This window comes from Streptomyces sp. NPDC028305, assembly GCF_055569495.1.
Window position 1 is genome coordinate 342358 of the sequence record NZ_JBVHTN010000002.1, and the last position, 461373, is coordinate 803730.

Here is a 461373-nt window from a genome sequence, read left to right on the forward strand (position 1 = left end):
TCCGCCCGTCCACCGAGCGGGCCGCCGCGAAGGCGTTGTACAGGGTGCGCTCGATCAGATCGGCGTAGCGCCCCTCGCCGGTGGCCAGCAGCAGCCGCCGGCTCCACTGGATGCTCGCCGCGGACGCGCAGGTCTCGTTGTACGACAGGTCGGGCGGCAGCTCGTAGCGCTCGCCGAAGACCTCCCCGACCTGGCGTGAGCCGAGACCGCCGGTGAGCGACGTCCGGGTCGCCGCCATGTCCGCCCAGCGGGCGGCAGACGCCCGGAGCAGCTCGTCGTCGCCCGTCTCCATGGCCACGTCCACGGCCCCGGCCTCCAGATACAGCGCCCGGACGACATGCCCGGTCACCGCCGGTGCCACGCGGACCGGGAGGTGGTCGAGACGGTGCCGCGCCCCGTGCTTGTGGCGCCCCACCAGGCCGTGCCCGCGCCGCTCCACCAGCCGCGCCGCCAGGGTCAGACAGCGCTCCTCGGCGGTGGTCCGGAACAGCTCCACCAGCGCCGTCTCCACCTCCGGGTGGCCGTCCAGGCCGGGCCCGGGGCCGTCGAGGAACACTGCGCACAGATGGTCGGCGCAACGCCGCGCCACCGTGAGCAGCCGGGTCTCCCCGGTGGCGCGGTGAGCGGCCACGGCGGCCTGGAGGAGATGGCCGGCGCAGTACAGCTCGTGGCTGTCGACCAGCCGGCCGTAGCGGCCGCCCACCTCGGCCACCTGGTAGTACGAGTCGAGGTAGCCGTCGTCCCGCTGGGCCCGCTCCAGCAGCCCGGTGGTGCGGGAGAGAAACGCGGCCGACGAGTCCTCGGGGCCCGCCTGGAGCTCCCAGGCCGCCGTCTCCAGCATCTTGTGCACATCGGAGTCCGCGTACACGGGCCCGCGGTACGCGCCCTGCTCCTCGCCCGCGGCGATGCGCAGATTGGCCAGGGCGCCGGACTCCTCCAGCCAGTGCAGGGCCAGCGGCACGCTGGTGGCGCGGTTGACCCGCTGCCACAGCCGCCACAGGCCGTCCGTCACGCTAATCCGGCCACCGCGCGGCGGCCGGTGTGCCGTGCGCGCGCCGGGGGAGGGGAGTACGGGGCCGTCCACGGATGCCTCCTGGCGTGAGGGCTTGACGTGAGGGCTTGCCGGAAGGGTGCGGCGTGCGGGTGCGGAGCGCTACATGCGGGGCCGGGCGAGGAAGGCGATCATCTGGTCGCGGACCCGCAGGATGTGCGCCTCCAGCAGATCCCTGGCCCGCGTCCGGTCGCCGCTCTCCAGCGCGTCGACCACGGCACGGTGCTCCGCGACGGCCATGTCCAGGCGGGAGGCGGTGATCGGCGCCTCCATCCCGGCCCGAGTCACATGCAGGCTCAGGTGCAGATCGTCGTGCAGCTCCAGCAGCATGGGGAGGCTGCCAAGACGGACGAGCTCGCGGTGGAACCGGGCGTCGTTCTCCCGGAACTCCTGGTAGCGGCCCGGATCCTCCAGCGAAAGCCGGGCCAGTTCGGCCGCCTCGTCCACGAGCTCCCGCAGCCGGGCCGGGACCTGGCGGTCCGTGCGCTCGGCGAACAGCCGCAGGCTGTGCGACTCCAGCATCAGCCGCAGCTCGAAGAGTTCGTACAGGCTGGACAGGGACGGGATGGCCACGGTGAAGCCGACCGACGCGTCGTACGCCAGCAGGCCGCGCTCATAGAGCCGGCCGACCGCGCTGCGCACCGGGGTGCGGCTCATGCCGAGGCGGCGGGCGAACTCCCGCACCGGAACGGCCTGGCCGGGCGCGGGATTCTCCTTGGTCAGCCACTCCACGATCGCCGTGCGGGCCCGGGTCTCCAGGCTCTCGGCGGGTCCCGGCTCCGGAGCCGGTGACTCCGCCTCGCGGGCCGCCGCCGCTCGCGGTCGGATCATGCCGCCTCCCACTGTTGCCACGTCCGATCGATGTGCCGGCCCCATGGTATGCCGCTGGTAAACCGCGCGTCTGCGGTTCGGGAGGCAGCAAAGAAATACTTCTGCGCGGGGGTTGACGCTCCGAAGGGGTGGCCAACAGACTCATGGCATACCACCGACATGCCCCCCTGGGTCCATCCGTCCAGACAGCTGCCGCATGGGAAACACGGGAACATCGGCTCAGCCGTCCCCTTTCACGACGGCGCGAGGCGCGGTGGATCGGTCCGCACTGGAATGCCATCTGGACCATCTGGAGCGTGGACATGACTCCCGAACACACCCCCGGGGCCACCCGGCACCGCGCCGGCACACCGAATCGGCGTGCTGTGCTGCGTGCCGGCGCCGGAATGCTCGCGGTGGCCGGCCTGCCCGGTTGCGGATTCTTCGAGACGGACCCGGACAACGGCGAGTCCGAGGGGAAGAAGGGCAAGGAGGCGCCCTCGCTCAAGAAGCGGGTGGACGCCGGCGAACTGCCCCCGCTGGCCGAGCGCCTGCCCGACAAGCCCCGTGAGGTCACCCCGCTGGAGAAGGCCGGGGTCTACGGCGGCACCTGGCACTCGGTGATGCTCACCCAGGAGGACATGAACTGGCTGCGCTACAGCATGGGATACGAGCCGCTGGTGCGCTGGGCGCCCGAGTGGCGGGGAGTGGCCCGTACCGAGATCCTGCCCAACGTCTGTGAGAAGTACGAAGTCCACAGTGGCGGCAAGGAGTTCGTCTTCCATCTGCGCAAGGGCCTGAAGTGGTCCGACGGGAAGCCCGTCACCACCGATGACTTCGCGTTCGCCTTCGAGGACTTCAACGCCGACAACGACATGCACACCACGGGCGTCTATGAGCTGTGGCTGTCCAAGTCGGGACGGCCCGCCCGCTTCGAGAAGGTCGACGACCTCACCGTGCGCTATGTGTACGAGGAGCCCAAACCCGGCTTCCTGGAGGAGATCGCCGGCACCTCCGGTGTGACGATGCTGCTGCCCGCCCACTATCTGAAGAAGTTCCACGCGGGGCACAACGACGGCGCCCAGGCCCTGGCCAAGAAGGCGGGCCTGAATCGCTGGATCGACTACATGGTCATCCAGGCGGACCCCTGGGCCAACCCGGACCTGCCCTCCCTCAACCCGTGGGTGGCCAGGAACGCGGTCGGCAAGGGCAGCAGTGTGATCGCCGAGCGCAACCCCTACTACTGGCAGGTGGACCCGGACGGCAGCCAGCTGCCGTACCTCGACAAGGTCATCGTCGATGTGGTGCAGGACGTCGAGGTCGAGGTGTTGAAGGTGTCCAACGGCGACCTCGGCATGCAGCTCTACAACTTCGGCACGGTCCGCAACAAACCGGTGATCGCCCGCAACCGGGGCAAGGGCGGCTACGAGCTGATCGAGGTCGCCCCGGACCTGGTGAACACCATGATCATCGGCTTCAACCAGACCCACCCCGACAAGGCCAGGCGCGCGCTGTTCGCCACCAAGGACTTCCGGATCGGCCTGTCGTACGCGATCAACCGGCAGAAGATCATCGACACCTTCTACGGCGGCCAGGGCCGCCCCTGGCAGTGCGCGCCGCTTCCCGGCAGCGAACTCTTCGACGAGGAACTGGGCAGCCAGTACACCGAGTACGACATCGACAAAGCCAACGAGGCCCTGGACCGGGCCGGGCTGACCCGGCGCGGCGGCGACGGCATCAGACGCACCGCGGACGGCGCCCCCGTCGCGTTCAATGTGCTGGTCGTCTCCGATATGCCCGACCACGTGGACGCGCTCGAACTGATCCGCGCCGACTGGAAGAAGGTCGGCGTCGACGCCACTATCCAGCGGCTCGCGGAGACGCTGTACTGGGAGCGCGTCGAGGCCGGCGCGTCGGAGGCCGCCACCTGGGCCGGGGGCCCCTTCGACCTCCGCACCGGCCCGGGCGGAGACCACTACTACCTGCCCACCAACCCCCGTGGCTCCTCCCGCTACGGCGGCGCCTGGGCCAGGTGGTACACGCGCGACGGGAAGGACGGCGAAAGGCCGCCCGCCGAGATCGAAAAGCAGCTGGACCTCTTCGACCGGATGCGGTTCACCTTCGATTCCGATCGGGCGCTCGCCCTCGCCCGGCGGATCCTGGCCATCACCAAGGACCAGTTCTACTACCTCGGCATCTCCACCCCGCCCTCCGAGTACGGCATCGTGAAGAAGAACGTCCACAACGTCCCCAAGAAGTTCAGCGGGGCCGTGATGCACCAGGCGCCGGGGCCCAGCAACCCCTCGACGTACTTCATCTCGGGCAAGGCGTGACGGACCGCCGCCATGCTGTCCTTCCTCACCCGCCGACTGCTGCTGATGGCCCTGACCCTCTGGGCCGTCTCGCTCGCCTCGTTCTTCATCATCAGCCTGCCGCCCGGGGACTATGTCTCGACCCTCCAGGCCGAGGCGGAGAGCCGCGGCGAACTCATGAGCGACGCGGAACTGGTCGCGCTGCGCCAGCGGTACGGACTCGACCAGCCATTCCTGGCCCAGTACTGGAAGTGGATCTCGAACATCCTCTTCCATGGCGACTTCGGGCAGGCCTTCGCCTGGAACAGCCGCCCGGTCTCGGACCTGATCTGGGACCGGGTCGGCCTGTCCTTCTTCCTCTCCCTGTCCACCCTGCTGCTGGTGTGGGCGGTCGCCTTCCCGATCGGCATCTACTCCGCGGTGCGCCAGTACTCGGCGGGTGACTATCTCGCCACCTTCCTCGGCTTCATCGGGATGGCTGTCCCCGAGTTCCTGCTGGCGCTGGTCCTCATGTGGGTCGGGATGCGCTACTTCGGCCAGAGCCCCGGAGGGCTGTTCTCACCCGAGTACCAGGACGCGGCCTGGAACCTGGGCAAGCTGCTGGATCTGATGGGCCACCTGTGGCTGCCGATCCTCATCATCGGCATGTCCGGGACGGCCGGACTGATCCGCACCACCCGCGCCAATCTGCTGGACGAGCTCTACAAGCCGTATGTGGTGGCGGCCCGGGCCAAGGGCATGCCGGAGTGGAAACTCCTGCTCAAGTACCCGGTCCGGATGTCGCTCTCGCCGTTCTTCAGCACCGTCGGATGGCTGCTGCCCGGCCTGATCAGCGGCGAGACCATCATCTCCATCGTGATGAGCCTGCCCACCACCGGGCCGCTGCTGCTGAGCGGAGTGGAGAACCAGGACATGTACCTGGTCGGCAGCTTCGTGCTGATCCTCTCCACTCTCACCGTCGTCGGGACCCTGATCAGCGACCTCGTGCTCGCCTGGTGGGACCCCAGGATCCGGCACCGGTACGAGGGCGGGTGATCGCGGATGCCGATACGAGCCAAGCACGCCACACCGGGCGCCGGCGGCCGGGCTCCGGAACCCGGCCGCGCCTCCCCATGGCGCCTGGTGTGGCGGAAGTTCCGCCGGCACAAGCTGGCGGTGGCCGGGGCGGTCGTGGTGCTGTGCGCCTATCTCGTCGTCGCCTTCGCCGAATTCCTGGCCCCCGGATCCCCGAGCGCCGCCGACGAGCGGCACACCTACGCCCCGCCGCAGCTGGTCAAGGTGGACTTCAGCTGGGACGACGGCCTCCAGCTGTATGTCAACGGCTTCCGCACCGAGCGCGACCCGGAGACCTTCGAGCAGATCCACACCATCGACCGCGACAAGCGCATCCCACTGCGGCTCTTCGCCCGCGGAGACGACTACCGCCTGTGGGGGATCATCCCGTGGGACCGGCATCTCATCGGCCCCACGGACCCCGGCCAGAAGGTGTATCTCCTGGGCACCGACCGGGCCGGCCGCGATCTGCTCTCCCGTATCGTCCACGGCTCGCGGGTCTCACTGTCCATCGGCCTCATCGGCGTCGCCGTCAGCTTCCTGCTGGGACTCCTCTTCGGCGGGATCTCCGGCTACTTCGGGGGCGCGGCCGACACCGTCATCCAGCGCCTCATCGAATTCCTGATGGCCATCCCCACCCTGCCGCTGTGGCTCGCCCTCTCCGCCGCCGTACCCCCCGACTGGGGGCCGCTGATGCGGTACTTCGCGATCACCACCATCCTGTCGGTGATCGGCTGGACGGGACTTGCGCGGGTGGTGCGCGGCCGGTTCCTCTCGCTGCGCGAGGAAGACTTCGTGATCGCCGCCCGCCTGGACGGCTGCGGGCGCGGCCGCATCATCTTCCGCCACATGGTGCCGTCCATGTCCAGCCATGTCATCGCCTCGCTCACCATGGCCGTCCCGGCGATGATCCTCGGCGAGACCGCCATGAGTTTCCTCGGCCTCGGCCTCCAGTCCCCGGCCGTGAGCTGGGGCGTGCTGCTCCAGGAGGCCCAGAACATCCGCACGGTGGAGACCGCGCCATGGCTGCTGCTTCCGGGGGTGGCGGTCGTCATCACCGTCCTCGCCATGAACTTCGTCGGCGACGGGCTGCGGGACGCCGCCGACCCGTACAAGAGTTAGGAGCGCGCGTGGTGGCACCCGCCGAGACCATCCTCGAGATCAGGGACCTGCGCACCCACTTCGAGCTCGAGGACGGGGTGGTGCGTGCCGTCGACGGCGTGGACCTGGACATCCGGCGCGGCGAGGTGGTCGCGGTCGTCGGCGAGTCCGGCTGCGGCAAGAGCGTCATGGCCCGCTCCGCGCTGCGGCTGGTCGACCGGCCCGGCCGCATCGTCGGCGGTGAGGTCCGGGTCCGCACGGACACCGGGTGGGCCGATGTGCTGACCGCCGACGGCCGCACCGTGCGGTCCATCCGCGGCGCGCGCGTCGCCATGGTCTTCCAGGAGCCCATGACGTCCATGAGCCCGATGCACACCCTCGGCGACCAGATCGCCGAGGCCATCCTGCTGCACGAGCCGGTCACCAAGGCCGAGGCCCGCGCGCGCACCGTCGAACTCCTCGGCCGGGTCGGCATCCCCGCCCCCGAGCGGCGCGCCGGCGAATACCCCTTCCAGATGAGCGGCGGCATGCTCCAGCGCGCCATGATCGCGATGGCCCTCTCCTGCGGCCCCGAACTGCTCATCGCCGACGAACCGACCACCGCCCTCGATGTCACCACACAGGCCCAGATCCTGGATCTGCTGCGCTCCCTCCAGCGGGACACCGGCATGGCGCTCATGCTCATCACCCATGACCTCGGGGTCGCGGCGCAGCTCGCCGACCGCGTCGCCGTGATGTACCTGGGCGCGGTCGTGGAACACGGAGACCTCGCGGACGTGTTCCGCCGGCCCCGCCACCCGTACACCAAGGCCCTGCTGCGGTCCGTGCCCCGGCTCGGCGCCCGGCCCCGGGAACGCCTCCGGCCCGTACGCGGCATGGTGCCGCCCCCCTACCGGCGCCCGGACGGCTGCCCGTTCCACCCGCGCTGCGAGGAGTTCATGGCCGGGCGCTGCGATGTGACGGTGCCACCGCCGGTCACCGGCCCCGAGGCCGGGCGCGCCGTGAGGTGCCTGCTGTACGAGGAGACCCGCGCATGACCACACACCCGGGCCCCACCCTCCTGGGGGTCCACGGCCTGACCAAACACTTCCCCATCCGCCGCGGGCTGCTCGGCCGCACCGTCGGCCACGTACGCGCCGTCGACGGCGTCGACCTGCGGATACCGGCGGGCCGCACCGTCGCGCTGGTCGGGGAGTCCGGCTGCGGCAAGAGCACCCTGGGCCGCTGTCTGCTCAGGGTCCACGAGCCCACCTCCGGACAGATCCGCTACCACCCGCGTGACGGCGCCGGCCCCGTCGACCTGGCGGCCCTCGGCGAGCGGGCCCTCAAGCCGTACCGCAACGAGATCCGGCTCGTCTTCCAGGACCCGTACGCCTCGCTCAACCCCCGGATGACCCTGCTTCAGATCGTCGGCGAACCCCTCAGGGCCAACCTCGGCCTGCGGCCCGCCGAGATCGAGGAACGGGTCGCCGAACTGCTGCGCCGTGTCGGTCTGCCCCCCGAGTATCTGCGCCGCTACCCCAACGCCTTCAGCGGAGGCCAGCGGCAGCGCGTCGGCATCGCGCGGGCGCTGGCGCCCGGGCCCCGGCTGGTGGTCGCCGACGAGGCGGTGAGCGCGCTGGACGTGTCCGTGCGTGCGCAGATCCTCAACCTGCTCAAGGACCTCCAGGAGGAGTCCGACCTCACCTATCTCTTCATCTCGCACGACCTGGGCGTGGTGGAGTACATGGCCGACGAGGTGGCCGTGATGTACGTGGGCAAGGTGGTCGAGACCGGCGCCACCGACGACCTGTACGAGCGGCCCCTGCACCCCTACACCGAGGCGCTGCTCTCCGCCGTCCCCGACCCGGACCCCGGCGCGCGGCGCCGGGAGCGCATCGTGCTGCGCGGAGAGGTGGCCGACCCGTCGCGGGTGCCGCCCGGCTGCCCGTTCCACCCGCGCTGCCGCTACGCCCAGGACCGCTGCCGCACCGAGGTGCCCCCCCTGCGCCAGGGGGCGCCGGGCCGGGCGGTGGCCTGCCACTTCGCCACAGATCTTGACCTGAAAGGAGTGCACGGCACATGAGCGACCCGCGCTTCGACGGTGTCGTACGGCCCTCGGCACACGACGGGAGGGTGCGCGAGGCGCTGCTGCCCGTGTGCCACCCCGGCGACAGCCACGCCGCCAATCTCCTGGAGCTCGACGACGGCGACCTGCTGTGCACCTGGTTCAACGGCCCGCAGGAGGGCGACCGGGACACCAACGTCGTCCTGTCGCGGCTGCCCCGCGGAGCCGACCGCTGGACCACCCCGGCGCCGCTGTCCGCCGACCCCGGCCGCGCCGAGCAGAACCCGGTGCTCGCCCAGCGGCCCGACGGCACCGTCTGGCTGTTCCACCCGTCCAACGAACCCCATGACCAGACCACCGCCCGCCTGATCGCCCGCACCTCCGCCGACCGGGGCCGCACCTGGAGCCCGCCGCGCGTCCTGCTGGAGGGGCCCGGCGTCTTCGTCCGCAATCCGCCGCTGACCCTCGACGACGGCACCTGGCTGCTGCCCGCCTACCGGTGCCGGCGCTCGGGCGAGCACAGCACCGTGCTGCTCAGCGAGGACGGGGGCGGGAGCTGGCAGGAGCACGAACTGCCCGGAGCCGAACACCTGGTGCAGCTGACCGCCGTCCCGAGGGACGACGGGTCGCTGTTCGCGATGTTCCGCAGCCGCGCGGCGGACCGTATCCACGCCTCCGAGTCGACCGACGGCGGCCGCACCTGGGCGCCGCCGGCCAGGACCGCGCTGCCCAACAACAACTCCGCCGTCCAGCTCACCCGGCTGCGCGGCGGGGCCCTGGCGCTGGTCTACAACCACGCGAGCCTCGAGCGCGGGGAGTACCGCTGGGTGGGGGAGGGCGCCGGACGGCGGAAGAAGGCCCTGCGCACCCCGCTCACGCTCGCCCTGTCCGACGACGGCGGCCGCACCTGGCCCCACCGGCGCGACCTCCAGACCACCGACGAGGAGTACTGGGACAACGAGTACGGCTATTCCTACCCCAGCGTCGTCCAGACCCGGGACGGGCTGCTGCACATCGCCTACTCCTATCTGCGCAAGACCATCAAACACCTGACGGTGGCGGAGGACTGGGTTCGGGACGGCCGCCCGTGACGGCGCGGCGCGTCGAGCGCTGGGACGTGTACGAACTGCGGCTGACCGGGCCGTCGGCCGGAAACCCGTACCGGGATGTCGTGTTCGGCGCCGACTTCCGCCACCGCCACCGCGTGGTCCCCGTCGACGGCTTCTACGACGGCTGCCACGACGGCCGGGGCCTGTACCGGGTCCGCTTCATGCCCGACCGGCCCGGGCCGTGGACGTACACCACGCGCTCCGACGCCCCCGAACTCGACGGTCACGGCGGCGAGTTCACCTGTGTGGCGGCGGTCCCGGGCAACCACGGACCCGTCCGCGTCGCGGGCCCCCGCCGCTTCCGGTACGCCGACGGCACCCCGTACGAGCCCTTCGGCACCACCTGCTACCACTGGACCCACGACGAGAACGAGGAACTGGAGGAGCGGACCCTGCGCACCCTCGCCGCCTCGCCGTTCAACAAGGTCCGCATGTGCCTGCTGCCGACCCGGGCGATGAACCCGCCCCGCCTGCCCTTCCCCGGCCGCACCCCCGGCGCGCTGGACACGGCCCGCTTCGACCCCGCCTTCTTCGCCCACTTCGAGCGGCGCGTACGCGACCTGCGCGACCTGGGCATCGAGGCGGACATCATCCTCTTCCACCCCTACGACGAGGGCCACTGGGGCGTGGACAACATGACCCGCGAGGAGGACCTCTCCCTCGTCCGCCACACCCTCGCCCGCCTCGCCGCGTACCGCAACGTGTGGTGGTCCATCGCCAACGAGTACGACTTCAACACCGCCAAGACCGTCGAGGACTGGGACCACATCGGCCGGTTCGTGCAGCGCCACGACCCCTACCAGCACCCGCGGTCGATCCACAACGGCACCCGCATGTACGAGTACGAGCGGATCTACGACTTCACCAAGCCATGGACCACCCACCAGTCCATCCAGCACTGGGACGCCGCCCGCACACCGCGGTGGCTGGCCGCCTGCCCCAAGCCCGTGGTCCTCGACGAGATCGGCTACGAGGGGAAGCTCGGCCGCCGCTGGGGCAACCTCACCGGGCGGGCGCTGGTGCGCCAGTTCTGGCACGGCGTGAGCGCGGGCGGATACGTCGGCCACGGCGAGTGCTACCCCGAGCAGGACCCCGACCACGCGGCCTGGATCTCGCGCGGCGGCCGGCTGCACGGCGACAGCGCGCCCAGGATCGCCTTCCTGCGCCGGCTTCGGGAGGAAGGGCCCGAGGACACCTACGTCTACTTCGGCGACCGGCGCCACGCCCACCGCGACATCGACCTCCCCGACATCGGCGCGCCCTGGCGCCTCGACCTCATCGACACCTGGGACATGACCGTGACCCCGCTGCCCGGGGTCCACCGCGGACGGGCCCGCGTGCCGCTGGACCGCCGCCCCGACCTGGCACTGCGCCTGCGGAGGGCGACATGACCGCCGACCACGGCCCCGACCACGGTCCCGTTCGCGTCCAAGGCACGCGTTTCCGGCACGCGGACGGCACCCCCTTCCACCCCTGGACCACCGCCGTGCCCCAGGCCGACCCCGACACCCTCCGCGCCCTGGCGGCCTCCCCGTTCAACCGGGTCCGGCTCACCGCCTCGGCCGCCCTCTCCCTCGACCGGCTCGACCAGCAGATCGGTGCCCTGGGCGCCATCGGTGTGCAGGCCGAGGTGATGCTGCACGGCCGCGACATCCCGGAGACGGTGGAACGCCTCGCCCGCCACCCCCATGTGTGGTGGTGCGCCCCGGAGGACCCTGACGCCCAGACCGACGTCCAGGAGTGCGACCACGGCCACCACCCGCTCACCGTGCACGGCGGTGTCCACACGGACTTCGGCGCCCCCTGGCTCACCCACGCCTCCCTCCGCCACCAGCAGGTGCGGGCCGTCTCACGGCTCACCCGGGACCTGTGCAAGCCGGTGCTCGCCGACGACTGCGGAGCGGAGGGGGACGACCCGGACCCCGACGCCGCCCTGTCGGCCGAGGAGTTGGTGTTCCGCGTCTGGGAGGGGGTGTGCCGGGGCGGCTACGTCGCCCACGGCGAGGCCCACGGGCCACGCCCCTGGAGGGCCCACGGCGGACGGCTGCGCGGTTCGAGCGCGTCCCGCGTCGCCTTTCTGCGCTCGATCCTCGACGAGGCTCCGCCGGGCCTCGCGCACACCCCCGAGACCTACGACGCCTCGACCCTGGAGGCGCCGGGGGAGTACTGGCTCCAGTACCTCGGCCCGCACCGCTATCCGCGCCGCCCCTTCGAGCTGCCCGGCGGCCCCTGGCGGGTGGACGTCATCGACACCTGGAACATGACCGTGCGCACCCTCGACTCCACACCCACCGGGAGCTTCGAGGTGGAACTCCCGGCGGAACCGTACTTCGCGATACGGATCCGCCGGGCCTGACCGGCCGGTGTCACCAGTCCTTGCCGGACGCCGCCTGCGCCTTGATGTAGGCCGGGATGTCCTTGGCCTCGGTCACCTTCAGCGCGGAGCGCACCGCGAGGCCGTCCTTGAGCACATGCTGGCGGAACACCATGTACAGCGGGAGGTCCCAGTACTCGGTCTCCTCGTAGCCCGTGACGACGGCGTTGTCCCCCCAGAAGACGCCCGAGGTGTCCACCCCGGCCAGCCCCGGGATCGCCTCGCCGAACGCGGCCCGGGCGGCGTCGGACGTGAGCGCCGGCTTCATGCCGTTCCGGGCGAGCTCGGTCTGGGCCTCCTGCGACACCAGCCACTTCACGACCTCGAGGGCCTGCTTGCGCTTGCCCGCCTGGGGCGGCACGAACGCGGCGATGGTGTTCGGCTGGTACACCGACCGCGCGTCCCCGCCCAGCACGGGGAGGGAGGTGACACCGAGGTCGATGTTCTTCGCCAGCTCGCGCCACTCCTCGGCGTCGTCCTCGGGGAGGTAGAGCGGGCTCAGGGCGTAGGCGCTGAGCTTCCAGAGGCTGTCCACGGCCATGGCCACATGCCCGGTCAGCAGGAAGTCGTCGACGGTGGTGAAGATGTTGTGCGGCAGCAGCAGGAAGCGCTCCAGGTTGTCGCCGAGCCGGTTCCAGCCCGCCGAGGTGATGTTCACCCTGATGTCCTCGGGCGCCGGATTCTCGCTGCCGGTGGGCAGGAAGGGGTAGAGCCCGAGCTGGTTGAACTCCAGATACAGATCAGGATGCTGGAGATAGCCCTTGTACGCCACCAGGTCCTGCTCGAACGTCAGCTTCTTGGCGAGGCGGTACGCCTGGTCGTACGTCATGCCGTTCGCCGGGGCCCTGACCCCGCGCAGGTCGAAGATCTTCTTGTTGTGGAACAGGACGTACTCGTCGACGAACAGCGGCACGCCGTACACCCCGCCGTCCGAGCGGGACTTGACCAGCTCGACCGCCGCCGGGTTCAGCGAGCCGAGGTCGATGCCCTCGGACGTGAGGTCGTCGGTGAGGTCCCGGACCCAGCCCCTGGGCTCCAGGTCGCGGTCGATGCGTCTGCGCGGGTCCTCCAGGATGATGTCGGGCACCACGCCGGCCTTGTCCAGGTCTTCGTAGCGGATGGGAAAGTCCCAGGTGACCGCCTTGATCTTCAGACCGGGGAACGCGGCCCTGAGCTTGTCGCCGATGACCGCGTCGAAGAAGCCCGGGTTCTCGAAGGGCTTGTAGTTGGCCATGAAGACGAGCAGTTCGTCGTCGCACACGTCGAACGGCTTGTTGTAGCGGTTCGGGATCTGGACGCAGGCGGACGCGCCCGACGACGCGGAGCGGGCCGCGGGGCGCATCCGCGCCTGAGCCGACGTGGCCGCGGCGGTGCCGGTCAGGGCCGCGGTGCCGACCGCCGCTCCGGCCGCGACGAACTTTCTACGGCTGAGGCGCGACCGGGAGCCGCCCTCCTCGTCCCTGGGTTCCTGACGCATACTCACACTCCTCTTCGGATGCGGTACTCCACTGGTATGCCATCTGAATGCCATAATGGTCACGCCGGGCGTGGGCGGGGTCAACACCCGTGCGCGCAATGACAGTTGTCGGTGAGGGGGAGTCGCCGGTGTTCCGGATAGCGAGCGGTGACAACAGCCTGGAGGTCACCGTGGAGCGCGGCGAGGCACGGGTCGCCTTCCGGCACGGGGCGGCGGGCCGGGCCGAGCGGGACGGCGGAGACCTGTGCTTCGACGCCCCCCTGAGCCGCATGCTGGCCGTGTCCACCGGCCGCCCCTGGCGCATCGCCCTGCCCGGCGCTCGCGAGCCCGAGGTCCGCCGCACGCCGCAGGGGCTCGCGGTGCGCTGCGCGGTGGGCGGGCTCGCGGCCGAGGTCGCCTTCGCGTTCGTACGGGGGCTGCTGCGCCTGGACGTGACCTGGCGCAACACCGGCGAGCGCGGGTACGAGGACGTGGTGCTCGGCGTGGCGCTGCCGCTGCCGTGCCGAAAGGCCTCGGCCGTCACCCTGCCGCAGGTGCTCTACCGGGGCAACCCGTCGGCCGACCCGGACCGCACCGTGCCCCGGCTCGGCGTCGGCCCGCACCGCGCCCTGGTGGTCGAGGAACACCGGCTGCCCGTCCCGTGCGCGCACGCGGAGTGGCGCTCCCGCGGCCGCGTGCCCACCTGGTATGCCACCCTCTACGCGGCGGAGCCCGGCGAGGGCTCCCTCGGGGCGGTCCAGCGCGGACACGTCACGCTGCTCGCGATGAGCGGCGCGCTGATGTTCAACGGCGTGCCGGACACGGCCTACGTCCATAAGGGGAAGACCGCCCCCTACGACGGCGGCTACCTCGACCTTCCGCCGGGCGCGGTCCACCGCGCGCACTACGCCCTGGACTGGGGGGTCGCGGCCCACCCGGGCCACGGCTTCCGGCCCCTGGTGCACCAGGGGCTCGGACTGTACGCCCCCGAAGGCGCCCGCCCCCTCACCCTGGACCGGATCGTCCACTACAAGACGGCGGCCATGGACCGCCGCTGGCACGAGGCCGGAGGGGCCGCCGGATTCCTCAAGTTCACCGGACCCGGCCACACCCCCGGCTTCCTGTACGGCTGGACCGGCCAGAGCCTGAAACTCGCCTGGTGCGACGCCCGCGTCGGCCTGGAGCGCGACCAGCCCTGGCGCGTCGACCGCTGCCGCCGGGCCGTCGACTTCTACCTCGACGGCAGCGCCGCCGGAGCCCCACCGGGCCTGCGCATGAGCTTCTACTCCACCGAGGACCGCGCCTGGTCGGCCTTCGAGCGGGACGGCGAGACCTTCATCTCTTCCCGGGCATACGGCGACGCCCTGTGCGACCTCGCCGACGTCATCGAACTGCTGGGGGCCCACGGCCACGCCGTGCCACGGCGCTGGATCCGGGCGCTGGCCGAGGGCGCGGACACCGCGTGCGCCACCACCGCGAGCGCCACCGTGCCGCCGCTCGGCTGGCGGCTGGACGGCAGCCCGCTGCCCCAGGAGCCGGGGGCGGCCGGGCTGGCGTGCGTGCTGGCCCTGCTCAAGGCCCACCGGATCACGGGCGAGGCCCACATGCTGCGGCGCGGCGAACAGCTCGTCGCGCACTACCGCCACCGGCACGCCGACGACTGGGCCAAGCCCTTCGCCCGCGCCACCCTCGACGCCGTCTGCGAGGACAAGGAGGGCGGCATCGCGTACTTCCTGTGCGTGTACGAGCTGCTGCTGCTCGCCGGTGGCGAGCGCCGGCGCGCCTGGGCCGAGGAGGCCGCCGACTGGCTGCTCACCTGGGTCTATCAGTGGGACCCGCCGTTCGAATCCGGCTTCCGGACGGCCGGGTGGCCCGGGGTCAGCGTGCAGAACCACCACGTGGACGTGTTCTTCCCGGCGTACGAGCTCGCCAGGCTCGGCGAGCTGACCGGCCGCGAGATGTATCGCCGACTCGGTGAGCTGATCCTGTACGCCTTCGGACAGGGCATCTGCACGAAGGCGGGCGAGTGGGGCTTCGAAGGGCTCGGCGAGCAGGCCGAGGGGTTCTTCCCCACCAACTGGCAGGCGCGCGGCACCAGCAACACCTGGAACCCCTCCTGGGTGACCGCGCAGGTGCTGTCGCAGGCGCTGCGGATGCGCGCGGCGGGTCAGCCCAGCCCGTGGCGCGCCGGCTCCGGCCGGTGCACCCCCCGGGGCCGGTAGCCGAGCGCCCCGGCGACGCCGAGGTGGTCGGCGAGCAGCCAGGCGATGGCCAGCCACATCTCCGTCCCCTGAAGGCCGGGCACATGCGGCGCACGGCCGCCGGGCTCCAGCGCGAACGAGAACCCGGCGCCGTCCTGCCACCGCCCGAGCAGCCGATCCAACTGCCCGCGCGCCCAATCGCGGCCCTCGGCGATCCGGTGCCCGGTCTGCCGCGCGCACAGCCACAGCGGATGGATCACATCCAGCACGTCGCAGGCGTCGCCGCGGTCGGGACCGAAGAACGCGGGGTCCCGGCTGTGCGCGAGCACCGTGTCCACGGTCCGCTCCGGGTACGGCAAGCCCAGCCCGAACTGCGCGAACGTACCGCGGGTGACCCGGTAGAAGCCGTTGACCGGCTGCCGCCACCGGTCGGTCCCGCCCGGCGCGCCCCACAGCCCGTGTCCGGGGTCGGCGCGGGTGAGCAGCCAGCCGAACAGCGCCTCGGCCGCGGGAGCGCGCAGCTCGAAGCCGTCGAGGTCGCGCAGGATCGCGGTGCCGACCCCGTCCACCCAGTGGCCCGAGCGCCAGGCCTCGGTCCGCCACGGCAGCCCGTCCAGGTGGTCCACCAGCTCGGCGGGCGCGAGGTCCTGCACGACGCGCACGGGGTGGGCGAAGCCGGAGCCCAGCAGATCCAGCGCGTAGCCGACGGACAGGATGTGGTACATCGCCGTGTCGTCGGCCAGCGATGGCGGACCGGCGCCGTACTCCGGGACGAGGCCGGTGTCCGGGTCCTGAAGGGAGCGCAGCCGCTCGGCGAGTTCCGCGCCGTCCGACCCCGGTGGAGGAGCGCCCAGCAGCAGATCCGAGACCTCCACGGCGTCGCACACCGCACGCACCGTACGGGCCGCGCCCGGACGGTCGGTCCAGCCGTCGCCGTCCCGGCAGCGGGCGAGGACGTCCGGCGCCTGCTCGCGGGCGCGGTCGGCGAACCGCTCCAGCCGCACATCCAGGGCGCCCGGCGAACGCGGAACGGGGGCGGCCGGCGTGTCCCGCCGGTCGCGCAGCCGCCGCGCCGGGTTTCCCGCGGCGACCGACCAGGGCGGGAGGTCCTTGGTGACCACCGCGCCCGCCCCGATGACACAGTGATCGCCGATGGTGACCCCGTCGACGACCACCACATGCGAGCCGATCCACACATCGTCGCCGATCACGATCCCGGCCGAGGTGAGCGGCTGGCGGTGCACCGGACGGTCGGGCGCGAAGGAGTGGTTGAAGCCCAGCAGCGAGGTGTGCGCGCCCACCCGCACCCCGTCGCCGAGCCGCAGCCGGCCGCGCGCCGTCGAGAAGGGGTTGAGGGTGCAGTCGCGGCCCAGGGACACCTCGCCGGTGACCACCGCGTGCGCGCCGATGTACGAGCGCTCGCCCATCCGCAGCCGGTCGGTGAACACACCCGCCCACGGCGAGACGAAGACCCGTTCGGCGAGGTCGACCTCGCCGTCGCCCGAGGCCAGCCGCTCCGTCAGGCGCCGCTGGTGGTCCAGCTGCTCCGCGCGCTCCTCCTCGGTCGCCGCGCTCCAGAACTCCCAGGGACAGTAGTCGTACCGTCCTGGCTGTCCGGGTTCATTCCCGCGCACCGGTCACCCTCTCTCGCACCAAGCCGTCGACGTGTTCGATCCGGTCGGACTCCGCCAGCGAGCCGAAGTGGCAGTCTGACAGGTGCAGCCCGTCGATCGGCGCGTGGGCGTAGCCGCGCGCGAGCACGGCGCGCCGGGCGTGGTCCACCGTGACGTCCCGGATGCCGATGTCCCGCACCCTCGGCGGATACGACCCCGTGTCGCCCTCCCCGCGGTGGAAGTCACAGCTGAGGAACTCCTTGCGGAGATGGGTGACGGTGAGGTCGGCGAGCTGGATGTTCTCGGCGTAGCCGCCGCGTACGGAGTTGGTCTTGATGTAGAGCCCGAAGTAGAGCCCGGGGCCGCCGATGCGGCAGCGGCGTACGTACACATCGCGGATGCCGCCGGTCATGTCGCTGCCCAGGGTGATGGCGCCGTAGCGGTGCCGGAGCACACAGTCCTCGATCACGATGTTCTCGCTCGGCACGTTCACCCGCCGGCCGTCGGCCTCCCGCCCCGACTTGATCGCGATGCAGTCGTCGCCCGCGGCGATGTCGCAGCGGCGGATCACCACGTCCCGGCAGGACTCCGGGTCGATCCCGTCGTTGTTGGGGCCGGGGCTGTCGATCGTCACATCCCGGATGAGCACACCCGTGCACAGCACGGGATGGATCTCCCACATGGGGGAGCGCACGATCGTCACGCCTTCCACCAGTACCCCGTGGCAGCCCTGGAACTCCAGGAAGTTGGGCCGGAAGCGGCAGCCGTCCGCGTGGATCCGCCGCTCGACCGGGACGCCCGCCTCGGCCTGCCGCCACAGCCTGGGCCAGTCGTCCTCCTGCTGCCGGATCCCGGGCCGCCAGCCGAACTCCGCCTGCCCGGACCAGGGCCACCAGTGCTCGTCGTCGGCATGTCCGTCGAGCACGCCCCGGCCAGTGACCGCGATGTCGCGCTGCCCCCGGGCGTAGACGAAGGGCGAGTAGCCGTACATCTCCACGCCCTGGAAACGGGTGAGGACCGGCGGGAGGTAGGCGGCCGGGTCCCGGTCGAAGAGCAGCCGGGCGCCGTCCTCCAGATGCAGATCGACATGGCTGAGCAGATGGACGGGCCCGGTGGCGTACGTCCCGGAGGGCACCGTCACATGGCCGCCGCCCGCCGCGGCGCAGGCCGCGACGGCCCGGCGCAGCGCCGCCGTGCAGTCCGTGCGGCCGTCGCCGCGCGCGCCGAACGCGGTCACGGGGAACTCGTGGTCGGGGAAGCGTGGCCGGGCGACCCGGGCCACGATGGCGTCCGCCCGGCTCCAGTCACCCATCGGACGCGGCCTCCTGGCCGTCCACCACGACGCGGCGCAGCACCAGCCCCGTCACGTTCCGCACCTCGCCGGGGCCCGCCATCTCCGTGAACACGCAGTCGCTGAACAGGACGTCGCGGACGGGGTTCGCGTCGTTGCCGATCAGGTTCCAGGGCCTGCGGCCGGTCCGCGCGGTGAGCCGGTGCACGGCGATGTCCCGTACGTCCGGGTAGTAGTCACCGGTCTCGACGCGCTCGTAGTCGAGCGCGATCTCGATGACGGCGTCCCCGACCTGGCCGACCGTGATGTCGTGGCAGGTGATGTCGCGTACATAGCCGCCGCGTACCGGGTTGGACTTGATGCGGATCGCCCGGTCGAGCTGGGGGCTGTCCATGCGGCAGTCCCGGGCGAGGATGTCGCGGACACCGCCGGTCGTCTCGCTGCCGATGGTGACGCCCCCATGTCCGGCCCGCATCTCGCACCGCTCCACCAGGGCGTGCTCGCAGGGGACGTTCACGCGCCGCCCGTCCGCGTTCTTGCCGGCCTTGAACGCCACACAGTCGTCGCCGGTGTCGAACACGCAGTCCTGGATGAGGACATGGGCGCAGGACTCCGGGTTGCAGCCGTCGTTGTTGGGGCCGACGGGGCTGTCCACGGTCACACCGCGCACGGTGACATTGCGGCACAGCACCGGGTGGATGTTCCACATCGGCGAGTTCTTCACCGTGACGCCCTCGATCAGGACATCGCGGCAGTCGTAGAACTGGATGAGATTGGGCCGCAGATGGTATCCGGCGCCGAAGACCCGCTCCGCGACCGGCACCCCCGCCTCGGCCCACTCCAGCAGCTTCCTCTTGTCCACCCCCTCGGGGGAGGGTCCGCCGCCCGCGCCCTTCGTCCAGTTCCACCAGTGGTCGGCGTCGGCCTGCCCGTCGATGACGCCACGGCCGGTCACCGCGATCGTGCGGCAGCCGTGTGCGTACAGCGGCGGCGCGTAGTTGAGGCATTCGGTGCCCTCGTACCGGGTGTACACCACGGGGAGATAGGCGGCCGGGTCCTGGCTGAAGCGCAGGGTGGCGCCTTCTCGCAGATGCAGGTCGATGCGGTCGCGCAGCCGTATCGCGCCCGTGAGGTAGTCGCCGGGCGGTACGACCACATGGCCGCCGCCGGCCGCGGCGCAGTGCTCGATGGCGCGGCGGAACGCGGCCGTGCAGTCCGTCGAGCCGTCGCCGACGGCCCCGTGGTCGGTGACCAGCACCCGGCGGCGGGGGAACCGGGGGGTACGGACGCCGGAGAGGATACGGGCCGCCTGCCGGTCCGCGGCCGCGCGCGGATCCGCCGGGGCGGCCGGGACACCGGAGGCGGCGGCCCCGGCGTCCTCCCGGCCGGCGGCCTGTGCCGTACGCGCGGCCAGGGCGAGCGCGGCGGTGGAGCCCGCCGTCAGCAACAGGGCCCTGCGGCCCGGACCGTTCACCACGTCCACTCCTTTGCGGGGATGTGCAGGGTGTGTTCGCGCTCGGGGGCCTTCGGCGCCGGCCGCCGGGTGCCGTACATGGGCCGGCACCTGCCCTCCGGCTGGATGCCCACCACGTCGTCGCCGCGCCAGTGGGTGCGGTAGGTGCGCCCGGCCGCGGTCTCCTCGGTCGTCGACTCGGCGAGCGGGAAGGTCACGGTGATGCGCTCGCCCGCCCGGGGGCGGTCGAGGCTCAGAGACCCGTCGGGCGCCCACAGGCCCGGCTCCGGCCCGCGGGCGTGGGTGGCGGGCCCGGACGCGGGCCGCCGTGTGACGGCGAGCCGGGCGTAGCCGGCCCACTCCGGGACACGCAGGCGCAGTTCGCGGCAGTCGTGGTGGACGTTCAGGTCGATCCGGCCCTCGTGGGGCAGATGGCTGAGCACATCCACCAGGCGGCTGCCGCGGTTGAGCAGCAGATTGACGCGCACCAGGCGCTCGTCGCCCGTGACGGCGGTGCGCCAGCCGGTGAACAGGCCGCGCACCCCCGACCCCACACAGCACGCCTGGACATCGGCGGTGTGCCCCCGGCCGAGGACCGCGTCCGAGACATAGTCGTTGGGCGCGCCGTACCCGGCGAACGCGCCGCGGACCCGCTCGCCGACGCGGTGGCGGGTGAGCCAGCCGGGGATGTCGCGGGAGCGGTCGGGGGCCGAGCGCACCCAGTCGACGTCGGTGAGCTGCGAGGCGGTGAGGTGGTTGCGCAGAAAGCGCTCCACGACCGTCCAGTACCGGGTGTGCCCGGCCTGGGCGAGGGTGGTGCCGATGCCGATGAGGTCCACCAGGGAACACGTCTCGTGCTCGAAGCGCTGTCCGGCGAGGTCGCCGGGGGTCCACCCGTAGGCGGTGCACTGGGACAGCGCCCAGTCGAAGGACCGGCGGACGAACGCGGTCAGGGCGTGGTCTCCGGTGAACACCGCGTACTGGGCGATGCCGTCCAGGGTGCCCAGGCGCGTGTGGAAGTGTCCGCTGCGATACGCGAGCGCCGCGTTGAACGAGCCGTCGGGCAGGAAGACCCCGCTGTGCTCGGTGATCAGCCGGGTGAACCAGCCGCACAGCTCCAGTGCCTGCTCATTGCCCGTCGCCCGGTGCCAGACCAGCAGTGGCATGATCAGCCGCCCGCAGAAGGAGGCGGGGTCCGGGGCCAGACGCAGTTGGACGGCGTGGAGCGAGGGCCAGCCTTCCGGGGTGTACTCGGAGGCCGGGTAGTACCAGACGTCGCGCTCCTTGACGGCGATCTGGTGCAGCGCCGCGACCTGCCGGTCGGCGGCCCGCCGCACGGTCTCGTCGCCGCTGTCCCGGTACCAGCTGGTGAGCGCGAGCAGCGTGGCCCGCTGATCGATGAGGCTCGCGTGCGGCTCCCAGCGGCCGCGCGGGTGGCGGCGCCGGTACGTCAGCCCGTCCTCGGCGAGCAGGTCCAGCAGGGTGGCCCGGTAGCGGCTCTCCGTATCGGACCACCAGGACGCGCCGGTCATCCGGCGGGCCAGGACGCAGGCGTCGGTCAGCCGCCCGTGACTGGAGCCGTAGTCCCAGTCGCCGTGCAGCAGCACCGCGGGGTCGCCTCGCAGGTCGGCGCTGAAGAAGGGGATGCCGCCGAGATCGGGATCGGCCAGGTTGACCACGGCGTTCATGGAAAGCTCGGCGCGCTCTTCCAGAAGCAGGGTCGCTGGAATGCCAGTCATGTTCCGTCTCGCCGTCCTGAGGTCGGAGCGAACACGGGGGAGGGGGAACGACGGCAACGCTAGGCACGCGGCACAGGGCCGTCAAGGGTGCGGAATCCGCTGGAAGAGGCCAATATCCCGGCGTCGCCGCGCTGTTGACGCCCTCTGCGGATCCGCCTTACCGTCGATGCGAAAGCATGGTCCGAGGTGGCATACCAGCGCGGGGTTCGATGTCGATGACGGCGCTGCGGAGGACCGGAGCGATCGGCAGCAGGGAGTTCAGCGCCCCAGGCCCTCGGGAGCACGCATGCTCGCCTACCACGAAGACTTCTCGCCCGGCACCGGCCGCCGCGCCCCCCGGGCCCACTTCACCTCCGACGCCGCCCGGCTCAGCCTGAACGGCCGCTGGCTCCTGCGCATGTCGCCCACCGCGGACGCGGCGCCCCTGGACTTCCTCGGCCCCGAACCGGCCCCGGGCGACGACTGGTCACGGCTGCCCGTGCCCTCGCACTGGGTGCTGCACGGCCACGGCCTTCCCCGCTACACCAACACCGCCTACCCGTTTCCCATCGACCCGCCGCACGTGCCCGACGACAACCCGACCGGCGACCACCGGTACGTCTTCGAGCTGCCCGAGGGGTGGCGGACGCCCGGCAGTGTGCTGCGCTTCGACGGTGTCGACTCCTGCTTCCGCGTGTGGCTCAACGGCCGCGCCCTCGGCACCTCCAAGGGCAGCCGGCTGCCCGCCGAGTTCGACGCGGGGGAAGCGCTCCGGCCCGGCCGCAACGTGGTGGCCGTGCGCGTCCACCGCTGGTCCTCCGGCAGCTACCTGGAGGACCAGGACATGTGGTGGCTGCCCGGGATCTTCCGCGATGTGACCCTGCTGGAGCGGCCGGAGGGCGGCATCGACGACTTCTTCGTCCACGCCGACTACGACCACGAGACCGGGCGCGGCCTGCTGCGCGTCGACACCGAGGCCCCCGCGCTGCTCACCGTCCCCGAACTCGGCATCGCCGGACACCCGGCGGGGCTCCCGCTCACCGTGCCCGGCGCCGAGCCGTGGAGCGCCGAGACGCCCCGGCTGTACGAAGGGTGGCTCGCCACCGGCACCGAGCGCGTCCGGCTGCGCATCGGATTCCGTACGGTCGCCATCCGCGACGGACGCTTCACCGTCAACGGCGCGCCCGTGCTGCTGCGCGGCGTCAACCGCCACGAGCACGACCCCGACCACGGCCGCGCCCTGTCCCTCGCCACCATGCGCGAGGACCTGCTGCTGATGAAGCGGCACAACATCAACGCGGTGCGCACCGCGCACTACCCCCCGCACCCCGCCTTCCTCGACCTGTGCGACGAGCTCGGGCTGTGGGTCGTCGAGGAGTGCGACATCGAGACCCACGGCTTCATCTACGCCGACTGGCACGGCAACCCGGCCGACGACCCGCGCTGGCGGCCGATGCTGCTGGACCGCATGCGGCGCATGGTCGAGCGCGACAAGAACCACCCCAGCGTCGTCATCTGGTCGCTCGGCAACGAGAGCCACCACGGCCGCAACTTCGCCGCCCTCGCCGACTGGACCCGCGCCCGCGACCCCGCGCGCCCCCTCCACTACGAGCGCGACCGTACCTACCGCCACTCGGACTTCTACAGCCTCATGTACCCCCCGGTGGACGAGGTCGCCCGCATCGGACGCCACGAGGAGGAGCCGCCGCCCGAGACCGCCGCCGAGCCGGCCCTGGAACACCGCCGCCGCGCCCTGCCCTTCCTGCTGTGCGAGTACGCGCACGCCATGGGCAACGGCCCCGGCTCCCTCACCGCCTACCAGCGCGCACTGGAGGCGCATCCGCGCTGCGCGGGCGGCTTCGTATGGGAGTGGATCGACCACGGCCTGCGGCGCCGCACCGCCGACGGACGGACGTACTTCGCCTACGGCGGGGACTTCGGCGACACCCCGCACGGCGGCACCTTCTGCGTCGACGGCCTGGTCTTCCCCGACCGCACGCCCTCACCGGGGCTCCTCGCGTACAAGACGGCCATCGAACCCGTCGTGATCACGGCGGATCCCGGCGGCGGCCGGATCGCCGTCCGCAGCCGTTACGACCTGCGCGACACCTCGCATCTGCGGTTCATCTGGACCTTGGAGGACGAGGGGAGGGCCGTCGCGGGCGGCGAGCTCGACGTCCCCCCGCTGGGCGCCCGGCGGACCACCGGGATTCCGCTGCCGGAGCTGCCCGTGCCCGGGACACCGCGCGGCGAACTGTGGCTGACCGTACGGGCCGTGCTCGCGGCCGGCGAGCCCTGGGCACCGTCCGGACACGAAGTAGCCTGGACCCAGGCCCCGGTCCCGCACGCCACCACGCCTCGGGGACGTCCGGCGGATCGTGACGCCTGCGGCGGGCTCCCCTACCCGCCCCTTCCCGAAACCATGGGCTCCGCCCCTGGACCCCGGGGTCTGGGGCGGAGCCCCAGTTTGGGGAAGGGGCGGGTAGGGGAACAGACACCCCCCAGCCCGACCGGAGTCACCCTCGCGGAGCTCGGCCTCGACGTCGACCGGCGGACCGGAACGCTCCGAGCCATCGGCGGCGTCCGCCTGGACGGGCCGTGGCTGGACATCTGGCGCGCGCCCACCGACAACGACCGCGGGATGGGGGACAACTCCGTCCTGCGCGCCTGGCGGGCCGCCGGCCTCGACCGCCTGGTCGCGCGCACCGTACGCGTCGAGGAGCGCCCCGACCGGCTCCTGGTGGAGACCCGCGCCGCCCCGGCCGGCCTCCCGCACGCCCTGCGCGTCCGGTACGTCTGGACGGCGGATTGGCCGGCGGACGGGTCGGCGGACGGCCCCGGCCTGCGGCTCACCGTCCACCTGACCCCCGAAGGCCCCTGGGACGGGCTGACGCTGCCACGCCTCGGCGTGCGCCTCGCGCTGCCCGCCGGCCTCGACCGGGTTCGGTGGTACGGCAAGGGGCCCGGCGAGGCCTACCCGGACAGCGCGGACGCGGCGCGCGTCGGCCTGTTCACCGCCACGGTTTCCGAACTCCAGACCCCGTACGTCGTCCCCCAGGAGAACGGCCGCCGCGCCGCCGTCCGCTGGGCCGAGATCACCGATTCCGCGTCCGGCGCCGGACTGCGCGTCGAGGGCGCGGGGGACACGCCGCACTTCGGGCTCACGGTCCGTCCCTGGAGCACCGAGGCACTCGAAGCGGCCGACCACCCCACGGACCTCGCGCCGGACGGCCGTACGCACCTTCACCTCGACCACGCCCAGTACGGCCTGGGCAGCGCCTCCTGCGGACCCGGCCCCCTCCCGGAGCACCGGCTGCCCCCCGCGGAGTGCGCCTTCACCTTCGTGTTCCGAGCAGCACCCAGTGGAAGCGGAAAGGGAGACTCATGAGCGCCGGACCCATGAGCGACGGGCAAAACTACCGCCCCGACTGGGGGTCGCTGCGCGGCCACCGCGTCCCGGACTGGTTCCGGGACGCCAAGCTCGGCATCTGGTCGCACTGGGGCCCGCAGTCCGCCGCCCGCTCCGGCGACTGGTACGCCCGGCATCTGTACGGGCCGTACGACGGCACCGAGGAGTTCGAACGGGAACGGGCGGGCCGGCAGACCGCCGCGCACCGGAAGCGGTACGGGCACCCCTCCCGGTTCGGCCACAAGGACCTGTGCGGTCTGTGGCGCGCCGAGAAGTTCGACCCGGAAGCGCTGATGGACCGATTCCGGCGCACCGGCGCGCGCTACTTCGTCTCCATGGCGGCGCACTGCGACAACTTCGACCTGTGGGACTCCGCCCACCAGCCCTGGAACGCCGTCAACGTCGGGCCGCGCAGCGACATCGTGGCCCGCTGGGAAGCCGCGGCGCGCGGCGCCGGGCTCCGCTTCGGGGTCAGCATGCACGCCGGTTCCTGGACCTGGCGCTGGCTGGACGCCGCCTTCGCCGCGGACACCGAGGGGCCCGCGGCGGGCGTTCCGTACGACGGGCATCTCACCGCCGGGGACGGCCGGGGCCTGTGGTGGGAAGGGCTCGACCCGCGGGCCCTCTACGGCCGGCCGCGGCGCCCGGGCGAGCCGCCGGACCCGGAGTTCATCGACGACTTCTACGCCCGGCTGCGCGATGTCACCACCCGCCACCGGCCCGAACTGGTCTACCTGGACGACTCACGGCTGCCCTTCGACGACGGCAGCGTCTGCCCTGCCGCCCCGCCCAGCGGGCGTGGTCTGGAGTTCCTCGCCGACTACTACAACCGGGTGCCCGAGGGCGTGGTGAGCATCAAGACGGTGCCGGGACGCGACCGCGGGGCCGTGCTCCTGGACATCGAACGCCAGCAGCTGGGCGACACGGACCCCGAGCCCTGGCAGTACGACACCAGCATCGGCGACTGGTTCTACTGCGACGGCTATCGCTACAAGACGCCGGACGACATCGTCCATCTGCTCGTCGACACCGTCAGCAAGAACGGCTGCCTCCTGCTCAACGTGCCCCAGCTGCCCGACGGCACGCTGGACGACGCCACCGGGGCCGTCCTCGACTCCCTCGGCGGGTGGGTCGAACGCTGCGGCGAAGCCGTCTTCGGCACCCGCCCCTGGGCGCGGTACGGCGAGGGGCCGACCCGGGTTACCGGCGAGCGCGCGAGGGAGTCGGCCCTCGCCTACACCTCGCGCGACATCCGCTTCACCCGCGCCGGGGACGCGCTCTACGCCTTCCTGATGGCGTGGCCGGACGGCCACGACCGGACCGTGCGCATCCGCAGCCTGGGACGGGCCGCGGGGCTGCTGCACGCTCCGCCCCGGCGGGTCACCCTGCTCGGGGCGTCCGCGCCCGCGCGGTGGACGGTGCGCGCCGACGCCCTGGAGGTGACCCTCCCCGACCGGCCCCCGACGCCGTACGTCCAGGTCCTGCGGATCGACATCGGGGAGCCGGGCGCCGACGAGGCCGGCGCCGACGAGGCCGGCCGGACGGCGACATGACGCACCGTGTGCCCGGCGGGGAGGCGGCGGCCCTGCCCATCCGCGTACTCGGCCGCAGCGGCGTCCCCGTCACCGCGCTGTCCTTCGGGTCCGCGGCCATCGGCCACCTGTTCACCCCGGTCACCGACGAGCAGGCGTACGCCACCGTGGACGCCGCGTGGGATACGGGCATCCGCTACTTCGACACCGCGCCCCACTACGGCGCGGGTCTGGCCGAGCGCCGCCTGGGCCGCGCCCTGCGCACCCGCGCCCGCGACAGCTATGTGATCTCCACCAAGGCCGGCCGCCTCCTCGAACCCGCGGAGCCGGGGCGGGACGGCCGCCCCGGCCACCGCCGCGTCTGGGACTTCAGCGCGGCCGGTGTCCGCCGCTCGATCGAGGACAGCCTGGCGCGTCTCGGTCTCGACCGGGTCGACATCGTCTATCTCCACGACCCCGACGACCACGCCGAACAGGCCTTCGGCGAGGGCTATCCGGAGCTGGAGCGGCTGCGCGGGGAGGGCGTGGTCGGCGCGATCGGCGCGGGGATGAACCAGGCCGGGATGCTGACCCGTTTCGTCCGCGACACCGACGTCGACGCGGTGCTGTGCGCGGGCCGCTACACCCTCCTCGACCAGCGCGCCGCCCTCGCCCTGCTGCCGGCGGCACGGGAGCGCGGCACCTCCGTGGTCATCGGCGGGGTCTACAACTCCGGGGTGCTGGCCGATCCCCGCCCGGGGGCCACGTACGACTACGCGGCCGTGCCCCCGGACCTGCTGGACCGCGCCCGCCGCATGCGGGCGGTGGCCGAGCGGCACGGCGCCACGCTGCGCGCCGCGGCCCTGGCCTTCTCGGCGGCGCCGGAGCCGGTGGCGAGTGTGCTGGTCGGCGCGCGCTCGCCCGGTGAAGTCGCCGATGCTGCTGTGCAGTTCAGGGCTTCCGTGCCCGCCGACCTCTGGCGGGAGCTGCGCGCGGAGGGGCTGCTGCCCGAGGATGTGCCCACCCCTGGGCCTCGGGGGTCATGACGGGCGGGGCGCGCATGGCGTAAATTTAATGCAGTTGATTGACTTACGTGGTGCTGCTCGGTTGACTGACGCCATGTCCACCCCCCACGCGTCATCCGGCCCTGTCCCCATCGACCCCGAGGAGCTCGGCTTCGACCCCGACGAACTGCGAGCCCGCTACCGCGCCGAGCGCGAACGCCGGATCCGCCCCGACGGCAGCGCCCAGTACCAGCGCCCCACCGGCGAGTTCGGCCACTTCGACGAGGACCCCTACGCCGACCCCGGGCACACCCGGGAGCCCCTGCGCGACCGGGTCGAGGTGCTCATCGTCGGCGGCGGGTTCGGCGGTCTGCTCGCCGGGGCCCGGCTGCGGCAGCAGGGCGTGGACTCGATCCGGGTGATCGAGAAGGGCGCGGACTTCGGCGGCACCTGGTACTGGAACCGCTACCCCGGCATCCACTGCGACATCGAGTCGTATATCTACCTGCCGCTGCTCGAAGAGGTCGGCTACATCCCGGAGTGGAAGTACGCGCCGGGGGAGGAGATCCGGCAGCACGCGCGGGCGATCGCGCGCCGCTTCGACCTCTACGACGACGCCTGCTTCCAGACACAGGTGACCGAACTGCGGTGGGACGACTCCGCATGGGAGTGGGCCGTCACCACCGACCGCGGAGACCGTATGCGGGCGCGCCATGTGGTGGTCGCCGGCGGGACACTCAGCCAGGTCAAGCTGCCCGGCATCCCCGGTATCGAGACCTTCCGGGGGCACACGTTCCACACCAGCCGCTGGGACTACGCGTACACCGGAGGCGACGCGAACGGCGGCCTGGACGGGCTCGCGGACAAGCGCGTGGCGCTCATCGGCACCGGCGCGACCGCCATCCAGGTCGTGCCGCACCTCGCCGAACACGCACGGCAGCTGTATGTGTTCCAGCGCACGCCGTCCTCGGTCGACGTACGCGGCAACCGGCCCACCGACCCCGCGTGGGCCGATTCGCTCCAGCCCGGCTGGCAGCGGCGCCGCATGGAGAACTTCCTCAAGGTCGTCACGGGTGTCCGTGCCGACGAGGACCTGGTGAACGACGCCTGGACCAGCAGCGCGCGGCTCCAGGAGAAGATGATCCCGGTCAACAGCTATGCGCACATCCCGGCCGAAGAGCGCGAACGCGCCTACGAGATCGCCGACTTCCAGAAGATGAACGAGCTGCGCGCCCGGGTGGACACCGTCATCGAGGACCCGGCGACGGCGGAGACCCTCAAGCCCTGGTACCGCTACATGTGCAAGCGGCCCACGTTCAGCGACACCTACCTCCAGACGTTCAACCGGCCCAATGTCACCCTGGTCGACACCGCCGACACCCACGGCGTCCAGCGGATCACCGAGAACGCCGTCGTGGTCGGCGACACCGAGTACGAGGTGGACTGCGTCATCTTCGCGACCGGTTTCGAGGTGGGCGTCTCGGGCGTCATGTCCGGAAAGCTGCCCGTGTACGGCAGGGGAGGCGTCCCCCTGCTGGAGGCCTGGAAGGACGGCCCGAAGACCCTCCACGGCTTCTACAGCCACGGCTTCCCCAACTTCTACCAGCTCGGCCCGCTCCAGAACGCGAGTGCCGTCAACTACGTCCATATCCTCGACGAGCAGGCCGGCCATGTCGCCGAGATCATCTCGCAGGCGCGCAAGCGCCAGGCCCGGTACGTCGAGCCGAGCCCCGAGGCCCAGGACGCCTGGGTGGCCACGATCCGGGAGAAGGCGGCGGACCTGTACAAGTTCCACGCCGAGTGCACCCCCGGCTACTACAACAACGAGGGCACACCCCGGGCGCGGAGCCAGTCGTACGGCGACGGACCGGTCGCGTTCCACGAACTGCTCCGGCGCTGGCGCGCGGACGGCGGCGCGGACGGCGTCCTGGTGGTGTCCGAGTGAGCGCGACACCGATCCCCAGCCGCTTCGACGACACGGGCGGCCTCCGGACCAGCAGCGCCCGCTGGAAGGCCGAGCGGCTCAACCCGCCCAGCCGGCTGTGGGGTTCGAACGGCGTGGCGTTCGGCCCCGACGGGCGGCTGTACGTCGCCCAGTTCCTCGCCGGACAGATCAGCGCCGTCGACCCGGCCACCGGGGACATCGAGGTGGTCGTGCCGATCGACGGCCCGGTCCAGTCGCCGGACGACCTCGCGTTCGGCGCGGACGGCTCGATGTACATCACCGACCTGGTCCCCGGCCGGGTGTGGCGCCGCACCCCCGAGGGCGAGTACACCCTCGTGTCCGACGAGGTGACGAACCCCAACGGCATCACCTGCATCGGCGACCGGCTCTTCATCAACGAGATGAAACCCGACGGCCGCCTGATGGAACTGTTCCCGGACGGCGGCGACCCGGTGGTGCTCACGGCGGGACTGGCCCTCGGCAACGCGATGCAGCTCGGCCCCGACGGCCACCTGTACTACCCGCACATGATGAGCGACCAGGTCTGGCGGATCCCCCCGGACGGCGGGGTGCCCGAGCCGGTCGCCGAGGGCGTACACGAGCCGGTCGCGGTCCGCTTCGACCGAGGCGGTGTCCTCCACGTCCTGTCGCGGGGCGTGGAGGGCATCGTGACCCGCGTCGATCTGCACGGCACCGGCTCCCGCACGCTGGTCACCAGCGGTGTGGCGGGGCTGGACAACGCGGCGTTCGACACCGAGAACCGGATGTTCATCTCCAGCTACGCCAGCGGCGGCATCGCGGAGATGCACCCCGACGGGCGGATCCGGGAGGTCGTACCCCGCGGGCTCGACGGCCCCTATGGGGTGACGATCGACCTGGGCGGACGGGTCTACGCGGCCGACCACTACCGGCTGGCGGGCCCCGCGGCCACCCACGAGGGCGAGCCGAACTCCGGCCTGGACGGCGACGAGACGGGCGGCGTGACGACCCACGCCCTGATGCCCTTCGCCCACGGGATCACCGCCGACGGCGAGCTGCTGCACCTCACCTCGCAGTACGGAAACGTCCGGACCCACCACCCCGCGCGCGGCATCACCCGGGAGCGGGCGGCCGGCCTGGACCAGCCCCTGGGCATCGCGGTGAGCCCGGACGGCTCGCTCGTCGTCGCCGAGGCGGGCGCCGGCCGGATCGTGGCCATCGACGGCGACGACACCCTCACCGTGCTCGCCGAAGGGCTCGACCACCCCGTGGATGTGGCCTTCGACGCGGAGGGCCGCTGCTATGCGACCGACGACCGGCTCGGCGCGGTGCTCCGGATCGACGACGGGACACCGGTGACCGTCGCGGACGGGCTCGGGGCGCCGCAGGGGCTGGCGGTCCTGGGCGACGAACTCTTCACGGTGGAGACCGCGCACCGCAGACTCCGGGCGATCTCGCTCACCACGGGGGAGAGCCGGATCGACGCGGAGGAACTGCCGGTGGGCCCGCCCCCGGGCGTCGCTCCCCGCGCCGACCCCGCCCTGTTCGCGGGCGGCCTGCCCGGCTCCCCGCGCCGCTTCGCCGGCCTCGCCGCCGCCCCGGACGGTTCGCTCCTGCTCGCGGCCGACGGGGAGGGCACGGTGCTGCGGCTGACGCCGTCCCCGGCCGGCGCCTGATCCTCCGGTCGTTGACGGTGACGTCGGCGACCGGCAGGTCTCCCGCCCGGTGGTGACGGTCAGTCGCGCTCGCGGCGCCGGACGACATACGCGTACTGGTCGGGCCAGCTCGGCTCGGCGCCCAGTTCGAGGGCCGCGCGCTGCGGCCAGTACGGGTCGCGCAGCAGCTCACGGCCGAGAAACACGGCGTCGGCGCGGCCACCGGCGACGATCTCCTGCGCCTGCCGCGGCTCGGTGATCAGGCCGACGGCCGCGGTGGGGATGTCCGCGCCCGCGCGCGCCCGGGCGGCGAACGGCACCTGGTAGTCCGGGCCGGTGGGGATCTTCGCGTCGCGGACCATGCCGCCGGTGGACACGTCGAGCAGATCCACGCCGTGGGCCTGGAGCTCCTTGGCGAGGCGGACGGTGTCCTCGCCGGTCCAGCCCTCGCGGTCGTCCTCGGGGCTCTCGGTCAGCCAGTCGGTCGCGGAGGTGCGGAAGAAGACCGGCAGGTCGTCGGGCCACACCGCGCGTACGGCGTCGACGACCTCGAGGGCGAAGCGGATCCGGTTCTCGAAGCCGCCGCCGTAGGCATCGGTGCGGTGGTTGGCGGCGGGGGAGAGGAAGGAGTTGATCAGATAGCCGTGCGCGCCGTGCACCTCGGCGACCTGGAAGCCCGCGGCCAGCGCGCGCCGCGCCGAGTCCGCGAAGTCCCGTACCAGCCGACGGATCTCGTCGACCGTCAGCTCGTGGGGGACGGGCAGCCCGTCGTACGCGACCGGGCTGGGGGCCACGGCGCGGTAGCCGCCCGCGGACTCGGGCACATACCGGTCGGACAGCCAGGGCTTGTCGACGGACGCCTTGCGGCCGGCGTGCGCCAGCTGGATCGCCGGGACCGAGCCGTGCGCCTTGACGGCCTCGGTGATACGGGCGAACGCCTCCTGCTGGCGGTCGTTCCACAGGCCCAGGTCCCAGGGGCTGATCCGACCGTCGGGGCGGACCCCGGTGGCCTCGGCCATCACCAGACCCGCGCCGCCGGCGGCGCGGCTCGCCAGGTGGGTGAGGTGGAAGTCGGTCGGCGCGCCGGTCTCCGGCCCCTCGGGGGCGGCGGAGTACATGCACATCGGGGACATCCAGACGCGGTTGGGTATCTCGAGGGAGCGGAGCTTGAGGGGGGTGAACAGGGCACTCACGGGTGGTGTCGTCTTTCTGGTGATGGTCTGCTTGCTGCTGCGCGGTGCACGGGAAGCGGCTCAGGCCGCGAGCGCGGCGACCGCGTCGGCGACGGGCGTGTCGCCCGAGGTGAGCTCGACGATCGCGCGGTTCAGGGCGGGCTCGTGCAGCGCGGCGTCGATGAACGCGGCGACGTCGTCGCGGTGCACATCGCCGTACTCGACCGCCGGCCCGGCGGTGACGCGGCCGGTGCCAGGAGTGTCGAGGAGCGTGCCGGGGCGGACGATCAGCCAGTCAAGACCGGTACGGGTGAGATGGACGTCCGCGGTCTTCTTCACCTTGATGTAGTGCTCGAAGCCCTCCCCGGCGCCCCCGCCGCGCAGGGCGTCCGGGAACACCGACACCAGGACGAACCGGCGCACACGGGCCCGCTCGGCCGCCTCGGCGGCCTTCTCCAGGCCCTTGCCGTCGATCAGCGTGGTCTTGTCCGTACCGGTGCCGTGGGCGCCCGCCGAGAAGACCACCGCGTCATGCCCGGCGAGCTTGGCCGCCAGTGCCTCCACCGAGTCCTCGATCAGGTCCCCGGCCAGCGGAACGGCCCCCGTGGCGCGGACGGTGTCGGCCTGCGCCGGGCTGCGGTGCATGCCGGTCACCTCGTCACCGCGGGCGGTGAGCAGCTCCGCGAGCCGACGCCCGACGCCGCCTGCGGCGCCGATCTGGAACACCTTCATCAGTGATCGCCTCTCTTCTCAGCAGCAGGATCGCGCCGATCGCGCTGTGTCTGAATGTTGACATTAGTACAACATGGGCAATGTTAACATTGCGACATCGAGGAGGTTGGGGTCATGGACGAAACCGGCAAAGTTTCCCCGGCGCGGCGGCGAGGCCTGGCCGATGAGGTGGCGGACCGGATCCGGGAGGCCATCTTCAACGGGGGCTATGCCCCCGGCGCACAGCTGCGCGAGGTGGAGCTGTCGGGCGTGATGGACGTCAGTCGCGGCCCCGTACGCGAGGCGCTGCGGATCCTGGAGCGCGAGGGCCTGGTCCGGTGCGCCTGGCACCGCGGCACCGTGGTGACCACGCTGTCCGCCGAGGACGTCGCGGAGCTCGAGAGCCTGCGCGGCGCGCTGGAGCGGCTCGCCGTCGAGCGGATCACCGCCCATGCCTCGGAGGAGGACCTGGCGTCCCTGGAGAAGGTGGCCGGGCTGATGGAGCGGGCCCGGGACGAGCACGACATGGTCCGCCTCGACATCGGGTTCCACGACGCGGTCTTCGCCGCCGCCGGCCACCTGCGTCTCGCGGAGGCGTGGGAGGCCATTCGCTGCCAGGTGCACCTGTTCCTGCTGACCCGGATCGGCCGCTCCACCCAGGGCTATCTCGGCCGCGTCCCCCGGGAGCACCGCGAACTCGTCGCCGTCCTGCGCTCCCGTGACCTCCAGGCGGCGCTCGACCTGTTCGCGGCCCACCGCCGCGTCGCCGTCGACGTGGTCAGCGCGGAGCCCGCCCCGAGCTGACCCGCGTCGCACGGCGCGGTCCCTGAGGGATCGTGGATCACTTCCGGCCAGTCGCCGCGCGCGGCATTGACGCGATTCGACTCTGCGGCGACAGTGAACGACGCCGCTTCCGGGTAGCGAGCCTCCACCGGTGTCACGCGGTAATCGTGAGTGTGTGTCGGCAGAAGTACGCCCCAGTTTTGAAACGATTCATTAACGGAGGTTCGACCCGGAAGACCCAGCTCCGCCCGGCTCAGCCCTGCTCTGTGTCAAGCCCTCCTCACCCCGGAGACGCATGTGATCAGTAGAAGGAATCTCCTCGGCACCGCCACCGCGGCGGCCCCCGCCCTGGCGGGCCTGACCGCTCTCGCCGCAGCCGCGCCGGAAGCAGCGGCGGCCGAGGCGGCCGAGTCCGGCCACGGCGGACTCCGGGTCGAGAAGACCACGGTGGAGTACGCCGACCGCCCGCTCGGCCTGGACGCCGCACACCCGCGCCTCAGCTGGCAGCTCGGCTCGGACCGGCGGGACCAGGCGCAGAGCGCGTACCAGGTGCGGGTCGCGACCTCCCCGGGCCGGATCGGCGCCCCGGACGTCTGGGACAGCGGCAAGGTGAGCTCCCGCCAGTCCGTTCTGGTCCCGTACGACGGTCCCCAGCTGCGGCCCCGGACCCGCTACCACTGGGCCGTCCGGGTCTGGGACGGCCAGGGCCGGCCTTCGCCCTGGAGCGAGCTCACCTGGTGGGAGACGGGGCTGGGCACCGAGGACCAGGGGACGGCGAAGTGGATCGCCGCACCGGACACGGTGACCCGCGGCCCCGATCTGGCCAAGGCCGACTGGGTCTGGTACCCCGAGGGCGACCCGGCCTCCGGCGCGCCCGCCGGGACCCGGTATTTCCGGGGTGCCGTCACCGTGTCGGGCCCCGTGCGGCCGGCCCGTCTGGCGATGGTCGCCGACGACGGGTTCACCGCGTGGGTCAACGGCACCGAGATCGGGGGGCGCCCTCCCGTCCAGGAGAACTGGCGCCATCCGGTGGTCGTCGACATCACCGCCCTGCTCCACGACGGGGCCAACACCATCTCCGTCGCGGCGGTCAACGCCTCGCAGAGCCCCGCCGGACTGCTGGGCATCGTGGAGCTGACCGAAGCGGACGGCGTCCGCTCCCTCACCACCTCCGCCGACTGGAAGGCCACCGACGCCGAGCCGTCCGGTGACTGGCACACGCCCGGATACGACGACGGCGCCTGGCCCGCCGCCAAGGTGCTCGCCCCGTGGGGCGGCGGGCCGTGGGGCAGGGTGCGGGCGGCGCAGCGGCCCGCCCTGCTGCGCCGCGAATTCCGGCTCGCCGCCAAGCCCGTCGCGCGGGCGCGGCTGTACTCCACGGCACTCGGTCTGTACGAGGCCGAGGTCAACGGCGAGCGCGTCGGCAAGGACCGGCTCGCCCCCGGCTGGACCGACTACCGCAAGCGCGTGCAGTACCAGACGTACGACGTCACCGGTCTGCTGCGGCGCGGCGCCAACGCCATCGGCGTGATCCTCGCGTCCGGCTGGTACTCCGGCAACGTCGCCTGGTTCGGGCAGGAGCTGTACGGCGAGCGGCCCGCCCTGCGGGCGGAGCTGGAGGTCACCTACGCCGACGGCAGCACCGACCGCGTCATCACCGACGCGCGGTGGCGCGGCGCCACGGGCCCGATCCTGACGGCCGACCTGATGGCCGGCGAGCAGTACGACGCCCGGCTGGAAGCGGCCGGGTGGTCCTCGCCCGCGTTCGACGACGGCCTCTGGCACTCCGCCGACGTCGTGCCGGCCGACACCACGTCCGCCGTGTCCGTGGTGGCCCAGGCGGACGCCCCGATCCGGGTGGAGCGGGAGCTGGCCGCCGTCCGCGTCACCGAGCCGAAGCCGGGCGTGCACGTCTTCGACCTGGGCCAGAACATGGTCGGCTCGGTGCGGCTGCGGGTCCGCGGCGAGGCCGGGCGGACCGTACGGCTGCGCCACGCCGAGGTGCTTGACCAGGACGGCATGATCTACACCACCAATCTGCGCACCGCCCAGGCGACCGATTCATACACCCTGAAGGGCTCGGGCACGGAGACGTACGAGCCGCGCTTCACCTTCCACGGCTTCCGCTACGTCGAGGTCACCGGCTATCCCGGCAGCCCGGACGCGAGCGCGGTCACCGGGCGCGTCATGCACACCGCGGCCCCGTTCACCATGTCGTTCAAGACCGATGTGCCGATGCTCAACCAACTGCACCGCAACATCACCTGGGGCCAGCGGGGCAACTTCCTGTCCGTTCCCACCGACACCCCGGCCCGCGACGAACGGCTCGGGTGGACGGGGGACATCAACGTCTTCTCCGCCACCGCCGCCTACACCATGGAATCCGCCCGCTTCCTCGCCAAGTGGCTCCAGGATCTGCGCGACGGGCAGTCCGACGCCGGAGCGTTCCCCGATGTCGCGCCCCGTCTCGGCAACCTCGGCGAGGGAACGGCCGGCTGGGGCGACGCCGGGGTCACGGTGCCGTGGAACCTCTACCAGGCCTACGGGGACCGGCAGGTGCTGGCGGACAACTTCCCCGCGATGCGGGCCTGGATCGCGTATCTGGAGAAGCACAGCAGCGGCTTTCTGCGGCCCGCCGAAGGGTACGGCGACTGGCTCAACGTGGCCGACGAGACCCCCAAGGACGTCGTGGCCACCGCGTACTTCGCGCACAGCGCGCGGCTGGTCGCCGAGGCAGCCAGGGTGCTGGGCCACGACCCCGCGCCGTACGACGAGCTGGCCGCGAAGGTCCGCGACGCCTTCAACCGGGCCTATGTGTCCGCCGACGGCACCGTCAAGGGCGACACCCAGACCGCTTACGTCCTGGCGCTGTCCATGGACCTGCTGCCGGACAGCGCGCGAACCCGGGCCGCCGACCGGCTGGTCGAGCTGATCCGGAGCAAGGACGGACATCTGTCCACCGGCTTCCTCGGCACACCGCGCCTGCTGCCCACCCTCACCGCCGTCGGACGCACCGATGTGGCCTACCGACTGCTGGAACAGCGGACGTTCCCGTCCTGGGGGTACCAGATCGAGCGGGGCGCGACCACGATGTGGGAACGCTGGGACTCCATCAGGCCCGACGGGAGCTTCCAGGATCCCGGCATGAACTCGTTCAACCACTACGCCTACGGCTCCGTCGGCCAGTGGATGTACGAGAACATCACCGGCATCGGCATCGGCGACCCCGGCTTCCGGAGCATCGTCATCCGGCCCCGCCCCGGCGGCGATGTGCACGAGGCGAACGGGCGCTACGACTCCCTCTACGGGCCGATCACCACACGGTGGACGCGCAAGGACGACGGCGCGCTCACGCTGGACGTGTCGGTGCCGGTCAACACGACCGCCGAAGTGTGGCTGCCCGCCACCACCTCCCGCGCCGCGTCCGGGATCACCCACGACGGGGCGACTTTTCTGCGCCTCGACGGAGGCTGCGCCGTCTACGCCGTGGGCTCCGGCTCCTACCGCTTCACCGCCCCGTGAGCGGACCAGGTGAACCGGCGGCTGCGAAAACCTCAACAAGCGGCCACACTCACCTACGTCTTGTCGTATGTTTCACGGGTGAGCTCACGTGACCTGGAGCCTCGATCTCCGACCACACTGGTGGACAAGATAGACAGCGCGCTGGCAGTACTGATCATCATCGGTATTGCCTACGGGGCGTACTGGCTGGTTTCCAGCCTCGCCTCGTCTTACATAGGGTTCTTCACCTAAGGCGCGGTCCCGACTGCGCGAGGGCGTCCGCGCCCTCGCGCAGGTGAGCTGCACTGGTTTCCCTCCGCGAGGTAGTCTCATTCATTGACACCGCGTTTCACTCACGGAGGCTGTATGACCTCGCCCGCCACCACCCCCGCTGTTCTCGGGCCGGGTTCCGGCGCTCTGGATCGCGGTCTGGCCATACTCGATCACCTGGCCGTGGCCCGCACCTGCTCCACGCAGGATCTCGCCGCGGCGCTGGGGTTGAGCCGCAGCACCGCGTACCGGCTGGTCGACCGGCTGGTCGAGGGCGGTTGGCTGGCGGTGGAGCAGGGGAGCGGATTGCTGCGGCTCGGCCCGTCGGCCACGCGACTGGCCTCCGCGGCGGTGGGCTCGACGGATCTGACCGCCACGGCGATGCCGGTCATCTCCCGGCTGATGCGGGAAACCCGCGAGACGGCCAGCCTCGGCGTGCCGAACGGCGTGAACATGGTGTTCGTGCACCGCGAGCGCGGTCCGCGCCCGGTGGCGGTGACGAGCGAACTGGGCGCGGGGCGGCCGCTGCACTGCACATCGCTGGGGCGGGCCTATCTCGCGGCGCTGCCGCAGCAGGCGCTGGAGGAGAAGCTGGCGGAGCTGGTGGCGTCGAGCGATTCCCCGGTGGACGAAAACTCGGTCGGTGCCCTGCGGAAGGTCCTCCAGGAGACGCGGGAGCGCGGCTGGTCGGAGGACCGGCGCGAGTTCGACGAGTCCAGCTGCTGCTGCGGGGCCGCCGTCTACGACCACACCGGCATGCCGGTCGCGGCGATCAGCGTCGCCGGGGTGGCGGAGCGCATGGAGCGGATCCTGAGCGACGTCGGTCCGCTCGTGGCCGAGGCGGCCGCCGAGATCTCGGCGGGCCTCGGCCACGTACGGCGCTGAGCGCCGACCGCCTGCCGCTGCGGAGGGTCAGCGCGTTCGGACCAGGACGCTGTGCTCCTCCAGGCGGTGGGCGCGCACCCATTCCTCGTCGACGGTGACCCCGAGGCCGGGGCCGTCGGGGATGGCCACGGTGCCGTGCTCCGATATGAGCGGGGCGGCGAGGACGCCCTCCCGCAGGGGGTTCTCGCCCCGGTCGAACTCGAAGATCAGCGGCTCGCCGCCGGCCATGCCGAACGGCGCCCGGGGCACGGCGGACAGCAGTTGAAGCGTCGCGGCCTGGGCCACCCCGGTGCCCCAGCAGTGCGGGGACAGCCGCAGGTTGAAGGCCGCGGCGAGCTGGCGGATGGCCTGGGCTTCCGTGAAACCGCCGCATTTGGCCAGGTCGGGCTGGACGATGTCGAAGCGGCGCTCGGCGATGGGGTCCCGGAAGCCGTAGCGGGTGTAGAGGGCCTCGCCGCCGGAGAGCGGCAGGTGTACGTCGCGCAGTTCGCGCCAGCCGGCGCTGTCCTCGGGCGGCAGCGGCTCCTCCACCCAGTACGGGTCGAGGTCGCGCAGCCGGGCCAGGGAGCGGCGGACGGTCGCCACGGTGGAGTTGGCGTTGTAGTCGACGATCACCAGGCCGTCGTCGCCCATGGCCGCGCGGGCGGCGGCGGTGCGCTCCCGGTCCTCGGCCGGGGAGAGCCCGATCTTGATCTTGACGGCGGTGAACCCCTCCGCTGCGTGGGCGGCCATGGTGTCCCGGAATTCGCCGGGGTCGCGGGTGGCGGTGACATAGCCGGAGGAGGCGTACGCGTCGACCCGGTCGTGGAGCCGGCCGCCCAGGAGATGGCCCACCGGGATGCCGAACGCGCGGGCCTGCGCGTCCCACAGCGCGATGTCGATGCCGCTGGCGGCCGCGATGTGGGGGCCACCGGCGGTGAGGTGGTAGCCGAGGGAGACCCGGTCCAGGATGCGGTCCTCCCGGATGTCGGCGGGCTGCCCCAGCAACGCCTCGGCCTGCTCCGCGAGGAACGGGGCGATCAGCCGCGGCGGGCCGAAGGACTCCCCCCAACCGGCGACGCCGTCCGAGGTGGTGACCTTCACCAGGGTGGCGACGCGTACCGGCAGCCGGACCTTCGAGGCGCCGTAGCCGCCGTCCGGCAGGTGCGCCTCGAGCGGGAAGGTCTCGACTTCGGTGACGACGGTTCGTGTGCTCATGCCCGCCTTTCCAGGGTGGCGTCGTAGTCGTCGATGTTCCGCGGGGTCCATACCGGGCCGTTCTCGGTCTGCGGCGGACGGGCCTGCGCCGCCATGCCGCCGTCGACATTGAACACCTGCCCGGTGACCCACTGCGACAGGGGAGAGGCGAGATAGACCGCGCTGGTGGCGATGTCGTCGGGCGTGCCCTCGCGGTTCAGCGGGATCTGGGCGGCCCGGAACTGGCGGGCCCGCGGGTCGGGGTCGCTGGCGTCGACCTCAACGGAGCCGGGGCGCAGCGCGTTGACCCGGATGTTCCAGGGGGCGAGGTCGACGGCGACGGCCCGGGTGAAGGCGTCCACACCGCCCTTGACCGTGTCGTAGGGGATGTGGTTGCGGTGGGCGCGGGCGGCGGCGTGGGAGCTGATGTTCACCACGGTGCCGGGCCTTCCGGCGTCGGCGAGGGCGCGGGCCATGCGGTGGGTGGGGTGGAACAGCAGCCCCAGGTTGACCCGGTGGAACTCTTCCCACACCTCCCCGGTGAGCCGCAGGAAGGGGCCGAAGGCGCGCGCGTCCACGCGGGCGTAGGCGTTGTTGACGAGGGTGTCGACGAGGCCGAAGCGGCTCTCGGCGGCGGCGAACGCCTCCTCGGCGCCGGCTTCCGTGCACAGGTCGGTGATGACGGCGGCGGCGTCCCCTCCGGCCGCGCGGATGTGGTTCACCGTGGCGTCCGCCGCGTCGGCCGCGGTGTCCGCGACCACGACCCGCGCGCCCTCGGCGGCGAAGCGCAGGGCGATGCCCCGGCCGATGTTGCGGGCGCCTCCGGTGACCAGCGCCGTGCGCCCGCGCAGCAGTCCGTACCCGGGGGAGGGGCGCTCGGTGTGCTCGGCCTCGGGATCGAGGGGGTGGTTCATGTCGTGCTTCCGTTCTCGCTGTGAGCCCTCTTGTCCTGCTGCTTGCGGTCGTACCGCTCGCGCAGGTCCTCCTCGATCTCCTCCAGGGTGCGGCCCCGGGTCTCGTGCACGAAGAGCTTGCAGAAGACGAAGCCGAGGAGGTTGCCGCCGACGAAGAAGATCATGGTGTTGGTCAGTCCCCAGGCGTCTCGCATGACGGGGAAGCCGAAGGTGATGCCGAGGGTGGCCAGCCAGGTGACCATGCCGGCGACGCCCATCGCCGAGCCCCTGACCCGCAGCGGGAAGATCTCCCCGAGGACCACCCAGTTCACGGGCCCCCAGGTCAGGGAGTAGCTGACGAACATGATGCTCATCGCGGTGAGCATGGCGCCGGGGTTCATGGCGTCGCCGCGCGATGCCTCGTACGCCATCCAGCTCATGCTCACGGCCATGGCCGCGCTTCCGGCGAGGAACAGGAACCGGCGCCCGAGCCGGTCTATCAGCTGAAGGCCGACCATGACGGAGAGGACCTTCACGGTGCCCAGGATGATGGTGAAGTAGAGGGCGTTCTTGTGCGGCAGGCCGAGGCTCTCGAAGATCGTGGGGGCGTAGTAGGTGACGATGTTGAGCCCGGTGTACTGGGTCAGGATCGGAATGCCGATGCCGATCACCATCGCCGGCCGGATCCAGCCCGCGAGCAGCTCGCGGCGGTGCGGGGTGTGTGTGGTCAGCTCGCGGATGGCCGCGATGTCGCGGTCCGCCTCCTCGGGCGAGCGGGTTCCGGCGAGCAGCGTCCGGGCCTCCTGCTCCCGGCCGTGGAGGACCAGCCAGCGGGGACTCTCCGGCAGCAGCTTCAGGCCCGCGATCAGGACGACGGCCGGGGCGGCTCCCGTGGCCAGCATCGTCCGCCAGTCACCGCTGCCGGACAGGGCGAGGTTGGTGAGGTAGCCGAGCAGCAGCCCGGTCACGATCATCAGCTGGTTCAGCCCGGCGAGCCGGCCCCGGGTGCGGGCCGGGGCCATCTCCGACAGATAGACCGGCACCAGCGAGGAGGAGCCGCCCACCGCGAGCCCCAGGAAGATCCGGGCGGCGATGAGCCAGGCGTTGTTCTGAGCCACCGCGCAGGCGAAAGAACCGACGATATAGATCAGGCCGATCACGAAGATCACGGGTCGGCGGCCGAAGCGGTCGGCGAGCCGCCCGGAGACCAGGGCGCCGAGCACGGCGCCGCCCGCGATGCCGCCGACGATCAGCCCCGTGGTGACCGCGCTCGGGGGGAAGCCCGGCGTCTCCTGGATGTAGGTCAGGGCGCCCGCGATGACACCTGTCTCGTAGCCGAACAGGATGCCGCCGAGGGCGCCGAAGAAGTAGATCACCGCCGGGCGCGGCGATCGCGGGTGCGGAGTTCCCGCTTCCGTCATCGGTTGGTCCGCGGCTCTGGCAGCGGCGCTGACTGAGTTCGTCATGGTCGCCTCCTTGCGACGCCCACCCTATCGTCCCATTCAATGGGATTGAGCGTCATTCAGTGGGAAGTAGTGTGTTGAAGGTAGGGCAGGACGCCCCCGGCCGCAATGGCCAGTTCATGTCGTAGGGAGCTACTGATGTCACGGATTCGCATCGGCACCGGGCCGTTGACGGCCGAGATCGACGAGCAGGGCGCCGAGTTGTGCTCGCTGCGGTACCGCCCGGAGGGGCGGGGTGAGGGAACGGAACTGCTCTGGCAGGCGGAGCGGGCCTGGCCCTGGCACGCACCGCTGCTCTTTCCGGTCATCGGCCGGATGAACGGCGACCGGCTGCGGCACGACGGCACGCTCCACCCGATGCCCAAGCACGGCTTCGCCCGCGACCGGCGTTTCACGGTCGAGCGCCACGACGGCACCAGCGCGGTCCTCACCTTGAAGGACGACGCGGAATCCCGTCGGCTCTTCCCGTTCCCTTTTCGCCTCACCGTCGGCTACGCGGTCGAGGGCGGCCGACTTGACGTGTCGTACTCCGTGCACAACCCGGGACCGGGGACACTGTCGGCCTCGCTGGGCGTCCATCCGGGCTTCCGCTGGCCGCTGCCCGGCGCGGCCGGAAAGCGCGACCATGCGGTGGTCTTCGAGCGGCCCGAACCCGCGCCCGTACGACGGGTCGAGGACGTGCTGCTGCTCCCCGAGCGGCACCCCACGCCGGTGCACGGGCGGACACTCCGCCTGGACGAGGCCCTGTTCGCCGACGGCGCGCTGATCCTCGACGCGGTCGACAGCGCGTGGCTCACCTACGGCGCCCCGGGCTCGCCGACGGTGACCCTGAGCTGGCACGGATTCCGGCAGCTGACACTCTGGTCGCCGCCCGGGGCCGATCTGCTGTGCATCGAGCCGTGGTACGGCCTGCCCTCTCCGGCCGGACCCGACGGCGAGAACGCCGAGAACGCCGAGTACACAGCGAAGCCCGGCCAGTTCCACCTCTCCGCGGGCCGGTCCCGGAGGTTCGGCCTCGGCGTCGAGATCAGGACGGCACGATGAGCCGTCCGTCGACCCGCCGGGGAATCCCGGCGAAGCCGTCCCGCAACTCCTCGGGCAGCACCTCCCGCGGGGCGTTCTGCCAGGTGACAGGGCGCAGGAAGCGCCGTACCGCGTACGGACCCACCGAGGTGTGCAGGGTGTTCGTCGACGGCCAGGGGCCGCCGTGGTGCTGCGCCCAGGAGACCAGGACGCCGGTGGGGAAGCCGTTGTAGAGCAGACGGCCGGCCAGGGGGCGCAGCACGCCGGTGAGACGGAGCACGGTCTCGGTCTCATCGGCCTCGGCGTGAATGGTCCCCGTCAGCGACGCGGGCAGCGACCGCAGAACGCCCTCCGCGCGGCCGGGCGCGTAGCGGACCACGACGGCGGCCGGGCCGAAGCACTCTCCGAGGGGATCGTCCCCGAGCGCCTCGGAGTCGATCTCGAACAGCCGCGGGGTCACCGAGAACCCGGACCCGGACGGGACCCCGCCCTCGGCGGCCGCCGACCCGCCGGCACGGTGGCGCCATTCCTCCGTGCCGGCCTCGTACGCGGCGGCGATGCGGGAGTTGAGAAGAGTGGCGGCCGACGCCTGGTCGATGAGCCGGGCCGCCTCGGCGACCAGCGCGTTCCCTGCCTCCCCGGCCGGGACGAGGACCAGACCCGGCTTGGTGCACAGCTGCCCGGCCGAACCCGTCACCGAGGCGACGAGCCCCGCCGCGATCTCGGACGCCCGGGCCCGTGCCGCGCCTTCGGTGACGACCACCGGGTTCACACCGGCCAGCTCACCGTAGAACGGGATCGGATCCGGGCGCGCGCCCGCGATGTCGAGCAGAGCCCGGCCGCCCGCGAGGGAGCCCGTGAATCCCACGGCCCTGATGTCCGGGTGAGCGACCAGCGCGGTCGCCGCCTCCCGGCCGAACACCAGCCCCACCAGCCCGTCCGGACCGCCGGCCGCCGCGATGGCCGTGACCATCGTCTCGAACGCCAGCCGTGACAGGGCCGGGTGGGAGTCGTGGGCCTTGAGCACGACGGGACATCCGGCGGCCAGCGCCGACACCGTGTCCCCGCCCGGCACGGAGAACGCCAGGGGGAAGTTGCTCGCCCCGAACACCGCGACCGGCCCGAGCGGGACCAGCATGCGGCGCAGGTCGGGCCCGGCGCCCATCGGGGTCTCGCCCGCGTGGTCGATGGTGGCCTCAAGGAAGCCGCCGTCCTCGACCACCTCGGCGAACAGCCGGGCCTGGTGGACCGTGCGGGTCAGCTCGCCGGCCACCCGCGCCTCGGGCAGGGCGGTCTCCCGCATCGCGAGGGCGGTGATCTCCGGCCGCCGGGCCTCCAGCCCGTCGGCGACGGCCCGCAGGACCGCGGCCCGCAGCGGGCGGCCGCCGGCCTCGTACGGAATGAATGCGGCGACGGCGCGTTCGACGACGGCGTCGAGTTCCTTCGGGGTGGTCGCGGTCGCGACCTGGTCGACGGCGTGGCCGGTGCTCGGGTCGATGCTCTGAATGACGTTCACGGGGTGTCCCTGGGTGTCCCTGGCCGGTGCGGTGCGGTCAGTGTTCGGTGCCGGCGTATGCGGCGTCGGGATGGGGGCGCTCTACGGGCGGCGCCATGTGGTGGCCGCCCGCGGCGTAGTCGTAGCCCTCGAGCGTCACCTCGGATCGCCCGTCGGACGCCGAGGCGTAGAAGGCGCGGATCTCGGTGATCAAGCCCGTGTCGGGGTCGAAGCGGTACCACTCGTCACCCCGGAGGTAGCCGCCGGGCCTGGTCTTCCAGTGAGTCCACTCGATGACCGCCTGGAAGGTCTCGGGCTCGACGACCATGCGCTCGATGGACCAGGCGGAGCCGACGGTGAGGACGAGCCGCCGCCAGTTCTCGGCGATCGTCGTGTCACCGACCCACGGTCCCTCCAGCCCGGGCGGGAAGTAGTGGACCGCGTCGGGCGTGAACTGGGCGGCCATCTTGGCCACATCGGCCTCATTGCAGCCGTCGAAGTAGGTGCGGATCGTGGCCTCCATCCGGGCTCGGCGTGCGGCCGGGGGGAGATCGGCGAAGCGGCTCATGCGCGGGCCTCCTGGGTCCGGTGTTCCTGGCGGGTGGACTTCCAGACCTCGTATTCCTTCAGGGTCTCGGCGCTGGGCGGGTAGGTGCCCCACAGCGGCTGCCCGTCCCGCACGCGCTGCTGGAGCCACTCCTCCAGCCGCTCCTGCTCGACGGAGGGCCCGGCGATCTCCGCGGCGAGGGACCGCGGCACGACGATGACCCCGTCGCGGTCGCCCACGAGGATGTCTCCCGGGTAGACCGCGACATCCGCGCAGGCGATGGGCACATTGAGGTCGGCGACGTGGAACGCCGCCGGCCGGGTGGTGGCCGTGTTGGCACGCGCGTACGCCGGGAAGCCGAGTGCGGCGATCGCGGCGCCGTCCCGGAAGGCGCCGTCGGTGACGACGCCCGCGGCGCCGCGCTTCATGGCCCGGGTCACGAGCATGTCGCCGGCCGACGCGGCCGACGTGTCGTTCCGGCTGTCGACGACGAGCACCTGGCGCGGGCCGAGGCTCTCCACCGCCTCCCACTGAAGGACATTGCCGGTCCGGTAGGGGTCGCCCACCGGGTCGGTGTCCTCGCGGGACGGGATGAAGCGCATGGTGAACGCCTCGCCCACGAACCCGTCGAAACCGTCACCGACGGGCGAGAGACCGACGAGGAACGGCTGCCGTATCCCGCGCTTGTACAGCTGGGTCGCCAGGGTCGCGGTGCTCACCTGGCCGAGTTGCTCGAAGACGGCGCCGTCCAAGGGCGCCGATGCGTCTGAGGACACCTGATCGTCCTTTCTGACCGCCGACGCGGTCGCGACTGGTGCCCCGGACGCTAACACCGAACCGCCTCGGATTCCCAGTGGCAGAAACGCATTCTCAGTCAGTGGGAACTGCTCGTTGATCCTTGACGCCGCCCCGGGTCGACTCTACGGTGTGTCCCGCCGGTCGATACTCCATCCCATTCAATGGGACTTAATGCGAGGAGCCCGGCTGGTTCCTGTCAATGACGACGGAAGAGACGGCCGCACATGACATCCCTTCCCGGCAGCACCGAACTCTCCAGCGCCGTCGCCAAGATAATGCGCCGGGTCATTCCGCTGTTCGCCATCATGATGATGTGCAATCAGCTCAACCGCTCCAATATCGGCTACGCCGAAAGCCATCTCGAGGCCGATCTGGGAATAGGGGCAACCGCCTACGGGCTCGGTGCGGGACTCTTCTTCATCGCCTACTTCATCTTCGAGGTGCCGAGCAATCTGCTGATGAAGCGATTCGGCCCCAAGATATGGCTGTCCAGAATCTGTGTGAGCTGGGGCGTGGTCTCGGCGTGCATGCTCTTCGCCCAGGGACCCATCAGCTTCTACGTGCTGCGGTTCCTGCTCGGTATGGCCGAGGCCGGCTTCGTACCCGCCGTTCTGTACTACCTGGCGAAGTGGCTGCCCAACGCCTACCGGGGCAGGGCCAATGCGCGGTACGCCGTCGGCGCGCTCGTGGCGTTCTCCGTCTCCGGTCCTCTGTCGGGTCCGCTGCTGCGGATGGACGGCACCCTCGGACTCACGGGCTGGCAGTGGATGTTCCTGGTCGAGGGGGCCATGTCGGTCGCCATCGGCGTCTTCGCCTTCTTCCGTCTCGACTCCCGGGTCGAGGACGCGCGCTGGCTCACCGCCGATGAGAAGCGCGAGCTCACCGCCGCCATCGAGGCGGAGGAAGCGGAGTATGTGAACCGGCACGGCGGCGACAGCCGGACCCTCTGGTCCGTGGTGCGCGACCCGAAGATCCTGCTGTTCGTCTTCATCTACTTCTCGGTCCAGATGTCGATCTACGCCAACACCTTCTGGCTGCCCTCGATCGTCCGGAACATCGAGGGCACCAACGACTTCACCGTGGGCCTGCTCTCCTCCGTGCCGTGGCTCTTCGCCATCGTCGCCATGTTCCTGCTGGCCCGGATCGGCGACCGGACCGACCGGCGCAAGCCGCTGCTCATCGGAGCCCTCCTCGCCGCGGCCGCCGGTTCCTACCTCGCCGCCATCGCCTCCCCCTGGCTCGCCCTGGCGATGCTCACGGTCGCCGCCATGGGATTCAAGAGCATCAGCCCGATCTTCTGGCCCATCGTCCAGCGCACCGTCCACCCGATGGTGATCGGCGTCGCCATCGCCGTCATCAACTCGATCGCGAATCTCGGCGGATTCGTCGCGCCTTATGGATTCGGGATCGTCAAACAGCAGACGGGCAGCGCGCAATGGGGCCTTGTCGGTCTCGCCGTCTTCTCCCTCATCGCCGCGCTCGCCTCCTTGCTCATCCGTGAGAACGAGGACGGGAACTCCGGTCTCTCCCGGAAAGAGCACGCAGTTTCCGGCCGCCATCCGAAGAACTGATCCGGGAGGGTCCACCCATGCGCCTGAGCACCATCGTCCACGACGGCCGTCGAGCGCTCGCCGTCGCAGGGCCCGAGGACACCTGGCGCCTCGCCCCCGGCCACCTCCGACTGGAAGACGTCATCGCCGGTGCCCCCGTCCCGGCCGGAGGCGAATCGCTGACCGCCGACGAGGTCGCGCCCGTCCTGCCCCACCGGCCCGGCACGATCTTCGGCATCGGCCTCAACTACCTCGACACCATCGCCGAGATGGGATGGCCGCGCCCCGAGGCGCCGTATCTCTTCACCAAACTCTCCTCCAGCGCCATCGGCACCGGCGAGGCCATCGTCATCGACGCCGCGGTCACCCGGCGCGTCGACTGGGAGACCGAACTCGCGGTCGTCATCGGCGCCGAGGCCCGCGACATCCCCGAGGACAGTGCGCTCGACGTCGTGTTCGGCTACACCGTCGCCAACGACATATCGGCCCGTGACCTTCAGGCCGACGACGGCCAGTGGGTACGGGGCAAGGGGCTCGACACCTTCTGCCCGTTGGGCCCCGTCGTCGTCACGGCCGACGAGATCGAGGATCCGCAGCGGCTCGCGGTGCGGACATGGGTCAACGGAGAGCAGGTGCAGGACGGCACCACCGCCGACATGCTCTTCGGGGTCCGCCCGCTCATCGCCTACCTCAGCCGCTTCTTCACGCTACGGTCCGGCGATGTGATCCTCACCGGAACGCCCTCGGGGTGCGGTGACTTCATGGACCCGCCGCGCGCCCTGCGGCCCGGGGACACGGTGGTGTCGGAGGTGGAGGGCATCGGCCGCCTCGTCAACCCGGTGCGGGCGGCGGGGGAGTAGGGCGCCTCAAGGACCGTTCCACGGCCGATCCGGCGATCCGCCGATCCGTCCTCAGCCAGTCGCTCGCGTTTCGAGCATCACTCCGATCATCAATTCGGGCATCAAGGAGCACTCATGAGCATCGCCCCCAGCGAGTCGGTCGTTTTCAAGCCCTGGGCGTCCGTCCCGGGCGAGGCGACCAGCGACCGCATCGAGTCGGTCCGCCTCTCCCTCGTCCAACTGCCCCTGCACGCCCCGATCAGCGACGCCAAGGTACTGACCGGCCGCCAGAAGCCGCTCACCGAGATCGCCTTTCTCTTCGCCGAGGTCAGGACCGAGGGCGGCCATGAGGGCCTGGGCTTCAGCTACTCCAAGCGCGCCGGCGGACCCGCGATCTACGCCCACGCCAAGGAGATCGCCCCCGAGCTGATCGGCGAGGACCCGAGCGACACCGGCAGGCTGTGGTCCAAGCTGGTGTGGGCGGGCGCCTCCATGGGGCGCAGCGGCGTGGCCGTCCAGGGCATCGCGGCCCTCGACATCGCTCTGTGGGACCTCAAGGCGCGGAGGGCGGGCCTGCCGCTCGCCAAACTGCTGGGCGCGCACCGCGACGCGGTGGACGTCTACAACACGAGCGGCGGCTACCTGTCGATGCCGATCGAAGAGGTGCTGGAGAACATCGACCTGGCCCGGGCCCGTGGCGTCGGCGGTATCAAGCTCAAGGTCGGCTCGCCGGACCCGTCGGTGGACCTGCGGCGCGTCGAGGCGGTGCGTGAGCATCTCGGCGACGGCGTTCCGCTGATGGTCGACGCCAACCAGCAGTGGGACCGGATCACCGCGACCCGGGTCGGCCGGGTCCTGGAGAAGTTCGACCTCACATGGATCGAGGAGCCCCTCGACGCGTACGACGCCGAGGGGCACGCCGCCCTCGCGGCCACGCTCGACACCCCCATCGCCACCGGCGAGATGCTGACCAGCGTGGGCGAACACAGCGCGCTCATCGAGGCGGGATCGTCCGACTTCGTACAGCCGGACGCTCCCCGGGTGGGCGGCATCACCCCGTTCCTCCAGATCGCGGCGCTGGCCGACTACAAGGGCCGGGCCCTGGCCCCGCACTTCGTGATGGAGATCCACGTCCATCTGTCCGCGGCCTATCCGCGCACGGCGTGGGTGGAGCACTTCGAGTGGCTCGAGCCGATGTTCAACGAGCGCCTCGAACTGAAGGACGGCCGCATGGTCATCCCGAACCGCGGCGGACTCGGCCTCTCCCTCAGCGAGCAGGCCGCCGCGTGGACCACGGAGTCGGCGGTGTTCGGCAGCGGCGCCTGAGCCGGCCCGGGTCAGCGGTGGCCGGCCCGGGTCAGCGGTGTGCCAGCAGCCGCGATGCCGCCTCCCGCGCGAGGGCGGCGGCGCCTTGGTCGCCGACGCTGACCCGGACGCAGGCCGCTCCGTCGGCGAGCGTGAGCACGGTGGCCGCGACCTTCTCGGGGTCGGTCTCCTCCGCCGCCGTGGCGAGCTCTGCCAGGTAGCGGAGGATTTCGCGCTTGTGGTCGCGGATGGCGACGCGCACGGGGTGGTCGGGGTCCGGGTATTCGGCGGCGACGTTCACCAGGTCGCTGCCGCGGTAGGAGGGGTCGGCGAACTCCTGACCCAGCAGGTCGAAGATCGCGAGGAGCTGGTCCTCGGGGGTGCTCGCGGCGGCGGCGAGTGTGCGCAGACGCGCGCACCACTCGTCGTTGCGGCGGCGCAGAACGGCCGCGACGAGCTCGTCCTCGATGTCGCCGCGCGGCTGACGGACCCGGCGCTCGAGGCGGCCGTGCGGGAGGACGAGCGGCTCGCCGAGTACCTGGGCCTGCGCGGGGTGCCGCTGCTGGTCGTCGGCGGCCAGGCCATCACCGGAGCGGTGGAAACCGAGGCGCTCGTCGAGGTCCTGGAGCGCCACGCCAACCGGCCGCCCACCGGGGCCGGGTGCGAGGACGGGGTGTGCTCGCTGTGACCGCGGTGTCGGACGTCAGAACTGTGGGCGTCGTCGGCGGTTCGCTCGGCGGGCTGTTCCAGGCGGTCGCGCTCGCCGAACTCGGGCTGGACGTCACGGTCTGGGAGCGGTCCGCGGGCCGCCCCGACGACCGCGGCGCGGGGATCGTGCTACAGCCGAGCGTCACCTGGTTCCTCAGTGTGTTCTGCGGCGTCGACCCGGACCGGATCAGCGTCCCCGTCACACACCGGCAGTTCTTCGGCCGGGACGGGCGAAGCCATCACACGCTGACGCGGCAGCGGATGATCTCCTGGGGAGCGATCTACACCTCCCTGCGGGACCGCCTCGACAGCGAGCGGTACCACGACGGGCGGCGGGTGACGGCCCTCACGCCCCGGCCCGACGGCGTCGACGTCCACCTCGGTGAAGCCGTCCACCCCGTCGACCTCGCGATCATCGCCGATGGCTCCGCGTCCCGCCACCGCGGACTCGTCGCCCCCGACGGCGCTCCCCGCTACGCCGGATACGTCGCGTACCGCGGCGTGATCGACGAAGCCGAACTCCCCGAGGAGCTCAGCGAAGTCTTCCGTGACCGGTTCAGCTTCTACGACGGCGACCGCACCCAGTTTCCTGTGCTACTTCATCCCCGGCGACTTCGGCAGCACCACGCCGGGCAGCCTCCGGATGAACTGGGTGTGGTACGTACGCGCCGACGCGGCCGGCCTGGACCGCATCACCACCGTCCGGGACGGGACTGCCCACCGACTGTCCCTGCCCCCGGGGCTGATGGCCGCGCGGGTGAGCGGTGAGCTCCTGGACCGCGCCCGGACATCGCTGCCCGAGCCGTTGCGCCGGCTGGTGGAGCACACCCGCGAGCCGTTCGCGCAGGCGATTCTCGACGGGCACGCCTCCCGGATGCGCCGGGGCCGGACGCTGCTCACCGGGGACGCGGCGTTTGTGGTCCGGCCGCACACCGCGGCCAGCGCGGAGAAGGCGGCCGCCGACGCCATCGCCCTCTTCACCGCCCTCCATCAGGTCCCGTCGGTGGACGCAGCCCTCCAGGCGTGGGAGAAGGACCGGCTCGCCGAGGGCGCCGCCCTCTACGAGCATGGAGTCCGGCTCGGACAGCGGCTGGCGCTGGCCGGCCCCGAGGCGGATCCACCGCACCGGCCCGCGCCGGGCAACGCGGCACGGGGCGGATCGTAAGGAGCCGCCGGGCGTCAGACGCCGGGCCCGTACAGGCCGAACCGCAGGTCCGGGTCCCCCGGCGTCCAGGTGCCCTCGACCTGGGAGCGGTGTCCCATGCGCGCGACGCGGTCGATCAGTTGGTTGCCCAGCCGCAGCTGGGCGGGTTCCCAGTGCTTGAGAGCGGTGGGGATGTCGCCGTCGGACGCGCGCAGGTGCTCGTACAGCGTCCAGGCGTCGTCGGCGGCCTTGGCCGTGCCGGCGGCGGCGTGGGGGCGCGCGGCGAAGGCGGCGTCGCCGATGACCGCCACGCGCCCGTCGGCCATCGCCGGGATGCGCGTGTCGAACACCACCTGCATATAGGGCTGCCGGGTCCGGATGACCGCCTCGGCCGCCGCTGGGGCCAGCTGGGCGGCCGCCGCGGACCGCATCTCGTCGACGAAGCGCTGCTGCACCTGACCGGGGTGGACGGAGACCGGGCACTCGAAGCCGCGCAGGTCGGTGGTCAGTTCGTGGAGCCGCGGGCCGTCCGGGACATTGCGGTACCAGACGTAGTTGAGCAGGCGCCGCCCCTCCTCGATCTCCCCGTCCGGGCCGGGGATCGGGTAGAGGACGATATGCGTGCCCGGGGCCACGCTGTAGGTCAGCGCCTCGCCCAGCAGACGCCGGGTCTCCTCGCTCACCTCGCCCTCCGGGACGGTGCCGCGCCAGCCGACGTATCCGGAGTAGTGGCGTACGAGGTCGGGGAACAGCCGCCGGCGGGCGGTGGAGGTGATGCCGTCGGCGAAGACCACCAGGTCGGCGGTCTCGGTCCGGCCGGAGACGAACCGCAGCGTCACGCCGTCGGCGTCCTGGTCGAACCCCGCGCAGAACTCGCCGAGGTGGTAGTGGTCCGTGCCGAAGTCGTCGAGCAGGGCGCGGTAGATCGTCGACCAGGACGAATAGCGCCACTCGACCGCGTCGTCGTGCACCACCTCGTTGTCCCCGCCCAGGTGGCGCACAGCCCTCCGATGGAGCCGCCGACGACCGCGGCGCGCAGGCCCTGATAGGTGTCCACCGTGGATTCCTCTCGACCAGGGGGTGGTGGACGCCATCGTGGCCCCGCGCGCCCCCTGCATCGCATGTGCGACCCCCTAGCGATTCGTCGTTAACATGGGGGCGAGCACAGCATCTGGATCGCCATACGAGGGAACGCCATACGGGAGGCAACGATGGGCGCCGCGTCCTCCGCACCGCCGGACCTGCTGCGCTGGATGAGCGCCATCGACGAACTCGCCATCGCCGTCAACCAGCAGCGCGATCTGCCCGCCCTGCTCCAGCAGATCGCCCGAACGGCCTGCGACCTGCTCGGTTACGAGAGCGCGGCCGTGCTGCTGGTCGACGAGGACCGCGCGGTCCTGCGGATCGAGGGCTCCTGGGGGCTGAGCGAGAGCTACCTCCGGCTGGTGAACGAGGAGTCCCCGCTGCTGCTGGCGCCCGAGGGCACCTTCGCCGGCAGCCCGTCCCGGCGGGCCTACGTCGAATGCGCCCCGGTGATCGTCGAGGACATCTCCCGCGACCCCTCGTACGGGCCCTGGGCCAAGGCCGCCGAGGAACACGGGCACCACTCCATGGCATCGGTCCCGCTGCGCAACCAGGGCGAGACCGTGGGCACCATGAACGTCTACGGGAGCGACCCGCGCCGGCTGGGCCCGGGCGGTCTGGAGCTGCTCCAGGTCCTCGCCAGCCACGCCGGGATCGCCCTGGAGACCAGCGCGCACCTCGAGCGGGACCGGCGTCGCGTGCGGGAGCTGAGCTCCCTCAACGAGACGCTGCGCCACCACACGGAGCTGCTTCAGCAGCACGCCGCCATCCACGACCGGTTCATCGGCGTCGCACGGCGCGGCGGCGGCATCGCCGACATCGCCGCCGCCCTGGCCGAGACGGCGGACCGTGCCGTGGTCGTCCAGGACGTCTCCGGGCAGACCCTGGCCGGCGTGGCGCGCGCCGGGGTGTCCGTCCGGCCGCCGGACTGGTTGTCCTGGCAGCCGGACGCCGACGGTGGTGGTGGCGGCGGGGGCGGCGTGCGCTCGCTGCTCGACCTGGTCGCGCCCGCCTCCCCGGTGATGTCCTCCGAGGCGTTCCCCGGCCTGCTCGCGGGGCCGGTGCGGGTGGGCGAGGAGACGCTGGGCGTGCTGTGGCTGGCCGGGGACGCCGAGGACGACGACCTCCGGCTGCGCGCCATCGAGCAGGCCGCCGTCGTCCTCGGGCTGGAGCTGCTGCGCCGCCGCGCCGTCGTCGACGCGCAGTGGCAGCTGCGGGGCGACCTCGTCTCGGAGTTGGCGAGCGGGGCGCTCTCCGACCCGGAGGCGCTGATCGCGCGCGGCGACCGGCTCGGCAGCGACCTTCGGCTGCCACAGCGGGTCCTGGCCGTCCGGCACGAACAGGCCGGCGAGGCGGTCACCGCGCAACTGCTGCGCCTGGTCCAGTCGCTCGTGCTGTCCCGGCCGCGTCCCAAGCCCCTGCTGGCGCTGCGCGACGGCGTGATCGTGATCGTCGCGCCGGCGCCGGACCCGGCGGGGGCGGAGGAGCTGGCCCGGCACATCCGGACCGTCGCCGCCCAGGCCATGGAGGGAGGCGTGCGCGTCGCCGTCAGCGAGAGGTGCCCGGTGCCGGACCAGCTGTCCGGGGCCTTCCGCCAGGTCCTCGGCCTGCTCCGGCTCATCCCGTACGCCCCGGGCGAGGACGTCCTCACGGTGGCCTCGGCAGGCGTGATCGGCATGCTCCTCGCGGATGTCGACCCCCAGCGCATGGGCGTCCTCGCCGAACGCTGGATCGGCCCCCTGCGGACGTACGACCAGCGCCGCGGCACCGACCTCGTCACCACCCTGCGCACCTATCTCGACCACGACCTCAACACCAACGCCACCGCCGAGGCTCTCTTCATCCACCCCAACACCGTCGGCCTGCGCGTCAAACGCATCGAGAGCCTGCTCGGCGTCTCCCTCACCAGCGTCGGCGACCTGACCACGCTGCGCACGGCTCTCGCGATCGACGACATCACCCGCACGCCGTGACCTCGGGGCGGAATTAGCCGATCGCTTCGGCGTCCGCCGACCCGCGCCCTCGAACCGCGTTATATGCCTTTTTTGCCTGCAACAGTTGAATTCGCAGTACCCGTACGGGCCGTAACTATTTGGGGAGCGGGATTGACTTGTGACTTATGTCACACGCTACATCTCTCTATCCCTGTGAAATGATAACCGCGTGTTGGCCTGTGTCGGCAGGATGGCAAATCACTTCTTCAAGGTTTTGGTCAGCCGTAACCGGGGGAGACAGGATTCCGGCAATGGTTGTCATGGGTTCATACTTCTGCGTCGCTCCAGGGGTGGAAATCTGACTCTGCAGGATTTTCGAGCGCAATTTTCTCTTCGATGAGATCCAGTAATCACTTGATGCGCCCGTCGGGCCCTATGGGCGCGCCGGGCAGGCGATCGTATCCGCGATTCAATGAGGTCGGCAGCGGCTAGCCGGCATACGCCGGCGTTGAACCGGACCCCAGGGGGCACCTCCCGGCGTTAGCTGGGGGAGCCAGAATTTGCGGGAGAACTTTCACATTCCGTGGCTCTCACGGGATCGGCTCATGGGCGACGTCCGCCCTGCCTTCCGCATGTCTTCACCGAGGGTCCGACACCCCCTGCCCAGGATTCTGCTCGCTAAAGTTTTCCGTCCCTTCCGATCGGAGGGCTTTTCCCATGCCGGATCAACGTCATGTTTCGACGCTCCCGCAGCTGCTCGAGCGTGCGGCTTCCGAGACAACTCAAGGCATCACCTTCATCGGCGGTCCGTTCCTGTCCTACGCCGAGTTGCGCGACTGCGCCTGCCGGATCTCCGAGGGTTTGCGCGGCCAGGGCACCGCCCCGGGCGACCGAGTGCTGATAGCGGCCAACGATCCGGAGAGTTTCTTCCGCGCCTTCTGGGGGTGCCTGCTCACCGGTGCCGTGCCGTGCCCGATCGCACCGCCGGCCGACCCCTCCCGGTGGCGTGCGCAGCTGGAGCATCTGCGCACGCTCCTGGGCGACCCGCTGGTGGTGGTCTCCAAGGCGGCGCACGGGGACCTGCCCGATGTCGGGCTGCGGTCCGTGACGGTCGAGGAGCTCAGCCACGCCTCGGCCGAGCACGATCGGCTCCATACGCCCGCACCGGACGATCTCGCCCTGCTGATGCTCACCTCCGGGTCCACCGGAGCGAGCAAGGCGGTCCGGCTCACCCACGCCAACCTGCTGGCGGCTCAGGCCGGTAAGGCCGGCGCGCTGGACCTCGGCCCCGACGACACCTCGTTGAACTGGATCTCGGTCGACCACATCGCCGCGATCGAGGCACACCTGCTGCCGATGTTCAACGGCGCACGCCAGGTCATGACGACTCCCGCCACCGTGTTGGCGGACCCCGTGGAGTTCCTCCGGCTGGTCGCGGCCCATCGGGTGCGGGTGACGTTCACCCCCAACTTCCTCTTCGGGCAGCTCAACCAGGCGCTCGCTGGGCGTCCCCTCGCGCCCGAGGAGTTGGATCTGTCGCAGGTGCGGCACATCATCTCCGGCGGCGAGGCCACCGTGACCGCCACCGTGCGGGCATTCCTGCGCACGCTCGCCCGCTACGGGCTGCGCGAGGACGTGATCGTGCCCGCGTTCGGGATGACCGAGACCTGCGCGGGCAGCGTGTTCAACCGGGACTTCGCCGCCCTTGACCTGGACACCGAGTTCCCCCCGCTGGGCCGCCCGGTGCTGGGTCTGCGGATCCGTATCACCGGCGGCGACGGCACGGTGCTGGCCACCACCGACCGGCCCGGCACGGGGCCCGGCACGCCGGAGCCGGGCGAGGTGCAGCTGCGCGGCACCATGGTCTCCGACGGGTACTTCGGCAATGACCAGGCCACCGCGCAGGCGTTCACCCCCGACGGCTGGTTCTGCACCGGCGACCTGGGCCACCTCGACCCCGAGGGGCGGTTGATGCTGGTCGGCCGTACCAAGGACTCCATCATCGTCAGCGGCGTCAACTACTACAGCCACGACCTGGAAGCGGTCCTGGACGAGCTGGACGGGGTGAAGCGCGGGCAGGTCGCGGCCTTCCCGATCAGACCCGACGGGGCCGATTCCGAACAGCTCGCCGTCGCGTTCGTCCCGGCCGGCGATCCCGCCGACGAGACGGCCCTGTACCGGGCCATCGTGGCGATCCGCAGCTCCACGGTGCTGCACTGGGGGTTCCGCCCCCAGCTGATCCTCCCCGTCACCGAGGCCGAGATCCCCCGCGGCAACCTCGGCAAGGTCCAGCGGTCGCGGCTGCGCGCGGCCGTCGAGGAGGGGAGCCTGGACGAGGCGGCCCGCCGGGCGGACGAGGTGAGCACCCGGTTCCTCGGCGGCCATGTGGCGCCGGAGGGGGACGTCGAGACCGCGCTGGCCGGCGTCTACGCGCGCGTACTGAGCACCGAGACGGTGTCCGCGACCGCCAGCTTCTTCGATCTCGGCGGAACCTCGCTGGACGTGCTGCGGCTCAAGCTGGAGATTCAGACCGAGTTCGGCATCGACGATGTGCCGATGTCGACGGTCCTCCAGGCCCCCACCGTACGGGCACTGGCCGCCCGGCTGACCGCCGGGCAGGGCGCCGACGGAGACTCCGCCTACGATCCGCTGGTGCCGCTCCAGGTCACCGGGGACGGGACGCCGCTGTTCTGCGTCCATCCCGGCCTGGGGGAGGTGCTGGTGTTCGTCAACCTCGCCAAGTACTTCACCGGCGAGCGGCCGTTCTACGCGCTGCGGGCCCGAGGGTTCGGGCAGGGGGAGACCCACTTCGGGTCGTTCGCCGACATGGTCTCCACCTATGTGGAGGCGATCCGGCGGGCGCAGCCCAGCGGACCGTACGCCGTCGCGGGGTACTCCTACGGCGCGGCGGTGGCGTTCGAGATCGCCAAGCGGCTGGAGGCCGACGGCGACGAGGTCGACTTCGTGGGCGTCTTCAATCTGCCGCCGCGGATCTCCGGCCGCATGAACGAGATCACCTTCACCGACGGCGCGATCAACCTGGCCCTCTTCCTCGAGCTGATCAAACCCGCCGACATCGAGGAGCTGACCGCCACCCTCCGCCCGCTGCCCGAGGCCGACCAGCTGGCCCATCTGATCGATCACGCCCCGAAGCGGCGCCTCACCGAACTGGACCTCACACTCAAGCGGTTCGCCGACTGGGTTCAGCTGGCCCAGAGCATGGTGCACCTGGGGCGCGCCTACGAACCCTCGGCGACGGTCGGGCAGGTCAAGGTCTTCTACTGCACCCCGCTGCGCGGCACCAAACAGGAGTGGCTGGACAACCAACTGCGCGACTGGGACGAGTTCACCCGCCACCCCAACACCTATATCGAGGTCGACGGGGAGCACTACACCTTGATGAGCCCGCAGCACGTGCACACCTTCCAGGCGACCTTGCGGCAGGAACTGGCCCGGTCGCTCGGCTGAGGACGGGCCGGGGCAACCGCTGACACGAGCAGGAGCAGCCGATCATGCAGGGCAAGAAGATTCTCGTCACCGGCGGGACCGGGCAGGTCGCCAGGCCCGTCGCCGAATCGCTCGCCTCCGGCAACGAGGTGTGGTGCCTGGGCCGGTTCGGCGACCGGCAGGCGCGCAAGGCCCTCGAGGAGCTGGGCGCCCGCACCGTCACCTGGGACATGGCGACCGATGACCTGGAGGGCCTGCCACGCGACTTCACCCATGTGCTGCACTCGGCCGTGCACCGGGGCGACGGCAAGGACTTCGAGGAGACCGCGCGCATCAACGCCGTCGGCACGGCACGGTTGATGACACACTGCTCCGCGGCCGAGGCGTTCCTGTACGTCTCGTCCGGGGTGGTCTACAACCGGGCCGACCGGACCCATCGGTACCGGGAGAGCGATCCTCTGGGCGGGGCGGCACCGTGGCTGCCCACCTACCCCGTCGCCAAGATCACCGCCGAGGGGGTGGTGCGCGGCCTGGCCGAGGCACTCGCGCTGCCGACGGTGATCGCTCGCCTCAACATCGCCTACGGCCCGTACGGCCACGGTGGCGTGCCCATGATCTTGTTCCGGGAGATGCGCAAGGAGCAGCCGTGCGCGGTACCCCGCGACGGGCAGAACTACTGCAACCTGCTGCACACCGATGACGTCGTGCGCCAGGTGCCGCTGCTGTGGGACGCGGCCCAGGTGCCCGCGCGCGTCGTGAACTGGGGCGGTGACGAGGAGGTCGGCATCACTGACCTGCTGGAATACATGTCCGCGCTCACCGGAGTGCCGGTGCGACTGGACCGCGGCGACTACAGCCGGGAAACAGCGATCTTCGACCATGACCTCCGCCGCGGCCTGATCGGCGACTGCTCCGTCGGCTGGAAGACCGGAATCGCCCGCACCCTCGCCGACCTGTTCGAGGAATACCGCGACCGCATCGACACCTATGTCGAGGCGCACGGAGCCGAGATATCCAAGTGACACAGAGGAGTGGAGAACGAGCATGCGCAGGTCCGCAGATATCGACGCGCTCCAGCAGGTGCTGTGCGCCGCCCTCGGGTCCCGTGCGCCTGTGTGCTCCCTGGCCCGAATAGGCCGGGACGCCGGTGCGTTCGCCGCCCTGGACCCCGCGGTGCTCGAACGCCCCACCCTGGTCGGCGGGGGATCCCCGCACAACCCGACCAATCCGGCCCCCGCCGCGCACGCCGTCGATGAGCTGGTCGGCCGGGCGGAGGAGCTGGGCGTGGACCAGATCCTCGTGCCCGGCGTGCGCCGCAGCGACGACACCGGCGCGCTGCGGGCGGCGGGCTTCGCTCCCGTCGCCGCCGGGAGCGAGTGTGTCGTCCGGCTGACCGGGGAGGTGGACGACGTCCTGCGGGAGCGCGTCGGTGCCGAGCGACTCGGCGACCTGCGTCGCCACCACGAGGAGGCCGCCCATGAAGTCACCTGGGAGAGCATCCCGCTGAGCGAGCTCGACGGGAAGCCCTGGGCGCGGGACGCCTTCGTGGAGCTCCACCGGCGCCAGGCCGAGCGCGACGGAGGCCACGGCAATCTGTACAACGCCGACGCCCTCGACGCGCTGACACAGGGGGAGTTGGCGGAGCGCACCGAGATGTTCGTGCGCCGCGGGGGGAACACCGTCGTCCAGGCCGGGCTCATGACCACGTCCCACAACGGCAGGGGGATCTACTGCCTCACGCAGGCCATCGACCACGACGCCCCCGTCGTCCGGCCCGGCCTCTCCGACGCGTCCGTGTACCGGCTGTACCTCCATGCCCGGGACTCCGGCCTGGACTGGGTCCACCTCGGCCGGGGGGACGCCGACCGCATGCGGCGCCTCGGAGCCGACCTGTTCATCCCCCTCGACCACTGGCTGCGGGCCCCCGGCCTGGCGATCCCGGAGGAGGAAGGGGAGCAGGCACTGTCGGACTTCGCGGCGCCCCCCGTCACGACGGTGCCGGTCCCGGGCCCGGCCCGCTTCCGCCATGTGCCACGGTTCGACCAGATCGATCTGTCGAGCAATACCAACCCGTTCCTGGGCGCCGACGGCAGCTATCCCGAGCTCGACACGGCGGAGCTCGCCCGGACATATCTGTCCACCGTCGCGAAGCTGCCCGGCCATGACGGACTCGACGCGCTGAGCGCGGACCATCTGCTGTTCAGCAGCGGGGCGGTGGACGGCGTCCTGCTGCTCCTGTCCGCGCTGGCCTCGCCGGGCGAGGGCGTCTGCGTCACGCCTCCCACCTTTCCGCTCTACGACCACTTCGCACGCGTCCTGCGCCTGCCCGTCACCGAGGTGCCGCTGTGCGGGGAGGACCTGTCCCGGCTGGACACCGAGCGCATCCTGGCGGCCGATCCACGGGTGACCATCCTGTGCGATCCGAACAACCCCGCCGGGACCAGGCTCGATCCGGCGCAGATACACACCCTGCTGGCGCGCGGCCGGGGGCTGGTGGTGATCGACGAAGCCTATGTCGAGTTCAGCGAGAAGCCCTCCTACGCGGGGCTGGTCGCCCAGCACGAGAACCTCATCGTGCTCAGGACACTCTCCAAGGCGTGGGGGCTCGCCGGCGCCCGCTGCGGGATCGTCCTCGCCCAGCCCGGCATCGTCGAAGCGCTGCGGCGGGTGCAGGTGCCCTTCGGGTTCACCAACGCCTCGCAGCGCGCCGTACGGGACCGGCTGACCAACTCCCGGCCGGTGCTCGACAGTATTCGACGCATCCGAGCCGAGCGCGATCGCCTGGCCGAGGCACTGGCCGATCACCCCGCCGTGGACCGGGTGTTCCCCTCGGAGACCAACTTCCTGCTGGTCCGGTTCCACAAGTACGAGCGCGTCGTGGCCCAACTGGAGGCCGCGGGGATCCTCGTCGCCGCCATCGGGCGCGTCGTGCCCGATACCTGCCGCATCACCATCGGTGACCGGCGCGCCAACGACGCGCTGCTCGAAGCACTCTCCTCCGCCCTGTGACCCCAAGACCGAAAGGATGCGGTTCGTGGGTAATGGTCCTCTCCCCGATGTCCCCCTGGCCTCCACCGTCGTCGCCGAAGGATTCGCCCGCTGGAGTCCGGCGCTGAAGGCCGAGTTCGACAGCAACGCCCACCACGGCTGCGTCGGCCAGTCGCTGCTGAAGGAGACCGATGAGCTGCGCATCTGGGAGACCCGTCTGCACCCGGGAGAGCGGATTCCCGTCCATCGACATGTGCTGGCCTACCACTGGACAGCCCTCACCGACGGCCGGGCCCGCCAGCACAACAGCGACGGCAGCACGCGGGAGATCTCCTATGTCCGTGGACAGACCCGGTATTTCGACCTCGCGACGGGGCGGTACCACCTTCATGATCTGAAGAACATCGGCGATGACGTTCTGTCGTTCCTGACCATTGAGGCAAAGAGCGGGCCGAACGAGCCCCTCCGGCTCGGGTAGCGCCCCGGCGAGGGCCGGACGCCGGCCCGCAGGTCGAGCGTGACCTGCGGGCCGACGGCTCAGCTGCCCTTCTTGGTGACCACGAACCGGTCGATGACCAGATAGTCGATCTCGGTGGCGAGGAAGCACTCCAGCGCGTCCCGCGGTGAGCAGACGATGGGCTCACCGGCCACATTGAAGGAGGTGTTCAGGAGGCAGGGCACATCCGTCCGCGCCGTGAAGGCGCGCAACAGCTCCGCGAACGCGGGGTTCTGCCGCTCGTTCACCGTCTGGACGCGGGAGGTGCCGTCCACATGACACGCGCCGGGAATCCGCTCTTGGTACTCCTTCCGCACCGGGAAGACGAACGTCATATAGGGGGACGAGGTCTTCTTGCCCATCTCGAAGACGCGTGGCGCCTCGGACTCGAGGATGACCGGCGCGAAGGGGCGGAAGGGCTCCCGGTGTTTCACCCGGAGGTTGATGATGTCCTTGATATCGGGGAAGGCCGGATTGGCGAGGATGCTGCGGTTGCCCAGGGCACGCGGTCCGAACTCGGCGCGGCCCTGGAACCAGCCGACGACGTTTTTGCCGGCCAGCAGCTCCGCCGTTCTGCCGGCGACCGCGGCGGCGTCGGGCTCCTGCTGCCACTCGACACTGTCCGTGAACTCCGCCAGCGCGTCCAGGACCTGGCTCTCGTCGTACGAGGGCCCCAGGTACGGGGTGGTGACCGCGTCGGCGGGCCGGTTCCGCAGACCGGCGGCGTACACGGCCGCGCCGATGGCCACACCCGGGTCGCTGGCCCCGAAGCTGACCTCCATGCCGGTGAAGGGCGACCTCTCCAGCATCTTGGTGTTGGCCACGCAGTTGAGCGCCAGCCCGCCCTCGAAGAGCAGGGTGTCCAGGCTGGAGGCCGCGGTCAGCGAGCGCAGCTGATGAGCGGTGATGGCCTCGACCATGTGCTGCGCCAGTCCGGCGACCTTGACGCGGAAGTCGAACTGCTCGCGCTTCTCACTGTCGCCATCGAACAGGGTGTCGAACAGTGCGTAGTAGGCCCCGATGTCCCGGGGGATGGAGATGGTGTACGAGCCGTCCTCGTGCAGTCGCACCACGCGTTCGAGCAGGGGGTTGTGGCGCGGCGGCGGGCCGTACGCGGCCAGGCCCATCACCTTGTACTCGTCGTTGTTGGGAACGAACCCCAGATAGCGGGTGATCCTCCCGAAGGCCACACCCAGCGAGCTGGTCATGGGGACGGCGCTCTCGTCGAAGAGCCGGACCACGCCGTTCCGCAGTTCCCCCATAACGGAGGACAGGGTCTCCGCCCGGCCGTCGCTCACCAGGAAGGCCGCGTCGCCCCCGCCGGCCAGATAGGCGCCGCACATGAGATGCGCCAGATGATGGGGCACCAGGCTGAGCTTGTTGGGATCCAGTTCATAGCCGGTGCGCTGGACGAAGTCGTCGTACACCGCGTCGCGGCTGAGCATGCCGGTGTAGAGCTCGCCCGTGCTGCGCAGGGCGTCGAACTTGGCCGTGACCGGTATGTCGGAGTCGCATATCTGCGAAATCATCTCCTCAGCCACGGTCGGCGAAAAGCGCCAGGGGAAAGCGAAGACATCCACCTGGTCGAGTTCGACACCGGCGGAGCTCAGACACCATTCGATTGCCTTGGCCGGAAAGTCGGAGGTCTTCTTGACCCGGCTCAGCCGCTCCTCCTCGACCGCCGCGACCATCTCGCCGTCGATGACCAGAGCCGCTGCGGCGTCATGACCCACCAGGAGATTACGGCCGACGCCGGTCGCCCCGTAAAGACGCCCAAAAAGTTCCGCACCTCTGCTGAATCCGTTGTAACCGAGCACGATCACTGGTTCTCAGCCTCCCAAGCACGAAATAAGCAACATGGCGAGCCGGTCATTCGGCCCGCTGGCCGGGTCCGGCCTCGTTGAATCGCGCGATCTCCTCGATCGTCTGTCGAAGTTTCAGCTCATCCGGGTCGGACACGATCGCCTGCCCGACGCGGCCGTACGGCCCGACCGGCGCATCGGGGGATGAAGAGTAATGGAGCTCATCGAAACGGAAGTTGCGTTCGAAATCCTGTTGAGTCAGATTGCCGGCGGGCGCGGAACGCAGCAGGATGTATCCGTGAAAGCGCTCCGGTGTGCTGTTGTTCGCCAGCGCCTGAGACGCCCCTTCCCCGAGCGCGAGACTGATTTCGACGTCGAAGAGATCGACGCCGTACGTCAACTTGTTGACCTGAGGGGACAGCGCCCCCGGGAGACGGATGGCGCACTCGCCGAAAGTCAGCCCTGCTTCTTCCGTGAACGCTTCCAGATGGAATACGCAATCAGGTGCGTTCAGGCTTGTCAGTACGTGTCCGGCGAGCGTCTCCGCCTGATGGAAAAGTGTCGAATGTCGCCTTCTGTCCAGCGTGTACGCGGCCAGGATGTCGCCCCGTGCGGCGCTGAGCGGTGAGACGTGGTAGCTGCTCATGGACGACCATCGAAGATCGCCGTTCTCCCAGACGCCATCGATATAGACTTCCGGGGCGTCTACGAAGGACTCGGCGACGATCGCGACCTCCGACTGGCCCGGGAATGGCTCCAGGGCCTGCGAGTACTCTTCCGGGGAACGGACGATGCTCGTACGGAGGGCTCCGGCTCCCGTCGCCGGCTTGATGACGAAGGGATTCCCCAGATCGTCCGCGAGATCGGTGAACGACGTGTCCCGTGATGCATATCGGCAGCGCGCTCGCTTGATGTCGCGGGGCAGTGCGCTCTTCTGGAGGTTCTTGTCCCGGAAGTAGAGGACTCTCTTTGAGTCCGTGTTGCCGGGAAGGTTCAGCTGTTGCCGCAGATAGGCTGCCCCGAATACGCCCATCTCATGGACGCTGAGCACTCCGGCCACATCGTCGATGCGCGCGGACAGCACTGCTCGCAGTATTTCCTGGGCGTTCTCGATGTCGTCGACGCGTGTGAAGTCGCGGTCCTTCGGCGGGATCGCCGGTGGCTGTACGAGATAGTAGGGGTCCAGGCCGCGGTGGCGTATTGCCTGATCGAGATCTTCCCGGTATCCGATAACAATCATTGTCGGCATTCTTGCCTCCCCGAGGTGGCATCTTTTCACAGGGGAGCGGATTTGTGATCCATTGCCGATGGGCTGTGATGCAAGTCACAAGTTGATTCAAGTTGTGAGTTGAATAATGTGCAGGAATGGAATCGCTCACCCCATTCCTGCACAGGCGTCACCGCCCCGCCGACTTATCGCGCGGAGTCCGCGAGCAACTTCAGCGCGAGCTGCTGAAGTTGCGGGCCCGCCTTTTCCGGGCTGCCGGTGTCATAGGGCGGGGCGGGGTCGTACTCCACGGCGAGCTGCATGGTCTGCGCCGTCCCTACGGACCCGCCCGGCCTTTTCGGCCACCATGGTCACCGTCACCCCCGGTACCCGGCACAGCACCTCGTACGGGCCGACCGCGTCCAGCGCGGTGAACCCGTCGTACAGCAGCACCGCCACATTGCGGTCCACCTCTGCCATGCGTGACTCCCTGATTCGGGCAAGAGCCGGCGGGGTGCCGGCGAACCAGGTAGTCGCTCCGGGGCGCGGGTGAGTTCCGGCGGTCACGCGCCATCCCGTTTCCGGAAATCTTTCGGGCCCGGTGACCTCAAGATCACCATGGTGATCGAGATCTGTCGCTCGGTGTCGAGAAGCCACAGTTCAAAAGGTCGCCAGCGCAAGTGTGACGGGAAGTTCCTTCCGGAACTGTTCCGGAAGAGAGCGTTGACGCTGTGTCAGTCCCGCAGCATACTCCGCATCGATCGCCATCCGCGGCGGGCTCCGGCGGCGCTGCGAACAGGTGCACCTCCACCACGCCCGTCAAGGAGGAACAATGCTCGGAAGCGCGCGCAACCGCATACGGATCGGGCTCATCGCCGCGGCCACGGCCGCCATGGCGGCGCTCTCGGTGGGGCCGTCCCCGGCGGCCACGCCCGGGGAGGCACGCGGCGATGCGGCCTGGGCCAACTGCCCCAACGGCTACGTGGGTCTGACGTACGACGACGGACCGAACCCCTCATCGACGCAGGCGCTGCTCACCGCTCTGCGGGCCGGCGGGGCCAAGGCCACCTTCTTCATCTGGGGCCAGCACGCCGAACAGTACCCGGACCTGCTCAGGGCCGAGCAGGCGGCGGGCATGTGGATCGCCAACCACACCGCCACCCACGCCCACCTCACCCAGATCGGCGAACCGGCCGCGTACCACGAGATCGCCACCGCCCAGAGCACCATCCAGCGCATCACCGGACAGGCGCCCACTCTCTTCCGGCCGCCCTACGGGGAGACCAACGCGCAGGTCAAGTCGGACGCGGCCCGCCTCGGGCTGACCGAGGTCCTGTGGAACGTGGATTCCCAGGACTGGAACGGCGCGGGCACCCAGCAGATCGTCCAGGCCGCCGCCACCCTGCGGGCCGGCGGCATCATCCTCATGCACGACGGCGGTTACCAGAGCACCGTCGGCGCCGTGCCGCAGATCCTCAGCGGGCTCGCCGCACGGGGGCTGTGCCCCGGCCGGATCACCGCGGGGGCGGGCGGCACCGCGGTCGTCACCGCCCCCTGAGCCCGTCGGCTCACCGCGGCGGCCCGGCTCAGCGGAGGTGATCGGCCGTGGCCGCCGCGGCCAGGGCGAGCAGGGCCGCCGTGTCGTCCAGGGCGGCCGGGTCTTCGGAGAGCCTGCTGGTGGCGACCCGCACATGGGGCTCGGAGTAGGAGACACAGAAGCGGCTGCCAGGTGAGACGGTGACACCCCGGGCAGCCAGGGTGACCAGCGCGGAGGTCTCGTCGGCCACCGGCACCCAGAGCATGAGGCCGTCCCGGTTGAGGGTGGGCACGCCGAGCCCGGCGAGCCGTTCGGCGAGCGCGCCGCGGCGCAGCGCGTACCGCTCGGCGGCCTCCTGGACCCGGCGGGTGGTGGCCGCGTCGGTGAGCAGGTGGGCGAGCGCGTCCTGGAGGATGCGGCTGGTCCAGCCGGAGCCGAAGGTCCGCAGGACGCGGGCGCGTTCGATCAGTTCCCCCGGGCCGCCGACCACGCCCAGGCGCAGATCGGGCCCGTACGCCTTGGAGTACGAGCGGACCAGGGCGGTGCGCCGCGGGAGGTGCGTTCCGATGCTGGCGGCCGGGCGCGTGGCGAGCGGGCCGATGCCGTCGTCCTCGAGGACGGTGACGTTCGGGGCGTCCTCCAGCAGGGCGGCCAGGGCCGCGGCCCGTTCCTCGCTGAGCGTCCAGCCGCAGGGCGCCTGGGCCCGGGACTGATGCAGAAACAGGGCGGGCCGCTGGTCCAGGGCGCGGGCCAGCGCGTCGGGCCGCGGGCCGTCGGCGTCGCAGGCGACGGGCACGACCTGGGCGTCCAGGGCTTCGAGGATGTCCAGCAGGCGGGCCGCCGTCGGGTCCTCCACCATGACCCGGTCGCCGGGGACGATCAGCGCCTGGCACAGCAGCTGTACGCCTCCGTAGCCGCCGTCGATGGCCATCCACGCCTCGGGCGCGAACGGCCAGGTGTCGCGCACGGCGTCGAGGAGCCCGTCCGTGATGGCGGTGCGGGAGTAGTCGTTGAGCAGCGGGGTGCGCGCCCCGGCCAACAGGGCCTCGGCCGGCGGGGGCAACAGGGCGGGGTCCGGCGCCGCCACGGCGAGATCGAGGGTGAGATGGGCGCCGAAGTCGCCGACGCGTTCGTAGCGGACCGGATGCGGCACCGACGGGGGGCCACTGACCACGCTTCCGCGCCGGCCGAGGGTGGTGATCATCCGGTGCCGGCGCAGCACGGCCCAGGCCTCGGCCACGGTGCTGGGGCTGACGTTCAGCTCACCGGCCAGGGCCCGCACGGTGGGCAGCGCGCTTCTGGGGGCCAGCTCACCTGACCGGATCAGATCGGTCATGGCGGCCGCGATGCCGTGGGCGCTCGCGTCCTTGATGTGCCCCGCGAGTCTGCTGGTCGGCCATGCGCCGTCCGGTCCCCCGACCTTGCCGTCTCCGCTGCCCACCGGCTCATTCCCCCACATCCGCGCTCCATCGCCGCCTGTGCGCACTCAGGTTACGACATGGAAAAACTATGTTCAGTAACAAAGCAGATCTTGTTTGCCTTCTCTTCCGAACAATAGCCTTCCGGTCATCGCATGGATGAAAACAAGCCATGTGCGCCATGAACGAGCTTTGTGTGTCATGTACCAACCGCTAGGAGTGCGTGCTGTGTCTTCGCCCACGATCCGTCTGGGACTCCGCGACTGGGACCACCTGGTGCCGCTGATGTCCGGGCGGGTGCAGGTGCCGGGCTTCCAGGTCGAGATCGACGCCCGGGACGTCACTCCCGACGTGCTCGCCGAGCCCGGTCTCGACGGCGGGGAGACCTCCTTCAGCCGCTATGTACGGGCCCGCGCGGCGGGCGACGACCGGCTGGTCGGCCTGCCCGCGTTCGTGATGCGCGGCTTCCGCCACCGCTGCGTGCTGGTGCGCGCCGACAGCCCGCTGCGCTCGTTCGAGCAGCTCGCCGGCGCCCGGATCGGCCTCACCGGCTGGCCCGACTCCGGCAACACCTGGACCCGGGCGCTGATCCGGGCCGCGGGCGTGGATCTGTCCGGCATCCAGTGGCGGGTGGGGCCGCTGGCCGCCGGGGAGGTCGGCAAGGACCGGCTGGGGGACCGTCCGCTGCCGCGGCACGTCTCGGCCATGGCCGAGGGCGAGTCGCTGGTGGGGGAGCTGGCCGCGGGACGGCTGGACGCGGTCCTCACCCCGTTCATGCCGACCGAGTTCTTCACCCCGGACAGCCGCTTCCGGCATCTGCTCGACGACCACCCGGCCGCGGAGCGCGCCTACTGGGCGGCGACCGGATTCGTGCCCGGCATCCACCTGGTGACGCTGAAGAGGGAGGTCGTCGAGGCCCACCCGGAGCTGCCCGCCGCCCTTCTCGCGGGCCTCGAGGCGTCCAAGCGGCACTGGCTGGAGCGGCGGCGGCTGCTCGCCGACACCACGCCCTGGCTGCTGCACGCCCTCACCGAGTCGGCCGAGGTCTTCGGCGAGGACTGGATGCCGTACGGCACCGAGCCCAACGCCGCCATGACCCGGGCCTTCTGCGAGGAGCTGCACGCCCAGGGCATAGCGCCCGAGCCCATCGACCCCGCCGTCGTCTTCCCGCTCCCGTCGGCCGCCGTCGTCCCCGCCGCGTGACGCCGCCGTCCCCGTCGGACCTGCCCACTTCACCGATCGAGACATCTTGGAGCACCGCCCCATGCACATCGCCGTAGGACAGTTCGCCGCGAGCCCCGACTGGAAGGAGAACCTGGGCGCGTGCCTCGACCTCGCCGCCGAGGCGGACCGGGGCGGCGCGGACCTGCTCGTCCTCCCCGAGGGCGTCCTGGCCCGCTTCACCGAGGACCGCCACCGCATCCGCGAGGTGGCCCAGCCGCTGGACGGCCCGTTCGTCACCGAACTCGCCGCCGCCACCGCGCACAGCTCCACCACCGTCGTGGTGGGCATCCACGAGCCCTCCGACGACGGCCGGGTCTTCAACACCCTGGTGGTGCTCCGCGCGGGCGAGCTGATCGCCCGCTACCGCAAGATCCACCTCTATGACGCCTTCGGCGACCAGGAGTCCGCCAACGTCCGCCCCGCCGACGAACCCCCCGTCGTCGTCGAGGTGGCCGGCACCAAGGTGGGCCTGATGACCTGCTACGACGTCCGCTTCCCTGAGCTGGCCCGGCTGCTGACCGACGCGGGCGCCGAGGTGCTGGCGCTCCCGGCCGCCTGGGTGCGCGGCCCGGCCAAGGAACGCCACTGGGAGGTGATGATCGCCGCGCGGGCCCTGGAGAACACCTGCTGGGTCGCCGCCAGCGGCGAGTCCGGCCCCCGCAACATCGGCAACAGCCTGATCGTCGACCCGCTCGGCACCGTGCGCGCCCGGCTCGCCACCGGCCAGGGCCTGGCCTGGGCCGAGGCCGACCCGGGCGTCACCGCCGCCGCCCGCTCCACCCTGCCCGTCCTCGCCAACCGGCGGTTCGCCGTCGACCCGACCGTCCGTCCCCTCGGCACCCTTCCCCTCGGAGCCTGATATGTCCCCCAGACGACTCGCCCTCGCCGCCGCGGCTGCTCTGTCCTGTACCGCCCTGCTCGCCGCCTGCGGCTCCAACCCGCCCCAGGCCGACGGCGCCGTGAGCAAGAAGACGGCTGCCGCGGCGGGGTCCCAGCTCACCGAGGACAAGGAACTGCACGACCAGCTGCCGGAGAAGGCGCGCAAGTCCGGAAAGCTGGTGTCGGTCAACAACGGGTCCTTCCCGCCGTACGAGATCGCCGGCTCCGACGGCCACAGCCTCACCGGGGCGTCCGCGGACCTCTCGGCCGCGCTCGGCAAGGTCCTCGGCGTCACCATCGAGCATGTGACGGCGGACGGGCTGCCCAGCGAGCTGACCGGCATCAAGGCCGGCCGCTACGACTTCGCCATCGGCCCGATCGGCGACTTCAAGGAGCGGCAGGGCGCCAACGACTTCGTGGACTGGGTCCAGGAGTTCGTCGTCTTCGCCGTGCCCAAGGGCAACCCGAAGGGCATCACCTCCCTCGACACCGCCTGCGGCCGGAAGGTCGCGGTCATGGCCGGCGGCTCCGCCGAGGGCGTCATCAAGAAGCAGTCCGAGGCGTGCACCAAGAAGGGCAAGGCCGCCGTCCAGGTCCAGTCGTACAAGGACCAGCCGTCCTCCATCCTCGCCGTGAAGTCCGGCCGCGCCGACGCCTTCTTCTCCTCGCAGGCCCCGCTGACGTACTTCGTGCAGCAGTCCAAGGGAGAGCTGGAACTGGCGGGCACCGGGCAGTCCAACGGGTTCGACGACCTCTACCAGGGCGCCGTCGTCCCCAAGGACGGACCGCTGCGCGACGTCCTGCTCAAGGCCATCCAGAAGCTGATCGACAACGGCACCTACGACCAGGTCATGGCGAAGTGGGGGCTCAAGGACAACGAGCTGAAGAAGGCCGGCGTCAACCTCGCCAAGTCCTAGGCCCGGCTCCGGAAGACTCACGAAAGGAGGTGAGCCGCCATGGCCACCACACCCTCCCCGGAATCCCGGGACCACACCCCGGCGGATGTCGCCGTCAAGGAGCGGGCGATCCACCCGCACGCCCCCGACCAGCCCGTGGACGTGGCCGACGCCGTACCCGTACGGCATCCGCTCCGCTGGCTGTCCGTGGCGGTCCTGGCGGTCCTCGCCGCCCAGCTCGGGCACTTCCTGATCACCAACCCCAACTTCGAGTGGGGCACGGTCGGCGAGTACTTCGGCGCGCAGGTCTTCGGCCAGGGCATCGTCACCACCATCGAACTCACGGTGGTGGCCATGGCGATCGGCATCGTCGGCGGCGTCTTCGTCGCGGTGGGCCGCATGTCGGAGAACCGGGTGCTCAGCACGGTCTGCGGCGCCTACGTCTGGTTCTTCCGCGGCATCCCGGTCCTGGTGCAGCTGATCTTCTGGTACAACCTCTCCGCCCTGCTGCCCCGGATCTCCTTCGGCATCCCGTTCGGCCCCGAGTTCATCAGCACGGAGACCAACACCCTGATCAGCCCCTGGCTCGCGGCCATCCTCGGCCTCGGCCTCAACGAGGCGGCGTACATGGCCGAAATCGTGCGCGGCGGTCTGCTCGGCGTCGACCACGGCCAGACCGAGGCCGCCTCCGCGCTCGGCATGGGCCGGGCCCGCATCCTGCGCCGGATCGTGCTGCCGCAGGCGATGCGCTTCATCGTGCCGCCCACCGGCAGCCAGGTCATCAACATGCTCAAGGCGACCTCGCTGGTCAGCGTGATCGCCCTCGCCGATCTGCTCTACACCGCGCAGTCGATCTACAACCGCACCTTCGAGACGATCCCGCTGCTCATCGTGGCCTGCCTCTGGTACCTGGTCATGACGTCCGTGCTCTACGTCGGGCAGTCGTTCATCGAGCGCTACTACGCCCGCGGCAGCAGCCGCAACGCCCCGCAGAGCTTCTGGGACTTCGCGCTCTTCCGCCGCCGCATGGCACGGACGGCACAGACGGCCCCCGTAACGGAGACCTCCTCATGACGACGATGACGACCAAGGCGACGGACCCGGAGACCACCTGGCCGATGGTACGGGCGCACCAGGTGCACAAGCGGTTCGGACATGTGGAGGTGCTCAAGGGCATCGACCTGGAGGTCCACCCGGGCGAGGTCGTGGTGCTGCTCGGCCCGTCCGGTTCGGGCAAGTCGACCTTCCTGAGGTGCGTCAACAACCTGGAGCCGATCGACTCCGGCTCCGTCCACGTCGAGGGCGAGCTGATCGGGTTCCGCCGGGCCGGCTCCCGCGTCCACCATCTGCGGCCCCGCGAGGCGACCCGGCAGCGGCGTGACATCGGGATGGTGTTCCAGCACTTCAACCTCTTCCCGCACCAGACCGTCCTCGGCAATGTCATGGAGGCCCCGGTGGGTGTCCTGGGCATGCCCAAGGCCGAGGCGCGGGAGACGGCGCTGCGGCTGCTGACGCAGGTGGGGCTCGCCGAGAAGGCGGACGCCTACCCGCGCCAGCTGTCCGGCGGGCAGCAGCAGCGGGTGGCCATCGCCCGCGCCCTGGCCATGCGGCCGAAGCTGATGCTCTTCGACGAGCCGACCAGCGCCCTCGACCCGGAGCTGGTCGGCGAGGTCCTCGCCACCATGCGGGACCTGGCGCGCGGTGGCCTCACCATGCTGGTGGTCACCCACGAGATCGGCTTCGCCCGGGAGGTCGCCGACCGCGTGGTCTTCATGGACGGCGGCCGGATCGTCGAGAGCGGCAGCCCCGAGGAGGTCCTGGACAACCCGGCCAATCCGCGCACCCGGGCGTTCCTCAGCCGTTTCCTGTGAGCCGGACGGTACGTTGCCGCGGCCGCTCGCCAGGGTAAGTGACCTGGCAGCGGCCGGGCCCGGGCCGTGGTCGGCCGGGCCCCGGCGGCCGTCGGATACGGGGGAGAGCGCGGGGTGGACGACAAGCGGCACCACAACGACAGCGGGGACCGCGGGCCGGTGCTGCGCGCCTGGGCCGACATCGCCACCCGCCAGGCCAACGAGGTGCTGCGCCGGCCGGCGAACGACCCGGGGCGGACCGCCGCGCTGTGGCAGACCATGCAGCATCTCGCCGCCGTCGAAAAGCTGTTGCCCGCGGACGATCCGCTCCGGGACGGCGTCGTCCCTTCGCTCGGCATCCTGATGTGCGTCTGGCTCGACAGCGGCGGACCGGACCAACGGCACGACGCGGCCGGGCGCGCGCGGCAGTTCGCCCTGCACCACCTGCGCTGGGCCGACCGCACCAGGCCGCTCACCGACCCGCTCGCGGTGCACGCCCGCAGAGCGCTGCTCTGGCTGCTCGTCCCGGAACACTACGCGCGAGCCATGCGAGCCTTGCGTCAAGGCCCACGCCAGGAGCCGCCGCTTCGCGGCACGGGCCCGCAGCCGCTGACCGGATCCGTGCCGGACGACGTAGCGGAGGCCGCGGGGGTTGTCAGGCGCCTCGCCCAGGTCCCGGAAGATCCGCAGCTGCACCGACTGCTCGGGTTTGTCGTGTCGGAGATCAGGCTGACAATGTCCGCCCTCTCCGGCTCGCTCGAGGAGAACACGACGGAGCCGGCGGGCACGGACTCCCTCGGCGAAGACGCGTTGGCCGACGCCGTCCAGGGCGTACTCGCCTGGGCCTCCGAGGACCTCCCACGGTTCACGGGTCTCCTGGTGTGGCTGTGCCACGCGGTGTACGAGCTCAGGGTCTCCGCCGAGAAGGCCGATGAGGAAGTGGCGGCTCTGGGCCTGGACCAACCGGTCTTCGCACCGCTGAGCGAGCTGCTGATCGGGCTCAGGTCGGGAGAGGACGACCCCCAGGCGCTGGCCGAGGACACCCGCCGCTGCGCGGACGTCGCCCGGCGCGCCATGCGGGAGTTGCCGGCGGACGCCCCCGAACGGGGCCGCATGGCCAAGCTGCACGCCGCTCTGCTGGTCCAGGCCAACTTCCTGGTGCCCGGCACGATGGACTTCGACGAGGTGGATGAGGCCGTGTCGGAGCCCGACCCCGGGCTCGTCGGCCGTCTCGGTGGTTCGGGCCAGGTCACTTTGGAACAGTGGCTGACCAGTCTGATCGATGCGGTACGGGTGCAGCAGACCGGCGATCTTGCACACCTGGAGCGGGGTGCCGCGCGGCTCCGGGAGATGATCGACGGGCTGTCCCGGGAAGGCGAGAAGGCCACGTCCGCCCGGCAGGCCATGGCCAGCGCCCTGGCCGGGCGCCTCGATGCGGCGGCGACGCTCGGGGGCAGCTTCCAGGCCGCCGACGCCGCCTTGACGATGGCCAGGGATTTGCGCGCCGCCTACCGTAACGACGGCGGACCGCCCTCCACGAGCATGGTCAACGCGGTGATCTTCGCGTCCTACCAAGAGCTGGCCCTGGCCCGCCGCAGCGACGACCCCACCGTGCTGCCGCGCCTCATCGAGGAGCTGACCGACCTGTACGCCACCCTGCCGCCCGACCAGGAGAACCGCTTCGCCATCGCCGTCATCCTGGCCGATGCCCATCAGGAACAGTCCGCCCGCAACCCGAACCCGGTCGAACTCCGCGCCGCGGCCCGGTACCTCCGGGACGTGGCGGAGACCGACCAGCGGCAGATCGCCGCCTTGCTCGCACCGTACTTCCCGGCCGTACGGGCCTCGGCGATGATCCAACTGGTCATGATCGATCCCGGCCGGGGCGCCGCCGCCCAGGCCGTCGCGGAGGTCCATCGGATCCTCGAGGGACCGCAGCCCACCCCCCACCAGGAAGTCCGGCTGCGATCCCACCTCGGCCGGGCCCTGCTGCACACTGCCCGCCACCTCGATGACCCGGGCCTGCTCGACCAGTGCATCACCGAGCTGGCCCGGGTCCGCGAGCTGATGGCCCAAGGGCACGGCCTGCCGCACACCGCCGACGCGCTGGCCCAACTGTCCGAGGCCTACTGGCTGCGCCGCGACCGTCACGGTCCGACCGCGAACGACGACGTGAACGCCAGCCTGGCGACCCGAGGGGAGGCGCTGGCCAGGCTGGCCGCGGACGTCCTCCTCCAACTCGGCTCCGAACACGGCCTGGCCGTGGCCCGCACCGGGTCGGCGCAGGCACTGTGGCTGGCCTTCTGGAACACCGTATGCTTTCGCCCCGCCGATGCGGTGGACGCGCTGGAGATGGGCCGGGCCCTGGTGCTGCGCGCCGCCGCGGCGTCTCGCGGCATTCCCGAACTCCTCGAAGCCCGCGGCCACCCCGACCTGGCCCGCCAGTGGCGCGCCGAAGTCGCAGCGCACAAGCTCCCGCCCGGTACCGACGCCCCGCTCCTGGGCGGGCCCACGGAGCGGCAGATCCCCGGCACCCTGCGCCGCAGGGCACTTGACGCGCTGGGCGCGGGCAGCGACGCGGGCGTCCGGAGCCTGCTCGGCCCCCCGGACCTGGCAGGGCTGAAGGCCGGCCTCACCGCCGCCGGCACCGATGCGCTCGTCTATCTCATCCTCGGGCTCCACCCTGGCCAGCTCGGCTTCGCGCTGATCCTCCGCCCTGACGCCGGTGACGTGCCGCCCGCCGTCCTGAAGCTGCCGCTGCTGACCCCCGGCAGCCCGCCCCTGGAACGCTATCTCGATGCCACCGCCCAACGCTCCCGGGCCGCCGCCGACGCCACGGCCGACGCGAGCGGGCAGGCGGTGTCGGACCGGCATTGGCAAGCGGCGCTGCACGAGTTGTGCGACTGGGCCTGGCCCGCCGCGATGGGCCCCGTCCTGGCGGCCGTAGGGCCGCTCAGCCGGCCGCCGCGGATCGTGCTGGTGCCCTGCGGGGCGCTCGGCGCGGTCGCCTGGCACGCGGCCCGCACCCCGTACGGGCGCGACGGGCGCCGGTACCGGTACGCCTGCGAGGAAGCGGTGCTCAGCTACGCCCCCTCCGGTGCCGAGTTCCTGCGGGCCGCGGCCCGGGACCGGCTGCCCACCGACGCCGGGCAGGTCCTGGTCGCCGACCCCGAACTCTCCCTCCTGTGGGCCGGGATCGAGACCGAGGCGCTGCGCGCGGCCTGCTACCCGGACGGCCTTCGCTACGGCGAGTTCCCCACGCCCGGCGTCAGCGACGCGCCGGGCACCCCGGAGGACATCCTCGCCGTCCTGCCCGGCGGCGGGTCCCCGGCCGCCGTGCTGCACATCTCCTGCCATGCCCTGGTCGGACCGCATCCCACGCGCTCGGCGCTCTGGCTCGCCACCCCGCCGGACGGCCCCCATGACGCCGGACGCCTGACCGTGGCCCGCATCCTGGACGGCACCGCCACCGGACAGCCGGACGCCGCGGGCCCGTTGGTGGTGCTCAGCGCCTGCGAGACGGACCTGAGCACCCGCAACCACGACGAGGCCCTGACCCTGTCCACCGCCCTGATCGCCCGCGGCGCGGCCGACGTCATCGGCTCGCGCTGGGCCGTCCGCGATGCGTCGACGGCTGTGATGATGGCCGTCTTCCATGACTTCGTCACCACGCACGGCCTCGCCCCGGCGGACGCGCTGCGGGCCGCCCAGATGTGGATGCTCAACCCGGACCGCGAGCCCCCGCCCACCCTCCATGGCGACCTCCGCGGCGAAGCCGCCCGCACCGATCTCGACCGGATCCAGCTCTGGGCCGCCTTCACCCACCAGGGCAACCCGTCGGCCCGTTGAGCCCGGGCGCGCCTGCGGCCCGCGTTTCCCGTTCCAAAAGTCCTCGGGCCGACCCTGCCTTTACCAAGTCCAGGACTCGCTCCCGAACGTATCGATGCGCTCGAACGGCACCTTTGAGGGAAAGTCCTATTAAGGATTCGGAGCCTGTGTACCACGGGCCCGACCAGCGGACTCGGCATGTCAGACGCGTCGTTGCCTGCCTCGATCCGGGCCTTCTGGGCTCAAGGGCGGTTCGACCGGGGCGCGAGCCGATCCGGGCATCTTCGGGCAATGCCCGGCGTGTTGCTTTACTGTTTCTTGGCCTCCTGTAAACCTGGGCATGCTGTTGCGCAATCCTTGCGCAGCAGCGAGAGGTTCCGAACTCAAGGGGATATCATGCTCTGCGGAAATGCCCTGCGCGAGGAAATCCACTCGCCTCGCACCACACCCCTCATCGGTATCTACGACATGTACTCGGCGTCGATCGCCGCCCGGCACTACAACGGCTTCTTCGTCTCCGGTTTCGGCTTCGCCGCCTCGCATTACGGACTTCCCGATATCGGCTTCATCGCCTGGCCCGACATGGTGGCCTTCGTGGAGCGGCTGCGGCTGGCCTTCCCCGAACACCATCTGCTCGTGGACATCGACGACGGCTATGTGGACCCCGAGGTCGCCTGCCATGTGGTGCAGCGGCTGGAGCGCACCGGGGCCTCCGGGGTGATCCTCGAGGACCAGAAGCGGCCGCGCCGCTGCGGCCACGCGGACGGCAAGCTGATCCTGCCGCTCGAGGAGTACCTCCAGAAGCTCCACATGGTGCTGAACAGCAGGAAGGACCTGGTGGTGGTGGCACGCACCGACGCCACCGAGGAGTCCGAGATCCTGCGGCGGGCGGCCGCGCTGGCGGAGACCGACGTGGATGTGGTGCTGGTCGACGGGGTGCGGAGCGTGGAGTGGATCCGCAAGGTGCGCGCGGTCATCGGCGACAAACCCCTGCTGTTCAACCAGATCGCGGGCGGGAAATCGCCCCGGCTCTCCCTGCCCGAGCTCACCGAAATGGGTGTGGACGTCGCGATTTACAGCACCCCCTGTCTCTTCGCCGCCCATGGCGCGATCGACGGTGCGCTGAGGGAACTGAAAAGGGCGGACGGGCGGCTGCCCGACACCGTGGAAACCGGCGCTGTCGGGGTCAAGGGCTCCACGGAATTGCTGGAGAAAAACATCAGCAGGCACCACGGAAATCGCCGTCCGGTCACGGTCTGACGCGGGAGCCGCCTCTATGCCCTCCACGATTTTCCGGCCTGGCACCGGCCGGCGCCGGAAGTCCGCACAGCACATCCGCCCGACCCGTCCGTCCGCGGCCGGGCTCGTCCTCGCGACCACCGCGGTCGTCCTGTCCGGGGGTCATACGGTCCGCGCGACGACGACGACGACCCCGCCCGTGCGCGCATCCCAGGGCGACGACGAGCCGGAAGCGCCGGCCCCGGTCTCCGGGCCGCACAACGGCCTGGTGGTCATCGACAACTCCTCCGCCGACTCCTGGCTGGAGGTCGACCGCACCCTCAACACGCTGCTGATGAGCCACGGCACTGCGGGCAGCGACCACGACGGGGGCGGAGGTGCCGTCGAGGTCCGGACCGGCGACATCACCGGTCCGGACCCGGTGCCGGAGATCGGCCACCCGCCGTGGCAGGGCGAAAGCGGGGATTGACATGAAGCGCAAGGCTTGGCCGCAGTCGTGGCCGGGCCGGCTCGGGAGGGCGGTGGACCCCTATGTCGCCGCCCTCCTCGGGACGGTCGCGCTGGCGGCGCTGCTGCCCGCGAGCGGCGCGGCGGCCACGGCCGTCGGCGATGCCGCGGACCTCGCCATCGGGCTGCTGTTCTTCCTCTACGGCTCGCGGCTCTCCTCCCGCGAGGCGCTGAACGGACTGCGGCAGTGGCGGCTCCACCTGGTGGTGGGCGCGAGCACCTTCGTGCTCTTTCCACTGCTGGGGCTGGCCGCGGGGGCTCTTGCCCCCGCCCTTCTCAGCGACCGGCTCTACACCGGTCTGCTCTTCCTCTGTGTCGTGCCCTCCACCGTCCAGTCCTCGGTCGCCCTCACCTCCACCGCCCGGGGCAATGTCCCGGCCGCCATCTGCGCCGGGACGTACTCCAGTCTGCTCGGCATGATCGCCACCCCGCTGCTCGCGGCCTGGCTGATCGGCTCCGACGTCCGCTTCTCCGCCCACGGCCTGCTGGCCATCGCCACCCAGCTGCTGCTCCCCTTCCTCGCCGGACAGGTGCTGCGCCGCTGGACCGCGCCCTTCATCGGCCGCCACAAGCGGGTGCTCGCCCTTCTGGACCGGGGCTCCATCCTGCTCGTCGTCTACACGGCGTTCAGCCGGGGGATGACGGAAGGCGTGTGGAACCAGGTCACCCCGGCGCGGCTGGGCGCGCTGGTGGGCGTGGCCGCGGTGGTGCTGGCGCTGGCCCTCGCCGCGACCTCGTACACCGCACGGCGGCTCGGCTTCCGTCGGGAGGACCGCGTCACCATCGTCTTCTGCGGCTCCAACAAGTCGCTGGCCACCGGGCTCCCCATGGCCGCGGTGCTGTTCGGCGACGCGGCCGGGCCGGTGATCCTGCCGCTGATGCTCTTCCACCAGCTCCAGTTGATGGTGTGCGCGGTCATCGCGGGCCGGTGGTCCCGCCGGGCGCCGGAGCCCTCAGCCGTCCCCGGCCCGCCCGGCGCCCCCGTACAGGTCTAGTAGATGCGGCGGCCCCGGGCGTCCGGGATGCCGGACTTCCGGAAGAAGTAGGTGTTGATGTGGTCGCGCCACTCGCGGGCGCTGCGGAGCTGCTCCTCGTACCGCTCCGCCGCCCGGGCGTGGCGCGCCGGGTTCATCAGGTCCGCGAGCCCGGCCCACACCCGGCCGGCCTCCTCCGCCTCCTGCACGCCCTCGAAGTGCGTGTCGTAGATGTGCTGGATCACCGTCTCGCCGCTGTGCAGCACATGCCCGTACGGCACGTGGTGGAAGAACAGCAGCAGTTCGTCCGGGCAGGTCGAGGGCGACTCGTACAACTCCGCCCACGGCTTGGCGTACTGCCCCGCGAACCCGGTGCCGGTCGCCCGGCTGCGGTCGACGCCGACGCCGTCCCGGTCGGCGAAGTGGTACGTCCCCCACGGGCTGTACTCGTAGCCGTCCACGCTCGGCCCGTAGTGGTGCCCGGGCTGCACCATGAAGCCGACGCCGAGCGGCGCCGTGTACTTCTCGTACGTGCGCCAGGAGCCGTCCAGCACCGCCCACAGCCCATCGCGCAGCCGCGCCGGATCGGCGGTCCGGTCGGGGGTGAAGGACAGCTCGATCCACTCCCGCAGGACGGCGCGCGGGTCCGCGTCGGGCTGCCAGGCCAGGCGGCCGACCGCGTAGAGATTCGCCTGCGCCAGCGGATGCCCGGTCCAGAACGGGTCGTCACCGGCGTTGGAGACCGCCACCAGGCCGCCGCCGCGCGCCAGGTCCCCGACGCCGGGCCCCTCGTCCCCCTCGGGCCGGAACCGAAGCGCGTCGCTCCACATCGGCCCGAGCCAGCACGCGTGCCGCTGCTGTCCCGTGTACTCCTGGGTGGCCTGTATCTCCACCGCCAGCCGGGTGTTGGGCATCGCGCCGATCACGGGGGAGACGGGCTCGCGTGTCTGGAAGTCCATCGGCCCGTGCTTCACCTGGAGCACCGCGTTCGGCGCGAACTCGCCGTCCTGCGGGGCGAAGTGGTCGTAGGCGGCGCATGCCCGGTCCACCGACCGGTCCCGCCAGTCCTGCTGGTGGTTGTAGACAAACGCCCGCCAGTGCACCGTGGCGCCGTACGGGGCGAGCGCCGCGGCCAGCATGTTGGCGCCGTCCGCGTGGCTGCGGCCGTAGGTGAACGGGCCGGGCTGTCCCTCGGAGTCGGCCTTGACCACATACCCGCCGAAGTCGGGGATCGCCGCGTACACCTGGCGGGTCGTCTCCGCCCACCAGCCGGCCACCGCTTCGTCCAGCGGATCGGCGGTGGGGAGGCCGCCGAGCACGACGGGCGAGGCGAAGGAGACGCACAGATGCGTCCGGATCCCGTACGGGCGCAGCGCGTCCGCGATCGCGGCCACCTCGCCGACGCGATCGGTCAGCAGATGCGCTTCCGCTTCGTGCACATTCACGTTGTTCACGGTGATCGCGTTGATGCCGGACGCGGCGAGGAGCCTGCCGTAACAGCGCACCCGCTCCAACTCGTCGCGCGAGCCCCGGGCCAGGCCGTCCCGCCAGAACAGGGAGCCGCCCGAGTACCCCCGCTCCACCTGGCCCATCACCGGGTGCACCGCCACGTTGTCCCAGTGGTTCAGCATCCGCAGGGCCAGCGCCGGACGGTGCGTCTCGCGCGCCAGCTCGCCCCGGAAGGCCGCCTCGCCGAGCCGCACCAGGTGGAACAGCCCGTACAGCAGCCCGGCCTGACGGGCGGCCGTCACCCGTGTGACGCCGTCCGCCCGGACCAGCGCGAACCCCTCGTCCCCGAGCCCGTCCGGGTCGCCGTCCTCCTCGAGTTCGAGTTCGAGGTCGCACGGCGCGCCCTGCGCCCGCGCGGCCGTGACGACCTCACCGCCGAACCGTGCGCAGGCGTCCGCCACTTCTCCGTGCACCGTGTCCACCAGCGGGCCCGTGCCCGAGATCAGCGTGCGCCGGGAACCGAGCGCACGGAACGCCTCGGGCGGCAGCCAGGCCGGGTCCACGCCGTCGGGCAGCGCGGGCACGGATACGGGTACGGATGCGGATGCTGTCACGGAAACCCCTGGTCAGTGCGTATCCCAGTGCGTATCGAGCGCGCCTGACCGCCTGGGCGCGGGCGGGCGGCCCAAGTATGCCGTGTGCCGGCCGGGGCCGGGAGGGGCCGATCCGGGGACTTCGCCTTCACTCTCTTGTGGTTACTCGGCAACTGTAGGAGAGTGGCCGCTGACATGGGAGAACGTACTTCTCGATGAAAGGGGGGAACCCCATGGGGGGCAAGCGGTACAGCGGCTCGCCCGAGGATGCGGACCTGGCGCGAGCGGACTCCTTGGCGCGGGAGATCTTCTCGGACGTCGCCAACAAGTGGGCGCTGCTGATCATCGAGTTCCTCGGTGAACGCACCCTGCGCTTCAGCGAGCTGCGCAACGCCGTCGAGGGCATCAGCCACAAGATGCTCACCCAGAACCTGCGCATGCTGGAGCGCAACGGCCTGGTGGAGCGGACCGTGCACCCCACCGTGCCGCCGCGGGTCGAGTACACCCTGACCGAGGCGGGCCAGGCCCTGCGGGGGACGATCGACGGCATGTGCGCCTGGACCCACCAGTACATCGGTCATATCGATGAATCCCGCCGCCGCTTCGACGGCTGACGCGCGGGAGCGCCGGTTCAGTCGAGGACCGCGGTGGCCTCGATCTCGACCAGATGCTCGGGTACGTCCAGCGCCGCGACGCCCAGCAGGGTGGCCGGCGGGGCCGGGGTGACCCCCAGCTTCGCGGCCGCGCGGGCGATCCCCTCCAGGAGCAGGGGCATCTTGTCGGGGGTCCAGTCGACGACGTGGACGTTCAGCTTCGCCACGTCGTCGAAGGACCCGCCGACCCCGGCCAGGGCCGTACCGATGTTGAGGTAGCACTGTTCGACCTGGGCGGCGAGGTCGCCCTCGCCGACGGTGACCCCATCGGCGTCCCAGGCCACCTGGCCGGCGATGTGGACGAGCTTCGACCCGGTCGCGATCGACACCTGCCGGTACACGTCGATCTCCGGCAGTCCGGCGGGGTTCACCAGCGTGATGGCCATGGTGCGCGTTCTCCTTGTATCGCTCTCTTGTGGTTACTCGGGAACCATAAGAGAGTGGTCGCTGACATGGAAGAACGCACTTTTCAGTGACTGGGGAACCTTTCGGTGACCCAGCAGTTCAGCCGGACGTCAGTTTCCGAAGGCCGCGTCGAAGGAGGCCGCCGGCGGCTCGTAGTCGTACGCCTTCAGGCGGGCCAGCGCCTCGGGGGCGCCCTGGAGCCGGTCCATCCCGGCGTCCTCCCACTCGACCGAGACCGGACCGGCGTAATTGATGGAGCGCAGCATCCGGAACACGTCCTCCCAGGGGACATGGCCGTGACCTGCGGAGACGAAGTCCCAGCCGCGGCGCGGGTCGCCCCACGGCAGGTGCGAGCCGAGGCGGCCGCTCCGGCCGTCGAGCCGCTTGCGGGCCTCCTTGCAGTCGACGTGGTAGATCCGGTCGCGGAAGTCCCACAGGAAGCCGACCGGGTCGATGTCCTGCCACACGAAGTGCGACGGGTCGAAGTTGAGGCCGAAGGCGGGGCGGTGGTCGATGGCCTCCAGGGCGCGGTGGGTGGTCCAGTAGTCGTAGGCGATCTCGCTCGGGTGGACCTCGTGGGCGAAGCGCACCCCCTCGGAGTCGAAGACGTCGAGGATCGGGTTCCAGCGGGCGGCGAAGTCCTCGTAGCCGCGCTCGATCATGGCTTCCGGGACGGGCGGGAACATGGCCACCAGATGCCAGATGGCGGAGCCGGTGAAGCCCACGACGGTGTCGACGCCGAAGGCCGCCGCCGCGCGTGCCGTGTCCTTGATCTCGGCGGCGGCGCGCTGCCGCACGCCCTCGGGTTCGCCGTCGCCCCAGACGCGGGACGGCAGGATGGCCTGGTGGCGCTCGTCGATGATGGCGTCGCAGACGGCCTGGCCGACCAGGTGGTTGGAGATCGCCCAGCACGTGAGGCCGTACTTGTCGAGGAGCCGGTGGCGCGACTCGAGGTACGAGGGGTCGGCGAGCGCCTTGTCGACCTCGAAGTGGTCGCCCCAGCAGGCGAGTTCGAGGCCGTCGTAGCCGAAGTCGGCGGCGCGGCGGCAGACCTCTTCGAGGGGCAGGTCGGCCCACTGGCCGGTGAAGAGGGTGAAGCGATGCGGCATGCTCGGGGCCTCTCAGCTGACGGGGGTGTAGACGGAGTTCTTCCCGGCGCTCTCCTCGACCGCCGCGAGGACGCGCTGGACCTGGAGCCCGTCGGCGAAGGACGGCTCGGGGCGGCGGCCCTCGGCGACGGCGTGGATCAGATCGCGGGCCTGGTGGACGAAGGTGTGCTCGTAACCGAGGCCGTGGCCGGGGGGCCACCAGGCGTCGAGGTAGGGGTGGTCGGGTTCGGTGACGAGGATGCGGCGGAAACCGGCGTGGGCGGCCGGTTCGGTGTGGTCGTGGTAGGCGAGTTCGTTGAGCCGCTCCAGGTCGAAGGCCAGCGAGCCGTGTTCGCCGTTGAGCTCGAAGCGCAGGGCGTTCTTGCGGCCGGTGGCGAAGCGGGACGCCTCGAAGGAGGCGACGGTGCCGGCGGCGAAGCGGCCGGTGAACAGGGCGGCGTCGTCCACGGTGACGGTGCCGAGGCCGCCGGGGCCCGCCGCCGGGCCGTCCGCCGCGGCGCCGGGCAGCGGCCGCTCGCGTACGAACGTCTCGGTGAGCCCGGAGACCCCGACGAGCGGTGCGCCCGCGAGGTACTGCGCGACATCGACGATGTGGGCGCCCAGGTCGCCGAGTGCCCCGGACCCCGCCATGTCCTTGCGCAGCCGCCAGGTGAGCGGAAACCCGGGGTCGACCAGCCAGTCCTGGAGGTAGGTCACCCGGAGGTGCCGAAGGGCGCCCAGCCGCCCCTCGGCGACCATCCGCCGGGCCAGGGCGATGGCGGGCACCCGGCGGTAGTTGAAGCCGACCATGGCCACCTGGCCGCGCCCGTGCGCCGCCTCGGCCGCCTCCGCCATGGCCTCGGCCTCGCCGACCGTGTTGGCGAGCGGCTTCTCGCACAGCACGTGCTTGCCGGCGGCGAGGGCGGCGAGGGCGATCTCGGCGTGGCTGTTCCCGGGGGTGCAGATGTCGACGAGGTCGATGTCGTCCCGGGCGACCAGGGCCCGCCAGTCGGTCTCGACCGAGGCCCAGCCGTGTCGGTCGGCGGCGGCCCGTACGGCGGCCTCGTCCCGGCCGCAGAGGGCGGCGAGGACCGGGCGGCGGGGCAGGTCGAAGACGCGGCCCACGGTGTTCCAGCCCTGGGAGTGGGCGGCGCCCATGAAGGAGTAGCCGACCATGCCGACGCGCAGTGGCGGTTTCCCGGGTGTCGTTGCGTCATCCTGCTGCGGCTGTGCCATGCGGGGGTCCTTCTCCTCCTCGTCGGGCGACGCCGTGGCGGGCGCCGTGGGGGCCGGGGCGGAAACCGGCGGGGCGGGAACCGTCACTTGAAGCCGGTGGACATGTACTGGTCGACGTTGTCCTTGTCGACGACGGCCGAGTAGACGGTGAGCGAGGCCGGGATCTCGTACTGGGAGAGCCCGCCGATGCCCTTGCTCTGGCCGAGCGCACGGGCCAGGTCGATGGCGGACGCGGCCATGGACGGCGGGTACAGGACGGTGGCCTTGAGCACCCCCTTGTCCTGCTTGATGGCCTGGAGCGCGGAGAGCGCGCCCGCGCCGCCCACCATCAGGAACTCGTCGCGGCCGGCCTGTTCGATGGCGCGCAGCGCGCCCACGCCCTGGTCGTCGTCGTGGTTCCACACCGCGTCGATCTTCGACTGGGCCTGGAGGAGCTGGGCCATCTTGGCCTGTCCGGACTCGACGGTGAAGTCGGCGGCCTGCCGGGCGACCTTCTCGATGTTGGGGTAGTTCTTCAGCGCGTCGTCGAAGCCCTTGGTGCGCTGCCGGGTCAGCTCCAGGTTGTCGAGCCCGGCCAACTCCACGACCTTGGCGTTCTTCTTGCCCTTGAGCTTCTCGCCGATGTACGTGCCCGCGTTGAGGCCCATGCCGTAGTTGTCGCCGCCGATCCAGCAGCGGTACGCCTGCGAGGAGTTGAAGATCCGGTCCAGGTTGACCACCGGGATACCGGCCCGCATCGCGCGCAGGCCGACCTGGGTGAGTGCCTTGCCGTCGGCGGGCAGGATGACCAGGACGTCGACCTTCTTGTTGATGAGGGTCTCGATCTGGCCGATCTGCTGCGCGGTGTCGTTGGAGCCCTCGGTGGTCTCCAGGGTGACGTCGGAGAAGTTCTTGGCCCGGCTCTTGGCGTTCTGGTTGATGGCGTTGAGCCAGCCGTGGTCGGCCTGGGGTCCGGCGAAGCCGATGGTGACGTGCTTGCCGGGCTTGTCGTCGGCGGCGGGCCGGTTGTTCTCGGCGGCCGCGGCCTCGTTGCTCTCGTTGCTGGTGCAGGCGGTGAGAAGGGCCCCGGCGGAGACGGCGGCCGTCCCGAAGAGCAACCCTCTGCGGCTCGTGAAAGACCTCTGCTCTGGCATGTCGGTGAACCCTTTCCTCAGGTGGTGCTCGTGGTGCGGCGCTGGACCAGCACGGCGGCGACGATGATCGCGCCCTTGGCGATCTGCTGGACGTCGCTCTGGAGGTTGTTGAGGGCGAAGATGTTGGTGATGGTGGTGAAGATCAGGACGCCGAGGACCGAGCCGGTGATGGTGGACCGGCCGCCGGTGAGCAGGGTGCCGCCGATGATCGCGGCGGCGATGGCGTCGAGTTCGTACAGGTTGCCGTTGGTGTTCTGGCCGGAGCCGGACAGCACGATCAGCAGGAAGGCGGCGATACCGCAGCACAGGCCCGACAGCAGATAGAGGTAGAGCCGCTGGCGCCGGACGTCGATGCCCGCGAGCCTGGCCGCCTCCGCGTTGCCGCCCACCGCGACCGTGCGCCGGCCGAAGGTGGTCCGGTTGAGCACCAGCCAGCCGATGACCGTGACGACGGCGAAGACCAGCACGAGCGGCGGGATGCCGAGCACATAGGAGTCGCGGTTGCCGAGCTCCAGGATGGAGTCGATGGTGACGATCTGGGTCTGCCCGTCGGTGATCTGGAGGGCGAGGCCGCGCGCGGAGGCCAGCATGGCCAGGGTCGCGATGAACGGCACCATCCCGCCGTACGCGACGAGCAGGCCGTTGATCAGGCCGCACCCCACGCCGACGATCACCGCGGTGAAGAGGACGCCGGCGAACCCGTACTCCTGGGTGGCGACCGTGGTCGCCCACACCGAGGCGAGCGCCACGATCGCGCCGACCGACAGGTCGATGCCCCCGGAGGTGATGACGAAGGTCATGCCGACGGTGACGACGCCGATGACGGACGCCTGGGTGAGCACCAGCTGGAGGTTGCGGGTGTCGAGGAACTGGTCGGGCTTGGTGATGCCGCCGATGACGACGAGGGCGGCCAGGACACCGAGCAGCGAGAGGATACGGACATCGGCACGGGGCACGAGGGCGCGCCAGGCGGGGGGCGTGGCGCCGGGGGCCGCCTTGCCGGTGTCGTCCCGGGGCGGGGATATGGACTGCGTCATGACGCGAGGCTCCCTTCAGTGGCCTCGGGGCTGCCTTCTCCGGCCCCCGGGCTTCCTTCCATGACGAGGTCGAGGACGCGGTGTTCGTCGAGTTCGCGGGCGGGCGCGGTGTGCACGACGCGGCCCTCGCGCAGCACCAGGACACGGTCGGCGAGTCCCAGCACCTCGGGCACCTCGCTGGAGACCAGGAGCACCGCCAGGCCCTCCTCGGCGAGGCGGCGGATCACCGCGTACAGCTCGGCGCGGGCACCGACGTCGACGCCCCGGGTGGGTTCGTCGAGCAACAGCACGCGGCAGCCGCGCAGCAGCCAGCGGGCCAGGACGGCCTTCTGCTGGTTGCCGCCGGAGAGCGTGCGGACCGGTACGGAGGGGTTGTCGGGCCGCAGCGACAGCTCCCGGGTGGCCGCGTGGGCGGCCTCGCGCTCGGCGCCCCGGTCGACCCAGCCGCCGCGCGAGAAGCGGGAGAGGGTGGAGACGGACACATTGCTGGTGACGGACTCCAGCATCAGCAGGGCCTGCGCCTTGCGCTCCTCGGGGGCGAGGCCGAGCCCGGCCCGTACGGCGGCGCGGACACTGCCGGGCCGCAGCCTGCGGCCGTCCACGAGCACCTGACCGGCGCTGGGTCTGCGGGCGCCGTAGATGGTCTCCAGGATCTCGGAGCGGCCGGAGCCGACGAGGCCGGCCAGGCCGACGATCTCTCCGGGGCGCACCGAGAGGTCGAGCGGCGCGAACTCGCCGGCCCGGGCCAGCCCGCGGACCTCCAGGACCGGTGCGCCGTCGGGCCCGGACTCCGGGCGGTCCGGGAACACCTGCTCCACCTTCCGGCCCGTCATCAGCGCCACGACCTCGTGGGTCGGCGTGGACTTCGCAGGCAGCCCGCCGGCCACCGAGCGCCCGTCCTTCAGAACGGTCACACGGTCGCCGATCCGCCGGATCTCCTCCAGACGGTGCGAGATGTAGACGACGGCGACGCCGTCGGCGGTCAGGCCGTCGACGATGCGGAAGAGGTTGTTCACCTCGTCCGGGTCGAGGGCGGCGGACGGCTCGTCCATGACGATGAGCCGTACGTCGTGCGAGAGGGCCCGCGCCATCGACACGATCTGCCGCTGGGCCGCCGACAGTTCGGCCACCGGCCGGGCCGGATCGATCTCCGGGTGTCCGAGGCGCCTCAGCAGCTGGGCGGTCGACGCCCTGGCGGTCCTCGCGCGGACGATGAAGCCGGCGGCGGTGGGTTCATGGCCGAGATGGACGTTCTCCGCCACCGACAGGTGCTCCACCAGGTCGAGTTCCTGGTAGATGGTGGCGATGCCCAGGCGCATGGCGGCGATCGGCGAACGCAGGGTGACGGTTTCGCCCTGCCAGCGGATGGTGCCCCCGTCCGGCTGGTGGGCGCCGGCCAGGGTCTTGATGAGCGTGGACTTCCCGGCGCCGTTCTGGCCGAGCAGACAGTGCACCTCGCCGGCCTGGACCTCGAGGTCCACGCCGTCCAGGGCCCGGACTCCGGGGAACGACTTGGTGATGCCGGACATGCTGAGCAGTGGCGTTGGTGCCATGTGGGTTCCCCTCGGCGGGCGTGCGGGCCGTTTTCACGCAGGGCAGGGCGGAGCAGGGCGCTGTGCTGGTGCGCCGTACGGGTGTGCGGTGGGACGGGTCGTGGGGTTACGCGGGCAGTAACAAGTGGTCGCTGATGAGCCGGGCCCCGCCGATGACGCCTGCGGCGGGCCCCAGTTCCCCGAGGACGATGGGGAGGTTGCCGGTGGCCAGCGGCAGTGACTGGCGGTAGACCTGGGCGCGGATCGCGGCGAGCAGGGTGTGGCCGAGGCCCGCGACCCCGCCGCCGACCACCACCAGGCCGGGGTTGAAAAAGGACACCAGCGTGGCGAGGACCTGGCCGGTGTGGGTGCCGCCCTCACGGATCAGGTCGAGCGCGATGGTGTCGCCCGCCGTGGCCGCGGCGGCGACATCGGCGGCGCTGAGGGCGCCGCTCGCGGCCAGCCGGGCCGCGAGGTCGGCCGAGCGGCCCTGCCGGGCGGCCTCGGTGGCGTCGCGGGCGAGGGCCGCACCGCTGAAGTGGGCCTCCAGACAGCCGTGGTTGCCACAGGCGCACGGGCGGCCGTCGGGCACGGCCTGGATATGGCCGATGTCGCCCGCGCTGCCGGTCGTGCCCCGGTGGACCCTGCCGTCGACGACGATGCCGCAGCCGATACCGGTGCCGATCTTGACGCAGAGGAAGTCGCCCGCGGAACGGGCGACGCCCGCGTGCTGCTCCCCGATCGCCATCAGGTTCACATCGTTGTCGACCATGACCGGGCAGCCGAGTTCCTGGCTGAGCACTTCCCTGACCGGGAAGCCGTCCCAGCCCGGCATGATCGGCGGGGCGACGGGGACGCCCTCGGGGAAGCGGACCGGTCCGGGGATGCCGATCCCGGCGCCGTGGAAGCCCTCGGCGAGCCCGGAGGCCCGCAACTCGGCCGCCATGGACAGGGCTTTCTCGAAGACGGCGACCGGGCCCTCGCGCACGTCCATGGGCTGGGTGATGTGGCCCAGGACTTCCAGTTCGCCGTTGGTGACGGCGACGTCGACCGAGGTGGCGCCGATGTCCACGCCGAGAAAGCGGAGTTCGGGGGAGAGCCGGAGGCTGTGGGAGCGGCGGCCGCCCCGGGAGGCGGCCAGCCCGTCGGCCACGACCAGACCCGCCTCCAGCAGCCGGTCCACCTCGACCGCCAGCTTGGACCGCGAGAGGCGCACCTGTTCGCTCAGTTGGGCGCGGGAGCTGGGGCCGCCGTCGCGCAGCAGTCGGAGCAGCTGGGACTGATGGGCGTTGGCCGGTCGAGCCGTCATATGTCTCACGTGCCCCTCACCGCCTCTGCCGGCCATGTCCGTCGGCTCCGGCCACCGTGGGCCTGCCGCGCTCCCTTTCGCCAGGAACGTAGCAGCATCAGAACGGCCTAGGAAGAAGTTGCGCCAGAATCTTCTTAACTTTTTCCCGGAGAAGGACAAAGTTCCGCCTCGATCCCAGAGCCGAGGCGGATAGAGGGCTCGCGTGAGGGTGTTTGATCCTGGATATATTCTTAGAGGGCGATAAGTGCGCTTCGCCTGCATATGGTGTGCTTCGGGAGGTCGCAATGAGCCAGCAGCCGGTTGTTCTGCCCTATGCCGACCCGGCCTTCGTGGCGAACCCCTTCGCCTTCTACCGGCGACTGCGCGAGGACGGCCCGGTGCGGCGCGCGACCATCGCCGGGGGCCTGGACGCCTGGCTGGTCATGCCCTACGAGGAGTGCCTCGCGGCCCTGTCCGACCCGCGGCTGAGCAGCGACGTCTGCCAGGCCTCGGACCCAGGGCTCAGACGGCAGCTGCCGGTGGCGGAGCGGGAGTCCATGGTGAGCAACATGCTGCGCGCCGACCCGCCCGACCACACCCGGCTGCGCCGGCTGGTCTCCCGGGCGTTCACCGCGCGCAGGGTGGCCGAGCTGCGGCCCCACGTCCAGGAGATCGCCGATCGGCTGCTGGACGCGGTCGTGCCGACCGGCCGGGCCGAACTGATCGGGGACTTCGCGCTGCCGGTTCCGGTCACCGTGATCAGCGAGCTGCTCGGTGTGCCCACGTCCGACCGGCAGGACTTCCAGCGATGGGTGGACGACCTGATCCTGCGCGGGCCGGAACCGCCGGACCCGGCCGTGCTCGACCGCGGATGGCGTCGGATGCGCTCGTATCTGACCGGGCTGCTGGCGGCCAAGCGGGCCAGGCCGGGGGAGGACCTGCTGAGCGCGCTGATCACCGCCCGGGACGAGGAGCATCGGCTGATCGAGGACGAGCTCATCTCCATGGCGTTCCTGCTGCTGGCGGCCGGATACATCACCACGGTCAACCTGATCGGCGGCGGCATTGCCGCGCTGCTGGCCCACCCCGATCAGCTCCGGATGCTGCGGGAGGACCCGGCGCTGTTGCCGGACGCGATCGAGGAGCTCCTCCGCTACGACGGGACGCTCAACCCCGGCATCGCACGCTTCGCGCGCGAGGACGTGTCCATCGCGGGCGTGGACATCCCGCGCGGCGCGACCGTGCTGGTCGCCTCGGCCATCGCCGACCGCGATCCGGCCCAGTTCCCCGACCCCGATCGCCTGGACATCACCCGCGGGGACAGCGCCCACCTCGCGTTCGGCCACGGCATCCACTACTGCCTCGGGGCGCAGCTGGCCCGGATGGAGGGGCAGGTCGCCATCGGAACCGCCCTGCGCCGCCTTCCCGATCTGGCGCTGGGCGTGTCGCCCGAGGAGCTGCGGTGGCGGCCCGGCGGGCTGCGCGGCCCCGAGCGGCTGCCCGTCACCTTCACCCCGGACCCCTCCGCGTAAGCCGGTCAGCGGGCCATCGCATCGATGGCCCGCCGATCGCGGCGGTCTGTTCGTGGTGTGGCTCGGTTACTCCCCTGACGGTGCGGTCAGCGGGACACCGAGGGCCACCGGGGTGCCGAAGTTCGGGGTGCCGTCCGCGTTCCAGGTGAACTTCTGCGCTCGGGTGCTGCGGTTCATGTCGCAGCCACCGCCGGCGGAGTTGTTCGCGTGGTAGACCATCCAGTCCTCGGTCCCGTCGGGCGACTTGAAGAAGCCGTTGTGGCCGGGGCCGTACACGCCGTTTGCGTTGGACCGCTGGAACACCGGGTTGGGCGACTTGATCCAGGAGGAGGAGGCGAGCGGGTCGCCCCCGTTGTAGGTGAGCATCCCCATCTTGTAGTCGGGCGTGGAGCAGTGGCTGGCGGAGTAGACGATGAACGTCTTGCCGTTGCGCTGGAGCACCTCGGCGCCCTCGTTGACCGCGCCGCCCACCGTCTCCCAGCTGTAGGTGGGGGTGGACAGCAGCCTACGGGTGCCACTGGCGGTCCACGGGTTCGACAGCGGCCGGATGAACATCGGCTGCGAGCCGTTGTAGTACGTGCCGAGGAGGTAGAGCTTGCCGTTCAGCTGGAGGATGCTCGGATCCAGCTCCCAGGTGTTGTCCTGGTTCGGGTCGAGCAGGTCGGCCTTGAAGGTGTACGGCCCCATCGGGTCCTGGCCGGCGCTCTCGAGCACATGGATCCGCTGGGTGCCCAGGTCGTACGGCTCCCGCCCGGCGGTGTAGTAGAAGTACCACCGCTTCCCGTTCGGGCCGTCCAGCAGATGGAACTCCGGGGCCCACATCGTGCCGGCCCCGTTGGGCCGGGACAGATTGAAGATCACCTGGTCGTTGGCCGTGGCGAGGCCCGCGAGGGTGCTGGCCTTGCGCATGGTGATCGTCGAGTTCCAGGTGGTGGTGGCGAGGTAGTAGTACCCGTTGTAGTAGGTGAGCCAGGGGTCGGGGCCGTGCTGGGAGAGCGGGTTGGTGAAGGTGCCCGCGCTCTGGCTTCCACTGGTGTTCTGATACCCGGGGGTGGTGGTGGCACCGGCCGCGGACGGCGCCACCAGTAAGGCGATCACCATGGTGAGCACGCCGGTGAGCGCGGACAGAAATCTGGCTCGAGTCACTGGTGCTCCTTCTTCGTGGGGAGGGCTCCGGAGCCACCCCGGTTGTAGACCTTGACCTCGGTGAGGCCGGTCTTGGCTCCGGAGGCGTTGGTGGCCAGGACCCGTATGCGCTGGGCGCTGATCGACGGGAACCGCACCACGTTGTAGTTGGCCTGTGGCGCGGCCGGTGTCTTGGCCTGACCGGGTGCGTCCACCCACGAACTGCCGTTGTAGTACTGGACGGTGTACGCGGACGGGGCCCGGTAGGTGGCGGAGGCCGGGCGGCTGTCCTTGAAGTGCAGGCGCACCTCGTTGAGCGTCCGGGCGGTGCCGAAGTTCAGCTCGTACCAGTCCTGGCTGTTGGGGGAGCCACCCGCGCCCCAGAACGGCTCGTTGGTGGGGTAGCCGTCCACCGCGCCGGAGACATTGCTGCCGGACCCGGTGTAGGAGGCGGACACGGTCGCCCCGGAGGCGAGGTTGGCGGGGTCGCCGGTCAGGTCGACGCCGGCCTTGGCGAACATGTCGACCATGCGGGGGCTGTTCTGTACGACCTGGTTGGGGGCCTGGAGCCCGGGGACGGCCGTGTGGTACGTGACCGTGCCGTTCGTCGTCACATTGCCGGTGGCCGGGTCCCAGGTGAAGGGCACCAGCTTGTCGACGGTGGCGACCCGGTTGCCGTTGATGAAGATCGAGTAGCCCTCCGGGACACCCGGGTAGCGCACCACTCCGTCGGCCGGGTCGTCCCAGACGATGGACAGATCGGCGTTGCGGTAGCGGAGGTTGTTGACGGTGAAGTGCGTCCAGCCGATGTCGATCGGGGAGAGCTCGACCTTGGCGTCGTTGCGGGTGCGCAGGCCGGCCACGTCCTCGATCACGGTCCAGTTGCTGCTGCCCAGGATGTTGTGGTGGATCCAGGAGCGGTAGTCGATCCCGCTGCCGTTCCAGTCGGCCCAGAACTCGTTGGCGTCGGGAAACTGGGTGTTGCCGCCGACGTACTGCGCCCAGGCGTTCCAGTAGAGGAGCTTCTTGTAGTCGGTGGCGGTCATCCAGGAGTTGGGATAGTTGCGCAGCACCGAGGAGTAGAGCCGGAACTGCACGGTGGAGTTGATGGTGGAGAAGTTGTTGGAGCCCGGGTTCCCGGCGTCCGCCGCCGCCTTCTTGTCGACCTGGTTGGCCGTGTAGAAGGGGAAGACGGGGTACTGGGCCGGATCGTTGAACAGCCGCAGGGCCTGCTTGTAGGTCGAGGTGTTGGGGACGGCTCCGACCGAGAACGGGTAGTAGTTGTTGATCTCCTTCCAGGGCACCCATTCGTTGGTCGACTTCAGCCGGTGCTCGAACAGCTGCCGGTTGGGGTTCCACAACACGTTGACGATGGCGTCCTTGATCTGGTTCGCCAGCGTACGCATCTCGGCGGCCTTGGCCGTGTGGCCGACCGCGTCGTAGGCCTGGGCCGCGGCCAGCGCCCCGCTGTACTGGTACGCGGACTCGGCGCGGTCCATGTTGCCGGGCTTCCAGTGGAAGGAGACCGCGTCGGCGTCGTTTCCGGTCAGGGCGCCCCAGTCGTATTCGATCAGCTTGTTGTTGTCGTGGTCGTAGTAGGCGAGCTGGCCCTTGACGTCGCCCTCCGCGTAGTGGGCGAGGTTGCCCGCGATGGCCGGCTGGCCCCCGTGGAGCTGATAGCTCTTCCACGCCGCCTCGGCGATGTACTGGGTGTAGCTGTTGGACCAGTTCTCCGGGTCACCCGGGTTGTCGAGGAAGCGGCCGCCCTTGGAGATCTGGCCGACGTTGAGCCAGTTCCCGTAGGCGTACATCGGGTTGCGCAGATACTTGAGGTCGTCGATGTGCATGGGCTGGGTGAGCGCGATCGCGTTGTTGTAGCCGAGGACGCCTTCGGTCGAGGTCGGGAACTGATAGGTCTGACCTGGGATGTTGGCGTCGAGGCTGTTGAAGCGCATCAGCCACCAGCGGTAGTAGATGCTCTTCTTGATCGCGGGCTCGGGCACATCGATGTACGGCACGTTCTGCGCCCACCACAGGTTGTACGCCTTGACGTGGGTGGCGAACGCGGTCGCGTCCGAGTAGCCCGCGTAGGCGTTGTAGTCGGTGAGGGACTCCGGGATCTCGCTGGTGATGAAGCCCATCACCACCTTGGCGGTCACCGTGGCCCCGGCCGCGATCGTCACCGACCGGTTGAGCCCGCCGCTGTTGGCGGCGAAGCCGTCGCCGGTCAGCCGCGTCTGGATGCTGGTGAGGTTGTTGTAGGCGTTGACCTGTCCGGTCAGCTCGCTGCCGGAGCCCGACGTGGCGTACGGGGAGGTCGCCCGTAACTGGAGCGTGGTGGAGCTGCTGCCGTTGTTCTTGATCGACAGGTTGGTCACGGCGACGTTGTTGTCGGTGATGAACTTGGTCTGGTTCACCGTGATCGAGCCGTTGGTGTGCACGCTCTTCCAGTTGCTGGGCGTCTGCCGGCGCTGTGCGACCTGTTCGGTGAAGGTGCCCGGACTGATCGCGATGGAGTAGGCGTTCTTGTCGCTGATGCTCTCCCAGTAGGCGACATGGCCGCCGAACCCGAGCACCGCGGGGTCGTGGGTCTTCATGAAGACCGCGCGCCCACGGCTCATCAGCCAGGGCCCGGCCGGGTCGTTGCCGGAGCGGGCCAGCAGGCGGTCCATCCAGAAGTCGGTGCCGGAACTCTCGGAGTCGTAGATGGACCGCATCATGTCGCCGGGCGTGTAGGCGACGGGCGCGGCCGGGATCGCGGGTCCGCTGAAGGTCGGGAACCCGATGGTCTGGTCGGCGGCGGCCGGGGTCGCCGCGGAACAGACCGTGCAGATGATCAGCGCCAGGGCGAGGAAGAGGCGCTTCATGGCAGGGCCCGTGCGCTGCGGTGGTGCTGCGTGTGGTCCATGGTGGCGGCCCCGTGCGGAGCCGTCATCGTGCGTCTTCTCATCGGGCGCTCCCTGTCCGGTTGACAGCAGGCGGTTGCTCACGATGGTGCTGACGTTCTCCGACGAGGACTCCCGGGAGCCCCGGCGGACGGGGTGCGATCAGGCGTACCGGGGTCGTGCGTGAAACAGACCTAAAAGGTTTTCGCAAGGTAGGCGCGTGCCACGGCACTGTCAACAGAAGTAGCACCACGCCTCAGGAGAGCGGGGCCGTGGACCCCCTGATCACCACGCGGCAGGGCAGGGTCTCGACCCCCGAGCGCCGAGCGCCGGAGATCGCGCCGAACAAGGTGTGCGCGGCCGCGCGCCCGACCTGCTCCAGATTCATGTCGACGCTGGTCAGCGGCGGGCGGGAGGCGGAGGTCAGGACCTGCCAGTTGTCGAAGCCCATGACCGCCACATCCTCCGGCACCCGGTGGCCGCGCTCGCGCAGCACATCCATGACCCCGCGGGCGATCTGATCGCTGCCGCACAGGACGGCGTCCACGTCCGGGTGCCGGTCGAGCAGCATCGCGGTGGCCGCCCGCCCCCACCCCTCCGACCACGCCCCGAACCGCACCTCACCGACCAGGGCGAGCCCGGCGTCGGCCAGCGCGGCCCGGGCCCCCTCGGCCCGCTCCTGCGCCGCCAGATAGCCGGGATCGCCGGTGATGTGCGCGATCCGGCTACGGCCGCAGGCGAGCAGATGGTCGACGGCGATCCGGCCGGCGCCGATGCTGTCGGGAACGATGGACAGATCCTCCGGGTCGTCCGACGGGGCGTACGCGTAGACCACGGGGACGGGCAGTTCGCGGCCCAGGGACGGACGGGGGTCGGTCCGGCTGCCCACCACGATGAGGCCGTCGACCCGGCGGCCGAGCAGCGCGCGGACATGGTGCTGCTCGCGGATCGCGTCGCCGCGGGCGTCGCACAGGAACACCGCGACCTCGCCGGCCCCGAAGGCGTCCTCGGCGCCCATGAGGATCGGGATGGAGAACCGGCCCTCCAGGTCGCTGGTGAGCAGCCCGACGGTGCCTGTGCGCCCGGCGAGCAGGCCGCGGGCCAGCTGATTGGGTCGGAACGACAGCCGCTCGGCCGCTTCGATCACCCGCTGCCTCGTCTCCGCGCGCACCTGGCTGCGGCCGTTGAGGGCCTTGGACGCGGTGGCGATGGACACGCCGGCCAGCCGGGCGACGTCGCTGAGGGTGACGGGATGCGAACGAGAGGGGCCGGTGGCCTGTGTCATGGGTAGTTCTCCTGTCTCGCGTCGCGTGCCGGGCCGTCGAGAGTGGCACATCGCGCGCAAAAAAGGGTACGCGAGTTGTTTCGGTCCGGGGACATGCAAGGTGCCTTCGAAGTTTCGACGGCTCCCGTACAGGCATTCTCAGCAAGGGGATTGACGGGTGATGAGCGGAGTTCTACGTTCGCTGAAAGCCTTTTCGGTCAGTTTCCGTCGCAGAGTTCAGTGCCACCACAGCCATCGTCCCGTCCGGTTCGGCCTGCCCACGGCCCGCCGCCACACAAGGGAGATCGTCATGGGGAGCACGGCCGGACCACAGGGACGCATACGCCGACTCGCCACCGGCGCCCTCGCGCTGATCGCCGCCGCGAGCATGGTCACGGCCTGCGGATCGGGGGACGGCGGCTCGGGCGGCGGAGGGGGCTCGGCGGGCGGGGTCAACGGCGTCGACGACGGCGCCAAGCTGACGATGTGGACCCGCGCGGCGACCCGCCCGCAGAGCGAGGCCCTGGTCAAGGCGTACAACGCGAGCCACAAGAACCGGATCGAGCTCACCGTCATCCCCACCGACGACTACCAGGCCAAGGTCGGCGCGGCCGCCGGCGCCCGCGACCTCCCCGACCTGTTCGCCTCGGACGTGGTGTTCGTGCCCAACTACACCTCCAGCGGGCTCTTCGCCGACCTCACCGAACGCGTCGACGCCCTGCCCTTCGCCAAGAACCTGGCCCAGTCGCACATCAAGGCCGGTACCTACGAGGGCAAGAAGTACGTGGTGCCGCACACCCTCGACCTGTCGGTGCTCTTCTACAACAAGGAGCTCTACCGGCGGGCCGAGCTCGACCCCGCGAAGCCGCCCACCACCCTGCGCGAGTGGGACCAGCAGGCGCGGGCCGTGGACGCGCTGGGCGGAGACGTCAACGGCACCTTCTTCGGCGGCAACTGCGGCGGCTGCGGCGTCTTCACCTGGTGGCCGTCCATCTGGGCCGCGGGCGAGGACGTGCTCAACAAGGACGGAACCGAGGCACAGCTGTCCTCCGACACCGCGAAGAAGGTCTACCAGACCTACCGCGGATGGGTGAAGGACGACATCGTGGCCCCCGGCGCGCGCGAGGAGACGGGCACCACCTGGACCGGGGTCTTCCCGAAGGGCAAGGTCGGCGTGATGCCCATGCCGTCGACCACCCTGGGCCTGATGCCGAAGGACCTCGACCTCGGGGTCGCGCCCATCCCCGGACCCGACGGCGGCAAGTCCACCTTCGTCGGCGGTGACGCCATCGGCATCTCCGCCACCAGCAAGTCGGCCAACCAGGCCTGGAACTTCCTCGCCTGGTCGCTCGGCGACAAGGCCCAGGTCGACGTGGTCGCCGCGCACAAGGACGTGGTGGCGCGCACCGACCTCGCCTCCAACAAGTACTCCGACGCGGACCCGCGGCTGGTGACCATCAACCGGCTCGTGGCGGACGGCCGCACCCCGTACGCGCTGAAGTTCGGCCAGACCTTCAACGACCCCAACGGGCCGTGGCTGTCCCTGATGCGCCACGCCGTCTTCGGTGACGGAGGGTCCGTGGAGAAGGACAACAAGGCGGTCAACGCCTCGCTGGCCGACTGAGCGCCCCCGCTTACCCGGCAGAGGAGAGCCATGCAGGTGAAGGCGCCCGACCGAGCGGCCGCCGAACACCGGGCCCGGTCGGCGCGGCCGGCCCGCCCGGCCCGCCGGCCTCGTACCCCCGGACCCCGGTGGTGGCGGTCCCGGAAACTCCAGGGGCTCGGCTACGCGGCCCCCACGGCCGTGTTCGTCGCGGTCTTCTTCGTACTGCCCCTGCTGCTCGTCGGGCAGATGTCGCTGAGCGACTGGCCGCTGCTCGCGGGGGACCGGGGCGGCAACGCCCCCGAGAACTACACCGATGTCACCGACTCCACCCTGTTCTGGCCCGCGGTCCGCTTCACCCTCCTCTACACCGTGGTCGTCACGGTCGTCCTCCTCGGGCTCGCCCTGCTCCTCGCCCTGCTGGTGCAGGAGTCCCGCCCCGGCGCGGGCTTCTTCCGCACGGTCTACTTCCTGCCCGGCGCCCTGGGGCTGGCCTCCGCCTCCTTGCTGTTCTGGGGCCTGTACAGCCCCACCACCGGACCGCTCAGCCGGATCCTGGAAAAGCTCGGCGTCACCGACGAGCCGGTGTCCTTCCTCGGCTCGCCGACCTCCGCCCTGCTGTCGACGGTCTTCCTCATCGTCTGGAAGTTCGCCGGCTTCTACATGCTGATCCTCCTCGTCGGCATCCAGCGCATTCCCCACGAGGTGTACGAGGCGGCGCGGATGGACGGCGCGAGCCGTGGCCAGATCTTCCGCAGCATCACCCTGCCCCTGCTGCGGCCGTCCCTCGCGCTCTCCCTGCTGCTGTGTGTCACCGGATCGCTGCTCGCGTTCGACCAGTTCTTCATCCTCACCAAGGGCGGGCCGGACAACAGCACCGTCACCATCGTCCAGCTGATCTACCGCGAGGCCTTCCAACGGATGAACCTGGGCACCGCGGCGGCCCTCTCGATCCTCGTGCTGGCCGCCCTGCTCGTGCTCAACGTCGCGCAGTTCCTCGGTCTGCGCCGCGCCGACGAGTCATGACCTCCACCTCATGAGAAGGGACACCACGGTGCTCACCCGCGCCCTCGGCCGGACGCCCCACTACGTCCTCGCCGGAGGACTGGCCGTCATCTTCCTCTTCCCCCTGCTGTGGAACGCCTGGGCGTCGGTCAGCGGACAGCCGGGCACCGCGCAGGAGTCCGGCTACGGCCTCGGCAACTACCGCACGCTGCTCGAGTACGACGCGGGCCTGTGGCGCTACCTCCTCAACAGCACCGTCGTCTCGGCGCTCACCGTCGCCCTGACCCTCGGGGTCTCGCTGCTCGGCGGCTACGCCTTCGCCCGCTTCGACTTCCCGGGCAAGAACCTGCTGTTCCTGGTAACGCTGGCCATCCTCATGGTCCCGTACGCCACGCTCCTCATCCCGCTCTATGTGCTGCTCGGCAGGCTCGGGCTACAGAACTCGCTGCTCGGGCTGAGCCTGGTGCTGGCCATGTTCCAGCTGCCGTTCGCCACCTTCATGATGCGGATCTCCTTCGAGGCGGTGCCGCGCGAACTGGAGGAGTCGGCGCTCGTCGACGGGTGCGGCACGGCCGGCGCACTGCGCCGGGTCCTGCTCCCGGCGGTGCGGCCGGGGCTGATCACCGTGGGGCTCTTCGCCTTCCTCGCGGCCTGGAACGACTTCATCGCGCCACTGATCCTCATCTCGGACAGCGAGAAGGCGCCACTGCCGCTGGCCGTCGCGAATCTTCGGCAGCAGAGCATGGGCGCCGTCGACTACGGCGCCACCGAGGCAGGGGTGGTGGTCCTCGCCGTGCCCTGCCTCCTCCTCTTCCTGCTGCTGCAACGGCACTACGTACGGGGCTTCATGTCGGGCGCGCTCAAGGGCTGACGCGCCGCACCACGGAGACGGACAACCGAAGGGATGAACCGAAGGCATGAACTGGTGAGGGAGAACACGGCGCGGTCACTCGTCCTGCCGGTGGCGCCGGCCCGGGGCCGGCTGCGGCCGCTCGGGCTCGACGAGGTCACGATCACCGGGGGCTTCTGGGCCCGGCGCCGCCGGATCAACGCGACCGCCACACTCGACCACTGCCGCGACTGGATGGAACGCGTCGGCTGGATCGGCAACTTCCGGGCCGCCGTCGAGGGCCGGATCCACCGGGACCGGCGTGGCCGGGAGTTCGCCGACTCCGACGTCTACAAGCTGCTCGAAGCCATGGCCTGGGCGGCCGCCGGGCAGGGGCCCGACACCTCGCTCGACGCGGAGATCGCCGCGCTCACCGAGGCCATCGCGCCCGCCCAGGAACCGGACGGCTATCTGAACACCGCCTTCGGCCGCCCCGGCCAGCAGCCCCGCTACAGCGACCTCGAATGGGGCCACGAGCTGTACTGCTACGGGCACTTGATCCAGGCGGGGGTGGCCCAGGCCCGGGCCCGGGGCGAGGGCGAGCTGGCGAAGATCGCCCGGCGGGCCGCCGACCATGTCTGCGCCACCTTCGGCAGGGGCGGCATCGAGCGCGTCTGCGGCCATCCCGAGATCGAGCCGGCACTGGTGGAGCTGGCCAGGCTGACGGGGGAGCAGCGCTATCTCGACCAGGCCGCGCTCTTCGTCGACCGCCGCGGCCACCGCACCCTCGCGGACCCCGAGTTCGGCCGCGCCTACTACCAGGACGACCTGCCCGTCCGCGAGGCCACCGTGTTCCGCGGCCACGCCGTCCGCGCCCTCTACCTGGCGTCCGGCGCCGTCGACGTGGCCGTGGAGACCGGGGACGACGCCCTGCTGGCCGCGGTCGTGCGGCAGTGGGAGCGTACGGTCGCCCGGCGCACCTATCTGACGGGCGGCATGGGCTCGCACCACCGGGACGAGTCCTTCGGCGACGACTTCGTCCTGCCCCCCGACCGGGCCTACTCCGAGACCTGCGCCGGTGTCGCTTCCGTCATGCTCAGCTGGCGGCTGCTGCTGGCCACCGGCGAGCCGCGCTTCGCCGACCTGGCGGAGCGCACCCTGTTCAACGTGGTCGCGGCCTCCCCGGCCGAGGACGGCCGCGCCTTCTTCTACGCCAACACCCTGCACCGGCGCGACCGGGGCACCGTGCCCCCCACCGACGCGGAGAGCCCGCGCGCCGAGTCGAGCCTGCGCGCGCCCTGGTTCGCGGTGTCCTGCTGCCCGACCAACGTGGCGCGGACCCTCGCCCAGCTGCCCGCCTATCTCGCGACGGCCGACGACCACGGCGTGCAGCTGCACCAGTACGCCGACGCGGAGATGGCCACATCCCTCGCCGGAGGCCACGGTGTCGCGCTGCGCATCCGCACCGACTACCCGTCCGGCGGGGCCGTGACCGTGCGGATCGACCGGTCCCCCGACCACCCGTGGACCCTGTCGCTGCGCGTCCCCGGGTGGACGGAGGGCGCCGCCGCATGGCTGGTCGAGCCGGACGGGACACGCCGCTCCGTCCCCCCGGGCACCGCCACCGTCAACCGCCTCTTCCGGCCCGGCGACGAGATACGGCTCGAACTGCCCATGGCGCCCCGCTGGATCGGGGCCGATCCGCGCGTCGACGCGGTGCGCGGCACGGTGGCCGTCCAGCGGGGGCCGCTGGTGTACTGCGCCGAGTCGGTGGATCTGCCGGACGGACACGAGGCCGACGCCGTGCGGGTGGATCCGTCGGTCGAGCCGAAGGACGGGCCCGGCGCGGACGACACCGTCGTCGTGGCCGGGGAGCTGGCCGGACACGCCGGTCAGGGCGACACTTCATGGCCGTACGGACCGCTCGACCGCCCCGCCACCGAGCCCGCCGCCGAGCGCGCGGACATCGTCCTGGTGCCCTACCGCTCCTGGGCCAACCGCGGGCCCGCCACGATGCGGGTGTGGCTGCCGACGGCGGGACCGGACACCACAGCCCCCTCGTAACCCGCGCGCGCTCCGCGTCCCCCTGCCCATGCCCGCCGACCACCGACCACCGACGATCGGAGTCAAGAGCATGTCCCACCCCCCGTCCCGCCGCCACGCGCTGAGACTCGCCGCCGGGGCCGCGGCCACCGCCCCGCTCGCGTACGCCGTCCCGACGGCACAGGCCGCCCCGGCCGGAGCCACCCCCTCCGCGGTGTCCTCCCAGGCCGCGCGCGGGCCGTTGCCCGTCCCGGACACCTGGTCGGTACGCCCCTTCCCGCTGGACGGGGTGACCCTCGGCGACGGTGTCTTCCGCCGCAAGCGCGATCTGATGCTCGGCTACGCCAGGTCCTACCCGGCCGACCGCATCCTGGCCGTCTTCCGGGCCAACGCCGGGCTCGACACCCGCGGCGCCCGGCCGCCCGGCGGCTGGGAGACCTCCGACGGCAATCTGCGCGGCCACTACGGCGGCCACTTCCTCACCCTCATCGCCCAGGCGTACGCCGACACCAAGGAGGCCGCGCTCAAGACCAAGCTCGACTACCTGGTCGGCGCGCTCGGCGAGTGCCAGAAGGCCCTGGCGGACCACGGCTCGCCGAAGCCCAGCCACCCCGGCTACCTGGCGGCGTACCCGGAGACCCAGTTCATCCTGCTGGAGAGCTACACCACGTACCCCACCATCTGGGCGCCGTACTACACCTGCCACAAGATCATGCGCGGTCTGCTCGACGCGCACACCCTGGCCGGGAACGCGCAGGCCCTGGAGATCGTCTCGGGGATGGGCGACTGGGTGCACAGCAGGCTCGGCCACCTGCCGGCGGCCCAGCTGGAGCGGATGTGGTCCATCTACATCGCCGGTGAGTACGGCGGGATGAACGAGGTGATGGCGGATCTGTACGCCCTCACCGGCCGGGCGGAACACCTCGCCGCCGCCCGCTGTTTCGACAACACCACGCTGCTGAAGGCCTGCGCCGAGGACCGCGACATCCTGGAGGGCAAACACGCCAACCAGCACATCCCGCAGTTCACCGGCTATCTGCGGCTCTTCGACCACACGGCGAAGGAGGAGTACGCCGCCGCGGCCCGCAACTTCTGGGGCATGGTCACCGGCTCCCGCATGTACAGCCTGGGCGGCACTGGGCAGGGTGAGATGTTTCGCGCCCGTGACGCCATCGCGGCCACCCTCGACGACAAGAACGCCGAGACCTGCGCCACGTACAACATGCTCAAACTGAGCCGGCAGCTGTTCTTCCACCAGCCGGACCCCGCCTATATGGACTACTACGAGCGGGGCGTGACCAATCACATCCTCGCCTCCCGCCGGGACGCCCCCGCCACGGACAGCCCGGAGGTCACCTATTTCGTCGGGATGGGCCCGGGGGTGCGGCGCGAGTACGACAACACCGGCACCTGCTGCGGCGGCACCGGCATGGAGAACCACACCAAGTACCAGGACTCGGTGTACTTCCGCTCCGCCGACGGCGGCGCGCTGTACGTCAACCTCTACCTCGCCTCGACACTGCGGTGGCCGGAGCGGGGCTTCGTCATCGAGCAGACGAGCGACTACCCGGCCGAGGGCGTGCGCACCCTGACGTTCCGCGAGGGCAGCGGGCAGCTCGACCTGAGACTTCGTGTTCCGGTCTGGGCCACGGCGGGCTTCACCGTCACGGTCAACGGGGTCCGGCAGTCGGTCAAGGCCGTGCCCGGCAGCTATCTGAGCCTGAGCAGGAGCTGGCAGCGCGGCGACCGGGTCGCCGTCTCCGCCCCCTACCGTCTGCGCATCGAAAGGGCCCTGGACGATCCCACCGTCCAGTCGGTGTTCTACGGTCCGGTGCTGCTGACCGCCCAGAGCCAGGAGTCGGCATTCCGCGTGTTCTCCTTCTACAAGGACTTCACCCTCCGGGGCGATCTCGCCGACGCGATCAAATCCGGCGGCCGGCCGATGTACTTCACCACGCACGGCCTGACCCTCGCCCCGTTCCATGTCGGGGACGAGACGCGCTACCACGCCTACTTCAAGCGCTCGGAACCGGTCGTCGTGTTCGGCACGAAGAACTCGGGCGTACCGAACCGCGCCCGTGGCAACGGCCTCACGTTCCTGGACGTGCTCTGGGCGCAGGCCCCCTTCACGACCTCAGGCGTCTTCGTCCAGGCGGTACGCACCCTCGCCGACACATGGCTGTCCGAGGGGCTGTTCAGCCGCACCGAACGGGACAGCGTCGTGGCCGCCGCGGTCGGGGCGAACCTCAGGCACTGACGTACACCACACCCCCCACCATCCCCCCACAGGAGGAACGTCATGAGTACCTGGCGCAACAAGGCGGTCGTCGCCGCGCTGGTGGCCGCCGCGGTGGCCGGGCCCGGTGTCGCGCAGGCCGCACCGGCGGCCCCGGCGGCCGCCCAGAAGCAGGTGTCGGCGGCCACCATCACCTGGACGCTCGAACGGGCGAGCAACCCCACCCAGGACCAGCAGACGGCCTACAACCTGATCACGGCGGCCATGAGCGCCGCGGTGGCCCGGTACAACAACCTCAGCGATCTGGGCAAGAACATCACCGTCCGCTACGACCCCGGTGTGCCCACCGCCGACGGCAACATCAACGGAACCATCCGCTTCGGCAACCGCGCCTATATGACCGAGCGGACCGCCCTGCACGAGATCGCCCACACCATCGGCGTGGGCACCAGCTCGGGCTGGAACACCCTGTCCAGCGGCGGAGGCTGGCGCGGTGCGCAGGCCACGGCGCTCGTCAAGCAGTACGACGGTTCGGGCGCCACGCTGTCCACCGGTGGTGGCCACTTCTGGCCCTACGGCCTGAACTACGACAACGAGTTCTCGAACACGGCGGCGGATCGCCATGTCCGGATCGTCGCCGCCATGGTGCGTGACGGACTGTAGGTTCAGGACACCCCGAGCCGTGGCTCGCGGGTGAGGACCGCGGCCAGTCGGTGCAGGGCGGGGTTCGGGCTGTCCGGGCTCCAGCAGGCGTGCAGGGTCACGGAGTGGGCGTCGGCCGGGGCCAGTTCGCGGTACCGGACGCCGTGCACGCCCATCGTCATGATGGAGCGCGGTACCAGCGCGCACCCGAGCCCCGCCCGCACCAGCGCCAGCATCGTCGGCACCTGTGAGGTCAGCTGGCTGACCGCGTAGCGGTCCACGCCGATCATGGCGGCACAGATGTCGTGCAGATACCGGGAGCCCTCGGGGCTGTACCCGATGTAGTCGTCGGCGACGTCCGCGAGGGGCACGGGTTCGGTGGCGCGGGCCAGCGCGTGGCCGGCGGGGACGGCGAGCACCAGGTCCTCGGAGTGCACCAGGACCGACCGGTACCGCTCGGGGATCGGCGGCCGGACGAGGCCCATGTCGACCTCCAGATCGGCCAGCGCCGCGAACTGGTCCGGGCTGACGAGTTCCGTCAGCTCCACGGACACGTCGGGGAGGTGCCGGTTCACCAGGTCCAGGACGTCCGCGAGTATCGCGTACGCCCCGATCGCGGTGAACGCCAGCCGCAGCGTCCCCGTCCGGCCCTCGGCGGCGTGGCGGGCGGCGACCGGCGCCGCGTCGAGCAGGGCGAGGATCCGGCGGCAGTGGTCGAGGAGCGCCTGGCCCGCCGCCGTGATCCGCGCGCCACGGCCGGTGCGCTCGAACAGGACGACGCCCAGATTCCGCTCCAGTGCCTGGATCTGGCGGGTCAGCGGCGGCTGGGTCATGTTGAGCCGCGCGGCGGCACGGCCGAAGTGCTGTTCCTCCGCCACGGCGACGAAACCACGGAGCTGTTGCAGAGAAAGGTCCATGCCGTCAAGGTATCGCGCAATGCCAAATAGGGCTTGGACGGGCATAACAGCGGGTCCCTACGGTCGTGACAGTCATCGCACACCGACCCGGCCCGAGGAGCAAAGGTGTCCAAACTCGCCGTCGTCATGACCCCCGAGCGAGCCGCCGATGTCTGCGGCACCGACGCCCGGCGGCTGATCGCGGAACACTTCGAGGTGACCTGGGCCGAAGGCGAGCTCGACGGGGACGAGGTGGCCCGGCTGGCCGCCGGCTCCGAGGTGCTGCTGACGAGTTGGGGCACCCCCCATCTGGACACCTCGATCTGGGCCGGCGGCGGCGGCCCCAAGGTGGTCGCCCACGCGGCCGGCACGGTGAAGAAGCTCATCGACCGCGAGGTGCTCGACCAGGGCGTGACCGTCTTCTCCGCCGCGGGGCGGATCGCCTGGTCCGTGGGGGAGTACTGCCTGGCCGCCATGCTCACCCTCGCCCGCCGCCTGCCGCGGTTCGACGCCGCGGTGCGCGGCGGCGGCTGGAAGCAGAAGGACTTCAGGGGCGGCGAACTCGCCGGCCGCTCCGTGGGCATCGTCGGCGCCAGCTCCACCGCACGCGCCCTGATCACCCTGCTGAGGCCGTTCCGCTGCGACGTGGTGGTGTACGACCCGTACCTGGACGAGGCGGGGGCCGTCGCGCTCGGGGTCCGCACCGCCACGCTGGAGGAAACGCTCGGCTGCGCGTTCGTCTCCCTCCACGTACCCGATCTCCCGGCGACCCGGGGAATGGTGACCCGGCGGCTCATCGAGGCGATGCCCGACGGCACGATCGTGGTCAACTCCTCGCGCGGCCCCGCCGTCGACCAGGCGGCGCTTCTCGACCACGTCCAGTCCGGCCGGATCCTGGCCGCGCTGGACGTGTACGACCCCGAACCCCCGAGCCTCGACGAGTCCGCGCTGAGCTGCCCGAACCTCCTGCTCACCCCGCATATCGCGGGGGACACCACCCAGGGACACCTGGCGCTGGCCGGGTATGTGCTGGCCGATGTCGTGGACTGGCTCGGCAAGGGCGTCCGCGGCCCGAGCCTCGTCGATCCCGCCGCATGGCCGACCGCCGCCTGACCGCGCGTGCCCCACCCCCCTCAGGTCTCCCGTGAAAGGAACCACCTCCCCATGTCGCGCATCACGGCGGTCGATGTGTTCCCCGTGGCCGTGCCGTTCGCCCGCCGGTTCGTCCTCGGCAGCGGCACCGTCGGCACCCCGGACCAGGCGGGTTCGGTGATCTTCGTCAGGCTGACGACGGAGGACGGGGTCGTCGGCTGGGGCGAGCAGCGGGCCCTGCCGAGCTGGAGCTATGAGACCGCCGAGACGATCGCCGTCGTCATCAAGCGCCACCTCACCCCCGTTCTGCTCGAACTCACCCCGTTCGACGTGGAGCTGTTCCACGCGCGAGCGAACCGCCGACTGAGTCCGTCGGTGTCCAACGGCTTTCCGTTCGCCCGGGCCGCCGTCGACATCGCCATGCACGACGCGGCGGGCAAGCTGGCCGGGCTGCCGGTCCACGCCCTGCTGGGAGGCAAGGTGCGGGACACCGTTCCGCTCTGCTCGGCCATCGGCGTGGGCGACCCGTCCGCCGTCCGCGAGCACGCGCGGGCTTCCGGCCACTACCCGGCGTACAAGGTGAAGATCGGCGGGGATGTCGACGCCGACGCCGCCGCCGTCACGGCGGTCGCCGAGGTCGCCGCGGCCAAGCCCATCTGGCTGGACGCCAATCAGTCCTACCGGCCGAGCGCGCTCAAGCAGCTGCTGCGCGCGCTGCACGACGTGCCGGGCATCCACTGTGTGGAACAGCCCGTGCCGAGCACCGACACCCTCGGGCTCCAGCGGCTGCGGAGCATGATCGACCTCCCGGTCGCGATCGACGAGGGCAGCTTCACCGCCCAGGACCTGGCCCGCACCATCCGCCTCGACGCCGCCGACCTGGTGGTCGTCAAGCTCTGCAAGTCCGGCGGCATCCGCAACGCCCTGAAGACCGCCCAGGTCGCGCTGGCCGGCGGCCTGGAGGTGCTCGCCAGCGGGCTGACCGACTGCGGCATCGGCTTCGCGGCGGCCCTGCACCTGTTCAGCCAGCTGGAGCTGGCCCTTCCGGCCGAGTTGAACGGCCCCGAGCTGCTGGCCGATCTGTATGTCGACAAGCTGCACATCGACTCGGCCGTCGCGACCGTCCCCACCGCCCCCGGCCTCGGCATCGAGGTCGACGAGGAGCGCATCCGCGCCGAGTCCATGGACCTGGCCTTCGCCTGACCCGGAGCGTCCTCACCACGGCACGCCCTCACCACAGCACGTCCTTGAACAGCGAGGAGACGACGATGTCTTCCAGCCTGTCCCGCCGCACCCTGCTCAGGAGAACCGCCGCCGGAGGGCTCGCCGCCGCCGGCCTGAGCGGCTGCTCGTCCGGCCCGCCACCGGGCACCGCCACCTGGTCGATGTGGTCCAACGGCCCGGAGGAGGCCAAGGTCTGGGCCGCCTTCGGTACGTACGTCGAGCAGCGGATGCAGGTCGATTCGGTCTCGACGCTCACCCCGTCGGACAGCTACGCCACCAAACTCGACCTCCAACTGGTCAGCGGAACGGCCAGCCTGGTCACCGGCATCAACGGCTGGATGGTGCCCACCTACGCGGCGCGCGGCGCGTACCGGCCGCTGGACGACCTGATCGCCGAGGACCCGGACTTCGACCTCGACGACTTCTACCCCGCGATCCGGTCGATCTCCTCCTTCGCCGGCAAGACCTACGGCATCGGCTTCGACGTGGCGCCCACCGTGCTCTACTACAACAAGACGCTGCTCGACAAGCACGGCATCGACCCGCCGTCCCCCACCGAGCCCATGACCTGGGACACCCTCCGGGACCTCGCGATCGAGGTGAGCGGGCCCAAGGACAGCTACGGTTTCACCTGCGGCCCGGCCATCGACGACCTGGTGTCGTGGATCTACTCCGCCGGCGGCAACGTCATCAACGAGAAGGGCGACGCGAGCGCCCTGGACGCCCCCGAGGCCCGGGGCGCCATCGAATTCGTCATCGATCTGTTCGTCAGGGACCGGGCGACCCCGCCGATCACCAATCTGGTCAGCGCGAAAGCCAGCGGCAACGCCCTGGCCAACTTTCTCCAGGGCAATGTCGCGTTCATGCAGAACGGGCCCTGGCAGGTGCTCAACGTCCGCAAGGCGCCCTTCGAATGGGACATCGTCCCCTTCCCCGCGGGGCCCGCGGGCAGCAAGCCGCGCGTGTCGGGCTCCAGCTTCGGCATCCCCTCCGGCGTCAAGGGCTCCGACCTGGACCTGGCCTGGCGCCTGCTGAAGACCCTGACCAGCACCGGCGCGCTGGACATCTACGCCACGGCCGGGCGCAACAACCCGGCCAGGCGCTCGGCGGGCAGCGCCTTCAAGCCCCCGCCCGCCAACCTCGGCGTCGTCCAGAAGATCCTCAAGGGCGAGGTCGGCGGCGGCCACCCCTTCGACGTCACCACCAACTGGAACCGGGTGCGGCTGCTGATGGGCCAGGAGCTGCCACGGGCCTTCCTCGGCGATCTGACGGTCGCCGAGACCATCGAGAACATCAACCCGCGGCTGAACGTCCTGATGCGTCAGCACCGGGACGCCGTCCGCCAGGCCGACCGGCGCGGTGAGTGAGGATGACCATGGCTGTCGAGACCAGCACCGCCGCATCCCGGACCCCGACTCCACGGCCCCCGCGCCCCCGACGGCGCCGCTCGGACGCGTTCGCCGCCTGGCTGTTCCTGCTGCCCAGTCTGGTGGGGTTCGTCGTCTTCACCGCCGGCCCGGTGATCGCCGCGGGGGTGATCTCGCTGCTCGACTGGAATCTGTTCAGCCCGCCCAGCTTCGCGGGTCTTGACAACTTCACCCGGCTGGGACCGGACTCGACCTTCTGGTCGGCATTCGGCAACACCCTGTACTTCACCTTTGCCAGCGTGCCGTTGACCCTGCTGGTCAGCCTGGCCCTCGCCCTGCTGCTCAACCAGGGGCTCCGGCGCATCGCGGTCTTCCGGTCGCTGCTCCTGCTGCCCTACGCCACCATCACCGTCGCCGTGGCCTTCGTCTGGGTCTGGCTCTACATCCCGACCGACGGACTGGTCAACGCCGTGCTCGGCGTCTTCGGTATCAACGGCCCGGCATGGCTGATCTCGGACGACTGGGCGATGCCGGCGCTGATCGCGATGAGCGTCTGGAAGAGCTTCGGGTTCGGCATGGTGATCTTCCTCGCCGGGCTCCAGGCCATCCCGCAGCAGCTGTACGAGGCGGCCAGGGTCGACGGCGCCACACCGTGGCGGACCTTCCGCAGTGTGACGCTGCCACTGCTCTCACCGGCGATGTTCTTCGTCGTCGTCACCTCGATCATCAACTCGTTCCAGGTCTTCGACCAGGCACTGGTGATGACGGACGGCGGTCCGGGATCACGCACCACCACCCTCGTCATGTACATCTACCAAACGGGATTCCAGAACTACGAGCAGGGCTACGCGGCCGCGCAGTCGATCGTGCTGTTCGCCTTCATCGCGGTGATCACCGCGATGCAGTTCCTCCTCCAGCGGAGGCTGGTGCACTATGACAACTGACCTCCCCGTCCTCACGCCGCCGCGCCGCTCGCCCGTCGCCAGACGGAAACTGCTGGTGTTCACCTGCTTCCTGGCCACGGCGGTCACCCTGACCCCGATCGTGATGATGGTGCTGGTCGGCTTCCAGTCCGACACCGAGTCGATGGCGGCCAAGCCCTCCTTCTGGCCGAGCAGCTGGCACTGGGAGAACCTCGGCCGCGCCTTCGACCTGGTCCCGCTCGGCGACTATCTGCTGAACACCGTCATCTTCGCCGGTGGCACCACCATCCTGGAGACGATCACCGCGGCGCTGGCCGCGTACGCCTTCGCCCGGCTGAACTTCCGCGGCCGTGAGGTGCTGTTCGGCGTGTATCTGGCCACGCTGATGATCCCCACGCAGGTCACCCTGGTCCCGCAGTTCATCCTGGTGGCCAAGTTGCACGGGGTCGACACCTGGGCGGGGATGATCCTGCCGCACGCGTTCACCGCGCTCGGGGTGTTCCTGCTCCGCCAGTTCTTCCTCGGCATCCCCCGGGACTACGAGGAGGCGGCCCGCCTCGACGGGGCGAACCGCTGGCAGACCTTCACCCGGGTGATCATCCCGCTGGCCGTGCCGGCCATCGCCACCCTTGCGGTGTTCAAGTTCATCAGCCAGTGGAACAACCTGCTCTGGCCGCTGGTGATCTCCAACAGCGATGCCACCAGGACCGCCTCGGTCGGCCTCCAGGTGTTCCAGTCCACCAACGGAACCCAGTGGAACCTGCTGCTGATGGCGGCCACCATCACCACCGTCCCGCTGATCCTGATCTTCTTCCTCACCCAGCGCTGGTTCGTCAAAGGCATCACCATGAGCGGACTCGGAGGCCGCTGACCCATGACATATCTGTGGTCCGTCTTCACCAAGCCCTGGTCCGCCCTGCCCGGTGACGAGCTGGGCAAGCTGGTCTCCGGGCTCGGATTCTCCGGCGCCGAGGTCCCGGTACGGGACAGCGCCTATGTCACCCCGGCCGAGGCGGAGCGGCTGCTGCCGGCCTTCGCCGCCCAGCTGAGGGCCGAGGGCGTCGAGGTCATCAGCGTCGCGAGCGGCCTGGACGAACCCGTCTTCGCGGCCTGCCGGGCGGCGGACGTACCGATGATCCGTGTCATGGCCGAGCTCGGCCCCGACGGCTACACCGCCTCCGTCCGCCGCTTCCGGAAGCGCCTGGAGGCCGCCGCGCCCCTGGTGAAGCGGTACGGCGTACAGGTCGGGGTGCAGCCGCACCACGGGCGCTTCGTCTCCTCCACGCTGGGCGTGATGGACCTCCTCGACGGGCTTCCGGCGGAGGGTTTCCGGGTGGTGTGGGACGCCGCACACGACGCGCTCGCGGGCGACGACCCCGGGGTGACGCTGCCGTTGGTCGTCCGCCGGCTCGGGATCGTCAACCTCAAGAACGTCATCCATGTCCCCGTCGAGCCCGCCGGGACGTCGGTCGGCGGTCACTGGAAACCGTGGTTCGTCCCCGGCGCCGAGGGGCTGTCCAACTGGTCCGCGGTCCTGGGCCGGCTGGCCGACCTGGGCTGGGCGGGTCCCGTCTGCCTCTCCGGCCAGTACTCCGACCCGAGCGTCCCGGTCGAGGAGCGCCTGGTGACGGATCTGGCGGCGGCACGCGCGGCGAGCGCCTGACGGCGCCCGAGCGGGGTGTGTGCGGCGCGTGCGGGGCCGTGTTCCATGGAGTGCCCCCTCCCCAGCGGGTGTTCCGGAGGATCGCTGTCGCCGTCGCGCACCCCGACCGGGAGGTCCGCAAGATCCGGGCTCCTGGACCCCCGGGTCGGAGGGCCCGCCGCTACGCGCGCCAGTCGTACCGGCGCTCCGGGCGGCCGGTCGAGCCGTAGCGCAGGGTCACGTCGGCGTGGCCGGTGTCGTGGAAGTACTCCAGGTAGCGGCGGGCGCTCACCCGGGAGACGCCGGTGGCGGCCGCCGCCTCGGTGGCGGAGAGCGTGCCGTCCGCGTCGCGGAGCGCGCGCTCGATCAGATCGGCGGTCTCCACACTCATGCCCTTCGGCAGGGCGCTGCCCGCGGGGGGTGTGAACGCCCCGGCCAGGACGCGGTCCACGTCCGCCTGGCCGCGGACGACGGTGGTGAGCAGCCGTCCGCGCCGGGTCGCGTACCGTTCGAGGCGGGGCTGGAGGTCCTCGTAGTCGAAGGGCTTGAGGAGGTAGTCGACGACGCCGTGGCGTACGGCGTCGCGCACCGCGTCGGCTTCGCGGGCCGCGCTGATGACCAGGACGTCGCAGTCGTGTCCGGCGGTGCGCAGCCGGGGGATGACGTCCAGGCCGAAGACGTCCGGCAGATACAGGTCGAGCAGGACCAGGTCGGGGCGCAGCTCGTCCACCGCCTTGATCGCCTGCTCGCCCGTGTGCGCGGTGCCGACGACCCGGAACGAGGGGACCCGTTCGACGAAGGTGCGGTGGACCCGGGCGACCATGAAGTCGTCGTCGACGACCAGGACGTCGATGGTGTCGGTCGGCTCGGTCATGGGGTAGCTCCTTCCGCCACCGCGTCGGTGGGCCGGCCGACGGACATGCGCGCGGTGAACATGGCGCCCTCGGCCGTATTGGTCACCGCGATCTCTCCGCCGCGGCGCTCACAGACGAGACGGGTCAGGGCGAGCCCGATGCCGCGCTCACCCTCCTGGGCGGCCTTGGTGGTGAAGCCGTGGGCGAAGACCTCCTGGGCCAGCTCGGGGGCGATGCCGGGCCCCGAGTCGCGGACCACGATCTCCACGCTGGCGGCGTCCTGCCTCAGCTCGATCTCCACCCATGCCTCGTCGGGCGGGACGCCGCCGTCGGGCTCGGCCGCGGTGGCCGCGTCGATGGCGTTGTCGACCAGGTTGCCGACCACGGTCGCCACATCCGCGGCGTCCTCCGGGGCGAGCCGGCCCAGCGCCGTGCGGTCGGAGATGCGCAGGGCGACCTTCCGCTCGGCGGCCTGGGCGGACTTCGCCATCAGCAGCGCGGCGACGGCGGTGTCGCGGACCCGGCGGCCGACGGTCATGTCGAGGGAGTGGCGGCGCTGGTTCAACGCGCGGATGTAGCACACCACTTCCTCCTGCTCGCCGATCTGGATCAGCCCGGAGATGGTGTGCAACTGGTTGGCGAACTCGTGCGCCTGCGCTCGCAGCAGCTCCGAGGTGCTGCGGAAGGAGCCGATCTCCCGCTCCAGGTGGGCCAGTTCGGTTCGGTCGCGCAGGGTGGCGACCGAGCCGAGCAGCCGTCCGTCCTTCGTGACCGTCATCCGGTTCATGACCAGGACGCGGCCGTGGCGGACGACGACCTCGTCACGCGCGTTCGCGGTGGTTTCCTGCGTCCCGGTCAGCACGTCGAGCAGCCGTCCGTCGATGCCGAGCTCGGCCACGGTCCGGCCCACGCAGTCCTCGGGCAGGTCCAGCAGCCGTCGGCCCATGTCGTTGACGAGGGTGAGGCGGTGCTGCGGGTCCAGGGCGACGACCCCCTCGGCGATGCCGTACAGCATGGCCTCGCGGTGTTCGGCCAGCCCGGTGATCTCGCGTGGTTCCAGTCCGAGCGTCTGCCGTTTGACGCGGCGGGCGAGCAGCCAGGAGCCGACGACGCCCAGCGCGCTGGCCACGCCGAGGTAGATCAGCAGATACGAGGACGCGCCGCCGAGCCGCTGCCACACCGTCGGGGACGCCTCGCCGACCATGACCGTGCCCAGCCTCCGGCCCGCGTCGTCCCCCGTCGTGCCGAGCACCGGCACCTGGGCCACCAGCTCCCGGTTGCCGTCCCAGTCCAGTGAGCCCGACCAGCCGCGGCCCGCGCCGACCCCCTCGCCGAGCGGCAGCCGGTCGCCGACCACCGTGGGGTTCGTCGAGCTGACGACGCGGCCGTCGCGGTCGGCCACCGTCACCGAGGTGACATCGGACTGCACCCGCGTGGAGAGCACCAGGGGGGCCAGCGCCTCCGCGGGCGCGGGCTTCACCAGCCGGCTGTGCACGAGGGGGTGGGCGGCCAGCTGCTCGGCCAGCGCGCTCACCCGGCGCCCCTCGACCCGGTTGAAGGTGGCCTCCGACTGCGCGAGCGAGACCGCGGCGACCGCCAGCAGCACCACCACGACGATGGCGAGCTGGAGCACCAGCATCTCGCCCGCGAGCGTATGGCGACGGAACACGGCGACCACGATGAATTCAATCTCTCCTGCCGACACAGCCTGGGCGACCCTCCCGCCAGGCCGCACAATCATGACGTCCGCCGTGCGCGAAGCGAAAGGGAGGTGCCATGAGAGGACGTAACCGAGCCCTGTCCGGCACCCTCGCGCTCCTGGTCTCGCTGGTGGCCGGTGGCTGCGGCGTCTGGCCGGGCGCCGGGGGCTCCGATGGCGATCTGCGCGTCCTGGTGCCCAACACGGCCGGGGGCGGATACGACACGACGGCTCGGACCGTGGCCCAGGTGCTGGAGGAAACCGGAACCGCCTCCGATGTGCAGGTGTTCAACCTGCCCGGCGCCGGCGGAACGGTGGGCCTCCAGCGCACCGTCAACGAGCGCGGCAACGGCCGGCTCGCCCTCCAGATGGGCCTCGGGGTCCTCGGCGCGTCGCATGTGCTGCGCACGCGGGTGACCGTACGGCAGACCACCCCGATCGCGCGGCTGATCGAGGAGCCCGAGGCGGTGGTGGTCCGCGAGGACTCGCCGTACCGCACGGTCGGGGAGCTGGTCGCCGCATGGAAGGAGAGCCCGCGGCGCGTCACGGTCGGCGGCGGCTCCTCCCTGGGCGGCCCGGACCATCTGTTCCCCATGGAGCTGGCCGGGACCGTCGGCATCGCTCCCCGGCGGGTGAGATACGTCGCCTACGACGGCGGTGGCGGCGATCTGCTCCCCGCGCTGCTCGACGGCAGGGTCGACTTCGCCACCAGCGGCATCGGTGAGTTCCTGGGCCAGATCCAGGCGGGCCAGCTGCGGGTGCTCGCGGTCTCCGGCGACCGGCCGATGGCCGCGCTGCCCGGTGTGCCGACGCTCCAGGCGTCCGGCATCGACCTGGTGTTCCACAACTGGCGGGGGATCGTCGCGCCGCCCGGCATCAGCCCGGCGGACCGCGAGCGGTGGATCCGGGCGCTGACCGCGCTGCACACCTCACGGCAGTGGAAGGCCGAGCTCACCCGGCACGGCTGGACCGACGCCTTCATCACGGGCGACTCCTTCGCCGCCTATCTGACCCGGCAGGACGCCGTGGTGGCCGGCCTGGTCGCGCGCCTCGGACTCGACCGTCGTCCTGGCCGCGGCGGTCAGACGGAGCGGACGCGGTGGACGAACTCGGCCAGGTCGGCCGCCGACGCGTCGCCCCGTGACGTGGCGAAGTTGTCGACGAGCCGGATCAGGGCGCCGTACGCCTCGGTGTGGTCATAGGACACGGCGTCCGCGATGCTCAGCGACCACCGCCAGTACCCGCCCAGCGTGTCCGCCAGGGGCATGCGGAAGGTGGCGAGCACGTCCTTGAGGTCCGGCACCGTCGCCGCGAGTCCATGCCGCCCGATGTAGGCGGTGAGGAGCTCGGTGTAGAAGGCGAAGTGCCGGGCCTCGTCCCTGGCCAGCCGATGGAGCAGCTCGCGCAGCACCGGCTCCGTGGCGACCGCCTTGAACCGTTGGTAGAAGAGTTGCGTGGCCTTCTCCTGGACCAGTGTGTAGGTGAACGCCTGGACGGGGCTCTCGTACGGCAGCGCGAACTTCTTTCTGCCCTCCTCGGCCAGCTCCCGGATCAGGGTGTCGGGGTCGCTGATCCCGGCCTCGATCTGATAGCGGGTGAGCGCCGAGGCATGCCGTTCCTCTTCGTTCGCCCAGGAGATCAGGAACCGGAAGTACTCGCGGTTGAAGCAGAACTCCTCGATGGCCAGGTCCTCACCGGACACCGGGAAGGAGTCCAGGAAGTAGGTGAGATACCCGGGGATGTGGTCCTCGACGAAGGTGATGAACCGCACCACCGATCGGTCGGTCTCGGTGAGTTCCTCCGGCCGCAGCGTTGCCCAGGGCAGCTCGTCGATGGACCAGTGCTGCCGGTCGGCGTGGCGCACGGCCCGCCGGGTCAGTCTCCCGGCCTCCGCGGGGTCGATCATGGCGCCTCCGCCGGGCCCATCCGGGACTTCAGCGCGCTCAGCGCGTAGTGCTTGGTGGTGTAGCCCCAGCCGGCGTTGGCCGTCCGGAGATAGCGGATGAGCGGCTCGCTCATGCCGGGTGCCACCCGTTCGATACGGTCGCGCGCGGCGTGGGCCCGCTCCTCCCAGTCCTGGATGGTCCGGTGGTAGTGCGCGGTGAGGTCGGAGAGCGCGGTGAGGCTGAACCCGGCCGACTCCACCGCTTCCACGAGAGTGGAGAGCGGCACCATGTCGGCGAACCCGAATATGTTCTCGGTGACATGCCTGGTGCCCGGCCGGCGCGAGAACTCCTCGTAGGCGGCGTGGTTCCGGAAACAGCTCTCCGACAGATACAGCGACCCGCCGCGGCGCAGCAGTTCGTGGACCTTGCGCAGGACCGTGCCCCGGTCGGGCATGTGCACGATCGAGCCGAGCATGGTGACCGCGTCATACACCCCGGCCACCTCGACATCGGTGAAGGCGCCGTGCGTCAGCGTGATCAGCTCCGCCACGCCCGCCTTCTCCGCCTGGGCCCGGATGTACTCGATCTGCGGGCGCGACGGGGTGACACCGGTGACCTGGCAGCCGTACTCCTGGGCCATGAACAGGGTCAGGCTGCCCCAGCCGCAGCCGATGTCGAGCAGCCGCTCACCGCCGGTGAGACCGAGCCGCCCCGCGACAAAGCGCAGCTTGTCCGTCTGCGCCTGGTCGAGGTCGGTGTCCTGGGTGGTGTAGAGCCCGGAGCTGTACTTGAGCCGCCGGTCGAGGTAGGCGGCGAACAGCTCGGCGGGCAGCTCGTAGTGCTGGTTGGTGGCCTGGAATGCCTCTTGGGGGGTCAGAGTGATCACGGCGTCGTCAGTTCCTTGCCGACATAGGTGTGCACCAGGGTGACCAGTTCATCAACGGTCTCGGCGGAGAAGACGGCCTGGTCGTCGAATTCGATGTCCCACCGGCGCTCCAGTTTGGAGACCACCCGCAGCAGTTTCATCGAGTCGGCCCCGGGCAGCGCCTTGAGGGTGTCGGCGGGGCCGATCCCGTCGGGGGAGATCTCCAGTTCGGTGGCGAGGAACTCGGTGGTGATCGCGGCGATCCGCTCGCGGCTGGTGGGCTCGGCGGTCATGACTCTCCCGTACCGTGGTCGAAGTAGTGGCGTACGCGGCCGAAGGCGGCATCGTCGAGCCGCATGAACTCTCTGGCTTGCTGGGAGCGGATCGGCTGGTAGGTGCCGGTGGCCATGACGTGCAGTTCGCCCCCGGGCCCGGTGATCTCGGCCTGGGTGTGCAGCACTCCGTTGCCCTGGCCGCTGATCCGCGCGGCGGTCAGATACGGCTCGCCCACCGCGAGCGGCAGCAACATCTTGCTGCGCAGGGTCACGGAGAACGCGAGCAGGCCGTGCACCAGCGCGAGGGTGTCGCCCATCACCTCGTCCAGCAGCACGTTCACGATGCCGCCGTGCACGATCCCCGGGTAGGAGGCGTAGTTCTCCGAGAAGGCCGTCTCGGCGGCGTGGTCTCCGTTCGGCAGCCGTTTCAGCCGCAGCTTGAGCCCGATCGGGTTGCGTGGCGAGCAGCCGAAACAGTTGAAGGAGGGCTCCGCGTGCCAGGGGAGTTCGATCGCCTCGCCGGTGGTGTTTTGCGCGGTGCTCATGCGGCGACCTTGCTCTTCGGCGACTCCTCGGCGATCGCCCGGCGCACGTCGGACATCTTCGTCAGCCGGTGGCCGGTGAGCGCGGAGAAGTACTTGAACAACTGCTCACAGCACTTCGCCCAGTCGCTGCCGTCCTCGTCCATCTCGGCGAAGTAGGAGAACATCTCGTCGATGGTCTCGTGGTTCTCCAGCTCGGGAAGGTTGCCCTTGAACCGGCTGACCGGATGGCGGTACAGGTCACGGGTGGTTCCCATGTAGATGTACAGGGTTTCCACGACCGACGCGCACTCCTCCGGCCGCGCGGCCAGCTGCTGCGCGGTGTAGTGGACGAACTCGCGTGCGTGCCGCGCCTCGTCGCCGCTGGCCTTCTTCAGGATGGCCGCGAGCACCGGTTCCTCCATGCGGCGGGCGACACATTTGTAGGCGTGGGTGGCGAGGACCTCGCAGATGACATTGGTGGCCAGGGTGGCCGCCCGGGTCACCCCCGGTGGGTACGGTTCGCGCATCGAGGCGATGGTGTGGTGGTCGATGCTGTGGCCCGCCAGCTGGAGCCAGGTCTGGAAGGCCAGGTGGTGCTGGATCTCCTGGTAGCCCCAGACACAGGCGAACTGCGAGAAGTCGTAGTCCATGGCGAACTCGTTCAGCAGTCCGTGGGTCGCTGCGATGACGTTCGACTCGCCCACGATGGCGCCCTTGGCGAACACGATGTGCTCGGGCAGCACCAGATCGGCCCGGAACTCCTCCCACGGGATGTGGTGCAGCTCCCAGGTGGCGTGTTGATACGCGGCGAACACCCGGGCGCTGTGCATCCGGTCGTCCGCGAGCAGGGGGACCCCGGCCGGCGATTGTGTTCTGCTGTTCACACCCGTTCTCCTCGGTCTGGACTTCCGGTGGCGGGGAACACCCCTTCGCCGTCGCCCGCGGTCACGCGCCGCGCGGCCAGCACGCGCTGCCACTTTCCGCTGGTGGTGCGGGGGATCCAGCGGGGTTTGACCGCGTAGACCCGCACCTGGGACAGGTCCAGCTCGGCCGCCACCCGGCTGCGGACCTCCTTGATCACCGGCGCGGGATCGTCACCGGTCTCCACGATGACCCCGATCCGCTCGCCGCCCTCGGCATCGGTGTCGGCGAAGGCGACACAGCGGCGGCGGTAGACACCGGGCACGGTGCGGGCGACGTTCTCGACGTCGTCGGGGAAGAAGTTCTGCCCGTGCACCACGACCATCTCCTTGCGCCGCCCGGTGACATACAGCTCGCCGTCGAGCAGGAAGCCCAGGTCGCCGGTGCGCAGCCAGCCATCCGCGAACACCGCGCGGGTCGCCTCGGGGTCACGGAAGTAGCCGGTGGTCACCGGCTCCCCGGCGATCTGGATCTCGCCGAGCGTGCCGTCGGCCGCCACCGCCCCGTCGTCGCCGGCGATCCGCAGCTCGACGCCGTGCACCGCGCGGCCCACCGAGACGACCGGTTTGGCCCCGGGCGCGGCCTCGGCGACGGGGCGCACGGCACCGGTCCTGGCCAGCTCGTCGCGGTCCACAGCACGGATCCGAGCGGTGTCCCCGGGGGCGGGATAGCTGATCGACAGGGTGGCCTCGGCCATGCCGTACACCGGGTACATCACCGACGGGCCGACACCGCTGGGCGCCAGCGCCTCGGTGAACCGCCGCACGGTGGCCGCGCTGACGGGTTCCGCTCCGTTGAACGCCAGCCGCCAGCTGGACAGGTCGAGCGCGGCGAGCCGCTCCGCCGGCACATGGTCGAGCAGGTAGTCGTAGGAGAAGTTGGGGCCGGTGATCACCGTTCCGCGGTGTGCGGCGAAGTGTTCGAGCACCGTGCCCGGTCGCCGGAGAAACGTGGTCGGCGAGAACGCGTGGACGTCGGCGCCGTTGAGCCAGTGGGCCTGGAGGCCGATGAGCCCCATGTCGTGGAAGGTCGGCACCCACTGGACGAACACGTCGTCCGGGCTGAACCCGCCGGAGACCACACAGGCGCGCAGGCCGGCCATGGTCGTGCGGTGCGGCAGCATCACGCCCTTGGGCAGGCTGGTGCTGCCTGAGGTGAACTGGACGATGGCCAGCGCGTCGGGGTCGACGGTGGGCAGGGCGAGCGGGTCGCCGGTGGAGCCGGGCGACGGCGGGGGCACCAGGGCCACCTCGGGGGCCGTCGTGGCGAGTGCGCGCCCGAGATCGTCGCCCAGTTCGTGATAGTCCCGGTCCAGGACGAGGTGGCGCAGGCCCGCGACACCCGCGATGCGCGCGATGCGCCGCGCGGTGTCCCGCGGATCACCGAATCCGGCCTGGACCGGCAGCACACTGATCGCCGCCCCGGCCCGCCAGAGCCCGAAGACCGTGGTGAAGAACCGGGCGGCGGTGGGCACCAGCACGCCCACGATGTCACCGGGCCGCACCCCGGCGCGCAGAAACGCGTGCGCGGCCGCGGCGGAGGCGATGTGGAGGTCCGCCGCGGTGATGTCGTCGCCCGCGGTGGGAAACCTCGCGCGGGAGTCCGGTGCTGCCTTCGCCAACAGCGCCAGGCTCTCTCCCAGCGTCTGTCCGTCCAGCAAGGCAGGTCGCATGGATCGCTGCAAGCTGATTCCCCTATCGCGGGTCGAAGACCAGATTCCTGCATTCCCGACCCTTAATGGATGAAGAAAGTGCAGGGGGCCGGGCCTGGCAATGACAGTTCTGGAGATTCTCAGCATGGCATGGATGTGCGGGGACTTGCGCCGGCGCCGGGGAGGACTAGGAGATCTGCTAAACACCCGCTCCACCCGGAGGCGGAGCCTGGAATCGCTTGCCGGGAATAGTTACGCTGCCGATCCCGTCGCCTCTTCCCGGGATTACCCGCGTATTCGGTGGCATTCCCTCAAGCGATACGTCCACGGCCCGTGTTCGGCACGATTCCGCCCGACGATGAGACGGTGAACAGGACAGGTGGTCCCATGCAGCCCGGCAGTACCGCTCGCCCGGCGCCGGTCGCGGTGATCGGCTTGTCCAACTGCCCCTCAGGGGTGCCGCCGACCGAAGCGGCGCTGCGGGCGCTGGACAACGCGGGCCTCGTCCCGGAGCGGCTCCGCAAGGCGGCGGCCAGTGTGTTCGCCATGGCGCAGGCCGACCCGATCGCCGCCGAACTGGGCGTGACCGGGCCCGCGCTGACGCTGGACACCCTGCCCGCCGGGGTGGTCCACCTGGCCTGCCAGTCCATCCTCACGGGCGAGTCCGCGCTGGCGCTCGCCGGCGTCGTGTCGCCCGAGGGAAGCAGCGGATTCCTGGTGCTGAAGCCGGCTCCGGCCGCGGTGGCCGAAGGCGACCCCGTCCACTGTGTGATCGACGGCAGCGCGCTGGGCCGCGGTGACGTCGTGCGGCAGGCCTGTGCGCGCGCCGAGGTGGCGGGCGACGGGATTCACTTCTGGTGGCGGGGCGGCTACCACGCGGCCGAGTCCGCACCGGACGGCCTGTTCGACGACGGCGGGCCGGGTGGCGAGGCCGGGGACGCGGTGGCGGCGTTGCTGGAGCTGCCCGTGCTGCTGGGCCGGGGACAGGTGCCGGTCCCCGGAGCCCCGGACCTCGACGGTCGGCTGACCGCGGTTCTCAGCTCCTCGGACGGCGCGGGAACGGCCTGCGCGTTGGTGCTCTCCGAACCGCCCGTGCGCCCCGCGCCGCCGGTGGAGGCTGCCGTCCCGGCGCTGCCTGTGCTGCTGTCGGCGGACAGCGAGGAGACGCTGTACGGCAAGGCGGAGAGCCTGCGCGCCCATCTGGCCGAGCCCGGGGGCCCGGACCTGCTCGACACCGCGCACACCCTGGCGGTCGGCCGCCCGCATCTGCCGTATCGCGCGGTGCTCCTCGCCGCCGACCGCGCGGAACTCGCCGACGGGCTCGGCGAGCTGGCCGCGGGCCAAAGCGGCGCGGTGCGGGCCGACACCGGTCGCAAGGTGGCCTTCCTCTTCCCCGGTGAGGGCGGCCAGCGCCCCGGCATGGGGCGTGAGCTGTATCCGCTGTTCGACGTGTTCGCGGACGCGCTCGACGAGGTGTGCGCACACCTGGACGCGGTCGCCACCTGGTCGGTCCGCGATCTGCTGCTCGACACGGGCAAGGCCACCGAGGTCGCGCCGGCCGACGAGGCGCTGTACACCCAGGACGCGCTGTTCGCCCTTCAGGTCGCGCTGTTCCGGCAGTTCGAGCACTGGGGCGTACGCCCCGACTTCGTGGCCGGGCACTCGGTGGGGGAGCTGGCCGCCGCGACGGCGGCCGGGGTGTTCTCCCTGCCCGACGTGTGCGCGCTGCTCGCCGAGCGGATCCGGCTGTTCCGGGAGAGGACACCCGTCGGCGGCGCGATGGTCGCGATGCGCGTCACCGAGGCCGAGGCCCTCGAATCGCTGGCCGGACACGAACACCTGGTCGCCCTCTCCGCGGTGAACGCCCCGAACTCCGTCGTCGTCTCCGGAGATCGCGAAGCCGTGCTGCGGATCGCCGCGCTGTGGTCGGAGCGGGGGCGCAAGGTGAAACAGCTGCCGGTCGACCGGGCTTTTCACTCACCGCATATGGCCGCGATGGCCGGGGACTTCGAGCAATTCGCCCGCGGCCTCGTCACACGACCGCCGCGCATTCCGATCGTCCCGGTGCACCACGCGCTCGGAACCGATCCCACGGTCGTCTGCCTGCCCGAGTACTGGGGTGCGCAGGTGCGCGGCACCGGGCATTTCCTCCAGTGCGTGACCGGCCTCGACGCGGCCGGAGTGAACACCTATGTGGACATGAGCGCGAACGGCGTGCTGGCCGCGCTGGTCGAGGAGACCCTGCCCGAGCCCGCCGCCGCGAAGGCGCACATCACCGCGGCCCTGCACGGCGGCGGGTCCGATCTCCGTGCCGTGCTCGGCACGCTGGGCGGGTTGCACGCCCACGGCGTCCCGGTGGACTGGCCCGCCGTCTTCGGCGGCTGGGGCGGCCGCCGCACCCATCTGCCGACCGAGGTGGCACAGCCCGCCCGCGCCGTGTCCCGGTCCACGGATCTGCGGCGGTCGATCCGGATCGAGACCGAGGCGATGACCGGGGGTGGCTACGGGCCGGACCGGTCGTTCTTCGAGCTCGGGCTGGACTCCCTGGCCGCCGTGGAGCTGGTGAACCGGCTGCGGAAGCGGACCGGGCTCAAGATCGCCACAGCCGCGCTGTTCGACCACCCCACCCCGAACCGCCTGGCCGCACACCTGGAGCACCGCGCGCCCCGGCCGGTGGCCGCCCGCCCCCGTCGGACCGGCCCGGACGAGCCGATCGCGATCGTCGGGATGAGCTGCCGGTTTCCGGCCGGAGTGCGATCGCCGGAGGATCTGTGGCGGTTGCTCGTCTCCGGCCGGAACGTCATGTCGCCGATGCCCGAGGACCGCGGCTGGGACCTGGCCGCGCTGTACGACCCGGAGCGGAACCGCCCGGGCACCAGCTATGTGCGCGAGGGCGGATTCCTCCACGACGCCGCCGAGTTCGACCCCGCGTTCTTCGGCATCGGCGGACACGAGGCCCTCGAGATGGACCCGCAGCAGCGGTTGCTGCTCGAACTGTCCTGGGAGGCGATCGAACGGGCCGGCATCGACCCGGTCACCCTCCGCGGCAGCGACACCGGGGTCTACGCCGGGCTGTCCCACGGCCAGTACGGCACCGGCGCCGGCCACCCGGACCTCCATGTGCGACCGCATCTGGCGATCGGCACCGGCGCCAGCACGGCCTCCGGCCGGATCTCGTTCACCCTCGGCCTGGGCGGGCCCAATCTCGCGATCGACACGGCGTGTTCCTCGTCGCTGGTGGGGCTGCACCTCGCCGCCGCCGCGCTGCGCCGCGGCGAGTGCTCGCTGGCGCTGACGGGCGCGGTCACCGTGCTCTCGTCGCCCATGGTGTTCGTCGAGTTCAGCCGCCGGGGCGGGCTCGCGCCGGACGCCCGGGCCAAGCCGTTCGCCGAGGGCGCCGACGGCACCGCCTGGTCCGAGGGCGGCGGGATGTTCGTCCTGGAGCGGTACTCCGACGCACGCCGCAACGGCCATCCGGTGCTGGCCCTGGTCGTGGGGTCGGCGGTCAACTCCGACGGCGCCAGCAACGGGTTCACCGCGCCCAACGGCGCCGCCCAGCACCGGCTGCTGGTCTCCGCCCTCGCCGACGCCCGGCTGAGACCGTCCGACGTGGACGTCGTGGAGGCGCACGGCACCGGGACGATGCTCGGCGACCCCATCGAGGCCGGCGCCCTCCTGGAGGCGTACGGTGCGCACCGGCCGCCGGACCACCCGCTGCTGGTGGGCTCGTCGAAGTCCAACCTGGGCCACACCCAGGCCGCGGCCGGTGCCGCGGGGGTGATGAAGATGGTGCTGGCCATGCGGCACGGGCTGGTCCCGGCGACCGTCAACGTCGACCGGCCCAGCCCGCACGTGGACTGGGACGCGGGGCTGCGGCTGGTGACCGAGGACACGCCATGGCCCGACCAGGGACCGCTCCGGCGGGCGGGCGTGTCGTCGTTCGGCATCGGTGGGACCAACGCCCATGTCATCCTCCAGCAGCCGCCCGCCGAGCCACCGGCCCCGGCGGAGCCCGCGCGGACCGTCCGGCCGCTGTGGACCGTCTCCGGCGGCTCGCCGGCCGCGCTGCGCGCCCAGGCCGGACGGCTCGCCGCGCACTGGGACGCCCGTCCCGACCTCGACGCGCTCGACATCGGCTTCTCGCTGACCCGGACACGCTCGGCGCTGACCCACCGGGCCGTGCTCACCGGCGGTGACCGGAACCGGCTGCGGCGCTCGCTGACCGCCCTGGCGGGTGGACGACCCGACCCCGGCCTCACGGTCGGCGCGGTGGCCGAGGGCGGCCTGGCGTTTCTGCTGACCGGTCAGGGCAGCCAGCGCGTGGGCATGGGACGCGGGCTGTATGCCGCCCACCCGGCCTTCGCCGAGGCCTTCGACGAGGTGTGCGCCGCGCTGGAGCCGCCCGTGAAGGAGACGGTGTTCGGGACCGACCAAGCCCCCCTCGATCGCACCGAGTTCGCGCAGCCCGGGCTGCTCGCCTTCGAAGTGGCGCTGTTCCGGCTGTTCGAGAGCTGGGGCATCCGGCCGGACCTGCTGCTGGGCCACTCCCTCGGCGGGCTGACCGCCGCCCATCTGGCCGGGGTGCTGTCCCTCCAGGACGCGTGCACGCTGGTCGCGGCGCGCGGCTCGCTCATGCAGGCGCTGCCCCGGGAAGGGGCGATGTACGCGGTGGCGGCCGCGCCGGACGAGGTTGCCGAGCTGCCTCCGGGCGTATCGCTGGCGGCGGTGAACGGGCACCGGTCGGTGGTGGTCTCCGGTGTCGAGGAGGCGGTCGTCGCGGTGGCGGAGCGGTTCCGCGCCCAGGGGCGCAGGACCACGCGCCTGAGGGTCGGCCACGCGTTTCACTCGGCCCTGATGGACCCCATGCTCGACGCGTTCCGCACCGTCGCCGAGGGGCTGACGTACCACCCGCCCGAGATCCCTGTCGTGTCCGATCTGACCGGGCGGCTCGCCGAGCCCGGTGACCTGTGTTCCCCCGAGTACTGGGTCCGCCATGTGCGCTCCACGGTCCGGTTCCGGGACGGGATGCGGACCCTGCGGGACGAGGGCGTCACCACCTTCCTGGAGCTGGGACCGGACACGACGCTCACCGAGATGGCCGCCGACTGCCTCGATGAAACCACCGAGGCGGCGGTGATCCCCGCCCTGCGCCACGACGATGTGCTCGGCGCCGTCGCGGCGCTTCAGGTCCGCGGCCACGGGCCCGACTGGTCTGCGTGGTACGCCGGAAGCGGGGCGCGCCGCGTGGACCTGCCCACGTACGCCTTCCAGCGCAAGCGGTACTGGCTGCTGCCGGAGGCGGCGGAACACCGTTCCCAGCGGACGGACTCGGCGTTCTGGCGGGCCGTGGAGAGCGAGGACACCCAGGCGCTGAGCGATCTGCTGGGCACCGGCACCGACCGGACCCTCGGCGAACTGCTGCCCGCGATGGCGCGCTGGCGGCGCGATCACGACCGGGAAGCCGCGATGGACCGGCTGCGGTACCGGATCGGCTGGCGGCCCACCGCGGACCGGGTCGCCACCCGGCGCGACTGGCTGATCGTCCATTCCGAGGCCCTCCCCGTACCGGACCCGCTCCGTGACGCGCTCGGCACCCGGACACTCCCCGTCGCCATCGGCGCGGACCGCGCGGAACTCGCCGAGCGTCTGGCGTCCGTGACGGGCGGCGCACCGCCCGGCGGGGTGCTGTCCCTGCTGGCCCTGGACGAGCGGACCCATCCGGAAACGGCCGGAGTACCCGCGGGGCTCGCGCTGACCACGGCGCTCATCCAGGCCATGGGGGACACCGCCCTCGACGTGCCCTTGTGGTGCGCGACCCGGGGAGCGGTGTCCACCGGCCACGGCGACCGGCTCGGCAGCCCGGCGCAGGCCATGGTGTGGGGACTCGGCCGGGTCGCGGCCCTGGAGCACCCCGGGCGGTGGGGCGGACTGGTCGATCTGCCTCCCACCGTGGACGCACCGGCGGCCGAACGGCTGGCCGGGATCCTCTCCGCCACGGACGACCAGGCCGCCGTCCGCGCCTCCGGAGTGTTCGTACGGCGCCTGCTGCGCGCGCCGCTGCGCACCGGGCCCCGGCGCGGCTGGCCGCTGCGCGGAACCACCCTCGTCACCGGGGCGTTCGGGGCGCTCGGCGGACACGTCGCCAGATGGCTGGCCGCCGAGGGCGTCCAACGGCTGCTCCTGACCGGCAGGCACACCGACGACCCCGAGCTGGTCGCCGCACTGACCGCGCTCGGCGCCGAGGTCGACACCGCGGCCTGCGACGTGGGCGACCGGGAGGCGGTGGCGGCCCTGCTCGCGGGGATCCCCGGGGACCGCCCGCTGACCGCGGTCGTCCACGCGGCCGGGGTACTCGACGACGGCGTCATCGACGCCCTCGATCCGCCGCGGCTCGCACGCGTCCTGCACGCCAAGGCCACCGGCGCCCGCAACCTCCACGAACTCGCGGGGGAGCTCCGGGCGTTCGTGCTGTTCTCCTCCGCCACCGGCGCGGTCGGCAACGCCGGCCAGGCCAACTACGCGGCGGCCAACACCTACCTCGACGCGCTCGCCGAACAACGCCGCGCCGACGGACTCGCGGCCACCTCGGTGGCCTGGGGGCCATGGGGCGCCGGAGGCATGGCGGTGGACGGGGCGGACGCGCGGATCGTGGGCACCCGGCTGCGCCGCAACGGCATGACGGTGCTCGACCCGGACCTGGCCGTCGCCGTACTGGCCCGGGCCTTCGCGGACGACGAGTCCGGACTGGTGATCGCGGACATCGACTGGGCCCGGTTCCTCACGGCGTTCGCCACCACCCGCGACAGCGCCCTGCTCGCGGACCTGCCCGAGGCCCGGCGGGGCGAGGCCGTCGATCCGCCGACGGAGGTCTCCTCGCTCGTCGGCCGGCTCGCCGGGATGTCGCGGGCCGAGCGGGTCCGTGTGCTGCGCGACCTGGTGTGCCAGGACACCGCGCAGGTGCTCGGGCACGAGTCGGCCGCGCAGATCCAGCCCGGAAAACCCTTCCATGAGCAAGGGCTCAGCTCGCTGGGCATCGTCGAGCTGCGCAACCGGCTCAGCGCCCGGACCGGCCTGCGGATGCCCGCCAACACGCTGTTCGACCACCCCACCCCCTCCGCGCTGGCCGGCCACCTCGCCGCGGAACTCGCCCCGGCCGTCCCACCCGAGCCCGTACCGGAGGCGGAGCCCGGGACGGCGGACCTCGAGGCCGTCCTGAGCCGCGCCGAAGAGGAGCTCTCCCGGGCCGGGGAGGACCGGCTCGATGGCTGACGACCGCAGGCTGCTCGACACCGTGCAGCGCCTCACCACCGCGCTGCGGGACACCCGGGAACGCCTGCGCGTGGCCGAGGCCGGCGCCCGCGAGCCGATCGCCGTCGTGGGGGCGGGCTGCCGGTTCCCCGGCGGAGTGGGCGACCCGGAAGGCCTGTGGCGGCTGGTCCGCGAGGGGCGGGACGCCGTCACGCCCTTCCCCACCGACCGCGGCTGGGCGGACGAGTTCACCGGCGCGGGGGCGTTCCTGACCGACCCCGGCTGGTTCGACGCGGGCTTCTTCGGCATCGGCCCCCGCGAGGCCCTGTCGATGGACCCGCAGCAGCGGCTGATGCTGGAAATCTCATGGGAGGCCGTGGAACGGGCCGGCATCGACCCGCTGTCCCTGCGCACCTCCCGGACCGGGGTGTTCACCGGCACCAGCGACCAGGACTACCGCGGCCTGCTGGGGAGGATCAGCAACCACAACGAGCACACCGACCACCTGGCGACCGGCACCGCGGCCAGTGTGCTGTCCGGGCGGGTCGCCTATCTGCTCGGGCTGGAGGGCCCGGCGGTCTCCATCGACACCGCCTGCTCGTCCTCGCTGGTGGCGTTGCATCTGGCCGTCCGGTCGCTGCGCTCGGGGGAGTGCGATCTCGCGCTGGCCGGGGGCGTCGTCGTGCTGTCCACCCCCGGACTGTTCACCGCCTTCCAGCGCCAGGGCGCGCTCGCCGCGGACGGCCGCTGCAAGGCGTTCGCCGAGGCGGCCGACGGCGTGGGCTGGGGCGAGGGCGCCGGGGTCGTGCTCGTGGAGCGGCTGACCGACGCCCTCGCCCACGGCCACCCCGTGCTGGCCGTGATCCGGGGCACCGCGATCAACTCCGACGGCGCCTCCAACGGGCTGACCGCGCCGAACGGGCGCGCCCAGCAGCGGGTCATCCGCGACGCGCTGGCCGACGCCGGGCTGTGCGGCCGCGACGTGGACGCCGTCGAGGCACATGGCACCGGGACCCGGCTCGGCGACCCCATCGAGGCGGCGGCGTTGCAGGCGGCGTACGGCGGCGACCGGGAAGCCCCGCTGGCACTCGGATCGGTGAAGACGAACATCGGGCACACCCAGGCCGCCGCCGGGATCGCCGGAGTACTGAAGACCGTACTGGCGCTGCGCCACCGGACCCTCCCGAAGACCCTGCACGTGGACCGCCCGTCGTCCCAAGTGGACTGGGATGCCGACGCGGTGGAGCTGCTCACCGAGAGCCGCCGGTGGCCGCCCCGCCCGGGCCGCCCCCGGCGCGCGGGAGTGTCCGCGTTCGGCATCAGCGGCACCAACGCCCATGTGATCCTGGAGGAGGCGCCGCCCGCCGAAGCGCCGACGCCCGGCGAAACCCCGGCCGCCCCCGGGGCGGAGCCGCTGCCGTGGGTGCTCTCGGCCCGCACCGACTCCGCGCTGCGCGCCAGGGCGAGACAGTTGCTGTCGCACCTGGACGGCAGGGACCCGGCAGGCGTCGCACACGCGCTGGTCACCTCCCGCAGCACGTTCGAGCGCCGTGCCGTGGTGCTCGACACAGAGCCGCGGGCCGCCCTGACCGCGCTCGGCCGCGGCGCCGCCGCGCCCGGCCTGGTCACCGGCACCGCCGATCTGACGGGCAAGGTGGTGTTCGTCTTTCCCGGCCAGGGCGGTCAGTGGGCGGGCATGGCCGGCGACCTACTGGAGACGTCGCCGGTGTTCCGGGAACACATCCACCGCTGCGCCCGGGCGCTGGCGCCGCACGTGGACTGGGACCTGATGGACGTGTTGCGGCAGCGGCCGCACGCGCCCTCGCTGGAGCGCGTGGACGTGGTGCAGCCGGCGCTGTTCGCGGTCATGGTCGCACTCGCCGCCCTCTGGCGCTCCTGCGGCATCGAGCCGGACGCCGTGGTGGGGCACAGCCAGGGGGAGATCGCCGCGGCCCATGTGGCCGGCGCGCTGTCCCTCCAGGACGCCGCGCTGGTGGTGGCCCGGCGCGCGAAGGCGCTGACGGGGCTGTCCGGCCACGGCGGCATGGCCGCGGTGGAGCTGTCGGCGGACGAACTGCGGCCCCGGCTGGACGGGAGGCTGTCCATCGCCACGGTCAACGGGCCCGGATCGGCGGTGGTCGCCGGGGACACCGACGCCCTCGACGCGCTGCTGGCGGACCTGGCCGAGTCCGGCGTACGGGTGCGGAAGCTGCCGGTGGACTACGCGTCCCATTCGCCCCAGGTGGAGCTCGTCCGCGACCGCGTCCTCGCCGAGCTGGCGCCGATATCGCCGACGGCCACGGACATCCCCTTCCACTCCTCGGTGACCGGCACCGCGCTCGCCGGGACGGAGCTCGACGCCGTGTACTGGTACCGGAATCTGCGTCTTCCGGTGCGGTTCGACGAGGCCCTCGCCGGGCTCGCGGCGCCGGAACACTCGTTCTTCGTGGAAGTCGGCGCACACCCCGTGCTGGTCCCGGCGATCGCGGCGGCCGTCGGTGACAAGGCCGTGGCCGTCGGGTCGCTGCGCCGCCGGGAGAGCGGCCGCGCGGCGCTGCTCGCCTCGCTCGCCGAACTCCATGTCCGCGGGCTGTGCCCGGAGTGGACGGCATGGACAGGGCCGGACACACCCGCATTCACCGAACTGCCCACCTACCCCTTCGAACGCAAGCGGTTCTGGCTGACACCGGGCGAGTCCGGAAGCGGCGAACACCCCTTCCTGGACACCGCGATCGAGCTGGCCGACAGCGATGAACTGGTGCTGACCGGACGCCTGTCGATGGCGTCGGCTCCATGGCTGGCCCACCACCGGGTGCTGGACGAGGTGATCCTGCCCGGCACCGCCTGGCTCGAATGCGCGCTGCACGCGGGCGCCGTGGCGGGCTGCGCCACCGTCGAGGAACTCACCCTGGAAGTGCCCCTGGCCCTGCCGGACGAGGGCGCCGCGACCGTGCAGCTGCGGGTCGGCGCGCCGGACGGCACCGGGCGCCGCGCGCTGCGCCTCCACGCCAAAGTGGACGGCGCGGGCTGGGTGCGCCACGGCGACGGTGTGCTGAGCCCGGCGCCCACCGAGCCCGAGGGCCCGGAGAAGTGGCCACCCCCCGGCGCCGAGGAGATCCCGCACACCGGGCTCTACCCCGCGCTGGTCGGCCACGGGCTGCGCTACGGCCCCGCGTTCCAAGGGCTGCGCGCCGTGTGGCGGCGCGGCGACGCGGTGTACTGCGAGGTGGCCTGCCCGGTGGACACCCGCGGCTTCGTGGTCCACCCGGCGCTGCTCGACTCCGCCCTGCACGCCATCGGATTCGGCGCCTCTACGAATGGCGGAGCCGCAGACGGCCCGCTGCTCCCGTTCGCATGGACCGGGGTGACCGCGCACCCGGCCCGGCCCTCGACGCTGCGGGTGCGGCTGTCCGGGTCCGCCGAGAACGGGGTGCGGCTGACCGCGACCGACGGCGAGGGCGCGCCGGTGCTGTCGGTGGACTCGCTGGCGCTGCGCCCGGCGGCCGTACGGAGCGCCGCCCCGCGCGACGCGCTGTTCCGGACCCGGTGGGTCGAGGTGCGCCCGGCGAGCGGCCTGGCATCGGAGACCATCGCGACCGTCGGCCTGGACACCGGCCACTTCCCGAACTTCGATGATCTTCCGGCGCTGGCGGAGGCGGTCGCCGCGGGGCTGCCGGTGCCGGGCGCGGTGCTTGTCGCGGGCTCCCGCGGCTCGGTCCGGGAGTCCGCGCACCGTGCGCTGAGCCTGGTCCAGTGGTGGAGCGCGCACCCGGAGTTCGCCGCCTCCCGGCTGGTGTTCCTCACCTCGGGCGCGGCGGCGGCCAGGGCCGGCGACGACCTCCCCGACCTGGCCGGCGCGGCCGTCATCGGCCTGGTCCGGTCGGCGCAGACCGAGGAACCCGGCCGGTTCGTCCTGCTGGACGCCGACGAGATCACCCCGCACACGATCACCGCCGCCCTGGCCGCGGAGGAACCGGAAGTCGCCCTGCGGGGCGGACGAGTGCTGGCGCGCCGCCTGGTGCGGGCCGTCCCCCGTGGCCCGGGGCGGTTCGCCGGGCCCGAGGACACCGTCCTGATCACCGGTGGCACCGGCACGCTCGGCCGCCTGCTGGCCCGCCACCTGGCCGCCGCGCACGGGGTGCGGCGGCTGGTCCTGACCGGCCGCCGTGGCCATGCGCCAGGGCTGCGGGACGAACTCGCCGCCCTGGGCGCCACCGCCACCGTGGCCGCCTGCGATGTCACGGACCGGACAGCGCTGGCCGAGCTGCTCGGCACACACCGGCCGACGGTCGTGGTGCATGCGGCCGGGGTGCTGGACGACGGCGTGGTGACGGCCATGACGCGAGAGCGCGTCGACGCCGTGCTGCGGCCGAAGGCCGAGGCCGCGCTCGCCCTGCACGAGCTGACCCGGGATCTGCCCCTGACGTCGTTCGTGCTGTTCTCGTCGGCCGCCGCCACCGCGGGCAGCGCGGGCCAGTCGAACTACGCCGCCGCCAACGCCGTGCTGGACGCGCTGGCGCACCACCGGCGGGCGCGGGGGCTGCCCGCGGTCTCGCTCGCCTGGGGCCTGTGGCGGGAGCGCAGCGACATGACCCGCCATCTCGACCCGGCGGCCGACTCGCTGTCCACCGAGGAGGCGCTGGCGCTGTTCGACGCCGCGGCCGCCCTCGCCGACCCGGTGCTGGTGCCCGCCCGGCTCGACCCGCGCGGCCAGGCCGGGCCCCTGCTGCGGGAGCTGGTGAACCGGCCGGAGACGCCGGGGGGAAGCCTGCGCCGACGGCTCGAACCGCTGGGCGGGCCGGAGCGCGAGCGGACGCTGCTCGACCTGGTGCTGGACACGGTCGCGCTGGTCCTCGGGCACGACGGCACGCACGAGCTCAGTCCGCAGGCCGGGTTCCTGGAGATGGGCGTGGACTCGCTGGCCGCCGTCCGCATCCGCAACCACCTCGGCCAGGCGCTCGGCGTACGGCTGCGGGCGACCGTCACCTTCGACCATCCGACACCGCCGGCGCTGGTCCGGCATCTGCTGGAGGTGCTGGCCCGGCCCGCGGACCAACCGGCCCCGGAGGAGCGCGGCGAGACCGTCGACGAGCTGATCGCCAGGGCCAGGGCCACCGAATGGGGGACGACGCGCACCTACTTCTCCTCGCTGGACGAGCTGCCGCGGATCCCGCGACCGACCCGGCTGGCCAGTGGCCCGGAGGGACCGGCCCTGGTGTGTGTCACCTCGGCCATCGGCACCTCGGACCCCGTGCAGTACGCGCGCCTGGCGAGGCCGTTCCAGGGTGAGCGGGACGTCTGGGCACTGCGGCAACCGGGTTTCCACCGCGGCGAGGCGCTCCCGCGGACCTCGGAACTGCTGCTGCGGACACACGCCGCCGGTCTGCGCGTGGAGCTGGGGGAGCGGCCCTTTGTGCTCGCCGGCCTGTCCTCCGGCGGCCTGATCGCCCATATGCTCGCCCGGTACCTGTACGACCAGGGCACCCCGCCCGCCGGTGTCGTCCTGCTGGACAGCTACGCCCCGGGCGAGGACGAACGGCTCGCCGTCCTGGCCCCCGGCCTGCGGGGGGAACTCCAGCACCGGGCGGACGACCCGGACTCGGCGATGCCCGGCGACGACAGCTGGGTCACCGCCATGCTGCACTACGAGACGTTCGACTGGCCGTTCACCGAGCTTCCGGCCCCGGTGCTGTTCGTGCGCGCGGGGGCGCCGCTGGAGGGCTGGCCTGACGACTGGGCCCCCGTCTGGCCGTTCGACCACACCGCCGTCACCACCCGCGGCAACCACTTCACCATGCTGGAGGAGCACGCCCCGCACACGGCGGCCCTGATGCGCGACTGGCTGCGGGCCACGTACGGCTGAGGCCGGGGGTGGACGCGGCCACCCGGGCCGTGCGCGTCGTCAGCGCACCAGCCTGAGCGGCAGCTCCTCCAGGCCGCGGAAGCTGACGTTCGGTCGCCAGACCAGATCGTCGCCGGTGAGCTCGATCGTGGAATACCGCCGCACCAGCTCCGTCAGCACCATGGAGGTCTCCAGCTTCCCCAGCGCGGCGCCGACGCAGTAATGCGGCCCACCGCTGAAAGCCAGCGTTTTCACTCCGGTGCGGGCCAAGTCGAGGCGGTCGGGGTCGGGATAGCGTTCCGGGTCCCGACCGGCCGCCCCGAAGAGCAGCATCACCTTGGCCCCCTCGGGGAGGGTGATGCCCTGGAGGGGGAGGTTTTCGGTGAGAAGTCTGGAGACGATCTGCACGGGAGGGTCGTATCGACTGATCTCATCCATGGCGCCGGCGATTGTCTCCGGGTTGTCGCGCGCGATGCGCAACTGGTCGGGGTGGCGGAGCAGCGCCAGAAGGCCGTTTCCGATCAGATTGACCGTTGTCTCATGGCCCGCGACGAACAAGAACTGAACATTGGCGATGATCTCCTCCTCGGTCAGCCGACCGCCGTCGGCCTCGGCGTGCAGGAGGAGGGACAGAATGTCGTCCCGCGGAGTCGATCTGCGCTCTTCGAGATGGCCGGCGACATATTCGCGGAACTCCACCTCCGCCGCGTTCATATCGACCGCGTCCGCGGCGGTTATCGAGGGGTCGATCACGCGGCTTATCTGTTCCGTCCAGCGGCGGCACTGGTCCCGATCGCTTGTGGGCAGGCCGAGAAGCTCGCAGGTCACGGTCGTCGGAAGGGGCAGGGCCAGGCTCTGGATGAGGTCGGTGTCGCCTTCGCCCACGGCGTCGAGCAACCGGTCGGTCTCGGCGGCTATGCGCGGCCGCAGCCGCTCCACGGCGGCCCGGGTGAAAACCTTGCCGATCACGCCGCGGATCCGTCGATGGGCGGGCCCGTCGAGCATGAGCATCCACTTTCGCACGCTCCGCACGAGGGGGCTGTCCGGACCGCCGCGGCGGTTGGCCCAGGTCGGGTCCCGGTAGAACTCGCTCGAAGCGCCCGGCGCCCGCAGTACGGCATCCACATCGGCGTAGCGCGAAAGGATCCAATAACCGAAGTTCGACTGATGGACCGGATCCGACTCGCGCAGCTTTCGATAGAGGGGATACGGGTCCGTGCGCACCGAAGGATCTCGTGGATCGAAAAGTGCCGTCATTCCCGTCCCACCCCTGTGTCCGTGGCCGATTGCCCGTCCCCGCGGAGTTTCCGCATTCTCCATGAGACATAACACTGTTCGGAGAGGAGCGGCCAGGAGACGGAACCCGGACTAGGGAAAGTGCCATAAGGGGGCGGCTCGGCCGTCAGGCGGACGAGCCCGGCGCGAGCCAGCGGTAGCGGCCATCGCACTGATCGGTGAGCCAGCCGTTGAGGCTGCCGAGCCCCCGCTCGTTGATCTGCCCGTCGTGGATGCCGTACGCCCGCTCCGGCCCGACCCCGCGTACAAACTCGATCGCCTCGTCCGTCTTCAGCCATGACCCCTGAAGAGGGACCAGCAGTGTCTCCACCGGTTGGCCGGGAAGGTGCAGCGAGTCCCCGGGGTGGTAGAGGCTGTCCTCGACGAGGTAGCCGAGATTGGCGCAGTCCGGGAGTTCGCCGTAGATACGCGCGTGCCGCCCGCCGCGGGCGATCACCCGGAAACCCGCCGCGGTGAATTCCTCACCGGCGACGACACCGGTGAAGTCCAGGCCCGGGATGCGTGCCGCCTTGGGCGCGTAGACCGGGATGCCCAGCCCTTTCAGCCGCAACAGGTCCATGTGGTCGTCGTGTTCGTGGGTCACCAGGACCGCGTCCGCGCCCGCGAGGGCCTCGGGCTCGCTCCAGATGCCGGGGTCGATGACCAGCGTGCCGCCGCCGTCGTGTTCCAACCGGACGCAGGAATGGGAGTACTTGGTGATCCGCGTCATTCGCACCCGCGTGAGCATAACCGGAAACCTGAATTCCCTCCGGAAGGAATGGCTGGAAAGGCCCACTTGTCAACTCCCCTGCGGACATGGGCAGTTCACCTTGTCGCAAGGTGCGGTCCCTGCTAGCGTCAGATCATGGACATATCAAACTCGAACGTCGAAGAGCTGGCCGACCTGGCTGAGCTGGAGTTCTCCCCGATCTCCCCGGAGGAGGCCGATGACCTGGATGACCGCGTGTACCTGCTCGGCGTCCGCCCCGAGTTCGTAAAGCGGTAACGTCCACTCGTCAACCCGCCCCTCGCCTATTCGGGGCATGTTGTCAATAAAGGTTCACCACCGGCATCGGTGCCGAACCTCGCCCTTGGGAGATGGGGATACAGCGCGTGGTCAATGATCATCCGCCGGGCTGCCTTCCCGCTGATTCAGCATTGCGGCTGCCGGTCGATGCGGCTGACGACACCATCCATGAGGCGATCGGCGCGCTCGATCCCGATCATCGCCTCGGGAGCGCGGATGACCCCGTTTTCCTGACAGCATGGCTTCCCTGCCCGAAGGGAAGTCGCCTGTCATTTCTCGGAATGGGCCCTGCCGGCCAACGGTGGCTGGCAGGGCTCGCCGGTGATGAATTCGCCGCGGCCCGCCGGGCCGAACTGGCCGCCGCCCTCGCCGCCGTGGATCCCGGCGCCGCGCTTCCCGACGACCCCATCGAGCAGGTGACCACCCTGGTCCGCGCGCTGACCAGGGACGGGACGGGACCGGATCAGTTCATGCTCGGGCGGCAGCTGCTGTGGTGCGGCCCCGACGGAGGCAGCGGACTCGCCTATTCCTGCGATCCGTCGACCGGCCGCCCCGGCGTGACCGGCACCTATCTCGCGGGAGGATCCGGGGCCCAGCTGCTGACGGCGGGCGGCACGGATCTCGCCGAACTGATCGACACACAGCCCTGGGGCCCTCGGTTACGCGAGGCGGTCCGCGCCGCCGAAGCCGGACTCGAATGGCCGGCCAGGGTGGAATTCGCCGTCGAACACGGCCTCGCGCACCTCGTCGGAATCACCCCGGCCCCCCTGCACGGCGCCGCTCGCCTGCGCGCCGTGGCCACACGGTACCGACAGGGCCGGCTGACCCCCGCGCGGGCGGTATCGCTGGTGGAGCCCGCGGACATCGAGCAGGCGCGCTCCGCACCGGCCCGGTCCCTCGGCCTGCCCGTCGCCGCGCGCGGCCTCGGCGTGTCCCCCGGCATCGCCACCGGCACCGTCGTCTTCGGCGCGGCCGAGGCCGTCGCCGCCCAGGCGAACGGCGAGCGGCCGGTGCTCGTCCTCGCCGAGTCCAGGCCGGAGGACCTGCCGGGCCTGCTCGCCGCGACGGCCATCGTGACCGAGCGGGGCGGACAGACCTCACACGCGGCGGTCGTGGCGCGCGGACTCGGGCGGCCGGCCGTCGCCGCCCTCGTCGACGGCGTGCTGGACGGGGACGGCACGAGCCTGCGCACCACAGGCGGCGACACCGTCCGCGCCGGCGACCTGGTGACGGTGGACGGCGGTGCCGGGACGATCCATCTCGGCGGCCGGAAGCAGGGGACCGCCGAACGGCAGGCCGGCACGGCGCTGCCCGGCTGGCTGGACGAGGCGCTGTCCGGGCTGCCCGGCATCTCGGTGCGGGTGAACGCCGACACGGGCGCGGACGCCGCCGCCGGGCGGGAGCTCGGCGCGACCGGGGTGGGGCTGTGCCGGCTCGAGCACATGTTCCTCGGTGAGCGCCATCAGACGCTCCAGCGGGTCCTGATGGCCCGGCCCGGCCCCGAGATGGCGGAGGACCTCGCCGCGATGCGCGCCCTCCTGCGGGCGGAGATCACGGACGTGCTCGGCGCGATGGACGGGCTTCCCGTCACCATCCGGCTGCTCGACCCCCCGCGCCACGAGTTCCTCCCCGACCTGACCGAACTCGCCCTGACCTCGGCGGCGACCGGCGCCCCCGCCGACCGGGACCGGCTCGACATCACGCGCCGCCTGCACGAGCACAACCCCATGCTGGGGGTGCGCGGCGTGCGGCTGGGCGTCCTGCTCCCGATGCTGACGACCGTACAGATCCAGGCGCTGGTGGAAGCGGCCCTCGCGGTGCGCCGGGCGGGTGGCGACCCCCGGCCCGAGCTCCTGGTCCCCATGGTCAGCACACCGGCGGAGCTGGACTTCGTCCGGGGCCTGCTCGACGACGTCTGCGACCGTCTGGGCACCTCGCGCGAGGAGGCGGGCATCTCGCTCGGCGCCATGATCGAAACCCCGCGGGCCGCGCTGCTGGCCCGGTCCATCGCCCGCCGCGCGGACTCCCTGTCCCTGGGCACCAACGATCTGACCGCGCTGGTCTGGGGGCTCTCCCGCGACGACGCCGAACGGCATCTGCTGCCCGCCTACCAGGACCTCGGGCTCCTCGTCGAATCGCCCTTCGCCCGGCTGGACCTCGAGGTGGTCGGGGCCCTGGCCCGGCGGGTCGCGGACGAGGCACGCGCGGTACGCCCCGACATCACGCTCGGCGCCTGCGGCGAGCAGGCCGCCGACGCGGCGGCCGTGCGCTTCTTCGCCGAGGCGGGCTTCGACCATGTCTCCTGCGCACCGCCACGCATCCCCCTGGCAAGGCTCGCCGCCGCGCGGGCCGCCGTGGCCGAAGGGGCCACGGACGTCCACGCGATGGAGGCGGCGCGTTGAGCGAACCGGCGATCGTCGTGGAACACCTGGGCCGCACCTTCACCGACCGCGGACACGAGATCGTGGCGCTGCGGGACGTCGGCTTCCAGGTCGGGGTCGGCGAGATCGTGGGCCTGCTGGGCAGCAACGGCGCGGGCAAGACCACCCTCACCAAGATCCTGGCCACCCTGCTGTTGCCCACGACCGGCAGCGCCCGGATCTTCGGCCATGACGTCACGCGCGATCTGCGCGAGGTGCGCCGTATGACGGGCGTGGTGCTGGGCGGCGACCGCGGCCTGTACGCCAAGCTGGGCGGCCGCGACAACCTGCGGTTCTTCGCCATGCTCGCCGGGGTGGGCCGGCGCGGCCTGAGCGCGAAGCTGGACGCCGCCCTGGAACAGGTCGGCCTGGTCGACGCGGCCGACCGCGCGGTGGAGACCTACTCCAAGGGCATGCGCCAGCGGCTCCATATCGCCATCGGCATGATCGCCGAGCCGCGGGTGCTGCTGCTCGACGAGCCGACCGTGGGTCTCGACCCGGTCGAGGCCGAACGGCTGCGCGGCACCGTCGCCGCGCTGCGCGACACCGGGGTGTCGGTCCTGCTCACCAGCCACTATCTGCTCGATATCGAGCGCCTCGCCAGCCGGGTGATCATCCTCTCGGGCGGCACCCTCGCGGCCGACCTGCCGGTCGACGAGTTCGCCCGGCAGGCGGGCTACACCGCCACGGTGACGGTGCGGGGCACCGGCAGCCCGCCCGACGGCGGCGCCCTGTCGTCACCCGACATCGCCGTCGGCGGCGTCGACGTGGCCGAGGGGGCATGGACCCTCCGGCTGCACGTCCGCGACTGGAGCGTCGGCTCGTTCGGCCTCCTGGAGAAGGCCCTGGCCCATGTCAGCGTCCTGGACGTGCGCATCGATCCGGTGCGGCTCGAGGACGTCTACTCGCATGTGGCCGCGCGCCTGGCGAACGGCAGCCGGGTCGGTGGGGTGCGGTGAGCGGCGCCCTGTGGATGTTCCTGACCGCGGCCCGCATGGAGCAGCGGGCCATGCGACGCAATCCGCTGCTGCTGGTCAACTCCGGCATGCTTCCGGCCGTGTTCCTGGTGACCGCGGTGGAGACCGGCCGCCCGGACCGGGACGGGGCGACGGAGCTCGTGGTGGCCGTGGCGCTGACCGCCCTGTGGGGCTCCACGGTGTGGATGAGCGGAGGCGTCCTGCGCCGTGAGCGCACCTACGGCACGCTCGCCCGCTGTGTCTCCGGAGTGTGGTCCCCGTATCTGGTGCTGCTGGGAAAGAGCCTGGGCGCCACCGTCACCAGCGTCGGGGCGATTCTCGTCTCCACCGGTGTCACGGCGGCGGCGCTGGGGCTGCCGCTGAGCGTGGCGCACCCCGGGTGGATCGCGGTGTCGCTGGTGGTGCTGGTGTGTTCCGGCACCGCCCTCGGGGCGCTGGTGTCATGTCTCTTCCTGGTGACCCGCAACGGGCTGGTGTGGTCCCACGCGCTGATGTATCCGGTCTTCGTCCTCGGCGGGCTGCTCATCCCCGCGGACGCGCTGCCGGAGTGGTTGCGCTGGGTGCCCGAGGTGATCAGCCTGCACTGGATCAAGGACTGCATGGTCGGCGCGGCCACCGGCGATGTCACGGCCACCCCGCTCGGTATCGCGACTCTGCTGACGCTCGGCTACTTCTCCGCCGCGGGGTTCGCCTACCGCAGGTCCGTCGAGGTGTCCCGGAAGGGGGGCACGCTTGACCTCGCATGACGCCGCCCGGGCGGGTGACGCCGCCCCGGCCCGCGCCCCCCTGGCCTGGCGGGCGGCCGAAGCGGCCCGCATGGGCTGGCTGGAGTACCGCGCGCTCGAGACGCCCGCCGGTCTGCTCGGCGCCACCCTGCCGCGCGGGGTCCTCCAGATCCTCTTCTTCACCACGCTCGCGGAGGTCCTCGCCGGTCCCGGACACCGGGAGTACGCGTTCGCCGGCTCGCTGGTGTTGGTGCTGAGCGGCACCAACGTCAACGGTGTCGTCGCCGTCCCCGTCCTGGACAAGCAGTACGCCACCTTCGCCCGGGTCCGGACCGGCGCGCTGTCCCCCACGGTCACCCAGATCGCCCGGGCGCTTCCCTATCCCGTCATGGGCTGGGTCCTGCTCCTCGTCCAGGCCGCGATCGCGGCACCCCTCCTCGGTATGACGGACTTCGCCCTCCGGCTGCTGCCCTGGGCGTGGGTGTACGCGCTGATCGCGCTCACTCTCAGCGTGCTGGGGCTCGCCGGGGCGACGATGACGGTCGGCAAACGGGCCGACGTGGTGGCGCCGAACGTCCTGTCGTATCTGGTCATGCTGTGCAGCGGCGCGATCGTCCCGACCGGCCGGGTGGCCTGGGTGGACGCGATCGGCCAAGTGCTGCCGGGCCGCCACGGCCTGGACGCCGTCCGCGCGGGGATGGCCGGGCGGCCCTGGCTCGGCGACCTCGGTCTCGAGGCCGCCGCCGGCCTCGGTTTCACCGCCCTCGCCGCGCTGTCGATCCTCGTCCAGGCCCGGCGCGCGAGCAGGCTCGGCCACGACGACTTCGAGTGACCGATGTGCCCACACCCGAGGGGAAACCGATGAGCATCATCCACCTGCCCCTGGCCGTGCGTACGGCACAGGAACCACAGGACCGCACACCGCCCGCCAGACGGCTGCGCGTCGCCCTGGTGAACATGCCCTGGGCGCGCATCCACGCGCCCTCCATCCAGTGCGGACTGCTCCAGTCCATCACCCGGAGCGCCGGGCACGAGTGCGACAGCCACTACCTCAACATCGAGTTCGCCTCGCTCTTCGGGGCCGAGGCCTACGACGCGATCGCCAACATCGCCTCCGAGCGGCTGCACCTGATGGGCGAGTGGCTCTTCTCCTACGCCGCCTTCGGCGAAGTCACCGCCGACGACGCGTACTTCGGCGAGTATCCGGAAGTGAAGTCCATCTGGGACGAGCTGACCGGAAAGGGCCTCGAGGACCTCGCCCGGACACGCCGTGAGACGCTGCCCGACTGGATCGCCGAGTGCGCGGCCAGGGCGGTCTGGGGGGAATACGACGTCATCGGCTTCACCTCCACGTTCATGCAGAATACGGCGTCCCTCGCGCTGGGCAGGAAGATCAAGGAATGCCACCCGGGCGTGACACTGGTCTACGGGGGCGCGAACTTCGACGGCGAGATGGGGGCCGAGTACGCGAGGAAACTGCCCTGGCTCGACTACGTCGTGGCCGGCGAGGGCGACCTCGCGTTCCCCGCGTTGCTGAACAACATCGCCGACGGCGTCGACACCCCGCTCCCCGGCGTGCTGCGGCACGGCGCCACCGGCCGGCCCCCGACCGCCGACGCACAGCGCCCGCAGGCCCTCGACGAGCTTCCCGTCCCGGACTACCGGGACTACTTCGCCTGGCTGGAGCGGTTCGACCGCGCCCGGCTGCTGGGCCGGGCCCCCGTAAGGCTGCCGGTGGAGTTCTCCCGGGGCTGCTGGTGGGGCCAGAAACACCACTGCACCTTCTGCGGCCTCAACGCGCTCGGCATGGCGTACCGGTCCAAGTCCGGCTCCCGCGCGTTCACCGAACTCGCCGCGCTGCTGCGGGACTACCCGGTGGTGCACGTCGACACCGTGGACAACATCCTCGACATGGGGTACTTCTCGACGCTCTGCGCACAACTCGCCGAAGAGCACTGGGACGTGAACCTCTTCTTCGAGGTGAAGGCCAATCTCACCCGGGAGCAGCTCGCCACCCTGAGACATGCCGGGATCCTCCGGATCCAGCCCGGAATCGAGAGCCTGAGCACCCATGTGCTGCGGCTGATGCGCAAGGGCGCAAGCAAGCTGATCAATATCCGGCTACTGAAATGGGCCATGTACTACGGGATCGACGTCTCCTGGAACATCCTGGCGGGATTCCCGGGGGAGACCGAGGAGGACTACGCGGAGCAGCTGCGCCTGCTCCCGCTGCTGCACCATCTCCAGCCACCGGGGGGCTGCGGAAGAATCTGGCTGGAGCGCTTCAGCCCCTACTTCACGGACCCGTCCTTCCCCATGACCGGCATCCGGCCCCGGGCCAGCTACGGCCATGTCTATCCGGCCTCCCTGGACCATGAGAAGATCGCGTACTTCTTCGACTACGAGGTGTCCGGCACCTGCTCCAAGGAAGCGGTGGCGGAGCTGGGCGCCGCCGTCTCGCAATGGCAGCGGCGGTTCTCCGAGGCGAAGCCCAGCCTCGTCCACCAGCGGCTGCCCGGGAAGCTCACGCTGATCGACCGCCGGACCGACCAGCCCAGGCGGGCCGTCCTGGCGGGCTGGAAGGCCGAGGCCTATGAGTCCTGCGGCGACGCGCCCCGCGGAGCGGCGGCCATCGCCCGGGAGCTGGTGGCGAAGGAGGTGCCCGTGTCCGAGGACGAGGTGAGGGCCTTCCTCGAGCAGTGCTGCCGGGCCGGGGTGATGGTGTCGGACGACGGTAAGTACCTCGGGCTCGCGCTGCCGGAAAACCCCGGCTGGTAGGCGTCGTGGCCACGCGTCAAGGAGGGGTGAGCGCATGACACAGGCCGCATCGGCCCGGGACCGGGTCCGCCTGGGCAGAAGCGTCGCTGCCCGCCTGGCCGCCACGGTGAACGCGGACGCGGCGTTCCTCGCGGGCAGTTCGGTGGTCGGGCTCTCCAGCGCCACCAGCGACATCGACATCTATCTGGTCAGGTCCTCGGCGCGCGAGGAACGGCGGCAGATGTTCGCCGACACCGTCCGCGTCGACGTACAGCATCTCTCGCCGGACACCCTGGAGTCGCTGGTCGACCGGGTCCTCGGCACGGGACTGCGCTCGGACCACACGGGAGAGACGCTGTCGGAGCGCGAGGTCGCGCTGGCCGTCCGGCTGTGGACGGGCGACATCGTGACCGACTCCGGCACGCTGGCCGCGCTGCGGCAGCGGCTCGCCGAGCAGCCCCTCCGGCTCTCCCGCCTGGTCATGAACAGCTGGATCCTCACCGCGTTCTTCGCGGCCGAGGACTGCCTCGGGCTGCGCGCGTCGGACAGCCCGGTCGACCTGGACCCGGCCGCGCTCGTCGGCCGGCGCGCACTGGTGTGTGCCGGCAAGGCGCTGGCCGCGGCGTGCGGGGAGCTGTACTTCGGCGAGAAATGGGTGTGGCGGCAGCTCGCCCGCGGCGGCCCCGAGGGGTTCCCCTTCGCCGAGTTCCAACGGCTGCTGCGGGAGGACCCGCTGGCCGCCGACCCACAGGCCGGGCTGACCGCCCTGATGTCGTTCGCCCAGACCTGTCTGATCGCCACCGCCACCCTGGGCTGGCAGGACGTCGACGTCTCCCGCTGGCCGGCCTGGCTGGAGGGGAGCGGCCCGCTGCGCAGAGCCCCGGGGTTCTTCCCGCGCGCCTACGACGACATGGTGACGCTGGTCCAGCCCGGCGGCCGGCACTTCCGCCTGCCGCCCCACACGGCGCTGGTCTGGGGCCTGTGCCATGGGCGTGCCGAGCGGGCCGTCACCGAGGCCGCGCTGGAGCTGTCGAAGGAGTCGCCCGTGTTCGCCGGGCTGACCGAGCAGCGGTGCCGGAGCGTCATCACCGAATTACGGGACGCGGGTCTGCTCACCGAATCGGACGGACCACGGGGAGAGCGGGATCGGACGTGAGGTTCCGTCAGCAGCGCAGCACCACCCTCGATCTCGCCCTGGCGCTCCAGCGCGAGCTGATCGGGCGCACCGGCTCCTGGGAACTCAACTTCCTGCCCAGGCCGGTCACCCCCGAGACCGATCTGTTCCGCGACGGGCTGCGGTCCTGGGCGCGGACGGTCGGCTCCGGCCTGCCCGCGTTCCTGGCCGCCGCACGCAGGCCACAGGATCTGCCCACGCTCGTCGACGACGACGCCCTCCGTCCCGGCGCCGAGCTCATCACCACCGCGCTGACCGCCGCAGCGCCGATGTTTGCCGACGCGCTCCCGCTGTTCGAGGACGTCCGCAAACAGGGGGTGGCGGAGGTGACCGACCTCCTCGCGCCCGAGCGCTATCTGGCCCCGCTCTGCGCCGCGCTGGGCACCGTGGACACCGGGCGGACGCTGGACCTCCACCTCGTGCCGCTCGCCCCCGCCCCGCCCGCCACGGGCTTTCTGATCGCCGAAGGCAGGGCCACCGGCGTCTACGCCGACTGCCGCCGGTTCCGGGGCGCCACGCTCGCGGACGCCGTCCTGACCATGCTGGGCTGGGCCCAGCTGAAGTCCGGTGCCATCCCCGAGGGCCATCTGTCCACCGAACTCGTCCGGCGCCTGCCCGGCGGCGCTCCGTACCGGCGCCGGCTGCGGGTCGTCCTCACCAAGATCCTCGTCGAGATGACGGCCGGGCATCTGGTGCGCGCGGTGGACTCCGGGCACCGTCCCTGCGCCGACGTCCTGGGCACCAAGTGGCGCTATCCGCGGCTGTACTCGGTGGCCGAACGGCACTGGCCCCGGTATCTCGACGGCGACATCGACCGCGACCAGGCCCTGACCCGGATGGCCGCGGACCTGTCCGCCCACAGCCCGCGCTGGTTCGTCGACCATGTCGACCCGTCCTCCCTCGCCGCCGACTTCTATCTGCTCGAATGGCTGACGGCGGCGGGCGACCGCACGGCCCGGGCACGGCTGTTCCAGTGGCTGCCCCACCTGTGCGCCGAGCTGGCCGGCCACCTGGACAATGTGATCGGCAACGAGCTCGGACACTACGAACGGGCCAGGACCGGGCACTACCCGCGCGAGCTGGCGGACTTCATCGGGGAGATCAACCAGGGGGACAGCCGCGTCACCTGGCAGCGTCTGCGTCGTGAGCTGGGCCACGCACGGGCGCTCCAGCTCGCCACCGAGGCGTTCGCCGGTCCGGGGGTCGAGTTCGGCGGAGAGGCGTGGGCCCCCGTCGCCGCCATGGTGCGCCGGTACGTCCTCCACGAGCTGCCGGACCGGGTCTTCGTCGACCAGTGCTTCACCCTGGAGCACAACAACGGCTCGCTCTTCGACAAATACCAGGACACGGCGACCATGCGCGAGCTGCTGGACGCCCAGGCGGCGACTGATCTCGGCACGCTGCTCACCCATGCCTCGGCGGAGGTCCGCGAGCTGTGGCACGGACGGTTCCGCGACTCGGCGGAACACCATCCGATGTGGCTCGGGCCGAGCCCGACCCCGCCGCCCGGGGCCCGTACGAGGCGATCGGGGCGGGGCGGCACCGGGCTGCCCGGAAGCGCCCCCGGCACCGTCGGATGCGGAGACCGCGGCGAGCGAGACGCGTTCGACCCGCTGCGGGACCCGCTGCGCGACTCCCCGGTGCGGATCCGCCGCATGGTGGCGCGCCGCCCCTTCTCGTCCCCCTTGAAGATCTACCGGTCCATCACCGCCGTCCTGCACACCGGGCACGGCGACATCCACCTCGACCTGCGGCCCGAGGAAGCCCCGTACACGGCGGACAACTTCGTGGGCCTGGCCACCGGAAGCCGCCCCTGGACCGACCCCTTGACCGGAGCCGCGGGCACCGGCGGTTTCTATGACGGCACGGTCTTCCACCGCCGTGTGCCCGGATTCGCCATCCAGGGCGGCGACCGGCTGGGCACCGGGCACGGCAGCGCCGGATACCGGATACCCGACGAAGTCCTTCCGGATCGGGGATTCGAGCACCCCTTCCAGCTGGCCATGGCGAATCTCGGCCGGGACAGCACCGGTTCCCAGTTCTTCATCACCCTCGCTCCGGCGACGCATCTGAACGGGCACTACACGATCTTCGGCGAGGTGGCGGACGCCCTGTCCCGGAGCGTGGTCGGCGACATCGCCTCGTCGCGCACGGCGGTCCGGCTCGACCGGGTCACGATCTCGGCCGACTGAGGAGTCAGCGGTCGGTCCTTACGGCGGTGCTCATGCGATCGGCTCTCAGTGGCCCCTTCTCGGTCATCTCTGATGGGAGCGCTCCCGTAGTGGCGATGGTGCCGATGCTAACGATCGAACGTTGTTCGCGTAAGGACGTAACCGGGGCGGCGGGAAAGGCCCTTGTGCCGGGTGGTCGGCCTGTAGTCGGCTGATCGTCATGAGGAGCATGAGGAAGCGGAGCACTGCCACCCTGCTCGCCGCCCTGGTCGTGGGCTCCCTGTGCGCGGGTGCGCCGGGTCCGCGTGCGGAAGCCGCCGAATCCGGCGTCGGGATCCGGCCGTCGGCGGCCTCGTCGCAGGGGGCGCCGGGAGTCGACCTCGACACGGTGACGATTCCGGAACTCCAGGCGCGCATGGCGGACGGTTCGCTGACCTCGTCGGCGCTGACCACCGCCTACCTGCGGCGCATCGAGACCATCGACCCCAAGATCAACGCGGTGCTGCGCACCGACCCGACGGCCCTGCGCCAGGCGGCCGCCAGCGACGCCCGGCATCGGGACGGCGACATCCGCGGCCCGCTCGACGGCATCCCCGTCCTGCTCAAGGACAACGTGAACACCCGCGACATGGCCACGACGGCCGGGTCCCTGGCGCTGGCCGGCGGCCCGCCGGGCACCGACGCCGCCCTGGTGACCCGGTTGCGGGCCGCGGGGGCGGTGATCCTCGGCAAGACCAACCTGTCCGAGTGGGCGAACTTTCGTGCGGCCAAGCCGACATCGGGGTGGTCGGGGGTCGGCGGGCAGACCAACAACCCCTATGTACTGGACCGGAATCCGTGCGGCTCCTCCTCCGGCTCGGCCGCCGCGCTCGCCGCGTCGCTGGCGCAGGTGGCGATCGGTACGGAGACGGACGGCTCCATCGTGTGTCCGGCCGGAATGAACGGGGTGGTCGGCCACAAGCCCAGCCTCGGCCTGGTCAGCCGGGCCGGAGTGGTCCCGATCTCCGCCGAGCAGGACACCGCGGGGCCCATGGCGCGCAATGTGACCGACGCCGCGCTCACCCTTGCGGTGCTCAGCGGCGGCGACACCTCGCGCCCGGGCGATGCTGTGGGTCTTTCGGGTCTGCGCGGCAAACGGATCGGCCTGTGGCGGCTGCCCTCGCTCGGGCCGGAGGTGGACGCCGTGATGACCCGGACCGCGCAGCGACTGCGGGACGCGGGGGCCGAGGTGGTCGAGGTGACACCGCCGTACCAGCAGCGGCTCGCCGAACTCGAGTTCCCGGCGCTGCTGAGCGAGCTCCACCGGGACATCGACGCCTACCTCGCCACCCGCGACGGGCCGCGCGACCTCGCCGAGCTGATCGAGTTCAACAGCGCCCACCCGGCCGAGCGGACCTGCTTCGCCGGCCAGGAGCTGTTCGAGCAGGCCCTCGCCGCACCTCCCGTCACCGACCCGGAATACCGGGCCAACCGTGCCGAGCTGCGGGACCTCTCCCGGCGTTCCGTCGACGAGACCATGGCCACCCACCGGCTGGACGCCATCGCCTCGCCGACGAACCCGCCCGCCTGGACGACCGACTGCGCGCGGGGCGACAACGACGTCATCCCGTCCTCGACCCCCGCGGCCGTGGCCGGATACCCGTCGCTGTCGGTGCCCGCCGGATCCGTGGACCAGCTGCCCGTGGGTCTGCTCCTGATGGCCGGTGACCACGAGGACGCGGCGCTCCTGTCGCTGGGGGCCGCGGTGGAGCGGCGACTTCACGCCTGGCGGCCACCGCGCTATCTGCCCTCGGTGGGGCCCGACGCCTGAGGGCATCGCGCCGGTAGAGCCGCAGGTGACCGCGACATCTGTAACGCGTCTTACTTTCATGAGGTGAGTGGCCAAGCGGCGATGCAGTGGATGGTGCTGATCGTGCGGCTGCCGGCGCAGCCCTCGCGGCACCGGGTGGCGGTGTGGCGGGAGCTGCGCAAGGTCGGCGCGCTGTCGCTCGGCCAGGGCGTCTGGGCGGTGCCGGACGTGCCGGTCTTCGCCGACGGCGTGCGCCGGGCGGTGGAGCTGGCCCAGCGCGCCCAGGGCGAGACCGTGACGCTGCGCGCCGCCGGGCGCGAGCCGCGGGACGCCCAGCGGTTCGAGGCGATGTTCACCGCGGCCCGCGAGGAGGACTGGGCCGAGTTCACCGCCGACTGCGGCAAGTACACCGCGGAGCTGGACAAGGAGATCGGCCAGGCCAAGTTCACCCTCGCCGAGCTGGAAGAGGAGGAGCACTCGCTGGAGCGGCTGCGCCGCTGGCACCGCGATCTGAAGGCCCGTGACGTGTTCGGCGCCCCGGGCGCCGGAGAGGCCGAACGGCAGCTCGCCGAGTGCGCCCGCCGGTTCGAGGACTACAGCGAACGCGTCTTCGCCCACCTGCACGCCTTCTCCACCGGCGGCGTCGAGGAGGTGCCGTGAGCGGGCGGCGGGCCGCCGAGACCGCCGCGATACCCGCGGCGGACCGGCGGCGGATGTGGCCGTTGTACGCGGCGGGGTTCACCACGGCCTTCGGCGCCCACGGCATCGCCGCCAACCTCGGCGCCGGTGACAAGGGCCTGGAGCGGTCGGTGCTCTACCTGGGGCTGCTGCTCGCCCTGTACGACGGAGCGGAGGTCGCCCTCAAGCCGGTGTTCGGCACCATCGCCGACCGCGTCGGCGCCCGCCCGGTCCTCCTCGGCGGCCTGATCGCGTTCGCCGCCTCCTCCGCCGTGTTCGTCGCGGTACGGGACCCCGGGTGGCTGTGGGCCGCCCGGCTGGGGCAGGGGGCTGCGGCCTCCGCCTTCTCCCCGGCCGCCTCCGCGCTGGTCGCCCGGCTGAACCCCCGGGCCGGGCACGGCCGCGCGTTCGGCTCCTACGGCTTCTTCAAGAGCATCGGCTACACCGCCGGCCCCCTGCTCGGCGGCGCCCTGGTCTGGGCGGGCGGCCTGACCGTGTTGTTCGCCGTCCTGATGGTGCTGGCCGCCGCGGTCGCGGTGTGGTCCGCGCTCACGGTGCCCGCCGTGCCGCCCCTGCCCAAGAGCCGCCAGACCCTTCTGGGCCTGGCCCGCCGCCTGTCCGACGGCACCTTCCTGCGCCCGGTCGCCGCACTGGCGGCGGCCACCGCCGCACTGTCCGTCGGCGTCGGATTCCTGCCCCTGTCCGGCGCCGCCGACGGCCTGCCCCCGCCCGCCACCGGCGCCGCCGTCTCGGCCCTGGCGGCGTGCGCGGCCCTCGTCCAGCCCTGGGCCGGGCGGGCGCTGGACGACGGACGGCTGACCGCCCGCGCCGGGATGGCCGCCGGGCTCGCCCTGACCGCGTGCGGCCTGACCGTCGCCCTGCTGCCCGGTGTGGCGGGGATGCTGACGGCCGCCGTTCTCATCGGCGCCGGCACCGGCCTGATCACCCCACTCGGCTTCGCCGCCCTCGCCGCCGTGACGCCACAGGAGCGGATGGGGCAGACGATGGGCGCGGCCGAACTCGGCCGCGAACTCGGCGACGCGGGAGGCCCCTTGCTGGTCGCAGCCGTCGCCTCCGCCGCCGCACTGGGCTGGGGCTATGCGGCGCTCGCGCTGGTGGTCGCGCTCGTCTCGCTCCTCCTGTCCGCCGGCCGACCGCGCGGGTGACCCCGCCGGGCACCGGGGCGAAACCGGCTTCACCCTTTCTGGAAGTCGGCAGCGTCGCCGACCGGGAAGCTGCCGAACCATGAACAAGCGCTTACGACCCAGTAGATGTCAGGATTCCGGTTATGACCGATGTGTGGGAAGTGACCTGCCGTCCCCTCTGGAAGCGCCCCCTGTGGTTCTTCGTCGGGCTCGGGGCGGCCGGGGCGAGCCTGGCCGCGGCGCGCGTGGCGTACCGGGGCGGGCTCCTGGACGGGCTCCTGGACGTATGGGCGGGCCTCGGCCTGCTGCTGACGCTGGTGGGCATCGTGTCGCTTCGCGCGGTCACCGCCGAGGTGAGCGCCGACGCGCGGGGCGTGCACTCCCGGACGCTGCTGCGCCGCCGGAGCGTGGCCTGGCCCGACATCGCCGACCTGCGCGTACGCCTGAAGTACGCGAACACTCCCCGGGCCCAGGACAGCCGACGGATCATCCTGGTGCTGCGGAACGGGCACAAACGGCTCCTGCCCCTGCCGCACAGCTGGTCCCCCCACGACCCGGCCTTCGACGCGGAGCTGGAGACGCTCCGCGCGCTGCACCGCCGCTACGGCGCCCCGGAGTCGAGCCACCTCCCCGTCGTCTCGTACCGCACCGCGGGGCGCGGCTGGGCCGGATCGCTGGCCCTGTGCGCGCTGCTGCTCGCGGGCGCGGGGGCGGCCGCGTGGTTCGTGCCGAACGCCGCGTCGGACGAGCGGGCGTGGAAGTCGGCCACCCCGTGCACCGCCGAGACGCCCGCCGCGGAGCGCGGGGGAGAGTGCCTGGCCACCCGGTCGGCGGTGATCGCGCGGACCGAGGTCAACGAGGGCAAGGGCCCCAGCCGGCTGTACTTCGCGGACGGCCGGCCGCTGGAGCGGCTCGAGGTCTCCCGCGAGGCCGCCGGGGAGTTCCAGCCCGGCGACAGCGTCGAACTGACCATCTGGCGCCACCAGGTGAGGGAGGTCGCCGGGGCGGGCCATGTGTGGCGCGAGCACGTACCCGGCCCCGGGTCCCTGGCCGTCGTGGCGGCCGTGCTCGCCCTCGCCGCGGGCTGGCCGGGAGCCCGGATACTGCTGCGCCTGCGCGGACGACGGCTGCCCGACGACGAGGTCCTCCCATCCGCCCTGCCGTTCGTGTGCGCGCTCGTCGGCACCGCCCTGTGGCTGCTGCCGCTCTGCTACCTCCACCCCACGACCCTGCTCGCCTCACCCTCGGCGATCACCTGGGCAGCCGTGGGCTCGCTGGTCACACTGGCCCTGCTCACCTGGGCCTGGCGCGCCACCCGGATCCGTACGCCCGGGACGGCCGGAGCGGCCAGGGCATCCGGGGCGGCGGGTGTCCCCGAGGTGTCCGCCGAAACGGAGGGTGAGGTGTTCCTGGCCGCCCGCTTCCTGGACCACACCGACTACAACCCGCACGGTTTCGGCACCCACATCGTCATCGGAGGCGGTGCGCCCGCGGTGACCCCCCACCCCGGTCCGGGCCGGTTCGCGGCGCGACCGATACCGGTGGAGCGGCTCACCGTCAAGGATGTACGGCGCGCCCGGGGCAGCGACGGCGACACCGTCCCCCGAAGCTGGCACATCGCCGAACTCGACGACGCCGGCCGACCGGTCCGCCTCGCGGCCGCCCCGGCCGACCTGTCCCGCATCCTCCGCGAGCTGAGTCCCGCGCACGCCGCGCCCGCCCCGAGGTGAGGGCGCGGTAGAGTCCGCTCCCGGGCATCGGAGGGGGCGAACGGGTGCCGGAGGAGCGAGAACACGGCCAGGGGCAGGACCGGCAGCCGCCCACGAGGCCCGGCGCCCGGCCCGGCCTCGACCGGCGCAGACGGCTGGTCCTGGCGCTGGAGGCGGTCCCCGTGATGGCCGATCCGGCCGCACGCGGCCAGGTCCTGGCACTGCTTCCGCCCGAGATCCACGGCAGTCTGCCCCGATCGCCGATCACCCGGGTGGACTTGGTGGGCGTGGTGGAGACCTGCCTGGCCTTTCCCGGCGGCCTCACCCTGCTGTGGCAGGCCGTCGAGATGGTGGACTCCGGGTCGTACGCGCTGCGAGAGCTGGCCGAGGCGCTGGCCGAGATGCCCGGATTCGACGGTGGGGGAGCGGCGACCGGTTGAAGGCGACCGGCCGAAAGGTGTCCGAGACACGGGCTACCCGTCGGTCCGGCGCTGGGACATGATGGGTGAACGGGAGAGGTCAGGGCCCGGAATCGGGGAGGTCATCGCGGGATGGATCGGCCTGGGACGGTTATCGAGTCGGAACTGCTCGATCTGACAGGCGTCAGTCTTGAGAACTTGCGCGCGAGATGCGGCCTTGAGTGGGACCGGATCGAACAGCGGATGGCACGGCAGCTCTCCGGTGGCCCGGCCAGTCTCGCCGCAGACACCAAAACCAGTTGGACCATGTGACGCCTGTCGGCAGCGGCGGCGAACGTCCCTTCGGGCGGCACCGCCCTCCGGGCTCGGCGCGCGCTCCACGGCACGGGCTTCCCCCGCGCCACTTCGACGCCCTGGCCGCCGGCGGCGGCGGGGCGGCGGTCATCGCCCATCTCTGGGACGCGGAACGCAGCCATCGGCTCCTTCTCCTGGGATTGCTCATGACCAGGGCGGCCGATCGTCCCGATGCCGTCGGTCCCCTCGCACCCCTCGAACAGGCATGGGAACTGCTCAGCGCGTCAGAGCGACAGAGCCGCGCGGTGACCGACGACCTATTGCTGCTGCCGGAAACCGGCGTCTGGCTTCAGCACACGCTGCGCCGATTACATGAGGCCCTGGCCCCGTCGGACGCCGATCCGCCTCTGTGGCTGGACACCGGGCAGCTGCACCTCATCGCCGCGGCCTGCGGCATTCGGACCGGCCTGCCCTTCTCCCTCCGCCTCCCCTCGCGCGCGGGGACCGTCTGGCTTCCCTCGCTGGGACTTGCCACCCTGCCCGGCGCGGCAGGCCCGGGGGCCGTGCGGGCGGAGTTCGACGGTGACGCGCTCACCCTCGGCCACGGCGGCGAAACGCTCCATGTGCCGTTTCCCAGCCGGGCGGACACCCCCGGATGGCAGCCACCGACCAGGCTCGTACTCGAACTTCCCGAAGGACCGAAGGACCTCCAGCTCAACGACCTCGGTCCGTATCGCATCCTGTCCGCGGCCCCCGCCGGTCGGCTCCCGTCATCCTCGGGCGAGCAGGCCGACCGCTGGGCCGAACTGCTCGGACGCGCCTGGCCGCTGTTGCGGCGCGCCGATCCGCAGGCGGCCGAGGATGTCGCCGCCTGCCTCCGCTCCATCGAACCGCTGCCCCCGTCGACGCCCTTCCGCTGGCACAGCGCCACCATGCGGGACGGCATGGGCGGTCTGGCCGCCTCCGCACCGACGGGGTCGGAGCCCGCCGCCGTGCCTCAATTCGCGGCGATCCTCACCCATGAGGTCCAGCACAGCAAACTCAGCGCCCTGATGCACATGTACTCCCTGCACACACAGGAGAACCAGGCGCGGCTGTACGCGCCCTGGCGGGACGATCCGCGGCCGCTGAGCGGGATGCTGCACGGGGTCTACGCGTTCACCGCCGTGGCCCGGTTCTGGCGCGGGTATGTGCTCAGTGGTGCTGCGCCGCCGGACGAAGCGGCGCTGGCCCATTTCGAGTTCGCCCTGCGCAGGAACCAGCTGCTGCGGGTGTTGCCCCCACTGGGTGAGGACCCGGAGCTGACCCGGCTCGGCCGCCGACTGCTGGGGCAGCTGACCGAAACCGTGTCGGACTGGACCGATGCCTCCGTCCCCACATTGCTTCTCACCGCGGCTGAGCGGGCGGCCGACGACCACGCCGTGAGCTGGCGGTTGCACCATCTCGCACCGGATCCCTCGCTGGTGGCGGAGATGGCCCACGACTGGATCACGGCCGGCCGCACCGGCCGTCCGCTTCCACGGCACGGCTGCCCGGCACCCCGCCTGGTGCCGGACCCCACTGCCAGAAACCTGGACGCCCGGGCCGTCCTCGCGCGGATGCGGCTGATGGAACCGGCGCTGGCGAAGCTCCGAGCAACTCCCGAACGCCTCGCCTCGACGGTCGAGGGCGCCAGGCCCGCCGACCTTCTCCTCGTCTCCGGTCAGGTCACGGCGGCGTGGGAGCTGTATGAACGGGAGATCAGCGCAGGGTCGGGCCCGGCGCCGGGCGGTGGGGTGGGCTTCCCCTCCACCGCCGGCGCCTGGGCGGGCCTTCGCCTCGCCCTCGGGGTCTCCGGTGGGCACCGGGCGGCCGGCCGGGCGCTGCTCCGGTGCCCGGAACTGGTCCGCGCGGTGCACCGGGCGATCGGGGAGGCTACAGGAGAGCCCGCCGATCCCGTCGCGGTCGCCGCATGGGTCGGGCGTACGGCTGGGGAGTCGGCCTGACACCGACCCCCGGCCCGCCCCCGGCGCCGTCAGAGCGGCATGGGGTCGGCATCGCAGTTGGCACGCCGCCAAGCCGCCGCGTCGACACAGGCGGGGTGGCCTTCGCCGAGTTTGGCCTGGAGCTCCTTGACCGCCGTGGCGTGCAGAGTCTCGGCCTCGTCGGTCTGGCGCAGCGCTCTGAGGTCACAGGCCAGGTTGCCCATCACGACCAGCGCCGTCGGGTGCGTCGCGCCCAGGGTGCTCTTGATCACTTCGAGGTTGGCGCGGTCGAGTTCGGCGGCCGCGACGGCGTCGCCCTGCGCGAACATGTCACTGGCCAGGTTGGCGGAGGCGATCAACACATAGGGGTGAGTGTCGCCAAGGGCCTCGCGGGCCCGCCTGAGCGCCGATTCGTTGAGGGCACGAGCGGTATCGACCTCGTTGAGCAGCCGCAGCGTGATGGCCAGGTCCACATCGGCCGCCGCGGTGTCCGGGTGGTCCTCTCCGAAGACCTCTTCGTACCGTTCTCTGGTCGACTGCCCCAGCCGCATGGCCTCGTCGAGGACACCGGACTGTCGCAGATCGACGGAGAGGTTGAGGGAGGCGATCAGGGAATCCGGACTCCGTACGCCGTATCGCTCGGTGAGGGCCTTGCGAACGGGCCTGCTGAGCTCGAGCGCTCCGGGGTGGTCTCCCGCCTTCCGCCGGGACACCGCCAGCCGCCCCACGGTGCGCAGGGTGTTCGGGTTCATCTCGCCGAAGACCCTGCGGAACTTGTCGACCAGTTCCTCGAACATCCGTGCTGACAGGGCGTATTCGCCCGCTTCCCGACGGTCGACCGCCAGCCCCATCTCCGAGAGCAGGCTGTCGTAGGCCTCCTCCCCGTAGAGCAGCATGGTGCGCCGATAGGTCTCCTGGTCGACCTCCCGGGCGCGTAGGAATTGGCCGGAAGTCCGCAGGGCGACGGCCAGGTTGTGGGAGTGGATCAGCGTCAGCGGGTCCTCGTCGCCGTACGCCCGCACGGCCCGCTCGTACACCTCCTCGGCGATCTCCAACGATCCCCGGAAGTCGCCCCGGGCTCGGCGGTCGGCGGCCACCTGACCGAGGATGGAGAGCAGTTCCTCCTCCGCGTCGGGACCGAGGCCCCGCACCTCTGCCCGCATGCGCTCGCTCAGTGCCGCGGCCTCCTGGTAGCGGCCCATCCGCCACAGCACGAACCACAGATCCCGGCAGAGCAGCAGGGTGTGCTGGTCGCCCTCCCCGTACTTGTCCTTCCAGACGTCGTACGCCTGCTGGCCGAAGTCGCGCGCGGCCTCGTGGTCGCCCCAGAAGTAGAGGTACTGCGCGAGATTGATGATCATCTGCCGCGCGTTGCGGGAGTCCGACTCGACGGCCTTCGAGACCACCACATGCGGATAGAGGTCGGCGAACCGCCCCCAGTGCTCGGGGTCGCGGGGATCGCGGGGGGCGTTGGCGGCCAGCAGCATATGCGCGCCCTGCCGCATGCGCTCGCGCTGCTCCTCGGTCATCCGGGCGATCAGCACGGCCTGCACCAGACGGTGCATCTGGATGGAGTTGTTGCGGTGGTCGATCTTGGCCAGGGAGTAGCGGTTGATCTCCCGGATGGCGCGGCCCAGCCGTAGCGGGTCGGTCAGCGCCCGGTCCAGGTCCGGGGCGATGGGCTCGACGGCGGCGCCGGAGAACAGCGACCGGGCCACCGGCTCGGAGGCGAAGTAGGCGCAGATCTGGAGAAGTTGCAGCGCAGCCGGGTTCTTGCTCGCCAGGTGGTCCAGCGAGACATTCCAGGCGGTGGCCACCGTCTGTTCGTACTGGGTCGGCGGCGACACCGACATCAGCTCGGCCCGCTTCTCCTCGAACAGCCGCAGATACTCCGCCGCCGGCATGCCGGTCTCGGCCCGCCAGGCCGACGCCTGCTCGACCGCCAGCGGCAGATCGCCGAGCACCTCCGCGAGCTGGTCCGCCTCCTCCTCGGGGAGGTCGGGGTTGCGGCGCTGGAGGAGCTGAATGCTCTCGGAGCGTTCGAACACATCCACCTCCAGCGGATGGGCCAGCGTGTTCCACTGCGGATTCCGGGAGGTGACCAGAATAGATCCGGAGGGGCCGCCCTCCGGGCTGCTCGGGAAGAATTCCTGCACTGATTCGGGACTTTCCGCGTTGTCGAACACCAGCAGCCAGTTGCCATAGGGGTTTCCGGTGCGCAGCGCCTCCAGGACCGCGGGCACCGCGGTAATGGCCTCGCTGGTCACCGGCAGGCGCAGCCGCTGGGCGAGTTCCACCAGTGCCTGGGCGATCTGGGTGGGCCGCTCGGCCGGAATCCACCAGACGACGTCGTACCGTGAGGCGTGTCGATATACATATTCCAGGGCCAGTTGGGACTTTCCGACACCGCCCATGCCGTGCAGCGCGTGCGGAAGCACCGCGGTCGGGCCGTCACCGAGGTCACGTTCCAAGCGCTCGAGCAATTCCTCGCGCCCGGTGAAGACAAGGTTCCGCGGCGGCATGTTTCCCCAAATGGCGGGCCGCGTCGACGGCCCGGAAGAGCCTCGATCGAGCGGCGCGCCCGATTCCGGCGTCGTCGCCCCCTGGGAAACCGCGGTCAAAATCGTACCTCCTCGAAGTGCGCCTTCGCCGCCCACACCTCCCTGCTGCGAGGGGACGGGCGTCTCGGGCATTCCTGGAATATTCACTGTGGCAGGGCTTTCGTTGTGTGCGGCGGGGTTGCTCTCTTCGCGCGCCGTTGGGTCAATCTTCTGATCCGATGACGTGCGGCCGGTGCGGATGACTCGCTGAATGCGCCGGGCGCGGCGCAAATGGGGCCCGGACAGGGCCTCCAGGACGGTGTGCTCGATTTCCCGGAAGCGCAGGTTCTCCCCGGTGACCTCGGGCTCTCTCGGAACCTCCCCGCCGCTGAGGTGGATGAGCAGCTCACGAGCCGCGCCGCTGTGCGGCGCCAGGACCTCCGCGGCGATCCTGGACGCCATTTCCGTCGCCTGCCGGGTGCTGGAGGCGAGCAGTTCCTCGCGCACTCCACGGCCGAAGAGAAAGGAGTTCCCGCCGCTCGCCGGCATGGGCTCGACGAGATCGCTCATAAAGAATTCAGCCAGATGGGCCGGGCCCGTTCGGGGCAGGGTGCGGCGCTGAACGGCGTACATGACGGGAAGGTCGAGCGGGACCGCGGCCAGCCGGGTGGCGAGGGAGAACGCCTCCGGCGAGGCCCACACCCGGAAGCGCGCGACGCGCTCCGCGGCGCCGCCGGCGGTCCTGGGTCGCTCCGGCCATGGGGCGGGGGGATCGGGCCGGCACGGGGGCACGAGGAGGGCCGCCACCTCGGTCCAGCGCGGCCCGTCACCGGCGATGAAGCGGGCCCAGGGGGCGATCCACTCGTCGGCGACCTCCAGGACGGGCACGGGGACCGGGCGCCGACGGCCGCTCGCCTCCGCGGCGGGTGCCGCGATGGAGGGCTCGGTGAACTCCCAGTCCACCCGGGCGCTCCCGGCCCAGGGGCCGGAGGCGCGCAGCCGGACCCGCCGCGGGTCGAGGGCCGTGCGGTGCCACAACCGCTGCGGCAGCGTCTGGAGTACGGCCACGGGCTGATGCCGGCCCCATACGGCCAGCGCCTCCTGCACGGCACCCGCGCGCCAGGCGGGGCCGAGGCCGTCGGTGAGGACGAGCACGATCCGGCGCCCGGTGGGATCGGCCAGACTCCTCGGCGGCTGGGGTCTCGACCGGCGGTTCGGGCCGCGCAGAGAGACCCCGCCCGGGTGGTCGGAGTGGGTGTCCAGGAAGCGCAGCCGCAGATCGCGGAAGCCGCCGTGGCGGCGCAGCGTCGCCATGAAGCGCCGGGCCAGTGCGGCCCAGAGCGTCATATGCGGGCCCGCGTCCACCACCAGCACCGCGTCCCAGCGGCGCTCGCTGCCCGGGCCCATCGCTGGGGGCAGCCCGGGGGCCTCGGCCAGCCGCTCGGCGGTCGCCTCCTCGTCCAGCTCCTGGAGGCGCGCCGAACGGATCCGCTCGCGGAGGGGGCGTAACGCGTCTCCCACCCGGGCCGTGTGGAGGTCGTCCGCCACCCTGGCCCGGGGCGAGGGCCGACGCCTGGCGGCGTGGTCATGGGTCCGGACCGCGGGGGTTCGCGGCGGCCCGGGCGGTGGGAGGCGGTCCGGTAACGGGTGTTCGTGTGCTTCGCCGCCGTCGGCCGTCGGCGACGCCGTACCCGCCGGGGCCGACGGCGCGGCGTCCGGCTCCGGGACCGAGGGCTCCGGTTGCGGCGCGGCGGCCCGCTGCTCCCCGGGAGTGGGTAACTCGCCGGTCGGTGACTCCTCGGACGGTGACTCGGCGGATTCCGGGGAGACATCGGGTTGCCGCGGCCCGGCCAGCTCCGGGTGGTGACGGGCCAGCCACAGCGCGTCCGCCACCTCCCACCACCGCAACCCGCCGACGTGCAGACGTCCGTGGTCCGGGGAGGTGGCAGGGCCCTCGGCCGCGCCATCCGCCCCGGATCCCTCGGGAACCGACGGACGTTCAGGCACTCGGTTCCGCCCCGTCGGCGCGTACGTCCGTACTCAGGGGATGCCAGATCGCGCCGAGGAGGGCCTGCCACTCGGCGCCGTCACCCTCGGCAGGCGTATACGCGCCGGAGGTCGCCAGATGGGCGGCGTTCAGCAACTGGTCGGCCGCCAGGCCGTGCACCTGCTCGCTGCGCGTCATGAAGTCCCGGACCAGCCTGTCGTGCATGTCCCCCAACTGGTCTGCGAAGTGAGCGGCGACCAGCTCGCCCAGTGCCTCCGGGCCAGGGTCCGGTATATCGAATCGGAGACAGCGGCGCATAAACGCCTCCGGGAACTCGCGCTCCCCGTTGGAGGTCATGATGACGATGGGGAATGACCGCGCTGTGACAATACCGTCCACGATGGGTGCGGTTCTGCCCGGATCCGCGGTGTGGACGGTCACTTCGGGGGACCGGCGCTTCACCCGCACGAGTGGTGGCACGGTGTACCAGCCGTCCTCGAAGAGCGTGAGCAGGTCGTTCGGGAGGTCGGCGTCGCCCTTGTCGAGTTCGTCGATGAGCAGGACCCGCGGTAATCGATGGGGGAGCAGCGCGGTGCCGAGCGGGCCGATCTGGATGAACTCGCCGATGTCCACGCGGTCCTCGCCGCATGAGGCCGTGGACCCCTCGTCGGAGCCGTCCGCCGGACGGCTGTGCTGCCGTGCCGCGTACCAGGCCTGGCCGGCCTGGGCGCGCCCGATCACATCGTATTCGAACAGCCCCGAGGCCAGGGTCGTCCGGGAGGTGACCGGCCACTGGAGCACCCGGCCCAGCCTCAGCTCACGGGCGATGCGATAGGCCAGGGTGGACTTGCCGACACCGGGCCGGCCGGTGACGAGCAGCGGACGCCGCAGCAGGATCGCGGCGTTGACCAGGCGGACCTCCTCCGCCGACGGGCTGCGCACTGCGCCGTCCGGGCCCAGCCGCCGGTCGGCCTCGTCGTCGTCGGGCGGCTGCGGCAGACAGGGGCCGCCGACGAAGGTCCGCCAGCGCGGCCCCTCCGGCCACTGGCGTTCCTCGTACGGGGCATCGGGCGGCACCGCGCCCGTCCCCTGGTACGGGAGTGCGCTCGTCGCGGCCGGAACCTCCGCCCCTCCGCTGCTGCTCTCGGGCGTGTTCAATCGATCCCCCCTACGAAGGTGGCGGGAGCACACGGCCCACCGTCGAGGAGCAGTTCGGGGTTGTCCCAGATCACGCTGAGATCCCTGACCGGGTCTTCCCGCGAACCGATTCCGCCTGCGGCGCAGTCGCTCTTCCACTGTCTCGTACGCTCGGGAAGCTTTGACAGACCGTCCTCGGCCAGTCCTTCACGCACGACGCTGCGGAAGGTCTCCGACGCGCTGTCCTCACGGTGGTGGATCAGCACGGGAACCCCGAGGTCGAGCCCCAGCCGCAGCTCGCGCAGCCCCACCCCGCTCCTGGGCCTCGGTGGCTCGCTGAGCACCATCGCCACCACCTCGTCCCGTCGCCCGATCTGCGCGTCCAGCAGAGCCAGGTGCTCGTCGGACGAGCGCCCCTCGGCGTCGCACCAGTGGACGTCTGCCTGGCCGGGCCGACTCTTCCACCGGGCCCAGCGCATGCGCCAGGCATGATGGAGCTCGCGTCGCTGCACTCGCTCCAAACTGTGGATGAATATCTCGTGATACTTGCTCAAGATCGGGTTCGCATAGCCTAGTTGTGGGTTCCGATTCCACCACTCCACGGGCTCGTTCAGCAGCTCGGTGGGTAAAAAGAACTCCAACACCACTTCCTCGGAGCGCGACTGCCACAGCTCCGCCATCCGGGTCAGCAGCTCCGCGACGGCGACGGGGACCCTGCTGCGCGTCACCAGCTCGCGGGGGTCGCCCTCCGGCTCCTGGTGCAGCCAGGAGGACTCGGCGTAGCGCACCCGGGCCGCCAGCCGGTAACGCGCCTCTCTGCGCCCCTGTCTTCTGCCCTTGGCGTCCACCGGGGTCAGATCCGGCGCCACCTTGACGAACAGCTTGATCACCGGGCGCTCCGGCTCGGCATCGGGCCCGTCGACCGTGCTTCGGCCGACCCGGGGCAGGACATCGCCGGTACGGCCGCCGGCCAGGCCCGCGCGCGTCGCGATCAGCCCTTCGTCGTCGTCCGCGACCCCCCATTCATGGGCGAAGTGATCATTCCAGGCGTACAACTCGCCCACCGAGGAGGCCAGGTCGGCGCAGAGGGCGAGCCGCTCCAGCAGCTCCATACTGGGCGGCAGGCCTCCGGGCCGGGTGTTGCGGCAGGCCAGATGGAGGAAGGTGTGCCAGGCGGTGGTGCAGTGGGCGGGGAGACGAAACCGGTCCCCGCATACCTCGGCGACGATCGCGTGCAGCTCGGGGATTCCGACGTCGAGCGCCTGCCGCAGCGCCGACCAGTCACGCCCCCGGTACAGATCGGCCGCGTTCCACTCGTCGAGCAGGGGCCGCAGCCGGTGGGTGAGCGCCGGGGCCACAAACCCGGTGATCTCCAAGAGCGCCTCCATGCCTCCCGGAAGGTCGCCGCAGGCGCGCACCGCCTCGAAGAACTCCTGATGGGGGGTTGGATACGGCTCCAGTTCCAGTCCGTCCAACGCCTCGGACAGCTCTCGCCGCCATTGGTGCCGCCCCCGGGCATCGGCCAGCGCCGCTGAGGCTCCCAAGACATTCACCATCTCCCCCAGTACCCGGCGCCGGGCCCGGCTTTCCGGAAATCGCTCCGACACGTGCGTCCCCCCTCGCACCCGACAAGCGCGCCCCCTGGTATCGCGCCTATTCGGCATACCCATCGTCGCGAGCGATTAGCGTAGAGGCACGATCCGCTTGTCGGAGGCGATTCACACATGAATCAGACGGCGTCCGGATCCGGCATGCCTCGTTCGTGTGCGCGGTGCGTCGATCAGCTGCTCGAAGCGGACCACGGCGGATCGGCCCCTCGCTCTGTTACCTTCCTTCCTTGATCGGCCGTGCGGAACATGGCACAGCGGGTGGAGGAATGTGGTGTTGGGGGACTCGGGATTGGCCTGGCGTACGAAGCCGCTTTCCCCGCGGGGCGGCTCTACGGGGAGTTGGTGACGGGCGTCATGGTGACTTTCGCGCAGTTGAGGGCGCTCGACCCGGCCCAGTTCGAGGAGGCGGCGGACGGCTGGCACAAGGTCAGCAGCAATGCGAGCGCGTCCAAGGACCGGCTGGACAATGAGATCAACGCGAAGCTCCGCGGGGCCCTGAAGGGCCAGGGCGTCGGCTCGGCGCTGGGCCGGCTGGAGCGGCTGAGCGAGAACTTCCACTACATGCAGGTGGAGTGCGCGCTGGTGCTCACGGCCCTGAACGGGCTGGCGGCGGAGTTGCGGGCGGCGAAGACGAAGTTGCACAACGCCGTACAGGACGCCCTGGATGCGGGGATGACCGTCAAGGAAGACGGTTCGGTGCAGTACACGCCCCCGCTGGTGCTGCTGCCGGGCCAGGAGTACGAGCCGGCGGGGAACGGCCGGACACCGTTCGTCATCACGACACCCAAGGAACAGGCGCAGGGGTTCGCCGACCGGATCGGTGACGCGCTGAAGGACGCGGCCGTGGCGGACGGCAAGTACGCGAAGACGCTGGGCAAACTGATCACGGTGGCGGATCTGTCGGTCACCAAGGAGGACTGGACCGACGCCGACGCGGACCGCGGGGCGGTCAAGAAGACCGTCGGCGACTATCTGCGGGATATCCCGAAGGACAAGTCACCGAAGGACAACGCGGCCTGGTGGAAGAGCCTGTCCAAAGAGGAGCAGACGGAGTACATCTCCCTGTATCCGGCGGGCGTGGGCAAGCTGGACGGCCTTCCCGTCGAGGACCGCGACGAGGCGAACCGCGTCTGGTTCAACGAGCAGCGGGCGAAGTACCAGACCGAGCTGGACAATCTGCCGCCCGAGCCGAAGCCGAGGCAGCTCCTGGCCGGCCGGTCCATGGTCCCCAATCCGAAGTGGACCGAGTGGTACAACCGCAAGAAGCATCTGGAGGGGGCGCTCGACGGAATGATGCGCATTCAGATGCGCTTCGACTCCACGGGAAAGGTCGATCCGTACCCGACCAAGAGGCCTGCCGATTACAAACCGACCGGCGACGGGTTGCCGCCGGCGTATCTGCTGGATTTCGACCCGGAGAACAACGGTCGCGCCATCATCGCGAACGGCAATCCGGACACGGCCGATCACACCGTCGTGATGGTCGGCGGTACCAAGAGCAGGCTCAGCGGCCTCTACACACCCATGGTCGCGGGCACCAATCTCTGGCAGGCGGCCAGTGCGATGCCGGGGGAGCCCAAGGTCTCGACGATCACCTGGAACGGTTACGACGCTCCGCAGAACCTCTTCCCGGAGGGCGCGCTGAACAGATACGCCGACCGGGGGGCGGGGGATTTCAACGACTTCCTGGCGGGGCTGCACACGTCCCATGACCCGTCGGCCGATGACCATCTGTCGGTGCAGGCGCACAGCTATGGGTCCGTGCTGGTGGGCTCCGCCGCCCGACAGGGCACCCTGGAGGCGGACGACGTGATGTTCAGCGGCAGCCCCGGCGTACAGGTGGGGCGGGCCGAGGACCTGGACGTGCCCCCGGGGCATGTGTGGAACCAGAGGGCGCAGGACGACCCCGTCCCCAGGCTGGGGGCGCCCACCCATGGCCACCGCGAGGGTCTGACGCAGTACATCACCCCGAACGACCCCATCTTCGGCGCCAAGCAGATGACCACCGACACCAAGGGGCACGGAAACTACTGGCTGGCCGGTTCGGAGAGCCTGGAGAACCAGGCGAGAGTCGTGGTGGGACGCTATGACGAGGTCCAGCTGAAGTAATCGGCAGCCGACGGGATATCGGGGATATTGACATGGCGTGGCCAACACGCCTAAAGTTATTGAAACGAACTATTGAAACGTTTCATGCGTATCGTTTGTGGTCGGCCTGTTGTGATGACACGGGAACACAAAGGAGTGTTCATGCTCGATCGCAGGCGATTTCACCAGTTCGGCGTGGCGGCAGCGATCGGCGCCGCGCTGCCGATCGCGGGGAACGGGATCACCGACGGCATCGCTATGGCGGATGAAGCGCTCGGCGTGGTCGAGACCGACACCGACATCACCGTCGACAACGGGCCGGTCCAGCTCACCGTCAGCAAGGTGAGCGCGGCCCGTGCCACTTCGCTCAAGTATCTCGGCCAGGAACTGCTCGGCAGCGGTGGCCGCGGCAACTTCGACATGAACAACGCCCGTGTGGGCGACCCGCTTCCGCTGCCGCCCCCGCAGAACACCTATGAGATCCGCCGGGGCGAGGACTTCGTCGACATCGCCTTCCGCTACAGCCCCACCAACGGGGGGCCGTTCTGGCTGGAGCGGCACCACATCGTCCGGGCCGGAGAGCCGGGCATCCACCTGGCCACCACGTTCCACCACACCGCCGAGCTGCACGGCTTCTCGTCCGAGCAGCACCGCTATGTGTTCTACCTGGACAAGGAGCTGTTCACCCACGCCTCGGTCGAGGACGACGGCATCGGCGGGGTCGCCTGGCGCGAGAGCGCCGCCCGGATGCCGACCCCGGAGGAGCTGAAGGCGGCCACCGTGGTCATGGACGCCACCTACGACCTGGCGGGGCTCGGATCGGCGTACCCCAAGCGCTACTACACCAAGTACGACTGGGGCACCTACATCAAGGACCACGCCGTGCACGGTCTCTACGGCAAGGGGTTCGGCATCTGGGCGGTGACCGCGCACCGGGACGCGTTCAGCGGCGGACCCACCCGGCATGACCTCACCCTGCACCAGACCGACAGCAGGCCGGTGCTGCTGGTCGAACCGCACGGCGCCCACTACGGCTTCCCGCCCGTCCGGGTGGCCGCGGGCCAGGAGTGGCAGAAGACGTACGGACCGTACTACGTGCACTTCAACACCGGCGACGACCCGGCCGCCCTGCGCGCCGACGCACTGCGGTACGCGGACGAGAAGGCGCACGCGGCGTTCTACGACCGGGTGGCGCTGCCCGGGTGGACACCGTCCACCGAGCGCGCCACCGTGCACGGCAGGGTGGTGGCGCAGGGCGAGTCACGGCTGCGCGGTGCGGTGGCGGTGCTGTCGGACAACGGGGTGGACATGCAACGCACCGCCCTCGGCTACGCGTACTGGACCGATACCCATGCCGATGGCGGGTTCACCCTGCGCGATGTGCGCCCCGGCACCTATCGGCTGACCGTGTACAAGCCCGGGGTCTGGGGCGAGTATGTGCGCGACGACGTGGTGGTGCCCAGTGGCGGCACGGTCCGGCTGGGTACGCTGCGCTGGACGCCGCTGCGCCACGGGCGCACCGTGTTCCAGATCGGCACGCCCGACCGCACATCGGTGGAGTACCGCCGCGGTCCGGAGTATCAGCAGTGGGGCACCTGGTCATTCTATCCGCAGGACTTCCCGGAGGGCGTGGTCTATCGCGTCGGCCGGAGTTCGCCCGCGCGGGACTGGAACTACCTGCAGTTCCAGCAGATCGACGGGGTGCGGCAGGCGCCGTGGCGGATCCTGTTCGACCTGGACGAGGCGCCGCGCGCCGGGCGGACCGCGACGCTGACGGTGGCGCTGGCCGCCTGGTCGCTGGACACCGCCCGCAGTGTGCCCAGCGGGCCCACCCATCTCACCATCAGCGTCAATGACGAGAAAACGGTCTGGAGGTTCGAACCGGACGATTCCCGCGGCGCGACCTACCGATCCGGTTGCTCCGGCGGCTACTTCCGGCGGATCTTCTCCTTCGACGCCGCGGTGCTGCGGCGCGGCGAGAACGAGATCACGCTGACGATCAACGAGGACACCGGTCCGGAGATGGTCAACACGGCGGCCTACGACGCCATCCGGCTCGAACTGCGCTGACACTCCTCGCGTCGACGGCGACGGTGGCGGCGGCCAGCGGCCCGGCGAGCAGCAGCGCCGTGATCGGCAGCAGCGTCACCACCGCGACCGCGGTGCCGACCGCGACCAGCAGCAGCGCGTCGCCGCCCAGGTCACGGCGGCCGACCTGGCGCGCGGCTCCACGCAGTACGGCGCCCCAGCGCAGCCCGGGCCGCCACCCACCGGCGGCGCGCAGACCGAGCAGCACCGCGGCGAGCAGGGCGACGGCCAGCGCCGTGGCGAGCACCGGACGGCCGGGCGCCCCGGCCGCGATGGCCAGGGCGTCCACGGCCAGCACCGCCGCGACCGCAGGCGGGATCAGCAGGCCGGCCGGTCCGGCGCGCAACGCCTGGGCCAGGCGGACCAGATAGGGGCGCACCCCCACCCCGGGCCCGCCCGCGACCCGCTCCCGCAGCAGAGCGCAGGCCGCGGCGAAGGCGGGGAACGCGGTGATCACGCCGACCGACGCCACCGCGGTGAACACCCCGAGCAGCAGCACATCCGCGAACAGCCCGAACCGGCCGTCCACCGTGGCCCGGGTTGACGATGTGCTCATGCGCCGCCCATTCCGGAGGTGCTGACGCCCTCCACCAGAAGTCGCTGAAAGGCCAGGAAGAACAGGCCGATGGGGAGCAGGGTGAGCACCGACATGGCGAACATCGGGCCGTAGGAACTCTCGCTGGTCTGGTCGATGAACAGGCGCAGGGCGAGCGGCAGCGTGTACTTGTCCGGATCGTTGAGGTAGATCAGCTGGGACAGGAAGTCGTTCCAGGTCCAGATGAAGGTGAAGATCGCTGTGGTGACCAGGGCGGGCTTCGACAGCGGCAGGAAGATCATGGTGAAGGCGCGGATCGGGCCGCAGCCGTCGATGCGCGCGGCCTGGCCGAGCTCGTCCGGCAGATTGCGCATGAACTGCACCATCAGGAACACGAAGAAGGCGTCGGTGGCCAGGAACTTCGGCAGCACCAGCGGCACGAAGGTGTTCACCAGGCCCAGATGGTTGAAGATGGTGTACTGCGGGATGAGCACCACGTGTGCGGGCAGCATCAGCGTCGCGATCATGAAGGCGAACAGCGGCCCGCGCATCCGGAACCGCATCCGGGCGAAGGCGTAGGCGGCAAGCGCGCAGGAGATCACGTTTCCCAGCACACACAGCAGCGCCACGGTGAGCGAGTTGCCGAAGAAGGTCCATACGCTGACCCCGCCCGAGCCCTTCAGCGCCTCGGTGTAGTTGCCGAGGACGAGTTTCCTCGGCAGCAGGGCGAGGCTGGAGACGATCTCCTCGGCCGGCTTGAAGGACATCGAGATCAGCCACAGCACCGGATACAGCAGCAGCGCCAGCAGCGCCGCGCAGACCAGATGCCAGAGCGTTCGGCGCCAGATCCTCGCGGCCCGCGGCGCGCGGGCGGTCGTCATGCTCACCTCTCCTCCCCGCCGGAGTAGAAGACCCAGGCCCGAGAGGTGCGGAAGAGGACCGCGGTGACGACGGCGATCGCGATCAGCAGCAGCCAGGCCATGGCCGAGGCGTAACCCATGCGGTACTCCACAAACCCGGACTGGTACAGATAGAGCGTGTAGAACAGGGTCGAGTCGCTGGGCCCCCCGCGCCCGCCGCTGACCACGAACGCCGAGGTGAAGGCCTGGAACGAGTGGATGGTCTCGAGCACCAGGTTGAACAGGATCACCGGTGACAGCATCGGCACGGTGATGGAGCGGAAGGAGCGCCACCACCCCGCCCCGTCCACCGCCGCCGCGTCGTAGAGACTGCGGGGGATCTGCTTCAGACCGGCCAGGAAGATGACCATCGGCGCGCCGAACTGCCACACCGTGAGCAGCACGATGGCCAGCAGGGCGTACTGCGGATCCGTCGTCCAGCCGCCCGCGTGCAGCCCGAAGGCCGAGGCCGCCTTGTCGACGGGGCCGCCGTTGTCGAAGATCACCCGCCAGACGAGGGCCACCGCGACGCTCGCGCCCAGCAGCGACGGGGCGTAGAAGGCGGCGCGGTAGAACCCCTGGGCCCGGCTGGTCCGGTTGAGCAGCAGTGCGACGCCGAGCGCGGCGCCGAGCTTGAGCGGGGTGGCGATCAGGACGTACTTCAGGGTCACCCACACCGAGGTGAGAAAGCGGTCGTCATCGGTGAACAGCCGCCGGTAGTTCTCCAGGCCGATCCAGCGGGGCGAGGTGAACAGGTCGTATGCGGTGAACGACAGATAGAGCGAGTAGAGCATCGGGCCGAGGGTGAGCAGCAGCGCGCCCAGCACCCAGGGCGAGAGAAAGAGATACGCGATGCCGGGCCGCTCGCCGTAGCGGTGTCTCCGCCCGCCACCGCCGGGCGGCGCCTTCGCCGCCCTGGGGCCCGGAGCGGCCGAGGCCGCCACCGCCCCCCGCTTCAGGGCCTGTTGTGCCATCAGCAGTACTCCTTAGCGCTCCTTTGTGCTCCTGGCGTGTCCATGGGGCTTGCCGGGCCCGGGTGGCGGGCCCGGCAAGCCGTGGTGTCACCGGTTGATGGCTTGCTCGGCTTCTTTGATGAATTCCCCGGCGGCCTTCTCCGGGGTGGAGCGCTCGAACATCACGTCGTCGTAGACGCGCTGGAGGGCGGCCTTGACGGCACCCGCGCCCTTGGGCGGCGGGGGAGGGGCGGCGGTCAGCTTCGGCAGCAGCGCGGTCTCGAAGTCATAGGCCAGGCGGGGCGGGCCGGTCAGGCTCTTGCCGACGGCGGCGCGCACATCCGAGTTGGCGGGCATGCCGCGCGAGGTGGACTGGATGGTCCCGGCCTTGGTGTCATTGAGCAGGAAGTCGACGAACTTCGCGGCCTCCTTGGGGTGTTTCGACCGCCTGGTGATCGACATCAGCATGGACGGCTTGGCGTACTGGCCCAGTTCACTGCCGCTCGACGGAAACGTGCTCAGCTTGAGCGGCCGGCCGTAGATCTCCCAGGACGCGGCGGTCAGGCCGGAGTCGTAGTTGAACTCGGCGGCGGAGGTCTTCTTGACCAGCGGCGAGTTGGCCTGTGAGCCGTCCATCTTCGTGGTCTCGGCGGCCTGGGTCGCGGCGCCCGAGGTGCGGAGCCGCTCCGCCAGCTTCCAGTACGCGGCGAGGTCGGCGGCGGTGTAGCCGAGCTTGCCGTCGTCGGTGTAGAGGGTCTTCCCCTGCTGCCGCAGCCACACCTCGAACCAGTCCTCGATCTGCCCGAAGCTGGTCACCCCGCGCACCTTGCCGCCGCTCGCCTCGCTCACCTCGGCCGCGCCGGCCTCCAGGTCGGACCAGGTCCAGCCGTCCTCGGGGGCGTGCTCGCCGGCCGACTTCCACACCTTGGGGTCGTACAGCAGCGCCTGGGTGGTCTGGCCCACCGGGATCGCATAGGTCCTGCCGTCGATCCTGCCGGAGCTGAGCAGGTTGGGGCTCATCTTCGTGGTGTTCACGCCGTTGATCTCGGCGAGCACATTACGGTCGGCGTACTCGCGTATATACCGGTAATCCATCGTCAGGATGTCGGGGCCGCCACCCCCGGCGAACTGGGTCGCCATCTTCTCCCAGTACGCGTCGAACTCGGAATACGAGGTCTCGATCTTGATTTTGGGGTTTTCGGCCTCGAACAGGTCGATCACTTTCTGGGTGATCTCCGCCCGGTCCGCGTTTCCCCACCAGGTGAAGTGCAGTGTGACCTTGTCATCGCCACCGGTTCCACCGCCACACCCGGCCGTGGTGGCGACGACGGCCACCCCCAGCGCCGCGGCGGCCATCCGTCTGCCCCAGTGGATACTTCCGAGCCGCATGGTTGCTCCTTCAGTGAATTGAAACGTTTTGAAGGACCTTGGCGGGGAGAAGCTATTGTCGTGACTGACCTCTGTCAAGATGGTGCGTCGAACCTTTGCAGGGCTCTGAGTCCTTTCAAAAGGATCGTGCCAACCGAATGGAACCGAGAAACGTGACAGATTTTCAGTCCTCGCCGCCCCGTATCGCGCCCTGGGACCGCTTCGTGCGGCAGGTGCCCGCCTGGTACACCGATGCCAAGTTGGGGATCTTCGTGCACTGGGGTGCCTACTCCGTCCCCGCCTGGGCGGAGCCCGTCGGCCAGCTCGGCGAGGTCGACGAGGCGGCGTGGTTCCGGCACTGCGCCTACGCGGAGTGGTACGGCAACACCATCCGTCTCGACGGCAGTCCGGCCCAGCGCCACCACCGCGAGACCTACGGGGGAGCGCCCTACGACGACTTCCTCGACATGTGGCAGGCCCAGGCGTTCGACGCCGAGGAGATGGTGGGGCTCTTCCGGCGGGCCGGCGCCCGCTATGTCATCCCGACGACCAAGCACCACGACGGCATCGCGCTGTGGGACGCCCCCGGTACCGGCACCCGCAACACCGTGCGCCGCGGCCCCAAGCGCGATCTCGTCGCCGAGTTCGAGCGGGCGGCGAGAAAGGCCGGTATGCGGTTCGGCGTCTACTACTCCGGGGGCCTCGACTGGCATGTCAGCGACTTTCCCCCGCATGACACCCAGCGCTCGGTGTTCGAGGACCGGCCCAACGACGCCACGTACGCCGCCTACGCCTACCGGCATGTGCGGGATCTCGTCGACCGCTACCGCCCGGACCTGCTGTGGAACGACATCGACTGGCCGGACGCGGGCAAACACGACGGCCCCGACGGGCTCGCCGGGCTGTTCTCCCACTACTACGAGCGGGTCCCCGAAGGGGTCGTCAACGACCGGTGGGGCGAGACGCACTGGGACTTCCGCACGAGTGAGTACCAGAGCGGGACGGAGAACGAGAGCGCCGGAGTGTGGGAGAACACCCGGGGCATCGGCCTGTCCTTCGGCTACAACCAGGCCGAGGACGCCACCGTCAGCCTCGACGGCCCCGGGCTGATCCGCCATCTGCTCGACACCGTTTCCCGCGGCGGCAACCTACTGATCAACGTCGGCCCGGACGCCGCGGGGCGCGTCCCGGAGCTTCAGCGAAGGACCCTGGAGTACCTGGCCGACTGGATGGACACGGGCGCTCCGGCGGTCTTCGGCACCACCCCCCTGGGGCAGGGCCTGGCGCGCCCCGGCGATGATCCGTGGGTGCGCTGGACCCGCTCCGGACATCTCACGCACGCGGTGATCGACGCGCGCGGAACGGTGGCGATCGGCGCCGACGCCGACGCCTTCGACCTCTCCTCGGCCCGCCTGACCGACGGGACGCCGGTCGAGGTGGCGGCGGTTGCCGGACGTCTCGAGGTGCGCCTTCCCGAGCCGACGGCTGTGGGCCCCGCGGTCGTTGAGCTGCGCCTGCGCGACGCACGCTGATCCGGCGGGCGGGCCGGCCACGTCGAGCGGCTCGCCAAGACCGGGTTTTGTCAGAAGCGTTGACGAATCTCTTGCGCCCCTCCTACCTTCATCGCGTCATGCATCGTACGTCATATACGAGACGCGTTATGCCGGGATTGGGGGGACAGTGACCGTTGTGTGCTCATGGGGGTCGCCTCATGCGTCGGCGCGCGCCACGGCCGTGGCCGCCCGGCCGCTTCCCGAGCCCGGGTATCCGTTAGCGGCATAAGCCAGGCGCCTCGATGGGCAGCCACGCGGACTGATCAGAAAACAGCCGCGGATGCACTGACGAATGAGAAACGCGGCCCGTTCACCGCCAAGATCCCGGGCCGCGTCAGAGAGTTCCGATGCTCCCTCTTGGGGGAGCCTATCCAACTTCGGGAGCGATGGTGCCCCTTTCCAGCCTGTCCACGTCCAAGACCGGGAGATCACCGGCCCGGCAGCGCAGCAGAATGCGGTGGACGATCGTCGGTTTCTCGGCGCTCGGACTGACGATCGCCTATCTCGACCGTGCCGCGCTGAGCGTGGCCATGCCGTATATGTCGAAGGAGTTCCACATCAGCTCTGCGGTGCAGGGCGTGATGCTGTCGGCGTTCTTCTGGACGTACGCGCTGTTCCAGATTCCCTCCGGCTGGCTGCTCGACCGGTTCGGGCCGAGGGTCATCTACCCCATCGCGGTCGGCTGGTGGTCGATCTGGACCGCGCTGATGTTCTTCGCGCGGGGCGTCGGATCGGTCATCGTGTTCCGTCTCGGCCTCGGCATCGGTGAGGCGCCGGTGCAGCCGGCGAACATCAAGGTCGTCTCGCGGTGGTTTCCGCGCAAGGAGCGGGCCTTCGCGTCGAGCCTGTTCGACATGGGCCAGCAGATCGGTACGACGCTGTCGATCCCGGTGGTGACGGCGCTGGCCCTGTTCGGCGGCTGGCGGCTGTCCTTCGTCGTCATCGGGCTCGTCGGGCTGCTGTGGCTGGTGGGCTGGCTGGCCGTCTACCGCGATCCCGAGGAGCACCCGCGGGTTTCCGAGGCCGAACTGGCGCACATCCGGTCCGATCAGGGCCCGAAGGACGCCGCGGCCTCGGGCGACGCCGAGGTGCCGTGGCGGGAGCTGCTGGGCGACTCGCAGGTGTGGGCGCTGACCACCGGCTATGTGTTCCGCTCGCTCGCCGGGGCGTTCTTCCTCACCTGGTACCCCAGCTATCTGCTCGACGACCGCGGGTTCTCCAAGGCGGACTTCGGCATGGTGGGCTGGATCCCGTCGCTCATCGCGATCGGCTCCACCGTGCTCGGAGGCATCGTGTCCGACCGGATGCTGGCGTCCGGACGCTCGCCGAACCTGGCCCGCAAGGTGCCGATCGTCACCGGGCTCGGCCTGAGCGCCTGCATCGGCTTCGCCCCGTTCGTCGACAGCAATCTGCTGCTGATGGTGGTGCTCACCATCAGCAGCTCGGCGCACTCGTTCGCCGGCGCGGCGATCCTGAGCCTGCCGGCCGAGGTGGCGCGCTCGTCGGAGCGCGTCGGCGCGGTGGCCGGCTTCCAGAACTTCGGCTCCCAGGTGGGCAATCTGCTCAGCCCCATCGCCATCGGGCTGTTCCTGGCCACCAGCAACGGCTCGTATGTGGGCCCGCTGGTCGGCGCGGCCGTGTGCTGCCTGGTCAGCGCCGCGATCTATTTGTTCTGGGTGAGCATCAAGCCCGTCGCGCCGGAGGGGGGCGCCCTCGCGGCGTCCGCCGGACACCATGGAAGGAGCACCTCGTGAATGCCTCTTGGGACCCGGCTCGCCTGGTCGAGCGGCTGAGCACGGTCATCGGGATCCCTGTCGTCCCCTACGACGAGGAAGGCGCGGTCGACCGCGACCTGACCGCCGCGCTGACGGCCCGGCTGATCCGCAACGGAGTCACCGTGCTGACGCCCAATGGCAACACGGGCGAGTTCTACGCGCTCTCCCCGGACGAGCGCCGCCATGTGCTGACGTATGTGCTGTCGGCGCGCGAGAGCGCCACGACCGTCATCGCCGGGGTCGGGCTCGACCTCGGGACGGCCGTCGCCGACGCGCGCTTCGCCCGGGACTCGGGCGCGGACGCGGTCATGATCCACCAACCCGTCCTGCCGTATCTCTCGGCGGACGGCTGGGTCGAGTACAACGCCACGGTCGCGGCGGCCGTACCCGACATCGGGGTGCTGCCCTATCTCACCAAGCGGGCGGTCACCGGCGCCCACATCACGCGCCTGGCGGAACGGGCGCCGAACGTCGTGGGGCTCAAGTACTCCGTTCCCGATCCGGTGGTGTTCGCCACCACCAAGGCCCAGGCGAAGGACGGGCTGTTGTGGATCGCGGGCCTGGCGGAGTCCTACGCCCCCGCCTACTGGCAGGCCGGGGCCCGGGCCTTCACCTCCGGCCTGGTCAACCTCGCTCCGGCCGTGTCCCTGGAGATGCTGGAGGCGCTCCGGCGAGGTGACTACGTCGCCGCGGCACGGGTCTGGCGGCGGATCCGCCACTTCGAGGAGCTGCGCGCCCGCGACGCCTCGGCCAACAACGTGTCCGTGGTGAAGGAGGCCATGCACCAGCTCGGGCTGTGCCGGCGCGACGTCCGTGCGCCCAGCCACCCGCTGGCCGAGGAGCTCGCCCGCGAGGTCACCGAGTCCATGGCGCACTGGCGCTCCGCGGTGCCCGAGGCGACGGGGGAGCGTGCGGCATGAGGATCGAGTCACTGGAGACCTTCAGGCAGCGGGTGGGCGACCGGCCCAGGGTGCTGGTGAAGATCGGCACCGAGGACGGGATCCACGGCTGGTCGGAGGTCTACAACCACGGCCCCGACCTGGCCTATCCACCGCTGCTCGACTACCTCTTCGAGCAGATCAAGGGCATGGACGCGCGGTCCCCGAGCCGCGTCAACCAGTTCCTCCTCCAGTCCGGCCGCTTCCCCCAGGGCGCGCTGGGGCTGGCCGCCATCGCCGCCATCGACCACGCTCTGTGGGACATCGCGGCCAAGGCCCTGGGCGCACCGGTGTACCAGCTGCTCGGCGGCGCCGTGCGCGACCGGGTACGGGTCTACGCCGGGCTCTACTCGGCGCCGGACGTCGGCGAACTGCGCGACACCACCGCGGCGTTGCACGACCGCTTCGGCTTCACGGCGTTCAAACTGAGCCCCTACCGGAAGGAGCTGCACCGCACCCGGTTCGGGCTGGTCGTCCGCGAGCTGGGCGAGTACTTCGGCGAGGTGCGCGAGAGCCACCCCGCGGAGTGGGAGTTCGCGTTCGACGCCCACGCGTGTCTGTGGGAGCCGCGGCAGGCCGTCGAGCTCGGGGCCGCGCTCGCCCTCCACCAGCCGCTCTTCCTCGAGGAGCCCATCCGCCCCGAGCACATCCCCGCCTGGGCCAGGATCCGCTCCGACATGGCGGTACCGCTGGCGACGGGGGAGTGCCTCTATTCGCCCCACGAGTTCCTGGCGCTGCTCGGCGCGGGCGGAGCCGACATCGCGCAACCCGACATCTGCGTCGTCGGCGGCCTCACCCACATGATGAAGATCGCCGCCATCGCCGACGCCCACTACGTCCCGATCGCACCGCACAACCCGCTCGGTCCGCTCGCCACCGCGGCGAATGTGCACTTCGCGGCCGCGACGACCAACTTCGCCATCCTCGAGTACAAGCCGGACACCGTGTCCTGGTGCCCCGACCCCTACCTCCCCGTCGACGGACACCTCGAACTGCGCCCGGACCGCCCCGGATGGGGCATCGAGATCGACGAGGACGCGCTCAGGACCGACGACTGGGTCACCTGGAAGCGGAGAGTACCGGTGCGCCCGGACGGCTCGACGGCGTGGATGTGAGGAGGAAGACGGCGGCCCGGCCCGGGTGGTGAAGGGCGCCGCACAAGGAAGCCGTAGCCGTGCGCGGGCGTTGCGGCCCGCGCACGGCAATGGCTCGATATTCGTGCGCGCGAGGCGGGATGATGGGCACATGACGAAGCCTTGGCGAAGAACCCTGCCGCTGCTCCTGCTGCCGCTGGCGGTGACCCTGTCGGCGTGCGGGGAGGGGTCGGTGGACCGCTCCGAACTGGAGTCCCGGGCCCGGGCGTTGGGCACCGAGCCGGAGATGGTGTACGTGACCGACGTACCCGGCTACACGCTCGCGTCGCAGTCCGTGGGCGTGATCGGCGACCACGGCTTCGGGGGCGCCTACACCAAGCCCGGCGGCGGGACGATCGAACTACGGGTGGACGAGGCCGGGAACGCCCCCGTCGACTGCGCGAAGTCCGGCCCCGACCAGGCCGGGGGCGAGAAGCGGACGTGCGAGCGGGACGGCGAGAGCTGGTACCGCGCTTCGAAGTCCGCCCACGAGTATGCGCGCGAGGACGGCGGACGGGTCATCCGGCTGAGCGCCGACCGGGAGAGCGTCACCCGCGACACCCTCCGCCGGGCCGCGAAAAGCGTCCATCAGGCCGATGACGGGGAGCTGGCCGAGGTCCTGCCGGAGGGTGCGGGCGACGGCGGCGGGCAGGGTGGCACCGAGCGCGGCGATCTGCCGAAGACCGGCGACGGCGCGCCCCAGGACCCGGCCGGGATGACCGAGGGGACCAGCGGCTGAGGGCCTGGGCCGGGAGCGCCGCTGGAGCCGGACGCAGGTCTTCCGCCCGGCTACCAGCGCAGCGGAAGGCCGGCGAGGAAGGTGTCGAGCAGACCGGAGATGATCCGGTGGTCGTGGGACGAGGGGTGCCAGTCGCAGCCGAGGCGATCCAGGGCGGGATCGTCGTAGTACCAGGAGCGGACCCGGTCGTCGCCCCGCCGGTTGCGTTCCTCGACGATCCGCAGGGCGGTCCGGGCGAACGCGGTGGTGTTGGCGAGGTAGGTGGCGCCGACCACGATGAACGGCGTGGGTCCGTACCGGGCGCGCAGCTTGTCGAGGAAGCCGTGGTAGGCCGCCTCGTAGGCGGCGGCCAGGCCGTCCTCGGTGGTCCAGCGCTCGCCCGGGTTGAGGGGGGTCGAGAAGTCGTTGATCCCGAGGCCGATCACGACGACCCGCGGCCGCCAGGTGTCCGGCTTCCGCCAGATGTCGCCGTCGACGTGCAGCAGGGCCCGGTCGTAGTACGTGCGGAAGTCGGTGCCGGGGCTGCTGCCGTTGTAGTTGCGGACCATGCCGAGGCCGGAGTAGGCGTTCAGCTGGTAATCGGCGTCCAGGCTGCGGGCGGTGAGGGCGCCGAAGGCGAGGTCGGCGTTGCTGTTCCGGTTGACTCCGCCGTTGCTCGAACAGTCGCGGGTGCCGGAGACATTGCCGTAGCCGGCGGTGAAGGAGTCACCGATGAACTCGATCTGCCTGCTCCGGGGCCGGGGTCCGGGCAGGACCGCGCCCCCGGGCGCGGCGAGAAACCCGCCGAACCGGCCCGCGGCCCACGGGCTTTCGGTGCGCTTGACGAGGCGCACGCGGTGCTCGGTGTCGGGGAGGTCGCCGATCCAGGAGGTGGTGCGGCCCGGCGTCACGAGCGTGGTGGCGGTCGTTCCGTCGATCTGGACGTCGTAGTCGTTGTCGGCGTCGTCGAGGACGATGCCGACACCGGTACCGCGGAAGCGGCCCTCGAAGGAGATGCCGGGCCAGGAGTACTCCACGGATCCGTCGGAGGTGTTCCTGACCCGGCCCGCTGTGTGGAACCGGGCGCGGGCACCGGATGCCTGTGAGGGGGACGCGGCAGCGGTGACGAGGCCCGCGGCGGCGGCCGTCACCAGTGTCCTTCGGGTGAAACGACGGGGCGTCTGCATGTGGCCATCCTTTGATGGTGGGGCACATGGTGCCGGGGCACGGCTGGGGCGGGGCACGGCTGGGGGCGGGGCGCGGCACACAACCGCACCACTGTAGGGGCGGGCCGGGGAATGCGACAGCTCCTCCGCCGCGCGAATCGGCCACCGAGCGTGCCGAGTTGCTCGCGGCCCGGGAGGGCGGCGCTCAGCCTTCGAGCGGCGCCGGCGGCACCCCGGGCGGCATGTTGTACGGCGTGACCACCTGGATCGCCGAGGGGAGGGCGGGCCCGTCGTCCGGCAGCGCCTGATGGGCCCGCATGATGGTCTGGCAGGCGCGGCGCAGGTCCTGGCGCAGGTCGTGGTGGAGGACCGCGGACAGCCGGCGCTCGCGCAGCAGCCGGGTGTTGTCCTGGTCCAGGTCGTGGGCGATGAACACGGCGCACTCCCGGCCGAGGGCGCCGAAGGCGTCGAGGGTGGCGAGGTTGCCGCCGCCCATGGAGTAGACCGCGACGATGTCCTCGTCGCGTTTGAGCGCCTCCAGGGCGAGTTCGCGCTGCGTGGCGTCCAGGCCGTCGCTGTCGGTGACCTCCACAAGGGACCGCTTGGGCTGGGTGAGGCGCATGGCGCCTCGGAAGCCCATCTCGCGCTCCTCCTCGCCGCGGAAGGAGCCCCGGCTGATGGTGGTGAGGACGTTGCCGGGGCGGTCGCCTAGCCACTGGCCGAGGAGGTAGGCGGCGGTGGCCCCTGCCGCGCGGTTGTCGATGCCGACGTACGCCACGCGGGCACTGTGGGGCAGATCGGTCACCAGGGTGACGACGGGAACGCCGGCCGCGACCAGCCGGCCGACGGCGGCGGCGATCTCCGGGACGTCCGGGGCCTTGAGGATCACCCCTTGGGTCCCCCGCTTGGCGATCTTGTCCAACGTCCCGATCAGCTCGGCGGAGGGGCACGTCTCCCGGAAGTGGAAGCGCGAGCGCACAACGGCGGGGTGCAGGGAGGGCAGCTCCGCCTCGAGCGCGTCACGCACGGCGCGCGAAAACCGCTCCGGCGCCTGCATGACGATGTCGATCATGAAGGTGCGGCCCCCGATGCGGATCTGGCTCCGCTGCCGGTCCAGGTCCTTGATCGCCTGGTGCACCTCCCTGACCGTGCTCTCCCGCACCCCGCCGCGGCCGTGGAGAACGCGGTCGACCGTGGCCGTGCTCAGCCCGGCCTGGCGGGCGATTTCCCTGATCGGATAGGGGTGTCCCATGGCTGTTCCCGATGGATGATGATGGTTTTTTGATGTACTGCTGAGGATTGAATGATGGGTTCGGATTCACAAGACTGGCAGAAAGGCAAGGACGGCGAAAGGACCCGGGATGTCCCCCACGCTTGAGGGATCACGGATGTGGCTCACCGAGGAAGACTGTGACTTCCACGCCTTCCGGTCGCTCGTGGAGCAGCGCACCGATCCGGGCGACCACCCCTCGGCCGAGGCAGTCGACCGGAACGTACCGCTCTACGACAGCGCCCGGCTGCGCGCCCTCGCGGACACCCCGGACGGGCGCCGGGCCGTTCAGGCGGAACTGGTCCGGGCCCTGCTGGACGGCCCCGGCATCGTGGTCCTCAAGGGCGCGTTCCCCGACGTGGCCGTCGTGGACCGGGCGTCCGAGGCGTTCAACGCGCTGATCGAGGAGGAGCGCGCCACCGGCGGGGCCCGCGGTGACCACTTCGCCAAGCCGGGCGCCAACGACCGGGTCTGGAACGCCCTGGACAAGGTGGCGGTGCGCGCCCCGGAGGCGTTCGCCGACTACTACGCCAACGACATGCTGGCGCTGATCTCCGAGGCCTGGCTCGGCCCCGCCTACCAGGTGACCTCCCAGGTCAACGTGGTCAACCCGGGCGGAGCCGCGCAGAGCGTGCACCGCGACTACCACCTGGGCTTTCTCACCCAGGAGCGGGCCGCGGCCTACCCGGCGCACGTCCACCGCCTGTCGCGCGTGCTGACCCTCCAGGGTGCGGTGGCCCACTGCGACATGCCCGTCGAGTCCGGCCCGACGATGTACCTGCCGCACTCCCAGAAGTACGAGCCCGGCTATCTCGCCTGGCGCCTCCCGCGGTTCGTCGAGTACTTCGAGTCCCACTACATTCAGCTCCCGCTGGAGAAGGGGGACGCCGCCTTCTTCAACCCCGCGCTCTTCCACGCCGCCGGGCACAACCGCACCGCCGACATCAAGCGCATGGCCAATCTGCTCCAGGTCTCCTCCGCGTTCGGCCGCGCCATGGAGACGGTCGACCGCGAGGCGATGGCGGGCGCGGTCTTCCCGGTGCTGCTGCGCCGCAAGGCCGAGGGCGCCTCCGAGGACTGGCTGCGCCGCGTGGTCGCGGCCACCGCCGAGGGCTACCCCTTCCCCACCCAGCTGGACCTCGACCCGCCGGTCGACGGTCTCGCTCCGCCCTCCCAGGCGGACACCGTGTGGCGGGCCGTCAGCGAGGGCTGGACCTCGGAGCGGCTGCGCGAGGAACTGCGAGCGGGCGCCGAGCGGCGTCAGGGCTGAAGGAGACACAGCACTCATGGGACTGCTCGATGACAAGGTCGTCCTCGTCAACGGCGGCAGCCAGGGCGTCGGCGCGGGCATCGTACGGGCCGCCGTACGAGAGGGCGCGACGGTCGCCTTCACCGGGCGCCGGGCCGAGGTCGGCGACAAGCTCGCGGCGGAGACGGGCGCGCACTTCCTCCGCGCGGACCTCGCGGACCCGGCGCAGGCGCGCGACAGCGTCACACGGACCATGGCCGCGCACGGGCGCCTCGACTGCCTGGTCAACGCGGCCGGGCTGACGTCGCGGGGCTCGCTGCTCGACACCACGCCGGAGCTGTTCGACGCCCATGTCGCGATCAATCTGCGGGCGCCGTTCTTCGCCATGCAGGCCGCCGTCGCCGACATGGTCGCCCGCAAGGCGCCCGGCACGGTGGTCAACATCATCACCACCTCGGCACACGGCGGACAGCCCTATCTGGCCCCGTATGTCGCCGCCAAGGCCGGGCTCGTCGGCCTGACCCGCAACGCCGCGCACGCCCACCGCCACGACCGCGTCCGGATCAACGGCCTCAACATCGGCTGGACCGACACCGAGGGCGAGGACGCCACGCAGCGCGCCTTCCACGGCGCGGGAGACGACTGGCGCGAGAGGGCCGCCGAGGCGCAGCCGATGGGCAAGCTCGGCCAGGTCGACGAGATCGCCGACTTCGTCGTCTTCCTGCTCTCCGACCGCAGCGGCGTGGTGACCGGCTCGGTCATCGACTGGGACCAGATCGTCATCGGCGGACTCGACTGAGCCGCCCCTCGGGCTGAAGGAACGAGAAACTCATGCGTATAGGCATCATGGGACTGGGCCGGATCGGCGCCTTCCACGCGGAAACCCTCTTCGGGCTCGACGCGGTGGACTCCCTCGTGGTCACCGACCCGGTGGCCACGGCCGCGGCCACCGCCGCGGAGCGGTTCGCGGCCACCGCCGTGGACTCCCCGGAGGCCGTGTTCTCCGCCGGTGTGGACGGTGTGGTCATCGCGGCCGCCACCGACGCCCACCCGGAGCTGATCCTCGCCGCCGTCAAGGCGGGCGTCCCCGTGTTCTGCGAGAAGCCCGTGGCCCGCGGCGTCGAGGAGAGCCTGGAGGTGCTGCGTGCCGTCGAGGCCGGCGGCGGCGGTGTTCAGGTGCATATCGGCTACAACCGTCGCTTCGACGCGGGATGCGCCGCCGCCCGCGAGGCTGTGATCAGCGGTGAACTCGGGCCGCTGCACACCGTACGGTCCACCACCCTCGACCCCGCGCCCCCGCCGGCCGGATATGTGGCCACCTCCGGCGGCATCTTCCGCGACTGCGCCGTGCACGACTTCGACATCGTGCGGTGGGTGACGGGCCGCGAGGTCACCGAGGTGTACGCGACCGGCGGCAACCGGGGCGCGGACCACATCCGTGAGGCGGGCGACGTCGACACGGCCTCGGCCCTGCTCACCCTCGACGACGGCACCATCGCCGTCGTCTCCAACTCACGCCACAACGCGCGCGGTTACGACGTGCGCCTGGAGCTGCACGGCATGAAGGACAGCATCGCGGTCGGCCTGGAGGACCGGCTGCCACTGCGCTCCGTCGAACCCGGCGCCACCTTCCCGGCCGGGCCGCCGCACGACTTCTTCATGGACCGCTTCGCCGACGCCTACCGCGCCGAACTCACCGCGTTCACCGAGGTCGTGGCGGGCACCCGCCCCTCGCCGTGCACGGTGGCGGACGCCCTCGAGGCGAGCTGGATCGCCGAGGCGTGCACCCTGTCGCTGCGCGAGAGGCGGCCCGTGCGGCTGACGGAGGTGCGCACGGCATGACGGACGGACCCCTGCGCATCGGTGTCCTGGGCGCGTCCCGGATCGCCGAGCTGTCGATCGTGGGTCCCGCCCGCGCGGCCGGCCACCGCCTCGTCGCGGTGGCCGCCCGTGACCGGGACCGGGCCGAGGCGTTCGCCGCCGCCCACGGCGTCGAGCGTGTGGTCGGCTCGTACGCCGATCTCGTCACCGACCCGGAACTGGAGGTCGTGTACAACCCGCTGGCCAACGGCGCGCACGGGCCCTGGAACCTGGCCGCGCTCCAGGCCGGCAAGCATGTGCTGACCGAGAAGCCGTCCGCGAGCAACGCCGAGGAGGCGGCCGAGGTGCACGCGGCGGCCGCGAAGGCGGGCAGCGCCTTCATGGAGGGCTTCCACTATCTGTTCCACCCGGTCACCCGGCGGCTGCACGAGCTGCTGGACAGCGGTGAGCTGGGCGACCTCCGGCACGTCGAGACCATGGTCGCGATGCCCGCCCCGCCGGACGACGACGTACGGTGGTCGCTGGCCCTTGCGGGTGGCGCGCTGATGGATCTGGGGTGCTACAGCCTGCACGCCCAGCGCATGCTCGCTCCCTGGGCCGGTGGCGCTCCGCGCCTGGTCGCCGCGCGCGGCGGAGCGCGGGCCTTGGCCCCCGGGGTCGACGAATGGCTCCACGCCGACCTGGAGTTCCCGAACGGCGCCACCGGCGCCGCCAACTGCCACATGGCGTATCACCAGTGGCAGATGAGCTGCCGGATCGTCGGCACCCGCGGCGAGGCCACCGCGGTGAACTTCGTCCAGCCGCACCTGGACGACCGGGTCGTGGTGCGAACGGCCTCGGGCGAGCGCACCGAGGAGCTCGGCCGCCGGTCCTCGTACACCTACCAGCTCGAAGCCCTCGCCGCCCACCTGCGCCACGGCGCGCCCCTCGCCCTCGACGCGGGGGACGCGCTCACCACCATGCGGCTCATCGACGACTGCTACCGGGCCGCCGGCTTCCCGGTGCGCCCGCGGACGGTCCTCCCGGCCGCGGCCTCGTGATCGGACGTTACGTCGGCGGGGCGTCGTCCCCGGGCGTTGCCCCCCGGGGCACCGGCTCGAGGCGCACGCTCTCCGGGTGTTCCAGGTAGGTGACGAGCGACGGCGGCCGGTAGCCGGGGTCCCCGTCGTAGTGCTCCTTCGCGGTTGTGGCCAGATACTCGAAGCCGTCGGCGCGGCCGTCCTTGTCCGTGGCCTCGCCGATGGGCCGGTTGAAGGGCTTGACCAATCGGTAAAGCCCCGTCCGGGAGGGGTGCGGAGAAGCCATCGGATCGGGTGCGACCCTGAATTCGACGCTCTCGCCGGGGGTTATCCGGATGGGGCCTTCAGGGCTGAAGGCCCCGGGCCGGAACTCCAGGCCGTATTCCCGGGCCCGCTCGACCATCCACAGCAACGCGATGTCCGACAGGGAGGTGTCGGTGTATCCGCCGCCGACATCGCAGTGCACCCCGCTGAACCACACCTGCTTCAGCTCCTGCCCCTGGACTCCGGGCTGCTGATGCCACAGCGTCGGCTCGAACGCCGCCCGCCGCTCGTCGATGGCCAGGGCGTGGAACGCGCCGTCCACCCGGGTGCTGAGCTTGGTGTCGTGAAACTCCCAGCGGTGGTTCAGCCGCCGCACCACGGGCCTCAGCCAGCGGGGCCCGAGAGCCGGGACACCGAGGGCACCGACGGTGTCCCACACGCCGATGAAGCGTATCCGCGGGTCGTGCGAGTACGCCCGGCGGAACAGGCTGGCCGCCACGCCGGTCGGCTTGTCGGCCGAACTGCGGTACAGGGACCACGCCTCGGCGATCCGGTCGGCGTTCTCCCGGCGCAGGATGCCGCAGTTGCGGACCATGCCGACGATGCTGCGCGCGGTGAACGCGCCCCTGCTGAACCCGAAGAAGTAGAGGTGGTCACCGGGTTCGTAGTTGTCGATGAGAAAGCGGTAGGCGTCGAACACATTGCGCGACAGCCCAATCCCGAAGGCGCCCCCGCGCAGCCGGTCCTTCCGGCTGGTGCCCACACCACGGTGGTAGTAGACGCACTGCCGGTTCCCGCCCGAGTCCTCGGAGGCCACGGTCAGGGCGAGTTTGGTGACATTGGTCGGGCAGGGGCGCCTGTCCTCGGTCTGATCGGGGGTGTTCCATGTACCGTCGCAGCACACGACGAGACGTTTGGGCATGACAGCCTTCCTCCCACGACCGTGTCCAGCCAGGCCGTTGGGTGGTTCATACCCTACGCATCACCCCCTCGGAGCGGAGGAACGACCCTCCGCATGCCGCTATGGTGGAGGTGCTCCCGCCCCTGGTGAACGAGCGGCGGTGTCGAGCAGTCAGGCGGTGCGGGCCGTATCGGCCCCCGCCTTCGCGACGCCCTCACCAGGCGTCCGTCCCGGCAGCACCGGCCACTCTCGCGGTCTCCCGTGTACTCCGCTGCCCCCTTCCCCCCATCGCACGCCCTGTCACACACCTGCGATCAGGAGACGCGCGCATGGCCACACCACCGCACCCCCGTACCTGGGTGCTGCTCGCGATGTCCGTGGGGGTGTTCTGTGTCCAACTGGACGCCTTCGCCCTCAACTTCGCCCTTCCCCGAATCGGCGCCGACCTCGGCGCACCCGGGGACGGAGCGCAATGGGCGGTGAGCGGCTATCTGCTGTCCACCGGCACGCTCATGCTCGGCGCCGGCCGTCTGGGCGACCTGTTCGGCCGCCGCGGACCGCTCGTGCTGGGTCTGTCCCTCTTCGGCGCCGCCTCCGTGGGGTGCGCGCTGGCCACGAGCCTGCCGATGCTGGTCGCCGCACGCGCCGTCCAAGGCGCCGGCTCTGCCGTGATCATGCCGGTGGGGCTGGCCCTGCTCACCAACGTCTATCCCGAACACCTGCGTGGCCGGGCCACCGGCCTCGCCCTCGGCATCGGGGGCGCCGCCACCGCCTGCGGCCCCTTCGTCGGGGGCACGCTCACCGAAACCCTCTCCTGGCGCGCCGTCTTCTGGCTGAACGTCCCCCTCGCCGCGCTCGGCGCCGTGTGGGCCTCGCGCGCCGCCGAGAGCAGTGACACCGGCGGACCCCGGCGACACCTGGACTGGCGCGGCCTGCTCACCGTCACCGGCGCGCTCGCCGCGCTCGCCGTGCTCCTCGATTGCGCCCAACGCGGCGCGCCACGGGGCGAGATGGCCTTCCTCGTCCTGCTGTGCGCGGCGCTGCTCGGCGCGTTCGTCCACGCCGAGCGCCGTGCGCCGCATCCCCTGGTCGGGTTCGCCCTGTTCCGCAACGGCCTCTACGTCGCCCTGACCCTCACGGGCGCCGTGGCCAACACCGCCGCCGTGATGTTCCTCTTCGTCGTCCCGCAGTCCCTTCAGGACCGATGGGGCTGCTCCGCCATGGCTGCGGGCGTGGCCTTTCTCCCGGCGGCCCTCGCCATGGCGGTCGGCGGTCCCCTCGCGGGACGCGTCGCCACCCGGGACGCCGCGCCCGCGATGGCCGCCTGCCTCGGCGCGGGCGCGCTCGGCCTGTCCGGGCTCGCCCTCGCTCCCTCCTTCGCCGTCTATCTGACCGTCGCCACCTGCTGCGGTGCCGCCCTCGGGTTCGGCAACGCCCTCACCCTCGTCGCCACCCAAGGAGTCATCCGCCCGGAACGGGCCGGCGAGGCCTCAGGTGTCACCAAGACCGTCATCACCGTCGCCGCCGGCCTGGGCGTTGCCCTCGCCGGTGTCGGTGCCGGGGCCGCCGCCGACACCGCGCTGCTGGTCACGGCCGCCGGTTGTGCGGCCGCGTGCGCGGCGCTGCTGGGGTGGCGCGTACGACATGGTCCGGACCTCGGCGGGCGCGGTCGGTGTCACTTGAGATAGGGGCCGTCACCGCCGATCTTGCCGGGGCCGTTCAGTACGTACACCCGGAGGTTGCCCTTGCCGGGGGCCGCGACGGACAGCGAGCCGCCGGCGACGGTCTTCACGTCTCCCGTGACGGCGTCGGTGTACGTCCCGTTCGGAATGCCGGTGAAGGTGGCCCCGCCGGTGACGGTGACGAGCGCGAAGCTGTCGGTGCCGCCGCTGGTGTAGCGGCGTTTGAACGCCATCGGGCCGGTGATGCCGTCGGTGGAGTACTGGCCCATCTGGAGGGCCGGGACGGCCCGGCGGATCCGGTTGAGCCGCTGGACGTGCTCGACCAGGGGCTGGGCGAGAGTGGTGGCGACCTGGCCGGTCGCGGAGTCGGCCTTGCCGAAGTCCGAGGCCGTGACGGATCCGGCCAGATGGTCGCCGTAGTACGCGCGTCCGGTGGAGGCCAGCGGGCAGGTCGGGCCGCAGTCGATCTGTTTGCCCTTCTGGAACTCGATCTCCGAGCCGTAGTACAGCGTCGGTATGCCGCGGAAGGTCCACATCAGCGCCATGTTCTCGGCCCAGGCGTCGGTGCCGCCGCTGTAGCGGTTGCTCGACTTGTTCGGGCCGTAGTCATGGCTGTCGACGTAGACGACGTTGTAGGTGGCGTCGTTGACGCTGTCGTCGGAGTCCTTGCCGTTGTTGTACGCGTTCTGCGCGTCACCGAAGTTCATGTGCATGCGCATATCGATGATGTTCATGCCGGAGAACCGGCTGTGGTCCGGCGTGTGGTAGGTGTTGCCGTCCAGGAAGGCGTTGGCGGAGGTCGGCTGGTTGCCCGTGCCGAGCTGCTCCTCGTGGTCGTACTGCTCGATGGCCGCCTTCTCGTCGTCGGCGCTGTACTCCTTGCGCTCCTTCCACGTGTAGAACTGCGCCGAGTGGTTGACGGACCCGCGGTTCCACTTGTCGTTGACGAAGGCCGCGACCTCGCCGAAGACAAAGAAGTTGCGCGCCGCCTCGGCGCCGAACTTCCTCGTGACCCGTTCCTGGATGGCGGGCAGGAAGCGGCGGTTCCAGGTGACGCGCGGGATGTGGACGGCCGTGTCGACGCGGAACCCGTCGACGCCCATGTCGATGTACTTGTCGTAGGCGCCGATCAGGTAGTTCTGCACAGGGGTCGACTCGGTGTCGAAGTCGGCGAGGTCCTCGTGCAGCCAGCAGGAGCGGGAGTCCTCGCCCTCCCAGTTGCCGATCCAGCACTGGTGGTAGTACTGCTTCGGGAACATCCCCGAGGTGGGGCCGGGCCACTGGCAGTTGTAGAGGGTGTAGCCTTCGGGGCTCTTGCCGCCGGTCGGCTTGGACCAGTTGAGGCAGGTGTTCCCGGCCGGTTCGGCCGTGGACCACAGGTCGCCGTTGTAGTACGACTTCCCGGACTTGGGCTCGACGGTCAGGCCGTCGTACGCGAAGCCGTCGTTCTTCTCGTCGTAGTACCAGCTCCACTGGGCGTCCCGGACGCCGTACACGGTCGGGGTGAACAGGCCCTTGGCACCCCAGCGGGAGCTGTGGTTGTACACGACGTCCTGGTAGATCTTCATGCCCTTGGCGTGGGCGGCGTTGATCAGATCCTGGTAGGAGGCGCCGTCCGACTCCAGGCGCGGGTCGACTCGGTAGAAGTCGTAGCCGTGGTAGCCGTGGTAGTCGTAGTCCGAGCGGTTGAGGACCACGGGGGTGACCCAGACCGCCGAGAAGCCGAGCGCCTTGATGTAGTCGAGTTTGCCGATCAGGCCCTTGAAGTCCCCGCGGAACATGGGGTCGTCGTTGGCCGCGTTGCCGGACTTCACATGCTGGCTGCCGCCGCGGTTGTTGGAGCCGTCGCCGTCGAAGAAGCGGGCGGTGAGGACGAAGTAGACGGGGTCCTTGCGGGGGTCGGTGCCCAGCGGGGTGCCGGCGGCCGGTTCCGGCGCCTTCTCCCCGGTGGTCGCGGTGGCCGCCGCGGAGGCGGGGGAGGTGTTGCCGGCCGCGTCGACGGCCCTGACGGTGTAGGCGTACGTGGTCTTCTCCTCGAGGCCGGTGTCGGAGAAGACCGTCGAGGTGACGTCCGTGACGACCGTGCCCCTGGTGCCGCCGGTGCGCGTGACCTGATACTTCGCGACCCCCGTGTCGTCGGTGGCCGCTGCCCAGCTCACGACCACGGAGGTGTGGGTGGCACTGGCCGTGATCCCGGTGGGCGCCGTCGGGGCCTGGGTGTCCGGGGCCTGCGCCGCGCACGGGTCCTCGGCGTCGGCGGTGACCGTTCGGTCCTTCACCGTCGTGGTGCCCGTGGGGATGGTGTAGTCGGAGCTGTTGTTGTTGTCCCAGACGCCGTTGCCGTTGTTGAACGCGGCCTTGAGCGAGGCGGCTGTGCCGATGTCCAGCGTCTTCTTCCACCAGCCGGTGCAGGCGGGCTCCATGCCGACGCCCGGGGCGGTGGTCCAGGAGCCCCCGGCGGGCGCGTAGTGGATGTTGGCGGTGGTCCATCCGGTGGTGGCCGTCGAGTAGTAGACGGTCGCCTTGTTGCCGGAGCCGTCCCCGGTGCCGTCACCGGTGTCCGCGCAGGGGTCGCTGTGGGCGATCACCCCGTCCTTGACGGTGATGTTTCCGGTGCCGAGGGCGTAGTTCTGGCCGCCGTTGTTGTCCCAGGTGCCGCTGCCGTTGTTGAAGGTGGCCCGCAGCCCGGTGGCCGAGCCGAGGTCGACGGTCTTCTTCACCCAGTCCGTGCAGGCCGCCTCCATCGGTAAGCCGGGGGCGGTGGTCCAGGCGCCGCCGTCGGGGGCGTAGTGCAGATAGGTGGCGGACCAGTTCTTGGTCTTCGTGTAGGAGAAGACGGTCGTCGTGTTCGAGGTGGCGGCGGCGGTCCCGACCGGGGTGGGGCGGGACTCCGGCGGGCCCGCGACCAGCCCGAGCACCCCCGCCGCCGCGAGGGCCGTGGCGAGCGTGCGCCGCAGCGGAGCTGGTCGTCTGTCGCGCAAGGGTGCCGTTGACGTGGGTCTCATGGCGTCTCCCAGTGGGGGGAGCGGGTGGGGGAGTGCGCTGAATCCAGAACCGGCAAGTTGCTGCAAGCTCTTTCATCGCAAGCTACAGGGACATGACAGCCCGGTAAAGAGATGCGACGCGGCCCACACTGCCGCGGGAGGGGCGGATGCCGCCCCGAGGGAAACCGGGCGCCGGAGGGTGGCTAGGCGCAGGACGGGCACAGCCCGTGGTACGTGACCTCGGCCTCGGACACCGTGAAGCCGAACCGCTCCTCCGCGGGGAGGTCGGCGAGCGGGTTGCCGATCGGGTGGACGTCGCGGATGGTGCCGCAGCCGGAGCACACCAGGTGCTGGTGCGGGCGGTGTGCGTTGGGGTCGTAGCGCTTGGCGCGGCCGTCGGTGGAGACCTCTATGACCTCACCGAGGGTGACCAGCTCGCCCAGGGTGTTGTAGACGGTCGCCCGGGAGATCTCGGGCAGCCGCCGGGCCGCGCGGGCGTGCACCTCGTCCGCCGTGAGATGCACATGGTCGCCGTCGAGGACCTCCGCTACTACGCGCCGCTGGGAAGTCAGCCGCCAGCCACGCCCGCGCAGTCGCTCCAGCAGGTCACTCATATCGGCTCACCTATTCGGGTTCGGTAGGACACCCGGAGTTTACCAGCGGATGTCCGAAATCCGATCGGATATGGGATTGGCGTTCTTCTTGACTTGGACTCTGTCCATCGTAGGATCGGTTCTGGCGACAGCCAAGGGACAGGAAGACTCCAAAACGGCAGGAGACAGCCACGTGACGGGACCACCGCCGAGCAGTTGCCCGGCGCCGGTCAGCGCGGTGTCCGAGGTCTGCCACCGGGGCCCGCGCCCCGGCTGTTCCACCGCCCGCAGTTCCTGAACACCGAGATGGGCCCAGTCCGGAAGGATTCCGATGTCCGAGAACCATGAAGCAAACGCCGTAGACGCGCAGGCCGAGGGTGGGGGCGGCTGCCCGGTCGCACACGGGCGCGCCCCGCACCCGACCCAGGGCGGCGGAAACCGCCAGTGGTGGCCGGAGCGGCTCAACCTGAAGATCCTCGCCAAGAACCCCGCCGTGGCCAACCCGCTCGGCGAGGAGTTCGACTACGCCGAGGCGTTCAACGCCCTGGACCTCGCGGCCGTGAAGCGTGACATCGCCGAGGTGCTGACCAGCTCGCAGGACTGGTGGCCCGCCGACTTCGGCAACTACGGCCCGCTGATGATCCGGATGGCCTGGCACAGCGCCGGCACCTACCGGATCAGCGACGGCCGCGGTGGCGCCGGCGCCGGTCAGCAGCGCTTCGCGCCGCTCAACAGCTGGCCGGACAACGGCAACCTCGACAAGGCCCGCCGTCTGCTGTGGCCGGTCAAGAAGAAGTACGGCCAGAGCATCTCCTGGGCCGACCTCATGATCCTCACCGGCAACGTCGCCCTGGAGACCATGGGCTTCAAGACCTTCGGCTTCGCCGGTGGCCGCGAGGACGTGTGGGAGTCCGAGGAGGACGTCTACTGGGGCCCCGAGTCCGTGTGGCTCGACGACCAGCGCTACAGCGGCGACCGCGAGCTGGAGAACCCGCTCGGCGCGGTCCAGATGGGTCTCATCTACGTCAACCCGGAGGGCCCCAACGGCAACCCGGACCCGATCGCCGCGGCCCGCGACATCCGTGAGACGTTCCGCCGCATGGCGATGAACGACGAGGAGACCGTCGCCCTGATCGCCGGTGGTCACACCTTCGGCAAGACCCACGGCGCCGGCCCGGCGGACAACGTCGGCGCCGACCCTGAGGGCGCCCCGATCGAGCAGCAGGGCCTCGGCTGGAAGAGCACCTACGGCACGGGCGTGGGCAAGGACGCGATCACGTCCGGCCTCGAGGTCACCTGGACCAGCACCCCGACCCAGTGGAGCAACGGGTTCTTCAAGAACCTCTTCGAGTACGACTACGAGCTCACCAAGAGCCCGGCCGGCGCCAACCAGTGGGTGGCGAAGGACGCTCCCGAGATCGTCCCGAACGCCTTCGACCCGTCGAAGAAGCAGCGTCCGACGATGCTCACCACCGACCTCTCCCTCAAGGTCGACCCGATCTACGGGCCGATCTCCCGCCGGTTCTACGAGAACCCGGAGGAATTCGCCGACGCCTTCGCCCGCGCCTGGTACAAGCTCACGCACCGTGACATGGGCCCGATCGTGCGCTACCTCGGCCCGGAGGTCCCGTCCGAGGTGCTGGTGTGGCAGGACCCGCTGCCGGAGCGCACGGGCGAGCTGATCGACGCCGCGGACATCGCCTCCCTCAAGGAGCAGGTCCTCGGCTCCGGCCTCACGGTCTCCCAGCTGGTCTCGACCGCCTGGGCCTCCGCCTCCTCCTTCCGCGGCAGCGACAAGCGCGGCGGCGCCAACGGCGCCCGTATCCGCCTGGAGCCGCAGCGCGGCTGGGAGGTCAACAACCCGGACGAGCTGGCGCAGGTGCTGCGCACGCTGGAGGGTGTCCAGGAGGCCTTCAACGCCGCCGGCGGCAAGCAGGTCTCGCTGGCCGACCTGATCGTGCTCGCGGGCACCGCGGCCGTCGAGAAGGCGGCCAAGGACGGCGGCGTGGACGTCGAGGTGTCCTTCACCCCGGGCCGTGTGGACGCCGTGCAGGAGCAGACGGACGTCGAGTCGTTCGCCGCGCTCGAGCCGACCTACGACGGGTTCCGCAACTACGTCGGCAAGGGCAACCGCCTCCCGGCCGAGTACCTGCTGCTCGACAGGGCGAACCTGCTGACCCTCAGCGCGCCCGAGACCACGGTCCTCGTCGGCGGCCTGCGCGTCCTGGGCGCCAACCACGCCCAGTCGAAGCACGGTGTCCTCACCGACAAGCCCGGCACGCTCACCAACGACTACTTCGTCAACCTGCTCGACCTGGGCACGACGTGGAAGTCGACGTCGGAGGCGCAGGACGAGTTCGAGGGCCGCGACGACTCCGGCGCCGTCAAGTGGACCGGCACCCGCGCCGACCTTGTCTTCGGCTCGAACTCCGAGCTGCGCGCGGTCGCGGAGGTCTACGCGAGCGATGACGCGAAGGAGAAGTTCGTGCGCGACTTCGCCGCTGCGTGGAGCAAGGTGATGGACCTCGACCGGTTCGACCTGGTCTGATCATGGGGTTCAGGCCCTGACGTTCGGGTCGGTCGGCACACGCCGGCCGGCCCGAACGCTTTCCAGCGCGCGCTCCGCCCAGCCGGGCGGAGCGCGCGCTGCGTCGTTCTTCCGCGACCTGCTCGCCTCCGACATCCTGGAGGTCTGCCCCCCGACCCCGCCGGGCCGACCGCTGCCTCCTTGTTGTTCCACCGGATGGATAGAGGTGCCGAACATGAAGCGCTCCCTGAGACTCGGCGTCAGCGCCGCCGCCCTCGCCGCCCTCGCGGTGCTCTCCGCCTGCGGAGGCGGGTCCTCCTCGTCCGCCAAGGGCGACCGGGCCACGCTCGACCTCGCCGTCGCCTCGGCCGTACTCGCGCCCAAGGAGGAGGTCGCCACCCACGCGGTGGGCGATGCCGAGGGCTACTTATCCGAGGAGAAGCTGAAGGTCGACGTGATCAACACCAATGGCTCGGTGGCCGCCGTCCAGGCCGTGGCCTCGGGCAGCGCCGACATCACGGCGGCTGACGCGGGAGCCATCCTCGCCGCACGGGAGAAGGGAGTTCCGGTCAAGGCCATCGGCGGCCTGGTGCGGAACTGGCCGTGGCGCATGGCGGTCCGGCCGGACAGCGACATCAGAACCCCCGCCGATCTCAAGGGCAAGAAGATCGGTGTCATCAGCCTCGCCTCCGGCTCGGCCATCTACGCCCGCGCGTACGCCAACGACGCCGGGCTTGACGCGGCCGAGGACATCGAGTTGCTGCCGGCGGGGGTGGGCGCGCAGGCCCTGGCCGCGCTGGAGGACGGCAGGGTCGACGCGCTCGCGCTGTACACCCAGGCGTACACCACGATCGAGAACACCGGTGCGGAGTTCCGCTACCTGGACAACTCCGACGCCTTCGAGGGCATCCGCTCCCTGACCTTCGCGGTGACCGAGAAGACCTTGAAGGAGAAGCGGGACGTGCTGACGCGCTATCTGCGCGCCGCGTACAAGGCGCTGCTCTTCTCCGCCGTCAACCCCGAGGCCGCCATGCGCGACGGCTACCAGGTCTTTCCACGGCTGCTGACCGGCAAGAAGGCCGACGACCGCGTCGCCGACGACACCAAGACCCTCAACGCGTGGATCAAGACAGCCGTGCCTGCCACCGGTGAGCCCGAGAGCTTCGAGGACTGGGGCGCGATCAGCGAAGAGGAGTGGACCAAGACGGTCGCCTACACCAGGACATCCGGCCAGATCACCCAGGACGCCAAGCTCACGGAGCTGTGGGACGACAGCCTGCTGAAGGGCGCGAACGACTTCGACTCCGCGGCCGTGATCGAGAAGGCGAAGGCGGCCGAGTAGCGACCGGAGCGCCGGCAACAGGAGGGTGAAGAGACCATCATGGCCATGAGGACTCCGGGCCGCCGCCGTCGCCGGGATGCCCGGAACGCGTATCCCGCGCCCGACGTGGACGAAGCCCGCTGGATCGAAGTCGAAGGACTGCACAAGATCTACCGCCCGCGAAGATCGGAGCCGACCCATGCGCTCTCGGGCATCGGCTTCACCGTCCGGCGCGGTGAGTTCATCTCGGTCGTCGGCCCCTCGGGGTGCGGCAAGACCACCATGCTGAAGATCCTCGCCGGGCTGATTCCCGGGAGCGAGGGGGCGGTGCGGGTCGCGGGCCGCGAGGTGGCGGGGCCGCTGCCCGAGGTGGGCATGGTCTTCCAGGCGGCCACCCTTCTGCCGTGGCGCACCGTTCTGGAGAACGTGATGGTGCCCGTGGAGGTGCGGAAGCTCGACGCCCGGGTGTACCGGGAGCGGGCCGGGAAGCTGCTCGCGATGGTCGGACTCGACGGCTTCGAGGGCAAGTACCCCCATGAGCTGAGCGGTGGGATGCAGCAGCGCGCCGGCATCTGCCGGGCCCTGGTGCACGATCCGGCCGTGCTGCTCATGGACGAGCCCTTCGGCGCCCTCGACGCCATGACCCGCGAGTACATGAACGTCGAGCTGCTGCGGATCTGGCGGGAGAGCGGCCAGACCATCGTGTTCGTCACCCACTCCATTCCCGAGGCGGTCTTCCTCTCCGACCGGGTGGTGGTGCTCAGCCCCCGCCCCGGGCGTATCGCCGAGATCGTCGACATCGAGCTGGAACGACCGCGCGCGCTGAGCGTCATGGCCTCGGACCGGGTCGGGGTCTATGCCGAGCGGATCCGCAAGCACTTCAACGCCATCGGAGTGATCGACGGATGAGGTCCAAGGACAAGACCAAGACCGCACGCGGCGGTTTCAGCGTGGATCTCAGAGAGCGCCCCGAGCTGCTGCTCGTCCCCGCCGTCTTCGTGATCGTGATGCTGGCATGGGAGTTCGCGGTCCCCGCCTTCGGGGTCGACGACTATGTACTGCCGCGCCCCACCCAGATCCTCGACGCCCTGCGGACGCAGCTCTCCGACCCGCTGTTCTGGAGACATCTGAAGATCACGGTGCTGGAGTCGCTCTACGGCTTTCTCCTCGGCGTGGGCGCGGCGCTGGTGCTGGGCACCGCGATCTCGCAGGTACGGCTGATCGAGCGCACCTTCATGCCGTACGTCGTCGCCTTCCAGACGGTCCCCAAGGTGGCCCTCGCGCCGCTGTTCGTGGTGTGGTTCGGCTTCGGCATGACCAGCAAGGTCGTCATGGCGGCGGTGATCTCGTTCTTCCCGGTGCTGGTCAATGTGATCGAGGGGCTGCGCTCGGCCGATGCCGACCGGATCGAGATGCTCACGGCCTTCGGCGCCGGCAGGTTCGCGGTCTTCAGGATGGTGCGGCTGCCGAGCGCGCTCCCCTTCATCTTCGCCGGTCTCGACATCGGGATCGTCTTCTCGATCCTCGGGGCGGTGGTCGGCGAGTTCATCGGGGCGAAGGAGGGCCTGGGATATCTGCTGCTCCAGACCAACTACAACTTCGACATCGCGGGGATGTTCGCCGTGCTGGTGGTGCTCTCCGTGCTGGGGCTGATCGCCCACTTCATCATCCGCTTCGCGCAGAAGCGACTCGTCTTCTGGTCGGAGGAGAACCGGGTGATCGGGGTATGAGCGTGAGTCGACAGGAGGCCGCGGTGACCGAGTACGACCTGGTGGTGCGGGACGCCCGCGTCGTCACCCACGACCATGACCACCCCCGGCCCGCGGACATCGCCGTCAGCCGCGGGCGGATCGCCGCCGTGGCCCCCGGCATCGCCGTGGCAGGCGCCGCCCGGGTGATCGACGCCGGAGGCAAGCTGGCGTTCCCCGGCGTCGTCGACGCCCATCAGCACTGGGGGATCTACCACCCGCTGGCCGAGGACGCGGCCACCGAGAGCCGCGCGTGCGCGCAGGGCGGGGTCACCACCGCCCTGACCTATATGCGGACCGGGCGGTACTACCTCAACAAGGGCGGCGACTACGCCGACTTCTTCCCCGAGGTGCTGGACGCCGCCTCCGGCCGCGCCCATGTCGACTACGGCTTCCACCTCGCACCGATATCGCGCGGCCACATCGACGAGATCCCCGACCTGATCGAGCGGTTCGGCGTTGTCTCGTTCAAGGTCTTCATGTTCTACGGCAGCCATGGTCTGCACGGCAGGTCGGCAAACCAGAGCGCGTTCCTGATGATCGGTGAGGACGAGCGCTACGACTACGCGCACTTCGAGTTCGTCATGCGCGGGGTGCAGGCCGCACGCGAGCGGTTCCCCGACCTCGCCGATCGGATCTCGCTGTCCCTGCACTGCGAGACCGCCGAGATCATGACCGCGTACACCGAACTGGTCGAGGAGGCGGGCGAGCTGACCGGGCTCGCCGCCTACAGCGCCTCCCGGCCACCGCACTCCGAGGGGCTCGCCGTCTCCATCGCCTCCTATCTGGCGCACGAGACCGGGCTGCCGACCGTCAACCTGCTGCATCTGTCGTCCCGCAAGGCGGTCGACGCGGCTGTCCGGATGGGCCGTGCGTTCCCGCACATCGACTTCCGCCGCGAGGTCACCATCGGGCATCTGCTTGCCGACATCACCACCGCGCACGGCCTCGGCGGCAAGGTCAACCCGCCGCTGAGGCCGCGCGAGGACGTGGAGGCGCTGTGGGAGTACGTGCTCGACGGCACCGTCGACTGGGTCGTCAGCGACCACGCGTGCTGCCGCGAGGAGCTGAAGTTCGGCGAGCCCGAGGACGACGTCTTCGTTGTCAGGTCCGGATTCGGCGGCACCGAGTACCTTCTCCCCGGCCTGATCACCGAAGGGACGAAGCGCGGCCTGCCGCTGGGTCGGATCGCCGCGCTGACCTCCTGGAACCCGGCCCAGCGCTACGGGCTGCCCAGCAAGGGCGCCATCGCACCCGGCTTCGACGCCGACATCGCCCTGGTCGACCCGGGCCGCACGTGGACCGTGCGCGCCGCGGAGTCGGAGTCGACGCAGGAGTACACCCCGTTCGAGGGGTTCGAGCTGACCGCCCGGGTCACCGACACCTTCCTGAGAGGCCATCACATCCTGCGGGCGGGTGAGGTCGTCGGCGAGCCCGTCGGCGCCTATCTGCACCGCCCGGCCTGATGCGGGCTGACTCAGCCCGCATCAGATGGGGCAGACGCGCCCGGGGGTCGCCCTCAGCGAGCTGACCGTGTTGTCGCGGCCGGGCGTGATCGTGTCGCCTCCCGGATCTGTGACACCGTCCACCCCGCCATCACCCGTGCCGAGTGGCGCCAGTACTTCCCCCAGTGGACGTACCGGCCATCTTGCGGAGAGCGGCTCGGGGCCCGGTGAACCCGGCCGCGGGTCACCGGGCAACGCCCTGGCGGCTGTTACTTCGAGCAACCACACTGGCAGCAGGGCTCGACCTGTACGTCGTCGATGACGGGGCCGTAGGAGCCCGCCACCGTGCTGGTGAATCCGAGCGTCGTGGTGGTGCCGTTGGCGACGAACGTGACCTCGCGGGTGACATAGCCCATGTTCGCGAAGCTCTTGCCCGTTGAGTTGAACGAGAAGTCCTGGAAGTTCTGCCCGTCGATCAGGACGCTTCCGGTCTTCACCGCCGGACCACCCGCCGGGTTGGCGGCCAGCGAGTACGTCACGGTGTACCTCTGGCCGGCCGTTGTCCGGAAGGTCTGTGCGACCGTGCCCGGCTCGGTGGCGTTGAGATCGACGGACTGGTTCCCCTCGGCCGCTTGCCAGAATCCGGCGCCGATCAGGTCCACGGCCCCGCGCGTGACCTTCCAGGGGCCGATGGACTGGCCTCTGGAGAGCGTGGTGAACGCGTTCGCGGGCGCCGTGGGGTACTCGTCGTGCTGCCGCCGGCCCGGGGAGAAGCCGTCCGTGGTGCGGGACCACATCTCCCCGGGCCGGCGGTGTCGCCCGGGCTCGGCGCGGTGGCCGCCGGCTAGCCGCCGAAGCTCACGGTGAGGCGGCCGTCCGAGGCGAAGGACCACTTCAGCGCGCCGCCGTACGACGAGCAGCGGGATCCGTTCGTGCCGGACCAGAACTGGTTCGATCCATCGGCGTCGCCGATGGTGCGGTCCTTCGTCCCGCTGCTGCTACTGCGGCAGGACACATTGTCGCGGAACACCGAGGTGCCCCCGTCGAAGGAGAAGTTGCGCTCGGCGTTGTCGACGCTGACGTTGCCCGACACCGACATATGACCGGGGTTGCTGTTGTATGTGAACCCGTGCTTGCCGTTGCGGTAGGCGATGCTGCGGCGGACGACGTGGTCGACGGCGATGTCCGAGCCGCCGAGCTTGTAGCCGTTGCGGTCACCGCTCGACGCCTGTGAGCCGTCCGAGAGGGTGCCGTTGTTCAGGGCGAGGGAGTCCTCGATGGTCACCGGGCCGATGGCGCCGGTGTCATCCTTGGTGTACAGGTCCCAGCCGTCGTCGATGTTGTTGTGGGACACGTCGTAGCGGAAGACGTTTCCGGCGCCGACCGTGAGCTTCGCGGCGAAGCCGTCGGCGTCCTCGCCGTCGGAGTCGGCGTTGTCATGCGACTCCGAGCTCACCACGAGGTTGTTCGCCGGCCACTGTTCACGCGGGGTGCTGGAGGCGATTCGCGATATCTGGAGCCCCGTGTCGCGGTTGAAGCGCGTCACCGCCCGCTCGATGACGTTGTTGCTGCCCCCGACGAAGATGCCGTTGTCACCGGCCCGCTCGACGGTGAGGTTGCTGATGCGCCAGTACGACCCGTTGACGGCGAGCCCGCGGTTGGCCGGGTCCTCGCTCATGGCCGAGAAGTTCAACACCGGCTTCTCGCCCGGGTAGGCGGACAGCTGCTTGGGGGCGCTGGAGGTGCCGTTGTTGCCGGGTGCGATGGTGACGGTCTGCGAGAGGTTGTAGGTCCCCCCGCGCATATAGATGGTGCCACCGGCGGTGATGCGGGTGATCGCCGAGGCGAGAGTCGTCGGGGAGGACTCCGTCCCGGGGGCGCTCGCGCTGCCGTTCGGCGACACGTACAAGGCGTCGGCCTTGATCGACGCGGCCTGCGAGACGGTGGGTTGGACCGCGAGCAGACCCGCCGAGGCGACCACCGCCGCGGCGGCGGCGAGGGTGCCGCGTGCGCGGTGGGCGCGCGCGGCCGTGGGGGGCTTCTGCCGCGGGGCAGGGGAAATCCGGGTAATCCGGGTGTGCTTCATGGCGCTGAGACCTCCTGCTGTGAGGGCTGCCGTGGGGGCGGCACGCAGCACATGAGAGCGATTACTGATGGCTTCCCACCCTCAGAAGGGCAGGATAGGGCGGCTCTTATCACGTGACGGCCATCACATGGAGTTCAAATTAGCAAGCGCTTGCTGGAGCGTCAACGCCCCCGCCGCCCGGCGGCTTCGGTCCGGTACTGCCCGGGGGTGGCTCCGAACTCCCTTTTGAAGGCGTGGGAGAAGGCGTACGGGGTGCCGTAGCCGATCCGGTGGGCGATGGTGGCCAGCGGATCCGTGGTGTCGCGGAGCAGAGTGGCCGCCAGGGTGAGGCGCCACCAGGTGAGATACGCCATCGGAGGGCGGCCGACCAGCGCGGTGAACCGGCGGGCCAGGGTGGGACGGGAGACGCCCGCCTCGGCGGCCAGGCGGTCGTTGGTCCACGCGGCGGCCGGATCCGAGTGCATCGCCCGCAGGGCGAGGGTCGTCACCGGGTCGTTCAGCACGGCAGGCCAGACCCCGGTGGTGTCCTCGGCCACCCAGGAGCGGACCATGTAGACCAGCAAGAGGTCGAGCAGGCTGGGGACCGCGACGTGTGACCCGGGCCGTTGCGCGTCCAGCTCACGGCCTAACAGATCGATGGCGGCGCGGAGTTCGGGGTGGCCGCCCACGCGGTTCGGCAGGTGGACGACCGTCGGCAACTCCGTCATGAGCGGATGGACGCAGGCGCGGTCCAGCCGGTACTTGCCGCAGAGCAACTCCGCCGCGCCGGTGGCCGGCCCGGTCTGGCGTGGCCGCGTCCCGTCGAGCCAGGGCTCGAACGGCACCGCCCGCCGCACGGTAGCCGCGTCGGCCGGGGCGTCGGCGAGCACATGCCCGGTGCCGTGCGGCAGCAGCACCGCGTCCCCCGTGCCGAGCGAGACCGGGGCGCCGCCGTCGGGCAGCAGCCAGCAACTGCCCTCCAGTACGACATGGAAGCCCGCGCCGTCATACGGGGCGAGCCGTGTGCACCAGCTTCCGCCCACCCGCACCCGGTTGGAGGACGGCCGTCCGACGCGCACGGCCGCGATCGCATCGCTCACCACATCCACCCGGTCAGGATAGCTCTCATCGTTTCGAGGGTGAGACGGATGCGTATTCAGAAGACTGCTTCACGCATTGAGAGGCTCACCCGGCCTTCCTTAAGGTCGAGAACATGAGCAGCGAAAACGTGCAGTACATCGTGCTGGGAGATGTCGAGGTCATCCGGATCGTCGAGTGGGGCGGGCCCTTCGCGCCAGCCCCCGGCATCGTTCCGGAGGCCGGGGCCGAGGTGTGGAAGGAGAACGAGGACTGGCTGGCGCCGGACCACTGGAACCCCGAGCACGACATGGCGGTGGCCGCGCTCCAGACCTGGGTGCTGCGCAGCGCCGGGCGGACCGTCCTGGTCGACACCGGAGTGGGCAACGGGCGCGAGCGGCCCGGCCTGCCGCAGTTCCACCGCCGGGAGGGCGATTTCCTCGGGAGGCTGGCGCGGGCCGGTGTCCGCCCGGAGGCCGTTGACGTCGTCGTCAACACCCACGTCCACGCCGACCACGTCGGCTGGAACACCGTCGGCGTCGAGGGGGAGTGGGTGCCGACCTTTCCCCATGCCCGCTACCTCATCCCGGCCGCGGACGACTTCCACTTCGGGCCGGACAACGCGTACGGCGGCGGCCTGCGGGAGGACGACCGGCTGGTCTACGAGGACAGCGTCGCACCGGTCCACCGGTCAGGACAGGCTGTGCTGTGGGACGGCACCCACCGCATCGACGAACACCTCACCCTGGAGTCCGCACCCGGCCACACCCCCGGATCCTCGGTGCTGCGGCTCGCATCAGGGGGTGACCGGGCGGTGTTCGTCGGCGATCTGCTGCACAGCCCGGTGCAGATCCTGCGCCCCTCCTGCAACAGCTGCTTCTGCCTCGACCCGGGGCAGGCGGTGGCCAGCCGTCGGCGGATCCTCGAACGGGCGGCGGAGACACGCGAGCTGGTCGTTCCGGCACACTTCGGTGGCGCGGGCGCGGTGGAAGTCCAAAGGAAGGACGGTGAGTTCACCCTCGGGCCGTGGGCGGCCTACGCCACCCGGTAGGCGGGTGTTCCCGGCCATCACCCGGGCGTGGTCCCGGCGTGTCCGCGGTGCCCCGAGGGCCCGGCCGCCCGGGTGAGATGGTCCAGGCAGGAACCTCCGGGGGTCGACCGGGAGCCGTCCGGGCAGACGACGTTTTCCCAGCTCGCCTGTGTGACATCGGCCTTCCGCACGCGCGCGCCGCGGAGATCCGAGTCGGACAGCGTGGCCCCGGCCAGGTCGGCACCGCGCAGATCCGCGTCGGCGAGGCCGACGTGGGTGAGCGACGCGGACCGCAGATTCGCGTCGCCCAGGTGTGCGCCGTCGAAGCTCACGTCCGTGAGGAGACTCCTGCCGAGCGCCGCGCCGCTGAGGTCGGCGCCGCGCAGGTCGACCTCGGAGAGGGTGGCGGAGCTGAGGTCGGCCCGGCGGAGGTCGGCGTCGCGCAGGTCGACGTTCTCCAGCGACGCCCCCGTCAGCCGCGCCTTGTAGAGGTTGCCGTGGCGCAGGTTCGCCTCGGACACGGACCCGGTCAGTGTGGAGCCTTCGAGCCTGATGCAGCGCATCTTCTTCTGCCACAGGTCGGAGCCGTCGACGGTGCGGCCGGAGAGGTCCTTGCCCGCGTGGCCGGGACAGTTACGGCCGTGCTCGTCCTTCCCGCAGCCGATGAGGAAGGCCGAGGACAGGGCGGCCACGATGACACAGGAGAGCGAACGGGGCCAACGCGTGTTCATGGGCCATCCCTGCCGCCGCCTGGTCGCGGAGTGCCGCGCGGTACCGATGAGGGCACGGAAACCGTCGGCCCCGCGCCTGCGGCCAGCGTAGACGAGCCTCAGGAGCGGGCGCCGCACTCTCGGTGGTCCCCGCGTGTTGCCCTGGTGCGCTTGTCGTGGCGGTAGAGGTTACCGGCGGGTTCGGGGATCCTGGGCTGACGCTCGGGCAGGCGCCGGGGCGCATCCGGTTCGAGAGGGAGAGCGATGGGGTCCGTGAGTGGCCAGAACATCGAGGGCCTGGGGCCCGCGGGGCTGGGCGAGGCGATCCGCGCCACCGCCGAGGACATCGCCGCAGTGCTGCGCGGCGCGGCCGACACCGGGGTTCCGGTGCCCGGGTCGCGGTGGTCGGTCGGGGAGGCGGCGGCGCATCTGGCGCAGGCCAATGGGCTGATGGCGGATGTCGCGGCGGGGAAGGCGCGCACCCACGGGGACGGCACGCGGGAAGGGCTGGCCGTGGCCAATGAGCGTGCGCTCGCCGCGTTCACGGAGCGCCGGGCCGAGCCGCTGGCCACCATGATTGTCGAGCAGGCCGACGCGTTTCTCGAGGCGGCGGCATCCCGGCCCGCGGCGCAGGGCGAGCTGGACACCCCGATGGGCCCGATGGGCCTGGACGTCCTGGGGTCGTATCTGCTGACGCATATGCTCGGCCACGGCTATGACCTGGCCCGCGCGCTGGGCCGTCCGCATATGGTGGACCGCGTCCGGGTCGAGCTGACCCTGCCCTTCCTGCTCACGGCCATGGAGCGGGTCGTCGACGCCGCGGCCACCGCCGGGCTCACGGCGCGCTACACCATCCGGCTGAGGGGTGGCGCCCGTTTCGGCACCACCTTCACCGACGGCGCGATAGCCGTGAGCCCGTGCCCGCCGAGCCGGCCGGACTGCACCATCCTCACCGAGCCGGTGGCCTTCTTCCTGATGGCGCTGGGCCGCCTCGGCCCGTGGGGCGCGCTCGCCCGGGGCCACGTGCTGGCCTGGGGGCGCAAGCCGTGGCTCGCGCCCCGCTTTCCGACGCTGTTCACCCCGCCGTGAGCCGACCCGATGGGATCGGATTCGTCACGCGGCGGTGTTGAGCGGTGCACCGGCCGCGGGGGTGTTCCGCTTGCGCACCGCCCTCGCCGCTCGCATCAGCGTTCCGGGACGCATCAGCGTCTTCGCGGGGGAGAGCATGTGCATCACCTCCAGGAAGCGCCGGTGTATCACCGGATCGGTCACCGACGCCCGGACGATGAGGTCGCTGAGCCGGGAGGCGACCTTGAAGCCCCGTGGCCGCGGTCCGGGGACGTGCGGCAGCTTCAGGTCGTTGAGTGCGGATGTCTGCCACGCGTCGTCTACCACGGCTCGGGTCTGCTTGAAGTACGACCACGCCGGATCCCGCAAGGACGGCCCGGATTCGAGATAGGCCGCGAGGCAGGAGGCGTGCATCGTGGCCGAGGACATGCCCTGGCCGTAGATGGGGTTGAACGAGGCCAGGGTGTCACCGGTCGCGATGAGCCCGGCGGGGAACCGGTCCAGGAGGTGGAAGTCGCGCCGTCGATTGTCCGGATGCCGGTAACTGACCGGCTCTCCGATCGGCTCGCCGTCCTCGGCCAACTGGCGGAACGGTGCCGCCGGGTCCTCCTTGCAGCGGAGCAGGAACTCCTCGATGCCCCGGCCCGGGCGGTCGTCCGCATACCCGGCCACCAGGACGATCCACCGATCCCCCTCGACGCGGCCCAGGGTGCCCAGCCGCAGCCGGCCATCCGGCAGGGTCGCCAGGGACTGGGCCAACGTCGCGCCGTGCGGGCCCTCGGGGCGGCGGAACAGCGCGGTGGCATAGCCGAGATCGACGTGCATGCGCCGCGTCGTGGGCTCGGGCCAACCGCCCTCCTGTAGCCAGGCTCCGATCCGGCTGGCGCGGCCGGTCGCGTCGACCACCAGGTCGGCGTCGAGGACTTCCTCATCAGCCGTGCCGGTGCCCGCGTACCGTACGCCGCTCACCCGTTCGCCGGTGAAGGCCAGCCCGCGCACGCGGCCGTTGACCAGACGCAGATTGTCGAGCGCCATGACCCGGCGGCGGAGGTGTGCCTCCAGGAAGGGCCGCGTGGCGCTGATCATCTCCACGCCGTCGACCGGCACCTTGAGACTGCCCTCGAGGTAACTGTGCACACTCGAGCCCGTGTCCGCGAGTGTGGCACCGTCGGCGACGAGTTCGGTGGCGAAACCGGGGAACCACTGGTCGATCCTCCGGCGGCCCGCGTCCAGCAGAGCGTGCATCTGGGTGCCTTGCGGGACACCGGGCCGAGGTTCCCTGTCGCCTCCGAAGGCGCCCGAGGGGGCGACGTCATCCCGCTCGAGGACCAGCACCTCGTCGGCGTGATCACTGAGCACCCGGGCAGCCAGCAGTCCCGCGATGCTGCCCCCGAGTACGACGGCCCTACGCATGTCAACCTCCTGTGTGCAGCTTCCGCTGCGACCGCCCCCAGGAAGGGGAGCGGCGGAGAACATAGTGAGCTTTCAAACCCGTCATGAACCGACGATCCGCGCATCCGCTCTGTACATTTCTGGATCGCTCAGTTCCCGCGAAGAAAGGACCGTGCGATGAGCCTGCCTCCCAACACCCCGGGGATGCCCCGGGGAGGGGCGCCTGACGTCGACGCCTGGCGTGGAATGCTGCACGCCGCCCTGGTCGAACTCGACGCGATCCCGATCGGCGGCACAGGAGACGGTGCGGACTACACGGGCTGGGCCCGCCAGTTCGACCTGGGATTCCTCACCCTGACCGACGTCGGCTCCGACCCGGTGCGGGTGGTGCGCGCACCCAGGATGCTGGTCGGAAACCAGGACGACTTCTATCTCCTGTCGATCGCCCAGGAAAGCAGCTCATCGTTCCATGGAAATGTGCGGTCCCAGCTGCGTCGCGGGGACGCGGTGCTGCTCGACAGCACGGCCCCCTTCCAGCTCAGTGCCGACGAGTTCGCCCATCACCTCGTGCTGACGCTGCCCCGGGCGGACGTGGCACGGGTCATGCCGGTCGACAGGGAACGCGTCGGGCGCCGCATCGCCGCAGAGAATCCAGTGCTGCGTGTTCTGCGTGCCGCGATCGCGGAGATATGCGTCGGCGGCGAACGATTCGACCCGGATACACTGTCTGAATTGGGTCATACGGTGCGCGAATTGATGTTCTCCGTGTTGCGGTCCGATGAGCTCGCCGACCAGGCCGGGGTGAACGGTCTGCTCGGACACCGCGCGCAACTCCTGCGCATGCGGGACTTCATACGGCGTCATCTCGCCGAGCCGGACCTGTCCGCGAAGACGGTGGCGGCGGCGTTCGGAGTCTCCGTGCGCTACGTCGAGGTCGTCTTTCGGGAAGGCGGCACGTCACCGGCTCGGCATATTCGTGAGACCCGGATGGAAGAGGCGCGCAGAAGCCTGGCGAGTCCTCGGCAGCGACAGCGCTCCATCGCCGCGATCGCCCGGTCTGTCGGAATTGAGAATCCCACCGTCTTCACCCGTATGTTCCGTCAATTCCATGACATCACGCCCAGTGAATACCGGCACTCCCCGGCCGGGGAGAGCTGCCGCCGATCCCGGGCGGAAGGTCCTCCGCCCGGATGACCGCTGCGGCTGAAGGCAGTCTGCTGCCGTTCACGCGCGCCCCGAGGCCCCCGTGCGGGAATTGACGAGTTTGTGTGCGCGAATCGTCGACATCGGCGCCCCGGGTTCCGGCACCCTGGGCGCCGACGTCATACGGGGGATTACACGCTCCGGTTTCCACCAAGCAGGGGAATATTCGACTTGCTGTCTGATTCACCACATAACGCCGAGGGGACCCCTACCTCGGGTTCACCCACGCAGCCCCCCTCGCAGGGGCGCGAGGCCCGGTCGACCGCGGGCAGACGCGGGAAACGGGCCCGGGCCAGGCAGCGGGCGGCCCCCCGGCGGGTCCTTCTCCCGGCACGCGGGCCTCGAGGCCCCTGGTCGATCCGGACCCGCGTCCTCGTCCTGGTGACGGTCCCGAGCCTGGCCCTGACCGCGCTGTGGGGCACCTACACGGTCAACGGGTTCAACGAGGCGCTGGACCTGCGGCAGACCGTGCGGGACGTGGAAAGGGTGGGGGTCAAGAGCGAGACCGCGATGGTGGCGCTTCAGGAGGAGCGCCGGCTGTCGATGATCTACCTGGCCCGGCCCGGCTCGGATCGACGGCCGCTGGAGCGGCAGCGCGCGGACACCGACCGGAAGCTGGCGGCGATGCGCGAGGCCGCGGGGCCGGTGGTCAAGAGCAACCCGCCCGCTCTCAAACGGATCTTCGGGCAGATCAGCAAGGGCCTCGAGATGCTGCCGGGATTCCGGCAGCAGATCGATGCGCGCAAGGTGGATTACGGCGCCGCATACGAGTTCTACACCGGCGCCTTGAGTACCGGCATGACGTACTTCGAGGCGGAAGCCCGCCTGACCAACGACTCCAAGTCGCTCAACGAAGGCACGACCGCCGCGGATCTGTTCCGCGCACTCGAGGGCCTCTCCCGGCAGAACGCGGTGCTGTCCGCGGGACTGACGTCGCCCACCGGAATGTCCGCCGAGGAGCAGCGGCAGTTCAACCGGCTCGTCGGCGTGCAGCAGGAACAGTGGAAGGTCGTGGCGCCGGCACTGCGGGGAGAGCAGGCCAAGCGCTATAAAGCCATCACCGCCGGCCCCGACTGGTCGACGCTGGCCGCCGCGGAGCGGTCGGCGATGAAGTCCGGCCGGATCCCGACCCGCTTCGAGAGCTGGCAGACCTCGATGCTCGAGGTGGCGCAAGGCCTGCAGCAGCTCACCCTGGACCAGGTGGAATTCGCGGTCGGATACGCCAACGACCGTGTCGACACCCTGATGACCTCGGTGATCGTGACCAGTGCGGGAACCCTGCTGGCCATCGCGCTGGCCGTGCTGATCTCCGTGCTGATCTCACGGGCGCTGATCCGTCGGCTCCGGGACCTTCGCGGCGCGACGCTGCGGCTGGCCGACGAGCAACTGCCCCAGATCATGGTCCGGCTGGAGAAGGGCGAGAAGGTCGACCTCACCGAGGCCGTCCCCGAAATCGGGCAGGGTCCGGACGAGATCGGGCAGGTCGCCGGAGCGTTCGCCACGGCGCAGCGCATCGCCGTGCGCGCGGCGATCGAGCAGGCCGAAACGCGCGAGGGCCTCAGCCGGGTGTTCCTCAACCTCGCGCAGCGCAGCCAGGGACTGGTGCACCGCCAGCTCGCCCTGCTGGACACGCTGGAACGCGGAAGCGATGATCCCGATCTGCTCGCCGAGCTGTTCCGGGTGGATCACCTCGCCACGCGGATGCGGCGCAACTCCGAGAACCTGTCCATCCTCGGCGGCGCGATACCCGCCCGGCGCTGGCGTCAGCCGGTGCAGTTGACCGAGATCCTGCGGGGCGCGGCCGCACAGACCGAGGACTACTCCCGGGTCAAGCTGGCCGGGATTCCCGAGGTCAGGCTCGCCGGCCCGGTGGCGGGCGACATGATGCACCTGCTGTCCGAACTGGTCGAGAACGCGACGACGTTCGCCCCGCCGCACACGAGCGTGTCGATCCACGCCGAGGTCGTGCCCAAGGGGCTCGCGATCGAGATCGAGGACCGTGGCATCGGCATGGCCGACGAGGTGCGTGAGGAGGCCAACCGCCTGCTGGCGGCGGCGCCCGAGTTCAATGTCATGGGCTTCACGCAGGACACCCGTCTCGGTCTGTTCGTCGTCGCACGGCTGGCGGCCCGCCACAACATCATGGTCACCCTGCGTCCCTCACCATACGGGGGCACCTCGGCCATCGTGCTGGCCCCGCCGGAGCTCATCGAGGGGATCGAGACCCACGCTCCGAACCACGACCGCGCCGAGGTGATGGCCGGGGCGGTGGCGCCGGTGGCGGACAACACGCGGTTGTCGGCCGACTCGCCCACGTGGGCAGGCGGCGTCGGGCAGGTTTCGATGCCACCGGGTCCAGAGGGGACGTCACCACACCGAGAGACGCCGCCACCGCGCCTGGGGACGCCGCCGCCCCGCCTGGAGACGGTGCAGACGCCGCCCGGCGGGGAGGAGCCGCACGTGCCCGACGACGTCACGCCGATACGCAACGACTTTCCGCACCCGGACACCGGCACGGCGCGTCCGGAACGGCCACAGCGAGGGTCGAGACAGCTGCCTCGCCGGGTTCGCCAGGCGAGTATGCAGCCGCAACTGCTCCATCCCGTGACCTCCCCGGAGCCCGAGGCGGCGCCCGCGGAGCGGTCGGCCGACGAGGCACGCCGACTGATGTCGATGTACCAGCGTCAGTCGTACCGGGGGCGTGTCGACGCGGAGCGGGAACAAGACGGCGGACAAGACGACGAGGCCGGGAACCGGCCGGCCGGAGAAGGGCAGTGGGACCCGCGATGACACAGATGCCGAAGCAGATAACCGACCTCAACTGGATGCTGGACGATCTCGTCCGGAGGGTTCCCAGGACCAGGCACGTCCTCGTGCTGTCGGCCGACGGACTGGTGATCGCCAACTCGCGCGATCTCGGCCGTGAAGACGCCGAACACATGTCGGCGGTCGCCTCGGGCTTCCAGAGCCTGGCCGGGGGCGTCGGGCGACGCTTCGGCGGAGGGCCCGTGCGTCAGACGATCGTCGAACTGGAGAACTGCTTTCTGTTCGTGACCGGTGCGGGACGAGGTGCCTGCCTCGCCATCCTCGGCGAGGCCGACATCGACGTCGGCCTCGTCGCCTATGAGATGAACCTGATCGTCAAGCGTGTCGGTGACTATCTCGCCGCGGCGCCTCGACAGGCGGCAGCGGTTTCGCCGTCGCCCTTCTGAGGTGAGGAACCATGTCCGAACCGGAGGACTCGTGGTGGGACGTGGACGCAGGCCCCATCGTGCGCTCGTTTGCGAGAACCGGCGGCCGGACCCGGCCGAGTCGCGACGAGTTCAACCTGATCACCCTGATCATCGCCACGAACGCCGACACGGCACGCCATGGTCTCGAGCCGGAGCACATCGTGATCCTGCGTATGTGCACGGGCACCCCGCTCTCCGTCGCCGAGATTTCCGCTCGGCTGGACCTGCCCGCGACCGTGGCCAAGGTCCTGCTCGGAGACCTACTCGACATGGGAGCCATCCACACACGCGCACCGATCGCGCTGGCGGAGGCCCCGGAAATCCACGTTCTTCAGGCGGTACTTGATGGAATTCGCAGGCTCTGAGCCGTATCCCGGTTCCGGCAGTCTCCCGTCGGGGGTCAAGATCCTGATCGCCGGAGGGTTCGGCGCCGGGAAGACCACCATGGTCGGTGCCGTCAGTGAGATCTCCCCGCTTCAGACCGAGGAGGTGATCACGCGGACGAGCGAGGGCGTGGACGACCTCAGCGGGGTGGAGGGGAAGACCACCACGACTGTGGCCATGGACTTCGGCCGGATCACGATCAGCCGGGACCTGGTGCTGTATCTCTTCGGTACGCCCGGACAGAACCGCTTCTGGTTCATGTGGGACGAGTTGGCTCTCGGCGCACTCGGGGCCATCGTGCTGGCCGACACTCGAAGACTCGAGGACTCCTTCCCCGCCGTCGACTACTTCGAGCACCGCGGCACGTCGTTCGTCGTCGCGGTCAACCGCTTCGACGGCGCCTGTGACTTCGACGCCGACGAGGTGCGCTATGCACTCGACCTCGATGCGCATGTGCCGGTGGTGATGTGTGACGCGCGCTCCCGCGAGTCCAGCAAACACGCCCTCATCACCCTCATCGAACACGCCATGGCGAGCCGGATGTCGGCCGCCCGCTGACGGGAGCGCCCCGGCCCGCTGTTCCCGCCACAGGGGGGAACAGCGGGCCGGGGCGGTGGCGCGGTGTCAGGTGCGGTAGGCGTAGTACGCGGAGTTCGGGTACGAGGAGATGAGGCTGGACAGCGACCGCCGGTAGGTGTCGGTGTCGTGGTAGGTGAGGTACGGGACGCCGCTGGTGCTCCGGTACGAGGTGATCATGGTGTGGTCCTTCGCGCCGTCCTTGTCGAAGTCCACCTGGAGGACGTCACCGAGGTCCATCTGGTAGGCGTTCGCGAGGGCGGTGGTCCGCTTCGCGGTCTGGGTGAACCAGGACCACTCGTTGACACCGATCCAGGAGTCGGACTGGCCCGACGTGCTGTACCACCAGGTGTCGTAGTCCTCGGTGGAGGTGGTGTCGTTCTTCCAGCCGCCCGCGAAGAGGGACTGGCTGATGTAGTTGGTGCAGTCCCCGCCGGCGCTGTTGAAGCGGCGGTAGGCGGTGTTGTAGTTCTTCCAGTACTTCTCGGCGTACGTGGCCATCGCCGTGTAGTCGTAGGTGGTGCCGCTGCCGAGGTTCTTGGGCTTGGCGGGCGCCGGGAGGGTGATGGCGGCGCGCGGGGCGTCGATGATCGCGGTGGGGCGCACCGGCGCCGAGCTCGCCGCGGGCACGGGCTCGTTGACCGCGCGGGGGCCCTTGTCCGTGCGGCGGACGCCCTCCAGCTGCCAGGTGCCGTCCGTCTGCGCGGTGAAGGTGAGCTCGTGGTGCGCGGTGAAGCCGGTGGTCGGGGGCTCGTCGCCGCGGATCTTCCGGTAGGTGAGGATGGTGGCCTCGGTGACGCGGACCGTGGCGCGCTGCCCCTCCACGCGGGTGCTGTCGACGGTCACCTCGGTGTCGGCGTCGCTGTAGGCCTCACCGAACTCGGCCAGCCGGGCGCGCGTGCCCCGCACGGAGGCCAGGGTGGTGTTCTCCGTGCGGGAAAGCGCGGGCGAGAGCCGCACGTTACCCTGCGCCTTCTGCGCCGTACGGGCGAGCTGGGGCCGGTCCAGCAGCGCGGCCGTACGGTCGGTCAGCACGGCGTCCGCTATTCGGCCGAACGAGTCGGCGTTCGGCTGCGGGGCCGCGGGCGCCGAGGCGTCGGCGGCGTGGGCGGCGGACAGGGGCAGCAGCGCGGCGGACAGCACGGTCGCGGCAACGGCTGAGCAACGGCTCAACGTCCGAGATCTCACGGGGTTTTCTCCTCGAACCCGGGTGGTCGGCTCCCGGGTGAGCGTCATCTTTGCATGACCTCCTCAATCTTCTCAGTTACTTCACAAGATTGCCGATCGGATTCGGCCACGTGGCGATGGACCGCCTGGCGGTCCGTCAGGCCGCATCCAGAGCGGCCAGTTCGCTGGCGATGGCGCGCGCGCACGCGGTGCGCCTGCCCGGGGGCACGTTCTGGATGGGCAGCGAGGACCCGGACGTCAACCCCGGCGACGGCGAGGGCCCGTGCCGGGAGGTGGCGGTCCGGAACACCGCCACCGTCTGAATCCTCCCGGTGGCCGCTGCTTAGGATGACCGCCATGCGGCCGCCCCTGCCTCTCCCCGCCCAACTCGGCGCCGTCCTGCTGGGTCTGGCCCGGAACCCGGCCCTGCCGCCCGCGTTGCTGCGCCGCCTGCTCGGCCACCGGGCGACCCGCGACGAGGCGGTGATGTGGCGCACGGACCTGACCGAGGAACTGGCCGAGGAGATCGTCGCGCTGGGCGACACCGTCCTCGTGCACACGCTCGCCTGCAACCGGAACATCCCGCCGGGCGTGAAACACCGCCTGGCGAACAGCCCGGACACCTCGGCCCGGGCGGCGATCGCGTTCCGCGAGGAGCTGCCGCGCGAGGTGTGGGAGCGGCTGATCGCCGACCCGTCGGTGGAGGTACGGGAGTCGGCCGCGGAGAACGAGGACGTGCCCGTCGACCTCCGCGCCCGGCTGGCCCGGGATCCGGCCCCCACGGTCCGCGCCAGGCTCGCGCAGCGGTGGACGGGCGCGCCGGAAGAGATACGGCGCATCTGGCTGACCGACGCGGAGTCCAACGTCCGGGCGGCGGCCTGCGCCACCTACTTCCGCAGGCTGCCGCACCCGGTGCCGCCCGCCGATCTCCACCCCGCGCTGCTCGCCGACCCGGTGACGCGGGCGGGCGTGGTGGCGCACCTCGACCTCGGTCCCGACGCGGCCCGTGAGCTGGCCACGGACCAGGACCCGGAGGTACGCGCGGCCGTCGCGGCCCACCCCGATCTGCCGGCGGAGCTGCGGGAGACCCTCGCCGGGGACCCCGACCCGCTGGTGCGCGCGGAGGTCTTCGCCCGCCAGGACACGCCCGAGGGGCGGCGCGCCTCGATCTATGCGGAGCTGCGCGCCGGGGCGGAGCGGGCCGGGGCGGGCCTCATCGCGTCGGAGGAGGAGGACTTCGCGTCCTACGTCGCGTACCAGGGGCTGGGCCATCGACACCTCCCGTGGGTGTCCGCCGCCCCGCTCGACCACGTCGACTCGCCCTATGTGTGTTTTCGCCGGTCCCTGGCGATGAGTGGCCCGTTGCCCGCGGAGGCCGTCGCCCGGCTGCTCGACGACGAGGACGGCACCGTACGCGCGGCCGTGGCCCGCCGGACGCCCGACCTCGACCCGGTGACGGCCGAGCGCATCGAACGCCGGCACACCGCGAGCCGCAAGCACCCCTGGAGCCCGACCGACCACGTCGTCTTTCCCCCGGAGACCCTGCGCCGGTTCGCGACCGACCCGGACCCGAGGATCCGGGCCCTCGCGCTCCGGGACCCGGACCTGCCCGCCGGGCTCGCCGAGGGGCTGGCGGCCGATGGGTCCGTCCGGGTCCGCCGCGGGGTGGCCGCCCACCCGAGCCTGCCGACGCCCGCCCTGCTCACCCTGCTCGCCGACCAGGACGAGTGGGTGGCCAGAACCGCCGCGGGCTCGCCCGTGCTGCCCCGGGATGTGATGGAGGAGATCCTCGCCTTCGCGACGCTGTGACCCGTGGCCGGGGGAGCGCGCCTCGGACAGGCCGCCGTCGTGCTCAGGCCGTCGTCGCGCTCAGGGCGCTGACCTCCTGGGCGAAGAGGGCGTCGGCGTCTATGCCCATGGAGGTGAAGTTGCCGCCGATCTCGAGGCTGACGAAGCCGTGCAGTCTGGTCCAGGCGCTGAGGACACGCCGAAGCTGCTCGGGACCCGCTCCGGTGGCGGCGAGTATGTCCTCGTGTGCCCGCACGGCGGCGTCCAGGTCCACGTCGCCCTCGCGCCCCGGCGCCGCCGCCGGGCTGTCGTCAGGGGGCCAGAGGTCGGCCGCCACGTCGAGCCCGACGGCCATGACCTCACGGGAGGCGGTGACCAGGGGCTCGCTGTGGGCGTCGTAGCCGGGCACGGGCGGCGCGAACATCAGTGTGTAGCGGTGGGGTTCGGCGCGGGCGAAGGCCCGCCAGGCGGTGGCCAGGGCGCGCAACCGCTCCGCCGGGGCCTGGCCGAGGGCCGGGTCGGTGGCGGCGGCGAGGGCGGCTGCGAAGTCGTGGTAGGTGTCGATGACCAGCTCGGCGAGCAGCTCGTCGCGGCCGGCGAAGTAGCGGTAGAGCGCCGGTCCGGAGACGCCGAGCTGTTTCGCGATGGCGTTGACCGATACCGCCGTGGCGCCCCCCTGGGCCAGCTGGTCCAACGCCACGGCCTTGACGTCTTCGCGGACCTGCTCCCGGTACCGCGCCCGCATCGGGCTGCGAGCCGCACCTGTCGCCGCCGTCGTTTTGTTGGCGCCCATCATGTCCTCCCTCGACAGCCACACCCTAACAGATTCATTCTATTGCTAGAGGGTCTAACGGTCGATGGGTCGCCGGCACCGGACGGAGTTCAGGAGGGCGCGGGCAGGACCCGCCCGAGGAAACCGCGGATGTATCCGGCGATGGTGTCGAGATGGCTCTCCAGGGCGAAGTGGCCCGAATCCAGGAGGTGGACCTCGGCCTCGGGAAGATCCCGCTGGAAGGCCCGGGCGCCGTCCGGACCGAAGATCTCGTCACCCCGGCCCCAGACGGCCAGCAGCGGCACCCGGCTGGTCCGGAAGTACGTGTGGACCGCGGGGTACTGCGCCACATTGGCCGGGTAGTCGCGGAACAGCCGCAGCTGGATCTCGTCGTTGCCCGGCCGGTCCAGCAGGGCCTGGTCATGGGGCCAGGTGTCCGGGCTGACCAGGCTCGGGTCGGCGACGCCGTTCTCGTACTGCCAGCGGGTGATCTCCGGAGTGAGGGCGCGGCGCACGGTGGGTTCGGTGTCCGGTCCGGGCGCCCCGGCGTAGGCGAAGAGGCCGTCCCAGAACGGCCTCACGAAGCCGTCCTCGTAGGCGTTGCCGCTCTGGGTGACGATCGCGGTCACCCGGTCCGGAGCGCGCGTGGCAAGGCGCCAGCCGATCGGCGCCCCGTAGTCCTGGACGTACATCGCGAACCCGGCCACGCCGAGCCGCTCGAGCAGCGCCTCCGTGACATCCGCGAGGGCGTCGAAGGTGTACGGGAAGTCGCCGGGCGCGGGCATCGACGAGTAGCCGAAGCCGATGTGGTCGGGAGCGATCACGCGGTAGCGGTCGGCCAGGAGCGGGATCAGGTTGCGGAACATGTGCGAGCTGGCCGGGAAGCCGTGCAGCAGCAGGACGACCGGCGCGTCGCCCGGTCCGGCCTCCCGGTAGAAGACGTCCAGCCCGTCGATCTCCGCGGTGCGGTGGTACACGACCGGAGCCATCTCTGGCCTCCAAAGAACAGGGTCATGGTCAGGCGCGCTGTCCAAGAAACTAGTCGATCTTCCCGAGGGAGGCCGGAAGGCGGGGAGTCGTGTCCGGCGAGGTCGTGCCCGGCGCCCCGGAACGGGGTGATCGTCACCGCCGACGGCCCGCTCGCCGGGGTCACCCGTCCGGGGCGCCCCGTTCGAGCAGGGGGGTGAGCCGGTGGCCGACGAGTTCGCGCATCACCAGGGAGGTGGTGGTCCGCTCCACGCCGGGTCCGTCCAGGATCCGGCCGGCGATCCGGTAGAGGTCGTCCGCGTCCCGCGCGACCACCTGCACCAGCAGGTCGACCGGGCCGCTCAGGCCGAACACCTGGAGCACCTCGGGGATGGCCGCCAGATCGGCGGCGACCTCGGCCAGCAGCCGCTGGGTGACCTGGACGGTGACAAACGCCGTCAGGGGATATCCCAGCGCCCTGGGCTCGATCCGGCGCTCGAACGGGGCCAGCGCGCCGCCCTGTTCCAACCTGGCCAGCCGGGCCTGCACGGTGTTGCGCGACAGCCCCACCCGCTCGGCGAGGGCGACCGTGGTGGCCCGCGGGTCGTCGTTCAAGGCCAGCAGCAGACGTGTGTCCACCGCGTCCACGCCGACCGGATCATGCTCCGGCATGGTCATCCACCTTTCCGCCGGGCCGTCGGCACTGTTCGGCCACGGCCCGCGCGCGACAGAACAGACTGCCCATCCAGGCGGCCCCACGGCCCCGTGGTGTTGGGCATTCTGCTCAGTTTCGGACGCATCGATTGTGCGGTCCGCATCCCCATGATGTCATCCAGGCACCAAGTGCACCCTGGAGGGTGAGAGATGACTGACGTGACACCCGGCCACCCGACATCTCCGGCGACGGCGACGGCAACGGCGGCGACCGACACCCGGACGCTCTCCACCGAGGACGGATCCGTCCTGGAGGAGATCGAGCGCCGTGTGCTCTGGCTGTCGACGGCGATCATCCACCACGCGAACCGGGTGCGCCCCAACCCGTCCGGCCTCAAGGTCGGCGGCCACCAGGCCTCGTCCGCGTCGATGGTGTCGGTCATGACGTCGCTGTGGTTCCGTCATCTGCGCCCCGAGGACCGGGTGTCCGTGAAGCCGCACGCCTCACCCGTCCTGCACGCCGTCAACTACCTGCTCGGCAGCCTCGACGAGCGCCATCTGACGACCCTGCGTTCCTTCGGCGGGCTCCAGAGCTACCCCAGCCGCACCAAGGACCCCGACCCGGTGGACTACTCGACGGGATCGGTGGGCCTCGGCGCCACCGCCCCGGTCTGGGGCGCGATCGCCCGCCGCTATGTGGCCGACCGGACGGGCGACGGCGGATCGGGGCGGCAGTACGCGCTGCTCGGCGACGCCGAACTCGACGAGGGCGCGGTCTGGGAGGCGGTCCTGGACCCGGCGGTGGCCGACCTCGGTGAGCTGGTGTGGGTGGTCGATGTCAACCGGCAGTCGCTGGACCGGGTGGTGCCGGGGATCGCCGTCGACCGGCTGCGCGCGATGTTCGCGGGCGCGGGCTGGCAGGTGCTCACCGTCAAATACGGGCGGCTCCTGGAGGAGCTGTTCACCCGGCCGGGCGGTGCGGAGCTGCACACGCGGATCGACCGCATGCCCAACGCCGAATACCAGCGCCTGCTCCGCTGCTCCGCCCAGGAGCTGCGGCTGCGGCTGCCCGACGGCGGCGAGCCGCTCGCGCGGCTGGTGGCCGAGCTGGACGACGCGACGCTGCTCGCGGCGGTCCGCAACCTCGGCGGACACGACCTCGGCGCCCTCGACCACGCCTTCGGAGCGATCGACGACACCCGGCCCACGGTGGTCTTCGCCTACACCATCAAGGGCCACGGGCTCCCCACCGAGGGCCATCCGCAGAACCACTCCGCGCTGCTGACGGCCGAGCAGGTGCGCGAGCTCGCCGACCGGCTCGGCGCCGATCCGGAAGCCCCCTGGACCCGGTTCCCCGACGGCGGCGCCGCGGCCGCGCTGTGCGAGCGGACGGCCGAGCGGCTGCGCCGCACCGAGCCGGTCCGCCACGACCCGCCGACGCTGCCGACGGACATGGGCCGCACCCCTTCCGGCACCGCGACCACTCAGGCCGCGCTCGGCCGCACCCTGCTCGACCTCACCCGCGCCGCGCCCGAGGCCGCCGAAGCGGTGGTCACGGTGAGCCCGGACGTCAGCTCGTCGACCAATCTGGGCGGCTGGGTGAACAAGGTCGGGGTGTGGTCGCCCACCGAACGCGTCGACTGGTTCGCCGACGACCCCGAGACCATCCTGCACTGGCGGGAACGCCCCACCGGCCGTCACATCGAGCTCGGCATCGCCGAGACCAACCTCGTCGGCCTGCTGGGGGAGCTGGGCACCACCTGGAGCCGCTGGGGGCGGCCCCTGCTGCCGATCGGCGTCCTGTACGACCCGTTCGTCGAGCGTGCCCTGGAGCCCTGGTCGTTCGGCATCTACGCCGGAGGCCAGTCGATCCTCGTGGGCACCCCGTCCGGGGTGACCCTCGCCCCCGAGGGCGGCGCCCACCAGTCGATCAAGACGCCGTCGATCGGCCTGGAACAGCCCGGCTGCACCGCCTACGAACCGGCCTTCGCCATCGACGTCGAGTGGACGCTGCTGGCGTCGCTGGCCCGGCTGGGCCGGCCCGGTGGCGGCTCCGCCTATCTGCGGCTGTCGACCCGGCCGGTGGATCAGTCGCTCGCGGCCGTGCCGGCGGACCCGGCGGCGCGCGAACGCCGCCGGCGCCAGGTGGTCGCCGGGGCGTATGCCCTGCGCCGTACGGAAGCCCCCCGGGCGACCATCGCCGCGATGGGCGCCATGGTGCCGGAGGCGCTGGCCGCGGCCGACCGGCTGTCGGACCTCGGCTTCCCGGTGGACGTGGTCTGTGTGACCAGCCCCGGGCTGCTGTTCCAAGCCCTGCGCGCCCGGCAGGGCCGAGAGGAGGCGCCGAGCTGGATCCTCGACCAGGTCTTCCCCGCCTCACGGGCGACGCCGCTGCTCACGGTCCTGGACGGGCACCCGCACACGCTCGCGTTCCTGGCCACGATCCACGGCGTGCCCGCCACGACCCTGGGGGTCACCGGCTTCGGCCAGTCCGGCTCACTGGAAGAGGTGTACCGGCACCACGGGCTGGACACCGACAGCCTGGTCGCGGCGGTCCTGGACCTCGAGTAGGGGTTATATACAGTAACTTCGGTGAAACAGCGGCTTGATGGGGTGTTCACGGCCGGGTGATGAAGTCCGGGGACGAATCAGCCGATCATGGAGTTTCCTTGAGCATTCCCACAACCGAGCAGCTGGACGCCTATGTGCGGACCCGCCTGGCACTGGCGGGCTTCGACCTCTCACTGCTCCCCGAGGTGTTCGACGCGGGTACCGGAGTGCCGACGCGCGACCAGGTGCTCGCCTCGCTGCGGTCGTTCGTGGCCGCCACCCCCGGGGCGATAGCCGGCTGGGCCCCGCCCGCCCGGAGCGCCGAGTACGCCCAGCAGGCCTCGCCTCCCCTGCTGTACCCGTCGATCACGGAGGCGTGGACCGGTAAGGCGGGCGAGAGATGAGCCGAGCAGTCAACCGACGTGTCTTCCTGGCTGGTTCAGCCGCCGCGGCCGCCGGCGGCATGGTCGCCCAGGCCGCACCGGCCCAGGCCGCGCCCGCCAAGTCGGCGCCCTCGCCGACCGGCGCCGCCGCGCCGCGCGTCCCCGACGTCGACGTACGGCGGGCCGCCCTCGACGACCCCTCCGAGGCCACCCTCGCCGAGGCGGCCGTGCTCATGCGGCGCGGAAAGCTCACCTCCACCGCGCTCACCGAGGCATACCTGGACCGGATCGAGCGCTACGACTCCACGTACCAGGCGTACGCCGAGGTCACCGGCGAGACCGCGCTCGCCGCGGCGCGCAAGGCCGACCGCGGCCACGGCGGCGGGGTGCTGCGCGGCATCCCGCTGTGCGTCAAGGACAACTACTTCACCGCCGGTGTGCCGACCCGCTGCAACTCGTCCATCTTCGCGGACTTCGTGCCGGACGAGGACGCCACCGCCGTGGCCCGGCTGACCGCGGCCGGCGGGATCCTGCTGGGCAAGGGGCAGATGGGGCCGCTCGCCACCACCCGGGCCACCAAGCCGAACGGGACCGTCACCACGGTCAACGCCTGGACCCCGAACGACCCCTCCGTCGACCCGGGCGGCTCCTCCACCGGGCCCGCCTGTGCGGTCGCCGCCCGCCTGGCGTCCTCCTCGATCGGCACCCAGACCGGCGGCTCGATCGTGCTGCCCTCCAACCAGCAGAACCTCACCGGGCTCAAGCCCACCATGGGCCGGGTCTCCATCCACGGCGTCATCCCGCTGTCCTCCACGCGCGACCACTCGGGGCCGCTCGCCCGCGACGCCCTGGACGCCGCGATCATGCTCCAGGTCATGGCGGGCCCCGACGCCGCGGATCCGCGCACCCTCGGGCTGCCGGAGCTGCCCGATCTGATACGGGCCGCGACGCCCGTCGTCGCGCGCGGAGGGAAGGTACGGCTGCGGCGGGCGACCAAGGTGGGCGTCCCGGCCGACTTCCTCAGCGGCCAGAAGGAACTGCGCGGCGCACTCCTGGACCGGCTGGACGCGATCGAGGGCCTGACCCTCGTCGACATCGCCTACCCGGCCGACTGGAACCTGCTGACCGGCACCTTCAACGCGGCCCGGCTCGTCGAGCGCACCGAGCCGTTCCGCCACTGGCTGCGCACCGACCCCGCCAAGTTCGGCGTCTCGCTGCTGTCGTGGCTCCAGGGCCTGATGCTGTCCGGCGACGAGTGGCTCACCGCCCAGCGCGCCAAGAACCACCTGCTGCGGGAGGTGCTGGACGGCGTCCTGAGCCGCTGCGACGTGGTGCTCCAGACCGGCCCCGTGCCGTTCGACATCCTCGGGCTGCCCGAGATCGGCTTCCCGATCGGGTTCGACGCCGGCGGTGTGCCCGTCGGCGCGATCCTCGGAGGCCAGCCCTACGAGGAGGACCGGCTGCTGGAGGTCGTGGCCGCCTATCAGGCGGTCACCGACTGGCACACCCGCCGCCCGGCGGACCCGGCGTCGAAGGCCCGGCTGCGGGCGGCGGTCGCGCGGCCCCGGCTGTCCCCGGAGGAGGCGGCGAAGGCGTCGGCCTGAGCGGTCGGCCCGATCGGTTGGCCCGATCGGTTGGCCTATGCCCTCGCTATCGCCAGCACCGCGTTCTGGCCTCCGAAGCCGAAGGAGTCGGAGACGGCGAGCTCGATACGGGTGGCGGTCGGGGTGGTGGGGATCTTGATGTCGAGACGAGGGTCGAGCGTGAACAGACTGGCGGTGGGCGGCACCAGCTGTCGCTCGACCGCCAGCACGGTGAACGCCGCCTCCACCGCCCCGGCCGCCCCCAGCAGATGGCCGGTGACGCCCTTCGTGGAGGTCACCAGCGGGTCCGCGGTCAGCGCGCGGTGCAGCATGCGGCCCTCGGCCAGGTCGTTCAGCGGCGTGCCGGTGCCGTGCGCGTTGACGTGCTGGACGTCCCCCGGGCCGGCGCCGGCGTCCGCGAGCGCCGCGCGCAGCGCCGCCTCGATGCCGACGCCGTCCGGGTGCGGCGAGGACATGTGGTGGGCGTCGGCGGTCGCGCCGTAGCCCATGACCCTGGCCCGTACGCGCGCACCGCGGGCGCGGGCGTCGGCGACCCGTTCGAGGACGAGCACGCCCGCGCCCTCTCCCGCGACGAAGCCGTCGCGGTCGGCGTCGAAGGGCCGGGAGGCGGTGGCCGGGTCGTCCTCGCGCTTGGACAGGGCGCCCATCTTGGCGAATCCGGCCATGCTCAGCGGGGTGATCATCGCCTCGCTGCCGCCCGTGATGACGATGTCACAGCGGTCGAGAGCGAGGAGGTCGCGGGCGGTGCCGATGGCGCTCGCGCCGGACGCGCAGGCGGTGGCCACGACCAGGTTGGGGCCGGTGGCCCCGAACTCGATGGCGGTCTGCCCGGCGACCATGTTGGACAGCTGCATCGGCAGCAGCAGCGGGGACACCCAGGAGGGGCTCTCCTCCAGCAGGACCCGGTGCTGCGCCTCCCTGGTGGCGGGGCCGCCGTCGGCGCAGCCGAGGACCACGCCGACCCGGCCGCCGTCCCAGGTGGCCGGGTCCAGCCCGGCGTCGGCAATCGCCTCCCGGGCGGCCACCAGGGCGAACTGCACGAAGCGGTCCAGCCGGTGGGCCCGGCGGCCGCCGAGCAGCCCATCGGGGTCGAAGCCCGGGACGCGGCAGGAGATCCGCACCGGATTGCCGGCGAGCTCCGGGTCGACGGCGGCGGTGGGCCGCCCGTCCAGTGCCGACTGCCAGCTCGGTCCGGTCCCGATGCCTCCCGGGGTGACCAGGCCGAGTCCGGTGACGGCGATTTCGTGACCGCCCATCAGACCTTCGCGCTCCGCTCCTCCAGCAGGCGCGCCATGTCGCCGATCGTGGGCATCTCCAGCAGCTCGTCGTCGCTGACGACGATCCCGAACTCCTTGTCCAGGACGAGGGAGAGCTCGACGACGGCCAGCGAGTCGAGCTCGACATCGTCCCTGGTGGCCTCCGGGACGACCTGCTCGGGCGCCACCTTGAGCTTATGGACCAGGATTTCCTTGAGGGTGTCGAACATGGCGAGTTCCTTCCGAGGGACGTACAGCGGGACGTGCAGGGGTGTACTGGGGCGTCAGCCGGGTTTGACGTCCGGCCACTGGACGGTCGCCGCGCCCCAGGCCAGCCCGGCGCCGAACGCGGTGAGCAGCACCCGGTGGCCGGCGGTCAGGCTGCCGTCCGCGGCGGAGTCGGCGAGCAGCAGCGGGATGGAGGCGGCGACGGTGTTGCCGTTGCGGTCGATGTTGGAGAGCCGCCGGTCCTCGGGGATGCCGAGATGCTCCGCGACCGTGGTGAGGATGCGCGCGTTGGCCTGGTGGGCGGCGAGCCGGTCGATGTCCGCGAGGCCGCAGCCGGCCGCCTTCACCGCCCGCCTGGACGCGTCCGCCATTCGTTCCACCGCGTGCCGGTAGGTGTCGCGCCCGGCCATCCGCAGGAACTCGTCGCCGGGCCGGGCGGGCTCGCCCGAGGCGCGCTGCCGGGATCCGCCGCCCGGCACCTCGAGCAGACCGGCGAGCGAGCCGTCGCTGCCGAGGACGACGGGCCCCACCGCACCGGGCTCGTCCGGGCGGCCCGCCCGCAGCACCACGGCCCCCGCCCCGTCGGCGAAGATCACCGCGGTGGAGCGGTCCCGCGGGTCGACGAGGGTGGTGAACGCGTCCGCGGCGATCAGCAGGACGCGGTCGGCCGTGCCCGCCGTGATCAGCCCGGTCGCGGTGGCCAGCCCGTACAGGAAGCCCGAGCACACGGCCGAGACGTCGAAGGCCGCGACCGTGCCGAGCCCCAGCCGCCAGGCCACCTCGGGCGCGGTGGCCGGGCACGCCCGGTCGGGCGTGGTGGTGGCGAGCACCACCGCGTCCACCCCTTCCGCGTGTTCCGGCCCCGCCGACTCCAGCGCCCGCCGGCCCGCCTCGACCGCGAGATCCGAGGTGGCCTGCCCGGGCAGCACCATGTGCCGGGACGAGATGCCGGTACGGCTGCGGATCCACTCGTCGGAGGTGTCCAGGCGGAGCGAGAGGTCGTGGTTGGTCACCGGGTTCGGCGGGACGTACGCCCCGATGCCGGCGATCACGGACGTGGGCGGGCCGCCGCCGGCGCCCTCCAACGGCCTGTTCATAGCTGCGCGTTCTCCTTACGCGTCCGGGCGGGACCTACGCGCCGCCGGTGACCGCTGCCTCGGTGGTGCTCAGGGCGATGTCACCGCGTATCTCCGTACGGTCGAACAGCCCGGTGACCGCCCAGGCGACCGTCTCCTTGATGACCCGCTCGGCGATGGGGTCGAGAATCCCCTCGAGGCTCGGGATGCCGAAGTCGAAGTCGGCCTCGAAGCGCACCAGGACATCGTCGCCGCTCTGTGTGATGTGCCACTGGCCCGCGAAGCTGTCGAAGTCGCCGTCGGTCTGCTCGAAGTGGATCTCACCGCGCTCGGGGACGAACCGCTCCTCCTCGGTCCAGCGCAGCAGCCCGCTGCGGAAGTGCAGTTCCCAGCTGGAGCTGCCCTTTGCCGCGGGAAACGCGCTGTGCGCGGTGGCGGCCCGCACATGCGGGGCGAGCTGCGGGTACCTCTCCCACTGGACGACGTTCTCGAAGACGTGTCCGGCCTTCTCGGAGCGCACCACGGCGTCGAGTTCCACGTGCCGCACGATCAGTTACCGCCTTCCGGCATGGTGGCCGAGCCGCTGAGCAGAGCGCGGGTGGCCTGGTCGAAAGAGTCGAGGAAGAAGTTCACATCGCCGTCGGTGAGGGTGGCGGGCGGCGTGAAGCGCACCACCGAACTGCCGATCATCGAGTGGTTGGCGACGACTCCGTGGTTGAACAGCTCGATCAGCAGCTCGCCCGCCAGCCCCGCCTCGACCAGCTCGACGCCGATCAGCAGGCCCCGGCCGCGCACCTCCACGAGCTGACCGGGGATGTTGCGGTGGGCGATCTCGGAGATCCGCGACAGCAGCCGCGCGCCGAGGTCCATGGACCGGGACACCAGCCGCTCCTCCTTGACCGCCCGGACGGCGCCCTGGACGGCGGCCATCAGCAGCGGCTGTCCCGAGAAGGTGGCGGTGTGGACATACGGGTCCTTGTCGAACGGGCGGAACGCCTTGCGGGTGGCCACGGCCGCGGACACCGGCAGCACGCCGCCGCCGAGGGCCTTGCCGGTGAGCAGGACGTCGGGGACCACGCCCTCGGTGTCGGCGCCCCACCACTCGCCGAGCCGGCCGAAGCCGGTCTGCACCTCGTCCAGGACGAGGAAGCCGTCGTACTCGCGCACCAGTTCCTCGACGCGCTTGAGATAGCCCTTGGGCGGGATGATCACGCCGCCCTCACCCTGGACGGGTTCGAGGATGACACACACCTCGCCGGGGTGCGCCCGCAGCTCCGCCTCCAGCGCCTCCGGGTCACCGAAGGGCAGATGCCGGACATCGGGGAGCAGCGGGCGGAACGGCGCCTGGTAGACCTCCTTGGAGGTGGCCGACAGCGCGCCGAGCGTCTTGCCGTGGTAGCCGCCGAGCATGGCGACGGTGCGCCTGCGGCCGCCCGCGCGGGCCAGCTTGAGGCCGGTCTCGACGGCCTCGGCGCCGGACAGCGCGAAGTGCACCCGGTCCAGGCCCTCGGGCATGACCGAGACCAGCGCCTCGGCCGCGCGGGCGACGGTGGGCTCCAGCAGGATGCGGGTGGCGGTGGGGTGGGTGCGCAGCTGGCGCTCCACCTCCTCCATGACGATGGGGTGCCGGGCGCCCATGATGAACACGCCGTATCCGCCGGCGTTCAGAAACCGCTCGCCGTCGCTGGTGGTCAGCCAGGCCCCGGAGGACTCCACCTCCATATGGCTGCCGAACAGCTCGGCGAGGGTCGCTCGCCCCTTGCTGAGGTGGGCGCGGTACAGGCTGAGGATCTCCTCCTCGGTGTCGACCCGGGCTCCCTGGATCACGGTCACGGGCAACTTCCTCCGGAATGCGCGGTGGTGGGTCAGAGCAGTGGGAACGATGGGTGATCAGGCCCCGAAGACCGCCTCACGCGGGCTGACGTCCCGGGCGATGGACACGCCCTGAAGGTGCGATGTCTTGAGCATCGGGTAGTTGGCCTCGCCGAAGACGCCCCCGGTCAGGCCGGTACCGCCGTGGCTGGGCAGATAGGGCAGAAAGCCGATGTGCGAATCGTTGACCTTCAGCAGGCCGCCGTTGACCACGCGCTGCACAAAGGATGCGATGACGTCGTCGGACCCGGCCCACAGCGAGTTGCGCAGTCCGTAGTCGTTGGTGTTCACGAACTCGAGGAAGCCGTCGAGGAGTTCGTCGTCGCCCGCGGGCTCCGGGACGACGATCGGCAGCAGCGGGAAGAACGTCTCCTGCCGTACGACGTCGAACCGGCGCGCACCGGGCAGCCCGTTCACCCGCACCACGGTGGGCTCGAGGAAGACGCCCGTCTCCGACGGGGTGCCGTCCAGCTCGATGCGCCTGCCGCCGGTGACCAGCTCCGCGCCGCCCGCCAGGGCCTGCCGGAGCAGTCCGAAGAAACGCTCGCTGCGGCGGACCGGGGACAGCAGCACGCCCTCGTCCTCCGGATAGCCGGGCCGTACGGTCCTGGCCTGCTCCTTGACCGCGGCGATCAGGCCGTCGGCGACGGCGGGGTGCACCAGGACGCGGTTGGGCACCATGCAGATCTGCCCGGACCCGTAGAACGACTCGCGGATCGCCTCGGCGGCGCGCTCCAGGTCCGCGTCCTTCCACACCACGATGGTGTCGTTGCCGGCCAGCTCCAGGATCGGCTTCTTGCCGTGTGCCACGCACCGCTCCTGGAAGCGCAGGCCCTCCTCGCTGCCGCCGATGTAGAAGATGTCGTCGATGAGCGGGCTCTCGATCCACCGGTCCAGCGTCTGCTTCGGGTTGGAGCAGACCGCGTTGAGCACACCGGGGGGTGCCCCGACCTCGTCGAGCAGCGGCGCGACCACGTCGCGCAGGACCCACATGGTGGACAGCGCGATGGAGCGGGGAGCGCGTACGACGACCGCGTTGCCCGCCATCAGGGCGAGCACCGCGAGGGCGGCGCTGGGCGCGGGGGCGTTCTGTGGCGGGTTGAACGCGACCACGCCGTCGGGCCGGCGGCGTACGATCAGCCGCCGCCCGGCGTGCTCGAACTCGGTGTGCATCCGCTCCCGGTACCAGCCCAGGCTCTCCTCGCTGTAGACCTGGAACAGACAGCTGAGCTCCCAGCGGGCCAGGCTCACCGGGTGCCCCTCGGCGACCAGCAGCTCCAGGAACTCGTCCTGGCGCCGGGCGAGTTCCTCCCGGAACAGGGTGCCCAGCCGCATCCGGCGCTCCAGCGGGACCGCCGCCCAGCCCGGCGCGGCCGATGCCGCGGCCTCGGTTGCCAGATCGATCGCGGCGTCGGACGCCACGGCGCAGCGGCCCACCACATACGGGTGCTCCGCCGCCGCGGATTCGGCGTTCCGCTCCAGATCCCGCTTCAGGCTGACGCTCGTGAACACGTCTTCGAGCAGTGACTGCGCACTGACGGTGTAAACCCAGCCGTCGCCCTCGATGTCCTTGCCCGCGATATAGAGCCGATAGCTGTGGATCGGGTTTTCACGCATCAACAGGCCCCCCTTTGAGCCGGTCATTGCCGGGGCGGTGACGCTCAGCCCTGGTACCCGGGCGGCGGAATGAACATGGGGATCAAGGCCACATCGGATTCGGGCAGCCGGATCGGCTCACCGCGGCGCTTCATCCCGAGCCGCTCCCACAGCAGGGCGTTCCGCTCGGACGAAGCCTCGCAGTAGCCCCCGAGGTCGAGGCTGAGGGACAGGCGCACCAGCTCGTCCGTCAGGGCGGTCCTGACCTCCATGCCCCGGTCCGGGCGGACGGCGGCGAGCGCGACATGCCCATGGGGCGGAAGGTCGTCCGGGTAGTGCGTGTCCAGCAGTTCGATGAGCTGGAGGCAGCGCTTCTCGGCGGGGCCGGTGGAAGCGGAGATGTCGGCGAGGAACGCCTCCTCGTCCTCCGGGGGGATGGGGGTCTTCCTCTCGTAGGGCTCCCACACGATGACACCACCGTGGTCCGAGGTGACGATGGCGGTCCCCTCGTGGTCCAGCATGAATTTCACCCAGGCGCGCAGGAAGCCGCGGAGGTGACGTTCCCGCTCCGGAGTGCCGGGCGGTATCAGCCACCTCACGACCGGGTCGTCCTCAAGGAATGCCGCAGTGAGGATGTCGACAATCACGTCCAGGTCCGTGGACGTCTTCACTTCGATCACGTTCATTACTTCCCATCTGGACTTTGCGGTAGTGCGGGAGACCTGGCCGTGCACTGCTGCCAGACACCGGTCAGCCAGTCGGCGGCGATCCCGATCGGGGCGTCCTGTGCATTTCCGCCCGGCGACGGCTCGTGTCCCTCCACGACCGGCTCCGCTTCGAAGTCGGAATCGACAGGGCTCAGAAATTCGGCCGACTCTCCTGAGGTAAACGTGAACCGGGCGATAGACAACGTTCCACTGGTGACACGAGGCAAGCTCACGTAACGGAAACCTCCACCTGCGTGTTCTCCCCAGCAGGGGAACAATTATCCGATAAGGAACTCCGTTTTCCACTGGCGTGCTGCTGAACGTATCAACCTGGCCAATGGCGAACATACAGCGGTCGGTGTAGCCGTAACTGCACTCTCTGCGGATGCCGGTAGTCCACCCTCGACCGTATCCACTCCGCCTGTACTCCCACATGGTGAGTCGGGCCGGGATGGGCCGGTCCGGCGATGTGTGAGACGATATGTCAGCACCATGCGTTGTTGCTGGTGGAATTGGGTTTGTCGCCCGCTGTCCGGCATTGGGCCGTCGGTGCGAAGGCCTCCTTTGGCTACCGCGTGGAGTGGAAGCCGCCGCGACCGCGCCGAGCGGGCCCGTCGCCGCCCGTGAAGTTCTCGGGGAGCCGGCGCCGCGCCCCCGTTCGCGGCCTCTCCGAAAACGCGGCAAGGACCCCATCCGCGTCCTTCATCACCTGTGCACCTGGAATGCCTGACTTCCACCGACTTACGCGCGGCCCGATGGCATGTGTGGACGGGTTTTCCTTGCGCGTGCCACCGACGCGTGCCAGGATCTTTGTTCAGAGATTACCTAAAGTAATCTCGGTATTCTCCGTCGAGACTGGAATGCTGACTGCCTCGGCTGCCGGGCCAAAGTGTGGGTTTCTGGCGCCTGGCCGGCCGGTGCGGCCCGGAGGAGGACAATTTGATCAGCGGGGGAAAGTGTGATGTGGAGACCACATTACTCATCGCGGACGCACATCCCTGGACAAGGCTTGGGCTTTCCGCGCTGTTGAACGCGGTGTCGGGGCTGAATGTCGTGGCTCAGGCCGCGGACAGCGAATCCGCTTGCGCATTGGCCGAGAGCATCAGGCCGGACATCGTCATCATCGACACCGATCTACCGGATCTCGGCGGGGCGGAGACCATCCAGCGCATCCTGGAGGCCGCCCCGGAGAACGCGCCGAACGCGCTTCTCGTGACGTCGACCGTGGATGACAACGACATATATTCGGCCCTCCATATAGGGGCCCGCGGTATTCTCCTGAAGAACATCCCCGCGGATCAGATGACCGCGGCCGTCACGGCCGCCGCCCGCGGCAATATGGTCTTCTCGCCCGGTGTGATGTCGCGCCTGATCGACATCTGCACCCATCGCACCACGCCGCTCGAATACGACGGATCGAGGCTGGCCACGCTCACGATGCGCGAGGCCGAGGTGCTCAAGCTGGTCGCCAAGGGGCACGGGAACGCGACCGTCGCCAAGATGCTCCACATCAGCGAGGCGACGGTGAAGACGCATCTCAACCGCGCCATGGGGAAGCTGGAAATCAGCAGCCGGGCCCAGGCCGTGGCGCTGAGCTATGAGTTCGGCCTGGTCATACCGCGCCAGCGGGCAGCGGGTCCGATGCCGAAGGCGGTCAACAGCGCGTAGGCGCCATGCGACCTGGACGGCCCTCATCCGGCCGTCCAGGTGGGCCTCGGCGATGTCCTCGCGATGGCTGTCGAATGTTGATCGGCATCGAATTATGTGCGCGAGGGTGCGGGGGCCCCCGCTTCCAGGGTGGACGCGGTCACCAGTGCCGACAACAGTCCGGGAAAGCGCTCTTCCATCTCGTCCGCGCGGAGCGTGTTCATCTTGGCCGTCCCCACGTAGTACTGCCGGATCACGCCGGCCTCCCGCAACACGTTGAAGTGGTGGGTCAGCGTCGACCGTGACACCGGCGCGTCGAAGGTGCCGCAGCTCAGGTCTTCGCCGGCCCGGGCCAGCTGGGACACCACCTGGCGCCGCACCGGATCCGCCAGTGCCTCCAGGAGCTGCTGGAGTGAGATCTCTTCCATGGAGGGGTGCTCCACGGTCCGTGAAGAGTTTCGTGCGCGGGCCATGGCGACTCCTTCGGGGCGGCTGGGGCGCGATGAGGCCATAGTGCGACCCGCGTCGAACAAGTGGTGTCCGGCCTGGTGGCGGCGGCTCTTGCGTGGTCTATGACGTACGGCATAACTTACCGGTAAGTAATGCGGCTGCCCGACCCTGGCGGCGGCCGTGGCGACCGACGACGAACCCCGCAGCTCACCCGCCCCGGATCCACCCGCCCCGGACCCCACTCAGCCTGAGGGAGCCCCATGCCCACACTCGACCGCCAGGACGATGTCTTCGTCCTCGACCTCGGGACGGACGAGAACCGCTTCCACCCCGACTGGATCGCCTCCGTCAACGCCGCTCTGGACACCGTGGAGAAGGCGGAAGGGGCCCGGGCCCTGGTAACCGCCGCGACCGGCAAGTTCTACTCCAACGGCCTGGATCTGGACTGGCTGTTCGCCCACGCCGACCAGCACCAGGACTATGTCGTCTCCGTCCATGAACTCCTCGCGCGCCTGCTGTCCCTCCCGGTGGTCACCGTGGCCGCGCTCCAGGGACACACCTTCGCCGCCGGAGCCATGTTCTCCCTGGCCCATGACTTCCGCGTGATGCGCGCCGACCGCGGCTACTGGTGTCTGCCCGAAGCCGACATCAACATCCCCTTCACCCCGGGCATGTCCGCCCTCATCCAGGCCCGGCTGGCCCCGCAGACCGCGCACGAGGCCATGGTCTCCGCCCGCCGATTCGGCGGCCACGACGCCGCGGCCGCCGGGATCGCGGACCGCGCCGTCGACGAGGACGCCGTCCGGGTGACCGCCCTCGAGATCGCCCGGGCCCAGACCGGCAAGGCGGGCGACACCCTCGGCACCATCAAGGCCCGCATGTACGCCCCCGTCCTCGCCGCCCTGCGTGACACCACCAGCCCCCTGGGCTGATACCGCGACTCGCGCCACCACCACAGCAAGGAGCCACCCGTGTCCACCACCGATCTCGCCGCGCTGTCCGGCCTGGAACTGATGCGCTGGATACAGTCCGAGCGCCCCACCGACATCCCCTCCATCGGCCGGCTGCTCGGCATGCGGTTCGACGAAGTGGAACACGGACGCATGGTCATCTCCCTCGACACCCGGCCCGACTTCGCCAACCCCCTCGGCGCCGTCCACGGCGGCATCGCGGCCACCCTCCTGGACTCCGTCATGGCCTGCGCCGTGCACACCACTCTCCCCGCCGGTGTCAGCTTCACGACCCTCGAACTCAAGGTCAACTACATCCGGGCCGCCCACACCGGCGGACAGACACTCACGGCCGAAGGGTCCGTCATCCACGCCGGCCGCCGTACCGCCACGGCCGAGGGCAGGGTCATGGATGACCAGGGGAAGCTGATCGCCCATGCCACGACGACCTGCCTCGTCCTGCGGCCCGCCGACTGAGAGACCCTGACGTTCGAAACCCTGACAGCGGTCGCACTCACCGTGCGCGCGACCGCTGTCACACGGCGGCCTCGGCGCGCAGCCGGTCCCGGGCCCGGCTGTCGTAGCCCAGCTCCTCCAGGACGGTGTCCGTGTGCTCCCCGAGCGCCGGGATCGGGTCCATGCGCGCCGGGCGTCCCGGCAGCCCGATGGCGGGCAGCACGGCGGTCAGCGGCCCGACCGGCGACCCCACCTCGGTCAGCCGGTCCCGGGCCACGAGCTGCGGATGCGCGCCGATCTCGGTGACCCCGCGCTGTCGGGCGTGGGCGATCCGCGCCGCGGCCAGGCGCCGCTGGACCTGCTCTGCCGTCAGCCCGGAGAACACCTCGGCGATGTGTTCCTCCAGCGCACGGCGGTGTGCCACCCGCCGGCTCCCGGTGTCGAAGCGCTCGTCGGCGGCCAGCTCGGGCCGGTCCAGCACATGTCGGCAGAAGGCCGCCCACTCACGTTCGTTCTGCACGGAGAGCACGATGTCGGTGCCGTCCCCCGCGGTGAAGGTGCCGTACGGGGCGATGGCGGCGTGGCTGGTTCCGGTGCGCCCCGGGGGAGTTCCGCCGTACTCCGCGTAGTAGAAGGGATAACCCATCCACTCCACCAGCGAGTCGAGCAGGCTGATCTCCAGCGCCGCGCCGACGCCGGTGTGTTCCCGCTCGTACAGGGCGGTGAGGATGCCGGAGAAGGCGTACATCCCGGCGCCGATGTCGGCCGCCGGGATTCCGCTCTTCGCCGGTGTCTCCTCGCTGCCGGTCACGGACACCAGACCGGCCTCCGCCTGGATGAGCAGGTCGTAGGCCTTGGCGTCGCGATACGGGCCGCTGGAGCCGTACCCGGAGATGGCACAGGTGATGAGACGGGGATGCCGGGCGCGCAGTTCCTCGGCGCCGAGGCCGAGCCGTTCAGCGGCGCCGGGGGCGAAGTTCTGGATGAACACATCGGCGCCCGCGATCAGGCGGTGGACGACCTCCTTGGCGTCGGGGTGCTTGAGATCGAGGGTGACGCTTTCCTTGGACCGGTTGAGCCACACGAAGTGGCTCGACATGCCGCGCACCGTCTCGTCGTAGCCCCGCGCGAAGTCCCCGGTGCCCGGTCGCTCGACCTTGATGACTCTGGCGCCGAGATCGGCGAGATGGCGGGTGGCCAGTGGCGCGGCGACGGCCTGCTCGCAGGCGATCACCGTGATTCCGGCGAGGGGCAGCGCGTTCATCGGACTCCGATCGCGATGTTTTCGGCTGCCGCCATGCTAGGGGCGGGACACGCCCGCTCAGGAGGGCGACATGGCACCGAGCCCGTCCGCGGCCGCCAACGCTCCGCGGCGCCGGAGGAAAAAGAAAGTGCTTTCGAAGCGGACGCGAAGTGACGTGCGCCAGCATGGTCGGGCAAGCCCTGGTACACCACCGTAGGAGGATTTGTCATGGGGAACGCAAAGACGGCGGGAAAGGCGCCGGCTTCCGCCGTGGAGACGACGGTTCTGCGGGACGCGCTGGTGGTTCCGGTCCGGATGAGCCTCGGCTGGCCGGCCGCGCGCAGCTCTTCGGAGCTCGTCGACGCGGTGCGTGGCGCCCGGCGCTGAGCAGGCTCCCCGGACGGCCTTGACCGCCGCTCGGCGCTCAAGGCCGTCCGGTCCGCCGGCGCTTGAGGAAGCTCGTGGAAGCTCCACGAAGCCGCAGGAAGCTCGAGGAAGAAGGCAACACCCGGCTCATGACGCTCTTCTCGTTCCGCTCCTGCTTCGACGGAGCCGTTCCGCCGACCGTGGCCGATCCCGCGGCGCTCGGCACCGTCGCGTTCCGCGCCGTCTCCTTCTGCGAACCGTTCCGCGCCGCCTCCGGGTACGGCTGGTACCTCTACCCGCCGCTGGACTGCTTTGTGAAGTGGGACGGGACCTCCTTCCGCTGGCTCGCCGAAGGCTGCCCCGACTGGCTGCCGCTGACCGAGGTGGCGGCCCAGACCATGTTGCGGGTGCGGGACGGCGAGGCGCCCGACGACGACCCCGTGCTCGGCCTGCCGGTCTTCTCCGTGGCACCCGAACCCGGGCTGCTCCAGGTGTGGACGGGCCTGGTCGCGCACACCCCGCCGGAGCCCCGTGCCCCGGCAACTGCCTCCCGACGTCCCGCTGTTCGTCGGCAGGAACGAGCAGCTGGAGAGCCTGGACGGGCTTTTCGCGGCCGGTACGACCACCGCGGTCGCCGCGGTCGGCGGCGGCCCGGGGGTGGGCAAGACGTCGCCGGCGGTGCACTGGGCCCACCGTGTCCGCGACCACTTCCCCGACGGCCAGCTGTATGTGCCGCTGCGCCGGTGCGGGCCGGACGGGCCCGCGCTGTACCCGGCGGAGGCGGCGGCCGGGGTGCTGGAGGCGTTCGGCGTGCCCGGGGCGGCCGGACCCGGCTGGTCGGCCTGGTCGCCGCCGAGGGCGCCCGGCCCGTCACCCTGGACCCGCTGTCGGCCCGCGAGGCCCGGGAGTTCCTGGGCGGCCGCCTCGGAGCGGCCCGGGTGGCGGCCGAACCGGAGGCGGCCGACCGGCTGGGCGCGCTGTGCGCCCGGCTCCCGCTCGCCCTCGCGATCGTGGCCGCACGCGCCGGCACCTGTCCGCAGTTCCCGCTCGGCGCGCTGGTCGAGGAGATGCGGGACGCCGGCGGGGTCCTGGACGCGCTGGGCGGCGGCGATCCGGAGATCGATCTGCGGGCGGCGTTCGCCCGGTCGTACCGCTCCCTCCCCCCGCGGGCCGCCCGGCTGTACCGGCTGCTCGGCCTCCAACCGGGGCCCGAGGTCACCCCGTCCCTCGCCGCCGGGCTGCTGGGCGAGCCGGAGCGGCGGGTCCGGCCGCTGCTCGCGGAGCTGGGCCGGGCCCACCTGGTGACCGAGGAGGCGCCGGGCCGGTACCACCGTCACGACCTGCTCCGCGCCCACGCCCTGGAGCTCACCCTGGCGCAGGACACCGAGGAGGACCGGCGGGCCGCCTGCCACCGGCTGCTCGACCGTCCCCCGCACTCCGCCCAGGGGGCGGCCTGGCCGTTCCACGCCCTGGGACCGGCCCCGGTGGAACCCGGCCGCCCCGGCCTGTCCGCACCCCGTCGCCCGCCGCCGGTGACGGCCGGGTGCCCGGGCCGCCGGGATGGCGAGGGGTAGCCGCGCGACTCGCTCTCACCGGTGCTGTCGGCGGGGGCACCTAAACTGGGGCCTTCGGCGGACGGGGCCGATCGGGTCGGGCGAACGGGAGAGCGACAGTGGCGAACGGCGTCGGCGAGGATCCGCCCGCGGAGGTGCTGGCGGAGGCCGCCGCGGCCTTCGGACTGCTGGCTTCCCCCGCCCGGCTGCACATCGTGTGGGTGCTGGCGCACGGCGAGAGCGATGTGAGCGGGCTCGCGGAGCGGGTCGGCGGCGCGCTGCCCGCGGTGAGCCAGCATCTGGCGAAGCTGAAGCTGGCGGGGCTGGTCCGGTCCCGCCGCGAGGGGCGCCGGGTGGTGTATCTGCTGGACGACCCGGATGTGGTGACCATGGTCCGGTGGCTGGTCGGGCAGGTGGCGGAGCGCGCCGGCCACCCGGCGGCGGAGCGTGTCCGTGGTCTGGGCGCCTGAGGACACCGCGGAAGCCGGCACCACCCGCTCTGCCTCGGGCGGTGCCGGCCCGGCCACGGCGACGGCCGCCCCGCCGGGCGTCCCGGACGTCCGGGACCTGGCCCGCCTCACCTCGCTGGAGACCCTGCGCAGGCTGGGGAGCGGGCCCCGGGGGCTGGTGGAGGCCGAGGCCGAGGAGCGCCTGGGCAGGTGCGGGGAGAATGTGGTGCCCGACCGGCGCCCGGCCTCCTGGCGGGGGCGGTTCGCCCGCAGCCTGCGGGACCCCTTCACCAGCGTGCTGCTGTGCCTGGGGCTGGTGTCCGCGGCCGTCGCCTCCTGGGGGACCGCCTGTGTGATCGTCGTGCTGGTGGTGGTCAGCTGTGTGCTGCGGGCCGGCGGGGAGCACCGGGCCGACCGGTCCGTGGCCGCGCTGCGGGAGCTGGTCGCCACCACCGCGACCGTGCGGCGCCGAGCCGCCGCGTCCGCCGAGCCGCGCTCCCGTGAGATCCCCGTCGATCAGCTGGTGCCCGGCGATGTGATCAGCCTGGGCCCCGGCGACCTGGTCCCGGCGGATGCCCGGCTGCTGCGTACGAGCGGGCTGACCGTGCCCCAGGCGGCGCTGACCGGAGAGTCCGCGCCCGTCCCCAAGTACGCCGTGGACGCCCCCGGCGCCGCGGGCCCGGCCCCGTTCCAGCAGCCGCACCTGTGCTTCCAGGGCAGCAGTGTGGCGTCGGGCAGCGCCACCGCGGTCGTGGTCGCGACCGGCGAGCACACCCGGTTCGCCGCGACCCGCCGCGGGCTGCTCCGGCATCGGCGGCCGTCCGCCTTCGACCGCTCGGTCAACAGCATCTCCTGGATGCTCGTCCGCTTCATGCTGCTGACCCCGCCGCTGGTGCTGCTGGCCGGGGCCGCGCTGGACGGGCGTGGCGTGGAGACGCTGCCGTTCGCGGTGGCGGTGGCCGTCGGTCTCACCCCCGAGATGCTGCCGGTCGTCGTCACCTCGGCGCTGGCCCGCGGCGCGGCCCGGCTCGCCCGCGACCGCGAGGTGATCGTCAAACGGCTGCCCGCGCTGCACGACCTCGGCGCCGTCGACGTTCTGTGCACCGACAAGACCGGCACCCTCACCCAGGACCGGCCGGTCCTCGACCGCCACCTGGACGCCGAGGGCCATGACGACCCGACGGTGCTCCACTGGGCCGCCGTCAACAGCTTCTGGGCCCTCCAGCTGGCCGACCTGCCCGCCCCCGACACCCTGGACGAGGCGATCCTGGAGGCCGTCGCGGACTACGACGACCTGCTGGACTACGACGGCGTCACCGCGCTGCCCTTCGACCCGGTGCGCCGCAGCTCCATCGCCGTGGTCCGCCGCCCCGGCCGTACGGGCCTGCACACCCTGGTCGTCAAGGGCGCCGCCGAGGACGTCCTCGGGCGGTGCGCCCGGGTGCGGACCGGCGGCAGCGACACCGAGCTGGACGCGGCGGGCCGGGACCGGCTGCTGCGCCGGGCCGAGGAGCTGGCGGCCGACGGCCTGCGGCTGCTGGCCGTCGCGCTCGCCGAACGCCCGGCCCGCCCCGGCCCGTACAGCCGGTCCGACGAGCGGGGACTGACCTTCATCGGCTTCGTCGGGCTGCGTGACGCCCCACGGCCGACGGCCGCCGACGCCCTGGGCGACCTCGCCCGCCGCGGGGTCACCGTCAAGGTCCTCACCGGCGACCACCCGGGCACCGCCGCCCGCGCCTGCCGCGAACTCGGCCTGGCCGGGCCGGTGGTCACCGCCGACCGGATCGACGGCCTCGGCGACGCGGCCCTGGCCGAGCTGGCCGAGAAGACCACCGTCTTCGCGCGCTGCACCCCCGAACACAAGGCCCGTATCGTCGGCGCGCTGCGCGAGGGCGGGCGCACCGCCGGGTTCCTCGGCGACGGCGTCAACGACCTTCCCGCGCTGCGCGCCGCCGATGTGGGCGTCTGCCCGCGCGACTCCGTCGATGTGGCGCGGGACGCCGCCGACATCGTGCTCGCGGCCAAGGACCTCACCGCCATCGACCACGCGATCGCGGCGGGGCGGCACAGCACCGGCAACATCATCACGTATCTGCGCATCGCACTCTCCTCCAACCTCGGCAACGTCATCGCGATGCTCGCCGCCGGGCTGATGCTGCCGTTTCTGCCCATGCTGCCGCCGCAGGTCCTGGCGCAGAACCTGTGCTTCGACGCCGCCCAGCTCGCCTTCGCCTTCGACCGGCCCGGCCCGGCGGCCCTGGCGCGGCCGACCGTGCTGCGCCCGCGCGATCTGCTCCGCTTCCTCACCGGATTCGGACTGCTCAACGCCGTCGCCGACCTGGCCACCTTCGGGGTGCTCATGCTCGCGGTGCCCGGGGCCGGCGATATCGAGGGCCAGGCGGCCTTCCACGCCGGGTGGTTCACCGAGAACCTCCTCACCCAGGCGCTGGTGATGGTCGTGCTGCGCAGGGGCGGCCGGGACGGCGAGGGCCGGATGCCGGTGCCGATACGGCTCGCCGCCACCGCGCTCGCGGTCATCGGGGTGCTGCTGCCGCTGTCGCCCCTGGCGTCCGTGCTGGGCATGACCGCCCTGCCGCCCGTCTACTACCTGCTGCTCACGGCCGTCCTCGCGCTGTACGCGGCGGGGCTGGCGGCGGCCAGGGCGCACTGGGACAGGCGCGCCGAAGGCCGGTGGTGAGCGGGCGGCGGGGCCGTCATCCGTGCCGTTGTCCGTGTCGTCCTCCGTGCCGTCATCCGTACGAGAGGTCGGAGCAGGGGTCGGTGTCGGCCGAGCGGGCCGTGTCGGCGACCTCGGAGGGCAGCGTGGTGGGCGCCGAGGCGCTGGGGGAGGGGTCCGCGGCGTACTCCTGACCCAGGGTGACGCTGATGCCGGGCGCGTCGGCGGGCTGGAGCCGCGCCCCCGGGAAGACCCGGGCCACCGTCTTCGCCTGCTCCTGCTCGCCCGGGCCGTAGGTGACGAGGGTGGTGGTGTGGTCCTGTGCGGCGGCGGTCGCGGTACCGGTGACGGTGAAGCCGTCGGCGCGCAGCGTCTCGGCGGCGCGGGCGGCCAGCCCCGTGACGCCGGTGCCGTTGTAGACGGCGACGCTGATGCCCGCACCCGACACGCTCCCGGAGGATTCGGCCGGGGACGGCGTGGGGGACTTACGGGACTTCGAACCCCCGCTCGCGTCCTTGCCGTCGATGGTGCGGTCGGCCTTGAGGTCCGCCCACAGCGCGTCCGCCTGGGGCCGCACGATGGCGACCCTGGCGCCCTGGTAGCGCCAGGGGACGGTGATGAACTTGGTGTTGTGCAGATCGACGTCCTTCATCGACATCGCGAAGGACACCAGCTTGTCGACCGAGCCCAGCCCCGGGTCGACGGTCATGGACTTGGTCGCCGCCTTCGCGAGCGGCAGCAGCGTGGTGGGGTCCATGCCCTGGGACTTCACCTTCTTGATCAGGCTCGCCACGAACGCCTGCTGGCGCTTGATGCGGCCGATGTCCGAGCCGTCGCCGATGCCGTGCCGTATCCGCACATAGTCCAGGGCCTTCTGGCCGGAGACGGTCTGCTCGCCCTTGCCGAACAGGAGCTTGCCGCGCGAGCCGCGGTTCGGGCTGAGGTCGCGCTGGTAGATGTCCTTGGGGAGGCAGACGGTGACGCCGCCGACCGCGGAGGTCATCTTGGAGAAGCCCTCGAAGTCGACGACGACGGTGTGATCCACGCGCAGCCCGGTCAGCTTCTCGACGGTGTTCTGGGTGCAGGCCGGGTTGCCCTCGGCCGTCTCGCCCACCGAGAAGGCCGCGTTGAACATGGTGTCCTTCTGTTCCTCGGTCCACTTCCCGTCGGGCAGCCGGCACGGCGGGATGTCGACCAGCGTGTCGCGCGGTATGGACACCGCCACCGCGTGTTTGCGGTCGGCGTACACATGCAGCAGGAAGGCGGTGTCCGAGCGCCCGACGTCGCCCTCGCCACCTCCGTAGCTGCTGTTGTCGCCGGAGCGCGAGTCCGAGCCGATGACCAGGACGTTCTGCCCGCCGGCGCCCGCGGCCGGCCGGTCCCGGCTGATTCCGTCCCCGCTGAAGGTCTTGATGTCCGCGTTGAGCCAGAGGTAGATCCCGCCCACCGCGGCGACGATCAGCACGAGCAACGACACCAGCACGACGGCCACCACCCGTCCACGGCTGCGCTTGCGCCGCCGCCTCCCGCCCGTGGCCTGGCCGCTTCCGTGGCGCTCGGCCACCGCCTTGTGGCTGCCCGACATCCTGTGCACCCTCACCCGCGCCGCTCCCGAGGGGACGGCGGACGCCACCCCCTAAAGTTGTATAGTTGCGCAATGTAGCAAGTGATCTCGGGTGAACGGGAAGGGGAATGCGGTCATGTTCCTGCGCAACGGTCTGGAGCCGTGGCATCTGCTGATCGTGGCGATCGTGGTCATGGTGATGTTCGGCTCCAAGAAGCTGCCGGACACCGCTCGATCGCTGGGCAAGTCGCTCCGGATTCTGAAGAGCGAGGCCAGGGCCATGAAGAACGAGGACGCGCAAGCCGCCGCCCCGGACGGTGCCCCCGCGCGCCCCGCCTCCGAGGGTGGCGCCACCGCGCCACGCTGAGTGGTCCGTTCGTCTCCCCGGTCCGCGGGTCCTGTGTGATCCGGTGTTATTGGATCACATAGGACCCACTCATCTGGAATATGCGCATCCCGCCGCTATGTCCGTCCTTGCGTTTTATCATCGCCAACGGTTCGGTAATTCGCTTGAGACTGACGGGGGAAGCGTGACACTGACCGACAATGTGGCATGGGCACCCACCTCCCCCTTCCGCTCGGAAGAGCGGGGGGACGTGTCCGATGAAGAGGAATGGACCGAGGCGCCGTCCGCGTCCTACCTGGACAGCCCGTTCCGGGGCGCGGCCCGCGACACCGGGCGCGGGTCCGTGGACGCGCACAGTGAGGCGGTGCGCGAACTGCTCGCCGAGCTCTACTCGGACGAGATGGAAGAGGCCCTCTCCGAACTGCTCGAGGAGACGGCCGCGTTACACGCCGAGCACTCGGCCGCCCTGGTGGGCGCCACCGCCTCGGAGGCGGCGGAGCAGCCGGTGCGCGAGCATCTGGAGGCGCTCGCCGAGCAGGCGGAGCGGTATCTGGAGGCGCTCGCCGAGGCCGCGGGCGAGGCGGACACGCGCTCCCTCACCGAGGCCGAGCTGGAGAGCGTCTTCGAGTCGGTGGCGCCACCGGCCGGCGTGGGGGAGTCACCCGCATTCGAGCAGTTCCTGGGAGCGCTGAAGAACTTCGCCAAGAAGGCGGTCAGCGGCGCGGTGAACCTGGCCAAGAAGGGCGTCCAGGCCGTCAAGACGGGCGTCAAGGCGGTGGCCAAGGTGATGCCCATCGGCGTCATCCTGCGCCAGCTGCGCCCGATCGTGCAGCCGTTGCTGATGCGGGTGCTGAAGATCGCCATCGGCCGGCTGCCCGCCCCGGTCCGCCCGATCGCCACCCAGCTCGCCCGGAAGCTGCTGCGCGAGGCGCCGATGACGGAGGCGGAAGAGACGGAGGAGGCCGCGAGCGCCGACCGGGCGCCGGCCGCCGAGGCGCTCGGCGCGGAGCCGGCCCCGGCCGCCCTGCTCAGCCTCGAACTCGCCGGAGCCACCGCGGGCCTGCTGCTGACGGGCGACGAGAGCGAGCGCGAGGCGTGGGCCGCCGAGGCTGCCCAGTCCCTGTCCGGTGGGGCCGCCGAGGCATACGGACAGCAGAGCCCGGCCGCCGAGGCCGAGGCGCTGGCCGAGGCCCGGGAGCGGTTCACCGAGGCGCTCGGCCGACTGCCGGACGGCGGTGATCCGCGGCCCGCGCTGGAGGAGTTCCTGCCGGTCGTGATGGCCGCGCTGCCCATCGTGCGCAAGATCGTCCAGATCGCCGGGCGGCAGAACGTCGTCGGGGCGCTGTCCAACCTGCTCGCCGCGCTCATCGGCAAGTTCACCGGCCCGCGCAACGCCCGCATCCTGGCCGACGCCGTCGCCGACACCGGCCTGAAGCTCCTCAGCATGGAGACCGCCGCGGAGGCGCCGGAGCGGCTCGCGGCGAGCGCGCTCGCCGCCACCGCCGAGGACACCGTCCGGCAGCTCGCCCAGCTCCCCGCCGAGGAGCTGGAGGACCCGGTGCGGCTCGAGGTCGCCGCGGGAAAGGCGTTCAATGTCGCCGCCGCCGCGAACATCCCCTCCACCCTGCTGCGCGAGGACCTGGCGGAGACCGAGGCCCCCGGGGTCAAGGGCATGTGGGTGCCGCTGCCGCGCGGCGCCAAGGGAGCGCTGCGCTACAAGAAGTACTCGCGCGTCTTCGAGGTGGAGGTCGGCGCCGAGCAGGCCGCCGCGCTGCGCACCGGCGGCGGGACACCGCTGGCCACGGTGTTGCGGGACCAGTTCCGGGTGCGCGCCTTCCCGGTGCGGCTGAAGATCCACCTGTACGAGGCCGGAGCCCACAGCTGGGCCCGCCAGATCCAGGCCGCCGAGCAGCGCGGCGCCGGGCGCGCGGGCGCCCGGCTGCTGACCCTGCTGCCGCTCACCCGGCAGGCCGCCGACTCCCTCCTCGGCCACCCTGGGCTCGGCATGGCGAAGGTCCCGAAGGTCGTCAAGGGGCGCCAACTGCCCAGGGGGGTGCGGCTGTACGGCATCGAACTGGCCGACCGGCGCCAGGGCGCGGGCGGCGGGGCCGCGGCGCCCGGACACCAGCGCAGGCCCACCGAGGTCCAGCTCACCGTCGACGCCCGCGCGGGCCGGGAGAGCCTGGCCATCGCGCTCCACCTGGCCGAGGAGCGCGCCCAGGACATCCTTCGGTCGGCGGGCACGCCGCCCGCCGTGGGCCCCTTCCTCGGCAGCCTCGGCTCCGCGCTGGCCGAGGCCACGGTGACGGCGCTGTTCGGCGGCGAGAGCCGCAATGTGCGGGTGTTCCGCGAGGCGTACGAGCAGTCCTCTCACCTGTCCCCGGCCGACGAGGGCGAGGAGTTCGTCTCGTCGCTTCCGCCACGGCTGCGCGACGCCGTCGCGGAGGGGCTGAAGCGGGCGGCGGGCCAGGCGTTCGCGCAGTACTTCAAGGGCCGGGTCGACGAGTTCGCCCGCGCGCTCCAGGACCCGAGGGACGGGGTCACGCTGGTCGTCACCCTGCCCGGCGCCCCGCTGGTCGGGATCGTCACCGGCATCCTGGCGCGCCGGCTGCCCTCCCTGCCGGAGGTGTCCCGGGCCGTCGCCGCGCTCGCCGCCGAGCCCGCCGCCAAGGTGGAGGTCAAGGCGGGCCGTCACCGTGGTTGAGACGCTCCGGCCGAGACCCCGGGCGGTCCCGGTCGACGTGCCTCCGCCCGCCCCCGCGCACCCGGGCGCGACGGATCCGCGGCCGCGGCCTGCCGGCACCACACCGGAAGAGGGTCCGGACGCGGCGGCGTTACGTGTCCAGACCGCCCGGCAGCTCGCCCACTGGACCGCCGCCACCGAGGGCCTGGCCCAGCCGGAGAACTTCGCCTCGGCGGCCGCCTGGGCCTCGCTGGAACACCGGCTCGGGATCGCCCTCCGCACCGAACTACAGCGCGCCGTGGACCGGTTGCGCCCGAGGACACGCGCGCTCGCGGGCGCGCTGGCCCGGGCCCGCACGGTCGAGGAGGTACAGGCCGTGCGCCGGGGCGTGGTGGCGGTGCGCCGCGACATCCAGCGCGTGGAGACGGTCGCCGACTTCTACGGCGACGCCGTCAACACCCGCACCGGGCAGCGGCTGACCTCGCTGCTGCGCGCCTGCGACCTGCTCGCCGTCCGCAGCATGACGGCGGTCCTGCCGCAGCTCGGGCAGCCCGTGCCCGAGGTGCTCACCTACATCGACAAGGGGATGGGGGCCTCGATCCTCCGCGCCGGGGTGCGGCTGTGGGATCCGGCGGCCATCAGCCCGGTGGCGGCCATCAAGATCACCCGGCACAATCTGCTCCGCCCGACCGCGCTCATCCACGAGACGGGCCACCAGGTCGCCTTCCAGCTCGGCTGGAACGAGGAGCTGGCCCGGGCGCTGCACACCGCCGCCCGCCCGGGAGGCGAGGCTGTCGCCGACGCGTGGGCGCAGTGGGCGCAGGAGATCGCCGCCGACGCGTACGCCTTCGCGCACACCGGCTACGCGGCCCTGGCCGCCCTGCACGATGTCATCGCGGGACCGCCGCAGGCCGTGACCACCGTCCTGGCGGGCGACCCGCACCCGCCCGCGTATCTGCGCGTCCTGCTCGGCGCCGCGATGTGCCGCGACTGGTACGGCAGCGGGCCCTGGGATGACATGGAGCGCGCCTGGCTGCGCTCGTACCCGCTCGACGACCTGCCGAAGGAGCGCGCGGACGCGCTGCGGCGGGCCGTACCGGTGATCCCCCGGCTGGCCCGGGCCTGCCTGCGCCAGTCCGCGTCCGCCTTCCGCGGACGGCCGCTCGCGGCGCTGCTGGACCCCGGCCGGGTGTCGCCCGGCGAGCTCGCGGCCCTGTCCCGGCGCGGCGGGCCCGCGCTCTACACATCCGATTACTGGGCCGATGCGGAACCGCTCCGGATTCTCGCTCTTGGCTGCCTGCGGCTGTCACTCGACGGCCCCGACGCGGACCAGGCACGCACCGAGTTCGAGAACTGGCTGCTGGCGCTCGGCAGGAAAGGCTGACCATGACCACCACAGGCACCACACCCAAACAGATCGAGCCCTCCACCGCGGTCGCCACCGCGGCGGACCCGGCCCCGAACCCGCTTCAGGGCGTCGTCGACCAGCTGCGCCTGCTGCCGCGGCGGCTGGCCCGGCAGGAGCTCACCGACGAGGAGAAGCTCGGAGCGGCCTCCTTCAACAGCCTCTACGCGGAGTTCCTCACCGCGCACGACGCCATCGCCGGGCGCAAGCCGACACCGGCCTACCCGCCGTTCACCACCCGCTGGAGCGACCCGGCCGAGGAGCACGCCCAGGTCGTCACCCGCGCGGTGAACTCCCCCTCGAAACCCGAGGCGTTCAAGGTCTCGATCAGGATCGACGGGGTGGAGAGGTACACCTACCCGGGCGGGCCGAAGCCCACCGTGGCCCGGGGCGGCTATCTCGTGGCCCCCGTGCGCATACCGAACGGCCCCGGCCCCTTCGCCGTCACCGGCAGCGTCGTCTACAAGGACACGGCGGGTGAGACCCGGACGTACAGCCCGGACACCACTGTCTCCCGCCGCAGGCTGTCCCTGCCCGCCGATGTCCTGACTCCCGAGAGGTGACCGACCCGTGTTCATGCAACTCGCCGGCGCCCTGCTGGCGGCTTCCCAGCCCAAGAAGACATTCGCGCAGGTGGCGGAGTTCATCTCGCGGCAGACGGCGGGCGACCTCGCCTCGCTGGTCGAGGCGACCTGGCAGCAGAAGAGCGAGTCCTACCCCGTGCGGGACCCGGCGTACGCGCGCGACGCCCAGGAGAATGCTCGGAGGGTGCTGACCGGCTTCCAGAACACCGAGATCCCGCTGCCGGAGAAGACCGACCATCTCATCTACGCCTACATGCTGGAGAACACCCGGATCCTGGAGATCTTCCGGCGCATCCTGGTGTCCTTCTTCAACACGGAGAACTTCAACACGCCGTCCGCCGAGACCCTCCAGTGGCTGGACCAGACCGAGCGGCTGTTCTTCCGCGACCCCGGGCCCCTGTCGGTGCTCGCCGTCACCGGCGAGCTGCGGCCCGACGCGGACGCCGTCCGCCGCAACGCCTACCACCGGCTGCTCGGACTCGATCTGAACCACGGCCGGGGCGGCAAGCCCGGGGCGTATCCGTACCACCGCACCGACGTCACCAACCAGCGCTTCCCGGTGCTCTTCGGGCAGTTGCTGGAGGAGGTGTCCATCGGCATCCAGCACGCCGGCAACACCTCGGGCGCGAATCCGACGGACGACTTCCGCATCCAGGACCTGGTCCAGGAGATCGGCGACGTCATGCTGGACCGGCGCGGCCCGTCGCAGGCGGGGCTGGCGCACGAGGAGTTCGTCGCGGTGACCTTCCTGTCCTGGCTGCATCTGGCGATCAGCTGGGAGAGCCCGGTGGTGCGCGACCTGCGGGCCACCGCCAGCACCCCGCACGAGCGGCTGCGGCGGCTCGGCGCGCGGGTCAAGCTGGACGCACACCAGGACTCCCGGTCGTTCCTCCAGCTCGGGCCGGACGTCTCACTGCTGCTGTACTCGATCGAGCGGCGGCTGGAGCCGACCCAGCAGCCCGAGTACTTCTACACTCGCGGCTCGCAACTGCGCCCGGTCATGGACCGGATCATCCACCACTGGTCCCATGTCACCGGCACCAATGTCCGCTCCCGCGCGACGCGTCTGGACCCGGGCACCGTACGGGCGCTCGGCAACGCGAGCGTGATCGCCTCGTCGCCCGCGTCGGTGGGCACCGGCTCGGCGGCGAGCGGGCAGGGCACGGCGGTGCACGCGGCGCGGGTCGGCGCCAAGGACCCGATGCCCCTCCGCTGACAGCGCCCCGGCGGGCTCGTCCCCCTTCCCCGCCCCTCCCGGGAAGGGGCGGGGGAAGGGTGCGCTAGACCGGTTGTGCGAGGTACGGGGTGGTGGGCTGCCGCTCGGCCGGGCGGTGGCCCGCCAACAGGGCGACGACGGCGGTGGCGATCCGGTTCGCCTGGACGCGGATCTCGGGGATCGCCGTCGTCTCCCACAGGTTGCCGCGGCGCAGCGATCCGAGCGTCCACAGGGGCGCGGGATCTCCCGGGCCGGGCGGCGGGAAGGCGGGCAGGAGGCGGCCGTCGGGGGCTGTGTCGAAGCCCAGGGCGTGCGGGCCGGGGCGGGCGAGGCCCGCGGCCAGGAGGCTGCGGACGAGCGGGTCGGCGGCCTCGGTCACCCGGCCCTCCGTACCGGTGCAGTTGACGACGGCGCCGAGCGGCCCGGTCCAGCCCGCGTACGGCGCCGGAAGCCGGACGCGGACTTCGCCGGACGCGGTGACGCGGAAGTCCTCGGCACTCAGCGCCCCGCGCAGGACCCGCAGGCCGCCCGTCCCCAGCGCGCCCCGGACGGCCGCGTGGGTGTCGGGCGGCATGCGGTGTCGGTGAACCTCCCACCACCGCAGCCGCGTCCGCAGAAACTCCCGCTGCTCCGCGGCCGAAAGGCGCTGCCACACCGCGGTGGTGTGCGGGCGCAGTGCGTCCAGAGCGGGCCGCCAGTCACCGCAGACGCGGCGCGCCCGCGCCGCCCGCAGCATGACCAGGCGCTCCAGGGCGGCGAGGGACCGCACCTCCGGCGGTGGGCAGGGGGCGAGGGGTGCCGCCGGTGCCGGGGCGTGGGCGGCCGGCAGCAGACCGTGCGTGGACACCGCGTACACCGTCCGGCCCGGCCGGACCAGCGACCGGGCCATGTCGCACATCGTCAGGCCCGTGCCCACCAGCAGGACATCGCGATCCCCGGGGATCGACGCCGGCACCCCCGGCCACCATGGGTCGGCGACGAAGCGGCCCGAGGCCCGCAGGGCCGGCGGGGCCCAGCCGGTCCTCGGCGCCAGATGGCCGAGCGCGAGCACGGCCGCGTCCGACTCCAGGACCGCGCCGCCGCGCAGGCTCAGCCGCACCGCCCCGTCGCGGGGGCGGACCCCCTCGGCCCGGTCGTGCACCCGGCGCAGGGACCCGTACGGAGCGGCGTCCGACGCGGCAGACCTCAACCGGTCGGCCAGATAGCCGCCGTAGCGGGCCCGGGGAACGTACTCCCCGGGCCCGACCGCACGGCCTTCGCGCGCCGACAGCCAGCGGCGGAAGTCGTCGGCGTCGTCGGTCGCGCTCATCCGCCCGGCGGGCACGTTCAGCAGGTGGCGGGGGTCCGGTGTCCGGTAGGCGACGCCCCGTCCCGTGTCGGGGGAGGGATCGACCAGGTCCACCCGTACGCGCAGCCCGCCGGCGGAGGCCGCGTTCAGGAGCGCGGCGCACACGAGTGTGCCCGCCGCGCCCGCCCCGACGACGGCGACCCGGAAGGCCGTCTCCCCGTGGCGGTCGCTCATGATGGGGGCCGCCCGTCCACCATGCCGGCGGTCAGGGTGGTGCCGTCGGCCGGGTCGATCAGGATGAACGCGCCCGTGCGCCGGCACTCGGCGTAGGCGTCGCACGCGATCGGCTCGGCGGTCCGGAGGACGACGGTGCCGATGTCGTTGGCGACCAGCCGTCCCGGATCGGGATGCCGGGACAGGTCGTCGAGCGTCAGCCGGGACGGGATGTCCTTGACGACCGCCTGCACGGTGCGGGTGGTGTGTTTGAGCAGCACCCGCCGGCCGGGCACCAGCGGCTCGTCCGCGACATGGCAGACCGTGGCGACGACGTCCCGCACGGGCGCGGGGGGCGCCCCGGCCGGCGCGATCAGGTCGCCGCGGCCCACATCGAGGTCTGCCGAGAGAAGCACCGTGACCGACTGGGGCGCCCGCGCCACCTCGACCGGTTCGCCGAGCAGGTCGATGCCGGAGATCGTCGTCGTACGGCCGGAGGGCAGCACGGCGATCCGCTCGCCGACGCGGAGCGTGCCGGAGGCGATCTGGCCCGCGTAGCCGCGGTAGTCGGGGTGTTCGGCGGTCCGTGGCCGGGTGACGTACTGGACGGGGAACCGCATCGGCTCCCGCGAGAGGGATCCCGTGGTGCGCACGGCCTCGAGGTGTTCGAGGACGGTCGGGCCGCCGTACCAGTCCATGGTGGCGGACGGCTCCACCACGTTGTCACCGGCGAGCGCCGAGATCGGGATGGCGGTACACCATTTTTCCTGGGGGTTCCCCCCAGGCCCCCAGCCGGGGATGCCGAGTTCGGTGGCGTAGGCCGTGAACTCCTCGGCGATGGTGGCGAAGACCGGCTCCCGGTAGCCGACGAGGTCCATCTTGTTGACGGCGAGGACCACGTGGGGGACGCGCAGCAGGGCCGCGATGGCGGCGTGGCGGCGGGTCTGCTCGACGACGCCGTTGCGGGCGTCGACCAGGATCACCGTGAGTTCGGCGGTGGAGGCGCCGGTGACCATGTTGCGGGTGTACTGCACATGGCCGGGGGTGTCGGCGAGGATGAACCGGCGCCGGGGCGTGGCGAAGTAGCGGTAGGCGACATCGATGGTGATGCCCTGCTCGCGCTCGGCGCGCAGGCCGTCGGTGAGCAGCGCCAGGTCCGGGCCTTCCTGGCCGCGGTTGGCCGATGCGCGCTCCACGGCCTCCAGCTGGTCGGCGAGGACCGACTTGGAGTCGTGCAGAAGACGGCCGACGAGGGTGGACTTGCCGTCGTCGACGGAGCCCGCGGTGGCGAAGCGCAGGGTGTCGACGGTGCCGGACGGGGTGGTGGTCATGGTCAGAAGTACCCTTCCCGTTTGCGGTCTTCCATCGCGGCCTCGGAGAGTTTGTCGTCGGCGCGGGTGGCGCCGCGCTCGGTGAGCCGGGAGGCGGCGATCTCGGCGATGACGGCGTCCAGCGTGGTGGCGTCCGAGTCGACGGCACCGGTGCAGGACATGTCTCCCACGGTCCGGTACCGCACGAGGCGCTTCTCCACGGTTTCGCCGTCCCTCGGGCCGCCCCAGTCGCCTGCGGTCAGCCACATGCCGTTGCGCCGGAAGACCTCGCGGCGGTGGGCGAAGTAGATGGCCGGCAGCGTGATGCCCTCCCGCGCGATGTACTGCCACACGTCCAGCTCGGTCCAGTTGGACAGCGGGAACACGCGGACGTGCTCGCCCGGCGCGTGGCGGCCGTTGTACAGGTTCCACAGCTCGGGGCGCTGGCGGCGCGGGTCCCACTGCGAGAACTCGTCCCGCAGCGAGAACACCCGCTCCTTGGCGCGGGCCTTCTCCTCGTCGCGGCGCCCGCCGCCGAACACCGCGTCGAACCGCTCGGCCTGGATCTTCTCCGTCAGCGGCAGCGTCTGGAGCGGGTTGCGGGTGCCGTCGGGACGCTCCTTGAGGACCCCTCGGTCGATGTAGTCCTGGACGGAGGCCACGTGCAGCCGCAGGCGGTGCCGGGCCACCGTGCGGTCCCGGTAGTCGATGACCTCGGGGAAGTTGTGTCCGGTGTCCACGTGCAGCAGGGCGAAGGGCACCGGCGCCGGGGCGAACGCCTTCACGGCGAGGTGCAGCATGACGATGGAGTCCTTGCCGCCGGAGAACAGGATCACCGGCCGCTCGAACTCGCCCGCCACCTCGCGGAAGATGTGCACCGCCTCCGACTCCAGCGTGTTCAGATGGGACAGCGTGTACGGGCCGTCCAGGTCGGCCTCGACGCGGGTGATGCTCCTGGTCACGCCAGCCCCCTCTCCGTGAGCAGCGCATACAGCGCCTGTGCCGATTCCGTTGCCGACTCGGTGTGCGAGGCGATCCGCAGATCGGGCGACTCGGGCTCCTCGTACGGGTCGTCGACCCCGGTCAGCCCGGTCAGCTCGCCCGCGGCCGCTCTGGCGTACAGGCCCTTCACATCGCGTACGGAGCACACCTCGACCGGTGCGGCCACATGCACCTCGAGGTAGGGCGTGCCGGAGGCCGCGTGGCGGGCGCGCACCGCCGCACGGCTCTCCGCATACGGCGCGATGACGGGCACGAGGGCCAGCACCCCGTTGCGCGCGAGGATTTCGGCGACGAGTCCGATGCGCTGGACGTTGGTGTGCCGGTCCGCGCGGCCGAACCCCAGGCCCGCCGAGAGGAAGCGGCGCAGCTCGTCGCCGTCCAGTACTTCGACCCGGCGGCCCTCGGCGCGTATCCGGTCCGCCAGTTCGTACGCGATGGTGGTCTTGCCCGCGCTGGGCAGCCCGGTCAGCCACACCGTCGCCCCGGGGCAGCAGGTGCAGAAGGGGGTGCGGTCGATCGCGGGGGTGGTGGTGCCGGTCGGGGACAGGGTGTGGAGGCTAGGCATGGGCGAGGTCCTTGTCGACTCGGGACGGAGGGGGCTGCTTGCCCACCGCGCTCTCGGGGGAGCCTTCGCGGGGCAGCCGCGTGGCCAGGAAGCCCAGCACGACCGTGGTCGCGGCGATCACGACGTAGTACCACCTGAAGTCGCCCGTGGCCGATTTGAGGAAGCCGGCGGTGTAGTTGCCGACGATTCCGCCGAGGCCCTGGGTGACGTTGGTGACTCCGAAGATGACGGTGGCCGCCGCGCCGGACGCGGACTTGGAGACATACGCCGGGACCAGGCCGTAGATGGGGTAGAAGGCGAGTGCGAACAGCACGCCCGACACCATCGGGAGGAAGTGGACCGGCGCGAGGACGAGCAGCATCGCCGACACGAAGAACATCGCGTAGCACAGCAGCAGCGAGGTGCGCACGCCGATCCGGTCGGAGAGCCAGCCGACCGCGAACCCCGCGAACATCCCGATGAAGCCGATGACTCCCCAGACCTGCGCCGCGGAGTGGATATCGAAGCCCTGCTCCTCGCGCAGGTAGGGGGAGAGATAGTTCTGGAAGGGCATACAGGCGAAACCGTTCAGGAACTTGATGATCCAGACGATGACCACCCAGCGGACGAGCACCATCCGCCAGCCCGCCCTGGCGCTGTCGGCGGCGGGCTCGTCGCGCTCTCCCGACTGCTCCGGCGCGTGGCCGGGCTCGCCGTCGTCGCCGCGGAAGAGCCCGAGCCGCAGAAAGGTGAAGGTCGCGACGGCGGTGGTCATCAGGGTGCCGAGGCCCACGCAGTACCACAGGCCGCGCCAGTTGCCGCCGCCCACGAAGGCGGGCACCAGGAGACTGTTGACCACGACGCCGTAGCTGGTGCCGCTGGAGATCAGGCCGAGGACCTTGCCCCGGTGGCGGTAGTCGATGACCTTGCCGACGATCTCCACCAGGGGCACATACACCGAGGCGGCGGTGCCGCCCATGATGGTGAGCAGGATTCCGATGACCACGATGCTGTCGGTGACCGGGACGAGGACCAGACACAGCCCGCACAGGGCGGCCGAGCCGATGGTCACATATCCGGCGCCGACCCGGGTGGACAGCCAGGTGCCGAGCAGGGCGAACAGCAGGAAGCCCAACTGCCCGGCCGCCGTCACGGTGCCCACGACGGTGTAGCCGAAGCCGAGGTCCTCGCGCATGTCCGTGACGATCTGCGCGAACAGGTAGAACCCGAATCCGTAGGTGGCCGCCACGAAGCTGGTCAGCAGCACCGTGATGGCGAAGCCGGCGAGGGTCCGCGCGCGGTCGGTGTCCTTGGGGTTCACCGGGGTGTCGGTTGCCACAGTGTGCCGTCCTTCCCTACGACTTGCGGGCGACGTGGATGATGAAGTCCGCGTCATACGCGTCGAAGTCCTCGCGGAAGTCCCCGAAGTCCCGCACCGAGTCGAAGCCCGAGTCCACCAGCAGGCCGGACAGCTCGGCGGACAGGATCGGATAGACCTCCAGGTGGTGGACGTCCCCGTCGCCGAACTCGTAGCGGAACCGGCACAGCCGGTCGTCGACGCGCGCGACGGAGACCGAGGCGCCCGTGCCGCAGTAGTAGTAGTTGCCGCTGCTGCGATAGCGGTGGCGGCGGATGGAGTCGAAGTTGCGGTGGTCGACGATGAGGATGCCGCCCGGGTTCAGTGCCTCGCGGAACTCGGCCAGCACCGCCCTGCGGTCCGCCTCGTGGAAGAGGTGCGGGAAGGAGCTGCCGAGGCAGACGACCGCGTCGTAGCGGCCGTCGAGATGGCGGCGCAGGGTGCGCCAGTCGGCCTCGACCACGGGGAACGTGAGGCCGTGGCGGGCCGCGTTGCGCCGGGTCCGCGCGACCATCTCGGGGCTGCCGTCGACGGCGGTCACATCGAAGCCGTGCCGGGCGAGGGACACCGAGTGATAGCCCGTGCCGGCCGCGACGTCGAGGACCCGATGTGCCTTCGCGGTCGTCAGCAGCTTCGCGAAGAATCCCTGTTCGCTCCGTTCGCGGCGGTCCCAGTCGATGAGGTCGTCCCAGCGGTCCACGAGCGCGGTGCCGTACTGCGCCGCGAAGTCGTCGGCGGTGCGGTGGTCGTCGAGCACCGTCCGCGTGGTTCGGGTGGTGGTCATGAGATGTCTCTCCAGGGTGGGACGGAGGGGATCGGGAGCCGCGCCGCACCGGCGGGGTGCGGCGCGGCGCGGTCAGGTGTCGAAGCGCGCCGCGAACTCCCCGTATTTGCAGGCGAGTTCATCGGCCCAATGGGGACAGTCGCCGAGCTTGACGCTGGTGCAGTCGTAGCCCAGGAGCTGGTTCATGACGGCCGACTCGCGTTCGGTGAAGTGCACGGTCGCGTCGTCGTCGATCCGCTCGATGCCGTCCGCCCGCTGACAGTCCTCGTTGATGCGCACCGCGCGCTCCACGGTGAGGCCCTCGGGCAGGTCGAGTTCGGCCCCGCCCCGGCGTATCCGCACCGGGTAGCCGCCGGGCAGCCCGCCCGGCGCGGGCGTGTGCGCCCGTACGCCGCTGTCGGCGGCCATGCCGTGCAGCACCCGGACCGCCGACGAGGCGGTCAGCAGCTGTCCGTCGATGCCGCCCAGCCGCTTGAGGCGGTTGTCGAGCTGGGCGAAGAGCCGGTGGTGGTCCACGGCGGCCGGGGCGCCGGCGACCCGCACATCGAGGTGGTAGGCGCCTTCGCCGGCATCGCCGAAGCGCGGCACGTAGTGGCTGAAGTAGTGCTGGGCCACCAGCCGCAGCTCCACCTCCTCGACGGGCGCGCCCAGCAGGTGCGCCGCGCCGTGGGTCAGGGCGGGCACGATGTTGGCCACGTTGCCGATGCCCACGGTGGGGGCGAGGCCGACCTTGTCGAGCACCGGGCCGACGGCATCCGGAAACGCGGCGTTGACGACGCGGGCCCCGGTGCCGGAGTCCCGGACCGCCCGCATCAGCAGATGGTTCAGGGTCAGGTGCATGGGCAGCCAGGGGCCGAGCTGGGCCTCGTCCAGCTCGTCGAAGACGGGCTTCGGAAGCTGGGTGATGACGCGCCACGACTGGAGCGAGGCGCCCATGAAGATGATGTCGGGGCGGACCCGGGCCAGGGTCTCGGCGGTGGCGGCCACGTTCCGCAGGTCCAGCCCGACGGAGCGGATGTCGGCGTGTCGGCCGAGGTTGGCCGCGGTGAAGAGGGCCAGGTTGCCGCGGCGGCGGGCGGTTTCGGCGTCCCGGCCGGCCAGCACCACCCGGCTGGTGGCGTCGTGGCCGAGCAGCAGGGTGAGCACCCTGGCCGACAGGTCGCCCATGCCGACCAGCATGATCAGAGGTTTGTCGGGTGTGGTCATGATGTCGCGCTCTCCGGTGGGGTGGGCGGGCGGGGGCGTCAGCGGGGGTAGCAGCCGTTGTCGGCCCGCAGCAGCGCGCCGGTGAGGGTGCGGGAGCCGTCGCCGAGCAGGAACACGCACACGTCGGCCACGTACTCGGGCCGGATGTCCCCGTCCAGCTGCTCCTGTCGCTTGTACTCGGCGTAGCGGTAGTCCGGGATGCGGTCCGCGATGGCGGTGTTCACGATCAGGCCGGGGGAGACCACGTTGACGCGGATGTACGGGGCGAAGTTCATCGCGTTGGACTTGGTGAGGCCGATGACGCCGGCCTTCACCGTCCCGTAGAGCGCGTCCGAGCTGCCGACCTCACCGGCGACCGAGGCCAGGTTGACGATCGCGCCGCGCCGCCGCGCGGGCAGCAGATGGTCGGCGAAGCGCCGCGACAGCCACACGGGGCCTTTCACGTTGACCGCGATGACGCGCTCGATGGTGGCGTCGTCGTACTCCCACACGGGCCGGCCCAGGTACAGGCCCGCGTTGTTCACCAGGGCGTCGGTGTCGGGGTGCGAGGCGAGGACCGCGTCCATGAACGTGTCGCACTCCTCGTGCGAGGCCACGTCGCGGACCTGGGTCTCCAGCGGCCGGCCCTGGTGTTCCTCGGCGAGCTCCTTCAGCCCCGCCTCGTCGATGTCGCAGGTCACGACCGTGCGTCCGGCGTCGAGCAGCCGGCCCACCAGGGCCCGGCCGACGCCGCTCGCGCCGCCGGTGACGATCACCGTGCCTGTGGTCATGTCAGTGCCTCCTTGTGGTCCGGCCGGAGCCGGAAGCTGTCGAGGTGTTCGTAGAACGGGCGGCAGTAACGGGCGAAGTCGCGCAGATGCGGCATGTCCTCGTAGCCGAACCGGTAGTTGCGGCGCGGGGCCCGGATGCCGTCGCTGGCGGAGACATCGGTGTGCCAGCCGCTCCAGGTGGCCCACTCGGGCCGCTCGCCCTGCGACCACCGCAGCGCCTCGGGCCGGAACGGGATGCCGACCGCGTCGCAGTAGGCGGCGATGGTCTGCTCCGGGCGGGTCGCCAGGTCCTCGGCGTTGATGACCAGCGGGGTGCGTCCGGTCAGCTTCCGTACGAAGTCGAAGAGCCGGGCCAGCTGCTCGTATCCGAGCACCTCGCGGGTGACCCCGGGGTGCACCGTGGCATGGGAGAGAACGGCTTCCTCGGGGTCGCGGACCAGGAAGGTGTTGATCTGGCCCAGGAGGTATCGAGGGTCGGCCAGGAGGTGGTCGAGACAGTGGTACGGGAAGTCCTTGTGGAACACGGGGCCCTGGCGCCGGGCGTCCTCCATCATCCGCTTGATCTCCGGATAGGTGAGGGGGTGGCCGGGGCGGGGGTGTTTGTGCGGGATCTCGGCGCGCTTCTCGTGCATGAAGTAGACGTAGGCGAACTCCTCGTGGAACACGGTGAAGTCGCCTCGCTCGATGAAGGACCGCTCCAGGGCCGTGGACATCGAGCGGGGATGGCTCCACAGCGCCACGGACGGCGCGCGCGGGTCGGGTGCGGTCATGGCGGGTGTCACCTCGTGGAGAGGACCAGGGGCCGCGCGGAGGCGGACAGCGTCTGGAACTGATGGGCGATGAAGTCGAGCAGCTTGCGGGTGTTGCCGAGCACTTCGGTGTACGTCGACACGAAGGCGCCGTAGTGGGCGAACTCGTGGGGGGCCATGCCGTGCGGCTCGTAGGCGCGGTGGAACGAGGGCAGCCACATCAGCTTGTCCAGCACCTGCTCCGGGATGTCCGCGGAGATGGCGTCGGGGGTGAAGACCGGTGCCTCCCGGTCGCGGCGCATCACGTCGGCGACGAACCGGGGCTTGCAGGTGTAGGCGATGGCGCCGCCCGCACTGTGTTCGAGATGCATGCTCAGGGTGTCGAAGCCGAGCTTCGGGTCGTCGGCCTCCAGGCTGGACACCAGGGGCTTGACCGGCAGGCCGTGCTCCTCGACCAGGCGGTGGATGCGCTTGAGGATGGCGAGCTCGCCCCAGCGGAGGTCGGTGGGGGTGAGGTCCAGGCCACGGATGGCGGCCTCGTAGCGCAGGTCGGTGTTGGCCCCGAAGCGGCCGATCATATGGGTGAACACGGCGCGCCAGCGACGGGTGTCGACGCCCTCGCGGCGGGCCCGCCGCAGCCCGGCACGGACCGCCTCGGCGTAGGCGAGGAACTGCGGGACCGTGTAGGAGAGTGTGCCGTTGACGGAGATACCGCGGCCCACCACCTCCTGGACGACCTCGTAGCCGGCGGCCGAACCGGGCACCTTCACCATCAGGTTGGGGGCGATCCGGGCGATCCGCAGCGCCTGCTCGGTCATCAGCTCGGCGTTGAACGTCAGCCTTGGGTCCAGCTGTCCCGACACCCAGCCGAACCGGCCGTCGGTCGCCTCCCACATCGGCAGCATGTGCAGCGCCGCCCTTCTGAGGGCCTCCTCGTAGACGTTCCGGAAAACGCCTTCGACGTCCGGGAACGGCTGCCGGGCGATGATCTCCCGGATTTCCCCGCGCCACGGCCCGGGGGTGGCGAGGATGGACTGGGCCACGAGCGAGGGATTGGTGGTGATGCCGCGCACCAGGGAAGTGCCGGGGGCTTCGGGGAGCAGAAAGCGTTCCAGCTCGGCGGACCACCGTGCGTAGGAGTCCCGGTCGGGCGCGTCGGCGAGAAAACGGTCCCGCCAGCGGGGAAAGTCGAGCGGGGAGGAGTCCCACCAGATCTCGGTGCCGGGACTGACCCGTTGCAGTTCTTCGAGAATGAGCGACATACGAGAGGTACCTTCCGATCCGGTCCCCGGAATTCGGGGGAGTCAAGGGCGAGCCGGGCCGAGCGGGCGGACAGCGCACTCACGGGCCGCTGCCGGGGTGCTGACGGGGCTCACGGAACGCGCCGGGCCGGTGCGGGGGCGGGGCGGGCGGGGTGTCACGGAATCCAGGAGGGCGGGCAGCGCGCTCATGGCCGGGAAGGTGACGGCGCCGGCCGCCGCCAGGACATCGGCGGTCCCGCTCTCGGGTGGGGCGTAGCCGAACACCGGCATCCCGGCGGCCACCGCGGCCCGTACCCCGACCAGGCTGTCCTCGACCACCGCGCAGCGGTGGGGAGCCACGCCCAGGTCGGCGGCGGCGTGCAGGAACAGCCCCGGATCGGGCTTCCAGCAGCCGACTTCGTACGCGCTGTAGATCCGGGACGCGAAGAGCGGCAGCAGGCCGGTGAGCCCGAGCGTGTGCCGGATCTTGTCGCGGGGAGCGCTGGACGCGGCGCAGTAGGGGACGGTCAGCCCCTCGACGACGTCGCGCACGCCCGGCACGGGTGTGAGCTCCGCGGTGAAGAGCCGTGCCGCGCGGTCCCGGAAGTCCCGGACGAAGTCCTCCGGAAGGTTCCGGCCGCGGCGCGCCCCCAGCTCGGCCACCCATTCCGCGACCTTGCGGCCGCGAATGAAGGCCAGTGCCTCGGCGGGCGACAGGTCGAATCCGTATTCCGTGCCCATCTCGTGCAGGGCGCGGGCGCTGAGCCGTTCACTGTCGACCAGCACGCCGTCGCAGTCGAAGATGACGAGATTCCGAGCGGGATTCCGTGCCGTCGTGGCTTCCATGACTTCAGGACAGCAGTGCGTCCTTACGATCCGATTCTCGCTCGATAACGAGCCCATGAGACGGATGAAAGGTCGCCAAAGTCGAACAAATCGGACCGATTTGACAGAGTCGTGCGCGATACGGGTCCGGATGTGGATGGCCCGCGCGAGCCGCGGCTACGTTCCAGTCATCCGGGGTTCGTCCGCATGAGAGGAAATCCCATGAAGTTCGGAGTTCTCGGCCCGCTGTCCGTCACGGATTCCGTGACGCCCGCACGCCGTTCGGTGTATTCCGGGAATTCCGGTGACACCGCGAATTCCGCACGGACCGGTGCGCACGACGACCTCCTGCCCTCCCCTCCGAAGACTCGCCAACTGCTCGCCCTGCTGCTCGTGCACGTCGGCACACAGGTCTCGCTCGACACCTGCGTACAGGAGCTGTGGGGGGACGACTCGCCGCGCAGCGCCGTACAGAGCCTGCACACCCGGGTGTTCCACATCCGGCAGGCCCTGGCGAACCTGCCCTCCGTCGGGACGGCGCACGCGGCGAAGCGGATGCTGGAGACCCGGCACCAGGGCTATCTCCTCCACCTCCCTGACGGCGCCCTGGACCTGTATGCGCTGGACGGACACCTGGCCGAGGCCCGGCGCGCCCAGGCCGCCGACGACGATCTGCGGCTCTCCGCCGCGCTGCGCTCGGCGCTCGGCCTGTGGCGGGGCAGGACCCTCGTCGACATCGAGCCCGGCGCTCATATCGCCGCCCAGGCCACCCGGCTCGAAGGGATCCGCATGACGGCTCTGGAGCAGTGCCTGGACGCCGAGCTCCGGCTCGGTCTGCACCACCAACTCCTCTCCGAACTCGGCCACCTGGTCTCCCACCACCCGGTGCACGAGAACCTTCACGCCCAGTACATGCTCGCGCTGTACCGCTCCGGCCGCACGGCCCACGCGCTGGAGGTGTACCGGGGCCTGAGCCGCCACCTCGCCGAGGAACTCGGCATCGAGCCGTCGCACAAGCTGCGCAGCCTCCAGACCGCCGTGCTCACCGACAGCACCACGCTGGACGTGACGCCCCCGGAGAACCTGCGGCTCTCCCTCGATCTGGCGGCCGCCCGATGAGCCGGACCGAGCCCGGGGCGGCCGGACCCGTCACCGCGCCACCACGCCCGCACCCGCGCCCGGTCGCGGCGTCCGAGGCCGTGTCCGAGGCCGAGGCGCGCCGGACACGCCGCGCGCAGAACCGGATCGTGGTCTGCGCCGGCGGTGGCGAAGTGTGCGACGGCTGGGTGCTGGGCGTGGTGGGCGCGGCCATGCCGCTGGCCCGCACCGATCTGTCGCTCGGCACCCTGTCCGCCGGGCTGATCGGCGCGGCGTCCCTGATCGGCATCTTCCTCGGCGGCCTGTGCTTCGGCCCGCTCGCGGACCGGATCGGCCGCCGCCGCATGTACCTCGTCGATCTCGGGATCTTCCTCGTCGGGTCACTGCTCCAACTCGTCGTCGACAGCGGCGCCGAACTCTTCGCCGTACGGCTGCTCATGGGCATCGCCGTGGGCGCCGACTACGCCATCGCCGGGGCCCTGGTAGCGGAGTTCGCGCCCACGCACCGGCGCGGGCGGCTGCTCGCCTCGCTGATCGCTTACTGGTACGCGGGATATGTGCTGGCCACGGTCCTCGGGGCGGCCCTCACCGCGTGGAGCGACGATCCGGGGCTCTGGCGCTGGATCCTGGCCAGCAGCGCGCTGCCCTCCCTCGCGGTCCTGATCGCCCGCACGGGCACCCCCGAGTCGCCGCGCTGGCTGGCCGGGCGGGGCAGGAGGGCCGAGGCCGACGCGGTCTGCCGGCGCTGGCTCGGCACCCGGCTCGACGACCTCGACGAGACCATGGGCCCACCGGCCGGTGGTGCGCGCACCGGGTTCGCCACGCTCTTCTCCCCTGCCTACCGCCGCAGAACGCTGTTCACCAGCGTCTTCTGGCTCTGCCAGGTCACCCCGTTCTTCGCGATCTCCACCTTCGCCCCGCAGGTGTTCGCCTCGCTGGGCGCCGCCGACGACGGTGTCGGTGAGACCGCGCTGAACTGCTTCCTGCTGGTGGGCTGCCTGTGCGGCACGTACCTGATGGACCGCACGGGCCGGCGGCCCCTGCTGATCGTCCCCTTCCTCGTCACCGCGCTCGCCCTGCTCGTGCTCGGACTGTGGCCGCACGGCCCTCAGTGGATGGTCGTGGGCTGCTTCGCGCTGTTCGGGCTGTTCCACGCGGGCTCCAGCACCCTCCAGGCGGTCTACCCCAGCGAGGTGTTCCCCACCGCCGTCCGCGCCACCGGCATCGGCCTCGCCGCCGCCACGAGCAGGATCGGCGCCGCGGCCGGCACCTTCCTCGTGCCGATGGGGCTCCAGGCGTGGGGAGCCGGCGCGGTCATGCTCTGCGGCGCCGCGCTCTCCCTCGCCGGCGCCGCGGTCTCCGCGGCCTGGGCCCCCGAGACCAGCGGGCTGGAACTGGCCGCGGCGAGCACCCCGGACGAGGGCCGGGCGCACGCAGCCATGTGAGACCGGGCCCATGACCCATGACCCATGACCCATGCCCCATGACCCAGTTCCCATGACCAAGGACCGAAAGGAGCAAGACACGCCATGTCCCGTCGTCTGTTCACCTCGGAGTCCGTGACCGAAGGTCATCCCGACAAGATCGCGGACCAGATCAGCGACACGATTCTCGACGCGCTCCTGCGCGAGGACCCGGCGTCCCGGGTCGCCGTCGAGACACTGATCACGACCGGCCTGGTCCTGGTGGCCGGCGAGGTCACCACGAACGCCTACGCGCCGATCCCGCAACTCGTCCGCGAGAAGATCCTGGAGATCGGCTACGACTCCTCGAAGAAGGGCTTCGACGGGGCCTCCTGCGGCGTGTCGGTGTCGATCGGCGCGCAGTCCCCGGACATCGCCCTCGGCGTCGACACCGGCGGCGCGGGCGACCAGGGCCTGATGTTCGGCTACGCGACCGACGAGACCCCGGAACTGATGCCGCTGCCCGTCCATCTCGCGCACCGGCTGGCCAGGCGCCTGTCCGAGGTCCGCCGGAACAGGACGGTCCCCTACCTCCGCCCCGACGGCAAGACCCAGGTCACCATCGAGTACGACGGCGACCGGCCGGCGCGCCTGGACACCGTCGTGGTGTCGTCCCAGCACGCCTCCGACATCGACCTCGACGCGCTGCTCACCCCGGACATCCGTGAACACGTCGTGGACCATGTGCTGGCGGGGCTGGCCGAGGACGGCATCAAGCTGGACACCGAGGACTACCGGCTGCTGGTGAACCCGACCGGCCGGTTCGAGATCGGCGGTCCGATGGGCGACGCAGGCCTGACCGGCCGCAAGATCATCATCGACACCTACGGCGGCATGGCCCGCCACGGCGGCGGCGCCTTCTCCGGCAAGGACCCCTCCAAGGTCGACCGCTCGGCGGCGTACGCGATGCGCTGGGTGGCGAAGAACGTGGTCGCGGCCGGCCTGGCCACGCGCTGCGAGGTGCAGGTGGCCTACGCGATCGGCAAGGCCGAGCCGGTCGGCCTGTTCGTGGAGACCTTCGGCACCCACACGGTGCCCACCGCCAGGATCGAGAACGCCATCAGGGCGGTGTTCGACCTGCGCCCGGCCGCGATCATCCGCGACCTCGACCTGCTCCGCCCCATCTACGCCCAGACCGCCGCCTACGGCCACTTCGGCCGCGAGCTGCCCGAGTTCACATGGGAGCGCACCGACCGGGTGGACGCCCTGCGCGGCCATGCGCACGGCACCTGGTGATCCGCCATGACGCAGAGAAGGTCCGGGAGCTCCGCGCGGCCCGCGAGCCCCGTCCTGAGCGGCCTCGCCGCGGAGGGGGTGTCCGTCTGGCTCGACGGGCTCACCAGATCCGCGCTCGCCGACGGGTCGTTCGCGACCTGGGTACGCGGCGGGGCGGTGACCGGGGCGGTGCTGTCCGCGGCGCCGGTGCTGCGGGAGGTCCGGGCGCGTACGGGGCACCCGTACCGCGAACAGATCGACACGCTCGCCCGCCGCCGCACGGCACCGGAGGCGATCGTGCGGGCCCTGTTCTCGCACGACGCCCGCTGGGCGTGCGACCTGCTCGCCCCCGTGCACGCGGCGGCCGACGGGCTCGACGGCTGGGTGTGCGTGGACCTGCCCCAGGACACCGGCCGTGACACGCCCTCGGCCCTCGCCGCGGCGAAGTCGCTCGCCCGCGTGGTCAACCGCCCCAACCTGCTGATTCGGGTGCCCGCCACCGACGCCGGGACCGACCTGGTGAGTGTCTGCGCGGCCGAGGGCATCGGCGTCAACGCGGCCCTCGTCCACTCGGTGGACCGCTACACCGACGTCCTGGACGCCTACTGGCAGGGGCTGGAGCACGCGCTGCGCACGGGACGGGACCTCTCCCGCCACGTCTGCGTCGTGACCGTCGAAGTGGCCGACGTGGAGCGGGCCGTCGACCGGGCTCTGGCGAGGAGCCCCGGGGGGAACGCCGCCGGCCCGCTGCGCGGCCGCACCGCGCTCGCCCTCGCGCGTGGCGTGTACGACATCCACGAGCGCGCCCTGGACAGCGGCCGCTGGGGCGCGCTGCGCCGGGCGGGGGCGCGCCCGTACCGCATCGGGTGGTCCGGCGCCGACGCGGAGCGGCCCGCGGCCGACCTCGACACGGCCGGGCGGATCCGGCACGTCGAGGAGATCGTGGCCTGGCGGACCGCCCATCTGCTGGCCCCCGGCATCCTGACCGAGGTCGCCGCGCGCGCCGCGCCGGACGGTGACTCGCTCACCGGAGAGGGCCCCACGGCGCGGGAGTTCCGGGCGCTCCTGCGGCAGCGCGGCGTGGCCGTGGACCGGCTGGCCGGCGAGCTCACCGAGCACCGCGTACGGCGGCTGCGGCGGCACGGCGACGGCCTGCTCGCCGCCGTCCGCGAGACGCCTTCGGTCAGGGCGTACGGCTGACCAGCGGACCCGGGCGGTCCGCGGTCTCCGTCCGCCGGCCCGGGAACGCGCCGCCCACCAGGGCGAGCAGCGGCGCCGCCTTGACCGCGGTCTCCTCGTACTCGGCCGCCGGGTCGGACAGCGCGGTGATCGCGCCGCCGACGCCGTAGCGCACCCGGTCCGGTGCGACCACCGCCGTACGGATCACGATGCTCAGGTCGGCGGCGCCCAGCAGGGAGAAGTAGCCAATGGCCCCGGAGTACAACCCGCGGGCCCCGCCCTCCAGTTCGTCGAGGATCCGCATGGTGCGCTCCTTCGGCGCGCCGGTCATCGAGCCGCCGGGAAACGCGGCGCGGACGCAGCCCACCGGGCCGCACTCCGGCCGCAGTGTGGCGCGGACCGTGCTCACCAGCTGGTGCGCCGTCGCGTAGGTCTCGACCGAGAACACCTCGCGGGCCTCGACCGAGCCGATCTCCGCGCATCGCCCGAGGTCGTTGCGCACCAGATCCACGATCATCAGGTTCTCCGCCCGCTCCTTCTCGTCCCTCCGCAGTTCCTCGGCGAGGGCCCGGTCCCGCTCGGGCGAATCGCCGCGCGGCCGGGTGCCCTTGATCGGCCTCGACTCCGCCGTGCCGTCCGGGCCCACCCGCAGAAAGCGCTCGGGCGAGCTGCTGAGCACGGACAGGTCGCCGAACCGCAGAAAGGCCGCGTGGGCTCCGGGGCTCGCCGCGCGCAGCCGGCGGTACCCCTCCCACGGGTCGAGCCGCACCCGCACCTCGGCCATGTTGGTCAGACAGATCTCGTACGACTCGCCGGCGCGGATCAGCTCCTGGCAGCGCTCGATGAGGGCGAGGTAGGCGTCGCGGTCGTGGCGCAGGGTGATCTCCGCGAAACCGCCGGCGGGCGCCGGCCGCGGCGGCGGCATGGGCGGCGCGGCGGCGAGGCCGGCCAGCCGCTCCCCGGTGTCGCGCAGCCACGCCGCGGCCTCGGCCGCGTCGCCCTCGGGCGCCAGCGCCAGCAGATAGGTGGTGCCCTCACGGTGGTCGAACACCACGGCCCGGTCGGCGAAGACCATCGCGGCGTCGGGCTCCGGCGACTGGTGCGCCGCCTCGCCCCCGCACTCCGCCTTGAGTCCGTAACCGAGGCAGCCCACCCAGCCCAGGGCGAACCCGAACGGCAGGCGGGGCGGCGCCGTGACCGCCATGGACCGCAGATCCTGATCGAGCCAGTCCAGGAAGCCGCCCGTGACGACGGTGTCCCCGCCGTCGGCCGAGCGCACGCGCACCGTGCGGCTGCCGACGTCCGCGGTGACGACCCGGGCGAGCGGCCCGGAGGCGTCCCCCATGAACGAGAAGCGGCCGCCGAGCGCGTCGTCGGTGCGGCTGCTGTCGAGCCAGAACGACTCCGGGCTGTCCGCGTACAGCGCCGCGAACACGGCCTCGTCGCTCCATCGGGTCGGCAACCGGCGCAGGTGCACCTCGAGCCGTCGGCGTATCACGGCTGCGCGCGGGCGCGGCGCCGCCCGGCGGGCCGGGGCCGCGCGCCGCGCCCGGCCGGCCTCCGGTCCGAGGAAGTTCTCCAGCAGCCGCAGGCCGTGCTCGGTTCCCACCGACTCGGGGTGGAACTGCACTCCCCACAGCGGCCGTTCCCGGTGCCGCAGCCCCATCAGCACACCGTCCGCCGTCCAGGCCGTCGCCTCGAAGCCGTCCGGCAGGTCGGTCACGGCCAGCGAGTGGTACCGCACCGCGTCGAACGGGCTCGGCACCCCGGCGAACACGCCCTCCCCGGTGTGGTGCACCGACGACACCCGCCCGTGCCACGGCTCCGGTGCCCGGCCCACCACGGCGCCGCCCGCCAGGGCCACCCCCTGGTGTCCCAGGCACACGCCGAGCAGCGGGACGTCCACATCGCCGTGCAGGACGGCCCCGACCACCTCCCGGCAGATGCCGAAGTCGGCGGGGCGGCCCGGGTGTCCGGGGCCGGGGGAGATGACGACCCGGTCGAACGACGCGAGATCGGCCGTCCGCCAGAGCGGGTCGTCATGGGTGACGACCACCGGCTCCCGGCCGGAGACCCGGGCCAGATCGTGGAAGAGGTTGTACGTGAACGAGTCGTGGTTGTCGATCAGCAGCGTACGCATGCGTGCCCAGCCTCCCGAGTGCCGTGTCGTGTGCGGTTCTTCGCTCTCACACCCGGACGAGCCGGCGGTTCCGGCCGCGCGCCGGGCGAGTGGTCGCCGGGCGGATCTCCAGCAGCACATGCCGTATCGGATCGGTGCCCTCCAGCACGGTGCGGCTGCGCACCGTGCGCAGCTCGCGGCCGCACTCCGCCGCGATGCTCCGCAGGGCGTCCGGCTCGCCGCGATCGCAGAAGTGCAGCAGCGCCCTGCCGCCCTCGGTGAGATGGTCCGTCACCTCCGACAGATAGCGACGGTGGGCCTGGTAGCCCGGGTCCACATACGCGCGCTCGTGCATCGACCCGTAGGCGTAGTCCTCGGGCGCCCGCACATAGTTGGAGCTCCAGAAGATCCGGTCGAACCGCCGGCCCCCCAGCGCCGAGAACAGATCGCTGCACACCGCCGTCACCCGGTCCTCGACGCCGTGCCGCGCCGCGTTGACGCGGGCGTTCTCCACGGCGAGCGGGTTGATGTCCGCTGCCACCACAGTGGCGTGGCCGCCGAGCGCGGCCTGCACCGAGATCACACCGCTGCCGCACCCGATCTCCAGCAGCGACCCGCCGGCCGACGCCTTCCGTTGCGGCAGCGGGGTACCCAGGCCGAGGAAGTCCGCGGCGACGCCGGTCGAGGGCGAGTACGGCGGGGCGAACACATCGTCCAGCAGCTCCCACTCGCGGCCCAGCATGGTGAACTCACGGGGGCGGTCAGGCCGGGTCCGCGAGGCGCGGCTGCGCTCCAGCGACCGGATGTGACTGCGGATCCCGCGGGTGTCCTGTCCGTACTGCATCGAAAACCCCTCCTGACTCGGCCGCGGTTCGCGGACCGCTCGATGAGCCGTTCCCCTTTCACCTTTCTCGGCACCCGCGTGGCCGAGGAAGGTGATCCGGGGACAGAGCTGAGGATTTCGGTGGTGAGATCACCACACTGCGCGCAAGTGACCTGCGTTACATTGAGGAGAAGCTGCGAGACACGGGGAAAGCGTTCTTCTACGCCGCGCGATCCGCGGGGCGACATCATCAACGGGGTGAGTGGGGAGGCGCGACGTGCGGCCAGCCGACCGGGGGCTGCCGGGGCCCGAGTCCGAGACCGATGCCGTGCTCGCCCTGCTCGAACTCCTCGCCGGTGAGGCGCCACCCGACCGCATCCAGCAGGTGTCCCGCGGCCACGCGAGGACGGAGCGGCTGGAGCGCGCCGAGCGCCTCGCACACGAGGTCCACGCCCACTTCGCGCGCAGACAGCAGCGCGAGGCCGAGCTGTCCGCCCTCGTGGACATCGCGCGGGACCTGACGCTCCCGTACGACCTCGACGCCCTGCTGCGGACCATCACCCGCCGCACCCGCACCCTGCTCAAGATGGACATGTCCTATGTGAGCTTCCGGGACCGCGAGCGGGGCGACAGCTATGTGCGGACGGCCGACGGCCACGCCTCCGCCCTCACCGTCGGCTACCGCGTGCCGAGCGACGCCGGGGTGGGCGAGGAGGCCACCGAGAAGAGCGTGCCGATCTGGACCCCCGACTACCTGGCGGACGACGGGATCCGGCACACCGCCGTCCTCGACGAGGTGGTGCGGGCGGAGGGCCTGCGCGCGATCATCGCCGCACCGCTGACCTACGGGGCGGAGACCTTCGGCGTGCTGTACGCGGCCGACCGCAACATACGGCACTTCAGTGTCGGCGAGGTGGCGCTGATGAGCTCGCTGGGCGACCTGGCCGCCCTGGCCATAGAGAAGACCCGGACGCTTGAGCGCCGTCACTCGGACGTCGAGGACCTCACGGAGTTCCGCAGCTTCGGCGAGGTGCACAGCAGGCTCATCGACCTGGCCCTCGCGGGCGTCGACCTGGACACCCTGCTCACCGAAGTGGCGACGGCCTTCGACGGGGCCGCGGAGGTCAGGGACACCGAGCACCGGCGGCTGGCCACGGTCGGCGAACTGCCCCCGGTGGACGAGGCAGAGGTGCCGCACGCGGCCGGCACGGCGTACGGGAACCCGTCGCCGGTGCCCACCCCCGTCCGGGTCGCCGCCGCCTCGTCCACCTGGCTCGCCCCGGTCACCGCGGGCGACGAGGAGCTCGCCGAGCTGCGGCTGCGCCCGGGCGAGCCGCTGAACGAGGCGGGCGTACGACGGCTGCGGCTCGCGGCGCAGGCCGTGGCCGTCCTGCTCCAGGTGCAGCGCGGCGAGGAGGCGGCCGCGGGGCCGTTCCGCGACGAGCTGTTCGAGGACCTCCTCGCGGTGACCCGGCGCCCGCTCAAGCAACTCGCCCTGCGCGCCGCCCGGTTGGGACTCGACCCCGAGCAGCCCGCGGTCGTGGTCGTGGTGCGCCCCGAGGGCGGCACCACCGGGCGCGCGGTGGGCTGGGCCGCCTCGTACGCGCGGCGCAAGGGCGGGCTGCGCAGCGTGCAGAACGGCTGCATCTCCCTGCTGCTGCCGGTGCCCGCCGACGACCCCGCGGAAGCCGCGGGCCACTGCGCCCGCGCCGTGTCCGAGGAGCTCTCCCGGCACCTCGGCGACCCCGTCACCGTCGGCGCGGGCGGACCGGTCCGCGGACTCGAGCTGATCCGGGAGGCGCACGCCGAGGCGACCCGCTGCCTGGACGCGCTGCTCGCGCTCGGCAACATCGGGTCCGCGGCCTGCGTGCGCGACCTCGGTTTCCTCGGGATGCTGCTCTCCGACGACAGCGACGCCAACACCTTCGTCATGGCGACCATCGGCCCCGTCCTCGAGTACGACGCACAGCGGCTGACGGAGCTGACCCGGACCCTCGACACCTACTTCGCCGCCGGGGGCAGCCCGACCAACGCCGCGGAGCAACTGCATGTGCACCCCAACACGGTCTCGCGCCGCCTGGAGCGGGTGGCGGCGCTGCTCGGCCCCGACTGGTCGCGTCCGGACCGGGCGCTGGAGATGCAGCTCGCGCTGCGGCTCCACCACACCCGTCATGTGCTGCGCCGCAGACACCGCACGGACCGGACGGCCTCGACGGCGACCGAGGACAGCGCCACGACGGCCTCATCTGCCTCGCCGCCCGAGCGTCAGGCCGCGGACCTGACGCGGGACACCGGGGCGACGGGCGGGGCGAGGGACGGGGAGGACGGTGCCGCGGCCCGCAGCGACAGGATCGTGTAGGCGCAGGACGCCAGCGTCATATGGCGGTGCCAGCCCGCCAGGGACCGGCCCTCGAAGTCGCGCAGCCCCACCGCCGCGCCCCGGGTCCGCCAGCCCTCCGCCACCCGGTGCGGCAGCCGGGTCAGCGACCACAGCGCGCCCGGAGACACGGTGCCCATGTTGGTGAGCCACACTTCCGACGGCCCGGGCGGTGACCCGGCCACCGCCGTCCCGTCCCACACGCCGAACAGCACCAGCGGCTCCTGCGCGAGGCCGACGCCCGGGAGCCGCACCCGGGCCGTCACCACGCTGCCCGGTCCCCGCCCACCGGTGACGGGCGTCGCCCGAAGCCGCCGGGCCGTCGCCAGAATCCGCCGCGCGGGGACGGCCCGCCGTCCCGCCCCGGCCACCGTCGGCCGCACCGGCGTCAGCGGCAGACCACCGCCGATCCGGACCGCCAGCGGACATCCCTCGCGCAGATGGCGCGACACCAGGGCGGGCGCCTCCGGCACATCCCCGACGTCCAGCAGCACCGGGCGCCGCGGATCCCCCCAGCGGCGGACGTCGGCCAGCAGCCCCGAGACCCCCTCGTCGCCGGAGCTCCGCTCCCGGCCCCAGCGACCCGTCAGCCGCATCCGCCAGCTGACCGGCACAGCCGCCTCCCGCGACGCGAACCAGATCCCGTAGGCCTGCTGACCGTTGACCACGTGCTCGGCGTCCGCGGAGAAGTGCCGGCCCACCCCGACGCTGTGCTCGCCGGCCTTGGGGATCGAGACCGGCCTGACCACCCACACCGCGCTCCGGGCGCGCTGCTCAAGCGTGCGGGTGAGGGCGCTGCGCAGGGGGTCCCAGTTCCACCGCGAGTCGCTGACGAAGTGGTGCAGCCGCTGCTCGTCGCCCGGGCCGCCGACGGCCGCCGCGATGTTCGCGATGGACTTGCGCCCCGGAGCGCTGAGCAGTCCGTCGACGTACTGCCGGGCGCGGATACGCTGGTCGTAACGGCGGAACCCGGTGAACAGGGCCGCGCAGAGGTCGGGCGTGATGTCCTTCATACCTCACCAGGCTTCGCGCCCGGCGTGCCGCGCACGAGGTGCGAGCGGTACACGGCGGCACGGCAGGGGTGGTGGCCCCGCCACCGTCACCGCCCCCGCGACGGCCGGAGAACCCGCCCGAACCGCCCACGCCCCGGTGACCGGGCCACCACCCCTGCCTCACGGCCCCTCCGGGAGACCCCGTTCACGACTCCTTGAGGAAGGCGAGCAGCGCGCCCAGCAACCCCGCGGGCGCGTCCAGCGGCACCAGGTGGCCGGCTTCGGGGATCGGCCGCAGCCGTGCGCCGGGGATCAGCGAGGCCAGTTCCTCGCCCTTGGCGAAGGGGATCCAGGTGTCCTCGGTGCCCCAGCACACCGTCACCGGCAGCCGCATCGTGGGATACGCGCCCTGGATCTCATCGGTGTAGCGCTGGTCCGCCTGCGCGATCTGCCGGTAGAAGGCGGCCTGCCCCTCCTCGCCCGCCCAGGGCGCGACGAGCGCCTCCAACGTGTCCGGGCGCAGCCCCCGGTGGCTCGCCGAGCCGATGTACTCCCGCACCAGGGCCCGGTGCAGCGCTCCCGGCAGCTGTTCGAAGACCTCCGTGTTCTCGCCGACCAGCCGGAAGAAGGGCGATCCCCACGGGGCCAGCGCCACCGGATCGACCAGTGCGAGCCGCCGATAGCCGGACTTGTGCAGCAGATGGGCGCGCAGCGCCACGCAGCCGCCGAAGTCATGCGCGACCACGGACGGTTCGTCCAGCCCCCAGTGCGCGAGGAGTTCGGCGAACACCTCGCCCTGGGCCCGCAGCGAGACGTCCTGCCCGGCGTACTGGTCGGAGCTTCCATAGCCCGCCATGTCCCAGATCAGGACCCGGTATCCCTCGGCGGCGAGCGCGGGGGCGATCTCGTGCCACACGTACGACGAGAAGGGCGTCCCGTGCAGCAGCACGACCGGCTCCCCGCCCGCCTCTCCGTACTCATCCCACCGGACGGTCCCCGACGCGGTCCGCAGACCCTCCCGCAACTGCCAGGCGCACAAGATCCCGGCTCCTTTCTCACGTTCCGAGCGTAGGTACTCGCGCCGGCCCGGTGCCGCGGGCGGGCGCCGTGCCAGTCTGCCCGCGATCCGGCCGGCCACGCACACCGGCGCGGCGCGCGGGCCGCGGCCGGTGTGCCGATCCGCGGCGCCGTCAGGCCGTGGTCTCCGGGCGGTCGGGCCGGGACCAGTGGGTGTGGAAGGCGCCGGGGCGGTCGGTGCGCCGGTAGGTGTGGGCGCCGAAGTAGTCGCGCTGGCCCTGGAGGAGGGCGGCGGGCAGCCGGTCGGCGCGCAGGGTGTCGTAGTGGGCGAGGGCGGCGGAGAAGGCGGGCACCGGGATGCCGCGCCGGGCGGCGGAGGCGACCGTCTCCCGCCAGGGCACCTGGGCGTCGCCGATCTCCGCGGCGAACTCCTTCTCCGACACCAGGCTGACCAGGTCCGGGTCCGCGGTGCAGGCGGCGCGGATGCGGTCGAGGAAGGAGGCGCGGATGATGCAGCCGCCGCGCCAGATCCGGGCCACCGCCGCGAGGTCGATCTTCCAGTCGTATTCGGCGGCGGCGCTCCGGATCATCTTCCAGCCCTGGTCGTAGGCGATGACCTTCGACGCGTACAGGGCGTGTTCCACCTGTGCGGTGAACCGCGTGGCCTCGGAGCGGCTGAGCGGGGGTGTGGTGCCGCCGGGCAGCCCGGCGTACGCGGCGCGCAGGTCGGCCTGGCCGGAGGCGGCGCGGGCGAAGGTGGCCTGGGCGATGGCGGTGACCGGGGAGCCCAGGTCGAGGGCGGTCTGTACGGTCCAGCGGCCGGTGCCCTTCTGTCCCGCGGCGTCGGCGACGATGTCGACGAAGGGTCCGCCGGTGGCGGGGTCGGTGTGGGCGAGGACCTCGGCGGTGATCTCGATCAGATACGAGCCCAGCCGGCCCTCGTTCCAGGTGCGGAAGATGTCGGCGATCTCGGCGGGGGCGTAGCCGGCGACCTGGCGGAGCAGGTCGTAGGCCTCGGCGATGAGCTGCATATCGGCGTACTCGATGCCGTTGTGGACCATCTTGACGAAGTGTCCGGCGCCGTCGCCGCCGATGTGGGTGGCACATGGCTCGCCGTCGACCTTGGCGCTGATGTTCTCGAACATCGGGCCGAGCGCGGCGTACGACTCGACCGAGCCGCCGACCATGATCGACGGGCCGTGGAGGGCGCCCTCCTCGCCGCCGGAGATGCCGGTGCCGACGAAGTGCAGGCCGCGCTCGCGCAGCGCGGCCTCGCGGCGGCGGGTGTCGGCGAAGTGCGCGTTGCCGCCGTCGATGATCATGTCACCGGGCTCCAGCAGCGGGGCGAACTCCTCGATGACGGCGTCGGTGGCGCCCCCCGCCTGCACCATGATCACCAGACGGCGGGGGCGCTGGAGCGCGGCCACGAAGTCGTCGGCCGACTCGGCGGCCACAAAGGCGCCCTCGTCGCCGAACTCCTCGACCAGGGCGCGGGTCCGGCCGGCGGTGCGGTTGTGGACGGCGACGGTGTAGCCGTGGCGGGCGAAGTTGCGGGCCAGGTTGCGGCCCATGACGCCCAGGCCGGTGACGCCGATGGAAGCGGATGCGTTCATGAGGAGGTCCTTGACTGTCTCGCGTGGTCGGGGGTCGGGCGATCCCGTGTCACCAGATACGGAGCGGAGGCCCGGTCGTCTCGACGCGGGGGCACCGGAGGCGCGAGCCGCGTCAATTCGGCGAATTTACTTGCCTTGTTGCGACATACTGAGGCCGAGACACCCGGCCCGTTCGGCGGCATTGATGTGCGGCTCCGCCGTGCGGCCGGGGTTTGTTCAGACCTCAACAACTTGTCACGGCGAAGAAACGGAGTGGGGTTGTCCCGCATGGGCTGGTCCGCCGATGAGATAGACACGGAGAGTGCGCATTCGGCGCGCATGTACGACTACTTCCTGGGCGGAAAGGACAATTACCCTCCGGACCAGAAGGCGGCCGAGAAGGTCTTACTCGTCCTGCCGAACGCGCGCACCATCGCGAAGAACAACCGCTATTTCATGCGCCGGTCGGCGCGCATGCTCGCCGAAGAGGCCGGGATCCGCCAGTTCCTGGACATAGGGACCGGGATTCCCACGTCGCCCAACCTCCACGAGGTCATCCAGCAGATCGCCCCCGAGTCGCGCATCGTCTACACGGACAACGACCCGATCGTGCTGACCCACGCCCGCGCCCTCCTGACCAGCGATCCTCAGGGGAAGACGGCCTACGCGGAGGCCGATCTGCGGGATCCCGGCAGTATCCTCAACGCTCCCGAGCTGCTCGAGACGCTGGATATGAGCAAACCGGTGGCGTTGATGATGATTTCGATTCTGCACTTCGTCCCCCCGGAATACGACCACTACGCCATCCTCGACGAGTTGGTGAGCGCCCTTCCCTCGGGGAGCTATCTGGCCCTGACCAACGGCACCGCGGACTTCGCCCCCGAGGAGATGAAGCGCGCGGCAGCCGTCTACGCGGCATCGCGGGTTCCGGTGCGGCAGCGCCCGAAGAAGGAGATCGAACGGTTCTTTCACGGGCTGGAGCTGGTCGAGCCCGGCGTGGTGCCGATTCACCGCTGGCGTCCCGACGACCCTTCGCTCGGTGAGCTCACGGACGCGGAGGTCTCCATGTACGGCGGTGTGGCCAGAAAGCCGTAGCCGGCCTTTTCCCGGGTTTCACAGGGCGCGCCCCAATCCCTCCCACCGCACCCGCCACCGCCCGTCGGACGGGAATCCGGGCGCGTCCTTCCCGGCGCCGTCCCAGCCGGCGGCCATCAGGGCCACCGCGTAGAGCAGCCCGCCCGCGCCCGGGAAGTACGGAGTGGCGACCCGGGAGCCGCCGAGCGGCATCCCGGCGTCGTCGAACTCGAACTTCTCGTGCAGCAGGAAGTCGACGGCCCGGTCGGACTCGCCCATCCGCGCCGCGTTCATCGCGAGCATCGGGAAGTCCCAGCCCCAGGCCGCGTCCCAGGCCCATACCTGCCACACCTTGTGGGCGGTGGCGCGCATGATGTCCAGGTCCACGTCGTGCCCGGGGAGCCAGCCGTAGAGCCCGACCAGCGAGGGGTGGTCGAAGATGTACTCCGTCCACATCCCGCGCACCCCCTCGTACACGACATAGACGCCGTCCTGGACGGGCAGCGGTGACAGCCCGTCGAGCACCCTCTCCCAGCCGGGGTCCGCGGGCCGCCCCAGCCGCTCGCGCCACCGCTGCGCCAGCCGCAGTCCGAAGCGCCAGTAGGACAGTTCGAAGGCGCCGTTCACGGTGACCTTGGGGTCGCTGTTCTCGGACACGAGATGCATGGGCGGGCCCAGCACCTGGCGGCCGGCGTCCTCGAAGGCGTACGAGGCCATGAAGTCGGCCGTGGCGAAGACGACATCGCGCCACTTGTCCAGGGTGGCGCGGGTCGGGTGCGCCCGGTAGTCCAGCTCGGCGAGGAAGATCGGATGGGGCTGCTGCCAGAGCAGCAGCGCGTTGATCTCGCCGGGCGACTGGCGGCCGCCGGGATCGGTCATCTTGGGCCAGCGCGCGCCCTGATAACCCTGGCGCCGGGCCCGCTCCCGGGACGAGTCGAGGAAGCTCCGGTAGACGCCGACCCCGCGGTCCAGCTGCGGCCAGCGGTTCCACAGCGCGTAGTGCGCGGCGTGCCACCAGTACATCTCCATATGGAACTTGCCGTACCAGCCGTTGTTGACCAGCCCGGACTCCTGCGGCGGGGTGCTGCCGGCCTCGTTGACCGCCAGCAGATACTGGCTCAGCACCACCCGGCGCTCCAGCTCCCGCCACCGGGGATCGGTGGATCCGGAGAGATCCAGGGCGCCGCCGGAGCGCCAGAACGCGGGCCAGGCCCGGGCGCCGGCCGCCTCGACCGCCGCGGCATGGGGCACCTGGGGGGTTTGGCGGGGCGCGAAGAGGAAGGTGGCCTCCAGCCGGGTGCCCGTACTGCCGCCCAGCAGATACCGGTGCGGGTGGCCGGCGACCCGCACCGGCTCTCTCCCGCCGCCCCGCCAGACGAGGCCCACGTCGTAGCGGGTGTCGTCGAGCTCATGGGTGATGTCCGCGCGGCGGGGGCCGCGGGTCCGCAGCCGTGTGGTGTGGGCGTCGGGGCGGTCCCAGACGCCCACGAAGGGGGCGGAGAACTTCTCCGCGCCGCTGGCGTAGGGGAAGTCGATGAACACCGCGAGCCGGCCGTCGGCCACCATCGGGGAGTCGATCCGCACGGCTATGGCGTCCAGATCCGGGCAGCAGCTCGTCCGCACCGTGACCGGGCTGCCGTCGAGCGTGAACCGGCTGTGCAGCGTTCCGGTCCACAGATCGAGCCGCTGGTGGCAGTCGCTCAGATCGGCCTCGACCGCCTCGGTGCCATCGGCGCGCAGCAGCCGCAGACCGATGCGGGCCAGATTGATCCGGTGCGGGTTCGCCCTCAGCCATTCGGAGAGGGCCGGGCGCTCCGGGTCGGGGATGTCGTAACGGACCGGCCGGCCATGGGTGTCCCACACCTGTCCGGCGAAGTCCGACGGGGTCTGACCGTCAGGAAGCGCGTCGCTGTGCCAGCCCCAGTCGGACAGGGTGCCGAACGGCAGAAAGGTCTGGAGCCCCGTCACATCGGCGCCGAACGCGAGCTGTCCGTTGCCCACCTGAAGCGGCGTCTTCGGGTCGCTCGCCGTACGGACCACATCATGACGCGATACGAGGGCGCGCCGGTCGATCCCGCCGGGCCGCCGCGGCGACGGCTGGGCGGCGGCGTCGCCGACCCGCAGGCCGGCGGTGACCGCGGCGGCGACACCGGTCATGCCGGTGCGTACGAAGGTCCGACGGCTGACTGCCATGGTTCGACTCCCGCCGTGTCGCTGATTGAATCGTTTTTACGGCGGGCGCAAGCTAACAACGTCTTCGCCACGGGGGCAATGGTTCTGACAGCACCGGCCGAGCGCGGTGGAGCCACGGCCGCGATGCGGCGGCCCGGCGCCGCCGTGGCTCCCTACCGCCGATCGCCACGGCGCGCCGGGCAACTCCTACCGGCGGAGCGCCGAGGACAGTTGAGCGGTGGGCGGGTCGCCGTCGAGGAAGCGGAGGAGCTCGTCGGGGGTCGGTCCGGTGGCGGGGCCGTGCCGGGTGACCGCGAAGGCGGCCGCCGCGTTGGCGCCCTGCGCCGCCGCGACCACGTCCAGCCGATGGCCGAGGAGGGCCAGGAAGGCCCCCGTGTGGGCGTCGCCCGCGCCGTTGCTGTCGACCGCGGTCACCCGGCGGCCGGGCAGGTGCAGTGGCTCGCCGCCGGGCGGGACCAGCCAGCAGCCGTCCGCGTCGGCCCGCAGCAGCACCCCGGTGCGGGGGCCGAGCCGGGCGGCGAGCGCGGCCGCGGCCCCGTGGGCGTCGTCCAGGCCGGTCAGCAGCCTTCCCTCGCGCTGGTTGCAGCTGACCCAGTCGCAGCGCGCCAGGACGGGGGCCAGTACCTCCCGCGGGATCTGGTCGACCAGGGGACCCGGGTCGAGGAAGACCCGGGTGTGTTCCGGCAGCCGCGCGACGAGCGAGGCCAGGACCGGTCCGTTGACCGGGTAGGCGAGCCCGTATCCGGAGATCTGCACCATGTCGCCGGGGCGCAGCGCGGCGAGCACCGCTTCGGCGTGCGCCTCGGTCAGCCGGGCCTCCGCGCCGAGGCTGGTGGCGAAGGTGCGCTCGCCCCCGTCGTCGACGAAGGCGACGCAGAATCCGGTGTCCTCCTCCGCGATCTGATCCAACACCACCTCGATGCCCTCCCGGGCGAGATCCGCCCGCACCCGGTCGGCGAACGGCCCCGTGCCATGGGCGCCCGCGTACAGGGCGGGCAGGCCCAGGCGGCGGGCGGCGGTGAGGACGTTGAAGCCGCCGCCCGTGGTGAGGGCGGTGTCCTGGGACAGGGTGTCGCCGCCTCGTTCGGGCAGCGCGGGCACGCGCATCACCAGGTCGACGATGGCGTTGCCGAGCAGGACCAGCCGGCCTCGCGTGGGCTCGCCGGGGGCGCCGTCCCCGGCGCCGGGGTTCACGAGCCCGCTCATGAGCTCTCCCGCGCGGCCGGAGCGGACAGGACCCGCTGCTGGGGGTGCTGTTCCGCGGCCTCCTGGCGGACGGTGCCGTCCAGCTTGCGCAGCACCGCGTAGACGGCGGCCGCGAGGGCCAGTGTCACGACCCAGCCCAGCCCGTTGGAGCCGACCCAGCTGTGCGCGAGCGGCCCGGAGAACCACACATCGGTCGGGCTGGTGCTGGCCTCCGTGAACAGCAGCCCCACCACGATGGCCACGGCCCAGGCGATCATCGCGGCCCAGGCGACCCCGCCCCGGAACCAGTAGCGGCTGGACCGCCCGACGTCCATCAGGGCCGCGCTGTCGTACGACCGGCGGATGATGAGGTCGACGGCGAAGACGCCCACCCAGGCGTTGATCGGCACGGCGAGCAGGGTGAGGAAGGTGATGAACGGGCCGTAGAAGTCCTTGGCGATCAGGATGAAGTAGATTCCGCCCGCGAAGGTGACGATGACGTCCAGGCCGACGGCGAGGGTGCGCCGGACCCGTATGCCCAGGGTGATCATGGTGAGTCCGGCCGAGTAGACGGACAGGTGGTTGGAGAGCAGCAGCCCGCCGAACGCGGCGATCAGATACGGGATGGACATCCAGGTGGGCAGCATCGCGTTGATGGCCGAGACCGGATCGGAGGCGGAGGCGAGGTCCGGCTCACCCGCCGCGAGCAGCGAGCCCAGCGAGATCAGCACGACCAGCGGAATACCGGCGCCGAACGCGGACGCGGCCACGAGCCGCCCGCCGGGGATCCGCCGCGGCAGATAACGGGCGTAGTCGGCGCCCGTGTTGGCCCAGCCGATCCCGGTCCCGGCGGCGATCATGCCGACGCCCACGACCATCGCGCTCACCGGACCGGCCGGCGCATGGCCCACCTTGCCCCAGTCCACGGTGGCCGCGAGAAAACCGATCACCACCAGGTTGAGCAGACCGAAGACATAGCTGGCCCATCTGTTGATCCACATGATGGTGGCGTGTCCGAGGCCGCTGATCAGCAGGGTGCAGCCGATGAAGACCAGCAGACAGACCACCGTGAGCACGGTGTTCCGCCGGATGCCGAAGGCGACGTCGAGCAGCGCCAGCAGGGCGAAGGCGGCCGTGGTGGTGTTGATGGTCTCCCAGCCGAGCCGGCTCATCCAGGTGACCAGCGTGGGGCCCGCGTTGCCACGGACCCCGAACACCGCCCGGGACAGCGTGAGGGCGGGCGCCCCGCCCCGCTTGCCGGCGATGCTCAACGCGCCCACCAGGGCGAAGGAGCCGAAGGAGCCGAGCACGGCGACGACGGCCGCCTGCCAGATGTTCAGGCCGCGGAAGCTGACCAGCGCCGCGCCGAGCGGCAGGCCGAGGATGCTGATGTTCGCGGCGAACCAGGTCCAGAACATCTGTCCTGCGTGGCCGTGGCGCTCGGTGTCCGGAACGGGCTCGATGCCACGGGTCTCCACGGAGCCGACGCGGTCGTTCTCTGAAGCGGCCATGGTGGTACCTGTCTTTCTGTACGGGGGGCGCTCCGGTGCGGGTGGAAGGGCGGGCGCGTGTTCACTCGGCCGAGCCGGCGCGCAGCGCGAGCAGGGCGGTGGCCAGCGGCTCCAGATCGAGGCCGTTGACCGAGCGCAGGGTGGCGAGGGCCTCGGGGGGCAGTCCCGAGGCGCCGCTGAGGGCACCGGCGATGGCGCCGGCGATGGCGCCGATGGTGTCGCAGTCGCCGCCGAGGTTGGCCGCCAGCAGACAGGCCCGCCACGGGGCGCCCTCGGCGAGGGCCAGGACGGCGAAGGCCGCGGGGACCGACTCCTGGCTGGCCACGCTGGTGCCGACCAGGTCGCAGACGCGGTCCAAGGCCTGGTCCTCGGGCAGCCCGCGGACCAGGTCCACGGCCCAGCGGATGCGGGCGGCGATATCGGCGCCGGCGACCCAGTGGCCACGCTCGGCGCCGGCCGCCGCCGCCGTGATCGCCGCGGCGAAGGCGTCCTCCAGGTCTCCGCCGTCGACGGCCCGGCTCACGGCGGCCGCCACGGCGGCCGCGGAGGCGATGCCGATGCCGGTGTCATGGGTGACCTGGCAAGCCGCCGCCACCCGGTCGACGAAGGGCTCCAGCGGGGTGGCGGAGAAGGCGACGCCGACCGGGGTGATCCGCATGGCCGCGCCGTTGGTGGACCCGGACCTGCCGGCCTCCTCCGGCGGCACACCGCGGGAGACGGCCTCCAGGGCGGCCTTGGTGGAGGGGCCGAGCAGATCGAAGGAGCCCTTGGCCTTCATGGCGCGCTCCCACTCCAGGAGCTCGTGCGCGAGCCGCAGCGGTTCGATGCGCCCGCCGTTCTCGGTCAGCAGCCGGCCGACGATGAGGGCCTGATCGGTGTCGTCCGTGACCGAACCGGCGGGCATTCCGGCGCTCACCGGGTTGTCCGCCGGGCCGGGTTCAAAGCCGGTGACGGTGCCGAAGCGGGCGGTGATCGACCGCCGGGACATGATCTGGGTGGGCATCCCCAGGGCGTCACCCATGGCCAGGCCGTACAGGGCGCCGAGCGCGCGGTCGTGCTGGTGGTTCATTCGGGCTTCCTGTCGATGTGCGGGGGTACGTTCGGCGCGGTCGGGCACGTGCCGGTTCATTCGGGCTGCTCGCCGAAGCCGAGGTGCAGCTGGAAGCGGGCGGGGTCCAGCAGGCTGGTCACCTGCTCGACGACCCGGCCGTCCGCCCCGCGGCCGACCCGGCGGGTGCTGAGCCAGACCTCACCCTCGGGGCGGCGGAGCAGTGCCGCCTCCTCGGCGGCCAGCGGCCTCACGGACGCCCACTCGTCGCCGTGCGTGGCCCGCAGTCCGGCCGCGGCCAGGGTCTTGGTCAGCGAGTCCTCGAGGAGCCCGCCGACCGGGACGTCCGCCAGCGCCGGGACCAGCGGAACCCTGCTGCGCTCCAGCGAGACGGGGGTGCCCTCCGGCAGCACGCGCACCCGGTCGAGCGCCATGAACTCCACGTTCTCCAGCCCGAGCTCCTCGGCCAGCCGGGCATCGCGCACCGCCTCGAGCCGGAGCACCTCCGTGGTGATCCGGGCGCCCTGGTCGGCCAGGGCCCTGGTCCATCCGAGGCTGTTGTCCAGCAGGCTGCCGTCGAAGGCGACGAACGAGCCTACGCCCGCGTGCGTGGAGATCAGCCCTTGCCTGCTGAGCTCGTCCAGCGCCTGGCGGACCGTGGTCCGGCTGACCGAGAAGCGCCGGGTGAGCGCGTGTTCGCCGGGCAGCCTGCTGCCCGGCTCCAGAACACCGCTGTGGATCTCACGGGCCAGAACGCGGGCAATGCGCTGATGCTTGAGGACCTGTTTAGGCATGTCTGGAAGCTAGCCACACATGTCCAGTCCTGTCTAGACCCTGTTTTCTTTCCGGTCTCCTTCCCGGTCCCTTTCCCGGTCGGCTTTCCTCCCGCCGACGGGGCCGGCTCAGACGGGCCGTACCAGCCCCACGTCGTAGGCGAAGATCACGGCCTGGACGCGGTCCCGGGCGCCGATCTTGGCGAGGACGCGGCTGACATGGGACTTGACGGTGGACTCGGCCAGACAGAGGTTTTCGGCGATCTCGGCGTTGGTCCAGCCGGTGGCGACGGCGGTGAGGACCTCGCGCTCGCGCTCGGTGAGGTCCGCGAGCCGGCGTTCCTGGCCGGGGGCGCGGCCGGGGAGGTGGCTGGTGAAGGCGTCGATGAGTTTGCGGGTGAGGCCGGGGGAGATCACGGAGTCCCCGGCGGCCACGGCGCGGATGCCGGCGACCAGTTCGTCCGGAAGGGCGTCCTTGAGGAGAAAGCCGCTGGCTCCGGCGCGCAGCGCGTCGTAGGCGTACTCGTCGAGGTCGAAGGTGGTCAGGACCAGGACCCGGGAGCGGCCGCCGGACTCCACGATGTGGCGGGTGGCCTCGATGCCGTCCATGCCGGGCATCCGGACGTCCATCAGGACGACGTCGGGGCGCAGTTCGGCGGTCTTGCGGACCGCTTCGCCACCGTGGGTGGCCTCCCCGGTGACGGTCATGTCGGGCTGGGCCTCCAACAGCATGCGGAAGCCGAGGCGTTGCAGGGCCTGGTCGTCGACGATGAGGACGGTGGTCATGCGGGGAGCTTCTCCGGCGGGGTGGTGGGTGTGGTGGTCGGGAGGACGGCGTGGACACTCCAGCCGCCATGCGTGTTGGGGCCGACGGTGACGTCTCCCCGGTAGAGGGCGGCGCGTTCGCGCATACCGACCAGGCCCCGGCCGCCATCGTCGCGGGGGCCCGCCTTCGGGGCGCGCGGCGGGCCGGTGTCCTCGACGGCGATGCGGACCGGGCCGGAGCCCGCGGTGGCGGAGACGGAGACGGTGACCGTGGTGTCGAGGGCGGCGTGTTTGAGGGTGTTGGTGAGGGCTTCCTGGACGATGCGGTAGGTGGCGAGCTGGAGGCCCTGGCCGAGGCCGGTCAGGTCGCCCTCGGTGTGCAGGGTGGCGGTGGGACCGGCGGCGCGGACCCGCTCCAGCAGGGTGCCGAGGTCGGCCAGGCCGGGTTGCGGGGCGAGCGGGGCGTCGCCCCGCGTGTCGCGCTCGTCGCCGATGACGGCGAGCAGGCGCCGCAGTTCGCCCAGGGCGCCGCGGCCGCTGTCGGCGATGATGCGGAGGGTGTCGGCACCGCTCTGGGGCTTGGTCTCGGTGAGGGCGGCGGCGCCGTCGGCGAGGCCGACGATGACGGCGAGGGTGTGGCCGAGGATGTCGTGCATCTCCCGGGAGACCCGGGCGCGTTCCTGGGCGGCCGCCAGGCGGGCCTGCTGGTCACGCTCCTTCTGGAGGGCGGCTATATAGGCGTTCGCCAGCCGGCCGGCCAGGCCGAGACCGGCGAACGCCGCCATGGCGACCATCGCCATCGCCGTCACCACCTCCGGGCGCGTGGCGTGCTCCAGCTGGCCGCCGCTCCAGAAGACGGCGGCCCACGCGACGAGTTGCGCCGTGGTGACGGCGATGGCGACAAGGAGCTGTCGGGGGGTGCCGAAACGGCCCACGTTGTACAGGGCCACGACCCGTGCGGCGTCGGCGCCGGTCAGGGCGCCCAGGGGAAGGGCCACCACGGACACGGCGGTGGTGACGGCGAACACCGCCACGGGCCGGCGCTCCCGCCACAGCAGCGGCACGGTGAAGGCGAGGGCCAGCGCCAGCTCCACCGAGGGTCTGGCGCTGTTGGCGGGGTTCAGCAGGGACGGGATGCTGAGCGCGGCACAGAAGGCGGGCACCCCCCACCGCCGGACCCGCGGGTGGGCCCGGTCGGCCATCCGCCACGCAGCCAGCCGGGCGATGATCGAGACGATCACGCGCTGCTCGGGGTCGCTGGTCAGGGCCTCGGGGAGGCGGGGCGGGCGCCCCGAGGGGCGGGCCGCCGACGCGGGTGGGTGCGATGGTGCGGTCACGGTGTACGCCCTTCGTGGTGCGGGCGGGGCTCGGGCACACGGCCGGCCCGGGCCCGCCGCTCAGGTGGCGATCGTACGGCCGGGCGGTGAGCCCTCGCCCCTCGGCGCTTCCGCGTCGGTTCAGCCCCGCCCGATCGGTGTGGACGGCACGGGCGGGTGTTCCGGGTCGCCGGGGCCGCCGGTGTCGCCCTGCCGGGCCTCGAGGACATGGCGCAGTTTCTCGCCCTCGACATCGACGTTCGGCAGGATCCGGTCCAGCCACCCGGGGAGGGCCCAGGCCCGTCGGCCGACCAGGGCCATCACGGCGGGGACGATGGTCATCCGGACGACGAAGGCGTCGAAGAGGACGGCGGAGGCCAGGCCCAGGCCGATCGACTTGACCAGCGCGACGTCGTCGAGGAGGAAGCCGGCGAAGACGGAGATCATGATGATGGCGGCGGCGGTGACCACGCGCGCGCCGTGGCGGAAGCCCGCGACCACGGCCTCGGTGGGATCGGCGCCGTGGACGTACTCCTCCCGCATCCGGGTGACGAGGAAGACCTCGTAGTCCATGGCGAGCCCGAACACCACGCCGATCAGCAGAATGGGCAGCACGCTCACGATCGGTGCGGTCTGGTCGACGCCGAAGACGTCCTTCAGCCAGCCCCACTGGAAGACCGCGACGAGGACACCGAGGGTGGCCAGCACGCTGAGCAGGAAGCCGAGCGCGGCCTTGAGGGGCACCAGGATCGAGCGGAAGACCAGGAGCAGCAGGACCAGCGCGAGGCCGACCACGATGCCCAGATAGGGCACCATGGCGTCGCCGAGCTTGGCGGAGACGTCGATGTTGACGGCGGTGGTGCCGGTGACCATCAGATCGGCGCCGGTGTCCGCGCGCAGGGCGGCGCCGTGGTCACGGATGGCGGAGACCAGGTCGATGGTGTCCTGGCTGGTGGGGGAGGACTTCGGGACGGCGCCGATCAGGGCCACATCGCCTGACCGGTTGAAGGCGGCGGGGCGCACCGTGGCGATGTCGGGGAGCTCGCCCAGCATGGCCACCGCGCGCCGCGCGGCCGTCTTGGGGTCGTGGCTGTCGCGGGCGTCGACGACCACGGTCAGCGGGCCGTTGAAGCCGGGCCCGAACCCCTTGCTCAGGGTGTCGTACGCGATGCGCTGGGTGGAGCCGGGGGAGGCCATGCTGTCGTCGGGCAGGGTGAGGCGCAGCGACATCGCGGGAATGGCCAGCAGCCCGAGACCGGCAACGGAGACGAGGAGCATTCTGACCGGGTGGCGGGTGACGAACCGGCCCCAGCGCACCCCCATGGTCTCGCCCTTGCCGCGTTCCAGGGCCCGCATGCGGCGGGTCCGGAGGCGGCCGTTCATGATGCGTGTCCCGGCGAAGCTCAGCACCGCGGGGAGCAGTGTCAGGGCGATCACGACGGCGACGACGACCGCGAACGCGGCGGCCAGGCCCATGGTGGTCAGCATCTTGATGCCGATGACGCTCAGGCCCGCCAGCGCGATGACCACGGTCAGGCCCGCGAACACCACCGCGGAGCCGGCGGTGCCCAGGGCGCGTCCGCAGGCTTCCTCCGGCTCGTGGCCGTCGCGGAGCTCGCCGCGGTAGCGGGAGACGATGAACAGGGCGTAGTCGATGGCCACCGCCAGGCCCAGCATCAGCGCGAGGGTCGAGGCGGCGGAGGCCATGTCGACGAACTCGGTGGCGATGGTGATGGTGCAGATCGCCGCCGCGACGCCGAACACGGCGGTCAGCAGCGGGAGTCCGGCCGCGATCAGCGAGCCGAAGGTGATCACCAGGGCGAGGGCGGCGACCACGAGGCCGATCAGCTCGGCCGCCTTGTTGCCGGCCTTGTCCTGGACCGCGTTGCCCCCCAGGCTCACCTTGAGCCCGGCCTGTTCGCCCTGGTCGGCGATGTGGTGCAGGGCGTCCGAGGCGGCGGTGGTGATGTCGGCCTTGGGAACCCGGTAGGTGACCTGGGCGTAGGCGATGGTGCCCGACCTGCTGACCAGGCCGCTGCTGAACGGGTCGGAGACGCTCGCCACTTGCGGTGCCTTCTTCAGATCGGCGACCAGGGCGACGATCTCGGTCCGGTGGGTGCCGGAGGTCAACTTCCCGCCGTCGGGCGCCTCGAAGACGACCCGTGCCGTGGCGCCGGAGGCGGACGCCTGCGGAAACTCCTTCTCCAGCAGGTCGATCGCCTTCTGGGACTGGGTGCCGGGCAGCGTGAAGTCGTCCGTCGTGGTGCCGGACACGCCGGCGGCGCCCAGGCCGACGGCGGCCAGGACGACGATCCACAGCGTCAGGAAGAGCCGTCGTCGTCGGAAGGCGAGCCGGCCCAGCCGGTAGAGGAAGGTGGCCACGGAAGTACTCCCACCAGGAGAAGAATCGCTACGAGAGCGGGGCCCGATCGACCCCGGCCTCAACCTAGGAGCGGTTTTCCGTGGATCCCCGGCACCCCGGGACCCAATCCGGCGGCCAAGTAGTACCGCGGTACTACTCGCCCGGCCTCCGCGGGTTCCCCTCGGCGGTGCTCTAGGATTTTGTGGACCGGTCCTGAACAGGCAAGGAGTTCGTCGTGGGTGAGCCGCGATACGTGGTGATCGCCGGCGATCTCATGGGCAGGATCGCCGCCGGGAAGTGGACCGTGGGGGAGTTGCTGCCCACCGAGCCCGAGCTGGCGGCCGAGTACGGCGTCTCACGGGAGACGCTGCGGCGGGCGTTGCTCCGTCTGGAGCAGGGCGGCCTGATCTCCCGCCACCCCGGGACGGGGACCCGCGTGGAGCGCTCGACGCCGGTGGCCGCGTTCACCACCCAGCTGGGAAGCGTCGAGGATCTGACCCAGTACGGCGAGGCCGCCGTGCGGTCCATTCTGTCGGTGGAGCCCGTGACGGTGGACGCCGCCCTGTCCGCGGCCACCGGCCTGGCCGAGGGGTCCGGGCAGGTGCGCATCACCTCCACCCGGCGGGATCCCGGGAGTTCCGGCGGGGTCCTCTCCTGGGCGCGGGTGTATCTGGGTCCGAGTGACGCCAAGGCGATCGCCGGGGATCTGGAGGAGGGCCGCCAGCTCATCGCCGACCTGATCGAGGCCCGTACGGGGCGCGCGGTGGCGCGGGTGGTGCAGCAGGTGCGGGCGGTGGGGGTGCCCGCGGAGGCCGCGGCGCATCTCGGGGTGGCACCGGGAAGCCCGGGGCTGGAGTTCGTACGCCGCTACTACGACGCCTCGGGCGCACTCTTCGAGGTCACCGTGAGCACCCATGCCGGTGACCGCTTCGCCTACGAGACGGTTCTCCAGCGCAAGTAACCCCCGGTTACGAGTGGACGACCCTTGACACGCGGATTTCTGTGGGCATCCTTGTCTAGACACAGCTCATGTCTAGACAAGGATGTGCTCGCATGAGATCTCAGGAACAACTCCTGGACGCCGCCTCGCCCCCCGCGGCGCGCAAGCGCTGGTACCGGGGGCTGGGGGCGCAGGTCGTCATCGCGATGGCCCTGGGGGTCGCGGTCGGCTTCGCCTTCCCCGGATTCGCGGTCAACCTGAAGATCATCGGGGATCTGTTCCTGGCGCTGATCAAAGCGGGCGTCGCCCCGCTGGTCTTCTTCACCGTCGTCATGGGCATCGCCTCGGCCGGCGATCTGAAAAAGGCCAGCCGCCTCGGGTTCCTGGCGCTGATCTACTTCGAGGTCGTCTCCACCGTGGCCCTGCTCCTCGGGCTCGTGGCCGCGAACCTGTTCGGGGTGGGCAAGGACGCGGGATCCCTTACCTCGGGCGCCGACGCGGCCCAGGCGCCCTCGGCCGAGCAGGGCGAACACGGGGTCATCGCCTTCCTCAAGGGCATCGTCCCCGACAATTTCGTCGGCGCCTTCTCCTCCGGGCAACTGCTCCAGGTCGTCGTCGTGGCCGTGCTGTTCGGGATCGGCCTGCTGGCCCTCAAGCCGCATCTCCAGGACAAGATCAATGCTGGTCTCGAGGTCGTCTCCGAGGCGTTCTTCGCCTTCGTCAACGTCGTCATGAAGCTCGCCCCGATCGGGGCCTTCGGCGCCATCGCCTACTCGGTGGGCACCAGCGGCAGCAAGATGCTCCTCGCCCTCACCGAACTCGTCCTCCAGTACTGGCTGGTCGTCGCCGTGTTCGTGTTCGGCGTCCTGGGGCTGGTCTGCCTGATCGCCGGCTTCAACATCTGGCGCATCCTGCGGTACGTGCGCGTCGAGATGACGCTCGTCCTCGGCACCGCCTCCTCCGAGGCCGCCCTGCCCGGGCTCCTGAAGAAGCTGACCCGGATCGGGTGTTCGAAGCAGAGCGTCGGCCTGGTGATACCGACCGGCTACGCCTTCAACCTCGACGGCACATCCCTGTACATGTCCATCTGCACGCTGTTCGTCGCCAACGCCTACGGGATCCCGATGGGCATCCCCGAACAGCTCGGCCTGCTGCTGATCATGCTGCTGACGTCCAAGGGCGCGGCCACCGTGTCCGGGGGCACCTTCGTCGTCTTCGCCTCCACCGTCGCGGCGACCGGCAACCTCCCGGTCGAGGGCACGGCCGTCCTTTTCGGCGTCTACCGCTTCATGTCCATGGCCACCGCGTTCTGCAACACCTTCGGCAATGTGGTCGCCACCTTCGTCCTGGCCAAGTGGTGCAAGGAGATGGACGTCGAGAAGGTCCAGCGCGCCCTGGCCGATCCCACCGCGTTTCTCGCGCTCACCGAATCCGAAGACCTGCCCCGGCAGCCGGAGACGGACCCGGCCGGCCACCGGCCGGACGGCGCCGCCCTCCCCGAACCCGCCCGTACCAGCCCCTCCACCGCGAAGTGAGACACCGCATGAGCAGCACCGTCTTCGACTCCCTCCTGTTCCGCGACATGTTCGGCACCCCGGCCATGCGCGAGATCTTCAGCGACACCGCCTACCTCCAGCGCATCATCGACACCGAAACCGCCCTCGCCCGCTCCCAGGCCAAGGTCGGCGTCATCCCCGCCGAAGCCGCCGACGAGATCACCGCCCGGGCCGGCCTCGACGGCCTCGACCTGGAGCGGCTGCGCACCGAGACGGAGATCGTCGGCTATCCGGTCCTTCCCCTCGTCAAGCAGGTGGCCGAACAGTGCGGCGACGCGGGCCGCTACCTCCACTGGGGCGCCACCACCCAGGACATCATGGACACCGCGGTGATGCTCCAGTGCAAGCAGGGCGTCGCCCTGCTCCAGGACCAGCTCGACCGCGTACGCCGCGCCCTCCAGCAGCTCGCGGACGAACACGCCGACACCGTCACCGCCGGACGCACCCACCTTCAGCACGCCCTCCCCGTCACCTTCGGCTACCGCTGCGCGGTGTGGCTCTCCGCCCTGGACCGGCACGCCGAGCGCCTGGAACAGGCCCGCCACCGCGCCTTGATGGTGCAGTTCGGCGGCGCCGCCGGAACCCTGGCCTCGCTCGGCCCGGGCCCGGAGGGCCTGGAGACCCGCGCCGTCCTGGCGGCCGAGCTGGAGCTCCGCGATCCCGCGATCACCTGGCATGTCGCGCGGGACGGGCTGGTGGAGCTCGTCACGCTGTTCGCCGCGATCGGCGGCTCGCTGGGCAAGATCGCCTGGGATGTGATGATGATGTGCTCCTCAGAGTTCGGCGAACTCGCCGAGCCGTTCGTCCCCGGGCGCGGAGCCAGCTCGACCATGCCGCAGAAGCGCAACCCCATCTCCAGCGAGCTGATGTTCGCCGCGGCCAAGCTGCTGCGCGACAAGGCCTCGACCGTTCTCGACGCGATGATGCAGGACTTCGAGCGCGCCACCGGCCCCTGGCACCTGGAGTGGGCCGCGGTGCCCGAGGCCTTCCTGCTGCTGGCCGGCTCCCTCCACCAGGCCGAGTTCATGCTCTCCGGCCTCGAGGTGAACGCGGACCGGATGCGCCGGAACACCCACCTCACCGGAGGGCTCATCGTCGCCGAGGCCGTCATGATGGACCTCGCGCCCGTCCTCGGCCGCCAGCAGGCCCACGACGTCGTCTACGAAGCCTGTCGCACCGCCATCGAGACCGGCACCACCCTGGAAGCCGAACTCCGCGGCCACCCCGAGCTGGTGGACCGGATCGGCGCCGAGCGCATCGCCGAGCTGTGCGACCCCGCCCGCTACCTGGGCAGCGCGACCGCGATGACCCGCGCCGTCGTCCGCACACCGGACCGCGGAGCGCGCACTCCCCGCTGACCCGGACGACCCGTGTCCCCGCCTGCGCCTGCGCTTGCCGAGCCGTGCACTGCCGGACGGGAGGCCGTGCGCGGAGAGTCAACCCGGCGGCTCCGCACCCACCTAGCGTGGCCCCGTCCCCGTGGCGGGCCGCCCAAGGGGCCGTCCCCGCCGCCGAACCCGAGGAGCTCCGTGGCCAAGCAGACAGTCGCCGAACAGTACGTCGACCTGATAGCCCGCGCCGGTGTGCGGCGGATGTACGGCGTGGTCGGGGACAGCCTGAACCCCGTCGTGGACGCGGTCAGGCGGCACCGCGCGATGGAGTGGGTGCAGGTCAGGCACGAGGAGGTCGCGGCGTTCGCCGCCGGGGCGGAAGCCCAGCTCACCGGTCGGCTGGCCGCCTGCGCGGGCTCCTGTGGGCCGGGCAATCTGCATCTGATCAACGGCCTCTTCGACGCACACCGCTCGATGGCGCCCGTGCTCGCGCTGGCCGCCCAGATCCCCAGCGGCGAGATCGGGACCGGATACTTCCAGGAGACCCACCCGGACCGGTTGTTCGAGGAGTGCAGCCACTACTCGGAGCTCATCTCCTCGCCCCGCCAGATGCCCCGGGTGGTCCAGACGGCGATCCAGCACGCGGTCGGCCGGCGCGGGGTGTCCGTGGTGGCCCTGCCCGGCGACATCGCCGGGCAGGACTCTCCCGACGGCGGCGCCGAACTCGCGATCCCGCTGGACCTGCCCGCCATCCGCCCCGGTGACCAGGAACTCGCCCGGCTGAGGCAGCTGGTCGACGCCGCGGAGCGGGTGACCGTGTTCTGTGGCCGGGGCGTCGCCGGGGCCCACGCCGAGGTGATGGCCTTCGCGGAGAAGATCAAGGCCCCGGTCGGCCACGCGCTGCGGGGCAAGGAACACATCCAGTACGACAACCCGTACGACGTCGGGATGTCCGGACTGCTCGGCTACGGCGCCGCGTACGAGGCGATGCACGAGTGCGACCTGCTGCTGCTTCTGGGCACGGACTTCCCGTACACCGAATTCCTGCCCCGTGGCGTCCGGACGGTGCAGGTCGATGTGCAGCCCGAGCGGCTGGGGCGGCGCACCCGGCTGGACCTCGCCGTCTGGGGGGACGTCGGCGAGACACTGCGCTGTCTCACCCCCATGGTGCGGGAGAAGTCCTCGCGCCGGTTCCTCGACCGGATGCTGCACCACCACACCCGCGCGCTCGAGGGCGCCGTCAGCGCCTACACCCGGAATGTGGAGAAGCACACCCCGATCCACCCGGAGTACGTGGCCTCGGTGCTCGACGAGGAGGCCGCCGACGACGCGGTCTTCACCGTGGACACCGGGATGTGCTGCGTGTGGGCCGCCCGCTATCTGACGCCGAACGGCCGCCGCCGGATCCTGGGATCCTTTGTGCACGGATCGATGGCCAACGCGCTGCCGCAGGCCATCGGCGCGCAGTTCCTCGACCGGGGGCGGCAGGTGGTGTCCCTGTCAGGCGACGGCGGTTTCTCCATGCTCATGGGCGACTTCCTGACCCTGGTGCAGTACGGGCTTCCGGTGAAGGTCGTGGTGTTCAACAACTCCTCGCTCGGCATGGTCGACCTGGAGATGATGGTCGACGGCCTGCCCTCGCACGGCACCGGGTACCCGCACACGGACTACGCCGCCATCGCCCGGGCGGCCGGAGCGCACGGGATCCGCGTGGAGAAGCCCGCCGAGGTGCGCGACGCGCTGCGGGAGGCCTTCGCCCACGACGGTCCGGCGCTCGTCGACGTCGTCACCGACCCCGACGCGCTGTCCATCCCGCCGAAGATCACGGCCGAGCAGGTCACCGGCTTCGCGCTGTCGGCGAGCCGCACCGTGCTCGCCGGCGGTGTGGGACGCATGGTCCATCTGGCCCGCAGCAATCTGCGCAACCTTCCGCGCCCCTGAACGCGGCCGATGGATACACCCAGGTTTTTCGTAGCGAAGCAGGATGGTCGCCCATACGATGGGGATCATCGGCGCACAGTTGCACACGGACCGTCGGCGCCGCCCGGCGTCGGCCAGTCCGGGGCGGGAGAGGCATGACACAGTCCGCAGAAGCCGCGCGGACCATCATTCTGACCGTGGACGACGACCCCGGAGTGTCCCGGTCCGTAGCCCGTGACCTGCGGAGGCGCTACGGGCAGGCATACCGCGTGGTGCGCGCGGAGTGCGGGGAGTCCGCTCTCGACGCGCTGCGGGAGCTCAAGTTGCGCGGCGATGTGGTGGCGGTGATCCTCGCCGACTACCGCATGCCGCGGATGAACGGCATCGAGTTTCTGGAGCAGGCGCTCGACATCTACCCCGGTGCCCGCCGTGTGCTGCTGACGGCGTACGCGGACACCGACGCGGCCATCGACGCGATCAACGTCGTCGACCTCGACCACTATCTGCTCAAGCCGTGGGACCCGCCCGAGGAGAAGCTCTACCCGGTCCTGGACGATCTGCTGGAGACCTGGCGGGCCAGCGAACACCGGCCGGTGCTGATCACCAAGGTCGTCGGACACCGCTGGTCGGCGCGGTCCTCGGCGGTACGGGAATTCCTGGCCCGCAACCAGGTGCCGTACCGCTGGTACTCCTCCGACGAGCCGGAAGGCCGGCGGCTGCTCTCCGCGGCGGGCCAGGACGGACTGCGGCTCCCGCTCGTGGTCACCCCGGACGGCACGGCGCTCGTCGAGCCGGAGGACCGGGACATCGCCGCCAAGGTGGGTCTGGCCACGACACCGGCGGCCGACTTCTACGACCTCGTCATCATCGGCGGCGGACCCGCCGGGCTCGGGGCGGCCGTGTACGGGGCCTCCGAAGGCCTCCGGACGGTCCTGGTGGAGCGCTCGGCGACCGGTGGCCAGGCCGGGCAGAGTTCCCGGATCGAGAACTACCTCGGCTTCCCGAACGGCGTGTCCGGGGCGCAGCTCACGGACCGGGCCCGCCGCCAGGCGACCAAGTTCGGCGCCGAGATACTGACCGCGCGCGAGGTCACCGGGCTGGAGATCAACGGCGCCGCCCGCGTCGTCCGGTTCTCGGACGGATCCGCGATCGCCGCCCACGCCGTCATCCTCGCCACCGGCGTGTCGTACCGGCAGCTCCAGGCGCCCGGCGTGGAGGACCTGACCGGATGCGGGGTGTTCTACGGCTCCGCGCTGACCGAGGCGGCCGCCTGCCAGGACCACGACGTCTATATCGTCGGCGGCGCGAACTCCGCGGGCCAGGCCGCGATGTATCTGTCCCGGGGCGCCAAGTCGGTCACCCTCCTCGTGCGCGGAGCGTCCCTGTCCGACTCCATGTCGCACTATCTCGTCCAGCAGATCACGGACGCGCCCACGATCTCGGTGCGCACGAACACGGTGGTCGAGGCCGCCCACGGCGAGCACCAGCTGGAGCGGCTCACCCTGACCGACACCACGACCGGCCACGGCGAGATGGTCGACGCCCAGTGGATGTTCGTGTTCATCGGCGCGGCCCCGCTGGCGGACTGGCTGGGCGACACCGTGCTCAGGGACTCCCGCGGTTTCATCCTGACCGGCCCCGATCTCACCGCCGACGGGGCACCCCCGCCCGGCTGGGAGCTGGACCGGCCGCCGTACCACCTGGAGACCAATGTCCCCGGGGTGTTCGTGGCGGGAGACGCGCGCGCCGAGTCCGCCAAGCGCGTCGCCTCCGCCGTGGGAGAGGGAGCCATGGCGGTCATGCTGGTGCACCGGTATCTGGAGCAGTCGTGAACGCATTGCAGTGCAGCGAGGCCGAGATCGGCTCCCTGTTCCTCTTCGAGAAGCTGGCCCCCGACCAGCTCGCGCGGCTGTGCCGCGAGGGCCGGGTGGAGCGGTTCGAACCCGGGCCCGTGTACGCCGAGGGCGAACCGGCCACCTGCTTCTATGTCCTGCTCGAGGGGACGCTGGTGCTCTCCAGCCGGATCGGGGGCCAGGACGTGGAGGTGAACCGGAGCTCCAGCCGTGGTGTCTACGCGGGAGCCTTCCACGCCTACCTGGGCGACCGCGTCCGGCAGGTGTACGTCAGCTCCCTGCGCGTCATCGAGCCCTCGCGGTTCTTCGTGCTGCCCGCCGAGACGTTCGCCCGCGTCATGCACGAGTGGTTTCCCATGGGAGTCCACCTGCTGGAAGGGCTCTTCTTCGGCACCAAGAACACCCAGCAGGCCATCGGACAGCGGGAGCGGCTCCAGGCCCTCGGCTCGCTGTCCGCGGGCCTCACTCACGAGCTGAACAACCCGGCCGCCGCCGCGGTACGGGCCACCTCGGCGCTCCGGGAGCGGGTCGCCGGGATGCGCCACAAGCTCGGCGCCATCGCGGCGGGCCCGTACCGGCGCGACAGCCTCCAGATCCTCGTCGAGGTCCAGGAGCGCACGGCCGAGCGCGTCGCCAAGGCCACCACCCTGAGCCCGCTGGAGGCCTCGGACCTCGAGGACGCCATCTCCGACTGGCTGGACGACCACGGCATCGAGGGCGGATGGCAGCTCGCGCCGACGTTCGTCCAGGCCGGCCTCGACACCGACTGGCTGGACCAGGTCGCGCTGGCGGTGGGCGAGGACATCCTCGAAGGGGCCGTGCGGTGGCTGAACTACACCGTCGAGACCGAGCTCCTCATGAACGAGATCGAGGACTCGACCACCCGGGTCTCGACCCTCGTCAACGCCGCCAGGCAGTACTCACAGCTCGACCGCGCGCCGTACCAGGTGGCCGATGTCCATGAACTGCTCGACAGCACACTGCTGATGCTCGCCGCGAAGATCGGCCCGCACATCACCGTCGTCAAGGACTACGACCGCACCCTGCCGAAGATCCCCGCCTACCCCGGCGAGCTCAACCAGGTCTGGACGAACCTGATCGACAACGCGGTCTCCGCGATGAACACCGGGGACGACGCCCCGGGCACCCTGACCGTGCGCACCGCGCGCGACGAGGACCACCTTCTCGTCGAGTTCGGCGACACGGGGCCCGGCATTCCCGAGGACATCCGCGACCGTGTCTTCGACCCGTTCTTCACCACGAAACCGGTGGGCCAGGGCACCGGTCTCGGCCTGGACATCTCATGGCGCATCGTCGTCAACAAGCACCACGGTGACCTCCGCGTCCAGTCCACCCCGGGCGACACCCGCTTCCAGGTGCGCCTCCCGCTGACCGCCACCGGTCCCGACACCCCACAGGAGCCCTCATGACCCCGCAGAACGGAATCGACCCGTCGGTGCCGCCGAGCGGCACCGGATGCGCCGAGTGCGAGGCCGGCGGCGGATGGTGGTTCCATCTGCGGCGCTGCGCGCAGTGCGGACACATCGGCTGTTGCGACGACTCGCTCGCGAAGCACGCGACCGCGCACGCCGAGGCCACCGGCCATCCGCTGATCCGCAGCTTCGAACCGGGTGAGGGCTGGTTCTGGAACTACGAGACCTCCGAGATGTACGAGTCGGGCCCGCAGCTGGCCGGGCCCGAGAGCCACCCCGCCGACCAGCCGACGCCCGGCCCCGCGGGACGAGTGCCCGCGGACTGGGTGCGGCAGCTGGGCTAGGCGAACAGCGCACCGCGCGCGGCCGCGCGCGCGGTGCGGAGGGCCACCGTGACCCAGGCGGTGAGGAGGAGGGCGAACAGGGCGACGGCGAGGGCGGCGAGCGGGGTGGAGTGCAGCCGCAGGGCCAGCGCGCTGGTGCCGGTGACACACGTACCGACGGGAAACGTGAAGCTCCACCAGGTCAGCGAGAACGGCAGCCCCCTCCGGGCGGTGCGGCGGGTCAGCGCCGCGGCCAGGGTCAGCCACATCATGGCGAAGCCCCAGACGGGGACGCCGTACAGAAAGCCGAAGACCTCGGCGCCGGTGGCATAGGGGCGGGGCAGTGCGCTGTGGGCCGCGGCGCCGAGGAGGTCCGCGGCGGTCACCGACTGCCCGAGCGGGCCCAGGACGATCCACAAGGTGGGCGTCATGGCGGCCGGCCCGACCTTGTGGTGCATCAGCCGCGCCCAGATCTGGGTGATGATGACGAGGCTCGCCAGCAGGCTGATGCCGAACATGGCGTAGCAGGCGAGCAGCAGCGTGAGCCGGGGCTGCCCGGCGGCGGTGTGAGGGACGAGGGCGGCGCCGGTGGCGGCGGACACCATGGGCGGGACGACGGGCATCAGCCAGCCGCCGAACGCGGCGTCCGGGGCGGTGGCGTGCCCCGTCATGGCGCGGTAGGGGATCCAGACGGCGGTGACCAGCCCCAGAAGGGTGCCTGCCGACCACAGCGACACGTCGATGGCCACGGCCGTCGGCCGGCCGAGCCAGTCCTGCCCCAGGGTCAGGGCGCCGGCGCCCACGGTGAGCAGCGCCATGGCGGGGGCGCCCCAGAAGTGGGCCATCACCGGGTGTCCGGCGTGTGCCCTGGCCCGGTCGCGGTGGCGGGTCCAGTGCACGGCCCACGCCGCGGTGAGCGCCACCAGCCAGGCCGCGGCCAGGGCCCAGACGAAGGTGGCGGCCGTGTGCAGCCCGGGGACCCGGACGGGCAGGCCGGCCGCGGCGGTGGCGACGATGCCCGTGCCCATGACGGAGGCGTACCAGTTCGGGCCGAGGTTCTCGAACAGCTGGGCAGGGTGGTCCAGGTCGCGCAGCAGACCGGCGGGGAGCCGCCGCCCGGCGTCGTGCGCCGGAGGCCGCGGGGCGGTGAGGAGAGGGGGCATGCGGCAACCGTCGCCCGTCCCCGACGTGGCCGGTAGGCACTGATTCCGGATGAGCTCATAAAGTGGCCTTATGCCTCTCTCGCCGCGCGTCAGCGACCTGACCTCCTTCGACCTGCTGCTGTCGGTGGCGCGGCTGGGAAGTGTCGGCGCGGCCGCCCGGGCGCATGACATCACCCAGCCGGCCGCGAGCTCACGCCTGAGCCACCTGGAGCGCAAGCTGGGTCTGCGGTTGCTCGACCGCTCGCCGCGCGGCTCGCGGCTGACCGAGCACGGCGCGCTGGTGGCGGACTGGGCCCGGGAGGCCGTGGAGGCGGCCGCGGCCATGGACGCGGGCGTGCTCTCGCTGCGGGACGGCGCGCACAGCCGGCTGCGGGTGGCGGCCAGCCTGACGGTGGCCGAGTATCTGCTGCCGCACTGGCTGGTGGCGTTGCAGACCACGGCCTCGGACGCCGCCGTGGCGCTGACCGCGGGGAACTCCGACGACGTGGCCCAGGCGGTGCTCGACGACCGGGCCGACCTGGGATTCGTCGAGGGCCCGCAGATCCCCCGGGGCCTGAGCGGTCAGCGGATCGCGCGGGACGAGCTGACCGTGATCGTGGCCCGCGGCCACCCGTGGGCCCGGCGCCGCTCGGGCATCACCCCCGAGGAGCTGGCCGCCACGCCGCTGGTGAGCCGGGAGCGCGGCTCGGGCACCCGCCGCTATCTCGAACGCGCCGTCGGCGCCAGGACGCGCACCCCGCTGGCGGCCCCGCTGCTGGAGCTGCCCTCCACCACAGCGATCAAGACGGCCGTGGCCGAGGGCGTCGCCCCCGCCGTGCTCAGCTCTCTGGCCGTGGCCGCCGACCTGGCCAGCCGCACCGTGGTCGCCGTGCCCGTCCAGGGCCTGGACCTCCGACGCGAGCTGCGCATGGTCCACATCCGCGGACGCAGGCTCCTCGGACCGGCCCTGGACCTGTGTGCCATCGCCCGCCGCAACGGCGCCGGCGCCCCGGCACACGGCCGTTGACCGGCGCCGCGTATCCGCCGCGGGGCCGGGCGAGACCCGGCCGCGAATCCTTAAGGGGGTGCGGATCGCGGCCGGGCCGATCACCCGCACCGTCCCCGTCCCCACGGGTGGTGCGGACCGGGCGCGCGCCGCTCAACGCGCGACCCGGAGCGTCGGGCCTACGCCCGTGGGGCGGTGGCCGCGTCCGAGGCCGTGGCGGGCTCGGTGGTGTCGTCCGCGGTCGGGTGCGCGGCGGCGAGCGGACGCCGGCCGGGGATGAGCGAGGCGACCGCGAAGGAGATGAGGGCGGCTCCGGCGCCGACGGCCATGACGACCTTGAAGCCGTTTTCCGAGGGCAGCGCGTGGCCGCCGAAGTCGGTGACCATCTGGGCCAGGATGACGCCCGCGACGGCACTGGCGGTGGAGGTGCCGATCGAGCGCATCAGGGTGTTGAGGCTGTTGGCGGCCGCCGTCTCGGACGGGTCCACGGCGCCCATGATGAGGGAGGGCATCGCGCCGTAGGCGAAGCCGACACCGGCGCCGATGATGCAGGAGACCACGACGAGCTGCCAGACCTCGGACATCATCACGATGTTCAGGCCGTATCCGGCCGAGACGATCAGGGCGCCGATCATGAGGGTGATCTTCGGGCCCTTGGCCGCGGACAGGGCCGCGGACACCGGGGCGCAGGCCATCATGACCAGGCCCTGCGGGGCCATGACCAGACCGACGGCCAGCATCGACTTGCCCAGACCGTAGCCGGTCGCCTCAGGCAACTGGAGGAGCTGCGGCAGGACGAGGGACATCGCGAACATCGAGAAGCCGAAGGCCATCGAGGCGATGTTGGTCACCAGGACCTGGCGGCGCGCGGTGGCGCGCAGGTCGACCAGGGGTTCGGCGATCCGGAGCTCGTAGCGGCCCCAGCCCGCCAGGACGGCGACGGCGGCGATGAGCAGGCCGAGCGTGGTGCCGCTGCCCCAGCCCCAGTCGGCGCCCTTGGAGATCGCCAGCAGCAGACACACCAGGCCCACGGCCATGCCGACGGCGCCCACCACGTCGAACCGGCCGCCCGTGCGGACCTTGGACTCCGGGACGAGCAGGAACACGAGGGTGGTGCCGAGGGCGCCGATCACGGCCGAGGTCCAGAACAGCGCGTGCCAGTCGAAGTTGTCGGCGATGAGCGCGGCGGCGGGCAGACCGAGGGCGCCGCCGATGCCGAGGGAGGCGCTCATCATGGCGGTGGCGGTGCCCAGCCGCTCGGCCGGCAGCTCGTCGCGCATGATGCTGATGCCGAGCGGGATGACACCGGCGGCCAGGCCCTGGAGCACCCGCCCGACGATCATCGGCGTCAGCGAGTCGGACAGCGCGCACAGGACCGAGCCGCACACCAGCAGCACCAGGCTGAACAGCAGCATGCGGCGCTTGCCGTACATGTCGCCGAGCCGGCCGACGACCGGGGTGGCGACCGCGGCGGCGAGCAGGGTGGCGGTGATCGCCCAGGCGGCGTCCGCTGCCGTCGCGTTCAGCAGCGTCGGGAGCTTGGGGATGATCGGGATCACCACGGTCTGCATCAGCGAGACCACGATGCCGGCGAAGGCCAGCACCGCCACGACGACATTCGGTTTCGGCGGGGCGGACTCCCCGCTCGCGGTGGACTGCCCGCTTCCGGCGGGCTGGGCGAGGGCGTCGGGCATGGCGAAGGGCCTCCGGAGGCGGAAATCGACAGACCAGCTGACTGCCGGACTCGTTATTTTAAATCACTCGACTGAGTTAAAGTGACTGTAGCAGACGGTGCGCCGGTCAGTAGGCTGTCGGCCTTGCCTCGCCGCCCAGGGGAGGACCTGCGGCGGGCTTCGGGACCGGCCGCCGCGGGGCACGCCGCGGTCCCGGTGAGGTGGTGGACATGCCCGGCAGAAGGGTCCGTGAGGAGCAGGTCGAGGCGACCCGTGAGGCGATCCTCGACGCCGCGGAGCGGCTGTTCGCCGAGTACGGGGTGCACACGGTCTCCAACCGTCAGATCAGCATCGCCGCGGGCCAGGGCAACACCGGCGCCGTCGGCTACCACTTCGGCACGAAGACCGACCTGGTCCGGGCGATCGCCCGCAGACACACGGCGGTCATCGCGGAGATCCGCGCCCGCATCCTGGCCGAGTCCGGCGAGTTCACCTGTGTCCGGGACTGGGCGGCCTCCTCGGTGCGCCCCGTCATCGAACACCTGGCCTCCCTGGGGACCCCCACCTGGTTCGCCCGGTTCAACGCCCAGGTGTCGGCCGATCCGGCGCTGTTCCAGATCGTGGTCGAGGACTCCCTCATGTCCTCGTCACCGCAACAGCTGCGGGACCTCCTCGACCGGTTCCTCCCGGACCTGCCGCCCGAGGTGATCACCATGCGCATGCTGATGGCGCGCCATCTGATCGTGCAGATGTGCGTCGAGACCGAGCGGGCCCTGGCCGAGGGCGCCCCCGCCACCCGGCTCAACTGGGACGACACCGCCACCGACCTGACCGACGCGATCGCCGCGCTGTGGGAGGCCCCCGTCTCCCGTCACCCGGCCCACCCGCGGCCGGCGTGACGCACGCGGCGCGCGGGCGGGACACCGCTCAGTAGTCCAGCCGCGGGAACCAGTCGTCCCGGCCGCCCGGTGTCAGATCGAGAAGATGCCAGACGGGGGCGAGGAGGTCGATGCCCCGCTGCTCGATGTCCTCGGCCATGCGCGGGTGGGCGGAGTAGCGGTGGCGGACCGTGCCGTCGCCGTCCCGGGTGAACACGGAGATGGTGGAGTCCTGCTCGCCGTCCTTGTCCTCACTGCCCAGGTCGTACTTGAAGGTGCTGTCCCCGCAGCTCAGCAGGCGCAGCCGGGACCAGCCGCGGTTGCGGGCGTGCTCCCGCAGGGTGGCCGGGTCGGCGGCCGCGGCGACGGCGAAGTCGGCGTTCCGGGCGATGTGGTGGGCGACGCCGTTGAAGCCGTCGACCCACAGGGTGCACATCGGACACGGCTCGGTCTGCCGCTTTCCGTACATCAGGTGGTAGACGATCAGCGGCCGGTCCGGGGCGGTGAACAGCTCGCTCAGGGAGGTCTTGCGGACGGGGGCGTCGCCCGTGTCCAGGTCGGCGGGGCCCTCGAGGAAGACGTAGTCGTCGACCGGCGGCCCCGCGGGAAGCGCCCGCCGCCGGGCCGCGACCTCCTCGCGGTGGCGCATGAGCTCGATCTCGGCGAGGCGGAGCTCTTCGCGGGCGGCGAGGTAGTCGGCGGACTCATCGGGCAGTCGGGTCTGCCGCAGCATCGCATCCTCCTGGGTGGGAAGCCCCCGAAGGATTCGAGTCTATGGCGCTCCCGGGGTGCGCAGACGGCGATAAATAGTGTGCCAAGCGAGAAAAGTGCAGGTCAGGAGGGCAACGGCCCGGGAGGTGGGCTTGCTCCAGCAGGGAGCCCCGTCAGGCGTGGTCGGCGCAGCAGGGCGTGGGATTCGGGACTTCGAACGGCGCCAGCGCCCTGTCGGCGGCCGGCACCAGGGCGAGGGTGAGCCGCCCGTCCCGCCACTCGGGCCGTACGTGGTCGCGCGTGAGCACCGGCGTGGCGGGGTCGGGCCCCTGGCCGTCCGCCGCCGGTGCGCCGACCACGGTGACCCGGTCGATGGCGGTCAGGGCGAGCAGGTCGGCCACGGTGACCGTGCCGGTGAGGTGTTCCACTCCGGGATAGACCACGGCCCGCCCGCCCCTGCGGTGGGCGTGCTCCGCGGCGGCCAGCGCGGCCGTACGGACGGCCTGGTCCGCGCCGTACGAGCGCTCCCGCAGGACCGCGCCCACGTCCGCGCTCTCCCCTCCGGCGATGCGCTCCCACACGGCCTCGGCCGTGGCGGCGTCGGGCAGGGCGAACGAGACGGCGGTGGAGCGGCGCTCGTCGGTGCGGATCAGATGGGTGCAGGCGATCGTGCCCGGTGCGAGGCCGAGGTGGTCCAGCAGATCGTGGATCAGATGGTCGGCCGCGCGCAGGTTCGCCGACCCGGCGTCCACCCCGATGAGGAGGTGGACGCCGGGCACGACGTGTGGTGCGGTCATGCGGGCAGGACCCACATGGGGTTGGAGTAGAACCACAGGTCCTTCCACGGATCGGCGTCCCCGATCACGTCCATCGCCGGTCCGGCCGGGTCGACGGCGGCACCGCGAAGGCCGACGGCGGAGCGGTTGCCGTCGGTGCCGCGCAGCCGCACGTACACCGGCTTGTCCACGCGGCCCAGGGAGTAGGTCAGGCGCACCGAGCCGGTGGACTTGTTCACCTCGAAGGACTTCACGACCTTGGTGTCCGGGGTGGTGAAGGTGTCCTTGTCGGAGACCGGGCCGGTGACATCGCCCTGGATGACGTCCACCCGGGCCAGCTTCGGCACGAACTGTGCCCAGTTGGGCCCGTTGGCCAGGCTGATCTCCATGACCAGGTCGACCTGGGCGCCACGGCGCACATGCAGCACATTGCCGAGGGTGATCGCGCGGCTGCCGGAGCGCAGCTGGGCGTTCAGGCCGCTGATGAGCCCGCCGTGGTCAACCCAGACACGTCCGGCGCGGATGCCGTCCATCACCGCCTTGTAGGCGAAGGAGGCGGCGCCGACGTGGGTACGGGAGTACTGGCCCGGCCAGAAGTCGGTGTCGGTGAGGCCCAGGCCGCCGCCGTAGACCGGGTCGTTGTAGCGGCCGTTGGCGTTGAAGTCGCTGTTCGGGCCGCGCACGGCGGTGTCGGCGTAGACGTTGTGGGAGTCGGAGTTGGCCGTGATCCACCAGGGCTTGCCCTCGGCGAGCAGGCTGTCCCACAGACCGCCGACGGTGGCGGTCATCCAGTCGAAGCCGCCCCAGGTGCGGTAGCTCTCCAGCGGGTAGCCGCCGAAGGAGTCGGCGCCGGGGCTGTTGTCGTAGATGCCGCGGGCCCCGCCGGGGCCGGTCGGGGCGGGCAGACCGGCGGCCTGGTGGCCGGGGGCGCCCTCCATGCCGACGGCGATGGTCGGCTGGGCGTCGCGCCAGGCGCGGATCTCGTGCGGGGAGTCGATGCCCTTGCGCGCGGGGTGGTTGGCCAGGAACAGGATGTCCTTCACCCTGCGGCGCTGGACCTGCTCGGCGAGGAAGTTGACGCCCGCGATGGCCAGCGCCTCGTTCGCGGGGGTGTTGGAGCTCGCCTTCTTCACCGAGCCGTCGAAGGAGTTCTCGAACTCCTTCAACACCGCCACCTCGTTCTTGCCGGGGTGGACGAAGACGGTGCCGTGTTCGGCGGCCGGGATGTTCCACTCCAGGCCCTGGAAGACGAGGGTGTCGTCGATCTGGTCGCGGGCGGCGACGATGTCCGGGTTGACCTTCTCCACGCCGATCTTGGCGTGCGTCTCGCTGCCGTGGTCGGTGATGACCATCCAGTCGAGGCCGTGGGCGTTCGCCTGGCGTACGTGGTCGATGACCCGGTACTTGGCGTCGGAGCTGTACTGGGTGTGGATGTGGTGGTCGCCGGCCAGCCACAGGTATCCGCCGGAGCGCTCGCTCCCGGAGGCTGCCGACGCGGATGTCGCGGCCGCGGGGGCCGCGGCGGCCTGGCCCGCGCCGCCGAGGACGCTGCCCGCCGCGAGGCCCGCCCCGAGCAGGCCGGTACGGCGCAGCATGGAGCGCCGTGACAGCTGGCTGGGGGTCAGTGCCTCGTCCGGGACGGACATGTCGAGGGCGGGCGGCAGGGACGACGCGTCGCCGCTCGTGTGGTGGTGATGGTGGTGACCGTGGTCGTGTCTGTGACCGTGGCTCATGCTCAACTCCCGCTGGCGCAGGGACGTACAGGCTGGGACGGGGCAGATTCTGCGAAGCCTGCGTGAACGGGGGAGGACCGACCGGTGGTGCGGTGAGGAACTGCTGATGTGCGGCGAGCGCACACTCGGTGCCGGTGGCCGCTCTCGGCGCCGGCGGGGCCCGGGCGGCCGTCTGAGCCAGGTCGGGGCCGTTTTCGGGGTGGATATGGCACTGTCGGATAAAGAGGAATGAATGTTATAAAGGCCGACATGACAGCAGCTGCTCGCAAAGCCTGGCGTCGCCGCAGGCCGAGCGGGCCCCCAGCCCTGCACACGTCGTCCCCGAGACGGCGGGCCTCGCTGCTGCGCGGCTCGAGCGTGGCCGGGCAGGTCTTCGTCCTGGAGTTCTTGCTGGTGGTGGCGCTGGTCGCGATAGCCGTGGTGGCGATGGTGCTCAGCGCCCGGACCCAGGTCACGGCGGACGCCCGCCACCGTGCCCGTGCCGTCGCCGCCGCGTTCGCCCAGTCCCCCGGCGTGGCCGAGGCCATGACCAGGGGCAATCCCACCGCGGTGCTTCAGCCGCGCGCCGAGGCGGCCAGAAAGACCTCCGGTGTCGACAGCGTCGTGGTGTTCAACACCCGGGGGATCCGCCTCACCCACCCCCAGCCGGAACTGATCGGCAAGCGGATCGTCGGGCCCGCCGCGCAGATCCGGAAGGAGCTGGCGGGCCAGCCGATCACCGAGACCTTCCACGCGAGCCAGGGCCGCTCCGTGATCTCCGCGTTTCCCGTCACCGGGCCCGGCGGGAAGTTCCTGGGCGGGGTGTCGGTCGGCGTCAAGATCAAGAGTGTGAACAGCGAGGTGGACCAGCGGCTGCCGGTTCTGCTCGGCGCCGCCGGCGGGACACTCGTCGTGGCCGCGGGTGGCACCACCCTGGTGAGCCGGCGGGTGCGGCGCCAGACCCACGGCTTGGCGCCCGCGGAGATGACCCGCATGTACGAGCACCACGACGCGGTGCTGCACGCGGTCCGCGAGGGTGTGCTGATCCTCGACGGGGACGGCCGGCTCCTGCTGGTCAACGACGAGGCCCGGCGCCTTCTCCAGCTGGCCCCGGACATCGAGCGGCGCCACGTCTCCGAACTGGGCCTCGAGCCACATCTGGAAAAGCTGCTGGCCTCGGGGCGGACCGTCAGCGACGAGGTCCACCCGAGCGGGACCCGGCTGCTGGCGGTCAACATCCGGTCCACCGGCGACGCCGGCACCCCCACCGGGACGGTGGCGACACTGCGGGACACCACCGAACTCCGCGTGGTCGCCGGCCGCGCCGAGGTGGCGCGCGAGCGGCTCGAGCTGCTCTACGACGCCGGTGTACGGATCGGCTCCACCCTGGAGCTGACCGGGACCGCGGAGGCGCTGGCGGAAGTGGCCGTCCCCCGCTTCGCCGACGTCGTCACCGTGGAACTGCTGGATCCGGTGGAGCGCGGCGAGGAGCCGTCGCCACCACACGAGGCCGAGGTACTGCGCCGCACCGCGGTCGGCGGGGTCCCCGAGGGACACCCCCTCTTCCGCCAGGGCGAGCAGGCCACCTACGCCCCGTCCGCCCCGCAGCTCCAGGCCCTTCGGACCGGGCAGGCGGTGCTCCGGACCGATCTGAGCGACACCTCCGGGTGGCCCGCGGGGTACGGCCCCGAGGCCCTGCGTCTCCTCGACCACGGCATGCGCTCCCTGATCACGGTGCCCCTGCGCTACCGCGGTGTCACCCTGGGCCTGGCCAACTTCTGGCGGACACGGCGCAGCGAGCTGTTCGAGGACGACGATGTGGCGATCGCCGGGGAGCTGGCCGCGCGGACCGCGGTGTGCGTCGACAACGCCCGCCGCTTCACCCGCGAACACGCCATGGTCGTCACGCTGCGGCGCAATCTGCTGCCCTACGACCTGCCCGAGCAGGACGCCGTGGAGGTGGCCTCGCGCTATCTGCCCGCGCAGGCGGGCGGGGGCGGCGGCTGGTTCGACGTGATTCCGCTCCCGGGCGCCCGGGTCGCGCTCGTCGTCGGCTCGGCGGTCGGACAGGGTCTCCACGCCACGGCCACCATGGGCCGGCTGCGCACCGCGGTCCAGAACTTCTCGGCCCTGGACCTGCCGCCCGACGAGGTCCTCTCCCTCCTGGACGAGCTGGTCACCCGGGTCGACCTCGAACGCGGGCCCAGCGCCGACTCCTCGAGCATCGCCGGCTCCACCTGTCTGTACGCCATCTACGACCCGGTGGCGGGCCACTGCACCGTGGCCCGCGCGGGCCACCCGGCCCCGGCCCTCCTCGGCCCCGACGGCACCGTGGACATTCCCGAGGTACCGCTGGGCCCGCCCCTCGGCAAGGGCCGGGAACCCGTCGAGACCGCCGAGTTCTCCCTGCCCGACGCGACCAGCCTGATCCTGCACACCCACGGACTTCTCGCCCACGACGACCAGGACCGGGACACCAGCCTGCGCACGCTGCGCCACGTGCTGGCCACCGCCCCGGACCGCAGCCCCGAGGAGACATGCCGCAGCCTGCTGGACAATGTGCTGCCGCCCCGCCCCGCCGACGACGTCGCCCTGCTCGTCGCCCGCACCCGGCTGCTCGACCCCAAACACGTGGCCGAGTGGGAGGTGCCCTTCGATCCGGCGGCGGTGGCGCCGCTGCGGGCCGAGTGCGGTCGGCACATCGAGGCCTGGGGCCTGGAAGAGGCCGCTTTCAACGCCGAGCTGATCATCAGCGAACTGATCACCAACGCCATCCGGTACGGCGTCCCGCCCGTACGGCTGCGGCTGCTGCACGGCCGCACCCTGATCTGCGAGGTCTCCGACGGCAGCAGCACCGCCCCCCACCTGCGGCGGGCCAGAACCACCGACGAAGGCGGCCGGGGCCTGTTCCTGGTTTCCCAGTTCGCCCAGCGCTGGGGCACCCGCTACACGACCCGCGGCAAGGTCATCTGGGCCGAGCAGGCCCTGCACGACACCCCGGCGGGAGACGACGCCACGGGCGACAGCCTGCTCGGCCAGTGGGATGTGGCGGACTGGTGAGCCGACCGGTGAGCGCTACGCCGGTTTCGGGCTGAGCACCAGGTGGCGGCCGAGGGCCGACAGCCATCTGGCCGCGGTCTCCAGCGCCGTGGGCAGGGCGGCGGCGCGCGCGGCGAGCGCGGCGGCGCCCACCTCCCCGGCCTCGGCCGCCACCCCCGCCCCCGCGCCCGCCCCCGCTTCGGCCAGGCCCGTCCCGAGCGCCGCCGCGCCCAGTTCCAGGCCCGCGACCACCGGCAGCAGCTCGACGGCGAGCAGCGCCAGCAGCCCGACGCCCATGAGCGCGGCGGCCATCCGGAGCGCGTCCCGGTCCCGGGGCATCCGGCCCAGGTACTCCTCGTTCAGCCACGGGGTCAGGGTCACCCCGTACGGGGTGCGGGCGGCCTGCCGGCGGCGTTTCTCCTCGTCGATCAGCTTGCGCACCACCGGCAGCTCCGAGCCGTAGGGCATGCGGTGGATCTCGTACAGCAGCAGCCCGTCGATCCCGTAGGGCCAGTTGCGGTTGAACGTCGGCTGGAAGCAGATCCACTCGATGTACTTGTTGCCCTGCTCGTCGGTGGACGGCGGCAGTGGGACGATGCGCTGGTACATGGGCGTCGGCCGCCACTTCGAGGGACCTGCCTGGACGCTGTACGAGGTCAGGCTGAAGCCCTCCTTGATGTCGGGGTCCAGCCCGCGGATGATCTGCTCGAACTTGTTCAGCTTGTAGCCGATGTCGTCCCTGAGCGTGGCCACCGCCTGATCCGCCGTGGAGACCTCCAGCAGCTCCAGCACGATCGGACCGGCCTGCGGCGGTCTCGCGCAGAACCCGAGGATGTCCGGACGCAGCTGCCCGCCGGCCTTGTGGTCCCTGCGGAACTCCCGGAACAGCCGGTTCAGCAACCGGTCCGGTCCCGTCATGTGGGTGAGCAGACGCGTGTACTCGTTCTCGGTCAGCACGAACGACGCTTCGGGATAGCGGAATTTGAAGTCGGGGTAGAAGTAGCCGAACATGGCCCCCTGGGCCCACTGCCACTCCATGGTGTTCTGCTCACCCTTCGCGGTGCCGCGTACGCGCCCCGCGTCCCGGGTGAAGTTGCCCTCGCCGGGGCAGATCGTGACCTGCTGAGTGTCGAGCCGGGAGGCCATGCGCGGCGACGCCCTTCAGGAGATGGCCGAGAGGTTGCTGGTGACCGCGATGTCCGTGCCCGAAGTCGGGGTGTATTCGGCCCACTCGGCGATCAGCTCACCCTTCTCCCCGGGCTGCATGACCGGGAACGGCGCGGTCGGGGACCCGGTGTGCGCCTGGTCGAGCCGGGCGACCTCGATGTGCGTGCCGTCGGGGACCCTGGTGACCGTCTGGGCCTCCTGGCTGTGTTCCAGACCGTGGACCGCGCCGATGACGACCTGGGCACCGACCACGAACCCGGAGCTGGAGGCGACGGGGATGGAGACCGGCCGGGCGGACGGGCCCACCGAGGCGGCCGAGGTGGTGAAGACCGCGTCCTCCAGCCTGGTCGCGGTCCGTCCCGGGTTCGCGGGCGGGATCCCCGGGTAGTTGCGGTCGTCGTAGGCGGCGATCTCCTGCGCGATGGTCCAGTACTGCGAGGGGTTCTCGGGGGCGTTCGGGTCGTCGATGACACCGTTCTCGACGAAGTTCACCCACCGCGTCTCCCAACCGCGCCGGATGGTGAGCACCACCCGCGCGCTGCCCGCCCGCAGAAACGCCTGCCGGTTGGCGTCGGGGTGCTCGATCTCGCGGATGAAACGCCAGCTCTGCGGGAGGTCCCAGAAGTACGAGTAGAGGAAGCTCACCACGTTCTCCCACTCGATGGCCTGGTTGACGAAGCGTACGACGTCCTCGTACTGGCGGACCGTCGTCCACAGCGTGGAGTCCGGGCCGATGGTGTCCCCCTCGAATCCCGTGCCGTGCGCCACATCCACCTTGGCCGCCACGAAGGCGTCGAGAACGTCCTTCGGCATGCTGGGGAACCTGCCGCCGAGCAGATACCGCAACACGCTCTTCATGATCTCGTCGCTCTCCTCGCGGCGCAGCGTGAGCGTGTCCACGTCGCCCAGCCGGGCCTCGAGCGCCGCGATCCGGCCGGCGATGTCCTGCTGTTCCGCGTAGTAGTTCGTCTGCGCGGCCGTGTAGAGCGCGTTCCACACATCGAACTGCCACCGCTGCATGGCGGCCCGGGTCGGCCGCACCTCCGCGGTCAGCAGCAGGGACTGGGTGGACACCTGGTCGAAGACCAGGACGAGCACCGACGTTCCGCCGGCGCCGGCCATGAAGTCGCCGCCGTCGGTGTCCCGCTTCAGCACGGTGCCGGGCTCGAAGACCCGTTCCGGGAAGGGGTCGAAGGGCAGGGTCGTGCCCTCGATGGTGAACTGGCCCAGATGGCCCGCGAAGCTCGTCATCCGGCCGCTGATCGTGATGCTCACGATCTCGTACCCGGCGGGGATGTTGAGAGGCATCCTGGTGACGCCACGGCCCTGCGGCAGCGGCCCGGTCTCCACCGCGTACGTCTGCGGGGGCAGGTCCGGGGGCGGCGGCGGGACCTGCGCGTCGTACTGGTCGGCGAGCACCAGGTAGTGCGGCGACTTGGGGGTGGGCGGGTCCGTCTCCGGCGGCTCCGGGTCGCCCTTGCGGACCTCGGCGGTGATGTCGTTGTGCGGGATGTTGAAGACGAACGGCCCGAGCTGGGCCTTCAGCGCCTCGAGCTCCGCGTAGGCGCGGCGCATCGTGGCGGCGGGCTCCGGGAGCACGACGTCATACGTCTGCCGCATCCCGTACCGGTAGAGGCGGACCCGCCACTTGCGCATCAGGCTGAAGTAGTCGATGCGGATCGGGTTGGTCGTGCTGGGATTCCGCAGCGTCCTGGTGGTGGTCTGCGAGGTCCCGGTGACCGTGGTCGTGGAGATGGTGACCTTGTGCTCCTGCCGGGCGCGGGTGGACGCCTTCTGGGTCAGGGTGGTCGCGTGCTTCCGGCTGTCGGTGGCCGACTGGGAGGCCGCGTCCTGGCCGGTGAATCCCGAGGTGACCGAGCCGGAGATGACGGGGATGCCGCCGGAGACGGTCCCGGTGATGTTGAACTGGTTGGAGTGCTGCTGCTGCGAGGCGGTCGACTGCGACAGCTCGGTGTTGTCCGTCACCCCCGTCTCGCTGAAGGTTTCCAGCGAGTCGGTGACGATCGAGCTGAACTCCTTCTTCTGGACCGACCACTCCTTGTAGGTGACGGCGGTCTCCTCCTGCGGGGCCAGGGGAATGGTGGCGACGAGCTCGCCCCGCTCGATCCCGGCCGGTGTCATCTCCAGCCGCTCCAGGTTCATCAGGCCCATCCGGGGTGCGGCGGTGTTGGCCTCGAGGCCCTTGGCCGCCACCACCGCGGTCTGGAGCGCCTGGAGCGCAGTGCCCCGCGTGGCCTGGGGCTCCTCCGCGCGCCGGCGGCGCAGGGCGACAACGGCCTCGCCGAGTTCCCGGAGCGTGTGCATGGGGACCGTGGCGAAGGCGGAGAGCGGCGCGGGGGAGAGGGAGGGCGGGGTGAGCAGGTCCCGCAGTGGCTCGATGAGCTCGGGGCGCTGGTCTCCCAGCGCGTCGGCCTCGTCGGGTCGGAGCTGGAGCCGGCGTACGAACGCGGCCTTGGCCAGGGCCTGTCCGACGGACGGGGTCTCCACGTTCAGGGGCACGAAGGTCGCTTTTTCGATCTCGCGGGTCGACTGGTCGAGCACGGGCGCCGTCGCCGGCGGAAACATCGGCGCTGTCGTCGATGATGTCGCCGGTGTTGTCGCTGACGCGGGGGTCGGTGGAGTGGTCTGTGGCATCGGAGCGGCGACGCTCGGCGCGTCCGCTCCGGACCCGGATCCCGATCCGGACTCGGGGGCAATGGTCATGGTGATCTCCACAGCGGGTGACTGCGGCCGCACTCCGGGCCACTGGACCCGACCCTCGCACAGCGGATCACCCAGCGGCACCAGTTGTGCCGCTGAGCGGATCAGCTCCCCGGGCGCCGTTGCATCGCGGCGCTGATGACCTTCCCCGTCCGTACCACCGAGGCCGCCAGCGAGGGCAGCGGCCGGTCCGGGTCCACCAGGGCGCCCAGGGCCGCGACCACCGCACCGCCCCGGCCGCGCAGGGGGACGGCGACGCAGCACACCCCGTCCATGACCTCCTGACGGTCGAGCGCGAACCCGGTCTCCCGGATCCGGGCCGCCTCCCGCGCCCATGCCCTGGACGGCGGGTCCAGGGGCAGGCTGTCGGGCGCGCCCGCCACCAGGATCTTCCCCGCGGCGGTCGTCCAGGGGAATGTCATCCCCGCCCGCATCGGCGTCACGGCGTCCAACTCGCCGGGGACCGTGCCGGCTGTCAGTGTCCGGCCCTCGCGCAGGACGAAGATCCCGACCGTGGCACCGGTGGCTCTCGACAATTCGCGGACCGGTCCGCGAGCCAGGGCCAGTGTGCCGGGGAGCGGCTGCCATCCGAGACCCAGCCGGAACATTCGCGAGCCCATTCGGAAAAGGCCATTCGACCGTTCTACCGCACCCAATTCGACGAGTTGTTCGAGAAGTCGGCGCGCGGTCGTCTTCGGTAATCCGGTCTCCGCCGCCAACTCCGTGAGCCGGGAGGGCCCGGCCCTTTCCACGGCCTCGAGCAGGGCGAACGCGCCCTCCAGAACCCCGCGTCCGCCACTCGGCACACTCGTTTCGGTCACCGCCGAGCCCGCCCTTCCCTCCACCGCTGCCGCTTTGTGCTCTCTTACGGCAAGGAAAGCTATTTTAGATACACGGGAGATAAATCCCCACTTGACAACCCGGTATTCGCGAGATCGGTGGACATACGCGGACGCCCCGGTCCGGAGGCTGATGCCCCGCGCGCGGCCGAAGGGCGATCAGGCTTTCCGACGGCGACGGGGCCGTGTCACCTCGGGCGGCGGGTCCGGCTGCCTGATCGTGTCGACGAGCCCGGCCCAGGTGTCTGCCACCGTCGCCCACGGCGGTACGTCCGTGGGGGCCGGTTCGTCGCCCAAACCGCCCACGAACAGGTACCGGTGGGCGACCGTGGTGAGATGGCCGAGGACGTCGAGGCGGTCGTCGACGAAGTGGGTGATGCCCAGGCGTGCGCAGACCGGTCCCTTGTCCGCGCGCTCCCGGACGAAGTGCAGATTCTCGGCCGGGATGCCGGTGCGGGGGAAGAACTCGTGGTGGTGCAGCCACGCGCGGGTGTTTCCGGCGACTTTCGGGCCCGCCTTGGACACGATGTGTACTCGCCCTTCGAAGGGCTCCTCCGCCAGCAGGGCGAGGGCTTCGAACACGCCTTGCACCGCCGGGGTCAGCAGGGGCTGCGAGCCGAAGAACGAGGTGTCCTCTCCGGTGGCGATCCGGTCGATGATCACCCCGCCCACGTCCACCCCGAGCGTCGGAGGTGTCGGGCGCTGTCCCGGCCCGCGGTAGGGGGCGCGCCCGCCGCCCGGCGGCCGCTGTTCTCCGGCTCGCGCCATCGCCCTCACCTCGGGTCGGCGAATGTCCTCGACCCGAGGATCGTGGCAGGCGCCGCGGCGGGAAGCCAAGCGGATTACCGCGCCGCGGGCCGGTGGCGGTCAGTTGGGGTTGTCCGCGTGGGTGAGGGTCGTCCAGGCGTTGAAGTAGTTGTCCGTGCCGGACGGCCGGTGCGCCTCGGTGTACTTCTGGGTGTTGGACATGCTGATCCCGAGCCGGTTGTGGAGGGCGTTGTAGCCGACCTCGGTGACCTTGGCGAGGCCCGTCTTGACCGAGCCGCCGCACAGCCAGGAGGGCACGGCCGTGCCGTTCTCGTAGGAGGTGTGGAAGCCCAGCGCCTGGCGCAGCCGGTCCTGGATCTTCGGATAGAGGTCCTGGCCCTGGATCCGGCTGGTCTCCGCGATGTCCGCGACGGAGGCGATGCCCCAGCCGGTGTGCCCGAAGTCACGGCAGGTCTCCTGGGCGAGGCCGTCGGCGAAGGTGCTCTGGCCCTGCCAGTACTTGATGATCTCGGCGCTGGTGTCGATGTTGCTGTTGGCGGGCGGCTTGGGCAGATCGCCGTCGCTGGTCAGATATATGTACGCCGGGACGCGGGCGAGGTACGTGCCGACCGCCTTGTCGTAGGCGGCGCGGTCCTCGATGAACACCGAGATGCCGATCGCCGCCTCGGTCATGACCAGTTCCCAGTTGCCGTTCTTGGTCGCCGCGCCGTTGATCACCTCGGGGAGGTACACCTCGCGCAGCATGGTCGCGAAGCGCCCGGCGCCCGGCCAGCCGCCGTCGTAGGTGTACTTGATGATCTCGGCGGCACGCGGCCAGGTGGATCCGGCCCAGCCGGTCTGGAGCGGGGCGTTGCTGTTGGTGTGGTCGGTGATGGTCGCGGACCACGCGTCCATGATCTCGATCGACTTCTTGGCGTATCTGCTGTCCCGGGTGAAGTACCAGGCGAGCGCGTCGGTGTAGGCCGCGATGGCGTCCTGACGCTCGTCGGTGCAGCCGTTGTTGGGGTTGGACGACGAGCCGCACTCCACGATCGCCCGCGGCTTGGCGGTGCGCGAGAGCGAGGCGTAGGAGCTGGCCAGCATGTTGTCGTACGCGGCCTTCCAGGGCTGCTGGCCGGCGTCCACCTTGGCGCGGGCGTAGTCGAGTTGGGCCCGGCTGACCAGCACGCCCGGGTGGGCGAAGGCGGCCGGCGCGGCCGTCGCCCGCGGGGCAGGGCCGGTGAACTGAAGGCTCAGCAGGCCGGCCAGCAGGGCGAGAACGGTGCACAGCGCGGTTCTGGTTCGTGCCATCCGAGGACCTCTTTCCATTCACGAATAGGAACGTGGTTCCGAATACGGACTGGATTGGCCTGGACCATAGGGAGCCTTCGTGTGCATGTCAATGGCGAGGGTGGCGTATCGGGCGAATCGCCGCACATTCGAGCGCGGGGGGCACCGTTTGATTGATCAAAGCATCGGCGGGTTAGCATATGAGCGCCGCCTAGCTCGAAAGATAAACTTGTGACTGTCAACGAGGACTCGTTCACCAACTGGAAGAACCGCGAGGAGATCGCGGAGTCGATGATCCCGCTCATCGGGAGACTGCATCGGGAACGAGATGTCACCGTCCTGCTGCACAGCCGCTCTTTGGTGAACAAGTCGGTGGTCAGCATTCTCAAGGCCCACCGATTCGCCCGGCAGATCGCCGGAGAGGAGCTCTCCGTCACCCAGACGGTGCCGTTCCTCCAGGCCCTCACCACGCTCGATCTCGGCCCCTCCCAGATCGACATCGGCATGCTCGCCGCGCTGTACAAGGCCGACGACCGCGGTCTGTCGGTGGAGGCGTTCACCGCCGAAGCCGTCGCAGGCGCCACGGGCGCCAACAAGATCGAGTGCGGCGAGGGGCGTGACGTCGTCCTCTATGGGTTCGGCCGCATCGGCCGCCTCGTCGCCCGGCTGCTCATCGAGAAGGCCGGCTCCGGCAACGGCCTGCGGCTGCGCGCCATCGTCGTCCGCGGGAGCGGTGGTCGGGCCGACGAGGATCTCGTGAAGCGCGCGTCGCTGCTGCGCCGTGACTCGATCCACGGCCAGTTCCAGGGCACGATCACCGTCGACGAGGCGAGCAGCACGATCGTCGCCAACGGCAACGAGATCAAGGTGATCTACGCCGACGACCCGACGTCGCTGGACTACACGGCGTACGGCATCAAGGACGCCATCCTCATCGACAACACCGGCAAGTGGCGCGACCGCGAGGGCCTGTCCAAGCACCTCAGGCCCGGCATCGACAAGGTCGTGCTGACCGCGCCCGGCAAGGGCGACGTCCCCAACATCGTCCACGGCGTCAACCACGACACGATCAAGCCGGACGAGCAGATCCTGTCCTGCGCCTCCTGCACCACCAACGCGATCGTCCCGCCGCTGAAGGCGATGGAGGACGAGTACGGCGTGCTGCGCGGCCACGTGGAGACCGTCCACTCGTTCACCAACGACCAGAACCTGCTGGACAACTACCACAAGTCCGAACGCCGTGGCCGCTCGGCGCCGCTCAACATGGTCATCACCGAGACCGGTGCCGCCTCCGCCGTCACCAAGGCGCTGCCCGACCTCAAGGCGCCGATCACCGGCAGCTCGATCCGGGTTCCGGTGCCGGATGTCTCGATCGCGATCCTCAACCTGCGGCTCGCGCGTGAGACCACCCGCGAGGACGTCCTCGACTATCTGCGCAATGTGTCGCTGACCTCGCCGCTCAAGCGCCAGATCGACTTCACCAGCGCCCCCGACGCCGTCTCGAGCGACTTCATCGGCTCGCGCCACGCCTCGATCGTCGACGCCGGCGCCACCAAGGTCGAGGGCGACAACGCGATCCTCTACCTCTGGTACGACAACGAGTTCGGCTACTCCTGCCAGGTCATCCGCGTCGTCCAGCATGTCTCCGGGGTGGAGTACCCGACCTACCCGGCCCCCGTGGCCTGACCGCGGACCGGGCGCCGCTCGTTCCGGCCCCCGTCCGCGGGTACCGCAAACCGATCACCCGCGGGCGGGGGCGGGGCGTTCAGGCCACCGCCCCGGAACCCCGCGCGACGCCACGACGTTGGGTGTGACATGGGCGAACTGGTTCCTGGTGGAAACGCATTGCTCCCCGACGGCGTGCTGCGGATACGGGTGCCGGGCCCCTTCGACCTGTCCGTGCTGATCACCGGAGAGGACGGAAAGGTCGCGGGGGACGGCGACTTCGTCTTCTTCAACCAGCCGTCCGCCCCCGGCGCCCGGCTGGACGGTGACACCGTCACGCTGCGGCCGGAGGAACTGCGACGCGGCGCCGGCCGCGCCACGGTGGTGATCAGCCCCGCCGATCCCGGCACATCGCTCGGCCGGCTGCCCGCCCCCACCATGACCATCACGGGGGTGGGCGGGGCGCGGGCCATCCGGTTCACCCCGCCGCGCCCGACGCATGAGACGGTGCTGCTGCTCGCCGAGATCTACCGGCGCGGCGACCGGTGGAAGGTGCGGGCGCTGGGCCAGGGGTACGCGGAGGGGCTGGCCGGGGTGGCCCGGGACTTCGGGGTGGACGTCGCGGACGACGGCGGGCAGCCGCCGCCCCCGCCTCCTCCGCCGCCCGCTCCGTCGCCCGCCGCGCCCCCGGCCGGCGCCGCCCAGGACCCCGACGGCCTCCTCGGTCTGGTCAACGGCGTGCGGGCGCGGAGCGGCGCCCCCGAGATCGCCCTCGACGCGCGGCTGAGCACGGCCGCCCGGGCCCATGCCGACGCCATGGCCTCGCACGGCCGCCTCGGCCTCGAGAGCCCCGACGGGACATCGGTCTTCCACCGGATCGCCACCGCCGGCTACGCCTGTCTGACCATCGCCGAGCACATCGTCTCCGGGCCCCGTACGGCGGCCGAGTTCATGGACTACTGCCTCCAGGACGGGGAGCGCGGCGCGCCGTTCCGGGATCCCTCGGTCGCGCACCTCGGGGTGGGCCGGGCCGGCGGCGGCCGCTCGGGGGAGGTCTTCTGGACGGTGCTGTGGGCCCAGCCGTTCACGGCCGCGGGCCTGGCCCGTGCGGCCGCCACCGTACGCGAGCTCACCAACGCGGAGCGCGCCGCGGCCGGACTGCCACCGCTCGCCGCTGACCCGGACCTGACCGTGGCCGCGCAGCGGCACAGCGAGGACATGGTCGCCCGCGACTTCTACTCCCACACCGACCCCGAGGGCGGCCAACCGTGGGACCGGGCGGCGGCAGCCGGATGCCGCCACCGGGGCATCGGCGAGAACATCGCGTGCGGTCAGCGCACCCCGGCGGAGGTGGTCCGGGGCTGGATGAACAGCCCCGGACACCGTGCGAACATCCTGAAGCCGGAGTTCAGCCACATCGGGATCGGCTACGCGACGGGGAGCCGGGCGGGCACGTACTGGACACAGCTCTTCGGCAGCGTGTGAGGCGGCGCAGCTCCGCCACCGAGCGCCGGATCATCCGCGTCCGGCGGCGGCGTCATCGATCTCGGCGAACCGCCGCGCCATGAAGGCCACGTGCGCGAGCCCGAGATGCGCCGACATCAACGACGCCGCGAGATCCGGCTCCCGCGCTGCGATCGCCTGGGCGAGATCCCGGTGGAACTGCACGGTGCGGGCGATGTCGTCGTCGGAGTAGTAGAAGAAGGTCCCCAGCGTCATCGACGTCTCGGCGAGCGCCCGGGCGATCCGGAACGTCCTCGGTGCCTCGGCCGCGGCGAGGACGGCCCGGTGGAAATCGCAGTCGCTGCGGTGTAACTCATCGAGGTAGTTCTCGCCCTTGTCGCGCGCGATGCGGTGCATGTGCTCCACGGATTCCCACAACAGCCGCACGTCCCGCTCGGTGCGGCGAGTCGCGGCCAGCCTCGCGGCCCGCGACTCGAGGAGCTGCCGCAGCTCGAAGACCTCGTCGATGTCCGAGCGGGTGTACTCGGCGACGAACGCCCCCTTGTTCAACTCGACCCGGACCAGGCCCTCCTCGCCCAGCCGCCGCAGTGCCGCCCGCACCGGATTCCGGCTGACCTCGAGTTCGGTGCACAGCGCCGCCTCCGTCAGGTGGGCGCCGGGAGGGTAGAAGCCCGCCATGACCCGACTGCGCACGATCGTGTAGATATCGACGCTGCTCCGAGCCATCGCTCAACCATCCTCTCGCCGGGACCGACTGACTCGCGCCCATGGCCGAAGCCGGGAACCACAGTGATTGTCCCGCAGACCGGATAGGGAAACGCATACCTTCGGATCTGCTACGGATGATGATCAGGGCAGGTCACGGAGGGTCGATGCGGAGCACGGCGCGATGTCCGGTCCGCTGTCTCCCGTCGTTTCCACGTGCAGCGCATGGCCGTGGGCAGCCGAGCCCCCGGCCGATTCGGCGAATGTCACCCGGTGACCGTGCCGCTTTTCCATACGCCTTGAATGGCCGCGCCATAGCCGGAGAAGTCCGCCTGGCGTCCAGCATCGCCGCCATCGCTCCGCCGAGAGTGGCGCTGACCCGCCCGAGCCTCGTTCGTCTGCGTCATTTCATCGCGGCAGCATGGTGCTCACTTCTGATCGAGCATGGTTTTCTTGTTCGCATTTCTTCTTCCCGGGAAACTTCCACGGAAACGGCATTGGCCCGGCATCCGCTCATCGCCGCAGGTCAGGGGCGCGCGAATGATATTGACAACGGTCACCAATGCAGCCTTTGCCATACCCCCGTTGCGTGCGGTTCACTTCGGTCAGTCGAAGGACATGCCGATAGGGGGCAGCACAGTGACTTCCGCTCACACGCACCGCCACGGCCCGGAAGGGCACGGGGATCCCGGGGGCCATGACGGGCACGGCGGCCATTCGGGGCACAGCCACGGGGTATCCGCCGATGCCGACCGACGTTGGCTGACGGCCGCGCTGTTGCTCATCGTCGGCTTTATTGCAGTGGAAAGCATTATCGCTTTCGTTGCGGGTTCACTGGCGCTGCTGTCGGACGCCATCCATATGCTCACCGACGCGCTCTCCATTGTGCTGGCCCTGGTCGCGATGCGGCTGTCGGCCCGGCCGGCGCGCGGTCGCTACACATTCGGGCTGAAGCGCGTGGAGATCCTCTCCGCGCAGGCCAACGGACTCACCCTGCTGCTCGCCGCGGTGTGGCTCGGCTACGAGGCCATCCAGCGGCTCTTCGATCCGCCCGAGGTCAGCGGCTGGATGGTGCTGGTCACCGCGCTCGTCGGGGTCGCCGTCAACCTGGTCGCCACCTGGTGCATGTCCAAGGCCAACCGCTCCTCGCTGAACATCGAAGGCGCCTACCAGCACATCCTCAACGACCTCTTCGCCTTCATCGGCACCGCGATCGCCGGCGCCATCGTCCTGCTCACCGGCTTCGCCCGCGCGGACGCCATCGCGACACTGCTGGTCGTGGCGCTCATGATCAAGGCCGGTGTGGACCTGCTGCGCGAGTCGGGCCACATCCTGCTCGAAGGGGCCCCGGCCGGGCTGGACCCCGACGCCATCGGGCGGCGCCTTGCCGAGGCCCCTCAGGTGACGGAGGTCCACGACCTTCACATCTGGACCATCACCTCCGGTCAGACGGCCCTCTCCGCGCACGTTCTGGTCGAAGCGGACGGGGACTGCCACATCGTCCGGGACGACCTCGAACGAGTCCTGGCCGAGGAGTACGGCATCACCCACACCACCTTGCAGGTCGACCACCATGCCGAGGACGGCCTCGCCGTGTCCGCCGGGGGAGCGCTGCACACCGTGAGTTCGACGCCGCACTGCGCCGAACTGCACGGCCGGACCCACCGCAGCGTCCCGCACAACCACTGAACCCGCCATCAGGCGAGCCAGAATCTCCTTCCTACCGATGAGTTGGGCGCGGATCGCGAATGTTAGCGTTTGCACAGTCTGCGTATTCTTCGGTCAAGGAGATCGAGTGACCACATATGACTACGTCGTCGTCGGTGCCGGATCCGCGGGCTGTGTGCTGGCGGCGCGGCTGTCGGAGGACCCCGATGTCCGGGTGGCGCTGATCGAGGCGGGTGGCCCCGACACCGCGCAGGAGATACACGTTCCGGCCGCCTTCCCCCAGCTCTTCAAGAGCGAGCTCGACTGGGACCTCGACTCCGAACCGGAGCCGGGGGCGGGTGGCCGGCGGACCTATCTGCCCCGGGGCAAGGTGTTCGGCGGCAGCAGCTCGATCAACGCGATGATCTATATACGCGGCAACCGTGCCGACTACGACGGCTGGGCCGCCGCCGGGGCCGAGGGCTGGTCGTACGCCGATGTGCTGCCCTACTTCCGGCGTTCGGAGGACAACGAACGCGGCGAGGACGAGTTCCACTCGGCGGGCGGGCCGCTGACGGTCAGCGACAGCAGGTCGAACCACCCGCTCGTCACGGCGTTCGTCCGCGCCGCCGAGCAGGCCGGACACCGGCGGAACGAGGACTTCAACGGCAAAACACAAGCGGGCGTCGGGCGGTATCAGCTGACCCAGCGCGGCGGCATGCGCTGTAGCGCCGCCGTCGCCTATCTGCACCCCGCCCTGGAACGGCCGAACCTCACCGTGTTCCCCTCGGCCCGGGCCCACCGCGTGGTGATCGAGGGCGGCCGGGCGACGGGGGTGGAGGTGGAGCGGGGCGGCGCGGTCGAAGTGATCCGCGCCGACCGGGAGGTGATCCTGTCCGCGGGCGCCTACGAGTCCCCGAAACTGCTGATGCTCTCCGGGATCGGGCCCGCCGCCGCGCTCTCGGCCTTCGGCATCGAGGTGGTGCGCGATCTGCCGGTGGGCCAGGGCCTTCAGGACCACTACATGACGGTGCTGAACTTCCGTACCGGCGTCGAGTCCCTGATGAGCGCGCAGAGCCCGGAGAATGTCGCGCTGCTGCGCGATGCGGGGCGGGGCCCGCTGACCTCCAACATCGGCGAGGCGGGCGGCTTCCTCCACAGCCGGGGCGGACTGGACGCCCCCGATGTGCAGTTGCACATGGCTCCCGTGCTGTTCCACCAGGAAGGGCTCGGCCCCGTCACCGAGCATGGCCTTGCTCTCGGCCCCTCTGTGGTCGCCCCGACCAGCCGCGGCCAGGTGACGCTGCGCTCGCCCCTCCCGGACGCCGCGCCCCGGATCGTGCACAACTACCTGACGACGGCCGAGGACCGCGCATGCATCGTCGGCGGCCTCCGGATGGCCCTGGAGATCGCGGCGCAGGACGCCCTGGCCGAGGTCGTCACCGGGCCGTTCGAGGTGCCGGACACGGACTCCGACGCGGATCTCCTCGCCTTCGCGCAGCGGGTCGGGATGACGCTGTACCACCCGACGTCCACCTGCGCCATCGGCTCGGTGGTCGACCACGAGCTGCGGGTGCTGGACGTGGCGGGGCTACGGGTCGTCGACGCCTCGGTGTTCCCGAGCGTGCCGAGGGGAAACACCAACGCGCCGGTCATCATGGCCGCGGAGAAGGCCGCAGACCTCATCGGGAGCTGATCCTCCTGCCAGGGCTTTGCCGAGGCGGGGCGCCGGGCCGGCGCCCCGCCTCTCGCGCTACTCGGTCCCAGCCCTGCCGCGCCGCTTGACCACCAGGACACCTCCAACCAGGGCGACCAGGCAGAGGCCGGCGACAACGGCCACGGTGGGCCACGGGGACCCGTCGTCCGACGTCGCCGCCTCGGACGGCGCCGAGTCGTCCGGACTCGGTGCCCCGCCCTCCGGCGTCGAGGAGGCCGAGGAGGCGGAGGGCGAGGCCGAGGCGGACGCCGATGCCGCGGCCTCGGCGGCGCCGGGGGCCGCGGGCTTGAGCTTCAGGACCGGGGCCGGGTTCTCCGGTTCCGGCTCCCCGTCACGGGGCAGCTCGATCCACCGGGACACCTCGCCGTCCTCATAGGTCTCCACGGTCTTGAACGCCAGGGACTTCGCGTCCGGCAGCTGCTCGACGACGACGCTGTGTTCGGCGTTCTCGCCGGGTTCGAGCGCGGGTCCGGCGACGCTGTAGCCGTCGCTGGTGGGCTTCAGCTTCCAGCCTTTCGGCGCATCCTTCAGCCGTATGCCGGCGCCGGCGCCGTCCATGCTCTCGGGCAGCACGGTGCGGATCTCGGTGAAGCCCGCCGATTCGGACTCCGCCTCGGACTCGAACGTCAGCGTGACGTTCTTCGCCAGGGCGCGCGAGTCGGAGGCGCTCACCTCGGCGTGGGCCAGGGCGGGCGAGGCCGTGGCGAGGACGATCGCCGAGGCGGCGACGGCGAGGGCGGCGGTCCGCCACGGGCGGGCCGACGGGTGGTGTGCGTACACGTGGTCTCTCCTCGTCAAAGGGGTGGACGCCGGGTCGTGCGAGGCGTCCGTCGCGTGGTTCACGGGGCGAAGCGCACCCGTGGCCACGGCGGCCCCCTGCGGACGAGAACGTGGTCGAGCACATCGAGGGCCACGGTCGCGGGCGCCTCGTCGGCGCTCGGTCGCCGGGGAACCCCGCCACGCCGCCGCGCCGGAGCGCCCCACCAGCGGCGTACCCACCGCGCCACCGCCGCGCGTACGGACTCGGCGAACCGGCCGAGCGCCGAGGGCAGCGCCGCCAGCCGGTCGTCCGCGACGTACAGCAGCACGGCGACGGCCAGGGCCGCCACCGCGTGCGCGGCGAGCATCACCCCGGAGTCCACGACGGGGCCATGGCCGGTGGCGCTCCGCGGCTCCATGCCGTGATGCCCGGCGGCGAGGCCACCGGCGGGACCGGTGAAGGTCAGCCACTCATGCGCCGCCACCTGGACCGCGAGCGTGGCCGCGACGACGCCGGGCAGCGAACGGGGCCGCCCCGCCCACGGCTGCGAGGCGAGGAAGACCACGGCGAGCGCCGGGAGCAGGGCGGCCCAGGACACCGGCTGCCGCGACGCGACGTGGTGCGCGACGGCGGCCAGCGCGACACCGGTGACCGAGAACACGCCGGAGCGGACCACGCGCGCGTGGACATCAAGGCCCGTGGCGGGCCTGGCGCCCGTGGTCCTCGCCATGTCACGCCGTCCGTGGCGGCGCGGCTGCCGGTGTGTGCATCACACCGTCTGGATACGTACGTCCTCGGCCGGCTGTTCAGGCGATCCGGCCGGCCGGGACGGGGTGCCGCGGCGGCGGCGGAGGCCGACGGCCACGGCCGCGCAGGCGGCCACCGCGAAGGCCGCCTCCGGGGCGGGGCCCAGGCGGGTGGCGAGCGTGGTGGTCGTGCGCAGCGGGACGGTGCCGGTCAGCACCGCACGGGTCCACGGTCCGGTGGACTGGGTGACCTTGCCGTCCGGGGCGATGATCGCGCTGATGCCGGTGGTGGAGGCGACCAGCACCGCGCGGTCGTGCTCGACGGCCCGCAGCCGGGACATGGCGAGCTGCTGCTCCGGCTCGGCGATGTTGCCGTCGCGCATATAGGTGGCGTTGTTCGTCGGGACCGCCAGGAGGTTGGCTCCGGTGCGGACGGCGCCGCGGACCTGGCTGTCGTACGCCACCTCGTAGCAGATCGACTCCGCCAGCCGTACGCGCCCGGCGTCCAGCCGCACCGGGTGGTCGCCGGCGATGAAGTCGCGCGGGATGAGCTGGAGTTTGCCCAGGCCGCCGATGACATCGCGCAGCGGGATGTACTCGCCGAACGGCACCAGGTGCTGCTTGGTGTAGTAGCGCCCGGGGCCGCTGTCGGGCAGCCACAGCAGCCCGGTGTTGCGGATCCGGTCGCCGGGCGCGTCGAGGATCGCTCCGACCACGAGCGGGGCGCCGAGGTCGGCCACGAGGTCGGAGATCCGGTCGTGCAGCGAGGGGTCGGTGCGCGGGTCGGTGTCGCTCGCGTTCTCCGGCCACAGCACGAGGTCGGGCCGCGGTGTGCGCCCGGCCCGTATGTCGCGGGCGAGTTGCCGGGTGGCGGCGATGTGGTTCTCGGCGACCTGCTCCAGGCGGGCCTGCTCCTCCATGTTCCGGGCGCGGGGCACATTGCCCTGCACCACGGCCACCCGCGCCCGTGGCCCCTGATCCGCCGAGGGCGGGGCGGGGATCAGCAGGGCCCCGCCGGCGCAGGCGCCCACGGCCGCCACAAGTCCCGCGGCCGCCAGGCGACGCGGGCCGGGACGGGTGGTCACCAGCGCGGCGAGGCTTCCCGCCACCAGGGCGACCACCGCGCTGACGGCGGGCGCGCCGCCGACCGACGCCCACCCCAGCGCCGGGGAATCGGCCTGGCTGAACGCCAGCCGCCCCCACGGGAAGCCGCCGAGCGGCACCCGGGAGCGCACCGCCTCGGCGGTCACCCACCAGCAGGCGGCCCACAGCGGCCAGCCCGGCAGCCGGCCGAAGGCCGGGACGGCGCAGCTGAGCAGGCCGAGCAGCAGCGCCTGGGCGATGCTCAGTGCCAGCCAGGGCAGCACGCCGAGGTTGCTCAGCCACCACAGCAGCGGGGTGAAGAACGCCAGCCCGAAGAGCGTGCCGAGCCGGAAGGCGGCGCGTGGCCGGCGGTGCCGCAACACGGCGAGCAGCAGGGCCGGGCCGACCGCGGCGGTCGGCCACAGCCCGATCGGCGGGAAGGCGCTGCCGAGGAGCAGGCCGCCCGCGACGGCCGCCGCCGGGTCGCGCCACCGCGTCCGAAGGCGTATGAGGTCGGCGCGGCTCAGCGCCGTCGTCAAGCGGGTCATGGTCTGTCCTCCATCGAGTGTGCTTCACCGTCAACCGGTGGAGCGGGCGTTGCGGCCCGCGCTCCCGGCTTCCGCGCGTCGCCTCGCCCGGCCCGCGCCATCCGGATCCTTTCATCGCGGGCATGGAGGCTCGCCAGGTAGGCGTTGTAGGCGGCCAGCGGGTCGCCCGCGTCGCCGCGGTCGATCCGGCGGTCGACGCGGCGAGCCTCGCGGGCATCAGAGCGTACCCATTGGACGGCGAGGATGATCGTGGTGATCAGCACGGGGATGTCGCCGGTCGCCCAGGCGATGGCGCCCGCGTTGTACTGGTCGTCGGCGAGCGAGGCGCCCCAGGGGCGGTCGAGCGCCGTCCACCAGCCCGCGCCGATGAGGTCGGTGGAGCTCATCAGCGAGATGCTGAACCAGGAGTGGAACGGCATCGTGAGGATCATCACGAACAGCTTGGCGAGATACGGGATGCGGTGCGGACCGGGATCGACGCCGATGATCACCCAGAAGAACAGCAGCCCGACGGCCAGGAAGTGCACCAGCATCGCCAGATGGCCGTAGTGGCTGCGCATCAGGAACGCGAACAGCGGGGTGTAGTAGACCGCGAAGGCGCTGCCGATGAACAGCACCCCGGCCACCACCGGATGTGAGATCACCTTGACGTAGCGGCTGCCCAGCACCGCCGTCAGCAGCTCGCGCGGCCCGCGCCGGCCGCCCTTGGGGGCGGCGGGCAGGGCGCGCAGCGCGAGGGTCACCGGGGCGCCCAGCACCAGCAGGATCGGCGCCGTCATCGCCAGCGTCATGTGCTGGCCCATGTGGACGCTGAACAGCACCTTGCCGTAGCTGCCCAGGCCGCTCATGGTCGCGACCACGACGACCGCCAGACCCGCCAGCCACGAGACCGTACGGCCCACCGGCCACGTGTCGCCACGCGCCCGCAGCCTGCGCACCCCGGCCAGATAGGCGAGGGCCAGGGCGGCGGTGGCGAAGCCGAACACCCCGTCGAACCGCCACTCGGTGAACAGCGGTGTCCAGGGGAAGCCGCCGAGCGGGGCGGGCATCGGGAAGCCGAGCAGCTCCCGGACCGGGTCGTACGACTCCGGCGCCCGCGCCGGGGCCGGGGTGCGCGAGAGCCCGGCCGCGAGGCCGACGGTGGCCGCAAGCAGCAGCAGTTCGGCCGCGGCGAGCCGGGCGAACGCCGCCCGCCGCCCCGCCTCCAGCGCGGGGAGGGTACGCCTGCGATGCCGGGCACCGCAGACCGCGAGGGCGATGAGCGCGGCGGTCTTGGCGAGGAGCAGCAGCCCGTAGCGGGTGGTGAACAACTGCCCCGGGGCTTCCAGGCGGATGAGCCCGTTCACCGCGCCGGTGGCGGCCACGGTGCCCAGACACCAGGCGGCCAGCGGGCTGAACCGCCGCACGGCCGCCGCCGTGTGGGACGGGGCCCGCAGGGCGATGGCGGTGACGGCCGCCAGCCCGCCGGTCCACACCGTGGCCGCGAGCACATGCGCCGCGAGCGCGATGACGGCGGCGTCGTGGTTGTCGGCGGCGGCCGAGTGGCCGGCGAACGCCGGTGGCACCAGCCCGGCCAGCGCCACGCACAGTCCCCACCGCGCCGCGCCGCACGTGGTGACCCCGGGCAGCGCGGTGGCGAGCACCAGCGTGACCACCGCCGTCAGCGCGAGGGCGGTCCCCTGCGGGGTGTTGACCGCGACATCGGCGAGCACGGTCGGGTCGAGGACGTCGGCGGGCGGCTGGGCCAGCAGATCGGAGGCGGTGAACACCAGCCCCGCCAGGGTCGCCAGCAGCCACCCGCCCGCGGACACCGCCGCGAGGGCGAGCACCCGCATCCGCCGGGCGCCCAGCCGCCGCCCGCTTCCGGGCGCCACCACGGCGACCAGCAGCAGCGCGCCGACGGTGCACACCGCGGCGAGGTCCGCGGCGGTGCGCGCCAGCGGCAGCCCCCAGGCCGTGACCGGCCCCGCGTCCGGCAGCCCGGGGACGGCCTCGGGAACGGCGCCGCCGAACCGTACGGCCGCCAGCAGCGCGCCCGTCGCGGCCAGCAGCGCGGCCATGGCCAGCAGCGGAGGACGGAGGAGGACCTTGCGCACGAGGGGCTCAACCGCCATGGCGGAACCCCCTCTTGCGCACCGCGTACGTGATGCCGCCCGCGCCCGCGAGCACCGCTGCCGCCCCGGCGGCCACCGGGAGCGCCCCGGGGCCGGAGGACTGCTCCGCTTCATCCGCCTCGGCCGAGGCGGACGAAGCGGTTGAGGCGGACGGGGCGGCTGAAGCGGGGCGGGACGGCGAGGGCCGGGGGACCGGAGCCGTCGTCCGGGCGGCGGCCACGGTGAAGGTGTAGCTGCCCGACACCGGGTGGCCGTCGGCGGACACCACCCGGTAGCCGACGGTGTACCGGCCCGCCGGCAGCTCGGCCGTCAACGCCTGGGACACGGTGCGGCCGTCGACCTTCGGCGCCCCCGTGGTGACGGAACGGCCGGAGGCGCCGGTGACCGCGACGCGGCTGTAGCGGGCGTCCATGGGGTCGTTGAAGGACAGCGAAACCCGGGCGGGGGAGGCGGCGACGGTGGCGCCGTCGTTCGGGGCGCTGCCGGTCAGCCCGGTGTGCGCGGCGGCGGGCGGCGCGGTGGCGACCGCGACGGGCGCGGCGCAGATCAGCAGCCCGGACACGGCGGCTGCTCGCCTGATGCGTGCGATGGACATGAAGTGCCTTGGTCTCCGGCCGCGAACACGGCCGGGGTCGGCGGCCGGGCACGCGGCGGCCGCCACTCCGGTTCAGACCGGGCAGGCACCGCCGCCCGGCACCGGCCGGAGCGAAAGCGGGACACGCGGGATCACGCGGCGGTGCGGCGGGGCGCGCTCACCGCGGCGCGGCGGGGCCCGGAACGCGACGGCGGTACGGCCGGGATCGCCGACGGGCACCAGCGGCAGCCGCCCCAAGGCCCGCACCGGGCCCGGCAGACGCAGCGCGAGCCGCTGGCGCGCGGCGGCGGCCAACGTACGGAGCGGCCGCAGCGTCACCTCAGCGACCCCGAGCAACCGGGCGGCGAGCACGACGGTCACCGCGTGACCGGCCGTCACCTCCCAGGACGGATGGCCGGCCCCGGCGCCGTACGCGGCGGGCAGCGTATAGCCGAGGTGGAAGGCCGCCTGGGCACCGCCGAGCGCGGCCAGCGCCCGCTCGGGGGCGGGCGAGCGCCGGGCGGTCAGCAGGAAGCCGAGCAAGGTGACCGAGGCGCCGCAGCCCACGGCGGCCGCCGGAAAGGTCCCCGCGCGGACGCACCTGCCGAGCAGCGGGAGCAGCACGGTCAGGGCGGCGAGCAGGGGCGCGCCGATCAGCGGCCGGGCGGCGCCCGGCGCCACACGGCATCGGATCAGTCGCATCGCGCCACAGCCTTCTCAAACCACCCAGTCCGCCGCGCCCTTGCCACCGGGCGCGGGCCCGCGAGAGCGCAGCCTATCCCGCGGGGTCCTGACCGCACGCGGGCAGGGCTGGGCAGGGGCCGGGGCGGTCAGGACTTCGGCCGCTCGCGTCCGGCCGCGTCGGCCGTCATGTCCTGGGTGCCGATGACGGAGAGCAGCTCAAGCCGGGCGGCGCCCTCGGTGCCGGGCGGGGCGCTGAACCACAGCAGGCGTTGGCGTCCGTCCTCGCTGAACAGACTGTGGCAGTCCAGCTCGATGACGCCCAGCGCGGGGTGGACGATGCGTTTGCGGTCGACCCGCCGGAGGGCGACGTCGTGGGTGTCCCAGAGGGTGGCGAACTCCTGGCTGTGCCGGCGCAGCGCGGCCACCATCCGGGCCACCTCGGCGTCACCGGCGCGCCGGGCCGCGACCGCCCGCAGGTCGGCGACGAACACCCGGGAGTGATGGGGGTGGTCCTCGGGCGGGTAGACCGTGCGCGCGTCCGGGTCGGTGAACCAGCGGTGCACGAAGCTCGCCGCGCGGCCGCGCACCGCCGGGGGCCGGCCGAGCAGCGCGGCGGCCAGGGGGTTCTGCACCAGGGTTTCGTGCAGATCGGTGATGACCTGGGCGGGGGTGGTGGTGAGCCGGTCCAGCAGGCCGAGCAGGCCGGGCTGGACATGCGCGCTCGGGCCGTGTGTCGCGGGCGGGGCCGGCCGGTCCGTCAGGTGGAACAGGTGGTCCCGTTCGTCACCGTTCAGCCGCAGCGCCCGGGCGAGCGCGGCCAGCACCTGCGCCGAGGGCTGGGCGCCCCGCCCGCGCTCCAGCTCGGTGTAGTAGTCCGCGGACAGCCCGGCCAGCTGGGCGACCTCCTCGCGCCGCAGCCCCGGTACCCGGCGCCGGGGCCCGCTGGGCAGTCCGACGTCGGACGGGCGGATCCGGTCGCGCCGGGACTTCAGGAACGCTGCGAGTTCGGCATGGTTCACAGGCCCCATCGTCCCGCGCCCCGGCGCGCCGATCCAGGGGACGGCAACCCCAGGGTGGGGTCAGCCCTGGCCGGCCCGGGAGCACCGGCGCACGCTGGAGACACAAGCGGGGAAGTCACGGCGCCCGGCGCCGTGGCCCCGCTCCACGACCGAACGTCTCCCAGGAGTCCCCATGCCCCCCGAGGAAAACGCGCCGACCCGTGTCGCCATCGTCACCGGCGGTTCCCGTGGAATCGGCCGCGAAGCCGTGACCAGGCTGGGCGCCGACGGATACTCCGTCGTGGTCGGATACGCGGGCAACCGCGAGCTGGCCGAGGCCGCCGTCAAGGAGATCGCCGCCGTCGGCGGCAGGGCGATCGCCGTCCAGGCCGATGTCGCCGAGGAAGATCAGGTGGCGGCGCTCTTCGACGCCGCGGAAGCCGAGTACGGCGGCGGCGGTGTCGATGTCGTCGTCCACGCGGCCGGCCGCATGTATCTGGCCCCCGTCGCCGACCTCGACCTGGCGAAGCTGGACGCGCTGCACCGCACCAACATCCGCGGAACCTTCGTCGTCGCCCAGCAGTCGGCCCGCAGGATCCGCCGTGGCGGGGCGCTGATCACGTTCTCCACGTCCGTGGTGGCCCTGGCCCTGCCCGGCTACGGGGCGTACAGCGCGAGCAAGGGCGCCGCCGAGGCACTCACCATGATCCTCGCGCGCGAGCTGCGCGGCCGGGACATCACCGTCAACACCGTCGCCCCCGGACCCACCGCCACCGATCTGTTCCTCGAGGGCAAGGACGAGGAGACCGTCGCCCGGATGGCCGCCATGCCGCCACTGGAGCGGCTCGGCACCCCCGCCGACATCGCGGAGGTCGTGGCCTTTCTCGCCTCGCCGGCCGGCCACTGGGTCAACGGCCAGGTCATCCGCGCCAACGGCGGCATCGTCTGACCGCCACGGCGCACCCGTTCCGTTCACCCCGCACACCCGTCCCACACACCGGAAGAGAGAGTCACCATGCCGTTCGCGAACTTCAAGGTCCCGGCCGGAAGCCTCGACGAGAAGCAGAAGGAGCGGATCGTCACCCGCACCACCGAGCTGTACGTCGAGATCTACGGGGAACGCGCCCGCGCCAACACCATGGTTCTGGTCGAGGAGGTCGCGGACGGCGGCTGGGGGATCGGCGGCGACGTCCTGACCCTCGCCATGCTCCAGCGGCACCCCGAAGGCTGACGCGCCGGCGGCGCCGGGCCCGTACCGGCACGGTCCGCGGACCTCGCGCCCCGCGGACCGCCCGGTGGCGTACGGCGGTCGCGTGGGCGCGGGCCCGGGGCATGGCCTCGTTCAGCAGGTGTTGTTCGTCTGGGTGAGCAGCCCCAGACGCCAGGGGAACTGGGAGTAGTCACCGTCGGCCGAGGGGTTCATGCCCTGGTAGAGGAAGTGCAGCCGGCAGGAGTTGATGGTCATGGTCTGGTCGTTTCCGGTCCGGATGAGTTCGCCGTGGCTGATGTCCTGGGTCCAGGCGCCGGACGGGAAGGACACGTTGTTGCTGCGGGCGAACGGATTGGCCTCGGTGGCGGCCAGCGGCTGCCACTGGCCGGTGAGTCCCTGGGCGGTGAAGGAGCGGTAGTAGCGCCTGCCGTTGCTGCCGATGGCCTCCATCATCAGCAGGTAGGTGTTGGTGCCCTGGACGCGGTAGACGGCGTCGCCCTCGAACAGGGCGAACTTGGAGTCCTGAAGGACGAGTTGGCTGTTGCGGAAGTTGTTGGGGTTACCGGGGTCGGTGCTGGTGGAGTACGACGGCGGGCCGGTCTGGTACACGAGGTACCACAGCCCCTTGGGCGCGAAGTAGAACACCTGGGGAGCGGCGGCGTAGCGGGTGCCGATGTTGGGGTTGGTGTCCAGATAGGTCAGCGGGGCCGAGCCCGCCTGCGACCAGTCGGTGAAGCTGGTGTACGCCATGCTCCAGGCGCCCGAGGTGTTCGCGGTCGTCATGAAGACGTGCCACTTGCCGTTCGCCTGGATCACCGTCGCGTCCTTGACGGAGACGACGGGGTGGGCGGCGTCGGGCTTGGGGGCGAGCAGCGGGCCGGTGGAGGACCACTGGAAGCTGCTCGGCAGCGCGGCGGCGGCCTTCGGGGCCGCCTGGGTGTCCCGGCCCGCCGCGGCCAGGTGCTCCCTTGCGGGTCCGGAACGGTGGCGCGTGGGGAGGGCCTTGCCGGAACGGATGACGCGGGCGCTGTCGTGCTCGGCCTGTCCCGGCGCGGGGCGGCGGCACAGACTCTGTCCCCGACCCGGTCCGTTCGATATGTCGAATCATGGCCGGGCCTTCGGACGTCAAGGATGAGAGGCGAAGCGCCGACGGCGTCAATACCTCTCGCACCACCCGGCCCGCCGGCCCCGCGGCTCGCGGTCCGGCCGGAGCCGGCGAGCACGCCCGGGGCGCGCTCGGGCGTGCTCGTCCGGGGTGGCTCAGCAGCAGGCGGGGCGAACCAGGGCCAGGTCCGGCGGCAGGCTCTGGGCCGTCCGGGCGGCCGTCGCCGCGGATTCACCGCTCCGCGCGGAGGCGGCGCGCCCCGTCTTCGACCCCGACGCCACCAGGTTGTCCACCGTGTGCACCACGCCGCCGAGCACCACCTGCCGCACCGCCGCGGCCGCCTGGATGTCGCTCAGCGGGTTGCCTTCCACCAGCACCAGATCGGCGAGTTTCCCCGGCTCGATCGTGCCCAGATGGGCGCTCATGCCCAGCGCCCGCGCGCCCGTCACGGTGGCGGAGCGCAGCGCCTGGTACGGGCTGGCGCCGTAGCGCACCATAGTCTGAAGGTTCAGGTGGTAGTAGACGGCGGGGGGCACCAGCGGGCTGTCGGTGCCGACCCCGACCCGCGCCCCGCCCTCCAGCAGCCGGTGCAGCGTCGCCCCGTGCCGGGCGGTGAACGCCAGCTCGTCGGCCGGCTCGTTCTGCTGCGCGTCGGCCACTCCCGTACGGAACTGGTCGTACTCCGCCTGCATCATCAGCGACGTCAGCCGCCGGTCGCCGACCGCCCACCCGGCGTACCGGTACAGCGCGGCGCGGGTGGCGGACAGGCCAGCGCCGGACAGCCCCAGCGTCGGGGTGAAGACCATGCCGGAGGCGATGAGCGGCTCGGTCACGTCCTGGTGGGTGTGGCCGAGGTGGGTCTCCTTCTGGCGGCGGCCGTAGCGGCTGGTGCCGCCGATGTGTTCGACGCCGTCGGCGCCGAAGCCGAGCGGACCGAACAGGTAGTGGGAGGTGGCGGGCAGGCCGAGGCGGTGCACCGCCCGCACGGCGGCGCGCTGTAGCGCGTACGGCAGCCGCACATAGGCCTTGAGCAGGTCGTGGCCGAGCGCCTCGGCCTTGGCCACCTCGCGCGCCAGCTCCTCCTCGCTCGAGATGGGGCGGCCGACGGCATAGTAGGAACGGGAGCCCTCGAGCGCGTTACCGGCCGCGAAGAGGCGTGGCCCGATGCGGCGTCCGGCGTCGATGGCCTCCTTGACCTCGACCGATTCATAGTGCGGACCGCCCGGGGAGCGCAGCGTGGTGACGCCGAACGACAGCCACAGTTTCGTGGTCTCGGCCATCAGCCAGGGCGCGTGCTCGTGGAGGGCGATCAGACCGGGCAGCGCGGTCAGCTCGCGGGCGTCGACGGTGCGGTCCCCGCTGACGGAACCGCGCTCCACGACCCGCTCGACGCGGTTGTCCTTGATGACGATGTCCACGTCGTGCCGCAATGTCTCGGCCGTGCCGTCCCAGACCGCCCCCACCTGCACGACGGTGCGCCCGGACTGCCTGGCCTGGCGCCAGGTCAGCTTGGTGGGGACCGTGGTCGCGCGGCCCGTGCGGGCGTCGGCGAGGCGCAGCCGGCCGTCGGAGAGATAGAGCAGGGAGCGCGAGTCGGCGCTCCAACTGGGGCAGTCGGCGGTCTCGCCGTTCAACTCGCGGGCGGGGCCGGTCGGCCGGCCGGCCGGGTCGAGGGCACTGAGGTGCACGGTGCCGCCGACGATGTACGCGGTGTACTGACCGTCGGGTGAGTAGACGGGCCCGGCGTCCATGGTGTTCGCGAGGGACTTCCCCGGCACCGGCTCGTCGTAGCGGGTCTCGCCACTGGCGAGGTCGACGGTCAGGATGCGGTTGGCGCCCTCGCGGTAGCGGGGTGTGGCGGGCACCAGCGCGGCGCACGACAGCTTGGTGCCGTCGGCGGAGAAGGCGGGCCTGCCGCCCCAGGCCACGGTGCGTACGGCGCCGGAGGCGACATCGACGGTCTGCATGATGCTGGACCAGAAGGAGAACGCGACGGTCTTGCCGTCGGGGCTGAAGACGGGCCAGGTGAGCTGGCCCTGAAGGTCGGTCAGCTGCCGGTCCTCGCCGCTGTCGAGGTCGTGGAGCCACAGGTTGGTCGTGGCGCCGCCACCCCGGTCGCTGACATACACCAGGGTGGACCCGTCGGGGTGCCAGGCGAGGCCGCTGTTGATGTTCCCGTCGGAGATCACGGCCTTGGGCGTGGAACCGATGCGGCCGACCCAGATGTCGCCGAGCGCGGCGAAGGCGTACCGGTTGCCGTCGGGCGACAGGCACGGGCTGACGATGCCCTTGACCTCGCGCGGCGCGGTGGAGTCGAAGTCCCGCGGGGCGGGCCGCTCCGGGACGCGCGGCACGGTGAGGTGGGCGGTGAAGGGGATGTCCTTGACCGAGTCGCCGGTGAGCGACCTGCGGCGGATCTTTCCGTCGGCCGTGTAGAACACCTCGTCGCCGGAGATCCAGCGCGCGGCGAACGGGAACACCTCCTCGCCGTCGTCGGAGACGGCCTTCCCGTCCACGACGAGGGTGGCGGCCGACGGGGTGAGGTGGACATACGCCAGCTTGGTCCCGTCGGGGGACAGGGACGGCCCCGCCACCCGCCCCTTGGCGACGGCGACGAGCTCGGTGCGCTCGCCGTCGGCGTCGACCTGGACGACGGCCTGCGGGGCGTCGCCCTTGCCGCTGGTGAAGACGATGGCCTGCCCGTCGGGACGCCAGTAGGGCTGTGCCTCCTGCGCGGTGGCGTCCGCCCCGGTGGCCCACAGCCCGCTCTCGCCGGTGTCGAGGTCGAGGACGTGGATGGCGTAGCGCCCGTCCGTCTCGCCCGCGTAGGCGATCCGCTTGCCGTCCGGGGAGAACCGCGGCTCGCGGTGGTCGGAGGCGCCCTTGGTCAGCTGCCGGGCCCCGGTGCCGTCGGCGCGGGCGAGCCAGAGATGGAAGTTGCCGTCGGCGTACGACTGGTAGACCAGATGGCGGCCGTCGGGCGAGAAGTCGGGCTCGGTCGCCTCGTGGTCGATGCCGGTGAGCCGGCCGGCCTCACCGCCGTCGGCCGGGACCGTCCAGAGCAGGTTGAGCAGGTCCAGTACGACGGTCCGGCCATCGGGGGAGAGCGCGGCGGAGGCGTTGGTGGCCTGGCTGACGCTGATCCGCCGGGTGTCGCCCTTCGCCTCCGCCGTGCCCCGCGCGGTGGACGCCGCGGCCGCCTCGGTCTCGATCCCGGCCAGGGGGCCGCCCAGCCACAGACCGCCGGCCCCGACCGCAGCCTGGCCGCTCCGCTGGATGAGTGTTCTGCGTGATAACTCCAACGCCGTGTCCCCCCTGGGCTCGGTCACTTGCCCGGTCGCAGGTGTGAATGACCGGCGCAGGCAGGGTGGCACACGGGTCTGAACCCGGTCTAAACGCACGACCGGCGCGTCAGGCGCGGGGCGGTCGTGCCCTTCGTCATCTCTCGGGCCTCGCCCTCGCGGGCATCTACAACGTCACCTTCCCCTGGTCTCCTGCGAGAGCCCGGGGAGTGGTGCCACGCCGTCCCCCGGTTCTCTCCGATCCGGGCGTCGAGCGCGCTCAGTGTGCCAGCTTCAGACCGGCCACGCAGCCGACGATGCCCGCCAGCAACAGCAGCCTCAGCGGGGTGGCGGACTCACCGCCGAAGGCGATGGCGTACCCCGCGGTGAGCACCGCGCCGATGCCCACCCAGACCGCGTATCCAGTGCCCACCGGCACCGTCCGCAGCGCGTAGGCCAGGCCCGCCATGCTCAGTACCAGGCCGGTGCCGAAGACCACGGTCGGCAGGGGGCGGCTGAACCCCTCGGACTTGCCCAGCGCCGTGGCCCACACGGCCTCGAGTACTCCGGACACCACCAGAACGATCCATGCCATGACGGACGACTCCTCGCGTCGTCTTGTCATGACTGGGTACGGCGCATCTCGTCCAGGAGCTGGTGGGGCTCTGCCCGCCATCATCGCACACGCGTTCAGGGCTGGAGGTCGGCGAGAAGCTTCTTCGCCGCCTCCAGCTTCGGCCCGTATTTCGCGGGATCCGTGGCGTTGAGCGCTGTGAAGATGTCCACGGCCTCCCGCGCCCGCACCAGAGCCTGGTCCCGCTGCCCGGAATAGCGCAGATACGGAATCGTCGGCCACATCAGCCAGTCGCCCAGCGCCGGGCGATACCTGGCGGGGTCCTTGGTGGCGAGCCCGCGCAGCACATCCGTGGCCTCGACGGCACGCTGCGCGCCCTGGGCACGCTCGGACTCGTCCCACAGGATCTGCGCCAGATTGACCAGCGTCCAGGCCTTCCGGTACACGTGCTCGTCGGAGTCGGGCTGCTCCCGGATCAGCTGCTCGTACAGGCTCAGTGCCTCCTGCTCCCGGGCGAGGGCCTCGTCGTAACGGCGGATGCCCTTCAGATAGGTCCCCGCCGGGAACACCAGCCATGACGCGAGCCCGGCTCGGTAGCCGGGATTCTTCGCGGTGAGCCGGCGGAGCAGGTCCGTCGCTTCGACGGCCCGCTGCGCGCCCTGGATCTGGTCGGAGTTCGCCCACAGGGCCTGTGCCAGATTGACCAGAGTCGTGGCCTTCCGATAGGCGAGCTCGTCGGAGTCGGGCTGCTCGCGGATCAGCTGCTCGTACAGCCCCAGCGCCTCCTGCATGGCGGCGACGGCCTCGTCATGGCGACCGGCGGCCAACAGATGAATGCCCAGGGGGGACACCAGCCAGCCGGCGAGCCTCGCACGGTAGCCGGGGTCCTGGGCCACGACCTCGCGGGCGACCGCGATCCCGTCGAACGCCCGGGCGATGGCCTCGTCGCGCAGCGGGCCAGGGAGGTTCCACAGGGTCTGCGCCCTCGTCATCAGGGCCTGCGCATCCGCGATGCGGGCCGCCGCGCTCGGCGTGGCCGTGTCGTAGAAGCAGGTCAAGAGCTTCTCGCCGACCCGGTACAGCTGTACACTCCCGGCCGGTGTCGTCGCCGCGGTGAGCTCGGCGTACGACCACCACGTCTGCCCGAGCCGCAGGGGCGCCGACCACGTGGGCTGCTGCGGATCCCGGTAGGCGGTCTGGACACGGTAGTCCCGGCCCAGCCAGAACGCATTGAGCCGCCGCCCCGCGGTCACCGCCGGGACGGTGGTGAAGGGCTGGCCCCAGTTGGTCAGGTGCCGTGGGGTGGCCTCGGCCGGCGCGCTCCAGCCACCGTCGTAGTGGATGAACCACATGGACCCGAACCCGCCCTGCCAGAACACATCTGCCTTCCCGTCCCCGCTGCCCGCGGCCTGGATGCTCGACGGAAAGTCGCCCCCGGGGAACTCGGCGATCTGCGCGGGCGCGCTCCAGGCGGGGGCGGGTGCGTGGGAGTCGTAGGTGACGCTGTGCACCGTGCGGTCGTCTCTGGTCCAGAAGGCCATCACCACCCCGGGCGAAGGACAGGCCACCGTGAGGTCCGAGCTCAGCGACGCGGTGCCGGCCGGGGCCGCTTCCTGTGGCGCGCCCCACGCGCCCTTGGCGTCCTGGAACACCGCCATCAGCGCGCCGGTTTGATTGTTCAGCCAGATCACGACGGTCGAACCCGATGTCGCGGCGGCCTTGAAGTACAGCATGTAGTCGGTGTCACCGCTCACCTTGACCGGAGCCGCCAGCCACCCGCTCGGCTGGGTGGCGTCGGTGCGCGTGGCGTAGACGCCGCCGTCCGCACCGCGGAACAGAACCGTGATCAGGCCCGGCCCGGATGACAGGGCGAGAACCGGAGGTGCGTCCAGCACCGACTTCTCCGCGCTGATGGCCACCGACGGCTTCCAGGCCGGTGCGGTCGCGGTGGAGTCGTAGGACGTCGTGCGCAGCTGTGCCTTCTGCGGATCCCGCCACACCAGCACGGTGCGCCCCGGCCGGTCCGACGCGGCGCCCACGGACGCCATGGTGTCCGGCACCCCTACCGGGGCCCAGGGGGACCATCCGGGCACATGCGGGTCCTTGGCCCAGTAGGCCACGGTGTCGTGGAAGCCCATGAGGTTGGCCAGACCGGTCTGGACCCGCAGCTCCGCGCGGACCTGGTCGGTGTATCGGGCCACCACGTTTTCGAACTCGGCCTGCCCTCCCGGGAGCCACGCGGTCCTGGCGGTACCCGAGTCGTAGTCGGTGATGTGGTCCACGCCCCTGTAGGACACGTAGTAGCTGCCGGGGTCCACACGGCCGTCGACCACCGGTTCGATGGCCTGGTCGGCGTGTTGGAACACCCAGTCGAGCCGTGCCGCGTGTCGCGTCAGCTCCTCGCGGGCCAGCCTGTCCTCGCGGTACTGCGGGTTGAGCCCGGCGATCACGCCGAACCGGACCGTCAGCACATAGACATACGCGACGTATGCCAGTCGGTGGTCGAAGACGCTCTCGGGCGAGTTGGCGTCCGGCCGGTAGAAGAAGGAGTCGCCCTCCAGCAGCGTGTTCGCCGCCAGCCGGGAGTTGTTGTCCGCGTTGGCCCGCAGCAGGGGGTCCCGGCGCCCGTCGGCGACCCAGCTGTTGAGCTCGTCCATGGCGGTGCGGGCCTTCCCGCGCAGGCCGTCCAAGTCGCGCTGGAGATTGAGGACATAGGCCTGCTGCTCGACCCTGACCGCCTGCTTGACGGCTTCGAGCAGCTCGTCGAACCGCCCCTGGAGGGAGACGAAGTCCTGGTGCAGCACCTCCAGCTTGGCCAGGATCTCCTGTTCGGGAGTGGGGTCCTCCCTGCCGAGGCTGACGAAATCGCAGATGGTCTGGTAGGCCTGGTACGCCTTCTTGCCGGCTTCGTAGACCGCGATGGCGGTGACGATGGGCGTGGTCATATCCGGTTGTCCCCCCGGTGTGCCTGTACCCAACAGCGGGCACGTCCGCGACCGGTCGTCCGCACGCGGGTCAGACGGCGCAGACCGGTTATTGAATCCAAGTAAACAATAAAGCGGGACTGTATGTGACGGGTAATGAAAAAAGCCCCCACAAACCCTTAAGTGCATCTAACAAGGCGCGGTGTGTGAACCCGCCCGGTACGGGCCCGGGGACGCCGCCGCGGACAGGGCGGGCCGGTGCCGGACACCTTGACGTGTCTCGGGGGTGATGCATTGATGGGAGCGCTCCCAACTATTCGATCGCATAAGGCACCAGGCACTCACTCCTTGGAGTCGCAATGAGACGAAAGAGAAACCTGGCTGTCCTGCTGGCCGTATTGGCCGGTCTCCTCGGGATCGTGGGCCTCGGCCAGACCGCCCACGCCGAGTCGCGCGCCCGGCTGGCCACCGGCCTCCACATCAGCGACGGCCGTCTGCTGGAGGGCAACGGCAACGATTTCGTCATGCGCGGCGTCAACCACGCCCACACCTGGTACCCGGGCGAGACGCAGTCGCTGGCCGACATCAAGGCCCTGGGCGCCAACACCGTCCGCGTCGTCCTCTCCAACGGCCACCGCTGGACCAAGAACAGCGCCGAGGACGTGGCCGCCATCGTGGCTCAGTGCAAGGCCAACCGGCTCATCTGCGTGCTGGAGGTGCACGACACCACCGGCTACGGCGAGGAGTCCGCGGCCGCTTCGCTCGACCAGGCGGCCGACTACTGGATCGGCCTCAAGAGCGTGCTCGCCGGCGAAGAGAACTACGTCATCATCAACATCGGCAACGAGCCCTGGGGCAACACCAACCCCGCCGGCTGGACCGATCCCACGGTCGACGCGGTCAAGAAGCTGCGCGCCGCCGGGTTCCAGCACACGATCATGGTGGACGCCCCCAACTGGGGGCAGGACTGGCAGGGCGTCATGCGGGCCAACGCGCGGACCGTCTACGACGCCGACTCCACCGGCAACCTGATCTTCTCGATCCACATGTACAGCGTCTATGACACGGCGCAGGAGATCACCGACTATCTGAACGCCTTCGTCACCGCCCGTCTGCCCATCCTCATCGGCGAGTTCGGCGGGCCCCCCGACCAGTACGGCGACCCGGACGAGAACACCATGATGGCCACCGCGCAGCAGCTGAAGCTCGGATATCTGGCCTGGTCCTGGAGCGGCAACACCGATCCCATCCTGGACATGACCACCGACTTCGACCCCAACAAGCTCACCGACTGGGGCAAGCGCGTCTTCAACGGGCCCAACGGCATCGCCGAGACCTCCCGTGAGGCCACCGTCTTCGGCGGCGGCTCCGGCGGCGACACCCAGGCCCCGACCGCCCCCGGCACCCCGACCGCCTCCGCCGTGACGGCCACCTCCGCCACCCTCACCTGGCCCGCCGCCACCGACAACGTCGGCGTCACCGCCTACGACGTCGTCCGCGTCAGCGGAGGCACCGAGACGCGGGTCGCCACGTCGACCGGCACCACGGCGACCGTCACGGGCCTGACCGCGAACACCTCGTACACCTTCGCCGTCTACGCCCGGGACGCGGCCGGCAACCGCTCGGCCCGCTCGGCCACGGTCGGCGTGACCACGCAGCAGGGCGGCGGCTCCGGCGGAGCCTGCTCGGTCGGCTACCGCGTCGTGGGCGACTGGGGCAGCGGCTTCCAGGGGGAGATCTCCATCCGCAACACCGGCTCCGCCGCCATCAACGGCTGGACCCTGGGATTCTCCTTCGCCAACGGCCAGACCATCACCAACATGTGGGGCGGCACGCCGCAGCAGAGCGGCGCCGCGGTGACCGTCACCCCCGCCGCCTACACCGCCACCATCCCCGCCGCCGGTTCGGTCACCGTCGGCTTCACCGCCAACAGGGGCAGCACCAACTCCGCGCCGACCGCCTTCACGCTCAGCGGCAGCGCCTGCGCCACCGGCTGACGTACGACGAGGAGGGCATGCCCGCGGCTGCCCCGCGGGCATGCCATCCCCTGTCGAAATCGTCGTCGGCGGCCATCACGTTCCCGCGTCCGGCGTGCCGGCGCCGCCGCCCTTCGGAGGGGCCACCCGCTCGACCACGCCGTCCGGGAACCGGACCTCCACCGTGCCGTCAGGCATCAACTGCGCCCGGGCGCGGGAGCGTGCGGCGTGGAGGTCGCGGCACACCGCGGGGTCGGCCGTGAGGACGACCAGGGTGACCAGCAGCCGGGTGGCGCCGGGGTGGCGGTCCAGGGTGAGCAGGGGAGTGGCCGAGTGGTGGCCGTAGGCGTTGTGGCCCCGCGCCCGCGCCACCTCGCCGCTGGGCGGTTCGGGCCCGTCCGCCCACCCGAGGAGACCCACGAGCGCGGTGGTCAGGCCGTCGGGGCGGCGGGCCAGCGCCCAGCCGGGGCCGGTGTCCACGGCCGGTGGAGCGGTGTCGCAGGCCACCGCCCAGCCGCCCTCCCGCACGGTGGTGCCGGGCGGGGCCTGGACGCTGTGCACCCGCACCTCCCAGGGACCGCGCACCACGCTGCCCGTGGCGATGGTGTGCCGCCCCCCGTCGCCGTCCGCGCCGAGCGGGGTGTGCCACGACGCCGCGCGACGGCCTTCGGTGTACAGCGGATGGACACGGCCCCGGCGGGACGGGCCCGAGGGGTACAGCAGCGTGATGTGGTTGTCGGGGCCGGGCGGTTCATCGCCGGGCGGGGTCTGTGGCGCGGTGGCGGTGGAGTACCCGAGCCGGGTGTAGTGCGGGCTGTCCTGCGAGGGGGCGGGCGGGGGCGGCAGCCGGTCGCTGCCGTGGTTGACCAGGCGGACGATCCCGTCGGCGGCGGTGGAGTGCAGCAGCCACCCCGGGGCGGGCAGGGCGAGACACCGGTCGGCGGTCTCGACGGGGCCGGGTTCCTCGGTGGCCGTCCACACGGGGTGGTCGGCGGGCAGCAGCAGGCCGAGGAACGCCTTGCTCGCCCAGTACGGGGAGGCGGGGCCGGAGTAGGGCTGGACGACCGGGAGATAAGGGCGGTACCAGCCCAGGCTCAGCAGGCCGTTCGCGTCGGGCGCGCCGTGGTCGGCGAAGTGTTTCAGGGCGCCCGAGGCCAGCCTGCGGGTGCGGCCGGGCGGCAGCGGGGTGGCGTCGGTGAGGGCGCCCGCCCACAGCGGCACGGTGGTGGCGTAGCGGTAGGTGAGGGACCTGCCCTGGTGGACGGGGGCGCCGTCGGAGCCGAAGAAGTACTGGTGGGTGTCGAGGAACCGGCGCAGCCGGGCGCGGTGTTCGGCGACCCGGGCGGCGTCGGCGCGTGGCCCGGCGATGCGCGCCCACAGGACGGGGTACAGATGCAGGGCCCAGGCGTTGTAGTAGTCGAACTTCCGGCCGTCGCCGTCGGTGTACCAGCCGTCGCCCCGGTACCAGTCGTCCAGGCGCGCCAGGCCCGCGTCGATCTCGGCGCGTTCGTGCGGCGCGTCGACCGAGGCGAGGAATTCCTCGGTGATGACCTGGAAGAGGCGCCAGTTGGAGTCGTTGGCGGTGGCGCCGACGAAGCCGCCCAGCCACTCGGCGGTCCGCCCGCGTACGGCGTCGGGCAGCCGGTCCCAGATCCAGGGGCGGGTCTCGTGCAGGGCGATCGCGATGGAGGCGGCCTCCACCATGGGCTGGGCGCGGTCGGCGATGGGGGGCCAGCGCTCCCGGTGGCGTGGGTCGGTGCCGGCGGCGAGACCGGCGGCGTAGCGCTCGACGAGCCCCTGGATCACGGTGGAGCCGGGGGCGTCGGTTCCGCCGGCGCCGGCGATCCGGAAGGCGGCGAGCAGGAACGAGCGGGCGTAGCCCTCCAGCCCGTCCGACCACGGGCCGGAGTAGCTGGCCGGCCCGGGGAGCCGGTACTGGGCCAGGCCGGGGGAGGCATACGGGACGAGTGCGGTCAGCAGGCGGTCGGCGGCGGCCTCCCAGTGCGCGCGGGTGTAGCCCGTGTACGGCGAGAGCCGGGTGTCGGGGCGCGGCGGGTGGTTGGTGTCGACCGAGAGATGCGGCGCGGTCATGCCGGGTCGGGTCCTCCGTGTGTCACTGTGCGCGTTCGGGCGAGGGCGGTCCCACGCTGTCGCGTACGACGATGTGGGTGCCGAGCACTTGGTGGGTGTCGGCGGTCTCTTCGGGATCGCGCAGGGCCATCCGTACCGCGACCCGGCCCAGTTCCTCGGCGGGGGTGTGGACGGTGGTCAGCGGGGGGTTGAAGTCCTGGGCGAGTGGGATGTCGTTGTAGCCGACGAGGGAGATGTCGCCGGGTACGCGCAGGCCCGCCTCGGCGATGGCCCGCAGCGCTCCGGCGGCGACCATGTCGTCCCCCGCGAAGACCGCGGTGAACTCCGTTCCGTCTCTGAGCAGTTCGGCCATCGCACGGTGTCCGGCGGCGCGGCCGAGGCCGCAGTCGACGACATGTGCGGCCGCGGGCGGCAGGCCGTGTGCGGCGAGCGCGGCGCGATAGCCGGCGACCCGGGCGTCCAGGGCCGTGTTCCCGGGCAGCCCGCCCAGGAACACGATCCGCCGGTGCCCCGTGGAGACCAGGTGGCCGGTGATGGCCCTGGCGCCGGCCTCGTTGTCGAACTCGACGACGAGCGCGGGGATGTCCGGGCCGGGCGCGGGCCGTCCGCACAGCACCAGCCGGGAGCCCGCGGCCGCCAGGGCGTGGGCGTAGTGGGCCACGCGCTCCCGGTAGGCGTCGTCCTCGACGACGCCGCCCGCCAGGATCACCACGCTGGCGCCCTCCTCCCGCATGAGCTGCACGAACTCCAGCTCCCGCTGCGGGTCGCCCCCGGTGCTGCCGACCAGACACAGCCGGCCGTGGGCCGTCGCCTCGGCCTCGACCCCCTCGGCGACCTTCGCGTAGAAGGGGTTGGTGACCTGGCGCAGCACGACGGCGACCATCTTGCGGCCGCCGCCCACCAGTGCGCGGGCGTGCGCGTTGGCCACGTAGTCCAGGGCCCGCGCGGCGCGGAGCACCCGGGTGCGGGTGGCGGGCGGCACCGGGTGGTTGCCGCTCAGCGCGCGGGAGACGGTGGCCGCGGACACGCCCGCCCGCTCCGCCACATCGCGGATCGTGGCCCGCCCCCTTGCCGCCATGCCGTTCCCTCATCTCCTCGCGCCACGTGGTCGTCGGTGCCGTCTCAGCTGTTCGCGGCGTAGTCCTTGGCGAACTCCTCGGCCATCCTGTCGCCGCCGCGGGAGCGCCAGGTCTTGACGGCGGCGTCGTACTCGGACATCGGGGAGCGCCCGGCGATGACCGCGGTGATCGTGTCGTCCATGAGGGCCCTGAGGGTGGTGCCCTGCGCGGTGGAGGTGCGGGACTGGAGCCCGTACGACGCGTTGCGGATGGCGACCGGGACCACCTTCTGCTGCCAGGCGTGCAGCGCGCGTACGACCTCGGGCCTGCCCGGCACGAACAGCACCTGCGGCCCCTCGGCCAGATACTTGAAGGGGAGGTTGTTGACGTTCTCCACCTGGCCCAGCTTGGTGGTCTTCGGCGCGCCGTCCTTGTCCCGGGTGAAGTGCACTCCCTCCAGGCCGTAGTGCATGAGCTCCCATTCCTTGGTGCCGAACGGGGCGGCCAGGTAGTCGAGCAGGCGCAGCAGCAGTTCGACGCGTTCCTTCTTGGCCTTCTTCAGGATGGTGTAGCCGAAGGAGCGGCGGGCGGCGACGATGCCGCCGGGGGTGCCGTCCACGTCGTAGGGCAGGGCGGGGGCGGGGGTGAGCAGGCCCTTGGAGTCGGGGTAGAGGGTCTGGTAGGAGCCGAAGCCGTTCTGCATGGAGCCGGCGGTGCCGTTGAGGAACAGGGTGTTCAGGTCCACCGCCGACAGCGAGGTGGCGTCGGGGTGGTACGAGCCGTTCTTGCGGAGCTGCGCCTGGTAGGCGATCGCGGCCTTGTACCGCTCATCGGTGAAGTTCGGGCGGAAGGTGCCCTTGGTGTCCACGGCCCAGCCCTGCGGGGCGTTGTGGGCCGCGGAGTGCACGGCGTTGCCGAACAGCGAACCGGTGGACGCGCCCAGGGCGTAGGCCTTGCCGTGGGTGGCCTTCTTGGCGACGTCGGCGAAGTCCTGGGAGGTCCATCCCTCTTTCATGCCGGCGTCGCGGAACATGCCCTGGTTGAGCCACAGCGTGGAGCCGGGCAGCGGGCGTTCGAGGGGGATGCCGTAGATGCGGCCCCCGACGCGGCCCATGTCGCGCCAGGCGTGGGTGGGGATGCCCGCCAGGTTGGGGTAGTCCTTGACGGCCTCGCCCGACAGGAACGGCGTCAGGTCCTCGGCCCTGCGCTGCACGAACTGCGCTTCGCGGGGAAGGACGAACCCGGAGAAGACGTTGATGATGTCCGGCAGCGAATCGGGGTCGCCCGCCATCACCGTGGCCATCTTCTTCTGGTAGTCGGCCTGCGAGACGATGGTGAACTCGATCTTGACGCCCAGGGCCTTCTCGACGGCCCGCCAGTACTGGTTCTGCCCCCGCCCCTTCGGCGGGGTGCCGAAGGTGACGGACATGACCTTGACCGTGGAGCCGTCGCCCGGGGTGCGCGCGACCGAGGTGGCCAGATCGGCGGGGTAGGAGGTGTAGCCGGGCTGGACCCCCGACTCGGTGGCGGCGAGGTCGGGCTTGGCGCCCGAGGCCGCCTTGTAGGCGGGCCACGCGGCGAGTTTCTTGCCCGCGTTGGAGACATCGCCGTCGTCCGAACCGGTGGAGCAGGCGGTGAGCAGACCGGGGAGGCAGACCGCGGCTCCACCGGTGGTCATGGAGCGCAGCAGGGTGCGTCGGGACATGCTGGGCATGGGCGGGGGACCTTTCTGGGTGCGGCTCGTGAGGCTGCTGGCTGTTGCGGGCTCAGCTCTTGATGGCGCCGGTGAGCACGCCCTTGGTGAAGTACTTCTGGAGGAAGGGGTAGACGAGCAGGATCGGCACGGTGGCGATCACGAGGATGGCCATCTGGATCGTCTGCGGCGCGTTCACCGTGGCTTCTCCGGTGGTGGTGTCCGTGAGCCCGGCGCCGGTCACCACATAGGTGCGCAGCACCTGTTGGAGCGGCCAGTGGTCGCTTTCGAGGTAGAGCGAGGCGTAGAACCAGGAGTTCCAGTAGGCGACGGCGTAGAACAGGCCGACGACGGCGAGCGCGGCCTTCGACAGGGGCAGCACGACCGACCACAGCACCCGCAGGTCTCCGGCGCCGTCCAGCCGGGCCGCCTCGTACAGCTCCTCGGGGATGGCGTGGAAGAAGCCGCGCAGGACGACCAGGTTGAAGACGTTGATCAGCACCGGGAGGATCAGCGAGGCGTAGGAGTCGAGCAGTCCGAGTTCCTTGACGAGCAGGAAGTTCGGGATCATGCCGGGCGGAAAGAGGAAGGTGAACAGGACCAGCAGGAGTACGGGTCTGCCGCCGAAGACACCGGGGCGGGACAGCGCGTAGGCGAGGGTGACCGTGCAGGCGAGGCTGAGCAGGGTGCCGATGACGGTGACGCCCGCGCTGACCCCGAGCGCCTGGGTGACGATGCCGCCGTCGAGGATGTCGCGGTACGCCTGGAGGGTCGGGTGTTCGGGCCACAGCACCCAGCCGCCGTTGGCCACCACCTCGCGCTGGGAGGCGAGCGAGGTCGACAGGATCACCAGGAACGGCACACAGACCAGCAGCACGACGGCGACGAGGGCGACGGCCTTGCCGGCCTGTGTGAGGGGTTTCGGCTTCTCCATCCAGCCGGGCCGCACCGTGGCGCTCACTTGTAGACCCCCTGTTCCCCGAGCCGGTGGGCGACCTTGTTGGCCGCGTAGACGAGCAGCGCGCCGACCAGGCCCTTGAACAGGCCCGCGGCCGCCGCGAACCCGTAGTCGCCGCCGACGATGCCCTGGTAGTAGACGAAGGTGTCGATGATCTCGGCGGCCTGCGGGCCGACCGCGTCGCGCTGGAGCAGCATCTGCTCGAAGCCCACGGAGAGGATGTCGCCCAGCCGCATGATGAGCAGCAGAATGATCACCGGGCGGATGGCGGGCAGGGTGACATGCCAGAAGCGCCGCCAGGGCCCCGCCCCGTCGATCGCGGCGGCCTCGTACTGCTGCTCGTCGACCTGCGACAGCGCGGCCAGGAAGATGATGGTGCCCCAGCCGGCGTCCTTCCAGATCACCTGGGCCACCACCAGCGGCTTGAAGGCGTCCGGGTTTCCGATGATGTCGACGGTGTGCAGACCGGCGTCGCCGAGGTAGCCGTTCACCAGACCCGTGTCCCCGAGGACCTGCTGGAACAGGGCTACGACGATCACCCATGAGATGAAGTGCGGCAGATACACCACCGATTGCACAAAGCGCCGCACGGTGGACCAGGTCAGGCTGTGCAGCAGCAGCGCGAGGGCGAGCGGGACGGGGAAGTAGAAGACCAGCTGGAGGATCGCGATCCAGAGGGTGTTGATCACCGCGTCCCAGAACGCGCCGTCTTCCATCATCCGCTGGAAGTTCTCCACGCCGGTCCACGGGCTGCCCCAGAGGCCGTCGAAGGGCACGTACTCCTTGAAGGCGATGACGTTGCCGACGAGGGCGCCGTAGTGGAACACCAGGAAGTACGCGAGCCCGGGCACCATGAGCCAGAACAGCGTCCGGCTACGGCGTCTGTGAAAACCTTTTCGCTGGATTGAAGCGCCTGACAGGTGACGGGAAGGGCGGCTTGCCGTCGATTTCTCAGGGCGCTCACGTAGCAACGCTGCCACGGAGCCTCCTCGGCTGTGGGTATGAAGTGAGGGGAAGTTAAAACGTTTTCAGGCTGCGGTCAACACTTCTGACACATCTCCGGTGCGGGGTCGCCGGAGCAACGGCGGGTGGCGGCCGAACGGCTGACACCTCGTCCCGCACACTTCCTTGACGCTCGGACGGGGCACTGCCAGACTCGCGGCCACACTGCTAGAAAGCGCTTGCTCCTCCCTGTTCCCCCGCACCCCGACGGGTGCTGTCGATCGTTCGACATGGGTGATCACCCCCACACAGGAGATGACGAGATGGGACGCAGAGCCGCACCACCCCCTTCCCGGGCGCCCCGCCGGACGCGAGCCGCCCTGACCGGCGCCGTCGCCCTCCTCGCACTCGGCTCCGGGCTGAGCCCGTCGGCCGTGGCCGCGGCGGATCCGGGCCGGGCCGGGTCTGCCGAAGCCTCGCCGCGGCTCGCGGCGTGCGGTGACGGTTCGTACCAGGCCGAAGCCGTGCTGAGCGGCAGCACCTGGACCGCGCGGCGCGGGAGCGGCGTCGTGTACACGGGCACCGATATGCGGGCCGCCATGCAGGCGGCGATCAACAGCCTCACGGCCGGCCGCACGTCCAAGGAGCGGGTCGTGGTGCGCGGCTCCGGCTCCATCAGCGCCAACTCCCGGGTGTCGCTGCCCAGCTACACGACGCTGGATGTCTGCGGCACGATCAATGTCACCGGCAGCGGCTCCGGGGACCAGGCGCCGGTCTACGCACGTGGCGCACGGGACATCGAGATCCAGAACCTCAAGCTCACCGGCAGCCCGCTGTACGGGATCTTCATGCGGAACGTCCAGAACGTGGTGCTCGGCCAGATCGACATGCGGCTGTCGGCCGGGCTCGGTGTCCGGATCGACAACCGCGGCGACACCAGCCAGTGGACGAAGAACGTCAGGATCGACAACGTCTATGTCTCCGGGGCCTCCAGCCACGCGGTGGAGACCTACGGGGTGGACGGCATCACGATCGGCACGGTCACCGCGCGGAACGTGGGCGAGTCGGGGCTGCTGCTCAACCAGACCATCAACGCCACGGTCACCAAGGTCGACGCGGACAACGCGGGCGCCGGCACCGGCTACGCGGCCTTCCGTATGGCCAACCGCAACGGCCGGGTCGGCAGCTCCTATCCCACCAACATCCGGGTGGGCGAGGTCATCGCGCGCGGCGGCGGGCGCGGTGTGTTCTGTGTCTCCGAGAGCGGTGGCGCGGTCATCGACCGGGTGACGATCTCCGACACCGGCAACAACGCCGTTCTGATCGAGAACTGCTACAACGTGAACCTCGCCGCGCAGAGCGGCACCGTCACGGGCGGCGGCGAGATCCGGCTCGCCGCGCGCACCGAGTTCGCCAACAACCGGGACATCACCGTGCAGAACTCACCGTGACCAACTCGGCCATCCGGGAAAGCCCCTGCGGCGAGAACACCGAGTTCCGCAACAACCGGCTGGTGAACAGCAGCCAGAGCATCTGCTGACGCTCACTGGGCGGTCGCGGCCGCGGCGGCGAGCTCCTCGCCCTTGCGCTGCGACCGCTTGGCGTACCAGCCCGTCCACAGGGCGAGGGCGCCGAGCACTCCGTAGATCAGGACCGGGCTCAGGACCACCATGGTGTCCGTGCTCAGCACGTAGGCGAGCGCGGCCCGGACCCCGGCCTCCAGCAGATACGCCACGCCCCAGACCGCCGTCATCGTCATCATGGTCCGGCGGAAGCCCTCGTACTGCCACAGGTCGTTCCACCAGACGGTGCTCGCCTCGGTGCCGTCGGTGGCGAACTTGCGCCCGAAGTAGAACATCAAGGGGCGCGGCGCCAGCAGCGTGGCCAGGCACAGCAGCCCGAACAGCCCCGTGACGGCGGAGTCCTTGACGAGCAGGGCGCGGGCCGAGTGCGCGCCGACGAGCGACATCACGGCCGAGATCACCAGGAACACCAGGGTGACGACGGCGAATTCATCGAGATGGCGGCGCCACACGAAGTGAACGGCGCTGTCGAGCACCGGCCAGGCGCCGCTGACCAGGAGCGCCGAGAACTCGCTCCAGCCGTGGTCGTGGAGCGCGTTGTACGTGACGATCGGCGCGACGACGTTCAGGGCGATGGTGACGACCCAGCCGACCAGCGCGGCACCCCGGGACCGGGCGGGCGGCGTGGGCTGCTCGTCGGGCCCCGGTGGCTGGGTGTCCGGTGTGCTCCGGTCGCTCTGCGCGGCCGTGTTCTGAGTGTGCATGAATCCCCCCGTACGACGTGCTGGTGAGTGCACGGTAGAGCAGGTGCGCGGTGGCGGACCAGTTCAGGGCCGCCAGTCGTCGCTGAAACCTGGACGGGAGGCCGTCCGGCGCCGGGACGGCCGTCAGCGCAGCGCCGTGCGGAGCCACTGCCGGATCTCCGGAGTGACGGGGTCGGTGATGTCGGCGAACTCGGTCTGCTTGGTCAGGAACTTCGCCACGTAGGGGCAGACGGGCACGGCGCGGTGCCCGGTGTCGCGTACGTCGGTCAGCGCCTCCTGGACGAGGCGGAAGGCCAGGCCCTGCCCGGCGAAGGCGTCGTCGATCTCGGTGTGGTAGAAGACCCGCTGCTCGTCGTGGTCGCGGTACTCCGTGAAGCCGGCGAGCTCGCCGTCGACCAGGATCTCGTAGCGGTGGAGCTGGTCGGCTCGGCGGACGACGGGAATTGCGGCCGGCTGTGTCATCGTGTTCCATTCGGCGTCGGCGGTGCGGGGGTCACGCTCGGTGCCACCCTAGACCGCGAGGTGAGGACGGTGTGCCGGTGTGCGCACCGGGCCTTGCCCGACAGCGCACCGTCCCTCGGGAGTGGGTATGGATCTGCGGCAGATGGAGGTCGTCGTCGCCGTCGCCGAGGAAGGCGGCTTCACCGCGGCGGCGCGGCGCCTGCACGTGGTGCAGTCGGCGGTGTCCGGCACGGTCCGGGCGCTGGAGAAGGAGATGGGGACCCGGCTGTTCGAACGCACCACCCACCGGGTCTCCCTCACCCCGGCCGGAGAGGCGTTCGTGCCGGCGGCCCGCACGGCGCTGCGGGCGGCCGAGCAGGCCCGGGCCGCGGTCGACGTGGCGCGCGGCGAGTTGCGCGGGCAGGTCACGGTCGGCACCATGCAGGGAGTCTGGGTCGGTCTGCACCGCGCGCTGGCCGCGCTGCGGGCGGAACACCCCCGTGTGGTGGTCCGGCTCCGGCAGGCCCCGGTGGCCGACATCCGGCAGGCGCTGCGCGACGGCACGGTGGACCTCGCCGTGGTGGCCCTGGACCGCCAGCAGCAGCGGGGGCTGGTGACCCGCCCGCTGGTGCGCGAGGAGATGGTGCTCACGGCCTCGCCCGCGCGTGGCTTCGCCCAGGAGGACCGGGTCACCTTCGCCGAGATCGCCCGGATGCCGTTCATCGACTTCACACCCGGCTGGGCGATCCGCGGCGCGGTGGACCGGGCCTTCCGGGCCGCCCTGGTCGAGCGCGGCACCGCCTTCGAGGTCAACGACATCGTCGCGGCGTCCGAACTCGTCCGCCACGACCTCGGGGTGTGCGTCATGCCGGAGTCCATCGCCGCTCGTTTCCCCGATCTGACCCTGCGCAGGTTCGACCGGCGCCCGCCGCGCTGGAACGTGATGGCGGTGTGGCCCCGGGGGGAGACACCCCCGGCGGCCGCCGCCCTGTTGCGACACCTCGCCTGACCCCGGTCGGCAGCGGGCCGCGAGCGCCGCCCCCGCTGTCCGGGGTGCGGGGCTCGCGTACGGGCCGGGGCCGGCCGTCAGCCGGCGGTGTGGCGGGCCGCCCGGTGCTCGGTGGTCCAGTAGAGCAGGGCCAGGAGCGGCAGGACGCACTCCGCCGCGGGCCCCGGTCGGGACGCTGCGGCGGAGTGCCCTCCTCGGCCTTGCTCGGCCTTGGTCGGCTTCTCAGCGCTTCTGGAGCGCGGTGCCCAGCGTGTCGGCGGCCAGCTTGATGGCGACCTGCGCGGCGTGGGTCTCGCGCATCGCGTTGACCATGACGAAGTCGTGGATGATGCCCTGGACGCGCACGGCGGTGACCGGGACACCGGCCTGGCGCAGCTTGTTCGCGTAGGCCTCGCCCTCGTCCCGCAGGACGTCCGCCTCAGCGGTGATCACCAGGGCCGGCGGCAGACCCGTCAGCTGCTCCGTCGTGGCGCGCAGCGGCGAGGCGGTGATCTCGGCCCGCTGCGCCTCGTCGGTGGTGTACTGGTCCCAGAACCACTGCATGCCGTCCCGGCGCAGGAAGTAGCCGGTGGCGAACTGGTGGTACGAGCCGGTGTCGAAGCTCGCGTCGGTGACCGGGTAGAACAGCACCTGCTGGACCAGCGGCACATCGCCGCGCTCCTTGGCCATCAGGGTCAGGGCCGCGGTCATGTTGCCGCCGACGGAGTCGCCGGCCACGGCCAGCCGGGTGCCGTCCAGGCCCTTGGACCCGCCCTCCCGGACCACCCACTGGGCGACCGCGTAGTTCTGCTCGATGGCCACCGGGTACCGGGCCTCCGGCGACAGGGCGTACTCCGGGAAGACCACCGCCGCGTTCGCGCCGACGGCCAGCTCGCGGACCAGGCGGTCATGGGTGTGGGCGTTGCCGAACACCCATCCGGCGCCGTGGATGTAAATGATCACCGGCAGCTCCCCGGTGCTGCCCGCGGGCTTGACGATGCGGACCCGGACGCTGCCCGTGGGGCCGCCGGCCACCGTGATCCACTCCTCGTCGACCGCCGGCTTGTCGATCTCGCCGGACTGCACCTCGTCGACCGCCGCGCGGCCCTCAGCCGGGGCCAGATCGAAGAGGTACGGAGGGTTGGCGGTGGCTTCGGCGAAGGCGGCTGCGGCCGGCTCCAGGACAGGCTGGACCGGCGGCACGACGGCATCCGACATCTGGCTCTCCCGAGGTGTGGGGGTAAGGAATGGGGAATTGCCGGGAAGATCGTGGAGATCTCCCGGCTGCTGGGGTCACCCTAGGTCGGCCACCGGTCAACTCTTGTCCGCCAGCGCACCGAGTCTTTCCCCGCAGCGCCATGCGGGGGATCCGGCCGCGGCGTCCGTGCGTCTCGTAGGCCACGTGAGGGCATGTTCCGTCCCGCGGTGCCGCGTAGCGGTCGTGGCCCGGCGCGCGCTAACGTCTCATGGACAAACGACGGCGTGACGGAAGCCGGTGGGAATCCGGCACGGTCGCGCCACTGTGTGTCCGGCGGAGGCCCCGTGCTGCGGGGCGGCCGCCGGGCGAGTCAGACCCTGCGCCGTCGTATGAGCACCGACAACCGGGACGCGTGTTCCCCAGGAGGTTTTCAGCATGGCCCAGTCCGCCGCGCCCGCGCCGAGCACACCGGCCGTCCTCTCCGGCGCCCTGCCGCTGCTCCTCCGCTAACGGCCGAACACACCGTCCGGCAACGGCCGAACACACCCGACACCGCCGTGCCCGTGCCCATCGGGCCCCGGCCGGGTGCCGCGGCCCTCACCGGACCGGCCTTGGGAAACACCACCGTACGACCGGCTCCGCAGCTGAGCCCCGTCATGCAGAGGAACGTCCGTGCCGATAGCACGCCCCGCCCGTCTCACCGCCTTCTTCCTGACCACGACCCTGACGCTGGCCGGCTGCGCCGACGCCACCCCGAACGGCGACCGGCCGTCGGACCGCGCCGCCGCCGGATATCCGCGTACGCTCACCAACTGCGGCCACACGGTGCATATCGCCGGGCCGCCCCGGCGCGCGGTGTCGCTCAACCAGGGCAGCAGCGAGATCCTGCTCTCGCTCGGCCTGGCCGACCGCATGGCGGGCACGGCCACCTGGACCGACCCGGTGCTGAAGGGCCTGCGGAAGGCCAACGCCACGGTGGACCGGCTCGCCGACAACGCCCCCTCGTTCGAGAAGGTGCTGGACCAGGAGCCGGACTTCGTGTCCGCCTCGTTCGAGTCCACCCTGGGCAAGGGCGGCGTGGCCACGCGCCAGCAGTTCGAGGACCTGGGCGTGCCCACCTATGTCTCCCCGGCCGACTGCGCCAAGGACAACACCGGTGACGGCGACGGCTCCCGCGCCACCCCGCTGACCATGGAGAACATCTACCGGGAGATCCGGGACCTCGCCACGGTCTTCGGGGTGGAGAAGCGGGGCGAGCGGCTGATCGGCGCTCTGAAGGCCCGGGTGAAGGCGGCGACCGAGGACATCGACGCCTCCGGCACCACCATGCTCTTCTGGTTCGCCAACTCCGACGCCCCGTACCTGGCCGGCTGCTGTGGCGCGCCCGGCATCATCACCCGGGCGCTGGGCGCCGAGAACGTCTTCGACGACCGCCACGACGAGTGGCCCCAGATCAACTGGGAGGCGATCGCGGACCGCGACCCCGATGTCCTGGTCATCGGCGATCTCTCACGCGAGCAGGAGTCGGCCGAGACCGCCGCGAAGAAGATCGAGTTCCTGGAGTCCAACCCGGTCACACGGACCATGGACGCGGTCAGGCACAAGCGGTACGTCCTGCTCAGCGGGCAGGCCATGAACCCGTCGATCCGCACGGTCGAGGGCATCGAGAAGACCGCCGCCGCCCTGCGCGCGTTCGGGCTCGCCAGGTGACGCCACGCCAAGTGACACCGAGCCAGGTGACGCCACGCCACACGGCCCCTCGCCGAGCCGCGCCCCCCGGAAGCCGCCGGCTCAGGAGCGCCGTGCTGTGGGCGGCGGGGCTCGCCACGCTGCTGGCCTCGGTCGCGGTGGCCATCACCATCGGCCCGGCCAGCATCGGCGTCGCCGACGTCTGGGCCGTGGTGGCCGCCCATCTGGGCTGGGGCACCTCCGACCTGACGCCGATCCGGGCCGGAATCGTCTGGGACCTGCGGCTGCCGCGCACCCTGCTCGCCGCGGTGTGCGGGGCGGGGCTCGCGCTGTGCGGGGCGGTGATGCAGTCGATGCTGCGCAACCCGCTCGCCGACCCCTTTGTGCTCGGCGTCTCCTCCGGAGCCTCCACGGGCGCGGTCTTCGTCGTGGTGCTGGGGGTCGGCGGCGGGGCCGTGTCGATCTCGGCGGGCGCCTTCGTCGGCGCCCTGGCCTCGTTCATCCTCGTCCTGCTGCTCAGCCATGTCCTGGGCGGCACGACGGACCGGATCGTGCTCTCCGGGGTCGCCGCGATGCAGCTGTTCTCCGCCCTCACCTCCTTCGTGGTGATGACGGCGGCCGACGCGGAACAGACCCGCGGTGTGCTGTTCTGGCTGCTCGGCTCGCTCAGCGGCGCCACCTGGGACGAGGTGTGGGTGTGCCTGGCCGTGCTGGCCGTGACCCTGCTGGTGTGCGCCGTCCACGCCCACGCGCTCGACGCCTTCGCGTTCGGGCGGGACGCGGCGGCCACGCTCGGCGTCGACGTGGCCCGTACCCGGCTGATCCTGCTGACCGCCACCGCGCTGCTGACCGCGGCGCTGGTCAGCTGCGCCGGGGCCATCGGCTTCGTGGGGCTCGTGCTCCCGCACGCCGCCCGCGCCCTCGCCGGATCCGCCCACGGCCGTCTGCTGCCGCTCACCGCGCTGGCCGGGGCGGTGTTCCTGGTGTGGGTCGACACCCTGGCCCGCACCGTGCTCGAACCGCAGGAGGTGCCGGTGGGCGTGGTCACCTCGCTCATCGGCGTACCGGCGTTCGTCCTGATCCTCTACCGCACCCGGAAGGCGACCACCGTATGACCGGCGGCCCCGGCACCACGACCACCGGCCTGCGCGCGGAGCGGCTGGCGCGCACCGCGGGCGGCCGACTCGTCCTGGACGCCGTCGACATCGCCCCGCCACCGGGCTCCTGCACGGGGCTGCTCGGGCCCAACGGCTCCGGCAAGTCCACCCTGCTGCGGCTGCTGGCCGGGGTGCTGGCCCCGTCCTCCGGCGTCGTCGCCCTCGACGGCCACCCGCTCGGCGACCTGCCGCGCAGGACGGTCGCCCGGCGTGTCGCCGTCGTCGAACAGGACGCCGTGACCCAGGCCGAGCTGACCGTACGGGATGTCGTGGGCCTCGGCCGGATCCCGCACCGCCGCGCCTGGTCGGCGCCGTCGGCGGCGGACGAGAACGCGGTACGCGGCGCCCTCGAGCGGACCGGGCTCGCCGACCGGGCCGACCAGTCCTGGCACACGCTGTCCGGCGGCGAACGCCAACGTGCCCAGATCGCCCGGGCGCTCGCCCAGGAGCCGCGCGAACTCCTGCTGGACGAGCCGACCAACCACCTCGACATCCAGCACCAGCTGGACCTGTTGTCCCTCGTCGCGGCCCTGCCCGTGACCACCGTCATCGCCCTCCACGACCTGAACCTGGCGGCGATGTACTGCGACCGGCTGGTGGTCCTGAAGGCCGGCCGCGTCGTGGCCCGCGGTACGCCGCACGACGTCCTCACCGAGGACCTCATCGCGGACGTCTACGGTGTGCGCTCCGTCGTCACCTCCGACGGGCCGGAGGGACGCCCCCACATCCGCTTCCTCGGCAGGGCCGCCTCCGGCGCGTGACCGGCCGGCGCACCCGGGTCGGCGCACCCGGGCCGGACGCACCCGCGATCAGGCGCTGCGCCAGCGCCGTACGGTGTCGCCGTGCGCCGTCAGCCAGGTGCCGTCGCCCAGCGCGAGCGGGTCGAGGCAGCCGGTTCCCGGGTAGCCGACCTCGGCGAGCGGCACCAGGGTGTGGCCGTCGCAGATGAGGTGCCAGGCCTCCGGCGACCACTGCTCCTCGGCCACGGCCACCAGGACGCGGTCCCGGTCCAGGAACCCGGGGCGGAAGCCGACGAAGCGCAGCCCGTCGGGGAGCACGTCCTTCGCCTCCACGGTGACATCGGCCTGCCCGGGCGCGTACCGGCTCAGCCACTCCCCGCCCACGTCCAGCTTCAGAAACGCCCCGCCCAGGCTCAGCCCGGCGAACGGCTCCTCCGTCATGCCGATCTGTTGGGCGCGCAGGACATCGCCCTCCCACCAGTCGAGGAACAGCTGAGCGGGGTCCGTGAGGGACTGCTGGAACATATGGCCCACGGAGGCGGACGGCAGCGTCGGGGCAGCAGGCTCCCGAGCCGATCGTCCGGTCGGGCCAGGGAAGGTGCGCGTACACCCAGCGCACCCGGCCGTCCGGCTCGTAGACGGTGACGGCGCTCGGCGAAGACGCGGGAGGTGTCCTGGGCGACACGGCCCGCCACGATGCCGTCCTCGGCCTCCGCCACCAGCCAGTTCGCGCGGTCGCGCACCAGCCAGCCGTCGTTGTGGCCGAGGCCGTCGCCGATTCCGGGGAATTGGTCCTGGGCGAGGAGCCGGGCGTCCAGCCGGGTGAGTGCCATGTGCCCGGTTTACCCCGGTAAGTGTCCGAGGGGCCAACGGCGCCCACCGGCGCGTCAGCGTGCGCGAGGTGTGGCGCCGCGCAACTGGGCACACTGTCTCCGTGTATCACGATGAAGAACAGCCGCTGTCCGGCGGGAACGTCAGCGCTGGCGTCGTCCGTGTCGGAGACACCGTCCGCCGCCCGGTCGGGCCGTGGACTCCCGCGGTGCACGCCCTGCTGGCCCATCTCCACGAGGTGGGGTTCCGGGCGGCTCCCCGCCCCCTGGGCATCGACGATCAGGGGCGCGAGGTCCTGACCTTCATGCCGGGACAGGTGGTGTGGCCCGACCGGTTCTGGGCTCTGGAGCCCGCCCGGCGACTGGCCCGCGTGGCACGGCTGATCAGGGACTACCACGAGGCCGTGCGGGACTTCACGCCGCCGCCCGACGCGCGCTGGCAGGTGCTGATGCCCGCCGAGAGCGGCGACATCATCGCCCATCAGGACCTCGCCCCGTGGAATCTCGTGGTCGGTGACGAGGACCAGTGGGCCTTCATCGACTGGGACACCGCAGGCCCGGGGTCCCGCCTGTGGGATGTCGCGTACGCCATGCACGGTTTCATCCCGCTGTCCGCGCACCCGGATTGGCGACGCCGGGATGCCGCGGAGCGGCTGCGGGTTTTCGCGGACGCGTACGGCCTGGACGAAGCCGAGCGCCGTCGGCTGGTCCCCCTGCTGGGGCGCCGTACGCGTGCCATGCACGACTTCCTGCGCGACCAGGCCGCCCGGGGCAACCAGCCGTGGGCGACCCTGTGGGCCGAGGGCCACGGCGATGCCTGGCGAAGCGACGCCGAATACATCGAGCGGCGCGAAGACCGGTGGGTGCGCGCCCTGCTCGACGGCTGAGTTCCACGACGTGCCGGCGCCCCCGGGGGGCCGCTTCGCGCGCCGTCGATGCCGGTGACCGCGGTGCGCGGCGCGCCGGCACCGGGACCCGGCCCGAGGCCCATGTGGTCTGAACCGTGGTGTGAACCCCCGACCGAAAGGCCAGGAATCGATGATCAGCCAATGGCGGCTGCGGGCCGCCTTCGCCGCGCGGCTCTCGGAGATGTACGGGCAGGAGGTCCCCGCCTACACCACGCTGGTGGATGTCTCACGGGAGGTCAACGAGGACGTCCTGCGCGCCCGGGGCGCCGACGCCGAGCGCCTGGGATCCATCGGCCGGGTGACCGCCGAGCGCCATGGCGCCATCCGGGTCGGCACCCCGGATGAGCTGCGGCAGGTCGCCCGCGTCTTCGCCGCCCTGGGCATGCACCCGGTCGGCTTCTACGACCTGCGCGAGGCCGCCGCCAGCGCCGTCCCCGTCGTCTCGACCGCCTTCCGGCCCGTCGACGGCGAGGAGCTGGCCCGCAACCCCTTCCGGGTCTTCACCTCCATGCTCACCCCCGCCGACCCGCGGTTCTTCGACGCCGACCTCCGCTCCCGCCTGGAAACCTTCCTCGCCGGCCGTGAACTGTTCCCCGCAAAGCTGCTCGCCCTCGCCGACCGCGCCGCGGCGGAGCGGGAGCTGCCCGAGGCGGACGCCGAGCGCTTTCTGCGGCTCGCCGTGCACGCCTTCGAGCTGTCACCCGAGCCCGTCGAGGCGGCGTGGTACGAGACCCTGGAGCGGATCTCCGCGGTCGCAGCCGACATCGGCGGGGTCCGCAGCACCCACATCAACCACCTCACCCCGCGCGTGCTGGACATCGACGAGCTCTACCGGCGGATGACCGAGCGCGGCATCGAGATGATCGACACCATCCAGGGCCCGCCGAAGTGGCGGGGCCCCGACGTCCTGCTGCGCCAGACCTCCTTCCGCGCCCTCGCCGAGCCCCGCGCCCACCGCACCCCCGACGGCAGTGTCGTCAGCGGCGCCCTGCGGGTGCGCTTCGGCGAGGTCGAGGCCCGCGGCATCGCCCTCACCCGGGAAGGCCGCGCCCTCTACGACCGACTCCTCACCCTGGTCGACCAGCGGGCGGCCGACCACCCCGAGGCCGACCGCGGCGACCTCGCCCGCGCCGTGTGGGAACGGCACATGCCCGGCGCCGAGCGGGAGCTCGCCGCCCAAGGCCTCGCCTACTTCACCTACCGGGTGGCCCCCGGCCGGCCACGGGACGGCAGCCGCCCGCCCGCCGACCTCGGCGCCCTGGTGGAGCGCGGCTGGGTGCGCGCCGAGCCCATCGTCTACGAGGACTTCCTGCCCCGCTCCGCGGCCGGGATCTTCCAGTCCAACCTCAGCGGCGAGGGCACGCGGAACAACGACCACGAGGGCACCGCGTACGACGCCGGATGGCTCTCGGAAGCCATCGGACACGAGGTCCTGGACCCCTACGCCCTCTATGAGCAGCAGCAGAACCGCTCCCTGGCGCGGGTCGCCGGCGAGCTGGAACTCGACGGCACGCTTCGCTGACCTCTCACACCCACGAGGACCCCTCATGCCGAGCACCGCACTGCCCACCACCGACGACCTGCGCGCACGCGCGCTGACCGCCCTCGAGCGCATCGGTGTCACCGTCCCGGAAGGGACCGGCCTCCCCGCCCGGACGCCCATCACCGGGGAGAACCTCCTCGGCCTGACGGCCTCCACCGCCCGTGACGCCGACCAGGCCCTCGCGGCCACCCGCGCGGCCTTCCTCACCTGGCGCACCACACCCGCCCCGCGCCGCGGTGAACTCGTCCGCCGGCTGGGCGAATCGCTGCGCGAGCACAAGAGCGACCTGGCCGACCTCGTGACCATCGAAGCGGGCAAGATCCGCTCCGAGGCGCTCGGCGAGGTGCAGGAGATGATCGACATCTGCGAGTTCGCGGTAGGCCTGTCCCGCCAGCTGTACGGGCGCACCATCGCCTCCGAGCGTCCCGGCCACCGTCTCGCCGAGACCTGGCACCCGCTCGGCGTGGCCGGCGTCATCTCGGCGTTCAACTTCCCCGCCGCCGTGTGGTCCTGGAACACCGCCATCGCCCTCGTCTGCGGCGACACCGTCGTCTGGAAGCCGTCCGAGCTGACCCCGCTGATCTCCCTGGCCTGCGCCCATCTGCTGGCCCGGGCCGCCGAGGAGACCGGCGCGCCCCGCGACGTGCACCGCCTCCTGCTCGGCGACCGCACCATCGGCGAGACGCTCGTCGACGACCCCCGGGTCGCGCTCGTCAGCGCCACCGGCTCCACCCGCATGGGGCGCGAGGTCGGCCCCCGCGTCGCGGCCCGCTTCGGCCGCAGCCTGTTGGAACTCGGCGGCAACAACGCGGCCGTCGTCGCCCCCTCCGCCGACCTGGACCTCGCCGTCCAGGGCATCGTCTTCGCGGCGGCCGGTACGGCGGGACAGCGCTGCACCACGTTGCGCCGCCTCATCGTCCACCGGGACATCGCCGACGGCCTTGTCGAGCGCCTGGCCGCCGCCTACCGGAAGCTCCCCATCGGCGACCCCTTCGACGGGACCACGCTGGTCGGCCCGCTCATCTCCACCGCGGCCCTCGACGGCATGCGCGACGCCCTGGCCCGCGCGCGGGCCCAGGGCGGCGAGATCCAGGCGGGCGGCGACCGGCGGCTGGCCGACACCGCGCCCCGGGCCGCGTACGTCGAGCCTGCCGTCGTCCGCGTCGCCGAGCAGACCGGCGTCGTACGGGAGGAGACGTTCGCCCCGATCCTGTACGTGCTGACCTACGACACCCTCGACGAGGCCATCGCGCTGCACAACGACGTCCCGCAGGGCCTGTCGTCCAGCATCTTCACCCGCGACCAGCGGGAAGCCGAGATCTTCCTGTCCGCGGAGGGCTCCGACTGCGGCATCGCCAACGTCAACATCGGCACCTCCGGTGCGGAGATCGGCGGCGCCTTCGGCGGCGAGAAGGAGACCGGGGGCGGCCGTGAGTCGGGCTCCGACGCCTGGCGGGCGTATATGCGCCGCGCCACCAACACCGTCAACTACTCCAGCCGGCTCTCCCTGGCCCAGAACGTCAGCTTCCCCTGAACCGCCCGCGCCCGCGGAAGGAAGCGGAACGGGAAACGCGGCGGCCCTCACCCGGAAGAAACCGGGCGAGGGCCGCCGCGTGATGCGTGAGTGACCGGGGCCGGTCAGTCGGCGCCGAACTCCATCGCGGCGCGGTCGAGCAGCTGGTCGTCGTTCGACACCTGGCCGTCCGAGGCGGCGATCGCCTCGGCCGCGCCCTTGGGCATCGCACCGATCAGCCCGGTCGAGGCCGCCTGCGCGGCACCGATCAGCGCCGGGTGGGAGTTGCCGACCATCCCGAGCCCCGCGTACTGCTCGAGCTTGGCGCGGGAGTCGGCGATGTCGAGGTTGCGCATGGTCAGCTGGCCGATCCGGTCCACCGGCCCGAAGGCGGAGTCCTCGGTCCGCTCCATGGAGAGCTTGTCCGGGTGGTAGCTGAACGCCGGCCCGGAGGTGTCCAGGATGGAGTAGTCCTCACCGCGCCGCAGCCGCAGGGTCACCTCGCCGGTGATCGCCGCGCCGACCCAGCGCTGAAGCGACTCGCGCACCATCAGCGCCTGCGGGTCCAGCCAGCGGCCCTCGTACATCAGCCTGCCGAGCCGCCGGCCCTCGGTGTGGTACGTGGCGACGGTGTCCTCGTTGTGGATCGCGTTGACCAGCCGCTCGTACGCCGCGTGCAGCAGCGCCATGCCCGGGGCCTCGTAGATGCCGCGGCTCTTGGCCTCGATCACACGGTTCTCGATCTGGTCGGACATGCCCAGGCCATGGCGGCCGCCGATGGCGTTGGCCTCCAGCACCAGATCGACGGCGGAGGCAAACTCCTTGCCGTTGATCGTCACCGGCCGGCCCTGCTCGAAGCCGATGGTGACGTCCTCGGCCGCTATCTCGACGGACGGGTCCCAGAACCGCACGCCCATGATCGGCTCGACGAGCTCGATGCCTGTGTCGAGGTGCTCGAGCGCCTTGGCCTCGTGCGTCGCGCCCCAGATGTTGGCGTCGGTGGAGTAGGCCTTCTCCGTGCTGTCCCGGTAGGGCAGACCGTGGGCGACCAGCCACTCCGACATCTCCTTGCGGCCGCCGAGCTCGCTGACGAAGTCGGCGTCCAGCCACGGCTTGTAGATCCGCAGGGAGGGGTTGGCCAGCAGACCGTAGCGGTAGAACCGCTCGATGTCATTGCCCTTGAAGGTGGAGCCGTCGCCCCAGATCTGGACATCGTCCTCGAGCATGGCGCGTACCAGCAGCGTGCCGGTTACCGCCCGCCCGAGCGGGGTGGTGTTGAAGTAGCTGCGGCCACCGGACCGGATGTGGAACGCCCCGCAGGCCAGGGCCGCGAGACCCTCTTCCACGAGGGCCGCGCGGCAGTCGACCAGCCGGGCGACCTCCGCGCCATAGGCCGTGGCGCGCCCCGGCACCGAGGCGATATCGGGCTCGTCGTACTGGCCGATGTCAGCGGTGTAGGTGCACGGCACCGCACCCTTGTCGCGCATCCACGCGACGGCTACCGAGGTGTCGAGACCACCGGAGAAGGCGATCCCGACGCGCTCGCCGACAGGCAGGGAGGTGAGAACTTTGGACACGGCAGAAGTATGCATGACCACGCATGTTCATGCAAGCGCCGAGTTGGGCGACCGCCGCCGTGCCCCTGGAGACGGCGGGCGGACCCGCTTACGGGCCGCCCGTCAGCAGTACGGCGGCTGGTCGGTCAGGGAGGCCGCCACCCGCATCCACACGCCGAAGAGCCGGTACAGGCCCGGCAGCGCGCCCCGCGCCTGGACGGTCCGGGTGTCCGTCGCGGTGACCCCCGGAATGCCGAGGAGGGTGGAGGCCACCGAGGCCGACTGCCAGCGGACGCTGAGGGTGGCCGGGCCCGAGGCCACCGGCAGCGCCGCCCGCGGCGTGGCGAGCGCGGCGGCGACCGCCTTCTCGATGGCCGCACGGGCTTCGTCCGCCGGGCGCAGCTCCGCCGCGAAGCGGTCGCGGGCGTACTTCACGGCAACCGTGGTGACGGACGCGTCCCACTCCGCCGTCTCCGCGCACGCGCTGTCGTCACCGGTAAGAGCCGCCATCGGCACGCCCAGGGCCGCCGCGGTGGCGTGCGCCAGACCGATCTCGCCCACGGGCCGGCCGTCCAGCCAGATGTCCTCGATCTCGTGGCCCATGAAGCTGTGGCTCAGCACCCCGAGCGCACCCGCCCGCGCGTGGTAGCCCACGCAGATCATGGCGTCGTGCTCGGAGGTGAGACCTTCGAGCATGCCCATGTGCTTGGACCTGCCCCGGACGAGGCGCGCCGCCGGATGCAGGGTCTCCGGCGCATCGAGCCGTGTGCGTCGTTGACGGTGATGTCGGTGGCGCCCGCCGCGACGGCGCCCCGGATCGCCGCGTTGACGTCCTCCGCCATCAGCAGCCGTCCACGCTCGTAGTCCCGTCCGCCGGGCTGGACGTCGTGGGCGTCGACGAGCCGGGTCAGCGCGCGCAGGGCGGGCCCGCCTCGCGGCTCGACGCCCCCTGCCGGTACGCCCCGCAGGCCACCACGGCCTCCGGCCGCTGTCCCAGCTGGCGCAGCAGGACCAGGGTCTTGTCGCGGGGCGGTGCGTTGCTGCCCTGGTCGTAAGAGACATAGCCGGTGGCTCCGTCGAAGGTGACACCGGCGCCGAGGGCGATGAGGGCCGACTCCCGGTTGACGTCGGGGTCGTGCAGCCGGGCCTGGCCGACCGCCTGGGACAGCAGATGGACGGCGTCATAGGACACAGGGTGCCCGATGTCCCGCAGAGAGCGGCCCGGCGCCCGCGCCATTGCTCACGGATTCGCCGGGAAAGCAAGCCGATCGCGAATTTTTCCGGGCGCCTTTCGGATTCCATTGCCCACATCGTCGACTTCTTCGTCAAGGGCGATATTCATCACACCGAAAGGGGTCCACGCATAGGCCTTCACCAGCGTTGACGCGCTGTTACCGTGGAATCTCGGCAGTTCTCATCCGCCGCTGGATGTATTCCGGCGTGGCCGCTTGCGCAATGTCTGAGGTTCGAAATTGAGAAATCGGCTCGTCGTCAAGGGTGCCCGCCAGCACAATTTGCGCGACGTCTCCGTCGAATTGCCCCGGGACGCCCTGATCGTATTCACCGGCGTATCGGGATCCGGTAAATCAAGCCTTGCGTTCGACACCATTTTCGCGGAGGGGCAGCGGCGCTACGTCGAGTCGCTGTCGGCGTACGCGCGTCAGTTCCTCGGGCAGCTCGACAAGCCGGACGTCGATGTAATCGAGGGGCTGTCCCCGGCCATCGCCATCGACCAGAAGACATCGAGCCGCAACCCGCGCTCCACGGTCGGCACCATCACCGAGGTCTACGACCACCTGCGGCTGCTGTACGCGCGGATCGGCCGCCCCCACTGCCCCGAGTGCGGCGAGCCGGTCAGCCGGCAGACGCCGCAGCGGATCGTCGACCGGCTGCTCGCCGAGGACGAGGGCACCCGCTTCCAGGTGCTCGCTCCGGTCGTCCGCGACCGCAAGGGCGAACACGCCGAGATCTTCAGGCAGTTGACCACCGACGGGTTCAGCAGGGTCCGGGTCGACGGCCGGGTTCTCGCGCTCGCCACGCCGCCCGCGCTGGACAAGCGCAAGAAACACTCCATCGATGTGGTGGTGGACCGGGTGGCCGTCAAGCCGGGGATCCGGCAGCGGCTGACGGAGTCCGTGGAGACCGCGCTCGGTCTCGCCGGCGGTGTGCTGCGGGTCGAGTTCGTGGACCGGGACCCCGCCGATGGCGAACGGGAGCTGGTGTTCTCGGAGAAGATGGCCTGCCCGCGCTCCCATGACGTCGGTCTGGAGTCGCTGGAGCCCCGGCTGTTCTCCTTCAACGCGCCCTGGGGCGCCTGTCCCGCCTGCACGGGCCTCGGCTCGCGGATGGAGGTCGACCCCTCCCTCGTCGTCCCGGACGACACCAAGTCGCTGGCCGAGGGCGCCATCGCGCCCTGGACCAACACCAGCGGCGCCGACTACTTCGCCCGGCTGCTGGACGCCCTGGCCGCCGAGGCCGGTTTCGACACCGGCACGCCGTGGCGCCAACTGCCCGCCGACGTGCGGACCATGGTGCTGAACGGGTCGGAGCGGCGGCTGCACATCTCGTACCGGAACCGGTTCGGCCGCGAGCGGTCGCATCTGTCGCGGTTCGAGGGCGTCATCCCGCACATCGAGCGCCGCTACGCCGAGGGCGCCGAGTCCGGGGCCTCCCAGGACCGGTTCGCCGGCTATATGCGCGAGGTGCCGTGTCCGGCCTGCTCGGGTGCCCGGCTGGCGCCCGGCGTGCTGGCCGTCACGGTCGGCGGCCGGAACATCGCCCAGGCCTCCGCCCTGCCGCTGGACCAGCTCGCCGCCTTCGCCCAGGGGTTGGAGCTGACGGACAGCGAGCGGCGGATCGCCGAGGCCGTGCTCGCCGAGATCGGCGAGCGGCTGCGGTTCCTGCTCGACGTGGGCCTGGACTATCTCTCGCTCGACCGGCCCGCCGCCTCCCTCTCCGGCGGGGAGGCGCAGCGGATCCGGCTGGCGACCCAGATCGGGGCCGGGCTGACCGGGGTGCTGTATGTGCTGGACGAGCCGTCCATCGGGCTGCACCAGCGCGACAACCAGCGGCTCATCGAGACGCTGAAGCGGCTGCGCGACCGCGGCAACACGGTGATCGTGGTCGAGCACGACGAGGAGACCCTGAAGGCGGCGGACTGGGCCGTGGACATCGGGCCGGGCGCGGGCGCACACGGCGGCCATGTGGTGCACTCGGGCACCGTCGCGGAGCTGCTGGCCCACGCGGAGTCCCTGACCGGCGCCTATCTGTCCGGGCGGCGCGCGATACGCGTCCCCGAGCGGCGGCGGGAGCCGGCCGAGGGCCGCGCGATCACCGTGCACGACGCCTCCGAGCACAACCTGCGGGGTGTCACGGTGTCATTCCCGCTCGGCCTGTTCGTCGCCGTCACCGGCGTCTCGGGCTCCGGGAAGTCGACGCTGGTCAACGACATCCTTCAGACCTCCCTGGCGCAGCGGATCCAGCGCGCGCACAAGGTGCCCGGCCGCCACCGCGCCGTCACCGGAATCGAGCACATCGACAAGGTGGTCCAGGTCGACCAGTCGCCGATCGGCCGCAGCCCCCGCTCCAACCCAGCCACGTACACGGGCGTCCTCGACCATCTGCGCAAGCTGTTCGCCCAGACCCCGGAGGCGAAGGTGCGCGGCTACCAGCCGGGCCGGTTCTCCTTCAACGTCAAGGGCGGCCGCTGCGAGCACTGCTTCGGCGATGGCACCATCAAGGTCGAGATGAACTTCCTGCCGGATGTGTACGTCCCGTGCGAGGTCTGCCACGGCGCGCAGTACAACCGCGAGACGCTCGACGTGCACTACAAGGGCAAGTCCATCGCGGACGTCCTGGCCATGACCGTGGAGGAGAGCCTGGGGTTCTTCGACGGACACCAGATCATCTCCCGCCACCTGAGGACCCTGCACGACGTCGGCCTGGGCTACGTCAAGCTGGGCCAGCCCGCCACCACCCTGTCCGGCGGCGAGGCGCAGCGCGTCAAGCTCGCCGCCGAGCTCCAGCGGCGCACCCGCGGCCGCACCCTCTATGTGCTGGACGAACCCACCACGGGGCTCCATGTCGCGGATGTCGACCGGCTGCTGACGGTGGTCCAGCGGCTGGTCGACGGCGGCAACACGATCGTGGTCATCGAGCACAACCTCGATGTGATCAAGTCGGCCGACTGGCTGATCGACATGGGCCCCGAGGGCGGACACCGGGGCGGTGAGGTGATCGCCGAGGGCACCCCGGAACAGATCGCGGCCCATCCGCGGTCGCACACCGGGCGGTTCCTGGGCGGGCTGCTGGGGGCCTCATGAGCGTGCTGGAGAGGGCGGCGGCCCAGGCCTGGGACCCGGAGGAGTTCCGGCCCGCGGAGGCCGACGACACCGACGCGCCCGAACCCCGGCTCCCCGTGGACCACGGCCCCGTCGACCAGGTCCGGGACTATCTGCGGCTCATCGCCCGGGTCCGGCTGCTCACCGCCGAGCAGGAGGTGGAGCTGGCGAAGCGGATCGAAGCCGGTCTGTACGCCGAACAGCGGCTCGCCGAGGAGCCCCTCCTCGATCCGCAGATCCGCTGGGAGCTGACCGTGCTCGCCGAGGACGGGCGGCGGGCGAAGGCCCATCTCATCGAGGCGAACCTGCGCCTGGTGGTCTCCGTCGCCAAGCGGTTCACCGGGCGCGGGCTTCAGCTCCTGGACCTGATCCAGGAGGGCAACACCGGGCTGATCAGGGCCGTGGAGAAGTTCGACTACGCCAAGGGCTTCAAGTTCTCCACGTACGCGACCTGGTGGATCAAGCAGGCGGTCACCCGCGCCCTCGCCGACCAGAGCCGCACCATCCGGGTACCCGTGCACACCGTCGAGATCATGAACCGGGTGGCCCGGACCCGGCGGGAGCTGATGCAGGACACCGGGGTGGAGCCCACGCCCGAGGAACTGGCGGAGAAGGCGGGCCTGCCGCTGGAGCGGCTGATCCAGCTCCAGGGCTACTCCAAGGAGCCCGTCTCGCTGGACATGGCGTTCGCCGAGGACAGCGGCACCGAGTTCGGTGACGTCATCGTGGACGGCGACTCGCCCTCGCCCTGGGACATGGTCACGTTCGGCCTGCTCCGGGAGACCATCCAGAGCATCCTGGCGGAGATGACCCCGCGCGAGGCCGGGATCATCTCCCTGCGGTACGGACTCCTCGGGGGCCGGGCGCGGACCCTGGAGGAGATCGGCCAGGTCTACGGGGTGACCCGCGAGCGCATCCGCCAGATCGAGGCCAAGACGATGTCCAAGCTGCGCCATCCCTCACGCTCGCAGGCGCTGCGGGACTACCTCGACGCCGAGTAACTGTACCTTCTGGATGGTACAGTTGCGGGTATGCGACATGGACGGGACGGGTGGACGATGAACGGTGCGCGACGCTGGTGGCTGCTGGCGACCGTATCCGTGGGGCTGCTGCTGATCTCCGTGGACAACACGGTCCTCTACACGGCGCTCCCCACGCTGACCGAGGATCTGCACGCGACCGCCTCGCAGAAGCTGTGGATCATCAACGCGTATCCGCTGGTGATGGCGGGCCTGCTGCTGGGCGCGGGCACGCTCGGCGACCGCGTCGGCCACAAGCGCATGTTCCTCGCCGGCCTGGCCCTGTTCGGCATCGCCTCGTCGGTGGCGGCGTTCGCCCCGTCGGCCGCCGTGCTCATCGCGGCGCGGGCGTTTCTCGCGGTGGGCGCGGCCGCGATGATGCCCGCCACGCTCTCGCTGATCCGCACCACCTTCGAGGACGAGCGGGAGCGCAATGTGGCGATCGGCATCTGGGGCACGGTGTCGGTGATCGGCATCGCGCTGGGCCCGATCCTGGGCGGACTGCTGCTGGAACACTTCTGGTGGGGCTCGGCCTTCCTGATCAACGTCCCCGTGGTGGCCGTCGCCCTGGTCGCCGGGGCGATCCTCGCCCCCGGTGCCTCGGGCCGCTCGGACAAGCCCTGGGACCCGATCGCGTCCGCGCAGGTCATGGCCGGTCTGGTCGGGCTGGTGTACGCCGTGAAGGAGGCCGCGAGGCCGGGCGGAGAGGCGACGCACATCGCCGTGGCGCTGGTGGTCGCGGCGGTCGGCTTTGTGTTCTTCATCCGCCGGCAGCGCCGCCAGGAGCATCCGCTGCTGGACTTCGCGCTGCTGCGCGATCCGCGCATCATGTCCGGGATCGTCGCTGCCGCGCTGGCGATGTTCGGGATCGCCGGGATCCAGCTGGTCCTGACCCAGCGGCTGCAACTGGTCGTCGGGCTCGGCCCGCTGGAGACCGGGCTGCTGGTGGCGGTGGTCGCGGCCGGCTCACTGCCCACCGGAGCGGTCGCGGGCGGCCTGGTCCACCGCCACGGCCCCCGGCCGCTGATCGTCGGCGGGCTGCTGGTCAGCGCCGCCGGAGCGCTGCTGGTCCTGCTGCTGACCCCGGGCGCGGCGCCGATCCCGCTGCCGATCCCCGACCATCCCGCATGGCTGGTGCCCGGGCTGCTGCTCCTCGGGGCCGGCATGGGCCTGGCGATGACCGCGGCCTCGGCCGCCATCATGGGCAACGCGCCCGCGCACCGGGCCGGGATGGCCGCCTCCGTCGAGGAGGTGTCGTACGAGCTCGGCAGCCTGTCCGGCGTCGCGATTCTCGGCAGCCTGCTCGGCTCCCTCTACACCGCCACCGTCCACCTGCCCGCCGGCGCGCCCGCCGCGGCGGAGGACGGCCTGGACCAGGCCCACGCGGCCGCCGCCCGGCTCCCCGCCGACCAGGCCGACTCCCTGCTGGAGGCGGCGCGCGACGCCTTCGACAACGGCTATGCCCTCGCGCTGGCGATCAGCACGCTGGTCCTGGTGATCGGCGCCCTCTTGACTGCCCGCCTGCTGGCTCGCCCCGCCCCCGTGGCGGAGGCGCGGGAGAAGGAGCCCGTGGCCTGAGGTCCGGGCCCGGGGGCGGTGTCCGATCCGCACCGCCCCCGGGAACCGGTCAGCGGCCGCGGACCGGGGTGACGGACTCCAGGGTCGGCACCACCGGCTTGATCGTCCCGTCGGCCGCGAACTCCATGCGGTCGAGGGTGGTTTCGCGGTGGGTGCCGTCGCCGCCCGCCTTCCCGGGGCCGTTCACGGCGAACCGGTGGTAGGCGATGTACCAGTCGTCCGTGCCGGGGACGTTGACCACCGAGTGGTGGCCGGGCCCCTTGATCCCGTACTCCGGGCGCTTGGAGAGGATGGTGCCCCGCTTGGTCCACGGGCCCAGCGGTGTGGCCCCGGTGGCGTAGGCGACGTGGTAGTCCTCGCTGCGGGTGTCGTCCTCGGACCACATCAGGTAGTAGGTGCCCTTGCGCTTGACGACGAAGGAGCCCTCCCGGAAGTTCTCCGGGGTGAACTTCTGCACCTTCGACGCGTCGAAGGACGTCATGTCGGCGTTCAGCGGCACCCCGTACGCCTGGCCGTTGCCCCAGTACAGATACGCCTGGCCGTCATCGTCCGTGAACACCGCCGGGTCGATCATCTGGCCGGCGAACTGCCCCTTGGCCACCAGCGGCTTGCCCAGCGCGTCCTTGAACGGACCGGCGGGGGAGTCGGCGACCGCGACTCCGATCTGCTGCTCGGCGCAGAAGTAGAAGTAGTACTTGCCGTCGCGCTCGGCCATCGCGGGCGCCCAGGCGTTGGTGTCCGCCCAGCTCACATCGGGGCCGAGATCCAGGATGACGCCGTGGCTCTTCCAGTTGACCAGGTCCTTCGAGGAGTACGCCGTGAACCTGGTCCCGCTCCAGCCGCGGAACCCGTCGGTCGTCGGGTAGATCCAGTAGCGGCCGTCGAAGTACTGGATGTCCGGGTCGGCGTTCAGGCCGGGCAGCACCGGGCTGCGCATCGGCACCGCCTCGACGGTCCAGTCGCGGGTCGTCCCGTCGGCGGTCTTCAGCGTGTACGTCCGCGCCGTGCGGAAGTCCCGCCGGGTGCCGGAGGACGGGCTGAGGGTGGCGCCGGCCGGGAGCGCGAAGCGGGGCGCCAGCCGGCGGAGATCTGCCTTCGGATCCATCGGCAGCACCACCTTTCCGCTCGCCTCGGTGACGATGGCATACCCGTTCTGGCCTGGCGCCGTGACATCGGCGAGCGAGGCGGCAGACGCCGGGTAGGCGCTCAGCAGCCGGTCGTACTCCGCCTGCGTCACGGGGAGCACGGTGCCGTGCCGGGGGCTGGCGGGCAGCTGATAGTTCTCGGACGGCGTCCACTTGCCCGAGGCGAGGTCGGTGGTCTCGAACGGGATGTAGCCGCGGCCGCCGAACTCGTCGATGAACAGGTACCACTTGTTCTCGGTGTTCGACTTGAAGATCGTCGGCCCTTCGCCGCGGTCGATCGCGCCCTTGCCGATGCAGTCGGCGACGAAGTCGTACGAGGTGTCCGTCAGGGAGGTGGACTTCTCGGCCGTGATGAACTTCGAGCAGGGCGTGCCGGAGGACGGGTCGCGCTCGTCCTTGGTGAACCGGTAGTAGGTGCCCTTGTCCTTGATGACCGTGGAGTCGATGACCGAGTAGCCGGGGTCGTTCCACACCTTGGGCGCGCTGAAGCTGCGGAAGTCCTTCGTCGTCGCGTACAGCATCTTGTTGTACGTGTTGCCGGTGTGGTTCGGGTCGTCCTCGGCGTAGAGCTTCGAGGCCCAGAAGACGACGTACTCGCCGAGCTCCTCGTCGTAGTACGCCTCGGGCGCCCAGGTGTTGCCCGCCGTGTCCGGCGAGACCTTGACCAGGCGCTGGTCGGTCCAGTTGACCAGGTCCGTCGACTCCCACACCATGATCGACTTACTGCCGGTGCGCTGCACCTGGTCCCAGGAGCCGCTGGAGTTCTGATACATCCGCAGATCGGTGGCGATCAGATAGAACTTGTCGCCCTTGGGGGAGCGGATGACGAACGGGTCGCGCAGCCCCTTCTGGCCGAGGGAGGAGGTGAGGACGGGCTTGCCGGCGTTCAACTCGCGCCAGTGCAGCGGGTCGTTGCCGCGGCTGAGCGCCATCCGTATCTGTTCGCCGTCGGCCGTCCCCTCACCGGTGAAGTAGGTGAAGAGATAGCCGGCGTACTGGGGCGCCCGCGGGGCCGCGGACGGCGCTCCGCTCTGTGCGGGGCTGGGCGGGGCGGTGAGGATGCTCACGACCATCGTGAACAGGACGAGCGAGGGCAGAAGGAGGGTACGGGCAGCGCGGGACACCATGAAACATCCTGTGGGAGTCTGGTGGATTCTGTTGGACTGCTGGCCCGAAGTGTCGCCAGTTCGGATCCCGCGCGTCAATGGGTGTGCGGCTCTGTTCAGGAGCGAAAATTTCGGTTGTCTTTTCGACCCTTGTGTACGGCCCCCGTGGAACCCCGCACCACGAGCCGGGGCGGGAGGACGACCTCGCGGGGCGTGGTGCGCCCCTGGTCGAGGCGCTCGACCGCGGCGGCCACCGCACGCCGGGCCTGTTCCTCGGCGCCCTGGCTGACCGTGGTCAGGTCGAAGCAGCTCAGCCGGGAGAGGGCGTCGTCGTCGTAGCCGGCCACGGACATCTCGCGCGGGACGGCGACCCCGGCGCGGGTGAGGGCGGTGAGGACGCCGATGGCGCACTGGTCGTTGAACGCCACCACGGCGGTGGGCGGTTCGCCGTCGTCGAGGAGGTGGCGGGCGGCCCGTTCCCCCGACTGTTCGGTGTGGTCGCCGGGCAGCACACGGCTGTGCCCGTCCATCCCGTGGCGGCGCATGGCGGTGCGGTAGCCGCGGCGCCGGTCGGTGGCGATGACGCCCCGGCCGCCGTCGACATAGGCGATCGAGCGGTGGCCGAGGCCCACCAGATGGTCGACGACCCGGCCGACTCCGTCGTCGTCCGCGGTGCGCACCACATCCAGCGCGGCGCCCGTGATCCGGCGGCCGACGGCGATGACGGGCACCTTCCGGTCGAGGGCGGTGAGCGTGGCGGCGGGGGCGGCCGGGCCGAGGAGGATGAGCGCCTCGCTGCGGAAGGCGAGGAGGGTGTCCACGGCGGTGTCCTCGCCGCGGGTGCGGGTCTGGGTGCTCAGGGCCAGGTCGTAGCCGACCGCCTCGGCGGCCGTGTGCAGATGCTCGACCAGTTCGGCGTGGAAGGGGCTGTGGATGTTGACCATGACGCCGAGCAGCCGGGTGCGTCTGCGGGCCAGCAGGCTGGCGTTGCGGTCGGGCCGGTAACCCAGGTCGGCGGCCGCCTTCAGGACGCGCTGACGGGTGCGTTCGCTGGGGCCGGGCGCGCCGCGCAGGACCAGCGAGACGGAGGCGGTGGACAGGCCCACGCGGGCCGCCACGTCCTCCAGTCGGGGGCGGGAGCCCGCCCCCGTACGACCGGCGGCCGCGCCTGATCCGCCCGTGCCGTCTGCCTTGCTCACGTGTTCTCCCGCTGGATTCTTCTGGCGCAACACCCTTGACACGCCCCGGAAACCGGACTGATAGTACCAGCACTTAAAGCGCTTTAAAAAGATCTGTTGACCGGACAAAGTCAAGCAAGCATCAGTAGAGCCCACGGCGCGGTTGCGCGCCGGAGAGGAACCGCAGTGACGACCACACAGTCGATCGGGGTGGCGGTCATCGGCGCCGGCATGGCCGGCCGCGCCCATCTGGCCGGCTACCGGGCGGCACCCACGCAGTACGGCGCCGGACTGCCCGAGGTCCGCCTGGTCGCCGTCGCCGACGCCCATGAACCCTTCGCCCGGGACGCCGCCCGCCGCTACGGATACCAGCGCGCCGAGACCGACTGGCGGGCGATCGCCGAGGCCCCCGACATCGACGCGGTCAGCGTCGTGGTCGCCAACCACCTGCACCGCGAGATCGTGGAGGGGCTGCTGGCGGCGGGCAAGCATGTGCTGTGCGAGAAGCCGCTGGCGCCGACGGTGGCCGACGCGCAGGCCATGGTCGAGGCGGCGGAGCGGAGCGGACGGGTGGCGGCCACCGGGTTCACCCTGCGCCGTTCCCCCGCCATCAACGCCATACGCCAACAGGTGGCCGAGGGCCCGCTCGGTCGGGTGCAGCACTTCAACGGCCACTACTGGTGCGACTACGGGCACAACCCCGACGCGCCCATGAGCTGGCGCTACCGCGGCGGCACCGGCACCGGCGCGCTGTCCGACATCGGCAGCCACCTCGTCGACCTCGGCGAGTTCTTCTGCGGCCCGGTGCGCAGTGTGCGGGGCGCGGTGCTGTCCACCCAGGTGCCCGACCGGCCGGTGCCGCTGGGCACCGCCGTGGGCCACTCGGCGGACGTCCAGGTGAGTGCGGAGCGAGAGCCCGTGGAGAACGAGGACATCGCCACCTTCACCGCGACCTTCGACTCCGGCGCCGTCGGCACCTTCTCCGTTTCCCGCGTCGCCTGCGGGCTGGCGAACTCCCTCGGCTTCGAGGTGTTCGCCGAGGGCGGCGCCGCCACCTTCGACATGGCCAGGCCCGCGGAGTTCACCTTCGCCGACTCCTCCCTGCCCGCGGCCACCAGCGGCTACCGCAGCGTCGTCGTCGGCCCCCAGCACCCGTACATCGCCTCGGGGCTGCCCATGGACTTCCCCAGCGTGGGCCATGGACAGAACGACTTCTTCGCCTGGCAGGCCCGTGCCTTCCTGGAGCAGATCGCGGGCCTGAACCACCTGCCGCACTGCCCCACGCTCGCCGACGGGCTGCACAACCTGCGTGTGCTCGACGCGATCGTCTCCTCCGCCACCGCCGACGGCAAGTCCGTCGCCGTCCAGTAAGGAAGCCCCTCATGAAGCTCGGCGCCTACACCGCCGTCCTGCACGACCAGCCCCTCACCGAGACCCTGCGGACCCTGCGCGAACTCGGCCTGGAGAGCGCGGAGATCAACTCCGGCGGCTTTCTGCCCGCCCCGCATCTGCCGATCGACGAGATCCGCGCGGGCCAGGACGCCCGGGACGGCTACCTCGCGCGGTTCGCGGCGGAGGGCATCACCCTCACCGCGCTGAACTGCAACGGCAACCCCCTCCACCCCGACCCGCAGGTGCGCGACAAGCACGCCCAGGACGTGCGCGACGCGATCGAACTGGCCGCCCTGCTCGGCGTGAAGCGGGTCGTCACGATGTCCGGGCTGCCCGCCTCCGACCCCGGCGGTCGGCTGCCCTCCTGGACGGTGCTGCCCTGGGACAGCGCCTATCTCGACGCCATGGACTACCAGTGGAACGAGGTGGCGATCCCCTTCTGGAGGGACATCCAGGCGCGCGCGGCGGACGCCGATGTGAAGGTGTGCATCGAGATGCACCCCCACAACCTCGTCTACAACGTCGGCACGATGGAGCGCCTGGCCACCGAGATCGACGCCACCCACGTGGGCGCGGAGCTGGACCCCAGCCATCTGTTCTGGCAGGGCATCGACCCGGTCGCGGCCGTACGGCGCCTCGGCGGCCTGGTGTACAACGCCGCCGCCAAGGACACCCGGATCAACGAGGAAGCGAAGATCAACGGAGTCCTCGACCACCGCCACGAGCGCGTCCGCGCCGAGGAGCCGGGCGCCGTCTCCCTCGGCGGCCGCTACACCCTCAGCCGCTGGCCCAAGAACGCCTCCTGGGACTTCGTCGCCGTCGGCCGCGGCCACGACACCGCCTTCTGGACCGAATTCCTGCGGGCGCTGCGCGATGTCGACCCGGACATGGCGGTCAACATCGAACACGAGGACCAGGAGCTCGACCAGATCGAGGGCCTGCGCCTGGCCGCCGACAACCTCCGGTCCGCTGCTGCCCGCCTCTGAGGCCACGCCGCGAAGGGAAACCCGCCGACACCATGAAGATCGCCCTCGACCCCTATATGATCCGCAACGTCCCGCTGCTCGAACTCCCTGCCGTCGTAGCGGAGTTGGGGTATGAGTGGATCGAGCTCTCCCCCCGGGAGGACTTCATCCCCTTCTTCCGGCACCCGCGCGTCGACGACGGCACGGTCGCGAAGTTCCGCAAGGCGCTGCACTCCGCGGGCGTCGGCATCTCCTCCGTCCTGCCCCTGTTCCGCTGGTCGGGGCCGGACGAGGACGACCGCCAGGCGGCCGTACGCTACTGGAAACGCGCGATCCAGATCACCGCCGACCTCGGTGTCACCAGCATGATCTCCGAGCTCAACGGCCGCCCCGAGCAGAGCGACCGCAGCGAGGCGCAGTTCTGGAAGTCGCTCGACGAACTGCTGCCGCTGTTCGAACGCGAGGGCATCCACCTCGCCCTGGAGCCGCACCCCGACGACTTCATCGAGAACGGCTATGACGCGATCAACCTGATCCGCGGCATCAACCACCCGGGCGTCGGCTTCCTGTACTGCGCCCCGCACACCTTCCACATCGGCAACGACGCCCCGGGCATCATCCGGTACGCGGGGGAGTTGCTCACCCACGTCCACCTGGCCGACGCCTTCGACCACACCGCGTCCTCCGGCAACCGCTACATCCTCAACCCGCCCGGCACCCCCGCCCGCATCCATCAGCACCTGGACATCGGGCAGGGCGAGGTCGACTTCGACGAACTCTTCCGAGAGCTGCGGGACAGCGGCTTCGACGGCACCCTGACCGCCTGTGTGTTCGCCTGGGAGGAGCGGGCGAAGGAGTCCTCGGTGTTCATGCGCCGCACGATCGACGAATATCTGGCCGCCTCGTCATGACGGCCGGGCGTGGCCACCGTGCCGGGTGGCCACGCCCGCCGCCGTACCTCCGCCGTGGGCGGCTACCCGACGAGATCCTGGGTGCCGAGCACGGTGAGCAGCGCGAGGCGTTCGGCGTCCTCGGTGCCGGGCTCGGCCGTGTAGACCATGATGCGCAGCTCGCTGCCCGCCACGGTGAGCACGTCGCAGTCCAGCGTCACGGGGCCCACGCGCGGATGATCGATGATCTTGCGTGCGGCCTCGTGGCGGCCGACGGCGCCGGACGCCCACAGCTCGGCGAACCGGTCGCTGTTCGCGCGCAGCTCCGCCACCAGCCGCCCCAGCCGCTGATCGGCCGGGTAGCGGTCCGCAGCCGCGCGCAGGTCGGAGACCAGCGTGGCCTCGAACGCGCGCAGCGACTCCGGAGTGTGCCGGGTCCGGCCGCCCGGGCCGACGAAGTGTCGCCACACGGCGTTGCGCTGGTGGCCGCGCCACCCCGACGGGTCGCCCATCAGCGCCGCGTACGGCGGATTGGCCAGGAGCAGCGTCCCGGACGCGTCGAAGACCGCGACGGGGGTCCCGGTCAGTCGGTCCAGCAGCCGCTGGACGCTCGGCGTGATGAGCGCGGGCATCGTGTCCGGCCCCGGCGGCGCCAGCCCGGCCAGCCGGAACAGATGGGCGCGCTCGGCGCCCGCCAGCCGCAGCGCCCTGGCCAGGGCCTCGACGACCTGCACCGACGGGTTGGACGCGCGGCCCTGCTCGAGGCGGGTGACGTAGTCGACGGAGATCCCGGCCAGCAGCGCCAGCTCCTCGCGGCGCAGCCCCGGCGCCCGCCGATGCCCGCCGGCGGGCAGCCCCGCGGCCTCGGGTGCCACCCGGTCGCGCCAACGGCGCACCGCCTGCCCGAACTCCGCTGTCGCCATGCAGCCCAGTGTGCACCGCCGCGCCGCACATGTGCCTGGTACCGGTAGTCCCAGGAACACGGGACGTCTGGCTGACCGCACCGCCCCGCCGCACCCTGGAGGCATGACGACAACACTCATCACCGGAGCCAACAAGGGGCTCGGTTTCGAAACCGCCCGTCGGCTCGTCGCAGCAGGTCACACCGTCTACATCGGCAGCCGGGACGCCGAGCGCGGGCGCCGGGCCGCCGAGCGGCTGGGCGCGCGGATGGTCCTCCTCGATGTCACCGACGACGCGTCCGTCGCGGCCGCGGCGAAGGCCGTCGAGGCCGACGGCGGACTGGATGTGCTGGTCAACAACGCCGGCGTCGAAGCGCGGGAGCCGGACGGACGGGTGATCGGCGCGGCGGAGGCGACCGCCGACGCGATGCGGTCGGTCTTCGAGACGAACGTGTTCGGCGTGGTGCGCGTGACCCATGCGTTCCTGCCGCTGCTGCGGCGGTCCGCCGCCCCGGTCGTGGTCAACGTCAGCAGCGGCCTTGCCTCGCTGACCCGGGTCACCACCCCGGACACACCGACGTACGCCTACCCGGGCGTCGCCTACCCGACGTCGAAGACCGCGGTCAACATGATCACCGTGCAGTACGCGAAGGCGTTCCCGCAGATGCGGATCAACGCGGTGGAGCCCGGCTACACCGCGACGGACCTGAACCGGCACACCGGCACACAGACCGTCGAGGAGGGCGCCGAGATCATCGTCCGCATGGCACAGGTGGGCCCCGACGGCCCGACCGGAGGCTACTTCGACGCCGAAGGCCCCCTCCCCTGGTAACGGGGCGGGCGGTCACCCCAGGAACGACTCGACGGCCGAGCTGACCGCGGCGGGGCTCTCCAGCGGCAGCTCGTGCCCCGCGTCGAGGATCCGTACCACCGCGTCCGGATAGCCCTTGGCCATCCGCAGCATCTGCGACACCGGCAGCTGGATGTCGTGATAGCCGTGCAACAGCAGGGTGGGCGTCCGGATCTCACCGACCCGGTCGAGCACATCGAAGGCCCGCATCGCGTCGTAGCAGGTCATGACCACCTCGCGCGGCGTGGTCGCGGAGGCGCGGGCGTATCGCCGCACCTCCTCGCGCGGATGGCCGGGGCCGAAGGCCCGCTGGATGTTGGCCGTGACGAAGACACGGAACGGCAGCAGCGTCGAGGCCGCCATCAGCAGACCGCGGCCGCGGCTGTACACCATCCGGCTGATCGAGCTCACCAGCACCATGCGCTCGATCCGCCCCGGGTGGTCCAGCGCCAGCGTCTGGGCGATCATGCCGCCCATGGAGTGGCCGACCGGGACGAAGCGGTCGACCTCCAGCCGGTCGAGCAGGGCGCGCACATCGCCGGCCAGCTCGGCGATGGTGCGCGGTACCCCGTCGCTCTCGCCGTGCCCGCGCAGATCCAGGCGGATCACCCGCCGGTGCGGGGCGAAGTGCGCCATCTGGTGGTCCCAGCGGTGCCGATTCGCCGTCCAGCCGTGGATGAACACCAGCGGCACACCGTCGCGGCGACCCTCGTCGTCGAACGTCAGTCTGGCGCCAACGACTTCGAGCTGCGGCATGGGTCACGACCTCCGGGCTGTGGCGCGTGCGGGTACGGAACGTTCACCACCGGCCGACTACCGGCGCCCGCCCAGGAAGTCGAGGATGTGCCCGAACACATCGAGGGCGGCGCCCCGGCCGATGAACATGTCGAGGTGACCGTAGCCGGGGACCTCGGCGTACGCCACATCCAGCCGCGGCTGCCGGGCGGCGAGCACCTCGTGGCAGAGCTTCTGGGAGTCCAGCCACAGCCCGTTCTCGCTGCCGGAGAGCAGCAGGACGGGGCAGTCGATACGGCCGGCCTGGTCCAGGGCGTTCTCCGGCAGCGCCCGGTAGCGGCCGTCCCCGTGGTGCCAGCGCACCATGCTGCGCGCCAGCTCGATCCGGCGCAGATGCGGCAGGATCCACAGCGGCGCGGGGCCGAGCAGCTCCGCCAGCCGGTTGTGCGTGGTGGCGGACAGATGTTCGTGCACGAACAGCGAGGCGCCCGTGCCCCAGGCCGAGTTGTGCAGAATCTGGCAGGTCGGGTCCGGGCAGCTCGCCTTCCGCGAAGCCAGGGCGAACAGCGGGGTGTACCGCGACCAGAAGCCCACCTTGCGGAAGTCCACGGGAATGTGGTCGACACGTGACTTCAGCAACTCGGCGGCCAGCGTCATCCGCAGGGACGTCCGGCCCGCAAGCTTCGGCGTCAGGAACACCCCGTGCGCCACCACCCCGGCGAGCCCCGGCACCAGGCCCGCCGCCATGCTCATCGACAGCGAGAGCGCGCCGATGCAGTGGGCCACGACGAACAGCGGCCGGTCGCCGATCCGCTGCCGGACCAGCGCCACCGCCTCGGGGATGTCGTACACGGCGACGTCGTCGTAGGTGTAGCGGCGGCCGGTCTCGTTGTAGGGGAGCCGACAGCTGCCCCGCCAGTCCAGCAGCCACGGCTCATAGCCCTCGTCCAGCAGGACCTCGACCAGGTTGCGGGTCTCGGGCAGCAGAAACATGTCGGAGGACGCGGTGTGGCCGTGCAGCAGCAGCACCGCGGGCCGGTGCCCCTGGCCGGGGGATGAGCCGGTGGTCACCCTGGTCAGGCCGAGCAGGGTGCCGTCCTTGACCCGGAAGGGGAACTCCTCGACGGTCGCCCCGTCGAGCCGGGCGTACAGCGGCCGCAGGGTCACCGGGGTTCGCGGGGATCGCGGGGTCTGCGGGGTCCTCGAGGTCAGCGGGGTCATCGGTCGCGCTCCGTCAGTGTCGGGTTCCGGCGAAGGTCGAGCAGGTCCGCCCCCACCCGGGCGAACGGGCCGAGCAGGCCACGGCCCATCTCCCGGCCGAACCAGGCCAGCCAGGTCAGCTTGGCCACCCGCTTCTCCTGGCCGGAGAGGAGCGGATCGACCCGGATGCCGTCGATCTGGTCGCGCACATAGCTGTCGGCGGGCACCACGACCTCGCCCGCCAGGCTCGCGGGCTCGCCCTCGCGGCCGATCTCGACGGTCAGCGCACGCGTCTGCCGCCACACATCGCGCCGCGCGCGGGCGAACTTCCGGCCCTCCAGCCACCACCGCCGGCCGTCCGCGTCACGCAACCGCAGCCGATAGAGCAGCAGTTGATGACGCAGGCCGTGGCGCAGGGGTATCCCCTCCTGCGGGCGGACCCACAGATCGCCCCGCTCCACCACGACCGGATCGGGGTGCAGCAGCGCGCAGGACAGCTCTCCGCGCACATCGACCCGGCGCTCCCGCACCAGCTGGTACATGCTCGCGATCGACAGGGTCAGCGACAGCGTGCACTCGCTGTGCGCGGGCCCGCCGACCGGGCCCAGGGTGCCCTCGATCGTCTCGGGGAACCACAGATACGGCGGGTCCTGACGGTTCGGCAGCCGGCCGAGGCCGTCCCCGGCCAGCCGCTCGAACGTCTTCAGCTGCGCCTGGGTGTCGTACCGGGTCGCGGCCGGCAGACCGTGCGCGGCGACGAACGCGTCGGTGCGCTCGCCGGTGGCCTCGGGCCCCTTCAGCGTCGCCTCGCACAGCTTCAGGGCGGCCGGGCTGCGCAGCACCCTGGTCAGGAAGTCCAGCCCGGGGACCGGCTCCGCCTCCAGCCGGGCCAGGGCGTCGGCCCGCCACTCGTCCCACTCCTGCACCGTCACGTTCATGCCGCCGAACCCCATGTCCCGCACCACGTCGTCCAGGGTGTTCGGGACGCCCGTCAGGTTGTAGTTGTAGCCCCAGGCGGCGGGTTCGCAGATGACGGCCGCCGCCACCCGGCTCACCCAGTCCACCGGGGCGGCGTTGAGGTAGCGGAAGGCGGGCACGGTACGGAACCGGCCGAACGCCGAGATCAGCCCGCTGCTGAGGTCCTGGGCGTTGTACGCGCCCGTCCTGGTGTGTCCGCCGATGCCCCCGGGGCGCATCACGGTGACCACCAGGCCGTGGTCACGGGCGCGCCGCAGCGCGGTCTCGGCCACCCACTTGGACTTGTCGTAGCCCGCGACCAGGCGGTCGATGCGGGCGAGCGGGTCGTCCTCGCCCATGGAGGCGATGCCGACCTGGTTGAACACCGCGATCGACGAGATGTGGTGCAGCGGCTTGGGCCGCCCGGTCGCCGCCAGCTCCGCCAGAGTCAGCGGCCCCGCCACATTGCTCTGCCGCAGCGAGGGGTAGCCGCGCAGAAAGTCCACCGCCGCCGCCACACTGACCACAGAGTCCAACTCCTCGGCCAGCGCGCTCCAGCGGTCCTCCGGCAGGCCGAGGCGCGGTCGGCGGAGGTCGCCCGGCAGGACGGTGACCCGCCTGCGGATCTCCGAGGACCACGGGAGGGAGAAGCCGGCCAGCGCGGTGCCGAGCCGCTGGGTGGCCTCTTCCTCGTCGGCCGCGCGGACCAGGCAGTAGACGTGGGCGTCGCTGTACCGCAGCAGGTCGAGGAGCATATGGCCGCCGAGGAAGCCGGTGGCCCCGGTCAGCAGGATCCGGCGGGGCGCGGCGGGCTCCGGCGGTCCCGTCCACGGCAGGCCGTCGGCGCGGGCCAGGTCGGCCAGGACCAGCTCGAGATCCTCGTCGGCGGCGCCCACGGACGCGGTCCGGGCCGCGGGTACGGCGTTGGCCGCGGGGCCGGGGGCCGTCGGGCTCGGGGCGGAGGCTCCGATGGCCGGCAGATGGCGCTCGGCGAGACGGCGCGGCCGGGCGTCGGCGAACACATCGTCCAGGGCGAGCTCCACGCCCGACTCCCGGGCCAGCGCGGCCACCAGCTCCACCGCGTCGACGGAGGTGCCCCCGGCGTCGAAGAAGTCGGTGTCGGGCCCCATCCGGCCGTCGGGCAGAAAGCGGGCGGCCACGGCGGCGATGGCCTCCGCCAGCCGGTCCACGTCCGCGGCGGTGTTCGTGTCCGCGTTCGCGTTCGCGTCCACGTCGGCGGCCGGCCCGTCGCCGGGCGGCGCGGACGCCGAGACCGGTGCCGATGCGGCCCCGGGCAGGGCCCGGGCCAGCAGGTCGGCCACGCTGAGCCCGCCGCCACCCCGTTCGATCGACTCGCCAACCGGCCGCCGTCCCTCGTCACTCATCTTGCCCTCACTGCTCCCAGGACCGGAACGCCCGCAGGTGCTCCGGCGTCGTCACGACTGCCAGGTATGTGTCGTCCGGCTCACCGCCGCCCAGCGCGGCGAGCAGCCGTCGGACAGGTGCGTTGCGCGGTGTCCGCTCCGCCGTCAGACGTACCGTGGCGCAGCCCAGGGCCTCGGCGCGGTCGGCCAGCCACCCCAGGAGCCGCTCCTCCACCCCGCGGCCCAGCGCACGGCAGCTGAGCATCCAGGCCAGGACGTCGAGCCGGTCGCCGTCCCGGCGGACCGCGAGCAGCCCGATCTGCCCGTAGTCCCCGAACCGGTCGCGGGCCGCGGCCGTCCACACCTCGCCCTGCTGGCGCCACCGCTCCAGATCGCCGCCGTCGGCCGACCGGGCGCGCAGGGTGAACTGGTTGGTGCGGCGTACGAGTTGCTCGGCGCGCTCGGCATCCCGCCCGGACAGCGGCCGGATGTCGACCTCCAGATCCAGCTGGGCGAGAAACTCCTCGAACCCGGCCCGCTCGCGGATCGCGTCACGGGCCCGCTCATGGCGGTAGAACTCGGCGCGCAGCGAGTCCTCCGCCGTGCCCGCGGCCGGGACCAGCGGCCACAGCCGGGCCAGGAAGGGCTCCAGCTCCCCGGCCGCCGGGCAGGTCACGGACAGCACCTCGGGCAGCGCCGACCGCATGGCGGCGATCTCGACCGGGTTGTCGTCGAGGAACAGGAAGCTGTCGAGGCCCAGGTTGAGGGTGCGCGCCGCCGCCTCCAGGCGCTCCGCCTTGCGGCCCCACGTGGCGGAGACCACGCTGAAGTGCTCCGCCCGCAGCAGGCTGTCCGGGCGGTCGAGCACCGCCCGCACCGTGGCCTCGTCGTTGTTGCTGACCAGGACCAACAGCGCCCCGGCGGCCCGCCACTGGAGCAGCCGGCGGGCCAGCAGCGCACGGGGGCCGCCGAGGTCCACGCCGTCCGGGCCGATCTCCCCGGCCACCCCGCTCCACAGCGTCTCGTCGCCGTCCACCGCGATCACCTTCGGCGGCGTGCGGCGCACGGCCCGCACCACCTCGGCCAGGGTGAGGGCCACGGCGGCCTGGAACGGCGGGGTGAACGGCAGGTGCGCCAGCTTGTCGGTGCGGTCGTCGAACCGGTCCTCGACGGCGTGGTGCCGGGTCCAGCCGTCGGGGCGCAGCACCGCGACACCGGGCAGCTCCGCCAGCTCGGCCGCCAGTTCGCGCTCCCACCGCGCCAGGCGCTCGTCGCCGTACGAGGAGGGCAGGAACCCGACGACCAACGGCCTGCGGGTCCGCTCGGACAGGGCCCGCAGCGCGGCCGGGTACTCCGCGCGCAACTCGGCGAGCAGGGCGTCGCCGACCGGCCCGAACCGCTCCAGGTCGACGGCCCTCAGCAGCACCACTCCGAGCGCAGTCGAGGGGTCGGCGAAGACCCCGGAGGGATCCCGCAGGCCCGCCAGGACGTGGTGATACGGCGCCTCCACGACCGTCACACCGCCGCCCGCCTCCGACGGGTCGTCGGCCAGCGCCGTCTCGCACAGCAGCGGCAGGTTGCCGAGGGCGAAGGTGGCCGCGAGGGCGAGGCCCTGTCCGGGCGGTCTTTGAGGATCAGCCCGCGGCGTCAGATGAGGGGGCACCTCCCGGCCGAAGGCTGGGGGAGCATCGCAAGGCGGAGGGTCGCCCTCGTACTGGGCGCTGCGATCGATATGCCGCTGCCGCGGCGTGGCGGGCGACTCCGACAACGCAGCCGGGGGTACCCCCAGCGGTAGCTGGGGGCGCCGTATCCCCCAGCTACCGCTGGGAGGTGCCCCCTGGCGTCGCGGGCCCGAGAAGACCGCCCGGACAGGGCCTGGCGAGGGGCGCGGGGCCGTGGTGCGCGCAGGCGTGGCGGGGGAGTCGGCCGCGGGGCGGGCCTGCGCCGTGGGGTCGTCGGCCACCTCGGCGAGCAGCCGCAGGAAGCCCTCGCCGAGCGCGGCGCAGCTCGCCTCGTCCATGATGTCCAGGTTGTGGTCCAGCCGCAGCCGTCCGGCGTCCGGCGTCATCGTGACCATCAGGTCCAGGTCGGAGTACCCGGTTCCGGCCGGAAGGACCTCCAGGCCTTCCAGGCGCGCCGCCGAGGACCGTACGTAGTTGAAGTACACCTCCACCATCGGCGCGTTCTCCCGGAACAGCCCCTGCGCGGCCAGCGCCGACAGGGCGTCGGAGAACATGGCGCCCTTCGTCAGGACCCGGTCCAGGCGGCCGTCGGTGCGGCGCAGCACCTCGTGGATCGTCTCGCCGGGCGCGGCCTGGGCCGGGACGGGCACCGGCACCCCGAAGAAGCCCACCGCGTCGTACGCGTCGACGTGGACACGGGTGTCCACCGGGACGGCGAGCACGAACCGGTCCCGTTGCCGTTCGCGGGCGAGCAGCACGGTCAGGGTGCCCAGGCAGAAGGCCGCGGGGGTGATCGCGAGCCGGCTCGCCTCCGAGGACACCCGCTCCATGAGCCCGTCGGGGATCGGCAGGGTCACGCTGCCCGCCCGGAAGGAGCGCACCGGCGGGCGCGGCCGCGCGAGCGTCAGATCGAGCCGGGCGCTGCCGGTGAACGCCTCGCGCCAGTCGGCCGCCGCCTCGTCGGCGCGGTCGGTGGGCCGTGCCTCCTGCGCCTGGAGCAGCAGGTCGATGTCGCGGTTGGAGACGGCGTCGCCCAGCGGGGCGCCGGACAGCTCGCGGCCGATCTCGGCCGCCACGAGCAGCAGCGACTGAAGGTCGCTCACCGCGTGGTGCGCGCCGAACACCAGGACCTGGCCCCGGTCGCCGCGGTCGAGCAGCTCGAACCGCCACAGCGGCGCGGCCGCCAGGTCGAACGGCGGCTCCAGCAGCTCCCGCAGCCGCCTGCCCACCGCGGCATCCTCGTCCGCGCCGCCGCCGAGCTCCGACCAGCGCAGCAGGGGCCCCGCGGGCTCCCGCTCGACGCGCAGCCGTGTGCCCTCCCTGGTCCCCGTGAGGATCGCCGTGCGCAGCGCCGCGTGCCGCGCGGCCAGCCGGGCCAGGATGTCGGTCAACCGCCCCCGGGTGGTGGGCGCGGCGAGCCGGACCGCGAGGCCGATGGCCTGTGCGGCACCGGGGGTGTCCCGGCGGGCGCTGCGCAACAGCCGCACCACGTCACGGGTCGCGGGCCGCAGATCGACCTCGGGCACATCGGCCGCGGAATCGGCCACCGGCGGCCCATTCCGGACGGGCCCGGTGGAGGTGTCCCGCTCCGCCAGCGCCGCGCCCAGGTCCCGTGCGAGGCCGCGGATGTCGGCCGCCGAGAACACCGCCGAGGCGGGCAGTTCGACGCCGAGCTCACGGGCGAAGGCGTTGCGCAGCCGGACGATCATCAAGGAGTCGAGCCCCAGCTCCTTCAGGGCCGTCGTGGGGGCGGCGTCCGCGACCCCGCCGCCGGCCACCTCGCCGACCCTGGCCCGTACATAGGCCTCCAGACGGTCCGTCCGCTCCCGCGCCGTCGTGGCCGCGAGCACCCGGGCGACCAGTCCGCCCGCGCCCGGCGCCGCGGCCGGGGCGGGCACCAGGTCGGACAGCAACGGCCGCGACCGTACGGTGTCCGGGTCGAGCGCGAGCGCCTCCCGGTCCAGGGCGAGCGGGGCGAGTTGGCGGCGCGCCGTGGGCAGCAGCCCCTCGAACAGCTCGCCTCCCTCCTGCGGGGAGAGGCCCACCAGGCCCGACCGGCTCACCGACGCGGCCCGGATGTCCGACCCGGCCACCAGGCCGACCTCCGCCCAGGCGCCCCAGTCGAGGCTGAGCGCCGGCCGGCCGGCGCGGGCGAGATGGTGCGCCCAGGCGTCGAGGAAGGCGTTCGCCGCGCAGTACGGGCTCTGTCCGGCCGAGCCGAGCAGGCCCGCAGCCGACGAGAACAGCACCAGACGCTCCGCCTCGGGCACCAGCTCGGTGAGCAGGGCCGTGCCCAGCACCTTGGGGGCGAGGACCCGCAGCACCCGCTCCTCCGTCAGATGGGGCACCGTGGCGTCGTCCAGCACGCCGGCGGTGTGGACGACGCCGGTGAGCGGGCCGAGTTCGCGCCGCAGCCCGTCCAGCGCGGCGGCCAGGCCCGCCCGGTCGGCGACGTCCGCCCGGGCGTGGCGGACCGTCACGCCGCGCCCCCGCAGGTCCTCGATCCAGCGCGCCGCCTCCGCGGTGGGCGCTCCCCGGCTCAACAGCGCCAGCCGGCGCGCACCGCGCCGCACCAGGCGCTCGGCGACGACCCGGCCGAGGCCGCCGAGACCACCGGTGACCAGATACGCGCCGTCGGGGCGGGGCTCGCCGCGCCCGGCGTCGTCCGGACGGGTGCGGACGAGGCGCGGCACCAGGCGGCCCGTGCCGCGCAGCGCGACCAGGCGCTCGCCGTCGGCGTGCCGCAGCTGTGCCCACAGGGCGTCGAGACCGCCGTCCGACGGCAGGTCGATCAGCGTGGTGGCCAGCTCCGGGTACTCCTGGGCCACCGCGAGGCCGAAGCCCCAGCCGAGCGCCTGCTGCGGGTGTGTCACCTCCGCGCTGTCCCCGGCGGCCTGGGCGCCCCGTACGACCAGGAACAGGCGCGGGGCCCGGCCGCGCGGGCGGTCGGCGAGCGCGCGCACCAGGTGCGCGGTGGACAGGCAGCACAGCCGGGCGGCCCGGGCGGCCGCCTCGGCCGACTCGATCAGCGGGGCGTCCAGGGCGGACAGCTGGACCACCCGCTCCGGCGGCCCCTCGGGGAACGCCTCCGCCAGCAGGCGCGCCAGGTGCTGCGGGTTCAGCGGATCGAGCCGGTAGCGCCCGGGCGCCTCCGCCGCGAACGTGTCGCCCCTGCGGGCCACCACGTGCGGCACCGGTCCGAGCAGGCCGCTGAGCGCGGCCCCCACGCCCGACTCGTCCGACAGGATCAGCCAGCCGCCCTGGGCGGGCGCCTCGCGCGCGGCGGGCCTGGGCAGCCACCGCGTCTCGAAGAGCGAGCCGTCGAGCGGAGACAGCGCGGCCAGCCGGAACCCCTCGATGTCCAGGACGAGTTGTTCCTCCGCGTCCCAGACCCGCAGATCCAGGGTGGCGGTGTCCCCGTCCACGGCGCGCAGCGAGCAGGTCGCCCAGGCCGGTGCGGTACGCCGGCCCGTGAACCGCAGCCGCCCGACCCCGGCGGGTACGAACGCCCGGCCCGCGGGGGCGTCGCCCGGCAGGGCGGCCGTCCGGAAGGCGGCGTCGAGGACGGCGGGGTGCAGCAGATGCCCGGCGGCGGGCACCTCGGCCAGCCGGCCGAGCGCCGCGCCGGCCGAGCGATGGCCCTCCTCCAGGCCCCGGAAGGCCGGGCCGTAGTCGATGCCCAGGGCGGCAAGACGGGCGTGGACTTCGGCCATGTCGACTGCCTCGGCGCACAACTCCCGCAGCTCGGCGAGGCCTTCAGGGCCGCCGCCGGGCCCGGGGCACGGCTCGGCCTCGGCGCGGGCAACACGCCCGCGGACGTGCCGCACCCACTCCGGGCGCGGCCCGCGGAGGGCCGTCGAGGCGATGGCGAAGTCCCGGACGCCGTGCTCCTCGGGCCGCAGGACCAGCTGAAGCCGTACGGGCGCCGCCGCCTCCAGCCGCAGCGGCGCCTCGAACTCGACCTCGGACAGCCGCGGCCGTCCGCCCTCGTCGAGCGCCGACGCCGCCGCGAGCGCCATCTCCAGGAACGCGGCGGCGGGCAGCCACACCTCCCCGGCGACCCGGTGGTCGGACAGATAGCCGAACCGGCTGTCCCGCAGGTCGAGGTCGGTCTGGAAAATGTGCCTGTCGGGTTCGTCGCTGGCCTCCACATGCGTGCCGACCAGCGGCGAGGTGCCCGGCCCCGTGGCCGTCGCGGGAGCGGCCGACAGCCAGTGGCGCTCCCGGGCGAAGGCATAGGTGGGCAGGTCGGCGCGGCGGCCCGCCGGGAACAGGGCCGACCAGTCGGGCGTGTGCCCCGCGCCGTACAGCCGCCCCAGCCCGCGCAGCAGCCCGTCCGGGCCCGCTTCGTCGCGGCGCAGCGAGCCGACGCTCACCGCGTCGATCCCGGCCTCGGCGGCCACCGACTCGATCGACGCGCCGAGCGACGGATGCGGGCTCAGCTCCACGAAGTACCGACAGCCGTCGTCCAGCATGTGCCGCACCGTGTCGGCGAACCGGACCGGCTCCCGCAGATTCGCGTACCAGTAGTCGGCGTCCAGGCGGTCACCGGCGACCGGTTCCGCCAGCACCGTCGAGTACAGCGGGGTGGGCGTCCGTACCCCCCGGACACCGGCCAGCGCACCGAGCAGCTCCTCGCGCAGCGGCTCCATCAGCGGGCTGTGGGAGGCGAACGCCGCCGACAGCCGGCGCGCGGGCACCCCCTCCTCGTCGAGCCGCCGTTGCAGCCCGGCCAGCGCGTCGAGCTCGCCGGAGACTGTGGTGGACCGCCCGCTGTTGACCGCCGCCACGAACAGCCGGTCCGGATACGGGGCGAGCAGCCGTTCGACCTCCGCGCGCGGCAGCTCCACGGACAGCAGCCCGCCCCGGCCCGCCAGCGGCACCACGGCACGGGCCCGCCGGGTCACCACGGCCGCGGCGTCGTCGAGGGCGAGGGCTCCCGCGCCGTACGCGGCGGCGAGCTCGCCCAGGCTGTGGCCGACCACCGCGTCGGGGACGACCCCCAGGGAGCGCCAGGCGGCGGCCAGCGCGGAGTTGAACGCGAACAGCACCGGCTGGAGGACATCCGTCCCCTCCATACCGGGCGCGCCCGCCTCGCCGCGCAGCACCGCGCCCACCGACCAGCCGGTGTGGCGGGCGATCGCCTCGTCGCAGCGGGTCAGCTCCTCCCGGAACGCCTCGGAGCCCGCCATCAGCTCGACGCCCATGCCCGGCCACTGCCCGCCGTGCCCGGGGAAGACGAACGCCACCTTGCCCGCGGGCGCGGCCCCGGGCGGCGACAGCGACACGCCGGGCCGCGCCTCCCCCCTCGCCACGGCGTCGAGACCGGCCAGCAGCTCGGCCCGGTCGTCGGCCTCCACCGCCGCGCGCCGCTCGAAGTGGCTACGGTGGCGGGCCAGCGTATAGCCGATGTCCGGCAGGGCGGATCCGTCGGCGGGGAGGGCGGCCAGGTGTCCGGCGAGCCGGGCGGCCTGGCCGCGCAGGGCGGTGTCGCCGCGCGCGGACACCACGAACAGCCGCCGCCCCGGGGCCGCTTCGGCCCCCTCGGGCAGGGCCTGAACCGGGGGCTGAGGTGGGGCCTCCTCCACGACCACGTGGACGTTGGTGCCGCTGATCCCGAACGCGCTGACCCCCGCCCGCCGCGGCCGCGCGCCCGACGGCCAGGCCACCGGCTCCCGCAACAGCCGCAGCCCGCTGCTGTCCCAGTCCACATGGCGGCTGGGCCGGGCGGTGTGCAGGGTGCGCGGCAGCGTCGCGTGGCGCAGCGAGAGCACCACCTTGATCAGACCGGCGATGCCCGAAGCCGCCTGTAGATGGCCGAGGTTCGACTTCAGCGAGCCCAGATACAGCGGACGGCCCTGTGGCCGGGAGACGCCGAACACCTCCGACAGGGCGCCCGCCTCGATCGGGTCGCCCAGCGTGGTGCCGGTGCCGTGCGCCTCCACGTAGTCGATGTCCGCGGGCGCGAGGCCGGACAGCTCCAGGGCCCGGCGGACGACCCGCTCCTGGGCCGGGCCGTTCGGCGCCGCGAGCCCCTGACTGCGGCCGTCCTGGTTGACCGCGGTGCCCCGCAGCACGGCGAGCACCTCGTCGCCGTCGCGAAGCGCGTCGCCCAGCCGCTTGAGCACGACCATCCCCGCGCCCTCGGCCCAGACCGCGCCGTCGGCCTCGTCGGAGAACGACCGGCAGCGGCCGGTCGGGGACAGTCCCCGCAACCGGCTGAACTCCACGAACGTCTGCGGTGTCACCATCAGCGTCACGCCGCCGGTCAGCGCCAGGTCGCACTCGCCGGAGCGCAGCGCCTGGGCGGCCAGGTGCACCGCGGCGAGCGAGGAGGAACACGCGGTGTCCACGGTCAGGGCCGGGCCCTGCAACCCCAGGGCGTAGGCCAGCCGGCCCGAGGCCACACTGAGCGCGGAGCCGGTGCCGACATAGCCGTCCAGCTGGTCGAGCCGGGAGCCGGCCAGATAGTCGCTGCCGAACATGCCCACGTACACACCGGTGGTGCTGCCCGCGAGTTCGGCCGGCACGATCCCGGCGCGCTCCAGCGCCTCCCACGCCGTCTCCAGCAGCAGCCGCTGCTGCGGATCCATCGCGGCGGCCTCGCGCGGGGTGATCTCGAAGAACCCCGCGTCGAAGGCGTCGATGTCCCGGAGGAACCCGCCCTCCCTGGCGTAGGTCTTGCCCGGAGCATCGGGGTCGGGGTCGTACAGCGACCCGACGTCCCATCGGTCCGCCGGAAACGGCCCGACCGCGTCGCGGCCGTCGGCGAGCAGCTCCCACAGCGCCTCGGGGTCGGCCACGCCGCCCGGCAGCCGGCAGGCCATGGACACCACGGCCACCGGTTCGTCGGCTCCGCCACGCGCCCGCGGGGCGCCGGTCGCGGGCCGCCTGGCGGCCCGCTCGCCCGACGCGACCACGGTGTCCAGCAGATGTGCCGCGAGCCGGGCCGTCGTCGGGTGGTCGAACAGCACGGTGGCCGTCAGCCGGGCGCCGAGCCGGGCCCCGATCCGGTTGCGCAGCTCGACGGCCATGAGCGAGTCCAGGCCCAGCTCGCGCAGCGGCCGGCCGGGGCGGATGGCGTCCGGCGAGCGCAGCCCCAGGACCCGGGACGCCTCCTCGCGGACCAGGGACAGCACTCGCTCGGCGCGCTCGGCCTCCGGGAGCCGGGCGAGCCGGTCCGCCAAGGCGGCGCCGTCACGGCCGGCCCGTGGCGCGGGCAGCAGCGTGCGCCACAGCGCGGCCGGGCCGCCGTCACGGGCGAAGGTGTCACGCAGCCGCGACCGGTCCAGGGCCCAGGCGACCAGATGCGGGGCCCGGCGCGACAGTGAAAGCTCGACCAGCTCACAGGCCTGATCGGGGGTCAGTGCGCGGTAGCCGGACCGGGCCAGGCGCTCCAGATCGGCGTGTTCGGCGGCGAGCCCGCCCCCCGACCAGGCCCCGAAGGACACCGATACGCCGGGCAGGCCCAATGCCCTCCGGTGGTGGGCCAGTTGGTCGAGGTAGACGTTGGCGGCCGCGTAATTGCTCTGCCCGGCGTTCCCCACCACCCCGGCGGCCGAGGACACCAGCAGGAACAGGGCGAGCGGTGTGCCGGTGGTGAGCCGGTGGAGGTTGGCCGCCCCCGCCACCTTGGGGCGCAGCACCTCCGCGAGCCGCTCGGGCGTCTGCTCGGCGAGCACCCCGTCGGCCAGCGTGCCCGCGCAGTGCACGACGCCGCGCAGCGGCAGCTCGCCACCGACGCGGCCGAGCAGCTCGGCGAGGGCCGCCTCGTCCGCCACGTCGCACGCAACCACCTCGACCTCGGCGCCGAGCGCGGACAGCTCCGCGGTGACCTCGCCGCGGCGCGGGTCGGCGGGGCCCCGACGGGATGTCAGCAGCAGCCGCGGGACGCCGCTCTCGGCCAGCCACCGCGCGATACGCCCACCCACCGCGCCAAGACCGCCGGTGACCAGCACCGTGCCGTCGGTGGGCACCACCGTGGCGCGGCCGCCCAGCTCCAGGACGACCGGGCCGTCCCGGCCCGCGGCCCGCCGGCGCGCGGCCTCGCGCGCCGCGGTGATGGGCAGCACCTGGGGCGGCGGCGGGCGGAGGCGGCCGGAGCCGATCAGCGCCACGACCGCGCGCAGGGCCTCGCCGAGCCGTTCGCGAAGGCCGTCGTCGGAAGGGCCGTTGTCGGAGGGGTCGTTGTCGAAGGGGGCGTTGTCGGACGAGCCGAGGACGACCACCCTGCCGCCCGGCGCGGCCCCGGGGTGCCTTTCGCCCTCCGCCGCCACCAGCAGCACGTCCGACGGCTCTGCGGCGTCCCGGACGAGCCGGGCCCCGAGCGCCTCCGCGAGCCGGGCCGCGGCCGCACCCGGCGCCCCCGTGTCGGGCGCGACGCGCACCCGCTCGCCCGGCTGGACGTCGGCGAGGTCGCGCAGGGCGTGATGGGCGGTGGCGTACGCGAGGGGGAGGGACGCCGCGACGGTGAACGGCAGCTCGTCCGGGATCACCGCGACCATCCGCGCCTCGGCCACCACCTGGGAGCCCAGCGCCGTATCGGCCAGGGCGAGGACCCGCCCGCCCGGCGACAGCCCGTCGACTCCCGCGCCGACCTCCGTGATCACGCCGGCGCACTCGGCCAGCGCGCCCCGGGCGCCGGGCACCGCGCCCGCCCGCACCTCGATCCGCACCCGGCCGGGCGGCAGCTCCGGCCGGGGCACGGCGCGCAGCTCCAGGTCCGACCGGTCGCCGGGAGGCGCCGCATCCGGGGGTCCGGCCAGCTCGTAGCAGTCGTCGGCCGGGACCTTGAGGTCGTCACCGGCGCGGGCGCGTACGAGCCGCGGTGCGAGCAACCTGCCGCCGCGGACCGCGATTTCCGGCTCGGGGTCCACCAGGGCGGCGGTCAGGGCGGGCCAGGGGCCGGGTCCTTCGAGGTCGACCAGGCTCAGCCCGAGTTCCGGGTGTTCGGTGCGCGCGCCGCGGGCCAGGCCCCACAGCACGGACTGGGCGAGGCCCGGCACCGTGTCGTCGCCGTCGGCCGCGACCGCGCCGTGCGTCACCCAGACGACCCGTGACGGCGCCCGGTCGCGCGGCAGGGCGAGGAGGGCCCGCAGCTCGGCGAGTCCGGCGGCCGCCAACTCCTCGGCATGCAGGGCTGGTTCGGATTCCGAACCGGGAAGCGGCCAGAACCTGACCAACGTGCCGTTGGACTCCGGCACGGTGTCCACCGCAGTGGCCGTACGCACCCCGGTTCCCGCCGGGCCGAGACTCCTCAGGGCCGCCGCCACCCGCTCGTCCGAAGGGTCGCCGAGCAGGGTCCAGCTGTCGCCCGGTGGCGGTGTGCCGTCCGTCGGCCCGGTCTCGGCGGCCACGGCCGTCCACGCCACCTCGTACAGATGCCGGGCGGTCTCGGAGGCGACCCGCAGATCCGCCGGGTCGGCGGCGCGCAGCCGCACGCCCTCCAGGCGCCCCGCCGGAAGGCCGTCGGGGTCCCACAGCGTCACATCCAGCGTGACATCCGTCCCCGCGCCACCGGTGCGCCGCACGGACGCGGTGAGGTCGTCCGCACCGCCCGGAGGCAGGGCACACCGGTCGACGGCGACCGGCAGCAGCACGCGGCCGGAGGTGTCGAACGCGGCGGCCACGTGCAACGCGGCGTCCAGCAGGGCGGGATGGACCGGATACGGGTCCGCCACGTCGCGGGCCCGTGGCGGCAGCGAGAGCCGGGCCAGCACCTCGCCGTCGCCGACGCGCACCGCCGACCGGACACCCTGGAACGCCGGACCGTAGCCGAGGCCCGCCTCGGCCAGCCGCGCATACGTGTCCGGTCCCCAGCACGGCTCCGACGCGTCCTCCGGCCACACCGGCGGCGGGCCGACGGCGCCGGTGGCGGGCTCACCGGCCGACGCGGTGGCGTGCAGCGTCCACTCCGAGGACCCGGTCTCCCGCCCGCGCGGCCGGCTGTGCACCAGGACCTCGGGCACGGCCCGCGCGTCCGCCGCGACGACCTCGACGGACACCTCCACCGTGCCGGCGGCGGGCAGCGTCAGGGGCGCGAGCAGCAGCAGGTCGGCGACGTCGTCCTGCCGGTCGGGGCGGGCCGCCGCGAGCGCCGCCCGGCACAGCTCCGCCACGGTCGTCCCCGAGACCACCACCTGCCCGAACACCGCGTGGTCGGGCAGCCACTCGGCCGTGGCGCGGGACCACTCGCCCCGGAACGTCCAGCGCGTCGCGTCCGGTGACCGCAGCTGGACCCCGAGCAGCGGATGCCCGGCGCGGGGGAGCAGGCCCGAGGCTCCGGCCGAGGTCTCGGGCTCGGTCCAGTGCCGCTGCCGGTCCCACGCGTACGTCGGCAGCTCGGCCCACGCTCCGTCGGCGACCAGGCGCGACCAGTTGATGTCCCGCCCGTGGACGTGCAGTTCGGCCGCCGCCCGGTCCAGACAGCCGGGCCCGTCCTCGTCGCGCCGCAGGGAACCGACGGCGACCAGCTCGTGGCCGGTGTCCTCGGCGACCGTCCGCAGGGCGGTGATCAGCGACGGATGCGGGCTGAGTTCGACGAAGTAGCGGTATCCGTCGGCCGCCATGCGCTCCACGGTGGCGGCGAAGCGCACCGGCTCGCGCAGATTGCGGTACCAGTAGTCGGCCTCCAGCTCCTCGCCGACCGGCTCGCCGAACACCGTCGAATACCACGCGACGGACGCCGGATACGTGACGATGCCGTCGAGGTCCCCCAGGATCGCCTCGCGCACGGGCTCGACCCGCGGGCTGTGCGACGCGTAGTCGACGTCCAGCCGCCGGGTGAACACCCGCTCCCGCTCGAGGCCGGCCAGCAGGGACTCCAGCGGCGCCACCTCCCCGGCCACCACCGTCGACCTGCCGCTGTTGACGGCCGCCACGGACACCGCCCCGCCCAGCTCCGCGAGGCGGGCCTCGACCTCCGCGGACGGCAGGGCCACCACGGCCATGGCACCGCTCCCCACCACGCCCGTCAGGGCCTGGCTGCGCAGCGCCACCACGGCCGCCGCGTCGTGCAGACCGAGCGCCCCGGCGACACAGGCCGCGGCGACCTCGCCCTGGCTGTGCCCCACCACGGCGTCCGGCCGCACCCCGCGGGCCCGCCACACCGCCGCGAGGGCCACCATGACGGCGAACAGCACCGGCTGGACGACGTCGACCCGCTCCAGGGGCGGCGCGTCCGCGTCGCCGCGCAGCACGGCCGCGACCGACCAGCCGGTGTGCGGGAGCAGGGCCGCGTCGCAGCGGTCGAGCTCGTCCGCGAACAGCGGGGAGCCGACCAGCAGATCACGGGCCATCCCGGCCCACTGCGCTCCCTGGCCCGGAAACACGAAGGCCAGCTTCCCCGGCGGCAGCGGCTCCGACGGCCCCACGACCAGTTCCTCTCCTGGCCGCCCGGCGGCCAGCCCGCGCAGCCCGCTCAGCAACTCGTCGCGGTGGCGCGCCACGACCACGGCGCGCCGCTCGAAGTGCGTACGGCGATGCGCCAGCGTCGCGGCGACGGCCCGCAGAGGCGGGGCCGCTTCGGCGGTCAGGGCGTCCAGGAGCCGGCCGGCCTGTCCGCGCAGGGCGGGCAGGGCGTGGGCCGACAGCGGGAACAGCGTCGCCTCCGGCCGTTCGTCACCGGCGGACCGCGGCGGCGGTGCCAGGTCTTCCGGCGCCTCCTCGATCACCACATGCGCGTTGGTGCCGCTGATCCCGAACGCGCTCACCCCGGCGCGGCGCACCCGCTCGCCGCGCGGCCACGCGCGCGCCCGGCCGTACACCTCCAGGCCGCCGCCCGCCCAGTCGACCCGCTCGGTCGGCGTGTCGGCGTGCAGCGACGCCGGAAGCCGCTCGTGCCGCAGCGCCAGCACCGTCTTGATGACCCCGCCGATCCCCGCCGCGGCCTGCGCGTGGCCGATGTTCGACTTCAGGGACCCCACGCCCAGCGGCCGGCCGGCGGGGCGGCCCGGCCCGAAGACGGCGGTGAGGGCGCGGCCCTCGATGGGGTCGCCGAGCAGGGTGCCGGTGCCGTGCGCCTCCACATAGTCCACGTCGTGCGGTTCGAGGCAGGCGGCATCCAGCGCGGCGCGTACGACCCGCTCCTGCGCCGGGCCGCTGGGGGCGCTCAGGCCCTGGCTGCGGCCGTCCTGGTTGATCGCCGAGCCCTTGACGACCGCGAGCACCCGGTCGCCGTCCCGCCGCGCGTCGGCCAGCCGCTTGAGCACCACCAGGCCGCAGCCCTCGGCCCACACCACGCCGTCCGCGTCGGCCGAGAACGGCCGGCACCGCCCGGTGGGCGACAGCCCGCGGAGCCTGCTGAACTCGACGTGGCCGCGCGGGGTGACCATCAGCGTGACGCCCCCGGCCAGGGCCAGGTCGCACTCGCCACCCGCCAGGGCGCGCGCGGCCAGGTGCAGGGCGACCAGCGAGGAGGAGCAGGCGGTGTCGACCGTCACGGCCGGGCCCCGCAGATCCAGCGCGTAGGCGAGCCGGCCGGAGGCGACGCTCGCCGCCGCGCCCGTGCCGACGTGCCCGTCCAGCTGCCCAAGACCGGCCGAGGCCAGATACCCGCTGTCGTACAGGCCGAGATAGACGCCGGTGGAGCTGCCGCCCAGCTCTTTGGGGACCATCCCGGCCCGCTCGACCGCCTCCCAGCAGGTCTGGAGCAGCAGCCGCTGCTGGGGGTCCGTCGCGGCCGCCTCGCGTGGCGCGATCCCGAAGAACGCGGCGTCGAAGCGGTCGATGTCGGTGAGGAACCCGCCCCGCAGGGTGTACGCCTTGCCGGTGGCGTCCGGATCCGGGTCGTACAGCCCCCGGGTGTCCCAACGGCCCGCCGGGACCTCGCGGATGGCGTCCTCGCCCGCGTCCAGGAGCCGCCAGAGGCCCTCCGGGTCGTCCGCGCCCCCGGGAAAGCGGCAGGCCATCGAGATGATCGCGATGTCGTCCGGCGCCCCCGGCACCCGGGGCGGCCGGGCCCCGGACGCGGGGCTCTTGCCGCCGGACAGCGCTTCGGTGATAGAGGAGATCGTGGGGTGGTCGTAGAGCAGGGAGGGGTCCAGCTCACGGCCGATCCGCTCGGACAGGCCCACGGTCAGCGCCACCAGATCGCGCGAGCCCAGGCCGAATTCGGCGATCGGCCGGTCGGCCTCGACCCGCAGCGGGTCGAGCCCGGTGCGGTCGGCGACGGCCTGTGCCAGCCACGCCTGGACGGCCTCGGGGGAGGCGGCGGTGAAGTTCCTCGCGGACATGGGCTATCCCGTGGTGCCGTTGGAGGAGCCGACCACGGAGAGCGTCCCTTCGAGATATGCCGCCCGGGAGGCGCGGCGCTGGATCTTGCCGCTGGACGTCTTGGGGATGGTGCCGGGGCTGACCAGGACGACATCCCGCACCGACAGGCCGTGGGCCTCGCCGATGGTGCTGCGGATCAGGGCGGTGATCCTGTCGAACTCGGGCGCGGCCTCCGGCGCCGCCTCCGCGACGACGACCGGCTGCTCGCCCAGCGCCCCGTCCTCGACGGAGAACGCGGCGGTGCAGCCGGGCCGGAGCGCGGGGTGGCACAGCTCGGCCGAGAGCTCCAGGTCCTGGGGGTAGTGGTTGCGTCCGTCGATCACCAGCAGGTCCTTGAGCCGGCCGGTGACGAACAGCTCCCCGTCCCGCAGGAATCCCAGGTCGCCCGTCCTGAGGAAACCGCTCCTGCCGTCCTTCAGGGACGCCCGGAACACCTCGCGGGTCGCCAGGGCGTTGCGCCAGTAGCCCCGGGCGACGCTCGCGCCGGCGATCCAGATCTCGCCGACCTCGCCTTCGGGGCACTCCTCCTGGCGATCACCGTCGACGATCACCACGGTCATGCCGGGACCGGGCCGGCCGCAGCTCACCAGCTCCGCGTCCGCGGGCTCGGGCCGCGCCCCGGGGCCGGCCCTGCCGATCAGCGTCGGCGGCGCGTCCACGGCGCTGCCGCTCACCATCAGCGTCGCCTCCGCGAGCCCGTAGCAGGGCAGGAAGGCCGCACGCCGGAAGCCGGCCGGGGCGAAGGTGTCGGAGAACCGCCGCAGCGTGGCGGCCCGCACGGGCTCGGCGCCGTTGAACGCCACCCGCCACGGGCGCAGGTCGAGGCCGTCCAGGAGCTCGGGCGTGGCGTGCCGCAGACACAGCTCGTACGCGAAGTTGGGCGCCCCGCTGGTGTGCGGGCGGAACCGGGAGATGGCGCTCAGCCAGCGCTCGGGCCGCTGGAGGAAGTGCAGCGGGGAGAAGAGGGTGGATGTCCCGCCCAGGTAGAGGGTGTTGAGCACGGGAGCGATGAGTCCCATGTCGTGGTACACCGGCAGCCAGCTGACGAAGAGATCCCCGTCATGTTCCGCGAGCGCGTCGGGGGAGTGCCCGAATCCGTGTGTGAGCACCCGCTGGTTGTCCATCAGGTTGCCGTGCGTCACGGTCACGCCGCGCGGAGCCGAGGTCGAGCCGGACGTGTACTGGAGAAACGCGACCGAATCCGGGCCGATGTCGGGTGCGCGCCAGGTGTTCTCCGCATCCTCGGGTATGTCGTCGGTGACGACGCGGGCGATGTCGGCCAGCTGGGGAAGGTGTTCCTCCATGCCGTCCAGGGCCGCCATGACCTGCCGGCCGCCCAGGATCACCTTGACGTCCGCGTCGGCGATCAGGCGCTTCATCCGGGTCAGGGCCCGGTGGTTCTGCGACCGCCCCTGCGGGGGCACGCCCGGCACCGCGATGACCCCCGCCGCGAGGCATCCCAGGTAGCCGCAGATGAACTCGACGCCGGGCGGATACAGCAGCAGCGCCCGGGAGCCCGCGAGGCCGCGCTCCTGAAGCAGGCCGCCGATGGCCCGGGAGCGCCGGCCCAGCCGCCCGTACGACAGTTCCTGGATCTCTCCGTCACAGTCCCCGGTGGCCAGGTAGCGATAGGCGATGCGGTCGGGCTGCCGCTCCTCCTGAGTGAGCATCACGTTGACCAGCGAGTCAGACATGCGGCTCAGAGTAGGGCCGGGAGACCGGGACAAAAGGGGGCAGTCCCACGGAGTGGACGCGGGTCCGAGGACGGAGGACCGGAACCCGGGCGGGCGCCGGGGTTCCGGTGGACGTCATCTGTGTGTCCTGATCCGCATAAACGTGATCCAGTTGGTCGGCTTGACGATGAGCTCGCCGGTGGCCTTGTCGCGGGTGACCATCTGACGGAAGGGCTCGGCGACCTTGTCCGGGCGGATGACGCGTCAATGCCGCGTGGCCACCCATCCGCTCTCGACCTCCCGAAGGAGCGCTTCGCATGCGGATGTACAACAACCCGGTGATCGGCGGCTTTCACCCCGACCCCAGCGTGTGCCGAGTGGGCGAGGACTACTACCTGGTGTGCTCGAGCTTCGAGTACTTCCCGGGCGTGCCCCTCTTCCACAGCCGGGACCTGGTGCACTGGCGGCAGGTCGGCAACGTCCTGGACCGGCCGGGACAGCTGGAGCTGCCGGACGGGACACCGGCCTCCGGCGGGATCTACGCGCCGACCATCCGCCACCACGACGGCCGCTTCTACATGATCACCACCAATGTCGGCGGCCGCGGACACTTCCTCGTCACCGGCGAGCGGCCGGAGGGGCCGTGGTCGGACCCGGTCTGGATCGATCTGCCGGGCATCGACCCCGACCTCGCCTGGGACGAGGACGGTTCGTGCTGGTGCGCCGTCTCCGGCGTCCAAGTGGCCCGTATCGACCCGGCGTCCGGCACCGTGCTGGAGGGGCCCTGGCCGGTGTGGTCCGGGACGGGCCTCCAGCACCCCGAGGCCCGTCACCTGTACCGCGTCGGCGACTGGTGGTACCTCATGCTCGCCGAGGGCGGCACCGAGCGCGGCCACTCCGTCTCGATCGCCCGCGCCCGCTCGCCGCGCGGCCCCTACGAGGCCGCCCCGGCCAACCCGATCCTCTCCCACCGCAGCACCGACCTGCCGATCCAGAGCACCGGCCACGCCGACCTGGTGTCCGCGCCCGACGGCACCTGGTGGATGCTGCTGCTCGCCACCCGCCCCCGTGGCTTCTTCCCGGCCTACCATGTCCTGGGCCGGGAGACGTTTCTGACGCCCGTGCGATGGGTGGACGGCTGGCCCGAGGCCGGGCCCGTACGGGAACGCCACCCCGCCCCGGCCGCCTGGCGGCCGCTCGACCCCGAGCCGCCCCGGGACGACTTCGACGGCCCGGCGCTCGCGCCCCGCTGGATCTCCCCGCGCGGCCGCCCCGCCGGCTCCTGGTCCCTGCGCGACCGGCCGGGGTGGCTGACGCTCACCGCGACGGGGGCCACCCTCGACCGCCCGGGCCACACCTTCATCGGGCGCCGCCAGCAGCACCCGGACTGCCGGGTGACGGCGCGCCTGGACCCCGGCCGGGCCCGCGCCGGACTCTCGGTGCGCCTGGACGAGGCGCACCACTACGACCTGGAGGTCGGCGGGGGAGAGGTGAGCGTGATCGCCCGGATCGGCCCGCTGCGCCAGTGCGTGGCGCGGCACCCGGTGGCGCCGGGCCCGCTCACCCTGGCCGTCGAGGTCCGCACCGGCGACATACCGGCCCCCTCCGTCACCTCCGCCGGGGACGCGGCGGGCGAACCGCTCGGTGTGCGTCCGGGCGGACCGGACGCGATCGCCTTCTGGCTCGACGGGCCCGAACCCGTGCGGCTGGCCGAACTCGACGGTCGCTATCTGTCGACCGAGGTGTGCGGCGGTTTCACCGGGCGGGTGATCGGCATGTATGTCACCGAAGACAGCGCCGCCTTCGACTGGTTCGACTACCGGCCGACCGCCGCCGACCCCCACTGACGCGGTGCCCGGGGGCCCGCGGACGGGTGTCCACGGGCCCCGGAACACGGCTCACCGGGGGTGGTTCAGGGGGTCGTGTGTCCGCGCACGGCGTGTCCGCGCACGGCGTTCGCGCCGGGCGCGTGCCCGGTCGGGGCCGTGATATGCGCGGCGGCCGCGGTGCCGGGAACGGTGCAGGACTTGCCGTTCAGGGTGTAGTCGCGCGGCGCCGGGTTGGTGCCCGTGTAGGTGCCGTTGAAGCCGATGGTGGTGGAGGCGCCGGTGGCCAGCGCGGCGTTCCAGCCGGCGTCCTTGACGGTGACCTGGGTGCCGCTCTGGCTCCAGGCGCCGTTCCAGCCCTGGGCGACCTTCTGGCCGCCGGTGAAGGAGAAGCCCAGCTGCCAGCCGTTCAGGGCGGGGCCCTTGTTGGTGATCGTGACGGTCGAGGTGAAGCCGGAGCCCCAGTCGTTGCTCACCCGGTAGTCGACCGTGCAGGTGGCGGCCGGGGCGGTGGCGGTGGTCAGCCGCACCGGGGCCGACGGCGGCGAGCTGCGGCCCGCGGTGTCCTTCGCCACCACGCGGAAGGTATAGGCGGTGGCCGGGGACAGCCCGGTGACGGTGGCGCTCGTGGCGGGGGCGTCGACCGTGGCGACCGGGGCGGCGCCGGCGGGGTCGCCGGAGTACACCTGGTAGGTCGCCACCGGGGACGAACCGGCGGTGGACGCGGCCCACGACAGTGTGGCCCGGTCCGAGCCGACCGCGCCGGCGGTCGGGGTGCCGGGGGCGGTGGGCGGACGCGCCTCGGACGAACCGGCGGGCAGGACGTACTCGGTGATGGAGTACGCGGGGAAGGTGGCGGTGAACCCGCCGTCGGTCAGCGGCTGGTCGGCCAGGTGCTTGATCGAGGTGACGTCGTCCTGGCCGTAGCGGTAGACCTGCGCGGAGCCGGCCGGCCCGGTGCGGCCGGTCACGGACACCGGGGCGGTCAGGTCCCCGGTGGTCTTGTTGACGACCATCACGGTGAGCGCGTGGTCGCTGTCGCGCTCGGCCGCGTACACCGAGAGCTTCTCCTGGTCGGCGCTGGCCGCCCGGACCGCGGTGTCGCCGAACGAGCCGCCGTTGCCGTCGTAGTTCCGGAACATGCGGAAGGCGTAGGCACCGGGGTCGGTGGACTTGGGCGGGGACCACAAGGTGGCCAGGTCAAGGTCCTCCCGGCCGAAGATGCCGAGCACATCGGCCTGCGCGAGGGCGCCGTCGATGTGGTCGAGCGCGCCCCAGTTGTACTCGGTGATGGCGAGCTTGGTGCCCGGGTAGTTCTCGTCGACGAGGGAGCGCATGCGCGGGATGTACTGGACGGGCTGGTTGATCCAGCTCTCGTCCACGTACGTGGGGTCCCACAGCTGTCGCGTGGAGCGCAGCCGCAGCTCCTGGGTGGCCGGGTCGTCGTTGCCGCTCGACACCCCGGACTGCTGCGGATAGATGTGGTTGTCGAAGTAGTCCAGGATGCGGCGGCCGTGGCTCTGCTCGTAGGCCTTCATCTGCTGGAGGTACCAGGGGGCGAACTGCTGCCCGCCGTGGGCCGCCCGGTCCGGGGGGTTGGACCAGCAGTCGCCGCCCTTTTCGTTGCAGGTCTTCTGGTCGAGGCCGGAGTAGATCAGGGAGTTCAGGCCCCAGCCGACCGGACCGAGGGTCTGCGCGCCGGGGTCGGCGTCCTTGATCGCGGCGGCGGTGGCATACGTGCTGTCACGCATCTCGTCATAGCCCGTGCCGGCCGGGTGCACATCCCGGTGGGTGGTGAACCACAGGTCGGGCTCGTTGTCGAGGTTGTAGAAGCGCACCCCGCCGGCGTCCGCGGACCCGTAGGCGCGGTTCAGGTACTCCACCCAGCCCTTGGTGAACTCCGGGCCGGCGGCGACGCTGGTGTCGGCGGGGTCGTTTCCGGTGACGTTGGTGTCGTCGGTCTTCACACCGTTGCCGCAGTCCGGGCGCCACTGGGCGTCGCTGCCCTTCTGGGGCCCGTACTTGGAGATGCTGAAGCCGCAGGCGGCGTTGCGGGCCGCCGTCGTCGAGCCGATCATCGGCACGGTCAGGATGGTGTCGGTGCCGGTGCGGCGATTCTGCTCGACGAACTTGTCGGCCTCCGAGCCGTCCGGCAGCTGGGCGGTGCCGTTCTCGTAGTACAGATTCTCGAAGTACCAGTCGGAGCCCGCGTTGTAGGCGTCGAGCTTGTAGTTGTAGCGGGTGGTGGCGTTTCCGCCCCATCGCCGTACCGGCAGTCGCAGCTCCTTGGCCAGCGCCTCCTCGGCGAAGTTGATCCCGTAGATGTGCGGGTCGATGGCGTGGCGCCCGGTGGTGGCGTCGACCGTGAGCGCGGGGCCTTCCGCGGCGGCGGGCCGCGCCCCTTCGCCCGGTAAGGCGCTCGCCGGGACGGGGTCGGCCAGACCGGCACCGGCCACCAGCAGTACCGCGGCCACCAGCGCGGTTCTCGGAGTCATGCGCATGATCTCCTTCTGAACGGGATAATGGGAGCGCTCCCACGGCTTTCACATGGTCAGTGAGGTCCGGGGTACTGTCAACCGTCTGGACCGAAGAGCGCAGCGAAGGCGGTAGCCATGCCCGAAGAGCAACCGGAAACCGTGCGGGCCCGCCTGATGAGCCGTCCCACTCCGCTGGAGGCCGCGCCCCGGCTGGCCCGGGCGATCGGACTGGCCCCTGACGACCTGTGGATCAAGCGCGACGACCTGACCGGCCTCGGCGGCGGGGGCAACAAGGTCCGCAAGCTGGAGTGGACGGCGGGCGCGGCCCGCGCCGAAGGCGCCACCACGCTGGTGACCAGCGGAGCCGCGCAGAGCAACCACGCCCGGCTGACGGCCGCGGCCGGCGCCCGGCTTGGCATGGACGTGGTGCTGGTGCTGGCCGGCGCGCCGAGCGCCGGGATGACCGGCAACATCGTGCTCGACGGCCTGTTCGGCGCCCGTGTCGTCTGGGCCGGAGAGGTGAGCGAGGCGGAGCTGGCGGCCGCCGTGGCGTCGGTGGCCGAGGACCTGCGCGCGAAGGGGGCCCGCCCCGCGGTCATCCCCTTCGGCGGCTCCAGCGTGCTGGGCGCCCGCGGCTACGCCGAGGCGGGGCGGGAACTCCTGGAGCAGGCCCCCGACCTGTCCACCGTCGTCGTGGCGCTCGGCTCGGGCGGCACCATGGCCGGGCTCGTCCACGCCCTGGGAGCCGAGCGGGTCCTGGGAGTGCACTGCGGCGCCGTGGCCGACCCCGAACAGACCGTCAGCGCGCTGGTCGGCGGCCTGTCCGACGGCGGGACGGCCGACCGCCGGGCGGCTGACGGGCTGCGCCTGCGCCTGGACCAGGTCGGGGCCGGTTACTCCGCGCTCACCGACCCGGTCATGGCCGCCATGACCACCGCCGCCCGCACCGAGGGCATCGTCCTCGACCCTGTCTACACCGGCCGCGCCCTGGCCGGTCTCATCGCGGCCGTCCACGACGGCCACGTGCGCCCCGGCCAACGCACGGTGTTTCTGCACACCGGTGGCCTGCCCGGACTCTTCGGACATCCCGAGGCCCTGCGGCGCGCCCGGTCAGCCGTGACCGACACCGGATGACGCACCGTCCGTGCCCAGACGGGCGGTTACCGCCGGGCGCGTAGCACACCGCCCCGGGACGGACATCCATACCGGTGGAAACCGCCGCGCTCCGGTCGGACCACCCGTGGCCGAGCCGCGCTACAGTCGGCCGGGTACGGGGAACTCCTTCGCCGGACACCGACACCGTTCACGGGGCGGCTGCTCAGCGACGTATGGCCACCGATGCCTCTGACGTGGAGCCACTCATGACCACACCGCGGGACCTGTTGATCGTCGCCCTGGACACGGTGCCCGACCGCCCGGTGGAGCGCGGGGACCTGTCGCTCGCGCTCGCGGGAGCCGAGATGATCGACCTCCTCGATGCCGAGGCCCTCACCCTCGACGGCGACCGCGTCGTGCCCGGCCTGCGCCCGACGATGGCCGACCGTCTGCTGGACGAGGCGGCGTCGTCGCTCGACCGGGAGGCGCCGTACGAGTTGGTCGACGACTGGCTGTGGCGCAGGGGCCGTGACCTGTCCACGGCCTATATGGCCTCGCTGGAGCAGGACGGGGAGGTCACCCGGCGGCACCACCGCTGGGCGCCCTTCGGGGCCGGCCGGGCCGCCCTGGCCGACTCGCCCGCCCGCCGCCGCGCGACGGACCGCTGGGCATCGGGCGAGCCCGTGCTCGCCACCCTCGCGGCGGCCGTCGGCATCCGCGAGGAGCCGACGGGGGACGCGGCGGAGGTGGCCGACGAAGCGGTGGTGACCGTGCTGGCCGCGGTCAGTGACGCCGTGATGGAGCTGGAAGCCGTACGCCAGCGGCGAGCCATCGAGCAGGCGGCCTTCGACAACATCTGGCGGGGCGACTAGGTCGTGTCCGGCGCGGTGGCCGGGTGTTCCCCGACGGTCAGCGGCGGGGGAGTCTGTCGGCCTCGAGGACGGCCTCGGCGAAGGCTTCCGGCGCCTCCTGGGGCACGTTGTGGCCGATGCCCTTGAGGGTCCTGTGCGCGTACGGGCCCGAGAACTTGTCCCGGTACATCGCGCCGTCCCCGGCGGGGGTGAAGGGGTCGCGCTCCCCGTCGAGGGTGACCGTGGGCACTCCGATGACGGGGCGTCGGGCCAGCCGCTCCTCCAGGCCGTCGTAGCGCGGATCGCCCGTCGCCAGGCCCAGCCTCCAGCGGTAGTTGTGGATCACGATGGCGGCGTAGTCCGGATTCCCGAACGCGGCGGCGGTCCGGTCGAACGTGGCATCGTCGAAGCCCCACATCGGCGAGTTGAACGTCCAGACGAGCCGCGCCAGGTCGCGCCGGTACTCCTCTTGCTCGAGGCCGAGCCGCCCTCGCTCCGTGGCGAAGTAGTACTGATACCACCAGGCCCATTCGGCCTTCGGCGGCAGCGGCTGCTTGTTGTCGTCCCGGTTGGCGATCAGATAGCCGGTGACGGAGACCAGGGCCTTGCAGCGGTCCGGCCAGAGCGCCGCGATGATGTCGGCCGTCCGTGACCCCCAGTCGAATCCGGCGAGGACCGCCTTCTCGATCCTGAGCGCGTCCATCAGGGCGATGATGTCGAGAGCGATCACCGACTGCTGGGCATTGCGGAAGGACCGGCTCGAGAGGAAGCGCGTCGTCCCATGGCCGCGCAGATACGGGACGATCACCCGGTAGCCCCGCGCCGCCAGCAGCGGAGCGACGTCGACATAGCTGTGGATGTCGTACGGCCAGCCGTGCAGCAGGATGACTGCCGGGCCATGGGCGGGGCCGACTTCGGCGTAGCCGACGTTCAGCACACCGGCCTTGATCTGTTCGAGCGAGTCGAAGGATGTTTGGGGCCGTGCGAGCGCCGACGACGCCGGGGTGGCCCGGCCGGCGATCGACGCGCCGATTGCGCCCGCGCCCGCGATCCTGCCGAAGCTCCGCCTGTTGAACATCCGAGTCCCCTCCGCCGTCATCCCGCTGCCACAGGGCGTGACGCAGCGTGCCGTGAGCAGGACTCTGGCACGGGCGTGCGTCACCGGTCAAGCCGGTGACGCACGATGCCGCGTCAGGTGTCGTACTGCGCCACCCCGTGGCCGAACGACCAGTCGATCGACTCGTTTTCGGTCAGGACGATGAACACGTTCCGCGGCTCGGTCCCCGCGTACGCGTGCGCGAGTTCGGCGATCCGCCGGTAGAGCGCCCGTTTCTGTGCGGGCGGGCGCCCGGAGCGCATGGTGATCGCGATGTACACGATGCCGTCGTCGCGCTGTATGCCGAGGTAGTCGTCGTAGCGCAGGGCGCTGCTGGCGCCGTCGTGGCCGGTCAGGACCTGGAACCGGTCGTCGGGCGGGAAGCCGATGGTCTCGACCATGGCGTCGTGCACGGCGCGGCCGAGCGCGTCGAGCCGATCGCCGTCGGCTCCCAGGGCGTCGATGCGGACGAATGGCATATCGGCGGTGCTCCTCCCGTGGCGGTGATGATCGTACATACTAGTAGGTACAGAAGAAGGTGATGCGGGTCGGGCGGTCGCATTCCGCTTCCGTGGGTAGGACGATCACACTGTCGCCACAGGAAGAGGACGCCATATGACGCGCATCGTGCGCTTCGCCGACGACACCGAGACCGTCCGGACCGGAGTCTCCGACGACACCGGCGCGATCCGGGCCTTCGCCGGAGCGCCGCTCGTCGCCGAGCTGCTGCGGCCGCCCGCGGCCGAGTTGCGTGCCCTGGTCGAGGAGACCGCCGCCGGCCCGGTCGCCGTCGACGAGCGGGACGTCCTGCTGCTGCCGCCGCTCGACGGGCTGATGGAGCTGTGGGCCGCGGGGGTGACCTACGAACGCTCCCGCGAAGCCAGGGTGGAGGAGAGCACCGAGCAGTCGGTCTACGAGCGGATCTACGACGCCGAGCGCCCGGAGCTGTTCTTCAAGTCGCAGCCCTGGCGGGTGGTGACCGACGGCGAGCCGATCGCCGTACGGGACGACTCCGAGCTGAACGTCCCCGAGCCCGAGCTGGCGCTGGTCCTCAACCGGCACGGTGAGACCGTCGGCTACCTGGTCGCCGACGACGTCAGCTCACGGTCCATCGAGGGCGAGAACCCGCTCTACCTTCCCCAGGCCAAGATCTACGCCGGAAGCGCCGCGGTGTCCTCGGGCATCGTGCCCGCCTGGGAGGTGGCGGCGCCCGACGCGCTGGACATCGCCATGGTGGTGTGGCGCGACGGCGAGGCGGTCTACCGGGGCGCCACCTCCACCGCCGCGTTCCACCGCACCCCGCGGGGGCTGGTGGACCACCTGTGGCGCTCCCAGCCCTTCCCCGACGGCGCCGTGCTGTCCACCGGCACCGGCATCGTGCCCGCGCTCGACTTCACGCTGAGCGCCGGGGACGTGGTGGAGATATCCATCGACGGCGTCGGCACGCTGCGCAACCCGGTACGGGTCGATCAGGCCGAACTGGACTGGCTGGTGGAGGCGATCAGCCACCCGCTGACGCGCCGTGCGCACCGGAGCCACCGCTCCCCGGGCTGATTCCGCCGGGGACCCGGCCGGGCCCGGCCGTGGTGCCCCGGATGACGAGGCGGGGGGCGACGACGGCTTCCGCGCGGAGCGTGCCGTCGCCCCGGGCGTCCTCGGTGGTGTTCTCCCTCGAGGTGCTCGCGCCCTCCAGGCGCGCGATGGCCCGGCCGACGGCGAGTTCGGCGAGGCGCGGGATGTCCTGGCCGACGGTGGTGAGGTTGATGTGGGCCAGGCGGGCCAGATGGGTGTCGTCGAAGCCGATGACGGAGATCTCGTCGGGGACGGACACCCGGGCCCGGAGGAGGATGTCGAGGACGCCGGTGGCGGAGCGGTCGTTGAAGGCGAGGACGGCGGTGGGTCGGGGGTCGGCGGCCAGGAGTTCGCGGGCGGCCGTGGCGCCGTCCTCCTCGGTCAGGCCGCCGGGCAGGACCCGGACGCGGTCGGCGAGGCCGTGCCGCTGCATGGCGGTGCGGTAGCCGCGGCGCCGGTCCGCGGCGCCCGGCGCCCGGCCGCCGTCGATATGGGCGATGTCGCGGTGGCCGAGCGCCACCAGGTGGTCCACGGCCTGCCGGGCACCCTCGTCGTCCGCGGTCCGTACGACCTCCATGCCCGGGGTGGACCCGCGCAGCCGACGGGCCACGGAGACCACCGGCAGCTGCGCGGCGAGCTCCGCCAGCCGCGCGGCCGGCGCCTGCGGGCCGAGCAGGATCAGGGCCTCGCAGCGGTCGGCGAGCAGGGTTTCGGTGGCGCGCTGCTCGCTGCGTCCGGCGGCCACAGCGCTCAGCGCGATCTGGTACCCGGCCGGCTCGGCCACCGCGTAGATGCTCTCCAACAGGTCGGAATGGAAGGGATGTTGGAGGCCGAACTGCACCCCGAGGAGATGGGACCGGTGGCTGCGCAGCAGCCGCGCCCGGGCGTCCGGCCGGTAGCCGATCTCGCGCGCGGCTTCGAGCACCCGCTCGCGGGTGGCGGCACCGGCGCCCTTCGCGTCGCGCATCACGATGGAGACCAGCGCCGTCGACACGCCCGCCCGCGCCGCGACATCGGCGAGGGTGGGGCGCTTCCCGTGAGGGCTGGCCGGCGTCGGTGGCACCTGAGATCTCCCTGGTGTCGCGGTCGAGGTCGGGTCGGCCGAGGTTTCGGCCCCCGGCCGTCGATCGTAGCCCAGGGGAGTGGCTGCCGACCCCCGCGACGCCTATAACGTTCTAGCGATTTTACCGCGGACACCTCTTGACACGCCCGCCCGGCGGCTGGCGTACTGCTGCCCCATGGCTAGAACGTTCTAGCTCGAGAGAGGGTGAGCGGCGATGTACACATTGGCGGTCTGCGCCGAGATGGTCTTCCGGGATCTGCCGATCCAGGAGCGGGCGCGACGCATCCATGACGCCGGTTTCCAGGTTGAGATCTGGGACTGGACGCGACACGACCTGGCCGCCCTCGAGCGCACGGGGGCGGTGTTCTCCTCGATGACCGGCTACCTCCGCGGCAGCCTGACGGACGAGGACGGGGCGGCCGAACTCCTGCGCACCGCCGAGGAGTCGGTGAAGACCGCCGGGCGGCTCGGCTGTCCCCGGCTGAATCTGCACGGCACCGGCCTGGACGGCGAAGGCCTGCCGGTGGCGCCGGTGGCGGGCGAGGCCACCGGGGAGATGTGGATCGCCGCCCACCGCACCCTCACCCGCCTCGCCGAGCTGGGCGAGCGCACCGGTGTCACCTTCACCCTGGAAAACCTCAACACCGCCGTCGACCACCCCGGTGTGCCGTTCGCGAAGGCCGCCGACACCCTGGCCCTGGTCGCCGCCGTGGACCGACCCGGGCTGCGCATGAACCTGGACCTCTACCACGCGCAGATCGGCGAGGGAAACCTGATCGAGCTGGTCCGCCGGGCCCATGGCCTGGGCCTGATCGGCGAGATTCAGGTGGCCGACGTACCCGGCCGCCGCGAACCCGGCACCGGGGAGATCAACTACCCGGCCGTGGCACGCACCCTCGCGGCCCTCGGGTACGACGGCACGGTCGCCATGGAGGCATGGGCCTCCGACGACAGCGAACTCGCCCTGGAGCGCTTCCGCTCCGCCTTCACCCTCTGACCACACCCCCTACGGACGTACGGAGCACCCGCATGACCACGCGACACCCCCTCCCCGTCGGTCTCATCGGCGCCGGTCGGATGGGATCGTTCCACGCCGAGACCCTCGCCCACCGCCTTCCCGGTGTCCGGCTCGCCGCCGTCGCCGACCCGGCCCCGGGCGCCGCGCGGCGCCTCGGTGACCGGCTCGGCTGCGCCACGGCCCACACCGAGATCGGGGAGCTGCTCGCCGACCCCGGGGTCGAGGCGGTGGTCATCGCCACCCCGGCCCGCACCCACGCCGACCTCGTCGAGGCCGCGGCCCGGGCGGGCAAGGCCGTCTACTGCGAGAAGCCCATGGCCGTCAGCCTCGCCGAGGCCGACCGCGCCATCACGGCCGCCGCCGACGCGGGCGTGCTCCTCCAGGTCGGCTTCAACCGCCGCTACGACACGGGCTTCCGCGCCGCCCACGACAAGATCGTCGCGGGTGACATCGGCACTCCGCAGCTGCTGCGCTCGCTCACCCGGGACCCCAAGCTGGCCGACCCCGCGCCCATCCCACCGTGGACGATCTTCCTGGAGACCCTCATCCACGACTTCGACACCCTGCGCTTCCTCAACCCCGGCGCCGAACCGGTCGAGGTCTTCGCCATGGCCGACGCGTTGCTGCGCCCCGACTTCAAGGACCGCGGCCTGCTCGACACCGCCGTCGTCACCATCCGCTTCGACAACGGCGCGCTCGCCACCGCCGAGGCCAACTTCCAGGCCGTATACGGCTATGACGTCCGCGGCGAGGTCTTCGGCTCGGCCTCCATGCTCACCATGGGCGACATCCGCCGCAGCCACCTGACCGCCTACGGCCCGGACGGCATCGCGGCCGACTGCGTCACCTACGACCAGGACCTCTTCCGCGACGCCTATGTGGCCGAGCTCGCCGACTTCACAGACCGGGTGCGCAGTGGCGGTACTCCCTCCGTCACCGGCGAGGACGCACGCGCCGCCCTGTCCATCGCCCTCGCCGCCATCCGCTCGGTCACGACGGGCGGACCGGTCCGCGTGGACGAATGACCGCTCCGTGATTTTTCCCGGACGCCCGATCATCAAGGCGTGCGCCGGGTACGTTGCCAAGTGCACCGACGGACGACGGAAAGGCACACCCATGACCAACCCGTTCGAAGACCCGGACGGCACTTACCTCGTGCTGGTCAATGACGAGGGCCAGCATTCCTTGTGGCCGGAATTCATTGAGGTACCCGCCGGCTGGACCGTCGCCAAGTCGGCGGACACCCGGGACGCCTGCCTGGCGTACATAGAGGAGAACTGGACGGACATGCGTCCGGCCAGTCTGGTGAAGGCCATGGCCGACGCGAACAGCTGAGTCGGCGCAACTCGACCTCGCCGTATCCCGGGGCGCTCTCGGCGGGGAGCGCCCCGGGATCGTCTCGGCGCCGGGCCTCGGCGTGGCGGGAATGCCGGGGCCGGCCAGGCGTTGAACCTCATGTGAGCTCATTGATCGCCTCGACCCGGTTCTCGATCCTCGACCGCTCGCGGATCCGGGAGGGACACGGTGGTCCGCAGGCGCTGCGCGACACCGTGCGCCTGGCTCAGGAGGCGGAGCGGCTCGGCTACCACCGGATCTGGGTCGCCGAACATCACGGCGTGCCCGGCGTCGCGGGCTCGGCGCCGACCGTGCTGGCCGCCGCGATCGCCGCCGCCACGCACAGGATCCGGGTCGGCACGGGCGGGGTGATGCTGCCCAACCACCAACCGCTCGTGGTCGCCGAGCAGTTCGGCGTGCTGGAGTCCCTCTTCCCCGGGCGGATCGACATGGGCCTGGGCCGCTCGGTCGGCTTCACCGACGGCGTGCGCAGGGCGCTGGGCCGGGACAAGGACGACGCCGACGACTTCGCGGGGCAGCTGGCCGAGCTCCTCGGCTGGTTCGAGGGCACCTCGCCGACCCGCGTCCACGCCCGCCCCGCCGAGGGGCTGCGCGTCCCGCCGTATGTCCTGGCCACCGGCGAGGGCGCGGCGATCGCCGCCGAGGCCGGGCTTCCGCTGGTGATCGGCGACCTCAGGGGCCGCGAGAAGCTGCTGCGCGCGATCGACCACTACCGCGCCGCTTTCCGCGCCTCCGCGTGGGCCGACGAGCCGTTTGTCGTCGCCGCGGGCACGGTCGCCGTCGCCGAGACCCCCGAGCTGGCCCGTCGGCTGCTGGTCCCCGAGGCGTGGGCCATCGCGTACTCGAGCACCCACGGCACGTTCCCGCCGCTCGTCCCGGCGGAGGAGATCGAGCGGCGGACCATGAGTCCGAAGGAGCGGGACCGCTACGAGTCGGCCCTGCGCGGCCATATCCACGGCACCGAGGAGCAGGTGGCCGAGGAACTGGAGACGGTCATCAAGGAGACCGGCGCCCAGGAGATCATGGTCACAACCAGCACCTACGACCGGGACGCCCTGATCGCCTCCCATCGCGGGCTGGCCCGGATCGCGGGGCTCGCCGACGGCCGGTGACCGCGTCCCGCGGGATTGTCGTGGTGTCCCGCATCCCCGCAGGTCAGGGCGGTGGACGTCCCTCTTTCAGCTCAGCTCTCCGGCAACGGTGGCCACTGCCGGGACCCGGCCCCAAGCTCGGTCGGAGCGAGGGGACGGGACGGAAGGACAGCACCACGATGCAGGGCACCACGCACGACACGCGGTCAGGGGCGGCACCCGCGATCGGCCGGCTCCTGTCGGGCGAGCGAACCGAGCTGGACCTCGGCCCGGCGCGCCTGCTGGTGCTGCGCCCGCCCGGGCCGCCCGCGCGGCCCGGCGTACGGTGGAGCGCCGCGGCGCCGGGCACGGCGCAGACGTGGCAGGTGGTACTGGCCTCGGGTGGGCCGCTCACGCTGAGCGGTGGCCACGACGCGGTCCGCCTGGCCCCGGGGGAGCTGGCCCTGTGGGCCCCGCCGGACACCGCGCCGGCCATGACGGTACGGGGGACGCCGTCGGCGCGGGCCGTGGCGGTGTGCCTCCCGTGCCGGACGGTGCCGGCCCCGGCCCGGGTGGCGTGCTCCCTGACGGCCCGCCCCCTGCCGTCGTCGGGCGGAGCGGGGGCGCTGTTGTCCGACCTCATCGAGGGCCTCGCCACCCAGGCGGCGCTGGTCGAGGCGCGGCAGGCGCTGTGGCTGGGGTCGGCGGTGGTCGATCTGACGGTCGCCCTGCTCAGCGGCGTGGCCGACCTGGGGGACCCCGCACGGTCGCGGTCACGCCAGGCCACCCTGCTGGACGAGATCAAGACCTATGTCGACCTGCGGCTGGCGAACCCGGAGTTGGCGCCGCTCGGCATCGCCAGGGCGCATCACATCTCCCTGCGCTATGTGCACCATCTCTTCCAGCAGGACAAGCAGACCGTCCGGGGCTATATCCGGGAGCGGCGGCTGGAGCACTGCCGGGCCGATCTGCTCAGCCCCGGTCTCGCCACTGAGAGCGTCGGCCGGATCATGGGGCGCTGGGGGTTCCGGGACGCGGCGGTGTTCGGGCGGGCGTTCAAGCGTGCGTACGGACTGTCCCCGGCGGAGTATCGGAGGCGGGGGGCTCGGGCGCCTCGGTGAGGTGTGCCGAACCGCCCGGCTTGGTGCAGTCGTGTGCTCCCGAGGTGAGGACGGTGCACGCTCTGGCCTCCGACGGAGTGGCGGACGCGACCATGGGGCTGTAGATATCAGTGTCGTAGTGCACCTTGTCCTGGTACGAGGCGTGTTCGGCCGCCACCACCTTCGCGATGTCACCGGGGTGTCCCCAACTGATGCGGGACCACGCCGCCTTGCAGGAGTCGCTGTACCGCAGCTCCACATACACGCCGTGGAACCTGGTCAGGGCCGAGGTCCAGGCGTCCCCCGCGCACCCCATCTCCTTCGGGTCCTTGCCCGCGCAGCTCTCCTGGAAGCAGTGGGTGTACAACTCCCCGGCCGCTGAGTGGGAGGGGGAGGCCGAGCGCGGCCGGGCTTCGTCGTCCGGTCCCCACCACCACACGGCGGCGGCGCCCAGAGCCAGGACGGCCAATATCGATGCCGCGGTCAGGAGTGTCCTCCTGGCCGGTGCGCGCCCGACAGGCGGCGTGGCCTCGGGCGGCGTGGCCTCGGGTGACATGGCCTCGGGCGGGGTGGCGACCGTGGACGCGGGGGAGTCCGCCGGCGCGCGGCGTCCCGGCGCCTCGCGGCCGCTCCAGGCGCGCTCGGCCAGCTCCCACAGCGCGGCCAGCCGGGCCGAATCGGCGTCCACGGCGCGGCCCAGGGACTCCACCGCCTGCCGCGGGGGCAGGGCCTTGCCGTTGAGATAGCGCTCCCAGGAGGACTTGCTGTGCAGGGTGCGTTCCGCGAGCGCGGCCAGGCTCAGCCCGCTGCGGTCCTTGTACCGGCGCAGCTGCTCCACGAGGTTGCGGACATCCGGATCCAGGGTGTCCGGCAGGGACTTCCAGTCGGCCATGGTTATATCCCAGCCCCGATCCTCGGCTGATGCATACTCCTTTGCGTCACTCTGGCTTCAAGCAGGTCGGACAGGAGCTGATTTCCGCCAACTGTCAGGCCCGCATGCCGTTTGGGGGAGGAACGAGCATGGCGCGCGGGAGCGTCGCGTTACGGACGATCACAGTGCTCGCGATGTCGGCGGTGCTGACGCTGGGCGCGGCTCCCGGCCGCGCGTCGCCCCCGCCGTCGTATGTGGACGGGGGAGGGGCGCTCGCCGACGACTGGCGGGACGAACCGCAGCTCGCCCGGGGACGGGTGGAGCGCAGCGACCTGGTGGGCATGTGGCAGGCGGTGCTGTGGGCGGACGGCTATCTGCCCCGGTCCGGGGTCAGCTGCGCCTACGACGCGGCGACCGCCGAGGCGACCCGTGTGTGGCAGAGCAACCACGGGCTCGACGCGGACGGCATCGTGGGCCGGGCGACCTTCGGTTTCGCCGGCCGGCGCCTCACCCGGATCCCGCCGTGGACGGTGTACCAGGGCGAGGAGCGGAACCTGCCGCTGCGCCGGGCGAGCGGCGGCGCGTACGAGGTGTACGACGGTGGCCGATTCCGTGCGCTGCGGAGGGACGCGGTCACCCTCGTCCAGTGCCGTCGCCGCTGACGGCGCCGACGGGGCCGATCCAGCTGTCGTGCTCGGTCACGCCGAGCTGCTGCCCCGCCACCACCACGCAGGCACGCGCCTTGTGCTGGTCGGCCGCCACCATGGCGGTGTGCGCCGCGCCCCGGGCGGCGGTCTGCGTCGTAGCCCCCGCGGCGGCCGCCAGCAGTTGTCCGGTGCCGTCCGCCGGATCCACCTCCGCCCACACGGCCCGGCACACCGGGCTGTACCGCAGGCGCAGGGTCCGGCCGTGAGCGCTCAGCGCGTGGACGGTGACGCTGTCGCGGTCGCATCCGTCCCGGTACGGATCCCGGCCCTGGCACGAGCGGGCCGCGCAGTGCGTACCCGTGGGGCCCGTCCCCTGGGAGCGCAGCTCCCACGGCCAGGCGGGTGAGCCCTCGGGCGCTCCCGGCGGTGCGCTCCGCGGGCGGACACCATCGCCCCAGGGACGTATGACGAGTAACGCGAGGAACGCGGCCAGCAGCCCGCACACCGCCACCACGGCGCCGACGGCCGTCCTGCGGGAGGGGCGCCGCGGCCGGGCGGGGGTCGAGGGCCCGCGATCGGACCCCTGCGCCCCCTCCGGCTCTCGGGGCTCACCCGCGGTCCGCACAGTCTGCGCGCTCTGCTCTGTCTGCGCGCCCTGCCCCGCCGTCCAGGCGTCCGAGGCGGACTCCCACAGCACCCGCAGCAGCCCCCGGTCCGCCCGGGTGAGCCGGCCGAGCGCGTCGACGGCCTCCCACGGCGGCAGCGCCCGCCCGTTGAGATAGCGGTGCCAGGACGAGCTGCTGTACGCGGTCTTGGCCGCGAGCGAGGTCAGGCTCAGCCTCGAGCGGTCCTTGTGCAGCCTCAGCTCTTCGGCCAGCCGGCGCGCCTGGGGCGGAAGATCACCAGGCAGCGGTCGCCATCGGGCCATGACACCCCTTCCGCCGCCACCCGTCGCCCGCCCGCTATACTAGTGACCAGTTACTGAGCCTTCTCATCGCGGATTCAATCTGCTGAGGAGGCTTTTTTCATGCCCAACGACAACACAACACCAGCGAACATGACCCAGGGGAAACCCACCGCCGCGGTCGCGGGTACCTGGAACCTCGGCGATCTGACCGTCAACCGCCTCGGATTCGGGACGATGCGACTGACGGGCAGCGCCGCCTTCGGCTTCGGCGCCCCGAGCGACCGCGAACGGTCCATCGGCGTGCTGCGGCGCGCGATCGAACTCGGTGTCAACCACATCGACACCGCGGCGTTCTACTTCTCGTCGCTGCGGTCCGCCAACGAACTCATCAACCGCGCGCTGGCGCCCTACCCGGAGGACCTCGTCATCGCCACCAAGGTCTGGGCGGGCCGGGACCCGTCGGGCGCGTGGTGGTGGGCCACACCGGAGCAGTTGCGCGGCCAGGTCGAGGAGAATCTGCGTCAACTGGGCCGTGACCACCTGGATGTGGTGAATCTACGGGTCCCGCCGAGCCGCAGATCCGGCTCCGTCGCCGAACACTTCGGCGCCCTGGCCGACCTCCGCACCGCCGGGCTCGTACGCCACCTGGGCATATCCAATGCCACGCGCGAGCATCTGGCCGAGGCCCGGGCGATCGCGCCGGTGGTCTGTGTGCAGAACGCCTACGGCGTCGGAGCGCCGGCCGACGAGCGGGATCTCCTGCGGGCCTGTGGCGAGCAGGGCATCGCCTATGTGCCGTTCTACGCGATCGCCGGAGCGGGGCGCGAGGCCGGGGCGGGCGCGACCGACGGTGAAGCGGTGCTCGCGGTCGCCCGTGCGCACGGGGTGACACCCGCGCAGGTCCGGCTGGCGTGGACGCTGCGCCAGGGGCCGCATGTGCTGGCGATCCCCGGCACCGGGAACCCGGACCACCTCGTGGAGAACGTGGCCGCGGCGGAGTTGCGGCTCTCGGACGACGAGGTGTCCGCCCTGGACGCCGAGGAGGTGTCCGGCGGCTGAGGACGCCGCGCCACAGCGCGCCCGCTCCGCCGCCGGAGGGATTCGGCGTCGGAGCGGGCGCGTTGTGGCTGAACTCGAGGGTGGCCGGCCGCGCCGGCTATACCCCGAAGGCGTCGAGGCAGGCTTCGACGGCGAGGACGCCACCGAGACCGAGGACCGCGAGGGTGGTGGTGTAGGTGGTGCGTGCCTTGATGGCGTCGATGACGGAGAGGTTGAAGTACTCCTTGAACATCCAGAAGCCGGGGTCGTTGACGTGGCTGAAGGCGATGGAACCGCAGGAGACGGCGAGCACCATCATCTCGGGGTGGACTCCACTGCCCGCGACCAGCGGCTCCACCACACCGGCGGCGGTGACGACCGCGACGGTCGCCGATCCGAGGGCGATCCGGAGGATGACGGCGATCAGCCACGCAAGGATGATCGGCGAGATGTTCCAGCCCTCGGTGACGTCCTTGATGTAGTCGGAGATCCCGCCCTCGACGAGGACGCCCTTGAAGGCACCGCCCGCGCCGATGACCAGGAGGATCATGGCCATCGCCTGGGCCGCGGAGTTGCAGGACGCGCTGACCTCGGAGAGCGACCGGCCGATGCGCGGGCCGAACGCCCAGACGGCCAGGAGCAGCGTCAGCAGCAGGGCGACCGGCGCGGAGCCGATGAAGGTGATGAAGGGCCGGGCCGGGTTGGACTCGGACACCGCCATGTCGTACACCGCGGCGAACGCGATCAGCACCACCGGGACCAGGGCCACCGAGAGGGACCAGCCCATGCTGGGCATCTCTTCCTCGGTGAAGGTGCGCTCGGAGACCAGGCCCTTGGGCATGGTGGGGTTCATCTTCCTGACGAACGGGAGGCGCGGCCACACCAGCGCGATGAGCGCTCCGAAGGGGATGGCGAAAAACAGGCCGTAGAACAGCGTCAGTCCGACGGAGGCGTGGAAGGTGGCGGCGACGGCGGTGGGGCCCGGGTGGGGCGGCAGGAAGCTGTGCATGGTGGACAGGGCGATCGACATCGGGAGCCCGACCCACAGCAGGTTCTTTCCGGTGACCCGGACGATGGTGAACGCCACGGGCACGATGATCACGAACGCGACCTCGTAGAACATCGTCACGCCCAGGAGCATGGCCGTGACCACCATGGCCACCTGGACCCGGCGCAGGCCGAAGGTGTCGATGAGTTTTCCGGATATTCGCTGGGCGGCGCCGGAGTCTCCCATGACGCGGCCGAGCATGGCGCCGAGCCCGACGACGATCAGGGTGTCGCCGATCTGCCCTCCGACACCCTCGCCGAGGACGTCCGGGATCTTCTCCATCGGGACGCCTCGGACCAGCGCCACGGCGACGGCCACGAGGAGGAGGGAGATGAAGCCGTTCAGCTTCACCTTGGTCATCAGGAAGAGCAGCGCCAGGACGCTGATTCCGACTACGACAAGAGGCATGGGTCAGTTCCCCTTTGAACTGCACTCAGGAAGTGGCATCCGGTCCGTTGGACGGGTTGGAACACGTGCGGACCGGGCGGAGGGAGATGTGGGGGATGGCCCGGTCATGGCCGACGGCCACGCCGGTCGGGCCCTCGTCGCAGGCTGCGGCGGGAGGCTGGGCCGGGCGGCGCGTGCGGCCGCCCGGGTCCCATGGGTGTGTCAGATCGTTATCGGCCGGTGTTCAGTGGCCGGTGTTCAGTGGCCGGTGTTCAGTGGTCGGCCACGAGGCTCAGCCCGTGTGCCAGGAGCTTCTCCAGGTCGGCCAGGTCTTCGGGGCCGGGGTCGACGAGCGGGGCGCGCACCGGGCCGACCGGCTTGCCGCGCAGCCGGGCGGCGGCCTTCACCAGGGACACGGCATAGCCGGGCACCCGGTCGCGCAGCTCGACCAGCGGGACGAAGAACTCGCGCAGCAACTGGTCCATGCGCTCGTCGTCGCCGTCCTGAAACGCGGTGAAGAACGCGTTCGCGATCTCGGGCGCGAAGGCGTGGACGGCGGAGGAGTACGGGGACACGCCGACGGTGGCGTATGCGCGGGCCTGCACCTCGGCGGTGGCGGCCCCGTTGAAGAACAGGAGGTCGTCGGGCGCGGCGAGGGTGAGCCGCTGGAGCCGGTCCAGGTCGCTGTGGCCGTCCTTCAGACCGATGACGGTGGGGATCTCCGCGATCCGGCGCAGGCCGTCGATGGTGAACGCCACCTGGTCGCGCTGGTAGGCGATGAGGGGCAGCCGGGTCCCGGCGGCGATCCGGCGCACCTGCTCCACCAGGCCGTCCTGAGGGGCCTTGAGCAGATAGTGGGGGAGCACCAGGGCGGCGTCCGCGCCGGCCTCCTCCGCGATCCGGGCGAAGCGCAGCGCCTGCGCGTAGCCGTAGCCGATGCCCGCGACCACCGGCATGCGTCCGGCTGCCACGTCCACCGCGGTGGTGATCACCTGGCGGTACTCGTCCTCGTCGAGGGCGGTGAACTCTCCGGTGCCGCACGCGGGGAACACCGCGCCGGGTTCGGTGTCCAGCTGAGCGGTCAGATACTCGCGATAGGCGGCCAGGTCCAGGCTGCCGTCCTCACCGAAGCTGGTGAGCGGGAAGGACAGCACGCCGCGCGCCATGCCGTGACGCAGCCGCTGCGCGACTTCCTGGGCCGCCGTGTTCAGAGTCATGAACTCGTCTCCACATACATGCATTTGGTCTAGATATGAGAATGGAGGTTAGGGTGGCCCATCCAACAGGTCAATGGGTGGGCGACCCGATTTCCTCGAGGCGTACGTTCAGGGGCGCGAGCCGAGCTCGCACTCCGCCTGTGTCCAGGCCCGGGCCTGCTCGCTGAGGGTGATACCGAGTCCCGGCCGGGAGGACACATGCATACGGCCGTCGCTGATGTGCAGGCGCTCGTTGAAGAGCGGCTCCAGCCAGTCGAAGTGCTCCACCCACGGCTCGTACGGGTAGGCGGCGGCGAGGTGGAGGTGGATCTCCATCGCGAAATGCGGGGCGAGCTGGAGGTGCTGGTGTTCGGCGAGGGCGGCCAGTTTCAGGAACTGGGTGATGCCGCCGATGCGCGGGGCGTCGGGCTGGATGATGTCCGCGGCCTCGTTGCGGATCAGCTCCCAGTGTTCGGCCACGCTGGCCAGCATCTCCCCGGTGGCCACCGGGGTGTCCAGCGAGGCCGCGAGGGCGGCGTGGCCACGGGCGTCATAGGCGTCGAGGGGCTCCTCGATCCAGATCAGCCCGAACTCCTCGAGGGCGCGCCCCATGCGCTGGGCGGTGGGACGGTCCCACTGCTGGTTGGCGTCGACCATGAGCGGCACCTCGTCGCCCAGGTGTTCGCGCACGGCGGTCACCCGGCCCAGGTCCACCTTGCCGTCGGGGTGGCCGACCTTGATCTTGATGCCGCCGATGCCCGACGCCAGCGAGGCGGAGGCGTTCTCCAGCAGCTGCTCGGTGGGCGTGTGCAGAAAGCCGCCGGAGGTGTTGTAGCAGCGGACCGAGTCGCGGTGAGCGCCCAGCAGCTTGGCCAGGGGCAGCCCGGCCCGCTTGGCCTTCAGATCCCACAGGGCGATGTCGAAGGCCGCCACGGCCTGGGTGGACAGTCCGCTGCGTCCGACGGAGGCGCCCGCCCACACCAGCTTCGTCCAGAGCTTGGCGATGTCGCTGGGGTCCTCGCCGAGCAGCGTCGGGGCGATCTCCTTGGCGTGCGCGAACTGGCCGGGGCCGCCGGCCCGCTTGGAGTAGCTGAAACCGATGCCCTGATGGCCCCCCTCGGTGGCGAGCTCGACGAAGAGGAAGGCCACCTCGGTCATCGGCTTCTGCCGCCCGGTGAAGACCTTCGCGTCGCTGATGGGAGTGGCCAGCGGAAGGGTGACCGAGGACAGCTTGATCCAGGAGATCCTGTCGAGGGTCGCCTCGCCTGCCTGCTGCGCGGCAAGTGCCGTCGTTTCCGGTTTGCTCATTACTTAGCGTTCCCTGTGAGTGCGAGCGGGGCGACCGGCCCCTGAGGTGGCCCGGTCGCGGTGTCGCGGGCGTGTCTCGCTCAGCCGCCCCTTGACGCTAAGTGGTGGATTGATCTCCGTCTAACTTAAAATTTGTATGCGCTGATACAGGGAGAGCATCATTGTTCACTCTCGCTCAACTCGCCAGTTTCGTGGCGGTCGCCGAGGAACTGCACTTCACCCGGGCCGCCGAGCGGCTCAAGATGACCCAACCACCGCTGAGCCGCCAGATCCAGCTGCTCGAGAACGATCTGCGGGTCCAGCTCCTGGACCGCACCAACCGCTCGGTGCGGCTCACCCCCGCGGGGCGCGCCTTCCTGACCGAGGCCCGCCGCATTCTGCGCCAGTCCGAGTACGCGGCGCTCGCCGTCCGGCAGGTGTCGACCGGCGAGGCGGGGACCATCGCCATCGGTTTCACCGCGGCCAGCGCCTACTCCACACTCGGCACGCTGCTGGAGACCGCCCGTACGGCCATGCCCCGCGCGGAGATCGTGCTGCACGAGATGGTCACCCGCGACCAGCTGGAGGCCCTCGCCCAGAACCGGCTGGACCTCGGGCTCGGCCGGCCCTCGGTCACCGGCCCGGACCTGCGGTCCCGCCCGGCCGTGCGTGAGCGGCTGCTCGCGGCGCTGCCCAGCGACCACGCCCTGGCGGCGCGCGAGGGACCGCTTCAGGTGGCGGACTTCGACGGACAGCCGTTCCTGATGTACTCACCCACGGAGGCCCGCTACTTCCACGAGCTGCTGATCAGCATCTTCAGCGCGGCGCATGTGGCCCCCGTCTTCTCCCAGTACCTGAGCCAGGTCCACAGCATCCTGGCCCTGGTCAATTGCAGCCTGGGGGTGTCCCTGGTGCCCGAGGCCGCCGCGCGGCTGCGCTACGCCGACGTCGTCTTCAAGCCGGTCGAGCTGGACACCCCCAACCCCGTGGAGCTCAACCTCGTCTGGCGCGAGACCAACGACAACCCGGTCCTGCACGCCCTGCTCCGCCACCTGTGAGCGCCGCCGACGGAGTTCATCCCGTCCGGTAGAGCGCCGTGAGCAGCTCGATCGCCGACTGGGCGGCGGGGTGCGGATCGTCCCGCCACCAGGCGAGCCGCACCGCGATCGGCTCGGCGTCGCGCACCGGGCGGTAGGCCACGCCGGGCCGCGGGTACTGGTTCGCGGTGGACTCCGCCGTGATGCCCACACAGCGGCCGGTGGAGATCAGGGTCAGCCAGTCGTCGACGTCATGCGTCTCCTGGGTCGCCGGACGCGAGCCGGACGGCCACAGCTCCGTGGTGGTGGTGCCGGTCCGCCGGTCGATCAGCAGCGTGCGCCCGCTGATGTCGGCGAGCCTGAGCGAGCGGCGCCGGGCCAGCGGATCGTCGGCGGCCAGGGCGCACAGACGCGGCTCAAGACCCACGATGGCGGAGTCGAAGCGGCGGTCGTCCAGCGGTCTGCGCACCACGGCCAGATCGCAGACACCCTCCGCCAGCCCCGCGGTGGCGGAGTTGACGCGGACCAGCTGAAGCTCCGTCTCGGGCCGCGCCTGGGCCCAGCGGCGCTGAAAGGCCAGCGTGTGGCGGCCCACCGCCGACCAGGCGTAGCCGATCCGCAGCCGCCGGTGGCCGGAGGTCGCCTCCCGGACCAGGCCGTCCACCTCCCCGAGCACCCGCCGGGCGTGCGCCACCACGCGCAGACCGGTCCCCGTCGGCGTCACCTCGCGGGAGGTCCGCAGCAGCAGCCGCGCGCCGAGAGCGCGCTCGAGCGAGGCCAGCGTGCGGGACACCGCCGCCTGGGAGACGCCGAGCGCGATGGCGGCATCCGTGAAACTGCCCTCGTCGACGATCGCCACGAGGCAGCGCAACTGCCGCAGCTCCACATCCATGGCCCGAGCCTTATCCATGACTCAAGCGTATAGATCCCGCCGTCGATGCATTTTGCGCAAGAGCCTGGCCGCCGCAGGATCGGGGCATGCGAGCAGCCTCCGCACACCGGCCCGCGCCGGTCGTCTCCGCGCCGAAGCCCGAGGGAGCGCGCCTGGCAGGCGTGGCCACCATGGTGGGCAGCGGCCTGTCCAACCAGATCGGCGCCGCCACCGGGTCCCTCGCCTTCCCCGTCCTCGGGCCCCTCGGCGTCGTCGCGGTACGCCAGTACGTGGCCGCCGTCGTCCTGATCGCCGTAGCCCGGCCCCGGCCGCGGACCTTCACCTGGCGGCAGTGGTGGCCGGTGCTGCTGCTTGCCCTGGTGTTCGGGACCATGAACCTGTCCCTGTACAGCGCCATCGACCGGATCGGCCTGGGGCTTGCGGTGACCCTGGAGTTCCTCGGCCCGCTCACCATCGCCCTGGCCGCCTCGCGCCGCCGCGCGGACGCGTGCTGGGCGGTCGTGGCCGCGGCGGGCGTCGTCACCCTGATGCGCCCGCGGCCCTCCGCCGACTACCTCGGGATGGGCCTGGCCGTGCTGGCCGCCGTCTGCTGGGCGTCCTACATCCTGCTCAACCGCACCGTCGGCCGACGCATCCCCGGCGCGCAGGGGTCGGCGGCCGCCGCCGGACTCTCCGCCCTGATGTTCCTGCCCGTCGGCATCGTCCTCGCCGTCCGGCAGCCGCCGACCGCGGCGGCCGTCGGCTGCGCCGTCGCCGCCGGGGTCCTCTCCTCGGCCGTGCCGTATCTCGCGGACCTGTTCACCCTGCGCCGGGTGCCTGCCCAGGCCTTCGGGCTCTTCATGAGCGTCAACCCCGTGCTCGCCGCCCTGGTCGGGTGGATCGTCCTCGGGCAGCGCCTGGGGTGGATCGAGTGGGCCGGCATCGGGGCCGTCGTCGTCGCCAACGCGCTCAGCATCATGGGCCGGGCAAAGGCGGAGCCGACGGGCCGGTAGCCGGACGGGCCGCTGGTCCACCGGCCCGCTACGGCCGCGCCGTCGTACCGCGGACTTCCAGGGCCGGGGTGGTGAGGACCACCTCGGCGGGGCGGGAGGGGTCGGCGATCCGGTCGAGCAGACACCGCGCGGCGCGGCGGCCCACGTCGTGGCTGGCGTTGTCCACGGTGGTGAGCCACAGATGGCGCAGGCCCGAGAGATATGTGTTGTCGTAGCCGACGAGGGAGAGGTCGCGGGGCACCTGGAGGCCGAGCTCCTCGGCGGCCGACAGGGCGCCGACACCGGCTATGTCGTTGAACGCGAAGACGGCGGTGGGCCGCTCCCGGGCGCTGAGCAGCCGGACCGTGGCCCGGTAGCCGCCCTCCTCGGTCAGGTCGCCCTGCTCCACGGTCGCCGTCCCGGCCAGCCCGCGCTCGCGCATCACCGCCTCGAAGCCGCGGCGGCGCAGCTCGCCGACCGCCCCCGGCCCCGCGATATGGGCGATGCGCCGGTGGCCGAGGCCGATGAGGTGTTCGGTGGCGAGGCGGGCGCCGTGCTCGTCGTCGCCCGCGACGATGTCCACCCCGGGCAGCACCGGCTCGCGGGCGCCCGCCACCACGGTCGGCACGCTCCCGGCCGCGGTGGCCAGCGCCTCGGCGGCCGGGAGCGTGCCGACGGCGATCAGACCGTCGACCCGCAGATCCGTGAAGGTACGGGTGAGGTCCTCGCCGAGCCGCCGGTTGAGGTGTCCGTCGGCCAGCAGCATGCGCAGACCGGAGTCGTGCAGCCGGGAGTTGAGGCCCTCGAGCAGCTCCACGAACCAGGGGTTGCGCATGTCGTTGAGCAGGACCCCGACGGTGCGGGTGCGCCGCTCACTGAGGCTGCGCGCGGCGGCGTTGGGCCGATAGCCCAGCTCCTCGACGGCGGCGAGGACGGCCTGCCGCTTCTCCGGGCGCACGTGGTCGGAGCCCCGCAGCACCAGGGAGACCAGCGACTTCGACACTCCGGCGCGTTCGGCGACATCGCGGATCGTCGGTGGTCTCATGGCCTGGACCGTTCCATAGCGCGTGTCGGGTTGTCAAAGGGATTGACAGGTGCGGAGATGGTCTTCAGTGTGGGCCGGGAACATTTTGGAACGGTCCAAAGAGGGGCAGTCATGGTGAGTACGCTCGGCGTCGCCGTCGTGGGGTTCGGCTGGATGGGACGGGTGCACACCCAGGCGTACGCCCGGGTGCCGCACCACTTTCCCCAGCTGCCCGTACGGCCCGAACTGGTCGCCGTCGCCGACGAGGTGCCCGGCCGCGCCGAGGAGGCCGCCGAGCGGTACGGCTTCGCCACCGCGGCCCGGGACTGGCGGGAGATCGCCGCCGACCCCCGGGTCCGGGCCGTGAGCATCGCCGCCCCGAACTTCCTGCACCGCGAGATCGGCACCGCCATGGCCGAGGCGGGCAAGCACATCTGGATCGAGAAGCCGGTCGGCCTGACCGCCGAGGACGCCCGCGCGGTCGCGGACGCCGTGGCCGAGGCCGGTGTCCAGGGCGCCGTCGGCTTCAACTACCGCAACGCGCCCGCCGTCGCCGCCGCCCGCGAGCTGATCGCCGCAGGGGAGATCGGCGCCGTCACCCATGTCCGCATCCGGCTGTTCAGCGACTATGCCGCCCACCCCGAGGGGGCCCTGACCTGGCGCTACGAGCGCGAGCGCGGCGGCAGCGGAGTGCTGGGCGACCTCGCCTCGCACGGCGTGGACCTGGCCCGGTTTCTGCTCGGCGAGATCGAGTCGCTGGCCGCCGACACCGCCGTCTTCGTGCCCCAGCGGGCCCGCCCCACCGGGGCCACCGCCGGCCACACCCGCTCCGCCGGTGGCGAGCTGGGCCCGGTGGAGAACGAGGACTACGTGTCCTGTCTGCTGCGCTTCGCCTCCGGCGCGCGGGGCGTGCTGGAGGCGAGCCGGGTCTCGGTCGGCGAGCAGAACAACTACGGCTTCGAGATCCACGGCACCAAGGGCGCGGTCCTCTGGGACTTCCGTCGCATGGGCGAACTCGGCGTCAGCCGTGGCGACGCCTACCAGGACCAGCCCGTCAGCACCCTGTACGTCGGCCCCGGACACGGCGAGTACGCCGCCTTCCAGCCCGGCTCGGCCAACAGCATGGGCTATGACGACCTCAAGGTCATCGAGGCGTACCACTTCCTGCGCTCCATCGCCGAGGGCACGCCGCACGGCGCCACCCTGGACGACGCCGTGCGCAGCGCCGCCGCGCTGGACGCCATGGCCCGGTCCGCCGAGCGGAGCACCTGGGTGAGCCCGGCCTAAGGCCCTGTCCGACGCTCACGCGGGCGGCGACAGCCACTCGGCGATATCGGCGACGACGGCCGGGTCGACGTGGTGCGCGGATTCGTATTCGGCGGGCGTGGACGGCCCCGAGCCCGGGAAGAACAGGTGGTTGTCGGCCTCGTACACGCGCGTCGTCACATCCGGGCGGTGGGCGAGCCCCGCCCGCCACCGCGCGAGATCGTCCGCGACGGTCACCTGGTAGTCGCGGCCGCCCTGGAGCACGAGCATCGGTGTGCCCAGGGCCGCAGCGGCCGCGACCGGGTCGTAGCCGCGCAGGTCCAGCCAGTACGCGGCCGACAGGCCGAGCGGCAGCGACTCCGCGGGTGTCGAGTGCGACAGGCCGGGGCTGTCCACCACCGCGGCCTGTCGCGTCAGCGCCTCGACGGCGGCGTCCGCGGCGGGCCCGGGGGCCAGCGAGGCGAGATGGCGCGCCACGCGGACGGCGGCCCGGTGCATCGGCTCGGCGTCGCCGGCCAGCAGCACCAGACCGGCGACCGAGGGCTCGGCCGCCGCCACCCGCGGGGCCACCTTGCCGCCCATGCTGTGGCCGACCACGAAGATCCGCCCGGGATCCACGGCCGGCCGGTCCTGGAGCGTCCGGACGGCGGCGACCGCGTGCGGCACATACTCGTCGGCCATCGTGAAGTCGTGGTCGTCCGCCACCCGCCCGGGGTGGGCGTACGTCACCTTGTCGAAGCGCAGCACCGCCACGCCACGGCTCGCCAACCCCCACGCGAGATCCTTGAGCGGCTTGTTCGGCCCGGCGCTCCCGTCGCGGTCGAACGGCCCTCCGCCGCCGAGCAGCACCACGCCGGGCCACGGGCCGTCCCCGCGCGGCAGACTCAGCGTGCCGGACACGGCGAGCGGAGCGTGGCCGAGCGTCACGGCGCTCTCCTCGAACCGCTCCGGAGCGGCGTACGGAGGCGGCGTCCACGGCGCGGTGGCCGCGGGCGCGAACCGCAGACCGTTCAGGCTGCCGGTCGTCGACCGACATGACGACGGTGAGGCCCCCGCGTTCGCAGGACACCGGGACACTCACCCTGACCCGTCCCGCCCCGGGCGGCTCGGCCACCGGTTCCCCGATGGCGGTGACCGCGCCGTGCTTGCCCAACTCCACGCTCCAGGCGAGCCGCAGCGCCTCGGCGGACACGGCCGCGCGCAGCGTTGGCGCGAACCGCTGCGCGATCTCGTCGAAGCACCCCTCGCGCGCCATCTCCACGACCGCGACAGCGGTCTTCGCCGGATCGGTCTCCGTCGCCATCCCCGCCTCCCCTTCCTGTGTTCTCATTTTTGCGAAAGGTAGCAGATATGAGATCGTGGGGCGATGGACACGTTGGAGCTGCTGGCACACCCGGTACGGCTGCGGATCGTGCACGCGCTGGGCGGGGGACGACTGCTGTCGACGGCCCAGTTGTCGGCCCGGATCCCCGATGTCTCGAAGGCCACGGTCTACCGGCACATCGAGCTGCTCGCGGCCGGGGGGCTCCTGGAAGTCGCCGAGGAACGGCGGGTGCGCGGCGCGGTCGAGCGCCGGTACCGGCTGCGCCAGGAACGGGCGGTGATCGACGCCGAGATGACGGAGTCGCTGTCGCTCGACGACTACCGGCGCGGCTTCGCCGCGGCGATGGCCACCCTGGCCGCCGAGTTCGACGCCTATCTCGACCGGGAGGGGGCCGACCCGGCGGCCGACCTGGTCGGCTATCGGCAGCACGCGGTGTGGCTCAGCCGGGACGAACTCCACGAGATGATCGGCGAGCTGCGGGGTGCGATCGCGCCCCGGCTGGCCAACACACCCACGGGCGATCGCGCCCGCTATCTGCTCAGCCCGATCCTCTTCCCGGCCGAGGAGCCGTCCGCGGACCCCGACCCCGACCCCGACCCCGACCCCGCCACCGACGGCGGGTGAACTGCCGCGGCCCGTCCACGGCTGCGGCCGGGCTCAGTCGTCCGGATTCCAGGACAGGAGGCGGACCTGCGCGACGGTCCGCAGATGGCGCCGCATGGCCGTGGCGGCGGCGCGGGGGTTGCCCGCGACGATCGCGTCCTGGATGCGCTGATGCTGGGCCAGGGAGCGGCGTGGGCGGCCGGGTTGGCGCAGCGACTCCTCGCGGCTCTCGCCGATCTGGTCCGCGATGGACCGCATGAACTCGGCCAGCAGCGGGCTGTGGGCGGCGGCCGTCACGGCCTCATGGAACCGCCGGTCGCCCTCGGTGCCATGGCGGTCGGACTCGATCTCGTCCTCCATCCAGTCCAGGGCGGACTCCATGGCGGCGAGATCCTCGTCCGTGCGGCGCTCGGCGGCGAGTTCGGCGATCTTGGTCTCCAGCGCCTCGCGGGCGTCGAGCACATCGGGGAGGCGGCGCCGCCGCTCGACCAGCCGCTCCACCGGCTCGGCGTCGAGCCCGTCCCTGAGCAGGTAGGTGCCACCGCCCTGGCGGACCTCCACCAGGCCCTGCACCTCGAGTACGACAACGGCCTGCTTGACGGAGGCCCGGCTGATCCCGAGCCGCCGGGCCAACTCCCGCTCCGGTGGCAGCCGGTCGCCCGCGCGCAGGCCGCCCTCGGCGGCGTAGGCGCGCAGCCGCTCCAGCACCTGCTGGTAGAGACGCTGGCGAGCCATCGGGCGCAGTGCGTCGGTCATACGGACACTCCCTCGGCGTCGAGACGCCTACTGTCCCGGTGACCAGCGGTTCAGTGGCCGGGCGGCACACTGGCCCACTGGCTCACCGGACAAGTGGCTGAGCCAATCTGCTTCCTCAGTATTGACTATGACGCACCGTGGGGCCCACCGTGTTTCCGCCACTGGCCACTCGGCGACGGGAGCTCTCATTGTCCCCCGAACTCATCTCGATCATCGTGCTGGTGGCGGTCTTCGTGCTGGCCACCACGCGCTCCGTCAATATGGGCGCGCTGTCCTTCGCAGCGGCGTTCGGTGTGGGAGAGCTGGTCGCCGACCTTGACGCTGACGGCATCTTCGCGGGCTTCCCCGGAGACCTCTTCGTGGTCCTCGTGGGCGTGACATATCTGTTCGCCCTCGCCCGGGCCAACGGCACCACGGAGTGGCTGGTCCACGCCGCGGTCCGACTCGTGCGCGGGCGGGTGGCGCTGATCCCCTGGGTGATGTTCGCGATCACCGGTGTCCTCACCGCGATCGGCGCGGTGAGCCCGGCCGCGGTCGCCATCGTCGCCCCCATCGCGCTGAGCTTCGCCGCGCGTTACGGCATCAGCCCACTGCTGATGGGGGCCATGGTGGTGCACGGCGCCCAGGGCGGCGGCTTCTCACCGATCAGCATCTACGGCTCGATCGTGAACGGGATCGTGGAACGGGAGAAGCTGCCCGGCAACGAGATCACGCTCTTCCTGGCCAGCCTGGTGGTCAACCTGGTCATCGCCGCCGTCGTCTTCGTCGTCTGCGGGGGCCTGACGCTGCCACGCCACGCGACCGCGACCGCGACAACGGCGCCCCGGCCGGCCGACGACCCGGCCGACGACCCGGCCGTCGAGGGGGCGGCGAGCGGCCTGACCCCCGACCGGGTGGCGACCCTCCTCGCCCTGGTCGCCCTCGTCGTCGCCGTGCTCGTCTTCGACCTCGACGCGGGCCTCGCCGCGATCACCCTCGCGGCGCTGCTGAGCCTGTTCTGGCCCAAGGACGGCAAGAAGGCGGCCAACGAGATCTCGTGGCCGACGGTGCTGCTGATCTGCGGCGTGCTCACCTATGTCGGCGTGCTCCAGGAGATGGGCACCATCGACTACGCGGGCCGGGCCGTCAGCGACATCGGCGTCCCCCTCCTCGCGGCCCTCCTGCTCTGCTACATCGGCGCCGTCATCTCCGCCTTCGCCTCCTCCGTCGGCATCATGGGCGCGCTGATCCCCCTCGCCGTCCCCTTCCTCGCCAAGGGCGACATCGGCGCGGTCGGCATGGTGGCCGCCCTCTCGGTCTCGGCCACCGTGGTCGACGTCAGCCCCTTCTCCACCAACGGCGCCCTGGTGCTCGCGGCCGCCCCCGACGTCGACCGCGACCGCTTCTTCCGCCAACTGATGGTGTACGGGGGCGTGGTGGTGGCGACGGTCCCGGCCGTGGCCTGGCTGGCCATGGTGGTACCGGGCCTGGGCTGACCCGCCCCGAGCCGAGGAGTGCGACCATGACGAAGCCGCAGAGAGCGACCGAGACGCCTGAGGAGCGCCCTGTGGACTGCTTCGTGTGCCGGAAGCATCGCGATGTCACGCTGATGCCGGGAGGGCCGGTGCACGAGGACGAGTTGGTGGTGGTCTCGCATGTGTCACCGCGGGCTCCGGGGCAGTCGGCAGAGGTCTATCTGGGACACCTCCTCGTGGAGCCGCGTCGGCACGCGGCCGGCCTCGCCGACCTCACCGACGAGGAGGCCGAGCGCATGGGGCGCTGGAATGCCAGGTCCGCGCGGGCGCTGCGGGAGGTCGCCGACGCCGAGCATGTGTACGCGGCCGTGATCGGTGACCGGGTGTCCCATCTGCACCTGCATCTCCTGCCGCGCTACCCCGGCACGCCCCGGGAATACTGGTGGACGCGCGTCGACGAGTGGCCACAGGCGCCACGGGGCGGTGAGGCGGCCGCCGCGCAGCTCGTACGACGCCTGAGGTCCCGCTGGTGAGGGGCCGCAGGTGCGTTGCCGCGGCCCGGACATCACGCGGTCATGCGCCGCCCAGCCTGCGGTTGGCCAGGACGGACACCGTGCGCCGGACGGACGTGACCTCGTCGGGGTCCACGTCCCCCACCAGGAGCGCGGGGGCCGCGTCCAGCCGTTGCCGCACGGTGCCGTCGGGGCCGACGAGGGCGCTGTGGCCGATGCCGGTGGGGGCGGAGGACGTGGGCGCGTGGCCGGTGGCGGCGGGGTCGGCCTGGCCGACGGCGGCCAGCCATAGGGTGGCGTCCAGGGCCCGGGCGCGGATCAGCAGTTCCCACTGCTCGCGCTTGCCCGGTCCGGCGCCCCATGAGGCGGGGAGCAGCGAGAGCTGCGCGCCGGCGTCGGCGTGGGCCCGGAACAGTTCGGGGAAGCGCACGTCGTAGCAGGTGGCCAGGCCGATCCGGACGCCGTCGAGGTCGAAGGTGACGACTCGCGAACCCGGGGCCACGGTCCTGGACTCGGTGAAGCCGAAGGCGTCGTACAGATGGATCTTGTCGTAGGAGGTCTCGACCCCGGGGCCGGTGGCCAGCAGGGTGTTGGTCACCCGGCCGTCGGGCGCCGGGGTGAACATGCCGGCCACGACCACCAGGCCGGAGTCCTTGGCGATCTGCCGGACCCCGGTGGCCCACGGCCCGTCCAGCGGCTCGGCTAGTGGCGTCAGAGGGGTGCCGAAGCAGGCCATCGTGGCTTCGGGGAACACCACGAGACGGGCCCCGGCCTCCGCCGCGCGGCCCGTCTGCTCGCGCAGGACGGCCAGGTTCCGCTCGGGATCCGGGCCGGTGGTGAGCTGGCTCAGTGCGATGCGCATGGTGGCTGGGCCTCTCTGTCGGGCGGGTGAGCGGGGCGTGCATACACCTCGTGACCAGGGTTACCCGACGGTTACCCGCTTTCCGGCGAAGGGAGAAGGCCATGTACGCCCCGATGAGACTCCACCACATCGCTCCCCGGCTCACGACCGGGGTGCTCATCCTGCACTCGGGCCTGGGTAAGCGCCACGCCGACGAGCAGACCGAGCAGGGGCTCCATGGCATGGCGGCCGGGGCGTACCCCTGGTTCCGCGGGATGTCACCGCATCGGTTCACCCGGCTGCTGTCCTGTGCCGAGGTGGCTCTGGGCGCGGCGCTCCTGTCGCCCCTGGTGCCCACCGCCGTCGCCGGGGCCGGGCTCACCGCCTTCGCCACCGCCCTGGTCGGGCTGTATCTGCGCACCCCCGGCACGCACCAGAAGGGCAGCCCCCTGCCCACCCCGGAAGGGCTTCCGATGGCGAAGGACTTCTGGCTGCTCGGCATCGGTCTGGGGTTTCTCTGCGACCGCCAGGCGTGGACGCGGCCCTGCCTGGCGGTGTGCCGGAAGTGATCCGCCGAAGTGATCCGCCGGTGATCTTCCGTGGCAGCCGGCCGGCGGGTCAGGGGGTGTACGAGGCGTCGCGTGCGGTGCGTACGACGGCCTCGCTGTCACCCACGCGTCCACCGTGGCGGCCGCCTGCCGGACGAGTCCGGCCTTGGTGGCGACGCTCAGGCGTCTGGACAAGGCGTTCCAGGCATTCTTCCGCCGCATCAAGGCTGGCCGGGCCCCCGGATACCCGCGCTTCAAAGGTGTCGGGCACTTCGACACGGTGGTCTTCCCGAAGGACGGCGACGGCTGCCGCTGGGACTCCACGCCACACGAGACTCACACCCGCGTACGTCTCCAAGGCGTCGGGCATATCCGGGTGCACCAGCACCGACCGGTCAAGGGCCGCGTCAAGACGGTCGGCGTCAAGCGGGAAGGCCGCTGCTGGTACGTCATCCTCGCCTGCGACCAGGTGTCCGCCGAGTCGCTTCCCGCTACCGGGTCGATCGTCGGCATCGATGTGGGTACGGTGCACTTCTTCACCGACTCCAGCGGCAACCACAAGGAGAACCCGCGCTTCCTGGAGACAATGAAGCACCGGGCTGCCGCCCGAAAGATCGCGAAGATCCACGCGAAGATCCGGCGGCAGCGCCTCGACCACAACCACAAGGCCGCGAACGAACTGATCCGCGACCACGACGTGATCGGCCACGAACGGCTGAACGCAGTAGGCATGACGAAGGCGCCCGCGCCCAACCCCGAACACGGACAAGGCTGACAGCGCCGGTCGCCGAGTGATTCCGGTGGACGCCCGCAACACCTCTCGCCCATGCCCCGAATGCGGGCACGTCAGCGCGGAGAACCGTACCACCCAAGCGAAGTTCGAGTGCACCGTGTGCGGGTTCGTTGCGAACGCCGACCACGTGGGAGCGCTGAACGTGCCGGGGGCGGTGCGGCGGCCCGTGCCGCCCCCGGCCCGCCCGTCAGGCGTTGGGGTCGAACGGAATCCCGGACGGCTTGGCCTTCGCGAGATGGGCGTTGAAGTTGCCGTCCTTGAGGCCGAAGGTGGCGCTGCCGAAGTCGGCCTGGCTCAGCTTGTCCCGGATCCCCGCGGGGTAGCCGTTCCAGCCGACCAGGGTGGGGAACTGCCAGGTGTGGTAGTGGTTCTCCGGCGGCTCGTCATTGGAGTTCGCGGCGCGGAAGGCGTGGGTGCTCAGGCCGTCCTTGTGGTAGACGACCTTCGGGTGCGTTCCGTCCCAGCGGATCTGGTCGCGGGTGTGGACGTTGAAGTTGCCGTGGGCGGAGGTGGAGACGTACTGCGCCTGGTTGTTCTGCACCCACACCACGACGTGTTCCCAGTCGTGGCGGTGCCCGCCGATGGTCGCCTGGTCCTTCTCGAAGTAGAGGCCGTAAATGATCGCGCACCAGCCATTGTTGCACTTGTAGCGCGCGTAGCCGTTGGTGTTGTCGAGGTCGGACTGGTCGTGGCACTGTCCGTTGGGGTTCCCGGACGGGTTGAGGCCGCCGTTGAGGGTCCCGTCAGGGCCGATGGCGGGGGTCGGGTAGCAGCCGTCCGTGTCGTAGTCGAAGGCCGGCTGGAACGTCTGCTCCATGCCGTCCGCGTTGCCGGGCAGCGCCTTCGGGGGGTCGGCGAGCGCGGTGCCGGGGAAGGCGATGACCAGCGCGACGGCGCTGCCGAGGATGAGCGGGACCTTGCGGATGCGCGACCTTCTCTTCACTGCGTCCTCCTGAAGGACCGGGGGGGTGTGGGGCAGGCCGTTCAGTGTTGGCATGCACCAGTCAGCATCCTGCCACGCGACGGAGTCGCAAGTGGCGACAGATGGCGCAGGGGTGAAGAGTCAACCAATGTGGAGTGCGGGGGAGTTGGGGTCGATCAGACGGCGGACCAGCCGTTGTCGACGGGCAGGACCACGCCGTTGACGTTGGCCGCGGCGTCGGAGGCGAGGAAGACGATGGCGGCGGCCTGCTCCTCGGCGGTGGCAATCCTGCCGATGTTGCCGGCGTAGGCGCCGATCACGGCCGGGCCGTGAGCCCCGGGCCGGGCGTCCACCCGGATGGCGGTCGCGGTGCCGCCCGGGGCGATGGCGTTGGTGCGGATCCCCTGGTCGCGGTACATCACGGCGAGCGACTTCACCAGGCCCACGACCCCGTGCTTGGAGACGGTGTACGCGGCACCGGCCGCACTGCCGCGCAGGCCCGCCTCGGAGGCGGTGAAGACGATCGAGCCACGGCCCGCGGACACCATGTGCGGCAGCGCGGCCCGGGTCAGCAGGAACGGCGCCGTCAGGTTCACCCGCATGACGCGGTCCCACTCGGCGTCGTCGGTGTCCGCGACGGCCGAGAGACGGTCCATGATGCCCGCGTTGTTGACCAGGACGTCCAGGCCGCCGAACGCCTCCACGGCCGTGCTTACGACCCGGTCCACCACCTGCTGGTCGGCGAGGTCGCCGACCACCGCGCGGGCGGTTCCCCCCTCGGCCGCGATCGTCTCGACGACCCCCTCGGCCCCTTCCTGGTCGAGGTCGGCGACCAGTACCTTCGCCCCCTCCCGGGCGAAGGCGAGCGCCGTGGCCCGGCCGATCCCCGATCCCGCTCCGGTGACGACGACGCTGCGCCTTTGAAGGCCGATGCTGCTCACAGGGGGCTCCCTTCCCTCGCCTACGGCTCCTCCGCATGCGGCACGGACGGGACGGGCTCTCCGTGGTGCGCCCGTCCCGCGGGTCACCCTAGAGGTTTTTGACACTGACTGCCATAGTGGCAGCAGGGGGCGAAAAGGTGCGTTGCCCGGAGGCCGGCGCCGACCGCCGCGGGGTCCGAAACCGCTGGTTAGACCGTCCGGCAGTAGGGAGCGCGGGTGAAGGAGCGGGTCGAGGGGCAAGCATGGGCGTGCCCTGTGAGGAGAGCGCGCGGCTCCCCCAGCTACCGCTGGGCGGTACCCCCTGCGTGCGACGAGCGGGGTGCGGCTGGGGGCACCTCCCAGCGTTAGCTGGGGGAGCCGCCCATCGGCACGCGACGCCGCGGGCCCTACTGTCGGACGGTCTTAGGGTGGGAACCCACCGGGCATCGCCCACGAACAGCGGAACGGGGAACCACTGTGAAACAGCCTGGAGCGCGGGCCGCCGCGGCGACCGGCACCCCCCGGCCGACCGGCCGTCCGCCGCTGACCGAGCGGCGCAAGGAGGCCACCCGTCTGGAGATCGCGCATGAGGCGGTGCGGCTGTTCGGCGAGCGCGGGGTGGCGGCGACCTCGGGCGAGGAGATCGCCCGCGCCGCCGGTATCTCCCCCCGCACGCTGTGGCGCTACTTCCCCTCCAAGGAAGAGTGTGTACGTCCGCTGCTGGCCGCCGGTCTCGAGGCCGTGGCCCGACGGCTGCGCGACTGGCCCGCGGACCGCCCCCTCTGCGACGGGATCCAGTGGGATCTGCCCTCGGCCGCCGAGCCGTCGGAGGTGCCCTCCGCGATGCGCCGGCTGATCGGGTTGCTTCCCGGGGAGCCGGGGCTGCGCGCCGTCTGGCTCCAGGTCCACCACGACGCCGAACCCGTCTTCACCGAGATCATCGCCGCCCGCACCGGAGCGGACCCCGCGGATCTGCTGCCCAGGCTCAAGGCGGTGATGCTCAACGGGGCCCTGCGGGTGGCCGCGGAGGAGTGGGCCGGGCGCTCCGCGGAGGCGGACGGGGCCGCCGACGCCGAGGTGTTCCGGCGGGCGGTGCTCAAGGCCACCGAGGGTCTGGCCATCTGAGGCCCTGCCCGGCGGGGTGCCTGCCCGGCAGGGCCCGCCGCGGGTCAGGAGCGGCCGGTGACCGGGGCCAGCCACAGGCCGACGATCGCGTCGATCAGGCCGGTGGCGGCGTCGTGCCAGGTGGCGCGGGGCGTGGGGGAGTTCTCGGCGAGCGCGCGTTCACGCTCGGCGCTGATGTGCAGGATGAGCTCGCGCGCCATGATGCCGCGCTCGGCGCTGACCTCCGCCGGCAGATCGGGCAGGCACCGGTTCAGCCCTTCGATGACCTGCGGCAGCGACGCGGAGGACAGCGACTCCTCGACGATGATCTCGTGCAGCGCCGGGTCGGTCATCACCTGGGCGCAGAACCGCGCGTACCACGTCGGGCTGCCCAGGTCCGCCAGATGCTCGGGGACCGGGCGCACCAGGCAGGCCACCCAGTCGCGTATGTCGTCGGAGTCGCCGATCTCGGCCAGCAGCCGGCCTCGGATCCGCTCGATCTCCCCGGCGTGTTTGCGCGCGATCGCGCGCACCAAGTCGGCCTTGGTGCCGAAGTGGTAGCCGACCGCGGCGTTGTTCCCCTGCCCCGCGGCCTCACTGACCTGGCGGTTGGACACCGCGTACACCCCGCGCTCGGCGAACAGCCGCTCCGCCGCGGTCAGGATGAGCTCCCGCGTCGCGCTGACCTGTTCCGCCCGTACCGTCCTGCCCGCCATGATCACCACCGCACCGGGACTTCGCGCCGCCCCGCGACGGCCAGTCCCTCGAGCCGCCGCGGGTCCTCCACCGCAACAGCGGGTTCCAGGGAGGAAAGCCTACGCAACCCCACCCACCCATTTTAGTCAAGCAGCTGACTTAAATTCCTGTGCGTTCCCCAGGTCCTCGGATCCTCAGGCCGCGCCGCGCTCCGGACAGGGCGGAACGTCGGCGATATCGGCGATGTCGGCGATCCGGGCGGCAACCAGCTCCCGGAGGGCGGCGGCCGGCGGCCGCTCCTGGCACAGGAAGACATGGCCTCCGGCGAACTCCCGCGGCTGCGGCGGGGACGGCGTGCTCAGCCGCCACCGCTCCGATTCCGCCGCCGACAGACTCCGGTCGCCGCGGCCGGACCACACGTGGTAGTCCGTCCGGCCACCCGGCGGCACGGCCGCCGGTTCGTGGTACGTGTCCATGAGGTGCAGATCCTGGCCGAGCATGGTGACCGCGAGGTCGAGCATGTGCGGATAGTCGAACAGCTCAGGGGGGCAGCCGCCGTGGCGCCGCAGCTCCGCGGTGAGCTCCTCCCGCGTCCTGGTCAGGAACGGGGCGCGCGGATGCGTCGCGACCCGTGCGGTGGTCACCGGGGACCGGGCCCCCGAGAGCACCACGTCCCTGAGGTGGTGGCGCTGCCCGTCGGGCAGCTCCGCGACCAGGGCGTGGGCGAGGAGGGCGCCCACGCCGTGCCCCACCACCACGGCGGGCCGGTCGACCCAGCTGCGGAACGCCGGGAAGAGCCGCTTCACCGCGTCGTCGAAGCCGCGTGCCGGGGGAGTGTCGGCCAACTCCCCCCGGCCGTCCAGCTCGAACGCGACCGCGGCGCACCCCGGCGGCAGTGCCCGGGCGAGCGGGAGCATGGAAAGCGCGGTCGCGCCCGCGTAGTGGAAGAGGAACACTCTCAGTGGCAGCCGGGGGTCACCGATCAGGAGGTGACCGTCGACAATCCTGATGCGCATGCCATTCCCCCTGTTTGTGGATGTATCGCAATTCCATGAATGACCGTGCGGCGGTCGGCGGGTAATACGGGCAAGCCGTACTCGGTATTCATCCGGGCAGCCGGTGAATTCGCTTGGCGCATACCGCGGGAGGTCTTGTCCGGCGTCATGGAAAATCCTTTACCGAAACATCACTCAGCTTGGTCAGGAGTCGTGATGGACTAAGACGATGCGCCGTGGATATCCGAGCGGTTTGGAAACCCCCCGCCCCGTCCCGGATCCGTGCGTCCGCCCTGGACGCACAGTGCCCGACTGTCCGGTGACGCCCCCCTGCCCCCGTCGGCTGGTCGGTTCCGGACCATGCGAGCGAGCCGATCCTGTAATACGCCCGCCGGTACTGTCAACTAAATCAGCAGACCAGGGCCGCATCTTCCCCATATGGGGCCATCCCGGGTCGATCGGTTCCAGTTTTCTGGAACCGGCGCCGATGAAACGGCCCCGGCCGTTGTGCGGTTCGCTTAGGATCCACGGGTATGTCGCCCCCGCAGCAGAACCCCGAAGAACGTTCGCGGATGTCAGGACGTCATGACGCGGCGGAGTGCTTCTCGCGACGCCTTCAGCGCCTCCAAGAGGTCATCTACCCCGCGGACTTGGGCCGGCCGTACACGGAGCGTGAGATCGCCGAAGCCGTCGGGATGTCGGTGAGCCAGATCAGCAACCTGCGCAACGGCCGCTCGGTGCCCCGGGCGGACCGGGCGGTCGCGCTGGCCACCTTGTTCGGGGTGCGCGTGGAGTACTTCTTCCTCCCCGGCGAGGACCGCTACACCCGCGACGTGGAGCGGCACTTGCGCGCCATCGAACAGGAGCGGCGCGGCGAGCCGGTCGGCCACCGCGACCGCGCCGCCGGCGGCTCGGCGGCCGCGGACACCGAGCTGTTCGACGACGACCAGGTCCGTCAGATCGCCGAGGGCGTCGCCGTGCTGCCCCACGACATGCGCGAGACCGTCCACGCCCTGGTGGACCAGCTGCGCCGCGCCGTAGGCCGCCCGCACAAGTCCCGTGAGAGAAAGCCGTGGTGAACCGGCCATCCTCCGAACCCTCCGTGGTGACCTCCTGACAGCGCGGCGAAGGAAAGGACGACAGCGTGGGCATGCGGTCAGAACGGCGCCGCGTCCGGTCCCTGTTGAGGGAGCTCGGACTGCCGCCGCATCCGACCCTCGCCGAACTGCACGCCGCCTACGAGGCCCGTACCCGGCGGACGCTGCGCCTGATCGAACAGGACGTGGCCCCCGGCGAACCGACGGGCAGGTTCGAGCAGTACCTGACGCAGGACCTCATCTACTACCCCAAGCACACCAGCCGAGCCCATCAACTGCTGGTTGTCTGCCATGAACTCGCGCACCTGCTGCTCGGCCACATCCCCCGGCCCGACGCCATCGACCCCGCCGTGGTGCGCCGCGTACTGGGGCGCTCCCACTACGACGACCCCACCGAACACGAGGCCGAGACCATCGGCACGCTGCTCTACCAGCAGCTCAACCTCGCCCCGGTGGACGGTCCGGCCGCGCGGCTCGCGCCGTCCCTGATCCACCGGGAGGGGCGCCATGTCTGACCCCGGCGACATCCACACCCTCGGCTACTTCGCCGTCGGCGCCGTCATTTACGGGCTGGCGGCCTACAAGGCACTGGCCTGGGCGGTCGAACGGATCCCCAGCCTCCTGCTGATGGCCGTGGGCGCTCTGTTCGCCGGCACCGGCTTTCTCGCCGCCGCCCCGACGGTCTACCGGCGGATCGGAGAGGCCAGCGGAGTCCCCCATCTGGCGACCCTCGTCGTCTACACCGGAATCACCGCGTGCTGCGGATGCATCCTCGTACTGGCGCTGTTGTGGTCACCTCGGCGACTCGCCGCCGGGGGAGGCGGCCAACCGCCCACGGGGACCGGCATGCGAGACGCCCTGCGCCGCGTCCTGCCCGGCTATGGCGCCGCCATCGCCGTCATGACGGCGTTGTTCCTCTCCGCCGACCTGCCGCCCGGCGAACGGCCCTTGACCTTCGACACCACCTTCGCGGACCGCCCGCCCGTGCTCGCGTTCCTGCTGGTGTATCAGGCGGCGTTCGGAGTGGCGCTGTGGTCGATGGTGAGCGTGTGCTGCCGACGCCTGAAGGACGTGCACGACCCGATCCTGCGCTCCAGTCTCCGACTCCTGGTGATCGGCTGCGTCTGCGTCGGAAGTTACGGCGTGTGCAAAGTCCTGGCCATTTTCGGCGCGGTGCTCGGATCCGACACGCTGGACACCCTGAGCACCGATGTGGGCCCCGCGCTGGCCTCCCTCGGCGGAGTGATCACGTCCGCGGGATGGACCCGTGCCGCAGTGCGGGCCCGGCGGCGGCGCCGGCGTGACTTCTACGCGCTGGAGACCCTGTGGACCACCGTGACCCAGGCCGACCCCGGTGTCATCCTCCACGGCCCACCCTCCGGATCCGCCTGGGAGTTCCACGCCCTGCGCCGAACCCACGAGATCCGCGACGGACAGCTCGCGCTGCGCCCCTGGACCTCGCAGCACATCGTGAACGCCACGCGGCGCCTCACCGAGAAACACGGCCTGGACGCACGGGACCGTGACGCACTGGCCGCGGCCGCGGGCATCAGGGGAGCGCTGGAGGCGCTGCGTTCCGGGCGGCCCCCGCGGCAGCCGTGCGAACGGCTGCCGGGAACGGACGTACCGCCGCAGGGCGAACGCGGACATCTGGTCGCCGTGGCCCGCCAACTCGACAGCCCCCTCATCGACCGGATTCTGGCCGAGGCGGAGAAGTGAACCAGGCGCCCGGCCCCGTATGGTGGGTCGGTCATACGCCGTTCAGCGTTTGCTCTTCCGACCCGTTCCCAGCGTGAGGTTCCGGTGTACACATGGCTCGCCCTCGGCATGCCCGATCGTGCCTCCTGGCTGATCCTCCTGGGCTTCCTCGCCGCATTCACCGTGCTGGTCTGGCTGAGCGCGCGGTTGATCAGATCCCAGGGCGGTGTACGCGGCGCCTGCCGCCGTATCGTCTGGGAAGTGCGCATGACGCGACGGGCGTTCGCCGAGCCCTTCCGCGTCTTCAGCCGTCACCGCCGCTGGGCCAGGATCCTCTCCGGCTATCTCGCCGACCCTGCCGCGCCCGGCCGGGCGCTGGCCGCCCTCGACCACGCCGACTCCACCGCCGATAACGGCTGTTACGCCCTGGCGGTGCAGCTGAACCCGGCCCGCGACCGGGTCCGGGTCATCCTCGCCGGGCGCGACCCGCTGGCCCCCGCCGGGCCCTGGGAGCGGACCGCCGCCGACCCGGGGGAGTGGACCTGGTCGGCCCAGGCCGCCTCGGTCGAGGCGCCCGAGGGCCCTGAGCGCCTGCTGCTCGCCCTCGGCGTCGACCGACGGCTGCCCGGCGCCGTGCTCGTGGACTGGCTGCGCGGCCCCGCCGCCCTCGCCGTCGAAGGCGATCCCCCCGCCGCGCGCGGGATGGTGCAGGCCCTGGCCGCCCAGATCGACCAGCTGCCGGACGGCCCGCCGGTCCTGGTCGCCCGCGGTGTGCACCCCCGCCACCACGGCTCGGAACTCGACGCCCTCCTCGACGAGTTGGAATCCGACCTGTCCGCCGAGGCCCCGGTGACCCCGGTCGTCGTGTGCTGGTCCCCGACCCCGGAGCAGTCCGCCCGGCTCTCCGAACTCACCGCGGCCGGACGCCTCCGGGCCCTGGTCGGCGGCCGCTTCCCCGGCGCCTGCTGGACGCTCCACCTCGAGCCCGGCGGCCGCCTGCTGGCCCCCGGTCTCCACCTCGACCTGGAGTCCGCCGCCCTGCCCCGGGCCATCGCCCGCTCCATCCGCCGTGGCCGTCGGCGCCCGCCCGCCGGGACCGTCCTGTCGGGCCCTGGCGCGGCGGTGCGGGACGCGGTGCCGGCCGCCGAGCCCCGGACGGATGCCGCGGTCCCGCGGGACGTGCCCGACGAGGGGGCGGCCCGGCCCCACGGGGCCTTGACCGAAGCCGACTTCGCGGCCGACTTCGCCGAGCCCGCCCCGGCTCCGGCGCGTCCGGCGGCGCAACCGGCCCCGGCTCCGACTCCCGTTCCGCGTCCGCGCGTCGAGCCGGACTTTGCCGAACCCGAACCCGAACCCGCCCCCGCCGAGCCGGACGAGCGCCCGGGACCGGCACGGGAACGGCCATCCCCGGCAGCCGACATCACCGAGAAGCCTGAGAGAACCGAGAAGGCCCAGCCTGCCGGGACGGCCGAGCCCGCCCCGGCCCCGGCCGAAGTCCCCGAGGACGACGGCGATCTCGCCGAGCCCGCCCCCGCCGCGCCGCCCACCCGGTCGGTCGGTGGCGTCTCCGCCGCATCAGGCACGACCGACGAACGGACCTCTTCGCAGCCGTGAGACTTTTTGTGAGCGTTGCCGACAGCGACGTCGTGCTCGACACCAGCGGAACCACCACCGCCCGGGCCGTCGCCGTCCGTCTGGCCGAGATGGGTTATGCCACGGGCCCCGAGGGCACCGAACTGTTCCTCGGGGACCGGCAGCTGCCCGCCGAACTGCCGCTGGCGGCGGCCGGCGTACGGGACGGGGCCCGGCTGGGGCTCGGGGCTCCGGCGCCGGGGGACGGGGGCGCGTACGGGCCGGCGCGCGAGGAACTGCCGCCGCCCTCGCGGTCCGCCGACGGTGAGCGGTTGCCGCGCGGCCCCCAGGTCGAGCTTCAGCTCGTGGGCGGGCGGGGCGCGGGGCGCGTATGGCTGCTCCGCCCCGGTACGTACACGGTGGGCCCGGAGCCCGGCAGCGCGGTGCGGCTGGAGGGCCGCGACGTGCCGTCCGCCGGGATCCGGGTGACGGTCCGCCCGGACGGCGGCGTGCTGCTGAACCCCGGTCAGGCGGGCGCCGCCGTGGCGCTGTCGGCGCCCGAGCCGCCGCCCGAGCGGCCGCGCGCCGACGCCGCCCCGCTGCCGCCCGCTCCGCCGCCCCCGCTGCCGGACCCGGACGCCGACCGGCATGAGCCGGTGCCGCGCGGCTGGAGGGAATGGCCGCTGGACAGCGAGCTGGTCTTCGGGGAGTACCTGCTGCGGGTCGCGGAGCCCACCGAGGCCGACGCGGCGGTGACGGCGTCGGCCGACGGCGCGTATCTGGACTTCAACCGGCCGCCGAGGATCATTCCGCCGCTGACGCCCGAGCGGTTCGTCCTCCCGGCACCGCCGACCCCGCCGTCGCGGCGGTCGATCCCGGTGCTGGTGGTGGTGGCGCCGATGTTCCTCGGCATCGCCATGGTGACGTTCCTCGGGTCGTACTTCTATCTGATGTTCGCGATCTTCAGCCCGTTCCTGGCCGTCGCGAACTATGTGACCACCCGCCGCAGTGGCCGGCGCGAGTATCTGGCCGGGGTGGCGAGTTACCGCGCGCGCCGCGCCTCGCTGGAGGCGGACGTCCTGGAGAAGGTCGGGCGCGAGCGGCGGCTGCGGGTCGCCGCCGGGCCCGATCCGGCCACCACCGGGCTGTGGGCCGTCGGGCCCGGCGCCAGGCTGTGGGAGCGGCGGCGCGGCCACCCGGACCACCTGGCGCTGCGGGTGGGGACGGTCGGCCAGTCCTCCCTGCTGACGATCGACGACAGCTCCCGGGAGGACAACCACCGGTCGGTGAACTGGCGGATCCCGGACATGCCGGTCCAGGTCGACCTGTGCGCCGACGGCGTGGTCGGCATCGCGGGGGAGCGGGACGCGGCCCGGGCGCTGGCCCGCTGGGCGGTGGCCCAGGCGGTGGTGTTGCACAGCCCCCGGGACGTACGGGTGACCGTGCTCACGGACATGGCGGGGGCGTCCGCGTGGGAGTGGGTGCGCTGGCTGCCGCACGCGCGCCCCGGGCGCGGCGGGGTGGCGGGGGCGCGCTCCGGCGGCCCGTCGGTGACGGTCGGCAACGACCCCGAGACCGTCGCCAACCGGGTCTCCGAGCTGGTTTCGGCCATCCGGTCGCGGATGCGCGCCCGGGACTCCGCGATGAGCGGAGCCCTGCTGAGCGAGCCGGACCTGGTGGTGGTGCTCGACGGGGCGCGGCGGCTGCGCGATGTGCCCGGCGTGGTCCAGGTGCTCAAGGAGGGCCCGGCGGTACGGGTGTTCCTGATCTGCCTGGACCAGGAGGAGCGGATGCTCCCCGAGGAGTGCGTCACCGTCTGCGCGGTGGGCGCGCGCGAGCTGACGGTGCGCCGCACCGGCAGCGCCGATGTGACCGGCATCCGCCCCGACCAGGTGGACACGGACTGGTGCGAGCGGATCGCCCGCTCACTGGCGCCCGTACGGGACGTCACACCGGACGGCTCGGACGGCCTGCCGGACCAGGTTCGGCTGCTCGGGCTGCTGGACCTGGAGCCGCCCACGGCCCCGGAGCTGGCCCGCCGCTGGGCCAAGCGGCCGGCGTCCACCGGGGCGCTGCTGGGCGTCGGCTACACCGGACCGGTCACCTTCGACCTGATCAAGGACGGCCCGCACGGGCTGATCGCGGGCACCACGGGCGCCGGCAAGTCGGAGCTGCTCCAGACGCTGGTGGCCTCGCTGGCAGCGGTCAACCGGCCGGACGAGATGACGTTCGTCCTGGTCGACTACAAGGGCGGCAGCGCCTTCCAGGACTGCGTACGGCTGCCGCATGTGCTCGGCATGGTCACCGACCTCGACAGCCATCTGGTGGAGCGGGCGCTGGCCTCGCTGACCGCCGAACTGGTCCGGCGCGAGCGGGTGCTGGCGGAGGCGGGGGCGAAGGACCACGGCGAGTACCGGGCCATGCGGCGGCGCGATCCGGCGATGGCCCCGCTGCCCCGGCTGCTGCTGGTCATCGACGAGTTCGCGACGCTCGCGCGCGACGTCCAGGAGTTCGTCCCCGGACTGGTCGGCATCGCCCAGCGCGGCCGCTCCCTCGGGCTGCATCTGCTGCTGGCAACCCAGCGGCCCGCCGGCGTGGTCACCGCCGACATCCGGGCCAACACCAATCTGCGGATCGCGCTGCGCGTCACCGACGCGATGGACAGCCAGGACGTGCTCGAGGTCAACGACGCGGTGACGATCTCCAGCGCCACCCCGGGCCGGGCGCTGGCCCGGATCGGCCACCGCTCGGTGCTGCCGTTCCAGACGGCCTTCGTGGGCGCACCGCGCCAAGACGACAACGCTGACGCCGCCGGGCCCGCCCAGGCCGAGGCGCCCGAGGCCATGGTCTGGGCCGCCGAGCTGACCTGGTCGCTGCTGGGCCGCACGGCGGCCGAGCCGGGCCCCGCGCACGAGGCCGAGGACGACCCGCTGCCGCTGGGCGCCGATGAGGTGCCCACCGATCTGACGGCGCTGGTGGAGGCCGTACGCGAGGCCTCGGCCTCGCTCGCCATCGCGCAGCAGCCCAGCCCGTGGCTGCCCGCGCTGCCGCAGTCGATCACCCTGGAGGAGCTTCCGGTCCGCCCCGACCGGCCGGGCGCCGGGCTCGCGTCGGTGCCGTGGGCGCTGGCCGACCTGCCGGGCGCCCAGCGCCAGGAGCCGCTGGAGCTGGACCTCTCCCGCTTCGGGCACCTCTACATCATCGGCACGCCGCGCTCGGGCCGCTCCCAGGCGCTGCGGACCATCGCGGGCGCCCTGGCCCGCCGTCACTCCTGCGCCGACGTCCACCTCTACGGCATCGACGCGGCGGGCGGCGCGCTGGCGGCGCTGAACGATCTGCCGCACTGCGGCGCGGTGGTGCCCCGGGCCGACCTGGAGCGGCTGAACCGGCTGCTGGCGCGGCTCATCGCCGAGATGGGGCGCCGGCAGGAGTTGCTCACCTCGCACGGCGCGGCGAATCTGGCCGAGCTGCGCTCGCTGCTGCCGCCCGCCGAGCGCCCCGCCCACACGGTGCTGCTCATCGACGGCTGGGACTCGCTGACCGCGCTGCTCGGCGACCATGACGGCGGGCGGCCGGTGCAGGAGCTGACGGCGCTGATCCGCGAGGGCGCCCCGATGGGCCTGCATGTGATCGCCACGTCCGAACGCGCCCTGCTGTCCGGCAAGGTGGCCTCGCTGAACGACGAGCGGCTGCTGCTCCGGCTGACCGACCGCAGCGAGTACATGCTGGCGCAGATCCCGGCCAAGCAGATCCCGGCCGTGGTGCCGCAGGGGCGCGGCTGGCGCGGCGGCAGCGCCACCGAGGTGCAGGTGGCCCTGTTGAGCGCGGCGGGCGCCGGGCGCGACCAGGCGGAGGCGCTGCGGCGGATCGGCGACGAGGCCGCCCGCCGGGACCGCGAGGTGCCCGCCGCGCGGCGCCCGGTGAAGGTGGCGAGCCTGCCGAAGCGGGTGACGTTCACCGACGCCTACGAGAAGGTGCCCACCGGGATGCGCCGCCCGCTGTGGGGGCTGCTCGGGGTGGGCGGCGACGACCTCGGCCCGGTCGGGGTGGACTTCGCGGCGGACGCCCCGTCGTTCATGGTCAGCGGGCCGCCCGGGGCGGGCCGCTCCACGGCGCTGGCGAGCCTCGCGGTGTCGCTGCTGGCGGGCGGGGCGCGGGTCGTGGCGCTCACCCCGCGCGAGTCGCCGCTGCGGGGCCTGGGCAGGCATCCGCGGGCGGTGGTCATCGAGTCGCCCGACCCGGGCGCGGACGAGGTGCGGCAGGCGCTGGAGGCCGAGGCGGGCCCCGTGGTGGTGCTGGTGGACGACGCCGACCTGCTGGCCCAGATGCCGTCCGCCGACTCGGTGCTGCGGGAGATCGCGTCGACCGGCCGGGACCGCGGCCAGGGGCTCGCGGTGGCGGCCACCGCCGAGACCCTCACCTCCGCGGGCATCGGCTGGCTCGGCCAGGTCCGCCGGGTCCGCAAGGGCCTGCTGCTGTCCCCGCAGTCGCCGGGGGAGGGCGATTTGCTGGGCGTACGGGTCCCGTACGACCTGCTGCGCGGGCGGCCGGTGCCGGGGCGCGGGCTGACCGTGGACCCGGTGACTGGGGCGCTGGTGTCGGTGCTGGTCCCGGAGACGGTGCTGCGGTCCGACGGCACCGGCTGACCCGGCCGGGCCGCCCTGGCCGGGACGACCCGGGCTCCCGCTCCTCGGCGAAGCGGGAGCCCGGCGGGCGCCGGGTCAGCCGTTGTTGGTGCTGGCGGCGATGTCCTTGTCCATCTGCTCGACGGACTCCTTGATCTTGGTGAACTGGGTGGCGAAGCTGTTGATGCTCTCCACCGCCTGCTGGAGCGAGGCAGTCAGCTTCTCGTAGGAGGCCTTCATCGCCGGGCTGCTCTGCTGCATGAACAGGCCGTTGTCCAGCAGCCCCTCCACCGAGGTCTTGGTGGACAGCAGATGCGGGTTGATGTCGTTGACGGCCTGGTTCATGACCCCGGAAACGCGCATGATCTCGGCGTAGTCGAGGTTGATGTTGCCTGCGGGCATGGTGTGGTTCCTGCCTTGTCTAGTCGTCTTCTTTCGGGACCCAGCCGGAGTTCTGGTCCGCGTGGTCGCTGGTCCACTCCTCCTTGCGGCCGTCCGTCTCCACCGTGCGGGTGCCGCTGCCGTCCTCGTGGACCTCGATCGTCTCGATCACCTCATGGCCGTTCACATCGAGCGAGGACGTGGTCGTGCCGTGCACGGTCTGTTCCTCGCCGTCGTCGTCGGGCCCCGTGGTGGTGTAGGTCGTGGTGGAGTCCCGGTGGCCGGTGGCGGAGTTGTAGTCCGAGGTCGTGGTCCCGGTGGTGGTGGACTGCTTGCCGTCCGGGGTCTTGGTGGTGCTGCTGAAGGTGTCCGTGGTGTTCTTGTGGTCCCCCGATTCGGTGGTCTGCGAGTTGCCGGTGGTGTTGGTGACGTTGCCGTAGACATCGGTGGCGGTCGAGTCGTACGTGCCGTCGGGGTGGTAGTTGGTGGTGTCGGTGGAGGTGAGCCCGCTGCTGGTGGTGATCGTGGTGGTGATCTTGGTGGGCTTGCCGTCCGGGCCGTACTCGTAGGTCGTGGTGGTGGTGTTGCCATGGCCGTCGGTGGTCGACCACTGGCTCTCGCGCTCGCCCGGCGGCTTCGGCGCGTGCGGGTCGTTCGGGTCGACGTACCCCTTGGCGACCGCCTCCTGCCAGTCGTCCCAGATCTCCTTCTGCGTGCGGTAGAGATCCGCGGCCAGCGACGCCTCCTGCTTGCTGGCCTCCCCGGCCAGCCGGAAGTCCCAGTCGGCCCAGCCCTTCGCGACGCCCTCGTACAGGTTGTGAAGCTTCTCCAGCTTCTCCTCGGAGCGCTTGAACGAGCCCTTCCAGACCTCGTAGTACGCCTGGATGGCGTAGGAGACGCCCCCGCCCACCTGCTCGGTGGTGTAGTTCTGATTGCCCTCCCGGGCCTGCTTGACTTGCTCCTTGAGGCTGTTGGCCTTCTGCGCGACCTGGTTGAGCAGCTCGTAATCGACGACGATGTCAGGCACGGTCCCCCCTGGGTCGGCTCGCTACGGTGCACACATTTCCACCGTGGCCGACGGCCCGAAAGCGTGGTCCCGTTCAGGAATCAACCAGCTCTGACGTACCGTTCATTCCAATGAACCGCTTTCGCCCGTCGGTGCGCTACGCCAGTGTAGGCGCCCACCGATGAGGCGCCGGAACCACAGCTGACCGTCAGGGGGAGGAGCAGCGTGCCGACCCGTCCCGGCGACTGGAGTGCGCTCGGCCTCGGCGGTGACCCGGTCCCGGGTGACCCTGCCATGCTGAACACCATCGCCGACACCATGCGCGACCTGGCGACCTCCGCCGGGGTCATCAACACCGGGCTGCGCGAGCTCCAGACCACCGCGGGCGACGGACAGCGGTTCATCGGCGTCACCGCCGACCGGCTGCGCGAGATGGTGGACAGCCATCTGTACAACTTCGTCGGGCATGTCGAGGAGTCCTTCCGCAAGGCCGAAAACGCCATCCGCGTCTACGCGACCGCCGTCGAGACCGCTCAGGGCGAGGCCGACCAGGCGCTCTCCACCGCCCAGGGGCTGGCCGAGGACGATCCGCAGCGGCAGCCGCTCACCCAGCGCGCCGAGGACGCCCGCACCGACGTGTCCAACGCCGCGGGCGAGCTGCGCCGGCAACTCCATGACGCGGGCGAGCTGATGGTCCAGCCGGTCAGCGACTGCGACCTGTTCTGGGAGGCGTTCCAGTGGCTGACGATCATCATCTCGGTGATCGCGGTCTTCACCGGCGGCATCCTCGGCATCATCGCCTGGGGCATGAACGCCGTCCTGCTCATCAAGACCATCGTGGACTTCAGCCAGGGCAAGGCCAGCGGGCTCGAACTCGGTCTGGCCTTCCTCGGCGTGCTCTTCCCCACCACCAAGGCCATCAACGTCGGCGCCATCATCAAGGGCCTCGGCAACGGCCTCAAGGGCGTGGTCGGCGGCCTGACCGGCGCGGGGCGCGGCCTTTTCGGCCAGATCAGCCACTTCTCCTCGCTCACCGGCCTGCCCAAGATCGTCGTGGCCCCGATGGTGATCGGCGCCCATCTCGCCCCGCTGGTCAAGATCGACGTCATCGCGCTGGGCAAGGGCTTCGGCAACGCCCTGAAGGGCGGCTGGAACAGCGCGCTCGGCGCGATCGGCAGCGACTGGGCGCGCGTCACCGCCTCCTCGATCGGCGCCTGGGCCAAGGCCGGTGCCTACTCGCTGGCCAATCTCCAGCGGCTCGCACGGGTCGGCGCCGCCACCATCCTCCCGCTGAACTTCACCGAGCTCAGCGTCCTCGGCATCGGCGGCGCCGCCCGGCTCGCCTTCGGCGAGCGCGTTCTCGGCATCGCCCAGCCCGAGTTGCACGCCCTGCTCGCCAACGCGGGACGTACGGACGCGGCCCTGCACGGCATTCCCCCGGTGCAGACCGGCCCCGGCGCCCTGGTGCCCACCGGGCTCATCCGGCCGCCCGGCGCGTTTCTGCCGGGGGGCGGCCTCCACCTCGGCGGCCTCGGTACGGGCACCCTGGGGGGCGTACCGCTGACCCCGCTGACCGAGTTGCCCACCGTCAACCTGGGCGCCCTGACGCCCCAGGGGCTCGGCGCGTCCCACGGCCTGACCACCGCGCCGCTGCCCCACGGGATGACCACCAGCCCGGGCGGCCTGGTCGTCCCGGCCGCCCACGCGGCGCCCGGCGGCCACGGCCTCCAGACGCTCCATCAGATGGACTTCGCCGCCGGCCACGTGCGGCTGGACAACAATCTCCTCCTGCCCGGCAACACCGCCATCGACCTGCTGCGCGACGCCCACACCCCGTCCTCGGTGTCCCACACCGGCCAGGAGTCCGTGCCCGGCCTGGTGTCGGCCGGGGGCGTGTCCGACGGGGTCACCATGGCACGCGGCGCCGTCGGCCACGCCGAGGCGCTGAACGATCTGACCTTCCCCGAGCTGAACGCCCTCGCGCATGGGGACGTCGCCGTCACCGCCATCCGGGGCGACGGCATCACCCTGCGGATCGGCGACGCGGCCCCCCGGACGGTGGACGCGCACACGGTCGCGGGCACCGCCCCGGTGCCCACCGGCGCGGCGGCACCCACGGCCCACGCGGGCGCTCTGGCCGCGACCCCGCCGCCGGGGGTCGTCGGGGGCCACGCGCCGGGCGCCGCGCACACGGTCGTGGGCAGTGGCCCGGTGGCCGCCGGGGTCGTCGGTGCGACGCCCCCCGCGGGCGTTGCCGGGAGCCACACGCCCGGCGCCGCGGCGCACATGGCGCCGGTGGGCACCGGGGCGCACGGCCCAGGCGCGGCGGCCCACGCGGACCCGGGCGTCCACGCCGCCCCGGGCACGCCCGCGCCCGCGGGTGTGCACGCGGGCGCGGCGAGTGCGCCGCCGGGCGCCCCCGGGCGCGGCGCGCCGGTCGGCACCGGCGCCGGCGCTGCCGCCGCGCCGCCGGGCGGCGCCATCCGCGTCCCGGAGCCGCTGTCCGCCGCCGCCGCGCACGACCTGGCCATGGACCTGCTGCGCGGCGAGCGCGCCGCGCCACCGCCCCCGGCCGCGTCGTCGTCGGCGGCATCGGCGGCGTCCTCGGCGGGCGGGCTCAGCGCGCGGTCGGCTCCGCCGCCCGGCGGTGTGTCCGCGCGCGGCCCGCTCGACGCCGCCGGGAGCGGCGGCGCCAAGGGGGTGGGGGACGCGCTGGACCTCGTCGCACACCCCGGCCGCCCGCCCGAGACCACCGCACCGCACACCAAGCTCGCCGAGACGGGCGAGACGGCCGTACAGCCGCCCCCGCCGTACCGGGAGGCGACGGCCGATATGCCGCCGCCGTACGGCTCGCCGTCCCCGGACAAGGGCCGGTTCGGCGGGCTGTCCCCCATGGCCGCGATCAACCAGCGCATCCGGGAGACCCACCAGCTCATCATGGGCGGCACCAGCGGCTCCGAGGCCGCCACGCGGCTCAACGCGTGGGCGTCGTACGAGCGCGCCCTGTCCGATCTCGGCAAGGCCGAGCGGCAGGTGGAGCTGACCACGCCCCCGCCGGGGCAGGGCGGCTCCCGGGGGCCGTCCGCCGCACAGCTCAGCGCGCTGGACAAGCTCGGTGCGGTCCGCGTGCGCGTTGACGCGGCGGAGTCCCGGCTGGACCGGCTGGGCATCGATCCGCGCGGCACGCGCCGGCAAATGCAGGCCATCACCGTCCAGATGTTCCACGAGCGGGGCGGACTGCCGGGCGGCACCCGGCACTCGCCCTCCCCGTCCGACATCTCCATGGATGGAACGCCTCCGCCGCCGTCCCCGGAGACCCAGACTGTGGACGATGTCATGGACGACATCACCGACGCGACGGACCCGGGCACGCCGCGCGGCACCTTGCCGGACCAGACCCCCGAGCCGGGCGCGATGGACGTGGACCCGCCCCCGGCCGCGCCCCCGGTCGGCCAGGCCGTCACCGCCCCGACCGGCGGCGCCCACGTCTGGCCCCCGCCTGGCGCCGTGCCGGGCGGCGCCACCCCGGCGCACACCATGGTGAACGACGCCTTCATGCAGCTGACGAACGGCGGCCACGCGGGCATGACGGGCGCGGACTACATGACCTGGGTCCGCGCCATCGAGACCCAGCCGCGCGAGCTCGGCTTCGTGGTCACCGCGATCGTCCGGTTCGACCAGCTCGGCGACGGCCTTCAGGGCTTCCTGAACGCCCTCACCCACCGACTCAACGGCTTCGACGGCCGGATCGGCGTGGTGATCGGGGTCAACGGCTCCCACGCCCAGCTGCCCGCGATCCGCCAGGCCATCGCGGACGCCCTCGGCCAGACCACCTTCGGGCATCCGCTGGCCCTGGTGGCCACGCCGCTCGGCCCGTACCCGGCCGGCCACTTCGTCTACGGCACGGCGCGCAACCTCACGCTCGACAGCCAGGCCACCCATCACATGGTCCGCTCGATGATGGCCGACAATCTGCACCCGTACCACGCGATCATGGACTTCGACAACTACCCCCACCTGGTCCCCGGCGGCCAACACGTCTTCGAGTACTGGGAGGGCGCGCTGAAGGTCGTGGAGGACGGATACGAGGTGGGCAACCCACTGCGGCCGCTGATGATGGCGGGCGGCTACCGGGCGCCCGAGCTCCCGCCCGTCGGCAGTGCCGACCGGCTGATCGACGACACCCGGGCCAGGCTCGAGAACCTGACGCTGAAGGAGCGGAAGAACCCCAGGCCCCCGCTGGAGGACATGCGGCTGGAATTCATCCGCCGGATCGAGCAGGACATGCGGATCCGCGACCGGCTCACCGGCCTCCACCCGCAGCTGGCGTACGGCCCCGAACCCAACCTCTTCGTGGACGCCGCCGCGACCCTGCTCACCGACGATCTGATCCGGGTGCGGTTCGGTCTCGGCGGCGCCGAGTTCGGCGAGCTGAGTGAACGGCTCAACCGGCTGAACGCCTGGGAGCTCGACCAGTCGCTGCGCATCCCGTCGGGGAACATCGGGCAGCGGGCGCTCGATGAGCTGCGCACCCTGCGCGAGATGCATGCCGCGAACAACACTCTGCCGCACCGGGGCGTGCCGTATCTGACCAGGTTCCGGGAGGCGTCCACCGAGACCGACCTGTCCCGGCTGATGAAGACCTGGTACGACGAGGGCAAGCTGCCGCAGGACCACGCCGGTCTCAAGAACCCCCTCGACCGGCTGTTCAGCCGCGACGAGCTCGGCGCGGGCCAGAACAGCCAGGCCGCCCGCGAGGGCATCGAGCTGAAGCCGGTTCGCGACTCCTTCAAACAGACCATCAGGGGCGGCAATTGGAACGACCCCCTGTGGCCGGTCCACCACCCGCCCGGCGAACTGCCCAGCTCCCGGCTCGCCGCCGACCTGTCGGCGGCGCTGGACGACAGCCTGGGGATCGTGGGCAAGAATCGGGTGGGTCTCGCGGTGTCCGCCCGGGTGCCCGGCGACGGGCGGCTGTTCGCGGGCATCGACCCCGAGCAGATGCGGCTTGCCGCGCAGTCCCTCGCGCTCAGCCACGACGAGGGCTATCTCGCCCGTCATCTGGCCTACTTCAACCGTGAACACCTGGTGCGCGGACAGCTCCCCACGGCCCCCGGCACCTTCTTCCACGCCCTTCAGCAGGCGGCCCGGGCCACCGGGGATCTCTCGTTGCACCCGCTCCAGATGATGCGCAATCTGGTCGGGCGCGCCTTCCAGGACCTGCGGCAGGGCGGCGCCAACTCGCTCGGCCGGATGCTGGACCAGATCAACGCCGCCGGCGTCGACGTCGAGAGGTTCTTCCCACGGCTGGTGGACGGCAGGCTGCACCCGCCGACGGCCGACTTCGCGACGTTCCGCGCCGCAGGAGGCGCCCTCGCCCACGACCCGGCCCGGGGCGCCCTGCTGACCCAGTACGCGGCGGCGCTCGGCCGGGACATCCGGGTCACCGCCGGGGACGGGACCACCTTCACGGTCGAGGCCGTCGGGGTCGCGGCCAGAAACCGCCGACCGACCCTCGAGCTCACCTGGAACTCCGGCCCCGACGGCAGCGGCTGGTCGGCGCACGTCCCCGACCAGCCGCTTCCGAGGCGCGGGGGCGGCCGGCGCGGTGCCGGGGGCGGGGGCGGACAGGACGGCGGGAACGCACCCACCCCGAAGGGCAAACGCCCGCGCGGCGCGGACACCTCGGGCTCCGTCGACGCACCCGGGCCGGCCAAGCGCCCCCGCGCCGCCCAGGACGGCTCCACCGGCCCCGCGCCCACGGGCAAGGGGAAGGGTAAGGGCAAGGCGCGGGCCACCCGCGCCCCCGAGCAGCCCGCCCCGCCCGTTCCGCAGCTCCCGCAACTTCCGCAGCTCCCGCCGCCCGTGGCCCCGGCCGCACTGACCGCCGCCTACCAGGCCGTCGCGGGCGCCCAGACGGCTCTGCGCCGGGCGACAGAGTGGCGCCAGACCGTCGAGGCGCTCCCCGGCCGGGCGGCCGGGGGAAGTTCCGGGCCGAGCGAGCTCGAACGCGCCCTGGCCGCGGAGCAAGAGGCATTGGCCATGCTCGACGAGGCCCAGGCGAGACTGGACCGGCTTCAGCCCCCAGGCCCCGGAAACCCCCGGCCGCCCGGCTCGTTCGGAGGTAGCGCATGACGTCCCTCGGCCTCGACGCCCCGGTGCGCCTGGTCTCGGCGCATGGGCACCAGCCCTACGGGACCATCGCCGCGGCGCTGCGGGACGCGGCGGACGGCGACGAGATCCGTATCGCCCCCGGCCGTTACGAGGAGACCGTGCGCATCGCCGGCCAGGTGACCCTCACCGCGGCGGACCCGGACGGCGACGACACGCCCGCGCCCGACGGCCCGCCGCCGGGCGCCGCCGTGACGCTCGCCGCGCCCGCGCCAGGCCGCCCCGCCCTGGAGGTGCTGCCCGGCGCCCGGTTGACGCTGCGCGGGGTGACCGTGCGCGGTGCGGCCGCGGACCAGCCCGCCGCACTGCTCGCGGGCGGCGCCACGGACTGGACGGGAGGCGGGGTGCGGCACGGGCGGCTGGAGGTCCGCGGGGACGCCGCGCTGAGCATGGCCGACGCGGTGCTGTCCGGCGCCGCGCTGGCCGGGGTGCTGCTCCGCACCACCGGCGCCGTCCACCTCACCGGCTGTCTGCTGGCGGACATCGACGGCACGGGTCTTGTGGTCGGCGGCACCACCCGAGTGGAGCTGGTGCGCACCGAGATCCGGGCCGCTGCGGGCTCGGGCATCCGGGCGCGCGAAGACGCCCGCGTGGTGCTGCGCGGCTGCCTGGTCGACCGCCCCGGCCGCAGCGGGCTGCTCACCGAGGACCGGGCCGCGGCCCTGTTGGCGGACTGCCGGGTCCGGGACGCCGGGGGCGAGGCGGTCCGCGCGCTGGGCAGCTCACCGCTGCCGGAAGCCCCCGACGCCGACGACGCCACCGGCGGCGTCGTGCTGCGCGGCTGCGAGCTGACCGGCCCCGCGGCCGACGCCATCGGCGTGACCGGCCCGGCGCAGCTCCAGGTCACCGCGTCCGTGCTGCGCGACTGCGCGGGCTCCGGTGTGGCGGCGGGCGACGGCGCCCTGGTGCGGCTGGCCGCCGTGACGGTCGTACGCACCGGGTCCACGGCGCTCGGCGCCTACGGCTCGGCCCGGCTGACCGGGCGCGAGGTGACCGTACGGGACTCGGCCGCCAACGGGCTGCTGGCCACCGGCACCGCGGCCGTCGACCTTGCCGACAGCGAGCTGACCGGCTGCCGTTACAGCGCGGTCCACCTGGGCGGGCGAACGGCCGCCTCGCTCACCCGGGTGCGGGCGGGGGACACCCCCGAGCACGGGGTGCACGCGGTCGACGAGGCCGCCGTGACGCTCACCGACACCCGCCTCGCCGACTGCGGGATGTCGGGCCTGGACCTGGCGGGCGCGGCCCGCGCCGAGGCGTCCGGGCTCGCCGTGACCCGCTGTCTGGGCGGCGTCACGGCCGGGGCGGACGGCCCGCTGCGGCTCACCGACTGCGAGGTGACCGACGCCGGGCGGGCCGGGATCACCCTCGGCCGCGGCGACGCGGAGGTGTCCGGCGGCCGGATCCTGCGGCCGGGCACCGCGGGCCTGGTGTTCACCACGGGCGCCACCGCGCGCGTCACCGACACCGAGATCCGGGAGGCGACGGGCTCCGGGCTGGTCGTGGCGGGCGAGGCCGCGCCGCGAGTGACCGGCGTACGGATCGTCAGGCCCGGTAAGAACGGCCTGATCGTGGACGAGGGCGGCGTCGGGGTCTTCGAGGACCTGGACATCGTCCGGCCCGGCTTCCCGGCGGTGCACCTGGCCGAGCGGGCCGCGCCCGCGCTGCTCCGGGTCCGGGTCCGGGACGCCGCCGAGGACCTGAGCGCCGAGCCCGGCGCCCGGCCGGAGGTGGTGGACTGCGTCTCGGTCGGGGTGAAGTCCGCGCGGTGGCCCGCGCCGGAGACCGCCGGGGGAGCGCCGGGGCGGAAGCCCGCGGGGCCCGGGGGCGGGCAGGTGTCCGCGGCGACCGAAGCGCCGCAGGACGCCCCCGCGGCCGAGGAGAGCCTGGAGGAACTGCTCGGCGAGCTGGACCGGCTGGTCGGCCTGGCCCGCGTCAAGCAGGATGTGTCGTCCCTGGTCAAGCTGATGCGTACGGTGCAGCGCCGGGAGAGGGCGGGGCTTGCCGCGCCACCGCTGAGCCGCCATCTGGTGTTCGCGGGTAACCCGGGCACCGGCAAGACCACCGTAGCCCGGCTGTACGGCCGGATCCTGGCCGCCGTGGGGCTGCTGGAGCGCGGCCACCTGGTGGAGGCCGACCGCTCCTCGCTGGTGGGCGAGTACGTCGGCCACACCGGCCCCAAGACCCAGCGGGTGTTCCAGGAGGCCATGGGCGGGGTGCTGTTCATCGACGAGGCGTACTCGCTGGCCCCGGCCCAGGGCGGGGGCGGCAACGACTTCGCGCAGGAGGCCATCGCCACCCTGGTCAAGCTGATGGAGGACCACCGGGACTCGGTGGTGGTCATCGTGGCGGGCTATCCGAACGAGATGGAGCGCTTCATCGACTCCAACCCCGGCCTGTCCTCCCGGTTCAACCGCACGCTGATGTTCGAGGACTACGACACCGAGGAACTGCTGCGCATCGTGGAGCGGCACGCCGCCTCGCACCAGTACGATCTGACCGACGCCGCCCGCGCCTCTCTCACCGGCTACTTCGAACTCCTGCCGAGGGACGGCAGGTTCGGCAACGGCCGCTCCGCCCGGCAGGTGTTCCAGGCCATGACGGAGCGGCAGGCGTATCGGGTGTCGGAGATCGAAATCCCCTCGGAGAGCGAGCTGATGACACTCTCCGAACTCGATGTGCCCGAGCTGCCGGAGTCACCGCGATGACCGCAGCACCCCGATCGACGAACGACAGCTCTCAGAAGGAGGCCGCGGTGTCCGAGCCGAGCCGCGACGAACAGGGCAAGACACAGGGCGGGGAGCGCACGGAGCGGCGCGGGTTCGCCGACACCTTCGCCCGGCGGGCCGGGGTGCCGCTGCGCGGCCTGGCACCGGGCCGCAGGGTGTGGACCACGGTGGTCGGGGTGCCGGTGACCGCAGGTCTCGCGGTCGGCGCCGTCGTGCTGGTCTCGGCGGGTGTGTCCCAGCTGAGCTTCGAGGAGGAGAAGGACACCACCAGGACCGTGGCCGCGGGGCACAAGGCCGCGGACCGGGAGGGGACCACCTCCGCCTCCCCGAAGCCCGGCCGGGCGGACGAGCAGGGCGGCGCGGCCCCCCGCACCGGCGACGAGCGCGGTTCGGGCGGCGGCACCTCCGGCGGCGGCTCCGGCGGGGGCACCGGAGGGGACGGCGGCACGACCGGAGGCGGCGGCGACGGCGGCGGCGCCGGGGCGCCGCCCGCGTCCGGGGACGACCGCTCCTCCGGGTCCGGTGGCGGTGGCGGCAACGCCCCGGCCACGAGCGGCGGCGGTGGCGGGGGAGGGGGCGGCGCCCCCAAGTCGACCGGCAGCAAGGTGATCTACACCGACTACGCCGGGCCGAGCTGCCCGACCCCGCCGCGGGGCGGCTACTACGAGCAGAACCGCTACACCGACGGCGACGGCGGCTGGTACTCCCTCGGCGGTGGCGGCTATGTGGGCCACGGCTGCAATGGCGTGTTCGCCTCCGTGCCGATGTCCGGCGACCCGGCCAAGGACGCCAACAGCCGGGTGATGTGGTGGTGGGAGCCGGGCACCTCGGCCAAGAGCTGCCAGCTGTCGGTGTACGTCCCCAAGGGCCCCAACGACCGTGACGTGGCGGGTCACCCCACCACGTACCACGTCCTCACCGACCCCTTCGACCGGACCACGAAGTACGACTCCTTCACCGTCAACCAGGCGGGCCACCGCGCCCAGTGGGTGAACGTGGGCAGCTTCGCGGTGAAGCAGGGCAAGATCGGCATCAAGCTGCTCGACCGCGGTGACGACTGGTCGGCCGGCTGGAACCTGGCCCATCACGCGGCCGCCCAGATGAAGGTCACCTGCCGAACCTGACCCCGCGGCCCATCGCCTCACGCCCCGTCCGCCGCCAGGGCGTTCAGCAGCCCGACCGTGAGCGCGGTGCGGGCGGGGAGGTGGTCGAGCAGCGTGTGCTCATGGCGCGCGTGGGCGCCGGAGCCCACCGCGCCGAGCCCGTCGAGGACCGGTCGGCCGAGGGCGGAGACGAAGTTGCCGTCGCTCGCCCCGCCGACCGCGGTCTCCCGCAGCTCCCAGCCCTGCTCGGCCGCGATCGCGGCGGCCCGCGCGAACAGCGCCGCGGACGCCTCGTGGGCGACCATCGGCGGCCGGTTCCACTCGCCGTCGACGGTCAGCCGCACCCGCGGGTCGGAGGGTGCGAGGGCGTTCAGCGCGGCGTCGATCCGCGCCATCTCGGCCGGCTCGGCGATCCGGATGTCGATCCCGCACCGCGCCCGGGCGGCGACCACGTTACGGCCCGTGCCACCGCTGATCACCCCCACGTTCACGGTGGTCCCGTGTTCGCGGGAGCCGAGCGCGACGATGGCCGGGACGACCTCGGCCAGGGCGTGGATCGCGCTCGCCCCGGCGTACGGGTCGAGGCCCGCGTGCGACTCGACGCCGTGCGCGGTCACCTCGAACAGCCCGACGCCCTTGCGCGCGGTCTTCAGCGCCCCGTCCTGCGCGGCCTCGAAGACCAACGTGGCCGACACGTCCTCGCTCAGCCGCTCGATGTGCGGGCGGGAGGCCGGGCTGCCGATCTCCTCGTCGCCGTTGAGCAGCAGGCGCACGGAGGGGTGCGGCAGTTCCAGCTCGCGCAGCAGGCGCAGCGCCCAGACGGCCTGGACGAGGCCGGTCTTCATGTCGAAGACCCCGGGGCCGGTGGCCCGGCCGTCCTTCACCTCGAACGGCCACTCGGCCAGCGTGCCGGCCGGCCACACCGTGTCGTAGTGGCACAGCAGCAGCACGGTGCCGGGGGCCGTGCCGCGGTAGGTGACGGCCAGTACGTCGCCGTGCTCGCCGCCGTCGTGCCGCTCCGTCTCGTCGGGCTCGCCGAGCCGCTCGACGAGCCAGGTGCCGATCGCGGCCAGCCCGGCGTCCAGCAGCGCCTTGTCGTCGCTCGGCGTCTCCAGCTCCACCACCGTCCGCAGATCGTCGGTCATCTCGGGCAGCACGCGACGGGCGTACGCGGTGAGGTCGGGGAGCGTCATGGAACAGAAATCCTTCCGGAGAGCGGGGGACGGGGCGTGGGGTTCAGCGGACCGGTGCGCCGGGGCCGAGCGGGATGCCCAGCGCCCACCAGGCGTAGAAGAACAGCGTCCAGGCCACCAGCATCGCCACGGAGAGCGGCAGGGTGAGGGAGGCGAGGGTGCCGATGCCCGCGGAGCGCCGGTACCGCTGGAGGAAGCCGAGGGCCATGATGAAGTACGCGCTCATCGGGGTGATGGCATTGGTGCAGGAGTCGGCGATGCGGTAGAGCGCCTGGGTGGCCTCCGGGGGCACGTCCAGCAGCATCAGCATGGGCACGAACACCGGGGCGACCAGCGCCCACATGGCGGATCCGCTGGTCATGACGAGGTTGATCACCGTGCAGACGACCAGGATGCCCAGGAAGGCCACGGGCCCGGTCACCCCCAGGTCCTTGAGCAGATCGGCGCCGCGGATGGCGAGCACCTGGCCGACGCCGGTCCACTTGAAGTAGGCGAGGAACTGGGAGATGGCGAAGAACAGCACCAGGATCGGGGCCATCTCGCGCATCCCCTGGGCCATGAAGTCCGGGATGTCACGGCCGCTGCGCACCGTGCCGGCCGCCCGCCCGTAGACCGCGCCGAGCAGGGCGAACAACACCCCGAGCACCACCGCGATCCCGGTGAGCACGGGCGACTCGACGATTGATCCGCCCTCGCCCCGCAGCGGGGAACCCGAGGGGATCATGGCCGCCACGACCACCCCGAGGAAGACCAGGAGGGTGAACCCCGCGCGGCGCAGCCCGCGGCGCTCCTCGGAGCGCAGCTCCAGCCCGCCGAGACCGGCGTCGTCGTCCTCGGCCTCCTCCGCCTCCGGTGGCAGCGCCGCCACCCGCTTGGCCAGCACCTTCTCGGTGACGAAAGTGATCACGGCGGCCAGCACCACCGAGGAGCCCAGGGAGAAGAAGTAGTTGGACAGCGGGGTGACGGAGTAGCCGGGGTCCACGGTGTGCGCGGCGGCCGTGGTCAGCCCGGCGAGCACCGCGTCCATCGGGGTGATCAGCGGGCTCGCGTCATAGCCGGCCGACACCCCGACGTACGCCACCACGATGCCCAGGACCGGGCTCCGCCCCACCGCCCGGAAGGCCAGCCCGCCCAGCGGCACCAGCACGACATAGGCGGCGTCGGAGGCGACGTGGGACACCATGGCGGTGAAGGCCACGGCGAAGGTCATCCAGCGGGCCGGGACCTTGGCGACCCCGGCCCGCAGCATCGCGGTGAGCAGCCCCGACCGGTCGGCGACGGCGACGCCCAGCATGACGACCAGGATCGTGCCCAGGGGCGGGAAGGTGGCGTAGTTCGTCACCGCATCGGTGATCATCGACCGCACGCCGTCCACCGACACCAGGCTGCGCACCACCACGTCCTCGCCGCCCGCCGGGTCGGTCGCGGACACGTCCGCGGCGGCCAACCCCCAGCTGACCAGGGCGAGCAGGGCGCTGAGGATGCCGAACAGCCAGAAGGGGTGGGGCAGTTTGTTACCCGCCCGCTCGATCGCCCCGAGCAGCCGGAGCAGCCGGGCCAGCGCCGCCGAGGTGTCGTCGGCGGGGTGCGGGGGCGGCTTGCGCGGGCTGTGGCCGGGCGTGGTCGTGGCGTCGTTCGGGCTCACCGAGGCTGGACGACGCCGACCTCGACCTGGTGGCCGCCTTGCAGGTGGCGCCGCGGGCGCCGCTGAGCGCGCTGGCCGAGGTGCTCGGCGCCTCGGCCAGCACCGTCGGACGCCGGTTGACCCGGCTGGAGGACGAGCGCCTGCTGCGGGTGATCGGGCAGGTGGAGTGGCCGATGCTGGCCGAGGGCCATCCCATGCACGTCTGGGTGGCCACCGCCCCGGGGCAGGCCAGAGAGGTCGCCCGCCACCTCTCCGAACTGCCCGAAGTCCCGTTCGTGGCCACCACCACGGGACGCTCCGACGTCTACTGCTCGCTCCACGCGGCCCGGCGGAGCCGGGCCCGCGAACTGCTGATGGCGGACATCCCCTCGGTGCCGGGGGTGCGGTCCGCGCACAGCGAACTGGTGCTGCGGGCCGCGACGAAGTCCGACGCCTGGCGGCTGCACCGGCTCGACGAGGACCAGTTGAGCGCATTGCGGGCGCTGGCCGATCCGCGCGACGAGCCCGCCGGGACGGCCGAGTTCAGCGCCGACGAGCTACGGGCCGTGGAACTGCTCCGCCGCGACGGCCGGGCCAGCGCGGCCGAGGTGGCCCGCGCGGCCGGCATCAGCCAGTCGACCGCGTACCGGCTGATCCAGTCGCTGCTCCGGCGCGGTCTGGTGCGGCCGCGCGTGGAGATCGAACCGGTGTTCCTGGGCTATGCGCTGGAGGTGGTCGTCGCCGTACAGGCCGCGCCCGGCGCCATCCAGGAGGTGGCGGACACGCTCGCCCGGCATCCCTCGGCGCGGTATGTGTCGATGGTGGCGGGCACCTCCGCAGTCATCCACCACGGGGTGTTCCGCGATGAGGAGGGGCTGGCCGGGCTGCTGACCAGCGATCTGGCCAGCCTCCCCGGGATCACCGCCTGCGAGGTGTCGGTGGTGCTCGATGTGCTGCGGCGGTACTGGATCACGCGGGAGGACGGCCGATTGCACACGGGGGGCGGGCGAGTCGTCCGCGACGGTGTGAGCGGGCCGATGTAGGGCATGGCGGGCGCCCGGACCCGGGCGCCCGCCGGGCCGTCACACCAGCGCCGGGCTCAGCCTCTCCACCGCCTCACCGATCTTCCGGTCGGTGCCCGCGGTCATGGCGGGCACCTGCGGATGTCCGGCGCGGCTGAGGTTGGTGAGCACGCGCCCGGGACCGACCTCGACGAACGCCGACACCTCCTCCCGGGCCAGCAGGTCCAGCGTCTCCTGCCAGCGCACCGGGGCGGCGAGCTGACGGCGCAGCAGCCCGCGCGCCTCCTCCCCGGAGAACACATATCCGGCCGTCACATTGGCCACCACCGGCAGCGAGGGGGTGGCGAAGTCCACCGCGTCCAGATGCTCGCCGAACTCCGCCGCGATGTCCGCCATGAGGGAGCAGTGGAACGGCGCCCCGACCCTCAGCTCGGCCACATGGCTCGCGCCTTCCTCGTGGACCCTGCGGGACACCTCGGCGACCCCCTCCACGACGCCGGAGACGACGGTCTGCCGCGACGCGTTGTAGTTGGCGACCTCGACCACCAGCCCCCGCTCCCGCGACACCTCCTCGCACAACTCCCGCACCCGGTCGGAGGGAAGTCCGATGACGGCCGCCATCCGGCCGGGGGTGCGGCGGTTCACCTCCGACATCAGCACCCCGCGCCGGCGCACCAGCTTCAGGGCGTCCACCCAGTCGAGCACCCCCGCGCAGACCAGCGCGGTGTACTCGCCCAGGCTGTGCCCGGCCACCGCGGCCGGGACGACGCCCTTCTCGCGCAGCACGACCGCGGACACCAGGCTCGCCAGATACACCGCGGGCTGGGTGACCGCGGTGTCCCGCAGCTCCTCGGGGTCGCCTTCGAAGCACAGCCGGCTCAGCGGTATGCCCAGCACCTCGTCCGCGGTGTCGAAGTACGGGCGCACCAGGTCCGGATGCCGCGCCAGGAGATCCCCTCCCATTCCGGGTACCTGAGACCCCTGTCCCGGGAAGAGGAACGCAATTCTGTTCACATCAGCCTCCGTTGCCGAGGGAAAGCAATGCGCACACCGCAAAGATACGACCAGGGCGGACATCGGGGGGCCGTACGGCGAGGACACACACCGCCCGGCCCGGCCGGTACGGCCCCGCCCACGTCAGGGGCGGGGCCGTCGCCGGTCTACCGGGACGCCGGCGCGGGGGCCGGGGCGTGGCCCGCGGGCCGGGTGGTGAACGTTCCCCGGCCCTGGGTCCGGCCGCGCAGCCTGGTCGCATAGCCGAACAACTCGGCCAGCGGCACGGTCGCGGTGATGACCGCCGTGCCGGCCCGCGCGGCGGTGCCCGAGACCCGGCCGCGCCGCGCCGCCAGATCACCGAGCACCCCGCCCACGGCGTCGTCCGGCACCGTGGCCGTGACGTCGACCACCGGTTCCAGCAGCACCATCGCGCAGGCGCGCAGCGCCTCCCGCAGCGCGAGCCGCCCGGCCGTACGGAACGCCATCTCCGAGGAGTCCTTCGAATGGGTGGCGCCGTCGGTCAGGGTGACCCGTACCCCGGTCACCGGGTGACCGCCGAGCGGACCCTCGGCCAAAGCGTCCCGGCAACCGGCCTCCACCGCCCGGACGTACTCCTGCGGCACCCGCCCGCCGACGACGGTCGACCGGAAACCGAAGTCCACCGCGCCGCCACCCGTATCGACAGCGCCCAGCGGCTCGACGTCGAGGACGACATGGGCGAACTGGCCGGCGCCACCGTCCTGCTTGACATGGCGGTACAGCAGCCCGGACACCCCGCGGGCGACCGTCTCCCGATAGGCCACCCTCGGCCGTCCCACGGCGACGTCCAGCCCATGGGCGCGGCGCAGCTTCTCCACCGCCACCTCCAGATGGAGCTCGCCCATCCCGGACACCACGGTCTGACCGGTCTCGGGGTCGGTTCTGACCGCGAGCGAGGGATCCTCCTCGACCAGCCGCGCCAACGCCGTGGCCAGCCGGCCGGCGTCGGTGCGCCCGCGCGCCTCGACCGCCACGGAGACGACCGGGTCGGCCACCGTGGGCGGTTCGAGGAGCAGCGGAGCCGACGGCGCGCACAGCGTGGCCCCGGCGCGGGCCGCCTTCGGCCCGATCACCGCCACGATGTCCCCGGCCACGGCCCGGTCCACCTCCGCGTGGCGGTCGGCCCGGACCCGCAGAATGCGGCCGATCCGCTCGGTGCGCCGCGCGCCCACGTCCCACGCCACCTCTCCCTTGCCGATCGTTCCCGAGTACACCCGCAGATAGGTCAGCCGCCCGGTGGCGGTCGACGTCACCTTGAACACCAGCGCCGCGAACGGCCCGCCGGGGTCGGCGGCCCGCTCCTCCACCGCGTCGCCCCGGATGCCGCGCACGGGCGGCACATCCACCGGCGAGGGCAGATAGGCCACCGCGGCGTCCAGCAGCGGTTCGACGCCGCGGTTGCGGTAGGCCGAGCCGCACAGCACCACCACGCCCTCGCCACCGAGGGTCAGCTCGCGCAGCGCGGTGGCCAGGGTCGCCGTGGAGACCGCCGACTCGGCGCAGAACTCCTCCAGCGCTCCCGGGTGGAGCTCCGCCACCGCCTCCTCCAGCAGCCGGCGGCGCCGCCGCGCCTCCTCCCGCAGGGCGTCCGGCACCGGGCCCTCCTCGCAGGTGCCGTGGCCGTCCGGCCACACCAGCGCGCGCATCCTGAGCAGATCCACCACCCCGGTGAACCCGTCCTCCGCGCCGATCGGCAACTGGACGACCAGCGGGGCCGGGTGCAGCCGCTCCCGGATCGACTCGACCGCCGCGTCCAGGTCGGCCCCGGCGCGGTCCATCTTGTTGACGAAGGCGATCCGCGGCACACCGTGCCGGTCGCACTGGCGCCACACCGACTCGCTCTGCGGCTCGACCCCGGCGACGGCGTCGAACACCGCGATCGCCCCGTCGAGCACCCGCAGCGAGCGCTCCACCTCGTCGGAGAAGTCGACGTGGCCGGGGGTGTCGATCAGATTGATCCGGTGGCCGTCCCAGGCGCAGCTCACCGCCGCCGCGAAGATGGTGATGCCACGGTCGCGCTCCTGGGAGTCGAAGTCGGTGACGGTCGTGCCGTCGTGGACCTCGCCACGCTTGTGGATGGTCCCGGTGAGGTACAGGATCCGCTCGGTGACGGTGGTCTTGCCCGCGTCGACATGGGCGAGGATGCCCAGGTTGCGGACGCCGGTCATCGGATTCGCGGGCGAACTGGTGGGATTGCGACGGAGGTTGAGGTCGGTACGCACGGCCGAGGCCTTTCGGAGTGATCCAGAAAAGGGCGGCGCGATAGTTCCCGGACGAAGCGGCCTGTGGTCAGGCCGGGCGGAACTCCCAGGGGGCTCCCGGGGAGGCTCCCAGGGAAAGGTCAGGCGTTCGTCACGGGCATCCGGAGCCGGCCGCGCAGCCGGCACCGGGCGCCCGAAGACACCAGGATCACCTCGTACTGTGACGGAGGAACGACGACAGCGGCGCGGTCACGCACGGCCGACTCCCCTCATTCGTCACGGCGCGCGCCGCGATGTGGTGGATGGCGCGCGGTTCGTGGCGAGTGTAGGGAAGCCGGCGCGGGCGGGGCACCCGGTTTTCCGACGGGCTGGAACGTGGGTCAGCCCGTGGGGCGGACGAGTGGCTCGTACCGGAGCGCGGGGAAGTAGTCCTCGCGCGTGCCCTCGCGGCGTACGTCCCAGGTCGCGCAGTGGAGGGAGCCCCCGTACTCGAACACATGGCGGAACGGCACGGTCAACACCTCGAAGTCGAGCTTGGCCAGCAGGTCCTGGAGCGGCTTCTCCCGCTCCTCGCAGACGACCTTGGTCGGGGACAGGCTGAGCACGTTCATCGAGAGCCACTTGGAGGACTGGCAGTAGCGCGGCATCTCGTCATTGCCCAGGACCGGCTGCGGGGCGTCGACCAGCTCCCAGTCGTTGGCGAGGAACATCTTCTCCTCGCCCTCGCGCAGGGGCCGTTCGGGGTTGGTGAGGACCAGGCCCGGGCGCAGTGGCACAAAGGTGCAGTCGATGTGCGAGGGGAAGAAGTCCAGCGGGAAGTGGACCGGGTGGACCCGGAAGCCGCGTGGCTCCAGATGCCGCTTCAGCCACCGGATGCCCGCCCGGTTGGTGGTCATCGACTCCTGGACCAGGATGTCCCGCCCCAGCCGGCTCATGTCCGCGGCGTCGAAGATCACCTCGTCCTGGCCGACACAGAACTCGAAGGAATGCATCCGCTCGTGCCGCTTCTCCAGCGGCCAGTCCCAGAATTCCTCGCGGTACATCCCGTCGCCCATCGACGGCTTGGGCGCGGTGGTCCACTCGACGCGCGGGTCGGCGTTCCAGTACTCGTACACCAGCGTGCGGTAGGGCTGGTACTCGAAGTACCGGGCCCGGCGCGACATGGTGGCTTCGATGATCTCGTTGCCCATGGTGATCATGACATCGCGCGGGCAGACCGCGCAGTACTGGTTGCTGACCTCGAAGTCCGGGGTGCGGACCGGGGTGGAGAAGTCATGCGGCTGGGGGCGGCGCACCACGATCCCCTGGGACTCCAGCAGGGCCACCAGACCGTCCAGTTCCTCGTTGGCCTGCCCGATGTCCTCCTCGGACTTCGGGCCGGTGGGGAACGGCAGGCCGGGGGTGTCGCGCAGCGCGGGCCGGCTGCCCGGCTCCGTCGGCTCGAAACAGGCGCGGTCGGCGGAGCCGACCACGATCTCCTGGAGCGGATCCCACTCGTTCCATGAATTGACGACCGACGAATTCACGACTGCCGGGTATCGCATGTGCGCGTCCACCTGCCTGTTTCGTAAGACGGGGTCAGAGTGCGTCGTCGAGGGCCCGCGCGGTGCGGCAGCGGAAGACGGTGGCGACCTCGACGCTCCGCTCCAGCTCCAGCTCCGCCTCGATCCGGCCGGCCAGGCGCAGCGCCGTCAGCGAGTCGCAGCCGAGGGCGAACACATCGTCGTCCGCCCCGACGGACTCGCGTCCCAGCACCTCGGCGATCAGCTCGCACAGCCGCCGCACGGCGGGTTCGACGGCCGGCGTGGAGACGTCGTCGAGGAAGCGCCCGGTCGGGTCCGCCAGCGCCGTCGGCAGCCCGGCCAGCAGCTCCCGCAACCGGGCGACCATCCGCCGCGCGTCCTCGGCGTCGATCAGGTCGGGGCGGTGGCCGAGTTCGAGGCGCAGTTGCCGTCCGGGCGCGACCATCAGCTTGAGGGGGTAGTGGTAGGCGTCGTGGCCGGCCACGTCCGTCAGCCGCAGCCCGTCCTCCGGGCTGGGCAGGGCCTCGGCCGTGGGGAAGTTCTCGAAGACGACGCAGGTGTCGAACAGCGTGCCGAGCCCCGCCGCCCGCTGGATGTCCGTCAGCGCCAGGTGGTGGTACGGGAGGAGTTCGGCGTGCTCCTCCTGAAGCCGCGCCAGCAGCGCGGCCAGCGGCTCGGCCGGATCCAGGCGCACCCGCACCGGCACGGTGTTGATGAACAGCCCCACCATCTCCTCGACCCCGGGCAGCTCGGCCTCCCTCCCCGAGACCGTGGCCCCGAAGACGAGGTCCCGCAGCCCGGTGTGCCGGTGCAGGCACAGCGCCCACGCGGCCCGCAGCAGCGTGTTCAGCGTGACACCGGCCCGGCGCGACGCCTCCAGCAGCGCGGAGGTGTCCGGCTCGGACAGCTCGACCACGAGGCGCTCCGGCAGGGCGCGGATCCGCGCGGTGTCCTGGTCCGGGCAGACCAGGGTGGGCTCCGTCAGGCCGGCCAGCGCGCCGCTCCAGGCGGTGCGCGCCTCGTCGCGGTCCTGCGCGGCCAGCCACCGCAGATGGTCGGGGTAGTGGCCGGGGGCCGGCAGCCCGCCGTCGTCGCCGTGGTCGAAGAGCGCGAGCAGATCGCGCAGCAGCAGCGAGGTGGTCCAGCCGTCCACGAGCAGATGGTGGATGCTCAGGGCCAGCGTCCGCCGCTCCTCGGCCAGCGCGATCAGGGTGCAGCGGGCCAGCGGCGGCCGGGCCACATCGAAGCGTTGCCGCCGGTCGGCCTCCAGCAGCTCCGCCAGCCGCGCCTCCCGCTCCGGCGCGTCCAGGCCGGTCAGATCGTGGGTGTGCCAGCGCATCCGGACCGACTCCGGGACGACCTGCACCGGCTCCCCCGACCGCCGCTGGAGAAAGCCCGCGCGCAGCATCGGGTGGCGGCGCAGCAGGGCGTCACAGGCGGCCCGGAACCGCTCGGCGTCGAGCGCGCCCCGCACCTCCAGGGTGATCTGCACGTTGTAGACGTCCAGATCGCCGCTGTCGTACCGGGCGTGGAAGAGCAGCCCCTCCTGCGTCGGGGTGAGCGGCAGCAGTTCGGCGACGGGCATGCCGATCCGGGTGGCGAGCCGGGACACCTCCGCCTCGTCCCGCTCCGCGGAGCCCGCCGAGAGCGCGTCCGCCGGGAGTACCGGCGCCGGGAGCGCCTCCGCGCTCGTCCCGTACGCCACCAGCGCGCGCAGCGCCGCGAACCAGAGCCGGGCCAGGTCGCCGACCTCGGCCTCGGTCAGCAGGCGGCGGGCCCACAGCCAGTGGGCGGTCAGCCGCGGGCCCGCCGGGCCGTCCTCGACCGCCGCGTTCACCTCGACGACATGCGTCATCGGCATCCGCGGATCGGCCCCGGTGGGCAGCGCGTCGGACTCGGGGGCCACGCTCCAGTCCGCGTCCGTGGCGGCGTCCTGCCTGCCCAGGTAGTTGAAGCCGAGCTGCGGGGCCGGGCAGTCCGACAGCTCGCCGGCCGTGTCCCGGTTCAGATGGCGCAGCAGGCCGAAGCCGATCCCGCGCCGGGGGACCTCCCCGGCCTGGGCCGTGACCCGGCGCACGGCCTCGCCGAGGCGGGCGAGCGGCGGATCGCCGTCCGGGTCCCAGTCGCCGATCCCGGCGTCGAGCCGCACCGGATACAGCGAGGTGAGCCAGCCGACGGTGCCCGACAGATCGATGTCCTCGCCGAGTGTCTCGCGGCCGTGCCCCTCGACGTCGACCAGCACCGCTGTGCCGCCGCCCGCCGCGGGGCGCCGCCAGGCGGCGACGGCGAGTGCCAGGCCGGTGAGCAGCACCTCCCTGGTGTGGGTGGCGAGGGCGGCGGGCACCGCAGCGAGCAGCGGCGCGGTCAGCTCCTCGGGGAGTGTGAGGGTCAGTTCACCGGCCGTCGCGTGGATGTCCCGGGAGGGCGAGAGCCGCGCGCCGGTGAGCGGGATCCCGCCCGCGCGCAGGGTCCGCCGCCAGTACGGGAGCTCGTCCAGCAGGGCGGGCGCCGTCGCCTCGGCCCGCAGCCGGTGGCTCCACTCCCGCAGCGGTACGGGCACCGGGGCGGCGGGCTCCGTGGCGCGGCTCTGCCAGGCGGAGTACAGATCGGTCAGCAGGATGTGCCACGAGACCGCGTCGACGGCCAGGTGGTGGACGGTGACGAGCAACCGCCCCGGCCGGTCCTCGCCGCCGTCGAACCAGGTGGCCCGCAGCATGACGCCGTCGCGCGGGGCGAGGGCGTCGGCGTCCTCCCCGGCGCAGGCGGAGATCCGGCGGCGCAGCGCCTCGGGGGACAGGCCGCGCACATCGACCCGCCGTACCGCCCCCCACGGCCCGCCCGGGGCCACCGGGTCCACGGCGAGCGACCCGTCGTCCCGCAGCCGGGCGCGCAGCGCTTGGTGCCGCTCCACCACGGCCCGCACCGCGGCGGCCAGCCGGTCGGTGCCGAGCCCGGGCGCCACCCGGAGCAGCGTGGACTGGTGGAAGGCGTCGATGGCGCCGCCGTGGTCCAGGAGCCGGCGGGTGATCGACATGGCGGGGACGGTGGCGGACTCCTCGTCAGCCGCGGGGGAGCCGGCCGCCGGTGCCGAGGCCGGGGCCGGGCCCGCCTGCTGCCGCAGGAAGGCGCCCAGGGCGTCGGCCGTGCGATGGGCGAAGACCTGTTTGGGGGTGAGGCGCAGACCCGCCTCGCGCGCCCGCGCCACCAGTTGGATCACGGTGATGGAGTCGCCGCCGAGCGTGAAGAAGTCGTCCCCGGCCCCGACCGCGTCAGCGCCGAGCACCTGCGCGAAGAGCCCGACCAGCGTGGCCGCCGTGTCCTCCTCCGCCGCCGCGGCCTTCTCCGCTCCCGCGTCCGACCGGGTCTCCTGACTGTTTCCTGTCTCCTGGGGCCGGGGCGCCGCCGTGCCCTGCGCGGGATCCGGCGCGGGCAGCGCCGCCCGGTCGACCTTGCCGTTGGGGCTCAGCGGCAGCGCGGGCAGGGTGACGAAGGCCGACGGCAGCAGATACGCGGGCAGCCGCTCCGCCATCCGCTCCGCCAGCGCGGCCGGTTCGGCGTCCCGTCCGGGCGCCGCCACCACGTACGCCACCAGGCGCGGCGCACCCGGGCGGTCCTCCCGTACGGCCGCGGCCACCTGGGCGACGGCGGGGTCGCTCCCCACCACGGCCTCGATCTCGCCCAGCTCGATCCGGTAGCCGCGGACCTTGACCTGGTCGTCGGCCCGGCCGCCGTAGACCGCGGTGCCGTCGGGCCGCCACCAGGCGATGTCGCCGGTCCGGTACATCCGGGCACCCGGATCGCCGAACGGGTCGGCGACGAAGCGGGCCGCGGTGA

339 protein-coding genes, 6 pseudogenes and 1 riboswitch (2 of these 346 cut by a window edge) are annotated in these 461373 nt (G+C 71.9%); of the genes and pseudogenes, 178 read left to right on the plus strand and 167 right to left on the minus strand.

Annotated features, from left to right (window positions below):
* Positions 1-1084 carry the 5' portion of a glycoside hydrolase family 127 protein gene (locus tag ACZ4WQ_RS08325; RefSeq protein WP_398374217.1) on the minus strand. 845 nt of this gene lie to the left of the window's left edge, so only the first 1084 of its 1929 coding nucleotides appear in the window; the start codon lies at positions 1082-1084; the stop codon falls past the left edge of the window.
* A gap of 69 nt (positions 1085-1153) precedes the next feature.
* Complete coding sequence (locus tag ACZ4WQ_RS08330) at positions 1154-1882, minus strand: GntR family transcriptional regulator (RefSeq protein ID WP_311722116.1); 729 nt, start codon at positions 1880-1882, stop codon at positions 1154-1156.
* Positions 1883-2184: 302 nt separating this feature from the next.
* Here ACZ4WQ_RS08330 and ACZ4WQ_RS08335 point away from each other — a divergent pair, with 302 nt between their 5' ends.
* Genes ACZ4WQ_RS08335 through ACZ4WQ_RS08370 form a run of 8 tightly spaced genes read left to right on the plus strand, consistent with a single transcriptional unit; the run spans position 2185 to position 11839 of the window.
* Positions 2185-4194, plus strand: coding sequence for an ABC transporter substrate-binding protein (locus ACZ4WQ_RS08335; RefSeq protein WP_398374219.1), 2010 nt, complete (start codon positions 2185-2187; stop codon positions 4192-4194).
* A gap of 12 nt (positions 4195-4206) precedes the next feature.
* Positions 4207-5208, plus strand: coding sequence for an ABC transporter permease (locus tag ACZ4WQ_RS08340; protein ID WP_398374221.1), 1002 nt, complete (start codon positions 4207-4209; stop codon positions 5206-5208).
* A 6-nt stretch (positions 5209-5214) separates the two neighbouring features.
* Positions 5215-6348: an ABC transporter permease gene (locus ACZ4WQ_RS08345; protein ID WP_358845993.1), complete on the plus strand. Its 1134-nt coding sequence runs from the start codon at positions 5215-5217 to the stop codon at positions 6346-6348.
* An 8-nt stretch (positions 6349-6356) separates the two neighbouring features.
* Positions 6357-7364, plus strand: coding sequence for an ABC transporter ATP-binding protein (locus ACZ4WQ_RS08350; RefSeq protein ID WP_311722121.1), 1008 nt, complete (start codon positions 6357-6359; stop codon positions 7362-7364).
* A complete protein-coding gene (locus ACZ4WQ_RS08355) occupies positions 7361-8392 on the plus strand; it encodes an ABC transporter ATP-binding protein (protein ID WP_398374223.1) in 1032 nt (343 codons plus the stop codon). Before ACZ4WQ_RS08350 ends, ACZ4WQ_RS08355 begins: the two co-directional genes overlap by 4 nt.
* Positions 8389-9465 carry an exo-alpha-sialidase gene (locus ACZ4WQ_RS08360; protein ID WP_398374225.1) on the plus strand — a complete coding sequence of 359 codons (1077 nt, stop codon included), beginning with the start codon at positions 8389-8391 and terminating at the stop codon, positions 9463-9465. Before ACZ4WQ_RS08355 ends, ACZ4WQ_RS08360 begins: the two co-directional genes overlap by 4 nt.
* Complete coding sequence (locus ACZ4WQ_RS08365) at positions 9462-10874, plus strand: DUF5060 domain-containing protein (RefSeq protein WP_358845990.1); 1413 nt, start codon at positions 9462-9464, stop codon at positions 10872-10874. The genes ACZ4WQ_RS08360 and ACZ4WQ_RS08365 overlap by 4 nt, the downstream gene beginning before the upstream one ends.
* Entirely contained in the window at positions 10871-11839 is a 969-nt protein-coding gene (locus ACZ4WQ_RS08370; protein ID WP_398374227.1) for a DUF5605 domain-containing protein, read from the plus strand. Before ACZ4WQ_RS08365 ends, ACZ4WQ_RS08370 begins: the two co-directional genes overlap by 4 nt.
* Before the next feature lie 10 nt (positions 11840-11849).
* Here the strand turns inward: ACZ4WQ_RS08370 and ACZ4WQ_RS08375 are convergent, their stop codons facing one another.
* Positions 11850-13334: an ABC transporter substrate-binding protein gene (locus tag ACZ4WQ_RS08375; protein WP_398374229.1), complete on the minus strand. Its 1485-nt coding sequence runs from the start codon at positions 13332-13334 to the stop codon at positions 11850-11852.
* A gap of 98 nt (positions 13335-13432) precedes the next feature.
* Here ACZ4WQ_RS08375 and ACZ4WQ_RS08380 point away from each other — a divergent pair, with 98 nt between their 5' ends.
* Positions 13433-15535, plus strand: a complete 2103-nt coding sequence (locus ACZ4WQ_RS08380) for a hypothetical protein (protein WP_398374231.1) — start codon at positions 13433-13435, stop codon at positions 15533-15535.
* On the opposite strand, the gene ACZ4WQ_RS08385 is transcribed toward ACZ4WQ_RS08380, so the two are convergent.
* The 4 genes from ACZ4WQ_RS08385 to ACZ4WQ_RS08400 are packed head-to-tail and all read right to left on the minus strand — an operon-like array spanning position 15481 to position 21610.
* On the minus strand, positions 15481-17148 hold the full coding sequence (locus tag ACZ4WQ_RS08385; RefSeq protein WP_398374233.1) for an acyltransferase: 1668 nt from the start codon (positions 17146-17148) through the stop codon (positions 15481-15483). The two genes, ACZ4WQ_RS08380 and ACZ4WQ_RS08385, sit on opposite strands and share 55 nt — an antisense overlap.
* Positions 17135-18439 carry a glycoside hydrolase family 28 protein gene (locus tag ACZ4WQ_RS08390; RefSeq protein ID WP_398374235.1) on the minus strand — a complete coding sequence of 435 codons (1305 nt, stop codon included), beginning with the start codon at positions 18437-18439 and terminating at the stop codon, positions 17135-17137. Before ACZ4WQ_RS08390 ends, ACZ4WQ_RS08385 begins: the two co-directional genes overlap by 14 nt.
* Positions 18432-19895 (minus strand): glycoside hydrolase family 28 protein, encoded by a 1464-nt coding sequence (locus ACZ4WQ_RS08395; RefSeq protein ID WP_398374237.1) that lies wholly within the window; start codon positions 19893-19895, stop codon positions 18432-18434. The genes ACZ4WQ_RS08390 and ACZ4WQ_RS08395 overlap by 8 nt, the downstream gene beginning before the upstream one ends.
* Positions 19889-21610: a hypothetical protein gene (locus tag ACZ4WQ_RS08400; RefSeq protein WP_398374239.1), complete on the minus strand. Its 1722-nt coding sequence runs from the start codon at positions 21608-21610 to the stop codon at positions 19889-19891. Before ACZ4WQ_RS08400 ends, ACZ4WQ_RS08395 begins: the two co-directional genes overlap by 7 nt.
* 286 nt (positions 21611-21896) lie before the next feature.
* On the opposite strand from ACZ4WQ_RS08400, the gene ACZ4WQ_RS08405 reads away from it, so the two are divergent.
* From ACZ4WQ_RS08405 to ACZ4WQ_RS08425, 5 genes are all read left to right on the plus strand, one after another.
* Complete coding sequence (locus tag ACZ4WQ_RS08405) at positions 21897-24977, plus strand: glycoside hydrolase family 2 TIM barrel-domain containing protein (RefSeq protein WP_398374240.1); 3081 nt, start codon at positions 21897-21899, stop codon at positions 24975-24977.
* Positions 24978-24988: 11 nt separating this feature from the next.
* Complete coding sequence (locus tag ACZ4WQ_RS08410) at positions 24989-26551, plus strand: alpha-L-fucosidase (RefSeq protein ID WP_398374241.1); 1563 nt, start codon at positions 24989-24991, stop codon at positions 26549-26551.
* Positions 26548-27555, plus strand: coding sequence for an aldo/keto reductase (locus ACZ4WQ_RS08415; RefSeq protein WP_398374242.1), 1008 nt, complete (start codon positions 26548-26550; stop codon positions 27553-27555). Before ACZ4WQ_RS08410 ends, ACZ4WQ_RS08415 begins: the two co-directional genes overlap by 4 nt.
* A 73-nt stretch (positions 27556-27628) precedes the next feature.
* The gene (locus ACZ4WQ_RS08420; RefSeq protein ID WP_361182217.1) at positions 27629-29458 is read left to right on the plus strand and encodes a flavin-containing monooxygenase; all 1830 of its coding nucleotides are present in this window, start codon (positions 27629-27631) and stop codon (positions 29456-29458) included.
* A complete protein-coding gene (locus tag ACZ4WQ_RS08425) occupies positions 29455-31113 on the plus strand; it encodes a virginiamycin B lyase family protein (RefSeq protein ID WP_311722136.1) in 1659 nt (552 codons plus the stop codon). The genes ACZ4WQ_RS08420 and ACZ4WQ_RS08425 overlap by 4 nt, the downstream gene beginning before the upstream one ends.
* 59 nt (positions 31114-31172) lie before the next feature.
* On the opposite strand, the gene ACZ4WQ_RS08430 is transcribed toward ACZ4WQ_RS08425, so the two are convergent.
* Positions 31173-32285 carry an NADH:flavin oxidoreductase/NADH oxidase gene (locus ACZ4WQ_RS08430; protein WP_358845979.1) on the minus strand — a complete coding sequence of 371 codons (1113 nt, stop codon included), beginning with the start codon at positions 32283-32285 and terminating at the stop codon, positions 31173-31175.
* A gap of 60 nt (positions 32286-32345) precedes the next feature.
* Positions 32346-32996, minus strand: coding sequence for an NAD(P)H-binding protein (locus ACZ4WQ_RS08435; protein ID WP_398374244.1), 651 nt, complete (start codon positions 32994-32996; stop codon positions 32346-32348).
* A 114-nt stretch (positions 32997-33110) separates the two neighbouring features.
* On the opposite strand from ACZ4WQ_RS08435, the gene ACZ4WQ_RS08440 reads away from it, so the two are divergent.
* The 3 genes from ACZ4WQ_RS08440 (at position 33111) to ACZ4WQ_RS08450 (ending at position 38414) form a co-directional block, all read left to right on the plus strand.
* Complete coding sequence (locus ACZ4WQ_RS08440) at positions 33111-33779, plus strand: GntR family transcriptional regulator (protein ID WP_398374246.1); 669 nt, start codon at positions 33111-33113, stop codon at positions 33777-33779.
* A gap of 276 nt (positions 33780-34055) precedes the next feature.
* Positions 34056-37280: an alpha-L-rhamnosidase gene (locus ACZ4WQ_RS08445; RefSeq protein ID WP_398374247.1), complete on the plus strand. Its 3225-nt coding sequence runs from the start codon at positions 34056-34058 to the stop codon at positions 37278-37280.
* A 345-nt stretch (positions 37281-37625) separates the two neighbouring features.
* Entirely contained in the window at positions 37626-38414 is a 789-nt protein-coding gene (locus ACZ4WQ_RS08450; protein ID WP_311722142.1) for an IclR family transcriptional regulator, read from the plus strand.
* Between the two features lie 27 nt (positions 38415-38441).
* On the opposite strand, the gene ACZ4WQ_RS08455 is transcribed toward ACZ4WQ_RS08450, so the two are convergent.
* The 3 genes from ACZ4WQ_RS08455 to ACZ4WQ_RS08465 are packed head-to-tail and all read right to left on the minus strand — an operon-like array spanning position 38442 to position 41949.
* Positions 38442-39611, minus strand: coding sequence for a mandelate racemase/muconate lactonizing enzyme family protein (locus tag ACZ4WQ_RS08455; RefSeq protein ID WP_398374250.1), 1170 nt, complete (start codon positions 39609-39611; stop codon positions 38442-38444).
* The gene (locus ACZ4WQ_RS08460; RefSeq protein ID WP_398374251.1) at positions 39608-40504 is read right to left on the minus strand and encodes an SDR family NAD(P)-dependent oxidoreductase; all 897 of its coding nucleotides are present in this window, start codon (positions 40502-40504) and stop codon (positions 39608-39610) included. The genes ACZ4WQ_RS08455 and ACZ4WQ_RS08460 overlap by 4 nt, the downstream gene beginning before the upstream one ends.
* Entirely contained in the window at positions 40501-41949 is a 1449-nt protein-coding gene (locus ACZ4WQ_RS08465) for a sugar porter family MFS transporter (protein WP_398374253.1), read from the minus strand. The genes ACZ4WQ_RS08460 and ACZ4WQ_RS08465 overlap by 4 nt, the downstream gene beginning before the upstream one ends.
* 135 nt (positions 41950-42084) lie before the next feature.
* Here ACZ4WQ_RS08465 and ACZ4WQ_RS08470 point away from each other — a divergent pair, with 135 nt between their 5' ends.
* Positions 42085-42990, plus strand: a complete 906-nt coding sequence (locus tag ACZ4WQ_RS08470) for an aldose 1-epimerase family protein (protein ID WP_398374254.1) — start codon at positions 42085-42087, stop codon at positions 42988-42990.
* Here ACZ4WQ_RS08470 and ACZ4WQ_RS08475 read toward each other — a convergent pair.
* The 3 genes from ACZ4WQ_RS08475 to ACZ4WQ_RS08485 are packed head-to-tail and all read right to left on the minus strand — an operon-like array spanning position 42974 to position 45787.
* Positions 42974-44485, minus strand: a complete 1512-nt coding sequence (locus tag ACZ4WQ_RS08475; RefSeq protein ID WP_398374255.1) for an aldehyde dehydrogenase (NADP(+)) — start codon at positions 44483-44485, stop codon at positions 42974-42976. The genes ACZ4WQ_RS08470 and ACZ4WQ_RS08475 overlap by 17 nt on opposite strands.
* A 37-nt stretch (positions 44486-44522) precedes the next feature.
* Positions 44523-45032 carry a nuclear transport factor 2 family protein gene (locus ACZ4WQ_RS08480; RefSeq protein WP_385337840.1) on the minus strand — a complete coding sequence of 170 codons (510 nt, stop codon included), beginning with the start codon at positions 45030-45032 and terminating at the stop codon, positions 44523-44525.
* Entirely contained in the window at positions 45029-45787 is a 759-nt protein-coding gene (locus ACZ4WQ_RS08485) for a ribonuclease activity regulator RraA (RefSeq protein ID WP_385337837.1), read from the minus strand. The genes ACZ4WQ_RS08480 and ACZ4WQ_RS08485 overlap by 4 nt, the downstream gene beginning before the upstream one ends.
* Before the next feature lie 246 nt (positions 45788-46033).
* On the opposite strand from ACZ4WQ_RS08485, the gene ACZ4WQ_RS08490 reads away from it, so the two are divergent.
* The 3 genes from ACZ4WQ_RS08490 to ACZ4WQ_RS08500 all read left to right on the plus strand — a co-directional run bounded on the left by ACZ4WQ_RS08490 (position 46034) and on the right by ACZ4WQ_RS08500 (position 49524).
* Positions 46034-47380 carry an MFS transporter gene (locus ACZ4WQ_RS08490; RefSeq protein WP_358845968.1) on the plus strand — a complete coding sequence of 449 codons (1347 nt, stop codon included), beginning with the start codon at positions 46034-46036 and terminating at the stop codon, positions 47378-47380.
* 17 nt (positions 47381-47397) lie between these two features.
* Positions 47398-48219, plus strand: coding sequence for a fumarylacetoacetate hydrolase family protein (locus tag ACZ4WQ_RS08495; RefSeq protein ID WP_398374258.1), 822 nt, complete (start codon positions 47398-47400; stop codon positions 48217-48219).
* 114 nt (positions 48220-48333) lie between these two features.
* Complete coding sequence (locus ACZ4WQ_RS08500) at positions 48334-49524, plus strand: L-talarate/galactarate dehydratase (RefSeq protein WP_398374259.1); 1191 nt, start codon at positions 48334-48336, stop codon at positions 49522-49524.
* 31 nt (positions 49525-49555) lie between these two features.
* On the opposite strand, the gene ACZ4WQ_RS08505 is transcribed toward ACZ4WQ_RS08500, so the two are convergent.
* On the minus strand, positions 49556-49765 hold the full coding sequence (locus ACZ4WQ_RS08505) for a hypothetical protein (protein WP_398374260.1): 210 nt from the start codon (positions 49763-49765) through the stop codon (positions 49556-49558).
* Positions 49766-49768: 3 nt separating this feature from the next.
* Here ACZ4WQ_RS08505 and ACZ4WQ_RS08510 point away from each other — a divergent pair, with 3 nt between their 5' ends.
* The 3 genes and pseudogenes from ACZ4WQ_RS08510 to ACZ4WQ_RS08520 all read left to right on the plus strand — a co-directional run bounded on the left by ACZ4WQ_RS08510 (position 49769) and on the right by ACZ4WQ_RS08520 (position 51376).
* A complete protein-coding gene (locus tag ACZ4WQ_RS08510) occupies positions 49769-50191 on the plus strand; it encodes a DsbA family protein (protein WP_398374441.1) in 423 nt (140 codons plus the stop codon).
* Between the two features lie 281 nt (positions 50192-50472).
* A pseudogene (locus ACZ4WQ_RS08515) lies at positions 50473-50781 on the plus strand (FAD binding domain-containing protein); the annotation flags it as partial.
* Between the two features lie 73 nt (positions 50782-50854).
* On the plus strand, positions 50855-51376 hold the full coding sequence (locus tag ACZ4WQ_RS08520; protein ID WP_398374262.1) for an FAD binding domain-containing protein: 522 nt from the start codon (positions 50855-50857) through the stop codon (positions 51374-51376).
* A 14-nt stretch (positions 51377-51390) separates the two neighbouring features.
* On the opposite strand, the gene ACZ4WQ_RS08525 is transcribed toward ACZ4WQ_RS08520, so the two are convergent.
* The gene (locus ACZ4WQ_RS08525; RefSeq protein WP_398374263.1) at positions 51391-52356 is read right to left on the minus strand and encodes an FAD binding domain-containing protein; all 966 of its coding nucleotides are present in this window, start codon (positions 52354-52356) and stop codon (positions 51391-51393) included.
* Between the two features lie 210 nt (positions 52357-52566).
* Here ACZ4WQ_RS08525 and ACZ4WQ_RS08530 point away from each other — a divergent pair, with 210 nt between their 5' ends.
* The 5 genes from ACZ4WQ_RS08530 (at position 52567) to ACZ4WQ_RS08550 (ending at position 61285) form a co-directional block, all read left to right on the plus strand.
* Complete coding sequence (locus tag ACZ4WQ_RS08530) at positions 52567-54411, plus strand: helix-turn-helix domain-containing protein (RefSeq protein ID WP_398374264.1); 1845 nt, start codon at positions 52567-52569, stop codon at positions 54409-54411.
* Positions 54412-55089: 678 nt separating this feature from the next.
* Positions 55090-57840 carry an alpha/beta fold hydrolase gene (locus tag ACZ4WQ_RS08535; RefSeq protein WP_398374266.1) on the plus strand — a complete coding sequence of 917 codons (2751 nt, stop codon included), beginning with the start codon at positions 55090-55092 and terminating at the stop codon, positions 57838-57840.
* 44 nt (positions 57841-57884) lie between these two features.
* A complete protein-coding gene (locus ACZ4WQ_RS08540; protein ID WP_358845959.1) occupies positions 57885-58841 on the plus strand; it encodes an NAD-dependent epimerase/dehydratase family protein in 957 nt (318 codons plus the stop codon).
* 22 nt (positions 58842-58863) lie between these two features.
* Positions 58864-60828, plus strand: coding sequence for an aminotransferase class I/II-fold pyridoxal phosphate-dependent enzyme (locus ACZ4WQ_RS08545; RefSeq protein ID WP_398374268.1), 1965 nt, complete (start codon positions 58864-58866; stop codon positions 60826-60828).
* A gap of 16 nt (positions 60829-60844) precedes the next feature.
* Positions 60845-61285, plus strand: coding sequence for a hypothetical protein (locus tag ACZ4WQ_RS08550; RefSeq protein WP_398374269.1), 441 nt, complete (start codon positions 60845-60847; stop codon positions 61283-61285).
* 59 nt (positions 61286-61344) lie between these two features.
* Here the strand turns inward: ACZ4WQ_RS08550 and ACZ4WQ_RS08555 are convergent, their stop codons facing one another.
* The 3 genes from ACZ4WQ_RS08555 to ACZ4WQ_RS08565 form a co-directional block, all read right to left on the minus strand.
* The gene (locus ACZ4WQ_RS08555; protein WP_398374271.1) at positions 61345-63126 is read right to left on the minus strand and encodes a carbamoyltransferase; all 1782 of its coding nucleotides are present in this window, start codon (positions 63124-63126) and stop codon (positions 61345-61347) included.
* 46 nt (positions 63127-63172) lie between these two features.
* Positions 63173-64354: an acetyl-CoA carboxylase biotin carboxylase subunit family protein gene (locus tag ACZ4WQ_RS08560; RefSeq protein ID WP_398374273.1), complete on the minus strand. Its 1182-nt coding sequence runs from the start codon at positions 64352-64354 to the stop codon at positions 63173-63175.
* Positions 64355-64594: 240 nt separating this feature from the next.
* Positions 64595-64792, minus strand: a complete 198-nt coding sequence (locus tag ACZ4WQ_RS08565; protein ID WP_398374275.1) for a hypothetical protein — start codon at positions 64790-64792, stop codon at positions 64595-64597.
* Positions 64793-65144: 352 nt separating this feature from the next.
* Here ACZ4WQ_RS08565 and ACZ4WQ_RS08570 point away from each other — a divergent pair, with 352 nt between their 5' ends.
* Entirely contained in the window at positions 65145-65870 is a 726-nt protein-coding gene (locus tag ACZ4WQ_RS08570) for a polysaccharide deacetylase family protein (protein WP_311722165.1), read from the plus strand.
* A 28-nt stretch (positions 65871-65898) separates the two neighbouring features.
* Here the strand turns inward: ACZ4WQ_RS08570 and ACZ4WQ_RS08575 are convergent, their stop codons facing one another.
* Positions 65899-67308, minus strand: coding sequence for an aminotransferase class I/II-fold pyridoxal phosphate-dependent enzyme (locus tag ACZ4WQ_RS08575; protein ID WP_311722166.1), 1410 nt, complete (start codon positions 67306-67308; stop codon positions 65899-65901).
* A 187-nt stretch (positions 67309-67495) separates the two neighbouring features.
* Between ACZ4WQ_RS08575 and ACZ4WQ_RS08580 the strand changes: the two genes are divergently transcribed.
* From ACZ4WQ_RS08580 to ACZ4WQ_RS08620, 9 genes are all read left to right on the plus strand, one after another.
* The gene (locus ACZ4WQ_RS08580; RefSeq protein ID WP_361182185.1) at positions 67496-68470 is read left to right on the plus strand and encodes a substrate-binding domain-containing protein; all 975 of its coding nucleotides are present in this window, start codon (positions 67496-67498) and stop codon (positions 68468-68470) included.
* Between the two features lie 61 nt (positions 68471-68531).
* Positions 68532-69350, plus strand: coding sequence for a nitrilase-related carbon-nitrogen hydrolase (locus tag ACZ4WQ_RS08585; protein WP_398374278.1), 819 nt, complete (start codon positions 68532-68534; stop codon positions 69348-69350).
* 1 nt (position 69351) lies between these two features.
* Complete coding sequence (locus ACZ4WQ_RS08590; RefSeq protein WP_311722169.1) at positions 69352-70287, plus strand: ABC transporter substrate-binding protein; 936 nt, start codon at positions 69352-69354, stop codon at positions 70285-70287.
* A gap of 39 nt (positions 70288-70326) precedes the next feature.
* Positions 70327-71340, plus strand: coding sequence for an amino acid ABC transporter permease (locus ACZ4WQ_RS08595; protein WP_385337792.1), 1014 nt, complete (start codon positions 70327-70329; stop codon positions 71338-71340).
* 44 nt (positions 71341-71384) lie between these two features.
* Complete coding sequence (locus ACZ4WQ_RS08600) at positions 71385-72137, plus strand: amino acid ABC transporter ATP-binding protein (RefSeq protein WP_311722353.1); 753 nt, start codon at positions 71385-71387, stop codon at positions 72135-72137.
* A gap of 114 nt (positions 72138-72251) precedes the next feature.
* Positions 72252-75965, plus strand: coding sequence for a CHAT domain-containing protein (locus tag ACZ4WQ_RS08605; RefSeq protein ID WP_468022122.1), 3714 nt, complete (start codon positions 72252-72254; stop codon positions 75963-75965).
* A 375-nt stretch (positions 75966-76340) separates the two neighbouring features.
* Positions 76341-77204, plus strand: a complete 864-nt coding sequence (locus ACZ4WQ_RS08610; protein WP_311722172.1) for an isocitrate lyase/PEP mutase family protein — start codon at positions 76341-76343, stop codon at positions 77202-77204.
* 16 nt (positions 77205-77220) lie between these two features.
* Complete coding sequence (locus tag ACZ4WQ_RS08615) at positions 77221-77652, plus strand: hypothetical protein (protein ID WP_398374284.1); 432 nt, start codon at positions 77221-77223, stop codon at positions 77650-77652.
* A 1-nt stretch (position 77653) separates the two neighbouring features.
* The gene (locus ACZ4WQ_RS08620) at positions 77654-78685 is read left to right on the plus strand and encodes a bile acid:sodium symporter family protein (RefSeq protein ID WP_398374286.1); all 1032 of its coding nucleotides are present in this window, start codon (positions 77654-77656) and stop codon (positions 78683-78685) included.
* Here ACZ4WQ_RS08620 and ACZ4WQ_RS08625 read toward each other — a convergent pair.
* Complete coding sequence (locus tag ACZ4WQ_RS08625) at positions 78682-80727, minus strand: alpha-glucuronidase (protein ID WP_398374287.1); 2046 nt, start codon at positions 80725-80727, stop codon at positions 78682-78684. The two genes, ACZ4WQ_RS08620 and ACZ4WQ_RS08625, sit on opposite strands and share 4 nt — an antisense overlap.
* Before the next feature lie 212 nt (positions 80728-80939).
* On the opposite strand from ACZ4WQ_RS08625, the gene ACZ4WQ_RS08630 reads away from it, so the two are divergent.
* Entirely contained in the window at positions 80940-81320 is a 381-nt protein-coding gene (locus ACZ4WQ_RS08630) for a winged helix-turn-helix transcriptional regulator (RefSeq protein WP_311722176.1), read from the plus strand.
* Positions 81321-81337: 17 nt separating this feature from the next.
* Here the strand turns inward: ACZ4WQ_RS08630 and ACZ4WQ_RS08635 are convergent, their stop codons facing one another.
* The 7 genes from ACZ4WQ_RS08635 to ACZ4WQ_RS08665 form a co-directional block, all read right to left on the minus strand.
* The gene (locus tag ACZ4WQ_RS08635; protein ID WP_311722177.1) at positions 81338-81745 is read right to left on the minus strand and encodes a RidA family protein; all 408 of its coding nucleotides are present in this window, start codon (positions 81743-81745) and stop codon (positions 81338-81340) included.
* Positions 81746-81874: 129 nt separating this feature from the next.
* Positions 81875-82873 carry a sugar phosphate isomerase/epimerase family protein gene (locus ACZ4WQ_RS08640; RefSeq protein WP_311722178.1) on the minus strand — a complete coding sequence of 333 codons (999 nt, stop codon included), beginning with the start codon at positions 82871-82873 and terminating at the stop codon, positions 81875-81877.
* Between the two features lie 12 nt (positions 82874-82885).
* Positions 82886-84088, minus strand: a complete 1203-nt coding sequence (locus ACZ4WQ_RS08645; protein ID WP_361182174.1) for a Gfo/Idh/MocA family protein — start codon at positions 84086-84088, stop codon at positions 82886-82888.
* Positions 84089-84171: 83 nt separating this feature from the next.
* Positions 84172-85221, minus strand: coding sequence for a substrate-binding domain-containing protein (locus ACZ4WQ_RS08650; protein WP_311722180.1), 1050 nt, complete (start codon positions 85219-85221; stop codon positions 84172-84174).
* A 17-nt stretch (positions 85222-85238) separates the two neighbouring features.
* Positions 85239-86258, minus strand: a complete 1020-nt coding sequence (locus ACZ4WQ_RS08655) for an ABC transporter permease (protein WP_398374291.1) — start codon at positions 86256-86258, stop codon at positions 85239-85241.
* Positions 86255-87811 (minus strand): sugar ABC transporter ATP-binding protein, encoded by a 1557-nt coding sequence (locus tag ACZ4WQ_RS08660; protein WP_398374293.1) that lies wholly within the window; start codon positions 87809-87811, stop codon positions 86255-86257. The genes ACZ4WQ_RS08655 and ACZ4WQ_RS08660 overlap by 4 nt, the downstream gene beginning before the upstream one ends.
* A 106-nt stretch (positions 87812-87917) precedes the next feature.
* The gene (locus ACZ4WQ_RS08665) at positions 87918-89099 is read right to left on the minus strand and encodes an ROK family transcriptional regulator (RefSeq protein ID WP_358846713.1); all 1182 of its coding nucleotides are present in this window, start codon (positions 89097-89099) and stop codon (positions 87918-87920) included.
* Positions 89100-89383: 284 nt separating this feature from the next.
* Here ACZ4WQ_RS08665 and ACZ4WQ_RS08670 point away from each other — a divergent pair, with 284 nt between their 5' ends.
* The gene (locus ACZ4WQ_RS08670; protein ID WP_311722184.1) at positions 89384-90610 is read left to right on the plus strand and encodes a cytochrome P450 family protein; all 1227 of its coding nucleotides are present in this window, start codon (positions 89384-89386) and stop codon (positions 90608-90610) included.
* Between the two features lie 66 nt (positions 90611-90676).
* On the opposite strand, the gene ACZ4WQ_RS08675 is transcribed toward ACZ4WQ_RS08670, so the two are convergent.
* The 3 genes from ACZ4WQ_RS08675 to ACZ4WQ_RS08685 all read right to left on the minus strand — a co-directional run bounded on the left by ACZ4WQ_RS08675 (position 90677) and on the right by ACZ4WQ_RS08685 (position 95905).
* Positions 90677-91756, minus strand: coding sequence for a glycoside hydrolase family 43 protein (locus tag ACZ4WQ_RS08675; protein WP_398374295.1), 1080 nt, complete (start codon positions 91754-91756; stop codon positions 90677-90679).
* Positions 91753-94602, minus strand: a complete 2850-nt coding sequence (locus ACZ4WQ_RS08680; RefSeq protein WP_468022123.1) for a discoidin domain-containing protein — start codon at positions 94600-94602, stop codon at positions 91753-91755. The genes ACZ4WQ_RS08675 and ACZ4WQ_RS08680 overlap by 4 nt, the downstream gene beginning before the upstream one ends.
* A gap of 274 nt (positions 94603-94876) precedes the next feature.
* Positions 94877-95905, minus strand: coding sequence for a LacI family DNA-binding transcriptional regulator (locus tag ACZ4WQ_RS08685; protein WP_311722187.1), 1029 nt, complete (start codon positions 95903-95905; stop codon positions 94877-94879).
* 289 nt (positions 95906-96194) lie between these two features.
* Between ACZ4WQ_RS08685 and ACZ4WQ_RS08690 the strand changes: the two genes are divergently transcribed.
* From ACZ4WQ_RS08690 to ACZ4WQ_RS08715, 6 genes are all read left to right on the plus strand, one after another.
* Complete coding sequence (locus ACZ4WQ_RS08690; protein ID WP_398374297.1) at positions 96195-97508, plus strand: ABC transporter substrate-binding protein; 1314 nt, start codon at positions 96195-96197, stop codon at positions 97506-97508.
* Positions 97509-97538: 30 nt separating this feature from the next.
* Positions 97539-98513 (plus strand): carbohydrate ABC transporter permease, encoded by a 975-nt coding sequence (locus ACZ4WQ_RS08695; RefSeq protein ID WP_358846709.1) that lies wholly within the window; start codon positions 97539-97541, stop codon positions 98511-98513.
* 28 nt (positions 98514-98541) lie between these two features.
* A complete protein-coding gene (locus ACZ4WQ_RS08700; protein WP_311722354.1) occupies positions 98542-99363 on the plus strand; it encodes a carbohydrate ABC transporter permease in 822 nt (273 codons plus the stop codon).
* Between the two features lie 33 nt (positions 99364-99396).
* Positions 99397-101385: a glycoside hydrolase family 127 protein gene (locus ACZ4WQ_RS08705; RefSeq protein ID WP_398374299.1), complete on the plus strand. Its 1989-nt coding sequence runs from the start codon at positions 99397-99399 to the stop codon at positions 101383-101385.
* A 70-nt stretch (positions 101386-101455) separates the two neighbouring features.
* Positions 101456-103621, plus strand: coding sequence for a beta-L-arabinofuranosidase domain-containing protein (locus ACZ4WQ_RS08710; protein ID WP_385337747.1), 2166 nt, complete (start codon positions 101456-101458; stop codon positions 103619-103621).
* Between the two features lie 42 nt (positions 103622-103663).
* Complete coding sequence (locus tag ACZ4WQ_RS08715; RefSeq protein WP_398374301.1) at positions 103664-104263, plus strand: hypothetical protein; 600 nt, start codon at positions 103664-103666, stop codon at positions 104261-104263.
* 2 nt (positions 104264-104265) lie between these two features.
* Here ACZ4WQ_RS08715 and ACZ4WQ_RS08720 read toward each other — a convergent pair whose 3' ends face one another.
* Positions 104266-105159, minus strand: coding sequence for a LysR substrate-binding domain-containing protein (locus ACZ4WQ_RS08720; RefSeq protein ID WP_385337741.1), 894 nt, complete (start codon positions 105157-105159; stop codon positions 104266-104268).
* A 105-nt stretch (positions 105160-105264) separates the two neighbouring features.
* Between ACZ4WQ_RS08720 and ACZ4WQ_RS08725 the strand changes: the two genes are divergently transcribed.
* From ACZ4WQ_RS08725 to ACZ4WQ_RS08750, 6 genes are all read left to right on the plus strand, one after another.
* On the plus strand, positions 105265-106251 hold the full coding sequence (locus ACZ4WQ_RS08725) for a hydroxyacid dehydrogenase (protein ID WP_398374303.1): 987 nt from the start codon (positions 105265-105267) through the stop codon (positions 106249-106251).
* A 51-nt stretch (positions 106252-106302) separates the two neighbouring features.
* Entirely contained in the window at positions 106303-107433 is a 1131-nt protein-coding gene (locus ACZ4WQ_RS08730; RefSeq protein ID WP_311722195.1) for a mandelate racemase/muconate lactonizing enzyme family protein, read from the plus strand.
* A gap of 65 nt (positions 107434-107498) precedes the next feature.
* A complete protein-coding gene (locus ACZ4WQ_RS08735) occupies positions 107499-108821 on the plus strand; it encodes an ABC transporter substrate-binding protein (RefSeq protein WP_398374305.1) in 1323 nt (440 codons plus the stop codon).
* An 8-nt stretch (positions 108822-108829) separates the two neighbouring features.
* A complete protein-coding gene (locus tag ACZ4WQ_RS08740; protein WP_398374306.1) occupies positions 108830-109765 on the plus strand; it encodes a carbohydrate ABC transporter permease in 936 nt (311 codons plus the stop codon).
* Positions 109755-110615 carry a carbohydrate ABC transporter permease gene (locus ACZ4WQ_RS08745; RefSeq protein ID WP_311722198.1) on the plus strand — a complete coding sequence of 287 codons (861 nt, stop codon included), beginning with the start codon at positions 109755-109757 and terminating at the stop codon, positions 110613-110615. Before ACZ4WQ_RS08740 ends, ACZ4WQ_RS08745 begins: the two co-directional genes overlap by 11 nt.
* A gap of 3 nt (positions 110616-110618) precedes the next feature.
* The gene (locus tag ACZ4WQ_RS08750) at positions 110619-111407 is read left to right on the plus strand and encodes a sugar phosphate isomerase/epimerase family protein (protein ID WP_398374308.1); all 789 of its coding nucleotides are present in this window, start codon (positions 110619-110621) and stop codon (positions 111405-111407) included.
* A gap of 160 nt (positions 111408-111567) precedes the next feature.
* On the opposite strand, the gene ACZ4WQ_RS08755 is transcribed toward ACZ4WQ_RS08750, so the two are convergent.
* On the minus strand, positions 111568-112260 hold the full coding sequence (locus ACZ4WQ_RS08755; RefSeq protein ID WP_311722200.1) for a response regulator: 693 nt from the start codon (positions 112258-112260) through the stop codon (positions 111568-111570).
* Entirely contained in the window at positions 112257-113918 is a 1662-nt protein-coding gene (locus ACZ4WQ_RS08760; protein ID WP_468022178.1) for a sensor histidine kinase, read from the minus strand. The genes ACZ4WQ_RS08755 and ACZ4WQ_RS08760 overlap by 4 nt, the downstream gene beginning before the upstream one ends.
* A 98-nt stretch (positions 113919-114016) precedes the next feature.
* Here ACZ4WQ_RS08760 and ACZ4WQ_RS08765 point away from each other — a divergent pair, with 98 nt between their 5' ends.
* The gene (locus ACZ4WQ_RS08765) at positions 114017-115141 is read left to right on the plus strand and encodes a Bug family tripartite tricarboxylate transporter substrate binding protein (RefSeq protein ID WP_311722202.1); all 1125 of its coding nucleotides are present in this window, start codon (positions 114017-114019) and stop codon (positions 115139-115141) included.
* 71 nt (positions 115142-115212) lie between these two features.
* Here ACZ4WQ_RS08765 and ACZ4WQ_RS08770 read toward each other — a convergent pair.
* From ACZ4WQ_RS08770 to ACZ4WQ_RS08795, 6 genes and pseudogenes are all read right to left on the minus strand, one after another.
* Positions 115213-115845, minus strand: a pseudogene (locus ACZ4WQ_RS08770) (acyl-ACP desaturase); the annotation flags it as partial.
* Positions 115842-116711 (minus strand): SAM-dependent methyltransferase, encoded by an 870-nt coding sequence (locus ACZ4WQ_RS08775; protein ID WP_361182151.1) that lies wholly within the window; start codon positions 116709-116711, stop codon positions 115842-115844. The gene ACZ4WQ_RS08775 and the pseudogene ACZ4WQ_RS08770, both read right to left, overlap by 4 nt.
* Positions 116708-116983 carry an acyl carrier protein gene (locus ACZ4WQ_RS08780; RefSeq protein ID WP_311722204.1) on the minus strand — a complete coding sequence of 92 codons (276 nt, stop codon included), beginning with the start codon at positions 116981-116983 and terminating at the stop codon, positions 116708-116710. The genes ACZ4WQ_RS08775 and ACZ4WQ_RS08780 overlap by 4 nt, the downstream gene beginning before the upstream one ends.
* Positions 116980-117510, minus strand: a complete 531-nt coding sequence (locus ACZ4WQ_RS08785) for a PaaI family thioesterase (protein ID WP_385337721.1) — start codon at positions 117508-117510, stop codon at positions 116980-116982. The genes ACZ4WQ_RS08780 and ACZ4WQ_RS08785 overlap by 4 nt, the downstream gene beginning before the upstream one ends.
* Positions 117507-118373 (minus strand): ferritin-like domain-containing protein, encoded by an 867-nt coding sequence (locus ACZ4WQ_RS08790; RefSeq protein ID WP_311722207.1) that lies wholly within the window; start codon positions 118371-118373, stop codon positions 117507-117509. Before ACZ4WQ_RS08790 ends, ACZ4WQ_RS08785 begins: the two co-directional genes overlap by 4 nt.
* Positions 118370-120082, minus strand: a complete 1713-nt coding sequence (locus tag ACZ4WQ_RS08795; protein WP_468022124.1) for an AMP-binding protein — start codon at positions 120080-120082, stop codon at positions 118370-118372. The genes ACZ4WQ_RS08790 and ACZ4WQ_RS08795 overlap by 4 nt, the downstream gene beginning before the upstream one ends.
* Before the next feature lie 366 nt (positions 120083-120448).
* Between ACZ4WQ_RS08795 and ACZ4WQ_RS08800 the strand changes: the two genes are divergently transcribed.
* Both ACZ4WQ_RS08800 and ACZ4WQ_RS08805 read left to right on the plus strand, forming a co-directional pair.
* The gene (locus ACZ4WQ_RS08800) at positions 120449-127330 is read left to right on the plus strand and encodes a type I polyketide synthase (protein WP_468022125.1); all 6882 of its coding nucleotides are present in this window, start codon (positions 120449-120451) and stop codon (positions 127328-127330) included.
* Positions 127323-133172 carry an SDR family NAD(P)-dependent oxidoreductase gene (locus ACZ4WQ_RS08805; protein WP_468022126.1) on the plus strand — a complete coding sequence of 1950 codons (5850 nt, stop codon included), beginning with the start codon at positions 127323-127325 and terminating at the stop codon, positions 133170-133172. The genes ACZ4WQ_RS08800 and ACZ4WQ_RS08805 overlap by 8 nt, the downstream gene beginning before the upstream one ends.
* Before the next feature lie 39 nt (positions 133173-133211).
* On the opposite strand, the gene ACZ4WQ_RS08810 is transcribed toward ACZ4WQ_RS08805, so the two are convergent.
* Both ACZ4WQ_RS08810 and ACZ4WQ_RS08815 read right to left on the minus strand, forming a co-directional pair.
* Positions 133212-134408 carry a cytochrome P450 gene (locus ACZ4WQ_RS08810; RefSeq protein ID WP_468022127.1) on the minus strand — a complete coding sequence of 399 codons (1197 nt, stop codon included), beginning with the start codon at positions 134406-134408 and terminating at the stop codon, positions 133212-133214.
* 145 nt (positions 134409-134553) lie between these two features.
* Positions 134554-135174, minus strand: coding sequence for an MBL fold metallo-hydrolase (locus ACZ4WQ_RS08815; RefSeq protein WP_468022128.1), 621 nt, complete (start codon positions 135172-135174; stop codon positions 134554-134556).
* A 117-nt stretch (positions 135175-135291) separates the two neighbouring features.
* Here ACZ4WQ_RS08815 and ACZ4WQ_RS08820 point away from each other — a divergent pair, with 117 nt between their 5' ends.
* The 14 genes from ACZ4WQ_RS08820 to ACZ4WQ_RS08885 all read left to right on the plus strand — a co-directional run bounded on the left by ACZ4WQ_RS08820 (position 135292) and on the right by ACZ4WQ_RS08885 (position 153696).
* A complete protein-coding gene (locus ACZ4WQ_RS08820) occupies positions 135292-135432 on the plus strand; it encodes a hypothetical protein (RefSeq protein WP_311722214.1) in 141 nt (46 codons plus the stop codon).
* Between the two features lie 302 nt (positions 135433-135734).
* Positions 135735-137855, plus strand: coding sequence for a putative PEP-binding protein (locus ACZ4WQ_RS08825; RefSeq protein WP_468022129.1), 2121 nt, complete (start codon positions 135735-135737; stop codon positions 137853-137855).
* Positions 137852-138832: an ABC transporter ATP-binding protein gene (locus tag ACZ4WQ_RS08830; RefSeq protein WP_311722216.1), complete on the plus strand. Its 981-nt coding sequence runs from the start codon at positions 137852-137854 to the stop codon at positions 138830-138832. Before ACZ4WQ_RS08825 ends, ACZ4WQ_RS08830 begins: the two co-directional genes overlap by 4 nt.
* Positions 138829-139596 carry an ABC transporter permease gene (locus ACZ4WQ_RS08835; RefSeq protein ID WP_468022130.1) on the plus strand — a complete coding sequence of 256 codons (768 nt, stop codon included), beginning with the start codon at positions 138829-138831 and terminating at the stop codon, positions 139594-139596. The genes ACZ4WQ_RS08830 and ACZ4WQ_RS08835 overlap by 4 nt, the downstream gene beginning before the upstream one ends.
* Positions 139583-140407, plus strand: a complete 825-nt coding sequence (locus ACZ4WQ_RS08840; protein ID WP_385337702.1) for an ABC transporter permease — start codon at positions 139583-139585, stop codon at positions 140405-140407. Before ACZ4WQ_RS08835 ends, ACZ4WQ_RS08840 begins: the two co-directional genes overlap by 14 nt.
* Positions 140408-140436: 29 nt before the next feature.
* Complete coding sequence (locus tag ACZ4WQ_RS08845; RefSeq protein ID WP_311722220.1) at positions 140437-142353, plus strand: RiPP maturation radical SAM C-methyltransferase; 1917 nt, start codon at positions 140437-140439, stop codon at positions 142351-142353.
* 34 nt (positions 142354-142387) lie between these two features.
* Positions 142388-143488: a hypothetical protein gene (locus tag ACZ4WQ_RS08850; protein WP_468022131.1), complete on the plus strand. Its 1101-nt coding sequence runs from the start codon at positions 142388-142390 to the stop codon at positions 143486-143488.
* A complete protein-coding gene (locus tag ACZ4WQ_RS08855; RefSeq protein WP_468022132.1) occupies positions 143485-145698 on the plus strand; it encodes a peptidylprolyl isomerase in 2214 nt (737 codons plus the stop codon). Before ACZ4WQ_RS08850 ends, ACZ4WQ_RS08855 begins: the two co-directional genes overlap by 4 nt.
* Positions 145699-145906: 208 nt before the next feature.
* Complete coding sequence (locus tag ACZ4WQ_RS08860; RefSeq protein ID WP_468022133.1) at positions 145907-147487, plus strand: amidase; 1581 nt, start codon at positions 145907-145909, stop codon at positions 147485-147487.
* 63 nt (positions 147488-147550) lie between these two features.
* On the plus strand, positions 147551-148126 hold the full coding sequence (locus ACZ4WQ_RS08865; protein WP_385337690.1) for a Chromate resistance protein ChrB: 576 nt from the start codon (positions 147551-147553) through the stop codon (positions 148124-148126).
* Positions 148127-148179: 53 nt separating this feature from the next.
* Positions 148180-149310: an MFS transporter gene (locus tag ACZ4WQ_RS08870; protein WP_385337902.1), complete on the plus strand. Its 1131-nt coding sequence runs from the start codon at positions 148180-148182 to the stop codon at positions 149308-149310.
* Positions 149311-149432: 122 nt separating this feature from the next.
* Positions 149433-151019, plus strand: a complete 1587-nt coding sequence (locus tag ACZ4WQ_RS08875; protein ID WP_361182127.1) for a PH domain-containing protein — start codon at positions 149433-149435, stop codon at positions 151017-151019.
* A 44-nt stretch (positions 151020-151063) separates the two neighbouring features.
* A complete protein-coding gene (locus ACZ4WQ_RS08880; protein WP_385337686.1) occupies positions 151064-151438 on the plus strand; it encodes an effector-associated domain 2-containing protein in 375 nt (124 codons plus the stop codon).
* A 578-nt stretch (positions 151439-152016) separates the two neighbouring features.
* Positions 152017-153696, plus strand: a complete 1680-nt coding sequence (locus ACZ4WQ_RS08885; RefSeq protein ID WP_398374331.1) for an HEXXH motif domain-containing protein — start codon at positions 152017-152019, stop codon at positions 153694-153696.
* A gap of 29 nt (positions 153697-153725) precedes the next feature.
* On the opposite strand, the gene fxsT is transcribed toward ACZ4WQ_RS08885, so the two are convergent.
* Genes fxsT through ACZ4WQ_RS08900 form a run of 3 tightly spaced genes read right to left on the minus strand, consistent with a single transcriptional unit; the run spans position 153726 to position 160892 of the window.
* The gene (gene fxsT / locus ACZ4WQ_RS08890) at positions 153726-158222 is read right to left on the minus strand and encodes an FxSxx-COOH system tetratricopeptide repeat protein (RefSeq protein WP_398374332.1); all 4497 of its coding nucleotides are present in this window, start codon (positions 158220-158222) and stop codon (positions 153726-153728) included.
* The gene (locus ACZ4WQ_RS08895) at positions 158215-159360 is read right to left on the minus strand and encodes an AAA family ATPase (RefSeq protein WP_398374333.1); all 1146 of its coding nucleotides are present in this window, start codon (positions 159358-159360) and stop codon (positions 158215-158217) included. The genes fxsT and ACZ4WQ_RS08895 overlap by 8 nt, the downstream gene beginning before the upstream one ends.
* Positions 159357-160892, minus strand: a complete 1536-nt coding sequence (locus ACZ4WQ_RS08900) for a VMAP-C domain-containing protein (RefSeq protein WP_398374445.1) — start codon at positions 160890-160892, stop codon at positions 159357-159359. The genes ACZ4WQ_RS08895 and ACZ4WQ_RS08900 overlap by 4 nt, the downstream gene beginning before the upstream one ends.
* Before the next feature lie 411 nt (positions 160893-161303).
* Between ACZ4WQ_RS08900 and ACZ4WQ_RS08905 the strand changes: the two genes are divergently transcribed.
* Positions 161304-163058, plus strand: a complete 1755-nt coding sequence (locus ACZ4WQ_RS08905; protein ID WP_398374334.1) for an alpha/beta hydrolase — start codon at positions 161304-161306, stop codon at positions 163056-163058.
* 141 nt (positions 163059-163199) lie between these two features.
* Positions 163200-165107 carry a polysaccharide lyase family protein gene (locus ACZ4WQ_RS08910; RefSeq protein WP_385337671.1) on the plus strand — a complete coding sequence of 636 codons (1908 nt, stop codon included), beginning with the start codon at positions 163200-163202 and terminating at the stop codon, positions 165105-165107.
* On the opposite strand, the gene ACZ4WQ_RS08915 is transcribed toward ACZ4WQ_RS08910, so the two are convergent.
* The 4 genes from ACZ4WQ_RS08915 to ACZ4WQ_RS08930 form a co-directional block, all read right to left on the minus strand.
* A complete protein-coding gene (locus ACZ4WQ_RS08915) occupies positions 165064-165681 on the minus strand; it encodes a hypothetical protein (protein ID WP_385337669.1) in 618 nt (205 codons plus the stop codon). The genes ACZ4WQ_RS08910 and ACZ4WQ_RS08915 overlap by 44 nt on opposite strands.
* Positions 165678-166541: a carbohydrate ABC transporter permease gene (locus ACZ4WQ_RS08920; RefSeq protein ID WP_311722230.1), complete on the minus strand. Its 864-nt coding sequence runs from the start codon at positions 166539-166541 to the stop codon at positions 165678-165680. The genes ACZ4WQ_RS08915 and ACZ4WQ_RS08920 overlap by 4 nt, the downstream gene beginning before the upstream one ends.
* Before the next feature lie 2 nt (positions 166542-166543).
* Positions 166544-167533: a carbohydrate ABC transporter permease gene (locus tag ACZ4WQ_RS08925; protein ID WP_311722232.1), complete on the minus strand. Its 990-nt coding sequence runs from the start codon at positions 167531-167533 to the stop codon at positions 166544-166546.
* An 87-nt stretch (positions 167534-167620) separates the two neighbouring features.
* Entirely contained in the window at positions 167621-168901 is a 1281-nt protein-coding gene (locus ACZ4WQ_RS08930; RefSeq protein WP_398374335.1) for an ABC transporter substrate-binding protein, read from the minus strand.
* Positions 168902-169053: 152 nt separating this feature from the next.
* Between ACZ4WQ_RS08930 and ACZ4WQ_RS08935 the strand changes: the two genes are divergently transcribed.
* From ACZ4WQ_RS08935 to ACZ4WQ_RS08955, 5 genes are all read left to right on the plus strand, one after another.
* Entirely contained in the window at positions 169054-170412 is a 1359-nt protein-coding gene (locus ACZ4WQ_RS08935; RefSeq protein ID WP_398374336.1) for an alpha-L-fucosidase, read from the plus strand.
* A 473-nt stretch (positions 170413-170885) separates the two neighbouring features.
* Positions 170886-172187 (plus strand): MFS transporter, encoded by a 1302-nt coding sequence (locus ACZ4WQ_RS08940; RefSeq protein WP_311722235.1) that lies wholly within the window; start codon positions 170886-170888, stop codon positions 172185-172187.
* Positions 172184-173128: a dihydrodipicolinate synthase family protein gene (locus ACZ4WQ_RS08945; protein WP_398374337.1), complete on the plus strand. Its 945-nt coding sequence runs from the start codon at positions 172184-172186 to the stop codon at positions 173126-173128. The genes ACZ4WQ_RS08940 and ACZ4WQ_RS08945 overlap by 4 nt, the downstream gene beginning before the upstream one ends.
* Positions 173125-174261, plus strand: a complete 1137-nt coding sequence (locus ACZ4WQ_RS08950) for a mandelate racemase/muconate lactonizing enzyme family protein (protein ID WP_398374338.1) — start codon at positions 173125-173127, stop codon at positions 174259-174261. Before ACZ4WQ_RS08945 ends, ACZ4WQ_RS08950 begins: the two co-directional genes overlap by 4 nt.
* A gap of 130 nt (positions 174262-174391) precedes the next feature.
* Positions 174392-175018 (plus strand): hypothetical protein, encoded by a 627-nt coding sequence (locus ACZ4WQ_RS08955; RefSeq protein WP_361194060.1) that lies wholly within the window; start codon positions 174392-174394, stop codon positions 175016-175018.
* 50 nt (positions 175019-175068) lie between these two features.
* On the opposite strand, the gene ACZ4WQ_RS08960 is transcribed toward ACZ4WQ_RS08955, so the two are convergent.
* Positions 175069-176184, minus strand: coding sequence for an SGNH/GDSL hydrolase family protein (locus tag ACZ4WQ_RS08960; RefSeq protein WP_398374340.1), 1116 nt, complete (start codon positions 176182-176184; stop codon positions 175069-175071).
* A 184-nt stretch (positions 176185-176368) separates the two neighbouring features.
* Complete coding sequence (locus ACZ4WQ_RS08965) at positions 176369-177415, minus strand: LacI family DNA-binding transcriptional regulator (protein ID WP_361194065.1); 1047 nt, start codon at positions 177413-177415, stop codon at positions 176369-176371.
* A 109-nt stretch (positions 177416-177524) separates the two neighbouring features.
* Here ACZ4WQ_RS08965 and ACZ4WQ_RS08970 point away from each other — a divergent pair, with 109 nt between their 5' ends.
* The 4 genes from ACZ4WQ_RS08970 to ACZ4WQ_RS08985 are packed head-to-tail and all read left to right on the plus strand — an operon-like array spanning position 177525 to position 181543.
* Positions 177525-178703, plus strand: coding sequence for a phytanoyl-CoA dioxygenase family protein (locus ACZ4WQ_RS08970; RefSeq protein ID WP_398374342.1), 1179 nt, complete (start codon positions 177525-177527; stop codon positions 178701-178703).
* Positions 178704-178719: 16 nt separating this feature from the next.
* Entirely contained in the window at positions 178720-179481 is a 762-nt protein-coding gene (locus tag ACZ4WQ_RS08975; RefSeq protein ID WP_398374343.1) for an SDR family oxidoreductase, read from the plus strand.
* A 32-nt stretch (positions 179482-179513) separates the two neighbouring features.
* On the plus strand, positions 179514-180524 hold the full coding sequence (locus ACZ4WQ_RS08980) for a Gfo/Idh/MocA family protein (RefSeq protein WP_311722246.1): 1011 nt from the start codon (positions 179514-179516) through the stop codon (positions 180522-180524).
* Complete coding sequence (locus tag ACZ4WQ_RS08985) at positions 180521-181543, plus strand: Gfo/Idh/MocA family protein (protein WP_385337636.1); 1023 nt, start codon at positions 180521-180523, stop codon at positions 181541-181543. The genes ACZ4WQ_RS08980 and ACZ4WQ_RS08985 overlap by 4 nt, the downstream gene beginning before the upstream one ends.
* Before the next feature lie 7 nt (positions 181544-181550).
* On the opposite strand, the gene ACZ4WQ_RS08990 is transcribed toward ACZ4WQ_RS08985, so the two are convergent.
* A complete protein-coding gene (locus ACZ4WQ_RS08990) occupies positions 181551-182708 on the minus strand; it encodes a DUF2235 domain-containing protein (protein WP_398374344.1) in 1158 nt (385 codons plus the stop codon).
* 308 nt (positions 182709-183016) lie between these two features.
* On the opposite strand from ACZ4WQ_RS08990, the gene ACZ4WQ_RS08995 reads away from it, so the two are divergent.
* A complete protein-coding gene (locus tag ACZ4WQ_RS08995; RefSeq protein ID WP_398374345.1) occupies positions 183017-184375 on the plus strand; it encodes an MFS transporter in 1359 nt (452 codons plus the stop codon).
* Here the strand turns inward: ACZ4WQ_RS08995 and ACZ4WQ_RS09000 are convergent.
* Both ACZ4WQ_RS09000 and ACZ4WQ_RS09005 read right to left on the minus strand, forming a co-directional pair.
* The gene (locus ACZ4WQ_RS09000; protein WP_398374347.1) at positions 184363-187374 is read right to left on the minus strand and encodes a carbohydrate binding domain-containing protein; all 3012 of its coding nucleotides are present in this window, start codon (positions 187372-187374) and stop codon (positions 184363-184365) included. The genes ACZ4WQ_RS08995 and ACZ4WQ_RS09000 overlap by 13 nt on opposite strands.
* A 182-nt stretch (positions 187375-187556) precedes the next feature.
* Complete coding sequence (locus ACZ4WQ_RS09005; RefSeq protein ID WP_352127484.1) at positions 187557-187967, minus strand: Fur family transcriptional regulator; 411 nt, start codon at positions 187965-187967, stop codon at positions 187557-187559.
* 310 nt (positions 187968-188277) lie between these two features.
* Here ACZ4WQ_RS09005 and katG point away from each other — a divergent pair, with 310 nt between their 5' ends.
* From katG to ACZ4WQ_RS09030, 5 genes are all read left to right on the plus strand, one after another.
* Positions 188278-190494 (plus strand): catalase/peroxidase HPI, encoded by a 2217-nt coding sequence (gene katG, locus ACZ4WQ_RS09010; protein ID WP_311722252.1) that lies wholly within the window; start codon positions 188278-188280, stop codon positions 190492-190494.
* 214 nt (positions 190495-190708) lie between these two features.
* The gene (locus tag ACZ4WQ_RS09015; protein WP_385337621.1) at positions 190709-191815 is read left to right on the plus strand and encodes an ABC transporter substrate-binding protein; all 1107 of its coding nucleotides are present in this window, start codon (positions 190709-190711) and stop codon (positions 191813-191815) included.
* Positions 191816-191860: 45 nt separating this feature from the next.
* Positions 191861-192703, plus strand: a complete 843-nt coding sequence (locus ACZ4WQ_RS09020) for an ABC transporter ATP-binding protein (RefSeq protein WP_385337618.1) — start codon at positions 191861-191863, stop codon at positions 192701-192703.
* A complete protein-coding gene (locus ACZ4WQ_RS09025; RefSeq protein WP_311722256.1) occupies positions 192700-193524 on the plus strand; it encodes an ABC transporter permease in 825 nt (274 codons plus the stop codon). The genes ACZ4WQ_RS09020 and ACZ4WQ_RS09025 overlap by 4 nt, the downstream gene beginning before the upstream one ends.
* A gap of 23 nt (positions 193525-193547) precedes the next feature.
* On the plus strand, positions 193548-195008 hold the full coding sequence (locus ACZ4WQ_RS09030) for a dihydroorotase family protein (RefSeq protein ID WP_398374446.1): 1461 nt from the start codon (positions 193548-193550) through the stop codon (positions 195006-195008).
* A 248-nt stretch (positions 195009-195256) separates the two neighbouring features.
* On the opposite strand, the gene ACZ4WQ_RS09035 is transcribed toward ACZ4WQ_RS09030, so the two are convergent.
* From ACZ4WQ_RS09035 to ACZ4WQ_RS09045, 3 genes are all read right to left on the minus strand, one after another.
* Complete coding sequence (locus ACZ4WQ_RS09035) at positions 195257-195784, minus strand: choice-of-anchor C family protein (RefSeq protein ID WP_468022134.1); 528 nt, start codon at positions 195782-195784, stop codon at positions 195257-195259.
* Between the two features lie 47 nt (positions 195785-195831).
* Positions 195832-197073: a right-handed parallel beta-helix repeat-containing protein gene (locus ACZ4WQ_RS09040; protein ID WP_311722259.1), complete on the minus strand. Its 1242-nt coding sequence runs from the start codon at positions 197071-197073 to the stop codon at positions 195832-195834.
* A gap of 161 nt (positions 197074-197234) precedes the next feature.
* Entirely contained in the window at positions 197235-198161 is a 927-nt protein-coding gene (locus tag ACZ4WQ_RS09045; protein WP_385337608.1) for an AraC family transcriptional regulator, read from the minus strand.
* 104 nt (positions 198162-198265) lie between these two features.
* Between ACZ4WQ_RS09045 and ACZ4WQ_RS09050 the strand changes: the two genes are divergently transcribed.
* On the plus strand, positions 198266-199180 hold the full coding sequence (locus ACZ4WQ_RS09050) for an MBL fold metallo-hydrolase (RefSeq protein ID WP_398374348.1): 915 nt from the start codon (positions 198266-198268) through the stop codon (positions 199178-199180).
* 17 nt (positions 199181-199197) lie between these two features.
* On the opposite strand, the gene ACZ4WQ_RS09055 is transcribed toward ACZ4WQ_RS09050, so the two are convergent.
* The gene (locus ACZ4WQ_RS09055) at positions 199198-199890 is read right to left on the minus strand and encodes a pentapeptide repeat-containing protein (RefSeq protein ID WP_311722262.1); all 693 of its coding nucleotides are present in this window, start codon (positions 199888-199890) and stop codon (positions 199198-199200) included.
* A gap of 243 nt (positions 199891-200133) precedes the next feature.
* On the opposite strand from ACZ4WQ_RS09055, the gene ACZ4WQ_RS09060 reads away from it, so the two are divergent.
* Positions 200134-200958 carry a maleylpyruvate isomerase family mycothiol-dependent enzyme gene (locus ACZ4WQ_RS09060; protein ID WP_398374349.1) on the plus strand — a complete coding sequence of 275 codons (825 nt, stop codon included), beginning with the start codon at positions 200134-200136 and terminating at the stop codon, positions 200956-200958.
* Positions 200959-200982: 24 nt separating this feature from the next.
* Here ACZ4WQ_RS09060 and ACZ4WQ_RS09065 read toward each other — a convergent pair whose 3' ends face one another.
* On the minus strand, positions 200983-202350 hold the full coding sequence (locus ACZ4WQ_RS09065) for an NAD(P)/FAD-dependent oxidoreductase (protein ID WP_311722264.1): 1368 nt from the start codon (positions 202348-202350) through the stop codon (positions 200983-200985).
* 225 nt (positions 202351-202575) lie between these two features.
* Here ACZ4WQ_RS09065 and ACZ4WQ_RS09070 point away from each other — a divergent pair, with 225 nt between their 5' ends.
* The 5 genes from ACZ4WQ_RS09070 (at position 202576) to ACZ4WQ_RS09090 (ending at position 207707) form a co-directional block, all read left to right on the plus strand.
* Positions 202576-203523 (plus strand): AraC-like ligand-binding domain-containing protein, encoded by a 948-nt coding sequence (locus tag ACZ4WQ_RS09070; protein WP_398374351.1) that lies wholly within the window; start codon positions 202576-202578, stop codon positions 203521-203523.
* Between the two features lie 180 nt (positions 203524-203703).
* A complete protein-coding gene (locus ACZ4WQ_RS09075) occupies positions 203704-206322 on the plus strand; it encodes a sensor histidine kinase (protein ID WP_398374352.1) in 2619 nt (872 codons plus the stop codon).
* 5 nt (positions 206323-206327) lie between these two features.
* Positions 206328-206744: a roadblock/LC7 domain-containing protein gene (locus ACZ4WQ_RS09080; RefSeq protein WP_385337589.1), complete on the plus strand. Its 417-nt coding sequence runs from the start codon at positions 206328-206330 to the stop codon at positions 206742-206744.
* 11 nt (positions 206745-206755) lie between these two features.
* Entirely contained in the window at positions 206756-207130 is a 375-nt protein-coding gene (locus ACZ4WQ_RS09085) for a DUF742 domain-containing protein (protein ID WP_311722268.1), read from the plus strand.
* Entirely contained in the window at positions 207111-207707 is a 597-nt protein-coding gene (locus tag ACZ4WQ_RS09090; RefSeq protein WP_385337586.1) for a GTP-binding protein, read from the plus strand. Before ACZ4WQ_RS09085 ends, ACZ4WQ_RS09090 begins: the two co-directional genes overlap by 20 nt.
* Positions 207708-207773: 66 nt before the next feature.
* Here ACZ4WQ_RS09090 and ACZ4WQ_RS09095 read toward each other — a convergent pair whose 3' ends face one another.
* A complete protein-coding gene (locus ACZ4WQ_RS09095; protein WP_398374353.1) occupies positions 207774-208913 on the minus strand; it encodes an amidase domain-containing protein in 1140 nt (379 codons plus the stop codon).
* A gap of 110 nt (positions 208914-209023) precedes the next feature.
* On the opposite strand from ACZ4WQ_RS09095, the gene ACZ4WQ_RS09100 reads away from it, so the two are divergent.
* Together ACZ4WQ_RS09100 and ACZ4WQ_RS09105 are read left to right on the plus strand one after the other, a co-directional pair.
* On the plus strand, positions 209024-209215 hold the full coding sequence (locus ACZ4WQ_RS09100; RefSeq protein WP_398374354.1) for a hypothetical protein: 192 nt from the start codon (positions 209024-209026) through the stop codon (positions 209213-209215).
* 34 nt (positions 209216-209249) lie between these two features.
* Positions 209250-210701, plus strand: a complete 1452-nt coding sequence (locus tag ACZ4WQ_RS09105; protein ID WP_398374355.1) for a hypothetical protein — start codon at positions 209250-209252, stop codon at positions 210699-210701.
* Between the two features lie 43 nt (positions 210702-210744).
* On the opposite strand, the gene ACZ4WQ_RS09110 is transcribed toward ACZ4WQ_RS09105, so the two are convergent.
* The 3 genes from ACZ4WQ_RS09110 to ACZ4WQ_RS09120 all read right to left on the minus strand — a co-directional run bounded on the left by ACZ4WQ_RS09110 (position 210745) and on the right by ACZ4WQ_RS09120 (position 213090).
* Entirely contained in the window at positions 210745-211473 is a 729-nt protein-coding gene (locus ACZ4WQ_RS09110) for a TetR/AcrR family transcriptional regulator (RefSeq protein WP_398374357.1), read from the minus strand.
* Positions 211474-211562: 89 nt separating this feature from the next.
* On the minus strand, positions 211563-212441 hold the full coding sequence (locus tag ACZ4WQ_RS09115) for an alpha/beta fold hydrolase (protein WP_398374358.1): 879 nt from the start codon (positions 212439-212441) through the stop codon (positions 211563-211565).
* A gap of 160 nt (positions 212442-212601) precedes the next feature.
* Positions 212602-213090: an Lrp/AsnC family transcriptional regulator gene (locus tag ACZ4WQ_RS09120; RefSeq protein ID WP_311722276.1), complete on the minus strand. Its 489-nt coding sequence runs from the start codon at positions 213088-213090 to the stop codon at positions 212602-212604.
* Between the two features lie 192 nt (positions 213091-213282).
* On the opposite strand from ACZ4WQ_RS09120, the gene ACZ4WQ_RS09125 reads away from it, so the two are divergent.
* The 3 genes from ACZ4WQ_RS09125 (at position 213283) to ACZ4WQ_RS09135 (ending at position 217609) form a co-directional block, all read left to right on the plus strand.
* Entirely contained in the window at positions 213283-215643 is a 2361-nt protein-coding gene (locus tag ACZ4WQ_RS09125; RefSeq protein ID WP_311722277.1) for a transketolase-like TK C-terminal-containing protein, read from the plus strand.
* A 98-nt stretch (positions 215644-215741) separates the two neighbouring features.
* Entirely contained in the window at positions 215742-216026 is a 285-nt protein-coding gene (locus tag ACZ4WQ_RS09130; RefSeq protein ID WP_311722278.1) for a hypothetical protein, read from the plus strand.
* Positions 216023-217609, plus strand: coding sequence for an amidase (locus tag ACZ4WQ_RS09135; protein WP_398374360.1), 1587 nt, complete (start codon positions 216023-216025; stop codon positions 217607-217609). The genes ACZ4WQ_RS09130 and ACZ4WQ_RS09135 overlap by 4 nt, the downstream gene beginning before the upstream one ends.
* A gap of 35 nt (positions 217610-217644) precedes the next feature.
* On the opposite strand, the gene ACZ4WQ_RS09140 is transcribed toward ACZ4WQ_RS09135, so the two are convergent.
* From ACZ4WQ_RS09140 to ACZ4WQ_RS09170, 7 genes are read right to left on the minus strand one after another with little or no spacing between them, the layout of a single operon-like run.
* Positions 217645-218865, minus strand: coding sequence for a beta-ketoacyl-[acyl-carrier-protein] synthase family protein (locus ACZ4WQ_RS09140; protein WP_385337569.1), 1221 nt, complete (start codon positions 218863-218865; stop codon positions 217645-217647).
* Positions 218865-219095, minus strand: a complete 231-nt coding sequence (locus ACZ4WQ_RS09145; RefSeq protein WP_311722282.1) for an acyl carrier protein — start codon at positions 219093-219095, stop codon at positions 218865-218867. The genes ACZ4WQ_RS09140 and ACZ4WQ_RS09145 overlap by 1 nt, the downstream gene beginning before the upstream one ends.
* 54 nt (positions 219096-219149) lie before the next feature.
* Positions 219150-220190 (minus strand): beta-ketoacyl-ACP synthase III, encoded by a 1041-nt coding sequence (locus ACZ4WQ_RS09150; protein ID WP_385337565.1) that lies wholly within the window; start codon positions 220188-220190, stop codon positions 219150-219152.
* A gap of 34 nt (positions 220191-220224) precedes the next feature.
* On the minus strand, positions 220225-220707 hold the full coding sequence (locus ACZ4WQ_RS09155) for a type II toxin-antitoxin system RatA family toxin (RefSeq protein WP_361186436.1): 483 nt from the start codon (positions 220705-220707) through the stop codon (positions 220225-220227).
* A gap of 11 nt (positions 220708-220718) precedes the next feature.
* A complete protein-coding gene (locus ACZ4WQ_RS09160) occupies positions 220719-222002 on the minus strand; it encodes an aspartate aminotransferase family protein (protein WP_311722285.1) in 1284 nt (427 codons plus the stop codon).
* Positions 222003-222059: 57 nt separating this feature from the next.
* Complete coding sequence (locus tag ACZ4WQ_RS09165) at positions 222060-223658, minus strand: aldehyde dehydrogenase family protein (RefSeq protein ID WP_398374361.1); 1599 nt, start codon at positions 223656-223658, stop codon at positions 222060-222062.
* Positions 223659-223702: 44 nt separating this feature from the next.
* Positions 223703-224323, minus strand: a complete 621-nt coding sequence (locus ACZ4WQ_RS09170) for a hypothetical protein (protein ID WP_358847697.1) — start codon at positions 224321-224323, stop codon at positions 223703-223705.
* A gap of 984 nt (positions 224324-225307) precedes the next feature.
* Here ACZ4WQ_RS09170 and ACZ4WQ_RS09175 point away from each other — a divergent pair.
* Complete coding sequence (locus ACZ4WQ_RS09175; protein WP_311722288.1) at positions 225308-226012, plus strand: response regulator transcription factor; 705 nt, start codon at positions 225308-225310, stop codon at positions 226010-226012.
* A 92-nt stretch (positions 226013-226104) separates the two neighbouring features.
* Here the strand turns inward: ACZ4WQ_RS09175 and ACZ4WQ_RS09180 are convergent, their stop codons facing one another.
* A complete protein-coding gene (locus ACZ4WQ_RS09180; protein WP_398374362.1) occupies positions 226105-226464 on the minus strand; it encodes an ArsR/SmtB family transcription factor in 360 nt (119 codons plus the stop codon).
* 237 nt (positions 226465-226701) lie between these two features.
* Between ACZ4WQ_RS09180 and ACZ4WQ_RS09185 the strand changes: the two genes are divergently transcribed.
* Positions 226702-227373 carry an enoyl-CoA hydratase-related protein gene (locus ACZ4WQ_RS09185; RefSeq protein WP_311722289.1) on the plus strand — a complete coding sequence of 224 codons (672 nt, stop codon included), beginning with the start codon at positions 226702-226704 and terminating at the stop codon, positions 227371-227373.
* A gap of 39 nt (positions 227374-227412) precedes the next feature.
* Positions 227413-227868: a PaaI family thioesterase gene (locus ACZ4WQ_RS09190; RefSeq protein WP_311722290.1), complete on the plus strand. Its 456-nt coding sequence runs from the start codon at positions 227413-227415 to the stop codon at positions 227866-227868.
* 58 nt (positions 227869-227926) lie between these two features.
* Here ACZ4WQ_RS09190 and ACZ4WQ_RS09195 read toward each other — a convergent pair whose 3' ends face one another.
* Positions 227927-229111 carry a CaiB/BaiF CoA transferase family protein gene (locus ACZ4WQ_RS09195; protein ID WP_398374364.1) on the minus strand — a complete coding sequence of 395 codons (1185 nt, stop codon included), beginning with the start codon at positions 229109-229111 and terminating at the stop codon, positions 227927-227929.
* A 207-nt stretch (positions 229112-229318) separates the two neighbouring features.
* Between ACZ4WQ_RS09195 and ACZ4WQ_RS09200 the strand changes: the two genes are divergently transcribed.
* The 4 genes from ACZ4WQ_RS09200 to mgtA all read left to right on the plus strand — a co-directional run bounded on the left by ACZ4WQ_RS09200 (position 229319) and on the right by mgtA (position 234156).
* On the plus strand, positions 229319-229477 hold the full coding sequence (locus ACZ4WQ_RS09200) for a hypothetical protein (protein ID WP_311722293.1): 159 nt from the start codon (positions 229319-229321) through the stop codon (positions 229475-229477).
* Positions 229478-229551: 74 nt separating this feature from the next.
* Positions 229552-231030 carry a hypothetical protein gene (locus ACZ4WQ_RS09205; protein ID WP_398374365.1) on the plus strand — a complete coding sequence of 493 codons (1479 nt, stop codon included), beginning with the start codon at positions 229552-229554 and terminating at the stop codon, positions 231028-231030.
* A gap of 98 nt (positions 231031-231128) precedes the next feature.
* A complete protein-coding gene (locus ACZ4WQ_RS09210; protein ID WP_311722297.1) occupies positions 231129-231479 on the plus strand; it encodes an ArsR/SmtB family transcription factor in 351 nt (116 codons plus the stop codon).
* Entirely contained in the window at positions 231463-234156 is a 2694-nt protein-coding gene (gene mgtA / locus ACZ4WQ_RS09215; protein ID WP_468022135.1) for a magnesium-translocating P-type ATPase, read from the plus strand. The genes ACZ4WQ_RS09210 and mgtA overlap by 17 nt, the downstream gene beginning before the upstream one ends.
* Positions 234157-234208: 52 nt before the next feature.
* On the opposite strand, the gene ACZ4WQ_RS09220 is transcribed toward mgtA, so the two are convergent.
* On the minus strand, positions 234209-235720 hold the full coding sequence (locus tag ACZ4WQ_RS09220; RefSeq protein WP_398374367.1) for an LCP family protein: 1512 nt from the start codon (positions 235718-235720) through the stop codon (positions 234209-234211).
* A 115-nt stretch (positions 235721-235835) separates the two neighbouring features.
* Here ACZ4WQ_RS09220 and tatA point away from each other — a divergent pair, with 115 nt between their 5' ends.
* From tatA to ACZ4WQ_RS09245, 5 genes are all read left to right on the plus strand, one after another.
* Complete coding sequence (gene tatA / locus ACZ4WQ_RS09225) at positions 235836-236066, plus strand: Sec-independent protein translocase subunit TatA (RefSeq protein ID WP_398374369.1); 231 nt, start codon at positions 235836-235838, stop codon at positions 236064-236066.
* Positions 236067-236295: 229 nt separating this feature from the next.
* On the plus strand, positions 236296-238749 hold the full coding sequence (locus ACZ4WQ_RS09230) for a hypothetical protein (protein WP_398374370.1): 2454 nt from the start codon (positions 236296-236298) through the stop codon (positions 238747-238749).
* Entirely contained in the window at positions 238742-240112 is a 1371-nt protein-coding gene (locus tag ACZ4WQ_RS09235; protein WP_398374371.1) for a hypothetical protein, read from the plus strand. The genes ACZ4WQ_RS09230 and ACZ4WQ_RS09235 overlap by 8 nt, the downstream gene beginning before the upstream one ends.
* 2 nt (positions 240113-240114) lie before the next feature.
* Positions 240115-240696, plus strand: a complete 582-nt coding sequence (locus ACZ4WQ_RS09240; RefSeq protein WP_311722305.1) for a hypothetical protein — start codon at positions 240115-240117, stop codon at positions 240694-240696.
* Positions 240697-240703: 7 nt separating this feature from the next.
* Entirely contained in the window at positions 240704-241933 is a 1230-nt protein-coding gene (locus ACZ4WQ_RS09245; RefSeq protein ID WP_398374372.1) for a hypothetical protein, read from the plus strand.
* 64 nt (positions 241934-241997) lie between these two features.
* Here the strand turns inward: ACZ4WQ_RS09245 and ACZ4WQ_RS09250 are convergent, their stop codons facing one another.
* The 11 genes from ACZ4WQ_RS09250 to ACZ4WQ_RS09300 all read right to left on the minus strand — a co-directional run bounded on the left by ACZ4WQ_RS09250 (position 241998) and on the right by ACZ4WQ_RS09300 (position 253243).
* Positions 241998-243455 (minus strand): FAD/NAD(P)-binding protein, encoded by a 1458-nt coding sequence (locus ACZ4WQ_RS09250; RefSeq protein ID WP_398374374.1) that lies wholly within the window; start codon positions 243453-243455, stop codon positions 241998-242000.
* Positions 243452-244765, minus strand: a complete 1314-nt coding sequence (locus tag ACZ4WQ_RS09255) for a sulfate adenylyltransferase subunit 1 (RefSeq protein WP_311722308.1) — start codon at positions 244763-244765, stop codon at positions 243452-243454. The genes ACZ4WQ_RS09250 and ACZ4WQ_RS09255 overlap by 4 nt, the downstream gene beginning before the upstream one ends.
* Before the next feature lie 2 nt (positions 244766-244767).
* The gene (cysD, locus tag ACZ4WQ_RS09260; RefSeq protein WP_311722310.1) at positions 244768-245706 is read right to left on the minus strand and encodes a sulfate adenylyltransferase subunit CysD; all 939 of its coding nucleotides are present in this window, start codon (positions 245704-245706) and stop codon (positions 244768-244770) included.
* Complete coding sequence (cysC, locus tag ACZ4WQ_RS09265; protein WP_398374375.1) at positions 245703-246311, minus strand: adenylyl-sulfate kinase; 609 nt, start codon at positions 246309-246311, stop codon at positions 245703-245705. Before cysC ends, cysD begins: the two co-directional genes overlap by 4 nt.
* Entirely contained in the window at positions 246304-247629 is a 1326-nt protein-coding gene (locus ACZ4WQ_RS09270; RefSeq protein WP_311722312.1) for an MFS transporter, read from the minus strand. Before ACZ4WQ_RS09270 ends, cysC begins: the two co-directional genes overlap by 8 nt.
* A gap of 16 nt (positions 247630-247645) precedes the next feature.
* Positions 247646-248431, minus strand: a complete 786-nt coding sequence (locus tag ACZ4WQ_RS09275; RefSeq protein ID WP_311722313.1) for a class I SAM-dependent methyltransferase — start codon at positions 248429-248431, stop codon at positions 247646-247648.
* Between the two features lie 72 nt (positions 248432-248503).
* Entirely contained in the window at positions 248504-249637 is a 1134-nt protein-coding gene (locus ACZ4WQ_RS09280; RefSeq protein ID WP_398374376.1) for a hypothetical protein, read from the minus strand.
* Between the two features lie 38 nt (positions 249638-249675).
* Positions 249676-250407, minus strand: coding sequence for an SDR family NAD(P)-dependent oxidoreductase (locus tag ACZ4WQ_RS09285; protein ID WP_385337511.1), 732 nt, complete (start codon positions 250405-250407; stop codon positions 249676-249678).
* Positions 250404-251177 carry a sulfotransferase-like domain-containing protein gene (locus ACZ4WQ_RS09290; RefSeq protein WP_311723341.1) on the minus strand — a complete coding sequence of 258 codons (774 nt, stop codon included), beginning with the start codon at positions 251175-251177 and terminating at the stop codon, positions 250404-250406. Before ACZ4WQ_RS09290 ends, ACZ4WQ_RS09285 begins: the two co-directional genes overlap by 4 nt.
* Positions 251178-251185: 8 nt before the next feature.
* A complete protein-coding gene (locus ACZ4WQ_RS09295; protein ID WP_398374377.1) occupies positions 251186-252418 on the minus strand; it encodes a transaldolase family protein in 1233 nt (410 codons plus the stop codon).
* Positions 252419-252460: 42 nt separating this feature from the next.
* Positions 252461-253243, minus strand: coding sequence for an HAD family hydrolase (locus ACZ4WQ_RS09300; protein WP_311723339.1), 783 nt, complete (start codon positions 253241-253243; stop codon positions 252461-252463).
* Between the two features lie 201 nt (positions 253244-253444).
* Here ACZ4WQ_RS09300 and ACZ4WQ_RS09305 point away from each other — a divergent pair, with 201 nt between their 5' ends.
* The 4 genes from ACZ4WQ_RS09305 to ACZ4WQ_RS09320 all read left to right on the plus strand — a co-directional run bounded on the left by ACZ4WQ_RS09305 (position 253445) and on the right by ACZ4WQ_RS09320 (position 258198).
* On the plus strand, positions 253445-254341 hold the full coding sequence (locus ACZ4WQ_RS09305; RefSeq protein ID WP_398374378.1) for an AfsR/SARP family transcriptional regulator: 897 nt from the start codon (positions 253445-253447) through the stop codon (positions 254339-254341).
* The gene (locus ACZ4WQ_RS09310) at positions 254338-255765 is read left to right on the plus strand and encodes an MFS transporter (protein WP_398374379.1); all 1428 of its coding nucleotides are present in this window, start codon (positions 254338-254340) and stop codon (positions 255763-255765) included. Before ACZ4WQ_RS09305 ends, ACZ4WQ_RS09310 begins: the two co-directional genes overlap by 4 nt.
* A gap of 84 nt (positions 255766-255849) precedes the next feature.
* Complete coding sequence (gene metK / locus ACZ4WQ_RS09315) at positions 255850-257019, plus strand: methionine adenosyltransferase (protein ID WP_361186391.1); 1170 nt, start codon at positions 255850-255852, stop codon at positions 257017-257019.
* Positions 257020-257025: 6 nt separating this feature from the next.
* Positions 257026-258198 carry a transaldolase family protein gene (locus ACZ4WQ_RS09320; RefSeq protein WP_311723335.1) on the plus strand — a complete coding sequence of 391 codons (1173 nt, stop codon included), beginning with the start codon at positions 257026-257028 and terminating at the stop codon, positions 258196-258198.
* Here ACZ4WQ_RS09320 and pabB read toward each other — a convergent pair.
* A complete protein-coding gene (gene pabB / locus ACZ4WQ_RS09325) occupies positions 258182-260317 on the minus strand; it encodes an aminodeoxychorismate synthase component I (protein ID WP_398374381.1) in 2136 nt (711 codons plus the stop codon). The genes ACZ4WQ_RS09320 and pabB overlap by 17 nt on opposite strands.
* A 46-nt stretch (positions 260318-260363) precedes the next feature.
* Entirely contained in the window at positions 260364-261140 is a 777-nt protein-coding gene (locus ACZ4WQ_RS09330) for a 50S ribosomal protein L11 methyltransferase (RefSeq protein WP_398374382.1), read from the minus strand.
* A gap of 256 nt (positions 261141-261396) precedes the next feature.
* On the opposite strand from ACZ4WQ_RS09330, the gene ACZ4WQ_RS09335 reads away from it, so the two are divergent.
* Positions 261397-263478 carry a helix-turn-helix domain-containing protein gene (locus tag ACZ4WQ_RS09335; RefSeq protein ID WP_398374383.1) on the plus strand — a complete coding sequence of 694 codons (2082 nt, stop codon included), beginning with the start codon at positions 261397-261399 and terminating at the stop codon, positions 263476-263478.
* On the opposite strand, the gene ACZ4WQ_RS09340 is transcribed toward ACZ4WQ_RS09335, so the two are convergent.
* The 3 genes from ACZ4WQ_RS09340 to gndA form a co-directional block, all read right to left on the minus strand.
* On the minus strand, positions 263385-264509 hold the full coding sequence (locus tag ACZ4WQ_RS09340) for an IS701 family transposase (protein WP_398374385.1): 1125 nt from the start codon (positions 264507-264509) through the stop codon (positions 263385-263387). The two genes, ACZ4WQ_RS09335 and ACZ4WQ_RS09340, sit on opposite strands and share 94 nt — an antisense overlap.
* A 184-nt stretch (positions 264510-264693) precedes the next feature.
* Positions 264694-265527 carry an alpha/beta fold hydrolase gene (locus ACZ4WQ_RS09345; protein WP_398374386.1) on the minus strand — a complete coding sequence of 278 codons (834 nt, stop codon included), beginning with the start codon at positions 265525-265527 and terminating at the stop codon, positions 264694-264696.
* Positions 265528-265678: 151 nt separating this feature from the next.
* Positions 265679-267118, minus strand: a complete 1440-nt coding sequence (gndA, locus tag ACZ4WQ_RS09350) for an NADP-dependent phosphogluconate dehydrogenase (RefSeq protein WP_311723329.1) — start codon at positions 267116-267118, stop codon at positions 265679-265681.
* Between the two features lie 267 nt (positions 267119-267385).
* Here gndA and ACZ4WQ_RS09355 point away from each other — a divergent pair, with 267 nt between their 5' ends.
* Positions 267386-268192 carry an SAM-dependent methyltransferase gene (locus ACZ4WQ_RS09355; protein WP_398374388.1) on the plus strand — a complete coding sequence of 269 codons (807 nt, stop codon included), beginning with the start codon at positions 267386-267388 and terminating at the stop codon, positions 268190-268192.
* 18 nt (positions 268193-268210) lie between these two features.
* On the opposite strand, the gene ACZ4WQ_RS09360 is transcribed toward ACZ4WQ_RS09355, so the two are convergent.
* From ACZ4WQ_RS09360 to ACZ4WQ_RS09395, 8 genes are all read right to left on the minus strand, one after another.
* Positions 268211-270364, minus strand: coding sequence for a hypothetical protein (locus tag ACZ4WQ_RS09360; RefSeq protein ID WP_398374389.1), 2154 nt, complete (start codon positions 270362-270364; stop codon positions 268211-268213).
* Positions 270365-270550: 186 nt separating this feature from the next.
* Positions 270551-271570: a PfkB family carbohydrate kinase gene (locus ACZ4WQ_RS09365; protein ID WP_398374390.1), complete on the minus strand. Its 1020-nt coding sequence runs from the start codon at positions 271568-271570 to the stop codon at positions 270551-270553.
* Positions 271567-273060: a purine-cytosine permease family protein gene (locus ACZ4WQ_RS09370; RefSeq protein ID WP_398374391.1), complete on the minus strand. Its 1494-nt coding sequence runs from the start codon at positions 273058-273060 to the stop codon at positions 271567-271569. Before ACZ4WQ_RS09370 ends, ACZ4WQ_RS09365 begins: the two co-directional genes overlap by 4 nt.
* Before the next feature lie 61 nt (positions 273061-273121).
* Complete coding sequence (locus ACZ4WQ_RS09375; RefSeq protein WP_385337468.1) at positions 273122-274129, minus strand: ADP-ribosylglycohydrolase family protein; 1008 nt, start codon at positions 274127-274129, stop codon at positions 273122-273124.
* Positions 274130-274185: 56 nt separating this feature from the next.
* Positions 274186-274902 carry a GntR family transcriptional regulator gene (locus tag ACZ4WQ_RS09380; RefSeq protein ID WP_311723323.1) on the minus strand — a complete coding sequence of 239 codons (717 nt, stop codon included), beginning with the start codon at positions 274900-274902 and terminating at the stop codon, positions 274186-274188.
* Positions 274903-275010: 108 nt separating this feature from the next.
* Positions 275011-275667: a response regulator transcription factor gene (locus ACZ4WQ_RS09385; RefSeq protein ID WP_358844843.1), complete on the minus strand. Its 657-nt coding sequence runs from the start codon at positions 275665-275667 to the stop codon at positions 275011-275013.
* A complete protein-coding gene (locus ACZ4WQ_RS09390) occupies positions 275664-276983 on the minus strand; it encodes a sensor histidine kinase (RefSeq protein WP_398374392.1) in 1320 nt (439 codons plus the stop codon). The genes ACZ4WQ_RS09385 and ACZ4WQ_RS09390 overlap by 4 nt, the downstream gene beginning before the upstream one ends.
* A 120-nt stretch (positions 276984-277103) precedes the next feature.
* Positions 277104-279344, minus strand: coding sequence for an MMPL family transporter (locus ACZ4WQ_RS09395; RefSeq protein WP_398374393.1), 2241 nt, complete (start codon positions 279342-279344; stop codon positions 277104-277106).
* A gap of 215 nt (positions 279345-279559) precedes the next feature.
* Between ACZ4WQ_RS09395 and ACZ4WQ_RS09400 the strand changes: the two genes are divergently transcribed.
* From ACZ4WQ_RS09400 to ACZ4WQ_RS09430, 7 genes are all read left to right on the plus strand, one after another.
* A complete protein-coding gene (locus tag ACZ4WQ_RS09400) occupies positions 279560-280285 on the plus strand; it encodes a GntR family transcriptional regulator (protein WP_385337463.1) in 726 nt (241 codons plus the stop codon).
* Positions 280286-280377: 92 nt separating this feature from the next.
* Positions 280378-281799, plus strand: coding sequence for a cation:dicarboxylate symporter family transporter (locus ACZ4WQ_RS09405; RefSeq protein ID WP_311723318.1), 1422 nt, complete (start codon positions 280378-280380; stop codon positions 281797-281799).
* An 8-nt stretch (positions 281800-281807) separates the two neighbouring features.
* A complete protein-coding gene (locus ACZ4WQ_RS09410; protein WP_398374394.1) occupies positions 281808-283178 on the plus strand; it encodes an adenylosuccinate lyase family protein in 1371 nt (456 codons plus the stop codon).
* 171 nt (positions 283179-283349) lie between these two features.
* Positions 283350-285092 carry a pyruvate dehydrogenase gene (locus ACZ4WQ_RS09415; protein ID WP_398374395.1) on the plus strand — a complete coding sequence of 581 codons (1743 nt, stop codon included), beginning with the start codon at positions 283350-283352 and terminating at the stop codon, positions 285090-285092.
* Between the two features lie 134 nt (positions 285093-285226).
* Positions 285227-286903: an NAD(P)/FAD-dependent oxidoreductase gene (locus tag ACZ4WQ_RS09420; protein WP_385337452.1), complete on the plus strand. Its 1677-nt coding sequence runs from the start codon at positions 285227-285229 to the stop codon at positions 286901-286903.
* Between the two features lie 5 nt (positions 286904-286908).
* The gene (locus ACZ4WQ_RS09425; protein ID WP_361186489.1) at positions 286909-288354 is read left to right on the plus strand and encodes an ATP-binding protein; all 1446 of its coding nucleotides are present in this window, start codon (positions 286909-286911) and stop codon (positions 288352-288354) included.
* Positions 288351-288701 carry a UBP-type zinc finger domain-containing protein gene (locus ACZ4WQ_RS09430; RefSeq protein WP_311723313.1) on the plus strand — a complete coding sequence of 117 codons (351 nt, stop codon included), beginning with the start codon at positions 288351-288353 and terminating at the stop codon, positions 288699-288701. The genes ACZ4WQ_RS09425 and ACZ4WQ_RS09430 overlap by 4 nt, the downstream gene beginning before the upstream one ends.
* Here the strand turns inward: ACZ4WQ_RS09430 and ACZ4WQ_RS09435 are convergent.
* Positions 288698-289843, minus strand: coding sequence for a TDT family transporter (locus tag ACZ4WQ_RS09435; protein WP_398374397.1), 1146 nt, complete (start codon positions 289841-289843; stop codon positions 288698-288700). The two genes, ACZ4WQ_RS09430 and ACZ4WQ_RS09435, sit on opposite strands and share 4 nt — an antisense overlap.
* A gap of 70 nt (positions 289844-289913) precedes the next feature.
* Here ACZ4WQ_RS09435 and ACZ4WQ_RS09440 point away from each other — a divergent pair, with 70 nt between their 5' ends.
* The gene (locus tag ACZ4WQ_RS09440; RefSeq protein ID WP_398374398.1) at positions 289914-290849 is read left to right on the plus strand and encodes a LysR family transcriptional regulator; all 936 of its coding nucleotides are present in this window, start codon (positions 289914-289916) and stop codon (positions 290847-290849) included.
* A 158-nt stretch (positions 290850-291007) separates the two neighbouring features.
* Here the strand turns inward: ACZ4WQ_RS09440 and ACZ4WQ_RS09445 are convergent, their stop codons facing one another.
* Positions 291008-292522, minus strand: a complete 1515-nt coding sequence (locus ACZ4WQ_RS09445; RefSeq protein ID WP_311723310.1) for an MFS transporter — start codon at positions 292520-292522, stop codon at positions 291008-291010.
* 200 nt (positions 292523-292722) lie between these two features.
* Between ACZ4WQ_RS09445 and ACZ4WQ_RS09450 the strand changes: the two genes are divergently transcribed.
* Positions 292723-293400, plus strand: coding sequence for a TetR/AcrR family transcriptional regulator (locus tag ACZ4WQ_RS09450; protein WP_385337440.1), 678 nt, complete (start codon positions 292723-292725; stop codon positions 293398-293400).
* Positions 293401-293428: 28 nt separating this feature from the next.
* Here ACZ4WQ_RS09450 and ACZ4WQ_RS09455 read toward each other — a convergent pair whose 3' ends face one another.
* The 3 genes from ACZ4WQ_RS09455 to ACZ4WQ_RS09465 form a co-directional block, all read right to left on the minus strand.
* Complete coding sequence (locus tag ACZ4WQ_RS09455) at positions 293429-294112, minus strand: DUF899 family protein (protein ID WP_361186361.1); 684 nt, start codon at positions 294110-294112, stop codon at positions 293429-293431.
* 151 nt (positions 294113-294263) lie between these two features.
* Positions 294264-294887 carry a hypothetical protein gene (locus ACZ4WQ_RS09460; protein ID WP_311723307.1) on the minus strand — a complete coding sequence of 208 codons (624 nt, stop codon included), beginning with the start codon at positions 294885-294887 and terminating at the stop codon, positions 294264-294266.
* On the minus strand, positions 294884-296599 hold the full coding sequence (locus ACZ4WQ_RS09465) for a PHP domain-containing protein (protein ID WP_398374399.1): 1716 nt from the start codon (positions 296597-296599) through the stop codon (positions 294884-294886). Before ACZ4WQ_RS09465 ends, ACZ4WQ_RS09460 begins: the two co-directional genes overlap by 4 nt.
* A gap of 249 nt (positions 296600-296848) precedes the next feature.
* Here ACZ4WQ_RS09465 and ACZ4WQ_RS09470 point away from each other — a divergent pair, with 249 nt between their 5' ends.
* Positions 296849-299638: a SpoIIE family protein phosphatase gene (locus ACZ4WQ_RS09470; protein WP_311723305.1), complete on the plus strand. Its 2790-nt coding sequence runs from the start codon at positions 296849-296851 to the stop codon at positions 299636-299638.
* 15 nt (positions 299639-299653) lie between these two features.
* Here the strand turns inward: ACZ4WQ_RS09470 and ACZ4WQ_RS09475 are convergent, their stop codons facing one another.
* The 6 genes and pseudogenes from ACZ4WQ_RS09475 to ACZ4WQ_RS09500 all read right to left on the minus strand — a co-directional run bounded on the left by ACZ4WQ_RS09475 (position 299654) and on the right by ACZ4WQ_RS09500 (position 306402).
* Entirely contained in the window at positions 299654-300763 is a 1110-nt protein-coding gene (locus ACZ4WQ_RS09475; protein ID WP_398374401.1) for a hypothetical protein, read from the minus strand.
* Positions 300764-300778: 15 nt separating this feature from the next.
* Complete coding sequence (locus tag ACZ4WQ_RS09480; RefSeq protein ID WP_398374402.1) at positions 300779-303370, minus strand: hypothetical protein; 2592 nt, start codon at positions 303368-303370, stop codon at positions 300779-300781.
* Between the two features lie 239 nt (positions 303371-303609).
* Positions 303610-304041, minus strand: a complete 432-nt coding sequence (locus ACZ4WQ_RS09485) for an IclR family transcriptional regulator domain-containing protein (protein WP_398374447.1) — start codon at positions 304039-304041, stop codon at positions 303610-303612.
* Between the two features lie 114 nt (positions 304042-304155).
* A pseudogene (locus tag ACZ4WQ_RS09490) lies at positions 304156-304350 on the minus strand (helix-turn-helix domain-containing protein); the annotation flags it as partial.
* A 153-nt stretch (positions 304351-304503) separates the two neighbouring features.
* Positions 304504-305112, minus strand: a complete 609-nt coding sequence (locus ACZ4WQ_RS09495) for a hypothetical protein (RefSeq protein ID WP_358844828.1) — start codon at positions 305110-305112, stop codon at positions 304504-304506.
* A gap of 99 nt (positions 305113-305211) precedes the next feature.
* The gene (locus ACZ4WQ_RS09500; protein WP_385337423.1) at positions 305212-306402 is read right to left on the minus strand and encodes an alginate lyase family protein; all 1191 of its coding nucleotides are present in this window, start codon (positions 306400-306402) and stop codon (positions 305212-305214) included.
* A gap of 210 nt (positions 306403-306612) precedes the next feature.
* Between ACZ4WQ_RS09500 and ACZ4WQ_RS09505 the strand changes: the two genes are divergently transcribed.
* Positions 306613-308067 (plus strand): glyceraldehyde-3-phosphate dehydrogenase, encoded by a 1455-nt coding sequence (locus ACZ4WQ_RS09505; protein WP_398374403.1) that lies wholly within the window; start codon positions 306613-306615, stop codon positions 308065-308067.
* A gap of 129 nt (positions 308068-308196) precedes the next feature.
* Complete coding sequence (locus ACZ4WQ_RS09510; protein WP_398374404.1) at positions 308197-309531, plus strand: CAP domain-containing protein; 1335 nt, start codon at positions 308197-308199, stop codon at positions 309529-309531.
* A gap of 30 nt (positions 309532-309561) precedes the next feature.
* On the opposite strand, the gene ACZ4WQ_RS09515 is transcribed toward ACZ4WQ_RS09510, so the two are convergent.
* Positions 309562-310236, minus strand: coding sequence for a GntR family transcriptional regulator (locus ACZ4WQ_RS09515; protein WP_398374405.1), 675 nt, complete (start codon positions 310234-310236; stop codon positions 309562-309564).
* 597 nt (positions 310237-310833) lie between these two features.
* Between ACZ4WQ_RS09515 and ACZ4WQ_RS09520 the strand changes: the two genes are divergently transcribed.
* Together ACZ4WQ_RS09520 and ACZ4WQ_RS09525 are read left to right on the plus strand one after the other, a co-directional pair.
* The gene (locus ACZ4WQ_RS09520) at positions 310834-311904 is read left to right on the plus strand and encodes a cation diffusion facilitator family transporter (RefSeq protein WP_385337891.1); all 1071 of its coding nucleotides are present in this window, start codon (positions 310834-310836) and stop codon (positions 311902-311904) included.
* 106 nt (positions 311905-312010) lie between these two features.
* Positions 312011-313558: a GMC family oxidoreductase gene (locus ACZ4WQ_RS09525; RefSeq protein ID WP_311723295.1), complete on the plus strand. Its 1548-nt coding sequence runs from the start codon at positions 312011-312013 to the stop codon at positions 313556-313558.
* A 57-nt stretch (positions 313559-313615) separates the two neighbouring features.
* Here ACZ4WQ_RS09525 and ACZ4WQ_RS09530 read toward each other — a convergent pair whose 3' ends face one another.
* From ACZ4WQ_RS09530 to ACZ4WQ_RS09560, 7 genes are all read right to left on the minus strand, one after another.
* Entirely contained in the window at positions 313616-314359 is a 744-nt protein-coding gene (locus ACZ4WQ_RS09530; protein ID WP_398374406.1) for a DUF1775 domain-containing protein, read from the minus strand.
* A 59-nt stretch (positions 314360-314418) separates the two neighbouring features.
* The gene (locus tag ACZ4WQ_RS09535; RefSeq protein WP_398374407.1) at positions 314419-315069 is read right to left on the minus strand and encodes a hypothetical protein; all 651 of its coding nucleotides are present in this window, start codon (positions 315067-315069) and stop codon (positions 314419-314421) included.
* Between the two features lie 39 nt (positions 315070-315108).
* Complete coding sequence (gene lnt, locus ACZ4WQ_RS09540) at positions 315109-316716, minus strand: apolipoprotein N-acyltransferase (protein ID WP_398374408.1); 1608 nt, start codon at positions 316714-316716, stop codon at positions 315109-315111.
* Positions 316713-318830 (minus strand): bifunctional copper resistance protein CopD/cytochrome c oxidase assembly protein, encoded by a 2118-nt coding sequence (locus tag ACZ4WQ_RS09545; protein ID WP_398374409.1) that lies wholly within the window; start codon positions 318828-318830, stop codon positions 316713-316715. The genes lnt and ACZ4WQ_RS09545 overlap by 4 nt, the downstream gene beginning before the upstream one ends.
* Complete coding sequence (locus tag ACZ4WQ_RS09550; protein WP_398374410.1) at positions 318820-319425, minus strand: copper resistance protein CopC; 606 nt, start codon at positions 319423-319425, stop codon at positions 318820-318822. The genes ACZ4WQ_RS09545 and ACZ4WQ_RS09550 overlap by 11 nt, the downstream gene beginning before the upstream one ends.
* A 72-nt stretch (positions 319426-319497) precedes the next feature.
* A complete protein-coding gene (locus ACZ4WQ_RS09555) occupies positions 319498-320106 on the minus strand; it encodes a hypothetical protein (protein ID WP_385337403.1) in 609 nt (202 codons plus the stop codon).
* A gap of 128 nt (positions 320107-320234) precedes the next feature.
* Positions 320235-321107 (minus strand): MmyB family transcriptional regulator, encoded by an 873-nt coding sequence (locus tag ACZ4WQ_RS09560; protein WP_398374411.1) that lies wholly within the window; start codon positions 321105-321107, stop codon positions 320235-320237.
* Positions 321108-321279: 172 nt separating this feature from the next.
* On the opposite strand from ACZ4WQ_RS09560, the gene ACZ4WQ_RS09565 reads away from it, so the two are divergent.
* Both ACZ4WQ_RS09565 and ACZ4WQ_RS09570 read left to right on the plus strand, forming a co-directional pair.
* Positions 321280-322035 (plus strand): SDR family oxidoreductase, encoded by a 756-nt coding sequence (locus ACZ4WQ_RS09565; protein WP_398374413.1) that lies wholly within the window; start codon positions 321280-321282, stop codon positions 322033-322035.
* 66 nt (positions 322036-322101) lie between these two features.
* A complete protein-coding gene (locus ACZ4WQ_RS09570) occupies positions 322102-322317 on the plus strand; it encodes a tautomerase family protein (protein WP_385337397.1) in 216 nt (71 codons plus the stop codon).
* Between the two features lie 111 nt (positions 322318-322428).
* Here the strand turns inward: ACZ4WQ_RS09570 and ACZ4WQ_RS09575 are convergent, their stop codons facing one another.
* The 4 genes from ACZ4WQ_RS09575 to ACZ4WQ_RS09590 all read right to left on the minus strand — a co-directional run bounded on the left by ACZ4WQ_RS09575 (position 322429) and on the right by ACZ4WQ_RS09590 (position 330201).
* Entirely contained in the window at positions 322429-323394 is a 966-nt protein-coding gene (locus ACZ4WQ_RS09575; protein ID WP_398374448.1) for a non-reducing end alpha-L-arabinofuranosidase family hydrolase, read from the minus strand.
* 162 nt (positions 323395-323556) lie between these two features.
* Complete coding sequence (locus tag ACZ4WQ_RS09580; protein ID WP_398374414.1) at positions 323557-326730, minus strand: amidohydrolase family protein; 3174 nt, start codon at positions 326728-326730, stop codon at positions 323557-323559.
* A gap of 232 nt (positions 326731-326962) precedes the next feature.
* A complete protein-coding gene (locus tag ACZ4WQ_RS09585) occupies positions 326963-327277 on the minus strand; it encodes a DMT family transporter (protein WP_311723283.1) in 315 nt (104 codons plus the stop codon).
* 12 nt (positions 327278-327289) lie between these two features.
* Positions 327290-327351: riboswitch (guanidine-III (ykkC-III) riboswitch) on the minus strand.
* A 21-nt stretch (positions 327352-327372) separates the two neighbouring features.
* Positions 327373-330201, minus strand: a complete 2829-nt coding sequence (locus ACZ4WQ_RS09590; protein ID WP_398374415.1) for a tetratricopeptide repeat protein — start codon at positions 330199-330201, stop codon at positions 327373-327375.
* Between the two features lie 338 nt (positions 330202-330539).
* On the opposite strand from ACZ4WQ_RS09590, the gene ACZ4WQ_RS09595 reads away from it, so the two are divergent.
* Positions 330540-332177, plus strand: a complete 1638-nt coding sequence (locus ACZ4WQ_RS09595; RefSeq protein WP_398374416.1) for a cellulase family glycosylhydrolase — start codon at positions 330540-330542, stop codon at positions 332175-332177.
* A 75-nt stretch (positions 332178-332252) separates the two neighbouring features.
* On the opposite strand, the gene ACZ4WQ_RS09600 is transcribed toward ACZ4WQ_RS09595, so the two are convergent.
* The 5 genes from ACZ4WQ_RS09600 to ACZ4WQ_RS09620 are packed head-to-tail and all read right to left on the minus strand — an operon-like array spanning position 332253 to position 338810.
* Complete coding sequence (locus ACZ4WQ_RS09600) at positions 332253-334247, minus strand: DUF2264 domain-containing protein (protein WP_398374417.1); 1995 nt, start codon at positions 334245-334247, stop codon at positions 332253-332255.
* Between the two features lie 22 nt (positions 334248-334269).
* A complete protein-coding gene (locus tag ACZ4WQ_RS09605) occupies positions 334270-335325 on the minus strand; it encodes a LacI family DNA-binding transcriptional regulator (protein WP_311723278.1) in 1056 nt (351 codons plus the stop codon).
* Positions 335326-335369: 44 nt separating this feature from the next.
* Complete coding sequence (locus ACZ4WQ_RS09610) at positions 335370-337019, minus strand: sugar ABC transporter substrate-binding protein (protein ID WP_398374419.1); 1650 nt, start codon at positions 337017-337019, stop codon at positions 335370-335372.
* A gap of 52 nt (positions 337020-337071) precedes the next feature.
* Entirely contained in the window at positions 337072-337959 is an 888-nt protein-coding gene (locus ACZ4WQ_RS09615; protein WP_398374420.1) for a carbohydrate ABC transporter permease, read from the minus strand.
* On the minus strand, positions 337956-338810 hold the full coding sequence (locus ACZ4WQ_RS09620) for an ABC transporter permease (protein WP_358844806.1): 855 nt from the start codon (positions 338808-338810) through the stop codon (positions 337956-337958). Before ACZ4WQ_RS09620 ends, ACZ4WQ_RS09615 begins: the two co-directional genes overlap by 4 nt.
* Before the next feature lie 411 nt (positions 338811-339221).
* Here ACZ4WQ_RS09620 and ACZ4WQ_RS09625 point away from each other — a divergent pair.
* Positions 339222-340438: pseudogene (locus ACZ4WQ_RS09625) on the plus strand (right-handed parallel beta-helix repeat-containing protein).
* 3 nt (positions 340439-340441) lie between these two features.
* Here the strand turns inward: ACZ4WQ_RS09625 and ACZ4WQ_RS09630 are convergent.
* Together ACZ4WQ_RS09630 and ACZ4WQ_RS09635 are read right to left on the minus strand one after the other, a co-directional pair.
* The gene (locus tag ACZ4WQ_RS09630; protein WP_311723274.1) at positions 340442-341185 is read right to left on the minus strand and encodes a VC0807 family protein; all 744 of its coding nucleotides are present in this window, start codon (positions 341183-341185) and stop codon (positions 340442-340444) included.
* Between the two features lie 123 nt (positions 341186-341308).
* Entirely contained in the window at positions 341309-341647 is a 339-nt protein-coding gene (locus ACZ4WQ_RS09635) for a GNAT family N-acetyltransferase (protein WP_311723273.1), read from the minus strand.
* 127 nt (positions 341648-341774) lie between these two features.
* Between ACZ4WQ_RS09635 and ACZ4WQ_RS09640 the strand changes: the two genes are divergently transcribed.
* Positions 341775-342635 (plus strand): LysR family transcriptional regulator, encoded by an 861-nt coding sequence (locus tag ACZ4WQ_RS09640; RefSeq protein ID WP_311723272.1) that lies wholly within the window; start codon positions 341775-341777, stop codon positions 342633-342635.
* A 222-nt stretch (positions 342636-342857) separates the two neighbouring features.
* Here ACZ4WQ_RS09640 and ACZ4WQ_RS09645 read toward each other — a convergent pair whose 3' ends face one another.
* Positions 342858-343832 (minus strand): alpha/beta hydrolase, encoded by a 975-nt coding sequence (locus ACZ4WQ_RS09645; protein WP_311723271.1) that lies wholly within the window; start codon positions 343830-343832, stop codon positions 342858-342860.
* 652 nt (positions 343833-344484) lie between these two features.
* Between ACZ4WQ_RS09645 and ACZ4WQ_RS09650 the strand changes: the two genes are divergently transcribed.
* From ACZ4WQ_RS09650 to ACZ4WQ_RS09660, 3 genes are read left to right on the plus strand one after another with little or no spacing between them, the layout of a single operon-like run.
* Positions 344485-345522: an ABC transporter substrate-binding protein gene (locus tag ACZ4WQ_RS09650; protein ID WP_468022136.1), complete on the plus strand. Its 1038-nt coding sequence runs from the start codon at positions 344485-344487 to the stop codon at positions 345520-345522.
* A gap of 11 nt (positions 345523-345533) precedes the next feature.
* On the plus strand, positions 345534-346616 hold the full coding sequence (locus ACZ4WQ_RS09655; RefSeq protein WP_398374422.1) for a FecCD family ABC transporter permease: 1083 nt from the start codon (positions 345534-345536) through the stop codon (positions 346614-346616).
* Complete coding sequence (locus ACZ4WQ_RS09660; protein WP_311723270.1) at positions 346613-347419, plus strand: ABC transporter ATP-binding protein; 807 nt, start codon at positions 346613-346615, stop codon at positions 347417-347419. Before ACZ4WQ_RS09655 ends, ACZ4WQ_RS09660 begins: the two co-directional genes overlap by 4 nt.
* Positions 347420-347467: 48 nt before the next feature.
* Here ACZ4WQ_RS09660 and ACZ4WQ_RS09665 read toward each other — a convergent pair whose 3' ends face one another.
* Complete coding sequence (locus ACZ4WQ_RS09665) at positions 347468-347923, minus strand: hypothetical protein (protein ID WP_398374423.1); 456 nt, start codon at positions 347921-347923, stop codon at positions 347468-347470.
* Between the two features lie 409 nt (positions 347924-348332).
* On the opposite strand from ACZ4WQ_RS09665, the gene ACZ4WQ_RS09670 reads away from it, so the two are divergent.
* From ACZ4WQ_RS09670 to amaB, 3 genes are all read left to right on the plus strand, one after another.
* Positions 348333-349115 (plus strand): phosphotransferase enzyme family protein, encoded by a 783-nt coding sequence (locus ACZ4WQ_RS09670; RefSeq protein WP_311723268.1) that lies wholly within the window; start codon positions 348333-348335, stop codon positions 349113-349115.
* A 151-nt stretch (positions 349116-349266) separates the two neighbouring features.
* A complete protein-coding gene (gene hglS / locus ACZ4WQ_RS09675) occupies positions 349267-350658 on the plus strand; it encodes a 2-oxoadipate dioxygenase/decarboxylase (protein WP_398374424.1) in 1392 nt (463 codons plus the stop codon).
* A gap of 25 nt (positions 350659-350683) precedes the next feature.
* Complete coding sequence (amaB, locus tag ACZ4WQ_RS09680; protein ID WP_398374425.1) at positions 350684-352213, plus strand: L-piperidine-6-carboxylate dehydrogenase; 1530 nt, start codon at positions 350684-350686, stop codon at positions 352211-352213.
* Between the two features lie 104 nt (positions 352214-352317).
* On the opposite strand, the gene argG is transcribed toward amaB, so the two are convergent.
* The 3 genes and pseudogenes from argG to ACZ4WQ_RS09695 form a co-directional block, all read right to left on the minus strand.
* Positions 352318-353769, minus strand: coding sequence for an argininosuccinate synthase (gene argG, locus ACZ4WQ_RS09685; protein ID WP_311723265.1), 1452 nt, complete (start codon positions 353767-353769; stop codon positions 352318-352320).
* 102 nt (positions 353770-353871) lie between these two features.
* Positions 353872-354668 (minus strand): annotated as a pseudogene (locus ACZ4WQ_RS09690) (M55 family metallopeptidase).
* The gene (locus tag ACZ4WQ_RS09695; protein WP_385337348.1) at positions 354656-354940 is read right to left on the minus strand and encodes a hypothetical protein; all 285 of its coding nucleotides are present in this window, start codon (positions 354938-354940) and stop codon (positions 354656-354658) included. The pseudogene ACZ4WQ_RS09690 and the gene ACZ4WQ_RS09695 overlap by 13 nt, the downstream one beginning before the upstream one ends.
* Positions 354941-355220: 280 nt before the next feature.
* On the opposite strand from ACZ4WQ_RS09695, the gene uvrA reads away from it, so the two are divergent.
* From uvrA to ACZ4WQ_RS09710, 3 genes are read left to right on the plus strand one after another with little or no spacing between them, the layout of a single operon-like run.
* Entirely contained in the window at positions 355221-358070 is a 2850-nt protein-coding gene (uvrA, locus tag ACZ4WQ_RS09700; protein WP_398374426.1) for an excinuclease ABC subunit UvrA, read from the plus strand.
* Positions 358067-359089 (plus strand): RNA polymerase sigma factor, encoded by a 1023-nt coding sequence (locus ACZ4WQ_RS09705; protein ID WP_398374427.1) that lies wholly within the window; start codon positions 358067-358069, stop codon positions 359087-359089. The genes uvrA and ACZ4WQ_RS09705 overlap by 4 nt, the downstream gene beginning before the upstream one ends.
* A 30-nt stretch (positions 359090-359119) precedes the next feature.
* Complete coding sequence (locus ACZ4WQ_RS09710) at positions 359120-360685, plus strand: MFS transporter (RefSeq protein WP_398374428.1); 1566 nt, start codon at positions 359120-359122, stop codon at positions 360683-360685.
* 49 nt (positions 360686-360734) lie between these two features.
* On the opposite strand, the gene ACZ4WQ_RS09715 is transcribed toward ACZ4WQ_RS09710, so the two are convergent.
* Positions 360735-362957, minus strand: a complete 2223-nt coding sequence (locus ACZ4WQ_RS09715; protein ID WP_398374429.1) for a glycoside hydrolase family 43 protein — start codon at positions 362955-362957, stop codon at positions 360735-360737.
* 95 nt (positions 362958-363052) lie between these two features.
* Positions 363053-364135, minus strand: a complete 1083-nt coding sequence (locus tag ACZ4WQ_RS09720) for a LacI family DNA-binding transcriptional regulator (protein WP_398374430.1) — start codon at positions 364133-364135, stop codon at positions 363053-363055.
* A gap of 165 nt (positions 364136-364300) precedes the next feature.
* On the opposite strand from ACZ4WQ_RS09720, the gene ACZ4WQ_RS09725 reads away from it, so the two are divergent.
* From ACZ4WQ_RS09725 to ACZ4WQ_RS09735, 3 genes are read left to right on the plus strand one after another with little or no spacing between them, the layout of a single operon-like run.
* Entirely contained in the window at positions 364301-365485 is a 1185-nt protein-coding gene (locus ACZ4WQ_RS09725) for a Gfo/Idh/MocA family protein (RefSeq protein ID WP_398374431.1), read from the plus strand.
* A gap of 11 nt (positions 365486-365496) precedes the next feature.
* Positions 365497-366492 carry a sugar phosphate isomerase/epimerase family protein gene (locus ACZ4WQ_RS09730; RefSeq protein WP_311723258.1) on the plus strand — a complete coding sequence of 332 codons (996 nt, stop codon included), beginning with the start codon at positions 365497-365499 and terminating at the stop codon, positions 366490-366492.
* Between the two features lie 32 nt (positions 366493-366524).
* Positions 366525-367382 carry a sugar phosphate isomerase/epimerase family protein gene (locus ACZ4WQ_RS09735; RefSeq protein ID WP_311723257.1) on the plus strand — a complete coding sequence of 286 codons (858 nt, stop codon included), beginning with the start codon at positions 366525-366527 and terminating at the stop codon, positions 367380-367382.
* A gap of 62 nt (positions 367383-367444) precedes the next feature.
* On the opposite strand, the gene ACZ4WQ_RS09740 is transcribed toward ACZ4WQ_RS09735, so the two are convergent.
* On the minus strand, positions 367445-368284 hold the full coding sequence (locus ACZ4WQ_RS09740; protein WP_311723256.1) for a helix-turn-helix transcriptional regulator: 840 nt from the start codon (positions 368282-368284) through the stop codon (positions 367445-367447).
* Positions 368285-368387: 103 nt separating this feature from the next.
* Between ACZ4WQ_RS09740 and ACZ4WQ_RS09745 the strand changes: the two genes are divergently transcribed.
* Positions 368388-369095, plus strand: coding sequence for an SDR family NAD(P)-dependent oxidoreductase (locus ACZ4WQ_RS09745; RefSeq protein ID WP_385337320.1), 708 nt, complete (start codon positions 368388-368390; stop codon positions 369093-369095).
* Positions 369096-369107: 12 nt separating this feature from the next.
* Here the strand turns inward: ACZ4WQ_RS09745 and ACZ4WQ_RS09750 are convergent, their stop codons facing one another.
* The 5 genes from ACZ4WQ_RS09750 to ACZ4WQ_RS09770 are packed head-to-tail and all read right to left on the minus strand — an operon-like array spanning position 369108 to position 390017.
* Complete coding sequence (locus ACZ4WQ_RS09750; RefSeq protein WP_311723254.1) at positions 369108-369869, minus strand: alpha/beta fold hydrolase; 762 nt, start codon at positions 369867-369869, stop codon at positions 369108-369110.
* A gap of 57 nt (positions 369870-369926) precedes the next feature.
* Positions 369927-371069 carry an alpha/beta hydrolase gene (locus ACZ4WQ_RS09755; protein ID WP_311723253.1) on the minus strand — a complete coding sequence of 381 codons (1143 nt, stop codon included), beginning with the start codon at positions 371067-371069 and terminating at the stop codon, positions 369927-369929.
* Positions 371066-373390 carry a thioester reductase domain-containing protein gene (locus ACZ4WQ_RS09760; RefSeq protein WP_398375238.1) on the minus strand — a complete coding sequence of 775 codons (2325 nt, stop codon included), beginning with the start codon at positions 373388-373390 and terminating at the stop codon, positions 371066-371068. The genes ACZ4WQ_RS09755 and ACZ4WQ_RS09760 overlap by 4 nt, the downstream gene beginning before the upstream one ends.
* Before the next feature lie 7 nt (positions 373391-373397).
* Positions 373398-388283 carry an SDR family NAD(P)-dependent oxidoreductase gene (locus ACZ4WQ_RS09765; RefSeq protein ID WP_398375239.1) on the minus strand — a complete coding sequence of 4962 codons (14886 nt, stop codon included), beginning with the start codon at positions 388281-388283 and terminating at the stop codon, positions 373398-373400.
* A gap of 3 nt (positions 388284-388286) precedes the next feature.
* Positions 388287-390017: a fatty acyl-AMP ligase gene (locus ACZ4WQ_RS09770; protein WP_398375240.1), complete on the minus strand. Its 1731-nt coding sequence runs from the start codon at positions 390015-390017 to the stop codon at positions 388287-388289.
* A 296-nt stretch (positions 390018-390313) separates the two neighbouring features.
* Here ACZ4WQ_RS09770 and ACZ4WQ_RS09775 point away from each other — a divergent pair, with 296 nt between their 5' ends.
* Positions 390314-391843, plus strand: coding sequence for a glycoside hydrolase family 43 protein (locus ACZ4WQ_RS09775; RefSeq protein WP_398375241.1), 1530 nt, complete (start codon positions 390314-390316; stop codon positions 391841-391843).
* Positions 391844-391908: 65 nt separating this feature from the next.
* Here ACZ4WQ_RS09775 and ACZ4WQ_RS09780 read toward each other — a convergent pair whose 3' ends face one another.
* Positions 391909-394317, minus strand: coding sequence for a glycoside hydrolase family 44 protein (locus ACZ4WQ_RS09780; RefSeq protein ID WP_398375242.1), 2409 nt, complete (start codon positions 394315-394317; stop codon positions 391909-391911).
* Positions 394318-394434: 117 nt separating this feature from the next.
* Here ACZ4WQ_RS09780 and ACZ4WQ_RS09785 point away from each other — a divergent pair, with 117 nt between their 5' ends.
* Together ACZ4WQ_RS09785 and ACZ4WQ_RS09790 are read left to right on the plus strand one after the other, a co-directional pair.
* Entirely contained in the window at positions 394435-395433 is a 999-nt protein-coding gene (locus ACZ4WQ_RS09785) for a D-cysteine desulfhydrase family protein (RefSeq protein ID WP_398375244.1), read from the plus strand.
* 227 nt (positions 395434-395660) lie between these two features.
* Entirely contained in the window at positions 395661-396266 is a 606-nt protein-coding gene (locus tag ACZ4WQ_RS09790; RefSeq protein WP_385337294.1) for a GOLPH3/VPS74 family protein, read from the plus strand.
* Between the two features lie 37 nt (positions 396267-396303).
* On the opposite strand, the gene ACZ4WQ_RS09795 is transcribed toward ACZ4WQ_RS09790, so the two are convergent.
* Both ACZ4WQ_RS09795 and ACZ4WQ_RS09800 read right to left on the minus strand, forming a co-directional pair.
* Positions 396304-397323: an alpha/beta fold hydrolase gene (locus ACZ4WQ_RS09795; protein ID WP_398375245.1), complete on the minus strand. Its 1020-nt coding sequence runs from the start codon at positions 397321-397323 to the stop codon at positions 396304-396306.
* Positions 397324-397436: 113 nt separating this feature from the next.
* Positions 397437-397820, minus strand: a complete 384-nt coding sequence (locus tag ACZ4WQ_RS09800) for a tautomerase family protein (protein WP_398375247.1) — start codon at positions 397818-397820, stop codon at positions 397437-397439.
* A 136-nt stretch (positions 397821-397956) separates the two neighbouring features.
* Between ACZ4WQ_RS09800 and ACZ4WQ_RS09805 the strand changes: the two genes are divergently transcribed.
* Positions 397957-398895: a fumarylacetoacetate hydrolase family protein gene (locus tag ACZ4WQ_RS09805; protein ID WP_398375249.1), complete on the plus strand. Its 939-nt coding sequence runs from the start codon at positions 397957-397959 to the stop codon at positions 398893-398895.
* Here the strand turns inward: ACZ4WQ_RS09805 and ACZ4WQ_RS09810 are convergent.
* Positions 398843-399976 carry a LacI family DNA-binding transcriptional regulator gene (locus ACZ4WQ_RS09810; protein WP_398375251.1) on the minus strand — a complete coding sequence of 378 codons (1134 nt, stop codon included), beginning with the start codon at positions 399974-399976 and terminating at the stop codon, positions 398843-398845. The two genes, ACZ4WQ_RS09805 and ACZ4WQ_RS09810, sit on opposite strands and share 53 nt — an antisense overlap.
* 214 nt (positions 399977-400190) lie before the next feature.
* Here ACZ4WQ_RS09810 and ACZ4WQ_RS09815 point away from each other — a divergent pair, with 214 nt between their 5' ends.
* From ACZ4WQ_RS09815 to ACZ4WQ_RS09835, 5 genes are all read left to right on the plus strand, one after another.
* Positions 400191-400973 (plus strand): TIM barrel protein, encoded by a 783-nt coding sequence (locus tag ACZ4WQ_RS09815; protein ID WP_398375253.1) that lies wholly within the window; start codon positions 400191-400193, stop codon positions 400971-400973.
* Between the two features lie 32 nt (positions 400974-401005).
* Entirely contained in the window at positions 401006-402019 is a 1014-nt protein-coding gene (locus ACZ4WQ_RS09820) for a Gfo/Idh/MocA family oxidoreductase (protein WP_398375255.1), read from the plus strand.
* Positions 402020-402110: 91 nt separating this feature from the next.
* The gene (locus tag ACZ4WQ_RS09825; RefSeq protein WP_311723238.1) at positions 402111-402329 is read left to right on the plus strand and encodes an MbtH family protein; all 219 of its coding nucleotides are present in this window, start codon (positions 402111-402113) and stop codon (positions 402327-402329) included.
* Between the two features lie 122 nt (positions 402330-402451).
* A complete protein-coding gene (locus ACZ4WQ_RS09830; protein WP_385337274.1) occupies positions 402452-403462 on the plus strand; it encodes an LLM class flavin-dependent oxidoreductase in 1011 nt (336 codons plus the stop codon).
* A gap of 158 nt (positions 403463-403620) precedes the next feature.
* Complete coding sequence (locus ACZ4WQ_RS09835) at positions 403621-404541, plus strand: helix-turn-helix domain-containing protein (RefSeq protein WP_361192818.1); 921 nt, start codon at positions 403621-403623, stop codon at positions 404539-404541.
* Here ACZ4WQ_RS09835 and ACZ4WQ_RS09840 read toward each other — a convergent pair.
* Entirely contained in the window at positions 404477-405412 is a 936-nt protein-coding gene (locus ACZ4WQ_RS09840; RefSeq protein ID WP_311723235.1) for a DUF2690 domain-containing protein, read from the minus strand. The two genes, ACZ4WQ_RS09835 and ACZ4WQ_RS09840, sit on opposite strands and share 65 nt — an antisense overlap.
* A 128-nt stretch (positions 405413-405540) precedes the next feature.
* Here ACZ4WQ_RS09840 and ACZ4WQ_RS09845 point away from each other — a divergent pair, with 128 nt between their 5' ends.
* A complete protein-coding gene (locus ACZ4WQ_RS09845; protein WP_311723234.1) occupies positions 405541-406053 on the plus strand; it encodes a peptidoglycan-binding domain-containing protein in 513 nt (170 codons plus the stop codon).
* On the opposite strand, the gene ACZ4WQ_RS09850 is transcribed toward ACZ4WQ_RS09845, so the two are convergent.
* The gene (locus ACZ4WQ_RS09850; RefSeq protein ID WP_398375259.1) at positions 406025-406966 is read right to left on the minus strand and encodes a helix-turn-helix domain-containing protein; all 942 of its coding nucleotides are present in this window, start codon (positions 406964-406966) and stop codon (positions 406025-406027) included. The genes ACZ4WQ_RS09845 and ACZ4WQ_RS09850 overlap by 29 nt on opposite strands.
* Positions 406967-407065: 99 nt before the next feature.
* On the opposite strand from ACZ4WQ_RS09850, the gene ACZ4WQ_RS09855 reads away from it, so the two are divergent.
* Entirely contained in the window at positions 407066-408004 is a 939-nt protein-coding gene (locus ACZ4WQ_RS09855; protein WP_398375261.1) for an oxidoreductase, read from the plus strand.
* 97 nt (positions 408005-408101) lie between these two features.
* Here ACZ4WQ_RS09855 and ACZ4WQ_RS09860 read toward each other — a convergent pair whose 3' ends face one another.
* The 3 genes from ACZ4WQ_RS09860 to ACZ4WQ_RS09870 all read right to left on the minus strand — a co-directional run bounded on the left by ACZ4WQ_RS09860 (position 408102) and on the right by ACZ4WQ_RS09870 (position 411922).
* Positions 408102-409439: a gluconate:H+ symporter gene (locus ACZ4WQ_RS09860; protein ID WP_311723232.1), complete on the minus strand. Its 1338-nt coding sequence runs from the start codon at positions 409437-409439 to the stop codon at positions 408102-408104.
* Between the two features lie 251 nt (positions 409440-409690).
* Entirely contained in the window at positions 409691-410635 is a 945-nt protein-coding gene (locus ACZ4WQ_RS09865) for a 5-dehydro-4-deoxyglucarate dehydratase (protein ID WP_398375263.1), read from the minus strand.
* A gap of 108 nt (positions 410636-410743) precedes the next feature.
* Positions 410744-411922, minus strand: coding sequence for an L-talarate/galactarate dehydratase (locus tag ACZ4WQ_RS09870; RefSeq protein WP_311723230.1), 1179 nt, complete (start codon positions 411920-411922; stop codon positions 410744-410746).
* Positions 411923-412083: 161 nt separating this feature from the next.
* Between ACZ4WQ_RS09870 and ACZ4WQ_RS09875 the strand changes: the two genes are divergently transcribed.
* Positions 412084-412959, plus strand: coding sequence for a LysR substrate-binding domain-containing protein (locus ACZ4WQ_RS09875; RefSeq protein WP_361192809.1), 876 nt, complete (start codon positions 412084-412086; stop codon positions 412957-412959).
* 16 nt (positions 412960-412975) lie between these two features.
* On the opposite strand, the gene ACZ4WQ_RS09880 is transcribed toward ACZ4WQ_RS09875, so the two are convergent.
* Positions 412976-413830: a LysR family transcriptional regulator gene (locus tag ACZ4WQ_RS09880; RefSeq protein WP_352127846.1), complete on the minus strand. Its 855-nt coding sequence runs from the start codon at positions 413828-413830 to the stop codon at positions 412976-412978.
* Positions 413831-413916: 86 nt separating this feature from the next.
* Between ACZ4WQ_RS09880 and ACZ4WQ_RS09885 the strand changes: the two genes are divergently transcribed.
* Positions 413917-414822, plus strand: coding sequence for an EamA family transporter (locus ACZ4WQ_RS09885; protein ID WP_361192806.1), 906 nt, complete (start codon positions 413917-413919; stop codon positions 414820-414822).
* A gap of 28 nt (positions 414823-414850) precedes the next feature.
* Here the strand turns inward: ACZ4WQ_RS09885 and ACZ4WQ_RS09890 are convergent, their stop codons facing one another.
* Positions 414851-415846, minus strand: coding sequence for a LacI family DNA-binding transcriptional regulator (locus ACZ4WQ_RS09890; protein WP_398375266.1), 996 nt, complete (start codon positions 415844-415846; stop codon positions 414851-414853).
* Between the two features lie 111 nt (positions 415847-415957).
* Here ACZ4WQ_RS09890 and ACZ4WQ_RS09895 point away from each other — a divergent pair, with 111 nt between their 5' ends.
* Positions 415958-417112, plus strand: coding sequence for a Gfo/Idh/MocA family protein (locus ACZ4WQ_RS09895; protein WP_311723226.1), 1155 nt, complete (start codon positions 415958-415960; stop codon positions 417110-417112).
* A gap of 15 nt (positions 417113-417127) precedes the next feature.
* Here the strand turns inward: ACZ4WQ_RS09895 and ACZ4WQ_RS09900 are convergent, their stop codons facing one another.
* Positions 417128-418018 (minus strand): alpha/beta hydrolase family protein, encoded by an 891-nt coding sequence (locus ACZ4WQ_RS09900; RefSeq protein ID WP_468022137.1) that lies wholly within the window; start codon positions 418016-418018, stop codon positions 417128-417130.
* A 439-nt stretch (positions 418019-418457) separates the two neighbouring features.
* On the opposite strand from ACZ4WQ_RS09900, the gene ACZ4WQ_RS09905 reads away from it, so the two are divergent.
* Positions 418458-419039: a helix-turn-helix domain-containing protein gene (locus tag ACZ4WQ_RS09905; protein WP_398375268.1), complete on the plus strand. Its 582-nt coding sequence runs from the start codon at positions 418458-418460 to the stop codon at positions 419037-419039.
* 33 nt (positions 419040-419072) lie between these two features.
* Here the strand turns inward: ACZ4WQ_RS09905 and ACZ4WQ_RS09910 are convergent, their stop codons facing one another.
* Positions 419073-419774: a FadR/GntR family transcriptional regulator gene (locus ACZ4WQ_RS09910; RefSeq protein WP_311723223.1), complete on the minus strand. Its 702-nt coding sequence runs from the start codon at positions 419772-419774 to the stop codon at positions 419073-419075.
* Between the two features lie 188 nt (positions 419775-419962).
* Here ACZ4WQ_RS09910 and ACZ4WQ_RS09915 point away from each other — a divergent pair, with 188 nt between their 5' ends.
* Both ACZ4WQ_RS09915 and ACZ4WQ_RS09920 read left to right on the plus strand, forming a co-directional pair.
* A complete protein-coding gene (locus tag ACZ4WQ_RS09915; protein WP_398375270.1) occupies positions 419963-421249 on the plus strand; it encodes an SLC13 family permease in 1287 nt (428 codons plus the stop codon).
* A gap of 26 nt (positions 421250-421275) precedes the next feature.
* Positions 421276-421761 (plus strand): HIT family protein, encoded by a 486-nt coding sequence (locus tag ACZ4WQ_RS09920; RefSeq protein ID WP_398375272.1) that lies wholly within the window; start codon positions 421276-421278, stop codon positions 421759-421761.
* Positions 421762-421801: 40 nt separating this feature from the next.
* Here the strand turns inward: ACZ4WQ_RS09920 and ACZ4WQ_RS09925 are convergent, their stop codons facing one another.
* Positions 421802-422602: a carbon-nitrogen hydrolase family protein gene (locus tag ACZ4WQ_RS09925; RefSeq protein WP_311723220.1), complete on the minus strand. Its 801-nt coding sequence runs from the start codon at positions 422600-422602 to the stop codon at positions 421802-421804.
* Positions 422603-422703: 101 nt separating this feature from the next.
* Between ACZ4WQ_RS09925 and ACZ4WQ_RS09930 the strand changes: the two genes are divergently transcribed.
* Together ACZ4WQ_RS09930 and ACZ4WQ_RS09935 are read left to right on the plus strand one after the other, a co-directional pair.
* Positions 422704-423150, plus strand: coding sequence for a hypothetical protein (locus ACZ4WQ_RS09930; RefSeq protein WP_311723219.1), 447 nt, complete (start codon positions 422704-422706; stop codon positions 423148-423150).
* 151 nt (positions 423151-423301) lie between these two features.
* Positions 423302-424067 (plus strand): annotated as a pseudogene (locus ACZ4WQ_RS09935) (RNA-guided endonuclease InsQ/TnpB family protein); the annotation flags it as partial.
* Positions 424068-424109: 42 nt separating this feature from the next.
* On the opposite strand, the gene ACZ4WQ_RS09940 reads toward ACZ4WQ_RS09935, so the two are convergent.
* Together ACZ4WQ_RS09940 and ACZ4WQ_RS09945 are read right to left on the minus strand one after the other, a co-directional pair.
* Positions 424110-424865, minus strand: coding sequence for an NPP1 family protein (locus ACZ4WQ_RS09940; RefSeq protein ID WP_311723218.1), 756 nt, complete (start codon positions 424863-424865; stop codon positions 424110-424112).
* 155 nt (positions 424866-425020) lie between these two features.
* Complete coding sequence (locus tag ACZ4WQ_RS09945) at positions 425021-425785, minus strand: SDR family NAD(P)-dependent oxidoreductase (RefSeq protein WP_311723217.1); 765 nt, start codon at positions 425783-425785, stop codon at positions 425021-425023.
* Between the two features lie 456 nt (positions 425786-426241).
* Between ACZ4WQ_RS09945 and ACZ4WQ_RS09950 the strand changes: the two genes are divergently transcribed.
* Complete coding sequence (locus ACZ4WQ_RS09950) at positions 426242-426889, plus strand: TetR/AcrR family transcriptional regulator (RefSeq protein ID WP_311723216.1); 648 nt, start codon at positions 426242-426244, stop codon at positions 426887-426889.
* A gap of 44 nt (positions 426890-426933) precedes the next feature.
* On the opposite strand, the gene ACZ4WQ_RS09955 is transcribed toward ACZ4WQ_RS09950, so the two are convergent.
* Both ACZ4WQ_RS09955 and ACZ4WQ_RS09960 read right to left on the minus strand, forming a co-directional pair.
* Positions 426934-427584, minus strand: a complete 651-nt coding sequence (locus ACZ4WQ_RS09955) for a TetR/AcrR family transcriptional regulator (RefSeq protein ID WP_358845015.1) — start codon at positions 427582-427584, stop codon at positions 426934-426936.
* 174 nt (positions 427585-427758) lie between these two features.
* Positions 427759-428580, minus strand: a complete 822-nt coding sequence (locus ACZ4WQ_RS09960) for a thioesterase II family protein (RefSeq protein ID WP_385350785.1) — start codon at positions 428578-428580, stop codon at positions 427759-427761.
* A gap of 551 nt (positions 428581-429131) precedes the next feature.
* On the opposite strand from ACZ4WQ_RS09960, the gene ACZ4WQ_RS09965 reads away from it, so the two are divergent.
* The 5 genes from ACZ4WQ_RS09965 (at position 429132) to ACZ4WQ_RS09985 (ending at position 437572) form a co-directional block, all read left to right on the plus strand.
* A complete protein-coding gene (locus tag ACZ4WQ_RS09965) occupies positions 429132-429638 on the plus strand; it encodes a helix-turn-helix domain-containing protein (protein WP_311723213.1) in 507 nt (168 codons plus the stop codon).
* 71 nt (positions 429639-429709) lie between these two features.
* Positions 429710-430171, plus strand: coding sequence for a hypothetical protein (locus ACZ4WQ_RS09970; protein WP_311723212.1), 462 nt, complete (start codon positions 429710-429712; stop codon positions 430169-430171).
* Complete coding sequence (locus ACZ4WQ_RS09975; protein ID WP_398375275.1) at positions 430164-431375, plus strand: MAB_1171c family putative transporter; 1212 nt, start codon at positions 430164-430166, stop codon at positions 431373-431375. The genes ACZ4WQ_RS09970 and ACZ4WQ_RS09975 overlap by 8 nt, the downstream gene beginning before the upstream one ends.
* A gap of 84 nt (positions 431376-431459) precedes the next feature.
* Entirely contained in the window at positions 431460-432968 is a 1509-nt protein-coding gene (locus ACZ4WQ_RS09980; protein WP_398375277.1) for a hypothetical protein, read from the plus strand.
* 8 nt (positions 432969-432976) lie between these two features.
* Positions 432977-437572: an FtsK/SpoIIIE domain-containing protein gene (locus ACZ4WQ_RS09985; protein ID WP_398375278.1), complete on the plus strand. Its 4596-nt coding sequence runs from the start codon at positions 432977-432979 to the stop codon at positions 437570-437572.
* Positions 437573-437647: 75 nt separating this feature from the next.
* Here ACZ4WQ_RS09985 and ACZ4WQ_RS09990 read toward each other — a convergent pair whose 3' ends face one another.
* Positions 437648-437953 (minus strand): hypothetical protein, encoded by a 306-nt coding sequence (locus tag ACZ4WQ_RS09990; protein WP_311723208.1) that lies wholly within the window; start codon positions 437951-437953, stop codon positions 437648-437650.
* A gap of 19 nt (positions 437954-437972) precedes the next feature.
* On the minus strand, positions 437973-438959 hold the full coding sequence (locus ACZ4WQ_RS09995) for a hypothetical protein (protein ID WP_311723207.1): 987 nt from the start codon (positions 438957-438959) through the stop codon (positions 437973-437975).
* 204 nt (positions 438960-439163) lie between these two features.
* Here ACZ4WQ_RS09995 and ACZ4WQ_RS10000 point away from each other — a divergent pair, with 204 nt between their 5' ends.
* From ACZ4WQ_RS10000 to ACZ4WQ_RS10010, 3 genes are read left to right on the plus strand one after another with little or no spacing between them, the layout of a single operon-like run.
* Positions 439164-445073, plus strand: a complete 5910-nt coding sequence (locus tag ACZ4WQ_RS10000) for a putative T7SS-secreted protein (RefSeq protein ID WP_398375281.1) — start codon at positions 439164-439166, stop codon at positions 445071-445073.
* Positions 445070-447817, plus strand: coding sequence for a right-handed parallel beta-helix repeat-containing protein (locus ACZ4WQ_RS10005; RefSeq protein ID WP_398375283.1), 2748 nt, complete (start codon positions 445070-445072; stop codon positions 447815-447817). Before ACZ4WQ_RS10000 ends, ACZ4WQ_RS10005 begins: the two co-directional genes overlap by 4 nt.
* 47 nt (positions 447818-447864) lie before the next feature.
* On the plus strand, positions 447865-448962 hold the full coding sequence (locus tag ACZ4WQ_RS10010; protein WP_385350758.1) for a hypothetical protein: 1098 nt from the start codon (positions 447865-447867) through the stop codon (positions 448960-448962).
* A gap of 17 nt (positions 448963-448979) precedes the next feature.
* Here the strand turns inward: ACZ4WQ_RS10010 and ACZ4WQ_RS10015 are convergent, their stop codons facing one another.
* Both ACZ4WQ_RS10015 and ACZ4WQ_RS10020 read right to left on the minus strand, forming a co-directional pair.
* Positions 448980-450134 carry a M20 family metallopeptidase gene (locus ACZ4WQ_RS10015; protein WP_385350755.1) on the minus strand — a complete coding sequence of 385 codons (1155 nt, stop codon included), beginning with the start codon at positions 450132-450134 and terminating at the stop codon, positions 448980-448982.
* 43 nt (positions 450135-450177) lie between these two features.
* Entirely contained in the window at positions 450178-451779 is a 1602-nt protein-coding gene (locus ACZ4WQ_RS10020) for an AbgT family transporter (RefSeq protein ID WP_398375285.1), read from the minus strand.
* A 29-nt stretch (positions 451780-451808) separates the two neighbouring features.
* Here ACZ4WQ_RS10020 and ACZ4WQ_RS10025 point away from each other — a divergent pair, with 29 nt between their 5' ends.
* Positions 451809-452801: an Lrp/AsnC family transcriptional regulator gene (locus tag ACZ4WQ_RS10025; RefSeq protein ID WP_398375287.1), complete on the plus strand. Its 993-nt coding sequence runs from the start codon at positions 451809-451811 to the stop codon at positions 452799-452801.
* A 39-nt stretch (positions 452802-452840) separates the two neighbouring features.
* Here the strand turns inward: ACZ4WQ_RS10025 and fabD are convergent, their stop codons facing one another.
* From fabD to ACZ4WQ_RS10045, 4 genes are all read right to left on the minus strand, one after another.
* On the minus strand, positions 452841-453794 hold the full coding sequence (gene fabD, locus ACZ4WQ_RS10030; RefSeq protein ID WP_398375288.1) for an ACP S-malonyltransferase: 954 nt from the start codon (positions 453792-453794) through the stop codon (positions 452841-452843).
* A gap of 146 nt (positions 453795-453940) precedes the next feature.
* Entirely contained in the window at positions 453941-455983 is a 2043-nt protein-coding gene (gene fusA / locus ACZ4WQ_RS10035; protein WP_398375421.1) for an elongation factor G, read from the minus strand.
* Between the two features lie 413 nt (positions 455984-456396).
* Complete coding sequence (locus tag ACZ4WQ_RS10040; RefSeq protein WP_468022138.1) at positions 456397-457560, minus strand: glycine amidinotransferase; 1164 nt, start codon at positions 457558-457560, stop codon at positions 456397-456399.
* A 34-nt stretch (positions 457561-457594) separates the two neighbouring features.
* Positions 457595-461373: the 3' portion of an amino acid adenylation domain-containing protein gene (locus tag ACZ4WQ_RS10045; RefSeq protein WP_468022139.1), read on the minus strand. It continues 2593 nt past the right edge of the window; the window shows 3779 of its 6372 coding nt (coding positions 2594-6372); its start codon lies beyond the right edge, outside the window; its stop codon occupies positions 457595-457597.

Excerpts from the sequence above, each read along its gene's own strand:
- ACZ4WQ_RS08330 (WP_311722116.1), bottom strand. The coding sequence starts at position 1,882 with ATGATCCGACCGCGAGCGGCGGCGGCCCGCGAGGCGGAGTCACCGGCT.
- ACZ4WQ_RS08335 (WP_398374219.1), top strand. The coding sequence starts at position 2,185 with ATGACTCCCGAACACACCCCCGGGGCCACCCGGCACCGCGCCGGCACA.
- ACZ4WQ_RS08340 (WP_398374221.1), top strand. The coding sequence starts at position 4,207 with ATGCTGTCCTTCCTCACCCGCCGACTGCTGCTGATGGCCCTGACCCTC.
- ACZ4WQ_RS08345 (WP_358845993.1), top strand. The coding sequence starts at position 5,215 with ATGCCGATACGAGCCAAGCACGCCACACCGGGCGCCGGCGGCCGGGCT.
- ACZ4WQ_RS08355 (WP_398374223.1), top strand. The coding sequence starts at position 7,361 with ATGACCACACACCCGGGCCCCACCCTCCTGGGGGTCCACGGCCTGACC.
- ACZ4WQ_RS08360 (WP_398374225.1), top strand. The coding sequence starts at position 8,389 with ATGAGCGACCCGCGCTTCGACGGTGTCGTACGGCCCTCGGCACACGAC.
- ACZ4WQ_RS08370 (WP_398374227.1), top strand. The coding sequence starts at position 10,871 with ATGACCGCCGACCACGGCCCCGACCACGGTCCCGTTCGCGTCCAAGGC.
- ACZ4WQ_RS08375 (WP_398374229.1), bottom strand. The coding sequence starts at position 13,334 with ATGCGTCAGGAACCCAGGGACGAGGAGGGCGGCTCCCGGTCGCGCCTC.
- ACZ4WQ_RS08380 (WP_398374231.1), top strand. The coding sequence starts at position 13,433 with ATGACAGTTGTCGGTGAGGGGGAGTCGCCGGTGTTCCGGATAGCGAGC.
- ACZ4WQ_RS08390 (WP_398374235.1), bottom strand. The coding sequence starts at position 18,439 with ATGGGTGACTGGAGCCGGGCGGACGCCATCGTGGCCCGGGTCGCCCGG.
- ACZ4WQ_RS08400 (WP_398374239.1), bottom strand. The coding sequence starts at position 21,610 with ATGACTGGCATTCCAGCGACCCTGCTTCTGGAAGAGCGCGCCGAGCTT.
- ACZ4WQ_RS08405 (WP_398374240.1), top strand. The coding sequence starts at position 21,897 with ATGCTCGCCTACCACGAAGACTTCTCGCCCGGCACCGGCCGCCGCGCC.
- ACZ4WQ_RS08410 (WP_398374241.1), top strand. The coding sequence starts at position 24,989 with ATGAGCGACGGGCAAAACTACCGCCCCGACTGGGGGTCGCTGCGCGGC.
- ACZ4WQ_RS08415 (WP_398374242.1), top strand. The coding sequence starts at position 26,548 with ATGACGCACCGTGTGCCCGGCGGGGAGGCGGCGGCCCTGCCCATCCGC.
- ACZ4WQ_RS08420 (WP_361182217.1), top strand. The coding sequence starts at position 27,629 with ATGTCCACCCCCCACGCGTCATCCGGCCCTGTCCCCATCGACCCCGAG.
- ACZ4WQ_RS08435 (WP_398374244.1), bottom strand. The coding sequence starts at position 32,996 with ATGAAGGTGTTCCAGATCGGCGCCGCAGGCGGCGTCGGGCGTCGGCTC.
- ACZ4WQ_RS08440 (WP_398374246.1), top strand. The coding sequence starts at position 33,111 with ATGGACGAAACCGGCAAAGTTTCCCCGGCGCGGCGGCGAGGCCTGGCC.
- ACZ4WQ_RS08450 (WP_311722142.1), top strand. The coding sequence starts at position 37,626 with ATGACCTCGCCCGCCACCACCCCCGCTGTTCTCGGGCCGGGTTCCGGC.
- ACZ4WQ_RS08455 (WP_398374250.1), bottom strand. The coding sequence starts at position 39,611 with ATGAGCACACGAACCGTCGTCACCGAAGTCGAGACCTTCCCGCTCGAG.
- ACZ4WQ_RS08460 (WP_398374251.1), bottom strand. The coding sequence starts at position 40,504 with ATGAACCACCCCCTCGATCCCGAGGCCGAGCACACCGAGCGCCCCTCC.
- ACZ4WQ_RS08465 (WP_398374253.1), bottom strand. The coding sequence starts at position 41,949 with ATGACGAACTCAGTCAGCGCCGCTGCCAGAGCCGCGGACCAACCGATG.
- ACZ4WQ_RS08470 (WP_398374254.1), top strand. The coding sequence starts at position 42,085 with ATGTCACGGATTCGCATCGGCACCGGGCCGTTGACGGCCGAGATCGAC.
- ACZ4WQ_RS08480 (WP_385337840.1), bottom strand. The coding sequence starts at position 45,032 with ATGAGCCGCTTCGCCGATCTCCCCCCGGCCGCACGCCGAGCCCGGATG.
- ACZ4WQ_RS08490 (WP_358845968.1), top strand. The coding sequence starts at position 46,034 with ATGACATCCCTTCCCGGCAGCACCGAACTCTCCAGCGCCGTCGCCAAG.
- ACZ4WQ_RS08495 (WP_398374258.1), top strand. The coding sequence starts at position 47,398 with ATGCGCCTGAGCACCATCGTCCACGACGGCCGTCGAGCGCTCGCCGTC.
- ACZ4WQ_RS08500 (WP_398374259.1), top strand. The coding sequence starts at position 48,334 with ATGAGCATCGCCCCCAGCGAGTCGGTCGTTTTCAAGCCCTGGGCGTCC.
- ACZ4WQ_RS08520 (WP_398374262.1), top strand. The coding sequence starts at position 50,855 with ATGAACTGGGTGTGGTACGTACGCGCCGACGCGGCCGGCCTGGACCGC.
- ACZ4WQ_RS08530 (WP_398374264.1), top strand. The coding sequence starts at position 52,567 with ATGGGCGCCGCGTCCTCCGCACCGCCGGACCTGCTGCGCTGGATGAGC.
- ACZ4WQ_RS08535 (WP_398374266.1), top strand. The coding sequence starts at position 55,090 with ATGCCGGATCAACGTCATGTTTCGACGCTCCCGCAGCTGCTCGAGCGT.
- ACZ4WQ_RS08540 (WP_358845959.1), top strand. The coding sequence starts at position 57,885 with ATGCAGGGCAAGAAGATTCTCGTCACCGGCGGGACCGGGCAGGTCGCC.
- ACZ4WQ_RS08545 (WP_398374268.1), top strand. The coding sequence starts at position 58,864 with ATGCGCAGGTCCGCAGATATCGACGCGCTCCAGCAGGTGCTGTGCGCC.
- ACZ4WQ_RS08550 (WP_398374269.1), top strand. The coding sequence starts at position 60,845 with ATGCGGTTCGTGGGTAATGGTCCTCTCCCCGATGTCCCCCTGGCCTCC.
- ACZ4WQ_RS08560 (WP_398374273.1), bottom strand. The coding sequence starts at position 64,354 with ATGCCGACAATGATTGTTATCGGATACCGGGAAGATCTCGATCAGGCA.
- ACZ4WQ_RS08565 (WP_398374275.1), bottom strand. The coding sequence starts at position 64,792 with ATGGCAGAGGTGGACCGCAATGTGGCGGTGCTGCTGTACGACGGGTTC.
- ACZ4WQ_RS08570 (WP_311722165.1), top strand. The coding sequence starts at position 65,145 with ATGCTCGGAAGCGCGCGCAACCGCATACGGATCGGGCTCATCGCCGCG.
- ACZ4WQ_RS08575 (WP_311722166.1), bottom strand. The coding sequence starts at position 67,308 with ATGTGGGGGAATGAGCCGGTGGGCAGCGGAGACGGCAAGGTCGGGGGA.
- ACZ4WQ_RS08585 (WP_398374278.1), top strand. The coding sequence starts at position 68,532 with ATGCACATCGCCGTAGGACAGTTCGCCGCGAGCCCCGACTGGAAGGAG.
- ACZ4WQ_RS08590 (WP_311722169.1), top strand. The coding sequence starts at position 69,352 with ATGTCCCCCAGACGACTCGCCCTCGCCGCCGCGGCTGCTCTGTCCTGT.
- ACZ4WQ_RS08595 (WP_385337792.1), top strand. The coding sequence starts at position 70,327 with ATGGCCACCACACCCTCCCCGGAATCCCGGGACCACACCCCGGCGGAT.
- ACZ4WQ_RS08600 (WP_311722353.1), top strand. The coding sequence starts at position 71,385 with ATGGTACGGGCGCACCAGGTGCACAAGCGGTTCGGACATGTGGAGGTG.
- ACZ4WQ_RS08610 (WP_311722172.1), top strand. The coding sequence starts at position 76,341 with ATGCTCTGCGGAAATGCCCTGCGCGAGGAAATCCACTCGCCTCGCACC.
- ACZ4WQ_RS08615 (WP_398374284.1), top strand. The coding sequence starts at position 77,221 with ATGCCCTCCACGATTTTCCGGCCTGGCACCGGCCGGCGCCGGAAGTCC.
- ACZ4WQ_RS08620 (WP_398374286.1), top strand. The coding sequence starts at position 77,654 with ATGAAGCGCAAGGCTTGGCCGCAGTCGTGGCCGGGCCGGCTCGGGAGG.
- ACZ4WQ_RS08630 (WP_311722176.1), top strand. The coding sequence starts at position 80,940 with ATGGGGGGCAAGCGGTACAGCGGCTCGCCCGAGGATGCGGACCTGGCG.
- ACZ4WQ_RS08635 (WP_311722177.1), bottom strand. The coding sequence starts at position 81,745 with ATGGCCATCACGCTGGTGAACCCCGCCGGACTGCCGGAGATCGACGTG.
- ACZ4WQ_RS08640 (WP_311722178.1), bottom strand. The coding sequence starts at position 82,873 with ATGCCGCATCGCTTCACCCTCTTCACCGGCCAGTGGGCCGACCTGCCC.
- ACZ4WQ_RS08645 (WP_361182174.1), bottom strand. The coding sequence starts at position 84,088 with ATGGCACAGCCGCAGCAGGATGACGCAACGACACCCGGGAAACCGCCA.
- ACZ4WQ_RS08650 (WP_311722180.1), bottom strand. The coding sequence starts at position 85,221 with ATGCCAGAGCAGAGGTCTTTCACGAGCCGCAGAGGGTTGCTCTTCGGG.
- ACZ4WQ_RS08655 (WP_398374291.1), bottom strand. The coding sequence starts at position 86,258 with ATGACGCAGTCCATATCCCCGCCCCGGGACGACACCGGCAAGGCGGCC.
- ACZ4WQ_RS08660 (WP_398374293.1), bottom strand. The coding sequence starts at position 87,811 with ATGGCACCAACGCCACTGCTCAGCATGTCCGGCATCACCAAGTCGTTC.
- ACZ4WQ_RS08665 (WP_358846713.1), bottom strand. The coding sequence starts at position 89,099 with ATGACGGCTCGACCGGCCAACGCCCATCAGTCCCAGCTGCTCCGACTG.
- ACZ4WQ_RS08670 (WP_311722184.1), top strand. The coding sequence starts at position 89,384 with ATGAGCCAGCAGCCGGTTGTTCTGCCCTATGCCGACCCGGCCTTCGTG.
- ACZ4WQ_RS08680 (WP_468022123.1), bottom strand. The coding sequence starts at position 94,602 with ATGAAGCGCCTCTTCCTCGCCCTGGCGCTGATCATCTGCACGGTCTGT.
- ACZ4WQ_RS08685 (WP_311722187.1), bottom strand. The coding sequence starts at position 95,905 with ATGACACAGGCCACCGGCCCCTCTCGTTCGCATCCCGTCACCCTCAGC.
- ACZ4WQ_RS08690 (WP_398374297.1), top strand. The coding sequence starts at position 96,195 with ATGGGGAGCACGGCCGGACCACAGGGACGCATACGCCGACTCGCCACC.
- ACZ4WQ_RS08695 (WP_358846709.1), top strand. The coding sequence starts at position 97,539 with ATGCAGGTGAAGGCGCCCGACCGAGCGGCCGCCGAACACCGGGCCCGG.
- ACZ4WQ_RS08705 (WP_398374299.1), top strand. The coding sequence starts at position 99,397 with ATGAACCGAAGGCATGAACTGGTGAGGGAGAACACGGCGCGGTCACTC.
- ACZ4WQ_RS08710 (WP_385337747.1), top strand. The coding sequence starts at position 101,456 with ATGTCCCACCCCCCGTCCCGCCGCCACGCGCTGAGACTCGCCGCCGGG.
- ACZ4WQ_RS08715 (WP_398374301.1), top strand. The coding sequence starts at position 103,664 with ATGAGTACCTGGCGCAACAAGGCGGTCGTCGCCGCGCTGGTGGCCGCC.
- ACZ4WQ_RS08720 (WP_385337741.1), bottom strand. The coding sequence starts at position 105,159 with ATGGACCTTTCTCTGCAACAGCTCCGTGGTTTCGTCGCCGTGGCGGAG.
- ACZ4WQ_RS08730 (WP_311722195.1), top strand. The coding sequence starts at position 106,303 with ATGTCGCGCATCACGGCGGTCGATGTGTTCCCCGTGGCCGTGCCGTTC.
- ACZ4WQ_RS08735 (WP_398374305.1), top strand. The coding sequence starts at position 107,499 with ATGTCTTCCAGCCTGTCCCGCCGCACCCTGCTCAGGAGAACCGCCGCC.
- ACZ4WQ_RS08740 (WP_398374306.1), top strand. The coding sequence starts at position 108,830 with ATGGCTGTCGAGACCAGCACCGCCGCATCCCGGACCCCGACTCCACGG.
- ACZ4WQ_RS08745 (WP_311722198.1), top strand. The coding sequence starts at position 109,755 with ATGACAACTGACCTCCCCGTCCTCACGCCGCCGCGCCGCTCGCCCGTC.
- ACZ4WQ_RS08750 (WP_398374308.1), top strand. The coding sequence starts at position 110,619 with ATGACATATCTGTGGTCCGTCTTCACCAAGCCCTGGTCCGCCCTGCCC.
- ACZ4WQ_RS08755 (WP_311722200.1), bottom strand. The coding sequence starts at position 112,260 with ATGACCGAGCCGACCGACACCATCGACGTCCTGGTCGTCGACGACGAC.
- ACZ4WQ_RS08765 (WP_311722202.1), top strand. The coding sequence starts at position 114,017 with ATGAGAGGACGTAACCGAGCCCTGTCCGGCACCCTCGCGCTCCTGGTC.
- ACZ4WQ_RS08780 (WP_311722204.1), bottom strand. The coding sequence starts at position 116,983 with ATGACCGCCGAGCCCACCAGCCGCGAGCGGATCGCCGCGATCACCACC.
- ACZ4WQ_RS08785 (WP_385337721.1), bottom strand. The coding sequence starts at position 117,510 with ATGAGCACCGCGCAAAACACCACCGGCGAGGCGATCGAACTCCCCTGG.
- ACZ4WQ_RS08795 (WP_468022124.1), bottom strand. The coding sequence starts at position 120,082 with ATGCGACCTGCCTTGCTGGACGGACAGACGCTGGGAGAGAGCCTGGCG.
- ACZ4WQ_RS08800 (WP_468022125.1), top strand. The coding sequence starts at position 120,449 with ATGCAGCCCGGCAGTACCGCTCGCCCGGCGCCGGTCGCGGTGATCGGC.
- ACZ4WQ_RS08805 (WP_468022126.1), top strand. The coding sequence starts at position 127,323 with ATGGCTGACGACCGCAGGCTGCTCGACACCGTGCAGCGCCTCACCACC.
- ACZ4WQ_RS08810 (WP_468022127.1), bottom strand. The coding sequence starts at position 134,408 with ATGACGGCACTTTTCGATCCACGAGATCCTTCGGTGCGCACGGACCCG.
- ACZ4WQ_RS08815 (WP_468022128.1), bottom strand. The coding sequence starts at position 135,174 with ATGCTCACGCGGGTGCGAATGACGCGGATCACCAAGTACTCCCATTCC.
- ACZ4WQ_RS08820 (WP_311722214.1), top strand. The coding sequence starts at position 135,292 with ATGGACATATCAAACTCGAACGTCGAAGAGCTGGCCGACCTGGCTGAG.
- ACZ4WQ_RS08825 (WP_468022129.1), top strand. The coding sequence starts at position 135,735 with ATGGGCCCTGCCGGCCAACGGTGGCTGGCAGGGCTCGCCGGTGATGAA.
- ACZ4WQ_RS08845 (WP_311722220.1), top strand. The coding sequence starts at position 140,437 with ATGAGCATCATCCACCTGCCCCTGGCCGTGCGTACGGCACAGGAACCA.
- ACZ4WQ_RS08850 (WP_468022131.1), top strand. The coding sequence starts at position 142,388 with ATGACACAGGCCGCATCGGCCCGGGACCGGGTCCGCCTGGGCAGAAGC.
- ACZ4WQ_RS08860 (WP_468022133.1), top strand. The coding sequence starts at position 145,907 with ATGAGGAAGCGGAGCACTGCCACCCTGCTCGCCGCCCTGGTCGTGGGC.
- ACZ4WQ_RS08870 (WP_385337902.1), top strand. The coding sequence starts at position 148,180 with ATGTGGCCGTTGTACGCGGCGGGGTTCACCACGGCCTTCGGCGCCCAC.
- ACZ4WQ_RS08875 (WP_361182127.1), top strand. The coding sequence starts at position 149,433 with ATGACCGATGTGTGGGAAGTGACCTGCCGTCCCCTCTGGAAGCGCCCC.
- ACZ4WQ_RS08905 (WP_398374334.1), top strand. The coding sequence starts at position 161,304 with ATGGTGACTTTCGCGCAGTTGAGGGCGCTCGACCCGGCCCAGTTCGAG.
- ACZ4WQ_RS08910 (WP_385337671.1), top strand. The coding sequence starts at position 163,200 with ATGCTCGATCGCAGGCGATTTCACCAGTTCGGCGTGGCGGCAGCGATC.
- ACZ4WQ_RS08915 (WP_385337669.1), bottom strand. The coding sequence starts at position 165,681 with ATGAGCACATCGTCAACCCGGGCCACGGTGGACGGCCGGTTCGGGCTG.
- ACZ4WQ_RS08920 (WP_311722230.1), bottom strand. The coding sequence starts at position 166,541 with ATGACGACCGCCCGCGCGCCGCGGGCCGCGAGGATCTGGCGCCGAACG.
- ACZ4WQ_RS08925 (WP_311722232.1), bottom strand. The coding sequence starts at position 167,533 with ATGGCACAACAGGCCCTGAAGCGGGGGGCGGTGGCGGCCTCGGCCGCT.
- ACZ4WQ_RS08930 (WP_398374335.1), bottom strand. The coding sequence starts at position 168,901 with ATGCGGCTCGGAAGTATCCACTGGGGCAGACGGATGGCCGCCGCGGCG.
- ACZ4WQ_RS08940 (WP_311722235.1), top strand. The coding sequence starts at position 170,886 with ATGCGGTGGACGATCGTCGGTTTCTCGGCGCTCGGACTGACGATCGCC.
- ACZ4WQ_RS08950 (WP_398374338.1), top strand. The coding sequence starts at position 173,125 with ATGAGGATCGAGTCACTGGAGACCTTCAGGCAGCGGGTGGGCGACCGG.
- ACZ4WQ_RS08955 (WP_361194060.1), top strand. The coding sequence starts at position 174,392 with ATGACGAAGCCTTGGCGAAGAACCCTGCCGCTGCTCCTGCTGCCGCTG.
- ACZ4WQ_RS08960 (WP_398374340.1), bottom strand. The coding sequence starts at position 176,184 with ATGCAGACGCCCCGTCGTTTCACCCGAAGGACACTGGTGACGGCCGCC.
- ACZ4WQ_RS08965 (WP_361194065.1), bottom strand. The coding sequence starts at position 177,415 with ATGGGACACCCCTATCCGATCAGGGAAATCGCCCGCCAGGCCGGGCTG.
- ACZ4WQ_RS08970 (WP_398374342.1), top strand. The coding sequence starts at position 177,525 with ATGTCCCCCACGCTTGAGGGATCACGGATGTGGCTCACCGAGGAAGAC.
- ACZ4WQ_RS08975 (WP_398374343.1), top strand. The coding sequence starts at position 178,720 with ATGGGACTGCTCGATGACAAGGTCGTCCTCGTCAACGGCGGCAGCCAG.
- ACZ4WQ_RS08980 (WP_311722246.1), top strand. The coding sequence starts at position 179,514 with ATGCGTATAGGCATCATGGGACTGGGCCGGATCGGCGCCTTCCACGCG.
- ACZ4WQ_RS08985 (WP_385337636.1), top strand. The coding sequence starts at position 180,521 with ATGACGGACGGACCCCTGCGCATCGGTGTCCTGGGCGCGTCCCGGATC.
- ACZ4WQ_RS08990 (WP_398374344.1), bottom strand. The coding sequence starts at position 182,708 with ATGCCCAAACGTCTCGTCGTGTGCTGCGACGGTACATGGAACACCCCC.
- ACZ4WQ_RS08995 (WP_398374345.1), top strand. The coding sequence starts at position 183,017 with ATGGCCACACCACCGCACCCCCGTACCTGGGTGCTGCTCGCGATGTCC.
- ACZ4WQ_RS09000 (WP_398374347.1), bottom strand. The coding sequence starts at position 187,374 with ATGAGACCCACGTCAACGGCACCCTTGCGCGACAGACGACCAGCTCCG.
- ACZ4WQ_RS09005 (WP_352127484.1), bottom strand. The coding sequence starts at position 187,967 with ATGAGTGACCTGCTGGAGCGACTGCGCGGGCGTGGCTGGCGGCTGACT.
- katG (WP_311722252.1), top strand. The coding sequence starts at position 188,278 with ATGTCCGAGAACCATGAAGCAAACGCCGTAGACGCGCAGGCCGAGGGT.
- ACZ4WQ_RS09015 (WP_385337621.1), top strand. The coding sequence starts at position 190,709 with ATGAAGCGCTCCCTGAGACTCGGCGTCAGCGCCGCCGCCCTCGCCGCC.
- ACZ4WQ_RS09020 (WP_385337618.1), top strand. The coding sequence starts at position 191,861 with ATGAGGACTCCGGGCCGCCGCCGTCGCCGGGATGCCCGGAACGCGTAT.
- ACZ4WQ_RS09025 (WP_311722256.1), top strand. The coding sequence starts at position 192,700 with ATGAGGTCCAAGGACAAGACCAAGACCGCACGCGGCGGTTTCAGCGTG.
- ACZ4WQ_RS09035 (WP_468022134.1), bottom strand. The coding sequence starts at position 195,784 with ATGTGGTCCCGCACCACGGACGGCTTCTCCCCGGGCCGGCGGCAGCAC.
- ACZ4WQ_RS09040 (WP_311722259.1), bottom strand. The coding sequence starts at position 197,073 with ATGAAGCACACCCGGATTACCCGGATTTCCCCTGCCCCGCGGCAGAAG.
- ACZ4WQ_RS09050 (WP_398374348.1), top strand. The coding sequence starts at position 198,266 with ATGAGCAGCGAAAACGTGCAGTACATCGTGCTGGGAGATGTCGAGGTC.
- ACZ4WQ_RS09055 (WP_311722262.1), bottom strand. The coding sequence starts at position 199,890 with ATGAACACGCGTTGGCCCCGTTCGCTCTCCTGTGTCATCGTGGCCGCC.
- ACZ4WQ_RS09060 (WP_398374349.1), top strand. The coding sequence starts at position 200,134 with ATGGGGTCCGTGAGTGGCCAGAACATCGAGGGCCTGGGGCCCGCGGGG.
- ACZ4WQ_RS09065 (WP_311722264.1), bottom strand. The coding sequence starts at position 202,350 with ATGCGTAGGGCCGTCGTACTCGGGGGCAGCATCGCGGGACTGCTGGCT.
- ACZ4WQ_RS09070 (WP_398374351.1), top strand. The coding sequence starts at position 202,576 with ATGCTGCACGCCGCCCTGGTCGAACTCGACGCGATCCCGATCGGCGGC.
- ACZ4WQ_RS09080 (WP_385337589.1), top strand. The coding sequence starts at position 206,328 with ATGCCGAAGCAGATAACCGACCTCAACTGGATGCTGGACGATCTCGTC.
- ACZ4WQ_RS09085 (WP_311722268.1), top strand. The coding sequence starts at position 206,756 with ATGTCCGAACCGGAGGACTCGTGGTGGGACGTGGACGCAGGCCCCATC.
- ACZ4WQ_RS09090 (WP_385337586.1), top strand. The coding sequence starts at position 207,111 with ATGGAATTCGCAGGCTCTGAGCCGTATCCCGGTTCCGGCAGTCTCCCG.
- ACZ4WQ_RS09105 (WP_398374355.1), top strand. The coding sequence starts at position 209,250 with ATGCGGCCGCCCCTGCCTCTCCCCGCCCAACTCGGCGCCGTCCTGCTG.
- ACZ4WQ_RS09110 (WP_398374357.1), bottom strand. The coding sequence starts at position 211,473 with ATGGGCGCCAACAAAACGACGGCGGCGACAGGTGCGGCTCGCAGCCCG.
- ACZ4WQ_RS09115 (WP_398374358.1), bottom strand. The coding sequence starts at position 212,441 with ATGGCTCCGGTCGTGTACCACCGCACCGCGGAGATCGACGGGCTGGAC.
- ACZ4WQ_RS09120 (WP_311722276.1), bottom strand. The coding sequence starts at position 213,090 with ATGCCGGAGCATGATCCGGTCGGCGTGGACGCGGTGGACACACGTCTG.
- ACZ4WQ_RS09125 (WP_311722277.1), top strand. The coding sequence starts at position 213,283 with ATGACTGACGTGACACCCGGCCACCCGACATCTCCGGCGACGGCGACG.
- ACZ4WQ_RS09135 (WP_398374360.1), top strand. The coding sequence starts at position 216,023 with ATGAGCCGAGCAGTCAACCGACGTGTCTTCCTGGCTGGTTCAGCCGCC.
- ACZ4WQ_RS09140 (WP_385337569.1), bottom strand. The coding sequence starts at position 218,865 with ATGGGCGGTCACGAAATCGCCGTCACCGGACTCGGCCTGGTCACCCCG.
- ACZ4WQ_RS09145 (WP_311722282.1), bottom strand. The coding sequence starts at position 219,095 with ATGTTCGACACCCTCAAGGAAATCCTGGTCCATAAGCTCAAGGTGGCG.
- ACZ4WQ_RS09150 (WP_385337565.1), bottom strand. The coding sequence starts at position 220,190 with ATGAACAGGCCGTTGGAGGGCGCCGGCGGCGGCCCGCCCACGTCCGTG.
- ACZ4WQ_RS09165 (WP_398374361.1), bottom strand. The coding sequence starts at position 223,658 with ATGCGTGAAAACCCGATCCACAGCTATCGGCTCTATATCGCGGGCAAG.
- ACZ4WQ_RS09170 (WP_358847697.1), bottom strand. The coding sequence starts at position 224,323 with ATGAACGTGATCGAAGTGAAGACGTCCACGGACCTGGACGTGATTGTC.
- ACZ4WQ_RS09180 (WP_398374362.1), bottom strand. The coding sequence starts at position 226,464 with ATGGCCCGCGCACGAAACTCTTCACGGACCGTGGAGCACCCCTCCATG.
- ACZ4WQ_RS09185 (WP_311722289.1), top strand. The coding sequence starts at position 226,702 with ATGCCCACACTCGACCGCCAGGACGATGTCTTCGTCCTCGACCTCGGG.
- ACZ4WQ_RS09195 (WP_398374364.1), bottom strand. The coding sequence starts at position 229,111 with ATGAACGCGCTGCCCCTCGCCGGAATCACGGTGATCGCCTGCGAGCAG.
- ACZ4WQ_RS09200 (WP_311722293.1), top strand. The coding sequence starts at position 229,319 with ATGGGGAACGCAAAGACGGCGGGAAAGGCGCCGGCTTCCGCCGTGGAG.
- ACZ4WQ_RS09220 (WP_398374367.1), bottom strand. The coding sequence starts at position 235,720 with ATGTCGGGCAGCCACAAGGCGGTGGCCGAGCGCCACGGAAGCGGCCAG.
- tatA (WP_398374369.1), top strand. The coding sequence starts at position 235,836 with ATGTTCCTGCGCAACGGTCTGGAGCCGTGGCATCTGCTGATCGTGGCG.
- ACZ4WQ_RS09240 (WP_311722305.1), top strand. The coding sequence starts at position 240,115 with ATGACCACCACAGGCACCACACCCAAACAGATCGAGCCCTCCACCGCG.
- ACZ4WQ_RS09250 (WP_398374374.1), bottom strand. The coding sequence starts at position 243,455 with ATGAGCGACCGCCACGGGGAGACGGCCTTCCGGGTCGCCGTCGTCGGG.
- ACZ4WQ_RS09255 (WP_311722308.1), bottom strand. The coding sequence starts at position 244,765 with ATGACCACCACCCCGTCCGGCACCGTCGACACCCTGCGCTTCGCCACC.
- cysC (WP_398374375.1), bottom strand. The coding sequence starts at position 246,311 with ATGCCTAGCCTCCACACCCTGTCCCCGACCGGCACCACCACCCCCGCG.
- ACZ4WQ_RS09275 (WP_311722313.1), bottom strand. The coding sequence starts at position 248,431 with ATGACCACCACCCGAACCACGCGGACGGTGCTCGACGACCACCGCACC.
- ACZ4WQ_RS09280 (WP_398374376.1), bottom strand. The coding sequence starts at position 249,637 with ATGACCACACCCGACAAACCTCTGATCATGCTGGTCGGCATGGGCGAC.
- ACZ4WQ_RS09285 (WP_385337511.1), bottom strand. The coding sequence starts at position 250,407 with ATGACCACAGGCACGGTGATCGTCACCGGCGGCGCGAGCGGCGTCGGC.
- ACZ4WQ_RS09290 (WP_311723341.1), bottom strand. The coding sequence starts at position 251,177 with ATGACCGCACCCGACCCGCGCGCGCCGTCCGTGGCGCTGTGGAGCCAT.
- ACZ4WQ_RS09295 (WP_398374377.1), bottom strand. The coding sequence starts at position 252,418 with ATGTCGCTCATTCTCGAAGAACTGCAACGGGTCAGTCCCGGCACCGAG.
- ACZ4WQ_RS09300 (WP_311723339.1), bottom strand. The coding sequence starts at position 253,243 with ATGGAAGCCACGACGGCACGGAATCCCGCTCGGAATCTCGTCATCTTC.
- ACZ4WQ_RS09305 (WP_398374378.1), top strand. The coding sequence starts at position 253,445 with ATGAAGTTCGGAGTTCTCGGCCCGCTGTCCGTCACGGATTCCGTGACG.
- ACZ4WQ_RS09310 (WP_398374379.1), top strand. The coding sequence starts at position 254,338 with ATGAGCCGGACCGAGCCCGGGGCGGCCGGACCCGTCACCGCGCCACCA.
- metK (WP_361186391.1), top strand. The coding sequence starts at position 255,850 with ATGTCCCGTCGTCTGTTCACCTCGGAGTCCGTGACCGAAGGTCATCCC.
- ACZ4WQ_RS09320 (WP_311723335.1), top strand. The coding sequence starts at position 257,026 with ATGACGCAGAGAAGGTCCGGGAGCTCCGCGCGGCCCGCGAGCCCCGTC.
- pabB (WP_398374381.1), bottom strand. The coding sequence starts at position 260,317 with ATGCGTACGCTGCTGATCGACAACCACGACTCGTTCACGTACAACCTC.
- ACZ4WQ_RS09330 (WP_398374382.1), bottom strand. The coding sequence starts at position 261,140 with ATGCAGTACGGACAGGACACCCGCGGGATCCGCAGTCACATCCGGTCG.
- ACZ4WQ_RS09340 (WP_398374385.1), bottom strand. The coding sequence starts at position 264,509 with ATGAAGGACATCACGCCCGACCTCTGCGCGGCCCTGTTCACCGGGTTC.
- gndA (WP_311723329.1), bottom strand. The coding sequence starts at position 267,118 with ATGAACGCATCCGCTTCCATCGGCGTCACCGGCCTGGGCGTCATGGGC.
- ACZ4WQ_RS09355 (WP_398374388.1), top strand. The coding sequence starts at position 267,386 with ATGGGCTGGTCCGCCGATGAGATAGACACGGAGAGTGCGCATTCGGCG.
- ACZ4WQ_RS09360 (WP_398374389.1), bottom strand. The coding sequence starts at position 270,364 with ATGGCAGTCAGCCGTCGGACCTTCGTACGCACCGGCATGACCGGTGTC.
- ACZ4WQ_RS09365 (WP_398374390.1), bottom strand. The coding sequence starts at position 271,570 with ATGAGCGGGCTCGTGAACCCCGGCGCCGGGGACGGCGCCCCCGGCGAG.
- ACZ4WQ_RS09370 (WP_398374391.1), bottom strand. The coding sequence starts at position 273,060 with ATGGCCGCTTCAGAGAACGACCGCGTCGGCTCCGTGGAGACCCGTGGC.
- ACZ4WQ_RS09375 (WP_385337468.1), bottom strand. The coding sequence starts at position 274,129 with ATGAACCACCAGCACGACCGCGCGCTCGGCGCCCTGTACGGCCTGGCC.
- ACZ4WQ_RS09380 (WP_311723323.1), bottom strand. The coding sequence starts at position 274,902 with ATGCCTAAACAGGTCCTCAAGCATCAGCGCATTGCCCGCGTTCTGGCC.
- ACZ4WQ_RS09385 (WP_358844843.1), bottom strand. The coding sequence starts at position 275,667 with ATGACCACCGTCCTCATCGTCGACGACCAGGCCCTGCAACGCCTCGGC.
- ACZ4WQ_RS09405 (WP_311723318.1), top strand. The coding sequence starts at position 280,378 with ATGAGATCTCAGGAACAACTCCTGGACGCCGCCTCGCCCCCCGCGGCG.
- ACZ4WQ_RS09410 (WP_398374394.1), top strand. The coding sequence starts at position 281,808 with ATGAGCAGCACCGTCTTCGACTCCCTCCTGTTCCGCGACATGTTCGGC.
- ACZ4WQ_RS09420 (WP_385337452.1), top strand. The coding sequence starts at position 285,227 with ATGACACAGTCCGCAGAAGCCGCGCGGACCATCATTCTGACCGTGGAC.
- ACZ4WQ_RS09430 (WP_311723313.1), top strand. The coding sequence starts at position 288,351 with ATGACCCCGCAGAACGGAATCGACCCGTCGGTGCCGCCGAGCGGCACC.
- ACZ4WQ_RS09435 (WP_398374397.1), bottom strand. The coding sequence starts at position 289,843 with ATGCCCCCTCTCCTCACCGCCCCGCGGCCTCCGGCGCACGACGCCGGG.
- ACZ4WQ_RS09440 (WP_398374398.1), top strand. The coding sequence starts at position 289,914 with ATGCCTCTCTCGCCGCGCGTCAGCGACCTGACCTCCTTCGACCTGCTG.
- ACZ4WQ_RS09445 (WP_311723310.1), bottom strand. The coding sequence starts at position 292,522 with ATGCCCGACGCCCTCGCCCAGCCCGCCGGAAGCGGGCAGTCCACCGCG.
- ACZ4WQ_RS09455 (WP_361186361.1), bottom strand. The coding sequence starts at position 294,112 with ATGCTGCGGCAGACCCGACTGCCCGATGAGTCCGCCGACTACCTCGCC.
- ACZ4WQ_RS09460 (WP_311723307.1), bottom strand. The coding sequence starts at position 294,887 with ATGACCGCACCACACGTCGTGCCCGGCGTCCACCTCCTCATCGGGGTG.
- ACZ4WQ_RS09465 (WP_398374399.1), bottom strand. The coding sequence starts at position 296,599 with ATGAGCCACGGTCACAGACACGACCACGGTCACCACCATCACCACCAC.
- ACZ4WQ_RS09470 (WP_311723305.1), top strand. The coding sequence starts at position 296,849 with ATGACAGCAGCTGCTCGCAAAGCCTGGCGTCGCCGCAGGCCGAGCGGG.
- ACZ4WQ_RS09475 (WP_398374401.1), bottom strand. The coding sequence starts at position 300,763 with ATGGCCTCCCGGCTCGACACTCAGCAGGTCACGATCTGCCCCGGCGAG.
- ACZ4WQ_RS09480 (WP_398374402.1), bottom strand. The coding sequence starts at position 303,370 with ATGTTTCCGCCGGCGACGGCGCCCGTGCTCGACCAGTCGACCCGCGAG.
- ACZ4WQ_RS09495 (WP_358844828.1), bottom strand. The coding sequence starts at position 305,112 with ATGGCGCGAGCCGGAGAACAGCGGCCGCCGGGCGGCGGGCGCGCCCCC.
- ACZ4WQ_RS09500 (WP_385337423.1), bottom strand. The coding sequence starts at position 306,402 with ATGGCACGAACCAGAACCGCGCTGTGCACCGTTCTCGCCCTGCTGGCC.
- ACZ4WQ_RS09510 (WP_398374404.1), top strand. The coding sequence starts at position 308,197 with ATGGGCGAACTGGTTCCTGGTGGAAACGCATTGCTCCCCGACGGCGTG.
- ACZ4WQ_RS09515 (WP_398374405.1), bottom strand. The coding sequence starts at position 310,236 with ATGGCTCGGAGCAGCGTCGATATCTACACGATCGTGCGCAGTCGGGTC.
- ACZ4WQ_RS09520 (WP_385337891.1), top strand. The coding sequence starts at position 310,834 with ATGCCGATAGGGGGCAGCACAGTGACTTCCGCTCACACGCACCGCCAC.
- ACZ4WQ_RS09535 (WP_398374407.1), bottom strand. The coding sequence starts at position 315,069 with ATGGCGAGGACCACGGGCGCCAGGCCCGCCACGGGCCTTGATGTCCAC.
- lnt (WP_398374408.1), bottom strand. The coding sequence starts at position 316,716 with ATGACCCGCTTGACGACGGCGCTGAGCCGCGCCGACCTCATACGCCTT.
- ACZ4WQ_RS09545 (WP_398374409.1), bottom strand. The coding sequence starts at position 318,830 with ATGGCGGTTGAGCCCCTCGTGCGCAAGGTCCTCCTCCGTCCTCCGCTG.
- ACZ4WQ_RS09550 (WP_398374410.1), bottom strand. The coding sequence starts at position 319,425 with ATGTCCATCGCACGCATCAGGCGAGCAGCCGCCGTGTCCGGGCTGCTG.
- ACZ4WQ_RS09555 (WP_385337403.1), bottom strand. The coding sequence starts at position 320,106 with ATGCGACTGATCCGATGCCGTGTGGCGCCGGGCGCCGCCCGGCCGCTG.
- ACZ4WQ_RS09565 (WP_398374413.1), top strand. The coding sequence starts at position 321,280 with ATGCCCCCCGAGGAAAACGCGCCGACCCGTGTCGCCATCGTCACCGGC.
- ACZ4WQ_RS09570 (WP_385337397.1), top strand. The coding sequence starts at position 322,102 with ATGCCGTTCGCGAACTTCAAGGTCCCGGCCGGAAGCCTCGACGAGAAG.
- ACZ4WQ_RS09585 (WP_311723283.1), bottom strand. The coding sequence starts at position 327,277 with ATGGCATGGATCGTTCTGGTGGTGTCCGGAGTACTCGAGGCCGTGTGG.
- ACZ4WQ_RS09590 (WP_398374415.1), bottom strand. The coding sequence starts at position 330,201 with ATGACCACGCCCATCGTCACCGCCATCGCGGTCTACGAAGCCGGCAAG.
- ACZ4WQ_RS09595 (WP_398374416.1), top strand. The coding sequence starts at position 330,540 with ATGAGACGAAAGAGAAACCTGGCTGTCCTGCTGGCCGTATTGGCCGGT.
- ACZ4WQ_RS09600 (WP_398374417.1), bottom strand. The coding sequence starts at position 334,247 with ATGACCGCGCCGCATCTCTCGGTCGACACCAACCACCCGCCGCGCCCC.
- ACZ4WQ_RS09605 (WP_311723278.1), bottom strand. The coding sequence starts at position 335,325 with ATGGCGGCAAGGGGGCGGGCCACGATCCGCGATGTGGCGGAGCGGGCG.
- ACZ4WQ_RS09610 (WP_398374419.1), bottom strand. The coding sequence starts at position 337,019 with ATGCCCAGCATGTCCCGACGCACCCTGCTGCGCTCCATGACCACCGGT.
- ACZ4WQ_RS09620 (WP_358844806.1), bottom strand. The coding sequence starts at position 338,810 with ATGGTGCCCGGGCTCGCGTACTTCCTGGTGTTCCACTACGGCGCCCTC.
- ACZ4WQ_RS09630 (WP_311723274.1), bottom strand. The coding sequence starts at position 341,185 with ATGCACACTCAGAACACGGCCGCGCAGAGCGACCGGAGCACACCGGAC.
- ACZ4WQ_RS09635 (WP_311723273.1), bottom strand. The coding sequence starts at position 341,647 with ATGACACAGCCGGCCGCAATTCCCGTCGTCCGCCGAGCCGACCAGCTC.
- ACZ4WQ_RS09640 (WP_311723272.1), top strand. The coding sequence starts at position 341,775 with ATGGATCTGCGGCAGATGGAGGTCGTCGTCGCCGTCGCCGAGGAAGGC.
- ACZ4WQ_RS09645 (WP_311723271.1), bottom strand. The coding sequence starts at position 343,832 with ATGTCGGATGCCGTCGTGCCGCCGGTCCAGCCTGTCCTGGAGCCGGCC.
- ACZ4WQ_RS09660 (WP_311723270.1), top strand. The coding sequence starts at position 346,613 with ATGACCGGCGGCCCCGGCACCACGACCACCGGCCTGCGCGCGGAGCGG.
- ACZ4WQ_RS09665 (WP_398374423.1), bottom strand. The coding sequence starts at position 347,923 with ATGTTCCAGCAGTCCCTCACGGACCCCGCTCAGCTGTTCCTCGACTGG.
- hglS (WP_398374424.1), top strand. The coding sequence starts at position 349,267 with ATGATCAGCCAATGGCGGCTGCGGGCCGCCTTCGCCGCGCGGCTCTCG.
- amaB (WP_398374425.1), top strand. The coding sequence starts at position 350,684 with ATGCCGAGCACCGCACTGCCCACCACCGACGACCTGCGCGCACGCGCG.
- ACZ4WQ_RS09705 (WP_398374427.1), top strand. The coding sequence starts at position 358,067 with ATGAGCGTGCTGGAGAGGGCGGCGGCCCAGGCCTGGGACCCGGAGGAG.
- ACZ4WQ_RS09710 (WP_398374428.1), top strand. The coding sequence starts at position 359,120 with ATGCGACATGGACGGGACGGGTGGACGATGAACGGTGCGCGACGCTGG.
- ACZ4WQ_RS09715 (WP_398374429.1), bottom strand. The coding sequence starts at position 362,957 with ATGGTGTCCCGCGCTGCCCGTACCCTCCTTCTGCCCTCGCTCGTCCTG.
- ACZ4WQ_RS09730 (WP_311723258.1), top strand. The coding sequence starts at position 365,497 with ATGAAGCTCGGCGCCTACACCGCCGTCCTGCACGACCAGCCCCTCACC.
- ACZ4WQ_RS09735 (WP_311723257.1), top strand. The coding sequence starts at position 366,525 with ATGAAGATCGCCCTCGACCCCTATATGATCCGCAACGTCCCGCTGCTC.
- ACZ4WQ_RS09740 (WP_311723256.1), bottom strand. The coding sequence starts at position 368,284 with ATGGCGACAGCGGAGTTCGGGCAGGCGGTGCGCCGTTGGCGCGACCGG.
- ACZ4WQ_RS09745 (WP_385337320.1), top strand. The coding sequence starts at position 368,388 with ATGACGACAACACTCATCACCGGAGCCAACAAGGGGCTCGGTTTCGAA.
- ACZ4WQ_RS09750 (WP_311723254.1), bottom strand. The coding sequence starts at position 369,869 with ATGCCGCAGCTCGAAGTCGTTGGCGCCAGACTGACGTTCGACGACGAG.
- ACZ4WQ_RS09755 (WP_311723253.1), bottom strand. The coding sequence starts at position 371,069 with ATGACCCCGCTGACCTCGAGGACCCCGCAGACCCCGCGATCCCCGCGA.
- ACZ4WQ_RS09760 (WP_398375238.1), bottom strand. The coding sequence starts at position 373,390 with ATGAGTGACGAGGGACGGCGGCCGGTTGGCGAGTCGATCGAACGGGGT.
- ACZ4WQ_RS09765 (WP_398375239.1), bottom strand. The coding sequence starts at position 388,283 with ATGTCCGCGAGGAACTTCACCGCCGCCTCCCCCGAGGCCGTCCAGGCG.
- ACZ4WQ_RS09770 (WP_398375240.1), bottom strand. The coding sequence starts at position 390,017 with ATGTCTGACTCGCTGGTCAACGTGATGCTCACTCAGGAGGAGCGGCAG.
- ACZ4WQ_RS09775 (WP_398375241.1), top strand. The coding sequence starts at position 390,314 with ATGCGGATGTACAACAACCCGGTGATCGGCGGCTTTCACCCCGACCCC.
- ACZ4WQ_RS09780 (WP_398375242.1), bottom strand. The coding sequence starts at position 394,317 with ATGACTCCGAGAACCGCGCTGGTGGCCGCGGTACTGCTGGTGGCCGGT.
- ACZ4WQ_RS09785 (WP_398375244.1), top strand. The coding sequence starts at position 394,435 with ATGCCCGAAGAGCAACCGGAAACCGTGCGGGCCCGCCTGATGAGCCGT.
- ACZ4WQ_RS09790 (WP_385337294.1), top strand. The coding sequence starts at position 395,661 with ATGACCACACCGCGGGACCTGTTGATCGTCGCCCTGGACACGGTGCCC.
- ACZ4WQ_RS09795 (WP_398375245.1), bottom strand. The coding sequence starts at position 397,323 with ATGTTCAACAGGCGGAGCTTCGGCAGGATCGCGGGCGCGGGCGCAATC.
- ACZ4WQ_RS09800 (WP_398375247.1), bottom strand. The coding sequence starts at position 397,820 with ATGCCATTCGTCCGCATCGACGCCCTGGGAGCCGACGGCGATCGGCTC.
- ACZ4WQ_RS09805 (WP_398375249.1), top strand. The coding sequence starts at position 397,957 with ATGACGCGCATCGTGCGCTTCGCCGACGACACCGAGACCGTCCGGACC.
- ACZ4WQ_RS09815 (WP_398375253.1), top strand. The coding sequence starts at position 400,191 with ATGTACACATTGGCGGTCTGCGCCGAGATGGTCTTCCGGGATCTGCCG.
- ACZ4WQ_RS09820 (WP_398375255.1), top strand. The coding sequence starts at position 401,006 with ATGACCACGCGACACCCCCTCCCCGTCGGTCTCATCGGCGCCGGTCGG.
- ACZ4WQ_RS09825 (WP_311723238.1), top strand. The coding sequence starts at position 402,111 with ATGACCAACCCGTTCGAAGACCCGGACGGCACTTACCTCGTGCTGGTC.
- ACZ4WQ_RS09835 (WP_361192818.1), top strand. The coding sequence starts at position 403,621 with ATGCAGGGCACCACGCACGACACGCGGTCAGGGGCGGCACCCGCGATC.
- ACZ4WQ_RS09840 (WP_311723235.1), bottom strand. The coding sequence starts at position 405,412 with ATGGCCGACTGGAAGTCCCTGCCGGACACCCTGGATCCGGATGTCCGC.
- ACZ4WQ_RS09845 (WP_311723234.1), top strand. The coding sequence starts at position 405,541 with ATGGCGCGCGGGAGCGTCGCGTTACGGACGATCACAGTGCTCGCGATG.
- ACZ4WQ_RS09850 (WP_398375259.1), bottom strand. The coding sequence starts at position 406,966 with ATGGCCCGATGGCGACCGCTGCCTGGTGATCTTCCGCCCCAGGCGCGC.
- ACZ4WQ_RS09855 (WP_398375261.1), top strand. The coding sequence starts at position 407,066 with ATGCCCAACGACAACACAACACCAGCGAACATGACCCAGGGGAAACCC.
- ACZ4WQ_RS09860 (WP_311723232.1), bottom strand. The coding sequence starts at position 409,439 with ATGCCTCTTGTCGTAGTCGGAATCAGCGTCCTGGCGCTGCTCTTCCTG.
- ACZ4WQ_RS09865 (WP_398375263.1), bottom strand. The coding sequence starts at position 410,635 with ATGACTCTGAACACGGCGGCCCAGGAAGTCGCGCAGCGGCTGCGTCAC.
- ACZ4WQ_RS09870 (WP_311723230.1), bottom strand. The coding sequence starts at position 411,922 with ATGAGCAAACCGGAAACGACGGCACTTGCCGCGCAGCAGGCAGGCGAG.
- ACZ4WQ_RS09880 (WP_352127846.1), bottom strand. The coding sequence starts at position 413,830 with ATGGATGTGGAGCTGCGGCAGTTGCGCTGCCTCGTGGCGATCGTCGAC.
- ACZ4WQ_RS09885 (WP_361192806.1), top strand. The coding sequence starts at position 413,917 with ATGCGAGCAGCCTCCGCACACCGGCCCGCGCCGGTCGTCTCCGCGCCG.
- ACZ4WQ_RS09890 (WP_398375266.1), bottom strand. The coding sequence starts at position 415,846 with ATGAGACCACCGACGATCCGCGATGTCGCCGAACGCGCCGGAGTGTCG.
- ACZ4WQ_RS09895 (WP_311723226.1), top strand. The coding sequence starts at position 415,958 with ATGGTGAGTACGCTCGGCGTCGCCGTCGTGGGGTTCGGCTGGATGGGA.
- ACZ4WQ_RS09905 (WP_398375268.1), top strand. The coding sequence starts at position 418,458 with ATGGACACGTTGGAGCTGCTGGCACACCCGGTACGGCTGCGGATCGTG.
- ACZ4WQ_RS09910 (WP_311723223.1), bottom strand. The coding sequence starts at position 419,774 with ATGACCGACGCACTGCGCCCGATGGCTCGCCAGCGTCTCTACCAGCAG.
- ACZ4WQ_RS09920 (WP_398375272.1), top strand. The coding sequence starts at position 421,276 with ATGACGAAGCCGCAGAGAGCGACCGAGACGCCTGAGGAGCGCCCTGTG.
- ACZ4WQ_RS09925 (WP_311723220.1), bottom strand. The coding sequence starts at position 422,602 with ATGCGCATCGCACTGAGCCAGCTCACCACCGGCCCGGATCCCGAGCGG.
- ACZ4WQ_RS09930 (WP_311723219.1), top strand. The coding sequence starts at position 422,704 with ATGTACGCCCCGATGAGACTCCACCACATCGCTCCCCGGCTCACGACC.
- ACZ4WQ_RS09955 (WP_358845015.1), bottom strand. The coding sequence starts at position 427,584 with ATGGCGGGCAGGACGGTACGGGCGGAACAGGTCAGCGCGACGCGGGAG.
- ACZ4WQ_RS09960 (WP_385350785.1), bottom strand. The coding sequence starts at position 428,580 with ATGCGCATCAGGATTGTCGACGGTCACCTCCTGATCGGTGACCCCCGG.
- ACZ4WQ_RS09965 (WP_311723213.1), top strand. The coding sequence starts at position 429,132 with ATGTCAGGACGTCATGACGCGGCGGAGTGCTTCTCGCGACGCCTTCAG.
- ACZ4WQ_RS09970 (WP_311723212.1), top strand. The coding sequence starts at position 429,710 with ATGCGGTCAGAACGGCGCCGCGTCCGGTCCCTGTTGAGGGAGCTCGGA.
- ACZ4WQ_RS09975 (WP_398375275.1), top strand. The coding sequence starts at position 430,164 with ATGTCTGACCCCGGCGACATCCACACCCTCGGCTACTTCGCCGTCGGC.
- ACZ4WQ_RS09990 (WP_311723208.1), bottom strand. The coding sequence starts at position 437,953 with ATGCCCGCAGGCAACATCAACCTCGACTACGCCGAGATCATGCGCGTT.
- ACZ4WQ_RS10005 (WP_398375283.1), top strand. The coding sequence starts at position 445,070 with ATGACGTCCCTCGGCCTCGACGCCCCGGTGCGCCTGGTCTCGGCGCAT.
- ACZ4WQ_RS10015 (WP_385350755.1), bottom strand. The coding sequence starts at position 450,134 with ATGACGCTCCCCGACCTCACCGCGTACGCCCGTCGCGTGCTGCCCGAG.
- fusA (WP_398375421.1), bottom strand. The coding sequence starts at position 455,983 with ATGACCGGCGTCCGCAACCTGGGCATCCTCGCCCATGTCGACGCGGGC.
- ACZ4WQ_RS10040 (WP_468022138.1), bottom strand. The coding sequence starts at position 457,560 with ATGCGATACCCGGCAGTCGTGAATTCGTCGGTCGTCAATTCATGGAAC.